251 protein-coding genes and 22 pseudogenes are annotated in these 343,186 nt (G+C 67.2%); 140 read left to right on the forward strand and 133 right to left on the reverse strand.

Features of this window, described 5'->3' with window-relative positions; translation table 11 throughout:
- A pseudogene (locus B9N97_RS07220) lies at positions 1–244 on the forward strand (S-methyl-5'-thioadenosine phosphorylase); the annotation flags it as partial.
- A 269-nt stretch (positions 245–513) separates the two neighbouring features.
- Positions 514–1,719 carry an RNA-guided endonuclease InsQ/TnpB family protein gene (locus B9N97_RS07225; RefSeq protein WP_085084878.1) on the forward strand — a complete coding sequence of 402 codons (1,206 nt, stop codon included), beginning with the start codon at positions 514–516 and terminating at the stop codon, positions 1,717–1,719.
- 44 nt (positions 1,720–1,763) lie between these two features.
- On the opposite strand, the gene cysN is transcribed toward B9N97_RS07225, so the two are convergent.
- The 3 genes from cysN to B9N97_RS07240 all read right to left on the reverse strand — a co-directional run bounded on the left by cysN (position 1,764) and on the right by B9N97_RS07240 (position 5,756).
- Positions 1,764–3,695, reverse strand: coding sequence for a sulfate adenylyltransferase subunit CysN (gene cysN, locus B9N97_RS07230; protein ID WP_085084880.1), 1,932 nt, complete (start codon positions 3,693–3,695; stop codon positions 1,764–1,766).
- Positions 3,695–4,588: a sulfate adenylyltransferase subunit CysD gene (gene cysD, locus B9N97_RS07235; protein ID WP_244560619.1), complete on the reverse strand. Its 894-nt coding sequence runs from the start codon at positions 4,586–4,588 to the stop codon at positions 3,695–3,697. Before cysD ends, cysN begins: the two co-directional genes overlap by 1 nt.
- Positions 4,589–4,685: 97 nt before the next feature.
- A complete protein-coding gene (locus B9N97_RS07240; RefSeq protein WP_244560595.1) occupies positions 4,686–5,756 on the reverse strand; it encodes a sulfotransferase in 1,071 nt (356 codons plus the stop codon).
- 651 nt (positions 5,757–6,407) lie between these two features.
- Between B9N97_RS07240 and B9N97_RS07245 the strand changes: the two genes are divergently transcribed.
- From B9N97_RS07245 to B9N97_RS36675, 10 genes are all read left to right on the forward strand, one after another.
- A complete protein-coding gene (locus B9N97_RS07245) occupies positions 6,408–7,238 on the forward strand; it encodes an ABC transporter permease (RefSeq protein ID WP_085084882.1) in 831 nt (276 codons plus the stop codon).
- Positions 7,228–8,649, forward strand: a complete 1,422-nt coding sequence (locus B9N97_RS07250; protein ID WP_085084884.1) for an ABC transporter ATP-binding protein — start codon at positions 7,228–7,230, stop codon at positions 8,647–8,649. Before B9N97_RS07245 ends, B9N97_RS07250 begins: the two co-directional genes overlap by 11 nt.
- A gap of 214 nt (positions 8,650–8,863) precedes the next feature.
- The gene (locus B9N97_RS07255; RefSeq protein WP_244560596.1) at positions 8,864–12,235 is read left to right on the forward strand and encodes a glycosyltransferase; all 3,372 of its coding nucleotides are present in this window, start codon (positions 8,864–8,866) and stop codon (positions 12,233–12,235) included.
- Between the two features lie 3 nt (positions 12,236–12,238).
- Positions 12,239–12,790 carry a dTDP-4-dehydrorhamnose 3,5-epimerase gene (gene rfbC, locus B9N97_RS07260; RefSeq protein ID WP_085084886.1) on the forward strand — a complete coding sequence of 184 codons (552 nt, stop codon included), beginning with the start codon at positions 12,239–12,241 and terminating at the stop codon, positions 12,788–12,790.
- 73 nt (positions 12,791–12,863) lie between these two features.
- Positions 12,864–13,931 carry a dTDP-glucose 4,6-dehydratase gene (gene rfbB, locus B9N97_RS07265; protein ID WP_085084888.1) on the forward strand — a complete coding sequence of 356 codons (1,068 nt, stop codon included), beginning with the start codon at positions 12,864–12,866 and terminating at the stop codon, positions 13,929–13,931.
- A gap of 8 nt (positions 13,932–13,939) precedes the next feature.
- On the forward strand, positions 13,940–14,845 hold the full coding sequence (gene rfbD / locus B9N97_RS07270; RefSeq protein ID WP_085084890.1) for a dTDP-4-dehydrorhamnose reductase: 906 nt from the start codon (positions 13,940–13,942) through the stop codon (positions 14,843–14,845).
- A gap of 11 nt (positions 14,846–14,856) precedes the next feature.
- Positions 14,857–15,720: a glucose-1-phosphate thymidylyltransferase RfbA gene (gene rfbA, locus B9N97_RS07275; protein WP_085084892.1), complete on the forward strand. Its 864-nt coding sequence runs from the start codon at positions 14,857–14,859 to the stop codon at positions 15,718–15,720.
- A 107-nt stretch (positions 15,721–15,827) separates the two neighbouring features.
- Positions 15,828–16,784: a UDP-glucuronic acid decarboxylase family protein gene (locus B9N97_RS07280; RefSeq protein ID WP_085085307.1), complete on the forward strand. Its 957-nt coding sequence runs from the start codon at positions 15,828–15,830 to the stop codon at positions 16,782–16,784.
- 158 nt (positions 16,785–16,942) lie between these two features.
- Positions 16,943–18,172: an acyltransferase gene (locus B9N97_RS07285; RefSeq protein ID WP_143266484.1), complete on the forward strand. Its 1,230-nt coding sequence runs from the start codon at positions 16,943–16,945 to the stop codon at positions 18,170–18,172.
- Positions 18,173–18,306: 134 nt separating this feature from the next.
- Positions 18,307–19,872, forward strand: coding sequence for a calcium-binding protein (locus tag B9N97_RS36675; protein WP_085084897.1), 1,566 nt, complete (start codon positions 18,307–18,309; stop codon positions 19,870–19,872).
- A 47-nt stretch (positions 19,873–19,919) separates the two neighbouring features.
- On the opposite strand, the gene galE is transcribed toward B9N97_RS36675, so the two are convergent.
- The 7 genes from galE to B9N97_RS07325 form a co-directional block, all read right to left on the reverse strand.
- Positions 19,920–20,921 (reverse strand): UDP-glucose 4-epimerase GalE, encoded by a 1,002-nt coding sequence (gene galE, locus B9N97_RS07295; protein ID WP_085085309.1) that lies wholly within the window; start codon positions 20,919–20,921, stop codon positions 19,920–19,922.
- A 202-nt stretch (positions 20,922–21,123) separates the two neighbouring features.
- Positions 21,124–23,427 (reverse strand): DUF7657 domain-containing protein, encoded by a 2,304-nt coding sequence (locus B9N97_RS07300; RefSeq protein WP_085084899.1) that lies wholly within the window; start codon positions 23,425–23,427, stop codon positions 21,124–21,126.
- Positions 23,428–23,514: 87 nt separating this feature from the next.
- Positions 23,515–25,464 (reverse strand): hypothetical protein, encoded by a 1,950-nt coding sequence (locus B9N97_RS07305; RefSeq protein ID WP_143266486.1) that lies wholly within the window; start codon positions 25,462–25,464, stop codon positions 23,515–23,517.
- Positions 25,465–25,673: 209 nt separating this feature from the next.
- Positions 25,674–27,179 (reverse strand): HlyD family type I secretion periplasmic adaptor subunit, encoded by a 1,506-nt coding sequence (locus tag B9N97_RS07310; protein ID WP_085084903.1) that lies wholly within the window; start codon positions 27,177–27,179, stop codon positions 25,674–25,676.
- Positions 27,180–27,182: 3 nt separating this feature from the next.
- Positions 27,183–29,405: a peptidase domain-containing ABC transporter gene (locus B9N97_RS07315; RefSeq protein ID WP_208621173.1), complete on the reverse strand. Its 2,223-nt coding sequence runs from the start codon at positions 29,403–29,405 to the stop codon at positions 27,183–27,185.
- A gap of 3 nt (positions 29,406–29,408) precedes the next feature.
- The gene (locus tag B9N97_RS07320) at positions 29,409–29,819 is read right to left on the reverse strand and encodes a hypothetical protein (RefSeq protein ID WP_085084905.1); all 411 of its coding nucleotides are present in this window, start codon (positions 29,817–29,819) and stop codon (positions 29,409–29,411) included.
- Positions 29,820–30,069: 250 nt separating this feature from the next.
- Positions 30,070–31,539 carry a mannose-1-phosphate guanylyltransferase/mannose-6-phosphate isomerase gene (locus B9N97_RS07325; RefSeq protein WP_085084907.1) on the reverse strand — a complete coding sequence of 490 codons (1,470 nt, stop codon included), beginning with the start codon at positions 31,537–31,539 and terminating at the stop codon, positions 30,070–30,072.
- Between the two features lie 738 nt (positions 31,540–32,277).
- Between B9N97_RS07325 and B9N97_RS07330 the strand changes: the two genes are divergently transcribed.
- A complete protein-coding gene (locus tag B9N97_RS07330; RefSeq protein ID WP_012978551.1) occupies positions 32,278–33,222 on the forward strand; it encodes a replication protein RepA in 945 nt (314 codons plus the stop codon).
- A gap of 175 nt (positions 33,223–33,397) precedes the next feature.
- Here the strand turns inward: B9N97_RS07330 and B9N97_RS07335 are convergent, their stop codons facing one another.
- Positions 33,398–33,925, reverse strand: coding sequence for a hypothetical protein (locus B9N97_RS07335; protein ID WP_244560597.1), 528 nt, complete (start codon positions 33,923–33,925; stop codon positions 33,398–33,400).
- Entirely contained in the window at positions 33,922–35,778 is a 1,857-nt protein-coding gene (locus tag B9N97_RS07340; protein WP_085084909.1) for an ABC transporter ATP-binding protein, read from the reverse strand. The genes B9N97_RS07335 and B9N97_RS07340 overlap by 4 nt, the downstream gene beginning before the upstream one ends.
- Positions 35,779–35,993: 215 nt before the next feature.
- On the opposite strand from B9N97_RS07340, the gene B9N97_RS07345 reads away from it, so the two are divergent.
- The 4 genes from B9N97_RS07345 (at position 35,994) to B9N97_RS07360 (ending at position 41,464) form a co-directional block, all read left to right on the forward strand.
- Positions 35,994–37,286, forward strand: a complete 1,293-nt coding sequence (locus B9N97_RS07345) for a glycosyltransferase family 4 protein (protein WP_085084911.1) — start codon at positions 35,994–35,996, stop codon at positions 37,284–37,286.
- A 185-nt stretch (positions 37,287–37,471) separates the two neighbouring features.
- Positions 37,472–38,464, forward strand: coding sequence for a UDP-N-acetylglucosamine 4,6-dehydratase (inverting) (gene pseB, locus B9N97_RS07350; RefSeq protein ID WP_244560598.1), 993 nt, complete (start codon positions 37,472–37,474; stop codon positions 38,462–38,464).
- Positions 38,464–39,711: a UDP-4-amino-4,6-dideoxy-N-acetyl-beta-L-altrosamine transaminase gene (gene pseC, locus B9N97_RS07355; protein WP_085084913.1), complete on the forward strand. Its 1,248-nt coding sequence runs from the start codon at positions 38,464–38,466 to the stop codon at positions 39,709–39,711. The genes pseB and pseC overlap by 1 nt, the downstream gene beginning before the upstream one ends.
- A gap of 184 nt (positions 39,712–39,895) precedes the next feature.
- Complete coding sequence (locus B9N97_RS07360) at positions 39,896–41,464, forward strand: flippase (protein ID WP_143266487.1); 1,569 nt, start codon at positions 39,896–39,898, stop codon at positions 41,462–41,464.
- Between the two features lie 30 nt (positions 41,465–41,494).
- Here the strand turns inward: B9N97_RS07360 and B9N97_RS07365 are convergent, their stop codons facing one another.
- The gene (locus B9N97_RS07365; protein WP_085084915.1) at positions 41,495–42,943 is read right to left on the reverse strand and encodes an RNA-guided endonuclease InsQ/TnpB family protein; all 1,449 of its coding nucleotides are present in this window, start codon (positions 42,941–42,943) and stop codon (positions 41,495–41,497) included.
- A 301-nt stretch (positions 42,944–43,244) separates the two neighbouring features.
- Between B9N97_RS07365 and B9N97_RS07370 the strand changes: the two genes are divergently transcribed.
- Both B9N97_RS07370 and B9N97_RS07375 read left to right on the forward strand, forming a co-directional pair.
- Positions 43,245–43,541, forward strand: coding sequence for a hypothetical protein (locus B9N97_RS07370; RefSeq protein ID WP_044553747.1), 297 nt, complete (start codon positions 43,245–43,247; stop codon positions 43,539–43,541).
- Between the two features lie 96 nt (positions 43,542–43,637).
- Positions 43,638–46,040 (forward strand): calcium-binding protein, encoded by a 2,403-nt coding sequence (locus B9N97_RS07375; protein WP_085084917.1) that lies wholly within the window; start codon positions 43,638–43,640, stop codon positions 46,038–46,040.
- A gap of 16 nt (positions 46,041–46,056) precedes the next feature.
- On the opposite strand, the gene B9N97_RS07380 is transcribed toward B9N97_RS07375, so the two are convergent.
- Entirely contained in the window at positions 46,057–47,292 is a 1,236-nt protein-coding gene (locus B9N97_RS07380; RefSeq protein ID WP_085084919.1) for an RNA-guided endonuclease InsQ/TnpB family protein, read from the reverse strand.
- A 22-nt stretch (positions 47,293–47,314) separates the two neighbouring features.
- Here B9N97_RS07380 and tnpA (B9N97_RS07385) point away from each other — a divergent pair, with 22 nt between their 5' ends.
- From tnpA (B9N97_RS07385) to B9N97_RS36125, 4 genes are all read left to right on the forward strand, one after another.
- Positions 47,315–47,731 carry an IS200/IS605 family transposase gene (gene tnpA / locus B9N97_RS07385; RefSeq protein WP_085084921.1) on the forward strand — a complete coding sequence of 139 codons (417 nt, stop codon included), beginning with the start codon at positions 47,315–47,317 and terminating at the stop codon, positions 47,729–47,731.
- A gap of 27 nt (positions 47,732–47,758) precedes the next feature.
- Positions 47,759–48,349 carry an IMPACT family protein gene (locus B9N97_RS07390; protein WP_085084923.1) on the forward strand — a complete coding sequence of 197 codons (591 nt, stop codon included), beginning with the start codon at positions 47,759–47,761 and terminating at the stop codon, positions 48,347–48,349.
- A 141-nt stretch (positions 48,350–48,490) separates the two neighbouring features.
- Positions 48,491–49,822, forward strand: a complete 1,332-nt coding sequence (locus B9N97_RS07395) for an ISNCY family transposase (RefSeq protein WP_085084925.1) — start codon at positions 48,491–48,493, stop codon at positions 49,820–49,822.
- 619 nt (positions 49,823–50,441) lie between these two features.
- Entirely contained in the window at positions 50,442–53,213 is a 2,772-nt protein-coding gene (locus tag B9N97_RS36125; protein WP_244560599.1) for a DUF4347 domain-containing protein, read from the forward strand.
- 122 nt (positions 53,214–53,335) lie between these two features.
- Here the strand turns inward: B9N97_RS36125 and B9N97_RS07405 are convergent, their stop codons facing one another.
- From B9N97_RS07405 to B9N97_RS07415, 3 genes are all read right to left on the reverse strand, one after another.
- Positions 53,336–54,574: a glycosyltransferase gene (locus B9N97_RS07405; RefSeq protein WP_085084927.1), complete on the reverse strand. Its 1,239-nt coding sequence runs from the start codon at positions 54,572–54,574 to the stop codon at positions 53,336–53,338.
- 187 nt (positions 54,575–54,761) lie between these two features.
- Positions 54,762–55,970, reverse strand: a complete 1,209-nt coding sequence (locus B9N97_RS07410) for an MFS transporter (RefSeq protein WP_085084929.1) — start codon at positions 55,968–55,970, stop codon at positions 54,762–54,764.
- 220 nt (positions 55,971–56,190) lie between these two features.
- Positions 56,191–57,114 (reverse strand): hypothetical protein, encoded by a 924-nt coding sequence (locus B9N97_RS07415; RefSeq protein ID WP_085084931.1) that lies wholly within the window; start codon positions 57,112–57,114, stop codon positions 56,191–56,193.
- A 263-nt stretch (positions 57,115–57,377) separates the two neighbouring features.
- On the opposite strand from B9N97_RS07415, the gene B9N97_RS07420 reads away from it, so the two are divergent.
- Together B9N97_RS07420 and B9N97_RS07425 are read left to right on the forward strand one after the other, a co-directional pair.
- Positions 57,378–59,672: a type I secretion system permease/ATPase gene (locus tag B9N97_RS07420; protein ID WP_244560600.1), complete on the forward strand. Its 2,295-nt coding sequence runs from the start codon at positions 57,378–57,380 to the stop codon at positions 59,670–59,672.
- Between the two features lie 15 nt (positions 59,673–59,687).
- The gene (locus B9N97_RS07425) at positions 59,688–61,202 is read left to right on the forward strand and encodes an HlyD family type I secretion periplasmic adaptor subunit (RefSeq protein ID WP_085085319.1); all 1,515 of its coding nucleotides are present in this window, start codon (positions 59,688–59,690) and stop codon (positions 61,200–61,202) included.
- A gap of 69 nt (positions 61,203–61,271) precedes the next feature.
- Here B9N97_RS07425 and B9N97_RS36885 read toward each other — a convergent pair whose 3' ends face one another.
- The 3 genes from B9N97_RS36885 to B9N97_RS07440 form a co-directional block, all read right to left on the reverse strand.
- Complete coding sequence (locus B9N97_RS36885; protein WP_348520078.1) at positions 61,272–62,708, reverse strand: carbohydrate-binding domain-containing protein; 1,437 nt, start codon at positions 62,706–62,708, stop codon at positions 61,272–61,274.
- A gap of 148 nt (positions 62,709–62,856) precedes the next feature.
- On the reverse strand, positions 62,857–63,156 hold the full coding sequence (locus B9N97_RS07435) for a helix-turn-helix domain-containing protein (protein WP_085084933.1): 300 nt from the start codon (positions 63,154–63,156) through the stop codon (positions 62,857–62,859).
- A gap of 71 nt (positions 63,157–63,227) precedes the next feature.
- Positions 63,228–63,806 (reverse strand): recombinase family protein, encoded by a 579-nt coding sequence (locus tag B9N97_RS07440; RefSeq protein WP_085084935.1) that lies wholly within the window; start codon positions 63,804–63,806, stop codon positions 63,228–63,230.
- 139 nt (positions 63,807–63,945) lie between these two features.
- Here B9N97_RS07440 and B9N97_RS07445 point away from each other — a divergent pair, with 139 nt between their 5' ends.
- Positions 63,946–66,903, forward strand: a complete 2,958-nt coding sequence (locus tag B9N97_RS07445) for a Tn3 family transposase (RefSeq protein WP_085084937.1) — start codon at positions 63,946–63,948, stop codon at positions 66,901–66,903.
- A gap of 360 nt (positions 66,904–67,263) precedes the next feature.
- Here B9N97_RS07445 and tnpA (B9N97_RS07450) read toward each other — a convergent pair whose 3' ends face one another.
- Positions 67,264–67,677, reverse strand: a complete 414-nt coding sequence (gene tnpA, locus B9N97_RS07450; protein WP_085084939.1) for an IS200/IS605 family transposase — start codon at positions 67,675–67,677, stop codon at positions 67,264–67,266.
- 49 nt (positions 67,678–67,726) lie between these two features.
- Here tnpA (B9N97_RS07450) and B9N97_RS07455 point away from each other — a divergent pair, with 49 nt between their 5' ends.
- The 6 genes from B9N97_RS07455 to B9N97_RS07480 all read left to right on the forward strand — a co-directional run bounded on the left by B9N97_RS07455 (position 67,727) and on the right by B9N97_RS07480 (position 77,202).
- Positions 67,727–68,944 (forward strand): RNA-guided endonuclease InsQ/TnpB family protein, encoded by a 1,218-nt coding sequence (locus B9N97_RS07455; RefSeq protein ID WP_167393229.1) that lies wholly within the window; start codon positions 67,727–67,729, stop codon positions 68,942–68,944.
- Between the two features lie 97 nt (positions 68,945–69,041).
- Positions 69,042–70,121: a M23 family metallopeptidase gene (locus B9N97_RS07460; protein ID WP_085084943.1), complete on the forward strand. Its 1,080-nt coding sequence runs from the start codon at positions 69,042–69,044 to the stop codon at positions 70,119–70,121.
- 188 nt (positions 70,122–70,309) lie between these two features.
- Positions 70,310–73,048 carry a right-handed parallel beta-helix repeat-containing protein gene (locus tag B9N97_RS07465; protein WP_085084945.1) on the forward strand — a complete coding sequence of 913 codons (2,739 nt, stop codon included), beginning with the start codon at positions 70,310–70,312 and terminating at the stop codon, positions 73,046–73,048.
- Between the two features lie 150 nt (positions 73,049–73,198).
- Positions 73,199–74,416: an RNA-guided endonuclease InsQ/TnpB family protein gene (locus B9N97_RS07470; protein ID WP_085084947.1), complete on the forward strand. Its 1,218-nt coding sequence runs from the start codon at positions 73,199–73,201 to the stop codon at positions 74,414–74,416.
- Positions 74,417–74,479: 63 nt separating this feature from the next.
- Complete coding sequence (locus B9N97_RS07475; protein WP_244560601.1) at positions 74,480–75,664, forward strand: lysylphosphatidylglycerol synthase transmembrane domain-containing protein; 1,185 nt, start codon at positions 74,480–74,482, stop codon at positions 75,662–75,664.
- 38 nt (positions 75,665–75,702) lie between these two features.
- On the forward strand, positions 75,703–77,202 hold the full coding sequence (locus B9N97_RS07480; protein WP_085084949.1) for a bifunctional class I SAM-dependent methyltransferase/glycosyltransferase family 2 protein: 1,500 nt from the start codon (positions 75,703–75,705) through the stop codon (positions 77,200–77,202).
- Positions 77,203–77,206: 4 nt separating this feature from the next.
- Here B9N97_RS07480 and B9N97_RS07485 read toward each other — a convergent pair whose 3' ends face one another.
- The 7 genes from B9N97_RS07485 to B9N97_RS07515 all read right to left on the reverse strand — a co-directional run bounded on the left by B9N97_RS07485 (position 77,207) and on the right by B9N97_RS07515 (position 81,630).
- Positions 77,207–77,416 carry a hypothetical protein gene (locus B9N97_RS07485; RefSeq protein WP_085084951.1) on the reverse strand — a complete coding sequence of 70 codons (210 nt, stop codon included), beginning with the start codon at positions 77,414–77,416 and terminating at the stop codon, positions 77,207–77,209.
- Positions 77,417–77,486: 70 nt separating this feature from the next.
- Positions 77,487–77,708: a hypothetical protein gene (locus B9N97_RS07490; protein ID WP_085084953.1), complete on the reverse strand. Its 222-nt coding sequence runs from the start codon at positions 77,706–77,708 to the stop codon at positions 77,487–77,489.
- A 267-nt stretch (positions 77,709–77,975) separates the two neighbouring features.
- Positions 77,976–79,904 (reverse strand): PhoX family protein, encoded by a 1,929-nt coding sequence (locus B9N97_RS07495; protein ID WP_143266489.1) that lies wholly within the window; start codon positions 79,902–79,904, stop codon positions 77,976–77,978.
- Positions 79,905–80,077: 173 nt separating this feature from the next.
- Positions 80,078–80,356, reverse strand: coding sequence for a hypothetical protein (locus tag B9N97_RS07500; RefSeq protein WP_085084957.1), 279 nt, complete (start codon positions 80,354–80,356; stop codon positions 80,078–80,080).
- Between the two features lie 11 nt (positions 80,357–80,367).
- On the reverse strand, positions 80,368–80,976 hold the full coding sequence (locus B9N97_RS07505) for an NUDIX hydrolase (protein WP_085084959.1): 609 nt from the start codon (positions 80,974–80,976) through the stop codon (positions 80,368–80,370).
- A gap of 28 nt (positions 80,977–81,004) precedes the next feature.
- Positions 81,005–81,388: a type II toxin-antitoxin system VapC family toxin gene (locus B9N97_RS07510; RefSeq protein WP_085084961.1), complete on the reverse strand. Its 384-nt coding sequence runs from the start codon at positions 81,386–81,388 to the stop codon at positions 81,005–81,007.
- The gene (locus tag B9N97_RS07515) at positions 81,385–81,630 is read right to left on the reverse strand and encodes a type II toxin-antitoxin system Phd/YefM family antitoxin (protein WP_085084963.1); all 246 of its coding nucleotides are present in this window, start codon (positions 81,628–81,630) and stop codon (positions 81,385–81,387) included. The genes B9N97_RS07510 and B9N97_RS07515 overlap by 4 nt, the downstream gene beginning before the upstream one ends.
- A 287-nt stretch (positions 81,631–81,917) precedes the next feature.
- On the opposite strand from B9N97_RS07515, the gene B9N97_RS35535 reads away from it, so the two are divergent.
- Positions 81,918–85,487 (forward strand): glycosyltransferase, encoded by a 3,570-nt coding sequence (locus B9N97_RS35535; RefSeq protein ID WP_167393230.1) that lies wholly within the window; start codon positions 81,918–81,920, stop codon positions 85,485–85,487.
- A gap of 39 nt (positions 85,488–85,526) precedes the next feature.
- Positions 85,527–86,474, forward strand: a complete 948-nt coding sequence (locus B9N97_RS07530) for a glycosyltransferase family A protein (RefSeq protein ID WP_085084965.1) — start codon at positions 85,527–85,529, stop codon at positions 86,472–86,474.
- Positions 86,475–86,504: 30 nt separating this feature from the next.
- Here the strand turns inward: B9N97_RS07530 and B9N97_RS07535 are convergent, their stop codons facing one another.
- Complete coding sequence (locus tag B9N97_RS07535) at positions 86,505–86,951, reverse strand: phytanoyl-CoA dioxygenase family protein (protein WP_244560602.1); 447 nt, start codon at positions 86,949–86,951, stop codon at positions 86,505–86,507.
- A 141-nt stretch (positions 86,952–87,092) separates the two neighbouring features.
- The gene (locus B9N97_RS07540; RefSeq protein WP_085084967.1) at positions 87,093–88,295 is read right to left on the reverse strand and encodes an RNA-guided endonuclease InsQ/TnpB family protein; all 1,203 of its coding nucleotides are present in this window, start codon (positions 88,293–88,295) and stop codon (positions 87,093–87,095) included.
- A 104-nt stretch (positions 88,296–88,399) separates the two neighbouring features.
- Between B9N97_RS07540 and B9N97_RS07545 the strand changes: the two genes are divergently transcribed.
- From B9N97_RS07545 to B9N97_RS07555, 3 genes are all read left to right on the forward strand, one after another.
- On the forward strand, positions 88,400–88,540 hold the full coding sequence (locus B9N97_RS07545; protein ID WP_280174748.1) for a type II toxin-antitoxin system PemK/MazF family toxin: 141 nt from the start codon (positions 88,400–88,402) through the stop codon (positions 88,538–88,540).
- A 57-nt stretch (positions 88,541–88,597) separates the two neighbouring features.
- Entirely contained in the window at positions 88,598–89,746 is a 1,149-nt protein-coding gene (locus tag B9N97_RS07550; RefSeq protein WP_085084969.1) for a sialidase family protein, read from the forward strand.
- 69 nt (positions 89,747–89,815) lie between these two features.
- Positions 89,816–90,949: an aromatic ring-hydroxylating oxygenase subunit alpha gene (locus B9N97_RS07555; RefSeq protein ID WP_085084970.1), complete on the forward strand. Its 1,134-nt coding sequence runs from the start codon at positions 89,816–89,818 to the stop codon at positions 90,947–90,949.
- Between the two features lie 120 nt (positions 90,950–91,069).
- On the opposite strand, the gene B9N97_RS34795 is transcribed toward B9N97_RS07555, so the two are convergent.
- Positions 91,070–93,076, reverse strand: coding sequence for a methyl-accepting chemotaxis protein (locus B9N97_RS34795; protein WP_244560603.1), 2,007 nt, complete (start codon positions 93,074–93,076; stop codon positions 91,070–91,072).
- A 512-nt stretch (positions 93,077–93,588) separates the two neighbouring features.
- Between B9N97_RS34795 and B9N97_RS35540 the strand changes: the two genes are divergently transcribed.
- Positions 93,589–93,750: a hypothetical protein gene (locus B9N97_RS35540; RefSeq protein WP_167393231.1), complete on the forward strand. Its 162-nt coding sequence runs from the start codon at positions 93,589–93,591 to the stop codon at positions 93,748–93,750.
- 22 nt (positions 93,751–93,772) lie between these two features.
- Here B9N97_RS35540 and B9N97_RS07565 read toward each other — a convergent pair whose 3' ends face one another.
- Both B9N97_RS07565 and B9N97_RS07570 read right to left on the reverse strand, forming a co-directional pair.
- A complete protein-coding gene (locus B9N97_RS07565) occupies positions 93,773–94,336 on the reverse strand; it encodes a GNAT family N-acetyltransferase (protein WP_085084972.1) in 564 nt (187 codons plus the stop codon).
- Between the two features lie 59 nt (positions 94,337–94,395).
- Positions 94,396–95,172 carry an SDR family NAD(P)-dependent oxidoreductase gene (locus tag B9N97_RS07570; RefSeq protein ID WP_085084974.1) on the reverse strand — a complete coding sequence of 259 codons (777 nt, stop codon included), beginning with the start codon at positions 95,170–95,172 and terminating at the stop codon, positions 94,396–94,398.
- Between the two features lie 241 nt (positions 95,173–95,413).
- On the opposite strand from B9N97_RS07570, the gene B9N97_RS07575 reads away from it, so the two are divergent.
- The 4 genes from B9N97_RS07575 (at position 95,414) to B9N97_RS07590 (ending at position 99,942) form a co-directional block, all read left to right on the forward strand.
- Complete coding sequence (locus B9N97_RS07575) at positions 95,414–96,784, forward strand: type II toxin-antitoxin system HipA family toxin (RefSeq protein ID WP_085084976.1); 1,371 nt, start codon at positions 95,414–95,416, stop codon at positions 96,782–96,784.
- Complete coding sequence (locus B9N97_RS07580; RefSeq protein ID WP_085084978.1) at positions 96,771–97,082, forward strand: helix-turn-helix transcriptional regulator; 312 nt, start codon at positions 96,771–96,773, stop codon at positions 97,080–97,082. Before B9N97_RS07575 ends, B9N97_RS07580 begins: the two co-directional genes overlap by 14 nt.
- 139 nt (positions 97,083–97,221) lie before the next feature.
- Complete coding sequence (locus B9N97_RS07585) at positions 97,222–98,319, forward strand: 3-oxoacyl-ACP synthase III family protein (RefSeq protein ID WP_085084980.1); 1,098 nt, start codon at positions 97,222–97,224, stop codon at positions 98,317–98,319.
- A 24-nt stretch (positions 98,320–98,343) separates the two neighbouring features.
- The gene (locus B9N97_RS07590; RefSeq protein WP_085084982.1) at positions 98,344–99,942 is read left to right on the forward strand and encodes a glycosyltransferase family A protein; all 1,599 of its coding nucleotides are present in this window, start codon (positions 98,344–98,346) and stop codon (positions 99,940–99,942) included.
- Positions 99,943–99,966: 24 nt separating this feature from the next.
- Here the strand turns inward: B9N97_RS07590 and B9N97_RS07595 are convergent, their stop codons facing one another.
- The 5 genes from B9N97_RS07595 to B9N97_RS07615 all read right to left on the reverse strand — a co-directional run bounded on the left by B9N97_RS07595 (position 99,967) and on the right by B9N97_RS07615 (position 106,078).
- A complete protein-coding gene (locus B9N97_RS07595) occupies positions 99,967–102,036 on the reverse strand; it encodes a glycosyltransferase family protein (RefSeq protein WP_085084984.1) in 2,070 nt (689 codons plus the stop codon).
- 8 nt (positions 102,037–102,044) lie between these two features.
- Complete coding sequence (locus B9N97_RS07600) at positions 102,045–103,244, reverse strand: glycosyltransferase (protein ID WP_167393232.1); 1,200 nt, start codon at positions 103,242–103,244, stop codon at positions 102,045–102,047.
- 2 nt (positions 103,245–103,246) lie between these two features.
- Positions 103,247–104,224 (reverse strand): NAD-dependent epimerase/dehydratase family protein, encoded by a 978-nt coding sequence (locus B9N97_RS07605; protein WP_085084988.1) that lies wholly within the window; start codon positions 104,222–104,224, stop codon positions 103,247–103,249.
- An 11-nt stretch (positions 104,225–104,235) separates the two neighbouring features.
- The gene (locus B9N97_RS07610) at positions 104,236–105,021 is read right to left on the reverse strand and encodes a class I SAM-dependent methyltransferase (RefSeq protein ID WP_208621175.1); all 786 of its coding nucleotides are present in this window, start codon (positions 105,019–105,021) and stop codon (positions 104,236–104,238) included.
- Between the two features lie 112 nt (positions 105,022–105,133).
- Entirely contained in the window at positions 105,134–106,078 is a 945-nt protein-coding gene (locus B9N97_RS07615; protein ID WP_085084990.1) for a glycosyltransferase family protein, read from the reverse strand.
- Positions 106,079–106,157: 79 nt separating this feature from the next.
- Between B9N97_RS07615 and asnB (B9N97_RS07620) the strand changes: the two genes are divergently transcribed.
- The 5 genes from asnB (B9N97_RS07620) to B9N97_RS07640 all read left to right on the forward strand — a co-directional run bounded on the left by asnB (B9N97_RS07620) (position 106,158) and on the right by B9N97_RS07640 (position 111,493).
- Positions 106,158–107,867 (forward strand): asparagine synthase (glutamine-hydrolyzing), encoded by a 1,710-nt coding sequence (asnB, locus tag B9N97_RS07620; protein ID WP_085084992.1) that lies wholly within the window; start codon positions 106,158–106,160, stop codon positions 107,865–107,867.
- Between the two features lie 13 nt (positions 107,868–107,880).
- Positions 107,881–108,957, forward strand: coding sequence for a glycosyltransferase family protein (locus tag B9N97_RS07625; protein ID WP_085084994.1), 1,077 nt, complete (start codon positions 107,881–107,883; stop codon positions 108,955–108,957).
- Positions 108,954–109,655 (forward strand): acyltransferase, encoded by a 702-nt coding sequence (locus B9N97_RS07630; protein ID WP_085084996.1) that lies wholly within the window; start codon positions 108,954–108,956, stop codon positions 109,653–109,655. Before B9N97_RS07625 ends, B9N97_RS07630 begins: the two co-directional genes overlap by 4 nt.
- 226 nt (positions 109,656–109,881) lie before the next feature.
- Positions 109,882–110,799, forward strand: coding sequence for a phytanoyl-CoA dioxygenase family protein (locus tag B9N97_RS07635; protein ID WP_085084998.1), 918 nt, complete (start codon positions 109,882–109,884; stop codon positions 110,797–110,799).
- 13 nt (positions 110,800–110,812) lie between these two features.
- On the forward strand, positions 110,813–111,493 hold the full coding sequence (locus B9N97_RS07640) for a class I SAM-dependent methyltransferase (RefSeq protein WP_085085000.1): 681 nt from the start codon (positions 110,813–110,815) through the stop codon (positions 111,491–111,493).
- Positions 111,494–111,661: 168 nt separating this feature from the next.
- Here the strand turns inward: B9N97_RS07640 and B9N97_RS07645 are convergent, their stop codons facing one another.
- Together B9N97_RS07645 and B9N97_RS07650 are read right to left on the reverse strand one after the other, a co-directional pair.
- Positions 111,662–112,564: a methyltransferase domain-containing protein gene (locus B9N97_RS07645; protein ID WP_143266496.1), complete on the reverse strand. Its 903-nt coding sequence runs from the start codon at positions 112,562–112,564 to the stop codon at positions 111,662–111,664.
- 14 nt (positions 112,565–112,578) lie between these two features.
- Positions 112,579–113,592: a class I SAM-dependent methyltransferase gene (locus B9N97_RS07650; protein ID WP_167393234.1), complete on the reverse strand. Its 1,014-nt coding sequence runs from the start codon at positions 113,590–113,592 to the stop codon at positions 112,579–112,581.
- Between the two features lie 156 nt (positions 113,593–113,748).
- Between B9N97_RS07650 and B9N97_RS07655 the strand changes: the two genes are divergently transcribed.
- Positions 113,749–114,444, forward strand: a complete 696-nt coding sequence (locus tag B9N97_RS07655) for an FkbM family methyltransferase (protein WP_085085006.1) — start codon at positions 113,749–113,751, stop codon at positions 114,442–114,444.
- Positions 114,445–114,452: 8 nt separating this feature from the next.
- Here B9N97_RS07655 and B9N97_RS07660 read toward each other — a convergent pair whose 3' ends face one another.
- Together B9N97_RS07660 and B9N97_RS07665 are read right to left on the reverse strand one after the other, a co-directional pair.
- Complete coding sequence (locus B9N97_RS07660; RefSeq protein ID WP_085085008.1) at positions 114,453–115,598, reverse strand: tetratricopeptide repeat protein; 1,146 nt, start codon at positions 115,596–115,598, stop codon at positions 114,453–114,455.
- A 209-nt stretch (positions 115,599–115,807) separates the two neighbouring features.
- Entirely contained in the window at positions 115,808–116,299 is a 492-nt protein-coding gene (locus B9N97_RS07665; RefSeq protein WP_085085010.1) for an RT0821/Lpp0805 family surface protein, read from the reverse strand.
- Between the two features lie 161 nt (positions 116,300–116,460).
- Here B9N97_RS07665 and B9N97_RS07670 point away from each other — a divergent pair, with 161 nt between their 5' ends.
- Positions 116,461–117,186 carry a hypothetical protein gene (locus B9N97_RS07670; protein ID WP_085085012.1) on the forward strand — a complete coding sequence of 242 codons (726 nt, stop codon included), beginning with the start codon at positions 116,461–116,463 and terminating at the stop codon, positions 117,184–117,186.
- 16 nt (positions 117,187–117,202) lie between these two features.
- On the opposite strand, the gene B9N97_RS07675 is transcribed toward B9N97_RS07670, so the two are convergent.
- Complete coding sequence (locus B9N97_RS07675) at positions 117,203–117,862, reverse strand: SGNH/GDSL hydrolase family protein (RefSeq protein WP_085085014.1); 660 nt, start codon at positions 117,860–117,862, stop codon at positions 117,203–117,205.
- 246 nt (positions 117,863–118,108) lie between these two features.
- On the opposite strand from B9N97_RS07675, the gene B9N97_RS07680 reads away from it, so the two are divergent.
- On the forward strand, positions 118,109–118,699 hold the full coding sequence (locus B9N97_RS07680; RefSeq protein WP_085085016.1) for a GNAT family N-acetyltransferase: 591 nt from the start codon (positions 118,109–118,111) through the stop codon (positions 118,697–118,699).
- A 90-nt stretch (positions 118,700–118,789) separates the two neighbouring features.
- Here the strand turns inward: B9N97_RS07680 and B9N97_RS07685 are convergent, their stop codons facing one another.
- The 3 genes from B9N97_RS07685 to B9N97_RS07695 all read right to left on the reverse strand — a co-directional run bounded on the left by B9N97_RS07685 (position 118,790) and on the right by B9N97_RS07695 (position 121,069).
- Positions 118,790–119,110 (reverse strand): DUF6916 family protein, encoded by a 321-nt coding sequence (locus B9N97_RS07685; protein ID WP_085085018.1) that lies wholly within the window; start codon positions 119,108–119,110, stop codon positions 118,790–118,792.
- 96 nt (positions 119,111–119,206) lie between these two features.
- Complete coding sequence (locus tag B9N97_RS07690) at positions 119,207–119,875, reverse strand: phage tail protein (RefSeq protein WP_085085020.1); 669 nt, start codon at positions 119,873–119,875, stop codon at positions 119,207–119,209.
- Between the two features lie 525 nt (positions 119,876–120,400).
- Positions 120,401–121,069 (reverse strand): phage tail protein, encoded by a 669-nt coding sequence (locus B9N97_RS07695; RefSeq protein ID WP_085085022.1) that lies wholly within the window; start codon positions 121,067–121,069, stop codon positions 120,401–120,403.
- A gap of 584 nt (positions 121,070–121,653) precedes the next feature.
- Between B9N97_RS07695 and B9N97_RS36680 the strand changes: the two are divergent.
- The 6 genes and pseudogenes from B9N97_RS36680 to B9N97_RS07720 all read left to right on the forward strand — a co-directional run.
- Positions 121,654–122,346 (forward strand): annotated as a pseudogene (locus B9N97_RS36680) (DUF4347 domain-containing protein); the annotation flags it as partial.
- A 630-nt stretch (positions 122,347–122,976) separates the two neighbouring features.
- Positions 122,977–134,322, forward strand: coding sequence for an autotransporter-associated beta strand repeat-containing protein (locus B9N97_RS07700; protein WP_280174749.1), 11,346 nt, complete (start codon positions 122,977–122,979; stop codon positions 134,320–134,322).
- 83 nt (positions 134,323–134,405) lie between these two features.
- Positions 134,406–136,565, forward strand: coding sequence for a TolC family protein (locus tag B9N97_RS07705; RefSeq protein WP_244560604.1), 2,160 nt, complete (start codon positions 134,406–134,408; stop codon positions 136,563–136,565).
- Complete coding sequence (locus B9N97_RS07710; RefSeq protein ID WP_244560605.1) at positions 136,562–137,401, forward strand: efflux RND transporter periplasmic adaptor subunit; 840 nt, start codon at positions 136,562–136,564, stop codon at positions 137,399–137,401. The genes B9N97_RS07705 and B9N97_RS07710 overlap by 4 nt, the downstream gene beginning before the upstream one ends.
- Before the next feature lie 62 nt (positions 137,402–137,463).
- Complete coding sequence (locus B9N97_RS07715; RefSeq protein ID WP_244560606.1) at positions 137,464–138,861, forward strand: efflux RND transporter periplasmic adaptor subunit; 1,398 nt, start codon at positions 137,464–137,466, stop codon at positions 138,859–138,861.
- Positions 138,862–138,913: 52 nt separating this feature from the next.
- Positions 138,914–141,157, forward strand: coding sequence for a peptidase (locus B9N97_RS07720; protein WP_085085031.1), 2,244 nt, complete (start codon positions 138,914–138,916; stop codon positions 141,155–141,157).
- Positions 141,158–141,252: 95 nt separating this feature from the next.
- Here B9N97_RS07720 and B9N97_RS07725 read toward each other — a convergent pair whose 3' ends face one another.
- Positions 141,253–141,906 (reverse strand): class I SAM-dependent methyltransferase, encoded by a 654-nt coding sequence (locus B9N97_RS07725; RefSeq protein WP_167393235.1) that lies wholly within the window; start codon positions 141,904–141,906, stop codon positions 141,253–141,255.
- A 307-nt stretch (positions 141,907–142,213) separates the two neighbouring features.
- On the opposite strand from B9N97_RS07725, the gene B9N97_RS07730 reads away from it, so the two are divergent.
- On the forward strand, positions 142,214–143,077 hold the full coding sequence (locus B9N97_RS07730; RefSeq protein ID WP_085085035.1) for an FkbM family methyltransferase: 864 nt from the start codon (positions 142,214–142,216) through the stop codon (positions 143,075–143,077).
- 12 nt (positions 143,078–143,089) lie between these two features.
- On the opposite strand, the gene B9N97_RS07735 is transcribed toward B9N97_RS07730, so the two are convergent.
- From B9N97_RS07735 to B9N97_RS07755, 5 genes are all read right to left on the reverse strand, one after another.
- Positions 143,090–143,281, reverse strand: a complete 192-nt coding sequence (locus tag B9N97_RS07735; RefSeq protein WP_085085037.1) for a hypothetical protein — start codon at positions 143,279–143,281, stop codon at positions 143,090–143,092.
- Positions 143,282–143,446: 165 nt separating this feature from the next.
- Positions 143,447–144,178 carry an IS21-like element helper ATPase IstB gene (istB, locus tag B9N97_RS07740; RefSeq protein WP_085082852.1) on the reverse strand — a complete coding sequence of 244 codons (732 nt, stop codon included), beginning with the start codon at positions 144,176–144,178 and terminating at the stop codon, positions 143,447–143,449.
- Entirely contained in the window at positions 144,165–145,685 is a 1,521-nt protein-coding gene (gene istA / locus B9N97_RS07745) for an IS21 family transposase (protein ID WP_085082850.1), read from the reverse strand. Before istA ends, istB begins: the two co-directional genes overlap by 14 nt.
- Before the next feature lie 62 nt (positions 145,686–145,747).
- Positions 145,748–145,999, reverse strand: coding sequence for a hypothetical protein (locus tag B9N97_RS07750; RefSeq protein ID WP_085085039.1), 252 nt, complete (start codon positions 145,997–145,999; stop codon positions 145,748–145,750).
- Between the two features lie 206 nt (positions 146,000–146,205).
- Positions 146,206–146,943: a hypothetical protein gene (locus tag B9N97_RS07755; protein ID WP_143266497.1), complete on the reverse strand. Its 738-nt coding sequence runs from the start codon at positions 146,941–146,943 to the stop codon at positions 146,206–146,208.
- Positions 146,944–147,070: 127 nt separating this feature from the next.
- Between B9N97_RS07755 and B9N97_RS07760 the strand changes: the two are divergent.
- Positions 147,071–147,403: pseudogene (locus tag B9N97_RS07760) on the forward strand (transposase); the annotation flags it as partial.
- Positions 147,404–147,567: 164 nt separating this feature from the next.
- Here the strand turns inward: B9N97_RS07760 and B9N97_RS07765 are convergent.
- Positions 147,568–148,515 (reverse strand): IS110 family RNA-guided transposase, encoded by a 948-nt coding sequence (locus B9N97_RS07765; RefSeq protein ID WP_085084737.1) that lies wholly within the window; start codon positions 148,513–148,515, stop codon positions 147,568–147,570.
- 183 nt (positions 148,516–148,698) lie between these two features.
- On the opposite strand from B9N97_RS07765, the pseudogene B9N97_RS07770 reads away from it, so the two are divergent.
- Positions 148,699–149,172: pseudogene (locus tag B9N97_RS07770) on the forward strand (IS5 family transposase); the annotation flags it as partial.
- Positions 149,173–149,447: 275 nt separating this feature from the next.
- Positions 149,448–150,437, forward strand: a complete 990-nt coding sequence (locus B9N97_RS34800; protein WP_167393236.1) for a glycosyltransferase family 2 protein — start codon at positions 149,448–149,450, stop codon at positions 150,435–150,437.
- Positions 150,438–150,956: 519 nt separating this feature from the next.
- Here B9N97_RS34800 and B9N97_RS07775 read toward each other — a convergent pair.
- The 4 genes from B9N97_RS07775 to B9N97_RS07790 all read right to left on the reverse strand — a co-directional run bounded on the left by B9N97_RS07775 (position 150,957) and on the right by B9N97_RS07790 (position 157,647).
- Positions 150,957–154,037 carry a glycosyltransferase family protein gene (locus tag B9N97_RS07775; RefSeq protein WP_085085043.1) on the reverse strand — a complete coding sequence of 1,027 codons (3,081 nt, stop codon included), beginning with the start codon at positions 154,035–154,037 and terminating at the stop codon, positions 150,957–150,959.
- 65 nt (positions 154,038–154,102) lie between these two features.
- Positions 154,103–155,341, reverse strand: coding sequence for a tetratricopeptide repeat protein (locus B9N97_RS07780; RefSeq protein WP_085085045.1), 1,239 nt, complete (start codon positions 155,339–155,341; stop codon positions 154,103–154,105).
- 114 nt (positions 155,342–155,455) lie between these two features.
- Positions 155,456–157,057 (reverse strand): tetratricopeptide repeat protein, encoded by a 1,602-nt coding sequence (locus B9N97_RS07785; protein WP_085085047.1) that lies wholly within the window; start codon positions 157,055–157,057, stop codon positions 155,456–155,458.
- Positions 157,058–157,104: 47 nt separating this feature from the next.
- Entirely contained in the window at positions 157,105–157,647 is a 543-nt protein-coding gene (locus tag B9N97_RS07790) for a hypothetical protein (protein ID WP_244560607.1), read from the reverse strand.
- 215 nt (positions 157,648–157,862) lie between these two features.
- Between B9N97_RS07790 and B9N97_RS07795 the strand changes: the two genes are divergently transcribed.
- Positions 157,863–158,447, forward strand: a complete 585-nt coding sequence (locus tag B9N97_RS07795; RefSeq protein ID WP_085085049.1) for a D-sedoheptulose-7-phosphate isomerase — start codon at positions 157,863–157,865, stop codon at positions 158,445–158,447.
- A 33-nt stretch (positions 158,448–158,480) separates the two neighbouring features.
- Positions 158,481–160,190, forward strand: a complete 1,710-nt coding sequence (locus tag B9N97_RS07800) for an O-linked N-acetylglucosamine transferase, SPINDLY family protein (protein WP_085085051.1) — start codon at positions 158,481–158,483, stop codon at positions 160,188–160,190.
- Here the strand turns inward: B9N97_RS07800 and B9N97_RS07805 are convergent.
- From B9N97_RS07805 to B9N97_RS07815, 3 genes are all read right to left on the reverse strand, one after another.
- Entirely contained in the window at positions 160,169–160,585 is a 417-nt protein-coding gene (locus B9N97_RS07805; protein ID WP_085085333.1) for a type II toxin-antitoxin system RelE/ParE family toxin, read from the reverse strand. The two genes, B9N97_RS07800 and B9N97_RS07805, sit on opposite strands and share 22 nt — an antisense overlap.
- Before the next feature lie 4 nt (positions 160,586–160,589).
- Positions 160,590–160,841 carry a type II toxin-antitoxin system ParD family antitoxin gene (locus B9N97_RS07810; protein WP_085085053.1) on the reverse strand — a complete coding sequence of 84 codons (252 nt, stop codon included), beginning with the start codon at positions 160,839–160,841 and terminating at the stop codon, positions 160,590–160,592.
- Positions 160,842–160,933: 92 nt separating this feature from the next.
- Entirely contained in the window at positions 160,934–161,758 is an 825-nt protein-coding gene (locus B9N97_RS07815) for a hypothetical protein (protein WP_085085055.1), read from the reverse strand.
- 181 nt (positions 161,759–161,939) lie between these two features.
- Here B9N97_RS07815 and B9N97_RS07820 point away from each other — a divergent pair, with 181 nt between their 5' ends.
- The gene (locus B9N97_RS07820) at positions 161,940–162,764 is read left to right on the forward strand and encodes a class I SAM-dependent methyltransferase (protein WP_085085057.1); all 825 of its coding nucleotides are present in this window, start codon (positions 161,940–161,942) and stop codon (positions 162,762–162,764) included.
- A gap of 86 nt (positions 162,765–162,850) precedes the next feature.
- Here the strand turns inward: B9N97_RS07820 and B9N97_RS07825 are convergent, their stop codons facing one another.
- The 3 genes from B9N97_RS07825 to B9N97_RS07835 all read right to left on the reverse strand — a co-directional run bounded on the left by B9N97_RS07825 (position 162,851) and on the right by B9N97_RS07835 (position 165,434).
- A complete protein-coding gene (locus B9N97_RS07825; protein ID WP_143266499.1) occupies positions 162,851–163,507 on the reverse strand; it encodes a hypothetical protein in 657 nt (218 codons plus the stop codon).
- 149 nt (positions 163,508–163,656) lie between these two features.
- A complete protein-coding gene (locus B9N97_RS07830; protein ID WP_085085061.1) occupies positions 163,657–164,694 on the reverse strand; it encodes a ParB/RepB/Spo0J family partition protein in 1,038 nt (345 codons plus the stop codon).
- Positions 164,691–165,434, reverse strand: coding sequence for a ParA family protein (locus B9N97_RS07835; protein ID WP_085085063.1), 744 nt, complete (start codon positions 165,432–165,434; stop codon positions 164,691–164,693). Before B9N97_RS07835 ends, B9N97_RS07830 begins: the two co-directional genes overlap by 4 nt.
- Positions 165,435–165,862: 428 nt before the next feature.
- On the opposite strand from B9N97_RS07835, the gene B9N97_RS07840 reads away from it, so the two are divergent.
- The 13 genes from B9N97_RS07840 to B9N97_RS07900 all read left to right on the forward strand — a co-directional run bounded on the left by B9N97_RS07840 (position 165,863) and on the right by B9N97_RS07900 (position 178,556).
- Positions 165,863–166,309, forward strand: coding sequence for a hypothetical protein (locus tag B9N97_RS07840; protein WP_143266501.1), 447 nt, complete (start codon positions 165,863–165,865; stop codon positions 166,307–166,309).
- Between the two features lie 36 nt (positions 166,310–166,345).
- Positions 166,346–167,008 carry a lytic transglycosylase domain-containing protein gene (locus B9N97_RS07845; protein WP_085085067.1) on the forward strand — a complete coding sequence of 221 codons (663 nt, stop codon included), beginning with the start codon at positions 166,346–166,348 and terminating at the stop codon, positions 167,006–167,008.
- 61 nt (positions 167,009–167,069) lie between these two features.
- Positions 167,070–167,450, forward strand: a complete 381-nt coding sequence (locus B9N97_RS07850) for a TrbC/VirB2 family protein (protein WP_085085069.1) — start codon at positions 167,070–167,072, stop codon at positions 167,448–167,450.
- Position 167,451: 1 nt separating this feature from the next.
- The gene (locus tag B9N97_RS07855) at positions 167,452–167,790 is read left to right on the forward strand and encodes a VirB3 family type IV secretion system protein (RefSeq protein WP_085085071.1); all 339 of its coding nucleotides are present in this window, start codon (positions 167,452–167,454) and stop codon (positions 167,788–167,790) included.
- Positions 167,783–170,170: a VirB4 family type IV secretion/conjugal transfer ATPase gene (locus tag B9N97_RS07860; protein WP_085085073.1), complete on the forward strand. Its 2,388-nt coding sequence runs from the start codon at positions 167,783–167,785 to the stop codon at positions 170,168–170,170. Before B9N97_RS07855 ends, B9N97_RS07860 begins: the two co-directional genes overlap by 8 nt.
- Positions 170,171–170,201: 31 nt before the next feature.
- Positions 170,202–170,930, forward strand: a complete 729-nt coding sequence (locus B9N97_RS07865) for a type IV secretion system protein (RefSeq protein WP_167393237.1) — start codon at positions 170,202–170,204, stop codon at positions 170,928–170,930.
- Between the two features lie 3 nt (positions 170,931–170,933).
- Positions 170,934–171,344 carry an EexN family lipoprotein gene (locus B9N97_RS07870; protein ID WP_085085078.1) on the forward strand — a complete coding sequence of 137 codons (411 nt, stop codon included), beginning with the start codon at positions 170,934–170,936 and terminating at the stop codon, positions 171,342–171,344.
- A gap of 6 nt (positions 171,345–171,350) precedes the next feature.
- Positions 171,351–172,412 (forward strand): TrbL/VirB6 family protein, encoded by a 1,062-nt coding sequence (locus B9N97_RS07875; protein WP_085085080.1) that lies wholly within the window; start codon positions 171,351–171,353, stop codon positions 172,410–172,412.
- Between the two features lie 231 nt (positions 172,413–172,643).
- Positions 172,644–173,363 carry a VirB8 family type IV secretion system protein gene (locus tag B9N97_RS07880; protein ID WP_085085082.1) on the forward strand — a complete coding sequence of 240 codons (720 nt, stop codon included), beginning with the start codon at positions 172,644–172,646 and terminating at the stop codon, positions 173,361–173,363.
- Complete coding sequence (locus B9N97_RS07885; RefSeq protein ID WP_085085084.1) at positions 173,360–174,220, forward strand: TrbG/VirB9 family P-type conjugative transfer protein; 861 nt, start codon at positions 173,360–173,362, stop codon at positions 174,218–174,220. Before B9N97_RS07880 ends, B9N97_RS07885 begins: the two co-directional genes overlap by 4 nt.
- Positions 174,217–175,332 carry a type IV secretion system protein VirB10 gene (gene virB10, locus B9N97_RS07890; protein ID WP_085085086.1) on the forward strand — a complete coding sequence of 372 codons (1,116 nt, stop codon included), beginning with the start codon at positions 174,217–174,219 and terminating at the stop codon, positions 175,330–175,332. The genes B9N97_RS07885 and virB10 overlap by 4 nt, the downstream gene beginning before the upstream one ends.
- Complete coding sequence (gene virB11, locus B9N97_RS07895) at positions 175,329–176,402, forward strand: P-type DNA transfer ATPase VirB11 (protein WP_085085088.1); 1,074 nt, start codon at positions 175,329–175,331, stop codon at positions 176,400–176,402. Before virB10 ends, virB11 begins: the two co-directional genes overlap by 4 nt.
- 18 nt (positions 176,403–176,420) lie before the next feature.
- Entirely contained in the window at positions 176,421–178,556 is a 2,136-nt protein-coding gene (locus B9N97_RS07900) for a type IV secretory system conjugative DNA transfer family protein (RefSeq protein WP_085085090.1), read from the forward strand.
- 607 nt (positions 178,557–179,163) lie between these two features.
- Here B9N97_RS07900 and B9N97_RS07905 read toward each other — a convergent pair.
- From B9N97_RS07905 to B9N97_RS07920, 4 genes are all read right to left on the reverse strand, one after another.
- Positions 179,164–179,619, reverse strand: coding sequence for a response regulator transcription factor (locus B9N97_RS07905; protein ID WP_244560608.1), 456 nt, complete (start codon positions 179,617–179,619; stop codon positions 179,164–179,166).
- A 140-nt stretch (positions 179,620–179,759) separates the two neighbouring features.
- Positions 179,760–180,395, reverse strand: coding sequence for a LuxR C-terminal-related transcriptional regulator (locus B9N97_RS36685; RefSeq protein WP_085085094.1), 636 nt, complete (start codon positions 180,393–180,395; stop codon positions 179,760–179,762).
- Positions 180,396–180,493: 98 nt separating this feature from the next.
- On the reverse strand, positions 180,494–180,922 hold the full coding sequence (locus tag B9N97_RS07915) for a hypothetical protein (RefSeq protein WP_244560609.1): 429 nt from the start codon (positions 180,920–180,922) through the stop codon (positions 180,494–180,496).
- Between the two features lie 10 nt (positions 180,923–180,932).
- Positions 180,933–181,994 (reverse strand): helix-turn-helix transcriptional regulator, encoded by a 1,062-nt coding sequence (locus B9N97_RS07920; protein ID WP_085085338.1) that lies wholly within the window; start codon positions 181,992–181,994, stop codon positions 180,933–180,935.
- Between the two features lie 460 nt (positions 181,995–182,454).
- On the opposite strand from B9N97_RS07920, the gene B9N97_RS07925 reads away from it, so the two are divergent.
- Complete coding sequence (locus B9N97_RS07925; RefSeq protein WP_085085096.1) at positions 182,455–183,351, forward strand: DMT family transporter; 897 nt, start codon at positions 182,455–182,457, stop codon at positions 183,349–183,351.
- 54 nt (positions 183,352–183,405) lie between these two features.
- Here the strand turns inward: B9N97_RS07925 and B9N97_RS36975 are convergent.
- From B9N97_RS36975 to B9N97_RS07955, 6 genes and pseudogenes are all read right to left on the reverse strand, one after another.
- Positions 183,406–183,534: pseudogene (locus B9N97_RS36975) on the reverse strand (ribbon-helix-helix domain-containing protein); the annotation flags it as partial.
- A gap of 239 nt (positions 183,535–183,773) precedes the next feature.
- Entirely contained in the window at positions 183,774–183,935 is a 162-nt protein-coding gene (locus B9N97_RS35545; protein WP_167393238.1) for a hypothetical protein, read from the reverse strand.
- A gap of 204 nt (positions 183,936–184,139) precedes the next feature.
- A complete protein-coding gene (locus tag B9N97_RS07940) occupies positions 184,140–185,246 on the reverse strand; it encodes a DUF2493 domain-containing protein (protein WP_085085102.1) in 1,107 nt (368 codons plus the stop codon).
- A gap of 513 nt (positions 185,247–185,759) precedes the next feature.
- Positions 185,760–186,605: a DUF932 domain-containing protein gene (locus B9N97_RS07945; RefSeq protein ID WP_085085104.1), complete on the reverse strand. Its 846-nt coding sequence runs from the start codon at positions 186,603–186,605 to the stop codon at positions 185,760–185,762.
- 99 nt (positions 186,606–186,704) lie between these two features.
- Positions 186,705–188,630: a ParB/RepB/Spo0J family partition protein gene (locus B9N97_RS07950; protein WP_085085106.1), complete on the reverse strand. Its 1,926-nt coding sequence runs from the start codon at positions 188,628–188,630 to the stop codon at positions 186,705–186,707.
- Positions 188,631–188,937: 307 nt separating this feature from the next.
- Positions 188,938–189,297 carry a hypothetical protein gene (locus B9N97_RS07955; protein ID WP_085085108.1) on the reverse strand — a complete coding sequence of 120 codons (360 nt, stop codon included), beginning with the start codon at positions 189,295–189,297 and terminating at the stop codon, positions 188,938–188,940.
- 487 nt (positions 189,298–189,784) lie between these two features.
- Here B9N97_RS07955 and B9N97_RS07960 point away from each other — a divergent pair, with 487 nt between their 5' ends.
- The 4 genes from B9N97_RS07960 to B9N97_RS07970 all read left to right on the forward strand — a co-directional run bounded on the left by B9N97_RS07960 (position 189,785) and on the right by B9N97_RS07970 (position 194,566).
- The gene (locus B9N97_RS07960) at positions 189,785–190,681 is read left to right on the forward strand and encodes a relaxase/mobilization nuclease domain-containing protein (RefSeq protein WP_085085110.1); all 897 of its coding nucleotides are present in this window, start codon (positions 189,785–189,787) and stop codon (positions 190,679–190,681) included.
- A 74-nt stretch (positions 190,682–190,755) separates the two neighbouring features.
- Positions 190,756–190,893 carry a hypothetical protein gene (locus B9N97_RS35550; RefSeq protein WP_167393239.1) on the forward strand — a complete coding sequence of 46 codons (138 nt, stop codon included), beginning with the start codon at positions 190,756–190,758 and terminating at the stop codon, positions 190,891–190,893.
- A gap of 128 nt (positions 190,894–191,021) precedes the next feature.
- Complete coding sequence (locus B9N97_RS07965; RefSeq protein WP_085085112.1) at positions 191,022–192,581, forward strand: tetratricopeptide repeat protein; 1,560 nt, start codon at positions 191,022–191,024, stop codon at positions 192,579–192,581.
- On the forward strand, positions 192,578–194,566 hold the full coding sequence (locus B9N97_RS07970; RefSeq protein ID WP_085085114.1) for an O-linked N-acetylglucosamine transferase, SPINDLY family protein: 1,989 nt from the start codon (positions 192,578–192,580) through the stop codon (positions 194,564–194,566). Before B9N97_RS07965 ends, B9N97_RS07970 begins: the two co-directional genes overlap by 4 nt.
- Before the next feature lie 276 nt (positions 194,567–194,842).
- Here B9N97_RS07970 and B9N97_RS36150 read toward each other — a convergent pair.
- Together B9N97_RS36150 and B9N97_RS34810 are read right to left on the reverse strand one after the other, a co-directional pair.
- A pseudogene (locus tag B9N97_RS36150) lies at positions 194,843–195,091 on the reverse strand (transposase); the annotation flags it as partial.
- Between the two features lie 161 nt (positions 195,092–195,252).
- Positions 195,253–195,996, reverse strand: coding sequence for a DUF6492 family protein (locus tag B9N97_RS34810; protein ID WP_143266503.1), 744 nt, complete (start codon positions 195,994–195,996; stop codon positions 195,253–195,255).
- A gap of 278 nt (positions 195,997–196,274) precedes the next feature.
- Between B9N97_RS34810 and B9N97_RS36980 the strand changes: the two are divergent.
- The 3 genes and pseudogenes from B9N97_RS36980 to B9N97_RS36160 form a co-directional block, all read left to right on the forward strand.
- Positions 196,275–196,668: pseudogene (locus B9N97_RS36980) on the forward strand (IS5 family transposase); the annotation flags it as partial.
- Between the two features lie 74 nt (positions 196,669–196,742).
- Positions 196,743–196,910 (forward strand): annotated as a pseudogene (locus B9N97_RS36985) (transposase domain-containing protein); the annotation flags it as partial.
- Positions 196,911–196,963: 53 nt separating this feature from the next.
- The gene (locus B9N97_RS36160) at positions 196,964–197,173 is read left to right on the forward strand and encodes a transposase domain-containing protein (protein WP_085085120.1); all 210 of its coding nucleotides are present in this window, start codon (positions 196,964–196,966) and stop codon (positions 197,171–197,173) included.
- Between the two features lie 201 nt (positions 197,174–197,374).
- Here B9N97_RS36160 and B9N97_RS07995 read toward each other — a convergent pair.
- From B9N97_RS07995 to B9N97_RS36165, 4 genes and pseudogenes are all read right to left on the reverse strand, one after another.
- A pseudogene (locus B9N97_RS07995) lies at positions 197,375–197,655 on the reverse strand (ISL3-like element ISAzs13 family transposase); the annotation flags it as partial.
- A 69-nt stretch (positions 197,656–197,724) separates the two neighbouring features.
- A pseudogene (locus B9N97_RS08000) lies at positions 197,725–198,789 on the reverse strand (ISL3 family transposase); the annotation flags it as partial.
- Between the two features lie 8 nt (positions 198,790–198,797).
- Positions 198,798–199,586, reverse strand: a complete 789-nt coding sequence (locus B9N97_RS08005; protein ID WP_085085125.1) for a sulfotransferase domain-containing protein — start codon at positions 199,584–199,586, stop codon at positions 198,798–198,800.
- Between the two features lie 243 nt (positions 199,587–199,829).
- Positions 199,830–200,063: pseudogene (locus B9N97_RS36165) on the reverse strand (transposase); the annotation flags it as partial.
- Positions 200,064–200,175: 112 nt separating this feature from the next.
- Here B9N97_RS36165 and B9N97_RS08015 point away from each other — a divergent pair.
- The 3 genes and pseudogenes from B9N97_RS08015 to B9N97_RS34820 form a co-directional block, all read left to right on the forward strand.
- A pseudogene (locus tag B9N97_RS08015) lies at positions 200,176–200,811 on the forward strand (ISL3 family transposase); the annotation flags it as partial.
- Positions 200,812–200,887: 76 nt separating this feature from the next.
- Positions 200,888–201,974 (forward strand): annotated as a pseudogene (locus B9N97_RS08020) (IS5 family transposase).
- Between the two features lie 397 nt (positions 201,975–202,371).
- Complete coding sequence (locus B9N97_RS34820; RefSeq protein WP_143266509.1) at positions 202,372–203,457, forward strand: hypothetical protein; 1,086 nt, start codon at positions 202,372–202,374, stop codon at positions 203,455–203,457.
- A 127-nt stretch (positions 203,458–203,584) separates the two neighbouring features.
- Here the strand turns inward: B9N97_RS34820 and B9N97_RS36990 are convergent, their stop codons facing one another.
- The gene (locus B9N97_RS36990; RefSeq protein WP_085085129.1) at positions 203,585–203,794 is read right to left on the reverse strand and encodes a transposase; all 210 of its coding nucleotides are present in this window, start codon (positions 203,792–203,794) and stop codon (positions 203,585–203,587) included.
- A 74-nt stretch (positions 203,795–203,868) separates the two neighbouring features.
- A pseudogene (locus tag B9N97_RS36995) lies at positions 203,869–204,099 on the reverse strand (hypothetical protein); the annotation flags it as partial.
- On the opposite strand from B9N97_RS36995, the pseudogene B9N97_RS08035 reads away from it, so the two are divergent.
- The 3 pseudogenes from B9N97_RS08035 to B9N97_RS08045 all read left to right on the forward strand — a co-directional run.
- Positions 204,098–205,184: pseudogene (locus tag B9N97_RS08035) on the forward strand (IS5 family transposase). The pseudogenes B9N97_RS36995 and B9N97_RS08035 sit on opposite strands and share 2 nt — an antisense overlap.
- A gap of 132 nt (positions 205,185–205,316) precedes the next feature.
- Positions 205,317–205,627 (forward strand): annotated as a pseudogene (locus tag B9N97_RS34830) (ISL3-like element ISAzs13 family transposase); the annotation flags it as partial.
- Positions 205,628–205,698: 71 nt separating this feature from the next.
- A pseudogene (locus B9N97_RS08045) lies at positions 205,699–206,055 on the forward strand (transposase); the annotation flags it as partial.
- Between the two features lie 72 nt (positions 206,056–206,127).
- Here the strand turns inward: B9N97_RS08045 and B9N97_RS34835 are convergent.
- Together B9N97_RS34835 and gmd (B9N97_RS08050) are read right to left on the reverse strand one after the other, a co-directional pair.
- Positions 206,128–208,338: a tetratricopeptide repeat protein gene (locus tag B9N97_RS34835; protein WP_143266511.1), complete on the reverse strand. Its 2,211-nt coding sequence runs from the start codon at positions 208,336–208,338 to the stop codon at positions 206,128–206,130.
- A gap of 190 nt (positions 208,339–208,528) precedes the next feature.
- Positions 208,529–209,575, reverse strand: coding sequence for a GDP-mannose 4,6-dehydratase (gene gmd, locus B9N97_RS08050; protein ID WP_085085135.1), 1,047 nt, complete (start codon positions 209,573–209,575; stop codon positions 208,529–208,531).
- A 188-nt stretch (positions 209,576–209,763) separates the two neighbouring features.
- On the opposite strand from gmd (B9N97_RS08050), the pseudogene B9N97_RS08055 reads away from it, so the two are divergent.
- Positions 209,764–209,922 (forward strand): annotated as a pseudogene (locus tag B9N97_RS08055) (transposase); the annotation flags it as partial.
- Between the two features lie 151 nt (positions 209,923–210,073).
- On the opposite strand, the pseudogene B9N97_RS08060 reads toward B9N97_RS08055, so the two are convergent.
- A pseudogene (locus B9N97_RS08060) lies at positions 210,074–211,187 on the reverse strand (IS5 family transposase).
- 84 nt (positions 211,188–211,271) lie between these two features.
- On the opposite strand from B9N97_RS08060, the pseudogene B9N97_RS08065 reads away from it, so the two are divergent.
- Positions 211,272–211,634 (forward strand): annotated as a pseudogene (locus tag B9N97_RS08065) (transposase); the annotation flags it as partial.
- Between the two features lie 247 nt (positions 211,635–211,881).
- Here B9N97_RS08065 and B9N97_RS08070 read toward each other — a convergent pair.
- The 4 genes from B9N97_RS08070 to B9N97_RS08085 all read right to left on the reverse strand — a co-directional run bounded on the left by B9N97_RS08070 (position 211,882) and on the right by B9N97_RS08085 (position 217,598).
- Complete coding sequence (locus tag B9N97_RS08070) at positions 211,882–212,550, reverse strand: FkbM family methyltransferase (RefSeq protein ID WP_085085137.1); 669 nt, start codon at positions 212,548–212,550, stop codon at positions 211,882–211,884.
- A 118-nt stretch (positions 212,551–212,668) separates the two neighbouring features.
- A complete protein-coding gene (locus tag B9N97_RS36690; protein ID WP_085085139.1) occupies positions 212,669–214,009 on the reverse strand; it encodes an SEL1-like repeat protein in 1,341 nt (446 codons plus the stop codon).
- A 2-nt stretch (positions 214,010–214,011) separates the two neighbouring features.
- The gene (locus B9N97_RS08080) at positions 214,012–215,430 is read right to left on the reverse strand and encodes an HlyD family type I secretion periplasmic adaptor subunit (protein WP_085085141.1); all 1,419 of its coding nucleotides are present in this window, start codon (positions 215,428–215,430) and stop codon (positions 214,012–214,014) included.
- 11 nt (positions 215,431–215,441) lie between these two features.
- Complete coding sequence (locus B9N97_RS08085) at positions 215,442–217,598, reverse strand: peptidase domain-containing ABC transporter (RefSeq protein ID WP_085085342.1); 2,157 nt, start codon at positions 217,596–217,598, stop codon at positions 215,442–215,444.
- Between the two features lie 375 nt (positions 217,599–217,973).
- On the opposite strand from B9N97_RS08085, the gene B9N97_RS08090 reads away from it, so the two are divergent.
- From B9N97_RS08090 to B9N97_RS08105, 4 genes are read left to right on the forward strand one after another with little or no spacing between them, the layout of a single operon-like run.
- Positions 217,974–219,932 carry an O-linked N-acetylglucosamine transferase, SPINDLY family protein gene (locus B9N97_RS08090; protein WP_085085143.1) on the forward strand — a complete coding sequence of 653 codons (1,959 nt, stop codon included), beginning with the start codon at positions 217,974–217,976 and terminating at the stop codon, positions 219,930–219,932.
- A 14-nt stretch (positions 219,933–219,946) separates the two neighbouring features.
- Positions 219,947–220,942, forward strand: a complete 996-nt coding sequence (locus B9N97_RS08095) for a phosphotransferase family protein (RefSeq protein ID WP_085085145.1) — start codon at positions 219,947–219,949, stop codon at positions 220,940–220,942.
- The gene (locus tag B9N97_RS08100; RefSeq protein WP_085085147.1) at positions 220,939–222,003 is read left to right on the forward strand and encodes an NTP transferase domain-containing protein; all 1,065 of its coding nucleotides are present in this window, start codon (positions 220,939–220,941) and stop codon (positions 222,001–222,003) included. Before B9N97_RS08095 ends, B9N97_RS08100 begins: the two co-directional genes overlap by 4 nt.
- A 21-nt stretch (positions 222,004–222,024) precedes the next feature.
- On the forward strand, positions 222,025–223,140 hold the full coding sequence (locus tag B9N97_RS08105; protein ID WP_085085149.1) for a hypothetical protein: 1,116 nt from the start codon (positions 222,025–222,027) through the stop codon (positions 223,138–223,140).
- A gap of 188 nt (positions 223,141–223,328) precedes the next feature.
- On the opposite strand, the gene fcl is transcribed toward B9N97_RS08105, so the two are convergent.
- Positions 223,329–224,297 carry a GDP-L-fucose synthase gene (gene fcl / locus B9N97_RS08110; protein WP_280174746.1) on the reverse strand — a complete coding sequence of 323 codons (969 nt, stop codon included), beginning with the start codon at positions 224,295–224,297 and terminating at the stop codon, positions 223,329–223,331.
- Between the two features lie 173 nt (positions 224,298–224,470).
- Here fcl and B9N97_RS08115 point away from each other — a divergent pair, with 173 nt between their 5' ends.
- On the forward strand, positions 224,471–225,652 hold the full coding sequence (locus B9N97_RS08115; protein ID WP_085085153.1) for a glycosyltransferase family 4 protein: 1,182 nt from the start codon (positions 224,471–224,473) through the stop codon (positions 225,650–225,652).
- Positions 225,653–225,680: 28 nt separating this feature from the next.
- Positions 225,681–226,352 carry a formyltransferase family protein gene (locus B9N97_RS08120; RefSeq protein ID WP_085085155.1) on the forward strand — a complete coding sequence of 224 codons (672 nt, stop codon included), beginning with the start codon at positions 225,681–225,683 and terminating at the stop codon, positions 226,350–226,352.
- Here the strand turns inward: B9N97_RS08120 and B9N97_RS08125 are convergent.
- A complete protein-coding gene (locus B9N97_RS08125) occupies positions 226,349–228,181 on the reverse strand; it encodes a tetratricopeptide repeat protein (protein WP_085085157.1) in 1,833 nt (610 codons plus the stop codon). The two genes, B9N97_RS08120 and B9N97_RS08125, sit on opposite strands and share 4 nt — an antisense overlap.
- Before the next feature lie 158 nt (positions 228,182–228,339).
- Positions 228,340–229,671: a glycosyltransferase family 10 domain-containing protein gene (locus tag B9N97_RS08130; RefSeq protein ID WP_085085159.1), complete on the reverse strand. Its 1,332-nt coding sequence runs from the start codon at positions 229,669–229,671 to the stop codon at positions 228,340–228,342.
- A 270-nt stretch (positions 229,672–229,941) separates the two neighbouring features.
- On the opposite strand from B9N97_RS08130, the gene B9N97_RS08135 reads away from it, so the two are divergent.
- Positions 229,942–231,075, forward strand: a complete 1,134-nt coding sequence (locus B9N97_RS08135) for a glycosyltransferase family 4 protein (RefSeq protein ID WP_167393244.1) — start codon at positions 229,942–229,944, stop codon at positions 231,073–231,075.
- Between the two features lie 39 nt (positions 231,076–231,114).
- On the opposite strand, the gene B9N97_RS36695 is transcribed toward B9N97_RS08135, so the two are convergent.
- The 4 genes from B9N97_RS36695 to B9N97_RS08155 all read right to left on the reverse strand — a co-directional run bounded on the left by B9N97_RS36695 (position 231,115) and on the right by B9N97_RS08155 (position 235,483).
- Positions 231,115–231,732 carry a CatB-related O-acetyltransferase gene (locus B9N97_RS36695; protein WP_085085164.1) on the reverse strand — a complete coding sequence of 206 codons (618 nt, stop codon included), beginning with the start codon at positions 231,730–231,732 and terminating at the stop codon, positions 231,115–231,117.
- 104 nt (positions 231,733–231,836) lie between these two features.
- Positions 231,837–232,757 (reverse strand): class I SAM-dependent methyltransferase, encoded by a 921-nt coding sequence (locus B9N97_RS08145; RefSeq protein WP_085085166.1) that lies wholly within the window; start codon positions 232,755–232,757, stop codon positions 231,837–231,839.
- Positions 232,750–233,508: a class I SAM-dependent methyltransferase gene (locus B9N97_RS08150; protein ID WP_085085168.1), complete on the reverse strand. Its 759-nt coding sequence runs from the start codon at positions 233,506–233,508 to the stop codon at positions 232,750–232,752. Before B9N97_RS08150 ends, B9N97_RS08145 begins: the two co-directional genes overlap by 8 nt.
- Positions 233,509–233,563: 55 nt before the next feature.
- Complete coding sequence (locus B9N97_RS08155) at positions 233,564–235,483, reverse strand: tetratricopeptide repeat protein (RefSeq protein WP_085085170.1); 1,920 nt, start codon at positions 235,481–235,483, stop codon at positions 233,564–233,566.
- Positions 235,484–235,773: 290 nt separating this feature from the next.
- Here B9N97_RS08155 and gmd (B9N97_RS08160) point away from each other — a divergent pair, with 290 nt between their 5' ends.
- From gmd (B9N97_RS08160) to B9N97_RS08175, 4 genes are all read left to right on the forward strand, one after another.
- Complete coding sequence (gene gmd, locus B9N97_RS08160; RefSeq protein ID WP_085085172.1) at positions 235,774–236,829, forward strand: GDP-mannose 4,6-dehydratase; 1,056 nt, start codon at positions 235,774–235,776, stop codon at positions 236,827–236,829.
- A 46-nt stretch (positions 236,830–236,875) separates the two neighbouring features.
- Positions 236,876–238,537 (forward strand): hypothetical protein, encoded by a 1,662-nt coding sequence (locus tag B9N97_RS08165; RefSeq protein WP_208621177.1) that lies wholly within the window; start codon positions 236,876–236,878, stop codon positions 238,535–238,537.
- A gap of 26 nt (positions 238,538–238,563) precedes the next feature.
- Positions 238,564–239,544 (forward strand): GDP-mannose 4,6-dehydratase, encoded by a 981-nt coding sequence (locus B9N97_RS08170; RefSeq protein ID WP_143266519.1) that lies wholly within the window; start codon positions 238,564–238,566, stop codon positions 239,542–239,544.
- A gap of 67 nt (positions 239,545–239,611) precedes the next feature.
- A complete protein-coding gene (locus tag B9N97_RS08175; protein ID WP_085085179.1) occupies positions 239,612–240,043 on the forward strand; it encodes a hypothetical protein in 432 nt (143 codons plus the stop codon).
- Positions 240,044–240,084: 41 nt separating this feature from the next.
- Here the strand turns inward: B9N97_RS08175 and B9N97_RS08180 are convergent, their stop codons facing one another.
- Positions 240,085–241,956: an O-linked N-acetylglucosamine transferase, SPINDLY family protein gene (locus tag B9N97_RS08180; RefSeq protein ID WP_085085181.1), complete on the reverse strand. Its 1,872-nt coding sequence runs from the start codon at positions 241,954–241,956 to the stop codon at positions 240,085–240,087.
- A 173-nt stretch (positions 241,957–242,129) separates the two neighbouring features.
- Positions 242,130–249,119, reverse strand: coding sequence for a calcium-binding protein (locus B9N97_RS08185; RefSeq protein WP_085085183.1), 6,990 nt, complete (start codon positions 249,117–249,119; stop codon positions 242,130–242,132).
- Positions 249,120–249,866: 747 nt separating this feature from the next.
- On the opposite strand from B9N97_RS08185, the gene B9N97_RS08190 reads away from it, so the two are divergent.
- From B9N97_RS08190 to B9N97_RS08210, 5 genes are all read left to right on the forward strand, one after another.
- The gene (locus B9N97_RS08190; protein WP_244560611.1) at positions 249,867–252,053 is read left to right on the forward strand and encodes a tetratricopeptide repeat protein; all 2,187 of its coding nucleotides are present in this window, start codon (positions 249,867–249,869) and stop codon (positions 252,051–252,053) included.
- 43 nt (positions 252,054–252,096) lie between these two features.
- Positions 252,097–255,123, forward strand: coding sequence for a class I SAM-dependent methyltransferase (locus B9N97_RS08195; RefSeq protein WP_085085185.1), 3,027 nt, complete (start codon positions 252,097–252,099; stop codon positions 255,121–255,123).
- 191 nt (positions 255,124–255,314) lie between these two features.
- The gene (locus tag B9N97_RS08200; protein ID WP_143266521.1) at positions 255,315–256,160 is read left to right on the forward strand and encodes an exostosin family protein; all 846 of its coding nucleotides are present in this window, start codon (positions 255,315–255,317) and stop codon (positions 256,158–256,160) included.
- A 263-nt stretch (positions 256,161–256,423) separates the two neighbouring features.
- The gene (locus tag B9N97_RS08205) at positions 256,424–257,257 is read left to right on the forward strand and encodes a glycosyltransferase (protein WP_143266523.1); all 834 of its coding nucleotides are present in this window, start codon (positions 256,424–256,426) and stop codon (positions 257,255–257,257) included.
- Positions 257,258–257,268: 11 nt separating this feature from the next.
- On the forward strand, positions 257,269–259,245 hold the full coding sequence (locus B9N97_RS08210; RefSeq protein ID WP_167393245.1) for a glycosyltransferase: 1,977 nt from the start codon (positions 257,269–257,271) through the stop codon (positions 259,243–259,245).
- A gap of 6 nt (positions 259,246–259,251) precedes the next feature.
- Here B9N97_RS08210 and B9N97_RS08215 read toward each other — a convergent pair whose 3' ends face one another.
- Complete coding sequence (locus B9N97_RS08215) at positions 259,252–260,061, reverse strand: FkbM family methyltransferase (protein ID WP_167393246.1); 810 nt, start codon at positions 260,059–260,061, stop codon at positions 259,252–259,254.
- Positions 260,062–260,276: 215 nt separating this feature from the next.
- Between B9N97_RS08215 and asnB (B9N97_RS08220) the strand changes: the two genes are divergently transcribed.
- Together asnB (B9N97_RS08220) and B9N97_RS08225 are read left to right on the forward strand one after the other, a co-directional pair.
- Positions 260,277–262,202 carry an asparagine synthase (glutamine-hydrolyzing) gene (gene asnB, locus B9N97_RS08220; protein ID WP_085085195.1) on the forward strand — a complete coding sequence of 642 codons (1,926 nt, stop codon included), beginning with the start codon at positions 260,277–260,279 and terminating at the stop codon, positions 262,200–262,202.
- 50 nt (positions 262,203–262,252) lie between these two features.
- Positions 262,253–264,148, forward strand: coding sequence for a hypothetical protein (locus tag B9N97_RS08225; protein WP_244560612.1), 1,896 nt, complete (start codon positions 262,253–262,255; stop codon positions 264,146–264,148).
- 68 nt (positions 264,149–264,216) lie between these two features.
- On the opposite strand, the gene B9N97_RS08230 is transcribed toward B9N97_RS08225, so the two are convergent.
- Complete coding sequence (locus tag B9N97_RS08230; protein ID WP_244560613.1) at positions 264,217–265,239, reverse strand: glycosyltransferase family 2 protein; 1,023 nt, start codon at positions 265,237–265,239, stop codon at positions 264,217–264,219.
- 302 nt (positions 265,240–265,541) lie between these two features.
- Here B9N97_RS08230 and B9N97_RS08235 point away from each other — a divergent pair, with 302 nt between their 5' ends.
- Positions 265,542–266,318 (forward strand): glycosyltransferase family 2 protein, encoded by a 777-nt coding sequence (locus B9N97_RS08235; RefSeq protein ID WP_167393247.1) that lies wholly within the window; start codon positions 265,542–265,544, stop codon positions 266,316–266,318.
- 38 nt (positions 266,319–266,356) lie between these two features.
- On the opposite strand, the gene B9N97_RS08240 is transcribed toward B9N97_RS08235, so the two are convergent.
- The 5 genes from B9N97_RS08240 to B9N97_RS08260 all read right to left on the reverse strand — a co-directional run bounded on the left by B9N97_RS08240 (position 266,357) and on the right by B9N97_RS08260 (position 271,516).
- Positions 266,357–267,220, reverse strand: a complete 864-nt coding sequence (locus B9N97_RS08240) for a hypothetical protein (protein WP_085085203.1) — start codon at positions 267,218–267,220, stop codon at positions 266,357–266,359.
- Between the two features lie 104 nt (positions 267,221–267,324).
- The gene (locus B9N97_RS08245) at positions 267,325–268,326 is read right to left on the reverse strand and encodes a lysylphosphatidylglycerol synthase transmembrane domain-containing protein (protein ID WP_085085205.1); all 1,002 of its coding nucleotides are present in this window, start codon (positions 268,324–268,326) and stop codon (positions 267,325–267,327) included.
- A 76-nt stretch (positions 268,327–268,402) separates the two neighbouring features.
- Positions 268,403–269,176, reverse strand: coding sequence for a class I SAM-dependent methyltransferase (locus tag B9N97_RS08250; protein WP_085085206.1), 774 nt, complete (start codon positions 269,174–269,176; stop codon positions 268,403–268,405).
- On the reverse strand, positions 269,173–270,036 hold the full coding sequence (locus B9N97_RS08255; protein ID WP_432264186.1) for a class I SAM-dependent methyltransferase: 864 nt from the start codon (positions 270,034–270,036) through the stop codon (positions 269,173–269,175). The genes B9N97_RS08250 and B9N97_RS08255 overlap by 4 nt, the downstream gene beginning before the upstream one ends.
- A 295-nt stretch (positions 270,037–270,331) precedes the next feature.
- The gene (locus tag B9N97_RS08260; protein ID WP_085085346.1) at positions 270,332–271,516 is read right to left on the reverse strand and encodes a glycosyltransferase family 4 protein; all 1,185 of its coding nucleotides are present in this window, start codon (positions 271,514–271,516) and stop codon (positions 270,332–270,334) included.
- 230 nt (positions 271,517–271,746) lie between these two features.
- On the opposite strand from B9N97_RS08260, the gene B9N97_RS08265 reads away from it, so the two are divergent.
- The gene (locus B9N97_RS08265) at positions 271,747–273,306 is read left to right on the forward strand and encodes a tetratricopeptide repeat protein (RefSeq protein ID WP_085085348.1); all 1,560 of its coding nucleotides are present in this window, start codon (positions 271,747–271,749) and stop codon (positions 273,304–273,306) included.
- Positions 273,307–273,309: 3 nt separating this feature from the next.
- On the opposite strand, the gene B9N97_RS08270 is transcribed toward B9N97_RS08265, so the two are convergent.
- Positions 273,310–274,116 (reverse strand): FkbM family methyltransferase, encoded by an 807-nt coding sequence (locus B9N97_RS08270; protein ID WP_085085210.1) that lies wholly within the window; start codon positions 274,114–274,116, stop codon positions 273,310–273,312.
- Positions 274,117–274,485: 369 nt separating this feature from the next.
- Between B9N97_RS08270 and B9N97_RS08275 the strand changes: the two genes are divergently transcribed.
- Positions 274,486–275,883 (forward strand): hypothetical protein, encoded by a 1,398-nt coding sequence (locus tag B9N97_RS08275; protein ID WP_085085212.1) that lies wholly within the window; start codon positions 274,486–274,488, stop codon positions 275,881–275,883.
- 12 nt (positions 275,884–275,895) lie between these two features.
- On the opposite strand, the gene B9N97_RS08280 is transcribed toward B9N97_RS08275, so the two are convergent.
- Positions 275,896–277,818 (reverse strand): glycosyltransferase family 17 protein, encoded by a 1,923-nt coding sequence (locus B9N97_RS08280; RefSeq protein WP_085085214.1) that lies wholly within the window; start codon positions 277,816–277,818, stop codon positions 275,896–275,898.
- Positions 277,819–278,150: 332 nt separating this feature from the next.
- On the opposite strand from B9N97_RS08280, the gene B9N97_RS08290 reads away from it, so the two are divergent.
- From B9N97_RS08290 to B9N97_RS08305, 4 genes are all read left to right on the forward strand, one after another.
- Entirely contained in the window at positions 278,151–278,828 is a 678-nt protein-coding gene (locus B9N97_RS08290; RefSeq protein WP_085085218.1) for a ParA family protein, read from the forward strand.
- A 452-nt stretch (positions 278,829–279,280) separates the two neighbouring features.
- Positions 279,281–280,033, forward strand: a complete 753-nt coding sequence (locus B9N97_RS08295; RefSeq protein WP_085085220.1) for an FkbM family methyltransferase — start codon at positions 279,281–279,283, stop codon at positions 280,031–280,033.
- Between the two features lie 820 nt (positions 280,034–280,853).
- Entirely contained in the window at positions 280,854–281,264 is a 411-nt protein-coding gene (locus B9N97_RS08300; RefSeq protein ID WP_085085222.1) for a hypothetical protein, read from the forward strand.
- A 127-nt stretch (positions 281,265–281,391) separates the two neighbouring features.
- Positions 281,392–282,843, forward strand: a complete 1,452-nt coding sequence (locus B9N97_RS08305) for a CDC27 family protein (protein ID WP_085085224.1) — start codon at positions 281,392–281,394, stop codon at positions 282,841–282,843.
- 18 nt (positions 282,844–282,861) lie between these two features.
- Here B9N97_RS08305 and B9N97_RS08310 read toward each other — a convergent pair whose 3' ends face one another.
- A complete protein-coding gene (locus B9N97_RS08310) occupies positions 282,862–284,571 on the reverse strand; it encodes a tetratricopeptide repeat protein (RefSeq protein ID WP_085085226.1) in 1,710 nt (569 codons plus the stop codon).
- A 185-nt stretch (positions 284,572–284,756) separates the two neighbouring features.
- Positions 284,757–285,251 carry a hypothetical protein gene (locus tag B9N97_RS08315; protein WP_085085228.1) on the reverse strand — a complete coding sequence of 165 codons (495 nt, stop codon included), beginning with the start codon at positions 285,249–285,251 and terminating at the stop codon, positions 284,757–284,759.
- Between the two features lie 111 nt (positions 285,252–285,362).
- Between B9N97_RS08315 and B9N97_RS34845 the strand changes: the two genes are divergently transcribed.
- Positions 285,363–285,926 carry a hypothetical protein gene (locus tag B9N97_RS34845; RefSeq protein WP_143266529.1) on the forward strand — a complete coding sequence of 188 codons (564 nt, stop codon included), beginning with the start codon at positions 285,363–285,365 and terminating at the stop codon, positions 285,924–285,926.
- A gap of 3 nt (positions 285,927–285,929) precedes the next feature.
- Here the strand turns inward: B9N97_RS34845 and B9N97_RS08320 are convergent, their stop codons facing one another.
- Positions 285,930–286,835 (reverse strand): LysR family transcriptional regulator, encoded by a 906-nt coding sequence (locus tag B9N97_RS08320; protein ID WP_085085230.1) that lies wholly within the window; start codon positions 286,833–286,835, stop codon positions 285,930–285,932.
- Between the two features lie 132 nt (positions 286,836–286,967).
- Between B9N97_RS08320 and B9N97_RS08325 the strand changes: the two genes are divergently transcribed.
- From B9N97_RS08325 to B9N97_RS08335, 3 genes are all read left to right on the forward strand, one after another.
- Positions 286,968–288,308, forward strand: a complete 1,341-nt coding sequence (locus B9N97_RS08325) for an amidohydrolase family protein (RefSeq protein ID WP_085085232.1) — start codon at positions 286,968–286,970, stop codon at positions 288,306–288,308.
- Between the two features lie 71 nt (positions 288,309–288,379).
- The gene (locus tag B9N97_RS08330) at positions 288,380–289,579 is read left to right on the forward strand and encodes an arabinose transporter (RefSeq protein ID WP_085085234.1); all 1,200 of its coding nucleotides are present in this window, start codon (positions 288,380–288,382) and stop codon (positions 289,577–289,579) included.
- A gap of 28 nt (positions 289,580–289,607) precedes the next feature.
- Entirely contained in the window at positions 289,608–290,378 is a 771-nt protein-coding gene (locus tag B9N97_RS08335; RefSeq protein WP_085085236.1) for an SDR family NAD(P)-dependent oxidoreductase, read from the forward strand.
- A 180-nt stretch (positions 290,379–290,558) separates the two neighbouring features.
- Here B9N97_RS08335 and B9N97_RS37000 read toward each other — a convergent pair whose 3' ends face one another.
- On the reverse strand, positions 290,559–290,831 hold the full coding sequence (locus tag B9N97_RS37000) for an SMC-Scp complex subunit ScpB (RefSeq protein WP_432264187.1): 273 nt from the start codon (positions 290,829–290,831) through the stop codon (positions 290,559–290,561).
- Between B9N97_RS37000 and B9N97_RS36190 the strand changes: the two genes are divergently transcribed.
- Positions 290,737–291,006 carry a hypothetical protein gene (locus B9N97_RS36190; RefSeq protein WP_244560614.1) on the forward strand — a complete coding sequence of 90 codons (270 nt, stop codon included), beginning with the start codon at positions 290,737–290,739 and terminating at the stop codon, positions 291,004–291,006. The two genes, B9N97_RS37000 and B9N97_RS36190, sit on opposite strands and share 95 nt — an antisense overlap.
- Positions 291,007–291,183: 177 nt before the next feature.
- On the opposite strand, the gene B9N97_RS08345 is transcribed toward B9N97_RS36190, so the two are convergent.
- Positions 291,184–292,416 (reverse strand): hypothetical protein, encoded by a 1,233-nt coding sequence (locus B9N97_RS08345; RefSeq protein WP_085085238.1) that lies wholly within the window; start codon positions 292,414–292,416, stop codon positions 291,184–291,186.
- A 583-nt stretch (positions 292,417–292,999) separates the two neighbouring features.
- Between B9N97_RS08345 and B9N97_RS08350 the strand changes: the two genes are divergently transcribed.
- The 3 genes from B9N97_RS08350 to aqpZ all read left to right on the forward strand — a co-directional run bounded on the left by B9N97_RS08350 (position 293,000) and on the right by aqpZ (position 296,897).
- The gene (locus B9N97_RS08350; protein ID WP_143266530.1) at positions 293,000–293,983 is read left to right on the forward strand and encodes a recombinase family protein; all 984 of its coding nucleotides are present in this window, start codon (positions 293,000–293,002) and stop codon (positions 293,981–293,983) included.
- Positions 293,984–294,205: 222 nt separating this feature from the next.
- Entirely contained in the window at positions 294,206–295,981 is a 1,776-nt protein-coding gene (locus tag B9N97_RS08355) for a chloride channel protein (RefSeq protein ID WP_167393248.1), read from the forward strand.
- Between the two features lie 172 nt (positions 295,982–296,153).
- Positions 296,154–296,897 (forward strand): aquaporin Z, encoded by a 744-nt coding sequence (aqpZ, locus tag B9N97_RS08360; protein ID WP_085085242.1) that lies wholly within the window; start codon positions 296,154–296,156, stop codon positions 296,895–296,897.
- Between the two features lie 191 nt (positions 296,898–297,088).
- Here aqpZ and tnpA (B9N97_RS08365) read toward each other — a convergent pair whose 3' ends face one another.
- Positions 297,089–297,502: an IS200/IS605 family transposase gene (tnpA, locus tag B9N97_RS08365; RefSeq protein ID WP_085085244.1), complete on the reverse strand. Its 414-nt coding sequence runs from the start codon at positions 297,500–297,502 to the stop codon at positions 297,089–297,091.
- 49 nt (positions 297,503–297,551) lie between these two features.
- Between tnpA (B9N97_RS08365) and B9N97_RS08370 the strand changes: the two genes are divergently transcribed.
- Positions 297,552–298,769: an RNA-guided endonuclease InsQ/TnpB family protein gene (locus B9N97_RS08370; protein WP_167393249.1), complete on the forward strand. Its 1,218-nt coding sequence runs from the start codon at positions 297,552–297,554 to the stop codon at positions 298,767–298,769.
- A gap of 217 nt (positions 298,770–298,986) precedes the next feature.
- Here B9N97_RS08370 and B9N97_RS08375 read toward each other — a convergent pair whose 3' ends face one another.
- Positions 298,987–300,189, reverse strand: coding sequence for a helix-turn-helix transcriptional regulator (locus tag B9N97_RS08375; protein WP_085085249.1), 1,203 nt, complete (start codon positions 300,187–300,189; stop codon positions 298,987–298,989).
- Between the two features lie 190 nt (positions 300,190–300,379).
- Between B9N97_RS08375 and B9N97_RS08380 the strand changes: the two genes are divergently transcribed.
- From B9N97_RS08380 to B9N97_RS08395, 4 genes are all read left to right on the forward strand, one after another.
- Positions 300,380–300,868 (forward strand): response regulator, encoded by a 489-nt coding sequence (locus B9N97_RS08380; RefSeq protein WP_085085251.1) that lies wholly within the window; start codon positions 300,380–300,382, stop codon positions 300,866–300,868.
- A gap of 74 nt (positions 300,869–300,942) precedes the next feature.
- Positions 300,943–301,440, forward strand: coding sequence for a Mut7-C RNAse domain-containing protein (locus B9N97_RS08385; protein WP_085085253.1), 498 nt, complete (start codon positions 300,943–300,945; stop codon positions 301,438–301,440).
- A 92-nt stretch (positions 301,441–301,532) separates the two neighbouring features.
- The gene (locus B9N97_RS08390) at positions 301,533–302,150 is read left to right on the forward strand and encodes a D-glycero-alpha-D-manno-heptose-1,7-bisphosphate 7-phosphatase (protein WP_244560615.1); all 618 of its coding nucleotides are present in this window, start codon (positions 301,533–301,535) and stop codon (positions 302,148–302,150) included.
- A gap of 536 nt (positions 302,151–302,686) precedes the next feature.
- On the forward strand, positions 302,687–303,883 hold the full coding sequence (locus tag B9N97_RS08395) for an IS256 family transposase (protein ID WP_085085255.1): 1,197 nt from the start codon (positions 302,687–302,689) through the stop codon (positions 303,881–303,883).
- A 178-nt stretch (positions 303,884–304,061) separates the two neighbouring features.
- Here B9N97_RS08395 and B9N97_RS08400 read toward each other — a convergent pair whose 3' ends face one another.
- The 9 genes and pseudogenes from B9N97_RS08400 to B9N97_RS37005 all read right to left on the reverse strand — a co-directional run bounded on the left by B9N97_RS08400 (position 304,062) and on the right by B9N97_RS37005 (position 315,020).
- Positions 304,062–304,991, reverse strand: coding sequence for a glycoside hydrolase family 16 protein (locus tag B9N97_RS08400; RefSeq protein ID WP_085085257.1), 930 nt, complete (start codon positions 304,989–304,991; stop codon positions 304,062–304,064).
- A gap of 3 nt (positions 304,992–304,994) precedes the next feature.
- The gene (locus B9N97_RS08405) at positions 304,995–305,828 is read right to left on the reverse strand and encodes a glycosyltransferase family 2 protein (protein WP_208621179.1); all 834 of its coding nucleotides are present in this window, start codon (positions 305,826–305,828) and stop codon (positions 304,995–304,997) included.
- An 8-nt stretch (positions 305,829–305,836) separates the two neighbouring features.
- Positions 305,837–307,207 (reverse strand): O-antigen ligase family protein, encoded by a 1,371-nt coding sequence (locus tag B9N97_RS08410; protein ID WP_085085261.1) that lies wholly within the window; start codon positions 307,205–307,207, stop codon positions 305,837–305,839.
- 7 nt (positions 307,208–307,214) lie between these two features.
- Positions 307,215–309,449, reverse strand: coding sequence for a GumC family protein (locus tag B9N97_RS08415; RefSeq protein WP_085085263.1), 2,235 nt, complete (start codon positions 309,447–309,449; stop codon positions 307,215–307,217).
- A 4-nt stretch (positions 309,450–309,453) separates the two neighbouring features.
- A complete protein-coding gene (locus B9N97_RS08420; protein WP_143266532.1) occupies positions 309,454–310,386 on the reverse strand; it encodes a hypothetical protein in 933 nt (310 codons plus the stop codon).
- A 350-nt stretch (positions 310,387–310,736) separates the two neighbouring features.
- Complete coding sequence (locus B9N97_RS08425) at positions 310,737–311,954, reverse strand: glycosyltransferase (protein ID WP_085085267.1); 1,218 nt, start codon at positions 311,952–311,954, stop codon at positions 310,737–310,739.
- A 586-nt stretch (positions 311,955–312,540) separates the two neighbouring features.
- A pseudogene (locus B9N97_RS34855) lies at positions 312,541–312,711 on the reverse strand (ISL3-like element ISMdi2 family transposase); the annotation flags it as partial.
- Between the two features lie 69 nt (positions 312,712–312,780).
- On the reverse strand, positions 312,781–313,977 hold the full coding sequence (locus B9N97_RS08430) for an IS256 family transposase (RefSeq protein ID WP_085085269.1): 1,197 nt from the start codon (positions 313,975–313,977) through the stop codon (positions 312,781–312,783).
- A 638-nt stretch (positions 313,978–314,615) separates the two neighbouring features.
- The gene (locus tag B9N97_RS37005) at positions 314,616–315,020 is read right to left on the reverse strand and encodes a transposase (protein ID WP_143266537.1); all 405 of its coding nucleotides are present in this window, start codon (positions 315,018–315,020) and stop codon (positions 314,616–314,618) included.
- Between the two features lie 1,324 nt (positions 315,021–316,344).
- On the opposite strand from B9N97_RS37005, the gene B9N97_RS08440 reads away from it, so the two are divergent.
- On the forward strand, positions 316,345–317,532 hold the full coding sequence (locus tag B9N97_RS08440) for an acyltransferase family protein (RefSeq protein WP_085085273.1): 1,188 nt from the start codon (positions 316,345–316,347) through the stop codon (positions 317,530–317,532).
- Positions 317,533–317,571: 39 nt separating this feature from the next.
- On the opposite strand, the gene B9N97_RS08445 is transcribed toward B9N97_RS08440, so the two are convergent.
- Both B9N97_RS08445 and B9N97_RS08450 read right to left on the reverse strand, forming a co-directional pair.
- Positions 317,572–318,063, reverse strand: coding sequence for a DUF411 domain-containing protein (locus B9N97_RS08445; RefSeq protein ID WP_085085275.1), 492 nt, complete (start codon positions 318,061–318,063; stop codon positions 317,572–317,574).
- A gap of 40 nt (positions 318,064–318,103) precedes the next feature.
- Positions 318,104–320,323, reverse strand: coding sequence for a heavy metal translocating P-type ATPase (locus tag B9N97_RS08450; RefSeq protein WP_085085277.1), 2,220 nt, complete (start codon positions 320,321–320,323; stop codon positions 318,104–318,106).
- 92 nt (positions 320,324–320,415) lie between these two features.
- On the opposite strand from B9N97_RS08450, the gene B9N97_RS08455 reads away from it, so the two are divergent.
- Complete coding sequence (locus tag B9N97_RS08455) at positions 320,416–320,838, forward strand: MerR family transcriptional regulator (protein ID WP_085085352.1); 423 nt, start codon at positions 320,416–320,418, stop codon at positions 320,836–320,838.
- 249 nt (positions 320,839–321,087) lie between these two features.
- Entirely contained in the window at positions 321,088–323,352 is a 2,265-nt protein-coding gene (locus B9N97_RS08460) for a hybrid sensor histidine kinase/response regulator (RefSeq protein WP_085085279.1), read from the forward strand.
- A gap of 13 nt (positions 323,353–323,365) precedes the next feature.
- Here the strand turns inward: B9N97_RS08460 and B9N97_RS08465 are convergent, their stop codons facing one another.
- The 5 genes from B9N97_RS08465 to B9N97_RS08485 all read right to left on the reverse strand — a co-directional run bounded on the left by B9N97_RS08465 (position 323,366) and on the right by B9N97_RS08485 (position 329,027).
- Positions 323,366–324,586: a D-alanyl-D-alanine carboxypeptidase family protein gene (locus B9N97_RS08465; RefSeq protein ID WP_085085280.1), complete on the reverse strand. Its 1,221-nt coding sequence runs from the start codon at positions 324,584–324,586 to the stop codon at positions 323,366–323,368.
- 109 nt (positions 324,587–324,695) lie between these two features.
- Positions 324,696–326,327, reverse strand: coding sequence for a PAS domain-containing sensor histidine kinase (locus B9N97_RS08470; protein ID WP_085085282.1), 1,632 nt, complete (start codon positions 326,325–326,327; stop codon positions 324,696–324,698).
- A 124-nt stretch (positions 326,328–326,451) separates the two neighbouring features.
- Positions 326,452–328,005 (reverse strand): zinc ribbon domain-containing protein, encoded by a 1,554-nt coding sequence (locus tag B9N97_RS08475; RefSeq protein ID WP_085085284.1) that lies wholly within the window; start codon positions 328,003–328,005, stop codon positions 326,452–326,454.
- Between the two features lie 220 nt (positions 328,006–328,225).
- On the reverse strand, positions 328,226–328,759 hold the full coding sequence (infC, locus tag B9N97_RS08480; RefSeq protein ID WP_085085354.1) for a translation initiation factor IF-3: 534 nt from the start codon (positions 328,757–328,759) through the stop codon (positions 328,226–328,228).
- 55 nt (positions 328,760–328,814) lie between these two features.
- On the reverse strand, positions 328,815–329,027 hold the full coding sequence (locus tag B9N97_RS08485; RefSeq protein ID WP_085085286.1) for a hypothetical protein: 213 nt from the start codon (positions 329,025–329,027) through the stop codon (positions 328,815–328,817).
- Between the two features lie 395 nt (positions 329,028–329,422).
- Here B9N97_RS08485 and ypfJ point away from each other — a divergent pair, with 395 nt between their 5' ends.
- A complete protein-coding gene (gene ypfJ / locus B9N97_RS08490; RefSeq protein ID WP_085085288.1) occupies positions 329,423–330,346 on the forward strand; it encodes a KPN_02809 family neutral zinc metallopeptidase in 924 nt (307 codons plus the stop codon).
- A 229-nt stretch (positions 330,347–330,575) separates the two neighbouring features.
- A complete protein-coding gene (locus B9N97_RS08495; RefSeq protein ID WP_085085290.1) occupies positions 330,576–330,863 on the forward strand; it encodes a HigA family addiction module antitoxin in 288 nt (95 codons plus the stop codon).
- 10 nt (positions 330,864–330,873) lie between these two features.
- On the opposite strand, the gene B9N97_RS08500 is transcribed toward B9N97_RS08495, so the two are convergent.
- Positions 330,874–331,740, reverse strand: coding sequence for a hypothetical protein (locus B9N97_RS08500; protein WP_085085292.1), 867 nt, complete (start codon positions 331,738–331,740; stop codon positions 330,874–330,876).
- A gap of 190 nt (positions 331,741–331,930) precedes the next feature.
- On the opposite strand from B9N97_RS08500, the gene B9N97_RS08505 reads away from it, so the two are divergent.
- Positions 331,931–333,298, forward strand: coding sequence for a nucleotide sugar dehydrogenase (locus B9N97_RS08505; RefSeq protein ID WP_280174747.1), 1,368 nt, complete (start codon positions 331,931–331,933; stop codon positions 333,296–333,298).
- A 289-nt stretch (positions 333,299–333,587) separates the two neighbouring features.
- On the opposite strand, the gene B9N97_RS08510 is transcribed toward B9N97_RS08505, so the two are convergent.
- Together B9N97_RS08510 and B9N97_RS08515 are read right to left on the reverse strand one after the other, a co-directional pair.
- Positions 333,588–334,262: a DUF2076 domain-containing protein gene (locus B9N97_RS08510; RefSeq protein ID WP_244560617.1), complete on the reverse strand. Its 675-nt coding sequence runs from the start codon at positions 334,260–334,262 to the stop codon at positions 333,588–333,590.
- Between the two features lie 106 nt (positions 334,263–334,368).
- The gene (locus B9N97_RS08515; protein WP_208621181.1) at positions 334,369–335,988 is read right to left on the reverse strand and encodes a hypothetical protein; all 1,620 of its coding nucleotides are present in this window, start codon (positions 335,986–335,988) and stop codon (positions 334,369–334,371) included.
- A gap of 312 nt (positions 335,989–336,300) precedes the next feature.
- On the opposite strand from B9N97_RS08515, the gene B9N97_RS08520 reads away from it, so the two are divergent.
- The 3 genes from B9N97_RS08520 (at position 336,301) to B9N97_RS08530 (ending at position 341,088) form a co-directional block, all read left to right on the forward strand.
- Positions 336,301–338,283: a tetratricopeptide repeat protein gene (locus B9N97_RS08520; RefSeq protein ID WP_085085294.1), complete on the forward strand. Its 1,983-nt coding sequence runs from the start codon at positions 336,301–336,303 to the stop codon at positions 338,281–338,283.
- 103 nt (positions 338,284–338,386) lie between these two features.
- Positions 338,387–339,598, forward strand: coding sequence for a putative DNA modification/repair radical SAM protein (locus tag B9N97_RS08525; RefSeq protein ID WP_085085296.1), 1,212 nt, complete (start codon positions 338,387–338,389; stop codon positions 339,596–339,598).
- 2 nt (positions 339,599–339,600) lie between these two features.
- The gene (locus B9N97_RS08530) at positions 339,601–341,088 is read left to right on the forward strand and encodes a UdgX family uracil-DNA binding protein (RefSeq protein WP_244560618.1); all 1,488 of its coding nucleotides are present in this window, start codon (positions 339,601–339,603) and stop codon (positions 341,086–341,088) included.
- Between the two features lie 139 nt (positions 341,089–341,227).
- On the opposite strand, the pseudogene mtnA reads toward B9N97_RS08530, so the two are convergent.
- A pseudogene (gene mtnA / locus B9N97_RS08535) lies at positions 341,228–342,364 on the reverse strand (S-methyl-5-thioribose-1-phosphate isomerase).
- 175 nt (positions 342,365–342,539) lie between these two features.
- Between mtnA and B9N97_RS08540 the strand changes: the two are divergent.
- Positions 342,540–343,186 (forward strand): phosphorylase family protein (locus B9N97_RS08540; protein ID WP_085085298.1); only part of this gene is annotated, 647 nt, incomplete at its 3' end.

The following is a 343,186-nucleotide window of genomic DNA, read 5'->3' on the forward strand; positions in this document are numbered from 1 at the left end:
CGACTGCTGGCACGAGGAGCACGACCATGTGTCGGTCGATGCGGTGATCCGGGTGGTGGTCGCCAATGCCGGCAGGGCGCGCGCGCTGGTCTCGGCCCTGGCGCCGAAGGTGGCGGGGCGCGAGGGCGCGTGCGCCCAGGGCTGCCACACCGCTCTCGACAACGCCATCATGACCGCCCCCTCCCACCGCGACCCGGCGATGCTGGAAAAGCTGTCGCTGATCGTGAAGCGCACGCTGGGGTGATACGGCGCGGGAGAGGGGGCAGCCTCAGACTTCGGATGGATAACCCGCTGGTGACGTCTGGTGCGCGATCACAAAGCGCGAATCGACGTCTCCGGCGGCATAATACGGTTCGCTATGGCAAGCTTGCTACTCTAACGAGTATGTTATTGAAACACATGCCAAACGGACACTTAACCTGCTTTTCCCTCAGTTATAAAGCATAGAGCATCTAAATGGCTTATACCAATGTTCCTGATGCGTTCCAATCATTATGCCTTTAAACTGTCTACATGCTCCTTTTACGCGGCTACAAATTCCGGCTTTATGCTGATGCTGCTCAGCAGGCGCAGCTCGCCTGCTTTGCCGGCGTTTGCCGCTTCGTGTATAATCTCGCCTTGGAGCAGCGGCGCGACTGGTGGCGGCAATTCAAGGCAACCACTGGTCGGCAGATCTCCTATGCATCGCAAAATCGCGACCTGACCCTCTTGCGGGCTGAGGTTGATTGGATCGCCGCCGCACCGGTCGATTGCCTGCAGTATGCCCTGCGCGATGTGGAGCGCGCCTTCTCGAACTTCTTCGCCGGCCGTGCCGGGTATCCCCAGACCCGCAAACGCACAGAGCAGGATGCCATCCGGTTTCCCTTCGCCCGCTCCCGCTGGACAAAGCTCAACGCCAAATGGGCGGTCGTGCTGATCCCGAAGGTCGGAGAGGTCAAGTTCCGGCTGACGCGTGATATACCGGGCACTGTCAAGGTGGTGACGGTGACACGCGATGCCCTTGGCTGGCATGTCGTCTTCACCACCGAAATCGAGCAGCCCATCCGACCGTCTGACAAGCCCGCCATCGGCATCGACCGTGGCGTGACGCGCACGCTGGCACTGTCGGACGGGACCTTCCGTGATCTGCCCAAGGAGCGTCTGAACGTCCTGGAGCGCCGGGCCAGAAAGCAGGCCAGGGCACTATCCCACAAACAGAAAGGCTCCAATCGCTGGGCTGCCGCCAAGCGGCTTCTGGCCCGGACAAAGGCCAGGATCGCCCGAAGCCGCTGGCATTGGAACCATGAGCGGTCGCGTGAGATCGCGACCAGATTTGGCTTTGTCGCGATGGAGGCCCTCAACACCAAAGCCATGACCGCCAGTGCCAAATGCACGGTCGAGCGCCCTGGCCGCAACGTCCGGGCCAAGGCTGGCCTCAATCGCGCGATCCTGGCCGCCGGTTGGCAGCAGTTCGAGACCTTCCTCGGCTACAAGCTGGCCGCTGAAGGCGGAGTTCTGGTCACGGTCGATCCCTGCCGAACCTCACAGACCTGCTCGTGTTGTGGAGCAATCGACAAGGAAAGCCGCGAGAGCCAAGCGGTTTTCCGATGTGTCCGCTGTGGTCACGCGATGAACGCCGATCACAACGCGGCCGTCAACATCCTGAGGGCTGGAAAACAGCCTGCGTCGAGGTCCGCCGTCGGGCGGCCGTTGAAGCGCGAACCGAAGAGGGCGGCTTAACGCCGCCCTCGGACATCTCCATAGCGGTAGCCGTGGAGAGGATTTTAAATCACCCCGCGCCGCCGCAATTCCTCGATCATCTGGACGACCATCTCGTCGGCGGTCCGTTCACCACCCTTCAGGGTGATCTCCGGGGCCTCCGGCGGCTCGTAGGCGCTGTCGATGCCGGTGAAGTGGGGGAGCTGGCCGGCACGCGCCTTCTTATAGAGCCCCTTGGGGTCGCGGGCCTCGCAGACCTCCAGCGGCGTGTCCATGAAGATCTCCAGGAACTCGCCGTCCTCCACCAGGGTGCGCGCCATCCGGCGCTCCTCGCGGAAGGGGGAGATGAAGCTGACCAGCACGATCAGCCCGGCTTCCACCATCAGCTTCGACACCTCGGCGACGCGGCGGATGTTCTCCACCCGGTCCTCGTCGGTGAAGCCCAGATCCCGGTTCAGGCCGTGGCGGACATTGTCGCCGTCCAGGATCATGGTGCGGCGGCCGAGACGGTGCAGCTCCTGCTCCAGACGGTCGGCGACGCTGGACTTGCCGGAGCCGGACAGGCCGGTGAACCACAGCACGCAGGGCTTCTGCAGCCCGCCCGCCCGCGCCGCCTTGTCCACCTTCGAGGCGTGGCGGTGGATGTTCGACGCCCGGCGCAGGGGGAAGCGGATCATGCCGCAGCCGGCGGTGGCGTTGGTCAGCCGGTCGATCAGGATGAAGCTGCCGGTCTCGCGGCTGTCGGCATAGGCGTCGAACGGGATCGGCCGGTCGAGCGCCAGATTGCAGAAGCCGACGTCGTTGAGATCCAGATGCTTGGCGGCGGCATGCTCCTGGGTGTTGACGTTGATGCTGTGCTTCAGCTCCGTCACCTGGGCGCCGACCGTCGCCGTGCCGGCCCTGAGCAGATAGGAGCGGCCGGGCAGCAGCGGCTGCTCGTCCATCCACACCACATGGGCGGCGAACTGGTCGGCCACCTCCGGCCGGCCGGCGGCGGCGACGATCATGTCGCCGCGGCTGGCGTCGACCTCGTCGGCCAGCACCAGGGTGATCGCCTGTCCGGGCTCCGCCGTCTCCAGGTCGCCGTCCATGGTGACGAGGCGGGCCACCCGGCTGGTCCGGCCGCCGGGCAGGATGGCGACGTCGTCGCCGACGCGCACCGCGCCGCCGACCACCGTGCCGCTGAAGCCGCGGAAGTCCTGGTTCGGCCGGTTCACCCACTGCACCGCCATGCGGAAGGAGCCGAGCTTCTGCTCGGCGCGGGCGTCGACGCTCTCCAGATGGCCGAGCAGGGTGGGGCCGCCGTACCAGGCCATGGCGTCCGACGGCTTGGTGACGTTGTCGCCGGTCAGCGCCGAGACCGGGATGCAGGTGACGTCGGTGATGCCGATGCGCGCCGCGAAGACGCGGTAGTCGGCGGCGATCCGCTCGAAGGTCTCGCGGTCCCAGCCGACGGCGTCCATCTTGTTGATCGCCAGCACGACATGGCGCACGCCCAGGAGCGAGACGATGGTGCTGTGGCGCCGGGTCTGGGTCAGCACGCCCTTGCGCGCGTCGACCAGCAGCACCGCGGCGTCGGCGGTGGACGCGCCGGTGACCATGTTGCGGGTGTACTGCTCGTGGCCCGGCGTGTCGGCGACGATGAACTTGCGGCGCTCGGTGGTGAAGAAGCGGTAGGCGACGTCGATGGTGATGCCCTGCTCGCGCTCCGCCGCCAGCCCGTCGACCAGCAGCGCGAGGTCGAGCTGGCCGGCGCCGGTGGTGCCGAAGCGGCCGGAGTCCGTCTCCAGGCTGGCCAGCTGGTCCTCGAACAGGCATTTGCAGTCGTAGAGCAGCCGGCCGATCAGCGTCGACTTGCCGTCGTCCACCGACCCGCAGGTGATGAAGCGCAGCAGATCCTTGCTGTTCTGGCGGGCCAGATACTCCTGCACCTCATTGGCGGCATCGGCGGGAGTGATGTCGGCGGGAACAGTGACGGGATCGAGTTCCTTCAGCATCAGAAGTAGCCTTCCTGCTTCTTCGCTTCCATGGAAGCGGCGGCGTCCTGGTCGATCACGCGGCCCTGCCGTTCCGAACTGGTGGACAGCAGCATCTCGCGGATGATCTCGGGCAGGGTGGCGGCGGTGCTGCGCACGGCCCCGGTCAGCGGATAGCAGCCGAGCGTGCGGAAGCGCACCCAGGCCATCTCCGGCGTCTCGCCGGGCTTCAGCGGCATGCGGTCGTCATCGACCATGATCAGCGTGCCGTCGCGCTCCACCACCGGACGCGGCTTGGCGAAATAGAGGGGGACGACCGGGATGCTCTCCTGGTGGATGTACTGCCAGATGTCCAGCTCGGTCCAGTTCGACAGCGGGAAGACGCGGATGCTCTCGCCCTTGTTGATCCGGCCGTTGTAGAGGCTCCACAGCTCCGGCCGCTGGTTCTTCGGCTCCCAGCGGTGGGAGGATGTCCGGAAGGAGAAGATGCGCTCCTTGGCGCGGCTCTTCTCCTCGTCGCGGCGCGCCCCGCCGAAGGCGGCGTCGAAGCCGTGGGCGTTGAGCGCCTGCTTCAGCGACTGGGTCTTCATCACGTCGGTGTGGACGGCCGAACCGTGGGTGAAGGGGCCGATGCCCTGGCGCACGCCCTCCTGGTTGATGTGGACCATCAGGTCGATGCCCAACTCCTGCGCCGTGCGGTCGCGGAATTCGATCATCTCCCGGAACTTCCAGGTCGTGTCGACATGCAGCAGCGGGAAGGGCGGCTTCGACGGATAGAAGGCCTTCATCGCCAGATGCAGCAGCACCGAGCTGTCCTTGCCCACCGAATAGAGCATGACCGGCTTGTGGAACTGGGCCGCCACCTCGCGCATGATGTGGATGCTTTCCGCCTCCAGCCGCTGAAGGTGGGTCAGGCGGGCCGGCGTGGTCAGGATGGCGGGCAAGCTGTCCTCAAAACCGGGGGCAGCTTCGGGACGATCCTTGGCCGCGGGGCGGGGGTCGAGCAATGGATCAAGCAGCATAGCCGGCCTTCTTCTGCATGTCTCCGGCCACCGCGTCGAACACGGTCCGACGCTTGGGCGACCAGTCGATCTGGCGCTTCGACGGGTCGAAGCCTTCGGGTTTCTTGACGGGGGTCCAGCTGACCTCGCCATCGCGGCGCGAGACGCGGGACGATCCCAGGATGGGCAGGTCGCCGATCCGCTCGAACGGATAGCGCTCCTCGTTCAGATCCAGGAAGCGCAGCAGGTCGCGGGCGGTGCCGTCGGGGGAGGCCACCGCATCCTCGAAGCGGATCAGACGGCAGGCGTCGGCGCTCATCCGGCTCTGCGCCTCCAGCGCCGCCTCGGTGCCGAAGCTCCATTCGCGGCAGACGTCGGCGAAGGTGCGGCCGAGGAAGCGCAGCGGCCAGGTGTCGATGGTCGACTGCACCGCGCGTTTGCCGTCGCGCAGCACGATCAGGCAGCGCTCCGTCGGGAACAGGTAGGGGAAATAGCGCATCATCCGGGTGTGGGGCGACTTGATCACCACCGTCTTGTCCGCCGGGAATTCGGCTTCGATGCGACGGAGGAAGCCACTGACCATATAGCAGAAGGTTTCCAGGTCGCTGAACGATTCCCGGTTGCGTTGATAGAGGCGCAGGAAGCGCCCCTCATAGATGCGCGCGTCCTCCACCGTGTTCAGGAAGGGAAGCTCGCGGACGCCGTAGGGGTTGACCACCACGTCGGGATGCAGTTCCAGCAGGCTCTGGAGATAGTTGGTGCCGCTGCGCGGCATCACCCCGTGCAGGAAGACGATGCGGGGGGTGGCGCGGGGAGCGGACCGGAGAGCGGTGCCGGCCGTATTGGCGGCATCCGGCGCGATCCCGCGGACCGACTGGGCGACCGACCGCAGGTGACGGGCGTTCTCCTCCGTGAACCAGGGATCGAAGAAGCTCGATCTTTCCGTACTGGGAAGTCTAAGAAGCCGCTTCCCAACAAAACCGATCTCTTTCTGAAGACGATAAACCGCACCGTCACCGAAGTGATTTCTCAGCGATGCGGCATAGTGATCGGCTGTCAGGGTCTTTGCATTCCAAAACACAACGGCCTCCTTTTGCGTCACCGCTCCGCCGGGCACTCCGGTTTTTCCCGGACTTCGGCAATCGGTGCGTCTTTCCTGCAAATCGGGCAATCGCCGCTTCTCAGGGCTAGTTATGGCCCTATCGGATGGGCTTTTTTAGCTCTAATCCGGATCTAACCCCTTGGGCTTATAAAATTACCGATGCGACCCTCAATGGTGGATCGCGCATCGGATAGCAACCTCATGACAAGTCATGTCCCTATCCTGCGTCTAGGAAAGTCACGTTAGATTTCGACTTTGAGTTTACTGATACGCATAGGACACGACACTCCGTCGCTTCCTGTCGCATTAGCCCGGATAGTGTGAATTCCTCGAATGTTTATTCATTGATTTTCTTTCGTGATAACGGAAATCCCCGGGCAGAGACACCACCTCTCCGATCTTTCGGGTAAACGGGTGAAACCGAAGGTCCGTTCCCCCTCCTGTTCTTTTTCAGGAGAGTCCACCCGCCCGGCCATGCCCGCCGCCGCCCCTCCGGTGCCGCCCCCCGGCGCCCCCCCCCCGGCACAAAGGATGCTTTCGCTTGAACGCCGCCGGGGCGGGGGTTATGGTCGGCCGGCCGCAGACGGGGAATACTTTAAATTGTTTAGCTCTCAGTCGGGAAACCCCAAGGTGGCGGGTTTCGGCGCCGGTCCCTTTGCCCTTTTCCAGACCGCCTGGCACCACAGGTCGCTGATCCTGCGGCTGGCCCGGCGCGAGATCGACGCCCGATACCGCGGCTCCGTGCTGGGCATCGTCTGGGCGGTGCTGAATCCGATCCTGATGCTGGCGGTCTACACCTTCGTCTTCTCGGTGGTGTTCCGCGCGCGCTGGGGCACGCCCAGCGGAGCGGCGGGGGAGAGCAACACCGAATTCGCCCTGCTGCTGTTCTCCGGCCTGATCCTGTTCAACGTGCTGGGCGAATGCCTGAACCGGGCCCCGGGGCTGCTGCTGGAGAACATCAGCTACATCAAGAAGGTGGTCTTCCCGCTGGAGATCCTGCCGCTGGTGTCGCTGGCGGTCGCGCTGTTCAACGCCGGCATCGGCTTCGTCATCCTGGTCGTCTTCCACCTCGCCGTGGCGGGGCTGCCGCCGCCGACGGCGCTGCTGCTGCCGCTGGTGCTGGCGCCGCTCTGCCTGACCACGCTGGGGCTGAGCTGGTTCTTCGCCGCCGCCGGCGTGTTCCTGCGCGACCTGCGGCAGGTGGTGGGGGTGGGCGTCACCGTGCTGATGTTCCTCAGCCCGATCTTCTACCCGATGACCGCGATCCCCGAGCGCTTCCGCGCCATCCTGCACCTGAACCCGATGACCGCGATCCTGGAGCAGTCGAAGGACCTGCTGTTCTGGGGCCGCGTCCCGTCGCCGGTGGAATGGGGCCTGGCGACGCTGGGCGCCTGGGTGGTGGCCTGGCTCGGCTATCTGTGGTTCATGAAGACCCGCCGGGGGTTCGCCGATGTCGTCTGAGACTCCCGCCGCCGATACCCCCCCGGCCGATACCCCTGTCGTCATCCGGGCGGAAGGGCTGGGCAAGGCCTACGCCATCTTCAAGCGTCCGCAGGACCGGCTGAAGCAGATGCTGGTGCGCGGCCGGCGCAAATATTACGACGAGTACTGGGCGCTGCGCGGCGTCGACCTGGAGGTCCGCCGCGGCGAGACGGTCGGGCTGATCGGCCGCAACGGCTCGGGCAAATCGACCTTCCTGCAGCTGCTCTGCGGCACGCTGACGCCGACCTCCGGCCGCATCGTGGTCGATGGCCGCATCGCCGCGCTGCTGGAGCTGGGCGCCGGCTTCAACCCGGAATTCACCGGGCGCGAGAACGTCTATCTCGCCGCCTCGGTGCTGGGATTGTCGAACGAGCAGATCGCCCAGCGCTATGACTCCATCGCCGAGTTCGCGGGCATCGGCGACTTCATCGAACAGCCGGTGAAGCTCTATTCCAGCGGCATGTACGCCCGCCTCGCCTTCGCGGTGGCGGCGCATGTCGACGCCGACATCATGATCGTCGACGAGATCCTGGCGGTCGGCGACGCCTCCTTCACCCAGAAATGCATGCGCTTCATCCACCGCTTCAAGGAGCGCGGCACCCTGTTCTTCGTGTCGCACGACACCGGGCAGGTGGTGAATTTGTGCGACCGGGTGGTGTGGCTGGACAACGGGTCGGTGCGGGCGATCGGCCCGGCGCGGGAGGTCTGCCACGACTATCTGGCGGCGCTCTACAGCGACCAGGACACCTCGCGCGGCTTCCGCATCGGCGGGGCGCGGCAGGCGCTGCCCCAGGCCAAGCGCGAGGAGCCGGTGGAGGACGCCCGCGCCGAGCTGCTGAAGGCCTCCCGGCACCGCAACGCCATCGAGCTGTTCGACTTCAACGACAGCGGTCCCTGGTTCGGCAACCGCGGCGCCACCATCACCAACGTCTCGATCCTCGATGCCGAGGAAAATCCGCTCAGCGTGCTGGAGGGCGGCGAGGTCATCGTGCTGAAGGTGGATTGCCGGGCCGACCAGCAGGTGCACCGTCCCATCGTCGGCTTCTACGTCAAGGACAAGCTGGGCCAGAACCTGTTCGGCGACAACACCTTCCTCAGCTACCAGCTCGATCCCGTGACGATCCCGGCCGGGCAGGACTTCGCCGCCCGCTTCCGTTTCCAGATGCCCTATCTGCCCAGCGGCGACTTCTCCATCACCGTGGCGCTCGCCGAGGGCACGCAGGAGGACCACGTCCAGCATCATTGGGTCGAGGACGCGCTGTTCTTCAAGGTCCACGCCAGCCATGTCGTGCGCGGGCTGGTCGGCATGCCGATGCTGGCGATCACGCTGGAGGCGGAGGGGGCATCCGCACCCCAGGGAACACCCCAGCCTGTCCCCGCGACAAAATAAGGTCACGCCGCGAACAACCCCGGAGTGAGGCAGGAAAACCGCAGTTCCGGGCATTGTTGGGCACCGCAAAGCGGGTTCCGGACAGCGGCTTGCATTCCGGCGGGGTGTCGGCGTATGTGTGTCGGCGGCTGTGACGGGGCCGTCCGACGGGCCTGAAAAATGGTGCCCGACGGGTCGCACCCCGCCGCGAAGCCAGGCAGAAGAAGAGGCGCAGGTGGATTCGTTTTTGAAGGACCAGGGATCGGACGCTCTCCGTCGTATCTGCCGACCGATCACGCTCCTGACCCCGGATCTCGTCACGGCGCCGGCATCCTGGCTCGGCCATGTGCCCTTCGCCTTCTGGATCGTCGAGGCGCTGCGGCCGGACAGCCTCGTCGAACTGGGGACGCACACCGGCAACTCCTATGCCGCCTTCTGCCAGGCGGTCCGCCATGTCGGGCTGCCGACCTCCTGCTATGCCGTCGACACCTGGGCCGGCGACCCGCAGGCGGGCTTCTACGGCGACGACATCTACAACAAACTCGCCGCCTACCATGACCCGCGCTATGCCGGCTTCTCGCGCCTGCTGCGGATGACCTTCGACGAGGCGCTGGTCCATTTCGCCGACGGCAGCGTCGATCTGCTGCACATCGACGGGCTGCACACCTACGAGGCGGTGCGCCACGATTTCGAGACCTGGCTGCCGAAGATGAGCCGCCGCGGCGTGGTGCTGTTCCACGACATCAACGTGCGCAAGGGCGATTTCGGCGTCTGGCGCCTGTGGGACGAGATCACCCGCGACTATCCGTCCTTCAGCTTCCTGCATTCCAACGGGCTGGGCGTGCTGGGCATCGGCGATGACCTGCCCGACGCGCTGCGCGAGCTGTTCGCCGTGCAGAAGGCCGGCGGCGAGGGCTTGCAGGCCGTCCGCAGCTGGTTCGACCGGCTGGGCGACGCCGCCATCGAGGCCGAGACCATCCAGCGCCTGGAAGAGCAGGAAAAGCACCTGCGCACCGAGGTGGCGATGGTCCGCAAGGTGCTGGACGACCAGATCGCCCACACCGAGGAACTGAAGGAGATGATCGCGACGCGCGACCGCGACATCGCGCTGATCCAGGGCTGGCTCACCGACCATCAGGCCGAGATCCGCCGCCAGGGCGAGGAGCTGGACGACCGCGAGCGCGATCTCGCCGCGCGCGAGCAGGCCATCGCCGAGCTGCACGGGGTGGTGGCCAGCCGCGACCAGCACATCCACAGCCTGGTCAACTCCACCTCCTGGAAGCTGTCGGCGCCGGTGCGCAAGCTGGGCCGCCTGACCCAGAAGGCCGGCCGCTTCTACCGCCGCCGCCTGCACGCCATCACGCTGGAGCCGCTGCACGACGTGAAGCCCAGCCCGCAGGGCGGCTACGAGGCGACCGGCAGCGACCCCGCCTTCCTGCTGCGCTCCGACCGCGGGCGGCTGCCCGGCCACTGGTGCGTGATCTCCTACCGGGTGGTGCGCGCCTCGGCCCCGCTGGTGCCGGTGATCTATGTCGATGCCGGCAACGGCTTCGACGAGCGGACGATGATCCGCCTGCCGGTCGACACGGTCGGCGAGTTCCGCCAACTGGTCCTGCTGCCGCAGACGGTCAAGGCGCTGCGCTTCGATCCCGCCACCCGGCCGGTGTCCTTCGAGATCGCCGACTTCACCATCCGCGAGATCGGCAAGACCAACATCCTGCTCGACTATGTCCGGCAGAACCAGCCGGCGCGCGTGCTGGACTATCTGCGCCGCCACGGCTGGCAGGCGACCAAGCAGCGCGTCCTGCAGGAGCTGCAGCCGAACCGCTGGTCGGCCGACTACAAGTCGTGGGTGCGGATGTACGACAGCCTGACGCCGGAGGACGGGGCGGCGATCAAGGCCGACATCGCCCGGCTGCCGGCGCGCCCGCGCTTCTCCGTCGTCATGCCGGTCTACAACACGCATGAGTCCTACCTGCGCGAGGCGCTGGATTCGGTGCTGGCCCAGTTCTATCCGGACTGGGAGCTGTGCATCGCCGACGACGCCTCCACCGCGCCGCACGTGACGACGGTGCTGGCGGAGTACAAGGCGCGCGACAACCGCATCAAGGTCGTCCGGCGCGAGACGAACGGCCACATCTCCGCCGCCAGCAACAGCGCGCTGGATCTGGCGACCGGCGATTTCGTCGCCCTGATGGACCATGACGACCGGCTGCCGCCGCACGCGCTCTACATGGTCGCGGCCGAGCTGGCCCAGCATCCCGACACCGACATCCTCTATTCCGACGAGGACAAGATCGATGCCGACGGCGAGCGCTACGACCCGCATTTCAAGTCGGACTTCAATCTGGACCTGCTGCACGGCCAGAACATGGTCAACCACCTGGGCGTCTTCCGCCGCTCGCTGATCGAGCAGGCCGGACGCTTCCGCCTGGGCTTCGAGGGCAGCCAGGACTACGACCTGACCCTGCGCGCGGTCGAGGCGACGACTCCTGAGCGCATCCGCCACATCCCGGCGATCCTCTATCACTGGCGCGTCTTCCCCGAATCCGCGGCCTTCTCCACCGTCGATCTGCCGCGCGCCACCGCCGCCGCCCACAAGGCGCTGAGCGAGCATTTCCAGCGCCGCGGCGTCGAGGCCACGGTGGAGACCTCGCCGGCGACCGCGCGCTTCACCCGCATCCGCTACGCCCTGCCGGCGAAGCTGCCGCGGGTGTCGCTGATCGTGCCGACGCGCGACAAGGTCGATCTGCTGAAGGGCTGCGTCGACGGGCTCCTGCACCGCACCGACTATCCGGATCTGGAGATCCTGATCGTCGACAACAACAGCGAGGAAGCGGCGACCTTCGCCTACTTCGACACGCTGAAGGACGAGCCGCGGGTGCGGGTGCTGACCTACAAGGCGCCCTTCAACTACTCCTCGATCAACAATTTCGCCGCCGCCGAGGCGACCGGCGAGGTTCTGGGCCTGATCAACAACGACATCGAGGTGATGGAGCCGGGCTGGCTGGCCGAGATGGTCTCCCACGCCCTGCGGCCGGAGGTCGGGGCGGTCGGCGCCAAGCTCTATTACGCCGACGGCACCATCCAGCATGCCGGCGTCGTCACCGGCATCTGCGGCGTGGCCGGCCACGTCCACAAGGGCCTGACCCGCGACGCCTACGGCTATTTCAGCCGGGCCCAGCTGACCCAGGACCTGTCCTGCGTCACCGCCGCCTGCCTGATCCTGCGCAAGGAGATCTTCGACGAGGTCGGCGGGCTGGATTCCGAGCATCTGGCCGTCGCCTTCAACGACGTCGATTTCTGCCTGCGCATCCGCGAGAAGGGCCATCTGGTCGTCTGGACGCCGTTCGCCGAGCTGTACCATCTGGAATCGGCCTCGCGCGGGCCGGACACCGCCCCCGACAAGGTCAAGCGCTTCATGGGCGAGGTGGCCTACATGCAGGAGCGCTGGGGCGACAGCCTGCTGGCCGACCCCTACTACAACCCGAACCTGACGCTGGACGCCGAGAATTTCGGGCTGGCCTTCCCGCCGCGCACGGTCAAGCCGTGGCTGCGCAAGGCCTGCCCCGAGCTGCGCAAAGAGCGCCTGAAGGAAAGCATCTGAGCCATGGACGTCGTCTCCCTCGACATTCCCGACGTTAAGATCATCCGCCCGAAGAAGTTCGGCGACAACCGCGGCTTCTTCTCGGAGACCTACACCAAGAAGACGTTCGAGGCGGCCGGGCTGCATTACGATTTCGTCCAGGACAACCAGTCGCTGTCGGCCGAGGTCGGCACGGTGCGCGGCCTGCATTTCCAGCTGCCGCCCTTCGCCCAGGACAAGCTGGTGCGGGTGGTGCGCGGCGCCATCCTGGACGTGGCGGTCGACATCCGCAAAGGCTCCCCCACCTTCGGCCGGCATGTCAGCGCGGTGATCAGCGCGGCGGAGTGGAACCAGATCCTGGTGCCGATCGGCTTCGCCCACGGCTTCTGCACGCTGGAGCCCGACACCGAGGTCATCTACAAGGTGACCAACTATTATTCGCCCGAGCATGACCGCGGCCTGCTGTGGAACGATCCGGAACTGGGCATCGACTGGCCGGTGTCGGCGGACAAGGCGCATCTGTCGGCCAAGGATCACAAGCATCCGACCTTCGCCCAGCTTGGCGACTGGTTCTGACGGCGCTATTGGATTTCGGCTCTTTTGTGCCCGGTGGGGCTTTGGGCTCCGTTTTTGGCGGTAAGGTGGTTTGATGACGCGCATTCTCGTCACCGGCGGCGCCGGTTTCATCGGCTCGGCGGTGGTCCGCCAGCTTCTCGCCGAAACCGACGCCTTCGTCGTCAATGTCGACAAGCTGACCTACGCGGCCAACCTGTCCTCCCTGCCGGGCGCCGAGGGCAATCCCCGCTACGCCTTCGAGAAGGTCGACATCTGCGACGCCGCCGAGCTGAGGCGGGTGTTCGACACCCACCAGCCCGACGCGGTGATGCATCTGGCCGCCGAATCCCATGTCGACCGTTCCATCGACGGGCCGGGCGAGTTCATCCAGACCAACGTGGTCGGCACCTTCCGCCTCTTGGAAGCGGCGCGCGGCTACTGGTCGGCCCTGCCGGCGGAGCGCAAGGAGGCCTTCCGCTTCCACCACATCTCCACCGACGAGGTGTTCGGCACGCTGGGCGAGGACGGCTTCTTCACCGAGACGACGGCCTACAGCCCCAACTCGCCCTATTCGGCCAGCAAGGCGTCGAGCGACCATCTGGTCCGCGCCTGGCACGAGACCTACGGGCTGCCGGTGGTGCTGACCAACTGCTCCAACAATTACGGCCCCTACCATTTCCCGGAGAAGCTGATCCCGCTGATGATCCTCAAGGGTCTGGCGGGCGAGAAGCTGCCGGTCTACGGCAAGGGCGACAACATCCGCGACTGGCTCTATGTCGAGGACCATGCCCGCGCGCTGCGGCTGGTGCTGGAGAAGGGCCGGGTCGGCGAGAGCTACAACATCGGCGGCCACAACGAGCGCACCAACCTGGAGGTCGTCCGCGCCATCTGCGCGCATCTGGACGAGATGGACCCGGCCGGCGCCCCGCACGACCGCCTGATCAGCTTCGTCACCGACCGCCCCGGCCACGACAAGCGCTATGCCATCGACGCCGGCAAGATCGAGCGCGAGCTGGGCTGGACCCCGCAGGAGACCTTCGAGAGCGGCCTGCGCAAGACGGTCGCCTGGTATCTGGAGAACCGCGACTGGTGGCAGGCCATCCTGAACGGCTCCTACCGCGGCGAGCGGCTCGGGCTTAAGGAAGAAGGAGCCGCGTCGTGAAGGTTCCCATGAAAGTCCTGGTTCTCGGCAGCAACGGCCAGCTCGGCTTCGAGCTGATGCGGGCCGACTGGGCGCCGGGCACCGATGTGGTGGGCCTGCCCTATCCCGAGTTCGACGTGACCCGGCCGGGCGACGTGGAGAAAGCGGTCGCCACCCACGCGCCCGACCTGCTGGTCAACGCCACAGCCCACACCGCCGTCGACAAGGCCGAGAGCGAGGTCGACCTGTCCTTCGCCATCAACCGCGACGGGCCGGGCGCCATGGCGGCGGCCTGTGCGGCACGCGGCATCCCCTTCATCCATGTGTCGACCGACTATGTGTTCGACGGGACGAAGGACGGCATCTATACCGAGGATGACCCGATCAACCCGCTGGGCGTCTATGGTGCCAGCAAGGCGGCGGGCGAGGAGGCGGTGCGCGCGGCGACGCCGAACCACGTCATCCTGCGCACCTCCTGGGTCTACAGCGCCTACGGCAACAACTTCGTCAAGACGATGCTGCGCTTCGGCAAGGAGCGCGAGGAGATGCGGGTGGTCGCCGACCAGCACGGCTCCCCCACCGCTGCCGCCGACCTCGCCGCCGCCATCGTGCAGATCGCCGGGACCCTTGAGAAAATCAATGGTGAGAAGACCGGCAGCGCCGCCTGGGGCACCTACCACCTGACCGGCGGCGGCTACACCACCTGGCATGATTTCGCCGAGCATATCTTCCGGCGGCTGGAAGAGCGCACCGGCAAGCGGCCGCGCCTGACCGCCATCGGCACGGCCGACTACCCGACCCCGGCGCGCCGCCCGGCCAACTCGCGGCTGGACTGCTCCCGTGCCAAGGAGCGGCTCGGCGTGTCCTGCCCGCCGTGGCAGGAGAGCGTCGACCGCGTGATCGACGAGCTGTTCACCAACCCGCCGCAGGCGTGAGGACGAGGACCATGAAGGGCATCATCCTGGCCGGCGGGTCCGGCACCCGGCTCTACCCGGTGACGCGGGCGATCAGCAAGCAGCTGCTGCCGATCTACGACAAGCCGATGATCTATTTCCCGCTCAGCACCCTGATGCTGGCGGGCATCCGCGACATCCTGGTCATCACCACCCCGCACGACCAGCCGCTGTTCCAGACGGTGCTGGGCGACGGGTCGCAGTGGGGCCTGAACCTGACCTACGCCATCCAGCCCTCGCCCGACGGGCTGGCCCAGGCCTTCATCATCGGCCGCGAGTTCGTCGGCAACGACAGTTGCGCGCTGGTTCTCGGCGACAACATCTTCTACGGCCACGGCCTGACCAACATCCTGCGCGCCGCCGGCGAGAAGACCGAGGGCGCCAGCGTCTTCGCCTATGCCGTGCGCGACCCCGAGCGCTACGGCGTGGTGGAGTTCGACGGCGAGGGCCGGGCGCTGAGCATCGAGGAGAAGCCGGTCGCGCCGCGCTCCAAATGGGCGGTGACCGGCCTCTATTTCTACGACAACGACGTGCTGGACATCGCCGCCGCGGTGAAGCCGTCGGCGCGCGGCGAGCTGGAGATCACGTCCGTCAACGCCGCCTATCTCGACCTGGGCAAGCTGTCGGTCGAGCAGATGGGCCGCGGTTACGGCTGGTTCGACACCGGCACCCACGACAGCCTGCTGGAGGCGGCGGAGTTCGTCCGCACCATCCAGCATCGCCAGGGCCTGCAGATCGCCTGCCCGGAGGAGATCGCCTACACCTCCGGCTGGATCGACGCCGAACAGGTGCGCCGCCTGGCCGAGCCGCTGAAGAAGAACGATTACGGACGCTACCTGCTCGGTCTGCTAAGCTGAAGGATCAACCGGCGCCTCTGCCGTGTTGTCTCTTGGCGGCGCTCTCCGACCCCCTGACGGGCCGCGGACAAGCCACCAACACCAACAACCAAGACAGGAAGGCAGCCTTGCCGGCTCTCACCAACCGAAAGCGTGTCCTCGTCACCGGCGGCGCCGGCTTCCTGGGATCCCACCTGTGCGACCGGCTGCTGGCGGCCGGGAACGACGTGCTGTGCGTCGACAACTTCTTCACCGGCAGCCGCGACAACGTCCTGCACCTGCTGGACAACCCGCATTTCGAGCTGATGCGCCACGACGTGACGTTTCCGCTCTATGTCGAGGTGGACGAGATCTACAACCTCGCCTGCCCGGCCTCGCCGATCCATTACCAGCACGATCCGGTGCAGACGACCAAGACCAGCGTGCACGGCGCCATCAACATGCTGGGGCTGGCCAAGCGGGTGCGCGCACGGATCATGCAGGCCTCGACCTCGGAGGTCTACGGCGACCCGGCGGTGCATCCGCAGCCCGAGGAATATTGGGGCAACGTGAACACCATCGGCCCGCGCGCCTGCTACGACGAGGGCAAGCGCTGCGCCGAGACGCTGTTCTTCGACTATCACCGCCAGCACAGGCTGGACATCAAGGTGATCCGCATCTTCAACACTTACGGCCCGCGCATGCACCCCAGCGACGGGCGCGTGGTGTCGAACTTCATCATCCAGGCGCTGAAGGGCGAGCCGATCACCATCTACGGCGACGGCCAGCAGACGCGGTCCTTCTGCTATGTCGACGACCTGATCGAAGGCTTCCTGCGCTTCATGGACACGCCGGCCGGCGTCACCGGCCCGATCAACCTGGGCAACCCCGGCGAGTTCACCATGCTGGAACTGGCGGAGAAGGTCGTCCGCCTGACCGGCTCGGACTCAAAGATCGTGCACAAGCCGCTGCCGCAGGACGATCCCAAGCAGCGCCGCCCCGACATCACCAAGGCCCGCGCCCTGATGGAGTGGGAACCGGCGGTGCCGCTGGACGAGGGGCTGGCCCGCACCATCGCCTATTTCCGCGGGCGGTTCTTCGCCTGAGAGGGCGCCTGAAAGGTTTCTGCGGCCCTTATCCTCTGCCCTCCATCCTACCGCCAATGAGCGCCTAGCTCGCGCCGCCGCGCCTGACGCATTGTCCGGCTCCACGTCGCGGATGCCGGGCCGCCGATCCAGCCCGCACCTCCGCATGATGGATACGTGTGGCCGGCCCGCTCTCCTGCGCCGGCCATCTCGTCGTTCGGAAGGTGCCGCATGGCGCCGATCAGGCCCAGCGGCTGCCGCAACGGCTGCCCCAATGGCTACAGGGTGTGAGGATGGGCGTTCTGCCGATGCCGGCTGGCCTGCAGGAAAGACAGTCGGCGGAAGCGGCCGTATCGGACGCCGCACCGGAGCGGAACCATCAGGGTTCCTATTGGCCGGGCGGCGACTCCATCAAGGTGGCGGCGATGCTGATGGTGGTCGGCATCCACGTCATCAGCCCGCATTTCTTCGGCCAGATCCCGGCCACGCCGCCGGACCAGCCCTTCCGCTTCGACATCCACTGGTGGGTCGCCACGGCGATCGACAGCCTGTGCCGAAGCAGCGTGCCGCTGTTCTTCATGGCCAGCGGCGCCCTGCTGCTGCCGCGCGCCGAGCCGATCGGCGCCTTCCTGCGCAAGCGCTTCGTCGCCGTGGTGGTACCGATGGCGGCCTGGAGCGGCTTCTATCTGGTCTGGGGACACCAGATCATCCATTTCGCCGGAACACCGCCGCTGAGCGCGCTGCCGCGCCAGCCGGCCTTCTTCCATCTGTGGTTCCTCTACCCGCTGCTGCTTTCCTATCTGGCGATGCCGCTGATGCGGGCGGTCTTCGCCCAGGGCGGCCGTCTGGTCGGCTATGCGCTCGTCCTGTGGGGGTTGGCGGCGGCCTGGATGTTCGCGGGCAATCTCGCGACCGGCAACGCCGAGCCTGGCGTTCTGTGGCCGGACTATCCCTACTATCTCGGCTATGTGCTGCTGGGCGGCGCGCTTGCGCGCTTGCGCGGCAGCATTCCGCTTTGGGCCGCCGGCGGGCTGTTCGGGCTGTCGGCGGCGGTGACGCTGCTGCTGACCTATGTCTGGTCGGCGCGGCTCGGCACCGCCAGCGAACAGTTCATGGGATATTTCGCTCCCAACGTGGCGGCCGGGGCGATGGCGGCCTTCCTGGCCCTGGACGGGCTGTCCCGCCGTCTGGGCCGGGCGGCGCAGGCGCTCATCCGTTTCCTGGGCAGCCTGTCCTTCGGCGTCTATGCCGTTCATCCCGTCGTCATCCTGTACCTCATCGGCGACACGCGGAACTGGTTCGCCAACCCCAGCCTCATCGCGCTCGCCGGGATCGCCACGGTGGTGCTGGGGTCCGGCGCCATCGCCTTCGTGCTGTCGCGGATCCCGCTGCTGCGCCGGCTGGTGTGAGGGGGCTGGTGTGAGGGGGGCTGGCGTCAGAACTGCCATGCACGTCGGGATAGCGGCTATGACCATCAGCACCATTCCAAATCGTTGAATCTGCTCCTATCCTCCGCTCGCGGAACGCAATCTGGGGGTGAGGGATGCCGGTCTGGCGCTTCTGGAACACCATCACGGGGTCGCATTTCTATACGGGGAGCGAGGTCGAGCGGGACGCCGTCGCAACCAACCTGTCCTCGATGAATTACGAGGGGGTCGCCTTCACCAACCCCACGGCGACCGACACCACCGTCTGGCGGTTCCGCCGGGCGGACACCGGCACCTTCTTCTACACCGCCAGCACCGCCGAACGGGACGCGGTGCGCAGCACAATGCCGAACTACGCCTACGAAGGGGCGGCCTACAGCGCCAGCACGGTGCAGACGGCGGCCGCGTCGCAGGCGGTCTACCGGTTCTGGAACTCCGACAACGGCGCGCATTTCTACACCGGCTCGGCGGAGGAGCGGGACGCGGTGGTCGCCACCCTGCCCAACATGCGCTACGAGGGCATCGCCTACTACATGGCGCCGGCGCCGCAGACCGACCGCAGCGGGGCGCTCGACACGGCCTGGTACCTGTCGGCCTATCCCGACGTCGCCGAGGCGGCGGCGGCCGGCATCACCTCCGCGGCACAGCATTGGCAGGAGTTCGGCCTGCGCGAGGGGCGGCTGCCGCGCGATCTGGCCGCCTTGAGCGGCAACGACAGCATCACCAGCATCTACAGCACCACCGGCCATGGCGACCACATGAACGGCGGGTCGGGCAACGACACGCTGCAGGGCGGACTGGGCAGCGACACCATCTTCGGCGAGACCGGCAACGACGTCCTCTACGGCTACCAGAGCGATTATCTGAACGGCGGCTCCGGCGACGACACCTATTACGTCTACACCAACAGCGTCACGGTCCAGGAAGGGGCCAACGGCGGCACCGACACGATGTGGCTGGGCGACAGGATCACCAGCTACACCATCCCGTCCAACGTCGAGGTGACCAACCTCTCCTACTATCTCACCAACGGGGACTATCCCAACTCGACCGTCCTTCTGACCGGCAGCAGCGGGGACGACACCATCCTGATGCCGGAGAGCGTCTACCTGCCCTATGGCGGCTATTACTCCAAGGAGGTGACGATCAACGCCGGTGCCGGCAACGACTTCATCCGGATGACGGGGACCATCAACGGCGGCGACGGCAACGACACCATCATGTCGTCCTTCTGGCGCAGCAAATACATCGAGCCGACCTACTATACGTCCTACAACGACCTCATCGACGGCGGGAACGGCAACGACACGATCTATCTGTCGTCGGGCACCGACACGCTGGCCGGCGGAGCCGGTGCGGATACATTCGTCGTCGCGCGGCCGACGACCGGGCCGGGGCCGGGCTTCAACATCTATGCCGGGCCGTCCGGGGTGACGACGATCACCGACTTCCAGCCCGGCGCCGACACGCTGCGCTTCGAGCAGACCACCCTGTCCGCGCAGCAGATCGCCGACCGCTTCAGCATGGCGTCCTTCCTGTCGTCCGACGGGACCCCGATGCTGGTCGGCCGCTTCACCGACGCCGATTTCAGCAGCGTTTACACCAGCAACTCCACGCTGGAAATCCGGCTGGCCGGCCTCACCCCCGGCCAGCTGACGGCGGGGATGATCGCGGCGAGTTGATGGGGCGGGCTGACGGGGCCGGCGAGGAGGGCGCTCCGGGATCTCTCTCAGACGCCCTTCACCAGCCGCTCCTCCCAGGCGAGCGCCGAGGCGACGATGGTCTCCAGGTCGGCGTGGCGCGGGGTCCAGTCGAGCGTCCGGCCGATGCGCTCCACCCCCGCCACCAGGGCCGGGGGATCGCCGGCGCGGCGCGGGCCGATGCGCATGGGCAGCGGCTTGCCGGTCACCCGCTCCACCATCGACAGCACCTCGCGCACCGAATAGCCGCGGCCGTAGCCGCAGTTCAGCACCTCCGACGCGCCGCCCGCCTCCAGATGGCGGAGCGCCGCGACATGGGCGTCGGCGAGGTCGCTGACATGGATGTAGTCGCGCACGCAGGTGCCGTCCGCCGTGTCGTAGTCGTCGCCGAAGATCTGCAACTCCGCCCGCTGGCCGGTGACGGTCTGGGCGGCGATCTTGATCAGGTGGGTGGCGACCTTCGACACCTGTCCGGAGCGGCCCTGCGGGTCGGCGCCGGCGACGTTGAAATAGCGCAGCGCCACATAACGCAGGTCGTGCGCCGCCGCACCGTCGCGCAGCATCCACTCCGTCATCAGCTTGGAGGAGCCGTAGGGGTTGATCGGGCTGGTCGGCGTCTGCTCGTCGATCGGCAGGCGGTCGGGCATGCCGTAGACGGCGGCGGTGGAGGAGAAGATGAAGCGGCCGATCCCGGCCTCCACGCAGGCCTCGATCAGGGCATGGCTCTTCACCGTGTTGTTGCGGTAGTAGGCGAGCGGCCGCTCCACCGATTCCGGCACGACGATGCTGCCGGCGAAATGCATCACGGTGCCGATGCCGTGGCGGGCGAAGGTCCGGGCCAGCAGCGCCTTGTCGCCGACATCGCCCTCGACCAGGGCCGTGCCGTCGGGGATCGCCTGGCGCCGGCCGGTGGACAGATCGTCCAGCACCACGACGGCGCGTCCCTGGTCGCGCAGCGCCAGCACCACATGGGAGCCGATATAGCCGGCGCCGCCGGTCACCAGCACGGTCGCGTTGTCGCTCCTGGTCATGGTCCGCTCTTCGTCGTTGGGCGTCATCCGCCTGAAAGTAGCGCGTCCACGGCCTCCGGCATGGGTTTTTCCGGCTTAAGGCAAGGGCTTCCGGGGAGGGAGGGGGAGGCGCGCGTTACCCCGTTGTGAGCGATGCGGGGTCACCACAACCATCTGTCCCTGGCCATCTCCCTTGGCCATCCGCCGCATCACCGCGCCAGCATCACTTCGCCAGCCCCAGCCGGCGGCAGCCCGGCTCCTCTCCGTCATTCGCCGGACGGGGGGTGGCCAGGGCGATGGTGCCGGCATCGGTGTCGCGGGCCAGCACGCACAGCACCGGCGGCCGGTCCGATGCCGCCGGCCGCAGCAGGATGGTGAAGCCGGCCTGTCCGCGGTCGGCGGCGGGGAAGGCGGCCTGCAGGTCGGGCCGGCGCTCCACCCCGTGGGACACCACGGTCAGGGGCACGTCGCTCACCACCGTGACGCCCTGCGTGGCACGGACGCCGGTCCAGGGCGCCCAGCCGCGCAGGCGCAGCATCCCGTTCTCCAGCCGGACCTCGTCCAGGCTGCCGCCGGTCGGGAACGGCCCGCCGGCCGGGGCCCCATCGGCCGGAAGGACGCTCGCCTCCCGCGCTGGAGTGCCGGAATTCGCGGCCCTGGGATCCAGGGCCGACCAGGGCACCCGGACCTGATCGGGATAGGGGGAGACCGGCTCCGTCACCGTGTCCGGGATGATGTGGGCATAGCGGTTGAAGACCTGGGTGAAGCGGTCCTCCGCCATGTCGAGGAAGAGCGGGCGGAAGAAGTCCACATGCGGGGCGATCAGCGTGTGGGCGATGGAGTTGTAGCCCCAGCCGGCCAGCACCGCCCCGGTGAAGATCGGCAGCGTCTCCACCAGCCAGCCCTTGGGGTGCGCCGCCTGCTGGGCCGACAGCCGGGCGGTCAGGGCGGTCTGCGGCCGGTCGAAGATCGGCTTGGCCGACTGGATCGGGTTGAACTGCCCGAAGGTCAGCAGGTTGGCCGCCACCGCCACCCCTGCCACCAGCGTGCCCGTTTGGGGCGCCGGCAGTTTCAGAAGCGGCAGGAGGTAGCGCAGCGCCAGCCCGCCGGCCAGCACCAGCAGGATCGTCCCGTCGAACAGGCTGGACCAGGGCGCCACGCCGCCGGCGCGCTTGGACAGCACCCAGGCCGCCAGAACGGCGGCGGTGAACAGCGCGACGCGCAGGGGCGTGATCCGCCAGCGGACCGAACCGGCCAGCAGCGCGGTGGCGACCAGCGCCAGCAGGCCGACCGCCACGATCATGCGCGGCGGGAAGACGCGGTCCCACAGCAGGATTTTCCCCACCGCCGCCGGGATGGGCAGCAGCATCCAGGCCGACACCAGCGCCAGCCCGCCGCCCAGCACCGCCAGGGCCGTCAGCAGCCGGCCGCGATCGACGGCTCCGCCGGTCAGCCCCTGCCGCCAGTCGGCGAAGACCAGGAGCAGCAGCGGCCAATAGCTGCCGATCGCCCCGGTCTCCACGATGTTGTGGACGATCAGGCTGTCGAAGCCGCGGGTGGTGATGAAGGGCAGGACCGTCGACAGCCAGATGCGCCAGTCGCCGCTGCCGCCGTCGCTGTGCCGCTGGCCGGGATAGACGGTCGCGGTCATCGCCTGCAGCGGTTCGGCCAGATAGGCGTAGACGGTGCCGGCGGCCAGGGCGGCGGCCAGCCCCGCCGTCGCCAGCAGCGGCCACCGCAGCAGGTCGCGGCGCAGCGCCAGCACCAGCACGGCGCCGACGAAGCCCAGCGACAGGATCACCGGCGGGTAGAAGTGCGACAGCAGCCAGACCGCCGACAGCCAGTAGAGCAGCACCCCCTTCACCGGCAGCCGCAACGGCGCCGCCAGCGTCACCAGCAGCCAGGGAAACAGGGCGAGCAGCGGCCCGGTGGTGGTCCAGGCATATTGGGTGTAGCCGGCGAAGAAGGCGAGCAGCGAGAAGCAGACCGAGATGCCCGGCGCCATCCCCAGCATCCGCCCCATCCGCTGATAGCCGATCAGGAACAGGGCGATGAAGGCGGCATGGTAGACGGCGAAGGCATGGGCCGGATCGACCAGGAAGAAGGCCCAGTATTGCGGCTTGAAGGGCAGCGCCCAGTCCCGCAGGGGCAGGGCGTTGAAGTTGCGCAGATCCTCGTGATAGGGCGAATGGGCGTTGTGGCGGGCGAAATCATTGTCGACCGCGATCTGGAGATAGGGCGTCCACACCGCCCATTCGTCGCTGCGGATGTCGCGCGGCTTGCCCAGCACGAGGCCGCTGTCCTCCGTCACCCCCATCTGGCGCAGCGCCACCCCGTAGGAGGAGGGCGTCCAGGCCATCGCCGCGTAGAGCACCGACAGGGCCAGCACGACGGCGGCGAACAGCCCCCCGGCGGAAACGGACAGGCCCCGCAGGGACAGCCGGCCGGCGGACGGCACGGCCGGGGCGTAGCGGGACGGCGACGGGGTTGAGGTCTGGACGGAGATGGAGGACCGGATGGGGGTCATGGCGATCGGGGCCCCTTCTTGAGAAGCCCCAAACTTTCCCGAACCCCGGAGAAAAAGAACGCGCCCGGACGTACAGCCTCTTAAGGGCTATGGCCTGCCGGCCCCAACCGCTTCGGCGGGCGCCTCTGCGGGCGCATCCGCGGAGGCGGCCGGAGCGTCCTCCTGCACCAGCTCGCCGATCGGCGGCCGGGCCGCCGGCAGAATGGGGGACGGAATGGGGGTGGAGACCGGGCGGCGGACCAGCATCCTCAGGGCGCCCAGCACGGCCGTCGCACCGAACAGGAGCAGCATCGGATAGGCCGGCGACAGGTAGAGCGAGTTCATGCTGGGGATCGCCGTGGCCTCCAGAACGGCCAGCAGCCCCACCCGCGACAGCACCAGCAGGGCGGCGACGCCGCCGGCCAGCAACAGCGGGTCGATGCGGCGGCGGCGGACGGCGGCGACCAGGGCCGCCGCGTAGCCGATCAGGCCGGCCACCAGCAGGACGGGCAGGGCAGCGCGATAGGCCGCGGCGACGCCATCCAGCAGCTTCGCGACCATGGCGGCACGGCGCTGGAAGGGCAGGGTTCCGCCGTCCTGGCTGCGGCGCTGGAAATCGGTGGAGGCAAGCAGCCAGGGCGCATGGGTGAACAGGGGCGAACGGACCATGTCCAGGAAGACCGCGCGGCCGGGGCTCTGCCCGCAATCGTCAACAGTGCAGGACATGGCCGGGCGTGGCACGCCGGAGCTTTCCATCGTCGCCAGAAAGCCGACCATCCGCGCCGCCGCGCTCAGGGTCGGCCACACGTAATCGGTCCGGAAGGGCGGGACCATGGTCGCCCGCGGCGGCAGGCAGTCCAGCCGGCCGTCGTCGCAGGCGGCGCCGATCTCCCCGGCCATGCGCCGATAGAAGTCCTTCGCCCCGGTGGCGGTGCGGTAATGGCCGGCCTGCGCGGTGGCGTCGCGCAGCGCCCACATGAACCAGCCGGCGCGGATCTCGCCGTCGCAAGGCGTGACGCCGTAGGTGGCGCAGCCGACCTGCTCCAGCCCGTCCGGCGCGGTGCCGTCGAAATAGGGACGCAGCTCCGCCGCGGCCGGGCTGACGGGATAGACGCGCTCCAGCACCTCGCGCGGGATCACGACATAGGGGACCCAGGGCGTGCGGTGCCGCACCCGCGACAGCGATCCGTAGGCGGCCATGAACTCCTGCTGCTTGAACTCCACGACGTCGGAGACGCCGTAATGGCGCTGGTTCATCCAGCCGAAGCCGCCGATCACCAGCAGGGCGGCGCCGGCCGCCAGACCGGCCAGACCGGTTTCCGCCACCAGGGCGCCGGCCGTCCGGGCCATTCCTTTTCCAGCCCCCCGTCCGGCAAGGCGCAGGCGCCCGTCCGGCCCCTCCGCCAGCAGGCGCGTCAGCAGCAGGAGCCCGAAGCCGGCGGCGAAGGCCGGCAGCACCCACAGCCCCTCCTCGCGCGTGCACCAGAACAGGCCGAGCACCCCGCCCATCCCGCCGGCCAGCAGGGCGCGACGCGCCAGCCCGCGGTCCCGCCAGCGGAACCACCAGACACCGAGCCCGAACAGCAGAATGGTCAGCGGGACATAAATCCCCTCGCGCATCACCCGCATCTGGCCGACGCCGTAGGTCATCGGGTTGAACAGCAGCAGCAGGAACAGGCCGAAGGCCACTGCTTCGCCCCTCCGCCCCGCCGGCAGCCAGCCCCGCAAACCGCGGACCAGCACCAGACAGGCCAGGGCGTAGGCCAGCCCCTGAGACACCAGGATCGGCAGGCCGGCCAGCCAGCCGAAGGCGATCCACACCGGGTAGAAGGGCCCCTTCGCCAGGGTGAGGTTGTCGTAGGCGCCGAGCCAGCGTCCGGCCAGCAGGTTCACCGCCTGCCGGACGAACAGGGCGTCGTCATAGGCCGCCTCCGGGATCGCCACCAGCGGCAGGTTGGCCATCAGCCAGGTGAAGAGCAGGATGGCCAGGCCATAGGCGAACATCCAGGTTCGGCCCAGGCGGAGCCGTGGGACGCTGTGGTCGGGCACGAAAGGCATGGCGGAAATCACGGGGCGGTATTCACGGGGGAGGCTGTGGACGGGCCGCAAGGCACACCGCAACCGGAAAGACGAACCGTCTCCCGACGCACAGCCCTGCGGATCGGCTATCCAAACGGACAGGTGCCTACATACCACTATGGGCTATGTCGTTCCACCGGAATGGCCCTGCCCGGTGAAGGGCTTCGGCAACGGAACCTTGCGGCTCCTCACGGCTCGCGGATGCTCTCGTCCAGCGCGCGGATGACGGGGTAGAGGAAGTAGGACAGCACCGAGCGGGTGCCGACGCGGATCTCGGCCGAGGCGACCATGCCGGGGCTGAGCCTCGTGCCGTCGGGCACCGCCTCCAGCTGGGTGTCGGTCAGGCGGATGCGGGTGCGGAAGACGGCGCCGCCGGCGGCCGGGCGGGGGGCGTCGGCGTTGATGGAGCTGGCCCCGCTTCCCTGGGCGGGGTCGTGGGTGAAGGCGTCGGCGCTGATGGTGCGGATCTCGCCGGACAGGGTGCCGTGGCGCTGGAAGGGGAAGGCGTCCAGCTTCACCCGCACGAAATCGCCGACCCGGACCAGACCGATGTCGCGCGACGGGATGTCGGCCTCCACCTCCAGCGGCACGTCGGCGGGGACCAGGGTGACCAGCGGCTCGGCCTCGCGGATGACGGAGCCGACGGAGCGCTTGGCCACCTCCAGCACCACCGCGTCGACCGGGGCGGTCAGGGTGACCAGCGAACGGCGGCGCTCGGCCTTGGCGATCTGCTCGACCAGGGTGGCCCGCTGGCGGGTCTGCTCCACCAGTTCCTCCGCCGTCTTGCGGCGCCATTCGTCGATGAAGGCGGCGCGGTCGGCCTGGACGCCGCGCAGCTCATGTTCGCTCTCCCGCTCGCGGTCCTGCAGGGCGGTCAGGTCGTCGCGCATGCGCAGCCGCTCGATCCGCGCCTCCAGGTAGGTCAGGCGCGAGCCGGTCTGGCGTTCCTGAAGCTGGCGGCGGATGTCCTCCACCTCGCCGACCACGGCGAGCCGCTCGGCAAGGCCGGCCTGGGCGCGGCGGCTGGCGGCGATGGCGCTGTCCAACTGCCCGGCCTTCTCGTCCAGCGAGGCGAGGCGGGCGCGGTATTCGGCGCGGCGGCGCTCCAGGATGGCGGCCTGGACCGCCAAGTCTGGGGTATTGGCGGGGTTTCCGGCGGCGGGGGTGAAGTCGCTGCCGTCCAGTTCTGCGCGCAGCCGGCCGATCTGGGCCTCGACGCCGGCGAGCTTGCCGGTCAGGTCGGCCAGATCCGCCGCGGCGAAGGTGGGGTCGAGCGTCGCCAGACGGTCGCCGGCCCGGACAAAGTCGCCGACCTGCACGTCGACGCCGCGCACCACCGCGGTCTCCAGCGGCTGGGCCACCACCAGCGGCGCCGTGGTCACCAGCCGGCCGCCGGCGGTGACGATGCGGTCGACCTGGGCGAAGCCGGCCCACAGGACCAGCGCCGCCAAGAGCCCGGCCAGCACATAGAGGGTGGAGCGCGCCACCCAGGGCAGCGGCGCATGTTCGATGGCCGCGCCGTCCGGCAGGTAATCCAGCGCGAAGCCCGGCGGCGGCGCCGAGGGGGCGGGCAGGGCAGGGCGGCGGCGAGCGGGAGGCGCAGGGGGAGAGGGCTTGGCCGGGACGACCTCGCGGCCGGTTTCGGCCTGCGTGGCGTCCTCGCTGTCCATCTCGGGCATCTGTGTATCGGGCATGGCTCAGCGCCCCCGGTTCTGCTGCTGCCACAGATGCCGGTATTCGGCGCAGCGGTCGAGCAGGATGGGATGGGGGGCGAGGTCGAGCAGGCGGCCCTGCTCCAGCACGGCGATGGTGTCGCAGCCGGTCAGGGTGGAGAGCCGGTGGGTGACGATCAGCACGGTGCGGCCGCGGGCGATGCGCCGCAGGTTGGCCATGACGATGGCCTCGCTGTCGGGGTCGAGCGCGCTGGTCGCCTCGTCCAGGATCAGCAGGCGCGGCTGGGGCAGCAGGGCGCGGGCGATGGCGATGCGCTGCTTCTGGCCGCCGGACAGGTTGCTCGCCCCCTCCTCCACCAGCGTGTCGTAGCCGTCGGGCAGGCGGTGGATGAACTCGTCGGCGCCGGCCAGCCGGGCGGCCTCGACGATCTCCTCGCGGCTGGCCTCGGGCATGGTCATGGCGATGTTGTCGCGGATGGTGCCGCGGAACAGGAAATTCTCCTGCAGCACCACGCCGATGGAGCGGCGCAGATGGCCCAGATCCAGCTCGCGGATGTCCAGCCCGTCATAGCGGATGGTGCCCTCCTGCAGCGGGTAGAAACCCTGGAGGAGGCGCATCAGCGTGCTCTTGCCCGAGCCGCTGCGCCCGACCAGCCCGACGACGGACCCCGCCGGCACGGTCAGGGTGACGCCATCGAGCGCCGCCGGCCGGTTGCGGTCGTAGCGGAAGCCGAGCCCCTCGATCTCGATGCGGCCGATCAGGGCGGGGCAGGCGCCGCTGCCTTCGCGCCTGGGCTCGGCCGGGTGGTTCATCACCTCGCCCAGCATGCGGACGGAGAGCGCGGTCTCCTGATACTGGTGGATCAGCGAGACGATCTGGACCAGCGGCGTCACCACCCGGCCCGACAGCATCTGGAAGGCGATCAGGGCGCCGACCGACAGCTGGCGGTCGAAGACGTCGAAGGCGCCGACGGCGACCACCGCCACCATCATCGCCTTCTCCAGGAACTCGGTCACCGTGCGGGCGGCGATGGAGATGCGGCCGACCCGGTAATGGCTGGTCACCGCACGCGCCGCCTTGCGGTCCCAGCCGCGGCGCTGCAGCGGTTCGAGCGCCGAGGACTTGACGGTGCGCATGCCGTGGATGGTCTCCACCAGCATGGCCTGCCGCTCGGCATCGGCGTTGTAGAGATCGCTCAGGCGGCTGCGGTAGACCGGCACCAGGGCGACCACCACCCCGGCGATCAGGGCCGCGAACAGCAGCGCCACCAGGGTCAGCTTGACCGAATAGAAGAACAGCACCGGCAGGAAGACCAGCAGCACCAGGCTGTCGAGCACGGTGGACAGCAGGTTGCCGGTCAGGAATTCGCGGATGCGCTCCACCTGCTGCATGTGGCGCACGGTGACGCCGGCCGAATGCCCGTCGAAGAAGGTGATCGGCAGATCCAGCAGATGGCCGAAGGTGCGGTTCAGCAGGCGGATGTCGATGCGGTTGGCGGCGGACAGCAGGATGAACTGGCGCAGGAAGCGGAAGGCCGCCTCGAACAGCAGGGCGGCCAGCACGCCGATGGTCAGCACCTGCAAGGTGGCGACGGTCTCGTTCACCAGCACCTTGTCGATCACGATCTGGAAATAGACCGGGACGGCAAGGGCGAGCGCGTGCAGAACCAGCGCCGCCACCACCACGTCGCGGAAGGCCGATTTCTGGCGCAGGATCTCCGGCACGAACCAGCGCAGGCCGAAGGGCTGGCGCGGGTCGGCAAGGCCGTGGCGCGGCTTGAGGAAGACCAGCTCGCCGTCCCAACGTTCCAGGAAGCGGTCGCGCGGCACGTCGATCACGTCCAGCCGGTCGGCCAGCGGATCGACGACGCCGACCATCGGCTCCTCGGTGGGGTCCGCCAGGCGCGACAGCCCGACCAGGATGACGGTGTTGCCGTTGGACAGCCGCGCCAGCAGCGGGAAGACGGGGGGCAGGGCCTGCAGGGCCTTCCAGTCCAGCCGGCGGGCGGTCGCCTTGAAGCCGGTGGCGGCGGCGATGCGCAGCAGGTCGGCGGTCGAGGGCTCACCCCTGCCTGGGGCGACGCGGGCGCGCAGGGCGGACGGCGAGGCCGACAGGCCGTGGTGGCGCGCCACCAGCGTCAGGCAGCGCAGCGCGGTGCTTTCGTCGCGATCATGGGTGGCGCGGTCGGGGGCGGCGTCCGGACCCGGCGGCGGGGGCGGCGCGACGGTCGTGCTGGCGTCCGGCATCGGTCAGCCGAAGTTCGGCGAGCGGGGCCGGCCGGCCGGGGGGGCCGCCGTCGCGGGGGAGGGGGACGGACCTGTGGGGGAGGCCGGTTGGATCGGGGCCTGCACCGGGCTCTGGAAGGCCGGGGAAGGAGCAGGCGCGGGGGCCGGCACGGTGCCGGAATTGGACGGCAGCACGCCGGCGGCCTCGAGCCGCTGGCGCATCCCTTCCAGGGCGGACAGGCTGGCGAGGAAGCCGGGCAGGCTCATCACCACCCGCTGGCGGATGGCGGGCAGCGGCTGGCCGTTGTCGTCCTTGCGCAGCGCCGACAGGCTGAACAGGTCGATCCGGACCATGCCGTTGCCGAAGCCGATGTCGAAGACCCCGTCGGCATAGAGTTCGGGGATGCGGTCGTCGGGCGGCGGCTCGATGGTCATGATGGTTCCGGCAGCAGAAGGCGGGGCGCCGCTGTGGCACCCTCGCATCCTCTTTCTACCGGAAGGTGGCGATCCGGACCAAGCCGCCAATGCCGACGCCCGCAAAGAGACACAAGCGGCGCCTCCGCTTGCGCGGAGGCGCTCGTCGTTGGCCTCAGGCGCCGGCGAGGCCGTCCGGCCTCTTGGCTATCGCGGGCACGTGCCCGCGGGGCCGCAGTCGCGGCCCTTCGGCGGCAACAGCCGTTGCCGCTCAGTTGCGGCCGTAGACGTCCTCCAGCCGGACGATGTCGTCCTCGCCCAGATAGGAGCCGGACTGCACCTCGATGATGGTCAGCGGCACCTTGCCGGGGTTCTCCAGCCGGTGGACCGTGCCGATCGGGATGTAGATCGACTGGTTCTCGTAGACCATCACCTGCTCCTCGCCGCGGGTGACCAGCGCGGTGCCGTTGACCACCACCCAGTGCTCGGCGCGGTGATGGTGCTTCTGCAGGGACAGGCGCGAGCCGGGGGCGATGGTCAGGCTCTTCACCTGGAAGCGGTCGCCGGTGTGCAGCGACTGGTAGGAGCCCCAGGGGCGGTGGACCCGGCGGTGGCTGACGGACTCGCTGCGCCCCTCCGCCTTCAGCCGGTCGACGATGCGCTTGACGTCCTGCGCCTGGGAGCGGTCGGCGACCAGAACGGCGTCGTCCACCACCACCACCACGGCGTTCTCCACCCCGACCACGGCGGTCAGGTGGTTGTCGCTGCGGACGTAGCAGTCGCGGGCGCCCTCCAGCAGCACGTCGCCGACGACGACGTTGCCCTCGCCGTCCTTGTTGCCGACGTCCCACAGCGCCGACCAGGCGCCGACGTCGGTCCAGCCGATCTCGCAGGGGACGACGGCGGCGCGGTCGGTGCGCTCCATCACCGCATAGTCGATGGAGATGCTGGGCGCCTTGGCGAAGGCGGCGGCGTCCAGGCGGAAGAAGTCGAGGTCCTTCGATCCCTGGTCCAGCGCCTCACGGCAGGCGGCCAGCACCGCCGGGGCGTGGCGCTCCAGCTCGGCCAGCAGGCGGGCGGCCGGGAACAGGAACATGCCGCTGTTCCAGGCATAGGTGCCCTCGGCGAGATAGCGCTCGGCCACCTCCAGCGACGGCTTCTCGACGAAGGCGGCGACGTTGTAGGCGCCGTCGGCCTCGTCCATCGAATGGCCGCGGCGGATATAGCCGTAGCCGGTCTCCGGACGGGTCGGGGTGATGCCGAAGGTGACCAACCGGCCGGCCTGGGCGGCGCGGGCGGCGATGGCGACGGCACGGCGGAAGGCCTCGGCGTCGCGGATCTCGTGGTCGGCCGGCAGGATCAGCAGCAGCGCGTCCGGGTCGTCGGCGGTCACTGCGAGGGCGGCGAGCGCGCAGGCGGCGGCGGTGTTGCGGCCGGCCGGCTCCAGGATGATGCCGCGCGGCGTGCAGCGCGACTGGCGCAGCTGCTCGGCGGCGAGGAAGCGATGTTCCTGGTTGCAGATCACCAGGGGGGCCGAGAAGACGGTCTCCGCAGTGCCGCCGGCGGGCGTGGAACCGGATTGGCTGCTGACCCGCAGGGCGGTGTCCTGGAGCATCGTCCGGTCGGAGCAGAGCGGCAGGAACTGCTTGGGATACAGCTCGCGCGACAAGGGCCACAAACGGGACCCCGTACCGCCGGACAGCAGCACCGGGACGATCTTCTGCGCGGAATTGCCGTTCATCCTGCCGCCATTCATTGTGTTGAGCATGTGGCCGGGCGCCGGAAAACCAAAGGCAGGACCAATGGCCGGCGCCACGGCGGTTCGTTATAGACCGCGCTTTCCATGCTCCACAAGCACCCCTCCGAGACCCACCCGACCGGGGCGCCTCTTCCGGGATAGGGGCGGGATGGGGCGAGACAAGACTCCAAACATCCACCCTGGCGGACCCCTGGCGGCGGCCACAAGGCCAGGGTCGAGGTTGGAGTCTTGTCGCGCCCCCTGCCGGCCGATCCCCAAATCCATCCCCGGATCCGGGGCCGGCGCCGCCGGCAGGGACGACTGGGGACGGCGATGCGGCAAAGGCTGGACGGATGGGGGCGCGACAGAACTCCAAACCCCGGGTGCGGATCGGATCGGCGCGGGGCATGAATCATGGGCGAGTCACGGTCGATTCGGCTCCGCGACTCGGAAATAAGCGAATCGGAAGCGATTCGGGGCCGAATCGAAATGTCCCGCCTGGAGTCTTGTCGCGTCCGGCGAAAAATCCACAGGCAATCGGGACTATCCGCTGGAGTCTTGTCGCGGGAGTTCTGGAGTTTTGTCGCGCGACTCGCGATTCTCTACTGGAGTCTTGTCGCGCAAACTATTAACTGAATCAAATAACCGTACAAATAGTTTGAGCGACAAGACTCCAAATTGCTGGCACTAACCGGCCGTGATATAGGGTTCCTCGCAAAGTCGTGCCAAGGTCAGCTCGCTATGGGACAGATACACACCCTGATCACCCAGCTAGGACGTGACCAGGCGAAGGCGCTCCAGACCGATCCGGATCAGCGTTCGCTAGTCGATGTCGCCGCTGCCGTCCTCGAAGAGGAGCGGCAGGAGCTTGGCATCACCTATTCGGGTTTTGCGCTGACGGCTCTTCCGCATCGTCGTCTTCCCGATGACCAGCCGTGGGAGCGTCGCGGACATAAGATCCGCTTGCTGATCGAGCCGGGACGACTGCCGATCCGCAACGGTGGCTTTAAGCTTTACGGCGTTCCGTACGGCAGCCGCGCGCGGATGATCCTGCTGTATCTGCAGACCCGGGCGATCCAGACCGACAGCCGCGAGGTCGAGCTGGGCCGCAGCATGCACGAATGGCTGGACCGCATGGGCCTGTCGGTCGGCGGCCAGACCTACCGCGACATCCGCGAGCAGGCCTCGCGCATCGCCGCCTGCAACCTGACCTTCGCCTGGGAGGACGCCCACAGCATCGGCTTCGAAAAGGGGTCGATCGTCAAGGGCGGCATCCATTTCTCGGCCAATGCCGGGGCGGAGCCGGGCCAGGGATCGCTGTGGGAGGACCGCGTCCTGCTGTCCGAGGCCTTCTTCCGCGAGCTGAAGGCCCACCCGGTGCCGATCTGGGAGCCGGCGCTGCGCCACATCCAGAACAACAGCACCAGCATCGACATCTATATCTGGCTGGCCTACCGGCTGCACAGCCTGAACCGCTCCACCCCGATCACCTGGCCGGCGGTGTTCGAGCAGTTCGGCGCCGGATACAGCCGCCTGCGCGATTTCAGGAAGCGGTTCATCGAGGCTCTGCAGCTTGCGCTTGCGGTCTATCCCGATGCGCGGGTCGATGTGGAGGAACAGGGGCTGATGCTGCACCCCTCGCCGCCGCCGATCCCGGAGCGCAAGTTCGCGCAGCTTTGCCGGTAGGGGCTGGAAAGTTTCAGCCCCCTCCCTAACCCTCCCCCACTAAGGCGGGAGAGGGGACTGCCGCCGCTTCGCATAAGGCACCCTCTCCCTCGAAGAGGGGGAGGGTCGGGGAGGGGGCAAGAGCACCTTACCGATCCTTCCTCCCCCCTGCGACAAGACTCCAAACTCCGCCCCCTCATGGGTTGGCGCGCAACGCTCCGGCCAGCGGGGTCAGCAGGTAGCGGAGCGCCTGCTCCAAAAGACTTTCGTCCAGCGTGCCGGACAGCGCCAGGGCCTGGGGCGGCATCATGAAAAAGGGCGCGCCGCCGACGGAGCCGCTGCGCTGGAGGGTCGCGGCGACCGACAAAAGCCGCTTTCCGTCACCCTGCCCGTCGTCCGGCCGCAGCGTGGCGTGGACCAGCAGCAGCAGAGTGCCGGGATCGGCGATGCGGGCGTCGTTGGGGGCAAGCGCCGTGACCGCCGGGCCGGAGGCCAGCAGCCCCGACAGCACCGCCGCGGCGCGACCACACAGCGCGTCATCGCCGATATCGGCGGCCGGCCCGCCCTCGGCGTCCACCGCGCAGAGCAGGCCGACGCGCTCGACCTGCTGGAAGAAAGGCAGTGGCGACATGGCGGCGGCCTCCGGGATGTGAAGCAACAGGCTGGCGGCGAGCAGCAGGGCCGGGCAGATCCCCAGCATCCCCAAGCGGATTTGCCGTCTCATCGCACCTCCTCCAGGCTTGCGGAGCCGGCATCGTCCGGCAGGAAGCCGCCGACCTGCCGGCGCCACAGCCGGGCATAGGGTCCGTCGCGGCGCAGCAGGGTGGCATGGTCGCCGTCCTCCAGGATCCGGCCGGCTTCCATATAGAGGATGCGGTCCATGCCGGTGACGGTCGACAGCCGGTGGGCGATGGCGATCACCGTGCGGCCCTCGAACAGGCCGAGCAGGGCGTCCTGGATCAGATGCTCCGTCTCGGAGTCGAGCGAGGAGGTCGCCTCGTCCAGCACCAGGATCGGCGCGTCCTTCAGGAAGGCGCGGGCGATGGCCACCCGCTGGCGCTCGCCGCCCGACAGCTGGATGCCGCGCTCCCCCACCACGGTGTCGTAGCCGCCGGCGCGCCCCTCGATGAAGCGGTCGCAATGGGCGCGGACGGAGGCCGCGCGGATGGCCTCGTCGCTGGCCCCCTCGCTGCCATAGGCGATGTTGTCGCGGATGGAGCGGTGGAACAGGCTGGGCAGCTGCGGCACCTCGGCCACCGCGCGGTTGAGCGAGGCGAGGCTGACCGCGGCGATGTCCTGGCCGTCGATCAGGATGCGGCCGCCCTGCACGGGGAACTGCCGGCGCAGCAGCCGGACCAGCGTGCTTTTGCCCGCCCCCGACGGGCCGACCAGCGCCACCCGTTCCCCCGGCCGGATGGTCAGCGACAGGCCGTCGAAGACGGCGCCGCCGCCGGGATGGGCGAAGCGGACATCCTCGAAGCGGATGGCGCCTGCGGTGACGGCCAGTTCGGGGCGGCCGGGCGGATCCGGGATCTCGTGCGGGCGGACGATCAGCTCCAGGGCGCCGGACAGGATGCCCAGCTGTTCGAAGAAGCCCAGCATGCGCGTCGACAGGCCCCAGACATTGGCGCCGACGATGCTGGCCAGCGAGAAGACCATGGCAAAGTCGCCGACGCTCATGCGGCCGGCCGTCGCCTCCGACACGGCGATGCCGATCAGGGTGATCTGGAAGACCAGCAGGGCGTTGAACAGCCAGAACCACATCTTGGTCAGGAACCAGCGCAGCTCCTTGGAGCGGTCGATCTCGCCGGTCAGCGCGTCGGACAGGCCGGCCAGCTCCTGGCGGCGGCGGGCAAAGGCGCGCACCAGCTCGGCATTGGCGATGACGTCGACCATGCGGCCGGTGGTCGAGGACACCTCTTCGGAGAAGGCGTGCGACAGCCGCAGGCAGCGCCGGGCCAGCAGGGCCGACAGGGTCAGGTGCGCGGCGGTCCAGCCGACCAGCAGCCCGGCGAACAGGGTCTGGGCCGAGGCCAGCAGGGTCAGGCCGATGGCGAGGATGACGACGATGCGGATGATGTCGTTGGTCAGGATTTCCAGGATCTGGATGGCGCTCTGCCCGGCCTGCTTGACCTTCTGGCCCAGGTTGCCGGCGAAATTGTCCTGGAAGTAGCGCGGCGAATGGTCGATCAGGTGGTCGAACAGCCGGACCTGGATGGCATGGCGCAGCGCCGGGGAGGTGTGGAGGTCCACCAGCTCGCGCAGGCGGTTGAACAGGGCGGACGCGATCCACAGCCCGCCCAGCAGCAGGAACCAGCGCATCACCTCCGCCGTCCAGGCGGGAGAGCCGCTAGGCGGGCTCCCCGATATCCCGCCCCCCGATATCCCGGCGAGCGCGTCGACCAGCCCGCGCATCGCCACCGGCTCCATCCCCATCAGCCCGATCCCGCCGGCGGCGGCGAGGTTCAGCAGGATGGCGCGGCCGAGGAAACGCTCGCGCACGAACATCCACAGGAAGCGCCAGGGGGAGGAGGGCAGGGAGGACGGGATGGTGGTGGACGGGGATGGGCTGGACAAGGAGAGTCGGCGCTCCGTCGCGCGATGGGCCGGGCATCGCCGGCGGGCACAAGAGCTTATAGGCGCAAGGCGGCAGGGGCGGAACGGATCCTTATAGGACTTGGGAAAGCCGCGCTCCGGCTCCCGGGGCCGGACATGGTCTTATGCATCGACAGCGCCGCCGGATGGTTGCAGGCTGTCGCCCCGTTTCTCCGTCGTCCGGACATTGCTTTTCCATGCGGATCCTGTTCGTCCACCAGAACACCCCTGGCCAGTACAAGCATCTCGTCCGCCATTTCGCGGCCGACCCGGCCCATCAGGTCGCCTTCATCGGCAAGGTCCGGCGCGAGCTGCCGAAGGGCGTGCAGATGGCGCTCTACCGGCCGACGCGCGAGCCGGGGGAGGGCACCCACCCCTATATCCGCATGTTCGAGGGGCAGGTCCTGCACGGGCAGGGCGCGGTGCGGGCCGGGCTGGCCCTGCAGAAGGCGGGCTTCACCCCCGACGTGATCTGCGCCCATCCCGGCTGGGGCGAGGCACTGTTCCTGAAGGACCTGTTCCCGGACGCCCGCCTGCTGCTCTATTGCGAGTTCTTCTATCGGGCCGACGGGTCGGACGTCGGCTTCGACCCGGAGCGGCCGGTGACGCTGGAGACGCGCTGCCGCATCCGCACCAAGAACGCCTCGCTGCTGGCCGGGCTGGAGGCGATGGACTGGGGCGTCAGCCCGACGGAGTGGCAGCGGCGCCAGCATCCCGACGTGTTCCGCCCGCGCATCTCGGTGATCCATGACGGGGTCGACACCGCGGTCTGCCGACCGGATCCGGCCGCCACCGTCACTCTGCCCGACGGCCGGACCCTGTCGCGCGAGGACGAGGTGGTGACCTATGTCGCCCGCAACCTGGAGCCCTACCGCGGCTTTCCCACCTTCATGCGGGCGGCGGCGGAGCTTCTGCGGCGCCGGCCGAAGCTGCAGATCCTGGTGGTGGGCGGCGACGAGGTCAGCTATGGCGCGCCGCCGGAAGGCGGCGGCAGCTGGCGCGAGACGATGTGGCGGGAGACGATGCTGGACGCCGCCGGCAACCCACGGCATGAGGCGTCGCGGCTGCATGTGCTGGGCAAGCTGCCCTATGAGGACTACCTGTCGGTCCTGCGCGTCTCGCGCGCCCACATCTACCTGACCTTCCCCTTCGTCCTGTCCTGGTCGATGCTGGAGGCGATGGCCTGCGGCGCCGTCATCGTCGGGTCCGACACGCCGCCGGTCGCCGAGGTGATCGAGGACGGGGTGAACGGGCTGCTGACGGACTTCTTCGATCCGCTGGCGCTCGCCGACCGGGTGGAGACGGCGCTGGACGACCCGGATCTGCGCGCCGCCCTGTCGGCCGCAGCCCGGCGGACGGCGGTGGAGCGCTTCGACCTCGCCACCGTCTGCCTGCCGGCGCAGATCCGCCTGCTGGAGGACGTGCAGGCGGGGAGGCTGCCGCCCACCCCATCCGCCGGGGGCCTTGCGCCGGGGGACGGAGTGAATTAACCCGATCGTCAGAAAGCACCGGTTACGGTCGGGGTTCATTTCGATCCCGACCGTAGCCGGCGGTTTCGAGCGATGCGGACCTTCAACGGATGGAACCGGCGGTGACCACACATTCCAGCAGGGCCAGCGGACCCGAGGCATGGACCCCGGACGGGGCGGACGGAGGTCTGGAGGCGGGGTTGCGCATGCTGGACGGCCGCTCGGTCCTGGTGACGGGGGGGACCGGATCCTTCGGCCGCCGCTTCGTCGAGACGGTGATGCGGCACGCCAGACCGCGCCGGGTCATCATCTTCTCCCGCGACGAATTCAAGCAGTACGAGATGCAGCAGCACATGCCGGCGGACTGGGCGCCGACGCTGCGCTATTTCATCGGCGACGTGCGCGATTGCGAACGGCTGAAGCTGGCGATGCGCGGGGTCGATTTCTGCGTCCATGCCGCGGCGCTGAAGCATGTGCCGGCCGCCGAATACAACCCGATGGAGTGCATCAACACCAACGTCTACGGGGCGGAGAATGTGGTGCGGGCGGCGCTGTCGGCGGGGGTGCGGCGTGTCGTCGCGCTGTCGACCGACAAGGCGGCCAACCCGATCAACCTCTACGGCGCCAGCAAGCTGGCATCGGACAAGATCTTCATCGCCGCCAACAACCTGTCGGGCACGCTCGACACCCGCTTCGCGGTGGTGCGCTACGGCAATGTGGTGGGGTCGCGCGGCAGCGTCGTGCCGCTGTTCCGCAAGATGATCGCCGAGGGGGCCGACCATCTGCCGCTCACCGACGAACGGATGACCCGCTTCTGGATCACCCTGCAGCATGGCGTCGATTTCGTGCTGTCCTGCTTCGCCATGATGCAGGGCGGCGAGATCTTCGTGCCGAAGATCCCCAGCATGCGCATCGCCGACCTCGCCCGCGCCATGGCGCCGGACCTGCCGCAGAAGATCGTCGGCATCCGGCCGGGCGAGAAGCTGCATGAGGTGATGATCACCGAGGACGATTCCCGCCAGACCTACGAGCTGGCCGACCGCTACGTCATCGAGCCGGCCTTCACCTTCTGGCAGCATGCGCCGTACGAGCGGCTGAACGCCCGCCCGGTGGCCGACGGCTTCCGCTATGCCAGCGACGGCAACGACGACTGGCTGGACGGCGAGCGGCTGCGCCGCCTGCTGACGGAAGCGCCCTGATGGCGGATCCCCTGCCGGTGGATCTGGCCTTCCTCCCCTATGGCCGCCAGTCGGTGGAGGAGGACGACATCGCCGCGGTGGCGGCGGTGCTGCGCGGCGACTGGCTGACCCAGGGGCCGGCGGTTGCCGGCTTCGAGCGGGCGTTGGCCGCGCGGGTCGGGGCGGCCGAGGCGGTCGCCTGCGCCAACGGCACCGCGGCGCTGCGGCTGGCCTATGCCGCGCTCGGCATCGGGCCGGGCGACGCGGTGGTGGTGCCGTCCAACACCTTCCTCGCCACCGCATCGGCCGCCCGCCATGCCGGGGCCGAGGTCGCCTTCGCCGACGTCGATCCCGACAGCGGCCTGATGGGCGTCGCCGAGGCCGAGGCCGCCATCGCCCGCGCGGCCAAGGCCGGCTGGCGCGTCCGCGCGCTCGCCCCCGTCCATTACGCCGGGCAGACGGCCCCGATGGACGGACTGGCCGGGCTCGCGCAGGCCGAGGGGCTGGCGCTGGTCGAGGACGCCTGCCACGCCGTCGGCACGGTGGATGTGTCGGGAGGCGGCGAGACACCGGTCGGCGCCGGCCGTCCGGAGGTGGAGGCGGGGTCGCTGACCGTCTTCTCCTTCCACCCGGTCAAGACCATCGCGGCGGGGGAGGGCGGGGCGGTCACCGGCAGCGACCCGTCGCTGATGGCGCGGGTGCGGCGCCTGTGCAACCACGGCATGATGCGCGAGCCGCAGGAGGGCGAGGGCTTCGCCGATCCCGAGGCCGCGCTGGATGCGGAGGGGAAGGCCAACCCCTGGTACTATGAGATGGCGGAGCCCGGCTTCAACCATCGCCTGTCCGACATCCACGCGGCGCTGGTGCTGAGCCAGCTCGGCCGGCTCGACCGCTTCGTCGACCGGCGGGCGCGGCTGATGGCGCTCTATGCGGAGCGGCTGGCGCCGCTGGCCCCGCTGGTGCGGCCGCCGGCCCTGGTTCCCTGGTGCCGGCCGGCCTGGCACCTGTGCGCCGCCCGCATCGATTTCGATGCCGCGGGGCGGAGCCGGTCTGCCGTGATGGCGGCCCTGCGCGCCCTGGGCGTCGGCACCCAGGTGCACTATATCCCGGTCCATCGCCAACCCTACTGGCGCCGCCGCTATGGCGACCTCGCCCTGCCCGGCGCCATGGCCCATTATGCCCACACGCTGTCGCTGCCGCTGTTCCCGGCCATGGCCGACGGCGATGTCGACCGGGTCGCCGCGGCGCTGGAGCGGGCTCTGTCCTGACGGAAGATTAGGGTCCAGACCGTTTCGCCCAAGCGATTCCGTTAGCGTTTTGGACAGGATGGACGGATAACAATGGCGTCGTCAGGACGGCATAGGCCTAGGTCCAACGGCTGAAGAGCCGCATGGCCGGGGTCGGGTCATCCCGAACGCCGCTCCACAGTGTTTCGCGTACGGACCTTCGATTTTGCTTCGCAACACGCTCTGGAATCTGCTTGGCGAGGGGCTGCCCATGGCGGCGGCCCTGCTGTCGATTCCGTGGCTCATCTCCGCCGTCGGGATGGAGCGCTTCGGCGCGCTGACCCTGATCTGGGCGCTGCTCGGCTATCTGGGCGTGCTGGACCTCGGGCTGGGACGGTCGCTGGTCCAGGTCGTCGCCGACCGGATCGGGCATGGGGCGGAGCATGCCAGCGGCTCCGCCGACAGCTCTGCGAACAGCTCTGCGAACACGGCGGGCATCGCCGGGCCGGCCATCGCGCTGATGGGGGCCATCGGCCTGCTGACCGGCGGGGTGGTGGCGCTGGGCGCCGGGCTGCTGGCCGACCGTTTCCAGCTGGAGACCGGCACCTCGCCGGAGGAGATCCGCAACAGCCTGCTGGTGGCCGCGGCCATCGTGCCGATCGCGCTGGTCTCCGCCGGGCTGCGCGGCGTGCTGGAGGCGCACCAGCGTTTCCGCCCGATCAGCCTGGTGCGGATGACGGTGGGGGTGCTGAATTACCTGAGCCCGCTCTGCGTGCTGCCCTTCAGCCAGAGCCTGGTGCCGGTGATCGCCGCCATCGCGGTGGGGCGCTTCATCGGGCTGGTCGGCTACGGCATCCTGGCGGTGCGGCAGCTGCCGGACCTGCTGCGGCCCGGCCGCTGGGGCCGGCCATCCTTGCGCGGGCTGTTCACCATGAGCGCCTGGATGATGCTGAACAATCTGGTCGGCCCGGCGATGCTCTATGCCGACCGCTTCATCCTGCTCAGCCTTGTACCGGCGGCGATGGTCGCCTTCTACACGACGCCGTTCGAGCTCTTGTCGCGGCTGATGGTGATCCCCGGCGCGCTGTCGCTGGCGCTGTTCCCGCTGGCCTCCAGCCTGTTCCGGCGCGATCCGCCGGCGCTGGGCCGCATCCTGGACGCCGGCGGCCACCTGACGCTGGCGGTGTTCCTGGTCATGCAGGCCGCCACCATCGTCGGCGGCGAGACGGCGCTGGAGCTGTGGCTGGGGCCGGCCTTCGCCGCCAACAGCGCATCGGTGCTGTCGATCCTGATGCTGGGCGTCTTCTTCAACGCCACCGCCTATGTGCCCAACACCCTGATCCAGAGCGTCGGCCGCGTCGACGTGACCGCAAGGCTGCAGATGGCCGAGCTGCCGGTCTATCTGGGCGTGCTGTGGCTGCTGGCCGAGCGCTATGGCGCGGTCGGCGCCGCCGTGGCCTGGAGCCTGCGCACCGCGGTCGATTGCGGGCTTCTGCTGGTGCTGCTGCCGCGGCTGGCGCCGGGGACCGGAGCGGTGGCGCTGACCATCGGCCTGCGCGCGCTGCTGGCCGGGGCGGCCGGTCTGGCCGGCCTGCTGGTCGGCGGGCCGGTGGGGGCGGCGATCAGCCTGACCGGTCTGCTGGCGGTCGGGCTGGGGGTGGCCGGCCGGCTGCTGCGCACCCGGTCGTGGGAGAAGCTGGCCGCCCCGCTGCGCAAGACGCGGCCGGCCGCCGCCCTGCCGGCGCCTATGATCGACGGGCGGGCCATCGACGGAGCGGCGACGGACCGTCCGTGACTTCTCCCCTCCTGAAAGGAGGGGCTTCTCTCAGCCAGCCTTACGGCTGACGGAGACGTCGCGGTTCTTCGCCTGGCCCACGCCTCGGGCTCCCCGCGCTGCCACCGGACGTCCTCCGGCAGGATCTTGATCTCGCGTCCGAGAGGCGTCAGGCGAAGCCTTCGGCTTCGCTGAGAGCCCGGACAGTGTCTTCTTTCGCTTCGCCGGCGCCGGCTTGGCCGCGGACTCTCCGCTATCCACTCGGCGTATGAACTCCCGCGTCGCCAGCCGCTCGATATTACGCGCCGCGTTCACATCGGCATGACACGCAAAGCCACACAGCGGGCAGGCAAACTCGGCCTGGTTGATCCGGCCATGCGACAAATGCGCCGTCTCCGGGCTGTCCTTCGGGTGCCGATGGCATTCCGAGCAGGTCTGGCTCGTCCGAGCCGGGTTGATCGCCACCACCGCCGCTCCGTACCAGCCGGCCTTGTAGGTCAGCATGCGCCGGAATTTGCCGAAGGCGTTGCCGAGAAGGCCACGGTTTAGCCCGGCCTTCTGGGCAACCTTGCGGCCCGGTGCTTCGGCCGAGCCGCGGGCACTGGCCGTCATGGTCGCGATGCGCAAGTCCTCGATGCCGATCAGGCCGTGGTTCTGGGCCAGGTCGCTCGTGATCTTGTGCAACGCGTCGTCCCGTCGGCGTCGGACCCGCTGGTCCAGCGCCCGCAAGGACTCTCGCAGTTTCATTTCCCGCCGCGACCGGTTGATCCGACCGTACGCCTTGCGGGCTTCGACTGCCCGCGCGATACGCCGTTCCAGGCGCAAGCGCCGCTTGGCTTCGCCATCCGTCTCACCGGGCACGGCGTAGACATGCCCGTCGGCGCGCGTGTAGGCGTTGGCCACGCCGAAGTCGACGCCGGTGAAGCCCTTGAGCAGCGTGTCGTGGCCGAGTGGTCGCGGCGTGGTGACCTCAATCTCGCAGCACACCGACACCCACCAGGTAAGCCCCTGGCGCTGCAGGGTGATGTGCTTGGGCGTACCCTCCAGCGGCCGGTGGAAGCAAACCGGGATGAAGCCGAGGCCGCCGGGAAAGTGGATGCCGTCGCGCGTCAGCGCGACCATGTCCACGACTTCGCCGGTCTTGGCGTCGGTGCGGGTCATCTGCGGGAAGCGCAGGCTGTCATCCTCGAACTTCTTCCAGGGCCGGGGGTAGCCGCCTTGGCCCGTGAAGAAGCACTGGAAGGCGTGGTCGAGGTCTTTGAGGGCCTGCTGGAGGCACTGGCTGAAGCATTCGGCGAGCCAGGGGAACTCGGCCTTGAGCGTCGGCAGGTCAGCGGTCTGCTTGGTGTAGCCGAAGGAACGGCCCTTGCGGGAGAACATGCGGTGCTGATCGAGGCCGAGGTTGTGGACCACGCGGGCGCAGCCGAACCAACGCGCCAGCATGGCCTGAGCGGCCGGGCTGGGATAGGCGCGGTAGCGGAAGCCCTTGTGGATCAGCACGATGTCGGCACGCCTGGGTTATTTCAGCCGTCTGGCATGCTGCCATGCCAATTCAGAACATATAAAGAACATAATGCATTCGGGCATCAGAAGTACTGGCGCTTCTGGTGCCCGAATAGCGCCTTATATCGCCACCTTGAAGAACGGGGCCTTCCGGCGCCTTCGCTAACATCGTCTTACGGGCGTAGCCGGCGGGGGCCGGCCGCGCTCGACCGCTGCGGCGCGCAGGTGGTTCCTTTGCCGCCGGAAATGCGCTATGTGAGCGGAAACTCTGTGCAACGCTGGTTGGAGTTCGAAGGCCATGGCCGAGGGTACTGTGGACTATTACGCGATGGTCGAAGAGGCTTGGCAGCTCAGCGACACCGCGCGCGACTATGTGAAGAACGCCGGCCGCGAGGTGGACAACACCGAGCTGTGGGAGAAGGTGTTCGCCTCCTCGCCGCTGATCGACCTGGAGCGCACCCGCGCCGAAGGCGGCCAGCCGCTGCAGAAGATCTTCTTCAAGAACCCCTACGGCCTGCAGTACCGCGCCGACCACAAGGACTGGATCCCGTTCCGCCACGGCGCGCTCGACCCGGCCTATCTCCAGGTCATCTGACCGGGTCATCTGACCGGTTGATCCGATCAGCCTGGACCCCGCCCGGATCCGGCGGGCGGGGCCTTGCGAGCGGTTAGGGACTGTTGGGGGGCGTGCATGGCGCGGCTGGTGGCGGGGCAGGGCTTCGCCCTCGATATGGACGAGTCCCGGCTGGCGAACGGGTTCGTCGCCGACGCCTTCACCACCCTGCCGGACGCCGCCTCCATCGCCGCCGGGACCGGCAGCCAGACCGTCACCCGCACCGTCGCCGGCCGGGCGCATGCCGCCACGCTCGACTATGCCGCCGCCGGCAGCGGGGCGGCGGCGAGCGTCCGCTTCACCGGCCTGACCGACCGCGACCCGGCCGGCACCCTGCGCTACCGGATCGAGGGGCTGAACGTTCCGCTGACCGGCGGGACGCTCGACCGGCTCGGCGCCCGCGCCTTCCAGCAGATCGACGGTTTCGTCGGGGCTGACGGCAACGACAGCGTCTATCTGGGCGTCCCCGGCGGGCGCAGCTTCGACGGCGGCGCCGGCACCGACCGCGCCATCTACACCGCGGATCCGCGCCGCTATGCCCTGCAGGGCGGCAGCTATCGGGCGGAGACGCCGGTGGTGGTGGCGCTCGACGGCAGCGGCCGGCGCTATGCCGTGGTGTCGAGCCGCAGCGTCGATATGCTGACCGACGTCGAGCTGCTGACCATCGACGGCCGCACCGCCGCGCCCTCGGCCTTCGCCTTCGACGCGCGCAGCTATCTCGCGGCCAACCGCGACCTTGCCGTCGCCTTCGGCGACAACACCATCGCTGCGGCGGCCCATTACGCCTGGAACGGCCGGAACGAGGGACGCAGCCTCGGCGGCTTCGACGGGCTGGGCTATCTGGCCGTCAACCCGGACGTGCTGGCGGCGGTCGGCGTCGATGCCGAGGCCGCCCGGCAGCATTATCTGGTCTATGGCGCCCGCGAAGGGCGGACGACCGGCTTCGACGCGCTGGGCTATCTCGCCTCCTACCCTGACCTGATCGCCGCCTTTGGCACCGACAGTCGGGCCGCGACCCTCCATTACCTGAGCTTCGGGCGGAGCGAGGGGCGCGGCGTCACCTTCGACGCGGCGGCCTATCTGGCGGCCAACGCCGATGTGGCGGCGGCGACCGGCGGCGACGCCGCCGCGGCCAAGCTCCATTACCTCGTCTTCGGGCGGAACGAGGGCCGGCCGCTGCGGTCGCCGCCCCTGCAGGCTGCGGCTCCCGCCTGGGCGGCGGATGCGCTGTCCAGGCAGGGTGCGCCATTGGGAGCACCGGTGGGGGCACCGGTGGTGGTGACCGGCACGACCGGCAACGACACGCTGAGCGGCAGCGCCGCCTTCGATGCATTGGGCAACCCGATCACCGACGCGGTGGACGGGCTGGGCGGCATCGATACCTTCGTGTTGACCGGGGCGCTCGCCTCCTATTCGCTGTCCATCGATGCCAACGGCAACCTGCTGGTCAGCGGGCCCGACGGCACCGACACGCTGAGCGGGATCGAGATGCTGCAGGCCACCGACGGGGTCTATCCGGTGGGGTCGCTGCTCAGCTTCTCCCAGCCCTCGCTGACCGGGCTGACCGTCTCGTCCTCGGCCTCCACCGGCAACGACTATCTGGTCGGCGGGATCATGGGCGACGCCATCGGCGGCGGCGGCGGCAACGACACCATCGCCGGGCTGACCGGCAACGACACGCTGTTCGGCAATGCCGGCAACGACGTCCTGCTGGGCGGCGACGGCGCCGACCAGCTGGAGGGCGGGGCGGGCAACGACCTGATGTTCGGCGGGGTGGGCAACGACCTGATGCGCGGCGACGTCATCGACGTCGTTGGCAACGACACCCTGCTGGGCGAGGACGGCAACGACTGGCTCGACGCCGGGGCCGGCAACGACTGGCTGGACGGCGGCGGCGACAACGACACGCTCTATGGCGGGCTGGGCAGCGACATGCTGCGCGGCGGCAACGGCGACGACGTGATGTTCGGCGACGTCTATTCCGACCGCAGCCACGAGATCTCCGTCAACGCCAGCGACACGACGACGACCTACGAGGACGTGCTGCTGGGCGGCAACGGCAGCGACACGCTGATCGGCGGCTATGGCGCCGACCTGATGGACGGCGGCGCCGGAGCGGACGTCTTCTCCATCCGCAACCTGACCGAATCCACCCTGGCCGCCCCCGACGTCATCCTCACCTTCAACGGCGCCGTCGTGGCGGCGGAGGCGCTGCAGGGGCTGGCCAGCTATGCCACCGTCGGCGCCGAAGGCGACCGCATCGACGTGTCGGAGATCGACGCCATCGCCGGCACCACCGACAACGACGCCTTCACCTTCATCGGCACCGCCGGCTTCAGCGCGGCCGGCCAGCTGCGCTATCAGGCCTCCGGCGCCGTGACGCTGATCGAGGGCGACGTGAACGGCGACGGGGCGGCCGATTTCCGCGTCCAGGTCAACATCGCCAACTACAGCTTCTCCGCCTTCGACTTCGTGCTATGAACGCCCCCAGCCAAGCCTAAGCAGCCGTGGTTGGAGTTTCGGACCTCACGGCCCAGGTCGGTTCCCGACCAAGCTGCTTCAATCCGACACGCAGCATCACCAAAGCCGCTGCTTCGTCGCGCCCGATCACCCGGCCATCAGCCAAGGTGTGCGTGCGTTGCGACAGTGGCTTCTTCAAGACGTCTCCGCTAAACGGATCGGTCTGACTTGGCCTGCACTTTTGCGTGTTGAGCATGATCAACTCGCACCCAGCTTCTTCCGCTTTGTATGCGAGCATCGCAATGAACGAACCCGGGGCCGTGTCGAGAATGGCTCGGTTCAGACCGGCCTTCTGCTTCACATGTTTGCCGGGCGCTTCTTCCGTGCCCCTGGCCGTTGCCGCCATGGTCTTGACAGTCAACGCCTCGGTCACGATGGTCTTGTGGTCGCGCACCAGACGGGCCGTGGTCTGGTGCAGGAAATTCTTGCGCCGGTTGGCAACCTTGCGGTGCCGCTTCGCTATAAGGCAGCGGGCTCTGGCCGCGCGCTTCGACCGCTTGCCCCGCAACGCCTTGGATAGGTCGCGTTGCCGTTCCTTGATGGCGTCCGCTTCGGCGTTCAGATGGCGATCGTTCGGGATCGCGGCGAACGCGTCTGGCCCATAGGCCAGCGTGGCGAAGGTCTCAACGCCCCAATCCAGCCCGCAGTCCCGATCCGCTGACCGCTCCCGGTGCGGCTCGCACTCCACAACCAGGGACAGGAACCAGCCGTCGGCCTTGCGCTGCACGTCGGCGCAGACGATCCGGCCGGGCGTACGCGCTTCCCCGCGCGCCTCCATCGTGCCAATGCCGGATAGGCGCAAGCGGCCATGACGCCAATTGTCACCCGGCTTGAAGCTGAAGCCGTCGCCGTGCGTCTTGAAGCCGAAGCCGGGGAAGCGGTCTTCGCCCTTGAAGCGCGGGAAGCCGGGCGTCTGCCCCGCCCGCACGCGCCGGAAGAACGCCGCAAACGCCTTGTCCAGCCGCTTGAGCGTGACCTGCGCTGACTGTGCGTTCAGCGCGAGATACTCAGGGCACTCACGCCGGACCACGGTCAGACTTTTGCACTGGTCCGCGAAGCGGATCGACAACCCAGCCTTGCGGTGCGCCTCGATCCGCTCCTCCAGCGCCGCGTTGTACAGCGCGCGGTGAAGGTCGCAGACACGCTCCAGTGCGACCGCCTGCCGAACGGATGGATAAAGCTTGTATGTGACACGGCGATTGACGGGTGGCATGGAACCACCATAACTTGGTTACATGAGTGAGAATAACAAATTTTCCAAACTGAATCATTGCGTTTATGCTCTTCTGTATCACTTGGTTCTTGTTACCAACGATCGGCGGCGTTGCCTCTCCGCGCCCATGCTCGACCGGGTACGCGAGATTGCCGCTGCCCGGTGCGACGGGTGGGGTGGGACGCTGTTAGAGATGATTGGCGAACCCGATTATGTTCACTTTCTGATCGCTCTCCCACCAAACCTCGAGTTGTCGAACTTCGTCAACAACCTGAAGACCACCACCTCCAGACTGGTGCGCAAGGAGTTCGCCGACCATCTGGCGAGCGTCTATCGTGAGCCTGTCTTGTGGTCGCGGTCCTACTGCATCGTTTCGGGTGGTGGCGCTCCACTGTCGATCATCACGCAGTATCTCGAACAGCAAGAGCGGCCGGAATGAAGGCCGCAGCGCATGGGTAGGCGGCCGATGTTCACCCTCGTCAGGACCGAACGGTTCGAGCAGGAGATCAAGAAGAGCCGCTTCCTGGCCCAGGCCGCCCCGGCCGGCAGCGAGGAGGAGGCGCGCCGCTTCATCGCCGGGCACAGCATGCCCGACGCCGGCCACAATTGCTGGGCCTTGCGGGTCGGCGACGTCTATCGCTTCAGCGACGACGGCGAGCCGGGCGGGACGGCCGGGCGGCCGATCCTGCAGGCCATCGAGGGGCAGGAGCTGGACCGTGTGGCGGTGGTGGTCAGCCGCTGGTTCGGCGGCATCCTGCTGGGGGCGGGCGGGCTGGTGCGCGCCTATGGCGGCACGGCGGCCAGCTGCCTGAAGGCGGCGGCGCGCGAGCCCATCGTCGACTACGCCACCCTGGCGGTCGCCTGCGCCTTCGCCGACGAGGCGCGCATCCGCTCCAGCCTCGGCGGCTTTCCCGGCACGCAGGTGGAGACGACGGGCTTCACCCCCGACGGGGTCCGGCTTCACGTCACGCTTCCCCGCGACCGGGCCGACGCGTTCATCCGGCTGGTCGCCGACATCTCCCGCGGGCAGGCGGTGGTGAACCCCGCCGGGGAATGAGCGGCCGGAGCGGGCGCGCGGCTGTTTTCCATAAGCGCGCTTATGTGTCGTTTTTATGTAGGCGCAAAGCTAGAATGTCAGTCCAGCGCAACATAGAAGTGTCAGTCTTCCATCCGGTTTTCGACGGCTGGGAGGCTGGCGATGGGCTGGATCACGATGAGCGAACGGGACTTGCAACGGGTCGAGGTTCTCGGCGAGGTGCTGAGCGGTCGCCGTGGGATCGGATCGGCGGCGTCGGTTCTGGCTTTGAGCGAGCGTCAGGTGTGGCGGCTTCTGGCGCGCTACAAGGCCGGTGGCGGCGGTGCTTTGGTTCACCGGGGGCGCGGCCGTCCATCGAACCGGCGGCTTGGCGATGATGTGCGGGAGCGGGCGCTGGAGTTGGTTCGCAGCCGGTATGGCGATTTCGGCCCGACCCTGGCGGCGGAACTGCTGCGGGACAAGCATGGGCTGACGGTCTCGCGCGAGACGTTGCGCCAGTGGATGACGGACGCTGGTCTGTGGTTGTCGCGTCGGCAGCGCCGGCAGTTCCACCCTCCCCGGCTGCGCCGCGAGCGGTTCGGCGAGTTGATCCAGATCGACGGCAGCGAGCACCGCTGGTTCGAGGATCGCGCCGATCCCTGCACGCTTCTGGTGTTCATCGACGATGCGACAGGCCAGTTGATGCAGCTTCGCTTCGCTCAATCGGAGAGCGCCTTTTCCTACTTCGAGGCGCTGGAGGGCTATCTGAACGCCCATGGCCGGCCGTTGGCCTTCTACTCGGACAAAGCCACGGTGTTCCGGGTTCCACAGCGCGAGGCGAAGGGTGGCCAGGGCATGACGCAGTTCGGCCGGGCCTTGGCGGAATTGAACATCGAGATCCTGTGTGCCAACTCCAGCCAAGCCAAAGGGCGGGTCGAGCGGGTGAACCGGACGCTGCAGGACCGGCTGGTGAAGGAGTTGCGGCTGGCCGGCATCACCGGCATCGAGGCGGGCAACGCCTTCCTGCCCGGCTTCGTCGAGCGCTTCAACGCCCGCTTTGCCCTGCCCCCTTCCCGGCCGGACGATCTGCACCGGCCGTTGAACATCGCGCCGGATCGGCTGCGCCAGGTGCTGTGCTGGCGCGAACAGCGCCATGTCGGGCAGCAGCTGACGCTGTCCTACGAGCGCAAGCTGATCATGCTGGAGGAGACGGAGCTGACGCGGGGGCTGGTTGGCCAGTATGTCGACACCTACGCCTTCGCCGATGGCCGTCTGGAGGTGCGATGGAAGGGGGTGGCCTTGTCTTATCGGGCCTTCGACAAGGACCAGCGGGTCACCCAGGCCGACGTTGTGGAGAACAAGCGGCTGAGTGCGGTGCTGGCCCAGGTGAAGGAGATGCAGGAGAGCCGACCTCCACCTCGGGTGAAGACCAACAGCGAGAAGAACGGCTACCGCAAGACAGGCCGGCGCAAGCGGCAGGGCGGACCACCCGACAGTGCCTGCGCGGCCGACTGACCGCAGGTGTTTGCCCCCGACTTGAAGACCCGATGCGGCCGGCATTTCTGGCAGCAGGATGATGGCTCGGCGATCGTCGCCGCCGTCAAGCCCTGCGCCTGCGGCGCACCGCAAAGCGGCGATGGGGCTTGACCGCGCCGCCGAGCCGATCCCAAACGCATCCATGCCAGATATGCCGAAAAAGGCCGGCCCCCCCCCGACACACCGTCAAGCCTAAGCCTGACCTACTGGCAGTCCTACTTTGCGCAAACCACTGACATTTCTATCCGGTTGCAACGTTTTATGCCATGAAATCATGATCTGAAATACTGGTTTGCTGGCCTGGACTCTTGCCGCAGCCCGGTTTTCCGCTACCGCTTTTTCGTGTGAGCAAAATGGCAGTCTCCCGCAAAGCGGCAATTTCGGTCAAATACGGCGGAGCGCAAAGATCCGCTGAAGTCACCGTCTGAAATCGCACTCCCCTTCTTGCGATTTCCTGCAGGTGGTCACCCGTTCTTGCCGGATATACCCCGACTTATCGAATTGTTGATGTGCGTTCATTCCTCACATTCGGGGGGAGAGGCCGTTCGGTCTGGGAAATATTGCCGCTGCCGCCGGCGGCCATGATGGAGGATCATCCTTGCGCGACGTACTGATTGCGGACGACAGCCTCGACGATCTCGACCTGCTGCTCGACCGTTGCCGGTCCGACGTCCGGATCATCCGGGTGATGGCAGACGAGGATGGCGGGGAGGCCCTGGCCAACGCACTGAGCAACGCCCTTTCCGACCGGCCGGCCGCCATCCATCTGCTGGCCCATGGCGAACCGGGCGCGGTCCGGCTGGGTGCCGGCCGGCTGGACGTCGCGGCGCTGTCCGGCCGCAAGGCAGAGGGGCGCGATTGGCCGCAGGCGCCGGGGACCGAGATCCTGATCCATGCCTGCGACGTCGGCGCCGACGGCGGCCGCTTCGCCGCGGCGCTCGCCCAGGCGACCGGCGCCCGTGTCGCCGCCGCCAGCCATCCGGTCGGCCATCCGTCGCTGGGCGCCTCCTGGGACCTCGACGTGACCACCGGGCCGGTCGCCGCGTCCCTGCCCGTCTCCGACACCGGCGCCTGGGTCCACCGTCTGGCCTACAGCGGCACGGCCACCGACGGCGACGACACGCTGATCGGCGACAATGGCGGCAACACCATCAACGGCGGGGACGGCAACGACAGCATCGTCGGCGGCACCGGCAACGACAGCCTGCGCGGCGGGACGGGCGACGACACGCTGGTCGGCGGCGGCAACAGCGGCCAGTCGGCCGGCGACACGCTGAACGGCGGGCTGGGCGGCGACCATTATGTCGGCGGCAACGGCTTCACCATCGTCACCTACGAGAATGCCACCACCGGCATCACGCTGGACCTGACCAACGGCGCCAACAACACCGGCGAGGCGGCCGGCGACACCTTCGTCGACATCCAGCGCTGGGTCGGGTCGGAGCATGACGACAGCCTGACCGCCGGCGACAGCGCGGTGTGGTTCTGGGGCCATGGCGGCAACGACGTCGAATATGGCGGGGCCGGCAACGACACGCTGGAGGCCGGCGACGGCAACGACACCATCTTCGGCGGCGGCGGCACCGACCTGATGTATGGCCGCGCCGACAATGACGAGCTTCATGGCGGCATCGGCAACGACACGGTGGCCGGCGGCGGCGGCGCCGACCTGCTCTATGGCGATGCCGGCAACGACCTGATGAAGGGCGACTGGGAACGCGACACCATCCATGGCGGCGACGGCGACGACACCATCCTGGCCGGCATCGTCAGCTCGGGCAGCTATGCCCAGACCCAGGCCGACACCCTCTATGGCGAGGGCGGCAACGACCGCTACATCGTGGTCAGCCAGTATGATGCCGGCACCGTCAGCTTCGATGGCGGCGAGGGCACCGACACGCTGGAGCTGCGGTCGGACAACCTGACCAGCTACAACGGCTACGACCTGGAATATTACACCGACGTCGCCTCGCCGAAGATCGACATCAGCGGCATGACGCTGACCAGCGTCGAGACGCTGGCCCTGACCGGCAGCCAGCATCACACCGTGACGATGACGGCGGCCCAGGCCAACGGCTTTTCCAACATCACCGGTGCCGTGGTCGGCGACCGTCTGCTGATCAAGGACGTTGACCTTTCCGCCATGCAGGTCGAGACGGCCGCCGGCTCCACCACCCTGCGGGTCGGCAGCAATCTGGCGGTGACCCTGGACGGCAGCTTCGAGGCCAGCCAGTTCCAGGTCGGCAGCGACGGTGGCGTCACCATCGTTCAGGCCGCCATTTCGCCTCCCCCTCCCCCTCCTCCTCCGCCCGTCACGCAGCCGGATCCCACTCCGGACCCGACGCCGGTCCCCACACCGGATCCCGTCCCCGATCCGACGCCGGTCCCCACTCCGGATCCGACTCCCGTTCCGCCCGCAGATCCCGCCTCGACCCCGGCCGGCGGCGGGCAGTCGGGCGGATTCAACGCGCTCGCCTACATCGCCTCCTACCCGGACCTGATCGCCGCCTTCGGCACCAACACCGAAGCTGCGACCCAGCATTACCAGCAATATGGACAGGCGGAGGGGCGGACGGTCACCTTCGACCCGCTGGCCTACACCGCCTCCTACCCCGACCTGATCGCCGCCTTCGGCACCGACACCGACGCCGCGGCCCGGCATTACATCGAGTTCGGCTACAGCGAGGGGCGGCACCCCAACTTCGACGGGCTGGACTACATCGCCTCCTATCCGGACCTGATCGCCGCCTTCGGCACCGACGCCAACGCCGGCACCCGCCACTTCATCGAGCATGGCTCGGCCGAGGGACGCAGCGTCACCTTCGATGGCTACAACTATCTGGCGGCCAACCGGGACGTCGCCCTCGCCTATGGCCTCAGCTCCGACGCCGCGGCCACCCATTACATCCAATTTGGCCTGTCGGAAGGCCGGCCGGCCCAGGGCTTCGACGCGCTGCGCTACATCGCCAGCAACCCGGACCTGATCCAGGCCTTCGGTCCCGACGTCCAGGCGGCGGAAATCCACTATGTCCAGTTCGGCTACAGCGAGGGCCGGTCGCTGACCTCCTTCGACCCGGCGGCCTATCTGGCGAGCCATCCGGAGATCGCCACGGAATTCGGCACCAGCGACGCCGCGGTCGAGCTGGCCTACATCAAGCGCAGCACCTCCACCGAAACGGCGGCGATGCCCGCCTTCGCCGCCATGACGCCCATCGCCGTCACCATGCTGGCGGCGGAGATGACCGGGTCGGAGACGCTGGGGATCGACGGCGGCTTCCACGACGCCTCGTCCTCCGGCACGGCGTCGGGCCTGCTGGCGGCGGGCGACGGCGGGCTGTCCACCCGGCAGTGGACGGAGCTTCCCGCGTAGAACTAAAACTCCTCCCCCTAAAATCCCTCCCACCTGCCCGCCGGCAGCCTATGGCAGCCGCCGTCCCAGTCGCTTGGCTCGCGCGAACGCCTCATGCCCCGCAGGCGGACGGCCGGCTCAAATCAGCCCCGGCCGTCCGCCAGCTCATCGATCCAGGCGAACTGTCGCGGCAGGCAGACGGTGCGCAGATCGTGGTTGGCCCGGATAAAGGCGCGGGCCTCGGCGCCCAGCCGGTCGCGTGCCGTCCGGTCCGCCAGCAGATCGGCCACGCTGTCGGCCAATCCGCGATGGTCGAAGACATCCGTCAGCCGCCCCGTCCTGTCATGCTCGATGACCTCGCGAACCGGAGCGGTATTGCCGGCGACCACGGCGGCACCCGCGCTCATCGCCTCCATCACGCTCCAACTCAGCACGAAGGGGTAGGACAGGTAGACGTGGACGGAGGAAAGCTGGAGCAGCGAAACGAAATGTTCGTAGGGAATGTTGCCCAGGAAGAACACCCGTGACCAGTCGGCGTCCGGAATGGAGCCGCGGACCTCCTCGATGAAGATGTCCCGCCAGGTTCCCGATGGCGGCGGGGCCCCATAGGCGGCGCCGGCCCCGCCGACGATCAGCACATGGGCGCGGGGGCGCCGGGCCAGCAGGCGCGGCAGGGCGCGCATGAAGCTGTGATACCCCCGATAGGGCTCCAGGGTCCGGTTGACGAAGGTTACCACCTCGTCCGTTCGCGTCAGCTGGAGGGTGCCGTTCAGGATGGCCTTGGCGTCGGGGTTCGGGGCCACCGCCTCGGTGTCGATGCCGTCATGCACCACGGTGATGCGGTCGCGGAAGAGACGGGGAAAACCATCGGCCTGCCAGCGGGTGGGAGACAGTCCGGCGTCGGCGGTCTCGAACTGCAGCAGGTTTGCGGCATTCTTCAGGCGCAGGCGGCACGAATCGCCGGCATCGGGCGCCGGGAATTCGGGATCGAAGCCGACATCCGCGCCCTCCGTCCGGTAATAGTATTCGCAATAGATGCCCAGCCGGGCTTGCGGCCAGACCTCCTTCACGAACAGGCTGTCGCCCCAGCCGGGATGAGCGACGATCACGTCGGGGGCATAGCCCTCCGCCTTCATCGTCAGCGCCCGTTGGAACAGCGCCTCGCCATGGATCGCGTTGGTTTCGAATTCCGCGGCCCAGGGATGGACGCCAAAGGTCGGCGTCCGTGACGGCGCGTAGGGGATGACGGTGATCCCACTCCAGCCGGACGGCACCTCCATCGTCCGACTCAGGGCATGGACCGTGTGCCCGCGCCGTACCAGGCTGGGCGCCAGAGCCTTGAACTGGCCGGGAAAGGCGGGATGGATGAACAGGATCTTCATGGAGGGCGTCACGGTACGGCGGAAGCGGCTGCGGAGGGGGCGATCATGCCACGGCGCCACGGAAAAGCGCCTTTGGAATTTCCCGTTATCGGTGTGAACTGCGCGAAGAAGCGACCTCTTGCGCTTGAAATATGGCCAGGTTTCGCACTTTCCGATCCGGCTTCCGAAAGCCGCCTTGCGATCATCGTCAAGCCGGCGGAGTGTTGGCGGCGACCGGCGCCCGGCGCATATGGAGCGCGGTCAGGAAGCCGGCTGCCGCCGCGGTTCCGCCCAGCAGGAAGACGCTGCCGTAGCCGGCCCGGTCGGCGAGCAGCCCGGCCACCGGGCCGGTCAGGCCATAGGCCAGATCCTGGAAGGCCGCGAAGGCGCCGAGCGCCGTCGCCCGCAGATGCGGCTCCACCAGATGCACCACCTCCCGGCCCATGGCGGGAAAGACCAGGGAGCAGCCGAGCCCGGTCAGGAAGGCGCCGGCCAGGGCCAGGGCGGGATCGCCGGCGCTCCAGACCAGCAGCTGGCCGACCGCCTCGACCGCCAGCGACCCCATCGCCACCGGCAGGCCGCCGATGCGGTCGGGAAGATGGCCGAAGGCGAAGCGCACCAGGACGAAGCCGACCCCGAAGGCGGTCAGGCCGAGCCCGGCGAAGGGCCAGGATTCATGGACGAAGTGCAGCGAGAAGAAGGCGCCGATGGCGGCGAAGCCGATGCCCTGCAGGCTGACGACGGCGCCGTGCAGCCAAATCCGGCCGAGCACGGCACGGAAGGGCGGGCGCTTCGCACCCGGATGCGCCGCGACCCCCGCCATCGGCCGGATCGCCAGCAGCCCGAGCGCCGGCAGCAGGGCGCCGACCGCCATGGTGCCGGCAAAGCCGATGGCGTCGAGCAGCAGAAGACCCAGCGGACCGCCCGCCGCGAAGGCGCCGTAGAGCGCCGCGCCGACCAGGGCCAGCACCTTGCCCGACCGCTGCGGGCCGACGATGCCGATCCCCCAGGCGATCACGCCGACCCCGACGAGGCTCTCGCCCAGCCCGATCAGCAGGCGCCCCAGCACAAGGATGCAGAAGGCCGTCCAGGGCAGCTGCGTCAGCAGCCCGGCGGCAAGCGAGACCAGCCCGCCGGCGATGTAGAGCGCCAGTCCGCGCGCCACCGCCGGCTTGGCTCCGCCGCCGTCCACGAAATTGCCGGCGAAGCTGCGGGTGAGGATGGTGGCGAGAAAGGCGCTGCCGACGCCCAGCCCCGCCCAGACATTGCCCAACCCCAGGGTCCCGGTCACGAACAGCGGCGTGACGGGAAGGGAAATGGCGACGCAGAGGTAGGAGACGAAAAGGATGGCGGCCAGGATGAACAGGCGGCCCTGCGCTGGATCGCGTGCCGGGGCGCGTGTCGGCTGGGGACTCATGGGTGTGCTCCACACTGGTCCGCGGTCGACAGGCATTCGAACATCCGAACGCACTCCGACCGCGAGGATCGTTGAGTGCGTTGATTGACGTTGAACGCTTACGGCCAGTGCGACTGACAACGCTCAGACAGCTAACCGATCCGGGGACCTGAGACAACCACGAAGACAGTCGGGGAAATCGCTGCCGCTTCCATGGGGGGTGGCCGTCGGCGGCCTTGCCTCAGCGGCCCTTGCGCTCGGCCTTCGCCATGGAGGGCAGCGCCACGTCGATCAGCAGCCGGTGGCCGCGGTCCTTGTCCGGGGCCAGGGTGGAAACGGCGAGCAGCCGGACGGCATCCCCCTTGGCGTCGCCCTCCTCGTCGCTGAACAGCAGGCGGGTGCCGGTGCCGCTCCGCTCCGCCCGGTAGGCGAGCGTCGTCGCCGGAAGACGGCCGGACGGGGCGGCCTGCCACAGCGTGCCGGGAAGCATCACCTCCAGCCGGCCGTCGGGGCGGCGCACCGGCGTTTCGAAGCGCGGGTCCTGGTCGAGGTCGAGCACGACGCGCAGCCCGTCGCCGCCGTTGGCGGTGCGGATGCGCTCCACATGGCGGGGCGCCGCGGAGGCCGCCACGGTCTGGACAGCGGGCGGGCGGGCGGGCGCGTCGGGGGCCGGCTTGACGCCGGGACGCAGGATTTCCACCGCCGGCTCCGTCCGCAGGGCGGGGGCGCCGTCCTGCGGCTCGGGCTTTGCCGCCGGAATTGGGGGAGCCGGGATGGGGGCTGCGGCCGGCTGTGCCGACGGCTGTGCGGGGGCGGGCTGTGTGGGGGCGGCTTGCGCGGACGCCGGCTTGGCCGTTTCCCCGACCTGTTCCGCAAAACCGCCGCGGCGGCCCTCTGCGCGGCCCTGCCGGACATAATGGGCATAGCCGCTGGAGAGCTGCCCGTTGCGGACGGCGGCGGCGACGTCGGGGTTGGCGGCCAGATAGGCCCGTTCCCGCCAGCCCTTCGGCGGCGCCAGGGTGGTGTCGACTTCCGCGGAACGGCGCCAGTTGGACAGCAGCGACGGCATCGATCCCTGCAGCCCCAGCCCCTCCACCGCCAGCGACAGCCACAGGGGCGTCAGCAGCAGGAGCAGAAGGCGCAGGAGCTGGGGGATCGGCGACAAGGCGGGTCGTGTCCGGCGAAGGGGGAAACGGCACCGGTCCCGGCGGTCCGGCTGTGCTGCATGCCTACTCCCAAGCGCCGCACCGGGTCCAGGAAAAGCGGTCGGAGAGAAAGCGCGCCAAGCCGTCCGGCCAACCCCGTTTGAACACCAACGATGCGGGGTACCCCATCGTTCGGGTGGCCGCGGGATGGCGCGATGCTCACCTTCGGTTGGCCGCAGCCGTTCGGCGCCACCCCTTAGAGTTTCGGAACCGGGAAGCCTTCATGGAACAGATGCGAGACGGATCGCCGGCCGATCCGGCGCGGGACCCCTCCTCCCCTCCCCCTGGCCCTCCTCCCCCTGGCGCCCAAACCGGCCCCAACCCCGGCTCCAATCCCGGCTCCAATCCAGGAGGCCCCCGTCTCGATCCCGGCATCGCCGGGCTGGTGTCGGCGCTGCGCATGCTGGGCATCCCGGCCGATTACGACGGCGTGCGCCATGCCTGCGGCGGCGAATCCCCCGACCTGACCGGGCTGGTCCGCCAGGCCCACCGGCTGGGCGCCAAGGCCCGCGTGGTGAAGACCAAATGGGAGCGGCTGGAACGCACGCCGCTGCCGGCGCTGGTCCCCGGCCCCGACGGCGGCTTCCTGGTGCTGGCCAAGGCCGGCAACGACCGCGTGCTGGTGCATGACGCCGCGACCAACCAGACCCGCATCCTCGACCGCGAGGGCTTCGAGCCCCTGTGGAGCGGCCGGCTGCTCTGCCTGGGCCGCAAGGGCGCGATGGGCATGGGCCAGCCGCGCTTCGACGCCCGCTGGTTCGGCGCGGTCGCCTGGAAATACCGCGGCATCCTGGGCGAGGTGCTGCTGGCCTCCTTCTTCATCCAGCTGTTCGCGCTGGTGACGCCGCTGTTCTTCCAGGTGGTGGTCGACAAGGTGGTGGTGCACCGCAGCCTGGGCACGCTGGACGTGCTGATGGCCGGCATGCTGGCGGTCATCCTGTTCGAGGCGGTGCTGGGCGGCCTGCGCACCTACACCTTCGCCCACACCGCCAACCGGCTGGACGTGGAGTTGGGGGCCAAGCTGTACCAGCGGCTGCTGTCGCTCCCCATGGGCTATTTCGCGGCGCGCCGGGTCGGCGACAGCGTCGCCCGCGTGCGCGAGCTGGAGACGATCCGCAACTTCATGACCAGCTCCACCATCACGCTGGTGCTGGATCTGCTGTTCACCGTGGTCTTCCTGGGCGTGATGCTGCTGTACAGCCCGATGCTGACGGCGATCGTCGCGGCCTCCTTCCCCGTCTATATCGTCATCAGCCTGGTGGCGACGCCGATCCTGCGCCGCCGGCTGGACGAGAAGTTCGCCCGCGGCGCCGAGAACCACAGCTTCCTGGTCGAGACGGTGTCGAGCATCGAGACGGTCAAGGCCATGGCGGTCGAGCCGCGCATGCAGCGCCGCTGGGAGGACCAGCTGTCCGGCTATGTCCGCGCCGGCTTCCGCGCCGGCAACCTGAACAACGTCGCCAGCCAGTCGGTGCAGTTCGTCTCCAAGATCTCGACCATGCTGGTTCTGTGGCTGGGGGCGAAGCTGGTGATCGAGGGCAGCCTGACGGTGGGCGAGCTGGTGGCCTTCAACATGTTCGCCGGCCGCGTCGTCCAGCCGGTGCTGCGCATCGCCCAGCTGTGGCAGGATTTCCAGCAGGTGCGGCTGTCGATGCACCGCATCGGCGACATCCTGAACACCGCGCCCGAGCCGCTGCAGAGCCCCGGCCGCGCCGCCATGCCGGCGATCAAGGGCGACCTGACCTTCGACCACGTCACCTTCCGCTACCGCCATGACGGGCCGGAGACGCTGAGCGACGTGTCGCTGCACGTCCCGGCGGGGCAGGTGGTCGGCATCGTCGGCACGTCGGGCTCGGGCAAGAGCACGCTGGCCAAGCTGCTGCAGCGCTTCCATGTGCCGGAGCGCGGGCGGGTGATGGTCGACGGCACCGACCTCTCCACCGCCGACGCGGTGTGGCTGCGCCGGCAGATCGGCGTCGTGCTGCAGGACAACGTCCTGTTCTCAGGATCCATCCGCGAGAACATCGCGCTGACCGATCCGACCATGGAGATGGGCCGCGTCGTCGCCGCGGCGAAGCTGGCCGGCGCCCACGACTTCATCGTCGAGCTGCCCGACGGCTACGACACCGTGGTGGGGGAGCGCGGCGCCAGCCTGTCGGGCGGGCAGCGGCAGCGCATCGCCATCGCCCGCGCGCTGGTCACCAACCCGCGCATCCTGATCTTCGACGAGGCGACCTCGGCGCTCGACCATGAGTCCGAGCGGATCATCCAGGCCAACATGCGCCGCATCTGCGCCGGCCGCACCGTGCTGATCATCGCCCACCGCCTGTCCACCGTCGCCATCGCCGACCGCATCGTCACGGTGGAGCGCGGGCGCATCGTCGAGGACGGCGCGCCGGACGAGCTTCTGCGCCGCGGCGGCCGTTACGCCACGCTGTTCCGCGGCCAGATGGGGCAGCTGCCGGGCGGGAACCCGCCGCCGACGGACGGGCTGATCGAACAGCGGGCCGCGGGCTAAAGAGGGATGAACGCCATGAGCAAGACGACCGCCGCGGTGAAGACCACTCCCTCCGCGCCCACCCCTCCCGCTTCCACGCCGGGCGTCAAGCCGCCGGCCAACGCGCCCGGCACTCCCGGCGGCCCGCGTCGGCCCACCAAACTCCAGGGCCGTCCGCAGAAGCGCCGCCGCGACGAGATGGATTTCCTGCCCGACGCGCTGGAGATCCTGGAACGGCCGCCCTCCCCCACCGCGCGCATCTTCACCGGGGTCATCATGCTGGCCTTCACCGCCGCCTGTGCCTGGGCGTGGTTCGGCCATGTCGACGTGGTGGCGGTGGCGCAGGGCCGCGTGGTGCCGAGCGGCCGGACCAAGACCATCCAGCCGATGCAGACCGGCGTCGTCCGCGCCATCGACGTGGAGGACGGCCAGCTGGTCAAGGCCGGCCAGACCCTGATCGAGCTGGACCCGACCGAGGCCGCCGCCGACCGCGACCGCATCCGCTCCGACCTGTCGGCTGCGCAGGCCGAGGCGGCGCGGCTGCGCGCGGCGCTGGAGGTGGTGAACGGCAAGCCCGACGCCGTCTTCGCCGCCCCGGCCGGCCTGTCGCCCGAACTGGCGCGGATGCAGAGCCAGCTCCTCGCCAGCCAGATCGCCGAGCAGCGCGCCAAGCTGGCCGCACTCGACCGCGAGCAGGCCCGGCGCGAGGCCGACCGCGCCACCGTGGCGCAGACCATCGCCAAGCTGAACGCCACCCTGCCGCTGATCCGCGAGCGGGCCGAGGCGCTGTACGACCTGTCGAAGCGCGGCACCTCGTCCCGCTTCCAGTATCTGCAGCTCCAGCAGGATCTGGTCGGGCAGGAACAGGAGCTTCTGGTCCAGAAGATCAAGCTGACGGAGGCCGACGCCTCCATCGCCGCCACCGCCGAGCAGCGCCGCCAGACCGAGGCCGAGTTCCGCCGCCAGCTCTACACCAACCTCGCCGAGGCCGAGCGCAAGGCCGCCTCGCTGGGGCAGGAGCTGGCCAAGGCGGAGCAGCAGGTCGATCTGTTGCGGCTGACCGCGCCGGTGGACGGCTATGTCCAGCAGCTGGCCGTGCACACGGTGGGCGGCGTGGTGACCACCGCCCAGCCGCTGATGGTCATCGTGCCGGAGGACAGCCGGCTGGAGGTCGAGGCCTTCATCCCCAACAAGGACATCGGCTTCGTCCAGACCGGTCAGGTGGCGGAGGTGAAGGTTGAGGCCTTCTCCTTCACCAAATACGGCCTGATCCCCGGCCGCGTTGCCTCGCTGTCTGGCGACGCCGTGCAACAGCAGCAGCAGGCCGACAAGGGGACGGACAAGAATGGCGCCAAGGCGCCGGAGGCGGGATCGGTCTATGCCGCCCGCATCGCGCTGGACCGCGACACGCTGGAGGTCGACGGGAAGGAGACACGGCTGCAGCCGGGCATGACGGTCAGCGCCGAGATCAAGACCGGCCGCCGCCGCATCGCCGACTATCTGCTCTCGCCGCTGTCGCGCAGCGCCCAGGAAGCGATGCACGAGCGGTGAGATGTGCCCTCTCCCGGGGCCCCTCTCTCCCCGGGGGGGAGAGGGGATATTCTCCGGCTTCGGGCCTCGTTACGCCGCCATCCCATGCGCCATGTCATGCGCGTCGTACCAGGCGTGCAGGCCGTGGGCGGCGTCCTCGAAGGTCGGCAGGGTTTCCGGCATCCAGGGTGTCGTGACCTCGACCGTCCCGTGCGCCGCCGCGTTGGCCGACACGGTATGGCCCAGCAGGTCACTCGCCTGAAGCTCGGCCACCTGCGCCTGAGAAGTGAACAGGCTCTTGTCGGCGGCGACCACCAGCGTGCCGTTCCACCACATGCCGCTCTGGCCCTTGACCACGTCGCGCCCGTCGAGCGCGCCCTTGTCGTAGGTCACCGCGGCATCGGTGGCGGCATAGCGGTGGCCGTTGACGCTGACGCTGTCGACCAACAGGTTGCGGTCCTGGCCGCCGGCGAAGCCGTCATTGTCGTACTGGACCTGCACCTTGTGGGCGCTGCCGGCCGACACGGTGGCGGTGAAGGCGTAGCTCTTGGCCGCGGTGCCCACCGTGGCGCCGCCGACCGCATGGCCGTCGACCAGCAGGGTGAAATGGGCGTTCACCCCGGCCGCCGCCGTGCCCTTGGCGTTGACCAGGATGGCGGCGCTGGTGGTGGCGGGGGCGCCGGTTCCGGGCACCGTCGGCGTCGTCGTCGTGCCGTAGAGCTGGCCGATCTTCGTCAGCAGCGCCTGGGTGTTGAGGTCGGTGTAGCCGGTGCCGGCGATCGGCGTCCCGGTCTGGTGGGCCAGCGACAGGAACTCGTCCTGGGTCAGGGCGCTGCCGCGCAGCGCGATCGCCTCCTGCTGGGCGAGCGCCACCGCGGCGGTCACCGCCGGCGCGGCGAAGGACGAGCCGTTGCCCATCAGCGTCCGCCCGGCCAGATCGGTCAGCCGGATGTCGGTGCCGTCGGCGCAGAGGTCGGTGATCCCCGGATTGCGCTGGGCCCAGCCCGGCATGGTGCCGTCGCCGCCCGACGCGCTGACGCAGATCGTGTTGTGGTCGGCGGCGAAATAGGAGACGTCGGTCGCCGTCCCGTTCTGCCCGGCATTGCCGGCGGCGGCCGACACCAGCACCCGCTTGGCGGCGAGGCCGGCCAGCTCGTCCGACAGGATGGTGGTGATCTCCGACGTGGCGGAACCGCCGGCCAGCGACAGGTTGACGCCGACGATGTTGTAGTCCGACGCATGGGCCACGACCCATTGCAGCGCCTGCTCGATCGCCGACCCCGACGCGGTGGTGGAGGCGTCCGGCATCACCTTCAGCGCGATGATGCCGAGGTCCGGCGCCTGCGACAGGATGCTGGAGGTCACCAGGGCGCCGTGGGTGTCGGCGTTGGGGTTGCGCGCGTCGGCGTCGTTGTCGGCGTAGTCGTGCTGATAGACCACGTGCGAGGCGGTCTCCCAGGTCGGCGACCAGCCGCTGTCGATGACGACGACCGTCTCGCCCCTGCCGGTATAGGTGCTGTTCGCCATGCTGTCGGTCCCCGTCCTGCTGCCGTCGATAAGATGCGGGGCGGAGTATGAGGGCTGGCGGTGTGGCCTTCGGATGATAAGGACGGGGCGGATTGTGGGCGCGCCACCCCTTATGCGCCGTCGCATAAGGGGGCGCGCATGAGGGGGGTCAGGTGAGGTCGTCCAGATCCATGCGCAGGGCCTCTGCGATGCGCTTCAGGGCATCCACCGAGCCGTTCCGCGCTCCGGCCTCGATCTGCGAGACGTAGGACTGCTTGAGGCCGGCTGCCTCGGCAAGCTGGGTCTGTGTCAGGCCGCGGTGGTCGCGGAACACCTTGACCGGATGCTCCCCCTCCAGCAGCCGCGCCGCGACCTTGTCGGGGAAGGTTTCGGGGGAGGCATCCCGATAGGCGTCGTATGCCTGGATCGCCGCGGCTTCGTCGTCGGCCTCCAGAGGGCATCGCGACATTTGTTCGGCAGACAACGCTAAGGTCGAACGCACCGGGAACAGCGATGGATGATTGCCCAGCCTGATGCTGGTCAGGAGGTGTATGGCGGCCTCTGGAGGCCCGCCAAGCTCATCTCCCGGTAAACGGTGGATCTCCCCAACCCCAGTTGCCTGGCGGCTTCGGTCGGCGACAGGCCAGCTTCCACCAGTTTCAGTGCCGCTTTGATCTTGTCCATGTCCACCGGCTCGCGACCTGGGCGTTTGCCGCGGGCCCGGGCGGCCGCGATGCCGTCCTTCGTGCGCTCGGCGATCAGCCGCCGTTCGAAATGCGCAATCGCGCCGAAGACGTGGAACACCAGTTCGCCGGCCGCCGAAGTGGTGTCGATCCTCTCCTCCAGGCTGAGCAGGCCGATCCCGCGCTCCTTCAGCATGGCCACCGTCGCCAGCAACTCAGCGAGCGATCGGCCGAGCCGGTCGAGGCGGACAATGGCCAGCGTGTCGCCACGGCGCGCATAGGCGAGCAACGCCTCCAACCCTGGCCGGTCCTTCGCCTTGCCCGAGCACACGTCGGTGAAGACCTTCAAGGCGCCGGCCTGCTCCAGCCGCAACCGTTGACCGGCGACATCCTGGTCGCCGGTCGAGACCCGTGCGTAGCCCAGCATGTCGCCCATGCCCGTCCCCCAACCGGCCGTTCTGTGGACGGTCGCGCCGAATCCGACCGGACTGCCACGCCGCCGTCCACAAAATACGTCCCGTTAATCCCTGCTGTCCACAGTCCCCGCCGACGTTTTCTGGACAGGGGAAGACCACGTGGCACGACGCCAATTGCTGACGGAGGAGGAGCGCCGGCTGTTGTTCGGCCTGCCCACGGATCGGGACGCCTTGGCCCGCCATTACACCTTCACCCGGACGGATTTGGATCTCATCGCCATCCGGCGCGGTGACGCCAACCGCTTGGGCTTTGCCGTGCAACTGGCGCTCCTGCGCCATCCCGGATTGCCTCTGGCCCACATCGTCGAGCCGATCGACGCCGTCGTTGGCTGGGTGGCCGAACACCTCGAATTGCCGGCGATCATGTTCGCCGAGTACGCGCACCGGCCTCGGACGATGACCGGTCATGCTCGCGATGCCGCCGTCGCGCTCGGGCTGCGGTTTCCACGCGAGGCCGACCTGCCCGACCTGATCGAGGCCGCGGCGCAGGCGGCCTGGATTTCCGACGAGGGATTGCCGATCGTGACCGGGACCATCGCCGCGCTCCGGTCCGCGAAGATCGTCCTGCCGGCCCCGGCGGTGATCGAGCGCGCCGCCCTGGCGGGCCGTGCCCGCGCCAGAAAGCGGGCGGCGGATGCCCTGGTGGCCGATCTCACGGACGAGCAGCGGGACAAGCTCGACAAACTGCTGGCCGTTGATCCAGCAACCGGGATCACGTCGCTTGCCTGGCTGAAAACCATTCCCACGGCGCCGAAAGCGGATCACGTCCGCAACGTGATCGACAAACTCCACGTCGTTCGCGGCATCGGAATCGGTGCCGAGGCGCAGGCGCGTGTCCATGAAACCCGCTTCCGCCAGTTTGCCCGCGAGGGCATGGCCTCGCCCACCTACCTGATCGAGCGCTGCGCGCCGAACCGGCAGCGCGCGACGCTGGTGGCGCTGCTGATCGACCTGGAGAACCGGCTCACCGACGCCGCGCTCGATATGGCCGACAAGCTGATCGGCGGTGCGTTCACGCGTGCAAAGAACAGCAAGGAGAAGACCTGCGTCGCGAAGACGAAGGATGTCGGCCGATTGATGCGCCTGTTCCACCGCACCATCGAGGCGCTCAGCCTGGCCCAGGAAAGCGACGGGGACGCCCTCGCCCTCGTCAACGAGGCGGTGGGCTGGCCGCAGTTGCTGCGCGTGCGCGGCGAGGTGGCCAGCCTCGCCGAGCTCGCGGAAGAGGACCCGCTGGTCCGCGCCGCCGACCGGTACGTCACCATCCGGAAGTTCGCCCCGGTGCTCCTCGAAGCGCTCACGTTCAAGGCCGCCCGGTGCAAGGATCCGATCCTGGCGGCGGTCGAGTTGCTCAAGGAGCTCAACCGATCCGGCAAGCGCGACATCCCGGCGGACGCGCCGATGCCGTTTCGCAAGGAGTGGCGGCGGCTCGTCGCCAAGGACGGCAAGCCCAACCGGCGGCTCTACGAGACAGCGGTGCTCGCCACCCTGCGCAACAAACTGCGTTCGGGCGACGTGTGGGTGGAGCGGTCGTCCAACTACCGCCGCTTCGACAGCTATCTGCTGCCCGCGGCGGCGGCGGCCCCGATCGCGGCGGAGCTGAAACTTCCTGCGACGGCCGATGAGTGGCTGGCAGCACGGGGGCGCAACCTCGACGAGCGGCTGAAGCGCTTTGCCCAGCGCCTGCGCGACGGCCAACTCGAAGGCGTCGAATTGCGCGACGAGCGGCTGCACATCGCGGCGCTGAAGGCAATCGCGCCGCCGGAAGCGGACGTCCTCGCCGACCGGCTCGACGCCCTTCTGCCGCGCGTGCGCATCACCGAATTGCTGCATGAGGTCAACCAGGCGACCGGCTTCGCGGCGGCGTTCACGAACCTGCGGACCGGCGAGCCCTGCGACAACGAGAACGCGCTGCTCGCTGCCATCCTGGCCGACGGCACCAACCTGGGCCTGACGCGCATGGCCGAGGCCAGTCAGGGCGTGACCCGCGACCAGCTGATCTGGACCGCCGACGCCTACATCCGTCCGGAAACCTACCAGGCGGCCCTGGCCCGGATCATCGACGCTCACCATCGGCTGCCCATGGCCGCCGTCTGGGGTGGCGGCACGACGTCCTCGTCGGACGGCCAGTTCTTCCGCTCCGGCAAGCGCGGCAACGTCGCCGGCGAGGTGAACGCCCGCTACGGCGGCAGCCCCGGCTTCAGCTTCTACACCCACGTCTCGGATCAGCACGGTCCGTTCCATGTCCGGGTCATTTCGGCGGCGACGCACGAGGCACCCTTCGTTCTGGATGGTCTGCTCCACCACGGCACCGGCCTTTCCATCGACACCCACTACGTGGACACGGGCGGCGCCTCGGATCACATGTTCAGTGTGGCGGCCATGCTCGGCTTCCGCTTCTGTCCCCGCCTGCGCGACTTTCCCGAACGCCGCTTGGCCAGCATCGAGCCGCCAAGCTGCTATCCGGACCTGCAGCCGCTGCTGGGCCGGCGGATCAAGGTGGACATCATCCGCGACCATTGGACCGACGTGGTGCGTCTGGTCGCGTCGCTGAAGGCCGGCACCGTGGCGCCCTCGACCATGTTGAAGAAGCTGGCCGCCTACGAGCGGCAGAACCAACTCGATCTGGCGCTCCAGGAACTGGGCCGCATCGAGCGCACACTCTTCATGATCGATTGGTTGGAAACGCCCGAACTCAGGAGGAGCTGTCACATCGGACTGAACAAAGGGGAGCAGCGTCACGCCCTGGCCCAGGCGATCTGCACCTTCAAGCAGGGCCGGATCGCCGACCGCGGGTCCGAGGCCCAGCAGTACCGCGCCTCGGGACTGAACCTGCTCATCGCTGCGATCGTCCACTGGAACTCGACCTACATGGCTGACGCGGTGGCTCACCTGCGCATGATCGGCGAGACCGTGCCCGACGACCTGCTCGTCCACACCTCGCCGGTCGGCTGGGAGCACATCAGCCTGTCCGGTGATTTCCTGTGGGACCGGGCGGCAGCCATACCGATGGGAAGGCGGCCGCTCAACCTGGGACGTCGCCGCCATGCCGCCTGAGATCTGTGTTCTTGCTCTGTTCGAGCTTGGCGTTGTTTACCGAACAAATGTCGCGATGTCCTCCTCCAGCAGGCGCTCATACTCGGCAATGGGCAGCACGGCGAAGGCGGCCTTGCCGTTGCCGTCGCGGATGATCTGTGCCGGGCTGATCATGGATATTCCTCAACGCAGGCGGTTCCCGTGGCGTAGCGGCAGTATCGCTTTTCGCACTGCCTCTTCCAACGACGCTGAGAAGACTTGCGGCTATGAGGGAGCATAAGTCTGGCCCTCACCACCTGCCGCTCCACCATTTGGTGCATGGGGCTTTATTCAATCCTCTGGATTGGCTGGAGGGAAAATGCGCCGCGCTGCCCGGTACGTTCACGCACCGGCGCCGGCTTGGCCCTTGATGTAGCGCTTCAGCGCCTCAAACGGCGTGCCGACAACGGACATCACGCAGTACGAGCGCGACCAGAGTGCGGGCTTGCTGTCCCAGCGCTTCACCTCGTCCGGGAACTCCGCCCGTAAGCGGCGGCTCGTCCCAGTCTTCAGCGCGTTCACGAACTCAGACAAAGCGGTGGTCGGCGGCAGCGTGACGAGCAGGGGCACATGGTCCAGTTCGTCATTGCACTCCAGCATCCGCCCGCCCCAGGCGTTGCACCGCTCCCCGGCGGGCTCGCCAAAGGGTGTCAGCATGTCCACCGTCAGCACACGGCGACGGTATTTCGTCACCAGAACGAGATGGTCGTTCAGGCTGTAGACGCTGTGGTGCGCGTCTTTGACTAGAACAACCAAAACTTGCCATTTCCGCGGAACTAATTATAATATCAGAATGAAAATGCCAGTGCGCAAGGTCACTTACCGCCTCTATCCGTCGCGGACTCAATCTGTGGCCTTGAGCGCTGCCTTACGTCTGCACCAACAGCTGTACAACGCTGCCCTGGAGCAGCGGATCGACGCCTACCGTCGCCGTGGCGTGTCGCTGACCTATGCCGACCAGTGCCACGACCTGACCGCCCTGCGTCAGGAGTGTCCGGAGTTCGCGACGCTTAACTGCTCCTCGCAACAGGTCACGCTGCGCCGGCTCGACAAGGCCTTCAAGGCGTTCTTCGAGCGCGTGAAAACCAAGGGTGCGGCGGCGGGCTTTCCGCGTTTCAAGAGTTTGGCCCGCTTCCCCGGCTTTGGCTTTAAGTCGCACGGCGACGGCTGGCGCTTTACGCCCGGCGTGGAGTGGCGCCATGGCAAGCTGCGCCTCCAGGGCATCGGCACGATCAAGGCGCGCGGACAGGCCCGCCAGGGCGGCATCATCAAGGCGAGCGAACTGCTGCACCGTGACGGCGCCTGGCATCTGTCGCTGACCCTGGAGTGCCCCGACATCATCCGCGCGTCCGGGACTGAGGCGGTCGCCTTCGACTGGGGCACGGAGACCTTTGCCACGCTGGCCATCGGCGAAGCGGACGCGCCCATGATGGAGACGGTCGAGAACCCGCGATGGTACCGCCACGAGCAGCAGCGCATCACCGACCTTCAGCAGGCGGTCAGTCGCAAGCGCCAGGGTTCGAACCGGCGCCGCAAGGCCGCACGCCGACTGGCGAAGGCGCGCGCCCGCACCGCACGGCGCCGTCTTGACTGGCAGCACAAGCTGTCGTCCGACCTTGTCAAGCGGTTCGCCCTGATCGCGACGGAACAGCTGTCGGTCGCCGCCATGACCCGATCCGCCGCCGGAAGCGTGGACGCCCCCGGCAAGCGGGTTGCTCAGAAAGCGGGGCTGAACCGGGAGATCCTCGACACGGCTCCCTCTCAATTCTTGTCGCTGATGCGGTACAAAGTGCAGGAAACTGGCACCGCACGCCTGATCGAAGCGCCGACACGCCGGCTGAAGCCGTCACAGACCTGTCCATGCTGCGGCACGGTCCGAAAGAAGGCTCTCAGCGAGCGTGTGCACAGGTGCGACGTGTGCGGGACGACCTTGCCCCGTGACTTCGCGTCGGCATGGGTTGTCTTGAGGTACGCTCATGGCGGTCTCAAGGCGAAGGGGTCGGAACGGCCCGATGCGGAGTAATGCCCGCGAAGCCACCTCCATTCGCGGAATGGGGGCGGTAGTTCATCTGTAGAGGGACGGTCAGGCAAGACGGAGCAGTGCTGTGCGAGGGGTGTGGATGAGGGTGCCGGTCGATTATCGCTGGGGGTTCGCCGCCCTGGTGTTCCTGCCGTCCGCCGGAGCCGCCCAATCTCCCGCTGCCCCTCCCCCCGCCCTTTTCCCCGGGGCGCCGGTGCTGGAGTTGCCGGTGCGCTGCCGGATCGGGGCGGAGTGCTTCGTCCAGAACTATGTCGATGCCGATCCGGGACCGGGGATGCAGGACTTCGCCTGCGGGCGGCTGACCTATGACGGGCACAAGGGGACCGATTTCCGGCTGCCCGATCTGGAGGCGATGCGGCGCGGGGTGGCGGTGGTGGCCGCGGCACCCGGCACGGTCACCCGCGTGCGCGACGGCATGGAGGATGTCAGCATCCGGCAGAGCGGCGGCGCGCCGGCCGGGCGCGAGGCCGGCAACGCGGTGGTGGTCGATCACGGCAACGGCTGGGAGACCCAGTACAGCCACCTGAAGCGCGGCAGCATCGAGGTCAGGCCGGGAGACCGGGTGGAGGCCGGCACGCCGCTGGCCGAGGTCGGGCTGTCCGGCAACACCGAATTCCCCCATGTTGATTTCGGCATCCGCCACGACGGCCATACCCTCGACCCCTATACCGGCAAGGAGGCGGGAACCGGAGAGGCGCCGGCCTGCGCCGTTGACCAGGGTGCCGCCGATCAGGACACGGCTGCGATGCCGGCGGGCACGCTGTGGAGCGACGCGGCGCGCCGGAAACTCGCCTACCGGCCGAGCGCCCTGCTCGGTGCCGGGCTGGCGCCCGAGGCGCCGAAGGCGGAGGTGGCGCGGGACGGCGGCTATGGCGGCAAGCCCCTGCCCGCCGACGCGCCGACGCTGGGGGTGTGGGCGGAGCTGATGGGCGGGCGGAAGGGCGACCGGGTGACGTTGGAGGTGACCGGCCCCGACGGCCGCCGCCTGTCCCGCAACGAGGGCGCGGTGCCGCGTCCGCTGGCCGTGCTGTTCTTCGGCACCGAGGTGAAGAAGCCCGTTCCCGGCTCCTGGCCGTCCGGCCCCTACCGGGTGACGGTGACGCTGCGCCATGGCGACGAGACGGTGTTCCGGGAGGAGCGGCGGGTCGAGCTGCGCTGACCGGGTTGAACGGCAGGCGTTCAAAACAACGCGGAGGACTGGGCAAGTGACAATTGCCATGCCTTGAGCATTTGTCACGAAATGAACACGGAACACATCACGAAAGTGTACATCCGAAAGGATGAGCCTGCCTCTTTATTAAGTACTTCTGCCGTGTGATTGCCCGGTATCGGCAAGGCAATCCGGCAATGACAGACACTCAGCAGGCTTTCTACGTCGCGACCAACGGCAACGATTCCTGGTCGGGGCGTTTGGCGGCACCCAATGCCGACGGCACCGACGGTCCTTTCGCCACGCTGGAACGCGCGCAAAGCGCGATGCGGGCGACCGGCATCCGCGACACCTATGTGCGCGGCGGCACCTATGCCATGGCGCGCACGGTCACGCTGACCGGGGCCGACAATGGCGTGCGCATCATGGCCTATCCGGGCGAGACGCCGGTCTTCAGCGGCGGCGAGCGGGTCGGCGGCTTCACCGCCATCGGCGGCGGGCTCTATGCCGCGCCGACCTCTGCCACCGGTCTCGACCTCTTCATCGGCGGGGTGCGGCAGAAGGTGGCGCAGACCGGCGACTGGAACGCCGGCGACGCCAAGTCCGGCTGGTCGGTGCTGGAGGCGGCGGCCGGCGGCGCCAGCAAGACCAGCCTGCGCATCGGGGCCGGCGACGGGGCGATGGCGGCGGTGCTGGCCGCCGGCGTCCAGCCCGGCATGATGGTCCAGACCTTCGACACCGAGCGGCTGTCCGACAACATCGTCGGCGTCGCCTCCGCCGATGCCGGCAGCCGGACCGTCAACTTCACGCAAGGGGTGAAATACGCCCTGCGCAGCGGCGGCACCTACCGCCTGCTGAACGACGACGCCTTCCTCCGCGACGCCGGCGAGTTCGCCTGGCAGGCCGAGACCGGTCGGCTGGTGGTGAAGCCGCAGGACCCCGGCACCCTGCTGAGCCAGGGTGCGGTGGTGGCGCGGCTGGGCACGCTCTTGTCGCTGAACGGGGCGAGCGGCGTCACCCTGCAGGGGCTGACCTTCGCCGACACCACATGGGACGGCTCGGCCCTGACGCTGACCAACGCATCGGGCAACAGCATCGCCGGCAACCGCTTCGTCGATGCCGGCACGGCGATGACGCTGACCGGATCGTCCGGCAACGTGATCGAGGCCAACCGGCTGGAGCATCTGGGGGCGAGCGGCATCAAGGTCGGCTACGGCAGCAACGGCAACCGCATCAGCGCCAACAGCATCAATGGCATCGGCGAGGTGCTGAAGGACGTCGCCGGCATCCAGCTCTACGGCACCAGCGGCACGCTGATCTCCGGCAACGACATCCGCAACAGCCCGCGCTACGGCATCTCGATCAAGAACTGGGACGGCGCCACCGTCAACACCGACACGGTGGTGGAATACAACCGCATCTACGACACGATGACCGAGACCGCCGACGGCGGCGCCATCGAGATGCTGGGCCGTTCCAACGTCGACACCCGCACGACCATCCGCGGCAACGACATCCGCAACGTCGGCGGGCTGGCGACCGACGGGTCGGGCTGGCTCGACCGCCACAAGAGCTTCGGCATCTATCTGGACGACATGGCCAACGGCGTCGCCGTCCGGGACAACTTCATCCAGAACACCGGCTGGGCCAGCGTCTTCATCCATGGCGGCGATTCCAACAGCGTCACCAACAACTTCGCCACCCTGTCCAACCCGCGCGAACGCTTCATCCGGCTGGAATGGGTGCCGAGCGCCGGCAACATCGGGCTGCTCGCCAACAACAGCGTCACCGGCAACGTCATCTCCTCCTCGACGGGCGTTGATTACTGGGAGTTTTGGACCCCCGGTTCCTACACCGTCACCAACAACCTGCTGCAGGGCGTGCGTGGGCTGACCGGCGGCGACACGGTGTCGTCGGGGCTGTTCACCAACCCGGCGGCCGGCGATTTCCGGCTCGGCAGCGGGGCCGGTGCGGGAATGGGAATCCATGACCTGGACTGGGCGCGGATGGGGTCGGCGCCGCTGACGGTGCCGGGGATCCCCAGCCCCGGCGCAGGCGGCGGCGGTGGAGGCGGTTCGGGAAGCGGGACCAGCGGGACCAGCCCGGCGACCGGCACCTCCGCCACCTCGTCCGGGCAGGCCTTTTCGCCGCTGGCCTACATCGCCTCCTACGCCGACCTGTCGGCGGCCTTCGGCACCGATGCCGCCGCCGGTGCGGCGCATTACGCCGCCATGGGCCGGGCGGAGGGGCGGACGGTGACCTTCGATCCGCTGGCCTACATCGCCTCCTACGGCGATCTCGCCAACGCCTTCGGCACCAACGGCGATGCCGGTGCGGCGCATTACATCACCATGGGCCGGGCGGAGGGCCGGACGGTGAGCTTCGACCCGCTGGCCTATGCCGCCTCCTACGGCGACCTCGCCGCCGCCTTCGGCACCGACCGGACGAGCGCCGAGATCCACTACATCACCATGGGCCGGGCGGAAGGGCGGACGGTGAGCTTCGACCCGCTGGCCTATCTCGCCTCCTACGGCGATCTCGCCGCCGCCTTTGGCACCGACCGGACGAGTGCCGAGATCCACTACATCACCATGGGCCGGGCGGAGGGCCGGACGGTCACCTTCGATCCCACGGCCTATCTGGCCGCCAACAGCGACCTTGCCGCCGCCTTCGGCACCGACACCACCCGGGCCGAGCTGCATTACCTGACCAACGGCCGGACCGAAGGACGGACGACCGGCTTCAACGCGTCGGCCTATCTGGCGGCGAATGCCGACGTGGCGGCGGCGACCGGCGGCGACCTGACGGCGGCGATGCGGCACTACATCGTCTTCGGCAGGCTGGAAGGCCGGGCGCTGAGCCCCGCCGGCTCCGCACCCCGCGCGGCGGCGATGGTTCCCGACAGTGGCATGCTGGCCGCCGCCGGGATGGGGTGAGCACGGTATTTAGCGTCGCAAGCTCCGGCGTTCAGGCTGAAGATAAGCGCGAAGGCGATACTTGGTCACGAAGACCAAGTTGACGTGCATCGCAAAAACACAGGTGGCGCTCACGTCGGAAGTCGCTTCCATCGGTCATAGGCCACTGTCATGATGCTGCTCATGATCGAACGGAAAGCCGTCCTGTTCCGCCTCTATCCGACGTCCGAGCAAGCCGCTCAGATGGCGCAGATCGCAGGGGCGTGCCGGTTCGTCTACAACCTCGCCTTGGAGCAGCGTCGGGACTGGTACCGTCCCGGCCGAAGGTTCAATTTTGCCAGCCAATGCCGTGAGGTCACGCTGTTGCGGGCCGAGGTGGCGTGGCTGAAGGCGGTGCCGGTCCACACCTTGCAACAGGCGTTGCGCGATCTCGACCGGGCTTATCAGAACTGGTGGGCCGGCCGGGCCAAGGCACCGACCCCGCGCCGGAAGGGGCTGAACGACAGCTTCCGCTTCCCCGACCCCATCTCGCTGGTGGTCGAGCGCACGGGCGTCTCATCCGGGCGAATGAAATTGCCTAAGCTGGGTTGGGTTCGCCTGCGCGGCTGGACGGCGCTGCCGGGTGCCATTTGCACCATCACGGTGTCCCGCCGGGCCGGGCACTGGTTCGCCGCCGTCCAGTGCGAGCGCGAGGTGGTCGAGCCAGCCCCGTCCATCCTGCCGCCGGTTGGGATCGACCTCGGCGTGGCGGTGTTCGCCGCGCTCAGCGATGGCACCAGCATCGCCCCAGCCAACCACGGCAAGACGGCGCTGAAGGCCCTGCGTAAGGCCCAACGCGCTCTGGCGCGTAAGACGCGGGGGTCGGCCAACCGGCGCAAGGCGGTGCGGCGGGTTGCCAAACTTCAAAAGCGGGTGGCCGACGCTCGCAAGGACTTTCTCCACAAGCACAGCACGATCATCGCCAAGAACCACGGCCTGGTCGTTGTGGAGGCGTTGCCGGTGCGGAGCATGTCCGCATCGGCGAAGGGCACGGCTGCGGAGCCGGGCTGCCGGGTTCGGCAGAAAGCCGGACTGAACCGGGCCATCCTCGATCAGGGATGGGGTCTGTTCCGCACCATGCTGGCCTACAAGCTGGCGGATCGTGGCGGAAAGCTGGTGGAGGTGCCCGCCGCCTACACCAGCCAGACTTGCGCCTGTTGTGGCCATGTCGATGCGGCCAACCGGCCGAGCCAACCGGTCTTCGTGTGCGGGCGCTGCGGTCACAGGGCCAATGCCGACACCAACGCGGCGATCAATATCCTACGGCGCGCGGACAGCGCGTTGACGCCTGTGGAGGGGCACCGCGCCAAGCGGCCCGATGAAGCAGGAACCAGCCGGAGGGCCGCATGATGTGCCTCTCCGGAGCCTCCGCCCGTCAGAGCGGAGAGGACGTCAGCGGGTGACAAGCCGGGCGTGAGCCGTTACAACGGCCCGTTCGGCGCCGCTGTCCCGCGGCACCCGGATTTCCATGCGGGGATGATGGCCCAGGCTCTTCTCGACACCCCCTTCGTCCAATCGGCGAAGCCCGGCTCCGACTCCGGCTCCGACTCCGGCCCCGGCCCCGGTCCGGACAAGGCCGGTCCGGGGAAGCCGTCCGGACGGCGGTGGCCGCTGCTGGTCAAGCTGGCGGTGACGGTCGTGGTGCTGGGCGCGCTCGCCGCCGGGGCCGACTGGGCCGGCATCGCCGCGCGCCTGTCGGCCGCCGATCCGTGGCTGTTCGCCGCCGGCTTCGCCGTGAAGGCGCTGACCCTGCCCTTCGCCTCGCAACGGTGGCGGGCGGTCGGCCGCGCCGCCGGCTTCTCCCTGACCCGCTGGACCGCCTTCCGCCTGCAGATGGCCAGCGGTTTCGTCGGCCAGATCCTGCCGGGATCGGTCGGCGCCGACCTGCTGCGCGGCTGGTTCACCTGGCGGCTCGGCCACCCGGCCGGGCCGGTGATGCTGGCCCTGCTGGTCGACCGGCTGATGGCGCTCTTGGGGGTGGTGCTGATCGGGCTGGTCGGGCTGCCGCATCTGGCCGCGGTGGCGCCGCCCGCCGTCGCCGGCACCGTGCTGGCCGGGGCGCTGGTCCTGGCCGTCGCCATGGGGCTGCTGCTGCTCGCCGGGCGCATCCCGCGCGACCGGCTGCCGATCCCGAAGCGGCTGCGCGACGGGGCGCTGGGGCGGACCCTGTGGGGGGCGGTGGCGCAGCTGCGCGCCATGGCCGGCAACCCGGCCGCCTGGGCGGCGTTGGGCCACAGCATCGGCGTCCATCTCGCCACCATCACCGCCACCATCCTGTTCGCCCGCTCGGTCGGCCTGCCGCTCGGCTGGCTGGACGGGCTGGCCATCGTGCCGGCCGCCATCGTCGCCGCCGCCTTGCCCGTCTCGCTCGGCGGCTGGGGCGTGCGCGAGGGGGCGATGGTCGCCGGTTTCGCGCTGCTCGGCTTCGATGCCGACGCGGCCCTTCTGGTCTCGCTGCTGATCGGACTGTCGATCGCCGTCCTGTCGTTGCCCGGCGGCCTGTTCTGGCTGCTGCTGCGCAGCGAGACCGCCGCCCGGACGGCTGTCACGACGTCTGATGACGGACCCGACGCCTTTCCCACGGATTTCTCCCGATGACCGATCAGCCGACTTCGACGCTTTCCCGGAGCGCTTCCATGGATGCCGCCACGCCGGACACCGCCGCCGCGACCACCGCAGCCGTCGAGACGCGCGGCCTCTCCCCGCGCCAGCAGCGCATCCGGTCGCTGTTCGACGCCATGGCCCCCCTGCGCGACCGCTGGGCCGAGCGCAACCGCGCCTTCCATGACGCCGACCGCGCCTATCTGCGCTTCCTGATTCCGGAAGGGGCGACGGTGCTGGAGATCGGCTGCGGCGTCGGCGACACGCTGGCGGCCTTGAAGCCGGCGCGCGGCGTCGGCATCGACCTCAGCCCGGCGACCATCGCCGTGGCGAAGGCCCGCCATCCGCAGCTGGAGCTGATCGCCGCCGACGCCGAGGATCCGGCGACCATCGACGCCGTGGAGGGGCCGTTCAGCCACATCCTGCTGTCGGGCACCATCGGCTTCCTCGACGACATCGAGGAGACGCTGCGCCTGCTGCGCCGGGTCGCTACGCCGAAGACCCGCATCATCGTCAGCTATCACTCCCGCGTCTGGGAGCCGATCCTGTGGGCGGCGGAGAAGCTGGGGATGCGCATGCCGCAGGGCCAGCAGAACTGGCTGTCGACCAGCGACATCGTCAACCTGCTGGATTTGGCCGGCTGGGAGCCGGTGCGCCGCGAATGGCGCCAGCTGATCCCGAAGCGGCTGTTCGGGCTGGGCACGCTGGTCAACCGCTACGTCGCTCCGCTGCCCGGCATCCGCCGGCTGTGCGTGCGCAACTATGTCGTCGCCCGGCCGCAGCCCACCGTGGATGAGGTGACGGTCGACGGCAAGCCGGCCTCGGTCACCATCCTGATCCCCTGCCGCAACGAGCGCGGCAACATCGAGAACGCCATCCGCCGCCTGCCCCGCTTCGCCCCCGACATCGAGGTGATCTATGTCGAGGGCAACAGCCAGGACAACACCTACGAGGAGTGCCTGCGCGTCCGCGACGCCTATCCCGACTGGGACATCAAGGTGATGAAGCAGCCCGGCAAGGGCAAGGGCGACGCGGTGCGCGCCGGATTCGCGGTGGCGCGCGGCGACATCCTGATCATCCTCGACGCCGACCTGACGGTGCCGCCGGAGACGATGGGGAAATTCTATCAGGCGATGGTGTCGGGGCGCGGCGAGTTCGTGAACGGCACCCGGCTGGTCTATCCGATGGCGCCGGAGGCGATGCGCTTCCTGAACTTCCTGGCCAACCGGGCCTTCGCGCGCATCTTCTCCTTCCTGCTGAACCAGCGCTTCACCGACACGCTGTGCGGCACCAAGGTTCTGTGGCGCCAGGATTACGAGACCATCGTCGCCAACCGCCATTACTTCGGCGATTTCGACCCCTTCGGCGATTTCGACCTGATCTTCGGCGCCGCCAAGCAGAACCTGAAGATCGTCGAGGTGCCGGTGCGCTACGCCGACCGCAGCTATGGTGAGACCCAGATCTCCCGTTTCACCCACGGCTGGCTCTTGGCCCGCATGGTGGTGTTCGCCTGGAAGAAGCTGAAGGCGTTTTAAGACCTCACACCGGTTCCGCGGCGGCGAGCGGCAGGAAGGCCTGATAGCCGTCGCGCTGTTCGGTCAGGCTCAGCAGCAGGTCGTTCAGGCTGTCGCGGGCGAAGGTGTCGGTGGTCGAGGCCATCCGGCGGCGGACGACGGCGATGAACTCCTCCAGCACTTCCAGATGCAGGGTGGCGGAGGCGAGGACGTCCTGGGCGATGGGGGCGGTCATGATGGCGGTCTTTCGCGGAAGAGGGGCGGCGATGGGGGCGGAGCTGCCGGCGCGGACTGGAGCGGTCGGGTCAGGCGGCGAGCGCGTTGGCGGTCGGGGCGGCGGCGAGCACGGCGCGGTAGGTCTCGCGCTGCTCGGTCAGACCGGCCAGCAGGTCGGTCAGGCTGTCGCGGGTGAAATCGCTGGTGGCACCGTCCAGCTTCGACTGGGCGATCGCGATGAATTCGTCGACCACATCCAGGTGCAGGGAAGCAGAGGAGAAGACGTTGATGGCGCAATCGGTCTTGGACATGGTGGCGATCCCTGTATTCGTGGTGGAGGCTTCTGCCCGTTCTGATGAGCTTATTGAGCCATCCGGCCAGTTAACGAGGTGTTAAGATCACCGATTGGTTCTAGGTCGATTGATGATTACCACTTCCAAGAAAACATCATTCGGGTAGTTTTGCGTCGGTATTACTTCTTTCGATAAGGCATGAAAAAAGCGCGGCCGGGTCACCGGCCGCGCTTCTTGTCGTTTCAACTCAGGTCCGGCCAGACCGGCCCTATCAGACCGCCCCCATCAAACGGCCTGGGGCAGCCCGTGGATGTAGCCGACGCCGCCGCTGCGGCGGTTGCGGTAGGCGTCGTCGATCAGGGCGGCGAGGCTGTCCTTCACCTTGTCGTGCAGGCCCTTCTCCCAGTCGCCGGGGTGCTGGAAGTTGCTCATGACGTAGGAGAAGCCGTTGACGTCGTCGACCGCCTGCAGGCCGGTCGATTCCGCACCCGCCGGGCAGGACAGGATGCGGGCCAGTTTCTTGCTGTCGACGTTGTAGGCCCACAGGAAGTTGTTGACGTGGTTGCCGCTGTCCTCGCCGATGAACAGCGTGCGCAGCTTCTCGGAGAACTTCAGGTTGTCCGGGTTGGCGATCAGGTCGGCGTCGGCGGTGTTGCCGAGCGCGTCCGGCGTGGCGAGGTCGCGGCCGACCAGGGCGGGGACCGGGCTGAAATGCACCGGCACCCACTCGCTGTCGATGGCGGCGCCGGCGAGGTCGGTCTGGCTCGCCTTCATCGGCAGCTGATAGACGGCGCCGGCGTTGATCGCCTTCACCTTGATGCCGCTCTTGCCGTCGCTCATCGACTTGTAGATGTAGGACACCGCCATGTAGGCGGTCTTGTCCTTGGCGTTGACGGTGACGCCTTCCAGCTTCGACAGGGCCAGCGTGGCACCGACGGTCGGGGCGTAGCGGTGGGTTTCCAGGAAGGCGGCGGCCTTTTCCATGCCCGGCTTGAACTTGACCCACTGGGTCTTGCCGTTGAAGCCGATGGCGGTGAAGGACGGGTCCTTCGGATCCTCCTTCTTCACCTCGACGATGTCGGCGGCCTTCAGGCTGTCGGCCAGCGTCTCGATCTCGGCGCTGGTGGCGTGGCCCAGCTTGACCCACGTCAGGGCGAAGGCGCCGCCCTTGTCGATGTCCTTGCCCTCTTCCTGCTCCATCTTGGCGGCATAGAGGGTGCCGGCGGACAGGTCCTTGGCCTGATCGGCGATGAACATGAACAGGCCGCCGTTGGTGGTGTCGTCACCCATCAGCACGGTGCGCTCGTCCGGCATCACCTGCACCAGCTCGTGCGAGATGCGGCCCAGGCAATAGTGCTTCCTGATGGTGCCGGTGCCGTCGGGGTGGACCGTCACTTCCGGCAGGTGGCCGTAGTGATAGGGGTTGGCCTTGGTCTCGTCGCCGAACAGGTTCTTGCTGTAGGCGCGGAACTGGTCGTCGAGCGCCGCCGCGTCCGGCTCGTACTCCTCGCTCGACAGGTGGGTGTTCCAGGGCGACAGGCTGGCGCCGCAGGTGATCCACAGGCCGTGCGCCGGGCTGGTGTCGACATTGTGGTACTGCACCAGCTTCAGCGCGCCGGATTCCTTGTTCTGGTCCAGCGTCAGGACGGCGATCGGCGACGGCAGCTTGCCGTACATCGAGGCGTCCTTGGAATCGCGGGAGGCGTATTCGAACTGGACGACGGCGAACAGGGTGTTGCCGGTCACGCCCGCCACCTTGGCGCCGGGGATCGGGGCCAGCAGGTTGCAGCCGTCCGGGCAGTCGGAGAAGAACGGCGCCGGAGTCGCCATCGAGGTATCGAGGATCGGCTTGCCGTTGATGTCGGTATAGCCGCCGGCCAGGATGGTGCCGCCCTTGCCGTCCGGCACTTGATCGCCGGTGATGAACAGCGGCTGGTAGCCGAGCGCGAAGCTCTGCTTGGAGCCGTCGGCCCAGGTCACGACCATGCTGGATTCGACCGTGGTCTTCGCCTGCGCGGCGGCGGTGGTCGGAGCGGCCATGCCGACGAACTCGACGGCGACCGGCGTGCCCTTGGCGGCGGCTGCTTCGGCGCCCGAGGCGAACAGCAGCTCCCCGGCGCCGATGCCGGCGACCGGCAGCAGCGGCAGGCCGGCAAGGGCGCGGAGCACCGAACGGCGCGACGTTTCAGGCAATTGGACGGACAAATCGGTCATGACTGGTGTCTCCCGAACCCTCATCAGGGCAAGCGGCTGGCATGAGCGGAACCGCCGGGCTATTGGAGCCCGTTCGGTGCCGGCTTGATCTTGGCGAGCGTCGGGAAGCTACCGCGGGGATGTTACAGTTTGACGGTCGGTTCCCCGTTCGATGGCGGGGGAACCGCCGCCGGTCAGCGCGCGCTGAGCATGCAGGTGCGGTCGGACGGCATGGGCAGGACCACCGGCTTGCCGTCGGCCCCGGTGCCGCGCACCTCGCGTCCGCCGGCTTTCCCGCTGGATGCCGGCAGATCGACGATCTCCGGGTCGGTCACTTGGCCCGCGACGCTCCATTGCCGGGTCTGCGGGTCCTGGCAGCGCAGTTCGTACCGGCCCTTCATCGGCTCGGCGGCGGCCGGGAGGGCGGCCAGTGTCAGGAAGGCCATCAGGGCCATTGGGGCGAAGCGGGTCATCGGGCTTTTCCTCAACCGGCTGTGTCTGGGGTATGGGGGCGGGACAGCACCCGTGCGATGTCGGCCTGCCAGACCATGCTGACCAGCGCGATCTGGGTCAGCAGATGCATCTCGCCGCGGCCGATGGCCTCCAGCAGCTCCGCCCTTGTCAGGAACAGGATCTCGGTGTCTTCCAGGTCGTCGGCGATCGGGTCGGCGACCCGGCGGCAGCCGGTGGCGTGGAACATGTGCGACCAGGCCCCGCCCTGGTTGGCGTTGACGATGTAGGCGCCGAGGTCGGTCCAGCTCTCCGCCGCCATCCCGGTCTCCTCCATCAGCTCGCGCCTGGCCGCGGCCAGCGGCTCCTCGCCAGGCGACAGGTGGCCGCCGGGGAAGACCAGCCCGACCTTGCGTGGGCCGTGGCGGTACTGGCGGTAGGTGACGATCCGCCCGTCCGCCGTCTCGGCGAAGATGCAGGCGAAGGAGGGCTGGTCGAACTGGTAGTAATCGTCGATCCGCCGTCCGTCCGGCAGCTCCACCGTCTCCACCCGCACCTTCAGGAAGGGATCGGCGTCGAGCAGCTCGCGGCTGCCCAGCACGGTCCAGGGGCGATGCAGGCGGTAGGGGCGGTGTCCGGGCATGGAATGGCCTGTTCTGGGACGGGGGCGATCACCACAGCCGCGTGACGATGCCGTCGAAGACCGCGTCGGCGGAGACCAGCGGCAGCTTGTAATGCATCGACGTGGCCGCCAACAGACGGTCAAAAGGATCACGGTGGGTCCAGTCCATCATGCCGGCGATCAGGCAGACCGCGGGATCGAAGCCGGCCACCAGCCCGCCCTGTTCGGTCAGCAGGGCATCCAGCCGTTCCACGAAGGGTGCCATCTCCGGCCATTTGCCGAGCCGGACCTTCTGGGCGATCTCAAAGAAGGTGATCGGGCTGACGAGCACCATGTCGGCGGCGGCGATGGCGGCAACGGCCGGTTTCGACAGGCGGGCATCGCCGGACAGGCTCCAGGCCCAGGCATGGGTGTCGAGGAGGACCGCCGTCATGGAACCCTGACGCCCTCCCCTTCCCAGGCGTCGAGATCGGCCTCGTCCATCGGTTCGAAGAAGTCCGGCCCGGTGCCGAGCCTGTCCTTCAGCAGGCCGATGGTGAAGGACCCGCGGGAAACCGGGACCAGCCGCACGACCGGCTTGCTTCCCTTGGCGATGACCACCTCCTCGCCGCGCAGAGCCGCCTCGATCAGCTTGGACAGGTTGGTCTTGGCCGCATGAATGGTGAACTGCCGCATCCGGCCCCTCCATCTTTCTCAAGGATCATAGGCGTCGCCCCCATATTGGTCAACTTGACTAACCTCATGGCGTGACGGAGAACTTCCGGGGTGCGGTTGATAATCTTCAGTTGCAGGGCGACGTCCGGGCAAGCGAGAGAAGATTTTGCAGAAAAACATGGAAACTATTCTCTAATAGCGTGTGTCGAATGAATCAAAGTGTGACAGATTTTTCCCAAGCACCCATTTCTATTGAGCAGGCTCGGCAATAGTGCTTATCGGTCCATGCACAATTGCGGTCAAAGTCCATGCGCACCGACTCCTGCTCCCCGATCCCGCGCCTGATCCACCAGACCTGGAAGACACGCGACCTTCCGCCGGAATTCCAGGCGCTGCAGCGCAGCTGGATCGAGCGCAATCCCGGATTCGAATACCGGTTCTGGACCGACGGGGACATCGGGCGCTTCATCGCCGAGGAGCATTCGGCGCTGCTGCCGGTCTTCCACGGCTATGCCGATCCCATCGCGCGGATCGATCTGGCGCGCTACCTGATCCTGCGCCGCTTCGGCGGGGTCTATGCCGACCTCGATTTCGAATGCCTGCGTCCGATCGACGGGCTGCTGGAGGGGCGGAGCTTCGTCGTCGGGCTGGAACCGGAGGAGCATGGCGGGCTGGCGAAGGCGGTGGAGCGCGGGCTGCCCCGCATCCTGTGCCCGTCCTTCCTGGCGTCGGTGCCCGGCCATCCCTTCTGGGACCATCTGCTGGACCGGCTGGTCGAGGCGCGGTCCTGCGCCGACGTGCTGGACGCCACCGGCCCCTTCCTGCTGACCCGCGCCCATGCTTCCTATGAAGGGGCCCGGCACGAGGATGGCGCCGCCGCGGTGACGGTGCTGCCGCCGGAGCTGCTCTATCCCGTGACCAAGGAGGACTGCTGGAGCGGCCGCCTGTTCGATCCCGTCTTCTGGGAACAGGCGACCCGCCGGGCCTATGCCGTCCATTATTGGGAGGGCACCTGGTTCCGCGACACCGCCGGGCTCGGTGCCGGATTGGGTGCCGCATTGCCGCGGCAGGTCGCGGCGGTGGTGACCGACGGCCGGCCGGAGGGCGCCCGCTCGCCCATGAAGGCGGAGGGGGCGAAGGCGGAAGGGTTGCCGCTCATCTCCTGCCTGATGGTCACCAGAGGGCGGAGGGCGCTGCTGGAGTTCGCCATCGACGGCTTCGCGCGCCAGACCTATCCCAACCGGGAGCTGGTCATCGTCTGCGACAGCCCGGCCTTGCCGCAGGACGACCCGCTGGAGCGCGCCATCCGCGCCGCCGGGTGCCCGAACATCCGTCTGATCCGGGTGAATGCGGCCGGGCGGGAGGGAGGCGCGACGCTGGGCGAGCTGCGCAACATCGCCGTCGACCATGCGGCCGGCCGTTATGTCTGCCAATGGGACGACGACGACCTCTACGACCCCTGCCGGCTGCAGATGCAGCAGCGGGTTCTGGCCGCCGCCGGTGCCCAGGCCTGCCTGCTCGGCCGCTGGATGATCTGGTGGCCGGCCGAGGACCGGCTGGCGGTGTCCTGCGAACGCGACTGGGAAGGCTCGCTTCTGTGCGAGAAGGCGGTGATGCCCCGCTATCCGGCCCTTCGCCGCGGCGAGGACACGCCGGTGGTCGAGCAGCTGCGCCGCAGCGCCCGCGTCGTGCGGATGGACCTGCCGCGGCTCTACACCTACGTCGTCCATGGCGCAAACACCTTCGGCGCTCCTCATTTCGAAGTCCATTGGCAGATCGCCACCGCCCGCTTCGGCGGCGACCGTTGCCGGGCCGTGCTGGAGGAGATGGGCAAGCGCCTGCCGGTGGAGGCTTACCGCAGGACGGCGCTGCGCAATGCAGGGGACATGGGGGCCGGTCCGGCCGGAGCGGGCATCGAGGTCGAAGTCGCCGGGCATCTGGGGGCCGCGACCGGGTTGGGGAGTGCCGTGCGTGGGACGGTGGCCGCGCTGCGGGCGTCGGGGCTGCCGGTGACGGTGATCGACATGCCGCTCGACGAGACCCACCCTGTTGCGATGCCCGCCGCCCCGTCGGCGGGATCGAAGAGTGCCGCCGGCGCCTTCGCGGTGACGCTGATCCACACCAATCCGGACGCCCTGCGCCAGTCGCTGAACGCCTCCCGGCCGGATCCCCGCCTTGATCGCGGGCGGCTGTCCGGCCGCTTCACCATCGGCTATTGGGCCTGGGAGGCGTCGTCGGGGCTCCCCGACCCCTGGCGGGATTGCCTGCCGCTGGTCGACGAGATCTGGGTGCCCAGCAGCTTCACCGCCGCTACGGTGGCTCCTCATGTCCCGGTGCCGGTGATCGCCATGCCCCATGCCGTGGCGGCCCCGCAGGCCCCGCCCGCGTTCGACCGGCGGGCGTTCGGAATTCCCGACGGCACGGTCTGCTTCCTGACCCTGTTCGACGCGACCAGCAACGTCACGCGCAAGAACCCGGCCGGCCTGATCCGCGCCTATTGCACCGCCTTTCCCGACGCCACATCCGACACCCTGCTGATCGTCAAGGCGAAGAAGCTGACGGACGGCGAATGCCGCACGCTGGAGGCGTTGGCCGGCGGCCGGCCGGACATCCGCATCGTCAACGAACCCTGGACGGCGGAGCGGACCGCCGCCCTGATGGCGGCCTGCGACGCCTATGTCTCCCTGCACCGGGCGGAAGGCTTCGGGTTGGCCGTTGCCGAGGCGATGGCCTGCGGCAAGCCCGTCATCGCCACCGCCTATTCCGGCACCATGGACATCACCACCCCGGACACGGCCTATCTGGTGCCCTGCCACACCGTCATGCTGGAGGCGGACGACGGCTATTACCGGCGCGGCACCGTCTGGGCCGAGCCCGATCTGGAGGCGGCGGCCCGGCTGATGCGCCGGGTGGTGTCCCATCCCGACGAGGCCCGTGCGGTGGGCGCGCGCGCCGCCGACCGGATGCGGACCCGGTTCAGCCCGCAGGCGGTCGGTGGCCGGATGCGCGACCGCCTGTCGGTCCTGATGGCGTCGCGCCTGTGCCCGCCGGTCCGGCCTCCGCTTCCTCCCGCGGTCCCAACCCAGGAGGCCGGGCGCGGGGGAGGTGGCTCGGGATGGGGGACGGAGCGCGTGCTGGTTCTGACCCCGGTGAAGGACGCCGTCGCCCATCTGCCGCGCTACCTGGACCTGCTCGGCCGGCTCGACCATGACCCGTCCCGCCTGTCGCTGGGCTTCCTGGAGGGGGACAGCCGCGACGGCACGCATGACTGGCTGGCGGCAAGGCTGCCGGAACTGCGGCAACGCTACCGCCGGGTGACGCTGCTGCGCCACGATTGCGGATTCCGGCCCGGGGGGCCGCGCTGGGCGCCGGACATCCAGCGGCGGCGGCGGGAGCTGCTGGCGCGCTCGCGCAACCGGCTGCTGTCCGGTGCGCTGGGGGATGAGGAGTGGGTTTTGTGGCTCGACGTCGATTTGGTCGACTATCCGCCGGCCCTGCCGGCCCGGCTGCTCGCCGCCGGGCGCGATATCGTCGTTCCCCACTGCGTCCTGCCCGACGGGCGGACCTTCGACCTCAACAGCTTCCGGCTGACGGGAGAGGAAGACCCGCGCCATCTGGCCGACGGCGTCTTCCAGCCGCCGTGCGGTGTCGGCCGGCTCTATCTGGATGCCTTCGCCGGCGAGGGCATCGTGCCGCTCGACGGGGTGGGCGGCACGGCGCTGCTGGTGCGGGCGGACCTTCACCGCGAGGGGCTGTGTTTCCCTCCCTACAGCCATCGCGGCTACATCGAGACCGAAGGGCTGGCGATGATGGCCAAGGATATGGGCGTGACCGCTTGGGGCCTGCCGGACCTGCGCATCGTCCACGCCGATCACTGACAGCGACCAATGACAGCGACCACTGACGGGCGAAGCACCATGCCGACCACCGGAACCCCCAACACCGACAGCCCGGAAATTGCCGCCAGCATCGTCATCTGCACCCATCGGCGCCCCGAACTGCTCGGCGCCTGCCTGGACAGCCTGATCGGGCAGCGGGTGGGCGGCTCTCCGGGTGCTGCGCATGAAATCCTCGTGATCGACAATTCCCCGCTGGCGGAGGGGCGTCCGGTCGTCGAGCGCCGGCAGGCCGCCTTCGCCCTGCGGGGCGTTCCGCTGCGCCATATCGTGGAGGAGCGTCCGGGCGTCGGCTTCGCCCGCAACCGCGGCGTGGCCGAGGCGGCGGCAGCCCTGATCGCCTTCATCGACGACGACGAGCGGGCCTGCGACGGCTGGTTGGAGCGCTTGCTGGAGCCCTTCGACCGGCTGGGCGACGCCGTCGACATCGTCGCGGGCGAGGTCGAACCGGATTTCGGCGCGCTGTCCAGGCCCGACTGGCTGGCCGACGACATGCTGCATTTCTTCTCGTGCCGCTGGGGCTGGGACAGCGAACCCCGCTTCCTGCGCGAGAAGGAATGGTTCGGTGAAGGGAACTGCGCCTTCCGCAAGCGGCTGATGGCGGGCCGTGCCTTCCCGACCGACCTCGGCCGCAAGGGGGACGGGCTGCTGACGAACGAAGGCATCATCTTCATGGAGATGCGCAGCGCCGGAGCCGCCACCTACTATGTGCCGGACGCCACGGTGTCCCACTTCATCCATCCCGACCGGCTGAACCGCCGCTGGCTGATGCGGCGGATGTTCTATCAGGGGGTTTCCAACCGCCTGACGCAACGGCGATACGAGCTGGAGGAACAGCGTTGGGACTTCAACGTCAATCTGGCCAAGCTGGCCTCCCTCGATATTGAAAGCCTGGACGGAGAAAGCCTGCGGGCGATGATCCGGCTCTATTACCAGCTCGGCTACGCCTCGGCTCACGCCATGAACTGAAGCCGCCGGACGGCCGGAGCCATTCCTCCGTTACGGCGCCAGGTCGATCTGGTTCACGAAGGGGTCCAGCCCGTCCGGCACCTCGGCGCAGCGGCGGTCGAGCGGCGGGACGGTGGGGCCGTGGGGGCTGCGGTTGACGTTGTACTGGGCCGTCAGCAGCAGGCGCCGGCCGTGCCGCGGCAGGGCCCCCTTGTGGACGCCGTAGGTGTCGCCCAGGAAGCGGCTGCCGGCCGCGCCGGTCATCGTCACCGTGCTGGCGGTGCCGAAGGCGGCCTCCACCTGCGCGTCGGTCAGGGCGCGGCCGGTGGAGAGCAGGCGGCTGCGGTGGCTGCCCTTGACGAAGATGTGCGGACCGCCGTCCTCGTCCACGTCGGTCAGGTAGAAGAAGAGCTTGAAGCCGCCCAGACTGTCGAGGTCGCGGTGGTGGCGTTGGGTCCCCTTGGCCGCCTCCCCCCGCCGAAGCTTTCGCCGCCCCAAGACCACCAGCAGCCGATGTTGTCGAGGATCGGCTTGCAGCCGAGATACAGCTCCGCCGTCTGCAGCACCTGTGGGTCGTTGAAGAGAGCCAGCACTTAACATCTTCCCCACGGCTGAAGCCGGAGGATTTCCAAGAGTAACCTAAGCCACTCTTTTCAGTTTGCGCTTCACCGGACGCCCAACGGCACTCCTCGGCGCGGGCTGTGTTCCAACCCTTAGGATGTTGCGGGCGGCGTTTGTGTCGGCGTTCGCCGTGTGCCCACACTGTCCACAATGAAACGTCGCTTGGCTCTCGCGACTGGACTTGTCGATGGTTCCGCAGACTGAACAGGCCTGCGATGTGTAAGCCGGGTTGACCTTGTGCAACGCGCCACCGCGCTCCGCGAGCTTGTAGGACAGAAAGCACTCGAACTGATACCAACCGTTGTTCAGGATCGCCCGGTTCAGACCGGCCTTCTGCCGGACCTTCCGGCCCGGCTCGGCCGTGGTGCCTTTGGCCGATGCCGTCATGGTCCCGATCTTCAGGTCTTCCAGCACGACCATGCCGAAGCGGTCGGCGATCTCGCGCGAGCGTTCGTGGTTCCAGTGCAAGCGCAAGCGCGCGGCCTTCGCCTTCGTGCGGGCAAGCGCCCTGTGGGCGGCGTTGCGGCGGTTCGAGCCGCGTGTCTTCTTCGCCAGAGCGCGGGCCTGTTTCCGGGCGCGCTGGTCCAGCACGTTCAACCGCTCCTTTGGAAGGTCCCGGAACGTCCCGTCCGACAGGGCCAGCGTGTGGACCACGCCACGGTCGATGCCAACCGCGGGGTCGAAGGTGGCCGGCGTGTCGTGCTCAACCTCGACGCTGAACACTACATGCCAGCCCAGCGCATCTCGCGTCACCGTCACGTTTTTGACCGTGCCGGGAATGTCGCGCGTCAGACGGACCTTCACCTCGCCGATCTTCGGCAGCGTTACCGCCGCCCACTTCGCGTTCAGCTTGCGCCAGGGACAGTCGCGTCCGTTGAAGCGGAAGGCGTCGTTCAGTGCGCGCTTGCGCGGGGTCGGATGGTTGGCGCGACCGGCGAAGAAGTTGGCGAATGCTTTGTCCAGATCGCGGAGTGCCTGTTGTTGGCAGATGATCGAGACAGCGGCGATCCAGTCGAACTCCGCGCGCAACAGCGTCAGCTCCCGGCACTGCGAGGCATAGGAGATGTTGTAGCCGGTGTTCGCCTTGACCTGCCGCCACCAGTCGCGGCGCTGCTCCAGGGCGAGATTGTAAACGAGGCGGCACACCCCAGCGTACTGGCCGAACAGACTTTCCTGTTCGTCCGTCGCGTACAGCCGGAATTTGTAGCCTCGGTTCAGCACGTCCTAAGCCTTCGTCTGGTTCTCGATGTACTGCTTGATGACGGCCAGAGGAGCGCTGCCGACCGTGCAGACGAAATAGGGCCGACCCGACGCCGGGCAACGGCCTGCGGAAACGCTCGCAGGTGATGGTCGACAAGGTCCAGACGATCGCCCGCGCCAAGATCGGCGAGGCGTTCGGACGGTTGGAGGATGAAAGCATGCTCACGGTCAACCGGGCGTTCCTCCTCTGGATCGGGCTGGCCTGAGCAGACTCGTCGTTTGCAGACTCGTTGCTATTTTTCAAAGAGGGAGAAGGAAATCCGATGGCGATGACCGGTGCCGAACATCGCGTGCTGTACCGCGACCCGCGGTTCTATGCGTCCTTCCCGTCGCTGACCCCGGTGGGAGATGGGTCGGTGCTGCTGGCTTTCCGGCGCGCGCGCGACCATCGCTGGCTGCGCGGAGCGGAATACCGGACGGCGGAGGCCGGGTTCAACCATGTCGACCATCTCGATTCCCGCTCGCAGACCGTGCTGCTGCGGCTCGGCCCCGATGCGGAGCCGCTGGGCGAGGAGATGTCCCTGCCGCCCGACCCGCAGGCGGCCGACCAGGACGCCAGCCTGCTCACCCTGCGGGACGGCCGCATCCTGCTGACCGGCTTCCGCTGGTATCCGGTGCCGTCGTCGCAAGGGGAGGCGCTGCGCGCGCTGGGAATCGGGCTGACCGGCAATCCGCAGAAGACCGGCGACCTCTACATCTTCTGGGGCGGCTACAGCCGGCACAGCGACGGCGGCGGGCGCAGCTGGACCCCCCATCGCGACCTGCCCCCCCTGCCCGGCCATCCCGACATCGTGCCGGGCCAGCGGCCCTTTTACGGCGGCGCGGTGCGCGGCCGGGCGGTGGAGGCGCCGGACGGCACCATCCTGCAGACCGGCTACACCCACCATCCCTCCACCGGCACCTATGCCAGCCATCTCTTCGCCTCCACCGACCGGGGGGAGAGCTGGGAGCACCGGGCGATCATCGCCATCGATCCCGAGGCCAAGGCCGGATTCTGCGAGACGGCGCTGCATCTGGACGCCGACGGCGTGCTGCATGCCTTCCACCGCACCACCGGGCTGGACGACCATCTGGCGACCTCGCGCTCCACCGATCTCGGCCACAGCTGGGAGCCGTGGCGGCGCCAGGCGGTGGTCGGCCATCCCTATGACGCCTGCCCGCTGCCGGACGGCCGGATTCTGCTGGTCGGCGGCTACCGCCATGCGCCCTACGGCGTGCGCGCCCGCCTCTACGACCCGCGCCGCCAGCAGCCCGGTGAGGTGCCGGAGCTGGTGCTGCGCGACGACGGGCCGGCGCCGGATCTCGGCTATCCCTGGGCGGCGGTGCTGCCGGACGGCCGCGCCATGGTCGCCTATTACATCTGCGACGCCACCGGCTCTCGCGGCATCGAGGCGACGCTGTTCCGGCCGTGACGGGAGGAAGCGCCTGCGACCTGCTGTGCCCTGGACCGGGCTGCGGGGCGCGGGCTACCCTTCCTCCCCATGGAACGCCCCCTCCCCTTCATCGCCGCCAAGGCCGTCCCCGGCATCGCCCCTGCCGCCTACCACGACCCGGAGATCTTCCGGGCGGAGGAGGAGCGGGTCTTCCGCCAATCCTGGGTCTTCGCCGGCTTCACCGACGAGCTTGCCCGGCCCAACGACTATCTGACCCGCCGGATCGGCGGGCTGGACGTGCTGGTGCAGAATTTCGACGGGGAACTGCGGGGATTCCGCAACGTCTGCACCCACCGCTTCGCCATGATCCACCGGGCGCCGCGCGGCAACGGCATGCTGCGCTGCGGCTATCACGGCTGGACCTTCGACCGCGACGGCGTGCCCTACGGCATTCCCGGCAACGAGGCGAATTTCGGTCTCGACCGCGAGGGCCGCTGCGGCCGTGCCCTGATGCCGGTGGCGGTCGGGGTGTGCGGGCGCTTCGTCTTCCTGCGGGTGGCGGCGGAGGGATTGGACCTCGGCGAGTGGCTCGGCGTCTATGCCGACGTGCTGCGCCATGCCTCGGAAATCTTCGTCCGTTCCTTCGACGAGCGGTCGATGGAGTGGGCGGCCAACTGGAAGATGGGGGTGGAGAGCGTGCTGGAGGTCTACCACGCCGACCTCACCCACCCGACGACCTTCCGTAAGCTGGTGAAGGGCGACTGGCGCTGCGACTATGACGGCGCCCATTCCCGCGGCGTGACCGGCGTGTCGGACAAGAGTGCCCGCTGGTGGGACGGCGTGTCGGAGCGGCTGGGCTTTCGCCCCAGTCCGCTTCTGCGCGAGTACGACCACCTGCACATCTTCCCCAACCTGGAGATCGGCTTCACCCGCGGCGCAGTGATGAGCGTCCAGACCTATGATCCGCTCGGTCCCGACCGCTGCGCGCTGAATCTCCGCCTGTTCCTGGCCGACCCGGACGGCGCCCCTGGGGGAGATGCTGGAAAGGGCGGCCCCGCCGCCCGCCGCCTGATCGAGGAGGGGGCGCGCGACCTCAACGTCGCCCTGCTGCGCGAGGACCAGGAGGCGTCGGAGCTGGCCTTCCGCGGCTGCAGGCAGACGGAGCGCCCCGCCCTGCTCGGCCTGAACGAGGAGCGCATCCAGCAGTTCCACGCGGTGTGGCGGGGGATGGTGGGGGGCTGAGGCCTGCTCTTGCGGTGACGATCTTCTCCAGGAAGCCATCTTCAGGAAGCCACCGGCCAAGTCGCGTGCGGCCTGGCCGATGATCCGCGTGCGTTCACATGATCGCCTCTGGTATCAGGATCATGCCGCACGGATGGCGGTCAGGAACTGTTCCACCTCTCCGCGCAACCGGTCAGCCTCATGCGACAGTTGGCCGGCCGCATCGAGCACGTCGCCGGCGGCGGAACCGGTCTCGGTGGCGGCGTGGCTGACGTCGGCAATGTTCTTCGTCACCGCTTGGGTGCCGACCGCCGCCTGCTGGACATTCCGGGAGATCTCGCTGGTCGCGGCACCCTGCTCCTCGATGGCGGCGGCAATGGTGGTGGCGATTTCACTCATCGTCGCGATGGTCTGCCCGATGCCAGTGATCGATGCCGCGGCGTTGCTGGTTGCCGTCTGCATCGAAGCGATCTGAGCGGCGATCTCCTCCGTCGCCTTGGCGGTCTGGGTGGCGAGGTTCTTCACCTCGCTTGCCACCACGGCAAAGCCCTTGCCCATTTCGCCGGCTCTCGCTGCCTCGATCGTGGCGTTCAGCGCCAGCAGGTTGGTCTGGGTGGCAATGCCGTTGATCATCTGAACGATCTCGCCGATGCGGTGCGCCTGTTCGACCAAACCGTTGACATGCTCGGTCGTCTGTTGCGCCTCTGCGACCGCCTGATCGGCGATGGCGGTGGAGCGCGACACCTGTCCGCTGATTTCGGCAATCGAGGCGGTCAGTTCCTCCGTTGCGGTGGCGACGGTCTGCACGTTGCTGGACGCTTGTTCGGCCGCGGCTGCGGTTGCGGCAGCCTGCCGGTTGGTGTAGGTCGCGGTGTTCGTCATGGCCTGGGCCGTGGACTCCAGCGCCCCGGCGGAGGTCGATACGGTGTGCAGAATGCCGGACACTGTCCTGTCGAAGCTGTGCACGAGTGTCTCCACCATTCCAGCCCGACGCTCCTTGGCCCGACGCTCATCGGCCTGCGCGGTTTCCAGACGATCGCGCTCCTGGGCATGCTCCTTGAAGACGAGGAGCGCGCCGGCAAGCCTGCCGATCTCATCGCCACGGCCGCGATACGGAACTTCGCCGGAGAGGTCACCATCGGCGACCTGCAGCATTGCCTTGGAAATCTCATGAATGGGGACGGCAACCCGGCGGCGGACAATGAGTGTACCGGCGATACCGAGCGCCAGGGCCAGCACCAGCAACGTCCCATTGATCGCCAGTGCCGTGATCTCCTCGCTCTGATGCTGCGCCGCGCGAATGGCGATGGCATCGAGTGTGGCGTTGGCCACGGCATCGAGACCGCTCATCGAACGGTCGGCCAGCTCGTTCACATCCTCCAGGCGCATCGGCGGCTCCTGGCCGGCGGTAGCCGCGGCCAGGACCGTCTCCCGGACTTTCAGATAATCGGATACGTAGCTGCGCTCGGCCGCGGCAATCGCCGCCTTGACGGCGTCAGGAGTCGTGGGGCGCTGAGCCGCCTCGCGCACCACGCGCCACGCCGCATCGAACTGGCCACGGACAAGAGCCATCCGGGAGCCGTCCTCCGCGGAGACTTTCTTCTGGAGCATCGCGCCGTCGAACAGCACACGCAGCGGTGTTGCCGCTTCACGGGCCGCCACGGCCGCGTCCTTCACGCCGATCAGTTCGGAGAACAGGGGGTCGAGCGCGCGCATCGGTTCCAAGAGGGTCGTCGACGATTGGGCGAGCAGGTCAATGGCTTCCGTCGAACCGCCCATCCACTCGTCGACCAAATCCTTGCGGCGTTGGGCGACGGCGAGCTTCAATGCCGCGTCCACCTCGTTGCGCAACGAATCGAGCCGGGCAATAGCGTTGCGCACTTCGGTCGTGCCCAGGCCGGAGGCGCACTCCACCGCACCACAGACGGTGGCGACGGCCTCGGCGGCGACGGTCGAGGACTGCCGCAGGCCCGCCAGTTTCGCCACCATCAGCGGTTCTGACCCCGGTGGCTGCAACAGCAAGCGCCGCACTCCACCACGCTCGGAACGGATCGCCTGCATCGCCGAGAAGATGGTCCGCGACGCCTCGGCCACGGTTTGAACGCTTCGGCTGCTCGACAGCGTGCGCAACGATGACACGGTATCCATGCTAACAACCAGCACTGGAAATGCGACGCCGCCGCCAAATAGCATCAACAACGTCGCAGTTATGCTTAGACTATGTAGACGCTTCATTGTAGGATCCCCATGTCTTCGCAGGAGTGAATATCCTTTCATTTCTTTGTGACATAAACGGAAATCACTGTCCAACATATCCATGTATTCTATACATTCTCTTAATTATTCTGCCAGCAACTTTTATGCACGCTAAGCAATAAACAAAAGCCCTTCTGGCACACTTGTTTCACGAACACAGCAGACTGGCGCTGCTCGGTGCAGCCCAATCTGACGCCATCGACGTCGATGGAACCGCGGCGGACGGACATTCCTCGGGATTTCATCGCAGGCTCTGTCCAGAAGCTTTGCCGAACGGCAGCTCTCTGGAATGAAGCAGTCATTCACCGAGTGATCCGAGCGCTGGCGAAGGGGGGCCACGGCACCGTCGGTCCCGGGCTTGGAGCCAGTCCAAGCCGACCAGCGTGCGCTCGAGGTGGTCGACTATGATGCGCAAGCACGGCCGCACAGGTCTCGGCTCGGCAAAAGATCAGGCCGGCCACTCAACGCTTCTGGCCGACCAATGCCGCGAGACCGTCGCCATGCTGACATTGAACGCCGTCGGCCACCGAGCGTTCCCGGCTTCGTCGCTTGGCGTGCGGCTTTGAACAGAGTCTGTGATGAGGCTCCTCACCGCCACTCCCGCCCGTCCATGTCCTGGTAGATGCGGAAGCGCTCGCGCACCGTCAGCCAGTCCTCGGCCAGCATCTCGAAGATGTGCAGGTCGATCTCCTGCCCGTCCTTCACCACCTGGCGCCTCAGCACGCCGACCGGGCGGTAGCCGATCATCGGCTGGCCCTTCAGCAGGCGGGGGCTGTTGGTGCCCAGGATGTGGTTCACCACCTTGCGCAGCCCCATGGCGAAGAAGACGTGGTTCAGCATATAGGCGAAGTTCAGCGGGGCCGCCCCCATCCGCCCCGCCCGCTCGCCCATCAGCACGCCGAAGGTGGCGATCCGCCACTCCGGCTCGGTCACGGTGATGGAGACATGGCCGGCCGGCACGCCGTCGACGCAGAGGATGCGGTGGACATAGTCGTCGCGCTCTTTGCTGCGCCGCAGCCACGCCTTCTGCCGCTCCACGTCGTAGGGCACGCGGCTCAGCATCTGGCCGGCGATGTCGGGGCGGGTGCGCCAGTCGAGTAGCAGCTGGGCGTGCTCCTCCGTCGGCTCGATGAAGGTCAGGGAGCCGCTCATGCCAGGGCTCCCGATCCCGTCCGATTGGCCCGTCCGATTGGGATGGCGCATGGCGGACCTCAGGCGGTGCGGCCGCCGTCCACCGTGACGATGGACCCGGTCATCCAGCGGCTGGTGTCGGCGAGCAGATAGGCGATCATGTGGGCGATGTCGTCGGGATGGCCGAAGCCCAGCGGCTGCAGCGTGCGCAGATGCTCGTACTGTTCGGCGGTCAGCTTCTGCTTGCCGCGCTCGATCAGCTCGGTCTCGACGATGGAGGGAACCACGCAGTTGACGCGGATGCCGTCGCTCAGCAGCTCCACCGCCAGCCCCTTGGTGGCGGCGATGATGCCGCCCTTGCTGGCGGCATAGACGACGTTGCCCGGCGAGGCCGCCGTCGCCGCGGTGGAGGAGATCAGCGCCATCGCCGCCCGGTCGGCATGGCAGCCCTTCTGCCGCAGCCCACGGGCGAGCGCGAGCGCGCTGCCCAGGTTGGCCCGCATCACCTCGTCGAAGAAGGCGGCGGAGAAGATGCGGATCGGCCGCAGGGTCTGGATGCCGGCGCAGTGCGCGATGCCGTCGAAGGGCGAATCGTCGGCGCACAGCCCCTTCATCCAGCCCGGCACGGCCTCGAGATCCGACAGGTCGAAGGGGGCGATGGCGTGGTCTTCCCCCTCGAGTTTATCGGCGGTTTGGGCCAGCCGTTCCTCGTCGCGGCCGTTCAGCACCAGCCTTGCGCCGAGCTTCGCCAGCACCACCGCCGTCGCCCGGCCGATCCCGGCCGACGCCCCGGTCACCAGGATGCGGCGGCCGGTCAGGTCCATGGGGTTGTAGGCGGCCGGGGTGCAGGCGGTCATGGCAGGGAAATCCAGGTTGGTGGCGTATCGGGACGCGGACCATAGCACGACGGCCGGCCGACATCAGCGCGTCCGGGACTGCGGCCTTTTGGTGCGGGGCGCCACGCCCGTTTCCCAATTGGCAGCAACGGCGTCGCCGCTGTCAGCACATTGGGAAACACCCCATTGCAATGGTATCTTATTGTAGCCGGCTCGCATATATGCTCCATAGAAATGGAATGTTTCTGTGAAGCAAGCGGCCATGGGCGACAGTGCAAGCCTGATCGTTCAGCTCCATCATCACGGTGTCTGGCACGATGCCGCCGACTTGGCGGTCAGTGATGTCCAGGCTGGCATCCGCTCGCCCACCCGGCTTGAATACGACCCTTTCTATTTCATCGCCTTCGGCAATGCGGAGTTTGCCGAAGGCCGGCCGGTGGCTGACTGGCGGGCGGTGTCGGTGCGCGACCGCGTCGATATGGCGGCGCATCGCCGGGACCATTGGCCGCCCTTCCTGCTCGACCTGCTGCCCCAGGGCCATGCCCGCCGCCGTCTGGCGGCCGAGATGGGGTTCGGTCCCGATGACGAAGGCTTCGCCTTTCCGCTCCTGCTGCGCGGGGCGGGAAGCCCCATCGGCAATGTCCGCGTCAAGCAGGCTTTTGAGGCCGAGCGGGAGCGTCTGGGCGGTGAAACGGTGGCTGGCGTGACGCTGGACGAGGTCTTCGACCGCTCCCCCGCTTTCCAGGACATGGCTGGCCGCTTCGCCCTGATCGCTTCGGGGTCGAGCGGCGTCCAGGGCGAATGGCCGAAGCTGCTGCTGACGCGCAAGGACGACGGGCTGTGGTATCCCGACTCCGTGGTCGGGGATGACGAGGCCCGCGACCACATCATCGTCAAAATGTCGCGGGCGAAGGGACCGGAGGACCGCCTGATTCTCGCCTGCGAGGCGCCCTATCTGGAGATCGCCCGCGGCTTCGGCCTGCGGGTCGGCCGGCCGTTGATCCACCGCGGCGATACGTTGGCGATCCCCCGCTTCGACCGCGCCGTGTCGGCGGAGGGCGTGACGCGGTTGGGCCAGGAAAGCTTGGTGTCCGCGGCCGGGGTCGCCGCCTTCGGCCACCAGGCAACGCATGAGGCCTATATCGCCGTGCTCCACGCCGTCTGCACCGAGCCGGCCGGGGAGATCGTCGAGTATGTGCTGCGCGACCTGCTGAACCGAGCCATGGGCGACACCGACAATCATGGCCGCAACACCGCCCTGCAGAAGCGTCCTGACGGCTGGATCGGCCTGACCCCGCGCTTCGACTTCGCGCCGATGGTGCTGGACCCGGGGGTCATCGCGCCGTCGACCCGCTGGGAGTGCCTGCGCGGTGGCGGCTTCCCCATCCGGTTCGAGCGGATTTGCGAGGCCGTCACCGCCGTCACCGGGGACGACGGGTTGGGCCGGCGGCTGGCCGGGGCGCTGTCGGCGAAGGCCGATGCGGTCGCCGCCCTGCCGGAGACGGCGCGCGCCCATGGAGTGCCGGAACCGGTGATCGCCCGCGCCTTCGCCGCCTGCGGCGAGCTTGCCGCCGCACTCGCGGCCCTGCCGGCAAGCGGTTTTGGAAAAGGCCGGGCCGATGCCGCGCCGTAGGCCGTCCAGCCGCGAGGCGCTGCTGGAGGCGCGCCATGCCCTGCTGCGGGCGGCGGAGGGAGGCGAACTGGCATGGGCCGAGGGGGTGCGGGCCATGCGCCGCTGCTTCGGCATGACCCAGGCGGAGTTCGGGCGGAGCTTCGGCCTCACCACCCGGCAGGTCTCGCAGCTGGAGACCGGGGCCGCCAACCCGACGGTGGCGACGCTGGAACGGCTGTCCCGGCCCTTCGGGCTGACCGTCGGCCTGATCCCGGAGCCTGCCATCCCGGAGCCTCCCGCGAAGGATCCGGAGCGGTGACCATAGGACCGTGTGCCGCAATCAATCTTCCGGAAACCAATCCGGCGTCACTGTGCGCTATGGTGCGGGCCATGGTGCCGGACACCAACCCAGACAAGCGCCCCCGCCGGGCCCTTGAACACGCGAAGGACAGGACAGAATGAAAGCCATCATCGACGGCATCCGGATCGCCGGCCTGCGCGCGGTGGTGCCGCCCCAGCGCCATTCCTTCGTCGAGGATCCCGGCATGTTCACGGTGGAGGAGGCGAAGAAGCTGGCCGCCACCATCGGCGTCCAGGAACGCCGCGTGCTGCCGCCACCCTATTGCGCGTCGGACCTCTGTATCGCCGCGGCGGAAGGGCTGATGCAGCAGCTGGACTGGGACCCGGCGACGGTGGAGGTGCTGGTCTTCGTCTCCCAGGACGCCGACTATGTGCTGCCGGCGACCGCCTGCATCATGCAGCACCGGCTCGGGCTGCCGACCAGTGCCGCGGCCTTCGACGTGCCGCTGGGCTGCTCGGGCTATGTCTACGGCCTGTGGATCGCGGCGAAGCTGCTGGGCGGATCCTCGGCCAAACGGGCGCTGGTGCTGTGCGGCGACAACCCGACCCGCCACCTGCACCCCGAAGACCGCGCCACCCTGCCCTTGTTCGGCGATGCCGGATCGGCGACGGCGCTGGAGGTCGACGCCGCGGCCCCGCCGATTCCGGTGGTGATCGGCACCGACGGCGCCGGCGCGCCGCACATCTTCGTCAAGGCCGGCGGCAAGCGCCACAGCCTGATCCCGCCGGTCGGCACCGCCGGCCGGATCGCCGGCGAGGAAGCCGCCGCCCAGCTGGAGCGCGACTCCCGCCTGACCCTGAACGGGGCGGAGGTGTTCTCCTTCACCCTGCGTGCCGTGCCGCCGCTCTTGCGCGAGGCGATGGAGCATGCCGGCACCGACGTCGAGGGCATCGACCGCTTCGTCCTGCACCAGGCCAACGCCTTCATGCTGGAGCATCTGCGCAAGCGCATCAAGGCGCCGGCCGACAGGTTCGTCATCGACATGCAGGGCTTCGGCAACACCAGCTCCGCCTCCATCCCGCTGGCGATCTGCCACAGCATGGGGACACAGCTGGCGGCCGGGCCGGTGAAGACGCTGATGGCCGGCTTCGGCGTGGGCTGGTCCTGGGGGGCGATGGTGGCGGAGCTGGGGCCGATGCCGGAGCCGCGGGTGGTCGATCTGCCGGAAGGCTATCCGGTGCTGGCGGTGGGATAGGTCCAGCCCGACCTGGTTGATTCCATGATGCGTCTCGCGCTTCTCGACCCTCAAGGCTCCAGTCGGGATCTGGCCCGGACCCTGGCCCGTGCCCTCGCCGCGGCCGGAGGCGAGGTCGTCCTTTGCCGGACGACGGACGAGGTCTGTGCGGCCGATCCCGATCTCGCGATCGCCGCGTCCCCCTGTCCCGGCAAGCTGACCCAACATCCGACAATCGCCTTTCTGGAAACGGAACCGGCCGGGCTGCGGCAGGATTGGAGCCTCCTCAAGAAGGTCCTGTCCTGCGACGGCTGGCTGGTCGCCCGGCCGGAAACCGGGATCTTCCTGTCCGATCTGCTTTCTCCGACCGACAAGACTGCGGCTGTTGCGGTGGCGCCGTCCGATGATGGGGCGGCGATCCTCCAGGGACTGGCGGAGTTGGCCGGGAGGATCGTCCCGGCAGGCGGCATGCCGGAGAACGAACGCGTCGACTACATCATGCGGATCGGCGGACGGCGGGCCGCTTTCGTCAGGCGAGCCCTGGAGTCCCTGGCCGCCCAGTCCGCCGGCCGGATCGGCGTGATCCTCGTCAGGCACGGGCCAGTTGCCGGTCTCGACGGCGTCCTGCAGGATCTGCGTCCATCGCTGGCACGGCTGGACATCATCGACACCGCCCCGGGAGCCCTGCGCAGCACCTGCCTGTGGGCCGGGCTGGAGAACGTCCAGGCTCCCGTCTTCGGCATCCTGGACGACGACGACCGGCTGCACCCCGACCATGTGGCCAGCCTGCTTCCCCTGCTGAGGAGAGGGCGCGAAGCCCTTGCCTATTCGGGTGCGATCCGGGTCCTGGAAGCCTCCCCGGAGGAGCCGGATGACGGGGCGGAAACCGGCCTGGAACGGCGCAGCCTGTATTACCTGGACCCGCCGCAGATGGACCGCCTCTATACCGGACGCTGGCTGCTGGCATCGAACAGCTTTCTTGCCCGCAGCGAATTGCGGGCGGAGGCCGGTCCCGACCCCCTGCTGGCGATCAGCGAAGACGCCTATCTGCTGCGGCGGTTCGGACGGGTCACGGACTTCCGTCCGTCCTGGCGGCCGACCGCGGAGTTCTATTGGCGCGCGGACCGCACCGACAACACCGCCTTCGATCAGCGGCATCGCGACGTATCCCTGCAACGTCTGGCGGACCGGGAGCGGCTGGACCCGCGGGTCCGCCGCCGCCAGTCCCATGCGGCGGCGGACCATGACGAGGATGTCCCGGTCTGGGGAGAGCTCGGCAAGACACGGCTGCCGAAACTGGCGGCGGCGGCCGACTTCGCCGCCCTGCCGTCCCACCGTCCCCTGTTCGTGTATGGCGCCGGCCGGGGTGGACAGCTGGTGGTTCGGGAACTGGAAAAATTCCCCCACCTGCGCATCGCCGCTGTTCTCGACAGCGTCCGATCCGGGGACTTCCTCGGCCATCCGTTACTGCGGCCGGCGGACGTTCCGGCGGAGCATCGGGCGCAATCCGTTCTGGTGATCGCAAGCCAGCATGTGAGCGAGATCGACGCGGTCGCCGAAGGCTACGGCTTCCGTGACCGGCGCGATGCTTTCCCCTACATCCGAACCTATATCGACTTGCAGGTCTGGCCCAAGGAGCCGTAGCGGCGCCTGCGGCATCCGGCCGGTTCAATGCGACGCGATGTAGGGATAGGCGTTGCGTATGTCGAGATCGGGGATGCCGCTCAGCGACCGCAGGATTTCCGAGACGAACTGGCTGGCGATCAGGACCACCGCATGCCGCAGGAGAGCCGGTTCCAGATCCTGCGGACGGTGGAGCGGCAGGCCCCATGCCTCGCCGCTGCGGTTGCTGTCCAGGAACCCCCGCAGCGTCAACTCCTCCCACTTCAGCAGTTCCAGGTGAACCAGCCGGCCGCCACGTGACGCCCCGTAGATGTAAATGGGCTTGTCCTGCGGCAGCTTGCGGAAATCGGCCGGCGTTTCCAGCCGGGGCAGCCGTTCGGCCATCGCCGGGTTCAGGTCGGAAAGGCCGGTGGCGGGCAGAAGCCTTTCCGGCATGCCTTCCGTCTCCGGCGGGGCAAGGCGGGTCAGACGGCCGAGCCGCTCCCATTCCTCGGTTTCCGGCTTGGGAGGAAGGCACGCCGTCACCTGGAAGGACGGCGCGATCCTCGCCCTTCGGCACAGCCGCTTTGCCACAAACTCCGCGGCGAGCAGGGTCAGCCCCGGGTCCCGAAGATCCTCCTCCTGCAGAAGGCCGCGGTGGGCCAGCAGCGCGCCGGGGGCGGCTTCCTCTTCGGCGCTCCGCTTCCATCGGACGGCCGGAGCGAGGCAGCGCAGGAGGCGCATTTCCCCCTGGCTCAACCCTGCCGCTTCCGGCTCCGGTGTCCGGCGCCCGGCCAGAGCGCCGGCCAGGATGAGAGAGGCGCCGCTGCGGCGGGCGGTCGCCAGGAGCGTCGAGAGGTGCCGGCGATCCCACAGGCATCCGGGCTCCGGCATGGCGAACCAGTCTTCCGACAAGCCTGCCAGGGCCTCGGCCAGGGCCGCTCCGTCCGGCTCCCCCGGCAGGCGGCGGATGCGGCGGAAACGGGTGGCGTCGATCCGCGCCGGCGCCGCCGGCCCCAGGATGGTCAGCGACAGCGCCCCGTGCGTTTGGGCGGATATGCCGGCAAGCGTCCTGGCCACCGCCTCTTCCCGGCCGGAGGGGGCGGACAGGATGACCTCAACTCCCTCGGCCACTCCCGCGGCATCAGCGTCGAGGTGCCTGCCGCCGGACGGGGGGTGTGTTTCGGCCGGCGTTCCAGCGGCCGTCTCAAGCGCCGAAAGGATCGCGGGAATGCCGTCCAGCAGCACATCCAGGCTGAAGCGCGTCCGGAAAATCTCCTGCGCCGCCGCCGCCATCTCGCGGCCCCGGGCGGGGTTGCCGCGGGCGAAGGCGACCGCCTCCGCGATCCGGTCGGCGAGTTCCTCCTCCCCGTTCCCCGTATCCACGTAGAGAAGGGTGTCGCCGAACGCCTCCGCCAGGAACGGGTGGCGGTCGGCGACGGCCAGGCAGCCGGCCGCCGCCAGTTCGAACACCCGCATGTTCGGCACCGCCCAGGCGCAATGTCCCGGCATGTGAAGGCAGAGGCCGAGCCCTTCGGCCGCCGCGGCATCGATGACAGAGCGGCCGTTGAAGGGCAGCGCCCCGGCATAGGCCGCACCCAGATGGTCCCAGCGCTCCGCCGGGCCATGCACCGCGATCAGACCCTTGGCGGCAAGCGCCCCGAAGGTGCCGCGGTAGCGGGCGCGGTCCCAGTTGGAGCCGACATAGAACAGCCGGCTGCCGGAATGGAGCGCCGGCGGATGAAGCCGTGCGCCGGAACTGCTGCAATGGAACGGCGCAACGGGCGGCATGCGCGGCGTTTCGAAGAAGATGTCGCGCAGATAGCGCTCCAGCCTGGGGCCGGAGACCAGAAAGCCGTCATGGCTCATCTCGTGCCGTTCTGACGCGGGATGTCCTTCGTAGAAGGAGACCGGGTTCCAGAAGCAGGCCAGCCAGGGATGCAGGGTCAGCTTCGGCCTTTGTTGGGGATGAAGGTTGAGGACCACGTCGGGAGCGGCCTCCTCCACCTCCCCGGACGTATGCACGGCGATGGCGGACCACCCCCGCGCCGCGGCGGCCAGGCGGATCCGCTCGGTGATCTCCTTCTCCGCGGTGGGCGATTGGGAACCGAACGGATTGTAGATCGCGATGCGCATGTCGGCCCTCAAGCGACGGTGGCAGGCGAAGCGGCATCCTGCATGAAGTCCAGGAAGGCGCGTGCCGCCGCCCGGCGGAGAGCCTCATAGGCGCCGGATGCCGCCTGTACGGCGTGCCGGTCCGGATGGTCGGGCAGGGTCGGCAGGACCGCCGCCAGCACGGCGGCCAGATCGGCCGGATCTCCGGTGCGGAAAAGGGGGCTGGCCGAAGGCAGCTGTTCCCGGTGGACCGCCAGGTCGGAGGCGACGATCGGGCATCCCAGCGCCAGGGCATCCTCCACGACGGTGCTCCAGCCTTCGAAGCGGGACGGCTGGACGATGCAGGTCGCCATCTGCGTCAGCGCCATGACCTCCTCGTGCGGAACCACGCCCAGATGGCGGATGCGGTCGCCGATCCCCAGGCTTCCGGCTTCCGCGAACAGGCGGTCGTAATATCCCGACGCCCGGTGGTCCTTGGCGTTGCCGGTGCAGACGAGGTCGATGTCCATTCCCCGCGCCCGCAGAAGGGCCAGGGCGCGGAAGGCCGTGCCATGGTCCTTGTGTGTCCAGAACTGGTTGGGGATGAACAGGAAGCGGGACGGCAGCGCATGACGGGCACGGACCTCGGCCAGCAAGCCTTCGGACTGCGGCCGCACCAGGCTGCGGAAGGGCCAGACCCGGGGCTGCGCGGCATGGTCAGGATAGAAGCGCAGGAAATCGTCCAGGGCTGCGCGGCTGCTCAGCATCAGCGGCCCGCGCCGCGCCGCGGCTTCGGCGAAGCCGCGGTCCCGGCTCGCCACCTCTTCCGGGGTGAAGAACTCGGGCAGGTGCTTGTGCTGGAAATCGGGCAGCCAGAGCCAGTGCTTTTCGGTGAGGGTATAACCGCTGCCGATCATCATCGGATAGATGGCATCCGCCCGCTGCGCCAGCGTCCGGCGCCGCTGTTCGGGTGGGATCGCGCTCAGGGCGGCGGCGGTCGCCGCGTCCCGGCTGTGGACGATGACGCCGCCGGGACCGATGGCCGCCGCCACGCCGGCCCGTTCCCACTGCGCCATCACCTCCCGCGGCCAGTCTCCGCCCAGGTCGTCGAACACCACCAGTTCGGGCCGCTCGTCCTCCGGCAGGTCCGACAGCAGAGCGATGACGGCCCGGACATAGTTGAGGCCGCCGAGCCAATAGCTGAACCCGGCATAGAAGGGAATGACCAGCATCGGTCGTGACTGCGGCATGTTCAGCCTCCCACTTGCAGGCATGCGGCCGGGGATGGGCCTGCAGCCAGGCCTTTCAGCCAAGTCGCGTAGGCCGTCAGCCCCCGGTCCAGGGTTGTGGAGGGCATCCAGTCCAGGACCGGCAGGGCGGCGCATTGATGGCGGGGATCATGGCTTCTGACCTCGCCCGTGAAGACGACCGGAACCTCCGTTCCCAGCGCGGCCTGCAGAGTGGCGATGGCCGTGGCGATGGATGTCGGGGTTCCGCTTCCGCCATTGACGATGCTCAAGCCCGCGCATTGCCGGTCATGCAGGGCAAGGATCAGGGCGACCGCATCGGACACCGACAGGAAATCCCGCGTCTCGTCGCCCGTTCCCGCCAGTTCGAGCCTTGTGGCGCCTTGCAGAAGGCGGTTGCCCAATTCCCAGAACAGCTGCTTGCGCAGTCCGGCGCCGTAGAGCGAGAAGAAGCGGATCACGCTGAAGCGGATGCCGTACCGCTCCGCCCCCTGGCGGCAGACCGTCTCGGCCAGAAGCTTGTGCCAGCCATATTGGCTGACCGGGGCGGGCGGCGTGTCGGTGGGGATCGGCCCGGCCGGCTGTCGGCCGTAAAGTGCGGCGCTGGAAGGATAGACAACGTGAGTGTCGCTCAGCCCCGCACGGCCGAGCGCATGCACGAGTTCGCCGGTGGTCTGGACCGTGCGCCTGAAGTCCAGCTCCGGCTCCTGTTCGGCGCGCCCGACATGGCTTCCGCCGGCGGCATGGACCACCAGGGCCGGGCGGCCATGGCGGCGGACCGCATCGATCACGACGCCCTCCGTGATGTCCCCCGCCACGGCATCGGCCAGGCAGCCGGTTCCCGTCGTGAGCCCGGCCAGGGAGGGCGATGCCGCCCGATGCCCGAACGCGACCACCCGCCACCCCCGGGAAACCAGCGCCTCGGCGACGGCGGTGCCGAGAAAGCCCCCGACCCCCGTGACCCATGCGATACCGGACTGCATGGTCCGGGGCCTCAGAAGCGGCGCAGGGCGAAACTGACGCCGTAACCGAGGCCGCGGAAGCTCCAGCTCGAGAAACAGGGGTTGTCGGCCACCGTCCGGTTCCAGACATCCAGAAGCTCGGGGTGGGTCGGATGGTCGATGTCGTCGAATACGACGGCGCCGCCGACGGCCAGATAAGGCAGCACATCCAGCAAATCCTGCCGGGCTCCCTCGGCGCTGTGGTCGCCGTCCACGGTGATCAGGTCGAAACGCTGTTCCGGATTCCTGGCGAAGAATTCCGGCAGGGTCTTGTGCGAGTCACCGTTCACGAAGGTCAGCGGTCCCTGGTGACCGACGCGCTCCAGCTCGCCGCGGACGAAGTCCGGTCCCGGATTCTCGATGCCGGCATAGCCGGCCTGCCACATGTCGAAGCCGAACAGATGGCAGGAGGGCGCGCGCGAGGCGACGGCGCACAGGCTGCGCCCCCTGCGCACGCCGATCTCCAGGTAGGAGCGCGGCTTCAGGACATCGGACAGCCCCAGAAGCACCGTGATGATGTCCGCATAGCGCCAGCCGGGGCCGAAGCGGCGGGCTCCCTCGCGCATGAAGGCGGATACATAGTCCGTGTAGGGGTCGGGCGTGATCCGCTCCATCAGGGCGAGCGCCTCGTCCCGCAACGCCGGCTCCAGGAAACGCGCCCCCAGGTCATCGGCCGAGATCAGCAGGGGCGGGTACCAGGACGGCCCGCCGGCGCCATCCCCGGCTCCGGTGCCCGGGAACGCCGTGCTCGGGTTGGCCTTCGCTGCGTCGCTCTGCAATTGGATGTCCTCGTCGTCCTGAATTCGGGAGCGCGCCTACCCCCATGGCGCCATTCTACCAACAACGCCCGGCGAAGCCACCCAATAGAACGGGCGCCCCTCCCGCGCCCGTTCATAGACGCCGCAGGAGTCCGTCCAGCGCCGCCGCCCGCGCGCCCGGCGAAAGCCGCCGGACCAGGGCCTTTCGCCCGGCCTCCGCGATGGCCCTCCGCCCTTCCTCGTCCGCCAGATGGCGGTAGACTGCGTCGATCAGTCCTTGCGCGCCGAAATAGGTCGCCACCTCGGTTCCGGGCTCCAGCACGCCCCGCAGCCAATCCCCCTGGTCGATCAGAAGCATGGCGCCGGCCGCAAGGGCGGCCAGCATGTCCCGCGTCGGGCCGGCGGGGTCGGAATCCTCCCGGCAATGGATGGCGATGCGGCTGCGCGCCAGCAGATCCATCGGGTCGGCATCCTCCAGGTGCATGGCGATGCCGGCGGCGAGATCGGGCGGCGGCGGGGCGGTCAGCGCATAGCCGATGGTGAACTCCCCGCGCAGGCCGAGAGGCGCCTTGGCGAGTTCGACGAGCCTCTTGCTGCGGACCGCCGTTCCCTTGCCGATCCGCCCGGCGAAGACGACGTCCAGCGCCGGCGCGGCCGGTCGGGCGGGCGTATAGGGGGCGGCGCCCGGGAACCAGGCCTCCGCCCTGCCCGCCCCGGCGGCTGTCGCCGCGGCACGGACGGCGGGGTCGGGAGACAGGATCAGGTCGAAACCGCCGAGCAGGGTCACGTCGTCCGGCAGATGCTCGGCATAGCCGGCCAGCAGGCGCGCCCCGCGGCGATCGGCCGGGAGGACGTCCAGCCTCGCCGCATCCTCCACGAACAGCAGGTCGCAGGCGGAATCCCGGTCTTCGGCGATTTCATCCCTCCGGACGCCATGCCCCAGTTCCCGCAAGGCGGCCAGGGTGGCGGCCAGCGGAGGGAGCCATCCGGACGCTCGGTCATTCCGTTCTGCTGGCAAAGCCGGGTATGATAGGTTACCGCTTTCGGCTGCGGGGGCCTGGAACACCTTGATTTTCATCGGCGCGGTCCTGTCGGAGTAGGAATGAAGAGCGATCGGAAGATGTTCAGGCGTTCTCCGCGGCGGCGGGGCTGACGGAATGTGCGGAATCGTCGGGATCGTTTCGCCGGTCGATCCAATCGATCCGGTTGAGTTCGACCGCTTTACGGATGCCCTCGCCCACCGTGGCCCCGATGGCCGGGGAACGTTTATCTCCTCCTCTGTCGGTCTCGGGCATCGCCGGCTGTCCATTCTCGATCTGAGTGCCGATGGCACCAACCCGCTGCCGTTCGGCGGTGCCGACGGGCGCCGGTACTGGATCACGTATAACGGTGAAGTTTTCAACTTCATTGAACTGCGGGCGGAACTGGAGGCGTTCGGCTGGACCTTCCGGACCGAGACCGACACCGAGGTGGTCGGCGCCGCCTATGCCCAGTGGGGCGAGGACGCCCTGCTGCGCTTCAACGGCATGTGGGCCTTGGCCATCTGGGATACGGTGGAGCGGCGGCTGTTCCTGGCCCGCGACCGGTTCGGCATCAAGCCGCTCTATTACGCCGTGCTGCCCGGCCGCGTGGCCTTCGCCTCCGAACTGAAGGCGTTCCTGGCCCTGGCGGGAATGGAGCGCCGCTTCGACCGGGACATGGCGGGGCTGACGCTCGAAAACCCTTATGCCTTCGAAGGCTCGAGCGACAGGACGCTGATGGCGGGGGTGCGCAAGCTGCAGGGCGGCTGCCGGCTGGTGGTGACGGCGGACGGACGGCTCGACCTGTCCCGCTGGTGGGAAACCCGCGACCATCTTCCCCAGGTGCCGGATCGCTACGAGGAGCAGGTCGAGGCATTCCGCTCCCTGTTCCTGGACGCTGTGCGGCTGCGGCTGCGCAGCGACGTGCCGGTCGGCCTCAGCCTGAGCGGGGGCATGGATTCAAGCGCCATCGCCGGCACCATGGCGTGGCATCGCCGTCACGAGGCCGCGGTGGAGCGTGAGGCCGGAACCCCGCCCAGGGCCTTCATCGCTTCCTTCCCCAATGCGGTGAACGACGAGACGCCCCATGCCGATACGGTCGTCCGGCATGCCGGCTTCCAGGCGCATCACTGGAATTTCGACCCCGCGGCCGCACTCGACCATGTGCTGGACAGCGTCTGGGCGGTCGATGAGGTCTATGGTGGCCTGAATGTGCCGATCTGGGCGAATTACCAAGCCATGCGGCGGTTCGGCGTGACCGTTTCCGTGGACGGGCACGGCGGCGACGAGGTGCTGTGCGGCTATCCCTGGTACTTCGACCAGCCTCTGTGTGGGCTCAACGACAAGCTCTATGACGACGTTCACCATACCCTTCTGCCGTCGATCCTGCGCAATTACGACCGTTGTTCCATGGCCCACGGGGTGGAGGTGCGGATGCCCTTCATGGACTGGCGCCTGATCACTTTCACCATGGCGTTGCCGCCGCAGGCTAAGCTGGGCAAGGGGTACACCAAGCGCATTCTGCGGGACGCCATGGCCGGGTTCATGCCGGACACAATCCGGCTGCGGCGCCAGAAGATCGGGTTCAACAGCCCGCTGGCCGAATGGCTGAATTCGGGTCTGGGGGAGCTGTACCGGCAGGTGATGGCACATCCCTTGTGGATGGAGGCTCCCTGGTGGGACGGACCGGCGGAGCGAGATCGCATCATGGCAAAGTGCAGTGCTCGAAATTGGAGCATGAGCGATTGGAAGGATGCGCTGGAAAGCTGGACCCGGATCAATCTCGTTCTCTGGTATATGCTGTTCATCGAGGGACGCCCGGTGACGGCCCCGTTCTGCGCGTCCTGAACTGGTTCCTTCCATGCGCATCCTGCAAATCGCGACCTACTACGAAACCTATCTGCGCGAGTTCCACCGCGTCCGCCCCCACCTGCAGGAGCGCTCCTATGCGGAGCAGCTGGGCTGCCTGCTCGACGATTCCTTCGGGGCCGGCCATCTGATCGCGCCGCATCTGGCGGCGCGCGGGCACGAGGCCGAGTTGATCGTCGCCAACTGGGTCAGCGGCCAGGCTCGATGGGCGCGGGAGAACGGGCTTTTCCCTCCCTCCGGCGCAGCGGAGGCGATCGCCCTGTGCGTCGAGCAGGTGAACCGCTTCGATCCGGACGTCCTTTACCTGCTGGACCCCATTACGCTGGACGCCGGTTTCGTCGCGGCGCTGAAGCGGCGCCCCCGCCTCGTTCTCGGCTGGCGGCAGGCGAACATTCCCGATGGCACGGACTGGACCGGGTTCGACCTGATGCTGTCCGCCGACCCGGTCTGCCGGAAGCGGGCTTGCGAACTGGGAGCCAGGTCCACTGCACTGTATCGCCCCGGCTTCCCGGACTGGATCCTTCCCCGCCTGTCGCCCCGCAATCCGGAGGTCGACGTCGTGTTCGTCGGGAACGTCACGCCGGAGCACTCGGCGCGCCTTGCGCTGCTGGAAGCCGTAGCGCGCGGGGCGGAGCAGGGCCGCTACACGGCGGCCTTCCATCTGGGAAACCACAGCGGATCGGACCTGCCGCCGGCGATCGCCCGGATCAGCCGTCCGCCGGCCTGGGGAACGGCTCTCTACCAGGCGACCCGAAGCGGGCGCATCGGGCTGAACATCCATATCGACATCACCGGGGCCGCCATGAACATGCGCATCCTGGAGACCGCCGGATGCGGAACGCTGCTGCTGACCGAAGCGGACCCGGAACTGGCGTCCTTGCTGGCGCCCGGTCTGGAGGTGGCCGCCTACGACAGGGGCGAGGATTTGCCGGAGCGGATCGAAGCCCTGCTGGCCGACCGGGTCGGGCTGGAGGCGATGGCGTCCCGGGGGCAGGCACGGGTTCTTAAGGACCACTCCATGGCCGCGCGGGCGGAATGGTTCGAGCGTATTGTCCTGGAGCATTCATGACTGCGGACCGGAAGCCCCAAGGGCTGGAAAGCGACGACATCCTGGCCGGCCGTTATCCGGAGGTGACCTTCGGCATCAACGTACAGCTGATCGGGATGGACAGCATGCGGATCGGCGCCGGCAGCCTTGTCGGCGACGATTGCTGGCTGAATGTCTGCGTGCGGGACGGCCAGCCGCGCCTCGTGATCGGAGAGAAGGTCTGTGTCGGCCGCCATTCCGTCCTGTCGACGGCGGAGCGGCTCGAGATCGGAAGCTTCTGCCTGTTCGCTCCGCGCGTCTATCTGGCGGATGTCGACCATGCCTATGAGCGGCTCGACCTGCCGGTGGTGGAGCAGGGACTGCTGAGCCACGGCAAGCTGACGGTCGAGGAGAATTGCTGGATGGGGATCAATGCCACCGTCATCGGCGGCATCACGGTCGGGCGCGGCAGCGTGGTGGCTGCCAACAGCGTCGTGCTGGACACGGTTCCACCCTTCAGCGTCGTCGCCGGATCGCCGGCCAGGATCGTGCGGATGTACGACCCCCTGCTGAAGCAATGGCGCAAGATCGCAGGAAGCGAGGATTTGCGGGCCATGGAGACGATCCGCCGGGATCACCCGCTGCCCGACCGGGAGAGCTATCTGAAGACGCTGCGCTCGAACAGCCGGATCACCGAGATCATTCCAGCCGCTGCGGGGAGAGGCATGCATATGCCGTGACCGCCTCCCGCGGGTCACCGCATCACGGGATGTATGGCGCAAAGGCGTCGGCATGAACAGGCCGCCGGTTTCCCAAGAAAACGCTTCCGACATGAACGCGGAGTTTCTTATTAAATTCTTAATTCAGGCTCCTGTCCTTATAAAACATGAGGCATTTTGTCATTAATCGGCTTCGCTGAAGTATGTTACGTTCGTCCGTCATCGCCACTGCCTGATTGGTCATCAAATGTTTTCAACGCAATTCAAAAATACCACCGCGGAAGAAATCGCGGCGGCCATTGAAACCGATGGCTATTTCTCATGCGAAGGAGCGTTGACGCCGGAGGCGATCGACAGGATTTTCGACGAGATCGGGCCGCTCGAACTGCAGATAAACAGCAACAGGCTGACGCCCGTCGTGAATGGCCTTCAGACCTACTTCAACCAGTATCTTGCCGCTTCCCGCACGGCATTCGATCTGGTGACCGATGAGCGGAATATTGCTCTTTGCGACATGCTTCTGGGCGACGGCCATCGCATCGGTTCCAAGCGCATCTATACGACGCGGGCCGGCCACCGGATGCAATGGCACACCGACAACAAGAACTTGAAGTCCACCAAGCAGGACATGGCCGGCCTGATCTTCATCTACTACCTGACGGAGCCGAATGGCGGCGAGTTCCAGTTCATCCGGGGTTCCCATCGCTGGAGCATGGACATCGCGTCTTCCGACCTGACGGACGAGTATGTCGAGAAGAACCACGCCAAGGACATCGTCAGCTTCGCCGTTCCGCGTGGCAGCGTCATCATCTACAACACCTACGGCGTCCATCGCGCCCGTCCGATCACGGCGCGGGGGATGTCCCGCACCTCCCTGTTCTTCCAGGTGAACAAGAACCCGGAAGATGCCGAGCGCATGTATCTGGACGCGTCCATGCTCGGCGGGATCGACGAGCGCACGGCCTGGTTTCTTGGGATCGGACAGCCTGCGACCTTCGAGTCCTGGCCCTTCACCTCGCCGCAGACGCTGACCATCCGCGAGCACGCCATGCTGCACAACCTGATGCAGGACATCATGGCGAAGATCGGCCAGCGGGCGGATGCGGAGGAGCGGATGGCCATGCTCGAAGACCTCGCCGCACAGTTCCGCGAAAAGTCCCGGTAAAGGAAACGGAAGAATGCCCAGTCTGGAATGGATGAGACAGGAATTCGACTACGGCTACAGCAGCGGAAACGTGCTGGCCGACCCTCCGGATCCTCACAGGCTGAAAGAAGAGGCGATGATCGGCGGTTCGTACCGCCGCGTCTTTCTCGACATCGTGGCGCCGCTGTTGCGTCCCGACATGACCGTCCTCGAACTGGGGCCGGGCGGGGGATCCTGGACCCGCGCCCTGCTGGAGCATCTGCCGGAGGGACGGCTGCACACCGTCGATTTCCAGGACATCGGCCGCTGGATCGACATCCCGTCCTATAATGGCCGGCTGATCCACCATCAGGTGCAGGACAATGAATTCACCAGCGTGTCCGACGGCAGTTTCGATTTCTTCTTCACCTGGGGCGTAATCTGCCATTGGGCGCAGGGGGACATCGAGCACATCCTGCGCCGTGTGAACCCCAAGATGAAGCCGGGTGCGCAGGCCGTGCTGAATTACGCGGCTTGGGAGAAGCTGGACCGCTATGGCTGGGAGCGCGGAGGCGTTCCGGTCTCCTTCCAATCCCTGCCCGACGAAGAGATGTGGTGGCCGCGCAACAGCGTCGCCGAGATGTCGGACCTGTGCCGGCGCGCGGGCTGGACGGTTCTTGCCGCCGACCTGAATGCGGTGGAGCGCGACGGGGTTGTCCATCTAAGGGCCGATTGACTCATCTCGCAATAAACAACAATCTTCGGCATGTCCAGACACGTCTCACCATCGACTTGAGGGGCAGCGCTCCCTACCGTCTGAGCTCGATCATCGTCGAGGCCTGGAAGCGGTGGGAGCGCATGATGGCCTTGGCTTAACCGCCGATGTCGCGAGCCTGATGAACGCTCAGATGGACCGGCGCCGGAACACCAGGACTTGGGGACGCAGGTAAGGAGACCATTTGGTCGGCTTTCCGCGGGATCCTTGTGCGGACCAGAACCGGTCGACTGTCTCCTGGGGACAGCTCCCCAGGAGGGCGTCGAACGCCTGTGTGCGGGCAGATGTCTCGGCATCGGGTGGGGCTTCGGCGTAGCTGCACAGACAATCGCCGTCGTAGCCCGCCGGCACGACGGCCAGCAGTTCAAAACCCGCGATCTCGATCGCTTCGACATAGTGACGGGCCGGAAAGGGCCACTCGTATAAGCCGAAGCGTTGAGACAGCGGATGGGTCTTCAGCTGTTGGTAAAGCTCCTGGCTCGTATCGGCATACCACTCCCGAACGGCGAACCAGATGGCTCCGTCGATCAGCTTCTGGCGCAATGTCGCCGCGACGAACGAGATGTTCGGGAAGTGATGGATGCAGTTCCGGGTGACCAGCAGACCATAGCGGGCCACGTCCGCGTGCCAAGCGGACAGATCGTTCCAGAGCGTCAGGGTGTCGGGGCAATGCGCCCGCAGATGGCCCGTCCCTGTCACCATCTCGCCATTCGGTTCCAGCAGGGCAACATTGAGACCCCCGTCTTTCGCCAGGGCTTCGGCGAGAAAGCCCGGCCCCCCGCCGACCTCCACCACGCCCATCGTCAGGTCGACGTTGAGAATGGACATCAGACGCCGGATCGCTGTCATCTCGCGGCTTTTGCGGAAGCGGGCGAAGGCGCCGGCGCGGTCCGCCTCCAGATAGCAGCTTTCCAGAATGAAGCGGGCTGCTGAATCCTGTGCGGCGTCTTCCTGCAACTGGAGAATTGCTTGCTCGTAGGTGGCTGGGTCCTCTCGCAGACGGAGAAGGTCGAGCTGGTCGGCTTGATCCACGCGCATGCTCCTGGTCAAGAGGCGGTGTTGGGGGTCGGCTGGTAAAGCGCCCAGAATTCCTCGCCCTCGGTCGCATGGTCGATGCGCTGCAATCCGTGGCGCACCATCAGCCGGTCCAGGGAAAGGAGCGTCAGCACTTGGCAATGATGCGGGACGATGTAAGCCCACCAGTCCGTCCCATCGCGCTTTGCCGAAGGGTGGTCGCCATCTGGAGTGGCAACCATCAAGTACCCGTCGGGCCGCAGATGGGCCAGCAGAGCCTCGACAAAGCCATCCAAATCCCAGATGTGCTCGATGACATGGCTGACGTAAAGAACGTCGAACGGCTCCAGCTTGGCCCTATTCGTTAAGGGTTCGTCCACCCAGATGAGGTGCGGGTATCGGGTTTGTCCCTCAACCAGGAAGGCCGGATTGGTTTCGCAGGCATGAACAACCGTATGAGGACGCTGTGCAGCCAGCAATGCGGCAAAAGTTCCTACATTGGCGCCGACGTCCATAAATCGGCTCTCTTGCTTCAGCAAGGGAGTGACACGGTTTAAGTGCTGCCGATATCTCGCTTCGACTGGCGACAGTGTTTCGTTCACAGCAATGCGACGGCACACGTCTTCCGTTACCAAAAAGTGAGATTGGTCGAACCAATGGCGAATGGTTTCCGATCGGTAGATCGGGTGAGATTCAACATAACTGACAAGATCTTTATAGGTTTCCTTCACGAAAAATGCTCTGCACTCTCTGCAAGAAACGACATCAAACACCGCACCTTGATGCTCCTTTTTTACAATCCTGCGGTAATTTTCTTCTGATGTTCCCCATTTAAATTTATGGACTTTGAAGTATGGCAAAGAAAAAGAATATGATATTTGCAGAGACTTACAGCATGGGCAAGAATTATGGTCAGTCCGGCTCATGTCCTTCGGTTCCTGATGAACACTCATATCCCTTAGTAATTGATTATACAATCCCCTCTCGGCCTGGAATATTTCTGAATATACGAATATCTTTTCCTCAATGCTGTCTTTGGCACGCATCGTGGATCTCATGTATTCTTCTATCATAGGGCGACCCCTTCTATTCACTTGATTCGCTCTTTCGGGGAGTATATACCTATGAAGATGTGAATTCCACGGCAACAGACCCGTGCTTGTTCGCAAGCCTTAGGGTCAGCAAAGGGTTGAGACACTTCCATGCCTCTCGACTACTCAAAGCTTAGCGGTCAGCAGCTTATCTCAATACTCACCAGCCCATTCGCAGAGGTTTGCTATAGCTTTGAGGGAGAGGATCGTCTTCTTCTTAGGATCTTCCAGGATCAGGAGACTGGATTTTATATCGATGTAGGGGCACATCATCCTTTTTTTGGCTCGAACACTTGTATCTTCCATTTCCGGGGCTGGCGCGGGATCAACATCGATGCCACCCCCGGGAGCATGGAGCCCTTCCGTCGTCATCGGCCGCAGGACGTCAATCTGGAATGCCTGGTCGGCACAGGCACGGAACCGGTCCCCTTCGTCATGTTCAACGAACCAGCCTTGAACAGTGCGAAACCCGGCCGTTCGGCGGAGTTGCCTGCCCATTACAGCGTTGCCGAAACCCTGACGCTGACACCCCGGCGCTTGGACGACATCCTGGATGCCCATCTGCCCGCGGGGACGGCGGTCGACATCCTGTCCGTCGATGCCGAAGGCTGCGACCTGGATGTGCTGCAGTCGAATGACTTCCATCGCTACCGGCCCCGCTGCATCGTCGTGGAGGATCTGGGGTTCCGCCTGGATGCCCCGGCCAAAAGCCCGGTTTTCCGGTTCCTGCAGGAGCAGGGCTATCGACTGCACAGCAAGTTGGATGTGTCCCAGATCTGGTGCGACATGCACAACGGACCGCGCTAACCCTCGCATCAGGGCGAGATCTTCATGAAGGCCAGAAGGTGGCTCGGAACCGGGTGGCCGATCGCTTCCAGCAGGCGGGCCAGGGCCGGAGCCGCCCAGGGCCGCCAGATCAGGCTCTTCGGCAGGATCGCCGCGTAAGGCGCGACCAGTCGCCCAATGGCGTTCAGCGCGGTGGAGTGCTGGCCGGCCGCTTCATAGACAATGGCCTCGTCGACGGTCAGCCAGAAATCGTTTGGCCGCTCGCGCAGAGCGCGATTGAGGATCGCGAGGGCGGCGTCTGCTTGTCCGCGCGAAGCCTCAACCAGAGCAAAGCGTGGAACGATGTCGAAATGGCCGGGCGCCACGGCCAACGCCTGGTTCAGGCTGTCCGTAGCCTTGTCCACAGCCCCCTGACCCAGCTGAACCAAGGCAAGCTGTTGATAGAAATAGGCATTCTTCGGAGCGCACCGCACCGTTTCGCGGGCAGCGGCCTCGGCCGCAGCCCAATGTCCGCGCGCCAGTTCCGCGGAACTCAGCATGTACCATGATGCATGCAGATCCGGAACGAGCCGCACGGCGGCGTTCAGGGGAGCCAGAGCGCGCTCCAGGTCCGTGTTTCCGAACAGAAGGCTGCCGGTCCGGCTTTGCCGCTCGCCCACGGTCTCCGGTTGCCGCACCTGCTGGAGGTCGGCCTGCGCATAGAGCCGCCGGGCCTCCTCGTCGCGTCCGATGTCCAGAAGGGCTGCCGCCTTCCACAGATCGAGGTCGACGCTGCCGGCGAAGCGCAGTACGGCCTCCTCGATCCGGGCGATTTCCTGTTCGGGCGTGGGATCGGAGAGGGAGGACACCCAATGGATGGCCTGATGCTCACGATAGGCGGGGTCGATGCGCACCCCTTCCTTGTCCAGAGCATCGGCATCGTCCGGGCGCCCCTGCCCGCGCAGCAGGTCCGACAGTTCGATGCGGGCGGCATGATCCTCGGGATAGCAGTCCACCGCCCGCGCCAGGGCGGCGGCGGCCTCCGGCAGCGCGTTCTGGCGCCGCAAGGCCCGTCCCATCTCCAGATGGTAGAGCGAGAAGGTGCTGGCCTTGATGTTCCTGCGCCAAGTCTCTATGGCCTCGGCGGACAAGGCCGGCTGTTTCACTTCCTTGCGCTCTTGCGGGCTGCCTTGCATATTCCGACCTTGAACAGAGAATCTTGCGACGCAGCGACCGTACAGAACCGGAGACTGCCTGGGTACTGCCCGGCAAAACAATGCATAAGCAAAGTTAAGCAGGCGAAAATCTGACGGCCGCTACATTGCAGCAGGCTACCGCAAGATACACTGCCGGCACGGGCCTTTCCAGCCGCCCGGGAATGGCGTGTTCGAAGCGGAGGCTCCCCTCACCCCACGATCTTCCACGACCCGTCGGGCTGGCGGCAGGCGGTACCGAAGGCCTGTTCGGTGCGGCCGCCGACGACGATGGTCTGCTGGAACTCGCGGCAATAGGCGCCGGAGCCGTCATAGCCGTCCTTGACCGGCACGATGACGCCCTGGTTGCCGGACTGCGGGTTGTTCCAGGTGATCCGCTGGCCGATGGGGGCGCTGTAGGCCTGGGCCGCGGCACGGTCGGCATAGGCCTGGTCGGCACGGTCGAGCGAGGCACCGAGTTCGCGCCCGGCGAAGGCGCCCAGGAGCGTGCCGATGCCGACCGCCACCAGCTTGCCCGAGCCGCCGCCGAAGCGCGAGCCGATCAGGCCGCCGGCGACGGCGCCGCCGACGGTGCCGAACCCCTCCTTGGTGCCCATCGAACCGGTCTGGCAGCCGGCCAGCGTGGTCGACAGCGCAAGCACGGCGACGGCAGCGATACGGGAAAAACGGGTGTGGGCACGCATCAGAGGACTCTCTTCATTCCGAGGGTTGTCGTCCTCTGGTTATAGCGCAGGCTTCGCCGTTTGTGCAGCCGCCCTCTCCGGCGACCGAACGCCCTTCCCTTACGCGTGTGTTTATGACCTATTTTACACGTATATTGAACGGACCCGTATCGGGAGGGTGCATGACCGCCGACGCATCGTATGCTTTGAACCGATTGTCCGACGCAGCGATCAATACCGATCCTTTCCCCCATCTGCTCGTATCGGATTTCCTGCCCGCCGATCTCTACGCCCGCGCCTGCGCCCAATGGCCGGACCCCGCAGCCTTCGGTGTCTTTCAGACCGACGAGCTGCCGTCGCGTCATCAGGTCCAGTTGACCGACCGTTGGCTGGCCCAATGCGGCGGTGAGCGGGCGCTGACATGGCGTGCAGTGCGCGACTGCCTGTTCAACCCCGATGTCGTCGCGCTGATGGCCGAGCGCTTTCCGCAGGTTCGCGACAAGCTGGCCTGGGTCGATGCACCGCCGGTGCTGAACGTCCGCATCATCGAGGACCACACCAGCCACGCCATGTTGCCGCACACGGACATCGAGGCGACACTGTTCTCGATGCTGCTCTACATGCCGGCGGACGGCGCCTTGTCAAATCCGCAAGCACCGCAATTGGGCACGGCGCTGTACCGTCCTCGCGATCCTGATTTTCGCGGACGGGGAATGGACCGATACCCGCGCGCCGATTTCGACTTGGTGGCCCAGGCTCCTTACCGGCCCAACCATCTGCTGGCCTATGCGCCGTCCGACCGCTCGTTCCATGGAGTGGAACCGGTTGCCGCCCCCTGCGAGCGGCGGCTGCTGATTGCCTTCGCGGTGATGGAAACCCGGCATCCGTCACAACGCGGCGCGCGATGAGGAGCATCCGTCCGGGTCAAATCTCCAGCTTGTCGATCGCCTCGGCCCAGGCATGGGCGCCTTGGATCGGATGCAGGTGGTGGTCGCCGGGGGTGGGGCTGCGGTAGGCGTCGGCGATCACGCCTGTTCCAACGTCCAGGACACGCGCCAGAATGTCGGTATAGAGGAGGTTCCGCCGGGCCGCTTCCGCCGCAAGCAGCTGGTTGTAGCGTATCGTCAGGTCGGTGCGTTCGCGCAGGCTTGCGGTCACCGCGTGACGGGCACGCGCCACCGCCCCATGGCGATGGCCATCCGGGATGGTGGGAGGAACGGCTCCGGTCACCACGATCCGGCTGTAGCCGGCGTCGATCAGCGTATCGAGGAAATTTGCATAAGCGGCTATGGAGGCCGCCAATTGCGCCTCCACCGGCTCGCCAAGGGTCTGGGCCCGCCACCAGATGACGAATCCGCAATCGACCTCGCCAAGCTGGATGACCGGAACGACGCCCGGCAGAACAGGCAGCAATGCCTTTTGGAAATGGACGATGGCCTGGGTCTGGCTTTCCGGATTGCGCAGGCCGACAGCGGTAGCGCCGGGGACGATCAGGAACCGGGACCGGCGGCGGAACAGACCGAAGGTGGCCGCGATCTCGAAGGACTGGACATGGCTGTCGCCGACGAAATACCAACTGTGCATCGCCTGTCCCTGTCCGTCTCGCAGATCAACATACCAGTGTTCGGGGGCATCGCAACGGTTGAGCCCGTCACGGCCGGAGCTGCGGCATGCCCATGCCGCATCCCCCTGAATGGCCGTCCTGGAAACCTTTGGGTAAGAAAACGCTTCCGCTCCGCCGGTCGGTGGCCAGAAGCGAGATCCTTGCTTTACCGATGCATCCCAGGCTATTCATTTCCGATACTTGCGCTACCGGAAAGGTCGTGGCCGATGGCCGGATTTGAAGGATCTCTGCCGCTGCTCGGTGGGCTGTCGATGCGCCCTCCCCGGCCGTCGGACGATGATTTCCTGCTGGGCCTGTTCATGGACGCCCGTCCCTGGCTCGCCCAGGCCCACCACGACCGCGATTTCATCCGCACCCTTTACGAGCAGCAGTACAGCGCCATGCGGATCGGGCAGGAAACCCGCTACCCGCAGCATCTGGATTTCGTGGTGGAGAAGACCGGTCAGGCGGTGGGCCGGATCGTCATGGATCTGGGACGCTGGGATTGGCGCGTGGCCGAGGTGGAGATCCACAAGCTGGCCCGCGGCAAGGGCATCGGCACCAACCTGCTGCGCAGCCTGCAAGGCTCGGCGATGCAGCTTCGCCTGCCCATGACCCTGTCGGTGAGCGAGACCGACACACGGGTCCACTGGTTCTATCACCGGCTGGGATTCGACATGCTGGTGCAGGCCCCGCCGATGCTGGAACTGATCTGGTTGCCGCCCGGCCATCCGGGCATCCAGCATCTGCCGCCGCAGATCCTTCCGCCCCAGATGCGGCAGGGCGTGCCGGCCACTGCGCAGAAGGTCGGCCTCTGAGCCGGCCCCTGAAATGGGAACCGCCGCTTCCGCAGGACGGGAACGGCGGTCCGCAAAGGCTGATCGCGGTGACCGATCGCGGCGCGGCGGTCAGTTCAGGACGAGTTCGAAGCAGGCGCGCGCCGGGTCGCGCGGAATCGACCGGACGACGAAGAACGGCCCCATCGCCCCCTCGGTCGGGTGATCGATCAGGAAATTGCCGTTCCCCACCCCGCTCTCTCCCGGCGTTTCGAACGTCAAGGCGAAGGATGTCCGCTTCGCCCAGCGGGGGGTGAACTCCGGCCGTTCGAGGACCAGGGTCAGTTCGACCTCGGCGATCGGGGACCGGTCCTCCGGCGCCAGGAATCGGAAGGCCTGGCCGACATGGGGGGTGAAGCGTTCGGCGGACAGCGTGCTGTAATCGGCGGTCATGGCGGGCGTTCCGGGGACAGGGTGGCGTTCCGCGGCTCTTGCGGATCGGAAAACGCCCCGGCCCGCGGAACGCGGAACCGGGGCGCCAGCCTATCGTCAGTCGCGGGTCGGGAAAAGACCCATGGTGACGATGTACATGGTGACGGCCAGATAGGGCTGCAGGTTCGTGAACGCAGCCGGCGCCGCCTGACCGCCGCCCGGCGACACGTTGACCGTGCCGCCGGCGCCGGTGACGGTGACGGTGCCGGTGGCGGTGCCGGTCAGGTTCGCACCGCTGCCGGGGGTGGTGGTGTAGGGGCCTTCGGTCTGCCAATCGGTGAAGTTGGCGGCGTCGCTGACCTTGACGCCGCCGAGATAGTTGGTGCCGGCTGCCGGCGTCGGCAGATTGGCCTGCGCCGTTGAAATCGGGATCGACACGGTGGCGTTGATGGTGGAGGTGGAGGAGCCGCCGCCCGGCGTGAAGGTGGCGTTGTGCGTGTGCAGCGGCAGGTTGGCCAAGCTGAGCGTGCTGGCCGCCGCACCGCCGCTGGAAGCGACGGCCACGTTCACGTTGCCCAGATAGGGGCTGAGGCCGGATCCCATGAGGACGCGACCGCGCAGGTCCGGCATCTTGAAGTTCGGGCTGGTGCCGCCGTACATGGTGCCGATGATCGCGAACAGCGCCTGATTCTGCCCCTGGGGCAGGTCCTGGCCCCAACACTGGACGGTGCCCTGCGGTGCGAAGGCGCCGGCGAACGGGAAGATCAGGCCGAGATAAGCTTCCATGACGAAACCTCCGATGTGATTATGGCTGATTGAAGCGGACAATGACGCGCCGCCGTGAAACGGGACGCGGGCCGAAGGCTGAACGCTGTGGAAAATATATGCAGATATTCTCCTAAAGAGATATAAGACCAAAAATATTCAGATTAAATTTATAGGTTGACTTTTTTTATCCCTTTTTGCGTGCGCGCGTTGCGCTGCCAAGAGAATGACGGAGACGTCTCCGGCCCGGCTGGCCGCCACCTCTCTCACCATCACCTCCACGAAGGCTGGGACCCGGAAAGCTCCGCAGATCGGTAATTGAGCGGGCTGGATCCGGCCTCTTGCGCCGGCAAAGCCGGCACTGACGGCATCACGCGGATCGAAGATCCGTTGAAGGCCTTCGCGGATGAAGGGTGGGAAAGGCGGCAGCGGGGTAGACCCTGGCAGGATGGGCAAGGAACCGGACGGCCAAGTCAGCGCCCACGGCTGTCCGCGGGAATGCTGATGGGCACGTTGCCATTACAGCCAACCGTCAGTCGCGGGCCGTCAGTCGCGGGTCGGATAATAGCCAAGGGTGACGATGTACATGGTGAGCGCCAGATAGGGCTGCACGTTGGTGAAGGGCATCGGCACCGCCTGACCGCCGCCCGGCGACACGGTGACCGTGCCGCCGGCGCCGGACACCGTGACGGTGCCGGTGGCGGTGCCGGTCAGGTTCGCACCGCTGCCGGGGGTGGTGGTGTAGGGGCCTTCGGTCTGCCAATCGGTGAAGTTGGCGGCGTCGCTGACCTTGACGCCGCCGAGATAGTTGGTGCCGGCCGCCGGCGTCGGCAGATTGGCCTGCGCCGTTGAAATCGGGATCGACACGGTGGCGTTGATGGTGGAGGTGGAGGAGCCGCCGCCCGGCGTGAAGGTGGCGTTGTGCGTGTGCAGTGGCAGGTTGGCCAGGTTGAGCGTGCTGGTCGCCGCACCACCGGAACTGCCGGGATTGAGGGTCGTGTTCAAAAACGGGCTGGCACCGGCGCCGACGAGGATGCGGCCGCGCAGGTCCGGCAGATTGAAAGTGGTTCGGGCATCACCGCCATACATGTTGTAGACGATCGAAAACAACGCCTGGTTCTGCTGTATGGCCATTTGCTGACCCTGGCATTGCGCGGTTCCCTGCGGTGCGAAGGCGCCGGCAAATGGGAAGATCAGGCCGATATAGGCGTCCATGGGGAAATCTCCGAACCGATTGATGCCAATTGAAGCGAGCGGCGACGAGCACCCACCGGTTGGAACGGAGGCTCCCGCGCTGGAACGGTAGAGAAAATAAAGGAATATACCCTAATCGCGATAGTTCATCCGTAATTTCTGAATAAAAAGTTACTTTTCTATCTATGCAAACCAAGAGGCGGCATGTTTATGCAGGGGCGCCATACCACAGTATGCAGTCTCGGCTGTCTGCTTCATGACTTAAGCTGGTTGTCATGACAAAGCTGAAACTTTTGAAACAATAATCAGCGAAGTACTGCAAAATGAAGCGCGCATCTTGTCATGCAGGGATGCGAATCGGGCAAAAATGAGTCAAGGATTCTGCAACCGTGAGGTTTCCGATCGTTGTACGGAGACGTGACGAAGTGGTATCGTCCCTGCAATCTCATACTTATGGATAACCGCTTCCGGTGTAGCGGGGAATGTCGGGGAGAAGGGCTATGGCGCGCAAGTACGGTGCGAAGGGCGTTGGCGGAAACGGCGGCGCCGGCAAGACGCGCAAACCGTCCTCCTCCATGTTCGCAATGGCGCTGGAACCGCGCTTCATGTTCGACGCCGCCGGCGTGGCGACGGCAGCCGATCCCACGGCCACGGTTCAACCGGACATCCACACCGACACGGCGGCGACCGACCACGATGCAACGAAGACGGCCATCGCGGATGTGGTGGCACTCGCCGTCTCCGCTCCAGTGGCCGATGCGGTGCCGTCTCCGCAGATCTTTCGTGACGCCGAACCGTTGGCGAACGGTGGGCGCAAGGAAGCGGTGTTCATCGACCGGAACGTTGCCGGCTGGCAATCCCTGGCGGAAGGGGCGAAGGCCGGGGTCGAGGTCGTGCTGCTCGACACCTCCCAGGACGGCTTGTCGCAGATGGCACGATGGGCGGAGACGCATCATGGATACGACGCCATCCACATCGTGAGTCACGGCAACGAAGGCTATGTGAATCTCGGAACGCTGACGCTGGACAGCCAGTCGGTGCAGCAGAGGGGAGCCGATTTGGCGGCAGTGGGAGCGGCGCTCACCTCGGACGGGGATCTCCTTCTTTACGGATGCCAAGTCGCGGGCGGCAGGGGGGACGCCTTTCTCTCCGCCATGGCGGACGCGACACATGCGGATGTCGCGGCCTCGACCAACAGCACAGGTCCAATACAGCAGGGCGGCGACTGGGCGCTGGAAAAGGCAAGCGGCAGCATCGAAGCTTCGAATCCGTTCACCAGTGATGCAACGGCATCCTTTTCCACATTGCTGACGGCGCCATTAAAAGGTACCGTCATGGAGTTTGGATCATCTAATTTTACTGTAGCTAGTCCAGCGAATAATGTTAGCGCAATTGATATTTCTGCCGACGGAGGCGCTGGCGCTACTAAGAGCGGACTCAACCTGTCCGTCGTCAGCAGTGGAACTAATGCAATTACTTATACTATCAACAATTCTACTCAAACCGGCATGAGCGGAACCGGAGATGCATCTCTTTATATTGGAGGCGGAACTGGACTTATAAGCAGTTTGACTTTTACAAGCAACGATGGAAGTGCATTCGGGCTTTCCTCTTTTGATTTTGCTTTTGATCTTCCATCAACCACTTCCCAAGTAATTACTGTCACTTTTACAGCCACAAAATCCGGCGGCGGGACTGCCACATTTTCCGGAAGCTACGCGGAGCAATTGAAGCAATCTACAGACTTCACATCCCTAGCAGAGTTCAAAGACATTACAAGCTTTACTATTTCTTATGACTCAAGCATTGTGAAAATGGAGCTTGATAAGCTACTTCTTGCTACGGTCGCTACAGGACCAACCAACACCGCTCCCGTCCTTGATGCCAGCAAGACTCCCGTCCTAAGCGGCGAGAACCAGTCTGCTGCGGTGAACACGCCTAGCGGGGCCGTCGGCACGCTGGTGTCGTCGCTGATCGACAGCGGCGGTGCATTGAGCAACGTAACCGATGCCGACAGCAGCGCCTCCACCGGCATCGCCCTGACCGCCGTCGATGCGTCCAACGGCAGCTGGTACTACACCACCGACGGCGGCAGCAACTGGAGTTCGGTCGGCGCCGTCACGAACACCAGCGCCCTGCTTTTGAAGGCAGACGCCAATACCCGCCTGTTCTTCAAGGCCAACAGCGGCTATGCCGGCACGGTCGGCAACGCCGTCACCTTCCGCGCCTGGGACCAGACCAGCGGCACCGCCGGCAGCACGGCCGACACCAGCACCAACGGCGGCGCCACCGCTTTTTCCACCGACACCGACACCGCGAACATCACCGTTACCGACGATGTCACGCCGACGGTCACCAGCGTCACGTCCAGCACCGCAGACGGCACCTATGGCGTCGGCAGCACCGTGTCGGTCCAGGTGACCTTCTCCGAAAACGTGACGGTCACCGGCACGCCGCGGCTGACGCTGGAAACCGGCACCACCGACCGGACGATCGATTACGTCAGCGGGACGGGCACCAACACGCTGACCTTCACCTATACGGTGCAGGCCGGCGACACGTCGTCCGACCTGGATTACCAGTCCACCTCCGCCCTGGTGCTGAACGGCGGGACGATCAAGGACGCGGCCGGCAACGACGCGACGCTGACCCTGCCGGCGACCGGCAGCGGATCGTCGCTGGGCGGTTCCAAGGCCATCGTCATCGACACCGCTCCCTCCATCACCTCCGCCACCTACAACGCCGGCACCAACACGCTGGTGGTGACCGGCACCAACATCGGCAACGGCGACAGCATCGACGTCACCAAGCTCACCCTGACCGGCGAGGGCGGCAACACCTACACGCTGACCAGCGATTCCTCGGTCACCTCCACTCCCAGCTCCAACAGCTTCACCATCACGCTGGGGTCGACCGACCAGGCCTATGTGGAAGGGCTGCTGAACAAGGACGGCGGCAGTTCGCAGGGGACGACCACCTATAATCTGGCGGCGGCGACGGGCTGGGACAGCACGCTGTCGGCGGCGGCGGACAGCGCCGGCAACGGCATCACCGTGTCCAACACGCAGAAGCCGGCGATCACCTCCGTCACCTACAACGCGACGACCGGCGTGCTGACGGTGACCGGCACCAATCTGGTCCACCAGCCGGGGGCGACGAACGACATCGACCTGTCGAAGCTGACCATCACCGGCCAGGGCGGGGCGGGCAGCGCCGTCGCCCTGAGCGGCGCGGTGGAGATCACCAGCGCCACCGGATTCTCCGTCACGCTGAGCGGGGGGACCAAGACCAGCATCGATGGTCTGCTGAACAAGGACGGCACCAGCGCCACCGACGCCACCAGCTACAAGATCGCCTCGGCCGACGACTGGAACGGCACGATCTATGGCGACATCTCCGATTCCACCGGCGTCGGGATCACCGTGTCGGGCCACAACGCCAACCCGGTGATCGGCAGCCTGACCGGGGACAGCGTCGCCTGGGCCGGCGAAGGCAACACGGTGCTGCTGGATTCCGGCACCGACGCCACCGTTTCGGATGCGGAGAACGGCGCGGCCAGCTGGAGCGGCAGCGTGCTGACCGTCCAGCGTTCCGTTTCCGGCACCGCGGTGCCGCTGTCGTCGGACGTTTTCTCGTTCAACAGCAACGCCACCTTCTCCGAAAGCGGCGGCAACCTGCTGGATACCGGCAATGCCAACGCCGTCTTCGGCACCGTCAGCAACACCGGCGGCACCCTGACCGTCACCTTCAACGGCAGCGCCACCGCGACGCTGATCCAGACGGTGATGCGGAACATCCTGTACCGGAACGACACGCCGACCGGCGACACCGTCATCCGCTACAGCATGACCGACGGGCACGACGGCAGCACCACCGCCGACGTGACGGTGACCAGCGACACCATCTATGTCACCAACACCGCCGACGCCGCCGGCACCGGCGTGGCGGACGGCATCGCTCTGCGCGAGGCCGTGGCCATCGCCCTGGCCGACACCACCGGCACCCAGACGATCAAGTTCGCCTCCTCGCTGGCCAGCGGCAGCATCACGCTGGGCTCCGACCTGGCGGTGACGGAGAACCTGACCTTCGACGCCGATGCGGCCAGCGGCCTGACCATAACCGGCAGCACCATCACCGTGTCGTCGGGCGTCACGCTGACGCTGACCAACGGCACCGGCGACACGCTGGCCGTCGCCAGCAAGATCACCGGCGCCGGCGCCATCGCCAAGACCGGTACCGGCACCGCGACGCTGACCGGCGGCAACGACTATAGCGGCGCCACCACCATCAGCGCCGGCACGCTGACGGTCGCCGACGGCATCGGCGACGGCAGCGCCGTGACGGTGTCGGCGGGCGCCACGCTGAACCTGTCGGGGGCGGAGACCATCGGGTCGCTGGCAGGATCCGGCAGCGTCACGCTGGGCGGCAACACGCTGAGCGTCGGCGGCGCCAACACCAGCACGAGCTTCGACGGCATCATCAGCGGCACCGGCGGCGTCACCAAGACCGGCGCCGGCACCCTGACCCTGACCGGCACCAACAGCTACGCCGGCGCCACCACCGTCAGCGCCGGCACCCTGGCACTGAACAGCAGCGCCGGTACCGCGCTCGCCGACAGCAGCGCGGTTTCGGTGGCGTCGGGCGCCACGCTGAGCCTCACTTCGGCGACCGAGACCATCGGCAACCTGTCGGGCAGCGGCACCCTGGCGCTGGGCGCCAACGCGCTGACCCTCAGCCTGACGAGCAACCAGACCTTCAGCGGTGCCATCACCGGCACCTCGGCGTCCAGCCTGACGCTGAGCGCCAATAGCGGCGCCACGACTCTGACTCTGTCCGGCACCTCCAACAGCAGCGGCTTCGCCGGCGGTATCACCCTCACCTCCGGCACGTTGCTGGTTTCCAGCGACAGCAACCTGGGCACCGGCACCCTGACGCTGGACGGCGGCACGCTGCGGCTGAGCGGCGCCGTCGGCACCATCGACAATGCCATCTCCATCGGCAGCAACACCGGCACGATCAGCGTCGCCCCCAGCGGCAGCGCCACCATCTCCGGCCTCATCAGCGGGTCGGGCACCCTGACCAAGGCCGCCGGCGGCGACCTGGCCCTGTCCGGCAACAACAGCGGCTTCAGCGGCGCCTTCACCATCAACGCCGGTACGGTGACGATCAACCACGCCAACGCGCTGGGCAGCACCACCGGCGGCACCACGGTGGCGGACGGCGCCGCACTGGCCCTGTCGGGCAACATCACCGTCGCCGAGAACCTGACCCTGTCGGGCAGCGGCGTTTCGTCGGGCGGCGCGCTGATCAGCGCCAGCGGCACCAACACGGTCAGCGGCACCGTCACGCTGAACGCCGACGCCACCGTCACCACCACCAGCGCCCTGACCATCAGCGGCGTGGTCAGCGGCGCCAACGCCCTGACCAAAGCGGGCAGCGGCAGCCTGACCCTGTCGGGCAACAACAGCTACACCGGCGCCACCACCATCAGCGCCGGCACGCTGGTCGCCGGCCACGCCAACGCGCTGGGCACCACCGCCGGCAGCACCACGGTGGACAGCGGCGCCACCCTGGCGGTCGCCAGCGGCGTCACGCTGGCGGAGAACCTCACCGTCTCCGGCACCGGCGTGTCGTCGGCCGGCGCCCTGCAGGTGACCAGCGGCAGCGCCACCGTCAGCGGCACCGTCGCCATGGGTGCCGACAGCACCATCGGCGTGTCGGGCACCGGCCTGACCCTGTCGGGCGTGGTCAGCGGTTCCTATGCCCTGACCAAGGCCGGCAGCGGAATGCTGACCCTGTCGGGCGACAACAGCTATACCGAGGCCACCACCGTCGGCGCCGGCGTCCTGTACATCACCCACGCCAACGCGCTGGGCAGCACCGCCGCCGGCACCACCGTCGCCAGCGGCGCCACCCTGCGCATCGGCACCGGCCTGACCATCGCCGAGAACCTGACGATCAGCGGCATCGGCGTGTCGTCCGGGATCGGCGCGGTGAAGGTCAACGGCGGAACGGCCACCATCACCGGCACCGTCACCTTGGGGGCGAACGCCGACATCGGCTCCTACAACAGCGGCGATACGCTGACGATCAGCGGCACCGTGTCCGGCGCCTACAACCTGACCAAGGTCGGCGCCGGCACGGTGGTGCTGAGCGGAACCAACGGCTACACCGGCACCACCACCGTCAGCGCCGGCACCCTGTCGATCACCGGTTCCGGCAACATCGGCAGCGCCGGCATCACGCTGAACGGCGGCACGCTGGACGTGACCGGCAGCGCCGTCACGCTGGCCAACGCCATCGCGCTGGGGAGCGGCCACGGCACCGTCAGCGTCGGCTCCGGCAACGCGCTCACCCTGTCGGGCGCCATCAGCGGATCCTACAACCTGACCAAGTCGGGCGCCGGCACGCTGACCCTGTCCGGCACCGGCACCGGCACCTACACCGGCACCACCACGGTCGGCGCCGGCACGATGGTCGTCACCGGCACCCTGAACGGCGCTTCGGCCGGAGCGGTCACGGTGGGCAACGGCGGCACGCTGGCAGGCACGGGCACCGTCAACGGTGGTCTGACCGTGCAGTCCGGCGGCACGCTGTCGCCGGGCATCGCCGGCACCAACAACGGCGTCGGCACCCTGACCGTCAACGGCGGCCTGACCATCCAGTCGGGCGGCACGCTGGCGGTCGATCTGGCCAGCACCAGCAACTACGACCAGGTGGCGGTCACCGGGGCGGTCGACGTCGGCAGCGCCACCCTGACCACTGGCGGCGCCTATGTCCCGGCCAAGACGGCGAACGGCGACAGCTTCGTCATCATCGCCAACGACGGCAGCGATGCCGTCACCGGCACCTTCACCGGGCTGGCGTCGGGCGCCACGCTGAGCCTCAACAGCGGGTCGATCACCGTCAGCTATGCCGCCGGCAGCAACAGCAACGACGTCGTGCTGACCGGGCCGGTCAACCAGGCCCCGACACTGGCCGGCACCTTCACCACCGCCGGCACCGTCGACGACAACGCCACCACCACGCCCTTCGGCAGCGTAACGGTGGGCGACACCGACGACAGCACCGGCAGCTTCACCGTCACCATCGCCTACACCGCGGCCAACGGCACGCTGTCCAGCGCCGGCGGCGGGCTGACCGGCACGGCCGGCAACTACACACTGACCGCCACCACGCCGGGCGACCTGCAGACCCTGCTGCAGGCGCTGGTCTTCACCCCCACCAACAACCAGGTGGCGCCCGGCAGCACGGTGCAGACCACCTTCACCCTGACCGCCAGCGACGGCACGAGCAGCAGCAGCGCCAACAGCAGCACGGTGGTCACCGCCAGTTCGATCAACGACGCGCCGACCGACATCGCCCTGTCGAACAGCTCCGTCACCATCTTCGACGGCACCAACGCGGTGGTCGGCACCCTGTCCGCCACCGATGCCGACACCGGCCAGACCCTGACCTACACGCTGGTCAGCGGCACGGGCGACACCGACAACGCGCTGTTCACCATATCCGGCACCGCGCTGCTCGCGAACAACGCCGCCACCCTGACCGGCGGGCAGAGCTATTCCGTCCGCGTGCAGGTCGGCGACGGCACCGCCACCTCTGAGAAGACGTTCAGCATCAGCGTGACGAACGATCTGGTGGTCGACGTCACCGCCATCGACAGCAGCGCGCCGGCCGGCACCTACACCGCCGACAAGGCCGATGGCGGCGGCCTGGACCTGCGGGAGGCGATCACCCTCGCCAACGCCGTCTCGGGCAACGTCACCATCCGCTTCGCCGGGACGTTGGCCGGCACCATCACGCTGCCCAGCACCCTGACAGTGCGGAGCGGCGTGACGCTGGAGATGGACAGCGACACCGACAGCCGGGGGATCACCATCACTGGCAACGGCTTCACGCTGGGCAACAGCTTCGGCGTCAGCGTCAGTGAGGGCGACACGCTGACCATCAACTCGACCCTGGCCGACAACGGCACCAGCGATGCGGCGGCCTTGACCAAGAGCGGCAGCGGCACGCTGGTGCTGGGCGGCACCAACAACACCGCCAGCGGCGACACCGGCATCAACAGCATCACCGTCAACGCCGGCATGCTGCAGGTGGCGGGCGACGCCAATCTCGGCACCGGTACGCTGACAATGAGCGGCGGCAGCCTGACCGTCACCGGCGCCACCACCATCGACAACGCCATCACCCTGTCGTCCGACGCCTCCGTCACCAACGCCAACGCCGTCACCCTGTCCGGCGCCATCACCGGCAGCGGCGGCCTGACCAAGCTCGACTCCGGTAAGCTGACGCTGAGCAGTGCCGGCAACAGCTACTCCGGCGGCACCACGCTGCGCGGCGAGGTGGAACTGGGTACGACCGGCACCATCGGCAGCGGCACCATCACGCTGAACAGCGGCACGCTGACCACCACAGCGACCAGCCAGACCCTGACCAACGCCATCGTCATGACCGGCAGCGGCACGGTGAAGACCACCAACGCCCTAACCCTCTCCGGCACCCTCAGCGGCACCGGCGCCCTGACCAAGGCCGGCACCGGCACGCTGACCCTGTCGGGCAGCAACAGCCACAGCGGGTCGATCACCAGCAGCGCCGGCACCCTGACGGCGGCGGGCGGCAGCGCCATCGGCGACGGCAGCGCCGTAACGGTGAACTCCGGCGCCATCCTGACCCTCGCGGCGGCCGAGACCATTGGATCGCTCACCGGCTCCGGCACGGTGACGCTCGGCAGCCACACGCTGACTGTCGGCCTGTCCAGCGGCACCGCCACCTTCTCCGGTGCCATCACCGGCACCGGCGGCCTGACCAAGATCGGGGCCGGCACGCTGACCCTGTCGGGCAACAGCAGCTACTCCGGTGCGACCACCCTGTCGGGCGGCGGATTGACGGTGTCGGGCGGTTCGGCGATCGGCGACGACAGCGCGGTGACGGTCGGCGCCGGCACCACCTTGACCTTGTCGAGCGACGAGACCATCGGCTCGCTCGCCGGTGCCGGTTCGGTGGCGCTGGGCGCCAACACGCTGACCACCGGGATCAACAACAACTCCACCACCTTCTCCGGCACCATCAGCGGCAGCGGCACGCTGTCCCTCGACGGCACCGGCACCCTGACGCTGTCGGGAAGCAACAGCAGCGGCTTCACCGGCACCACGACGGTGCGGGGCAGCGGCACGCTGAGCGTGGCCGGCGATGCCAACCTGGGCAGCGGCACCGTGACGCTGAACGGCGGCACGCTGACGGTGACCGGGGCGGGCACCATCGACAACGCTTTCGACACCGGGGTCAACGGCGCCACCATCAACACCGCCGGCGCCGTCACCCTGTCGGGCGCCATCGGCGGCAACGACGGCCTGACCAAGACCGGAACCGGCACGCTGACCCTGTCGGGCACCAGCAGCTACAGCGGCCCCACCACCGTGTCGGCGGGCACGCTGCTGGTGACGGGGGCGCTCGACGGCACCATGGGCGTGACGGTGGCCTCCGGCGCCACGCTGGGCGGCACCGGCAGCCTCTTCACCAGCGGTTCGTCCAACACGCTGACGGTGGCCTCCGGCGCCACGCTGGCGCCCGGCGTCGCCGGCACCAACAGCGGCATCGGCGCGCTGACCGTCAACGGCAATTTGGCGATGAGCGGCACCCTGGCGGTGGAGATCGCCGGCACCGGCTCGCCCGGCACCACCTACGACCAGGTGATCGTCAGCGGCGGCGTCACGCTGGCCAGCGGATCCAGCGCCCTCACCGTAGCGCGCGTCAACGGCTTCAATGCCGTCAACGCCGCCACCTACACGATCATCAACCAAACCGGCGCCGGGGCGGTCTCCAACACGCTGTCCGGGCTGGCGCAGGGCGCCACGCTGACCAGCAACGGCGACCTCTACACGGTCGACTATGTCGGCGGCACCGGCAACGACTTGGTGCTGAACGCCATCGTCAACCCGACCGTCTCGTCGGTCACCTCCACCACCGCCGACGGCACCTACAAGGCCGGCAGCACCGTCACCATCACCGTCACCTTCAGCCGAGCGGTGACGGTCACCGGCACGCCGCTGCTGGCGCTGGGCCTGACCGGCCGCAGCGCCACCTACAGCGGCGGGTCGGGGACGACGACGCTGACCTTCACCTACACGGTGCAGGACGGCGACAGCTCGACCGACCTCGACTATGCCTCGACAAGCGCCCTGACGCTGAACGGCGGCAGCATCGCCGACAGCTCCACCAGCCTGGACGCGATCCTGACCCTGGCCACGCCGGGGGCGGCCAATTCGCTGGGGGCCAACAAGGCGATCGTCATCGACACCGCGGCGCCGACCATCAGCTCCGTCTCGGCGGTGAACGGCACCTACCGGGCCGGCGAGACCATCGACGTCACCGTCACCTTCAACGAGGCGGTGACCGTCACCGGCACGCCGACCTTCGGGATCACGCTCGACAACGGCACGGTGGTGCAGGCGACCTACCTGTCGGGGTCGGGCGGCACCGCGCTGATCTTCCGCTACACCGTCGGCAGCAATCTGATCGACGCCGACGGCATCGGCATCGGCGGCTCGATCAGCGGCGGCAGCATCGCCGATCTGGTCGGCAACAGCGCCGTCCGCACGCTGAACGGCATCGCCAGCATGACCGGCGTGCGCATCGACAGCGTCCATCCCACCGTCACCACCGTCACCGCCAGCACCGAGAACGGCACCTACACCACCGGCGATACCATCTCGATCCAGGTGACCTTCAGCGAGGCGGTGACCGTTAACGGCACGCCGACGCTGGCGCTGAACACCGGCCGCACCGCCAGCTACAGCAGCGGGGCCGGCACCAGCACGCTGACCTTCACCTACACGGTGCAGGCCGGCGACACCGTGGCCGACCTGGACGCCAGCGGCACGTCGGCGCTGACGGGATCGATCACCGACATCGCCGGCAACGCCGGCATCCTGACCCTGGCGACGCCGGGCGACCTGCGGTCGCTGGGGCTGAACAAGGACATCGCCATCGACACCACGGCGCCGTCGATCCGCAGCGTCATCGTCCCCACCGACGGCACCTACGGCGTCGGCAAGACGATGAGCTTCTACATCCAGGCAAGCGAGGTGCTGATCGTCAACGGCTCCCCGACGATCACGCTGGACATCGGCGGCCAGACCCGCCAGGCGGCCTACAACCCGGCAGCCAGCAGCGGGTCGATCCTGCGCTTCGACTATGTGGTGCAGGCGGGCGACAGCGACGCCGACGGCATCGCCGTCACCGGCCTGAACCTGAACGGAGGCAGCATCACCGACAAGGCCCGCATCCCGCTGCCCTCGACGCTGACCGGCGTGCCGGGCCTGCAGAACGTCCTGGTCGACACCGTTGCGCCGGACACTCCCTCGGTCCCGGTGCTGGCGCCCGGACAGGACACCGGCGTCTCCGCCACCGACGGGGTGACCAACCTCAGCCGCCCGACGCTGGGCGGCACGGCGGAAGCTGGGGCCACCGTCACCATCCTGGTCGACGGCGTGGCGGTCGGCACCACCATCGCCGGGTCCGACGGCAGCTGGAGCTTCACGCCCACCACCCCGCTGGCCGACGGCACCCATGCCATCACCAGCCGGGCGACCGACAGGGCCGGCAACAGCAGCGGCACCTCGGCGGCGCTGACCCTGACCATCGACGCCACGGCGCCGGTGCTGTCGATCCCGACGGTTGCCGGCGGCATCGACAACACGGCCAACGTCACCTCCGCCACCCGCCCGACCCTGACCGGCACCGCCGATCCGAACAGCACGGTCGCCGTCATCGTCGACGGTGTGGCCGTCGGCACGGCCACGGCCGGCAGCGACGGGCGCTGGAGCTTCGCCGTCACCACCCCGCTGGCCGACGGCACCCACAGCGTCGTCACCACCGCCACCGACAACGCCGGCAACATCGGCCGGTCGGGCACGCTGAGCCTGACGGTCGACACCCGGGCCCCGACGGTGTCGACCGGCGGGACCGGTCCGACGCTGAGCGCCGGCGGGACGGCGACGCTGGGATCCGCGGTTTCGCTGTCGGACGCCAGCTCGCTGAACCGGGTGACGGTTACCCTGACCGACGCCCGCAACGGCGACGAGCTGGTGATCGGCACCCTGCCGGCCGGCATCACCGCGACCCGCGACGGCACCAGCATCGTGCTGACCGGCACGGCATCGGCGGCCGACTATCAGGCGGCGGTGCGGGCGATCGGGCTGAGGTCGAGCGCCGGCGATCCGAGCTTTGCCGGTGCCGCGACCAGCCGGTCGATCAGCATCCAGGCCCGCGATCTTGCCGGCAACAGCTCGGCCGCGACGACGGTGACGGTCGCGGTGGCCCGCGCCACGACCACGACCATCCCGGCAACCACCACGCCCATCACCACCAGCGGCAACGGTCCGTCGCAGTCCAGCAGCGCAGGAACCGGCTCTTCGTCGAACGGCCCGTCCTCCAACGGCGCGTCGGGCGGCCCCGGCACCAACGGGTCCGGACCGACCCTGCCAGGCAGCAGCGGCGCCAACAACGGCGGCGGCCCCCCCGGCAGTGCGTCCAGCACGGATGCCGGCCGTTCGGTGACGCTGAACAACATCGGCGGCAGCTCGTCCAGCACGGATGCCGGCCGCTCGGTGACGCTGAACAGCATCGGCGGCAGCTCGTCCAGCACCGACGCCGGCCGCTCGGTGACGCTGAACAGCATCGGCGGCGGTTCGTCCAACGCCGGCAGCGGATTGGGCGGTGGCCTGGGCGGCAGCGGTCTGGGTGGCACCGGCCTGGGCGGCAATGGTTTGGGCGGAAACGGTTTGGGGAGCGGCCTCGGCACCGGCGGCACGGGTGGCGCGACGCGCAACACCACCGGCAGCCAGACCGGCCAGGGCACTCCCGGCCAGACCGGCATCCAGGGCAACGGCCTGAACAACGGTCAGGGTCAGGGGCAAGGGCAGGGCCTTGGTCAGGATCGGGGCAACGGTCTCGGCACCGGACAGGGCCGTGGTCCGGCGACCGGACAGCCGGGGACCCAGGGCTCGCGGGGCCAGCAAGGACAGGGACAGGGCGAGCAGCAGGGCCAGCCCCAGCAGGACCAGGGCGCTCCCCAGGATGGCGGCGGCGCCCCGGCGGACGGTGCCGGCCGGACGGCGGACCGCGGGGCGGACAACCGCGCCGAGATCATGCCGGCCTCTCCCGGCTTCGCCCGTCAGGTCGCCCGCGCCCATGGCGGCCCGGCCGGTGCCGCAGACCTGCTGGCGGCGCTCGCCAGCCACATCCTGCCCGACAGCTGGGCCGCCTGACGGCGGCCCTTTCCCACCGCCCTTCTTCCTCCAGCGTCGCTTTCCTCTCCCAATTTTTTCCGCCGAACGGAATTGCTCCCACCATGAAGACTTCGACCGCTCACCTCCGCCGCCGCCTGCTTTCTTCGGTGGTTCCCGTCGCCGTCCTGACGGCATCCCTGCTGGCCGCGGGCTGCGCGGTCAAACCCGAGCCGCTGACGGCCGAGGAAAATCTGGCGCGCGTGCGTAAGGATCTGAGCGTCGTCCTGGCTCCGCAGGAACCGCTGACCAAGGCGGTCTCGATGGACGAGGCGATGGCCCGCGCCATCAAGTACAACCTCGACGAACGCGTGAAGCTGATGGAGGTGGCGGTCGCCACCGATCAGCTGGATCTGTCGCGCTATGACATGCTGCCGCGCGTGGTGGCCGCCGCCGGCTATGTCGGGCGCAACAACGACGCCGGGTCGGAGAGCCTGAACCTCGCCACCGGCCGGCGGACGGGCGAAAGCACCACCGCCACCGACAAGCACCGCCGCACCGCCGACCTCGCCTTCACCTGGAACGTGCTGGATTTCGGCGTCAGCTATCTGCGGGCGCGGCAGAACGCCAATCTGGTGCTGATCGCCGACGAACGCCGCCGCCGCGTCGTCCAGGGCATCATGCAGGACGTGCGCACCGCCTATTGGCGCGCCGTGGCCGCCGAACGGCTGCTGAAGCGGCTGGAGCCGCTGGAAAAGCGGGTGGAGGGGGCGCGGCGCGATGCCCGCAAGCTGGAGGCGATGCGCATCCAGGCCCCGCTGCAGGCGTTGAACTACACCCGCAGCCTGGTCGAGACCCTGCGCCAGCTGCAGTCGCTGCGCCGCGAGCTGGTGGCGGCGAAGTCGCAGCTGGGTGCGCTGATGGGCCTGCCGCCAGGCGAGCCGTTCGAGATCGAGATGCCGGCGGCCAGCGTCATGCAGGCGCCGCCCAAGCTGGACATCGGCACCGGGGCGCTGGAGACCTACGCCCTGCTGAACCGGCCGGAGCTGCTGGAGGAAAGCTACAACCAGCGCATTTCCGCCGACGAGACCTGGCGGTCGCTGCTGAAGCTGCTGCCGGGCATCGACGTCAACGCCGCCCTGCGCTACGACAGCAACAGCTTCCTGCTGAACCAGCGCTGGGCCGATTACGGCGCGCGGATCAGCTGGAACCTGATCAACCTTGTTTCCGCCCCCGCCACCAAGTCCTACGCCGAGGCGCAGGAGGAGCTGGTCGCCTTCCGCCGCCAGGCGCTGAGCATGGCGGTGCTGAGCCAGGTGCATGTGGCGGTGCTGCAGTTCCGCGAACTGAAGCAGGAATTCGCCCTGACCGCCGAGCAGGCCGACCTCGACACCCGGATCCGCGCCCAGTACGCCAACAGCGGCGAGGCCGGACAGGTGGGCGAGCTGGGCGTGATCCAGTCGGAGGTGACGGCGCTGCTGTCCGACCTGCGCCGCGATCTGGTGCTGGCCGACCTGCACAACGCCTATGCCCGGGTCATGGTGTCGGCCGGCGTCGATCCGCTGCCCGAGACGATGGCCGCCAACGATCTGCCGACCCTGACCCAGGCGGTGGGCAAGGGCCTGTCCTCCTGGCAGGAGCGCGCCAACAATGTCCTGCGCGTGAAGGATCTGATGGCCGAGCCCAAGGCCGCCGCCAAGGACAGCAAGACCCAAGCGGCCACGCCGGAGCCCGTGAGGCCGGACGCTCCCAAACAGGAACCGGCCCTGCAGGCGGTTCCGGTCGCGGCCGCTCCGGTGCCCGAGCCCACTCCGGCGGCCCCCGCCCCGGCCGATCCGGCTCCGGCCGCCACGCCGTTCGTGCTGGCCTCCGCGGCTCCGACGCCCGTTCCCGCTCCGGTTCCTATGGCCGCTCCGGCACCCGCGCCGGCGGAGAATCCGGCTCCAATCGCCGCTCCGGTTGCGACGGCATCCTTCTCTCCCGTCATCCAGGCCGATCTCGGGGCTTACGCAAGCCACAGGCTTGCCGCGCGCGAATGGGGTATGATCACCGGACGCCTAGGAACGGAGGGCAACGGGGTCGGCGCCCTGTATGCCACCACCCGGCGCAGTCAGGACGGCAAGATCATCGTCCAGCTGCGCGCAGGCGGCTTCGCCGACCGCGCCGCGGCCGAGCGGTTCTGCCATCGTGTGAAGGATAGTCAGCGGGAATGCACCGTTCGCACCCTTTCGGCCCAAGAGCAGCAGTCCGACAGCCAGCCGGTCGACCGGCTGGCGTCGCTGTGATCCGTCCCGGTGCCGCGGCCAAGGCCACCGCCCAGGCCGCCGCGCTGTTGGGGGTGCTGCTGGGTGGGGGCCTCGCCTCCACCCCGGCGGCGGCCCAGGACGTCTCGCAGGGGCAGGTCCGCGCCCTGATCGAGGCCAAACGGCACGCCGTCCTCTCCTCCGAGATCCCGGGCCGCATCGCGCGGATGAGCGTCGATGCCGGCCAGGGCTTCAAGGCCGGCGATCTGCTGGTCGCCTTCGACTGCGCCAGCTATCAGGCGGAGCTTGACGGCGCCCGCGCCCAACTGAACGCGGCGGAGGTGACGGCGCGGGTCAACCGGCGCCTGAACAGCCTGCGCTCCATCGGCGAGGCGGAGGTGCAACTGGCCGAGGCCAAGGCCCAGGTCGCCCGCGCCGAGGCCCGCAAGGCGGAGGTGCAGACCCGGCGCTGCGACATCAAAGCGCCCTTCGACGGCCGGGTGGTCGAACGCCGCATCCAGGAGCATGAGTCGGTTGCCGCCGGCGCGCCGCTGCTGGAGATCCTGTCCGACCGCGACCTGAAGGTGGAGCTGATCGTCCCATCCTCGTGGCTGGTGTGGCTGAAGCCTGGGCAGCGTTTCGACCTGCGCGTCGACGAAACCGGAGCCACCTTGCCCGGCGAGGTGGTGCTGCCCGGTGCCAAGGTCGATTCGACCAGCCAGTCGGTGGTGGTGACCGCCAAGCTGACCGGCGAGATCGCCCATGCCGGCCTGATCGCCGGCATGAGCGGCACCGCCATCTTCCCCGAACCGGCGCTGTCGTCGCTGCCGGCCGGGAGCCAGGGGGGCAGTTCCAGGCCTGGAGCCGCAAAGCCATGAGTGCTGCCATGGGCCAACCCCCGCCCCAGCAGACGGCTCCGCCACAAGGGAGCGCGCAAGGGGTGTCGCAGGGGGCAGCCCAGCCTGTCAACGGCCTGCTGATGCTGCTGGAGCTGCAGCGGCAGGCCTGGCGGCAGGCGACGGCGCCGGAGCTGCGCTATCACATCGTCAACCAGACCCGTCGGCTGATCGCCTATCGGCAGGCGGCCGTCCTGACGGTGGGGGAGCGGGGACGGGCATCGCTGGAGGCGGTGTCGAACATCGCGGTGCTGGAGCCGAACGCCCCCTTCGCCCAATGGCTGGAGGAGGCGGTGCACGCCGTCGCCACGGGCGAACACGCCAACGGCGTCCATGTCGTCGATCCCGCCACCCTGCCCGCCTCCGTGCGCAACGCCTGGGGCGAATGGGGGCCGGCGCAGGTGCTGTGGTGTCCGCTGCGCAAGCCGGAAACCCCGCGGGAGTCCATGCCGGGCGCCCAGGCGGATGTCCAGGCGAAGGGCAAGGCCGTTCCGCCGCCGGCCGGCCTGTGGCTTGGCCGTGACGAGCCCTGGACCGATGGCGAAATCCTGCTGCTGAGCCATCTGACCGAAGGCTACGGCCATGCCTGGTGGGCCCTGTCGGGCAGGCGGGCGAAGGGCCGAGGGCTGCGGCGCGCCCTGCTGCCACTGCTGGTCCTGCTGATGATCGCCGGCGCGCTCGCCATCCCGGTGCCGATGTCGACGCTGGCCCCGGCTGAAATCCAGACCAGCAACCCGGTGATCGTCGCCGCCCCGCTGGACGGCGTGATCGAGCGCTTCCATGTGCAGCCGAACCAGACGGTGGCGGCCGGCCAGCCCTTGTTCAGCTTCGAGTCCACCGTCCTGCGCAGCCGTTTCGAGGTGGCACGCAAAGGCCTGACCCAGGCCGAGGCGGAGCTGCTGACCGCCTCGCAGGCCGCCTTCACCGATCCGCAGACCAAGGCCCGCGTCGCCCAGCTCCGCGCCCAGGTGGAACTGCGCCGCGCCGAGATGGCGCTTGCCCGCGACCTGCTGGACCGGGTGACGGTGAAGGCCGACCGCGCCGGCATCGCCGTCTTCACCGACGTCAATGACTGGCTGGGCAAGCCGGTGTCGGTGGGCGAGCGCGTGCTGACCTTGGCCGACCCGCAGGCACCGGAGATCGACATCATGGTGCCGGTCGGCGACGCCCTGGTTCTGGAGCCGGGCTCCCCGGTGGAGCTGTTCCTGAACGTCGACCCGCTGCATCCCCTGCAGGCGCGGCTGACCCATGCCAGCTACGAAGCCGGCCTGTCGGCCGCCGGCGTGCTGTCCTACCGCGTCAAGGCGGCCCTGGATGCAGGGGAACCTCCGCCGCGCATCGGCCTGCGCGGCACCGCCAAGATCCTGGGCGACCGCGTACCGCTGGCGCTCTACCTGTTCCGCCGCCCGCTGGCCCTGCTGCGCCAGTCATTGGGGATTTGAGACGCAATCCAAGCCGGTCCCGCCACCTCCCCAAGGCAATCGAGGACGCCCCTTGTCCATCGCCCTCACCCCCTCCGCCGGTCCCTCCGCCAGCCTCCGCGCCGTCGGCACCGCCCCCGCCGATCCGCTGGCCTCCCTGCGGCTGCCGGGGTTGCGCGACGATCTGGCCCTGCTGCCGGCGCCGGCGGGACAGGACGGGGCGCCGGGCTGGACCATCCACGATCCGGTGCGCAACCGCTATTTCCGCATCGGGCCGGAGGCCTTCGCGCTGATCGCCCACTGGCACCACGCCAACCCGCGCGCCATCGCCGCGGCGGTGGCGGAGGAGAGCCTGTTCGAGCCGGCGGTCGAGGACGTCATGGGCTTCTACCAGTTCCTGGCCGGGAACAACCTGACCGTCACCGCCGACACCGCCTTTCTGGCGCGCCAGGCGGCGGCGCGGAAGACCGGCTGGTTCTGGTGGCTGGTCCACAACTACCTGTTCTTCCGCATCCCGCTGGTGCGGCCAGACCGCTTCCTGTCGGCGACGCTCGGGCTGGTGGCGCCGCTCTACAGCCGGGCCTGGATGGTCCTGGTGCTGCTGACCGCCGTCCTGGCCGGGCTCTTGGTGGCGCGGCAATGGGACACGTTCCTGCACACCTTCCAGCATTTCTTTTCGCCCGAAGGGCTGGCGCTCTACGGCGTCACACTGCTGGGCACCAAGATCTGCCACGAGCTGGGCCATGCCTACACCGCCAAGCGCTTCGGCTGCCGGGTGCCGACCATGGGGGTGGCCTTCCTGGTGATGTGGCCGGTGCTCTACACCGACACCACCGACGCCTGGCGGCTGGTGTCCCGCCGGCAGCGTCTGGCGGTGGGAGCGGCCGGCATGGTGACCGAACTGACGATCGCCGTCTTCGCCACACTGGCCTGGAGCTTCCTGCCCGACGGGCCGCTGCGCAGCGCCGCCTATTTCCTGGCGACGGTCAGCTGGGTCACTACCCTGGCGATCAACCTCAGCCCCTTCATGCGCTTCGACGGCTATTACCTGCTGTCCGACGCGCTGGACGTGCCGAACCTGCAGGAGCGCGCCTTCGCCATGGCGCGCTGGCAGCTGCGGGAGTGGCTGTTCGGCCTGGGCATGGACCCGCCGGAGGAGATGCCGGCGGGGCGCCGCCGCATCCTGCTGGTCTATTCCTATGTCACCTGGGTCTACCGGCTGATGCTGTTCCTCGGCATCGCGCTGTTGGTCTATCACGTCGCCATCAAGGTTTTGGGCATCCTGTTGTTCGCCATCGAGATCGGCTGGTTCGTCGCCCGTCCCTTCGTGGCCGAGGCCAAGGCCTGGTGGGGCTTGCGCGACCGCTTCCGCGTGAACCTGCGCACCGGGCTGACGCTGGCCGGGCTGTCGGCGGCGGTCGGGCTGACCCTGCTGCCGGTGACCAGCACCGTGTCGGTGCCGGTGGTCTGGCGGGCGTCGGGTTTTGCCACCGTCTACGCCCCCTTTCCCGCCCGGCTGGAGGAGGCGCTGGTCGTCCGCGGCCAGAGCGTGATGGAGGGGGAGCCGCTGTTCCGCCTGATGGCCCCCGACCTGGAGGGCAAGCTGCGCCAGACCGAACTGCGCATCGACTGGATGCAGGAGCAGATCGCTCGCCAGACCGCCAGCCGCGAACAGCTCGACCGCGTGCGGGCGATGGAGGAGGATCTGGCCGCCGCCCTGGCCGAGCGGCAGGGACTGCTCGACAGCCGCGAGCGGCTGGTGGTGCGGGCCCCCCTGTCGGGCACCGTGCGCGACATGGAGGACGCCCTGACGCCCGGGCGCTGGATCGGGCCGAAGCTGCCGCTGGCGATCGTGGTGGCGCCGGGCAGCGGCGAACTGGTCGGCTATGTCGGCGAGGGCGATTTCGATCGGCTGAGCCCAGGGGCGGGGGCCGAGTTCCATCCCGACGACCCGCTGGCCCCCCGGCGCGCGGCGACGGTGCGCGCGGTCGATCCGGTCGCCGTCTCGGTGCTGGACGTGCCGGCGCTGGCCTCGGTCAATGGCGGCCCGGTGGCGGTGGAGGGGCAGGCGGGGGGCCAACCCGGCCAGTCTCATGGCGGCACCGGCCGCAGCGCGCTCGCCCCGGTGGAGGCGGTCTATCGCATCACCCTGGACGTCGAGCCGGCGGCCATGGGTCCAGGCGCCTCCGGCAATGCGCAGGACGGGCCGGAGCGCGTCACCCGCGGCATCGTCCGCGTGGCGGGCGAAGCCCGCAGCTTCGCCGAACGCTTCTGGCGCATCGCCGCGTCGGTGCTGATCCGCGAGACGGGGTTCTAACCGTTCAAAGGCTCAGGTCCGTAACCACAGTGAAGATGGCGGACCTGAGTTTCTCATGAACGATTCAAATCGAGGCGTTCAACCATACAAAGGCATCAGGGCTTTACCATCAGCCACTTCCTGTGATGGATCACAGGGTTCCGATCGATCAGCTCACCAAACTCGGTCACGGCCCGGATCACGCCCGGTGCGTCTTCGTGGTAATCGTCGCCAATCATGACGCCGCCAACCCGAAGCAGCGGCCAATATGCTTCGATATCCGCCTTAGCCTCTTGGTAGCTGTGGCCGCCGTCGATGTAGATGACGTCAGCCTTGATCCCAAGCGCCTTGAGGAAAACGGCCGCCCCGCTGGAACTGATGGGAAACGGGGTGATGATGTCGCTCACGCCCTTCAGAACGACGTTGGCCAAGAACTGATAATAGATGGTGGGGTATCCATTTTTGAGGCCCAGCGAGTGGAAGCCCCAATATCCATTCGGCGTTTTATCGGCCCACATCTCACTTGAACCCAACCAAGTGTCGACACAGACGATTTCAGCGTTGTCGACGCCGTATTCCTTGCAAAGACCTGCCATATGAACAGCACTTGCACCCTTCCAGGTGCCGACCTCAATGAGGAGACTGGGCTTTATCTGTGAAATGACATGCCTAAAGATCGGGTGGCTTTCGGTGCGATCGCTAAAGGTATAGGCGTTTACGTCAAATCCCTCATATGGGGACTGTTCGAAAATCCTGTTCCTGATCTGCATGAATGCCCCCAGCTGATTTTTTTTGACCATATACTCCAATGACTTGGATGGCAATCTGCCGTCCGCGCAAACATCCGGGCCCGAGACCACACGCCAAGGTATAACCAGCCAGAAATTCTATGGTGACGCCGCTTGGCTCTCGTCGCGTCGATGCCGATTTTAAAGATGGGGTTTTCGAAAATTCCCCTGCCTCAAATCTTTTAGCCCTAGGCCTCTGGCTCTAGAATCTCCCGATAGCTGAAGCGTTGATCTATCAATTCCATGCCCATAGAGTGCTCCTGGTTTTCAGTGGTGGATCAGGAAGAACATGGCTCTTCAGAAATTCGATATCGTTTCTGCAAATGGAATGAAGTTCTTTTTGCAGCTGGACCCGCAGGATATGGCGCAGCGTGACGTCATCGCCCATTTCCTCAGCGGCCAGATGTACGAGCACGAAACGTCTCTGCTGTTCCTGAAAGCTTTGCGTTCTGGCGATACCGCCGTCAATGTTGGTGGCAACGCCGGTTATTTCACCATGCTTGCTGCAACCTTGGTCGGTACCCAGGGGTGCGTGGTCACCGCCGAAGCCAACCCCACCCTTGCGGCACTGATCCGCAACAGCGCCGCGCTGAACGACATCTCGCATCTTTCCATCGAAACCGTGGCGATCAGCGATCGCAATGGAGAGATCGTTTTCGGATCGAACGGGTCCAATGACAGCAACGGCGGCGTCGTGCCCGAGAAGGCGCCGGGAGAGGCGCTGGAAAGCAACGAGTCCATCACGCAGTTCGTCGCCCGCGCCGAGACGCTCGACAGTCTGGCGGGCCGGCACGGCCTTGAGCGCATCCGCCTGCTGAAGATCGACACCGAGGGACATGAACTGAATGTCCTGAAGGGTGCCGAAGGGCTTCTCCGCGAAAAGAGGATCGACTTCATCGCCGCCGAGTTGAACCTCCCCGGCTTGACACGGAACCGCACGACCCAGCATGAGTTGAGGGCGTTCATGGTGGGGCATGGCTATCACATGTTCCTGCTCGACCATAACGGAGCCCTGCCCCGCCTCGTGCCCCCCGGAACCGAGGTCAGGCAGACCTACACCTGCAACGTCCTGTTCTCCCGCATCGAGACGATCGCCGGGGTTTGGGACAGCGTGGCAAACGAACCCGCCGCCGTCCACATCGCCCAACGCTGAACCCGGCCCTCCTTACCCGATCCTGACCACCAGCAGCCCGTCATTCGCCACAGCGAGCCCGGCCGATTGCGAGCAGACATAGCCGATCGGGTTGGGACGGGACACGTTGCGGCCATAGGTGGTGAAATGGATCAGCGCCTGCTGCTGGTCGGTGCCGAAACTTGCGGCCAGATTGTCAACCGGCTTCCAATTTCCAGCCGGCATCGGCTTGCAATTTCCAGCCACGCTTGCGGTTGCAGAACCTGTTGTCCAGGGAGTCCACGGGAGGGTCCCGCGCGCGCCGCGGAGTGCCCTCATGGCTGACGCAGCGGCGCGTGTGGGAGGGGCCTGTGGGCCCCCCTGGGCAACGGACGGGGGGAGGGCTTTGGATCAGGAGCGGTTCTTGAACCGCCAGCTCTCGTTGCCGGTTTCCAGGATGTCGCAGTGATGCGTCAGCCGGTCGAGCAAAGCGGTGGTCATCTTGGCGTCGCCAGCGAACACCGTTGGCCATTCAGCGAAGCTCAAGTTGGTGGTGATCAACACCGAGGTCCGCGAGTACAACTGGCTGAGCGCGTGGAACAGCAGTTGGCCGCCACTCTGTGAGAACGGCAGGTAGCCGAGTTCGTCCAGCACCACGAGATCAACGCGGGTCAACTGGTCAGCGAGCTTGCCCGCCTGCCCGATCCGGGCTTCGGCCTCCAGCCGGTTCACCAGGTCGATGACGTTGAAGAACCGGGCACGGGCGCCGCGGCGCACGCAGTTGGCCGTAATGGCGATGCACATGTGCGTCTTGCCGGTCCCGGTTCCCCCGATGAACACGGCGTTGCGCTGGGTTTCCAGAAAGCCGCCATCGTGCAGGTCGCGCACCAGCCCCTCGTTGAGGGGACTGGCGGTGAAGTCGAACTCGGCCAGCGTCTTGGCCAGGGGCAGCTTGGCGGCGCCGAGCTGGTAACGGATCGAGCGCGCCTGCTTCTCCGCCCGCTCCGCCGCCAGCAGATCGCCCAGGATCTGCTGGACGGTGCGCTGCCGCTTCAGCCCGTCGCTCATCACCTCGTCGTAGGCGGCACGCATGCCGGCCAAGCTGAGCTCGGCCATCAGCGCCATCAGCTCATGCCGTTCCATGGCAGCCCTCCCGCACCGCGCGCAGGCGGTCGTAGCGCCCGCAGTCGGCGGCCGGCTCGATGGACAGCGTCAACGCCGTCGGCACCGCCATGGCCGGTGCCGGTGTGACGTCGTGGCGCCGGGCGAGGATGTTCAGGATCACGTCCCGGCTGTGCGTACCGCTCGCCAGTGCCTCGCGGCAGGCGACCTCCACCGCCTCCAGGCCATCGGTGAGGATGGCGGCGAGCACGCCAACGAACTGCCGGTCAGCGTCGTCGCCGCGGCCCAGGCGGGTCCGCACCGTCGCCAGGGCTGGCGGCAAATCCCAGTCCCGGAACGGCGCCCCGTTGCGCAGCGCCCCCGGCTTGCGGACGAGAACCGGCAGGTAGTGCAGCGGATTGTACCGCGTGTGGCCGTGCCCGAAAGCTCGTGGGTGCTCGGCGACGATCGCGCCGTTGAACCACACCACGATCCGTGTCGCGTAGGCGCGGACCTGCACCGGCTTGCCGGCGGCGATCGCGGCCACGCTGTAGCGGTTGCGGTCAAAGTGGATCAGGCAGGTTTTCGAGACGCTGAGCGTGGCCTCGTGGAAGCCGTCGAAAGGATCGCTCACGGTGATCAACGCCGGCCGCTCCGCCTGGAACACCTCCCACACCGTCCGGCTCCTATCCTCTGGATGCGGCGTCTGTTGGGCCCAGACGATCACCTCGTCGTGCAGGCGGTCGTTCACCTCTTCCAGCGTCTTGGCGCGCAGGCGCGGCGTGAACAGCCGCTGGCGCAAGGTGCCGACCTGGTTCTCGACCTGGCCCTTTTCCCAGCCCGAAGCCGGGGTGCAGGCCACCGGCTCGACCAGGTAATGCGAGCACATCTGGGCGAAGCGGCGGTTGAAGCGGCGCTCTTTGCCGACAAATACGGCGTCCACCGCCGTCTTCATGTTGTCGTAGATGCCGCGCTCGCACAGGCCGCCGTAGAAGGCCGCGGCACGGGCGTGGGCGTCGAACACCATCTCCTGGGTCTGGCGCGGGTAGACCGCCACGAACGGCATGCGGCTGTGGCACAGGCGGGCATGGGCCACCTGCACCTTGGTCGTCACGCCGTCCAGGATGATCCACTCTTCCGCCCAGTCGAACTGGTACGCCTCGGCCGGGGCAAAGGTGAGCGGAACGTAGGCGTTCACCGGCCCACTCGGCGGCTGGCGCTGCTTGAAGCGCTTGATGTAGCGCCGCACCGTGTCGTAGCCGCCCTGGAACCCGGCATCCTTCAGCCGTCCGAAGAGCCCCAGATAATCGAGCCGGTCACGCACCGGCCGCCGCTCGTTCTCCGTGATCAGCCGTTCCAGCTCCTCCTGGAACCCGGCCAACTTCGGAAGCGGCTGGTGCTGGCGTTCGTAGCGCGGCGCCGTCTCGCCCGAGCGCAGGTATTTCGTCACCGTCTCCCGCGACACCTTCAGCGACCGGGCAATGGCCCGGATGCTTTTCCCCTTCGCGTGCTCGCGTCGTATCCGTGCGATCGTCTCCACCGTCAACATCCCTGTCCGCCACCCTGTCGTCCAAACCCAGGGTGGTAGTCTGCCAGATCAGGGGTGGCTGGTTATTGGACGCCGATCACCCCTGAAACTGGCCCAGTGTTGCAGGCCGATGCACAGCCAGATCGGGTGGTGGCCAGATAGCCCAGGCTGTCGAAGGTGATGCTGCGCCCTTCCCGTCGGCCCTTGGTCAGGTAGTGGCGGGCCGCCGCCGCCGGGTCCAGACCGAAGGCGTCGAAGCGGGTGGACCGCCCCCGCGGCCTGAGCGTCAGGTGAGGGCGGGTGGCGGCGACGGTGTCGGTGCCGAAGGCGGTCACCAGATCCGGGCTGGCTGCCAGACCAGGAGAGCGGATCGAAGGCTGCGACTGCCGCCCCCCGCCCGGCCGAAGCACAGGGAATACGCGCAGGCAGCCGTGCGCGTCTTTCATTTCCCAATCGAAAGGGAAGGAAAACCCGAACTTTTCTCAACGCCGGGATTCTGGGCAGCTTGGCCAGTCGGTCCCGGCCGATCATTCCCAGCCCGTTATCCCTTCATCTTGAGATTGATTTTGGAGACCGGGAAATGCCGCCTGTGGACATAGATGGCCTGATCGGGCCTCAGGATGCCTCTCCACTCGCCATAGACATAGATGTCTTCGGTTTCGATGCCGTAGCGGCTGACCAAGACGGAATAGATGCTCTGGTCGTGTCGATGGTGCTTGTGGTCACCGAAAACGGCGCTCTTGATGCAGGCGTAGAGGAACCCCTCGTCCACATAACGCTGGAAACGTCCGTTGGCTTTGTAGCCTTGGATCCCTGCCCATATCTGATTTGCGTTTCTTTCCTTTTCGGACGCCCCCATGATTCTGAAACAGAGATCGTGCGTCCAATCCTTGTTCTTGTGGAAATCGCTGACGATGAAGATGTGGTTCCGTTTGATCTTCTCGTAAATGTCCTTGATGCACCTGACCAGCATCGCTCCGGAGTCCAAATACAAGACGTTGTCTCCGTACGACGCCGCATCCTTGATGACGAAGGACTTCCAAGCGAACTGCTTGGGCGTCAAGAATTCGGGGTAAATGTCGAAGACCCAAGCCGGGAATTCGACAACTTGGACCTTGTGGCACCTGTTCAGAAAATCCACCTGTTCGCCCGAAAGACCAAGATTGTAGACGAGGATCCTGTCGATGATGGAATCGCTCGTCCCATGGGCAGTGCTGATCAGAAGGAGACAGGATTCGTAATAGGCGGAGTTGCAGCACGTAACGAGGACATTCGACATCTTCACCACTGCCAAAATTCAAGAATTCTGTCTGTAGAAATTTAGTCGACACTATCAGAATCCTTTCGGGATCAGCAACCCCGCTAAGAGCGCATAACAAAACGGGATTTGGGCTGTTGGGAGGGGCATGGCTGGACCTCTCGTCTCCGACGCCCTGTGGGCGCTGATTGAACCGCTGCTCCCTCCGGAGCCGCCCAAGCCGAAGGGCGGGCGACCCCGGCTGGACAACCGCGCGGCGCTGACCGGCATCCTGTTTGTACTGCGCTCCGGCATTCCCTGGGAATTGCTGCCGGTGGAGATGGGCTGCGGCTCAGGCATGACATGCTGGCGCCGGCTGCACGAATGGCACCAAGCCGGTGTCTGGGAACGCCTGCACCGTGTCCTCTTGGATCGGCTGGGCTATGCCAACGCCATCAACTGGGAGCGAGCCGCCGTGGACAGCGCCGCGGTCCCGGCAAAAAGCAACCGTGTCGCCAAATGGCGGGACATGAACCGGCCGTGCTCCGGGTCAAGGCTCACGCTGGCGCGTGCCCGCCCTTCGGGCGGCGGTGGCCTTGACCCGTCCGCGCGTCCGGTTCCTTTGGCTTGGCATACGGTCGGCGCCGGGCGCCGACCATCGGCAGCTTAGGTGGGCGCCTCCTTCCAGGGCTGATTGTGGGCGAGCATGGCATTGAGGCGAACGATCAGCTTGCGCATACAGGCCGTCAGAGCAACTTTAGGCGGCTTTCCCCTGGCAACCATCTGCGAATAGAAGCGGGCCAGAACGCCCTTTGACCGACCTGTGGTCGCTTGCAAAGCGGCCATGTATAGGACCCGGCGCACGTCCGACCGACCGCCGGCAATCCGGCGTTTCCCGTGCCGCTGACCGCTATCATCAGGATAAGGAGCGACGCCGAGCAGGGCGGCAGCTTGACGGCCCGAGATCCGCCCCAACTCGGGCAGCAGCGTGGCAACGGCGACAGCGGTGATGGGACCGACACCAGGAGCGGACGCCAACACCTGTACACTCTGTGCCAGACCGCTATGCGCCTGGACGCGTTGCGCAATCTGGGCGTCAAGATCGGCAATGGCCACCCGCAAGGCCTCCACGGCCGGATAGACAAGTGCTCTGGCCTCGTCTGGAAGCCGAACCAAAGCTTTTTCGATATCGGCCCGCTTATCGACAAGAAGGCGCCGCGTCCGGACCAGATCGGCTACAGCTTCGCGTTCCGGTTCAACTGGTTGAGGCGGAAGGCTATGCAGCTGAGCTGTGAATTCTGCGATCATCGCGGCATCGATAGCATCGGTCTTTGCCCGCTGTCCGACTGCCTTGGCAAAATGGCGGACCCGCGCTGGATCGAGCACATGAACGCTTGCTCCGGCCGCTCTGAGCTCATTGCGGAGCGGTCGTTCATACCCACCAGTGGCTTCAAGCCCGACGATCCTCACATCGTGCGCCCCAAACCACGCGATCAACTCCTGCCGCCCCTCCGGATGGTTTCCTCCGTGCCATCGGGCTCCACCAGGAAACACGGCAGCATCAAGACAGGCTTTGCCCACATCGACACCGCCAAAGGCGTGGATCTGTGTCATCCTTGTCTTCCTTCCTTGTGGTACGGGCTGACGAGCCCATGCAACCGTTCGGACTTCAAGGAAGGCTGGTCGCCCACATGCTTTTTGCCGGCCTTTTCGCCTGGGGGGCATCGGGGTCGACCAACCCGGACGGCCGTAGCCAGCGTGCCGTCCGGGTTCCATTCTAACGGCTTCACAAGACACAAGGGGGGCGAAGCGACCGGGCCGAACCCGACGGACCGTAGCAAGCCGGGTTCCAAGCGCCACATCCTCGTTGATGCCAACGGCATCCCGCTGGCCGTGAGGATTTCTCCAGCCAACCGGCATGACAGCAAGTTGTTGGAGGAAGTCGTCGATGCCGTGCCGGCGATCCGGCAATGCGCGGGTCGCCCACGACGACGCCCAACCAAGTTGCACGCCGACAAGGGCTATGATTTCGCCTTCTGCCGGTGGGCGTTGCGACGGCGGGCCATCATTCCGCGCATCGCCCGCCGCGGCATCGAGAACAGCGAGCGCCTGGGCCGACACCGTTGGGTCGTCGAGCGTACCTTGGCCTGGTTTGCCCGCTTCCGCCGCCTCGCCGTTCGATACGAGCGGCGCGCCGACATCTTCACCGCCTTCCACCAAATCGCCGCCAGCCTCATCTGCTGGCGCTTCGTCCAGAGATGGTTCTGTTAGGCGCTCTAAGCTGCTGGCGGTGGCATAATCACGCCCGAAGTCCGCCTCAACGGCGGCTCCGAGCATCTCGGAGCGCGAAAAAGCGCTCCATTCTGACAAAAACGGGCGTCGGAAACGCCATTTCCAAGCCTCAGCAGAGGCAAAAAGCCGGAATATGTTCGTTTTTCCGCGACCTGCTAAAAACGTTCTTGCAGGGTACAAAATTCGAAGTAGCATTGGCTGTCCCGTACTACGCTTTGTGGTTCCGGTTCTTGCCTTCAGCCCTGAGAGTTCCGATGTCCTTGCTAGATAGAGCTTCAAAATTTATGCAAGATTACGAGTGCGGCGCTTATTTTAAAAGGCTCACAAACAATCCAGAGCCTCACAGCTTCAGGAAACCGCCTGTAATTTATTATCATAAAATTTTCAGCAGCAGCTCTCCGGTTGTTACAATTGTAACACCCGCATTTGAGCAGGAGGATAATATATGTAAAAATATTTCTGCAATCATAAAAAATTGCACCATGCCTTTTGATTGGATATTTATAGACGATGGGTCAACCGATGAAACGTTAAAGGTGGTAAGCTGCCTATTGAGAGAATGCAGATCACCTCATTTGTGCGAGGCGGTTGTACTTTCAAATTCAACACCAATATTTGAAACCGCCTGCGACAATATGGGATTCTACATTTCTCGCACTGAAATAATTATTGAGGTGCAGGCGGACATATTCATAGAAGAGCCAATGTTTGCCGAGATGGCAATATCCGTATCTCTAAGCCATCTTCGACCTTCAGCAATTTCCGGGCGTTGCGGACACATCCTTGGATGGGTCGCCCCCTCTCTGCAACTGCCTGATAAATACAGAAATATGGTGCAAGGGGTCGGTTTGATTGGAGAAAAGATTGAAGACTTACAGCTAGTTTCTGCCATCAAAGGGAAAATTTTCCGCTGTGAAACGGTAAACAGAGGCCCCTGGATTCTGCGGCGGTCGGATCTCGAGTCCGTTGGTTTTCTTGATGAGAGAAATTACTTCCTCGGCAATGACGACCACGATTTTCATGTCCGCCTCTACAAGAAGACAGGAAGACTTCCTGTTTATTTACCAATGACGATCAATTCTCCTATATCTATAGGATCAACGCGCAAGAAAAAAGAGGGAATCAATTTAGAGATTTTTAGCCTTCTTAAAAATACGAGAAAAATAAGCGGTGAGCTCATCAGTTTTATGCAGAACTATGAGCCATTTCAGTTCCCTGAAGCCATTTCTGTTTCCATCTCATAGAGCCGGTTTTATGATCGTTTCAATGGCAGGCTCGTCGAAATAGCAGGCTTGCCATGACGCGCTGTGTCATGCCGCCGGAGACGGCGATCCGGGTTTCATAGCCTTGAACCAAACGTCTCCAGCGGGTTCAGCCATCCGAAGGTCTGCTCAATAGCCTAATCGCAAATGACAAGTTTTGCCTGACGCGCACGGAACAGCTTCAGCTGAACTGACCGCGTGCATGGGGTAGGCTGCGGGAGGCTTGTGAACAAGCATGCGTGAGAGTGAACAGTGAGTTGATGGCGATACGGTTCGAACCGAGGATCAGAAAAACCCAGGCGATTCAATGCGTTTCGAACAAAAACCTTTGATTGCGACCTGATTCGCGGATCTCGTCATGGGCTGCAGTCAATAGTGCCGCACTTCTATAGTGCTAGACATATGCCCGCACCCAACCACTCTGCTATTGTTCATTTTTCTTCTTGCCCAGAGGCAGTCGTCCACGCATGAATCACATCACGCTTTCAACGCCAACACTTTTCAGATGGCCTCTTTCCCCTTCCGCGCGTCCAACTCCTCAAACACCGCCTCGATGCGGTCAACGGAGCGGGCGACGGTGAAGTCGCGGGCCCGGTCGCGGCCGGACAGCGCCATGCGTGACCAAGCGGCGCGGTCCTTGACCAGACGGCGCAGGCAGCCGGCGAGCGCCTGATGGTCCTCCGCCGGGAACAGCAGCCCGTCGACGCCGTCGCGCAGCACCTCGCCGCTACCGCCGGTGCCGCTGCCGACCACGGTCAGGCCGGCGGCCATCGCCTCCACCTGCGAGATGCCGAAGGGTTCCTGGAAGACGCTGGGGAAGACCAGCACGTTGCAGCGGGCGAACAGCTCGGACAGGCCTCGGCGGTCGAGGAAGCCGGTGAAGCGCACCTTGCCGGCCATGCCGTTGCGCTCCACGAAGTCGCGGCAGCGGGCCATCAGATCGGCGTCCGGCGCCTCCCCGGCGAAGGTACAGTCGAAGTCGACGCCCTCGCGGTGCAGGAGCCCCAGCGCGTTGACCAGCGTCTGCGGTCCCTTGTAGGTGACGAACAGGCTGGCGAAGGCGATGCGCAGCCGGTCGGTCGAGGGCATCACCGCGCGGTGGAAGTGATCGACGCGGGCGCCGGGATAGATCACCGTGGCGGGCAGGCCGTAGCCGCCGGCGGCCAGCCGCTCCGCCACCCAGCCGCTGGCCGGCCCGGCACGGTAGAGCGGCGAGCGGGGGGCCGCTTCCAGCGCGTAGCCGGGATGCTGGTTGCCCAGGCAATGCAGCACCGGCACGCCCATCTGCCGGGTCAGCGGATCGAGGAACCCGGTCCCCAGCAGGTCGAGGTTGCCAACCAGACAGGCGTCGGCACGGAAGTCGCGGGCGGTCTCCAGCACGCGGCGGATGTTGGCGCGGATCAGCGCGGCGCAGTGGGCCGGGTCGTCGTGGACGGCGGCGCGCCCGTCCTTCCAGGTGCCGTAGAGGGTGAGCCGGCGGTCGACATGCGCCTCGATGTCCTCGGTCCCGGCCATGCCCGGCCGGGCGAGGTCGGGCACGTCGGCGGTCAGCACCTTCACCGTATGGCCGCGGCGGATCAACTCGGCCGAGAACTCCCACAGCTTGCGGCCGTAGCCGCCGAACTCCTGCGGCGGGAACAGGTTGGTAACCACCAGGATGCGCCGCGGCAGCCCGGTCGAGGGAGCCGTCGCCTGCCGGAACAGGCTGCGGTAGCGCTCCAGCCCCGGATGGCCGCCGGTTGCGGCGGCGAGCGCGGCGGCGTCCAAGTCCGGAGCGGGATCCGCCGTTCCGGCAAGCCGGGCGGCGCGCCGGGCCTCGCCGAGATAGATGGATGCCTCCAGCGGGCGTCCGCCCACCGCATACAGGCGGGCCAGCCCGGCGAGTGCATCCGGCTGCTGGCGGTCCAACCCGACGGCGCCGAGCAGGAAGCGCTCCGCCAGGGCATTCTCGCGGAGGCGGGCGGTCAGCCGGGCGACGGCGACCATCTGCTCGGCGGTCCGCAGCATCGGCTCCAGCGCCGCGAGGCGGGCATGCCGCAGTTCCGGCGCCAGCCCCGCCGCCAGCTCCGGATCGGACAGCGAGCGCACGGCACAGCGCAGGGCGTCGGCACACTGGAACAGGATGCCGCCGGGTTCGGTCGGCACGAACCCCCAGCCAGCCAGATGGGCGGCTGCCGCGGCCTGATCGCGCGCCGATAGGGTGGGGCAGAGGACGAAGGCGCCGGGCAGCCGGGCCATCCGGCGGTCGGTCTCGGCCTTATCAGGCCAGGGCAGCAGCGTCACCGCATCATCCCGTACCCGGTCGGGGGATGGCGGCAGCGGCAGGGGAACCGGCCTGGCGGCATCGAGGTCGGCGGCATCGTCCGGCGCGGCGCCTGGGGCAGAGAAGGCCACCCGCGGCAGGTCGCGGGCCATGAGGCGCAGGTCGGCGGCGAAGCCGTCATCCTTCCCATCCTGCCCGGCCGCATGGACGGTCAGCCGTGAGGAGGTCAGCTGCAACCGCTGCAGCGCCTCGTAGGCGGCGAGGCGGCGGCGGAAGGCCGTCCCCTGGGGCGGCAGGGCCCCCAGCCCGCGCCGCTCCCCGCGCACCTCCAGCGCCGGGTCGACACGGTCGTCGAACACCGCGGCGAGGAACTGGGCGCGCTTGACCTGTGGGCTGTGGAATTCCAGCAGATGCGCTTGGCCTGCCCGGCGGATCGCCATCGCCTGATCCGGGTGGTCGAGGTAATGGCGCGCCAGCTCCACCAGCTCGCCCGGCGAGCGGTAGGTCGCAAGGTGGCGGCCAGGGGTGAAGCAGCGCTCCAGTCCGGCCTCTTCCGACAGCGCGTCGGTCAGCAGGAAACCACCGGCGCCCAGTGCTTCGAAGACCCGCAAATTGAGGTCGCCGTTCAGCGAGACGTTCAGCGTGACCTGCGAAGCGGCGTAGATGTCGGCCGCCGTTTCCGGTGCCGCCCGCATCGCCGTCAGCGGCAGCCCGGCCGCCACCAGCCGGTCCATCATATGGCGCCGCCAGGGGTGGAAGGCGCCGATCTGACCGACAAAGGTGAGCGGACGCTCGGAAGCCGTGGGAATGTCGCGCCGGCGCAGCGCGTAGTCCACCGCCGGGATCCAGTAGACACGGTCGAACCCCGCCTCGAGGAAGGCATGGGCATGCTGGCGGGTGTGGTCGAGCACCACCGCGTCGAAGCTCTCCACCGCGCCATAGGTCAGCAGCGTGCGCAGGGGGCTGGCGAAATGATGGGTGTCGCCGACCAGCAGCACCTTGGTGCCCGGCAGGCGGTCCAGCCCGCGGGGAAGGTTGCGCCGGGTGGCGTCGGCCTTGACGACGATCAGATCCGGACGCTGGTGCGCCGGCAGGCGAGCGACGACAGACGGCAGATCGAACTCGCCGGCCGGGGTGTTCAGCGAGGTGAAGCCGTCGCCGGTCTCCACCGTCGGACAGTCGGGTCCGCAGAACACCTCCCGCTGCGAGAACAACGGACGGCGGTAATGGTCGGGCGTGGCCAGGCAGCAGAACAGCGTCCGGGGGGTGTCGGCTGCCGGCTGCGTGGGGACGGACGGGGCTTGTGGATGCGGCGGCATGCGGGAGGCTCAAGCACGAATTGGGGCGCGGCGGGCGCGATGCCCCGCCGCGCCATGGACCGGGATCAGGACGTCGGCGTCCCCACCCAACCAGGAACGGCGCTCGCGCTGACCAGCGGACGGCGGAAGCTGCCGGCAGCGATCTCCGCACGGATCTGGTCGGGGGTCATCGACACGACCCGTTCGTATTCGGCGGTGTTGTGGGCGTACCAGGGGTTCTCCGTGACCGAATTGGTCGACCGCGCATGGCTGAGATGGAGGAGCGGCCCCAGCGTGCGCTCCACCCGCTCGCCCAGCAGTTCGAGACGCCGGTAAAGCTCGAAATCCTCCCAGCCCCAGGACACGAATTTCTCGTTGAAACCGCCGAGCCGGTCGAACACCCAACGGCCGAAGAAGACCGAGCCGCTGTAGGAGTTCTTGTAGAGCATCTCGTTGCGCGGATCGAACAGGTCGATCTGGTTCACCGACAACGTCCGCTCCACACCGGGGACGAAGTCGGGGCCGACATCGAAGAACAGGCCGTTGAACGGACACGCAAGCGCCACGCCGTCATGCACGGCCCGCTGGGCCAGCACATACTGGGTCGGCTCCACCAGCACGTCGGTGTCCTGCCCGACGACGATCGGCGTGGTCGCGGCGGCCGCCATGATGTTCAGCTGCTTGCCCCGGTGGGTGTAGGGGCTGTCGTTGCTGGTCAGGTGGATATAGCCGTAGTCGGCGGAGGACAGCCCCAGCTCGGCCATGATGCCGGGCACATCCTGGCGCTCCGGATTGTCCTCGCAGATCAGGATGTTGGTGTCGAGATGGCGTCGCAGATAGGTGACGAGGATACGCAGATTGCGCCTGCGGTCCGGGGATTCGATCCGGCAGGGCACCATAAAGGTGACATCGCGCAAGTCCAGCCTTTCGCCGCGGCGCAGCGGCTGGCGCAGGGACTGATGGTGGGCGGCGAGCAACACCGCGTGGTCGAGCTGTGCCGCCAGCCCTTCGTCCTTCGGCGCCAGCGATACCGCGGCTTCGTAATAATCGACCGCAGCGCCCCAGCGGCCGGTCCACTGCATCAGTTCGCCCAGCCGGGCATGGGGCTGCGGACGGTCGGGCCATTTGGCCAGCACCTTGCGGTATGTGGCCGCCGCCGCCGCCAGCTTGCCCTGCATCTGCTGGGCGTAGCCGAGGTTGGACATCGCCTCCGGCTGATCAGGCACCGCCGCCAGAATGCTCTCGTAGACGGCCTCGGCCTCGGCCAGGCGCCCAGCGTGATGGTGGTCGATGGCAATACGGAAGGCTTCTTCAAGGGTCGGCATGAAAGCTCCGTTGGGGCAAGCCGTCTGGGCGCAGAGAGGACGGCCGCTTACTTACCGCACCCGCAATCATGATGCACGGCCGAAGACACAGGCGCTGGAGATCGAATCAGCCGATCATAGGGCGTCCAGATCGCGCAGCAACCCGATCAGACGGCGGGCGGCGCAATGCCAGCCGAAATTCTCCAGCAGATGCGCGCGGGCCGAGCGTCGGGTACCGTCGGGATCGTCGATGACCGCGCGCAGCAGCCGGGCGGCCTCCTCCTCGTCGGGGGTCCACCACTCCCGGCCGCGATAGTCGTCCAGGGCGGGGGTGACGCGGCTGGGGATCATATGGGCGATCCGGCCGTCCAGATAGGCGCGGTAGGCGCTGTGGTCGGGAGCCAGCAAGGTCAGCCCCATGGCGCCGGCCTGCGCCATCGGCAGGTCCCAGCCCTCGCCGTGCGACATGCTCCAGTAATGGGTGGCGGCGGCGTGGAGCGATGTTATGACGGTGTCCGGCAGCTTGCCCTCGATCAGGAAGAGGGGGGCCGCCTGGGCCGGCGTCCGGCCGGTCTCCGCCGCCAGCCGGGCCAGCAGGTCGCGGAGGCCGCCGGACGCCCCGTCGCCCTTGCCCGGCTTCAGCAGCAGGGCGGCGTCCTCCTCCGCCCGCGTCGTGCGCAGCCACACCCGCAGCAGCCCTTCCAGGTTCTTGCGGCTGTTGAGGTCGGAGATGTTGAGGATGCGGACCCGGTAATCGGCCAGCCGGCGCCCCGTTGAATCGAAAATGCCGATGGGCGCCGCCTGGCCGGGCTCCAGCGGCTCCACCCCCTCCGGGCAGATGTGGATGCGGTCGGCGGGATGGCCGGCAGCGAGCCATGCCTGGCGCGAGGAGTCGGTGGCGACGATCACATGGTCGTGGCGCCGGCTGTGCGCCGCCCACAGGGGCGGGATGTCGAGAGCCTCGAACACCGTGTAGTTGATCGTCTTCAGGTTTGGCACCGCCTCGACCAACACCGGCGTGGTGAAGCTCAGCACCGCCTTGGCCCGCACCGGCCGGTCGAGCGTGTGCAGGAGCGGGTCGATCTGGTCGTCGGGCAGGTTGTCGACGTCGTCATGGTTCAGGTCGACCAGCCGGACGCGCACCCCGGCATCGACCAGATGGCGGACGAACTGGCGGACCTTGTGGGCATAGCCGCTGTTGTCGCGGAAGGCGCCGCGGACGACCAGCCCCGGCGGCAGCGACGGGTCGGCGGCGTCCCGGGCGATTTCGCGGGCGGTGGCGATGCGCTCCAGCGACCGGCGCAGGCGGGACGCGAACGCGCCGCCGGCCTCCAGGGTGGCAGCGCGGCGCAGGAGCCGCTCCGCCTCGTCCAGCCGGCCGCGGGCGAGCGCCTCGCGCCCCAGGCGGATCAGCGTCACGCCGCAGTCGGGGTCCAGTTCCAGCTTGCGGCGGAAATGCGCGGCCGCCTCGTCCAGCCGTCCCAAATCCTGCAAGGCGCTCCCCTGGTTGGAGAGGGCGGGCGCCAGCATGGGCGCCAGCAGGAGCGAGCGCGCCATCAGCGCCACCCCCTCCGCCTCACGCCCGGCACGGCGCATCTGCAGCCCCAGCAGATGCAGGGAATGCGGCTCGGCCGGCTCCACCGCCAGGATGACGCGGTAGAGCGCCGCCGCGCGCTCCGGCCGGCCGCCGTTGTGAAGGGCGACGGCCTTGGTCAGGATGTCGTGGATCGAGGGCATGGTCTGACTGGAAAAGCCGGCAAAGGAACGGGGTGTCGTTGCAGGCGTCAATCGAGGGGAACCTCCGGCGTCTTGCCGGGATCGCGCACCGGGTTGCGCATTGGGTTCTTGGGATCGAACAGGCCAAGGCGCTGCAGCGTCTGGGCGAAGCCTTCGGTCAGCATGGTGATGCGGTCGCTGATCTCGGCGATCTCACGGGCGGAAATGACGGGAGCGTCGGCCGAGATGCGGCCGTGGGCGCGGTAGTTCAGGCGGATGGCGACATCGTCGGTCTCGCCCTGGATCCAGGATCCGTGCAGGATCTTGTTGCGCTCCCGCCCCAGCTCCAGGGCCTCGTCGCAGCGGGTGACCAGGGCCTTGGCCTCCTCAGGCGGAAGCCGCAGGCCGGCGATGGCCTTCAGCGCGTCGAAGCGCGCCTTGACCTGCATGTTGGAGGCGATGGGCAGGAAGTCGGTATGATCGGTGCCGAGAAGGCGCGAGATGCACAGCGAAACCATGTCTTCCAATTGCGCCCAGGACACGGCGATCATGCCGATCGCGCAGTACATCTTCACGCTAAGGGGGCCCAGCCGGACCGTCCGCGTCGTCATAGGCCACCCTTGCATTCCAGTCCCCGCCGTCCGGGGATCGACCGAAAATAAGCGTTCCACCCGGTGCGGGAAAGCGGTCATTGCGTGGCCCGCAGTTGACAGAGCCGGGTGTTCCGTAGGATGCACTTTGCGCCGTCCGGTGGGAGCCGCCCACCGGCACCCTCCCCTCCTCCCGTCCGTCCCCTCTCCGCCACACGCACCAAGGTGTCACGCCCATGGACTCCCAGGCCTCCGCCCCGTCGCTGCACGGCTGCCTCGCCTCCGCCATCGATGTGCTGCGGCGCACCATGGACAGCCTGGATCCGGCGCGGGTCGAGGCGGCGGTGGATGCCGTCGCCACGGCACTCGGCGCCAACAGGGCGCTGCTGGTCTGCGGCAACGGCGGTTCGGCGTCCGACGCCATGCATATCACCGGCGAGCTGGTCGGCCGCTTCCTGAAGGAGCGGCGCGGGCTGAAGGCGATCTGCCTCAGCTCCAACCCGGCGGTGCTGACCGCCTGGAGCAACGATTATTCCTACGACACCGTCTTCTCGCGCCAGACCGAGGCCTACGGCGAACCGGGCGGCGTCATCCTCGGCATCTCCACCAGCGGCAATTCGCGCAACGTGATCGCCGCCTTCGAGGTCGCCAAGCAGATGGGCATGACCACCATCGCCATGACCGGCGAGGGCGGCGGCAAGATGGCGGAGTTGAGCGACATCCTGCTGGACGTGCCGTCGCGCTCCACCCCGCTGATCCAGCAGGTCCACATCTGCCTCTACCATTACCTGTGCGAACAGGTCGAAGCCCGTCTCGCCTGAACGCATCCCCCAAACGCATCCCCTGACGTCTCCATGGCCCCGCCCATCCCCGTTCCCGTTCCGGAAGCGCTGAAGCGCCAAGCCCTGGAGGCTCTCGGCGCCGGGCGCCTGGATGAGGCGGAGGCGCTCTATCGCCGGATGCTGGCGCAGGACGGCACGGCTGCCGACCTGTGGAACAATTTCGGTGTCGTCCTGGCCGACCTGCGGCGGCCGGAGGACTCGGCGGCGGCCCTGAGGATCGCCCTGGCCCTGCGCCCGAACTACGACAGGCCGTGGATCGGGCGGGGCAGCGCCGCCTATGGCGCCAACCGGCTGGACGAGGCCGTCCGGTCCTGGAGCCGGGCCATCACCCTCAATCCGCGGCAGGATGCCGGCATCTGGTTCAATCTGGGCGTCGCCCACCAGATTCGCGGCGAGGCCGAGGCCGCCGCCCCCTGCTTCGAGCAGGCCGAGCGGCTGGCGCCCGCCGATCCGCTGATCGCCAGCCAGCGGCTGCTGTGCCTGAACTACCTGGATCTGTCCGGCGAGCGCCTGCTGGACGAACACCGGCGCTTCGACGAGCGGTTCGGCCGGCAGGACGGCAGGCACTTGCCGGCGGCTCCGCACGCCAACCGTCCCGATCCGGAGAGGCGGCTGCGCATCGGCTACCTGTCGGTGGAGTTCCGCGAGCATCTCGGCGCCTATTTCCTGACGCCCCTGTTCGAGCGGGCCGACCGCGACCGCTTCGAGATCGTCTGCTATTCGATCCTGCCGGACACGCATGCCGATGCCTACACCGCCCGGTTCAAGGCGCAGGCCGACGGCTGGCGCACCGTGGGCCATCTGGACGACGAGGCGTTGGCGGCGCAGATCCGCGCCGACGGCATCGACATCCTGGTCGACCTCGCCGGCCATTCCGGGCTGAACCGGCTGCCGATGCTGGCGCGGCGCCCGGCGCCGGTGCAGGTGACGTGGCTGGGCTATCCCAACGGCACCGGCATGGCCTCGGTCGATTACCGCATCGTCGATCCGGTCAGCGACCCGATCGGCCCCACCGACGGCCATGCGGTGGAAACGCTGGTCCGGCTGCCCGCCCCCTTCCTGTGCTTCCGCCCCCCGGCCGCCGCCCCGCCGGTGGTGCCGCTGCCGGCCGGCGCGACCGGGGCCGTCACCTTCGGGTCCTTCAACAAGCTATCGAAGATCACCGACGGCACCGTGGCGCTGTGGGCCGAGGTTCTGCGGCGGGTGCCGGACTCCCGCCTGCTGCTGAAGGACCGGCCACTGTCCGATGCCGGCACCGCCGCCGGGCTGCGGGCGCGCTTCGCCGCCGCCGGCATCGACCCGGCCCGGCTCGACCTCGTCGGCTTCATCAAGGACGCCGCCGGGCATCTGGCCGCCTACAACCGCATCGACATCGCGCTGGACCCGCATCCCTACAACGGCACCATCACCACCTGCGACACGCTGTGGATGGGGGCGCCGCTGGTGACGCTGGCGGGCGGGCGCCACGCCGCCCGCGTCGGCGCCAGCCTGATGACCGCCATCGGCCTGCCCGAGCTGGTCGCCGCCACCCCCGACCGCTACGCGGCCATCGCCGCGGAACTGGCCGGCGACCTCACCCGCCTGATGCGGCTGCGCATGGGCATGCGCGAGCGGGTACGGGCATCGGCGCTGTGCGACGAGCCGCGCTTCATGCGCAACCTGGAAACCGCCTACCGGCTGATGTGGCGGCGCTGGTGCGATCAGCGGCGGTCGGAGGGCTGAACGGAAAGCGGCTGATCCGCCTCTGCGGCGAAACCTGCGGCGGGATCAGGGGGGTCGGCCAAATGGCGGGCCGGCTCCATGCTTTCATGCAGCAACCGCAGGATGACGACCCTGGTCGATCCATCCGATGGACGTTCGACGGCATAATACAGGAAATGGGAGGCGGCACCCCGCCGGCCCGCTGCCGTTTCGAGATGGAAGGCCCGAAGCCCCGGAACGACGGCCCCCCGGTCCCGGGAGCCACCACGGCCAGGATCCTCAGCGACCATTGTCACCGCCTTCGCGATCAGGCGCTTGTAGGCTTCGCGCTGGTGCGTTCCGAACCGCTCCAGTGTTTCCCTCAACACCGTCCTGAAATCCTGCTTTGCCGCGTCGGTGACACGATAAGCCGGCATCACCTCACCCGTCTATCCGGTCGAGGATGTCGTCTATGGGCCGGTCGTCCAGGCGGCCCTCCCTCCAGTCGTCGAAACCGACCATGACCGCCCGCCGAAGCATCTCCAGCTTTTCCTGCTCTGCAGCCTTTTCCCGATGCAGCAAGCGCAGCGCATCCCGGACGACCTCGCTTTGCGATGCATATTCTCCGCTGGCAACCTGACGCTCGACAAAACTGGCAAGGGTTTCGGGGAGGCTGACGTTCATGGTGGGCATGGACATTCTCCAGCGTGTCACCGATACGTTGGAAAGGTTGGCAATTTTTGTCAACACAACGTGTTTTTCTGCCAAAGCCCGCCTCCGCCCTTTCAACCTTCGTCGGCAGCCATCCCCGCAATCGGCCAGGCGAAGTCGCCCATCCGCTCCTTCGCCGGCCCCTGGAAATGCAGGAAGGTGAAGGGGACCGGCGGGCCGCCGTCGGTGCGGGCGCAGACCGGAATGCCGTCGGCGCCGAAACAGATGTCCTTCAACCCGTCGCGCATCGCGAAGCGGCCGTTGGCGTCCCGAATGTTGTGGTCGAAGCCCTGGTCGATCAGGCTTCCCTGCTCCAGGAAGCGGTCGTCACCAACGGCGATCTCCATCAGCAGATGCATGTCGCTGACATGCGGTCGGCCGCCGATGCGGAAACGGTCGGCCAGGGCATGCAGCCGCGGCTTGTCGGCGAAGATCCCGACGAAGCGGTCGCAGAGGAATCCCAGCGCCTCCGGCCCCTCGAAGCAGTTGGCCCAACTCCAATTCCCGGCGATGCGGCCGGCGAAGGGAGCGGCGAAATGTTCCGCCGGGCGGTAGAGCATGATGTCGCTGTCGAAGACGCAGAAGCGGCCGAGCCCGTGGCGGACGGCGAACTCATGCGCGAAGAACCAGCGGCCGTAGCACATCGCCTCGTATCCCTCGCCATTGACCGAGAGATGCTCGTACACCGCCCTGAAGCGGGGGTATGAGCTGGTGTGGAGGCGGATGTCGGTCTGATGGACCGGAAAGGGCAGGTCGCGGATCTCGTCGGTCAGCAGGATCACCGGACTGTCCGGCGCAGCCAGCACCGCCTGCCTCAGAGCGATGTCCAGCACGTCCTTGTGGCCGATATGGACGAACAGGATGGGAATGCCGGGCTTGTCGGGCAGCGTATCGGGCATGGGAGGAGAGGGCCGCTTCGTCTCGCGATAAGGGGATGCATGGTAGCCGCCCGCGGCGGCGGGCGGAACCGGCCTGTCCTGCGTCCGGCGCACCTTCCGTCCTTGCCCCTTGCTTGACAAGCCCGCCCTCCGGCTTCTACCGATAGCGCCGTCTTCCCCGCCACCACACCGGACCGCCGCGATGAGCGAAGCGCCGCCCTCTTCCCCCGCCCCCGACGCCGCCTCCGCGGTGCACAGCGGGTCGGCCGACCGCTTCGGCTACGAGTGGGGCCGCTATGCCGAGCTGAAGGACATCTACGAGGAGCAGTTCCGCCGCTGGACGCCCTTCATGAAGCCGGAAGACTGGCGCGGCCTGACCTTCGTCGACGTCGGCTGCGGCATGGGGCGCAACAGCCATTGGCCGATGAGCTATGGTGCGACCGGCGGGCTGGCCATCGACATCGACGAGCGCAGCCTCGCCTCCGCCCGCACCACGCTGGCGCCGCATCCGGCGATGGAGGTTCGCCGCCAGAGCGCCTATGAGCTGAACGAGGTGGAGCGCTTCGACCTCGCCTTCTCCATCGGCGTCATCCACCATCTGGCCCATCCGGAGACGGCGCTCGCCAACATGGTGCGCGCGGTGAAGCCGGGCGGGCGGGTGATGATCTGGGTCTATGGCCGCGAGAACAACGGCTGGATCGTCCGCTTCGCCGACCCGCTGCGCAAGGCGCTGTTCAGCCGCCTGCCGATCGGGCTGGTGCATGCGCTGTCGCTGCCGCCGACCGCGATCCTGTGGCTGGCCCTGCGGCTGGGGCTGGACCGGCTGGAATATTTTCGCCTGATCCGCCGCTTCGATTTCGCCCATCTGCGCTCCATCGTCTTCGACCAGATGCTGCCGAAGATCGCCAACTACTGGCGCCGCGACGAGGTGGAGGCGCTGATGACGGGTGCCGGTCTGGAAGACGTGCGGCTTGCCTGGGTCAACGAGATCTCCTGGGCGGCGATCGGAACGAAGACCCACGACTGATCGCTTCGATCGGGTTTCCATCCAACTGGCACCGCTTCAATTTGCGTCCCCCCCGCGCGTCACGCCGCCCCCCTTGCCCGCCCGTATCATCCGTTCTCATGGGCGCGCGCGGCCAGCCGCCGCGGCCGATTCTTCCGACGCTTTTCGGCCACGCGGATCGCGGCTGCGGCACGCTCGGCCGCCCCTGGCGCCGCATCTGGGCGCTCGGCGTCCGGCAGACCCCAATAGTCGAAGTTGCCGGTCATCACCGCAACGACACGGCGCATCTCGGTTCGGACCAGATCGCCGGCCTCGCGCGCGGCCTCGCGGTGCTCTGGCGCACACAGGCCGGCGTCGACGGCCCGGGTCAGCGCGCGGGTGCTGCGGTCGAGGCTGGTTGCGATGGCCCGCAGCTCACGGAACACCGCGCGCAGCGCCTCCACCTCCGCCGGGTTCCACTGCGGCCGGCCCATCAGGTGCACCAGGGCCAGCGAGCGCAGCCAGCTCGCCGGGCTGGTGCCGTGCGCCCGGGCTGCCTCGGCCAAGGCCGCGCGCTCGGCGTCCTTGAAGCGGACACCGACCTGCCGGCCGGCTCCGCCCCCCTTAGGCGCGGCCGGCGTCTGACCGTCCATCGCCTGGAGGATGAGTCGCCGCAGCGCGGCAGAGGCCCCCCCATCGGTCCGCCGCGCCCAAGCCTGGAACCGCTCGGCCAGAGCGGCGTCGACATAGCCTCCGACCATCTTCTGTCCGGGCTTTGGCGGCATCACGCCAGCCCCGTTTCAAACCTGCTCCCACCAAACATATCCTGCCCTCCTTCCCCTTCCTCCATGGTCCCGATGCCCCCCCCCAAGACCCGCTTGCGTTTGCACCGTGCAAAGCCTCCCCTGACACACTTGGATTCGGCATTGGCCGGTCACTCGACGCGGACGATGCGCAGGTCGGCGGCGTTCACCTCGGCAATGCCGCTGGCGTAGGCCACCAGCACCAGTCCGGCCCCGCCCGCCCGCCGGTCGACGATCAGGCGGCCCTCCGCCCCGTCTCTCGCCGTCACATGGAACACCGGCGGCTGCACCGGCTCGGTCGCCGCTGGGCCTGGGGCTGCCATCGGCTGCGGTTTGCCCTCGCCCTGCCCGGCCCCCTCCTGGATGTCGGGTTTTGCACGGTGCAAACCCCCGCCATCCGCACGAAGCTCGACCGAATCGGTCGTCGGTGCGGTTGCAGGGTCATGGACCGGGGCCGCGGGTGCTGGCACCGGCCGATCCAGAACGAGGCTGCCGGTCGGCCGGCCGGTGATGCCGCCGACGATCCGGCGGGCCTCGGTGACGGTGAGGACCACGTCCGCCTCCGGCAGAGCCGCCAGCACCGCGTCGGGGGTCTTGCGCCATTGCCGGTAGAGGTCGTAGAGCGCCCGCATGTCGGCCTGGTCGATGCGCGCCCGCAGTTCGGGCGGGAAATTGCCGGCCTGCCGGAACGCCGACACCTCATAGGCTTTGAGCGCGCAGATCGTGGCGATCTCTTTGCCGGTGTGCCCGTCCGCCGCCAAGCGCGCAATGGCGGCGACGAGATCGCTGTTGGACAGGGACGCGCGGTGCTGGTTCTCGATCACCTGCGCTGCGAAGTCACCGTCCCTCTCCCGCCGGATCACCGCCGGTACCTCCGCCAGCCCGGCCAGCCGGGCGGCGCGCAGTCGCCGCGCCCCGAAGGCCAGCCGGTGGCGCCCGTCCACCGCCGGCCGCACCACCACCGGCTGCACCAGCCCGTGCGCCCGGATGGACGCGGCCAACAGCGCCAGCCCCTCCTCCTCGAAAAGGGTGCGCGGCTGGCCGGGGTCCTCGTCGATGTCGGCGAGCGGCAGGTGCAGCACCTCGCCCTGCCCGTCTCCTGCCGCCGCCCGCAAGGCGGCGAAGCTGGCCGCGGCGAAGGCGGCGCGCGGGTTGGCCGGCGCGCTCATGGCCGGAGCTCCATCCGCTCGGCCACGGTGGCGAGCACACCGCGAATCTCCGAGGCCGCCTCGCGCGCCGCACTGCCCGGCATCGCCCACACCGGGGCGCGGTCGCTGGCGGCGCGGGCATAGGCGTCGCGCTTGGCCAGCAGGCCCGGAAACAGCAGCTGACCCAGTTCGGCGGCCAAGCTCTCGAACAGCACGCGCTCGCGCCGGCTCTTGCGGTCGAAGATCGAGGGCAGCAGCCCGAGGAACAGGGGCTCGGGCCGACCATAATGCCGCGCCACGCCCTTGATCGCGCGCAACAGCTCGGCCACCCCCTGGATCGAATAGTCGTTGATGCCGACCGGCGCCAGCACCGCGTCGGCCGCCAGGAGCGCGCCGAAGGTGCGGTTGGTCAGCGCCGGCGGGGTGTCGATCACGCACACGTCGTAATCGGCCGCCATCGCGGCAAGGCTGTCGCGGAAGGTGGCGATGCAGGCGCGCTCCCCCCCTTCCACCCCCAGCAGGTCGCGGGTCGAGCGGGTGACGGTCAGGCGGCCGGCCTCCGGCACCCGGGTCGGGCGGACGAACAGCTCGACGCTGTCGACCCGCCCGAGATGCGCGCCCAGCGTGGCGGTCAGGTTGGCCTGCTGGTCGAGGTCGATCACCAGCGTGCGGAAGCGCTCGGCCAGGTACCAGCCGGCGTGGGCGGTGAGGCTGGTCTTGCCGACCCCGCCCTTCTCGTTCATCACGGCCAATGTTTTCATCGGACCTCCTCGAAGGGGTTCGCCCTGCCGCACCGCCCCGCTGCCGGGAGCGCGCGGATGGGTTTTTGCAAAATCGCTTTCATCGTCGGCGAACTGTCGCCTCCCCTGGACCGACTACAAAGGCGACAGCCATTCGCGCCACCTTTGCGCGAAAGAGCCACGGATTGGCGGCCGGCGCCCGCTTTTTGTCCCAACTTCTCGTTTGTTAACCCAGCAATCATTTTCCCGTGAAGGGTGCATCTCTCACAGATCATCCTCGAAGGTGTTTTTATAAAATCACTACGATCTATTCAGCGCAGCCGCTCGCCCGGCCTGCCAAGGGAGGCCCACGGAATGACGAGGTGCCTATCCGCAATGCCCACTCGCTCCCGCTCCGCTTGCGCTGGTAAGACAACAGCGGCAGGCGGGACAGGCCCCGGCGCCGGCCGGTGGCAGCCGGCCGATCGGGCCGCACCGCCCTGCCGGCGGGCAATCGGGCGGAACGGCGGGGGCGGGGCTTGGCAAGCGGGCTGCAGGAAGGGGAGATCAGGCAGGCCCTGCAGGAGGGCGGCCACATCCGCAATGTTCTCATCGTCTCCAAATGCATCGGCGGCGTGGTCGAGCATCTGGCTTATCTGCGGGCGAGCTGGCGGCGCGATTTCCTGCCCTTGCGCACCTGGAACGACCGCGGCGACCGCACCTACCGCGACCTCGACCGGTTGCTCACCCTCATCCGCGCCGACTTCGGCTTTTGCGGCTGCATTCCGGTCTACATCGCCGGCGACCCCGAACTCGCCCGCTACAAGGCGCTCGCCCAGGAACTGCCGGTCGCCGGGCCGCTGCCGCCCCACTGCGACATCGATCTCCAGCGGCCCGAAGCGGCACCGCCGGGCTAGCGCTCTTTTCGCCCCTGCGGGCCGGGGAGGACGGCGATGACCCTCTCCCTGGCGCTCTTCGCCCAGCTGGCCGCCGCTTGCGGCCCTTGGGTGCATGTCGACACGCTGGCCGCCGTCGCCCAGGCCGAAAGCGGCCTCGATCCGCTGGCGATCGGCGACGCCACCGCCGGCCGCGCATACAGCCCCCACAGCCCCGCCGCTGCGGTGGCCGAGGCAAACGCGCTATTGCGCCGCGGCCATTCCCTCGACCTGGGCCTGATGCAGCTGAACAGCGCCACTCTGGCCCGGCTCGGCCTCGGCGTGGCCGACGCTTTCGATCCCTGCCGCAACATCGCCGCCGGCGCGCGGGTGCTGGCCGGCGGGTTCGCTCCCCGGGGCGGCGAGGATGGCCAGCAGGCGCTGGTGCGGGCGCTGTCGCGCTACAACACCGGCTCACCCGAACGCGGCGTCGCCAACGGCTACGTCGCCCGCGTCCAGGCCGCGGCGGCCACCGTGGTGCCGGCGATCCGGCTGGAGGGGACGGCGCGTCCCGATTCCGACCGGACACCACCCCCGCCTCCCGCGGCCGCCGCCCTGCCGGAGCCGCCGGCCTGGGACGTCTATGCGCGGGCCCGCCGCGACCGCGCGCTCAGACCACCGCCGCCGCCGCTGTCGGCCGCACCCCCTCCGCACCCGCCGGCCCCGGAGGCCCGCCCCTGACGCCAGCCGGACCCGGCGTTCCGACAAGCCCCGATTCCCCGTTTCGAGGAGGCGTTCGTCCATGGTCAACTCCCGCTCTCTGCCCGTCCGGCACCCGGCCTCTGACGGTGCCGCCGTGCCCGCTCCCCTCCGCGTCCGCGCCGGCCGCACCATATGCCCCCGCCTGACGGCGCTCGGCGTCGGCGTGCTGGTCTTGCTGGCCGCGGCCCCCGCCTTTGCCCAGGCGGCCGGTGGCGGCGGCGACCTCACCACCTTCCTACAGAACGTCGTCAACATCCTCACCGGCACCGCCGGCCGCCTGATCGCGGTGATCGCCATCTGCATCGTCGGCATCGGTGCCTTGATGGGAGCGCTCAGCCTGCGCACCGCCGGCGGCGTGCTCTTGGGCGTCATGCTGATCTTCTCCTCCGCCTGGATCGTCACCCAGATTGTCGGGGCCTGACATGGACGCCCAAGATCTCGCCGAGGACCCGCTGTTCCTCGCCTGCACCCGGCCGGCGATGTGGCGCGGCGTGCCCTTGGAGGCGGTGGCGGTCAACGCCATGGCCACCGGCATCGTCTTCGTGCTGGCCGGCAACCCGGCCTACCTGCTGATCGGCGTCGTCCTCCACCATGCCCTGCGCGCCCTGGTGGCCCGCGACGCCCATCTGTTCGGCACGCTGCGGCTGTGGGCCGACACCAAGGCGCGCGCCCGCAACACCAGGCTTTGGGGCGGCTCCTCGGTCAGCCCGCTGCCGCTCGGTCCCGCCCGCAGCGCCCGGGAGGTCCGCATCCATGCCTGACACCGCGCTGTGGGCGCGCGAGCGCGAACCCGACACCTATGTGCCCTATCTCGGCCACGCCGCCCCCGGCACGCTGCTGCTCGACGACGGCGCGCTGCTCGCCATGATCGAGCTCGGCGGCGCCGGCTTCGAGACGGCGGCGGCCGACGAGGTCAACGCCCGCCACAGCCGGCGCAACCTGCTGCTGCGCAACATCGCGTCAGACCGCCTGGTGCTGGCCACCCACACCGTCCGCACGCTGGACGACGGCGCCGGCTATCCCACAGCCCCGTGCGCGACCGTCTTCGCCCGCGACCTCGACGCCGCCTACCGGGCACGCCTGCTGGTGGGCCGGCTGTTCTGCAACCGGCTGTTCCTCTCGGTGCTGCTGCGCCCGCCCGGGGCCGGCGAGCGCCGCCGGTTGGCCGGCCTGTTCGCCCGGCGCCGGCGCGGCGACCTCGCCCGCCCGGCCGCTCCGACGGCTCTGGAGGCGCTCGACGCCGCCGTCGCCACCCTCCTCGCCGAGCTCGACGACCATGCCCCGCGGCGTCTGGGCTTGCGCGAGCAAAACGGCGTGCTGTTCTCCGAGCCGGCCGAGGCCTTGCGCCTGATCCTGACCGGTCAGACGTTCCCGGTGCCGCTGGTCGACGGCCATCTCGGCGGGGCGATCTACACCGACCGCGTCATCGTCGGTCGCGAGGCGATCGAAATCCGCGGCCCCGGCGGCTCCAGCTATGCCGCCGCCTTCGGCCTGCGCGAATATCCCGCCACCAGCTGGCCCGGCATGTTCGATGCAGTGTTGGCCGCCCCCTACCGCTGCGTGCTGACCCAGAGCTTCGGCTTTCTGCCCAAGCAGGCGGCCCAGGCCGTGCTGACCCGCAAGCAGAACCAGATGGTGACGGCGCAAGACAAGGCGGCCAGCCAAACGGCGGCGCTCAGCGAAGCGGCCGATCTCCTGGCCTCCAACGCCTTCGTCATGGGCGACCACCATTTGAGCCTGGTCACCTTCGCCGGCAGCCTGGAAGGCCTGCGCGCGGTCGCCGCCCGTGCCCGGCGCGACCTAGCCGAGAGCGGGGCGGTGGTGGCGCGCGAGGATCTGGCGCTGGAGGCGGCCTACTGGGCCCAGCTGCCGGGAAACTTGCGGCTGCGCACCCGCCCGGGGGCAGTCAGCTCGCGCAACTTCGCCGCCATGGCCAGCCTGCACAATTACCCGGCCGGGGCGGCGCAGGGCCATTGGGGCGAGCCGCTGACCCTGCTGCGCACCACCGGCGGCACCGCCTACCGCTTCCACCTGCACGCCCCCACCGGGACGGTGAGCGACCTCGGCAACGTCTTCATCGCCGGGCCGGCCGGCTCGGGAAAGACGACGCTGATGCTGTTCCTGGCGGCACTCGCCGGGCGCCAGGGGGCGCAGGTGGTGTTCGTCGACAAGGACCGTGGCGGCGAGATCCTGGCCCGCGCGGTCGGCGGCACCTACCTTGTCCTGCCGGCCGGCGCCCCCTCGGGTCTGGCGCCGCTGAAGGCGCTGTCGAACCGCCCGGCCGATCTGGCCTTTTTGAAGCGCCTGATCACCGGGCTGGTCACCGACCCGGGCGGCAGCCTGGCGCCGGAGGACGAACGGCGGCTCGAGCTGGGGCTCGGCTGCTTGATGGCACTGCCGCCGGACGCCCGCTCGCTGGGCGAGCTGCGCGCCTTTCTCGGCCAGGCCGACCCTATGGGCCCCGGTGCCCGGCTGGAGCGCTGGTGCCGCGGCGGCGCGCTCGGCTGGGTGCTCGACAACGAGGCCGACGCCCTGGCGCTTGATGTCCCCTTCCTGGGGGTTGACGTCACCGCGCTGCTCGACGACCCGCTCGCCCGCGGCCCGGTGCTGGCCTGCCTGTTCCACCGCATCGAAGGGCTGCTCGACGGCCGGCGGCTGGTGCTGGTGATCGACGAGTTCTGGAAGGCGCTGCTCGACCCCGGCTTCCGCGAACTGGTGAACGACAAGCTGAAGACCATCCGCAAGCTGAACGGGCTGGTGGTGCTCGGCACCCAGTCGCCGGCCGATGCGCTGAAAAGCCCGATTGCGCATTCGATCATCGAGCAGTGCCCGACGCAGATCCTGATGCCGAACCCGCGCGCCGACGCCGCCGACTACCGCGACGGGCTGAAGCTGACCGAGCCGGAGTTCCGCGCGGTGCGCGAGGACCTCACCGTCGGCGGCCGGCGCTTCCTGCTGAAGCAGGGCACGGCGTCGGTCGCTTGCGCGCTCGATCTCGGCGGGCTCGACGATCTGGTGGCGGTGCTGTCGGCGCGTGCCGGCACGGTGCGGCTGATGGAGCGGCTGATCGCCGAGCATGGCGCGGCCCCCGACGCCTGGCTGCCGCAGTTCCGCCGGCAGTGGCGCAGCGCCCTCACATGACACCGCCCTCACCAAGGATGGAGATCCGGTGATGACCAGACGCCTTGCGCTCCCGACCGTGGCACTCGCCGCAGCGCTGATCCCGCTGGCCCCTGCCCCGCCCGCCCGTGCTCAGCTGGCGGTGATCGATCCGGCCAACCTCGCCCAGGCGGTCCAGCAGGTGCAGCAGATGGCCCAGCAGCTGCAGATGATGCAGCAGCAGTACCAGCAGCTCCAGCAGACCTACCAGGCGGTCGCCCATGCGCCGTCCGACGCGCTGACCGACCTCGGCCGCCAGCTCAACGTCGAGGCGTTGCGCAACGCCCTGCCGGCGCAAAGCGGCGAGCTGGGCGCGGTGATGACCGGCACCTCGCTCGGGCCGGGCGGCTTCGGCAGTGCCGCCCAAGGCCATCTGGAGCGCAACCGCGTCTATGCCCCATCCGGCAGCGACTTCCAGGCCGGGGAGATGGAGCGCAACGCCACCAGCATCGCCGGCGCGCAGGCGATGGCGAGCGGGCTCTATCAGTCGGCGGCCAGCCGGATCGCCGCCTTGCAGGCGATCGAGGGCCAGCTCGCCAGCGCCGGCGATGCCAAGGCGGTGGCCGACCTCGCCGCCCGCATCAACGCCGAGCAGGCCTACATCCAGGCCCAGCAGGTGCAGGCGGAATCGCTGGTGCTGTGGCAGCAGGCGCAGATGCGCAACCAGGACCAGCGCGAACAGGAACGGCGCCGGCAGTCGATCGACGCGCTGATCGACCAGGCCAAGGCGCGGGGAGGCTGAGTGATGACCAGGACACCATCCCTCCGGTGGACCCTGTCCGCCCTTCTCGCCCTGGCGCTCGCTGCCGGGCCGGCGGCGGCGCAAGGTTCCCCGGCCGCAGGGCCGCGCACCGTGAGCTGGTACGCCGACCACCCGCAGGCCCGCGCGCAAGTCCAGCTCGCCTGCTTCGACGATCCCGGCCGGCTGGGGCGCGACCCCGACTGCGTCAACGCCCAGCAGGCCAGCGTCGAGGTGGCGCTGCGCGAGGCGCGGTCGCGCACCGGAACCATGGATCCCAACGATCCGGCCTTCTGGTCCAGTGACCCAGAAAATAGGCTGAGCCAACTTATGATGTGCCGCCGGAACCCGAACCTTGACCATTGTGATGCCGCCAAACGCTCGCTGCTGATCGAAGCTGGCAAGATTCAGAGGTGATCTTCAATGGGCGACATCCAATGGCAGATTTTTGCCTACATCGTCTCCCAAGTGGAGACCCCGCTCATAAGCACCGTTGCCGAGGTGCTCAACGCTTTCCTCAGCTTCGTGGCAATGCCGTTGCGGGTGGCATTGGTGCTGTACATCGCTCTCACCGGCCTGCTCGTCTTGCGCGGCGAGATGACTGAAGCCGGCGCCGCCCTGTTCGGCCGCATTCTCAAGATGATTCTGGTCGTCTGGGTCATCACAGGAGCCGGGGTCTATCAGCAGTACGTCTATGATTTCTTCTTTACTATGCTACCGAAAGCGCTTGCGGATGCGATGACATCGTCAGGCGCCGTCAACGTCGTGAAAGCCGATACCTTCGATCAGGTCTGGCTGCGGGCTTGGCGGGCCGGTCTTGAGGTGTGGCGCACGCTGGGCTGGAGCGACATCGCCGAGAAGGCCGTCGTGGTGCTGTTCTGGGCTGCCGCCATCCTGTCCACCGGCTTCTGCTTCGCCATCTGGCTGATCTCACGGGTGATCCTGGCGCTCTACGTCGCGCTGGGGCCGCTGCTCGTCCCGCTGGTGCTGTTCGCCGCCACCCGCGCCATCTTCGAGCGCTGGATCGGCTCGCTGATCTCCTGCGTCATCCTGCAGGTCACCACCATCGTGCTGCTCTTCATTGTGCTCGCAGTCGAGCAAAGGGTTGTGGGCACCATCGCGGTTATGGGTTCTGTCGACCCGATGGTGATGCTGCAGGTGCTGCTCGCCGGGATGATCTTCTTCGCCGTCGCCGCCTATGTCGCCTTCCAGCTGCCGGCCTTCGCCGCCTCGCTGTCCGGCGGCTTGGCCTTCCACACCGGCGCCCTCGCCCGCGCCGCCCAGGGGGCGGTCGGCACCACCGGCCACAGCCGGGTCGACGCCCAGGGCGACAGCCACCGGGTCGGCCGCTCCGGGGCGCTCGGCGCGCTGCACCTCGCCGGCTCGGCCGGCTGGAGGGCCGCCGCGGGCGCCGGCCGGCCGGCCCACGCTCCGCTCCGCCCGCCGGCCGGCGGGTCCCTCTCCGACCGCGCCACGCCGCTCTGAGCCCCCCTTGTCCGCACCCGCACGCCCAAGCCACCGGCGCCGTGCCCAAGCCTTGAGGAGCCGCCGCATCATGATGAAGCGCCTCGCCTGCGCCCTCCTTCTCGCTCTTAGCGCCTGTGCCGGCCAGCCGGGAGCCCCCGAGCCCTCAGGCCCCTACCGCGCGCTCAACCCTGGTCGCTGGACGCCCGCTGCCGGCGACCTGCAGCCCGCCCTGCCGGGGGAGGCTGCCCGATGACCGCCCCACCTCCCGCCGACGCCTTCCTCGCCCGCCCGGTCGCCGCCGATCCGGCGCTGCTCGACGCCTATTTCGCCCGGGTCGCCAGCTACGAGGCCGACCGCCTGCGCAGCCACCGGCGCACCGCCCGCATGGGCATCGCGGTCGGCGCCGCCGGCGCTCTGGTCGGGCTGGCCGGGGCGCTCGCCGTCGCCGCGCTGACCCCGCTGAAAAGCGTGGTGCCGCTGGTCTTCCGCGTCGACAACACCACCGGGGCGGTGGAGCGCGTCTACGACCTGCAGGGCGGCCCGCTGCAGGCCACCGAGGCCGAGCAGCGCTATTTCCTCTGGCAGTATGTCCGCCTGCGCCAGGGCTACAGCGCCGCCGAGGCGCCCGCCAACTTCGAGGCGGTGGCCCTCTTGTCGGCGCCGCCGGTCCAGGCCGAGTATGCCGCCGAGTTCCGCGGCTCCAACCCGGCGAGCCCGCAGGTGCTGCTGGGGCGCGACGGCACGGCGACGCTGCGCTGGGTTTCCACCAGCTTTCTCGGCCCCCATCTGGCCCAGCTCCGCTTCGTCCAGCACGAGCGCAAGGGCGATGTCGCGCTGCCGGTCAAGCGCATGGTCGCCACCATCGGCTTCGACATCGTGCCGGGTCCGGTCAGCGCCTCGGCCATCAACGTCAATCCGCTCGGCTTCGTCGTCACCAGTTACCGCGCCGACATGGAGGCCACGCCATGATCCCGCTCCGCCCCACCACCGCGGCCGCCGGCCTGTTGCTCGGCGCGCTCCTCGCCGCCGGCGCCGCCCGCGCCGAACAGGCGCCCAAGCCCGGCGGCTTCGACCCGCGGGTCCAGTTCGTCGCCTACAACCCGCTCAACGTCGTGCGCATCGTCGGCTCCCCCACCAACTCCACGCAGATCACCTTCGGGCCGGCTGAGGAGATCACCCAGGTCGCCATCGGCGACGCCGAGGCCTGGCTGGCCCAGCCGGCCGCCAACATGCTGTTCCTCAAGCCCACCGAGCGGCGCGCCGCCACCAACGCCCAGGTCGTCACCCGGCGCCCCGACGGCAGCTTGCGCTCCTACCAGCTGCGCCTCGTCGCCGAGCAGGGCGGGGAGGGCACCGATAGCACCATGTACGCCGTCCATTTCCGCTACCCGCAGGACGAGCGCGCCGAGCGGGCCGCCCGCCGGGCCCAGGCGGCGGAGCGGGCGCGGGAGCGGGACGCGCAGGTTCGGCTCGCCGCCGCCTGGGCCGAGGGCCCGCGCAACTGGCGCTACGTCGCCCAGGGCTCGGCAACCCTGGAGCCGGCCGAGGTCAGCGACAACGGCCGCCAGACCGCGTTTCGCTTTCCCGGCAGCCGGCGCGTCCCGGTGATCTACGCGGTGGCCCCGGACGGCGCCGAGGCGATCGTCCCCGCCACCATGGCCGGTGACACCGCCGTCGTCCAGACCACCGCCCGGGCCTTCCTGCTGCGCGACGGGCGGGAGGTCCTGCGCATCGTCAACCGCGGCTTCGACCCGGCCGGCCGCGATCCCGGCACCGGCACCGGCATGCCCGGCCTCACCCGCAGCGTCAGGAGCGCCGGGCCATGACCGACGATCCCACCTCCCCGCCGCCCGGCGGCGCGCTTGCCGGCGAGCGCCACGTCTCCGAAGTTGCCGGCCGCGCCCCCGCCGTTGGCCGCAAGGCCGGCATCGGCGCGCTCCTCGCCGGCACGGTGCTGGCCTGCGGCGCCATCCTGCTGACCGCGGAGAAGCCCAACCTGAAACCGCAGGACGGCCCGCCGCAGGTGGCACGCCCGGCCATCCGCTACGAACCTCCGCCGCCATTGCCTGTGCAGCCGGCGGCGCTGGCGGTTCCGCCGCTGCCGCCACCGCCGCTGCCCCCAACGCTGCCCGAACCGCCACCGGCGCTCGCCCCGGCCCGGACGGCGCCGCAGCACCCGCCGCGCCTGCTCGTCTACACAGCCAGCGGAACCGGGGCCGGCCCCGCCACTCCGGGAGGCCCAAACGGCACCGTGCCGCTGGCCGGTGTTTCCGGCCCGCCCGGCAGCGGGCAACCGGCCGCGGGCGCGTTGGCCACGCGCCTGCAGCCGACCCGGCTGAGCGGCGTCGCGGCTGGCGTGCTGAGGAACCAACCTTATCTGCTCACCACCGGCACCGTCATCCCCTGCATCCTGCAGACCGCCATGGACTCCACCCTGCCCGGCTTCGTCACCTGCGTCGTGCCGCAGGACGTGCTCGGCAAGACCGGGCTGACCCTGCTCGACCGCGGCACCAGGGTGGTCGGCGAGTTCCGCGGCGGCGTCCGCCAGGGGGTGGAGCGGATGTTCGTCGTCTGGACGCGCGCCGAGACGCCGCAGGGCGTGGTGATCGCGCTCGACAGCCCGGCCACCGACCCGCTCGGGCGCTCGGGCCTCGACGGCGAGGTCGACCGCCATTTCTGGCAGCGCTTCGGCGGGGCGCTGCTGCTGTCCTTCGTCGACGGCGCCATCCAGGCCGGCGTGGCCGCGGCGTCGAAGGAGGGCACCACCACCATCAACACCGGCCGGACCCAGTCGGTGATCGCCGAGAGCCTGCGCGGCAGCATCGACCTGCCGCCCACCCTGATCAAGAACCCGGGCGAGCTGGTCAGCGTCTTCGTCGCCCGCGACCTCGACTTCTCCAGCGTCTACCGCCTCCAGCCGGCCGGAGGCCCGCCATGACGCGCCCTGCCATACGCCTTGGCACGCGCCCCGGCGAGACCACCTTGCGCCTGCTGCTGGAGCCGCTCACCGCCCTGCTCGCCGACAAGGAGGTCACCGAGCTGGTGGTCAACCGGCCGGGCGAGGCCGGGGTGGAGCGGGCGGGCGTCTGGTCCTGGCACGCGCTGCCGGATCTCGGCTTCGAGCGGCTCGACGCCATCGCCACGCTGTGCGCCGCCCTGTCGCAGCAGGATGTCGGGCCGCAGCAGCCGCTGTGCGCCTCGGTGCTGCCGGACGGCGAGCGGGTGCAGATCGCCCGCCCGCCGGCGGTCGCCGCCGGCACGCTCAGCCTGACCATCCGCCGGCCGTCCCGCAGCACGCCCACCGTCGCCGCGCTGGCCGCCGGCGGCCTCTTCGCCCGCACCCGGCCCTCCTCCCGCCAGCCCTCCCCCGCCGACGCCCGGCTGAGGGCGCTGCACCGGGCGCAGGACTGGCAGCGCTTTTTCCCGCTGGCGGTCCAAACGAAGAAGACGGTGGTGGTCACCGGCGACACCGGCTCGGGCAAGACCACCGTCGCCAAGGCGCTGATCGGCGCCATTCCGCCCGACGAGCGGCTCATCACCATCGAGGACACCGCCGAATTCATCGGCCTGCCCCAGCGCAACCGCGTGGCGCTCTTCTACAGCAAGGGCGGCCAGGGCGTGGCGCCGGTCGGGCCGGAGGCGCTGATCGAGGCGGCCTTGCGCATGCGCCCCGACCGCATCCTGATGCAGGAGCTGCGCGACGGCGCCGCCTTCACCTTCCTGCGGGCACTGGCCGCCGGCCATCCCGGCGGCATCACCACCTGCCATGCCGGCAGCGCCGCCGGGGCGTTTGACGCGCTGCGGCTGATGGTCAAGCAGAACGAGGCCGGCCGCCACATCGCCGACGCCGACCTGCACGCGCTGTTGCGCCGGCACATCGACGTCATCGCCCAATGCCGGCGCGACGCCGACGGCTTCGCCATCGAGGAGGTCTTCTTCGACCCCGCGGCCGGCGCCCCTCCCGGGGATGCCCCCGCGGACGCCGTGTCCATACGCGCCGCCGGCTGAGGAGGGCCTTTGCGAAGGATGGACGGCTTCACCGACTGGCCGGCCGCCGCCAAGGCGCTGGCCGCCCTGGTGGCGGTGCTGGCGCTGGCGCTGCTGTGGTCGGCCGTCGCCTCGCTGGTTTTCCTCGCCGGCACCGGCCTGCTCACCGCCGACACGCTGCCCCTGGCGCAGTTCTGGCTCTATCTCCAGCATTACGGCCTGCACCACCCGGTGGCCGGTCCCTGGCTGCGGCTGGCGGCGGCGGTGGCCACCGCGGTGCCGGTGCTGCTCCTGCTCGGCCGGCTGGCGCGCGGCGGCTGGCCGCGCCGCAGCCGGCCGCTGCACGGCGAGACGCGCTGGGCCGGGCGGCGGGCGCTGGTGCGGGCCGGCTTTTACGCACGCGGCGGCGGGCTGTTCGTCGGGCGCGACCGCCAGGGCCGGGCCTTGCGTTTCGGCGGACCCGAGCATGTCGTCTGCTATGCGCCGACGCGCTCGGGAAAAGGGGTGGGGCTGGTGATCCCCAACGCCCTGCTCTACGAGGCCTCCCTGGTCTGCCTCGACGTGAAGAAGGAGACCTGGGCGGCAACCGCCGGCATCCGGGCTGCGGCCGGGCAGCGGGTGGTGCTGTTCGATCCGCTCGCCCCGGACGGGCGCACCGCGCGCTACAACCCCTTCAGCTATGTGCGCCGCGCCAGCATCGACGCGTTCGAGGACATCCAGCGCATCGCCCAGATGGTCTTCCCCCATGCCGGCGGCGACCAGCAGTTCTGGACCGACGCCGCGCGCTCGGCCTTCACCGGGGCGGCCGGCTTCCTGGCGGAAACGCCGGAGCTGCCCTTGACCTTCGGCGAGGTGCTGCGGCTCCTGTCCAGCGTCGACGGCGCGCGCTCGATGATCGAGCGCATCGAGTCCCGGCGCCGGCGGGGCCGGCCCTACACCGAAGCGACGGTGAAGGCGCTGGAGGATTACCTGAAGGGCTCGCCCGACCTGGTGAACTCGATCCGCAAGACGATCACCGCCCGGCTGTCCTTGTGGTTCAACCCGCGCATCGACGCCGCCACCGCCGAGAGCGACTTCGACCTGCGGGCGCTGCGCTCCTCGCTGCACGCCGTCTACATCGGCGTCACGCCCGACAACATCGCCCGGCTGCGCCCCTTGCTGGCGCTGTTCTTCCAGCAGCTGATCGACCTCACCGTGCGCACGCTGCCCCAGCACGAGCCGGCGGCGCGCCACCAGGTGCTGCTGCTCCTGGACGAGTTCCCGCTGCTGGGGCCGATGCCGATGCTGGCCGACGCCTTCGCCTATGTCGCCGGCTACAACATGCGCCTCATGCTGATCCTGCAGAGCAAGGCGCAGCTGCGCGACCGCGACCTCTACGGCCCCGACAAGGCGGCGGCCATCCTCGACAATTGCGGGCTGGAGGTGGTGTTCGGCACCAAGGATCTGAAACTCTGCGAGGAGCTGAGCGCCCGGCTCGGCTACGACACGGTGGAGGGCAGCTCGAAGAGCGGCCCGCGCTACTGGCGGCTGTTCCGCCGCGACCGGCTGACCCGGACGGAGACGGACCAGCGCCGGGCGCTGCTGCTGCCGCAGGAGATCGCCCGGCTGAAACCGCGCGACGCCATCCTGCTGCGCCCCGGGATGGAGCCGATCCGGGCGCGGCGCATCCGCCACTTCGAGGACCCCACCTTCACCCGTCTGCTCCGCCCGGCCCCGGGGGTGCCGGCGATCGACGTTCCGGTGCGCCTCGACCAGGGCAAGGGCTTCGAGCCCATCGCCGCCGAGGCCGAAGCCGAAACCGCCCCCCCGCCGCCGGCGCGGCCGGTCCGGCGGCGGGCGGCGCGGCCGAAGGGGAAGCCTCGGACGACGAAGGCCGCCGACCAGGCCGGCGGCGACGACACCGCGGCGTCCGGCACGGACGGCCGTCCCCCGCCCCCGGCCGGCCGGGCCGCGTCACGGCCCCCCTATGAGCCGGAGCTGCGGCCGCACCAGGCGGACGGGCTGATCGCGGCCATCCTCGGCACCGAGGTCGACCTCGGTGCCTACGGGGTGGAGGACGCCAAGGCGGTGGTGGCGGCCATTATCGACGCCGTGCCGACCGTCGAAAGCCGCGGCCGCGGCGCTGCCGGCGGACCGCCGGATGCCGCCGGCACGTCTCCACCACAAAAGAGGTGAGCCGTGACAACTCCGCCCGCTGAAGCAGGCGGCTTCTGAGGCAAGCTACGCCGCAACCGGCACGCTTAGCGCCCCAAGGCCGTCTCCCGGCCCCAGTTGTGAGACTGCCCTCTGCAGGATGACCTTTGCCGCCGGAAAGCCCTATTGACCCCGTCCTCTAGCCCGGAGCGTCACCCGCAGGGCCGAGACAGGACCGGGCTTGGTGCCGGCGGACGGCAGCGGCGCCGTTGCCCCGGTGCTGGCTCGGGGAGGAGGCGCGGCAGCGGCGACGAGTAGCACCGGAGAACGGTAGCGAGCCGCCTGACGCTTTCCAAGCTCCGGGATCCTACGGTCTCCGATACATCACCGGGAGGAAAATCCCTCGTCGCCTGCCATGCCCCCCGCAAGGTGCGGTGCCTCCCGCGGCAGCATTGGTGCCTCGCTGCCGGGATCCAAGCCCTGCCCGTCGCCTGCACCGCCGACGCCTTGACGAGACTCGGCGTCATTGCCGCCCTGTGGGGGCAGGACAGCATGATCCGCGAGCCTGGAGCGCCCCGGCATTCCAGCCGACGTCGAGGCGCTGCCGGCGGGTGGTGTTGGAGGGGGAATGCGGGTCATGGCTGGCTGGTCAGACCATCATCTGCCCGGCAGGCGAAGCAGGGAGTCCGGCATCACCGGCGGAAAGCGCGGCTTCCCAGATGCGGCCAAGCTCAAAGAGACTGTCGCATTGAAGTTTTTTCATGATTCGCGATCGATGGATTTCAACCGTCTTTGGGCTGATGTTCATATCGAAAGCGATGGTCTTGTTATTTTTCCCATCGGCGAGACCGCCCAGGACGTCAGCTTCTCGGGGCGTCAGTCGAGCCAGCCGCTTGACTGCATCCCGCCGTCTGTTCTCAACACCAATACCGCACGTTTGCAGCAGCAGTGCGACAGGGGAGGATGGTGTGCCTGCCTTGGCCGCCAAGGTGTCGAACCGCTTCGAAACGTAGGCGTCCATCGCATCCAGAGCATGCGCCAGCGCAGGCGATATGTCCTCGGATAACGGAGGGTCTGACATCGATATGGACTTACGATGAGGCATGATACGGGACTTTCCACGGTCGATTTTTACGGGCTTTTCCAGCCTCTGTTGGGGGCGCAGACGCTGATTTCGAGAACGGAAGGCGCTCGGATATCCGCAACAGCCAGGCATTGTTCAGTCTGCTGTTCGGAGACCAGACGCTATCGCGTCACCATCGTCTCTTGGCTGCTCCACACAGCGGCTTCCCACGCGCGCCCGAGCGCGAAGAGGCCGGAGCATCCCAGCTTCTCCATGATGCGGGCCCGGTGACACTCCACCGTCTTGGCGCTGATGCCGAGATCAGCTGCGATGGCCCTGGAGCTTTTGCCGGCGACCAGACGCACCAGCACGTCGACCTCGCGCGCCGTCAGCTGGGCGAGGCGCGCCACCATGTCCCGCCCGCGGAACTGAGAGGCTTTGCCGTTGGCCGTCAGCGCCGCGGCGAAGCCGGGCGGCGGGCGGTCAGGCTGATCGCCGACCACGCGCCTGCGCGCCGCCTGCACCAACGGGGTGAGGGCGGTTCCGATCGTCAGCTCGCCCAAGCCAGCGGTGATGCTGCCGCCGCACCGCTGCTCGAGCATCGTCGCCCGCGATTCGCAGCGCTCGGCGTCCTCCAACAGCATGGAGACGGTCGCGGCCGAGGCGCGATTGACCATCGCCAGCGCGTCGGCGCGATCATCGGCTGCCCGCTGGCGAAGCTGGTCGACGGACAAATGATCGATATACGGCAATTGGGCGTCGGGCATGCTCTTGCCCTTGCACCCGCCGACTACAGCGGTATGCTCATGGTTGATCATCGTTGCTTCCTACGGCTACGGGTGATCGTCCGGGTTGGGTAACCGACTTGGGGCAGGGCGTCCGCTTGTGTCACCAAGTGGACGCCCATCAGCCGCGATCAGGCGGCCTGGATTTCGGCAATCAGCGTCGGCATCACGAGGCAATTCGCAGCCGAGCGGAAGCCGCCACGATCCGAACGGTAGTCGGCTGGCAGATCGACGCCTTGCTTCGCAAAGGCAGCGCGCGTGTTCTCCCAGGTCGCGTCGAACTCTGGGGTGCCGTAGGCGCGCGGATCGTGGGCCAGAACCCGACCGGCCCCGAGGATTGCAGCGCTGATCCGCAGCAGACCGGTGGTATCGCTCACCAATTCGTGCAGTGCCTTATCCGCACCTTCAGTCATCGCATGAGCACGGCCAGTATCTTCGGTGGCGTGCAGCAGCACCAGCAGGTCAGACCAACTGGCTTCAACCTCAGCCTGGGAGATGCCCTTGTCGATCATTGCTTGCTTATACGAGGAAAAATCAGTGTTAGCGACACGGATACCCATGAAATTCTCCTCAGAGCTTACGCCCACCTTGGGCGCGGGTGACTGCGGCGATGCCGGTAACTAGGCTAGCGATACCCGGCAAATCGACCACAGAAGAGTGTTTCTCAACGAGCCTCTTCTTGGCTCGGTCGATGTATCGGTATGCAGAATGCATTGATAGTTGTCGGCTTCCGGCATATTCAGCCAGCGTTTGGCCGGACCCCACTCCGGCCATGACTTCCGATTCGGCCGCCGACAAGCCAAAGGCTTCACGCAAGGCTGTGCACACCTCCCCCATGTCCTCACCGAACCGTGCGGCGGCTAAAATCGCAGTGCCCGGCGTAGTGCCTGCGCTGACCGCCAGTACGAGCGGATCGCCGGAGCGGCGCCGGATCGGGGCGTAGGCGCGCGGCACCAAACCGTCGGCAACATGACCAAGGGCTTGGTGCAAAACCATGTTGTCGAGTTGATCGGTTGCAGAAAGAAGAGTTCCGGTTAGATTGACCAACCCATCCTGTGCATCGAGTACATCGTGAAAGCTAACGTTGGCGTGCAGCAGCGCGCCGTTGCGATCGACTAGAGCAACGGCTAACCCCAAACTGTCGAGAACCCCTTCAAGTGCTCGAATTTCCCGACGCAGGCGGATGGCTCGCGTAACTCCCAGATTGGCTTCTGGTCCTTGGAAATAATGCTCGAGTCCTGCAGATGTCATGTTTAGACGGGCCTGTATTGAGGTTCCGTCTTCGCATCGGTAATGCGATACCAGCATTTTTCCCCATGGATAGCTGTTGACGAAATCCATGTTTGCAGAATTTTGGCGTGCACCTATAGCACGCCGAAGCCAGAGCTCTGGGTCTTTCTTCGCAACTGAATTTCCATTCATTCCTTTTTCCAGAAGCGACCAAAAAAGAGAAGAGTAGGTATCTGATCGCTTATACTCGCAGCAAGGCATAATTTTCCGCTGCTCAATATTGACGAAAATCACATGATCATCTTTGTTAAAGACAATCACAGACCCACCTGCATCATCGGCAGCGCGAGCCACTTCGGATATCGGCGCGGGCAGATCATGCAAACTGGCAAGTTCGGACATAGCGGGCTCACAATCTTCGAACTGGGGTAGAGTAACATAGCGCTCACAGATAAAGTGCAAAATTTTGCACAACTGCATACATAGGAAAAGCATACAAGGCACATACTCCGTTATTCATCAAATTTTTATTTTAGTATTTTCCTGGATCATCAACAATAAATCATGGAATTTTTTAAATATACCTTCCTATCCCTGAAAACTCCTTACATCTTCTGAGATAACACTCTCACCGTCAGGCCATTTACAGAAAAATGTTATTCGCTGATCCTTCATTCTTTCGACCTCTGGCCGGACGTGGTCTTTCCTAACGAAAGTATTCGAACGCAACTTCTAACGCGAATTCTGTAATATTTCACACTTGAAACGGGTGCTAAAATGCGTGACAACAATCTCGATTGCTGGCCAGAGGCAGCACTGATAGGGGTTGAACATCTCTCACACCCTGCCGACTCGGAGCGAAATGCTTCCCTCCCCCGTCCAAGCCGCCCTGTGGGCGCTCGCTTCCGCCATCACCTTCTCCGCCAGTTCCGCGGCGGCAAAACTCCTCGGCACCAAGCTGCCAACTGCCGAGCTGGCGTTCTTCCGGGCCGCCACCGGCGCCGTGGTGTTGGTCGTGGTCTGGCGGCTCGTTGCCGATCTCGGCAAGGCGAAGGATCCAGTCGGCTATGGGCTCCGGTGCGGCCTGGGGGTGCTGGCCCTCTACGCCTTCATGTACGCCCTCGGTGCGGCACCGCTGGCCCTGGTGTTCCTGATCTTCTTCAGCCGCGCGCTGATGCTGCCGGTCGCCGCCCGGCTGATGCTGGGCGAGCGGTCCAGACCGATCGTGTGGGTCGCTGTGGTGGTTGGGTTCGCCGGCGCGGCCTTGCCGCTGGTACCGGCCCTTCAGGAGCCTCAGCAGGCGTTGGGCGTGCTGGCGGCCCTGGTGGCGGCAGTCGCCACCGCGGGCTCCCAGACAGCCGTCCGCCGGCTGACGGAGGCCGGGAACGCCCCCAGCATGGTCGTGCTGATCTACTCGGCCGCGTCGGTGCTGGGCACCCTGCCGGCCGCTCTGCCGAGTTGGGTGACGCCACCGACGGCGGACTGGCCGGTGCTGGCGGCCCTCGGTCTGTTCGGCGTCGCGGCGCAATACACCGCGGCGAAGGCGTTCAGCCGGGCCACCGTCGGCTTCCTGGCACCGCTGGACTTCCTGGCGGTCCCGGCCGCTGCCGGCCTAGGCTGGCTGCTGTTCGGCGAGGTGCCGAGCCTGCTGACCGGGATTGGCGCAGTGATCGTCCTGGGTGCCGCCGCTGTCGTGGTGATGGGATCGGCACAAACCCGCCAGTTCCGCCGGCCGGTTGAGCAACTCGCGAAAGTGTGACACGGCGGTTATCCGCAGGACCCTGGTGAGCGGCGCCTCGCCGCGCCCCTCGTCGATCTGGGACACCAGATCGGCCATGGTGAGCCTGCGGTACTGAGCCACATCCTCCAGGGCTACCCAGAAGCCCCGTTCCATCCGCAGGCTGGTGCGTCTGCCATTGATGATCATGACTCGGCGTATCATCGGATTTCCCCTCAAAGTCGATACATGCGTTGGTAGTCACTCCTTATAGATGCATCTATGAAATAATTCACTCGCATCGATGGTGTTGAGGCGGCCGTGCGCCGCGTACGCCGTAATTTCCGGGCGGCTATGATGCAGGGCGCTGTTCCATCAAGCGCTTCCGGCAATACCAGCCGGTGGTCACGCCGACACGGACCTTCGCACCGGGTGAGGCCTACCAGCCAGCTCGAGCTCACCGTTCAGCGGATCAGGCGCACGCGCGGCTGATCATAGGAGGAGCTTGCCTCCCGGACGGGGCTGGACCGCTCCTGCGCCAGCGGCATCGTGCGCGACCGGACCATCACCATCCTGAAGGAACTGGCCGACGCACCCGCGGTGCCGCCGGAAGCGCTGTTGGACACGGACGCTCCGCTGCCCGGCAGGCAATGGACCGATCCCGCTTCCGACGATGCCGAAACTCTTCTGAGAGGAGATGGCCGCGGACTGCGGCTGCCCGGCGGCGCCCCGCGCCGCCGGGAAATTTTTTCAGGCTTTCTGCGGGTCTGACGCGCTTGCCATGCCGGTGGCGAGCCCCTCCGGATGGGGCGGGGGCTCGCCGGTGCACATCACTGCTGGGTGGGGGCCGGCCGATAGGCGACGTCGTCGGGCTCCAGCAGCCGATGCTCGGCAAGGCACCAGACGCGCAGTCCCTGGCGCAGGCCGGCGGCGGCGAGGTGGCGTGACCCGGCGTCCTCGCGGTCGGCGACCAGCACCATCCGCCCCTCGCCGGTCAGGGCGGCGCGAACCATGGCGTCGTTGCGCTCGAAGCCGGCCGCCTTGCCGCCCGCCTGCCAGCGCGGGGCATGGACGACGCAGGGCACGCCGTGCTCCAGCGCCCACTGTGCCGCCAGCGTCTGCACCCCGCGGCGGTTGCCGGTGCGCAGCACCAGCGTGTCGGGGTGCTGCGCCAGCGCGCGGTCGAGCGCGGCGGTCAGGGCCGCCTCGTCGGTGGTCTCGCCGCCCATGACCAGCAGCTGGTAGCCCCCGGCCACCCGGCGCTCGTCGGCCGCGCGGCGGGCGGCGCGGGCCTCCTGCCAGTCGCAGGCGACGACGCGGGCGGCGGTGACCTGCGGCACCGCCTGGTTGAAGGAGGAGCGGTGGGCATAGACGTCGCCGGTGACGCGGGCATAGGCGGTGGCGGCGCCGATGGCGGCGGCGCGGGCGAGGTCGCGCATCGCCTCGGCCTGGGCCAGCTGATGCTGCAGGCGCTCCAGGCGCAGGCTGCCGATCTCGGAGGCGGGCTGCAGCCCCTCCTCGTCGAGCTGCTGGCGCAAGGACAGGGCGAGGCGGTCGATGCGCTGGTCGGCCAACTCCAACTGCCGGTAGAGGGCATGGCAGAGCGCGCCGAGGATGCCGGAAGCCGGCAGCAGGGCGCGGTCGGGGTCGAGCTGGCCGTCGAGGTCCTGGCCGAACACGGCACCATGGTCGAGGAAGGGCTGGGCGATGGCCTGCACGGCCTCCTCGGCCTGAAGGCGGACATCGTCTTCGCTCCAGTCCGCGTCGGAGGCGGGCAGAACCGGACGCATGGCCTGGGCGATGGTGGGAAGGCGGGCGCGCTCCTCCTCCTCGCGCGCCCGGGCGCGGGCGGCGCGGTAGGCCTGCACCGGGTCGGGGCTGACGGGGGCGGTGTGCGGATGCGCCATGGTCGGACGGGTGGCGTCGGTGCTATGCATAGATGTCGTCCCTTGTTGGCTTCAACGGTTGGAAGGGATGGCCGGGCGCGGGGAGGTACGAACTCCCTGCGCCCATCTTTTTGTGGAGACGGAGAAGACTTTGAAATGCTGGTCTCTCCGCCGCCCTCACAAGACCTATTATGCCAGACGCGCCAAACAAAACAATGGCGCAGAGGATCTATTGATCTATCTCTATTTGTGGTTTCCAATTACTTACAATAACCAATCAATGAAGCGCGCGAATTTTCAAGAAATGATTCGGTGAGAAATCAGTTCATCTCCCCCTTTTCTTTACCTGATATCCCTTTGTTCGACTGGAAAGGACCATCCCTCCGTTCCGACCTGGGTCCCGCAGGGCGGCGCGCGCAAGGGGCGGTCAAGGAGGCCCGACGGGCACCGCGGAAGCGGCGCGCGCCAGCGCGTCCTTGACGGCCCAGAGCACGGCGCCAGACTGGTCCCCACGGGCGGAGGATGACAGGCGGGGGCTGCCGCAGGCCGGCGGCGTGGCGCCTCTCAGGCGGCCCTGCCCTCCAGCTCCGCCCACGGCTTGCTGTCGATCAGCCGCGCCACCCGCTCCTGGCGGGCGTGCACCGTCGCCATGCGGTTGCCGCCGCGGGTGGCGTCGTGGGTCGCCCAATGGGTGAGCGTGTTGAACAGCGCCCACAGCGTGTCGTCCTCGCGGCCGCCGACCCAGGCGGTGGTCAGCTGGCCGACCAGGGCGTCGCTGGCTCCGGGCAGGGCGCGCAGCACCCGCACCGCCCGGTCGGTGTCCACCCGCACCGCCGCCCAGCGGATCCAGCGCGCCGTTTCGGCGACATAGAGCGCGCAGGCTGCCACCATGCCGCGGGCGAGCGCCTCCATGTCGAGCCCGGCGGAATGGCGGGCCTTGGCGGCGGCGACGTCGCGGCCGATCACCGTGGTGTTGGCGCAGACGAAGCGGTAGCCGCCGCCGCGCCAGGACACCGCCAGGCTGCCGTCGTAGCTGTTGAAGCCGACGATGCGCAACGCGGTGACGTCGCCCGGCCGGACCTCGACGCTGTGGGCGGGCAACACATATTGGCGGAACAGCCGGCGGCCGTCGTGGGTGAGGTCGGTCGCCACCAGCATGCCGGTGGTGTCGAGCCCGCCAGCGCGCAGGGCGGTGTCGAAGGCAGCGGTGGCGGCCTCGTGCGGCACCAGCTTGTAGCCGTCCTGCCAGCAATGCAGCACCGCTCCGGTATCGGGGCGCACCAGGGCGCGCCAGCCCTCGATCGTCCGTCCGGCGGCACTCATCGGCACCAGCGCGACCGGGAAGAAGGCCGGGGCGGTGTGGTTGGCGGGAACGAAGCCGTAGCGCTCCATCTGCTCGCAAGTGCCCATGGCGAAAGCCTCCTGTGGGAAGTGGGGTGAGGGACGGGGTGCCCGGACGCTCCAGGCACCCCCGCGTCTCGTCGCGTCCTGACTGGCTGACCGGCTTTGTCACTCCGCGGCGATGGCAAGCGGCACCGTGCCGGGGTCCTCACCGGCGGCATCGGCGGGAAGGGCGGTGCCGGGCGGCAGCCAGGACGCCGCCGCCGCGCGCCCTGCTTCCAGGGTGCCGCGGGAGGCCGACACCGCGCCACCCGTGAGGTCGGACCAGTCGGCGGAATCGCCGCCGGCATGCTCCAGACAGCGTCCGACCCGCTCGGCCATCTCTGCCTTGCGCAGCCGGCAGATGGCCTGGGCGAAGCCCGGTGCGATGGCCTGGGCGGCCTCCTCGATCAGCGCCTTGGGCAGGCGCTCCAGGACGGCCGGACCGGGACGCCAGTCGGCCGCCACCGAGGCGCCGAGTTCGCGCGCCACCTCCAGGCCGATGCCGGCCTCGCCGTGGCCGAGATGGCAGCGCCGCGCCACCAGGACGGCGAACAGGCCGGACAGGTCGACCGCCGGATCGCCGAGGGCCGCCCACAACGCCGGCGGATCGGCGGCGTAGTCACCCGCCTCCAACCCGAGCCGGCCGGCCCAGTCCGTCCACGCCTCCTCCACCCGCCGCCAGGCCTGGCTGGCGTGGTGCTCGCGCGCCCCAGTGGGAAAGTGGTGTGCTGCCCCGAACAGGCCGCAGGGTCCGGCCCCAGGGGCCAGCAGGGCGAAGCAGGCCAGCCGCAGCGCCATGGCGGGGACCTCCAGAACGGCCGCCTGCAGGCTCGCCGTGCGCACCGCGCCCAGCTCCTCGCGTACCGCCGCCGACAGCTTCGGCTCCTCTGGCGTCTCCGCCGCCGCGCCGCCGGCCGGCGGGTCCTCCCAGGGCGGCACCTTCCAGGGCGGCAGGTCGTCCTCATCCGCCGGGGACGGTTCGGGCTCGCGGCGGCACAACCCCTCCACCCACTGCACCGCTCCGTCCGGCGCCAGCACCGCCACCACACCGCAGGCGCTGCGGTCATACTCCGGCTCGATGGCATCCAGCCGCTCCTCCAAGAGGGCGCGCTCCGCCGCGGTGAGGTCCGGGCGCTCCAGCTCCCTCTTAAGGCGGGTGAGGAGCGCCTGCTGCTCCGGCGTCAGGCTCGGCACCGCATGGCTGAAGGCGCCGCGCCAGCTCCAGGCCTGGGGACCGTCCTGCACCTCGACGAAGGCCCAGCCGTCCCGCCGCCGCTCGGCCTCGTCCTCGAGCGCCGCCCGCTGGCAGGCGAGGAACAGCGCCGGGTCGTCGACCAGGCCGCCGTCGGCGCCGTCGAACAGGTCGCGGGTCAGCGTGCCGCCGGCCGCGGCGTAGGCGTCCAGCACGCCCGGCAGCGCATGGCCGGCCGGCAGCCGCGCCCGGCGCAGCGCCTCGCGCACATAGCGGGCGGCGTCCACCGGCGGGCACTCGAGCACGCGCGCCAGCAGCTCCTCCTGGCGGGCGTGCGAGGCCGACAGGGTCAGCGCCTCGGCGACGGCCAGCGCCACGCGGCCCTCGCGTAAGCCCTCCAGCACGGCGGGACTGAGGGCGGCCAGCGCCAGCCGCTGGCGGACGTAGCGCACCGGCCGGCCGAAGCGCGCGGCCAGCGCCGCCGGGTCGGCGCCGTCCCCGACCAGCCGGGCGAAGGCCAGCGCCTCGTCGGCGGCGCAAGGGGCGACGCGCTGCAGGTTCTCCGCCAGGCTGAGTTCGCGCGCCTCGGCCTCGCCGGCGCGGCGGCGCACCGCGGCGAGCCGGGTGGTGTCGGGCCATTTGCCCTCGGCGACCAGCGCGCGGGCGGCCAGGGTGCGCCGGGCGCCGGCGACGACCGCAAAGCCGTCGCCGTCGGGTGCTCGGGTGACGACGATCGGCTGCAACTGGCCATGCACCAGGAGCGAGGCCTTCAGCTCCTCCAGGCCGGCGCTGCGGTGGGAGGTGCGCATGTTGGTCTCGGCCAGCCGCAGCCGGCCAAGCGGAATGGCGATGGTTTTCATCGGATCGAATCCTCGGATGTGGGCACGCGGCAGGACGACCCCGCCGGCGCGCCGGGGATGGGGAAAGGCTCAAGGCGCGCAAGGCGGCCTATGCGGCGGCCGGCGATGTGTCAGACGGCCGTTCGGTGATCGGGGGGATGTGCATGGTCGGGATCCTCCGGTTCGCCTGCGTCCGTGCAGGCCGTCCCAATCCCTCTGGTGTCCTGACTGGCGTCTTCTCCCCTGGCGGGATCGTGCGAGCGGATGCCAAAGCCGGCTGGACCGCCGTGCAGGCAGCCGCAAGCCGATGGCTGCACCGTCCCGGCCATCATCGCTGGCCGGTGAGGCGCCGGGCGTCGTCAAGGGCGCCCCAGACGAGGCGGTGAACGATGCCGGCTCCCGGTTCGGGCGGGTGGAACAGGCTGGCGTCGGTGTGATCGAGGGCGGACCACAGCACATGCAGCCGCACCAGCAGCCCCGCGACACTGTGCGCGGGCTGACCGGCAACGCACTCCTCCAGGTCGGTCAAGGCTTCGGTGAGGCGGTCCAGCGGTTCGTCCGCGATGGGCTGGGTGCGGCACAGCACCCGGTAGGTGTCGAGCAGGACGCGGTGCTCCGCGCCCAGGTGGCGCAGCATGCGATCGTCGTCGATGTCCGGAATGGGCGGGTTCGGGGCGGTGTCGGGCATGGCCGGGGCTCCTCCGGGGGGATGGACGGTTAAGGATCCGGCCTCTGCCGGTCCGGATGCCCGCTTGGCCCATGCGTCCTGACTGCCGGACCTGTCGCATGCCATCGGTCTCGCGGTCCGAAAGTCCCAGCTCGGAGGGGATGGCCACGCACTCTGGATGCCGACGCGCTCCGGATACGGCCGACCGATGACGACCTCACGGCACAGGCACGGGGAACGACACGCTCTTCGGAAGCCGGACGGTCTGGCTGCGATTGGACTGCACCAAGGTCGTGCGGACCGTCATGGATCATCTTCTGCGCATATCCCGCCATACGGGGGGGCATCAATGACCGGAACCCCAGCTCCAAAGCCGAGGACGCCCGCACGCGGCGCATTCGGAGAGGAACCGGGGTCATTGGATGGTGGGGTTGGACAAGGCTCCGGCGGAAGGCTAGGTGATGCACCCGGCAGCATCGGCCAGGGCCACTCTTCGCGGGCACAGACCATGAGCGACGACGATGTCTGGCGGCTTCCGCCAACCCAGCACGGCCGCGACATCCGGCTCGGGCGGGATCGCGCCCCGCCGTCCCTGCCTTCCGGCGCCAAGGCCCGGCCTGGAGGGGGCGCGACCAAAACGCCGGAAGCGGTGGTTAAGCTGACCGGCCGCGCCCGCGGCGTTGCCGGCCATCTGCTCGCCCAGTTCGACTACATCACCCGCAACGGCACCCTCCCCGCCGAAACCCATGACGGCGAGCGCATCACCGAACGCGCACGGCTGCTCGCCCTCCACGACGACTGGCTGCTGGCCAACGCCGTGGACGGCCGGGGCCGGGATGCGGCGAACGCCGCTCAGAGCGTCGCCCTGACGCTGTCGATGCCGCCCGGCACCCCGCCCGACCGGGTCGAGGCCGCGGCCCGCCGGTGGGCGCACGACACCTTCGCCGGCACCCATGACTGGGTCATGGTCCGCCACGACGACACAGAGCACCCGCACGTCCACATCGCGGTCCGCGCGGTCGGTGCAGACGGCCGGCGGCTGGCGCCCGGTCCCGCCGACCTCCAGCGCTGGCGCGAGCGGTTCGCGCGTGAACTGCGGCGCCTCGGCGTGGAAGCCGAGGCCACACCCCGCGTCGCCCGCGGCCGGCTGCGCCACGCCAATCCCCCGACCGCCCATGAGGCGCGTCAGCACGATGCAGAACCACACGCAGCCGATACCGGCGCCAACGCACCGCTGGCCGAGGAGAGCCGTGATCGTGGAGGGCAGCGGGGGCTCGCCACCGTCCCGCGAAACACGCAAGACGGTGAGCGTGGATCTGTGCCCCGCTTTCCCACCCCGTCTGGTGACACGCACAGGCTGGGTGGCCCCGAGCCCACCCGGTCCCGTCCACGGGGCCGGGGTTGACCCTGGGGTTGGCGCCGCAAGCCTGATCCGCCGTTTCGACGTCACCCACCTGCGGCTCCACCGTCTTCGACCAGATGTTGGCGAAGATCGCCAACCACTGGCGCCGCGACGAGGGGGAGGCGCTGATGACGGGCGCCGGGCTGGAAGACGTGCGGCTCGCCTGGGTCGACGAGATCTCCTGGGCGGCGATCGGCCGGAGGCCGCGGGGATAAGGTCCCGGAAGCCGCGGGGGCTAGATCAAAGACGTGAGAGAGGCAGCCCTTTATTGCTGACGGCCGGGGTCTTGGGTTAAGAAGCCGCGGTTCCGTGCGACAATCGATCCGCGCCGCCGGTCATTTGCATGGCCGGCGTTTGGGGCCAAGCGTTGGGGGTTGCCATTTCCGAGTTCTCGCCGGCCTTCGTCCAGGCCTACAACACCGGTGCGGCGCTGTTCCAGGCCGGCCGCTTCGACGAGGCGGCCACCATCTACCGCCGCCTGATCGACGAAAGCCCGGACATCGCGGCGGCGCATGCCGCCAACCTCCATGGCGCCCTGGGCCTGTGCCTGCGCGCCGCCGGCCGGCCGGACGAGGCGATGGAGCCGCTGCGCCAAGCGCTGCGGCTGAAGCCCGATTATCCGGACGTGCTGAACGCGCTGGGCGGCATCCTGCTCGACCGCCGCCACATCGAGCATGCGCTGATCGCCTTCCGCGAACTGGTGAAGCTGAGGCCCGACTATCCGGGCGCGCTGCTGACGCTGGGCAACCTGTTCATGTTCACCAGCGACGGGGAGAGGGCGCGCGCCGTCTACCGGCTGGCGCTGGTCGTCGAACCGGACGCGGCCGTCAACTACAACAATTTGGGTGCGGTCAGCCTCAGCCTCGGCCATCTGGCGGAGGCGGCGCTGAACTACCGCCGCGCGCTCGCCATCGATGTCGGCAAGCCGGAATACCGCAAGAATCTCGGCACCTGCCTGCTGATGGCCGGCGACTACGCCAACGGCACCGTCGCCTATGAGGGCCGGCTGGAGCAGGGGGTCTGGCGCAAGCGCAACATGCCGGGCGTCCTGTGGCAGGGCCAGCCGCTGGCGGGCAAGACCCTGCTGGTGCATTTCGAGCAGGGGCTGGGCGATTCCTTCCAGTACATCCGCTATGCCGGCGTGCTGAAGCGCATGGGCGCGCGGGTGCTCTACGAATGCCAGCCGGCGCTGAAGCGCGTGCTGTCGACCGCCCCCGACCTGGACGGGCTGTTCGCCTTCGGCGAGCCGCTGCCGCCCTACGACTATCAAATCTCGCTGATGAGCCTGATGCACCGGCTGGGCACCACGCCGGACAACGTTCCCGGCGGCGTGCCCTATATCCGGGCCGAATCGCAGTTGGAGGCCGGCTGGGCGGAGCGGCTGGACCGGCTGGAGGGCGGCAGCCGCCCGGCCTTGCGCATCGGCATCAACTGGCACGGCAACGAGACCGGCAAGTCGATCCCGCTGGAGTGTTTCGAGGCGATGGGCCGGTTGCCCGGCATCCGGCTCTACAGCCTGCAGAAGGTGTCGGGCCTCGACCATCTGGAGCGGCTGCGCGACCGGGTGGCGGTGACGGAGCTGGGGGCCGATTTCGACGCCGGGCCGGACGCCTTCCTCGACACCGCGGCGGTGATGGCCAACCTGGACCTGATCGTCACCTGCGACACCTCGGTCTGCCATCTGGCCGGCGCCATGGGGCGGCCGACCTGGGTGGTGCTGAAATGGTTCGCCGACTGGCGCTGGATGCGCGACCGGCTCGACAGCCCCTGGTACCCGACCATGCGCCTGTTCCGCCAGGCCAGCCCCAACGACTGGGCCGAGGTGATGGCCAGGGTAACGGCCGAAGTGGCGGCCCGGATAACGCCCCAGATGGCGGTCAAGACCGGGGAGGCACGGCGATGACGCTGAACGAAGCGCTGCGGCTGGCGCTGGACCATTTCCGGGCCGGCCGCGCGGCCGAGGCGGAGCAGCTGTGCCGGGCGATCTTGAACGCCGTTCCCGGCCAGGGCGAGGTGACCCAGCTGCTGGGCACGGTGGTGATGATGCAGAACCGCCCGCAGGAGGCGGAGACCATCCTGCGCCAGTCGATCGCCGCCCGGCCCGACCTGCCCGACAGCCACGGCAATCTCGGCACCGTGCTGCAGTCGCTGGGCCGCATGGGCGAGGCATTGGCCGCGCACGACCGCTGCGTCCAGCTGACGCCCGCCACGCCGGAAGGCTACGTCAACCGCGGTTCGACCCGATTGGCGCTCGGCGACCGCAACGGTGCGGCGACCGACTTCGCCCGCGCGCTGCGGCTGCGGCCGATCGACACGCTCGCCGCCACCAATCTCGGCGTGGCGCTGCGCGAGGGGCAGCGGATGGCCGAGGCGCTCCGCGCCCTGACCCGGGCGCTGGTCGTCGAGCCCGGCAACGGCGAAGCGATGCTCGGCTACGCCCACGCCCTGCGCGAGCTGGGCCGCCTGGGCGAGGCCGAGACCGCCTATGCCCGGGCGGTGATGCTGACGCCGGCCAAGACCGAAGCGCTGTGCTACCACCTCTACCTCAAGCAGACGCTGTGCGCCTGGGACGAGTACGACGGCTTGTGCGCGCGGGTGACGGAGACCATCGACCGCGACGCCGGCGTCGTCATCCCGCTGGCCACCCTGTCGATCGACACCACGCCGGCCCAGCAGGACCGCTCCGCCCGCCTCTTTTACGACCGGCTGGTCAAGCGCGCCTCCTCCCCGCCGATGCCGGCGCGGCCCGAAGGCCGACCCGGCGGGCGCTTGCGCATCGCCTATGTCTCGGCAGATTTCCACGAGCACGCCACCGCCTATCTGGCGGCCGAGCTGTTCGAGCTGCACGACCGCGACCGCTTCGAGGTGCTGGCCTATTCCTACGGCCCCGACGACGGCAGCGCGATGCGCCAGCGGCTGGTGAAGGCTTTCGACCGCTTCCGCGACATCCGCAGCGTGCCGCTGGATGCCGTCGCCCGCTGCATGGCCGACGACGGCGTCGATATCATGATCGACCTGAAGGGCTATACCAAGCAGACCAGGCTCGACCTGCTGTCGCGCCGGCTGGCGCCGGTCGAGGTCAGTTACCTGGGCTATCCCGGCACCATCGGCTGTCCGCACATGGACTATGTGATCGGCGACCGCTTCGTCACCCCGCCGGAGCACCAGCCCTTCTATGCCGAGCGGCTGGCGATCCTGCCCGACGCCTACCAGATCAACGACCGCCGCCGCCCGCTTCCCGACAAGGTGCCGTCGCGCGGCGACTGCGGCCTGCCGGAGGACGGCGTCGTCTTTGCCGCCTTCAACACCGCCTACAAGATCAGCCCGGCCATGTTCGCCCTGTGGATGCGCATCCTGAAGCGCGTGCCGGGATCGGTGCTGTGGCTGTTCGAGGCCAACCCGCTGGCGGCCGGCAACCTGAAGGCCGCGGCATCGGCCCAGGGCGTCGACCCGGCCCGGCTGGTCTTCGCCCCGCCCCGCCCGCTGTCCGACCACATCGCCCGCTACCGCGTCGCCGACCTGGCGCTCGACACCCTGCCCTACACCGGCCACACCACCACCAGCGACGCGCTGTGGGCCGGCTGTCCGGTGGTGACCTGCCTGGGCGGAACCTTCGCGTCCAGGGTGGCGGCGAGCCTGCTGAGTGCGGCCGGCCTGCCCGACACCATCACCCGCTCGCTGGCCGAGTATGAGGATCTGGCGGTGGCGCTCGCCGGCGATCCGGAGCGGCGCGCGGGCTTGCGCAAGCGGCTGGAGGAGGGGCGGATGACGGCGCCGCTGTTCGACAGCCACCGCTTCACCCGCAACCTGGAACGCGCCTATCGGGTCATGTGGTCGCTGCACAAGGCCGGCAAGCCGCCGCAGGGATTCATCCTGCCGGCAAGCTAAGAGGCGATTTCCAGAACCCTCATCCGATGATCACCCGTCCAGAAACCCGCTGATCTTCTGTCGGTTTCCTGTGCCTTTGGCACAGAGAGGCGGGCATGGGACCGACTGTTGCGGACTTGGTGGCGGGGATCATCGACCAGATTGAGGATCGGCCTGTCGGCGTTGGTCGTCCACCGCTTCCCACCACAGAGGTCGTTGCAACACTTCACTTCTTCCTGCGTGAAGGCGTCCAATGGCGCGAACTCCGATGCGCTCCAGCATTCTCTCTCAGGAGGCCCATACGTGCAGATAACCATGCACTGTGCTGCGCGGTGGCAGGTCCTTGGGTAGGTGACGCCATTGGCAGCCCGTCTCCAGAATACAGCACGTCGTTCAGCATCGCCCGAAGATCGACGCTGCGGTGCCGGCTACCGCGCCGAGCCGGGGGGATCAGCGGCTCGATGATCCGCCACTCCCATCGCTCAGGTCACTCGGGTAGCGCAGCCCGCTGAGATCATGACGCTCGCGTTTCTCCAGCGTCCACATCCTTGCCTCCGTCCGAGCCTTTGAATCACAACCGATTCATTCGATGCAACTTTTTCTCAGACGGGCTCTGATCACCAGACACCTCCAATGTCCAGATTGCCCGGGTATATCAGGCGTTCAGCCAACCCAGCGAGTAATTGCAAAATATCCGCCAATTTATTCTATGCCGTCAAAATTCTTTCTATTTCATCACGATCAGAAGCGCTAATAGTTCTGTCATCTCGCGATGAAACCAAGCAGTATTGTTTAACAATAACTTCTGGGACACCGTTGATTGTAACATCGGAAAAGGAATGGTATTTACTATCTGAATAGAAACTAAATGCTCCCATTAGATTAAATTCAGAGAAATAATCTCCCCATATATGTTTCCATACCTCATTAATTTCATAATTATGAAAATTATGAAAGTGATCTCTGAGGTCAATATACATTTGCCTTGGATATGTAAGAGGGAATCTTCTCATAAACTCGTAGTCAACTTGCCGACCAACAAACTTAGAGGTTATGGTCTGCCAGGGAACGTTATGCCTAGCTCCGTAAAAGTAATTATACGGCGCCATTAGCATTAATGGCCTTCCTTCTAAGAAAAGATCTGACGGATTTGTTTCTCTTACAAAGATACAGTCGCTATCAATGTGGCAAATATAATCATATTTGCAATATTTATCAGCATTAAGTTTTGTAATTTGCTGCCCTATAAAGTCATTGCTCAGATGATTGCACAAAATCGGACTATCAAATCCTGTGGATTTTGTGACAGCGGAAACGAGATCGATAGAATTTTCAGGGCAAGCAACCGTTACACCTGAAAATCCTGAGCAAAATTTCCTAATAGATCTCAGAGTAAACTCCAAACGCTCACAATCCTTATAATATGTTCTGATGAATATTCCGCAATCCATGATTTATCCTTTGATTTTTCACATCCCAGGATTCGAGCAATTGACGAATCCTTTCGATGCCCTTAGCTTGTTTAGCACACCTCCATTCACTATAGCACGTTCAACTAGCGTCCAGGAATACATAAAAAGTGATTTTTGTATTCAAGCTATTTTACTAAATCGCTTTCCCGCAGCAATCTTGATCTAGGCCTGTTGGCAAAGGGGTAGCGGGTTGAGAGAGTGTTCCTCATTTGTGCCGGATGGGACGTTACGATCTGACTAATGCACAATAGGAGCAGCTGGAGCCGCACCTTCCTCCCGAAAAACCTCGTACTGGACGGCCGAACCACTCTCACCGGCGGATGATCAACGGCACGCTGTGGATCGCCCGCAGCGGAGCGCCATTGCGGAATTTATCAGAGCGTTACGGGACGTTCGGCACGGTGTCGAGCCGGTTCTACCGCTGGCGCCGCGCCGGCATCTGGCAGCGCATCCTGGAAGCCTTGCAGGCCCGTGCCGACCACCAGGGCCGGGTGGGCTCGAGCCTGCACTTCGTGAACAGCACCGTGGTCCGCACTCATCAGCGCGCGGCTGGCGCCCAGAAGGCCAGCGGCGAAAAGGGGGATCGACAACGAGGTGCTGGGCCGCTCGCGCGGCGGCTTCTCGACCAAGATCCACATCCGCGCTGAGGGCCTCCCGACGACGTGGCGACGCTTCAAGCGCTCGTGGCTGGGCTGTCGGCGCAGCTGGCCGAGCGCGAGCAGGCGGTGACGGCGCGTGACCGCATCATCGAGACGCTGAAGGGCCAGTTGGCGGCGCTGCGCCGACGCACCTTCGGCCAGAGTTCGGAGAAGCTGGGCCGGGCCGCCGATCAGCTCGAACTGCAGATCGAGGATCTGGAACAGCATCAGGCGGAGCGGGCCGCTGCGGCCGCCCCCTCGGCGCCGGCGGCTCAGCCCGCCGAGCGGGTTCACCCGATCCGCAAGCCGTGGCCCTGGGGCGGAAGAACTGGCTGTTCGCCGGTTCGGGCGGCGGGGGCGAGGCCGCGGCCGTGTTCTACACGCTCATCGAAACTGCCAAGGGCAACGGCCACAACCCCCGCCTCTGGCTGACCCGCGTCCTGGAGGCCATCGGGCGCGACCGCGACCTCACCGACTTCGATGCGCTCCTGCCCTGGGCTTATGGTGCCGGAGCCTGAAGGGCTTTCCGCGGCCGCTTACCGACAGCAAGGCGTTCGCCACGCTGATGGGGACTGGCTGGATCAGGCAGCTGGGCCGCGGGCGACCGCGCCTCAAGCCCGACCGGCTGGCCGCCTACAAGGCCTACAGCAGTGTCAGTGCCGGCTGGATACTGGCCCATCCGCATTCCCGGTGCAGGGTAGCAACCTGAGCGTGGGCATTCAGGCAGCCTCAATTATGCGATGACGCAGCAGATCGAAGCCGCCTTCATCATGCGCTTGATCGTCTTCAGCCTGCTGATCTGCCCCTCCACCGGCCCGGTGCTCCACGGCAGAGACAGAGCCGCCCGTACCGCAGCGAGATCGCGCTGCAAACCATTGGCAAAGTCCGCCAAGGGGGTGCCGTCCGCCGTCAACAGCCAGTTGTCCAGCTCTCTGGTTCGTTGCCCCCGGACCATTGCTCGAAAGGCGCGGGCCACCGTGATCGCTTGCGCCAGTTCCGGCTGTAAAGGCCGAACGAAGTTTGGCCCATCCGCGTTCTCGGTGCAGGGTAGCAGCCTATGCGTGGGCATTCAGGCACCCTCAAGCACGCGATGACGCAGCAGATCGAAGCCGCCGCGACCGTTCATCATGCGCTTGATCGTCTTCAGCCTGCTGATCTGCCCCTCCACCGGCCCAGTGCTCCACGGCAGAGACAGAGCCGCCCGAACCGCAGCAAGATCGCGCTTCAAGCCATTGGCAAAGCCCGCCAAGGGAGTGCTCTCCGCCTTCAACAGCCAGTTGTCCAACTCTCCGGCTCGTTGTCCTCGGACCATCGCCCGAAAGGCACGGGCCACGGTGATGGTTCGTCCCAGTTCTGGTGATCGGGCAATCAGGGCCGAGACGAAGGCCTGTTCGGTTGGGTCAATCTCTTGGGCGTCGGCAATCACCAACCATGCCGCCCGCCGGCGCGACGGTGTCGGCCATGATGCCGATGCCATGGACGCTGCGCTTCGTACAGACTGTCGCAGAGGCCGTGCCCAATCCCGAACCAGTGTCCGCTGACCGGTGAAGCCGCGGGATTTGATCTCCCGCCAGAGTTGAGCGGCGTTGTGGCAGCCGTCATCCCAGCATTGCCGCAGGTGATCAAGGAACGGATCAAGCCGGCTCCCCTTGGTCGGTTGACGCCATGCCGGCGACCGCCCGGACCGCAGCCACAGCCGTACTGTCTTGCGGTCGAGGAGGAGCGTTTCAGCGATGCGCGTTTGCGACCACCCGCGGGCTTTCAGCCCGACGACTTCTTCGAAGCGGGCATGACGGGCGGCATGATGGGCAGCGCTCCGCTCCTCTCGCCGGGTTGGTGGACTGGAAACCTCATCCGACTGCGTCAGGTGTAGTTGCTGCTCAGTTTCTTCCGCCGGAGCGACAGCCAGCTTGGCGGCGGCCCGAAGGTCGCGATGATGACCGGTGAGGGCCTCCCGCAGGGCATCGGTCACATTCTGTAGGAGGTGCCAGCGATCCGCGACCTGGATGGCGGTGGGCGCGCCTTGGCGGACGCCATCGGCGTAGGCGCCGGCACGGTCACGGGCGACGATCTCGACGCCAGGATGGGCTTTCAGCCATGCGGCAACGGTGTCGGCCTGACGGTCGGGCAGGATGCTGGACCTTACCGCCAGTGCGAGGTGATTCGCGATGGGGGACTACTTAGAGGTCGCTCCTCCCCAAAGGCGGTTTCAGTTAGGGCGAAATCATTGACGTAGCCGAGCTTTTGCATCCAGCCGCCATGTCGGTTCCAAAGGGCATGCAAATCCTCTGCTGTCCATTCAGCCAGATTGGCTTGATCCGAGGCGCTACGGAAAAAAGTCGGCAATAATTCGTGTTGACTCTCGAATGGGTTGTGCCATGCGGCAACAGCCGGCTTTCCCAAGAAGTCCGACATCAACGAGATGACATGTTCCGGTTTATTTAAAATCTCTTCATAACGCAGAAACAGCGTATGCGGTCTGTCAAGCGGATTCCATGCATCTAGGTTTCTGCTCCAGCTCCCTCCAAAGGACATGCCGTCGATCAGCTGCTGCATATTAAAATCGGCAGGGGTAAGGGGATGTGATTTAAAATAGTGAAATTGCGAAATTATTGCGGACCTCGGATCCCGAACAACATAAATAGCAGGGCTATCATCTTGCGGAGGACCATGAGTCTTGACTATATTCATTGCTGTTTCCTCGTAAGCACGAGAATAGAAATCATACCAAGAATCTTCATACCCCTTGTGGCCCACGCTTAAGCTTACATCCTTTCTAACCCCTAAATCATACTTATCATTATATTCTGAATAAGTCTCTATCATAAAAACTTTATTCAGAATAGTTCTGGTCAATGTATTTCCAGATCTTGGGTATGAAGAAAGCCAAACTATCATAAACCCTCCAGTTAATCTAGAATTACTAAACATCCACGTTCTGTATTCCACTTTCCAATGTCCGATATTAAAATCGAACACTGAAGTTGCTTTGCATCCCGATCCAGAACAAATCAGTCACTCGACTGACTGCAGATATGGCATCTGATTTTATCACTATTGAAGATGCCTGACGATGCACTGTTACACTGAGGCATCGATCTAAGCCAGAACTTCCAATCGAAGCGGTGCAGAACTCGGCGTGCTAACGCCAGGCCGTGTTGGCAAAGTTCAGAGCTATAGAAGGAGCGCCGCGATGGTGATTATGGCAAGATAGTTGGCGGCTCGCTTCTCATACCGGGTGGCGATCCGTTGGAACTGTCTCAACCGATTGATCAGACGCTCGACGCGATTGCGTTCCCGATAGGCGTCGCGGTCGAAAGCCGGGTCGGGCCGTTCATTGCTCTTGGTCGGGATCACCGGCGTGATGCTCCGCCGTCGCAGGGCGAAGCGGATGACGCCGCTGCTGTGTAAAGGCCGAATGAAGTTTGGCCCATCCGCATTCCCGGTGCATCCCCGATGCAGATCGACGCGAGGGTGAGTACATAAGGGCAACGTTTTTCCCTCCAGAGCACCGGTTTCCTTGTCCAAATCACTGCTTTCGTTGCTCCCAGCCGGCCTTGTCGTCGACCGGGTTTCCGCTGACGCTGATCGGGTGGCCATCGTGGCCCACATGCGGGCCACAAGGGCGACCTGTCCGCTGTGCCGTCGCCCCTCCGCACGCGTCCACAGTCGGTACTCCCGACATCTGGGCGACCTGCCGTGGCAGGGCCGGATTGGCGAACTCCATCTGCAGGTTCGCCGCTTCCGGTGTGCAGCGGCGGACTGTCCCCGCCGCATCTTCGCCGAGCCGCTGCCCACGGTGGCGGCCCCTCGGGTCCGGCGTACCCGGCGGCTTGCCGAAGCGCATCGCGCCATTGCGCTGAGTGCCGGCGGAAATCCCGGCGCCCGGCTGTCCCCCCGGCTCGCCATGCCGGTCAGTGGCGACACACTGCTGCGCCTGATCCGCGCGGTGCCCGTGGTGCCGGTCTCGACACCTCGGATCATCGGGATCGATGACTGGGCCTGGCGCCGGGGCAAGCGTTACGGCACCATCGTTGTCGATCTCGAGCGCAACCGCCCCATCGACCTTCTGCCCGACCGTCAGGCCGACACCGTTGCCGCATGGCTGAAAGCCCATCCTGGCGTCGAGATCGTCGCCCGTGACCGTGCCGGCGCCACAACTGGACACCTTGAAAAACTGTAGCGTGTTCGGCGTTCTGGTGATTCCCTTGTTTTGAAGGCGGGGGGGAAGCATGGCTGGTCAAGCTGGGCTGTTCGATCTTCAGGATCACAATGCGGAGTTGAGCAAGAGCGGCGATCCGCTGGAGCGTCTGTTGTCGGTTGTGGACTTCGAAGTGTTCCGCCCGACGCTTGACGCGGCCTTGGGGCGCAAGGATCGTTCCCGGGGCGGTCGGCCGCCGCTGGACGCGGTGATGATGTTCAAGATCCTGGTACTCCAGGCGCTGTACGGTCTGTCGGACGAGCAGGCGGAGTATCAGGTGCGCGACCGGCTGTCGTTCATGCGGTTCCTCGGTCTGGGGCTGGGCGACCGGGTTCCGAACCGCACGACGATCTGGCTGTTCCGCGAGGCGTTGGTGACGGCTGGGGCGATGGAGGGGCTGTTCGCCCGCTTCGACGCGGACCTGAAGGAGCGCGGCTACTTCGCGCTGGGCGGCCAGATCGTCGACGCCTCCATCGTGGAAGCGCCCAGGCAGCGGCTGACCCGGAAGGAGAAGCGACAAATCCGTGACGGGGAAGACCTGCCCTGGCCACCGGCCAAGGCGCGACAGAAGGACACGCAAGCGCGCTGGACGGTGAAGCGGGGACGGGTCAAGGTGAAGCCGGGACCGACGCTCGACGGTTCCGAGGCGCGCATGGTGGAAGGGCTGCTGATCCCGGCGTTCGGCTACAAGTCGCACATCAACATCGACCGCCGGTTCCGCTTGATCCGGCGCTTCCTCGTCACCGACGCAGCACGGCATGACGGCGCGCAGTTGCCGGGCCTGCTCAATCCGGACGCCTTCGACAGCCGGGTGTGGGCGGACAGCGCCTACCGCTCGAAGGCCAACGAAGCGGCCATCGCGGCGGCGGGCCCGCAGCATGGTGCATTTCCGCAAGCCCAAGGGGCGGCCGATGCCGGAGCCGCACCAACGCGCCAACCGCGCCCGCTCGGCGGTGCGATCCGCCGTAGAGCATGTCTTCGCCGACCAGAAGCAGCGCATGGCGCTGTTCATCCGCACCATCGGCCTTGGGCGCGCCACGGTGAAGATCGGCATCGCCAACCTCGCCTACAATTTCCGACGCCTGATCTGGCTCGAGGGTCGAACTGTGCCCGTATAGCGCCAAAACCCCTGCATATTTCCACATTTCCAGCCAAAATCAGGACATCACCCCCCGAAAAGCCCTGGTTTCCTACCGGCGTGACCCTCGCGGAAGCCTCAACAGGCCCTCAAAGCCGGTTTATCAAGGTGGTCCTTTGGCAACTCGGCCGTTGGCACCAGGAGCAGTGGGAGTGCCGGCGACGGCGAGGTAGCTGTGCCTACTTCGAGGACTGCTCCTACGGCCGTTTTGCTTACAACGCACGGATCATAATGATAATGCTCGAGAACCCAGGCCAACCACGCAACCGGAACTTACTGTTGCTAGATAACAGGGTTTTGAGGAATAATCAGGGCAATCACAGCATTGGAATAGCATACTAAAAAACTTGGTTCTGCACAATCGAAGGAGAAGAGTCATGAAATTTGTTGTGTCAGTATGGAATGAATTTGGTGATGAGAACGACTTTGAAAGAGCGGTTCCGCTCAAATTCAATGGGAAAAGAAAATTAAATATTGGAATCAACAATGAGATACACTTAGTTTTTATGAGCGGATTTGATAAGCTTTCAGATGATTATGTATATAGCCTTAGAGAGCTTGGCTATATTATATACAATGTTCAAAATATATCAGAATTGTATCTAAATCATTTTAAGAATTTGTCTCGTGCTTATAAGGATTGGGGCGGGATAAAATTCTTTGGATGCATGAGATTTTTGGTAATTGAAGATTTATTTAAAGGAGAAGACTTAATTCTATTTGATGCAGACATGGTACTGAACACCACTTTAGATGAGATTTCTGAAATATACTCTGGGAAACAAAGCTTCCTGGGAACATCTTCATGCTTTGGCTCTATACCGTCCAAAAGTAAATTTTTCGATATCTTTAGAGAACATATTCTGCTCCTAGAGAAGGATCCAGAAGACTATGTAAGGAATGTCATAGGAATGGAAAGCGCTAGTAGTTATTTAGATCCCCACAAATCAGGAGGAACAGATCAAGCTTTTATAAAGCACTTAATTGAAAAAGGTCTTATTGATCAGGTAAATGTTGAAGAAACTCTAAAAAATCTTGGTTATATTGGATTTCCTAACTGGTTATTACTTAATAATGATGATGGAAATCAATGGGAGTACAAAAGATGTGATGGAGTTGATTATCTAAGTGAGAAAAAAGTATTGATATCACACATGAGCCACGATACTTGCCAAGTGGCTGGTCAGTACATACTTCTGAAAGAAGGATTTGGAGTAAATAATTTTGAAAAAATGGGTGGAATACCTCTTCCATATGGACACTATTTTGAAAACGAGGACAGGGAAAGAAATTACAATTTTTTGGCAATAATAAGAGAGTTTTGTAGAATTAACAAAGATTGCTTTGATATTGACCGCTATCCATTTTCTAGAGGAAATATAGTTCAGTATTTTTACAGTAAAAATGATTTTACTGGTCTTTTTAACGATAAATCTTGGCATAAAAAAGGAGTGTTTTTATAATCCGGAGCGATTATCTAGTGATTGCTCACGGGCTGGCTGAGCCCCCCCACGCGCATTGGGGGTGGCTGGCGATCGTGTTGTTGCGCGGTGACTCGGGATATTAGAGCGCCTTGCTCTGTCGAAAGCCTCATGCGGAAATACCAAGCAGAACAAGGCGGTTGACGTTGTAGGCGACATCTCTGAGCAATGCTTGAGACCGTTGCGTGAGGTCGGTGCGGGCGGATAGGGCCTCGCCCCACCTCCGCTTTGCAACCGACATGACGGTTTCGACTTTCCAGCGCTGCCGGTAAGCACGCTTGCTGGCAGCATCCCCTGGGTCATTGAGTAGGCGGTGCATCTCCTGTCGGTATGGGGTGGTTGCGATGACCTGATCGAGCGCCGCTTCTTCGCCGGGATGAGGGAGTGGACACCCAACGTCTCGCGGCAGAAGCGATGATTGGCCTCGCTGTCGTACCCAGCGTCCGCGATCACCTCGTCGAAGGCCATCACGGCAGAGGCGTCAGTCGTCAGCGGGACCAGATCGGGCAAATCGCCCGCTGGCCCGGGACGGACACGTTGCGCCAAGAGCATTTGGACACCTTGAAAAACTGTAGCGTGTTCGGCGTTCTGGTGATTCCCTTGTTTTGAAGGCGGGGGGAGCATGGCTGGTCAATCTGGGCTGTTCGATCTTCAGGATCACAATGCGGGGTTGAGCAAGAGCGGCGATCCGCTGGAGCGTCTGTTGTCGGTTGTAGACTTCGAAGTGTTCCGCCCGACGCTTGACGCGGCCTTGGGGCGCAAGGATCGTTCCCGGGGCGGTCGGCCGCCGCTGGACGCGGTGATGATGTTCAAGATCCTGGTACTCCAGGCGCTGTACGGTCTGTCGGACGAGCAGGCGGAGTATCAGGTGCGCGACCGGCTGTCGTTCATGCGGTTCCTCGGTCTGGGGCTGGGCGACCGGGTTCCGAACCGCACGACGATCTGGCTGTTCCGCGAGGCGTTGGTGACGGCTGGGGCGATGGAGGGGCTGTTCGCCCGCTTCGACGCGGACCTGAAGGAGCGCGGCTACTTCGCGCTGGGCGGCCAGATCGTCGACGCCTCCATCGTGGAAGCGCCCAGGCAGCGGCTGACCCGGAAGGAGAAGCGACAAATCCGTGACGGGGAAGACCTGCCCTGGCCACCGGCCAAGGCGCGACAGAAGGACACGCAAGCGCGCTGGACGGTGAAGCGGGGACGGGTCAAGGTGAAGCCGGGACCGACGCTCGACGGTTCCGAGGCGCGCATGGTGGAAGGGCTGCTGATCCCGGCGTTCGGCTACAAGTCGCACATCAACATCGACCGCCGGTTCCGCTTGATCCGGCGCTTCCTCGTCACCGACGCAGCACGGCATGACGGCGCGCAGTTGCCGGGCCTGCTCAATCCGGACGCCTTCGACAGCCGGGTGTGGGCGGACAGCGCCTACCGCTCGAAGGCCAACGAAGCGGCCATCGCGGCGGCGGGCCCGCAGCATGGTGCATTTCCGCAAGCCCAAGGGGCGGCCGATGCCGGAGCCGCACCAACGCGCCAACCGCGCCCGCTCGGCGGTGCGATCCGCCGTAGAGCATGTCTTCGCCGACCAGAAGCAGCGCATGGCGCTGTTCATCCGCACCATCGGCCTTGGGCGCGCCACGGTGAAGATCGGCATCGCCAACCTCGCCTACAATTTCCGACGCCTGATCTGGCTCGAGGGTCGAACTGTGCCCGTATAGCGCCAAAACCCCTGCATATTTCCACATTTCCAGCCAAAATCAGGACATCACCCCCCGAAAAGCCCTGGTTTCCTACCGGCGTGACCCTCGCGGAAGCCTCAACAGGCCCTCAAAGCCGGTTTATCAAGGTGGTCCTTTGTCTCGGCCCTGATCGCCCGTTCGCCGGACTTGGCGCAAGCGATCACGGTGGCCCGCGCCTTTCGAGCAATGGTCCGGGGGCAACGAACCAGAGAGCTGGGCAACTGACTGTTGACGGCGGACGGCACCCCCTTGGCGGACTTTGCCAATGGTTTGCAGCGCGATCTCGCTGCGGTACGGGCGGCTCTGTCTCTGCCGTGGAGCACCGGGCCGGTGGAGGGGCAGATCAGCAGGCTGAAGACGATCAAGCGCATGATGAAGGCGGCTTCGATCTGCTGCGTCATCGCATAATTGAGGCTGCCTGAATGCCCACGCTCAGGTTGCTACCCTGCACCGGGAATGCGGATGGGCCAGTATCCAGCCGGCACTGACAGTCGCGCCCTATGTGCTCGATGGGGCGGTCAACGGCGTCATCTTCCGCGCCTATATCGAGCAGGTCCTGGCGCCAACACTGAAGGCCGGCGATATCCTGCTCCTCGACAATCTGCCCAGCCACAAGGTCTCTGGGGTGCGCGAAGCAATCGAGGCGCAGGGCGCGGAGATCCTTTACCTGCCGCCCTACAGCCCCGACCTCAATCCCATCGAGCAGGCTTTCGCCAAGCTCAAGACACTCCTGCGAAAAGCTGCCGAGCGCTCCCGCGACGGTCTCTGGACCGCCATCGGACGTATCATCGACCTGTACAAGCCTGAAGAGTGCAAAAACCTCTTCAAAAATGCCGGATATGCAACCTGATCGGAAATCGCTCTAATCACAATGCACGCAGGGAATAGGCAAAAAACCAATCTTGGCTATCCACGCGAGCAATTATAACATAAGAGTTTTCATCGGATCTGGCCAACTAGAAAATCCATTCTCAGAAATTTTATATTCAAATGTTTCTTGATTGCGGACCGCATGACCATCTCGGCATTTCTCTAAGAACGCTAGAGTTAGCATATTACAGGCAGCCAGCAAGTTATCTTCATTATTGCTATCTTTTCTCTTTTCATGTATAGTGAGTATTATTTTGCAAAAATACTCCACATAAACCTTGTTAAATTTTCCTTCTTTTGACAAGAATTTCTTGGCCTTTCTTGAAACAAGGTCAATGAAATGCCATCCGAAATATCTATATAAATCGGGAGACCAATTTAGCATATGGCTTTTGTGAGACGCAAAATTTGTGTCAATAACACTCATTTTTTTTCCTGAGAGCAGGAGAGATATTGGAACCCAGTAGTCCCACCAAGGCGCACCAATGAGAAACTCTGTTTCCATTATATCCTCAATGCACTCCCTATTTATAAAAAAAACATCGAATCCTTGTTCAAATTTTGTTTTTAAACCCATATCTTCATTTATTTCCAATCTTCTGACGCTGATAAAATTATTCTCATCTACTGTTCCAATTTTCGTCAACTCATTATTTTCTGAGTTAGACAAAATTATATCGGAATTAATTAATCCAACAACAGGTCCTCCAAAATCTTTGGCATTTCGAAGAACAGAGTCCAACTTAATTAGATCTTTCTTATAGATTTTGGGTTCGTTTGTATGAATAAAGCGAACATTTGGAAATGCCGATACCCAATCGCCAAGCTCTGATTTGTGATTAACAGAAAATATATTGAATCCAGAATATTCCCAGGATTTTACAGACTCAACTTGTCTTTTGATGTTTCCATTATAAATAGATGTGAATATAGAAATTTTACTATCTCTTTCGCTATTGTGGTTTTCATTTGCTCCAAAATGAGAATTATTTGTTGAAATTCCTTTTACATTTTTCAAGGAAGAAGAAAAATCATCCTTAGCGTAGTTAATATAAGCCAACATATAGCTAATTCTATTAATAGATGGCTTTTCCAAAAAATTTGCGGCAACATCAATATTTCCCGCTTTTACTGCAGAGAGTACGCGATCATAATCAGAAATACTATCATCTCCAGACAATATTTCTGCACATTTAAATTCAAAATCTCCTTCTATAAATTTTCCATAATACGACAATATTCTTCCTTTAAGTAAATACGCTTCAGCATATTCTTTAGTGATCGATGTCGTACGATCACAGCTTATTACGGCATTGAATACATCATTCTGCGCATGCTGAATTTTTGCTCGAAGCATGTAATATTCCGACCTGCTAGGATCAATAGATATGGCGCAATTTACCCACTTTAATGCCGCCCTAAATTCACAATTCATGAAAAACGTCAATGAATTCCTGTAGTAATATTCAGATGAAGATCTGTATCGGTATTGTATTCTTGAGAATAACATTTTAGTGTATTCGTACATTCCCTCCATAACCATCTTGTCGTGAAGATCGTAAATATCTTTAGATTCTGAAAATATTTCAACATATATATCGATTATTAGCTTTACGCCTCGGAAATCGCCCATTTTGTTAACTTCAGACAAAGCTTCAAAAAACACACTTCTATTTCCTTTGCTAAGCACATATGATCTATAAATAAAATTCCCAGCCTCTTCATAAGAAAACATTTTAATAGAGGAAAGAAAAGCGATATAATAAGCTTTATACGAGTGCGTATCTATTGAGGCACAAACCTGCGCAAATTTTTTAGAAGAATAGAAATCTTTTAAAGCATAGCTATTGCAACTAGCTGCCATAAAAATACTATAGTCAGAATGATTAAAAGCCATTGACCTTTTTAAGAAAATCCTTGATTTATTGTGCTCTTCTCTTTGGGAAAGAGAAGATACAAGTTGAGCTATTACACCAAGGTTTCCCGGTTCCAGGGCAATAGCTTTCTCTATCATACGAAGAGACTTATCGCATTCTCCATTTTTAAGAAGAATGTTGCTTAGCAGTGTGAATGCTTTCCAATCATACAAATTTTTAGACAAAATTTCGGTTAGGTAAGAGATTCCGTATTTATCACCAAAGTTACTAATTATTACTAGAGCATTCCTAAAGCTATCGTCGTTGGTAACATGATTTAATTTCATACTTTGTTCTATGTCTCTTTTGCTGATTTTTTCTTTAATATCGTAATAAGAATTGCTCATTTTCTTCCTCTACTTAGTAACTAAAGTGGTTTCTGTATTCTATTGAGGACGCTAAAGAATTTTCTCTATCCCTGCGTTCTGATTGGAAAACTCATGGTGTTGATTTCACTTTTATGTCTTGAGGGGACGAAGGTATGTATTGTTTCAGAATTATAGTAAATAAATGGTTTTCCTCTTCTAAAACAGAGTTCTAATAGATACTTGAAAATGAGAGCATGTCGGACTCGACCATCTCGCGGACCAGATCGCGGAAGGCGGTGGTGTGGGTCCAGCCCAGCTTCTCGCGCGCCTTGCTGGGATCGCCCAGCAGCAGGTCGACCTCGGTCGGGCGGAAATAGCGCGGGTCGATGCGCACCACCACCTTGCCGGTCTTCTGGCACAGGCCTTCCTCGTCGACGCCTTCGCCGCGCCACTCGATGCCGCGGCCGACATGACCGAAGGCGAGCTCGACGAACTCGCGCACGCTGTGGGTCTCGCCGGTGGCCAGCACGTAATCGTCGGCCTCGTCCTGCTGCAGGATGCGCCACATGCCCTCGACATAGTCGCGCGCATGGCCCCAGTCGCGCTTGGCGTCCAGGTTGCCCAGATACAGGCAGTCCTGGCGGCCCTGTTCGATGCTGGCCACTGCCCGGGTGATCTTGCGGGTGACGAAGGTCTCGCCGCGGGTCGGGCCTTCATGGTTGAACAGGATGCCGTTGCTGGCATGCATGCCGTAGGCCTCGCGGTAGTTCACCGTGATCCAATAGGCGTACAGCTTGGCGGCGGCATAGGGGCTGCGCGGGTAGAACGGCGTGGTCTCGCGCTGGGGCGTCTCCTGCACCTTGCCGTACAGCTCCGAGGTGGAGGCCTGATAGAAGCGCGCGGTCTTCTCCAGCCCCAGGATGCGGATCGCCTCCAACAGGCGCAGCGTGCCGATACCGTCGGCGTTGGCGGTGTATTCCGGCGTCTCGAAGCTCACATGCACGTGGCTCTGGGCCGCCAGATTGTAGATCTCGGTCGGCTGGATCTGTTGGACCAGCCGGATCAGGTTGGTGCTGTCGGTCAGATCGCCGTAATGCATGAAGAAGCGCACGTCCTCCTCATGCGGGTCGCGGTAGAGATGCTCCACGCGCCCCGTGTTGAAGGAGGACGACCGGCGCTTGACGCCGTGGACGATATAGCCCTTCCCCAGCAGAAGCTCGGCAAGATACGCGCCATCCTGGCCGGTGGCGCCGGTGATGAGGGCAACTTTGCGCAAAGGACCACCTAATTCTAGGAAATCAAAAAACCTATTGGGTGAGGTTTTCCCCCATTAGATTCGATAATCAGAGGGAGATTATAAACGGGATATTCGTATTTTCACTAATTTTATAATTTCTTTTTTGTAACATTCAATATTTGCCTATGTTGCATTGTTGCGACATTATATAGTTCGTCGCATAAACGCTGCGCAAGGGCAGCTACTTCCCCGGCTTCCTGGAGCCGCGCCGCATGGCCGAGAAGGCGCTGACCGCCGTGATCCAGGAAGCCTACATCCACGGCATTTCGACGCGCTCGGTGGATGATCTGGTGAAGGCGCTCGGCATGAGCGGCATCTCCAAGAGCTAGCAGGTCGCGGAAAAACGAACATATTCCGGCTTTTTGCCTCTGCTGAGGCTTGGAAATGGCGTTTCTGGCGCCCGTTTTTGTCAGAATGGAGCGCTTTTTCGCGCTCCGAGACGCCCGGAGCCGCCGTTGAGGCGGACTTCGGGCGTGATTATGCCACCGCCAGCAGCTTAGGCAGCCGGATCAGGTTGTAGGCGGTAGCGGTCAGGGTGAACATCCAACCGACGCGGGCCGTGCCGCGATGACGCGTTTTGCGCAAACCAGCTCCCTTGATCCAGCCGAACAGCTCCTCAATCCGTTTGCGGATGCGCAAGGACACGGCATAGCCAGGGTGGCGGGTGGTCCGGCCGTCGATCGCCGAGCGGCGATTGCTCGTGTTCTGCGCGACGTGCGCAGCGGCGCCCAACTCGCGCATGTTCGCCACGAAATCCTTGGTGTCGTAAGCCTTGTCGGCGCCCACCGTAATGCGGTGACGGCCGGGGATCGCCTCGACCATGGAAACCGCCGCCTCGCGTTCGGCCAAGCCGGTGGCTGCCGTCAGCCGGACATCCACCACCAGGGCGTTCCGGTTCTCCATCAGGGCGTGGCCCATGAAGGCCAGCTTCGCCGGCTGCCCGTTGCCCTTGCGGTACAGCCGCGCCTCGGGATCGCTGGTCGAGGCATGGGTTTCGTTGGACCGCTTCTCACCGTGGAAGTCGCGGTCGCCGTTGCGTCCCGGCCCCGGCGGCTCACCGCTGCCGTCCTTGGGCCGGAAGCTCTTCACCGACGCCCCGTTCGCCATCGGGCTTGAACCGGTGGCGCCTCGATGGCTCACCGATCAGCGTCCCATCCACCGAGAAGTGCTCGTCCGACAGCAGCGCCTTGACCCGGGGTTGACCCAGCACGGTGGCCAGGAACTTGGCCGCCACATCGCCGGCCAGCAGGCGCTCACGGTTCTTGGTGAACACGGTAACGTCCCACACCGGGGTGTCCATCGACAAGCCGACGAACCAGCGAAACAGCAGGTTGTAGTCGAGCTGTTCCATCAGTTGGCGTTCCGAGCGCACCGAGTAGAAGGCCTGGAGCAGAAGCGTCCGCAGCAGCTTCTCCGGCGGGATCGACGGTCGACCGATCTTCGAGTACAGCCCCTCGAACGCCGGCGACATCACCTCCAGCGCTTCATCAACGATGGCCCGGATCGGTCGTAGAGGATGGCTCGCCGGAACACGGGCCTCTCAGCTCACATAGCTGAACAGACCCTCGCTGTGTTCGTCCGATCCCCGCATCGTCCCCTCTCCGGCCGCAGTCTCTTCAACCGGAGAGAATCACGACCGGTAGGCCGGGCATAGCCTTTTTCCGCACCCTGCTAGGTCAGCCGGCTGTGCGAGGAGATCGACGAGCGGGTGAAGACCTTCCTGGAGCGTCCCATCGACGGCGATTGGCCGTACCTGTGGATCGACGCCACCTACGTGAAGGTTCGCCAGAACGGGCGCATCGTCTCGGTCGTCGTGACCATCGCGGTGGCCGTGAACACCGACGGTCGGCGCGAGGTGCTGGGCATGGACATCGGCGCCTCGGAAGCCGAGACCTTCTGGATCGAGTTCCTGCGCAAGCTCAAGCGCCGCGGCTTGGCCGGGGTGAAGCTGGTGATCTCCGACGCCCATGAAGGCATCAAGGCCGCCGTGTCCAAGGTGTTCCGCGCCACGTGGCAGCGCTGTCGGGTGAAATCCTCGATAAACTCAGCCGTTTGCCTGCACCTTCTGAATGGGTCAGTGCACTAGCATTTCTTCATTAGCGTCTCAGCATATTGCTGTGCTCTAAATGAGCGTCTGAAAGCAAGGCCGAGGTAATCAATCCAGCCTATCAATCTCCCGGTCCCTGCTCTCTGACCAAAATCGAAATCGCGTCACCACTGAAGCCTTTCAGCAAGGAGGTGCCGCGATTTGACGTACTCTCCAAAAAGAAAAATTTTCCGATTACTCATTTTGGAGTAGCAAGCACATCGAACTGAGGGCTACAGACAACGTCTGTATCTTCATGTATAGGACACCATTTATATCCGAATTTATCCAACCAATCAAAAATTATTTCTGGAGAACATTCAAACCTTGACAAGTGCCCTCTATTTATTTCTATAACAATCTTCGGCTTACACCTTGATATGGTCCTACTAGCCCCAGACAAAACTTTTAACTCCGCTCCCTCAACGTCAATTTTAATAAGATCAACTTTATCGATTTCTAGGTCGTCTATTGGAAAACCACTTATGCCGCCAGATCCCTCTACAATAAAACTAGCGCCCCTATTATCAAGAAGATTAATTGACACTTCTTTTCTTTGATCCAGAGCTGCAGCGCAAAAAAATGTCGGGCGATCACCACAATTCCTTATAAGGCATTCATAAGCTTCTGGTTGAGGCTCAAATGCGTAGACTGTTCCTTCGTCTCCAACAGCTTCTAAGTAAGCAATTGTATGGTCTCCAATATTGGCCCCAACATCAATTACAACATCCCCTGTTTTGATAAGAGAAATAATATGAGGAAGCAGATAACCGTCAGAATCTATACGCCCACGCTCCTCTGCCCATTTTGATATATGTGTATCCCCCTCTATAACCCAACCACCAAAGCTTGTCTGCTTAATTGCCATTTCTATGCTCCAAGATTAGTTTCACTTAATTTTTCCAAAAATGATAATGGATTGCAAATCCTTTTGAGCGTTGATGCCAAAATTGTGGAAAACCTCAATCTACTCGATTGCAATCCCCTCAACGAACCTGAGTTCTCTTCCAGTCCTCCATGATGAGTTGGGCCTTGTGGCGGTCCTCACTGGTCAGCTGGCCGCCCAGACCATGGGCCTTGGCTTCCAGCCCGTCGCGCTCGGGTCCGGGCTGGGTCCCGGCGGCGGCCATGATGGTCCAGACATAGGCCTGGATCGGATTGTAGGCCTTGCTGGCCTGGTCGGCATAGAGCGCGCCGAGGTTGCTCATGGCACCGGTGTGACCCTGTGCCGCGGCCTTGCGCAGCCAGTCCACCCCTTCCACCAGTTCGGGCCGTCCGCCCCAGCCATGGATCAGCATCAGGCCCAGATTGACCTGGGCGCCGACATTGCCCTGCATCGCCGCCTTGCGGTACCAGACCGCCGCCTCGGCATAGTCGGGGGCGCCGGCCAGCCCGTTGGAATGGATCAGGCCAAGGTTGAACTGGGCGTTGACGTTGCCCCTCTCGGCCGACAGGCGGCACCATTTCAGGGTTTCGCTGTAATCCTTCGGCACGCCATGGCCTCGGGCATAGAGCAGGCCCAGATTGACCTGCGCCACCGGATGACCCTGCTCCGCCGCCTGACGATAGAACTCCGCCGCGCGGACCGGGTCGGCCTCCACCCCGGTGCCGTGCTCGTAAATGACGGCGAGCGCCAGCTGGGAGTTGGCAAAGCCCTGTTCGGCGGCACGGCCGTACCAGGAGACCGCCTGGGCGATGTCGCGCTCCACCCCCTGACCGTTGGCGTAGAAGGAGGCGAGTGCATGCTGGGCCATCGCATAGCCGTTCTCGGCCGAACGCCGATACCAGTCGGCGGCGGCGGCATGGTCCTGCGGCACCCCCTGCCCGAAGGCATGGAGCAGGCCCATGTGGTGCTGCGCCTCGGCATGGCCGGCTTCGGCAGCCAGCCGGTACCAGTGCAGGGCCTGGGCGATGTCCGGCGCGATCCCCAGCCCGTTGGGATAGAGCAGGGTCAGGTTCGCCTCGGCCGTCGGCGGGCTGGCCTTGGACACGGTCTTGTACCAGCGCACCGGCAGGGCGCTGTCCTGCGCCGCGCCTTCGCCGTTGGCGTAGCACAGGGCGAGCGAGAACTGCGCCTCGGTGTGGCCCTGCTCGGCCGCCTTGCGGAACCAATGGGCGGCGTCGCCGAAATCGCGGATCACCCCCTGGCCGCGGGCATAGAGCTGGCCCATGCGGTACTGCGCCTCGGCATGACCGCGTTCGGCCAGCGGCATCCAGTTGGCGACGGCGCCGGCATAATCCTCCGCCTCGAAGGCGGCCACGCCGTTCTGGAAATCCGGCTTGCGGGTCCCGGCGGTTTTGTTTCGCTTCAGCAGTTTGCCGAACACAATCAGGGCTCCCGCAGGCTTTCGTCGACCCCGCGCAGAATGGGGCGCAGGAAATAGGTGATGATCCGGCGTTCGCCGACCTTGATGTCGGCCGTCAGCGGCATGCCGGGGATCAGGCGGAAGTTGGACGGCACATTGTCCAGCGTGGTGGTCAAGAGCTTGATCCGCGCCCGGTAGAAGAGGACGCCGTTCGCGTTGTCCTTGCTGGAGAAGGAATCCTCGCTGATCGTCGACACCTCGCCGTCAAGCGAGCCGTGCTGCATGTAGGGATAGGCGTCGAGCTTCACCCGCACCTTGTCGCCGACCTGGACGAAGGCGAGGTCGCGGGCGTCGATGTTGGCCTCGACCTCCAGGGGCGCGCCGACCGGCACCAGGGTGAAGAGCGGTTCGGCCTCCTTGGCGATGGAGCCGGGGGCGGCCTTGGGCGAGACCTCCAGCACGATGGCGTCGGTGGGCGCGTCGAGCTGGACCAGCGACTGGCGCTTGCGCGCCTTGGTCAGCTGCTCGCGCAGGGCCTCGCGCTCGTTGCGCTGGGTGGTCAGCTCCTCGATGATCTTGCCGTTCCATTGCTGGACGAAGACATCGCGCTCGGCCAAGAGCGCCTGGAGATCGTGGCGGTTGCCCTGCAGCTCGTTCTGGTTCAAGACCAGGTTGCGCTCGATGTCGATGCGGTCGCTGGTGGCCTGCAGCAGGTTCAGCTTGCTGCCGACCTGGGTCGCCAGCAGCGAGGAGCGCATGTTCTCGATCTCGCGCACCACCTTCAGCCGCTCGTTCAGATGGACGCGGTCCATCTCGTACTTGGTGACGTTGGACTGCAGCCGCGCCAGCTTCTCCTCGTAATTCAGCATCTGCGACTGATACTGCGCCTGCCGCTCGCGCCACAGCGACTGCTGCAGCGTGCCGTAGCCGTACCGGTCGCTGCCGCCCACGAAGAGTTTGCCGTCATGCTCGGCTTCCAGCCGGGCGATCATGGCGTCGGCGTTGGCGAGACGGGATTCCAGCTGCAGGACGTCGGCCTGAGTGAAGGTCGGGTCCAGCGTCGCCAGCGCCTGCCCCTTGTGCACGACATCGCCCTCATGGACGAGGACCTGCTTGATCGCCGCCATTTCCAGCGGCTGGACCATCACGTTGGCCTCGGTCGAGACGATCTTGCCTTGGGAGGCGACGATCTTGTCGAGAAAGGACAAGGACGCCCAGGTGATCAGACCGATGACGAACAGCCCCAGCAGATGCAGCGTGACGCGGGCCAGGAAGGGATCGGGGGCGTTCTGGATCGCCTCCGTATCCTTCTGGAAGGCGCCGATCGCCGCTTTCCCCCGTGCCTTGGCGCGCTTGTCGAGCGGGGAGTCCGGTGTCCGAGGAGCGGCATCGTTGGCAGGGACGCGCGTCGTCTCAATTTTCGCAAGCTTCTGTGCGGTCACGGGACGCGCTCCTAGATGTGCCGGTTCTGCTGGTGCCAGAGATGCTGGTAGATGTCGCAGCGCTCCAGCAGTTCGTCATGGCGGCCGCTGTCCACCACCTTGCCGCGGTCCATCACCAGGATGGTGTCGGACGGCACCAGCGACGACAGGCGGTGCGAGATGATGATCATGGTCCGGCCGCGGGCGATGTTCATCAGGTTGGCCTGGACGATCGCCTCGCTCTCGGCGTCGAGCGCCGAAGTCGCCTCGTCCATGATCAGGATCTTCGGATTGGTCAGGAGCGCGCGCGCAATGGCCAGACGCTGGCGCTGACCGCCGGACAGGTTGGACGAGCCTTCCTCCAGCATCGTGTCCAGGCCCTTGGGCAGCCGTTCCACGAATTCGTCGGCACCGGCCAGATGGATGACCTTCAGGATCTCCTCGGTCGTCGCCCCCGGCTTGGCTGCCGAGACGTTCTCGCGGATGGTGCCGGTGAACAGGAAATTGTCCTGCAGCACGACGCCGATCGAGGCGCGCAGATGGTCGAGATCGTATTCGCGCAAGTCACGGCCGTCGATGCGGATCAGGCCTTCCTGCGCCCGGTGCAGCCCCTGCAACAGCCTGGTCACCGTGGTCTTGCCCGAGCCGGAGCGGCCCATGACGCCGAGGATGGTGCCTTCGGACGCGGTGAAGGACACCCCGTCGAGCGCCGGCGGCGACGAGGGGCTGTAGCGGAAGCGGACCTCCTGGAACTCCACCGTGCCGCGCAAGGGCGTGCGCAGGCCGCGGCCGGTGCGGCCCTCTTCCGGCGCGTGGTTCATGATCGTGCCCAGCATCTGGACCGAGATCGACACCTCCTGGAACTGCTGCACCAGCTGGGCCATCTGCAGCAGCGGCTGGGTGACGCGGCCGGCCAGGATATAAAAGGCGATGAGCGCGCCCATCATCATGTCGCCGTTCAGCGCCAGATAGGTGCCCAGCCCGAGCAGGCAGGCCATCATCAGCTGGTTGAGCGGCTGGGCGATGGTCTGGCCGATGATCATGATGCGGCCGACGTCGAAACGCTGTTCGGCGGCGCGGGCGACGCGGTGGTCCCATTCCAGCTTCTGGCGGCCATCGAGCGCCAGCGACTTCACCGTGCGCATGCCATGGATGTTCTCGATCAGGAAGGACTGCTGGCGCACCTCGGCCTGATAGAGATCCTTCAGCCGGCCTTTGATCAGCGGGATCATGATGCCGATGTTGATCGCCATCAACACCGAGAAGGCCAGCACCAGGACGGTCAGCGGCACGCTGTACATGAACATGATCGGCAGGAAGATGACCAGCGACACCGTGTCCAGCAGCGTCATGAAGAGCTGACCGGTGAGGAAGTTGCGGATGCGCTCCGCCTGCTGGGCGTTCTTGACGATCTCGCCCGACGACACCCGCTCGAAATAATGCATCGGCAGGCCGACGAGCTTGTTGAAGACCTGGACGTTCATCTTCGCGTCGATCTTCTTCGTCGCGTAGAGCATCAGGTACTGGCGCAGATAGGAGAAGGCTGCTTCGAACAGGATGACGCCGACCATGCCGACCATCAGCACGCCCAGAGTGCCCAGGCTGCGGTGGACCAGCACGCGGTCGACCACCAGCTGGAAGAAGATCGGCACGGCGAGCGCGAACAGGCTCATCAGGATCGCCGCGATGCCGATGTCGCGGAAGATGCGCTTGTGGCGCAGGATCTCCACCAGGAACCACTTCAGGCCGAAAGGCTGCTCGGCGTCGGTCAGGCCGTAGTCGCGCTTGAGCAGAACGATCTCGCCGGCCCAGGCCTGGTTCAGGCGGATGCGGTCGACCGGCAGGATCAGCTCCTGGCCGGCAAGCGGGTCCTGCAGGATGGCGACGTCGGTGTCGCCCTGCTTGCCGAAGCCGACCACCACCATCGAATTGCCGTTGCGCAGGCGCAGGATGGCGGGAAAAGCGTCCTGGAGCTTGCCCAGATCGTCCCAGTCCAGCGTCGTCGCCTCGGCCTTCAGGCCGATCGACTTGGCGACGCGCAGCAGGCGCGCGGTGTCCAGCTCCTCGTTCCCGATGACGTTGCTGTGCTGAAGCCGCTCGGCCGAGACGTCAAGTCCACGCTGACGCGCGACGACGGCCAGGGAATGCAGCCCGGTGTGGGCGCAGGGGACTTCCGCAGCAAGGGTCATGGGAACCGCCGTGAAAAATGTGAAATGCGTCGCGAAAGCAAGGTCTTCATACCGTTCGGTCACCCGGTCTCGATCGACCATGCGCTCCTTGGAATCCGGGGGCGCGACGAAACGCGCTGAGTCCGCCACTTGCGGACGATGAATACCCACGCGCTTCCGTTGAGATAGCAGAAGAGGCACAACAGCAGCAAGCCATCTGTCCCACTGCCCATCCCCCGTCCATCATATGTCCCCAGCCCATGTGTCTGTTTCGGCACATCCGGGCGCGGGCCCGGCGACGGACGAGAAGCCGCTTGCGAACACTGTACGGTCATTGCTATCGACCGGCAGGACGGTTCTTTGCCGACAGAGACTTAACACCAGGCGGTCAGCCCGATGAAAAAGCCTTTACGCAAGCAGGCCAAGGCCAGGCGCCCGGCCTCTCCGGCCCTCTCCCCGCGCGGCACGGTGCCGGCGGCGGCGGCAGAGGCGGCGGACGCCGGCTTCGCCCGCGCGCTGACCCTGCACCGGGAGGGCCGGACGGCGGAGGCCGAGGCCGGCTACCGCGCCGTGCTGGCCGCCGATCCGGGCCACCCGAACGCCAACAACAACCTCGCCATCATCCTGCGCGCCCGCGGCGACTGGGAGGAGGCGCTCAGCTGCTATCGCCGGGCGCTTGCCCGCAACGCCACCGACCCCTTCGTCCACAGCAACCACGGCTGCCTGCTGCTGGACCTGGGCCGGGCGGCGGAGGCGGAGGAGGCGCTGCGCACCGCCGTCCGGCTGAAGCCGGACTATGCCGAGGCCCATTTCAACCTCGCCAACATCCTGCGCAATCGCGGCGACCGCGAGGGCGCACGCGCCGCCTACGGCGAGGCACTGCGCCTGAAGCCCGACATGGCGTCCGCGCTGTGCAACCTGGGCGACCTGCACAAGGGGGCGGTGGAACTCAGCAAGGCGGTGGACTGTTTCGTCGCCGCGCTGAAGGCGGACCCGAAATCGGCCGAGGCCTGGAACAATCTGGGCGAGACGCTGAAGGAGATGGGCCGCATCGATGAGGCGATCACCGTCTTCCAGAAGGGGCTGGAGGCGCATCCCGCCCACGCCCTGATGCACTCCAACCTGCTTCTGGCCCTGCACTACACCCCCGCCGTCCCGCCCGAGACCATCTTCAAGGCCCATGCGGTGTGGGCGCAGCGCCATGCCGACCCGCTGCTGCCGGCCGGCAAGCGCCACGCCAACCCGCGTGATCCCGCACGCCGCCTGCGCGTCGGCTATGTCTCGCCGGATTTCTGCGCCCATTCGGTGGCCTTCTTCGCCGAGCCGCTGATCCGCGAGCATGACCGCAAGCGGTTCGAGGTGGTCTGCTACCACGCGGCCGCACGCTCCGACATGGTCACCGAACGGCTGAAGGGGCTGGCCGACGGCTGGCGCTCGCTGGTCGGGGTGGACGATGCCCGCGCCGCCGCCCTGATCGAGCAGGACGGCATCGACATCCTGGTCGATCTGACCGGCCACACCGCCAACAACCGCCTGACCCTGTTCGCCCGCAAGCCCGCCCCGGTGCAGGCGACGTGGCTGGGCTATCCCGACACCACCGGCATGCGCGCCATCGATTGGCGCTTCAGCGACGCCGTCGCCGAACCGCCGGGCGAGGCCGACCGGCTGAGCGCCGAGCGCATCGTCCGGCTGCCGCACGGCTTCCACAGCTACCGCCCGCCGGTGGACGTCGCCCCGCCGGCCGAACCGCCTCTGCTCGCCAACGGCCATGTCACCTTCGGGTCCTTCAACAACACCTCCAAGGTGACGGGGGAGGTGGTGCGCGTCTGGTCGGAGATCCTGAAGCGGGTGCCGAACTCGCGCCTGATCGTCAAGAGCGCCCAGATGGGCGACGAGGAGACCCGTCGGCGCTATCTGAACACCTTCGTCCAGTTCGGCGTCGATGCCGGCCGCATCGAGCTGCTGGCCCGCATCGACGCCGCCGACGGGCATCTGCGTGCCTACGACCGCATCGACATCGGGCTCGACCCCTTCCCCTACAACGGCACCACCACCACCTGCGAGGCGCTGTGGATGGGCGTGCCGGTGGTGACGGTGACAGGCGTCAACCATGTCGCCCGCGTCGGCGCCAGCCTGCTGACCCATTGCGGGCTGAGCGAGCTGGTGGCCTCCGACGAGGCGGGCTACATCGCCACCGCGGTCGCGCTTGCCGGCGATCTCGAGCGGCTCGCCGGGTTGCGCCGGACCATGCGCGACCGGCTGAACGCCGCCCCGCTGACCGACTACAAGGGCTTCGCCCGTGGGGTCGAGGCGGCCTACCGCGCCATGTGGCAGGACTGGGTGGCCAAAGGGTGAGGAGCGGGACGGCAGTGAACCGAAAGGCTGGGGAGGGGCCAGGGGCAGTCGATGCCGATACCGCCGCCGCCGGTCTGGCACTGCCGGATGACGACGGCCGGCTGATCCTGGTGAAGGAGTTGCACGGGCATTCCGGCTGCCATCTGCTGCTGCTGCGCGAGCGCGATTGTGATGCCTACCGCGTGCGCAAGATCTCCGGCTCCGCCGGCTACGACGCCCGGCTGCGCGACCAGCGGCACAAGCAGGGCGAGATGGCGGTCTTGGGCCTGCCCTGCCCGGCGGTGCTGAAGGACGGGCTGCTGGAGGGCGGCGACTTGGCCGGGCGCTATTGCTTCGATATGGAGTATGTGCGAGGGCAGAACCTGGGGGAGGTGCTGGAGCATGGCGACAGCGCCCTGTTCGACACGGTTGCCCGCTCGCTTGCCGCCACGTTGCGCGGGCTGGCGGCGACCGCGTCCGGCTGCCTGCCGGCCAGCCTGTTCCTGGACAAGATCGCCGCCGTCGCCGCCGCCGTCCCGCCCTGCCTGGAGGGCGGGAACGACCCGGACGGGATGCTGGAGGCGATCGGCGGGACCGCCGCTCGCCTCGCCGCCCATGACTGGAGCGGCATCCCTGCCTCCCAGGGGCACGGCGACATGACGGTGGAAAACGTGCTGCGGCGTCCGGACGGCGGGCTCTGCTTTATCGACTTCCTCGACGGGCCGCTGAACTCCTGCTGGCTCGATGTCGCCAAGCTGCACCAGGACCTGCGCGGCCACTGGTTCCTACGCAACCTGCCGGACGAACAGTGGTCCGGCCCGCGCGGCCGTGGCCTCCGCATCGCCGCCGCCAAGTTGGCAGCACTGCTGCACGGCCACACCCACCCCCTCTGGCCCGATTTGCGCGAACGGCTGCCGGTGCTGACCCAGTTCCAGCTTTTCCGTATTGTGCCCTACTGCCGGTCGGACGAAGTCCTCGCCTTCGTTCTCCGGCGCATCCGAGACATCGACAAGGACGCGACCTTCCCATGAGCGGATACACCATCCTTCTCCCGGCCGCCGGACGGTCGAGCCGTTATCCCAACATGCGACCGAAATGGATGCTGTCGACGCCCGACGGCACGCTGATGCTGCGCCGGGCGCTGGACTCGCTGGAAGGCGTCGTCCGCAGCCGGGTGGTCGTCGGTATCCTGCGCGAGCATGAGGAGCGCTATGCCGCCACCGCCGGGATCCGCCGGGCGCTGGGCGAGGAGGTCGAGATCGTCGTCTTCGACGAGGTGACGCGCGGTCCGGCCGAAACCGCTTACGAGATGATCCGGCGCGCCAAGGTCGAGGGACCGGTCATCATCAAGGATTCCGACAGCTGGTTCTCGCTGCCGGCCGCGCCGGAAGGCAGCAACTTCGTCTGCATCGCCGATCTTCGGCGCAACCCCGGCGTCACCAACGTCGCCGGCAAAAGCTTCGTCTCACTGAACGAACAGGGCATCGTCGTCAACATTTGGGAGAAGTCGGTCGAGTCCAACTTCATCAGCGTCGGCGGTTATGTCTGGAACTCGGCCAGGCAATATTGCGACATCTTCGATGCGCTGATGCGCAACGACCGCAACAGCGAGATTTTCATCTCGCACTTGATCTCCCAGGCGGTTTTGGACGGTTCGGTGTTCCTGGGAGTGGAGGTGGAAGGGCTGGTTGATGCCGGCACCCTGCGGGAATGGACTGACCTGCAACGGCGCATGCGCACCTTCTTCCTCGACTTTGACGGGGTGGTGGTCAGGAACAAGGGGCAGTATTTCCCACCCTACTGGACCGATCCCGACGAGCCGATCGCCGAAAACGTGGAATCCCTGCGCCGCCTCCAGGCCGGAGGGGCTCAGTTCGTCTTCGTCACCGCCCGCCCGGAAGAGCTGCGCGCCAAGGTCGAGGCGGTGCTGCGCGACGCCGGGCTGGCTTGGCACGCGCTGGTGATGGGATGCCATCACGGCCCACGGGTGCTGGTCAACGACTTCGCCCCGTCCAACCCCTACCCGTCCGCCGAGGCGGTGAACATCCCCCGCAATGTCGGGCGCCTGTCCGATTTCATCGCCGGAGCCTGACGCCCGGACCGGAGGAGCAGGATGAGCGCACTTCACATCGCCTTCTGCGGACAAATCCGCACGCCGCAGCTGTTCGAGCTGTCGCTGCGCCAAGTCGTCGGCCTGATCGAGCGCGGTCAGGCCGCAGGCGCGACGATCGCCACCTGGCACAGTGAGGTCGAGGCCCACGCATCGCTGCTCGAGCGGTTCCGCCATCCGGGCATTCAGGTGGTCGGGCTGAACCCGCCGTCCGGCGTGACGGTGCCGCACAGCTATTTCCACCAGATGACGCTGCTGTACGGCGCCCTGCGTGTCCTGCCCGCCAACGCGCTGGTTCTGAAGACCCGGCCGGACATCCTGTTCGATCTGGACGCCCTGCCGGCTCTCGCCCAACGCCTGATGGATGCGCCGCCGCCGTCGCGCGATCCCTTCGTCTTCGAACGCCGGGTCTGGGTGCCGCAGTTCGAAGCGACCTCCCCCTTCTACGTGAACGACCTGCTGTTCCTGGCGACCCGCCACGACGCCATGCAGCTGTGCAACTTCGACATGTCGTTCGAACTGAACAACTTCTTCCTGGACCGGCCGGACCAGCGCCTGCCCGGCATCCCATCCTCCGCTGAAATCCGGCGCTATTGTTACCCGTTTTCCCGCCATTTCCCCCTGCTGGAGGAATATGGCGACGTCCTGCACATGACCTATGGCGGACAGCCCAACCGCGTCGGCGTGATCCGCTACAATATATCCAGTCCCTTATACTGGCAGTATGTGGCACTCTACCTCTGGATTCTGCAAAATTATTTCCTGATTGGGCGTCCATATTACAGCGGCAGGGTCACGCTGGTCCGTGAAGAGAGCCTGTCCGGCCAAAATTTTTCTATTTCCGGGGTCGATCACTATATCGACATGGTCGACCCTACGGTCTTCCTCGACAATTACAGGCGCCGATGCGACGGGTTCGGACTGCTCTACTGCGGCAGCCAGGAGTGGATCGACGCCATCTTCTCCGGGGCGATGGCTGATCCGTCGGCTCGTACCCTGATCCTGGATAAGGTCGAGGCGGCGCGGGCGTTCAGCCCCTCTCCGCAACGGCGGGAGCTGTTCCGCAGCTACCGCGCCGGCCTGATCGCCGTAACCGGGTTGGAGGCGGCGCTGGGCTGATGGAAGGGCTCGGTTATGCCACCTGCCTGCTGAACCATGCCGGGTCGCTGCCCAAGCCGATCCAGGCCGGGACGCAATCCACGCCGGCCACGTCCCCAACCTGCCGTTCAGCACGCCGGACGCCGTCGCCGCTGGCTGGCCGAAGGAGCAGGTGTAAATTCTGATGCCCTGAGCGAAGGCCTTGGCGGTTAGAGCCCCCGCAGGGCGCCGCGGTCGACGTTTTCCAGGAACCAGCGGTAGGTGGTGGCGAAGCCGTCGCGCAAGGCGGTGGGGGCGGTCCAGCCCATCTCCGTCATCCGGCTGACGTCCATCAGCTTGCGCGGGCTGCCGTCCGGCTTGGAGGTGTCGTAGCGGAATTCGCCGTCATAGCCGACGACGTCGCGGATCAACTCGGCCAGTTCGCGGATCGACACCTCGATGCCGGTGCCGACATTGACGTGCGGCTCGTCCGAATACTGCCGGGCCAGGAAGACCAGACCGTCGGCCAGATCGTCGGCGAACAGGAATTCGCGCTTGGGTGCGCCCGTCCCCCACAGCTCGACGACGGGCTGGCCTTCGACCTTGGCGCGGTGGATCTTGGCCAGCAGCGCCGCGGCGACATGGCCCCCCTGCAGGTCGAAATTGTCGTTCAGGCCGTAGAGGTTGGTCGGCATCGCCGAGATGAAGTCGCAGCCATACTGGCGCCGGTAGGCCTGGCACATCTTGATGCCGGCGATCTTGGCGATGGCGTACCACTCGTTGGTCGGCTCCAGCGGGCCGGTCAGCAGGGAATCCTCGCGCATCGGCTGCTCGGCCAGCCGGGGATAGATGCAGGACGATCCTAAGAAGACCAGCTTCTTCGCGCCGGTCCGGTAGGCGCCGTGGATGATGTTGGTCTCGATCGCCAGATTGTCGTAGAGGAACTCGGCCGGCCGGGTGGAATTGGCGAGGATGCCGCCGACGGTGGCGGCGGCGACGAAGACCAGATCCGGCTTGGCCTCGGCCATCCAGTCCTCGACCTCCGCCTGGCGGCGCAAATCGACGCGGTCGCGGCCGACGGTGATCAGGTCGCACGGTTCACGCTCCAGCCGGCGGACGATGGCCGCCCCCGCCATGCCGCGATGCCCGGCCACCCAGACCCGTTTGCCCTCCAGGGAGAAAAGCGATTCCGTCCGCACCCTTGCGCCCCATGCCGCTATGAAAAGCCGTGTGGTGTCGTAGCATCGGGCGGACAGGGAATCCAGTCCGCTCCGCCCGACTTGACAAGCGCCGGCCCGGCGCGGGATCGTCCGCCCGCTTGGGCGGCCGGACCTGCACCCGGAAACTTGCGCCCGGAACTGGGGTTTCCATCATGATTCCGAACTTGGCTTTCACCTGGCAGCTCACGGAGGTCCACGGCTGGGGGCTGGTGGGTGTCCACACCGCCCTCTACCTCGCCGACCAGGGCCGGCCGCCGCTGCTGCTCGAAAAGCCGCTGATGGGCACCCTGCGCCCGGAGAACCGCGCCAAGCTGCAGTCGCTGGAGGCCCCTTATCAGCAGGTCACCGCCATGGCCGACAACGCCAAAGGGCACATGCTGCTGGTGAAGGAGTTCGACGTCCTGCACGCGCTGGGCAACGGCTTCACCGCCGGCGCCCCGTCGGGGCGCTTCCGCGGCCGGCGCAACATCGGCGTCATCGCCTATGAGGACACCCGCTTCACGCCCGAGGTGATGGCCCGCGCCCGCCAGTACGACCGCATCGTCGTGCATTCGACCTACAACAAGCAGCTTCTGGAGATCTGGGGCTTCGACAATGTCGGCCTCGCCTTCCAGGGCATCGATCCGACCGAGATGGTGGAGGCCGCCCCGAGCGGCCAATTCGGCGACCGCTTCGTCATCTTCTCCGGCGGCAAGCTGGAATTCCGCAAGGGGCAGGACATCGTGCTGGCCGCCTTCCGGTACTTCCGTCAGCGCCACCCGGACGCCCTGCTGGTCACCGCCTGGCAGAATGCCTGGCCGGAGGTCGGCATGACCATGGCGGAATCGCCGCTGGCGGCGAAGCCGCCGCGGGTCCTGCCCAACAACATGATCGACGTGAAGAGCTGGGCGATGGAGAACGGCGCCGACGAGGAGGGCTTCGTCGACCTGGGATTCCTTGGCCGCCACCAGATCGCCAGCGTGCTGGCCGACTGCCATGCCGCCGTCTTCCCCAACCGCTGCGAGGGGGCGACCAACCTCGTCGCCATGGAGGCGATGGCCTGCGGCGTTCCGGTGGTGCTGTCCAACAACACCGGCCACCGCGACCTGCTGAAGAGCCCGATCCAGGGCGGCGACCTGTGCCTGACGCTGGACCGGCAGGTTCCGGTCGCCGACCGCGACGGCAGCCGCTTCGGCTGGGGCGAATCCTCGGTCGACGAGCTGGTCGAGGCGCTGGAGCGGCTCTACGCCGACCGTGCCGCCGCCAAGGCCCGCGCGGCCCGCGCCAAGGCCTTCATCCGCAGCGAACGCACCTGGCGCGCCTTCGCCGAGGCGTTCGTCGACGCCACGCAGTGAGGCCGGGGGAGACGGAGGAAGTCCGGGCATGCCCGCCACCCTGATCCTGCTGTGCCAGCCGGAGGATGCGCGCCATCTCGCCGCCATCCTCGCCGGCGCCAACCGCGACCTGACCGTCGTCACGGCGGCCGACCGTCCCCAGCTGGAAGCCGCAATGGCGGGCTGCGGGCGGGTCGACCGCCTCGTCGCCTTCCGCACCAACTGCGTGGTGCCGGCGGAGCTGCTGCGGCGGGTGTCCGGCCCCTCCTACAACTTCCATCCCGCTCCGCCCGCCTATCCCGGCCGCCACCCCTTCGCCTTCGCGCTCTATGACGGGGCGACGCGGTACGGGGTCACCGCCCACGAGATGGTCGAGCGGGTGGATGCCGGCCCGATCGTCGGTGCGTTCGGCTTCGCTTTGCCCGCCGATCCCGACCCGGTCTGGCTGATCGACCAGACCCATACGGCGCTGGTCCAGCTGTTCGTGATGCTGGCGCCGCAGCTGGCGGCGACCGACCGGCCGCTGCCCCGCGCGGAGCTTGCCTGGGACCAGAGCCGCCGCTGCACGGCCAAGGCGCTGGACGCGCTGCGCACCCTGCCGCCGGACATCGGCGCGGAAGAGCTGGACCGCCGCATCCGGGCATTGCGCAGCGTCAGGCACGAAGGCATCCGCCCCTGCCTGACCCTGCACGGTCGCCGTTTCGTTCTGGACGAGGATTAGCCCCCCACCCCATCCAGCGCGTCGAGCAGGCGGCCCGCGGCGGCATCCCAGGTGAAGCTGTCCATCAGGTGGCGGGCGGCGTCGCGGCGCTCGCCCTCGGGATCGCGGATGACGCGGGAGAGGATGTCGGCTGCGGCGTCCTCGTCCGGGTGCCACCAGTCCAGCCCGTGGAAGGGCGGATAATAGTCGCTGCTGTAGGGCATCAGCGCCGGGCCGGTGGCGCAGGGAATCAGATGGGCGATACGGTCGTCCAGATAGGCGGTATAGGCGCTGTGCCGGGGGGCGATCAGGCCGGCGCCGAGGCAGCCCGCCCGGGTGATCGGCAGATCCCAGCCCTCGCCATGCGACAGGCTGAGATAGTGGGTCGCCACGGCATAGAGGCCGGCGATCCCCGCCTCGTCATAGCGCTCGGTCAGCAGGACGATGGGCGCCGCCTCCTCCAGCTGCCGGCCGACGGCGCGCATCCCCTGCTCGACCAGCCGGCGCATTTCGCCGGCCAGCGACGCCCCGCCCTTCCCCACCTTCAAGATCAGGACCGCGTCATCGTCGGCGCGGGTGGCGCGCAGCCAGACCCGCAGCAGTCCGCCCAGGTTCTTGCGCGCGACGAAGTCGGAGATGTTGAGAACCCGTACCCGGTAGTCCATCACTTCCCGCCCGCGGGGACCGATGATGGGCAGCGGCTGTGCCGCCGCATCGGCGGGATTGGGGGCGATGCCGGGCGGACAGACGCGGATGCGGTCTTCCGGATGGCCGGCGGCGATCCAGGCCAGCCGCGAGGAGTCGGTCGGCACGACGACCAGATCGTGACCGCGGCTGCAGGCGGCCCAGGAGGGGGGGATGCGCGGCCCCTCGAACATGGTGTAGTTGACCGTCGGCAAACCGGGAACCGGTTCGACCAGCGGCGGGGTCAGCACGGTGAGCGCCAGCCGCGCCCGCACCGGGGTACCGAGCCGCCGGGCCGCCGCCTGCAGGATCGGATCGGCAAAGGCAGGGCGCCAGCTTTCCTCGCCCTTCAGCCCGGCCAGCCGCAGCGTCGTTCCCCGTTCCATCAGGCTGCGCACGAAATGCTGGGCGAAGTCGCCGTAGCCCGACAGCACGGAGAAGGGCGCCCGCACCAGAAGCCCTTCGGGGGCATGCGGCCGGCGGGCCTCCTCGGCAAGCCGCCGGTAGAGCCGGGCACGGGCCAGCGTGGCGGCGGCCTCCCCCTCGGCCATGGTTCCCCCGGCCGTGGTTTCGCCATTCGCCGACAGGACCTCTTCCGCCAGCTCCGGCCGGCCGAGAGACAGCCAGGCGGAGGCCAGATGGTTGCGGGCATCGCCATGGTCGGGCTGCTGCGCCAGGGCTTCGGTCAGCACCTCGACCGCATCGGCGTGGGCGCCGCTCGACAGAAGCGCCACCGCCAGCAAAACCTTCTGGTCGGGGTTCCCGGGAAGAAGCCGGGTGGCGATGCGCAGGTGGCGCACGGCCCCGTCATAGTCGCCAAGGCTGTGCAGCAGACCGCCCAACCGGTTCTGCACCTCCGCGTCGTCGGGCGTCAGCATGCAGAGGGCGCGGAACTGGGCGGCGGCCTCCCGCCGGGCACCGCGTTCCTGCATCACCACGGCCAGATTGATGCGGGCCTGCGCGAACAGCGGGTCATGCGCCAGCAGTTGCCTCAGCCGCTGCTCCGCCTCCTCCAGCCGGCCGGCCTGGAACAGGATGACGCCTGCCAGGTTCAGGGCGTTGCAATCGGCGGGATCGGTGCGCAGCGCCTGCTCCGCCAGGGTCAGCGCCTCCCCGCCATGTCCGGCCTTGTACAGTTCGATGGCACGGGCGGTGTCTTGTTCCATGGCGTGGCCTTGACCGGAAATGGTGGGGAGAGGCGCTGGGACAAAGGAAATGGGGCAAAGAAAACGGCGCCTTGCCGGTCCTTCGGCGGTTTCGGCGGGATAGCACAGGCAGATTTGGCCGGTCAATCGGCCCCGGGGCCGGCGTTGGGGCCGGCCCCTCAGCGGCCTTTCTGGAAGGAGATTTCCGGATGCAGGGTCACCTGCCGCCAGCCGTCGCCCGCGGCATCGGCACAGATTTCGGCCAGACGGTTGAACATGTTGTGGCCGTTCAGGACGGCGGCGCGCTGCCGTGCCAGCAGGGCCGAGACGTCGGTGTCCCTGTGCATTTCCATGAAATCCATGATGCGCCGGTATGACGCTTCCGGATCACGGATGTCGATCCCGCAGAAGGTCGATGGGTCGAACGCTTCTCTGATCTTCGTGCATCCATGATAGATGGGAATGGACCAGCCGAGATAAGCATCGGAAAGCTTTTCCGTCCAGTAATGGTCGCTTTGATAATTCTCTATGCACAGATGGAATTTGTACGGAGCGATGGCGGACCATTTGTTGGCGACCTCGCAGTAGCCCCGTCCGTACAGATGCAGCGTGTCCCCCATCAGGGCCTTCAACCGCCGCAGGAAGTCCGCGCGGGCGAGATGCCCCTGGGTGAGCGCCTTGTCGGACACGATGGCGGAAACGGCGAAGGCCTTGTCCATCCCCGTCACACCGGACAGCAGATCGTAATCGATGGGTCCCGATCCCGGCCAGGCCTCCGGGCCGAACAGCCCGATGTGCCAGGGCAGCGGAACCTGGGACAGCAGGACGCGGGGATGGACCAGATCCTCGTGCGCGGTGACGACCAGATCGAACTGGTCGAGATAGCCACGGCTGTAGCGGGACAGGGACGGCGGCTCTCCGGTCGCCAGGACGAGCTTTCCCGGCCGGCAGGTCACCGTCCTGGGACGATCCAGATCCTCGTAGACCACCACCCAGTCCGACTGCCCGCCCTCCCGGTTGGCGACGAACTGGTGGTTCCCCCAGCGTCCGGTGCCGCCGGGGGTCTGCCGCAGCCAGGGCTGGTCCCACCACTTGTACAGCAGATTGACGGTGATCGGTTCGGACGGCGCCCTCTTCGGCTCCGCCCGGACGCGCAGGGGCGCGTTCAGGATGCGCTGCCGGCTCTCGATCTCGGCCAGTTCGACCCGTGCCTCCTCGTCGCCGGGCAGAAGACGGGCAATCTCGCCGTAGCAGCCCTTCGCCTCGTCCAGCCGGTTGAGGCGTTTCGACAGCGCCGCGACGAAACGCAGCAGCACCGGCTGGCCGGGAAGCAGGACCATCGCCCGGCGCGCAAGGCGAAGCGCCTGCCCGTCCCGCCGGGCGCCTTCCAGCCCCTGGGCCAGGATGAACCACTGGTTGGCATCCGCCGGATCGACGGACAGGCGGTGGACGCACTGTCTCAGCAGGGTCTCGAACTGGCCGGGGGCGGTGAACTGAAGGCGCTGACGCATCGATCGGCCTGACTTTCGGGAGGTCGTCGCCTCCGCCTGTCGCGGCGGAGGGGAAGGGTCCGGGGAAGAGGGGCCAATCTCGGACAGTCCGCCAGCCTTTTCAACATGAAGCACCGCCCTGTCCGCTCCTTATGCCCGCCTCTTCCACCGCCCCTCCGCCCCTCGGATGGAGAGGCTATGAAACCGGCGGGCAGGCGGCCTATAACTCGCGAACCGCGCCCGGGGGTGCCGTCCGCCACCCGTTGTCCTTCCGAAGAGGCCTTTCGACCCATGAAGCTCCTCATCATCGACTCCCGTGTCTCGAAGGCGAGCGACGCCTACAGCGAAACGGAAGGAATGGGTGGGATCGCCTCGTCGCTGATCTACCTGTCCGACTGCCTCGCGGCCGAGGGGCATGAGGTCCTGCTCGCCATCGCCGGCGAACCGGGCAGGCGGCGAAGCGGGGTCAGGGTCGCCGACTGCACCAAGGTCACCGCCGCGGAACTGGACGGGATCGAGGCGGTCATCGTCAGCAACAACGCCGACAACGCGACCGCGGTGAAGCGGTTCCTCCCCTCCGTGCCCGTCTTCCTGTGGGTCCACATCCAGCACGACGTGTGGTTCCACGACCTGAAATGCCTGGCCCATTATCTGGACACCGACCACGCGCGCTCCGCCGACGGCATCGTGTTCGTCAGCGAATGGCAGAAGCGGGTCTTCCTGGAGAAGTTCAAGGGCACCATCCCGGCCGAGCGGTGCCATGTGATCCGCAACGCCTGCAACCCCTTCGTCCTGCGGCCGCGCGACGACGAGGCGGCGCTGTTCGAGGCCAAACGGGCGGCGCTGGAGGTGGCCTATGTCTCGGCGCCGACACGCGGGCTGGAAACGCTGCTGAAACTGTGGCCGGCGGTGCGGGCCGAATGCCCGGCCGCGACGCTGGCCGTCTATTCCGGGCAGTCGATCTACGGCGTCGCGCCGGCGGACGACCCCATCCACCGCCTGCTCAGCGGCATAACCATGGAGGGCGTCGATTATCGCGGTCCACTGTCCCATGCCCGGCTGACCGAGCGGCTGCTGGACACCGCCGTCGTCGCCTACCCCACCGCGTTCGAGGAGACCTCCGGCATCGCTCCCATCGAGGCGCTCGCCGCCGGCTGCAGCCTGGTGTGCACGGACCGCGGTGCGTTGCCGGAAAGCACGGCCGGCTTCGCCACCATGGTTCCCTACGGCGAGGAAGGCGGCGTCTTCGAGCGGGCCTTCACCGACGCCCTGACCGCCAAGATCAGGCAGTGGCGCGACGGCGACGGCACGGATCTCCGCGCCTCGCTCCGGCACCAGCGGCAGGCGATCACCGCCAACTACCGCTGGGAGAACCGTGCTCTGGAATGGAAGTCGCTGATCGCCCTTTACCGGACGGGGCGCTGACCGGGCCGCGTTCCGGCGGCCGGAACGCGGGGGCCCTGGTCAGTCCCGCAGGGCATCGGGGTCGCTGCTTACGGCAAGGCGGAACGCCTCCACATCGCCGCCGAATATAAGGCGGGCGAACCTGCGGATTTTGTCGTTGGGCCAGGACCACCAGCGTATCGACAGAAGAAAGTCGGCATCGGCGTCCGGCACCCGTTTACGGACGACCCTTGCCGGGTTGCCGACCGCCACGCCGTAGGGCGGGACGTTCCGGGACACGACGGCGCGCGCACCGATGATGGCTCCATCGCCCACCGTGACGCCGGAGAGTATGGATGCCCCTTCTCCGATCCATACGTCATTGCCGATGACGACGGGACCTTTGCTGGACGTGCTGTTCGGTCCGGCAAGTTCAGGCATCCACTCCGCCAGCATTTCTGCCGGGTAGGTCGAGACACCATCCATGGCATGCATGCCGCCAAAATAAATACGCACCCCATCTGCGATCGAGCAGAATTTCCCGATCTCGATCTTTCCCGGCTCTCCATAGGTAACGAGTTCAAGAGGATCGGAAAAATACGTGAACGATCCGATGGAAACCACGCAAGGGCTTTCATTCACGTTGAAGCTGTAGCGGCTATCCTGATCTGTACATTTGTGATTGAACTTGATGTACATGAGATGAATACCCGGCCATTGCAGAAGACGTGAAGCTTTTCGGATCGGCCATAAGCCAAACGGCATCATGGCCGGATGCCTGTGTGGTTCTGCCTGTGTGGCTCTCAGCGCTTCCGCGCCGCGAAGATGATCGGCGTTTCCCAGTGCAGGCGGCGCGCCAGCCAGATCGCCGGCTCCAGCAGGCCGGAGCGGTGGACGAAGGTGACGATGCGCTTGGCGACCGACAGCGCCGCCCAGTCGCCGAAGCCCAGCGTGCGCAGCCGCTGTTCGAAGACACCCCAGCCCCAGTCCAGCACCTCCAGCCGGCCGGGATGGCGGCGGAGCCAGCGGTCGAACCAGGGGCGGTCGATCAGGTTGAGGGTGTCCACATAGGACGGGTCGCGGCCGAACAGCCGGACATAGAGCTTCGCCAGCCCGGCCGGCATCCGCGGCAGCCACAGGATGCCGTAATGCCCCTCCCACCAGGAGCCGTAGTTCGGCACGACGACCAGCAGCAGCCCGCCCGGCTTCAGCACGCGCAGCGCCTCGTCCAGCACCGCCGCCGGGTCGCCGACATGCTCCAGCACATTGGAGGAATAGACGATGTCGAAGCTGGCATCCGCGAAGGGAATCGCCTCGCCGGTGGCGTCCTGCACCGCGTCGGCCGGCAGGCCGTAATGGTCGATCAGCCGGCGGCAGACGTCGAGCGTGGAGCTGTATTCGCCCATGCTGGGCTCGATGCCGTGGATGTCGAGCCCATGGGCGGTGCGCCCGCGCACCACGGTCATGCCGCAGCCGGAGCCCACCTCCAGGATGCGGGCCTTGTCCGCATCGACGCCGGCGGCCGCGGCGGTTCGCCGCAGCTCCGCCACCTGCTCGTCGGCGCGCGCCTCCGACAGCATGTCGCGCACGACGTCGGCAACCGGGACGCGGGTGACGCCGCCGATGAAGCCGCTGTCGATGTAGCCGTGGGACAGCAGCCGGCCCAGCTCCTCCCAGTCGGGAGGAAGCGTCCGATCCTCCTGCCCCGCCGCCGCCTCAGGCATTCTTCGTCGCCCGGATCACGAAGATCGTGGCGCTCTTCATCCGGCCCAGGCGGTCCTGGATGCACTCCGCCTTGAAGCCGTTGCGCTCGAACAGCGCGACGATCTCCTCGATCGAATAGAAGGTCTTGTAGGGCGGATAGTACCAGTCCTCGACCTGGGCCTGGATCGACACGTTGTCGGCGCGGCGGTTGATCTCCTGCCCCTTGAGGGCGCAGGCGACCTTGGTCAGTCCGGTGAAGAAGCCGCCGACCAGCTTGCGTCGGGCCGGCGTGTCCATGTAGGCGCGGCAGAAATGGCGCACGCCCTCATGCACCGGCGACAGCCAGGTCTTCAGGTAAAGGCCGAGATAGACGGTGCCGCCCGGCTTGGTGACGGCCATCAGGTTGCGCATCACCTTCATCGGATCGGGTGCCATCATCGCCACGCCCCAGCACCAGACCAGATCGAACGGCCCGAGGTTCGTGTCCAGTTCCTGCAGATCCTGGTGGTGGAACGCGATGTTGTCGCGGCCGAAGCGCTGGGCCTGCTGGCGCGCGGTGGCGAGGCTGTCCGACGACACGTCGACCGACACCACCTGCTCGGCCATCTCCGACAGGATGACCGAGCAGATGCCGTGGCCGCAGCCGGCATCCAGCGCCCGGCCGAGCTGCCGCTCGGTCAGCGTCTCCAGCATGTACTTCTTGGTCTCGTCGTAGATCGGCACGAAACGGGGCCAGAAGTCGTCGTAGAATTCCTTGGTCGCGAGATCCATGGGGCTGCCCTCCCGCCCTTTCGAGGGCGTCCTTCGGTCGTGATGGTGGTGGTCTTTAAGGGGTGCCGGACGGCGCCGTCCAGGGGGAATAGGGCCTGATCCGCCGCGCCGCCGCATCGGGCTCGACGAACAGGCGGGCGTTGCGGTTCAAAAGCGCCGCCAGCTGGCTGTAGCCGCTCTGGGCGCTGACGCCCAGAACGTCGGCGTTCATCAGCACATGGAAGTCCTGCAGGAACTCCAGCCCGGTCCAGGGCTGCGCCACGTCGGTCAGCGAGACCGGCGCGAACGCCGCGAAGTCGGCGATGGTCGCCGGATCGTCGGTGGCGATGTAGAGCACCGGCCGGTCCAGCGTCGGCCACAGTGCCTTCAGCCAGTCGACGTACCAGGCGGTTTCGGTGATGGTGTAGCGGAACCAGACGAAGTCGCCGCGACGGATGTGCAGCGCCACCACCGTGTTGCCGCGCGCTTTCAGCGCCTGCATCACCGGATCGACATGGGGCAGCCACTCGGGCCGCGGCCGCAGCCAGGACTGCACCCGCTCGCGCCATTCCTCACGGTGATCGAACAGGAACAGGGGCGAGAGGATGTCGACGTCCGGACGCGGGTCGTCGCGCCGCCCGGTCACCAGATCGTTCAGGATGCGCCGGGCGAAATGCATCGGCTTCAGCCCGCCCGAGGGCCGGGGATCGTCGAGGTCGAAGTAATAGCCGCCGACCCAGTCCGGCGTCTCCAGCCGGTAGCCGAATTTCTCGGCGTAGAGCCGCAGCAGCACATATTCCAGCACATTGTGGGCGAAGCGCCCATGGGTGGCCAGCGTGGAGGAGCAGATGCGCGGGGCGGCGGGGTCGGGGTTGGCCGGCCGCTCCAGCCGCCTGCCCTGCCGGGCCAGGACCTGTTGCAGTCCGGCGATCGACTTCACGGTGAAGAAGCGGCTGCCATGGCCATGGATGCCGGCCAGAACCTCCACCGCGCGGTCGACCTCGCCGGCCGCCAGCCAGCTTTCGGCGACGGCGGTCAGGCACTCGATGCGGAAGGTGTTGGGGTCGGCGGCATGCGGATAGCGGTAGTCGGCGAAGAAGCGCCGGGCCTCATCAAACCGCCCCTGGCGCACCAGCAGGGCCGACAGCATGTCGATGGCGCCGGGCACGTCGCTGCCCGGCCTGGTCAGCGCCAGCCGCAGCACCTGCTCCGCCTCGGCCTCGCGGCCAAGATCGGTCAGCACGTCGGCCAGCCGGGTCAGCGCCAGGGCGACGCCGGCGCGCGCGGCACCGGCATAGCTGTCGACCGCCGCATCGGCCAGCCCCGCGGCATGCTGGGCATTGCCCTGGTTGTAAAGCGTGTTGCCCTGCCCCGGCCGGATCAGGAGTCCGCGGCGGAAGCAGGTCAAGGCATCGGACGGATCGCCCAGCTCGAGCCGGATGTTCCCGAGATTCGCCTGGGCGTCGGCAAAGTCCGGCTGCAGGATGAGCGCGTTGCGCTGGCTTGCCTGCGCCGCCTCCACAGCCCCATTCTGGCGCAGCGCGATTCCGAGGTCGTGATAGGCATCGGCACGGCCGGGGGTCAGCCGCAGCACGCGGCGAAAAGCCACGGCGGCGGTCTCCCAGTCGCGCGGACCGCCGCGCCCGCCCAGCAGGAAGGCAAGCGCCGAATACGCGCCCTCCAGCCCCGGATCGATCAGGATCGCCCGGCGGTGGGCGGCGGCGGCGGCATCGACCTGCCCCAGCTCGGACAGGGTGCTGCCGAGATTGCAGGAGGCGTCCGCCATATCCGGCGCGATGCCGAGAGCGGCGCGGATCAGCTCGAGCGCCTTCTCCCGGCGTCCCTGGCGCCGCTCGATCAGTCCCAGCAGATGCAGGGCGTGGGCATTGCGCGGGTCGACCTCCAGAATGCGCAGATAGACCCCGCGCGCCTCGTCCAGGCGGCCGGCGCGCTGAAATCCAACGGCGATCTGCAATGCTTCGGCAACGGTAGCCATGACGATCCGTGCTGTGCGCGGCCCCCGGCCCCGGCCCCGCAGTCGCACCCGACCGAGGGCCGCCGGGGATGGCCGGCCCGTTCGGCGCGCACCCTATCGTTCCGCGATAGCCGCTTCAACTCCGTTCGTGCCGCGCCGGGGCTTCTCCACCCCCCCGAGAATGCGTCCTGCCGGAGGCTTCACTGCCCCCGTGCCTTCTCTGGGACCAGGACGCAACGCCCCTTGCCTTGCCCGGATCCTTTGAGGATAGTGCCCGATCATCAACGCTGTACAGATCAAGGGTCGGTCCTTTGCGCAAAGTTGCCCTCATCACCGGCGCCACCGGCCAGGATGGCGCGTATCTTGCCGAGCTTCTGCTGGGGAAGGGCTATATCGTCCATGGCGTCAAGCGCCGGTCCTCGTCCTTCAACACAGGGCGCGTGGAGCATCTCTACCGCGACCCACATGAGGAGGACGTGCGCTTCTTCATGCATTACGGCGACCTGACCGACAGCACCAACCTGATCCGGCTGGTCCAGCAGATCCAGCCGACCGAGATCTACAATCTGGCGGCCCAGAGCCACGTGCATGTGAGCTTCGAGACGCCGGAATACACCGCCAACGCCGACGGCATCGGCACGCTGCGCCTCTTGGAGGCGATCCGTATCCTGGGCCTGGAGAAGACCGCGCGCTTCTATCAGGCCTCCACCTCGGAGCTGTACGGCAAGGTGCAGGAGACGCCGCAGCGCGAGACCACGCCGTTCTACCCACGCAGCCCCTATGCCGCGGCCAAGCTGTACGCCTACTGGATCACGGTGAACTACCGCGAGGCCTACGGCATGCACGCCAGCAACGGCATCCTGTTCAACCATGAAGGCCCGACCCGCGGCGAGACCTTCGTCACCCGCAAGATCACCCGGGCGGTGGCCAGCATCGAACAGGGCCGCCAGGACTGCCTGTATCTGGGCAACCTGGACGCCAAGCGCGACTGGGGCCATGCGCGGGACTATGTCGAGGGGATGTGGCGCATCCTGCAGCAGGACGAGGCCGACGATTACGTGCTGGCCACCGGCGAGACCCACAGCGTGCGCGAGTTCGTCGAGCTGGCCTTCGGCCATGTCGGCCGCGGCATCGAGTGGCGCGGCGAGGGCGTCGACGAGGAAGGCGTCTGCCAGAAGACCGGCAAGGTGGTGGTGCGCATCGACCCGCGCTATTTCCGCCCGACCGAGGTCGACCTGCTGCTGGGCGATCCCAGCAAGGCGCGCGAGAAGCTGGGCTGGACCCACACCACCGCCTTCCGCGATCTGGTCCGCGAGATGGTCGAGTCCGACATGCGTCTGCTGGCCGACGGCGACGATCATCGCTGACACAAGCCATCCGATCTCTCAAGAGACCTTATCAAGGCGCCGTCCCATGACCGAGAACGCAACCTTGGCGGCGTGCAAGCCCCTGGTTTCAGCCATGGGGACGGCGCCGCCTTCGACGAAGGCGAAATGTGTTCACCAATCGTTCCAGGCAGAGTACGCTGCCCTCATGCGCGCCGCCACCCCCTCTTTCATCGCCGAGTTCCCGCTGCGCACCAGCGCAGCCGACGAACGCGTGCTGGAGGTGCGTTTGGAAGCGGCACGACACATCTACAACGCCTGCCTGGATGAGACGCTGAAGCGCCTTGCCCTGATGCGCCAGTCCAAAGACTGGCAGGCCGCCTGTCGCCTGGCCAGGAGCAAGGAACGCACCGCGCTGTTCAAGGCAGTGATGCTGCGCTTCTGCTTCTCGTCGGCGTCTGTCCAGAAACACGCCGAGGCGTGCCGGAACGCTTGCTGGATCGGCCAGCACCTCGGCAGCCACGACACGCAGACCACCTCCTTGCGCGCCTTCAAGGCGGTGCAGATGCACGCCTTCGGCAAGCGGGGGCGCCCCCGCTTCAAGGGCAAGAACCGGCTTTCCTCGGTCGAGGGCAAGGGCGACGCGGTGATCCGCCTGCGTTGGCAGGATGAAAAAGCCGTCGTGCTGTGGAACGGCCTCGTCCTGCCGCTCCTGCGCGATCCGCACGACCGCGACGGTTGGCAAAAGCAGGCGTTGGCGTGCCGGACCAAGTACGTCCGCGTCCTGCGCCGCAGCGTGCGCGGCAAGACGCGCTGGTATGCCCAATTGGTTCAGGAAGGGCTGGCACCACGCAAGGAGCGGCTGCCGGTCGGTGCTGGCATCGTCGGCCTGGACCTCGGGCCAAGCACCATCGCCGCCGTGTCGGACACGGATGCCACGCTGGAGCCGTTCTGCCCAGGCGTGGCCGACAGGGACCGGGCGATCCGCCGTCTCCAGCGCGCCATGGACCGGTCCCGCCGCGCCACCAACCCCGACGCCTTCAATGCGGATGGCACGTACCGCCGGGGTGCGCGCATCACAGTGCGCTCGCGCCGCTACCGCGTCCTGGCGGCCAAGAAGGCCGAGGTGGAACGGTGTCTGGCGGCCGAGCGCAAGCGAGCGCAGGGCGAACTCGTCAATCGTGTGCTGGCCCACGGCAACCTCATCAAGATGGAGAAGGTGAGTTACCGGAGTTTCCAGAGGAATTTCGGCCGGAGCGTAAAGCGTCGCGCGCCGTCCCTGTTCGTCTCGACGCTGAAGCGCAAGGCTGCGAGTGCCGGTGCTTCGGTGGTGGAGTTCGCAACGCGGACGACGCGGCTGTCGCAGGTCAGCCACGATACGGGTGAATACATGAAGAAGCCGCTGTCCCAGCGGTGGCACGTGTTCGCCGATGGCAGCCGGGTGCAGCGTGATCTGTACTCGGCGTGGCTCGCGCGCTTTGTCGAACAGGACAGGCTCGACGCATCCCAGTGCGCGTTGCATTGGGCGGCTGCGGAACCGCTGCTGAAACGGGCGGCGTCGGGCTTCACCCAATCTGCGAGCGGGGCGGGCTTTGCCGGTCCCCACGTCCGCCCTGGCAACAGGGGTGGCGTCGGAGCGGATCGTCCGTTGCAGGAGGATGGCCGCCGGACCGAGGCTGCGGATGCTGTAGCGCAAGCGAGAGCCGCAGAGAGGTCCGGCGCAGGCACCTCCAGAACCGCTTGGCTGTAGCCATGGGGAGGTTCAGCATTGGAGGAATGACCCGAAGCGAACCGAAGACCGCGCTGATCTTCGGCGTTTCGGGCCAGGACGGCGCCTATCTCTCGCAACTCCTGCTGGGCAAGGGCTATACGGTCCACGGCACCTCGCGCGACCGGGAGATGTCGAGCTTCGCCAACCTGCGGCGGCTCGGCATCTTCGGCCGGGTGGTCCTGCATTCGGCCGTGCTGACCGACTTCCGCAGCGTGGTCGAGGTGATCGCCCGCGTCCGCCCGGCCGAGATCTACAACCTCGCCAGCCAGGCCTCGGTCGGCCTGTCCTTCGACCAGCCGGTCGAGACGCTGAACAGCACCATCTCCAGCACCATCAACATCCTGGAGGCGATCCGCTTCCTGGGCTTGGACACCCGCTTCTACAGCGCCTGCTCCAGCGAATGCTTCGGCAACACCCAGGCGCCGGCGGACGAGACCACCCCCTTCCACCCCCGCAGCCCCTACGGCGTCGGCAAGGCCGCCGCCTTCTGGGCGGTCGCCAACTACCGCGAGGCCTACGGCCTGTTCGCCTGCTCCGGCATCCTGTTCAACCATGAATCGCCGCTGCGCCCGACCCGCTACGTCACGCAGAAGATCATCCGCGGCGCCGCCGACATCGCCGAGGGCAAGGCCGAGGTGCTGGAACTGGGGACGCTGTCGATCGCCCGCGACTGGGGCTGGGCTCCGGAATATGTCGACGCCATGGCCCGCATGCTGACCCTGGACGAGCCGCAGGATTTCGTGATCGCCACCGGCGAGGCGAGCCGGCTGGAGGATTTCGTCGCCCAGGCCTTCTCCTGTTTCGGGCTGGACTGGCGCCGCCATGTCGTCAGCAATCCGGACCTGCTGCGCCCGTCGGACATCGCGTTCAGCGTCGGCAACTCCGCCAAGGCGGAACGGCTGCTGGGATGGCGCGCCGAGCGGCGGATGGCCGACGTGGTCAGCGGACTGGCCGACGCCGAAATGGCGCGCCGGTCCGCCGATTGAGCGTGCGGAAAGCCCGGCCACCGGCCTCCCCCCCTGCGGAACAGCCTTTTCGGAGAGAACCCGTCCCATGTCGGCCAGGAGCAAGCTCGTCATCAACATCGAGGTGGACGACCGCACCGTCCTGTTTCCGGACGGCAAGTTCCTGTCCCACATCGCCCTGCATGAAGGCGAAACCTCGGAGGGTGACGGCGCGGTGCGGCTGGAAGGCGTCTTCCTGTTCAACGAAAGCCGGCTGGGGCCGGAGATCGCCTGCCTGGCAGTGGAGGACGCCCGCGAGTTCGCCCGGTCGATCCTGGACGCCGTGTTCCAGGGCCGCACCCAGCATGTCCTGTCGGAAGCCGCCAAGGTCGCGGTGGTCTTCAACCCGAACGGCTTCGTCCTGCGCTTCGGCGAAGGGGCGGTCCTGCGCGAGCTGTTCATCGGCTCTCCCGCCATCGTCCGGCTGGCCCAGGGTGTCCTGCGGATGGCCGACCGCCTGTCGGCGCTGCCCGCGCACTGACCCTCATCCCCAGCCGGCCGAACGGCTTGGCCGCGTTGCGGTCAGGCCGTCTCCTGGAAGAAGCGCTCGATCGCCCGGATCGACGTGTCGTCGTCGAACAGGACGCCGCATCGTTCGAGGATGCGCTGCCGGACCTGGGCGCGCAGCAGCGGATCGGTGCCGAGCCGGACTGCCCGGTCGACATAATCGGCCGGATCGCTCGCCACGCAGTCGTCGAGCCCCATCAGCTTGTAGAAGCCCAAGGTGTGGCGCCCGCGCATGAAGGCGCCGGGCCAGGTCACCACCGGCGTGCCAAAGGCCAGGGCCTCCAGGCTTGTCTTACCGCCGCTGTAATGGAACGGGTCGAGCATGACATCGGCATCGGCGGTCAAGGCGATGAAATCCGCCGCCGCCAGCCCCGGCAGCAGGCGGATGCGGCCGGCCACATCGGGCCCCTTGGCGGCCAGCCGCCGCACCAACGCGGCGCCTTGGCCGCGCGGATCGACGAAGACGAGGATGCCGTCACGGTCCCGCCGCAAGATGGCGATCAGCGCCTCGTCATAGTCGGGGTGAATCTTGAACAGGCTCTGCGGACAGAGATAGAGCCGGCTCGCGGCAGGCAAGCCGAAATCGATGCGGGTCTTGCGCGGCTCGTCCAGATGCGGGCGCCGGTAGCGGACGGTCGGGCCGGGCAGACGGATCAGGCGTTCGCTGTAATGGGCCTCGCCATCCTCCGGCTCCATCGCGTCGCAGCTCAAAAAGCAGTCCAAGGTGGGAATGCCCGTGGTGTCCGGGTGCCCCCAGGTCAGGCATTGCAGCGGCGCCAGCCGGGAAAAGGCAAGGAAGTAGGTGAAGGGCGACATGCCGATGTCGGTGTAGTAGAGGACATCCAGCCGCGTCTCGGCGATGATCCGCCTTGCGGCATCGAGATCGCCCGGAATGTCGACGGCCCGGTCGGCCACCATACGCAGATGGCGTCGCAGGTTGTCGTCCGGCCCCGGCGTGAGGAACAGCACCACCTCGAAGCGCTCGCGCGACAGCCGCTCGATCAGCCCTTCGTTCAGCATGCCGATGGTGTGATTGTGGAAATAATCGGAGATGAAGCCGACGCGCAGCCGCCGTCCGGCCCTGTCCTCCGCCCTGGCGGGCTCCCAGCAATGTGCGGCGGTGTAGAGCAAGGAGGGGCAAGCCTCCCGGTACAAGGCGGCCAGTTCACTGTTCAAGGCGCGATCATCGAGCCCATGATAGGACAGGAAAAAAGAGGTGACGCCGATCTCGCGCATCGGGTCGGCGATGCGCAGCCCGTGCTCGCGCGCCTGCCGCAGCACCTCGGCGCAGTGGGAGCGGCTTTCCTCGATTTCGGCCACTGAGCGGGGAATGACCGGCAAGCTCAGCGCTTCGCGCACCAACAGCCCGTCCCCTCCGCCCAGCCGCCAAGCCCGGCGGTAGGCCCGCCGCGCCTCGTCCAGCCGGCCGTCGCGCTGGGCCACGATGGCAAGCTTGCGGTAGGCCTCCGCCATTCCGGGTTCCAGTGCCAGCCGGTGCTTGAAGGGAACGAGCGCTTGTTGGTTTCGGCCAAGGTCGCCCAGGCAGCTTCCCAGCCCGTCGAGCAACCGGGAATTAGCCGGCCGCAGTTGCAAGGCGCGATGGAATGCCGCCGCCGCATCGCCTCTGCGGCCAAGGGACAGGAGCAGGATGGCCCGGTTCACCGCATAGACCGGCTGGCTTGGGTCGAGAAGCATGGCCGCGCCGATGTGGCCCAGCCCCTCCTCGCCTTGGCCGGACGCGCACAAGGCGGTGCCGAGGATGTGCCGGGCAACGGCATGATCGGGCGCCAACCGCAGCACTGCCCGCGCGTGCACCGCCGCCTCGACGAAGTGCCCGGCGGCATGAAGCTGCTGGGCCTGGGTGAAAGCATTCTGGATCGAGGTCATCGGGAGCCGGAGCAGAGTGGAGGCGAAACCGGGTCGCCGTCACCTGTGCGGCCCCATGGCCGACCTTAGAGCCTGTCGGATGCTTATTGAAGCATCCGTCGCACAAAGAGAAAGGGGCGCCCTTGCGGGCGCCCCTCCCTTTACCGTGGTACTTGGGCTCACACCCCCAGCCATCAACCGAGGTTGATGTCCGTGAGCGAGAGCGTCCCAGTGCCGTTGTACACGCCGAGCAGGCGAACCTCGGTGGTGGCCACCTGGCCGTCGCCGTTGGTATCGACCACCTGGTACAGGCCGCTGCTGGTGCCGTTGTTGGCCAGAACCAGCGTGCTCGCACCGGCCGACGAGTTCGTCAGCGTACCCAGAGCCGTGCGGAAGTTGGCGAGGCCAGCATCCGTCAGGCTGCCGCTGACGACCGACGTCAGGCTGACCAGTTCATTGGTCATGCTCACGCCGTTGGTCGCAGCAGACGCCGTCGACAGCGAGGCATCGCCGTTCTTGTCCGCCGTGGTCCGGGCCGTACCGGTCAGCTCCACCTTGTCGGTGCCCGACTGGAAGTTCGAGACCGAGACGAAGCCGGTGTTCGCACCCAGCGACGCGATGTCGCTGAAGGACGAGTACACCACCGTATCGGTGCCGCTGCCGGAGAGGGTCAGGCTGTCGCCCGTACCACCCAGGAAGCGGATCGAACCGCTGCTCACCGTGATCGAGTCGGTGCCGGCACCGCCGATCAGCGTCTCGATGCCCGAAACCACCGTCATCGTCACACCGGTGTCACCCAGGGTGATGACGTCGCTGCCGGTACCGCCGGTCAGCGTCTCGATGCCACGCAGCAGAACGGTGTTGCCGCCATCGCCGAGGGTGACGCTATCAGTGCCGGCGCCGCCGACCATGATCTCGATCCCGCTCTCGGCCCGCATGGTGACGCCGGTGTCGCCCAGGATCACCAGGTCGCTGCCCGCACCACCGATCATGGTGTCGATGCCGCGGGTGATGACGGTGTTGCCCGCCGAACCCAGCGTCACGACATCCGAACCGGTGCCGCCGACCAGGAACTCGACGCCCGAAGCCGTCATCGTCACGCCGGCCGAACCGGTGAAGACGATGTCGGTGTTCGCACCGCCGGTCAGGGTGTCGATGCCCGTCACGGTGATGGTGTTCGCCGTGTCGCCCAGAGTGATGACGTCGGTGCTGACGCCGCCAATCAGGGTTTCGACGCCACGGGTCAGCAGGGTCGTGCCCGAGGTGCCGATGGTCACCACGTCGGTGGCAGCGCCGCCAACGAGGATCTCGATCCCCGAACCCAGCGTCATCGTCACGCCGGTGTCGCCCAGGAACACCAGATCGCTGCCCGCGCCGCCCGACAAGGTGTCGATGCCGCGGGTGATGATGGTGTTGCCCGAGGAGCCCAGGGTCACGACATCCGAACCGGTGCCGCCGACCAGGAACTCGACGCCCGAAGCCGTCATCGTCACACCGGCCGTGCTGGTGAAGACGATGTCGGTGTTCGCACCGCCGGTCAGGGTCTCGATGCCCGTCACGGTGATGGTGTTCACCGTGTCACCCAGAGTGATGACGTCGGTGCCGACGCCGCCGATCAGGGTCTCGATGCCGCGGGTCAGCAGGGTCGTGCCCGAGGTGCCGATGGTCACCACGTCGGTGGCAGCGCCGCCAACGAGGATCTCCAGGTTCGCACCCAGGGTCAGCGTGTTGCCGGTGTCACCCAGGATCACCAGGTCGGAACCCGCACCGCCGATCAGCGTCTCGATGCCGCGGATGGTGGTGGTGTTGCCGGCCGTGCCCAGGGTCAGGACGTCGGTGCCGGCAGAGCCGATCACGTAGTCCGCACCCGAGACCATGAGGGTCGAACCAGCCGTGCTGGTGAAGATCACCTCCAGGCCCGTGCCGCCGATCAGCGTCTCGATGTTGGTCGCCACCAGCGTGCCGCCGGCCGTGCCGATGGTCACCACGTCGGTGCCCACGCCACCGGTCAGCGTCTCGATGCCGCTCACCAGCAGGGTGTTGCCCGCCGTGCCCAGCGTGACGATGTCGGAGGCCAAACCGCCGACCAGCGTCTCGATCCCGCCGACGAGCAGCGAGTTGGCCGTGTCGCCCAGCGTGATGACGTCGGTGCCAGCAGAGCCCGTCAGCGTCTCGATGCCGCGCAGCAGCACCGTGTTGCCGGCCGTGCCCAGCGTGACGACATCCACACCCGTGCCGCCGACCAGGATTTCGAGAGCCGACGCCAGCAGCGTCGAACCGCCCGAACCCAGGAACACGAGGTCGGAACCCGTGCCGCCCGTGATGGTCTCCAGCGCGTTGGCAACCAGGGTGTTGCCCACGGTGCCCAGCGTGACGACGTCGGTGCCCACGCCACCGGTCAGGGTCTCCAGACCCGAAACCAGCAGGGTGCTGCCCGCCGTGCCCAGCGAGATCAGGTCGAGGCCTGCGCCGCCGGCCAGAGTCTCGATGCCCGAAGCCAGCATGGTGGTGCCGGTGTCGCCAATGGTGACGACGTCGGTGCCGACGGAGCCGGTCAGGGTCTCCAGGCCACGCAGGATCAGGGTGTTGCCGGCGGTGCCCAGCGTGACGACGTCCGAAGCCGTGCCGCCGACCAGGATCTCGATGCCCGAGGCCAGGACGGTGCTGCCGGCCGAACCCAGGAAGATCACGTCGGTGCCCGAACCGCCGGTGACCGTCTCCAGCAGGTTGGCGAGCAGCGTGCTGCCGGCCGTGCCGATGGTGATCAGGTCGGTGCCCACGCCACCGGTCAGGGTCTCCAGACCCGAAACCAGCAGGGTGTTGCCGCCCGTGCCCAGCGTGACGACGTCGTTGCCCGTGCCGCCATTCAGCGTCTCGATCAGCGTCACCGCGAGGGTGCTGCCGGCCGAGCCCAGCGTGACGACATCGGAGAGCGTGCTACCGGTCAGGGTCTCCAGACCCGAAACCAGCAGGGTGCCGCCCGTCGTGCCGATGGTGATGGCATCGGTGGCAGCGCCGCCGATGATCGTCTCGAACAGCGAGACCGTCGCGGTGTTGGCCGTGTCGCCCAGCGTCAGGACGTCGGTGCCGACGTTACCGGTCAGCGACTCGATGCCACGCAGCAGCACCGTGTTGCCGGCCGTGCCCAGCGTGACGACGTCGGTGCCCACGCCACCGATCAGGATGTCGATGCCCGACACCAGGACCGTCGAGCCGCCCGAACCCAGGTAGACCAGCTCCGAACCCGTGCCGCCGGTGATCGTCTCCAGCAGGTTGGCAAGCAGCGTGCCGCCAGCCGAACCGATGGTGACGACGTCGGTGCCCACGCCACCGGTCAGGGTCTCCAGACCCGAAACCAGCAGGGTGTTGCCCGCCGTGCCCAGCGTGATGGCGTCGGTCGCAGCGCCGCCAGCCAGCGTCTCGATGCCCGAAACCACCATGGTGGTGCCGGTATCGCCGATGGTGATGACGTCGGTGCCAGCCGCACCCGTCAGGCTCTCCAGGCCACGGACGATGACCGTGTTGCCCGCAGTGCCCAGCGTGACCGTATCGCTGCCCGCACCGCCGATCAGGAACTCCAGACCGGAAGCCAGGACCGTGTTGCCGGCCGAGCCGAGGAAGACGAGGTCGGTGCCGGCGGCACCCGTGATCGTCTCGATGCCCGAGGCCAGCAGGGTGCCGCCCACGGTGCTGAGCGTGACGACGTCGGTGCCCACGCCACCGGTCAGGGTCTCCAGCAGCGACACCAGGACGGTGTTGCCGGCGGTGCCCAGACGGACGACATCGTTGCCGACCTGACCGGTCAGCGTCTCGATACCGGACACCAGGATGGTGTTGCCGAGGACCGAGCCGATGGTGATGACGTCGGTGCCGGCGCCACCGGTCAGCGTCTCGACGGCCGAGACGAACAGGGTGTTGCCGCCGGTGCCGATGGTGATGGCATCGGTGGCAGCGCCGCCGATGATCGTCTCGAACAGCGAAACCGTCGCGGTGTTGCCGGTGTCGCCCAGCGTCAGGACGTCGGTGCCGACGTTACCGGTCAGATCCTCGATGCCGCGCAGCAGCACCGTGTTGCCGGCCGTGCCCAGCGTGACGACGTCGGTGCCCACGCCACCGATCAGGATGTCGATGCCCGACACCAGGACCGTCGAACCGGACGTACCGAGGTAGACCAGCTCCGAACCCGTGCCGCCGGTGATCGTCTCCAGCAGGTTGGCAAGCAGCGTGCCGCCAGCCGAACCGATGGTGACGACGTCGGTGCCCACGCCACCGGTCAGGGTCTCCAGACCCGAAACCAGCAGGGTGTTGCCCGCCGTGCCCAGCGTGATGGCGTCGGTCGCAGCGCCGCCAGCCAGCGTCTCGATGCCCGAAACCACCATGGTGGTGCCGGTATCGCCGATGGTGATGACGTCGGTGCCAGCCGCACCCGTCAGGCTCTCCAGGCCACGGACGATGACCGTGTTGCCCGCAGTGCCCAGCGTGACCGTATCGCTGCCCGCACCGCCGATCAGGAACTCCAGACCGGAAGCCAGGACCGTGTTGCCGGCCGAGCCGAGGAAGACGAGGTCGGTGCCGGCGGCACCCGTGATCGTCTCGATGCCCGAGGCCAGCAGGGTGCCGCCCACGGTGCTGAGCGTGACGACGTCGGTGCCGACGTTACCGGTCAGGGTCTCCAGACCCGAAACCAGCAGGGTGCTGCCCGCCGTGCCCAGCGTGACGGCGTCGGTCGCCGCGCCGCCGGTGATCGTCTCCAGCAGGCTGGCGAGGACGGTGTTGCCGGCCGAACCCAGGGTGATGACGTCGGTGCCCACGCCACCGGTCAGGGTCTCCAGACCCGAAACCAGCAGGGTGCTGCCCGCGGTGCCCAGCGTGACGACGTCGGAAGCCGTACCGCCCGTGAGGGTCTCGAGGCCGCTGACGGTCAGCGTGTTGGCGGTGTCGCCCAGCGTGACGACGTCGGTACCGACGCCACCGGTCAGAACCTCGATGCCGCGCAGCAGCACCGTGTTGCCGGCCGTGCCCAGCGTGACAACGTCGGTGCCGACACCGCCGACCAGGATCTCAAGGCCGGAAGCCAGGACCGTGTTGCCCGCGGTGCCGAGGTAGACGAGGTCGGAACCGGTACCGCCGGTGATCGTCTCCAGCAGGCTGGCGAGGACGGTGTTGCCGGCCGAACCCAGGGTGACGAGGTCGGTGCCGACACCGCCGGTCAGGGTCTCGACCAGGGTGACGCGCAGGGTGTTGCCCGCGGTGCCCAGCGTGACGACGTCGGTCGACGCACCACCCGTCAGGGTCTCGATGCCGCCGACGGTCAGCGTGTTGGCGGTGTCGCCCAGCGTGACGACGTCGGTGCCGACGCCACCGGTCAGGCTCTCCAGACCACGGACGATCAGCGTGTTGCCGGCCGTGCCCAGGGTGACGATGTCGGAAGCCGTATCACCGACCAGGATCTCGACGCCCGAAACCAGGACCGTGTTGCCCGTGGTGCCGAGGTAGACGAGGTCGGAACCGCTGCCGCCGGTGATCGTCTCCAGCAGGTTGGTGAGGACGGTGTTGCCGGCCGAACCCAGGGTGACGAGGTCGGTGCCGACACCGCCGGTCAGGGTCTCGACCAGGGTGACCAGCAGGGTGTTGCCCGCGGTGCCCAGCGTGACGACGTCGGTGGCCGTACCGCCCGTGAGGGTCTCGATGCCGCCGACGGTCAGCGTGTTGACGGTGTTGCCCAGCGTGACGACGTCGGTGCCGACGCCACCGGTCAGGAACTCCAGACCACGGACGGTCAGCGTGTTGCCGGCCGTGCCCAGCGTGACCACGTCGGTGGCGGTGCCGCCAACCAGGATCTCAAGGTTGGAAGCCAGGACCGTGTTGCCGGCCGAGCCCAGCGTGACGACATCGGTGCCAGCGCCGCCGGTCAGGGTCTCGAGCGCGCCGGCGAGGATCGTGTTGCCGGTCGTGCCCAGCGTCACGACGTCGGAGGTCGTGCTGCCGGTGATCGTGTCGATGGCGTTGATCAGCAGGGTGCTGCCGGTCGTGCCCAGCGTGACCACGTCGAGGGCGGTCGTGCCGGTCAGGGTCTCGATCGCGCCGACCGTGACGGTGTTGCCGCCGGTGCCCAGCGTGACGACGTCGGTGCCGACACCGCCGGTGATCGTGTCGATGGCGTTGATCAGCAGGGTGCTGCCGGTCGTGCCCAGCGTGACCACGTCGAGGGCGGTTGTGCCGGTCAGGGTCTCGATCGCACCGACCGTGATGGTGCTGCCGCCGGAGGTCAGGATGATCGCATCGGTGCCGATACCGCCCGTCAGGGCCTCGATACCGCCGATCAGCAGGGTGTTGCCCACGCTGTCGAGCGTGATGACGTCGGTGCCAACACCGCCCGTCAGGGTTTCCAGAGCCGAAACCAGCAGGGTGTTGCCGGCCGTGCCCAGGGTGACGATGTCGGTGCCACCCTGACCGAACAGCGTCTCAAGGCCGCTGGCCAGAATGGTGTTGCCGGACGTGCCCAGCGCAACGGCGTCGGTGGCCGTGCTGCCAATGATCGTGTCGATCGCGTTGATCAGCAAGGTGCTGCCGGTCGTGCCCAGCGTGACCACGTCGAGGGCGGTCGTGCCGGTCAGGGTCTCGATCGCGCCGACCGTGATGGTGCTGCCGCCGGTGGCCAGGGTGATGACGTCGGTGCCCACGCCGCCGGTGACGGCTTCGATGCCGCTGATCAGCAGGGTGTTGCCGGCCGTGCCCAGGGTGACGACATCGGTGCCGACGCCGCCGGTGATCGTCTCGATCGACGAAACCAGCAGGCTATTGCCCGCGGTGCCCAGGATGACGACGTCGGTGCCCACGCCGCCGGTGATCGTCTCAAGCAGGTTCACCAGCATGGTGGCACTGGACGAGCCGACCGTGATCACGTCGGTGCCCACGCCGCCGGTGATCGTCTCAAGCAGGTTCACCAGCATGGTGGCACCGGACGTGCCGACCGTGATCACGTCGGTGCCCACGCCGCCGGTGATCGTCTCAAGCAGGTTCACCAGCATGGTGGCACCGGACGTGCCGATCGACACCACGTCGGTGGTGTTGCTGCCCACCAGGGTTTCCAGCAGCGAAACCTGGAGGGTAGAACCGGCAGTCAAGGTGATGAAATCGGTGCCGGTGCTGCCGATCAGGGTCTCAAGCGTCGAGATAGACACCGTGTTACCGGCAGTCCCGAGCGTGATGACATCGGTACCAACGTTACCGATAATTGTATCGAACTGCCCCAATGTTAGGGTTGAACCCGTAGTTACGCCTACGGTGTAGGGTCCAGCCATTAGTAATCCCCTTCAGGTTTGGTTCGCCGGCGGATGAACCATTCTAAGGTGTGCGTCACACTGCCTGCAGGCAGACAGACTCAGTCCTAGCGCGGACTAACACACCATGCCCTTGTTATCCGAAGGAATGCGCCTATGGCAATCCGTTTCTACCGAAGTGGGTAGGCCGTAGTGGCCGATGCCGCGCGCACCTCTGGAAGGGGTGGCCAAACGGTGAGGCCACCTTTCTCCAAGCCTTTGCAATGCCTTGGAAAATGAGCAGTATGGCGAAATCGCCACAGGCTGCGCGAAGTTGGTGGCACCCACTATTCAGTTGGTGTTCAGGCTGGAGCTTGGCCGCAGGAAGGAGGCAGCACCCTCGAATCGAGTGAAAGACCACGAAGACTTGTGCGACTTGCACAACTTCGTCACCGATGACCGGCCAAGCCCTGGCTTCGATGCCGACCGCCCCGTTGTTACAAGTTGATAACACAACCTGTATTTCGTTTGTCGCCGCAGCGAGGATGCGCGTGCGCGGCGAGGATGCGCTTGGAGAATTCGGGAACAGCCGCTATTCCCTTGCGGCGACAGGCGCCGCCGGACAGCCACCACACATGACATCCAAGGGCCAGGGACGACCGATCGAGCATGGCGACCATTCAGGATGCGCTCGCCGCAGCGGTGCGGCATCATCAGAGCGGCCAGCTGGCCGCGGCAGCGCGGATCTACCGCCGTATTCTGGAGATCGCGCCCGACCAGCCCGACGCCCTGCATCTGCTGGGACTGGTCGCCCGGCGCGCCGGCCAGTGGGCGGCAGCGCTCCGCCTGATCGCCCGCGCCCTGCGGATCGATCCGGCCATGGCGGAAACGCGGCTGAACCTGGGCAACCTGCTGCGCGACCGGGGGCATGCGGCCGGGGCGGTGGCGACCTATGCCCGCGCCATCGCCCTGCGCCCGGACTTCACCGCCGCCTATGAGAATCTGGGTGGGTTGCAGCGCGGGCTGGCCCGTCTGGCCGATGCCGAACACGCTTGCCGCCGGGCGGTCAAGCTCGCCCCCGCCGGGGTGGAGGGCCATGCCGGGCTGGCCAACGTCCTGCAGGAACGCGACGCCCTGCCGGATGCCGTTGCCGCCTATGCCCGCGCCCTCGCCCTCGACCCCGCCCACATGGCGGTCTGCAACAACCTGGGCATCGCGTTGCGCGGGCTGGACAAGGCGGGATCCGGAGCGGAAGCGGCCGCGGCGTGGCACCGCCGCGCCGTGGCGCTCGACCCGTATTTCGCCGCCGGCTACAGCAGCCTGGGCCTGGCCCTGCAGGAACAGGGACGGCTGGAGGAGGCGGCGGGCGCCCATGCCCGCGCCGTCGCCGTCGATCCGGGCTTCGCCGGCGCCTACGCCAACCATGGCAACGCCCGGCTGAACCAGAACCGGCCGGATGAGGCCATTGCCGGTTTCCGCCGCGCCGTCGCCATCGACCCGGCCAGCCCGGATGCGCGCCGCAACCTCGGCATGACCCTGCTGGTCGCCGGCCGGTTCGAGGAGGGGTGGCAGGAATATGAGTGGCGACTGCGCTGCAAGGATGCCCCCACCCACGCCGTCATGCCCAAACCGCGCTGGGCGGGCGAGCCGCTGGACGGCCGCCGCATCCTGCTGCACGGCGAACAGGGGCTGGGCGACGCCCTGCAGTTCTGCCGCTACGTCCCCCTGGTGGCGGCCCGCGGCGGCCGGGTGATCCTGGGCCTGCCGGCAGCGCTGGAGCGGGTGATGGCCGGCCTGCCGGGCGTGGAGCGCTTCGTCAGCGGCCAGCTTCCCACCGACGCCTTCGACCTGCATCTGCCGATGCTGAGCCTGGGCGAGGTGTTCGGCACCCAGATGGACACCATCCCGCACCGCGTCCCCTACCTGACGGCGGAGCCCGATCTGGCGGCGCGCTGGAGCGAGCGGCTGAAGGGGTTGGACGGCCTGAAGGTCGGCATCGTCTGGGCCGGATCGCCGACCCACGGCAACGACAAGAACCGCTCCATTGGCCTCGCCCCCTTCGCGCGGCTGGCCTCAATTCCCGGCGTCAGCCTCGTCTCCATCCAGAAGGGGCCGACCGAGGGGCAGGCCGCCGACCCGCCCGGCGGCTTCCCCCTGCTGAACCTGTCGCCCGACATCAAGGACTTCGCCGACACCGCCGCCATCATCGCCGGGCTCGATCTGGTGGTCTGCGTCGACACCTCCGTCGCCCATCTCGCCGGCGCGCTCGGCGTCCCGGTCTGGGTGATGGTCCCCTTCGCCCCCGACTGGCGCTGGATGCTCGACCGCGACGACAGCCCCTGGTATCCGACCATGCGCCTGTTCCGGCAGGACCGGCCCGGCTCCTGGGACGACGCCTTGCACCGGCTGGAGCAGGCCCTGCGCAGCCATGCCGCTCATTCCACCCACACCCGGACAGGACCTTCCGACATGCCGATCCTGGCGCCCGTCTCCTGGGGCGAACTGCTGGACAAGATCACCATCCTCGACATCAAGGCGGAGCGCATCGCCGACGCCGACAAGCTGGCCAATGTCCGGCGCGAGCGCGAGGCGCTGGTCGCCGTGGCGGCGCAGGCCGACACCGCGCGGCCGGAGGTGGCGACGCTGATCGACGACCTGCGCGCGGTCAACACCACCCTGTGGGAGGTCGAGGACGAGATCCGCGACTGCGAGCGCGCGAAGGATTTCGGCCCGCGCTTCGTCGAGCTGGCCCGGCAGGTCTACCACACCAACGACCGCCGCGCAGCGCTGAAGCGCGATCTGAACCAGCTGCTCGGTTCCGAGCTGGTCGAGGAAAAATCCTACCAGGCCTATTGAGACTCGACAGCCCTCCTCCCCTCCAACCGAAGGGTCCTGTTCCATGACCGCCGCCGAAACCGCCACCGGGACCGTCAGCCTTCCGACCGAGCAGAGCGCCCCGGATCGTCTCGCCGTGGAACAGCGCCTGTCGCAGGTTCTGGAGCTGTGCCGGACCGGCCGGCCGGAGGAGGCGGAGGGGCCCTATCGCACACTGTGCGGCAACCCGCCGCGCGATGCCGCCGGGCTGCTGTCGATGGCCGAAGCCGCCCGCATCCTGGCCCGGCCGGCCGACGCCGTGGCCTGGGCCGAGGCGGCGGTGCGGGCGCAAGCCGACAGGGCAGACGGCTGGAGCGTGCTTGCCCTGGCATTCATCGCCGCCGGCCGTGCCGACGACGGCTATGCCGCGGCGGCCGAGGCTCTGCGGCGGACGGGGACTTGGAAGCCGGGGAGCGGGGAGCCGGGGGCCGGAACGGCGGCCATCCAGGCCCACCGCGCCCAGGCGCTCGCCCGGCTGCGCCGCGGCCAGCTGGCCGAAGCGGCGGCGGCCTGCGACACGGCGCTGCGCCTTGCCGACGCGGTCGCGCAAGCCCCCCAGGCCGTGCGTCAGGCGCGGGCCGAGACGCTGGGCACCCTGGCGCTGGTCCGCATGCTGGAAGGCCGGGCGGAGGAGGCCGAGGCGCTGTTCCGCCGGGCGCTCTCCCACCGGCCGGTCCTGCCGGAGATCCTGGGCAACCACGCCTCGCTGCTGGCGCGGCTGGGCCGCGACGGAGAAGCGCTGGAACAGGCCGAGCAGGCGATGGCGCTGCGCCCGCGGCTGACGGGAACCCTTCACCTGATCGGTACCCTGCACCACCGCGCCGGCCAACTGGAAGCGGCCATCGCCGCCTTTCACCGGGTGCTGGCGGTCGATCCCGGCCACCTCGATGCCCGGCTGCGGCTGGCCGACAGCCTGCGCGTCGCCGGCCATTGGCAGGAGGCGGCCACCGTCTGCCGCGACGGGCTGGCCCGCATCGCCAACCCGGACGATCCCAACCGCACGCCGCTGCTGGCCAATCTGGGCGCCGCCCTGCAGACCGGCGGCGATGCCGCGGGCGCGCTGGAGGCTTACCGCGAGGCGCTGCGCCTCTCTCCCGACCTGCCGGAGGTCCATAACAACCTCGCCCGCCTGCATCAGGAGACCGGCAACCCCGATGCCGCCATCGAAGAGCTGCGCCGCGCCACCGCCGGCCGTCCGGCCAGCCAGCCGCTGCCCCTGGCGCTGCGCCACGCCCTGTTGTCGCTGCTGATCGCCGCCGGCCGCACCGCAGAGGCGGAGGCCGAGGCCTTCGGCATCGCCCGCACGGCACCGGAGGACGCGGAGCTGTGCTTCGGCATCGCAGCCCTGTTCCTGCAGGGTGGATGGCGCGACCAGGCCCTGCCCTATGTCCGCAAGGCGATCCGTCTCGCCCCCGACATGCCGCGCAACTGGATCGCCTTTGTCGAGGCGCTGCGCGACGCCACGCCGCCGCAGCCCGACACGGGGCTGGACGAAGGATTGCGCGCCGACCTGCTGGCCGCGCTCGGCCGGCCGGAAGTGGAGAGCGCCGGGCTGACGCGCGCCATCGCCGGCGTGCTGCTGGCCTCGCCCGTCATCAGGACCCTGGCCGCCCTGCCGGAGGATGCCGGCCCCGCGCTGGACGATGCCAGCCGGACCCTGCTGGCCGACGGGTCGCTCGCCGGGCTGGCGGAGGATGTGCTGCTGCTGGCCCATCTGCGCGCCGCACCGGTCTGCGATCCCACCCTGGAACGGGCGCTGACCCGGCTGCGCCGGGTGCTGCTGCTGGCGCTGACCGGCCCCGGCCTGCCCGACCGGCCGTCCTGGCGCGCCCTATGCGCCGCCATCGCCGAACAGGGATTCCTCAACGAATACGTCTTCGCCGAGACCGACGGCGAGTTCCAGGTCCTGGCGGTGCTGCTCCGCGCGGCGGAAGCGGCACTGGCGAGCGGCGAACAGCCGCCGGCGGTGCTGGTCGCCCTGCTCGGCGCCTACCGGCCGCTCTACCGCTGGGAACGGGCGGAAGCCTTGCAGGCCCTGTCCTGGCCGGAGGAGATCGCCCGGCTGCTGGAGCGGCAGGTCGCCGAGCCGCTGGCCGAGGCGGCGATCCAGGCGGAGCTGCCGGCGCTGACGCCGATCAGCCACCCGGTGTCGGTCGGCGTGCGCGCCCAATATGAGGAGAACCCCTATCCCCGCTGGATGACCACCGGCCTGCTGCCGGAACCGGTGCCGCTGCCCCGTTTCCTGCACGCGCTTTTCCCGCATGCCGCCCTGCCCGCCTCCCCCGCCTGGCCCTCCGCTTGGGAAGCGCCGGGCTGGGAGGCGCCGGAGGTGCTGGTCGCCGGCTGCGGCACCGGGCGCGAGGCGGTGTGGGCCGCCTCCACCTTGAAGAACGCAAAGGTGCTGGCGGTCGACCTCAGCCGCCGCAGCCTCGCCTACGCCACGCGGCAGAGCCGGCGGCTGGGGCTGAAATCCATCGAGTTCGCCCAGGCCGACCTGCTGGAGCTGGGGACGCTGGACCGCCGCTTCGACGTGATCCACAGCGTCGGCGTGCTGCACCACATGGAAGACCCGATGGCGGGGTTGCGGGTGCTGCGCGGGCTGCTGCGCCCGCATGGCGTGATGGAGGTGGGCTTTTACAGTGCCGCTGCCCGCCGGCCGGTTCTGGCCGCCCGCCAGTTCATCGCGGAGCGCGGCCACCCGCCGACCCTGGACGGCATCCGCCACGTCCGCCGCGACATCCAGGATCTGCCGGACGGCCATCCGGCGCGCGCCGTCGTCCATTCCCCGGACTTCTACGGCACCAGCGCCTGCCGCGACCTGCTGATGCATGTCCATGAGCTGCACGTCACCCTGCCCTGGCTGGCCGGTGCGCTCGAAGCGTTGGGCCTGGAGTTCCTGGGCTTCCGCCTGGCCGATCCGGCGGTGGCCGCACTCTACCGCAAGCGCTTCCCCGAAGACCCGGCGATGACCTCGCTCGGGCGCTGGGACCGGCTGGAGGCGGAGCATCCGATGATCTTCGGCGGGCTGTACCAGGCCTGGGTGCGCGGATAAGCACGCGTCCGGCTTTGAATTCCACCGCCGTGAGACCGATCGCTTCCAGAGTCCGACCTGTCTCATATCGTTTTTTACAGCGTCGTGCGTTTAATATGAAGCGCACGACGCTGTAGCTTTATGTTTGTCGATCAGATTCACGCTCCAAATCGATTCCGATTTTACGCGATCCGATCTAAAAGAGGTGCGGCATGGATGAAGAGATCGGTCTTCTCCGGTACAATTCGATCCCTCTCCTGTGCGATCATATCCTGGATTGCACAAAGGAATATTATGAGCAGTTTGGAGTCCTGCCCCTCCACTCGAACCCGCCTTTCCGTCCTCACGAAGTGAAGGCGGGGGATACCGTCTTCGTGAAGACGGATCTTCTGCCGTTCTTCGAGAGCAACGTCCTGCGCCTGATCGACAATCCCTTCGTTCTGGTCACCGGCGTGAGCGACATCACGCCAGACGCCCACCGCCATCTGCTCGACGACCCCAGGATACGGGAATGGTGGGGCTGCAATCTGCCGAAATGGTCATCGTCCGTTCATCAGCTTCCGATCGGATTCACCGAGAAGCAGCGGCCCTATGGCCGGCAATCCCTGATCCTCGACCATGCGGGCGGATTGCCCTGGAATGATCGCCCCATCGAGATCCTATGCACCTTCCTGTCCAAGACATCGGTGGACAGAAGCGAACTCCCCAGCGATGGCGTGTTCATCTGCGAGAACCGGATGGATTATCGTTACTATCTGGCTCTCATGGGAATGTCCAAGTTCGTTCTCTGTCCCCAGGGCAACGGGGTGGACACGATCCGTGTGTGGGAGAGTCTGGCAACGGGCGCCATTCCGATCGTCACCTCGGGCATCCTGGATCCGCTCTACCAGGATTGCGGATGCGCCGTGATTCCCGACTGGTCCCGGATACGGACCGCCACGGAAATCCGCGGTGGAGAGGACAGGCGCCAGAGAACGATGGAAGGATTCGCCAAGCGCGATGGCATCCTGTTCCTGGCCCATTGGCGCGACAGGATGAAACGTCTCAAGACGCTCTGATCCCGATCCGCCTCCGAACAAAATACGATAAGTATTGCACACCCATGGAGATGTTGATGCTTCACTTTTTCTGGTCACCATACATCTTCAGGGAAGACTCTTATAGCAAGTACGAAGCGAACAATGCCGAAATCTGCAAGTATGCGCGCAAGGTTCTTGGGAAACACACCGACGTCCATCTGGACAGCTTCACCGCTTCCAGGGTGACCCGCAATCCGTCCGATATACTTCTTGGGCACACCACCTTCGATCCGGTCGGGGGGTTGAGCGACGATTGGGTCCGTGACAACGCCCTAGCGCCCGGCGAACCCTGCCACCCCAACACCTACCTCATGGTGCCGATCCTGCCCGTGCAGATCGCCGAGCACAAGAAATGGTCCCCTTTCGTCGACAGCCAGTTCGACGCCGCCCGGCTGATCTTCGGCATCTGCGGCGATTACTGGTACGAGCAGATCCAGGCGCTGCCGACCGATACGCCGATCGGCCGGATCAAGCACAAGCTGGTCCGCATCGACATGGGGTGCGAAGCCCGCCTGTTCGGAGCGCCGCGCCGCTACAGCCCGGAAAGCATGAACGGCCTGCTGCATCTGAGCGACCTCCAGCCGCACAAGGGGTTCGACATGCTGCTGGACAGCATCGACCCGGCCCTGATGCGGCTGCATCTGGGCAGCGGCAGCCTGCGCAACCACGCCAACCAGCGGGTCCGCATCCGCGACAAGGAGGTCATCTCGCTGGGCTGGATGGACAACAGCAATCCGCAGGTGGACCGCTTCGTCAAGGAGCAATGCGCCTTCTACATCCACACCAGTTCCCTGGACGCACAGGCCACCGCGATCCTGGAGAATTGCGCGCGCGGACTGGTGCCCATCGTCACTCCGGAAAGCGGCTTCCGCTCCCCCCATGCGATCTATCTCACCCAGGATCCCGCCAGAAACCGTGAGATCATCCTTGCGGCGATGGCGATGAGCCCGGCGGAATACGAGGCACGCAGCACCGGCGTGGTCGAACAGATCCTGACGAATCACGCTTGGGAAACCGTCTTCGGCACGGTATGGGAAACCATCCAGGCCGACATACGGCACCGGCATACGGCGTGAGCAGTCCCACGATGACCACAGTCCCCACCAGTGCCTGCCGGCTGTGCGGCGGCAGCGCGATCCGTGTCTTCGAGACGGTGCTTCTCGGCCGGCATCAGGTCGGCTATTGGGAATGCACCCAATGCGGTTCCCTGCAGACCGATCCTCCCCATTGGCTGGACGACGCCTATACGCCGGACTGCATGATGCAGGACGTCGGCATCGTGCAGCGCAGCATCCTGCTGTCGCTCACGGTCCCGCCCCTGCTGGAGCAACTCGGCGTCGGGGCGGGAACCCCGTGCCTGGATTGGGGCGGAGGCAACGGCCTGTTCACCCGCATGATGCGGGATCGGGGCTTCGCCTTCTTCCTGCACGACAAATACGTCGACAATCATTATGCGCTGGGGTTTGCGCGCAAGGACACGGAAACCTCGGTGTTTCCGGTCACCACGGCGTTCGAGGTGCTGGAACATCTGCCGAATCCGGCCGAGGACCTCGACGGCATTTTCGCCGCGGACTCCGACATCATCATCACCACGACCCAGCTTTACCGCGGGGAGGGGCCGGACTGGTTCTACCTGTCCCCCGACAACGGCCAGCACGTCTTCTTCTATTCGCTGCGTGCCCTCGACATGGTGGCGCAACGCCATGGCATGCGGCTGCACAGCAACGGCCAGACCCATGTCTTCTACCGGGAGCAGCCCAGGCATCTGCGCTATTCGCCGGACCGGATCCATGCGATGGGCAAGGCGCTCTCCGATCCGGCGGGATTGCTGGACAGCGGCCTTCGCGGATTGCAGAGCCATGTCCGGCAGGCCCCCTATCAGCATGTCGCCACCGACGCGCAGGCCGTGCTGGAGCGTTTGCGCTCCACCCGTCCCGCAGCCGCGCCGGCCCGGGATCGCCTGCGCTTCCAAATCCGCCGCTCCCCGGCCAAGCCGCGGGTGATGATCGACTCCGTCTTCTTCCAGCTTCAGCGCACCGGCATCGCCCGCGTCTGGCACAGCCTGCTGAAGGAGTGGAGCGGCACCGACTTCGCCGAGCGGCTTCTGGTCCTGGACCGCAACGGCTGGGCACCGCGGGTGCCGGGCATCGCCTACCGGATGATCGAGCCGCACGACTATGCCGATCCGCAGCGCCAGCGGCGGCTGATCGAGCAGTGCGGCCTGGAGGAGAAGGCCGGGGTCTTCATCTCGACCTACTACACCGCGCCGCTCACCATCCCGTCGGTGATGATGGTGTACGACATGATCCCGGAGATGCTGAACATGAACCTGGCACAGCCGATGTGGGCCGAAAAGCGGGCCGCCATCGCCTATGCCCGACGCTATATCTGCATTTCCGAAAGCACCCGCAGCGATCTGGAGCGCCTGCACACGGAAGCGGCGGGGCGGACCAGCCTTGCCTATCCGGGCGTCGATTCCTCCTTCCGCGTCCTGCCGGACACCGACCGGCAGGCCTTGCGGGCCGAGGTGCGCTGTCCCAACGGCTTCTTCCTGCTGGTGGGCGGCCTGCACGAGCACAAGAACGGCGTGGCCCTGGTGCATGCCTTGGCACGGATGCCGCCGGAAGAACGCCTGCCCGTCCTGTGCTCCAGCCGCCACGCGTCGCCGGATCAGCTGAACGGCCTGCCGGAGGGAGTCGAGGTCCGGCTGGTGCGGGCGGAGGACGATGCGCTGGTCCGCCTGTACAATGCGGCGACCGCCCTGGTGTTCCCGTCCTTCTACGAAGGCTTCGGGCTGCCGCTGATCGAAGCGATGGCCTGCGGGTGCCCGGTCGTCGCCTCCGACCTGCCGGTGCTGCGCGAGGTGGGCGCCGAGGCGGCGCTCTACATCGACCCGCGGTCCCCGGACAGCATCGTCCCCGCCCTGCGCGCCGTCCGCCAGCCCGCGACACGAAACGCCCTGATCCAGGCCGGCTTCGACCGGAGCAGGCGCTTCACCTGGCAGGGGATGGCCGCCGCGGTTCGCGAGGTTCTGGAACAGGAGGCGGACCGGGCGGAGGCCTGAACCGCCTCACTGCCACCAGGCGTGATCGTCGGTGATCTCGGGCTCGGGGATGTGGATGTCGCTGCCCGGCGGCAGGGCGATGAGGTTGACGGCGCCGACCCCGCCGAACAGGTCGGTGGGGTTGCCGGCGAAGTTGCCGGGATGGAACAGGCGGGCGGTGTGCCACCAGACCCGGTAGCCCATCGACCGGATCAGCCCGATCAGGGCGGGCGAGCGGTCGCGCCGGTCGTTCTCCACATACAGCACCGGCCGGTGGCGCGCGATCAGTTTGGAGGCCCCGCGCAGCACCGCCTCCTCCATGCCCTCCACGTCGGCCTTCAGCAGGCGGCAGGACGGCAGGTCCAGGCTGTCCAGCGTCACCAGCGGAACCAGTTCGCCATAGTCCCAGCCGCCGAGACCGAGGGCGCCGAAATTGTTGGAACGGCTCGGGTCGAGCGTCGGCACCCGGATGGCGCCGGCCTCGCCACCCACCACCATGCGCCGCGCCCGCACATTGGTAACGCCGTTCAGGGCCAGATTGGCGCAGAGAAGGTTGAACAGCATCTCCTGCGGTTCGAAGGCGATGACGGAGCCGGACGACCCGACCATGCGGGCCAGCGGCAGGGTCTGGGCGCCGATGTTGGCCCCGACCTCGACCACGACGTCACCCGGACGCACGACCGAGCGGAACAGGGCCACCTCATGCTCGGCATATTCGCCGTAGAGATCGAGGGAGCGGCCGACATAGCGGTCGTTGCGGTTGTAGACCATCAAGCCGTGACGGCACGGCCGCATGCGGTTGAAGCCGCCTTCCAGATCCACTGGCCCACCGATCATCCGCCTGCTCCCATCCGGCCCGACCGGAACGGCCGCACCCCACGGCCTCTGCTGTAACCAAAGCAGGAATTGGAAGCCACGACTTTCCGCCCGCGCACCCTGTCGCCGCTCTCCGGCAGTCCGGGTTCGGCATTTCGCCATGGCACCCGGCCGGGGGAGGCGCTACACCTAGCCCCCGTCGCCACCTTCGGCAGTCCCCTCGGGAGAGCAGCCCCATGTGCGGTTTCGCCGGCTTCGCCGGACCCGGCGGCGAGCGCGACCTCGCCGTCATGACCAGCATCATCCGCCACCGCGGCCCCGACGACGACGGCGTCTATGCCGATCATGGCAGTGCCGATCACAGCGGCGCCTTGCCGGTCCATCTGGGCTTCCGCCGCCTCGCCATCATCGACATCGAGGGCGGCCACCAGCCGATGGCGACGGCGGAGGGCGATCTGGTCATCGTCTACAACGGCGAGATCTACAACGCGCCTGAGCTGCGCCGCGCGCTGGAGCAGGCCGGCCACCGCTTCCGAACCGACCATTCCGACACCGAGGTGCTGCTGCACGGCTACCGGGAATGGGGCCTGGACATGCTGGAGCGGCTGAACGGCATGTTCGCCTTCTGCCTCTACGACCGCCGCCAGGGCCGGCTGGTGTTCGGCCGCGACCGCTTCGGCAAGAAGCCGCTGTTCTATGCCGAGACGCCGGACGGGCTGGTTTTCGCGTCGGAGGCCACCGCCGTCCTGTCGCACCCGTCGGTGCCGGACGGGCTGGACCGCACCGCGCTGGTCAAGTATTTCGCCTACGGCTTCATCCCGGCGCCGCTGACCGCCCATGCCGCGGTGCGCAAGCTGCCGGGCGGTTGCAGCATGGTCTACGACCTGACCAGCCGCCGGCTGTCGGTCAGCCGCTACTGGGAATACCGCATGGTGGTGGACGACCAGCCGCCGGGCGGCCCCGATGAGTGGGCGGAGGAGCTGCGCGAGCTGCTGGACCGCGCGGTGGAGCGCCGGATGCTGAGCGACGTGCCGGTCGGCTTCTTCCTGTCCGGCGGCATCGACAGCGCCGCCATCGTGGCGCTCGCGGCCCGCCACCGCGACCCGGCGTCGATGAAGACCTTCACCATCGGCTTCGACGAGCCGAGCTTCGACGAGAGCGGCTATGCCGCCGACGCGGCGCGCCATTACGGCACCGACCATGCCTGCCGCACGCTGAACCTCGACACCGCGGCGGGGATGCTGCCGGAACTGCTGGGCCGGCTGGACGACCCGATCGCCGATCCGTCGATCCTGCCGACGCACCTGCTGTCGCGCTTCGCCCGCGAACGGGTGACGGTGGCGCTGACCGGCGACGGCGGCGACGAGCTGTTCGCCGGCTACGACACCTTCGACGCGCTCAAGCCCGCGCGGCTCTACCACCATGCCGTCCCCCGCCCGCTGCACCGGCTGGCGGAAGCGGTGGCCCACCGGCTGCCGCGCTCGGACCGCAACATGAGCTTCGACTTCAAGCTGCGCCGGGCGCTGCGCGGGCTGGGGCACCGGCCGGCGCACTGGATGCCGGCCTGGCTGGGACCGGCCTCTGTGGAGGAGGTGTCGCGGCTGTTCGGCACCGACCTCTCCGCCGACGATCTCTATGACGAGGCCGACGCCCTGTGGCGGTCGGGCGCCAGCCGGAACGACGTCGACCGCTCCATCGAGTTCTACGGCCGCTTCTATCTGGGCGAGAATTTGCTGATCAAGGCCGACCGCGCCAGCATGTTCTGTTCGCTGGAGACGCGCTCGCCCTTCCTCGACCGCGACCTCGTCGCCTTCGTCAGCCGGCTGCCGGCCGGCGTGAAGCTGCAGCCGAACGGCATCCGGGGCGGGACGCGGAAATGGATCCTGAAGAAGGCGATGGCGCCGCTGCTGCCGCCGGCGATCCTGTCGCGGCCCAAGAAGGGCTTCGGCATCCCCTTGAGCCGCTGGCTGCGCCACCTGCCCCAGCCGCCGCTGGAGACCGCGGCGCGCATCGGGGTGGACGGCGCCTGGCTGGCGGCGCGCTGGGACGAGCACCGCAGCGGGCAGGCCGACCACCGCGGCCTGCTGTGGGCCTGGACCGCACTCGCCACCGCGCTGGACCGCCCGGCCCAGACCCCGGCACCGATGGAAAACGCAGCATGAGTTTAGACAGTCTGGATCGTCCGCTTCCTCAGACGCATGGGGGAGCGGACATGCATGCCGCTGCCCGCGCCGGTTCCCGCGCCTCGTCGTTCGCCCGCATCCTGGTCCGGCTTCTGCTGGGGCTGGGGACGCTGATCGTCGTCTATCAGTTCGGCCGGAACATGCAGGCGAGCAGCGGCCTGCCCTATTGGGACGACTGGGGCTATTTCTTCGGCACCGCCCAGGGCGTGCAGCAGCCGCTGACCTTCCATTCGATCTTCGCCAAGGACAGCGACCATGTCGCGCCCTTCTTCAAGCTGCTGACCCACGGGCTGTGGCATGCCATCGGCGTCGATTTCATCGCCTTCCGGCTGGTCGGCTGGCTGGCCTTCGCCGCGATGCTGGCCACTTACGCGCTGGTCCTGCTGCGGGACTGCATGCGGTCGGCCTCAGATGCGGTGCCGGTGGTGGCGGCCGGACTGTTCCTGACCGGCACGCTGAACAACGAGTATTTCTATTACCAGCACATGGGGCTGGCCCAGCCGATCTTCTTCACCTGCCTGTTCCTGTTCCTCCACACGCTGGCCCGCGGGCGGCTGGTGCTTGCCACGCTGTTCCTGCTGGCCTTCGGCTCCACCGGAGTGTTCGGCGCCAGCTATGCGCTGGGAGCGGCGGGGGTCGGGGCGGTGCTGGCCCTGCGCCGAAAGGCAGGCTGGCGGGAAAGGCTGACGGAGGGCCGCACGCTGCTGGCGGTCGGCGGCGGGCTGCTGCTGACGGTGGCGATGCTATGGATGACCTTCCACGGCTCCTACGCCAACCACACCGGCCAGCCGCTGGTGCTGCCCTGGCATCGGGAGTTCTGGGCCTTCCTGTTCGGCGCCTTCGCCACCGCCGCCGGCCTGCCGGTGGAGACAGTGGGAGCGCCGCCGTCCCTGGCGGTGGGGGCCGTGGCGTTCGCGCTCTGCCTGATCCCGGCGGTGCTGCTGCCCTTCGGCCGGGCGGGCGTCGAGCGGCGGCACGCCGTCTTCTGCATCGCCTCGCTGATTGCAGGGGCGGTGATCGTCACCATGACCACCGCCCTGGGCCGGGCCGGGCTGTGCGGCGACGGCATCGCCGCCGCGATGCGTTGCGGCACCATCCCGCGCTATGCCTATCCGGTCCTGCTGGCCTTCCCGGCGGCGGTCGCCGGCTGGACGGTGCTGATGGCCGGCCGGGCAGGGGTCGGGAGAATGAACCGGGGAACCGCCGCCGGGCTGCTTCTGGCCGCCCTGCTCGTCCTCGGCCACAGCGTCGGCGGCTCCCTGCTGCGGCATTGGAAAGTCGCTGATCTCAACCGCATGGTGGCGGAACGCGACAGCGAGGCGCAACGCTGCATCGCCAGCCACCTGCAGGCCATCAGGACAGCGGACGGGCTGGACTGGCAGCAGCCGCTGGTCTGCCCGTCCAGCTCGCCGCGCAACATCGCCCCCTTCCTGCACGCGGCCTACGACCTGAAGGCCGACTTCCTGGCCCCGACCCTGAACGATGCGGCCAACCGGCCGGAGCGCCCGATCCTGCAGACCCTTCTGCGCAACGGGACGCTCGATGACGGGACCGGTGTCCTGCGGCTGAGCATGGCGGTGCGGACGGCCGAGACGGGGGACGGGGTGAACGGCTCCCTCGACCGGATCGAGCGGATTCCCAACGGTCCGCTCGCCCTGGCGGGATGGGCCGCCGACATGACCGTGCCGGCGCCGGCGGCTTTCGTCCTGGCGGCGGTCGGCGACCGCATCGTCGCCACCGGCTCCACCGGCAGTGCGCGGTCCGACGTCGTCAACGCCTTCCACGAGGAGCGGCTCCTCAACAGCGGCTTCATCCTGCCGCTGCCGGCCGAGGTCGCCGGCCAGCGGGTCCGGCTGTTCGTCATGGCCCATTCCGGCGCCTTGAAGGAACTGACGCCCCCCGGCGGTGTGGTGGCGGCGCCCTGACGCGAGACGGCGACGCGAAAAGGCCCCGCACCGGGAAGGGTGCGGGGCCTTTTTTCTGATCGGGACCGTCAGTCGCGGATGCTGCGGTCCACGGGCGGCGGTTCGTCGAAATTCAGCATGGTCTTGATCGAATAGTGGCTCTTGCCCTGGCTCTCGAAATAGATGCGGACCAGCAGCTCGGCCAGCAGCCCCATCAGGATGCACATCACCCCGGTGACCAGCCCCATCGTCACCAGAAGCGGCAGCGGCGTCAGGATGAAGGAGATGCCGTCGACCAGCTTCAGATAGATCGCATAGATGCCGGCCAGCACCGACAGCCCCATGAACATCAGGCCGGCGAAGCCGAAGATGTAGATCGGCTTGGTCTCGTACTGGGTCAGGAACTTCACGACGACGAGGTCGAGGACGACCTTCAGCACCCGCTCCAGCCCGTATTTCGACTGGCCGTGGCGGCGCGGGTGGTGGCGCACCGGCATCTCGGTCAGCCTGGCGCCCTGCCAGCGGGCGTAGATCGGCACGAAGCGGTGCATCTCGCCATAGAGCCGGTAGCCCTGCAGCATCTGCCGCCGGTAGGCCTTCAGCGTGCAGCCATAGTCGTTCAGCTTCACGCCGGAGATGGTGGAGATCAGCTTGTTGGCCATCTTGCTCGGCAGCGTGCGCAGCAGGAAGCCGTCCTGCCGGTCGGCGCGCCAGCCCGACACCACGTCATACCCCTCGTCCAGCTTGGCGAGCAGGCCTGCGATGTCCTGCGGGTCGTTCTGCAGGTCGCCGTCCATCGGCACGATGACGTCGCCGCGGGCATGATCGATGCCGGCCATCATCGCCGCGGTCTGGCCGACGTTGCGGCGGAAGTTGATGACGCGGATGCGGCTGTCCGACGCCACGCGCTGCAATTCCGCCTCCGTCCCGTCGGTGGAGCCGTCATTGACGAAGATGACCTCGAAGCTCCGCCCCAGCCCGTCGAGCGCCGGGATCAGCCGGCCGCACAGGGGGGCGATGTTGTCCTCCTCGTTGTAGACCGGGATCAGGACCGAGACGGAAACCGTGCCGGTGTCCATGGCGGCGGATCCGGGGGTGAGCAGGAGGGTCATCGAACGGGTCCGGAGGCTGCGGGTCATCTATCGTGGGCGATGCCGGGCCATGGTATGGCCGCTGGGTCCAGCAAGCGCAACGGATAATTGGATCACGGGCCAGGGACGGGCGCTCGATCGACGGCCATGACATCGGCGATGCCGTTGTCCCTGCTGTGTCTTGCCAAGGCCCATGCCACTGTGGGATGACGTGCGGACAAACGGCGGGGCATGCGGGAAGCCGGGCGGATGCCCGTCGGCGGCCGCCTGCCGGCAGGCCGTTCAGCCCGACATGCTCCCCGACCGGAACCGGCCCACCCCCGATGAAACTCTCCCTCGTCATCCCTTGCACCCATCGGGACGTCGTCCTGGTTCCGGATCTGCTGGAAGCCTATGCGAGCGGCACCGAACTGCCGGATCAGGTCATCGTATCGATCAGCAACGCGCACATGGCGGACGAGGCGGTCCTGGCGCGGGTCGCCGCCATCGGCGTCACCCGCTTCCCCGAGATCCTCATCCTCAAGCACCACCGGCGCATGTTCCACGGGCCGAACCGCCAAGCCGCCTCGGAACGGGCGATCCATGAGCTGATCTGCTATCAGGACGCCGACGACACCCCGCATCCGCAGCGCATCCAGATCGTCAAGCGCCTGTTCCAGCAGTACGACATCATGCACCTGAACCACACCTGCTGCTTTGCAGGGGGGGAGTTTTATCAGGTCCATGGCGCTCTCCAGTTCATGATCTGGCACCAGAGCGCCATCGCCGAAGGCTGCTTCCCGCAGGGCCGGCTGCGTGACTGCGTCCAGGTGCAGCAGTCCTACGGCGCCTTCACCGAACGCCCCGTCCATGCCGGGCAGCCGGTGATCCGGAGAGAGGTGCTGAAGCAGGTGCGCTGGAAGGATTGGGGGGAGCTGGCCTTCGGCATCTCCGAGGATTACGAGTTCAGCATGGAGTGCGTCTATGTCTGGCGCAAATCGATGATCGTCGACATCCCGCTGATCCGCTACACCCCCTTCGCAGGCCGCGAGACGGTGGAGGAGATGCTGGGGCTCGTCCCGGACGGCGCGTCCTCCACGGCCCCATCCTCCCAGCCCTGACCGGGGCGGACGGCTTCAGCCGGAGCGGCAGTTCCTGTTCAAAGGGAACTGCCGATCCTCAGCAACTCGTCATTGTCCCACGGGGCATAGGCCGTCATGTAGGCCAAAGAGGGATCGTTGATCAGTTCCTCGGGAAGGCCAAGGGCTTCGACAAGATCCGATCTGACGCAGATCGCGTTGCCGGTGTGGCAAACCACCGTATACCCTTTTTCCTTCGCAAGATCGGCAACGGCCATGAAGCTTGAGCCGGATGCTTCTCCGCCATGGACATATCGTTCCGGGGGCGGCAGGTAGCTGTTCACCTCGATGATGACGATTTTCGGCGAGTATTCCTTGATGGATGCCCAAACCTGATAATCGCTGCTGTCGATGTCGATGCTCAGGATATCGAAGTCCTTCGGCATGGAGGTCGCGCCGAGGATGTCGTCGACCCGCTTTCCCGGAACATCCGGAGAGACGAAAGCGAGAACAGGCAGAACCTTTTGGTCGGGCAGCTTCGAACAGGTGGTGACGAGATCCTTGTATTTCTCGGCATCCCCCTCGATATAGACGCCGCTCCAGCCGGCCTCCGCCAGAGAGTATGTGTTGCTGAGATGAATGCCATCCCAGGCGCCGAACTCGCAGAAACTGCCTGAGGATATCCGCAGCCTCAGAAGAATTTCGGCGATGATACCGTCCTCTCCATTCTGGCTGTATTTATTTCTTGCATAGGAATTGAGTGGAGATTTTGCTTTACGCAAAGCCTGCTTATCATTGGCGATATTGAGTATTCTTTTCGCCTCATCATACCACGGATACGCGTATATGATATTTTCGCACATCTCCGCAGCAATGTCATACCGCCCGACAGCGATGGCGCCATTGGCGATCTTCACCGCATCGTCCACTGTGATCTGGCCCATTCTTCCTGATCCTCTCCATGATCACGACCCACGACATCCCGTGTCCGGTGTAGCGGGAAAGGATCGTGATCGCATCCCTCCTGAACGCCCCCCAGAACGGCCGATCAATCCGGCGAGCGACCGGCAGCCTCGTCCACACAGGCCCGCCGCTCCCGCAGGACCGTCAGGTCGATGACCGCGCCCAGCAGGGCCACCATCACCTGGAAGGCGAGGATGCCGAAGCCCAGCGCCAGCGACTGGGCATGCGGCACGCCGACCAGATCGAGCAGGCCGACCAGCGACGCCTCGCGCAGGCCGATGCCGGCGACGGTGACCGGCATCAGCACGATCACCGACATCAGCCCGATCACCGCGCTCCACACCGAAAAGGGCTGGTCGATGCCGACCGCCAGCCCCAGCGCCTGGCTGCCGGTGACCGCCGCCACCTGCACCGCGATCCCGCCGGCGACCGACAGCAAGGCCCGCCCCGGCCGGCGCGTCTGGTCGCGCCAGGCCTCCAGGAAGCGGCGCAGCGGACCGAGCAGCAGGGCCTCACGCTTCGGTCCGGCACGCCAGCCGAGCAGGGCCAGCAGCAGGGCGCGGGCCGGCGCCCAGGCCAGCAGAACGGTCGCCGCGACCAGACCGGCCAGCACCAGCCCCACCCCGACCAGCAGCCCGTCGCCGAAGCGCGCCGATTGCATCGACAGCCCGCCGCCGGTCAGCAGCAGCAGCCCGGCGATCCCCGTCACCTTGTCGAAGGCCACGGCCGAGACGATGCGGCCGCCGCCGATTTCTCCCTGGCCCTGCCCGTGCCCCTGCCCCCGCCCTTCGTCGCGGCTGAGCCGGTAGGCCTTCACCGCCTCCCCCGCCAGCTGGCCCGGCAGCACCAGCGCATAGAGCTGCGCCACCAGCGTGTAGGCGAGCAGCCGCCCCGCCCGCAGCTCCGGCAGCAGCACCCGCAGCTTCAGCGCGTTCAGCACATGCATCAGGAAGAACAGCAGGCCGGCGAGCGCCATCAGCCCCGGCGACGCCACCGCCAGCACCCGCCCGACCTCCGCCACATCGACCCGCCACAGCAGCAGGGCGACCAGCAGCGCGCTGACCAGGGCTTTCAGGCCGGGACGCATTTAAAGACGCCTTTTCATGAAGTCATGAAGTGATGTGGTGTTTCCCCCTCTTCCAGAAGAGGGAGAGGGAGGCTTTTCACGACCCCGGCCGGCGGGCCAGCACGTAGATGTAGTCGCCGTGCGACCAGGAATTCAGGCGGAAGATGTGGTACAGCGCCTCGGCAAGGAAGCGCCGGCCGGGGCCGTAGTCACCCTCGGTGCCCTGGCCGCTGGCGGCGCCCAGCACGTTGCGGTAGAGCGGCGAGAAGAAGGGGAAGCCCCACTCCACCACCCGCTCGATCTCCAGCCCGACCGACTGGATCTTGGCCTGCAACTCGCCGCGGGCATAGTTGCGGTGGTGGCCGACCGTGCGCTCGAAATCGCGCATCCGGCCCTGCAGGGTGGAGACCAGCAGGTAGCGGCCGGTCATGGCGGCGAGGTTGCGCAGCGCCGCGACGTCATCCTCGATATGCTCGACGACATCGGTGCAGACCACCAGGTCGAAGCGGCGGTCGAGATGGCCGGCGGCGACGTCGAGCAGGCCGAACTCGGCGTTCGGCGCGCGGCGGCGGGCGACGTCGATCGCCTTGGCGGCGAAATCAAGACCGGTGTAGCTGGCCTGCGGCTTCAGCGGCATCAGCGTGGCGAGCAGCGAACCCTGGCCGCAGCCGACGTCAGCCAAGCTGTCGTAGTTCAGCGGGCGCACCATCTCGGTGACGATGCGGCGCAGATGCCGGCCGGTCGGGCCGTATTTGCGCATGTCGTTCCAGCGCCGCTCCCAGCTGTCGTCGTAATCGACGCCGCCGGGATGGTCTGCCGCCGCCGCGGGAAGGGGGGTGTGGGTGGCGGACTTGAATGCGTCGTCGCTCATGCGGGCCTCCGGCGCAGGATGAATTCGTTGCAGCCCGTCGGCACGCGCGGCGGACGGACCTCCAGCATGTCGAAGCCGAGCGCGTCCATCCGCGCCCGCACCTCGTCGGCACTGGCATATTCGTAGGGGTAGCCGCCGAGCCAGTCGGTCACGTCCACCCAGAACTCCATGCCGCGCTCCTTGCGCAGCGGGTTGGAGCCGGTGATCGCCCAGGTCGCCAGGAACATCAGCGAGCCCAGCGTCCAGTCCCAGAATTTCCGAAGGAAGCCCGGCGACAGATTGTAGACGATCTTGATCAGGGTCCAGATCGGCGAGGTCCAGTGGCGGTTGTAGAGCGCCAGCACGAAGGTGCCACCCGGTGCCACCAGCGGGGCCACCGTCTCAATCGCCGGCCACATCGATCCGGTGTGATGCAGCGAGCCCCAGGCATAGACCACGTCGAAGCGGCCGAGCGAGCCGACGAAGCCGCTGTCCAGTGCCGAGCCGCGGCGGAACTCGATGCGCTCGGCCAGTTCGGGCGCGAAGCGGCCCAGGTTGCGGCGGGCGACCTCGACCCCGGTGGGGTTGACGTCGAAGCCCAGCGCGCGGGCGACGCCCAGCTTGCCGGCGGCGATGGTGAACAGGCCGGAGCCGGAGCCGACGTCGCAGAAGCTGGCGCCCTTCAGCCGGTCGGTCCCGACCAGCCCCTTCAGGCTGTCGATGGCCGCCACCAGCCGCGGCTCGTCCAGCACGGTGCGCGAGTAATGGTCCCAGTTCTCGCCGAAATTGAAGGCCAGGGCGGGTGTCCCGGCCGGGGTTCCGCCCCCGCCTTCCGCCGTCTTCACCGGTTCCGCCACGCTGTCCGATCCCTTGCTGTCCAAGCCCACTCTGCCGCGCCGCCATACGCTCCCGAAAGCCGCCGGATGTCAACAGGACGTCAAGCGGGAGGCGTGGCGGCATGTATCCTTGGACGGGCGGAGAGCGGTGGGCAAGATGAACACGGATGTCACGGATTTAGACACGGATGTCACGGATATGGCGTTGCGAGGCGGCGTCTTCATGAAGGAGCGGGGGCGCCGCCAAGATCAAAAAAAATCCGTGAAATCCGTGTGTTCATCCGTGACATCCGTGGAGATCTTGTCAGACACCCCTGAACGTCGCAGGAATCCAAACGCCTCACTCCGCCTGCGCCGACCGGACCCGTCCCGCCGCGGTGCGACCGGCGAGCGCCAGATCGCGGTAGGCGGTGGCGACGGCGCGCCAGGAGAAATGATCGACCACCCGTTGCCGGCCGCCCTCGCCCAGGCGGCGGCGCAGGGCCGGATCTTCGGCCAGACGGGCGATGGCGGCGGCAAGCGCCGGCGTGTCGTCGGCGTCAAGCATCAGGCCGGTCTCCTCCTCCACCACCAGATCGCGGTTGCCGGCGATGCGGGTCGCCACCACGGGCAGGCCGGCGGCCATCGCCTCCAGAACCACGTTGGGCATGCCCTCGTCGCGCGACGGGAAGACGAAGGCGTCGGCGGCGCGGTAGGCGGCCGGCAGCTCGTCACGCCCCAGCCAGCCGCAAAACGCGATGCGCTCCGACAGCCCGAGCCGGGCGGCCTGCGCCTCCAGCTCCGGCCGGGCAGGGCCATCGCCGACGATGGTGAGGCCGATGCGCTCGCGCAGAGCCGGCGACAGGCTGGCGAGCGCCTCGAACAGCACGTCCAACCCCTTCTGCCGCACCACCCGGCCGACGAACAGCAAGGACAGGCGGTCGCCGTCACCCGCCGCATCGGCGGGCGAGAAACGGGCGGCATCGACGCCGTTGGGGATGATGGCGATGGGCTGGTCGGGAGCGAAGCGGCGGGCGAGGTCGGCCAGCCCCTTGCTGTTGGCGACGACGGCGGAGGAGCGGCGCCACAGCCAGCCGATCACCGGGCCGGCCAGCCGGTGATAGAGCGAGATGCCGTCATACTGGAAGCCCGGCACGTCGCCGCCGCGCAGGCTGACGACATAGGGCACGCCGGACAGCGCCTTCACCATCCAGGCCGCCGGGCCGCAGGGCAGGCCGAAATAGGCGATGGTGGCGTCCGGGCGCCAGCGGGCGGCGATCCAGGGCGCCATCACCAGCGAACTGGCGAGGAAGGCCAGCATCTCCACCACCGAACTGCGGTCGCGGCGGCGGCGCAGGGTGGGGATGCGGCGGATCTCCACCCCGTCGGCCCGCCGTTCCATCCGCGACAGATCGCCGAAGGCGGAGGTCAGCACCAGCACCTGTTCGCCCAAGGCGGCCAGCTCGCGCGCGGTGTTGTCGGTGGCGTTGGCCGCCCCGCCGCCCAGCGGCGGAAATTCGTAATTGATCAGCAGAAGCCGTGCCATGCCGCGCGCCATATTCCCCGTTCGACGAGCGCCATTGATGGGCGGTGAGCGGCGGCGATGCAAGCGGTCAGCCAACTCCACTTGCCGGCCCCACCTGTCATCACGCTGGCCGCCCCACCTCCATCCGGCCGGTGCCGGTCCTTTGCAGCATCGGCCATCTCTGCTACTGATCGCGCCGGTTTCCGATGCTGTCCGAAACCAGTTCCTCAACCGGGGCGATGCGGTCCTTCATGAACATCCAGCAAGCCTTCGCCACGGCTCTCGGGTTCCAGCAGAGCGGCCAGGCCGGGGAGGCCGACCGGCTGTATGGCGAGATCGTCGCCGCCGATCCGCAGTTCGCCCCCGCCGTCAACAATCTGGGGCTGCTGCGTGCGGATGCCGGCCGCGATTGGGAAGCGGTGGCGCTGTTCCGCCGCGCCCTGAGCCTGACGCCGCACTCGCTGAACGGCTGGATCAACCTGGGGGCGCTGCTGGTCCGTCTCGGCCGGCCGGAGGAGGGGGTCAGGGCCTACCGCGCCGCGATCCGGCTGAAATCCGATCAGCCGGCCCTGCTCAACGAGCTGGGCGTCCAGTTGGAACGGCTGAAGCGGCCGGAGGAAGCCTGCGACGCCTTCGGCCGCGCCGTCGTCCTGGCGCCCGACGATGCGGAGATCGCCAACAACCACGGCGCCATGCTGCGCATGGACCACCGGGTGGACGAGGCGGCGGCACGCTTCCGCCGCGCCATCGTGCTGGATCCTCGCTATGCCGGGGCCTACAGCAACCTGGGCTCCGCGGTAAAGGACAAGGGCATCTTCTGGGAGGCGCTGCTGGCTTTCCGGCGGGCGACCCGGCTGGACCCGGATTTCGCCGGCGCCCATTGGAACGAATCCCTGGTCCGGCTGCTGCTGGGCGACTTCGTCAAGGGCTGGCGGGGCTATGAATGGCGCTGGAAGCATGGCCGGCTGCCCTCGCCGCAGCGCAGCTTCGAGAGGCCGCGCTGGGACGGCTCGCCGCTGAAGGGCCGGCGGCTGCTGGTCTATTGGGAGCAGGGCTTCGGCGACGTGCTGCAGTTCGTGCGCTACCTGCCGCTGCTGGCTCAAGCGGCCGGCGGGCAGCCGGTCTATCTGGAATGTCAGCGGGCATTGCTGCCGGTGCTGCGCAGCCTGCCCGGCACCATCGCGGTGGAGACCGGCGGGCCGCTGCCCGACTTCGACGTCCAGATCCCGGTGCTGAGCCTGCCGGCGCTGTTCGGCACCCGACTGGAAACCGTGCCGTCCCGCGTTCCTTACCTGTCGGCGGAGCCCGATCTGGCGGCGCGCTGGGGCGAGCGGCTGGCAGGCTTGAGCGGTCTGAAGGTCGGCATCGTCTGGGCCGGATCGCCGACCCACGGCAACGACCGCAACCGCTCCATTGGCCTCGCCCCCTTCGCGCGGCTGGCCTCAATTCCCGGCGTCAGCCTCGTCTCCATCCAGAAGGGGCCGACCGAGGGGCAGGCCGCCGACCCGCCCGGCGGCTTCCCCCTGCTGAACCTGTCGCCCGACATCAAGGACTTCGCCGACACCGCCGCCATCATCGCCGGCCTCGACCTCGTCGTCTGCGTCGACACCTCCGTCGCCCATCTCGCCGGCGCCCTCGGCGTCCCGGTCTGGGTGATGGTCCCCTTCGCCCCCGACTGGCGCTGGATGCTCGACCGCGACGACAGCCCCTGGTATCCGACCATGCGCCTGTTCCGGCAGGACCGGCCCGGCTCCTGGGACGACGCCATGGACCGCCTGGAGCGCGCCTTGCGTGAGCGCGCTGCCGGATAAGGATCAGAGCGCGGCGTAGGGGCCGTCGCGGTGGACCAACACCAGATCGACCTGCCACATCCGCTCGTCACCGGGGCGATAGAGGGGATCGACGATGTCCCAGACCTGGAAACCGTAGGGCGCCATGGCGTCGATGATGCGGGCCAGCCGCGCGTCCTCGCCGGCCAACGTCGCCTCGATCACGAAGACGCTGGCCGGCTCCATCAGGGTGGCGGCGCCGGCCAGCACCTCCAGCTCCAGCCCGTCGACATCGATCTTGACCAGCAGGGGGTGGGCATAGCCACGCTCGGCGCACAGCCCGTCCAGCGAGACGGCCAGCACCTCGCGCAGGCTGCGCAACGCATGGTCCGGCTCCACCCGATGGTCCGCCGCGACGACGGAGGAATAGAGCCGGTCGTCGGACACCGCCAGCCGGCTGGTGCCGCCCTGCCGCGCAACGGCGGCGATGCGGTATTCGGCGCTGCGCAGCTCCGCGCACAGCCGTTGCAGCGCCGGTTCGTTCTCCACCACCGGCTCGATCAGCACATGGTGGGCGTCGGGGAAGACCTCGTAGAGCGGCGGCGTGCCGGTCTGGGCCCCGACATCGATCACCGTGGCGGGTCGGAAGCCCCGGCCGCGCAGCAGGGCCAGCGTCTTGTGCTTGCTTTGGCGGACCATCGTCCGCTGGGACCGGATCAGCCCCAGCAGCGTCGCCGCCATCGGGTGGCCCGGGCTGACGCGCAGGATGGCTTGGTAGAACTCCTCCGCCCGCTCCAGATCGCCGGACAGATGGACGTCGAAGGCGATCTTAAGGCCGTCGGCGATGCTCACGGCTCACACTCCGGTCACGGTCCCACCGTCGCTTCGGCGGTGCGAATATAAAAGTGCCACGCCGGAGCGACCGGCGTGGCACAGTTTCGGCTGGAACCCTTTCCCGGGTCCATACAGACATTTGATGATATTCAGCGAGCTGTTCAAGCGCGTTCTCCTCGAACGGCCATGTTTTGGCTTGGCATCGCCTTAATATTTTCGCAGGACGGTTGCGGACCCGTATTCAGAGCATCGGCCATCCTCCCGGGATGGCGCATTCGGGCTCCGCAGACCGCGACTCGGGGAGGAGACGGCAGGGATGCGCCGGCAGCTTGTCAGGGACGGGGCGTCATGGGATGAAACCCGCCCCAGCCTGCGAGGCCGATCCCGATGCCCCCTGTCCCTCCCTCCACCGCATTCGCCGACCTGCAGGCGGCCCGCGACGCCGAACGGGCGGGCGAGCGCGAGACCGCCATGGCGCTCTACCGCCGGGTTCTGGAGCTTGGTGGCGAGGCCGAAGCGGCGGCGGCGCATGACGCGCTCGCCAGGATTCTGGTGGGGCAGGACATGGCGGAGGCGGCCGGCCATGCGCTCGCCTCCTGGCGGCTGGCGCCGGCCGATCCGACCCGACGCTCCAACCTGTGGCAACTGCTGACCCATCTGGGCGATGCCGGCGACGTCGCCCGCTTCCAGGGCCGCGAGGATTGCGTCGGGCTGGTGGCGCTGGGCAACGCGCTGCGCCGCGACGGCCAGGGGCTGCGCGCCGAACGCGCCTACCGCCGGGCGCTGGATCTCTATCCGGAGGTCTCCTTCACGCTGAGCCGGCTGGCCTGCCTGTGCGCCGAACAGCATCGGCTGGAGGAGGCCGACGCCCTGTTCCTCCAGGCGGCGGAACGCCATGGCGGACGCGATGCCGTCACCCGCACCGCTCCCGCCTTTCTTGCCTGCCTGCGCGAGGGACCACCGGCCGCCGGCATCCGCGCCACGCTCGCCGAAGGAAAGGCAAGCGCCGACCGGCCGCTGGTGGTCTACGCATCCTGCGACGCGGTCTATGCCCGCAAGTTCCTGCCGACCATGGTGCGGTCGATCGTCGAGGACAGCGGCCTGGACTGCGCCATCGCCCTGCACCTGATCAACCCGGACGCGGAGGCCGAGGCGACGGTGGCGTCCCTGGCCGCCGCCCACGGCGCCGGGCGCTTCATCGTCCTGCGCGAGACCATCGACCTGACGCCACTGGACGACAACGCCAAGACCTATTACGCCTGCAGCCGTTTCCTGGTGCTGCCCGACCTGCTGGCCCGCTGGAAGCGGCCGATCTTGATGCTGGACGTCGATCTGCTGGCGGTCCGCGACCTGAACCCGCTGCTGGCGACCTCCGCCCAGTCGGATTTGGGCATGATGAGCCATGCGCTGAAGCGGCTGGACATCTGGAGCCTGCTCTACGCCGACGTGTTGCACATCCGGCCGACCACGGGGGCTTGGCGCTTCCTCGACCTCGCCCGGCGCTACATCCGCCATTTCCTCGACCGCGGCATGCCGGTCTGGTTCCTCGACCAGGCCGCACTCGCCGCCGTGCATCTGGCCGGCTTCACGACGGAGGCGGCGCCGCGCCTGACCGTCTATCCGGCCGACATCCACAGCAGCACGGTGATGGTCGATGGCGAGGGCCGCTACTGGACCGACGACAGCGCCTATTTCTATTCGGTCCGCGCCACCGGCGGCGGCCAGCATGCGGTGGACCGGCTGAAGCGCCGGGCCGGCACCACCGCCGACCTGAAGCAGGGGTGATTTCGGCCGGCCTTACCGGATCCAGCCCATCGTCCGGAAGCGGTCGAGATTGTCGCGCACCAGCCGGGGATGGCGGTCGACCGGCACGACCTCATACTCCTCGCGGGCGCCGGGCGCGCCTTCGGGAATGGCGCTGCCGCCGTCGAGGAAGCTGGCGACGCCGGCCATGTTGCCTTCACCGAAGGACTGGGCGTGCTCCTGGTGAGCGTAGGCGTTCAGCTTGGCGGCGAAACGCTTCAGATCGCCCATCCAGCTGAAATGCCAGCCGGCGTCGCGGATGAGGTGGCCGATGTCCTGCTTGGCGAGGTAGCGCACGGCATTGGGGCCGGTCTGCCGGATGAAGCGGAACGGAGCGGCCCCGGCGGCACGCCAGTTGCGGGCGAAGCGGTAATTCAGCCGGTAGAAGAACAGGTCGAGTTCGGCGGTGAAGACGGTGTCGAAGGCCGGTCCGCCGCCGCGCAGGCGTTCCACCACCTCGCGCCGCAGGATCTCGTCGACGTCGGAGACGATGACCATGTCTTCGTCGCGGCAGCCATCCAGCCCGCGCAGGATGGCGTCGCGCTGGTAGGCCTCCCGCTGCCAGGAGAAGGTGCCGACGAGTTCGTCCACCACCACGTAGCGGACCTTGTCCATATAGGGCCGGAACCGCTCATGATGGTCGCCGAAGGTCAGCGCCTTGGGTTCGCCGGAATGGGTATGGGTCGCTTCCACCACGACGAAGCGCTCGACCACGTCGTAGAGTTCGGCCATCCGGATTTCCAGGATCTCGGCCTCGTTGAAGAAGGTGCAGCAGTCGAAGATTCGCCGGGATGCCGGTTCCGCCGGAACTGCCGGTGCCGCTTCGGCGAAGGGGTTGCCGCCGGACGGCGGATGAACGGGGTTGCGGCCGAGCGCCGTCGCATAGCCGACGAGGGCGCGCAGGCCGAGCAGGGTGGTCCAGCGCTGCGTGCGGGTCCAGTTGTCGATGCCGGGGGCCTCCAGCAGGCGCTCCATCGTCGCGGACAGGCTGTCGAAGGAGGCCCGCGCGGCGCCCTGCGCCGCCATGTCGTAGACGTAGGCATAGGCGAAGCCCTTCAGGCTTTCCAGCAACGCCTCGATGACGAGATACTGCTGCGCCTGCGCCCTGCGCTCCAGCCCGGCCGGGCTGTTCCACAGATCGAAGGCCTGGCTGTGGGCCTCCAGTGCCTCGCGGTAGCACTGCCGTTCCTGGCGCAGCGCTCCCAGCCAGTGCAAGGTGGCGGAGGCCGCCTGACGCAGAACCTCCGCCCTGCCGGCCTCCCGCCAGTTCATCGCTTGAAGCGCCGTCGCCCGGCAACGGGCAAGGGCCGCCGTCTGGCCGGGTGGGCACAACCGGTCCAGCAGGCCGAGCAGAGGGCCGGTCGGACGATCGCGCACCAGCAGGTCCGCAAGAGCGCGGATGCCCTCCTGCAGGGCGGTGTCGCGCAGGCGGTCGGCCTGTTCCGTCGCAGGGGCGAGCAGCAGTCCCCGGGCGATCGCCATGGCCGCGGCCGCTCCGTTGCCATCGGTGCCGCGTTCGAGCTGTCCGGCGACCAGAAGCGCCTCGGGGTTCGCCGGATCGAGGGCCAGCACCTGACGGCAGGCGCGCCGGGCATCGCCGTTGCGTCCGGCATTCGCATCCTCCGCAGCCCGCCGAAGCATCATGGCGACCAGGGCGTCGCGGTTGGCGCGAAGGGGATCGCGCGGCGCTCCATGGTCCGCGAGAAGAGTGAAGCACCAGGCCGCGAGCCCCAACTGGCCCTTTGCGTAGGCCTCGTTCCCCTTCGTGAAGACAGCGGTCAGCACCGCCTTCGACAGGGCGACAGCATCGGCGTTCGCCGGGTCGCGCCCCAGGATGCGACGCAGCCCTTCGATTGCGTGCCATGCGCGCCCCGCTTCGGCATCGGCACGGGCCTGGTGAAGGCTGGGGGCTGTCATGGGACTGGTCCTGGCGATGGGGTGGATGGAGGGATCGGAAACGGCGGCGCGGCTTCGCCTGCCGCTCCCGCCGGTGATGTCCGCAGCGCCGGACCGGGCCGCCGGATGGGGTGCGTATGCCATGACGGAGCCGGGGCTGACAAGCGTGGGGCGGACGGGCCGCCACCGTTCCGGCTGCTCCCATCACCACATCCTATGTTTTATTATCATGATTTCATGCTTCTTCTTCATGACGTGAAACCACTTCCCTCTTTCCTGATCTTGCGTGTAAATCCGCGAAGCTCCCGCTCGGGTCAGCCCGCTTTCCATCCTCTGCTACCGGGAACCACCGCATGGCTCGGATCATCAGTTTCGCCTCCACCAAGGGCGGCGTCGGCAAGACCAGTCTGGTCATGGCGCTCACCTCCGAACTGCGCCGGCGCGAGGCGAGCGTGCTTCTGCTCGACTGCGACCCCAACCGGCATCTGGCCGAATGGGCGCGGCGGCGCAACGATGCCGGCGTGCGGGTGCTGGACGAGATCACGGAATCGAACGTCCGCCAGACGGTGCAGGAGAATGCGCCGAGCTTCGACTACACGCTGATCGACCTTGCCGGCTTCGGCAACCTGACCATGCTCTACGCCTTCTCGGTCAGCGACGGGGTGCTGATCCCGACCCAGCAATCCTTCATGGACGTGAAGGAGACGGTGCGCACCTTCAAGGTGGTGGCGGACTCCGTCGGCGTGCTGAAGCACACGCCGGCCTCCAGCGTGGTGATCGTCCGCACCCAGGCGGCCATCGAATCCCGCGTCGACCGCCATGCCCGCGGCCTGCTGGACGAGCATGGCGTCCCGGCCTTCCGCACCGAACTGATCGAGCGCTCGCTCCTGAAGGAGATGACCTACACCGGCCACGGACCGGGCGAGGTCAATCCCGACAGCAACGCCGACCTGAACGTCCGCGCCCTAACCGACGAGTTCGTCGCCTTCCTGGAAGCCTCCCCGGCCAACCCGCTGATCCCGCGGGGGTGAGGGGACGGGATTGGTATTCAAGCATGTCAGGGAAGCCGGCCCAGCGAGCGGAGATTGAAAATATGCCATGAACCGTTATCATGATTTTATGAAATCATTTAATCCTCATGCGGCCAGCGGCCCGTGGTTGTCCAGCGGGTTGATCCCCGTTCGAGAAAGGGTTGGAACCGCAGCTGGGTTATAAAGCGGCATGGGGCCGAAGCGACGTATGGCCGGATAGCCAAGCGCCGTCTTCGGGCACATGATACAGACCGCAATGGCGAGCCCGCCGCTCCGACGGGTCTGGCACTGAAGCGATTGTCAAAGAGATCCTGACTGCAACGGCCTGTTACAAGATTTCTCCTATGACATTATGGAATTGCACCCTCTACCATCCATCGATCCAATATGATATTTTTCTCAACCATTGCTCAAGCTTCAACGCTCATCCTGAGGAAAGGCCATCCTTCTAAATGTCGAAGAACACTGGTTTCTACGAAGCCTTAAATAGCGTCGGCATTCTCAATTCGGGAAGCATGGAGCAGACTGGCGAAAAATACTTCCTGGAACGTTATTTGCCGATCCGGCAAAATCCCGTTGTTTTCGATGTGGGAGCATGCGACGGCGGCTATTCATCCGCCGTGCACAGCATTAGCCCTTCCGCCCGCCTGTTTGCCTTCGAGCCGCATCCGAGTTCTTTCGAACGTCTGAAGTCCATTCTGGCTGGAACCGGCGCCACTCTGATTCCGAGCGCGCTAGGCGACGAAAACGGAACGACACGCTTCTACGATTACGCTGATCAGGATGGCACTTCGCACGCAACCCTATACAAAGACATCATCCACCAGATCCACAAGGGCACATCAAAGGCGATTGATGTTTCAATCCGTAGGCTTGACGATCTGCTGCCCCAGTTAGGAGTGGAGCATATCGATTTCTTGAAGATCGATACCGAAGGGCACGAACTGTCCGTACTTCGTGGTGCGACCAAGGCCATTGCCGACGGCCGAATCGATGCCATTCAATTCGAATTCAATGAAACCCACGTCATCTCGCGGACTTTCTTCAAAGATTTTTGGGACTTTCTTCCCGACTATCTATTCATGCGCCTGCTCCCCAACGGCGTGATCAAAATCACGGATTACAATCCGAATTTCTGCGAAATCTTTGCATTCCAGAATATCGTTTGCGTCCGCAAGGAGGTTTACGCCAGATACTTCCGCTAAGGACGGCGGCAGGCGGAGCAGGAGCATAAAGCACAGCTGCTCTTCAAATCTGTGCGCGCGCCGTCATCCAACGGCGCCGCCACTGGTGCTCGGTACAAAGACAGTTTTGTTGTCCGGCCGACGTCAATCACCTGCCCTGCCGCAGGTGGATCGGTCAGTCACAGCGCAAGAGCGCCGCATGGCGTTTTGCGGATCGAACAGCCCAATCGGCTTTGATGAGGTCGAACTTTCCCGGGTAAAAGGCGGTCGTGCCCCAAGCGGGTGCCACTCACGACAAAACACCAAAAGCATCTCAAGCAATTGCTCTTCAGTTCCGCCGTCCACGAGCCGGCTGCGGAACTCGCTCAATCCGAGGCACCAAAGCCGGGACGACACAATCCTGGTCATAATGACAACACATTTTAATGATTTATGTTCATTATTTACATTCATGATTAAAATCGTGCACTTGCCTCTTGTCACGGTCCCGTGGAGGCCATGCCAGCCTTCAGGTCATGCCTGAGTTCGGGCATCAGCAATGCGTCCCTTTGACCGAGGCAGGCAAGGTCAGTTCCTTGCCAAAGGTACAGTTGGCGGCATGCCTCATCCCCATGAGCGATCACGCACGCTACCATTTTTCATGATTTTATTTCATGTCTCTATACGCTGCCATAACTTCTTTCTCCGCCCCCCCCTGTGTTTCCCGCGCCACGCCGGCCGGCTTTCCGTCATGGCACGCATCGCACCCGCCACATGTCGCAAAGACAGGACAGCAAGTCATGATATTGCTTCATGGCTTATCCAGCCGGCCCATGCCGGTGCCGCCCTGACCGGAGTGCCCATGTCGACCGAAAGCCCCGCCAAGCCCCCCCTGAAGCCTGCGGCCAAGCCGGCCCGTCCTCCGCTGGGCGGGATCGGGATCGGCGGGCTGGGGGCGGGCGACGTCGACCCGATCCGCCAATACGGGTTGAGCAAGGGTTTCCTGCCGACCGAGACGGAGCCGTCCGCAGCATTCGCCCCTTCTCATCCGCAGGCCCCCACTCCGCAGCCCCAGCCGGCGCCGGCCCCCACCATCGTCCGTCCGGCGCCGACCCGGCCGTGGCAGGCGATGCTGCCGGACTATCTGGTGGAGGAGCTGCGGCAGGCCGCCGCACGCGAAGGCACCGCCCAGAAGGTGATCGTGCTGAAGGCCCTGCGGCAGGCCGGCTTCCGGATCGACGACATCGACCTGCAGGACCTGCGGCGGCGCTGAGCCCGCCCCAAGAAGCGCACAAGCGCGGCCGAAGGCACGGTTTGACTCTCCTTGAGGAGCCGTCTATGCCCTAACCGCGCTCTGCCCCTGCTCCAAACCGACTGCAGACCACCAGCGACGACGAGAGATGAAGGCAAACATCACCCAGGCGGCCCCGGCGCCATCCTCCCCGGCAGCCTTGCCCCTTCAGGCCTCGCCCCGTCCGGTGTCTGCCGTCCCGACCCCCGCCCCGACCCCGACCCCGGCCCCGGCCCCGCCTCCCGCCCAGCCCCAGGGTTCCCACGGCCTCAGCATCGACATGCTGGAACGGATGCTGGAACAGCAGCCCAACGACCCCAACGTGTGGAGCGCGCTGGGCGCCCTGCTGCGGCAGGCCGGCAAGCCGGAGGCGGCGATCGCCTGCCAGCGGCGCGCGCTGGAGATCGACCAGCGCCATGTCGGCGCCTGGACCAATCTGGGCAACGTGCTGGGCGATGTGGAGCGTTATGACGAGGCCATCGCCGCGCAGGAGCATGCGGTGGTGCTGTCGGGCGGCAACGCCAATTTGCTGTCCAATCTGGTGGTGGCGCTGCGCCACGGCTGCCGGTTCGGCCGCGCGCTGGAAATCCTGGACGTCGCCCTGCGCGCCCGGCCCAACGACCCGCAGCTGCTGTGGGACCGCGCCCTGACGCTGCTGCAGGTCGGCCGCTATGCCGAGGGTTTCCGCGACTACGACTCCCGCCTGTCGCTGCCCGTCTATCAGAACCGCATCGCCGAAGGGCCGATGTGGGACGGCGGGCCGCTCGACGGCAAGACCATCCTGCTGACCACCGAACAGGGCTTCGGCGACGTGCTGCTGACCGCGCGTTATGTGCCGATGGTCAAGGCGCGCGGCGGCCGGGTCCTGCTGGAATGCCATCCGGAACTGCAGCGCCTGCTGTCCGGGCTGGAGGGTATCGACGGCTTCGTGCGCGCCGGCACCGCCTACCCGGCCTACGACGTCCATTGCCCGCTGATGAGCCTGCCGCACCGGCTGGGCACGACCATCGAGACGGTGCCGCCGCCCACCCGCCTGACCGTCCCGGCCGAAGCGCGCGAGAAGGCCGCCCGGCTGGTGCCCGGCAATGACGGCACGATCAAGGTCGGCATCATCTGGTCCGGCCGCGTCACCTTCAAGGACAACGCGCGCCGCGCCACCACGCTGAACCGCTTCCTGCGCTTCCTCGACGTGCCGAAGGTGCGGCTCTACAGCATCCAGAAGGGACCGCCGGAGGCGGAGCTGGAAACGCTCGGCACCTCGACCCTCATCACGCCGCTGGGGCCGCATTTCAACGACTTCGCCGACACCGCGGCGGTGCTGGAACGGCTCGATCTGGTGATCATGACCGACAGCTCGGTCGCGCATCTGGCCGGCTCTCTCGGCCGCCCGGTGTGGAACCTGCTGCAGTTCATGCCCTACTGGGTCTATGGCGATAAGGGAGAGACCACCCCCTGGTACCCGTCGATGCGCCTGTTCCGCCAGACCACGCCCGGCGACTGGGACAGCGTCTTCGCCGCCGCCGAGCAGGCCCTGCGTCAGGTGGTGGCGCTCAGGAGCTGAAGACGGACGCCCGTCAGGTCACAAGGCTCGTCCCGTGCGCTCACCGGTCATGGGGGAGGCCATCCCGATGGACCGCAACGCCTTGGCCACCTCGACCAGCACGCCGATCCAATCTCCGGGAATGGCTTGGCGGAACAGCCGTAAATTTGGGTACCAGGGGGTTGAGGGTCCGGTTACCCCCCAGAACCATGCCGGCACGAACGGCAGCAGCACCCAAGCCGGAACCCCCAGCCCGCCGGCGATGTGCGCCGTGGTGTTGTCGATGGTGATGACCAGATCCATGGCGGCCACCAGAGCCGCGAAGCCGTCGATGTCGCTGGAGGGGTCGATGCTCGTCTCATGGAAAAGGCCGGCAAAGCGCCGCTCCTGATCGTTGATGCCGTATTGCAGGCTGATGAGGCGTCCTCCGGCCGCCGCCAACCCCGGAGCGAGAGCCGTTGCGAGTTGCTCCAGCGCAAGCGAACGGCTTTCACTGGCAACCGAGCGCCAGGAAAGACCAACGCACAGCCGCGCATCGCCGTGGCGGGCGCGCAAGGCGGCAACCCTGTGCGGATCTGCGGCCAGATAAGGCCGCTGTCGGACGAAATCCTCCGGCCTGCGCCGCAGATGGCGCGGCAAGTCACTGACCGGGACTTGCGCCACGCTGTCCGCCACCAGCGCAGGCGCCGCCATGGCAGACGGGCTATCCGCTCTCGCCACCACCTCCGTCCCAGGCAAAGAGCGCCGCAACAAGGGGACGAGACGGGGGTCGCATGCAAGACGGCAGGCGATGCCGGCCTCGGTCAGGTCCGGAATCAGGCTGGCGAACAGGATTTCATCTCCCACCCCCGGTTGCCCCACCACCAACAGCCGGCCGGCCGGTATGGCCGCCCCCGACCAGTGCGGCAGGCTACCCCCCACTTCCGGCGGCGCACCGGTCTGCCAGCGGGTTGCCAGATCGTCCCATCCGCCGGTCATGTCTCCCAGCAAAAGCCGGGCGACTCCCCGGTTCACCCGCAGCCCGGAATTGTCCGGCTCGATTTGCAGAGCCCGGTCGTACAGGGCGATCCCCCCCTGCGGCCTGCCCTGATGCACCCGCGCATTGGCGACAAGCGCATAGCCCTGGACCGAGTTGGGCGCCAGAACGATCACCCCGCCGCCATGCCGCTCCACATCGGACAGCCGCCCCTGCGCCATCGCCACCAGTGCGCTGTCGAGCACGGCTTCCATCGCATCGGGGGCCAGGCGGCGCCCGCGCGCCAAAGACAACTCGGCAACCTCGTGACACCCCTGGGCGTGCAGGACGGCGCCGCGATTGATGTACGCCATCGCCAATTCCGGCACGAGCAAGGCAACCATCCGGAATGCCGCCTCGGCTTGCGTCAAGGCGCCTTTCCGGTACAAGAGCATCCCGCGCCGGAAAGCGACGTGCGCCATCAGCGGATCACAGCGCAACGCCATCCCATAGGCCGCGACCGCGCCGGCCTCATCGCCCTGGTCTGCCAGCAGGGCCGCACACTCGGCAAAGGCGGAGGCATCGGCAGGGCATAAGGCGATGAGGCGTCTCAGGCAAGCCAGCCCGGCCTTACGATCACCGGCCGCTGTCACGGCCTTGCCCAGCAAGCGCCACCCATCGGTGTTCACAGGGTCGGCACGCAGGACGAGGCGATACAGCGCCATCGCCTCGTTCAGACGCCCGGCGGTATGATGGTCCGCCGCCAGACGCAGAACGTCACCGGTCGTCGCCATAAATCTGCTGTTCCAATGCCGTTGTGCAGCCCGATGCGCATCCATAATGCGGCACGGAGAGGCTGACCAGGGCAATTCACCATTTGGACAGCCGCACCACGTGAGCATCGGTCCATGCGGTCGAGCAGGGCACGGGACGACTGATGATCTGGCGACCAGGGCCGGCGATCATGCCCCCCGGTCCATCACCTACCGTTTTCCCCAGCCCGGCCATAGCGGGCCAGCAGCGGGTCCTGCCGTTTCAGGATGCGCTCCAGGTTGGCGAGCGCATCGTCCACCCCCTCGGCCGGCTCCACCCAGCGGTCGGGCTCCGGCGACATCGGGGGCGCTTCCTTTGGCGATGCCGCCGGACGGGGCAGGGAAGCGGCACGCGGCGCCACCTCCCCCAGCATCGGTGCCAGATCCTCCGCCACAAAGGTGCGGTGGCTGCGCCGCCGGGTGATCTCCACCGCGATCTCCAGGCGCGGCAACTCCTCCAGCAGGTCGGTGGCCGCACTGGTGGCACAGCGCAGCCGCGCTGCCAGACGGGCCGGGCCGATCACCTCTTCGGCCGCCACCGCGTCGACAGCGCGGCGGATGCGGGCGTCGCTGCGCCGGTCGCCCACACGCCGGCGCCAGCTGCGCCAGCAGTGGAGCAGGGCGATGAGCCGGTCATCCCCCTCCTCCGCCTGCCGAGCCATGCCGTCGAGAAAGGCAAGTAGCCAACCCCCCTGGGGCTCTGCGCGGCGAATTGCTCCCACCCCATTCAAGCAGGGTAGCGGCAGCGGCGTCATTCCCTGAGCGGCGAGGAAGTGGGAAACCGCAAGGCAAGCGCCGCTGCGGTCGCCGCCAGCTTCCAGGTGGGCAAAGAAGCCAATGCCGCAAGCGATCAGCGCTGCCGAGCCTACTGCGGCGTGGGCCTCGTCCATCTGCGCATGCGCGTCATCTGTGCCGGTCGGGGCGAGAGCGGCTGTCGCTTTCTCCTGAAAATTTTCTCTTGGTTTGACGTGCATCATCTAGACGAATCAACGGCTTGGGCGAAATTCTTGCGGCTCAGAAATTTCTTGCAGCCGAACGCTTTCATGGCCCAGCAGTCAACACTCGGCAAACCCAGCTCTAGCCCGTTTGACGGTCGGAACGGTCGAGATTTCCCTGAGCGGTTCCGGAACCTGCCCGCCGCTGGTCGAATCGCCCAAGGATATGCTGCCGCTTCCGGAGCCGGTGTCACTGCGTCATCCGCACAGACCGCAGCTTTCGCCCCGCGCTCGTGTCTTCATCAAATGTCTTCATCAAATGTCTTCATCAACGGGATGACCAGCCGGTTCGCCGCTCGGGATCGCGCCGCTCGTGGAAGCGGCGAGCCGGAATTCCGATGAATTCTAGAGGCTTCGAACGATCCCGTCGCAATAGTCGATGAATGCCCGGACCTTGGCCGGCGGATGCTGGCGCGAGGGATGGTAAACGAAAAGCGGGAAGCGCTCGCCGTGCCAATCGGGGAACAGATCGATCAGCGCGCCCGACGTCAGCCGCGCACCGACACCCCATCCGATCACCTGCGCGATGCCGGTGCCTGCCAGACACTCCTCCAACAGCGATTTGGGATCGGTGAAGGTCAGCGGTCCTGTCGTCGGCACCTCGATCGCTTCGGTGCCGCGGATGAACTCCCAACCGAAGGGGCGTCCCGAGGAAGGGTCGATGAACTGCAGGCAGCGATGCCCGGTGAGGTCCGATGGATGCGCGGGCTTGCCGTACCGGCCGAGATAGGCGGGTGACGCCACGGTGAGGATCGGCGCCTCGACCAGCAGGCGCGAAATCAAGCTTGCCCCGCGCGGCTGACCGAACCGGATGGCGAGATCGATGCCGTCCGCCACCAGATCGCCGAAATGGTCGCGCGTCACAAACTCGACGCTCAGCTCAGGGTGGCGCTCGCAGAACGGGCCGAGCCGTCCGGCAAGCACCAGCGGCAGGAAGAAGGGGTCGATATCGACCCGCAGACGCCCCCGCACCGCCGAAGCGGCGCCGGAGGCCGATGCCGCGGCGTCCTCGATGGCATCGAGATGAGGTTTCGCCTCCTCATAGAAGCGCCGGCCTTCGTCGGTCAGCGTGACTGACCGCGTCGTGCGATCGAGCAGGCGAACGCCCAGCCGTGCTTCAAGCCGGCTGATCGACCGGCTGACCCCGGAATCGGTGAGCCCGATCAGTTCAGCGGCTTTGACGAAGCTGCCCGCTTCGACCACAGCTGTCAGCACGCTGACCCCGGACAGGATCCGTCCATCAAAGGGCATGCGACGCCTCTTCTTATCCTTATCTGATTTTCTGTCAGGAATGATCTGACACAATCTCACTTAATTCAAGAGTGGTTCCGGGCGATATCGCTTGCGAGGCATCAAGGCCCCAAGCCACGAAAGGACCGGATCATGACGCAGAGCAATTCCCGCACGCTTTTCAAAGGCGGCACGATCATCACCATGGACAGGGCGACGGCCGCGCCGCCGGTGGGCGACGTGCTGGTCGAGGGAGACCGGATCGCCGCCATCGGGGCGAACCTGTCCGCCGCGGACGCCCAGGTCATCGACGCCGCCGGCAGCATCGTCATGCCCGGCCTGATCGACGCCCACCACCACATGTGGCTCGGCGTGATGCGGCGGATGATGCCGGATGTCGATGATCTCTTCGCCTATATCGACGTCGTCGCCGAGACGCTGGGGGCTCATTACCGACCGCTGGACATGTATCTGAGCACCAAGCTGACGGCACTCGCCTGCCTCGATGCCGGCATCACCACGGTCATCGATGCCTGTCACAGTTCGCGCAGCCCGGAACATACCGACGCGGCGCTGGACGCACTCGACGACAGCGGTATCCGCGCCCTCCACATGGTCGGGGCCGCGATGGACAAGGGGGCAACGGGCGCGCATATCCCCGCCGATCTGAAGCGTCTGGCCGACAATTGGAACCAGGGCGACGGGCTGGTGCGGGTGGGGCTGTTCGGCCAGTTCAACATCGACTGGTGGCGGGCTGCCCGCGCGCTCGACATGCGCATCCTCACCGAATTCATCGGCGATCTGGCGACGCTGGGACCGGCGTTCGACGAACCCGGCCTGCTGGGCAGCCACAATATCTTCAATCACTGCACGCGTCTGCCGGAGGAAACCTGGAAGCGCCTTGCCGCCGCCGGCGTCAACGTGACGGTCAATCCGCGGTCCGACGCTCTCTTCGGCTTCGACGACGAGGGCTTCGCCTGGCAGCAGGCGGTCGACCACGGACTGGCGCCCGCGCTCGGCATCGATCTCGACACCGCCTTCGGCAGCGACCTGTTCGGCGAGATGCATGCGCTGTTCGGCCAGCAGCGCTCGGCCATGCGCTATCGCCGGTTCCGTGGCGAGGAGACCGCGCCCGCACCGATCTCCGTCGAGGCCGTGCTCCAGTCCGCCACTGTCAACGGCGCGCGTGCTGCCGGCCTTGAGGATCGGATCGGCAGGTTGGCGGTCGGCTGTCAGGCCGACATCGTCATGGTGCGCACCGACGACGTCGCCGTCTTCCCCGTCACCGACGCGGTCGGGACCATCGTCCAGGCGGTCGAACGCTCCAACGTCGACACGGTCATGGTGGCGGGCGGCATCCGCAAGCGCGGCGGCACGCTCGTCGGCGTCGATCTGCCGAAGCTGCAGGCGGAAGTGAACGGCTCGCTCGGCCACCTGCTCCAGGCCAGCGGCTATCGGCCGGGGCGCTCCGGCACGGGCACAAAGGCAGCCTGATCGAGCGGGGACGCCGCCTCCCTTGTGGGCGGCATCTCCTTCCACATCTGCGAACCCTCACGGAGGATGGCATGTCGGCAACTGCCGTCAAGGATGCGGGCCGGCCCGATGCCGTACCGCAATTCCTTTCCCGCCCTGCGCCGGGCATCATCGCAGCACTGTTCTGCGGCTATCTCGCCGTCGGGCTGCCGCTGCCGGTGCTCCCGCTCTTCATCCACGACAAGCTGGGCTTCAGCACCTTGATCGTCGGGCTGGCGATCGGCATCCAGTTCCTGGCGACCGTGCTGACGCGCGGCTATGCCGGCCGTGTCACCGACCAGCATGGCGGCAAGCGCTCGGCGTTGCAGGGTGCCGCGATCAGCGCATTCGCCGGCCTGCTCTATCTCGTCGCGTTGCTGCCGGGGCTTTCACCCGGGCTAAGCCTGGCGCTCCTGGTGGGGGGCCGACTGGCGGCCGGTCTTGGCGAAAGCCAGTTCGTCACCGGCTGCGTCTCCTGGTCGATCGCCTCGGTCGGACCGCAGCGGGCCGGCATGTCGATGTCCTGGACCGGCATCGCCATGTTCGCCGCGCTCGCCATCGGTGCACCGGTCGGCATGCTGCTTTACCAGGGCTATGGTCTCGAGGTGGCGATGGTCGCCTGCATCGTCGCGCCGCTCACCGCCGTCGCCATAGCAATGCGCGAGACCTCCTATGCCACGCCCGCCGGTCCCCGGCTGCCCTTCCACAAGGTGGTCGGCCAGATCTGGCGCGAGGGAGTCGGCCTGATGCTGCAGGGGGTCGGCCTGTCGGGACTGACGGCCTTCGCCTCGCTCTATTTCGCGGCACGTCACTGGAACAGCGCCGGTCTGGTCATGACCGCCTTCGGCGTCGGTTTCATCGCGGTGCGCGTCGTTTTCGGCAGCCTGCCCGACAAGATGGGCGGCTATCGCGTCGCGCTGTGGTCGCTCGTGATCGAGGCCGTCGGACAGGCGATAATCTGGTCGGCGCCGACCGATGTCATGGCGCTCGCCGGTGCCCTGGTGACGGGTCTCGGCTGCGCCCTGGTCTTTCCGGCGCTCGGCGTGGAAGCCTTGAAGCGGGTGCCGCCCGCCAATCGCGGCAGCGCCATGGGCGCCTTCGTCGCATTCCTCGACATCGCCTATGGCATTTCGGGGCCGGCGGCGGGCGTGATCGCCGGGCAGTTCGGCTATGCCGCCGTGTATCTGTTCGGCGCGGCCTGCGCATTGGCCGGCGCGGCCCTGACCATCACCGCGCATGGCCCACAATCCTGAACATTCCCCATCGGAAGGAGAAAACTCCATGTCCCGCATCTTTATTTCCGGCTCATCGACCGGGCTCGGCCTCATGGCAGCCGGGTTGCTCACCGGAAAGGGCCATCAGGTCGTCCTGCATGCCCGCAACGCCGACCGGGCCGAGGATGCCCGCAAAGCCTTGCCACGGGCCGAGGCGGTCGTGGTCGGCGACGTTTCGACCATCGCCGGCACCAAGGAGGTCGCCGCCCAGGTCAATGCGCTCGGCAGGTTCGATGCCGTCATCCACAATGCCGCCGTCGGCTATCGCGAGGCGCATCAATCGACGGCCGACGGTCTGCCGCACGTCTTCGCGATCAACACGCTGTCGGCCTACATCCTGACGGCGCTGATCGACCGTCCGAAGCGGCTCGTCTATCTGTCGTCGGGCATGCACCATCGTGTCGACGCCAATCTCGACGACATCCTGTGGAAGAAGCGCCGCTGGAACGGCTCGGAAGCTTACGCCGAGAGCAAGCTGCACGACGCGATGCTGGCCTTCGCCATCGCCCGCCGCTGGCCGGAGGTTTTCAGCAATTCCCTGGAGCCAGGGTGGGTACCGACCAGGATGGGCGGCCCCGGCGCGCCCGACGACATGGATCAGGCGCATCTGACCCAAGCATGGCTTGCCGCAGGTGACGATCCCAGGGCGGATGTCACGGGAGACTATTTCTATCACATGAAACGCATGCCCCCCAACCCGCAGGCGCTGGATCCCGATCTTCAGGATCGGCTGACCGCCCTCTGCGCCGAAACCTCCGGCGTCACGTTGCCGTCCTAGCACGACGGCCGGGCAGACAGCCGCTACTCCGCTCTGGTAGTGGCCATTCCGTAGCCCACTCCAATGGCGACCAGCCTACATCACTGAGGTGTATCGGAACCTGGAGCCGCACCGTCACCCGGGCCGACGTGACGGCCACCGTGGCGAGAGCCCGGTGAGGTCGATAGCTGGCAGGCTGGGTTAGGAGTGTCGGTGGGCCAGAGGGAGCGACGCTCGCCCCGCAGGCTCTGATAGGTCCGGCGCCCCGGCAGGGGTGTCGTCGAGCACACCGGTATCGGCCAGCCCCATCGCCTGCAGGTCGTCCAGATCGGGTAGGTCGGCCAAGCTCTCCAAACCGAACTGGTCGAGGAAGGCGTCGGTGGTCACGAAGGTCAGCGGGGCGCCCGGACGCGGACTCCGCGGCCCCGGCCCCACCAGCCCCCGCCGCGCGCAGGCGGCCGACGGCGTCGGCATCGACGGTGCGGCCGAGCAGGCGATCAAGGCCGCGCCGGCTCACCGGCTGGTGATAGGCGATGTTGGCGAGCAGCAGTTGTTCGTCGACGCCATCCTCACCGTTCTGGTGGTAGAGGCCGCGTTGGAAGATCAGCTCCACACTTTTCTGCGGGCGTTCCGACAGGCGGTCCACTAACGGTATCTTCTAGGGGAAGCCCAAGCCTTGAATGCTGGGGTCTCGCCGAGCCGGGTCGTCCTGCTTGGCGGCGTCATGGAGAGGCGCCTTACCGGTTTGCCTGCGATTTCCTCAGGACGCCGCGTCACGGTCCGCCGGTTCGCAGGCGCCACGGCCTGCTGGATGAGGCCTTGCCGCTCAGCGGCCGGGTGGCAGAAAGCTGAGGTCGCAGGCCCAGAGCCGCTCGCCGCCGCGGTCGGCGATGTCGCGCACCACGCCGGCCTTGGCGAGCTGCTCCACCAGCAGATGCACCCCGCGCAGCGACAGGCCGCACCGCCCCTTCAGTTCGCCCGCCACCCGGCTGATGGTGAAGGCCGGGCGGTCATGCAGCCAGTCCAGCACATCGGGCAGCCGCGAGCTGCTGCGCCGCGGCGTGGCGGCCAGCCGTGCCTCCCAGTGCTCCTGGACCAGATCGAGATGGCGCAAGCGCTCCAGCTCATGCGCCACCAGCTCGGGAATGCTGTCGAGGACCCAGCGCGTCCAGGCGCCTTCCGTCCCGGCCAGGGCGAGCCGGTAGCCGGTGACGTCGCGGGCGAGCGCCGCCGTCAGCGGTGGTCCGGCATGATGCAACCGGCAGGCCCCGCGGACCAGGTCGGGGGCGGCAAGCCACACCACCACACTCCACCACGAGGTCGGCGGCCGTTCCGCCGCAACCGCGGCCCGCAAGGCAGCGCTCTCGGCATCATCGTCCGGACCGCGGCGCTGCGGCGCTCCCGGGTCGGGCCGCAGCGCCAGGGCGCGGATCGCCGCGGCAGCCCCGAGCAGGCCGGGCGCGGCCGCCAGGGCCTCCGCCACCGCCTCCAGCGCCGGACCGGCATCGGCGGCGCGGGCCGCGCCGAGGCCGACCGGACGGCCGCCCTGGGCAACACTCCAGCGCCGGTGCAACTCGTCCAGCCAGGGGTGGGTCCAGGGCGTCAGCGGCGGCGGGGTAGTACCGGCCGCATCGCCTTCCACGTCGTCCAGTTCTTCGCCGCCCCCGAGGTCGACCGCTTCCAGGGCGGCAATCGAGGCGCGCACCGCGGCCACGACGTCCCCCGACTCCTCCTCCCTGTCCGGGGTCGCCGCGGACCGGACGGTCGCGCATTCCGGCGGCAGGGCGGCAGTCAGACCGGCCGGCAGCTGGGCGAACAGCGGCACCAGCAGGGCGGCGCGGGCGGCCTCGCCCCGGGCATGCTCCGGGGCGGCGAGGGCGCGTTGGAAGTCGTGGGCGTCGAGGCGGTGGCCGTCGAGGCGGATCACCGCAGCGGCCGCACGGCGGGCGGCATCGGCGGCGAGGCGCCGGCGCCGCGCCGGATCGGCGAGCGCCTGGTCGAGGCGGCCGAGCGCACGTTCGGCGGCGAGCAGGGCGGGAAGAAGGGAGAGGAGGATCATCGCGGCTCCGGAAAAGCCGCGCCAGGATAGCCGGTTGCAGCGATCATTGCTAACTGCACCGACATCGCACATCCAGAATACCGGGTATCGATAACGTCCTGATAATGACAGTTATCAGGGCGTTATCGTTGCGATAGACCCCGGCACTTGTCAGTTTTCCGGGATCGGTGGACACGTTCCGTCCCTCAGACCCTCCCGGCACCCCCTTCAGGACCGCATTTCCGCCCCGGCTGAATGAGATGCCCGCAATTTGTGCGAAAAGTCCGCCCTGCGTGCTTCCGCGGCTGCTTCATCCCATCAAAAACAAGCGAACAATCCTGAGCGGTGCGGTCACTGTCCCAGTGCGACCTGCTCCCATGACAGCCTTGATCACAGGGCACAAGGCGAGGGAGCGGTTTGGCGTCTTGTCGCGTGGCATCGGCCGGCTGCGGATGTAAGCGGCAGGAGCAATGCACCCCAGCCCGACCGGTCCCACTCCGGCGAGCACCTGTAAAGGAAATGGACTGCTCTGAAACGGTCGTTTACTCATATGCCCTGAAACTTTACAAAGGCGTTTCCGTCCCCGTCCTGCCTGGACTCCGCCATGGCGCTCATCGGCTACGCCCGCGTCTCGACCGACGATCAGACCACCGCCGCCCAGATCGATGCGCTGCGCGCCGCCGGCTGCGCCACGATCTTCGAGGAGAAGGCCTCCGGCGCCTCGCGCGCCCGGCCCGAGCTGGCACGCACCCTGGCCGGCCTGACCAGGGGCGACACGCTGGTGATCTGGAAGCTCGACCGGCTCGGCCGCTCGCTGGCCCACCTGCTGGAGGTGATCGAGGATCTGCGCGGCCGCGGCTGCCATTTCCGCTGCCTCACCAGCCCGATCGACACCGCAAGCCCGCACGGCACGCTGGTGCTGCAGATGCTGGGCGCGGTGGCCGAGTACGAACGCTCGCTGATCCGCGAGCGGACGAAGGCCGGGCTGAAGGCGGCCAAGGCGCGGGGCCGGGTCGGCGGCAATCCCAAGCTGAAGCAGGGCGACACGGCGATGGCGCGGCGTCTGGCCGAACGGCAGCGCCAGCTCTACCTGCTGGAATTGACCCGCACGGCGGAGGAATGGCTGCCCACCGTGCGGCGGCTCCGGCTGGCCCACTCCCCGGCCCGCTCCTGGGCGGCGGTGACGCGGGCGGTGAACGCCAGGCTGCCGCCGGGCCGGCATTGGACCGCCGAGCGGCTGCGCCGCGCCGTCCGCGCCTTCGTCGAGGAAGGGCTGGCGGAAAGGGCACTGCTCGACAAGGCGCCTGCGGTGCGCGGGGACGACCGGCTGATGGTGCTGGTCGCCGGCATCGCCCGGGCGAACCCGACGCTGTCGCTGCGGGCCATCGGCGCCCAGCTGGAGGCGATGCGGGAGACCACGCCGCGCGGCGGGCACAGTTGGGCGGCGGCCTCGGTCAAGAACCTGCTGGACCGTGCCCGCGCCCAGGGGCTGCTTCCCGCCGGCCCGGCAAGCCCCGCCGCTCCGGCCGACGCCTCAAGCGCCGGCCTCCCGGAAACAGTCCGGCCGCCGCGGCGAACCAGGGGATAAACCACGGGTGGGGCCGGAGGCCGGGAGTTTGTCGTTGCGTCCGGCACCGGCGCCGCTTAGATGCCGGGAATGTCCGCCCGTCCCGGGAGGCCCCAACAGCCGCGCTCCGCCATGTCCCTGCCCCCCATTCCCCTCCTTCCCAGACGGAAGGACACGGACGACCGGCAGTCCGAACATCCCGGGTCCGCGCATCCCGCTCCGGAGGGCCGTCACGGCGGCTGGTTGCGCAGCCGCCTGTTCCTGCTCCGCGCCCTGGCCAGCCGGAATGTCCGCGACAATGATTTCGCCATCGTCGCCCTCGGGGTGCTTGCCGCGGCGCTGATCGCCGGCGGGGTCGCCTTGCTCCAGAAAGCCGTCGGGCTGCTGCATTCGGTGCTCTTCGATCTTCCGCGCGGCGCCCATCTGAGCGCGGGGGTGGCCATCGGCCCCTGGCAGCCGCTGGTCATCCCGATGGTCGGCGGGCTGGCGCTGGGCATTTTCGGCAGCTTCGCCCGGCGCCTGCGGGCGAAGGACATCGTCGACCCCATCGAGGCGAATGCGCTCTACGGCGGCACGATGTCCCTGCTCGACAGCCTTCGGCTGGCCGCCTCCACGCTGATGTCCAACGCCTTCGGCGCCTCGGTCGGCATGGAGGCGGCCTACACCCAGGTCGGAGCGGGCGTCACCTCCACGGCCGGGCAGGCCTTCAAGCTTCGCCGCGCCGACCTGCGGATCCTGGTCGGCTGCGGCGCCGCCGCCGCCATCGCCGCCGCGTTCAACGCCCCGCTCGCCGGGGCCTTCTATGCCTTCGAACTGGTGATCGGCAGCTATACGCTCGCCGCCCTGGCGCCGGTCAGCCTGTCCGCCATCACCGCCGGCATCATCATCCGCTGGACCAGCGGCCACGACACCATCTTCGCCGTCTACGACCCCGTCAGCGTGGGGCCGAGCGACTATCCCTTCTTCGTCCTGGTCGGCATCGGCGCCGCCATCCTCGGCATCGCCACGATGAAGGCGGTGACGCTGGCGGAGCGCCTGTTCCGGGCGGCGCATGTCCCCGGCTGGCTCAGGCCGGCCGTCGGGGGGCTGCTGGTCGGGGCCATCGCCATGCTCTACCCGCAGGTGCTGGGCAGCGGCCACGGCGCGATCCAGCACAACATCGTCCTCGGCTATGACGGGATCGTCCTGGCGGGCCTGCTGGTCGCCAAGGTCGTCGCCTCGTCCATCTCCCTCGGCGCGGGCTTCCGCGGCGGGCTGTTCAGCTCCTCGCTGTTCCTGGGCAGCCTGTACGGCAGCCTCTTCGTGAAGATCGCCGGCTGGCTGCTGCCCGACGTCGGCATCCACTATACCGCCTTCATCCTGGTCGGGATGGGGTCGGTCGCCGCCGCCATCGTCGGCGCCCCGCTCACCATGGTCATGCTGGTCCAGGAGGCCACCGCCGACTTTCCCGTCACCCTCGGCGTGCTCACCAGCGTGGCCGTCGCGACGATGATCGTGCGCCGGATGTTCGGCCACTCCTTCGCCACCTGGCGTTTCCACCTGCGCGGCCTGCCCATCCACGGCGCGCACGACATCGGCTGGATCGAAAACCTGACGGTGGGACGGATGATGCGCCGCGACGCCAAGAGCGTTCCCGCCTCCATGAAACTGGCCGACCTGCGCCGCATGTTTCCGCTGGGCAGCGCCAAGCAGGTGTTCGTGCTCGACGAACGCGGCGCCTATGCCGGCATCGTCATGCTTTCCACCGTGCATGATCCGACCCTGCAGGAGGACATGGAGCAGCGCACCGCCGGTGATCTCGCCCGCTCGGCGGATGCCGTCCTTCTGCCGGGACAGAATGTGCGCAGCGCTCTCAAGCTCTTCACCGACACGGAGGAGGAGAGCCTTCCGGTCGTGGAGAGCGCGACGACGAAGCGGCTGGTCGGCTATCTGACGGAAGCCTACGCGCTGCGCCGCTACAACCAGGAACTGGAACGCAAGCGCGCCGAGGAGCTGGGAGAACGGCACCTCTTCGGCTGATCGGTGGGCCGACCGGCCGGCTGATCTGTGGGCATCCTCCGTCCCCCCTGTTCTTCTGCCACGTCCCCCTCTCCGAACGCGCGAAGCCGTGCCTGCCGGCGGCGGATTTATGCTCGTGTCCATACCGGCGTCCACCGGCCTTCGGCAACCTTGGCAGCAGTGGGAGGTTGGCATGAGTATGATAAGGCGCAGCTCCGCCGAGTTTCTCGGGACATTCTGGCTGGTCTTCGGTGGCTGCGGCAGTGCCGTGCTCGCCGCCGCCTTTCCGCAGGTCGGGATCGGGCTGCTCGGCGTCTCCCTCGCCTTCGGCCTCACCGTCCTGACCATGGCCTATTCCATCGGCCACATCTCCGGCTGCCACCTGAACCCGGCGGTGACCGTCGGGCTGTGGGCGGGCGGACGGTTCCCGGCCAAGGACATCCTGCCCTACGTGCTGGCCCAGCTGGTCGGCGCCTTCGCGGCCGCCCTGGTCCTGTATGTCATCGCCACCGGCAAGGCCGACTACAGCCTGGCCGTCAACGGCCTCGCCGCCAACGGGTACGAGGCGCATTCGCCCGGCCAGTACGGCATCACCTCGGCCCTGGTGATCGAGCTGGTGCTGACCTTCTTCTTCGTGCTGGTGATCCTGGGCTCCACCGACCGCCGGGCGCCGGCCGGCTTCGCGCCGCTGGCCATCGGCATGGCGCTCGTCCTCATCCACCTGATCAGCATCCCGGTGACCAACACGTCGGTGAACCCGGCGCGCAGCACCGGTCCGGCGCTGGTGGTCGGCGGATGGGCGCTGCAGCAGCTCTGGCTGTTCTGGATCGCCCCGCTGGCCGGCGGACTGGCGGGCGGACTGGCCTACCGCGCGCTTGCCGAGGAGGCACCGGCGAAGCCCGCCATCACCGGGCAGGCGGAAAGCTCCTCCACCTGATCCTGACGCGATCGAGGGACCGGTTCGCAGGGACCGGTTCGCAGGGACCGGTCCCGGATGGCACGCCCCGGCCCCCTTATGGCTCCGCAGATGTCGCAACGCCCCGCCGCCGTCCACCATTTGGCGCATGGGGGCTCCCTTCAATCCTCTGGATTGGCTGGAGGGGAAATGCGCCGCGCTACCCGGTACGTTCACGCACCGGCGCCGGCTTGGCCCTTGATGTAGCACTTCAGCGCCTCAAACGGCGTGCCGACAACGGACATCACGCAGTACGAGCGCGACCAGAACGCGAGCTTGCTGTCCCAGCGGTTCACCTCGTCCGGGAACTCCGCCCGTAAGCGGCGGCTCGTCCCAGTCTTCAGCGCGTTCACGAACTCAGACAAAGCGGTGGTCGGCGGCAGCGTGACGAGCAGGGGCACATGGTCCAGTTCGTCATTGCACTCCAGCATCCGCCCGCCCCAGGCGTTGCACCGCTCCCCGGCGGGCTCGCCAAAGGGTGTCAGCATGTCCACCGTCAGCACACGGCGACGGTATTTCGTCACCAGAACAAGATGGTCGTTCAGGCTGTAGATGCGGTAGTTCTCGTCTTTGACTAAAACAACCAAAACTTGCTATTTCCGCGGAACTACTTATAATATCGGCATGAAAATGCCAGTGCGCAAGGTCACTTACCGCCTCTATCCGTCGCGGACTCAATCCGTGGCCTTGAGCGCTGCCTTGCGTCTGCACCAACAGCTGTACAACGCTGCCCTGGAGCAGCGGATCGACGCCTACCGTCGCCGTGGCGTGTCGCTGACCTATGCCGACCAGTGCCACGACCTGACCGCCCTGCGTCAGGAGTGTCCGGAGTTCGCGACGCTTAACTGCTCCTCGCAACAGGTCACGCTGCGCCGGCTCGACAAGGCCTTCAAGGCGTTCTTCGAGCGCGTGAAAACCAAGGGTGCGGCGGCGGGCTTTCCGCGTTTCAAGAGTTTGGCCCGCTTCCCCGGCTTTGGCTTTAAGTCGCACGGCGACGGCTGGCGCTTTACGCCCGGCGTGGAGTGGCGCCATGGCAAGCTGCGCCTCCAGGGCGTCGGCACGATCAAGGCGCGCGGACAGGCCCGCCAGGGTGGCCTCATCAAGGCGAGCGAACTGCTGCACCGTGACGGCGCCTGGCATCTGTCGCTGACCCTGGAGTGCCCCGACATCACCCGCTCGTCCGGGACTGAGGCGGTCGCCTTCGACTGGGGTACGGAGACCTTCGCCACGCTGGCCGTCGGCGAAGAGGACGCACCCACGATGGAGACAGTCGAGAACCCGCGATGGTACCGTCATGAGCAGCAGCGCATCACCGACCTTCAGCAGGCGGTCAGTCGCAAGCGCCAGGGTTCGAACCGGCGCCGCAAGGCCGCACGCCGACTGGCGAAGGCGCGCGCCCGCACCGCACGTCGCCGTCTCGACTGGCAGCACAAGCTGTCGTCCGACCTCGTCAAGCGATTCGCCCTGATCGCGATGGAACAGCTGTCGGTCGCCGCCATGACCCGATCCGCCGCTGGAACCGTGGACGCACCCGGCAAGCGGGTTGCTCAGAAAGCGGGGCTGAACCGGGAGATCCTCGACACGGCTCCCTCTCAGTTCTTGTCGCTGGTGCGGTACAAAGTGCAGGAAACTGGCACCGCACGCCTGATCGAAGCGCCGACACGCCGGCTGAAGCCATCACAGACCTGTCCATGCTGCGGCACGGTCCGAAAGAAGGCCCTCAGCGAGCGTGTGCACAGATGTGACGTGTGCGGGACGACCTTGCCCCGTGACTTCGCGTCGGCATGGGTTGTCTTGAGGTACGCTCATGGCGTTCTCAAGGCGAACGGGTCGGAACGGCCCGATGCGGAGTAATGCCCGCGAAACCACCTCCATTCGCGGAATGGGGGCGGTAGTTCATTGTTATTCAGGCAGGACAGACGGCGCAGAAGGCGTATCCATGCGGCAGTTCGACCCCGATTCCAACCCGATGACCGAGGCCGATTACGGCATCGTGCTGGGCCTGTTCATCGGCATCTATCTCGGCCTCCTGGTGGTGTCGGCGCTTCCCTGAGCCTCATTGCCCTAACCATTACGACCCCTCCGGCAGCATCAGACAGCGGTTGACCAGGTTCATCAGCTCGCTCTGGCGGGTGGTTCCGGTCTTGGCGAAGATGCTGCGCAACTGGCTGCGCACGGTGCTGATCGCCACGCCGCGGCGGTCGCCGATCTCGGCCGGGGTCAGGTCGGCCAGCAGGTCGATGACCAGGGCGGCCTCCACCGGCGTCAGGCCGAACAGGCCGCCCAGCCGCACCCCCAGCCCCGGCGCCACGGCGGCCGGATCGACGATGTAGACCACCGCCCGGATGCGGGCGCCGTCTCCTCCCCCGCCGCCGGCATCGCCGAACGGCCCCGCCGCCTCGGGCGACAGCGGCAGAACGGTCAGCAGATAGGGCGCCCGGCCGGACGGGCGCGACACCCGGAGGTCGGCCGCCTCGCCCCGGCGCGCTGCGGCGGTCCTGGCGCCGGCCGACACCGCCGCCTCCAGCGCATGGGCAAGCCGACGCGCCTCGGACGCCTGTTCGGCCTGCAGGCGCCCCTGCTGAAGCCGCAGCCCGTCCCGCGCGTCGGCCATCGCCTGTCCGGCCCGGTTCAGGCAGAGGATCCGTCCGGCGGCGTCGAGCAGCGCGACCCCCATCGGCAGGCGGTCGATCATCCGGCCGCTCCACAGGACCTCCTCCTCCCGGCCGTCCTGGCGTGACAGCAGCCTGACGCGCAGCCGGATCGCCCGCTGAAGATGCGGAGCGCAGCCCTGCAGGAGCCGCACCGTCTCGTCGGGGAAGGGAGAAGTGTCGGCCGGGCGGAACAGGCTCAGCACCGGCTGCATCGGCGTCAACTCGCCGCCGTCGGACAGGGAAACGGAACACAACCGCCCCATTCCCTGCTCCTCCAACATCTCGTTGAAGATCATCGAACGGCGCAGTTCCGCCTCCGGCACCAGTTCCTCTCCACGGCGAACCACGCAGCGGCTCAGCAGGCCGCGCGCCGCCGCCGCATTGGCCCAAAGGTCGCGATGGCGGAAATGGGTCATGTAATCGCCAAGCAATGCGTCTGAGATGTTGTGGCGGGCCCACAGCGCCGCAGTCCGGCTGTCGTGATGGGGGGCGGTGGTGAACAGGAAGCCGTGCGTCGCATCGGTCAAGCCGCAGAGCCGTTCCAGGATGGCGGCCCAGCGCTCCGGAAAGGTCACCGCGTCGTAGATGTCCTCGATCAGCGAGTCCGCAGCTTGCGCCATGGGGGAAATCCTCCGCTCGACAACAATTCCCCGTAGGCAATCGCCCACGCTCAAGACCAACTGGTTGCGTATGACCATCGGCCGAGTGTTTCGTCCGTCATGTGAAGGATGCGGTCGCTGGGATTTTCCTCAAAAGTTGTTGGATCACCCCTGCCGGAAACAGGAGCCATCGAAGCGGAGCAAGGCCCCCATGACGGACGACTGCGGAATGGACGACGCCATCCTGCCGGCGGTCTGCCGGCCGGTCCTGTGCAGGATCGGGGACCGGGTGCGCTGGGCACTGGTCGCCGACCGCAATCCGCTGCTGCGCGAAGGGCTGCGGCTTTATCTGGAAACGCTGGGGTGGCGGGTCGTGGCGGGCGGCACGATGGACGAAGGGCTGGCGCTGCTGGCGCGGGGTCCCCTGGTTCCCGACCTGATCGTGGTGGGGGAGACGGGTCCGGAGCGCCGGGGAGCTTGCGGGCCGTGGCCCTCGGCCTTCGACCGGCTGGCGGCGATGCGCGGTGCCGTGCGCCCCGTCCTGCTGTCGATTGCCGCGGCGAATCACGACTTGACGGTCCGGGCCCGCGACCGCGGCTTGGAGGCCATCCACATCGACATGCCGCCGCTGAACCTGGAGGAACTGCTGCTGAGCTGCGTCCGCCGGATCGAACGGGGCGAGGGTGCGGGGGTGAGATGACGGCGTGGGATGAAGATATATTTTCATGAAACCATATCATCTTATCGATGCGTGATCTGCTTTGTTGACGGGGCATGAATTGGTTCTGTGACGAGATGCTGGGCCGGCTCGCCCGCCTGCTGCGGGCTGCCGGCCACGACACCGCCCTGGCACCGGCCGGCACAGCCGACCGTGCGCTGCTCGACCGGGCGCGGGCGGAAGGGCGCATCCTGCTGACCCGCGACCGCCGGCTGGCAGAGACCGCCGGCCGACACGGATGCCTGCTGCGCGGCCAGTCGGTGGAGGAGCAGGCCCGCTCGCTGACCGCCGCCTACCCGGTCGATTGGCTGCAGGCCCCCTTCACCCGCTGCCTGATCGACAACTGCCTGCTGCGCCCGGCGCCGCCGGACAGGCTGGCGGAGGTTCCGCCGGGCGCCTGCGGCCTGACCGCTCCGTTCGGCAGTGCCTCCAACGGAAGTACTTTGACGAGTTGCCCCTGCTGCGGCCGGCTCTATTGGCCGGGCAGCCATGTCCGCCGCCTGACCGGCACCCTCCGGCGGCTGGCGCAGGCTGAAAGGCCGCATCCGGGTTGAGCATCCGGGTTGACAACGGCGGCTCCTGGGCGGCTTTTCAACCGGACCGAACCGCAAGTTTGCCACCGCGAGAAAGACGGTCCGTCTCCATCATGCCCGCCTCCATCATGCCCGCCTCCATCATGTCCGACGAGTCACACCCGGCCCCAAACGCCGATCGCCGCAGAGCCGCCTTCTTCGACCGCGACGGCGTGCTGAACGAGGACATCGGCTTCGCCCACCGCCCCGACCAGATCACCTGGATGCCGGGGGCGAGGGAGGCGGTGAAGCGGCTGAACGACGCCGGCTTCCTGGTCTTCGTCGTCACCAACCAGGCCGGCGTCGCCCGCGGCCTCTACGGCGAGGAGCATGTGCGGACCCTGCATCGCTGGATGCAGCAGGAACTGCAGGCCGTCGGCGCCCATGTCGACGCCTTCTACCATTGCCCACACCATCCCGAGCATGGCGAGCCGCCCTATCGGACCGACTGTGCCTGCCGCAAGCCGGAGCCCGGAATGCTGCTGCAGGCGATGGCCGAGTGGCCGGTGGAACCGAAGGGCAGCTTCCTGATCGGCGACCGCGACACCGACCTGCAGGCGGCGCAGCGGGCGGGCATCGAAGGCACGCTCTACCGCGGCGGCGACCTCGACGCCGTCGTCGCCGGGATCCTGACGCGCTCCACGGAGGACGTGACGGAACGTGTCAATGCGAATGAGACAGCTGGGATTTGAGTTCAAGCTCGGGATCGGGACCCACCCCAAGGGGTGGGACGGAAGGGCCTTGTGCGACCTGAGCTCGCCGGCATCCTGAAAGCGGACGGACGCGGCGACCAGCTTGCTGGCGCCTCCGATCACGCAAGTGTCCCGAGCTTGAACTGAAATCCCGTCTGTTTCATTCGCGTTGACACGTACCGTCATGTGCTTCTGGGGATGATGACCTTGGCATTTCTCCAACACCTTCGGCTCGCTGCAGCACCGGAGCGGGGGAAAAAGGCGCAGCAACGGACCGCCACCGCAACCGGCGCTGCCCGCCGTATGCCGAGCCATTCTCGCGCATATTCATCAGACCGCGCCGATCCGATGTCCCTGTTGTCGGTGCTGGCTCGGGCTGCGTCCCGCGAGGTGGTGTACGAGCTGTGGGTAAGCGGCCCGCCGAAGCGCCCCCAAAAGCTGGCGTAGGCGGGCCGCTTATCCACAGCGGGGCGGTCATCGAAGATCTCCGGTAGGTTCGGGTTGCAACACCTTGAACGCTGCTGGAGAGAACCTCGATGACCATGGACAGAATGGCGCTTCACGAGCTTCTGGAGAAGGGCTCGGATACGGATCTTCTGCGCGAAATGATCGGCTACGTCGCGCAGAGCTTGATGAACCTGGAGGTGGACAGCCTGTGCGGCGCCGAGCATGGCGAACGCACAGCCGAGCGCGTCAACCAGCGCAACGGCTACCGGGAGCGGGCCTGGGATACCCGGGCCGGAACCATCCCCTTGCAGATCCCCAAGCTGCGCAAGGGCTCCTATTTCCCTGGCTTTCTCGAGCCGCGCCGGACAGCGGAGAAGGCGCTCACGGCGGTCATTCAGGAAGCCTACATCCAGGGCGTCTCGACGCGCAGTGTCGATGAGCTGGTCAAGGCCATGGGGATGACCGGCATCTCCAAGAGCCAGGTCAGCCGCTTGTGCGCTGACATCGACGAGCGGGTGCAGTCCTTCCTGAACCGACCACTGGAGGGTGACTGGCCCTACCTGTGGATCGACGCCACCTACGTGAAGGTGCGCGAAGCCGGGCGCATCGTCTCGGTGGCGGTGATAATCGCGGTGGCCGTGAACACCGATGGGCGGCGCGAGGTGCTGGGCATGGACATCGGGCCTTCCGAGGCTGAGGTGTTCTGGACCAAGTTCCTGCGCGCGCTGATGCGGCGCGGCCTGCGCGGCGTGAAGCTGGTCATCTCGGACGCGCATGAGGGCCTCAAGGCGGCCGCCGCGAAGGTGTTCGGGGCGGCGTGGCAGAGGTGCCGGATCCATTTTTATCGCAATGCGATGGCACACGTGGCTGCACCGCAACGCACGATGGTGGCAGCGGCGATCCGCACGGCTTTCGCCCAGGAGACCGCCAAGGCCGCCCACCGGCAATGGCGCCAAGTCGCCGATAGCCTGCGCGAGCGCTTCCCCAAGCTTGCCACGCTGATGGACGAGGCCGAACACGACGTCCTCGCCTACATGGACTTCCATCCCGACCATTGGACCAAGATCAGCTCGACCAATCCCCTCGAGCGCGTCAACGGCGAGGTCAAGCGGCGCACCGACGTCGTCGTCATATTCCCCAATGAAGCGGCGATCTTCCGACTGGGAGGGGCCATCCTGCTGGAGCAAAATGATGAGTGGGCGGCCAGCCGCCGCTACATGAGCTTGGAGACCATGACGCCGTTGGGGCATACTGACGTCTCCAGGTTGTCCGCTGTGGCAACCTGATCCGGCCCAACCTGCCGGAGAGCGATGACAAACCACTTCGCTCGTACACCACGTGCCGGGGCACGATCCTGGCTCGTCCCGCACAGGCGTCAATAGAACTGCCAAAGCAGTGCTAGCTTGGCGTTATTTGGCGAACACTGATCATGCTGCCCTCAAGATCCACCAAGACGGAGTAAGATTACCTGCTTCCAGCTCCCCATACGCGTACGAAGTCCACTTCCATAGAAAGGTGGTCGGGGGTTGATGCGCTTGAGCGCCGCCACGGTGGGAACATGTCACCGTCCATTGCGTAGTTCAGCCTAATTCCCATAGGCACGTTGAACCACGCGGCGTCTTCACCTTCAATTGAGCCCGCCGGCTGCCCGTCCAACAGTAGAGTGATGCGACATGGACTCCAGTCAATGCTGTAGCTCCGCCACTCTTCTGGGTCAAGAGTCGAGGAGAGGAGGCGGATCTCCCGGCCGTTTCCTAGATAATCGCGAAGATGTAAAGTCGCCTCCCATGGGCGGCCGTCGGCATGCCCGGAGACCTCAAAGAGGTCGATTTCGGCACCGCTTTTCTCTGCCCGTCTGCGTCCGTCGGCAACGTAAAGCCAAATCGCCGGGAACATGCCGCGACCGGTACCGACAAGCCTCGCTCGCACCTCAACGCGACCGTAGAGGAACGAAAAGCGGTCCTTGTCCGTGATCAGGATTCCACCGCTCCATTTGGGGGATGGCACGATGCCGCGCGACGCAAGGTCGCGGGCCAGGTCTGCCGGCGTGCGAAATGCCGATATCTTTAGTACGCCATTCGCGACCTCGAATGGACTGTAGGACGGGTGTTCATTTGGGTTGACGTTCCAAGATGAACCGCCAAAATCAACATACCCGGTGAGAGGGTCCTGCCAAAAATCGTTGGCTCGCCACTTGCCTGCCTGTCTCTGAGTAGTAAAATCAAGCGGCGTATCGAACTCCTCGGCAAAGAGAAGGGGACCTAGCCTAGGAGACGGCCCTGGGCACACTCCGCCAGTTGCCGGGTGAAGTGGTAGGAGAATAAAAATTGCCAAAGCTGCGAATGCTCTGGCGAGAAATGCGGTGAATTCGGCGTGGCCGTGTTGGCGTCCCATCGTTCAGGTGCGCTCCACGGCTATGCGCCGCGATTTCATCCCTTCGACCAAAGATGTCGGCACAAGCAGGCGGACGGTGCTTCGAACTATCCCTGCCCAGGCTTGCCAGCGCCACGCCCGCTCCGGAAAGTAGCGGAGTTGGACACGCAGCCGCGCCCGCCTCTGAGCGTTGATTCCGGCCCGCGAGAGTCCCGTACGGCACAGGCGGAAATCGACCAGGATCTCGGGAAGATTGGCTAAGTCGAAACGGGCAGCCAAGCGACAGAAGAGATCGTAGTCCTCCGCCGTGCGGAGCCGTTCATCCCATAAGCCGACCTCGCGCAGAGCGTCGACACGGAACATTACGCTTGAGTTCACGATCGGGCTGTCGAAGCAGAGATCTCGGCGGACCGTCTCTGGGTCGGAGGAAGGATAAAGCACACGCCGCACGACGGCTAGAGTGTGCTCGTCAACCGCGTTTGCCCAGGATCCGACTGCGGCAACACACGAGTGAGTATTCAGATATGCGGCCTGCTTTTCGAAACGTTCCGGGTGCGCGATATCATCAGCATCAAGGACCGCGGCGTAGCGGTAGCCTTCCGCGAGAATATGTCGGAGCGCGCGGTTACGGGTAGCGGAGACACCCAGGTTGCAGTGGTTGCGGATCACCTCCACCCAATCTGGCACGCACCCAAATGCGTTGCGCAGCACCATCTCTGCCGGGGTTCCGCTGGCATCGTCAACTACAAAAAGATGCACGGGAACTGTGCTCGCGAGAACGCTTGCTACGGCGTCTGGCAGGGTGCCGTCGGCGTTATAAGCGGCCATGATTACCGCTATGTCGGGAGTCTTAACCATGTTCCGTCTCACAGATTCGTGGGGCATTTAGCGTCGTTCGGGTGAGCGACGGCGGTAGCCAGACGGGCAGTCCGCGCTGCGGCTGGTCCTAGAACGCGACCGGAATGCTCTGCGGTCGACCGGAGCTGAGTCGGCAGGCCGGACCGGCCGGGAAAGTGCACGCCGAGCGTAAGAACGGCGACGACCATCAGCGCCCAGAGCGCGCCGGTTCCTTGCAGGAGAGAGGATTCTAAAGCGTTATGGCCGATGCCAAAGGCGAGTAGTGCCATCGCAAGCAGGACCACATCTTGAGACTCGGACGTCAATGCGCCTGGACGGTAGCTCCAAATGCCAATGAAGGGGCGGAAGAGCGCCGCAACGCTCAGAGCAAGCCCCACTGTGCCCACGGAAACCATCACATCAAGGAAGCCGTTGTGCGCCTCGGTGTAGCGCGCGACTTGTTCGGAGGCTTCCCTCAAAGCCGGTGCCTTGTCCCCGACCGCCCAGAACGATCCATATCCGAACCCGGTTAACGGTGCTTCCATCGTCTTGCGCCAGACAAAGCTCCAGATCTCTGTCCGCCCGGTGAAGGTCACATCTCCAAAGGTTCCGCTCAGGACCACTGTCGCCGCATACACCGCTGGCGCCATCCCAACCGCTACGGCCACCAGCACCAATGCAAAGAGCCCTCGGTCAAAACCACGGCGCAATCCGGCGAGAAACACGGGGATCAGAGCCGCGGCCGCGGCAAACATGCCGAGACTGGTCCGCGATCCTGTCAGCACCAGAGCGGCGCCCCAAGCAAGACCACCGGCTACCAGCCAGCTGTTTCGCCGGGAAAGCCCGACAGACAGCCAAATCAGGGACGACACAGCGCAGGCGTACCCAGCGACATTCTTCTGTGGGTGCAATCCTTCGAGATGGCCTTCGTGGTCGAACGCCAAACCCGGCACGAAAAGTGCTCCCAGCAGGTTGGCTGCCATCACCCCGCCGGTGACCCCTAACAGTACACCCACCAAGCTGCGCGGCGACAGCGAAGCGCATAATAAGGCAAGTGCCCCGACTAGGCCGCCCGCGAGCACCCGGCGCGCTGCCAGATCAGGGACCGGCGACCACAGCACGCTGACAGCACACCACATTGCAAGAATAACAAGAAAAGGGTTCGAAGAAAGGATTGGCCCAAGCCGGCGTGCGCGGACGAGCAGGAGAGGGACGGCTAGAGCGAAGAGGCCGCTTATTAGCACTTGGCGCAGACCGTCGACCGCTCCAGACTTGTCGATCGACTCCGTGGACTCGGCTCCGAACGGTGTGCTTCCTACCATAAGGACGGCAAGAAAAGCGAAGCACACCACAGTCGCGAAGGGATCGCGCCGAGGTGACTGCAAGGCATCGTTCTGCATGGTGCGCTCACACCTTGTAATACCGTTTTAGCGCACGGTGGTAAGCCGCAGCGTCACCGCGTTCATAGTGGGGGAGATCGCGCACGTTGGCGCGCGTGACCACAACTCCAGAGACCCGACCGCCGAAGTCTTGAACACGGTCAATGCTGCTACGCACCAACTCGCGATCCGTTCGATTCCAGCGCACTAGGAAGACGGTCTCGTCGGCAAGGCGCAGCACGTTCAGAGTCTCGGACGCTGCGGCGACGGGTGCCGTGTCGACGATCACCAAGTCATAGCAACGACGAAGTGCAGTGTAGACATCAGCGAGCCGCTCGGAGGACGCGACCAGCACGCCCGCCGCTTCAGATGTCATAGATCCAGAGAGTAGGACATCAATTCCGCACGAAGCGGTCACCACCGCATCCACCGGATCTATCCCCCTGCACAAGCACTCCGAGAGCCCGGAATGCGAGTTAGCAAGACGGACGATTCTGTGCAGGTCGGGCTTACGCAGGTCAGCGTCCACAACAACAGCGCGCCGTCCAAGCGCGGCCATGATGATGGCGAGGTCCACCGCTGTTGAAGTCTTAGCTTCGCCAGAAAGCGAGGATGCCACGGCAACGACGCGGCCGGACACAGGGCCGTCTACGCGCAGCATCAGCGTGAGCGCAAGCCGGCGCAGTCCTTCGGCATAGACTGGATCCCGCTCGATGACATCGGTACCGGCCCGCCGGGCGCGCCCAGAGATAGCTGGCATAATAGCCATCGGAGTCACAGTTGCCACCTCTGCAACATCAGAGGCGCTACGGATCGAGGTACAGGTGCGGTCGCGCAGAAAGGCCACCATGAAGGCCAGTGCGGCTCCAAGTGCGCCCCCCCCGGCTGTCAATAGCCTGGTGCGTGGAAAGGACGGCACGCTTGGGGGCTCAGCCGTCGAAATGACGCGAGCGGGCAACTGTCCGAGGCTCATCCCGGCCACCACCTCCTTGGAGCGCGTCAGGAAATTCTCATAAAGCGTCCGCATGGCGCTAGTGCGCCGCTCCAAAGCGTTGATTTCAACAGCAGCCTGAGGATCGTATGCGATCTCCTGCGCGGCACGTAGCGCTTCTTCGGCTTGAACCCGCCAACGTGAGGCGCTTGCTGCCGCCAAGCGGGCTGAGGCGGCAATCCGCGTTATCTCGGCTGCTTGAGATGCCCGATTGGCTTCGAGCTGACGCAGGATACCCTGGCGGTCCGGATGGCGCTCGCCCAGGCGAGTAGCCATGTCCGCCGCTTGTCTCTTGAGTGATTGTTCCTGATCGCGTAGGCGGGCCATCGCCTCCGATGCGACTACACTCGGGTGTTCGGCCGCGCCACTAGGTGTAGCTGCCAAATTCTCGAGCTGGGTGGCTTGGTCCAGAGCCATTGCCTCGCGAGCTTGTGCCTGAACAAGCTGACGAACGAGAGCATCAATGCGCCGTGCCGCCGTGTCGTCGCCGAGCGTCCGGACTAGGCCAGCACGCGCACGGTAAGTTTGGAGTTCACGATCGGCTGTAGCGACCTGCTCTTGGAGTTCATTGACCTGCTTGGACAGCCAACGTGCAGCGTTTTCTGAAGCTTTGCGTTTTGCGGCGACCTCGGCTTCAGCGTAGAGCGCAACGAGGCGGTTAGCAATCCGCGCAGCCTTGTCTGGATCGTGTGAAGATACAGAAACCCGAACCACTTTGGAACGCCCCACCGGCTCGACCGCGATGCGCTGAGCAAGAGTCGTATGAACACTTTGCGAGGGAGAGGACAGCCCTTGGACGGGTCCAGCGCCAATGAGTTCGCGCAGCGCGCTGGAAACGGCCCATGCAGCCTGCGTCAAAGAAGCTGGCTCCCGAAGTAGCGAGTTGAACTCTGGGTCACGCTCAAGCGTCAGGTCGGCAGCGAGCGTCGCCAGCAGATCTCGGGAATGGAGCACGGCAACCTTCGAAGCGAAGGCCTCCGGGTCTATTTCCGCTTCATCCGGAACCCCAGGAAGGACACGAACGGCCGTTTCGGGTTCTAAGACAATTTCAGTTGAAGCCGTGTAAAGGGGCTGCACCGCCCCTGCCCACAAGCCAGCCAGCAAGGCCCCGACGACAGCGGAAACCGCGATCATAACCCGAGCGCGCCACGCCAATCTCCAGAGGCGCCGCACGTGCCAAAATAGATCTTCGCCGCCGTCGGGAGAGCCGCGCCCAGTCCCTTGGACGCACGCTTGTAGGATTGGCCCCCGTGTGCCGAATGCGTCGGTCATGGTCTCAATCTCCTTGCGCTGCGTCGAGTTGGTCTGCTTGCAGGCATTCCGTTGCAGGCAGCGTGCGCAGTCGCAACCACCCGGAAATAGTAAAAGCCAGCGCCGCGGCGGCCCCTGCACCGGCAATTCCAGCAACGGGCACGAGAATTGTGAGGAATGTTGCTGACATCACTGCGGTCGCTAGGTTGCACATGGCCATTGCTGCATCGAGTCCTGCGGTGTATTGCGCCATTGCCCCGAAGTCAGACAGGGTCCGTACAACCGTGCCGGCCATGACTGCCCAGAAGATGGTGGAGATGTTGGTATTGACGGGAAGCACACCGGCGAGTGGCGCTCCCACCTGGAATGCAAGGCCGATTGCCGTGGAGATCGCCACAGCCGCCACAGCCGTACGGTTGGCAAACGATCTAGCCAACCTTCGGTGCGAAGCTGCGCCGCCGATCCGCCACGCGCGGATAAGCCTCGGACGCTGGATCTGCATCACACCCATAGTGACCAGGGTGTTAGCTGCGTTTGCCACGGACCAGAACAAGAAATACGTGCCCGCGGCCTCAATCCCAAGGAATAGCGAAACAAGGTAGCGGTCCAGGTAAAGCCCAGACACTGCCGCCAGGTCAGCAGCATAGAGAAGCCGAGCGCGCCACAGGGCGTCCGTGATTGTGGAACGCCGCAGCGCAGTCCTGGCGGCCGAACGCCAGAGCCAACGCCTTGTCACTGCAGCGAAGATCGCAACGCCGGCGAACCCGCCACAAGCCCATAAAACGAGCACCCATTCCAAAGAGCGAAACTGGGGAAAAGCGACCGCAACCGCTAAGTAGATGATCACCCAAGCCGCCGAGCGCACGAACATCGCAACGTTGGCGAGGAGGGGGCGCGAACGGTTGCTGAGGACATGGAAGATATCATTGTTGATGTGCTCTAAGAAGGTGACAGCCACCGCCAAACACAACCAGTCCGGCGCCGCTCCAGCCGCACAGAACCCTATGCCAACGACCAGAATTGCGGTGTAGCCGATCCCAGCGATTCCCCAAGCCCGGCACATGGCGCCAGCCACCGTTCCGCCGTCTTGCGCTTCTGCGTCGCGGGCGATTAGGTGTGTCAATCCTAGCCCTAAGAGCACAGGCCCGACAGCGGCCCCCCCCGCAACTAGGCCGTATGCTCCTAAGGCCTCTAGGTCGAGATAGCGCGCGAGGAACATGACAAGCAGCAGCCGGCACCCCATTGCTGCGCCTCGTGTCACCGCTATGAAACTTGCGGCGGCGGATGATCGATGGTCCCAGGAGGCGGTCACTGGACCTCCTCCGCTGCAGCCCCACCGACGGTACGAACACGCACCATACGCGGGGCTGCAAGAAGGCGCGTGTAGAGGTCGTTAGTTGCGGCTATGCAGGCGTCAGCCGAGTAATTCGCTGCCACATGCGCCTTGGCGTGTGCGCCGAGCTCAAGCCAACGTTTGCGGGGCGTCCTCGCAAGCAGATCGGCCAGAACATTTGGGTCGTCGGCTTCGAACAAAAGGCCCGTTTTACCGTCGATAACAAGTTCAGGGAGACCTCCCACCGCACGAGCAAGCACCGGGCATCCGTACGACATGGCCTCGGCGGCGGACAGCCCAAAAGCTTCCCAACGCGATGGAACGACCACCACGTCGGCGTTGGCTAGGTAAGAACGGATTTGCTCGGCGTTGAGCCAGCCTGTCAAAGTGACATTCGGCAGTGTCGGCGGAGTCCACCGCGGATCATCCGCGGCCCCGATCGCGATTAGGCGGACGGGGGCATGCTCTAGCCGCTCCATCGCCGAAAATAGCAAATCTGTGCCTTTAGCGTTGTCGAATCGACCTACATAGAGGACATCAACCCAATCTGGACCCGAACGATCAAACGGCAACCATGGTGCCGTATCCGCAGGGATCGGCACACCGTTGGGAATAACGGCTAGTTTTCCGGCTGAAAGCCCAGCGCGGAGGCCGACTGCTTGTTCATTGCGGCTAACACAAATAATTGCGTCGCATAAGGATTCAAGAACCCGCTCTGCAGCCTCGTAGGCGATTTGACGCACGCGATCAACCTTCATAATGAACGGCCAACCGTGGGGACAGTAGACCACCTTAGGGTGCCGGATTGGCCGCATGCACGCGAGAACCACCCGTCCCACAGCGCCAGCGAATGTGCTGTGCAGGTGGACCACGTCAGGGTCTTCTCTCCACACCGTCACGGCAAGCCGCACGGCAAAGCGGAATAGAGAGGAGGGGTTTCGCCCCGATCGTCGGAAGGTCTCGACCCGCACACTGAGCCCCCGCATCTCATCAATCTGCTCCTCAGGGACAAGGAGGACGGCGTTGTTTTCGCAGTATATCTTTAACTGTGATGTAAGGAGGCGGAGTACTGTTGCCACCCCCCCTTTTACTGTTTCTGCCGCATGTAGGACTTTCACAGCAGGTGTGTCTGGGGAAGGAGGGTTGGGGAGAACCGATCTTGGCAGGCTCCCCGGAGCTTTAGTGCCCGGCATTTGATCGCAAAGAAGGGGAACTTGCACAGCCGCCACCTGTTGTTGTTAGGGACTGCTCTCAGGCGTGCTAATAAAGTTACTTAGGCAATCCTCTGCCTCCAAACAGCAAGATGGCGGGCTGACCTAAAAACCTGAGGTTTCCTCGGTTTAAGTAAGCTGTTTCATTGAATCGGTATCAATGGCGGTGAAGAAGCCCAATGAATTTTTCTCAGTCCACCCTTCCGGTTCAAACTAGATATCGATCGGAGGCAGGTGGGTTACGGTCGAGTAGAAGTCACTACACGAAAGTAATCTTCAACTTTTATGGACTATGTCATGACGACATTCCTTGGCGTAAGGACAATTTTCTGGCCTTGCGCCGGTGCTTACGTGCTTGGCATGGATACAGCTTCGGATACGAGCACCGCTGCGAAGCGACGTTTTGAAGAGTACGTGTGTGCCCTAGGGGCGGTGGTCGGTAACGATGCACGCTGCCGTGGCCTGACGTATGGCCCGATAATCACGGTAAGAATGGCGACAATCAGGGGCTCTTCCGCACGCCCAATGATATAAAATCTAAGATTGATTTTATTTACGGGCAGCGCTGTTACACAGCGGCCAGAACCCGGCTTCGCAACAGGTCGTGCTTTGCTCGACCGCAAATTTGCCACTTCAGCTCTTTCAGCCGGTTGATCTGCCCTTCAACCGGGCTGGTGCTCCATGGTTCGGTGATGGCGGCGCGCACCGCCGCCTCGTCCCGCATCAAGCCGTCCGCAAAGGATCGTGCCCCGGCACGTGGTGTACGAGCGAAGTGGTTTGTCATCGCTCTCCGGCAGGTTGGGCCGGATCAGGTTGCCACAGCGGACAACCTGGAGACGTCAGTATGCCCCAACGGCGTCATGGTCTCCAAGCTCATGTAGCGGCGGCTGGCCGCCCACTCATCATTTTGCTCCAGCAGGATGGCCCCTCCCAGTCGGAAGATCGCCGCTTCATTGGGGAATATGACGACGACGTCGGTGCGCCGCTTGACCTCGCCGTTGACGCGCTCGAGGGGATTGGTCGAGCTGATCTTGGTCCAATGGTCGGGATGGAAGTCCATGTAGGCGAGGACGTCGTGTTCGGCCTCGTCCATCAGCGTGGCAAGCTTGGGGAAGCGCTCGCGCAGGCTATCGGCGACTTGGCGCCATTGCCGGTGGGCGGCCTTGGCGGTCTCCTGGGCGAAAGCCGTGCGGATCGCCGCTGCCACCATCGCGCGTTGCGGTGCAGCCACGTGTGCCATCGCATTGCGATAAAAATGGATCCGGCACCTCTGCCACGCCGCCCCGAACACCTTCGCGGCGGCCGCCTTGAGGCCCTCATGCGCGTCCGAGATGACCAGCTTCACGCCGCGCAGGCCGCGCCGCATCAGCGCGCGCAGGAACTTGGTCCAGAACACCTCAGCCTCGGAAGGCCCGATGTCCATGCCCAGCACCTCGCGCCGCCCATCGGTGTTCACGGCCACCGCGATTATCACCGCCACCGAGACGATGCGCCCGGCTTCGCGCACCTTCACGTAGGTGGCGTCGATCCACAGGTAGGGCCAGTCACCCTCCAGTGGTCGGTTCAGGAAGGACTGCACCCGCTCGTCGATGTCAGCGCACAAGCGGCTGACCTGGCTCTTGGAGATGCCGGTCATCCCCATGGCCTTGACCAGCTCATCGACACTGCGCGTCGAGACGCCCTGGATGTAGGCTTCCTGAATGACCGCCGTGAGCGCCTTCTCCGCTGTCCGGCGCGGCTCGAGAAAGCCAGGGAAATAGGAGCCCTTGCGCAGCTTGGGGATCTGCAAGGGGATGGTTCCGGCCCGGGTATCCCAGGCCCGCTCCCGGTAGCCGTTGCGCTGGTTGACGCGCTCGGCTGTGCGTTCGCCATGCTCGGCGCCGCACAGGCTGTCCACCTCCAGGTTCATCAAGCTCTGCGCGACGTAGCCGATCATTTCGCGCAGAAGATCCGTATCCGAGCCCTTCTCCAGAAGCTCGTGAAGCGCCATTCTGTCCATGGTCATCGAGGTTCTCTCCAGCAGCGTTCAAGGTGTTGCAACCCGAACCTACCGGAGATCTTCGATGACCGCCCCGCTGTGGATAAGCGGCCCGCCTACGCCAGCTTTTGGGGGCGCTTCGGCGGGCCGCTTACCCACAGCTCGTACACCACCTCGCGGGACGCAGCCCCGCAAAGGCGCGCAGGGCACTGTCGCGTGCGGTCGTGATCCAGACATTGAACCCATCGGCGCGGTGCTCCGAGAGCAAGGCCGTGAAGGCCTTGGTCAAGTCCGCCGCCCGAATGAGGTCCGGAGCGGCGGTGGCGAGACCGGCCACGAAAGTCGTTTCCTCCGGCTTGAGTTGCTCGGCCGACTGGGTCAGCAGCTATGCGCAGCGCCGGCCCGACGGCAGCTTCCAAGCGGCGGTGATCGTCGCCTCCGTAACGGTCGTAGTGACGGGCTCACGGGCCGGGTTGCGGGTGTGCTGTCTGCACGCCCAGCGGAAGAGGGTCTGAACGCTGGCGGTGCAGCCTTGCTCCTTCAGTTCCTGATGAAGTTGAGCGGCGCTGTGACATCCCTCCCGCCAACGACGTTCCAAGTATGCCTGAAACTGTCGAGAACCGTTCGCCCATGGGGACGCACATGGTCCGGTGCGCCATCGGCGGCTAGCCAGAGCGTTCGACGGAGCGGCGGCTCATCCCCAACACCGGGGCAATCAGCTTGGGCGGCACCCCTTGATCGCGCAGACGCCGGATTTCCGCAATGCGCTCCTCGCGGTGGTGCCGGTTGGCCTGCCGGGTCCGCTCCAGCTTTGTCCCGGAAACCGCCGGCTCGTCTGGTGGTGCGGCCCTTTCGGCCGTCCCAGCGACCCTGCGGGCCGCGTGCCGGATCGCGCGGCGATGCCGATTGGCCACCGAGCGCAGAGCGTCGCCAAGGTTGCACCACAGATGCCACCGGTCACAGACCTGCCGCGCCTGTGGAGCGCCCCGCCGGATGCCGTCGGCGAAGACGCCGGCCCGATCGCCGGCGACCACCTCAACGGCGGGATGGTGGCGTAGCCGCGCGGCCACACTGTCCGCCTAGCGGTCCGGGGAGCAGATCCAGCACCCGGTTGCGTTCCAAATCGACGAGGATGGTGCCGCAACGCAGGCCGCGTCGCCACGCCCATTCGTTCACGCCAACCACGCGAGGCGGCGGATACGCTGCGGTCGGAGTGGCCCGGATCAGGCGCAGCAGCGTGTCGCCGCTAACCGGCATGCCGAGACGGCGTGCCAGGTGCGATCCGGGCTCGCCTCTAGCAGCTAGGCCGATGTCCCGTTGCGCCCGGACCAGACGGGGCGTGCGTCGGGCCTTGGGCAGGGCAACATCCGGCAGGCGTTCGGTGAAGATACGGTGCCGGCACGTGATGACCGGACAGCGGAACCGACGTGTAGTTTGCCCTGCCAGGGCAGATCAGCGAGACGGCGCAAGTAGGTGCTGTGAACACGAGCGGACATGTGGCCGCACAACGGGCAAACGGACTTGCTTGCCGTTGGCTTGCCGACGAGAACAATGCGATCCACCGTTGGAAGAAACTGAAAAATGGTGAGACCGGCCGGAAGAACAGCGTGGGGATCGATGAGCAACGGCTACTCGGAAGCTGGAGAGTGCGACATCCGTCTATATGAGCATGCTGTGATGAGATAGCATCTCTATCCGCAGCACGGGAAGTGAACTTAGCCGCGGCATGATGGTGTTGTCCGCAACCCTATCAGCCATTAGATGTTTTGCACCAAAAGTGCGGAAGAGCCCCTGATTGTCACGCTTTCCATTCTGATTGTCGCGCCATAGGCGGGCACAGGGAATGGGGCCGGGAGACGGCCTTCGGTCACCAAGCCAGTGGACTGCCGCGTGGCTCGACCGAGAAGCCGTCGCCTTTGGGTGATGGAGTTCTCATGTCTTCGCAGATGCTATCGCCGTCGGAAGCATCTTCCGGCCCCGCCGGGTCACCCGAGCCGCTGGATGGCGACAGGGAACCTGACCACCAGGAGCAGGGCACCCCAGCTTCGTCCGGTCTCGATCACGTCGCCGCCTCCACGGGCCCCCCACGCGGATGATCGTCGGCTCGCTCCAGGGGCTTGGCGATGTTGGAAGGGGAATGGTGCGTGCTCATGCCGCCGATCCTATCCCTCGGAGCGGATATTTCAACGCACAGGCCCGGGATGTCCGGGATCACCCGAACGGGAGGGGCCCAGTGCCGGTGGTCGCGGGGCAGGGCCGCCATGGGTAGGATCGGCGATCCTTCGGAATAAACCTCCCGCGTCCTTTTTTTACCCCCACAATCAGTCGTAGGTTTTGTTGCTCTTTCAAACAGCTTTTCCAAGAAACGCCTTTGAACATCACCCGGAGGTTCCCATGCGGTTCCCGGTGCTCGACGGCTGGCGTGGCCTGTGCGCGTTATGCGTGGCCCTGTACCATTTGCACAGCATCGATCATTTCCACAGGCTCGACTTCGTGCGCGGCAGCTATCTTTTTGTCGATTTCTTCTTTGTTTTGAGCGGCTTCGTCATCGTCCACGCCTATTCCGGCCGCATCGGCGGCGGGCAGGAGGCCGGGACCTTCCTGGTCCGGCGGTTCGGCCGGGTCTGGCCGCTGCATGCGGCGGTGCTGCTGGCCTTCGTGGCGCTGGAATGCGTGAAGGCGGTCTCCGGACCGGCCGGCGGCCATGCCGGAACCGCCGCCTTCACCGGGACCTATGCGCCCTCGGCCCTGGTCAGCAACCTCGCCCTGGTCCATGCGCTGGGGGTGGAGGATCAATGGACCTGGAACATCCCGAGCTGGTCGATCAGCGCGGAGTTCTTCGTCTACATCACCTTCGCCATCCTCTGCCTGACGGTGCGCCGGCCCGGCGTGCTGGCCGTGGCGATGGGCATGCTCGCCGTCGCCGGCGCCCTGGTGGTGATGCGCTTTTCCGCCAACCACATCGACACCAGCATCGACTACGGCTATTTCCGCTGCCTCTACGGCTTCTTCACCGGCTGCCTCGTCTACCGGCTGTATCGGGCGGCGGCCGGCTGGCAACCGCCCCGCCTTGCCGGCGGGCTGGCCGAGGCGGGGGCGCTGCTGGCGGTGGTGGCCTTCGTCTCGGCCGCGGGGGGCAACGCCCTGTCGCTGGCGGCGCCGCTGCTGTTCGGGCTGGTGGTGTGGGTGTTCGCCTTCGAAGCCGGGCCGGTCTCCCGCCTGCTGGCGACCTCGCCCTTCCAACGGCTGGGCGCCTGGTCCTACTCGATCTACATGGCGCATGCCCTGATGATCGCCGTGCTGCAGAAAGGTGCGACGGTGATGCAGGGGGTCCTCGGCCGGCCGCTGGTTGTCGAGCGCAAGGTGGAGGGCGCCAGCGACCGGCTGCTCTCCTTCGGCGACGCCTGGGTGATGGATCTGGTGAGCGGCGGCTACCTGCTGGCGGTGGTCGCCCTGTCGGCCCTGACCTACCGCTTCATCGAGCTGCCTGGGCAGGCGATGGTCAACGGCATGCTGGTCCGGTCGCGCAAAGCCGCGCCGGCCAACCCGCCGGCCAACCCACCGATGGTCGAGGCGGCCTGAACGCCGCCCCCGGCCATCGGCACCGGCGCATCGGGCCCGTCAATGCCGGGCGAAAACCTGCGGTCCGCCGGCGCCGCCGAACAGCATGACCTGATAGGGCTGGCCGACGCCCATGTCCATGCCGGGGGCATCCTGCGGCATGCCGGGGACCGCCAGCCCGCGGGCCTGCGGCCGTTCGGCCAGCAGCAGCCGCACGTCGTCGGCCGGCACATGGCCCTCCAGCACATAGCCGCCGACCCGCGCCGTGTGGCAGGAGGCGAGGTCGTCCGGCACGCCGGCGATGCGCTTCATCGGCGTCACGTCGTCGACGGTGTGGACGGTGACCTCGAAACCGGCGGCGCGCATATGCCGCACCCAGCCTTCGCAGCATTCGCAGCTCGCGGCCTTCCAGACCTCCACCGCGGCCCCTCCGGCGGGAACGGCGGCGCGGACCAGGCCCGGCAGCCCCATCGACCCGAGGCCGAGCGCCAGAACGGCCGCCAAGGCTCCTTGCGCCGCCCCCCGCATCATCGTCCGCCGCGTCATGCTCATGGAGTTTCTCCTAACGAAGTCAGTTCTCCGGTCCGAACACTCAAGCACGGACGGACAGAAGGCGCAGGGCGTTGGCGGTGACCAGCACGGTGGCGCCGGTGTCCGCCAGGATCGCGGGCCACAGCCCGGTGACGCCCAACACGGTGGTGAGCAGGAAGACAGCCTTCAAGCCCAAAGCCAATGCGATGTTTTGCCGTATGTTGGCCATGGTGCGGCGTGACAACGCCACCATCGCCGCCACGTCGCCGACCCGGCCGTGCAGGATGGCGGCGTCGGCCGTCTCCAGCGCCACGTCGGTGCCGCCGCCCATCGCGATGCCGACATCGGCGGCGGCGAGCGCCGGGGCGTCGTTGATGCCGTCGCCGACCTTCGCCACCCGCTGCCCGCCGGCCTGGAGGCCGCGGACGATGCGCAGCTTGTCGTCCGGCAGCAGTTCGGCATGCGCCGTCATGCCCAGCATCCCGGCGACCGCCCCGGCGGTCCGGGCATTGTCGCCGGTCACCATCAGCGAGCGGATGCCGGCACGGTCCAGCGCCGCGATCCCGCTGCGGGCGTCGGGGCGCGGCTCGTCGCGCATGGCGATCAGACCGGCGGCGATGCCGTCCACCAGCAGGACGGAGACCGTCTTGCCGGCCTCGGCGAAGGCGGTTGCCTGCTCCGCCTGCGCGGCGTCCAGGGCGGCGGCCTGGGGCGACAGCAGCGCCACCTCGCGGCCATCCACCCGGCCGGTCAGGCCGGCGCCGGGCAGGGCGGTGACCCCGTCGGCAGCCGGCGGGGCGATGCCGCGTTCGGCCGCCGCTGCCAGGATGGCGCGGGCCAGCGGGTGGCTCGACCCGGCTTCCAGCGCCGCGGCGTCTGCCAGCAGTTCCGCCTCGCTTCCCCGCAAGGAAACCAGATCGGTGACGCGGGGCCTGCCCTCCGTCAGGGTGCCGGTCTTGTCGAAGGCGACGGTGGTGATGCGGCCCAACGCCTCCAGCACTGCGCCGCCCTTCAGCAGCAGCCCGCGCCGGGCGCCGTTCGACAGGCCGGCGGCGATGGCCGCCGGGGTGGAGATCACCAGCGCGCAGGGGCAGCCGATCAGCAGGACCGCCAGGGCACGGTAGATCCAGTCCGTCCAGACGCCGCCGAAGGCCAGCGGCGGCACCAGGGCGACCAGGGCCGCCACCCCGACGATGCCCGGCGTGTAGAAGCGGGCGAAGCGGTCGATCAGCCGTTCGGTCGGGGCCTTGCCCGCCTGTGCCTCCTCCACCAGCCGGACGATGCGGGCGACGGTGTTGTCGCGCGCCGCGGCGGTGACGCGGACGCGCAGCGCGCCGTCGGCGTTGATGGTGCCGGCGAAGACCGCATCGCCCTCGCGTTTAAGCTTCGGCACGCTTTCGCCGGTGACGGGGGATTCGTCGACGGCGCTGCGGCCGGACAGCACGATGCCGTCGGCCGCCACCCGGTCTCCCGGCCGCACCAGGATGACGGAGCCGACGGCCAGCCCGGCGGCGGGAACGGCCTGCGGAGCGCCGCCGTCGCGTTCCAGCAGCGCGGTGTCGGGGACCAGCGCGGTCAGGCCGCGGATGCCGGCCCGCGCCCGGCCGGCGGCCACCCCCTCCAGCAACTCGCCGATCAGGAAGAGGACCAGGACGGTCGCCGCCTCCTCCACCGCGCCGATCAGCAGCGCGCCGATGGCGGCGACCGTCATCAGCATCTCGATGGAGAAGGGGGTTCCGGCCCGTGCCGCCGCCAGGGCGCGGCGCGCCACCGGAACCAGCCCGACCAGCAACGCCAGCGGGAAGGCCCAGGGCTCCGCCGCCGGCACCAGCAGGCCGAGGACCGTCGCGGCGGCCAGAGCCGCACCGGCCGCCATGGTCAGCCGGGCCTTGCCCCCGCGCCACCAGGGCGCCTCATCCGCATCGCCGTGGGAGTGAGAATGGGAATGGGAGTGCGAGTGGGCGGCGTCGGACCCGCAGCAGCCCCCGCCGCAAGCCGCAGCCGGGCCGTCCGCGACCGGATCGGCGGGGATGGCGCCATAGCCGAGCGCGGCCAGCGGACGGACCACCGCGTCGGCGTCGAGCATGTCCTCATGGGAGACGGCCACCGTGCCGGCGGGCACCGACACCCGCACCTCGCGGACCCCCGGCACCCGGCGCAGCGCCGTCTCGATCTTGGCGGCGCAGGATCCACAATCCATGCCGGAAACCCGGTAGCGGCTGGTGCGCAGGGCGTCGCCGGTCTGCGTCCCGGACTGGGAATCGGAAAGGGATCCGTGCATGGGAAAGGCTCCTCGATCATGGCCGGTTGCCGGCAGCTCCCGCAAAGCCTAGATCCTCCAGCGACTGGAGGATCAAGAGGGAAATGCCGACCATGTCCAGCCTGACCATCGGCGCGCTCGCCAAGCGGACCGGCGTGAAGATCCCGACCATCCGCTATTACGAGAGCATCGGCCTGCTGCCGGAGGCGCCGCGCACCGGCAGCAACCGGCGCAGCTACGACGACGGGGCGGTCAACCGCCTGCGCTTCATCCGCCATGCCCGCGAGCTGGGCTTCGAGGTGGAGGCGATCCGCCAGCTGCTGACCATGGCCGACGATCCGGGCCGGCCCTGCCGCGAGGCCGACCGGCTGGCCCGCACCCATCTGGCCGAGATCGAATCCCGGATCGCCCGGCTGGAGGCCCTGCGCGACGAGGTGCGACGGATGGTCGAGGGCTGCGCCCAGGACCAGGTGCGCAGCTGCCATGTGATCGAGGTTCTGGCCGACCACGCCCACTGCCTGCACGACCGGCATTGACGGAACAGCCCCCTCCGGGACGAAGCGCCGCAGCGGACAAGCGGGCCCTATGACCTGCAGCCGGTTGCCCGGGGGGCGGCGGCGTCTATAGTCACGCCTATGTAGTGTCGAAACCTTCCGTGCTTCTGGACGGCGAACGCCACTTGGCCCGTTGCGCTTGGGCCGTCACGGGAGGAAGCGGATCGTCATGGCGACAGGATCGGGGATGGATGCGGGCGCGGCGGTGAGGACGGAACGGGTACGGACTTCATGCTGCGGCTTCTGAGAACCAGCCGTCCGCTCCAGCGCATCGGGGCGCTCGGCGTGGCCGTGCTGGCGGTGCTGTGCGGCGGCACCGCGATCGTCCTGAACCGGCTGCATGACGAAACGCTGGCCGAGGCCACGCTGGGCCTGCGCACGCTCAACGCCTCGCTGGCCGAGCAGACGGCCCGCACCATCGAAGGGATCGACCTGACCGTCGGCGGGGTCGCCGAGCAGATCCCGCTTGAGAACCGGCGCAGCCTCGAGGCCTTCAAGCGGCTTCGCTTCGAGCGGCAGGTTCATGAAATCCTGAAGGCCAAGGCGTCCAGCCTGCCGCAGTTGGAGGCGCTGAGCCTGGTCGCCGCCGACGGCAGTCTGGTCAATTTCACCCGCCAGTTCCCGGCGCCGACGCTCGACCTGTCCCGGCGCGACTATGTCCTGGCGTTCAAGGACGGCGATCCCCGACAGGCCTATCTCAGCCGGCCGACGAAGAGCATGGTCACCGGGGAATGGACGCTCTACATCGCGCGGCGCGTGAACGATGCGAATGGCGGGATGGTCGGGGTGGTCGTCGGGGCCATCCGCCTGTCCTATTTCGAAGAGTTCTACCGCAGCCTCCACGTGGTTCCGGGCAGCGGCTTCAGCCTGTGGTGGCGCGACGGCATGCTGCTGGCACGCTTCCCGCCGGTGCCGGACAAGATCGGAACCCTCGCCGCCGACTCCGCCATCGACAGCCAGATCGCCCTGTCCGGCACCGCCAACGCCACCCTGCAGCGCTCGATCGACGGCAAGGACCGCATCCTGTCCATCCAGCTCCTGCGCAACTACCCCTTGGTTGTCAGGGTCAGCCGGACGCGGGAAGAGGTCCTGGCCCGCTGGCGGAGCCAGGCCGTCTTCATCGCCGGTGCCGGGTTGGTCAGCATGGTGGCGCTCGCCCTGATGCTGTGGGCGATGGCGCGCCAGTTCCTGGCCTACGAGACCGCCAACCGCGCGCTCGGCGAGCGCCGGCAGGCGGTCAAGGCCCGCGACGAGGCGGAGGAGCATGTCCGCCAGTTGCAGAAGATGGAGGCGCTGGGCCAGCTGACCGGCGGGGTGGCCCACGACTTCAACAACCTGCTGCAGGCGGTGCGCTCCAGCCTGCACATGCTGGAGGCCGGCGGCGAACTCCGCGGGAAGGAAAGCCGCCGGGCGCTGGAGGTGGCAAGCCAGGCGGTCGACCGCGGCGCCACCCTGACCCAGCACCTGCTGGCCTTCGCCCGCCGCCAGCGGCTGGCCCCGGCGCCGGTCGACCTCGGCGCCCAGGTGGCGGGGATGGCGACGCTGCTGGAACGCACGCTGGGTGACGCCATCCGCATCCGCATCGACCGCGACGACGCCGTGCCGCCGGCCCTGGTCGATCCCCACCAGTTCGACATCGCCCTGCTGAACCTCGCCATCAACGCCCGCGACGCCATGCCGGACGGCGGCAGCCTGACCATCGCCGTCACCAGCCTGTCGGTGGGAGCGGGAAAGGACAGGGGCACGGGGACGGGCGACGGGATCTCTCCGGCCCTGGCCCCCTCTCTGGCACCGGGCGGCTATGTCGCCGTGACCGTGCGCGACAGCGGCACCGGGATGCCGCCGGAGGTGCTGGCGCGGGCCTGCGACCCCTTCTTCACCACCAAGCCGGTCGGCCAGGGCAGCGGGCTGGGGCTGAGCATGGTGCATGGCCTGACGGCGCAGTCCGGCGGCGGCATGCGCCTGGAAAGCCATCCCGGTCTCGGCACCGCGGTGACGCTGTACCTGCCCCACGCCCCGGTTCCGGTGGACGGCGGGTCCGACGCACCCGCCGGGACCGCCGCCGGAAACCAGCCGCTGTCCGTGCCAGCCGCCGCCCCGTCCCCCGCCCCAGCCCCGTCGGCCCCCGCCCCGTCGGCCAATGTGCGCGTGCTGCTGGTCGAGGACGACGCCCTGGTCCGCATGGCGAACGCCGCGGTGCTGGACGAGGCCGGCATCCTGGTGTCGGAGGCTTCCAGCGGCGAGGAGGCCCTGGCTCTGCTGGAGGCGGACGAGGGGATCGGCGTCCTGGTCACCGACTTCGCCATGCCCGGCATGACCGGCGCCGACCTGACCCGCCTCGTCCGCCGTCACCGCCCCGGCCTGCCGGTCCTGATCGTCACCGGCTATGCCGAGAAGGCGGTGCTGCAGGATCTGGGGCGCGAGCCCGGCATCCGCATCCTGTCCAAGCCGATCCCGCCGGCGGCGCTGATCGGGCACATCATGGCGGCGCTTTAGAAAGCACCGTGCGTCAGCCGCCCCGCACCGGGAAGCAGCCACGTCCGGCCGTCTTCAGGGCGCTGCAGGCCGCGTCGGCGGTCGCGGCGGGAAATCCGGTCAGGCGGGCCTTGTAGAGACCGCCGGAACGGATCACCGCGGGACTGGCGCCGGCGGCGAGGCTTCCCAGACGCTTGGCCGTGTCGCGGGCGCTGCGCACCGCGGCGGCATGGCTGGCGAAGGCGCCGACCTGGATGGACCAGGAGCCGCCGGCCGATTTTCTGGCAGCGGCTTCCGTGGCGGCCGGCTTCACCGAAGGAACGGCGACGCTCACCGCCGTGCTGCGTTCGGCGGTCGAGGCGCTGTTCTTGGTGATCACCAGATCCGGCTGCACCGGCGCCGGCCGGGACGGGCTGGTCCGGCGCTTGAAGCCGGCATCCAGCAGGTCGGCGACGCGGTCGTCGCGGGCGGCGGCGCTGTGCCCGCCCAGCACCACCGCGATCAGGCGGCGGCCGTCCCGCACCGCCGAGGCGGCAAGATTGAAGCCGGACGCGGCGATGTAGCCGGTCTTGATGCCGTCCATGCCGGGATAGCGCGCCATCAGACGGTTGTGGCCATAGACCGTATCGCCCTGCCAGTCGAAGCTGCGGCGCTTGAAATAGGCGTAATATTTGGCATGGCTGCGGATCAGCGCCCGGGACAGGATCGCCATGTCGCGCGCCGTCGTCCGCTGCAGCCGGTCGGGGAGGCCCGAGGCGTTGCGGAACACCGTGTGGCGCATGCCGAGCCGGCGGGCGCGCGCCGTCATCTTTTTGGCGAAGGCCGGCTCATTGCCGCCCAGCGCCTCGCCCAGCACCACCGCAACGTCGTTGGCCGAGCGGGTGACCAGCGCCAGGATCGCCTGCTCCACCGTGATGGTGCTGCCGGGCGCCAGCCACAGCCGCGACGGCGGCATCGAGGCGGCATGCCGCGACACCACGAGCCTCTGGTTCAGCCGCAGCGCGCCGCGGTCCAGCGCCTCGAAGGTCAGCATCAGCGTCATCATCTTGGTCAGCGAGGCCGGGTAGGTCAGCCGGTCGGCATTGTGCGCCCGCAGGACCTTGCCGCTGTGCGCGTCCATCAGGATCTCCGCGGCGACCGGCGTCCAGGCCTTCTTGGCCGACCTCCTGGCCGAGGCCGGCAGGGGCGCCAGCAGGACCGCGACAATGGTCAGGGAGAGCAGCAGCAGCGTCGAAACGCGGGCGAGCAGGGGCATCGTCTCTGGTCCGGCGGTTGGTGCAGCCCCGCTGCGGCGCGGGCGCTGTCGGCGTTGCGGGTTCCCCCTTATTCAAGACGGGAGAGGGCGGGGCGGCTGCCGGGCGGCGTCATCCGTCGGACAGGATCGAACGGACCATGGCGCGGAAGGCATCGACCGCCACCGGCTTGGCCAGCATGCGCATGTTGCGGCCAAGCCCATCCTCGCCATCGCCGGCCCTGTCGTCCAGGGCCTGGAAGGCATAACCGGTCAGGAACAGCACTTTCAGATCGGGATAATGCGCCTGCGCCGCCTCCGCCAGCTGGCGGCCGTTGAGGCCGGGCAGCCCGACGTCGGTCACCAGCAGGTCGACCGGCGGCTTCGCTTCCGGCCCTGCCGCGGCCTCGCTCAGACGGGCGAGCGCCGCGGGGCCGTCGGCGGCCTCCTGCACGGTGTAGCCGTCGCCCTCCAGCACCTCCACCAGCAGCATGCGGACCAGTTCCTCGTCCTCCACCACCAGCACCGTGCCCCGCCCGGCCCGGCCGGTGGGCGGGGCGGGGACGGCGGTGGGGGCAGGGGCGGGCTCTGACTGCGCGGCGGCGTCCTGGTCGCGCGGCAGGTGGAGATGCACCGCGGTGCCGCGGCCGACCGCGCTGTCGATGCGGACGAAGCCGCCGGACTGGCGGGCGAAGCCGTAGAGCTGGCTCAGCCCCAGCCCGGTGCCCTGGCCGATCGGCTTGGTGGTGAAGAAGGGTTCGAAGACGCGGGCGAGCACGTCGGGCGGCATGCCGGTGCCGCTGTCGCGCACGGTCAGCACGGCATAGTCGCCGGGCTCCAGCCCCGGTTCGTTGGCGAGATCGGCCGGCCGCAGGCTGGCATTGGCGGTCTCCACCGTCACCGATCCGCCGGCCGGCATGGCGTCGCGGGCGTTGATGACCAGGTTGAGCAGGGCGCTTTCGATCTGGTTCACATCGGCATGGACGGGCCACAGCGGCTCCGCCAGCCGGCGCTCCAGCCGGATCTCCTCGCCCACCGAGCGGCCCAGCAGGTCCCACAGCCCGATCACCAGCAGGTTGAGGTCGGTGCGCTCCGGCTTCAGCGGCTGGCGCCGGGCGAAGGCCAGCAGGCGCCGGGTCAGGCCGGCAGCCCGGTCCACGGCGGCGCGGGCGGTTGCCGAGAAGGGGGCGATGTCGGTGCGGCCGGCCGAGAGGCGCTGCTCGATCAGTTCCAGGCTGCTGCTGATGGCCTGCAGCAGATTGTTGAAGTCGTGGGCCACCCCGCCGGTCAGCTGGCCGACCGCCTCCATCTTCTGCGCCTGGGCCAGGGCCTCGCGCGCCTCGTCCAGCGCTTCCTGGGCCTTGCGGCGTTCGGTGATGTCGCGGGTGATCTTGGCGAAGCCGCGCAAAGTCCCGGTCTCGTCGCGGATGGGATCGATGACGACGCTGGCCCAGAAGCGGGTGCCGTCCTTGCGCAGGCGCCAGCCCTCCGCCTCGAACTTGCCCTCCGACAGGGCGGTGGCGAGCGCGCGCTGCGGCACGCCGGCGGCGCGGTCCTCCGGCGTGTAGAAGCTGGAGAAGTGGCGGCCGATGATCTCGTCGGCGGCATAACCCTTCATCCGGGCCGCCCCCGGATTCCAGCTGCGGATGACGCCGGTGGGGTCGAGCATGAAGATGGCGTAGTCGACCACGCTCTGGACCAGCAGGCGGAACTGCCGTTCGCCGGAGATGGGCTCCCAGGCGGGCGCGACACGTTCGTCCTTCATAACAACGACTTTCCGGAACAAAGGAGGAAGCAAACTTCCCAATGATCCGCGCTCGATGCCGACAGGGTCAATAACCCAATACGAATATCCAGGTATAGGTGCTATCGCCTTGACGCAAATTACTCTAGAAGGTTTGTGTCTCTGGCGATTTCATGGACGCCTCATGGCGTTCGGCTGACCTCACCACGGCCGACGGCTTGCCCCCGAAATAGGGGTTGGTCAGACGCGGGTCGGCGGGGGCACCCCGGCTCCCGGTTCTGCCCGAGCGGAATGCTCGGACACGTCGCTCCCCGAACCCGCGCACGAGTTCGGCAAGGACCGCCGCCTTCCCCTGGAACAGCCAACCGTTGGGGCGCGCACGGCGCGCTTCGATGTTGGCCGCCGCATTGAGGTCGGCGTGCAACTCATGGCCACACCAGAGACACACGAAGGTCTTCTGGTCGCGGCGGTTCCGTTTGTCCACGTAGCCGCAACACGAGCAAGTCTGCGACGTGTACGCGGCGTTCACCTCGGAGGATGTGATTCCAAACCGTTCCTCCAGATCGCGGAGTTTGTCCTGGATGACCTTGCGCCCGCAGTTGCGCAGGATCGCGTTCAGACGCCGCGACAGGTCGGAGTGGCGGAAGTCCAGCCGCTCCAGCACCAGCTCCGCGGGCTTGTCCTGCTCAACGAGCCGGTTCAGCACACGGCCGACTTCGGTGCGCAGGAAGCCGCGTACGTCTTCCACCAGCGCCTGATAGCGACGGCTGTCGCGCGGCTTGCGTCCGGCACGCTGCTGGCTGGCCGCGATCATCGAGAGCAGCGCGTCGTAGCGCTTGAGACGATTCAGCCATCCTTGGCCGAGCAACTGGCCCTCACTGGTCGCGAACAGCGTGGACAACCCGAAGTCCAAGGCGAGGACGCCGCTGCCCCGGTAGTCGGCCCGGCTTCTGGCGCAGGCCTCTCCCATGTCAGTGATGACGCCGAAGGTCAGGTGGCCGTCACGCTCGTTGATCTGGATGCCATTGGTGATCCTGCCAGGGCGCTCAGCATGGTAGGTGTAGGTGAGCAGCGGGACGGCGATCTTCCGGCCCTTTGCCAGCGTGGAGAGGGTCACCCACCAACCGACCGCGCCGCTCTGCGTCGCCGTCACAGGCCGGGCGATGCTGCCCGCGCGGTGGTCGAGGCGCATGGAGAGGCGTGACAGGTCGGGCTTGCGGTGCGGCGCCATGCAGTGGCGCATGATGGTGCGCGCCAGCCGCCGGACGGCGTCTGGGATGGCCTCGCCGGTGTCCTTCATCACCACGGCGCCGCACCGGAACCACGCGCCCAGGACGTTGATGGTGTGCAGCATGTGCTTGGTGGCGGGCGGCAGCGTGCTGCGGTTCACCGTGTCACGGAACTCGTTGGCGCGGTTGCTGATCCAGCCCTGCAGTTGTCCGACGACCTGCCAGCGGGCCATCTGGACGCGGTTGGCCGCGCCGATGACGGCGGCGAAGGTGACCTTGTCCTCATCAAAGTTCTTGTCGAAGCGGCCTGTCTCGAAGAACAGCCGCCACTGCTCCCGGCCCAGCAGGACCGCGCCCCGGCGGTAGGCCCGCAGCAGCGCCAACACTGCCGTCTCTTTGGCTGCCGTCAGGTTCGATGGCAGCAGGTCGGTGCGATGAACGGGCGGATGATCGTACTTCCTTCGGGGCATCGTAGAACTCCCGTCAGGACGCTATAAAGCAGCGTTGGTTTCAGATCGAGCCATCCATTACGGATTGGTGTCGGCCTTATCCAAACAGAGGGCAGCTTTCCTCGGACTTAATTGATCTTCGGCCCGAGACACTGGCGTAGGATTTTCCATCATCCAAAGAACGTCATAGCAGAAGGTGCGGGGCGGCGGACCGCCCCGCAGGTTCCCTTTTGGCCAGGGCTCAGCGCGGAGCCAGCACCATGACCATCATACGACCTTCGACCCGGGGCATCTGCTCGACCTTGGCGATGTCCTGGAGCTGGTCGCGCACGCGGACGAGCACGTTCAGACCGAGATCCTGGTGCGCCATCTCGCGACCGCGGAAGCGCATGGTCATCTTGACCTTGTCGCCTTCCTCGATGAAGCGGACGGCGGAGCGCATCTTCACGTCATAGTCGTGATCGTCGATGTTCGGCCGAAGCTTGATTTCCTTCAGCTCGATGATCTTCTGCTTCTTCCGCGCCTCGTTGGCCTTCTTCTGCTCCTCGAAACGGAACTTGCCGTAATCGAGGATCTTGCAGACGGGCGGATCCGCCTGGGGCGCCACTTCGACGAGGTCGAGGTCGGCATCCGCGGCGGCTTCCAGCGCTTGGCGGAGCGGCACCACGCCGACCATCTCGCCGTCGGCGCCGACGAGGCGGACCATACGGGCGGTGATTTCACGGTTGAGGCGCGGGCCTTCGCGGACGGGGTCCGCGTCGTAGAGCTTGGCTATGGTGATCTCCTGTGGTCGTGGATGGGTAGAAAGGGACGAGCCCGGGCCGAGAGACTCAGCCCAGGATGTCGAGCACAATCTGCCGCACTTCGCTCCGGGTCAAGCCGGACGGCTCCGGATTGGAGCGGAAATCGGCCTTTTTGCCCTCGACTGCGGCGAATTGGCCTGCCGAAAGGCGGGTGGCGGCCAGCTGGGCCGGCGCAAGCGCGGGCTGGGCGGCGAAATGGCCGGCGGTCTGCGAAAGGGCGGAAACGATCTGGGTCGTCATGAAAATCCTCCAGGCCGGATGGGCAGACCGATGGATTCGGTGCCGGCCGGCTCTTCGTTGTGCGTGTCATCGTGAAACGGGAACCAAAGCCGCGCACTGCGCCGCAAGAGGCTCCGATAAAGCGGAACAGCCCCGGTACGGGCATGTTCCAAAAGGCCGGCGTCCCCGGAAAAGGCTCCCTCCCGCCGGGACGGGAAAGGTGGGGAACGCACCGCGCGGGCGGTTTCACCCAGACGGTTTTCGGCCTTTTCCGAGATGGGGAGCCGGCCAGGATTTTCAAGCCGTTCCACACCGGTTCTCCGCCTTGCCGCGGGCTCCGCAGGGAACGTGGGAAGCCCCTGATGGTTTCGTCTCCACCGGCCCGTCGGGCCGGCCAGTGACGATGGAGGGTGGCGATGCGGTGGCAGGGCGGACGGGAAAGCGAGAATGTCGAGGACCGCCGCGGGCAAGGCGGCTTCAGTGGGGGCGGCCTTGGTGGCGGCTTCGGCGGCAGGGGCGGCGGCATCCGCATCGGCAAGGGCGGGCTGGGCATCGGCGGGGTCGTCGTGGTGCTGCTGGTGTCGATGGTGCTGGGGGTCGACCCGTCGGTGCTGCTGGGCGGCGGCGAGCAGGCGGACCGGGGCACGGCCGGGCGGACGCAGATCGGCGAGGCCGCCCCACGCAGCCAGGCCGACGACGAGCTGAAGCGCTTCGTCTCCGTCGTGCTGGCCGACACCGAGGACACTTGGCAGGGCCTGTTCCAGCAGATGGGGCGCCAGTACCAGGACCCGACGCTGGTGCTGTTCACCGGCACGGTGGCGTCGGGCTGCGGCCGGGCGCAGGCGGCGATGGGGCCCTTCTACTGCCCGATGGACCGGAAGCTCTACATCGACCTCGGCTTCTACCGCGAGCTGCGCGACCGCTTCCAGGCGCCCGGCGACTTCGCCCAGGCCTATGTCATCGCCCATGAGGTCGGCCACCATGTGCAGAACCTGCTGGGCATCTCCGACAAGGTGCAGGCGGCCCAGCAGCGGGCGGGTGGGCAGGCCGAGGCCAACGCCCTGTCGGTGCGGCTGGAGCTGCAGGCCGACTGCTTCGCCGGCATCTGGGGCAACCACGCCAACCGCGACCGCCGGATGCTGGAACCCGGCGACGTCGAGGAGGCGCTGACCGCCGCCAGTGCCATCGGCGACGACCGCCTGCAGCGTCAGGCGCGCGGCACCGTCAGCCCCGACAGCTTCACCCACGGCAGCTCCGCCCAGCGCGTCCGCTGGTTCCGCACCGGCCTGGAAAGCGGCCGGCTGGAGGCCTGCGACACCTTCGGGACGGACCGGCTGTGAGGGAGAACCGCAGGCCGGCGGGGAGTTGAGGCGACGGGCAAGATCAAAACGGATTGCACGGATGTCCGGACCGGCACCGTGCCGGCTGTCCGGGAGCAGCACCGAAGCGGAGAAGCATTCGTGAAATCCGTGGCTAAATCCCGTGTCGATCTTGTCCTCCGTTGCGCGGTCGATCGGGGCTATGATCCACGCACCCCACGGTTCTATCGCAGTCACCGACAGGTGCATCATGAGCCATCCCGCCACCGACACTCTGCCGCCCATCCATCCCGGCGAGTTCCTGCACGACGAGTTGGAGGCGCTGGGCCTGAGCGCCCGGCGCTTTGCCGAGCATATTGGCGTGCCGCCCAACGCGGTGACCGAGATCATGAATGGCGAGCGCCGGATCACCGCTCCGATGGCGTTGAGGCTGGGCAAGGCCTTCGGAACCGACGCCCGCTATTGGACCAACCTGCAAAGCATCTTCGAAACCAAGGTCGCGCGGGCGGAGATCGGCGATGCACTCGACCCGATCTGAGCGAGGCTGCTTAGCCCCCAACCACCCCACGCATGAGCCGCAGATAGTCGAGCACGCGGGCGGTGCGCCAGTCGGGATCGGCCCAGCAGCCGGCCTCCCGCGCGCGGCGGCAGGCGGCGACCGCTTCCAGCCGGGGCTGGTCGGTCAGCGGGCGCAGGTCGGCGGGAATGGCGGCCAGACAGGCGGCGAGATCCGCGGGCGGAGCGGGGCCGGTCTCCAGCCAGCGTTCGGCATCCCGGAAGCGGTCACGGCACATCAGCGCGATCATGTAGTCGCAGGCCGATTGCAGGCCGGGCGCCAGCCGGCCGGGGCTGACCGACAGGACCGGCAGCAGGGGCGCCAGCGTCGGCGCTAGATGGTTGGCGTAGAGCGTCGCCCCCCAATAGCGCTCCGCCGTCTGCCGGAAATGGTCGAGATCGCGCACCGGCACCAGGCCGGAGGCCTCGATGGGCAGGATCTCCACCTTCGGCTTGGTGACCACCACCGTGTCGTTCGAGACGTCGACATAGAGCGCGCCGACCTGCAGCGCGTTCTGGAAATACTGGTCGCGCAGGACGCCCCAGACGCTTTGCAGCACGCCGCCCTCTTCGACGAAGGCGCGCAGCGCGCGCTCCACCGGGCCGGCCGGCTGGGCCAGACGCTGGAAGAGGCGGGCGAAGAGGTCGCGGGTGATCTCCTCGCAGCGGCCATAGGGATAGGGCTTGCCGCCGGCCGGCGGCAGGCCGGCGAGCGCCCGGTCGCTCTCCTCGCGTAGCGCCATGAAATAGCCGTGGAGCGCACCCCCGTCGCCACCCAGGTGGCGGGCGGTCAGCGCCGACTGGCGGTCGTCCACCGGGGCGGTCTGCTGGGGCAGGAGGGGCGGGGAGGGCGGCGTCATGGCGGGCGGGGTCCGTCGTTTTCAGGGAAGTTGGCACCCTTCGCCGTCCCGGCGCCAGAGTTTCCGATCTCCGGCACCCACGCGGGACCCGGGGGTTGCGCAAAGCCGCGCCGGCCGTCACACATTGGCTGCCGCAGGCGGAACAGCCGTCCGAGCGGCCCAGTCCTTCAGAGCATCGATACGGAACGGCATGATGAGCACAGCGGACACCGCACCCGGTATCCAGACCCTCGACCTCGGGTCTCTGGAAAGCGCCTATCGCGGCCGCAGCGCGCGGGTGGCGGTGGTCGGGCTCGGCTATGTCGGGCTGCCGCTGGCCCTGGCGCTGACCGGAGCCGGCTTCGCGGTCACCGGCTTCGACATCGACCCGGCCAAGGCGGCGGCGCTGAACGGCGGGCGCTCCTACATCCGGCAGATCGCCGACGGGCGCGTCGCCGAGGCGGTGGCGACCGGGCGGTTCCGGGCGACGACCGATGCCGGCGAGTTCGCCGCCTGCGACGCCGTGATCGTCTGCGTGCCCACCCCGCTGTCGCCGCAGCGCGAGCCGGATCTGAGCTTCGTCGAGGCCTCCACCCGGCTGATCCGCGACCGGCTGCGGCCGGGGCAGCTGGTGGTTCTGGAATCGACGACCTGGCCCGGCACCACCGACGAGGTGATGCGGCCGATCCTGGAGGAGACCGGGCTGCTCAGCGGGCGCGACTTCTTCCTGGCCTATTCGCCCGAGCGCGAGGATCCCGGCAACATCAGCTTCACCACCAGCACCATCCCCAAGGTGGTGGGCGGCGACGACGAGGGCGCGCGGCGGCTGGCGGTGGCGCTCTACGAGCAGGTGGTGCCGCAGGTGGTGCCGGTGTCGGGCACGCGGGCGGCGGAGGCGACCAAGCTGACCGAGAACATCTTCCGCTCCGTCAACATCGCCCTGGTGAACGAGCTGAAGATCGTCTTCGAGCCGATGGGCATCGACATCTGGGAGGTGATCGAGGCGGCGAAGACCAAGCCCTTCGGCTTCATGCCCTTCTATCCCGGCCCCGGGCTGGGCGGCCACTGCATCCCGATCGACCCCTTCTATCTGACCTGGAAGGCGCGCGAGTACCAGATCTCCACCCGCTTCATCGAGCTGGCGGGCGAGGTCAACACGATGATGCCGCGCCATGTGGTCGACCGGCTGGCCCTGGCGCTCGACCGCCGCGCCGGCATCGGGCTGAGCCGGGCGCGCATCCTGCTGGTCGGCATGGCCTACAAGAAGAACGTCGACGACAGCCGGGAATCGCCGGGGCTGCGGCTGATGGAGATGCTGCTGGAGCGCGGGGCGGCGGTCGAGTACCACGACCCCTTCATCCCCGTTCTGCCGGTCACCCGCGAGCATGCGGCGCTTGCCGGCCGGACCTCCATCGACTGGACGGCGGAGACGCTGGCGGGCTTCGACGCGGCGGTGATCGTCACCGACCATGACGGCATCGACTATCACAGCCTCGCCGCCCATTGCCCGCTGGTGGTCGACACCCGCAACGCCATGCGCGCCGTGGAGGGCTTCGCCGACCGCGTCGTGAAAGCCTGACGACGGGGCTGGGTGGCCGGCGTTTGGAACAGCGTGGAACAGGTTGGGCGCCGCTGTTCCAAACCCCGGGCTGACGCCGGTGGGTGGAACAGTGTGGAACACACCGCGTGGTGCTGTTCCATCCGCCGGCCATGCTGCCTGATGCACGACCTCCTGGCGTCGGGGAGCGGGGGGCTGGGGGGCGGGCATGGCGTCGGCTCCGCAAGAGTGAAACCGACGCCATTTTATAGGAATTAAGTCCCGGGCGGTGGCGTTAAGTTCAACGCCATGCCACCCGGCACCGCCGGGATCACAGCTCCTCTTCGCCGCCGAAATCGCCCCAGCCGCTGTCCTCGACCGCCTGTTCGGCATGGTCGGTGGCGGCGGTCGCCGCGTCGGTGGCCGCACCGGCCGCCTCGGCAGCCACGGCTTCACCGCCGGAGAGCATGCTGGAGAGCGCGCTGCCGATCAGCATGCCGCCGGCCACGCCGGCCGCCGTCTGCATGGCGCCGGCCATGAAGCCGCCGCCGGCCCGCGGCTGCTGGGCATAGCCGGCGACGCGGGGATCGCCATAGGCGGGAGCGCCGGGGGCGGCGGCCGGACGGCCCCAGGGCGACCCCGGCGGCATGGCCGCCTGGGCGGCGGCGGGATGCTGGTACTGCGGCTGGGGAGCCGGCCTACCACCGCCGAACAGGCTGCCGAACAGGCCGCCACCGCCGGACTGGGCCGGAGCGGCGGGGCGCTCGCGCAGCTGGCGCTCCAGCTCCTCGTTGCGGCCCTGGGAGGCGGCGAGCGCCTGCTCCATCATCACGATGGCCTGGGCCATCAGATAGGGGGCGGCCGGCTGGCGGGCGATGCGCTCGCGGATCAGCGCCTCGGCCTCGGGATCGCGCGGGCCGGATTGCGCCTCGGCCTGATGCAGCTTGGCGAACAGGTCGTCGATGATCTGGCGTTCGGTCTGGTCCATGGCGATGCTCGTCTTCATCAAAAGGTTGGGAAGGAATCGGAGGAAGAAGTCCCGGCACCGACGCCCCGCGGGGGCGCAAGAAGGCTGGCGCCGGCCTGCATCCGCAAGATGGGTCAAGATGGGATTAGATCTGGGTAAGGGGGGGACATGCCTCGTTCCGGTGCGGAGCTGTCGGTGTTTTATGGTCCCTCCAAGTGCGCTGAACCTCCCCATGGCTGACGCCGGGGGTTCTGGGGGTGTCTGAGCTGGACCTCTCCGCGGCTCTCGCTTGCGCTACAGCATCCGCGGCCTCGGTCCAGCGACCCTCCCCCTGCAACGGACGATCCGCTCCGACGCCCTTGCGGACGGTGGGAAGGGCAAAGCCCACCCCGATCGCAGATTGGTTGAAGCCCAACGCCGCCCGTCTCAGCAGCGGTTCCGCAGCCACCCAATGCAATGCGCATTGGGATGCGTCGAGCCTGTCCTGTTCGACGAAGCGCGCCAACCACGCCGAGTACAAATCGCGCTGCACCCGGCTGCCATCGGCGAACACATGCCACCGCTGGGACAGCGGCTTTTTCACGTACTCGCCCGTGTCGTGGCTGACCTGCGACAGCCGCGTCGTCCGCGTTGCAAACTCGACCACTGAAGCACCGGCACTCGCAGCCTTGCGCTTCAGCGTCGAGACGAACAGGGACGGCGCGCGACGCTTCACGCTCCGGCCGAAATTCCTCTGGAAACTCCGGTAACTCACTTTCTCCATCTTGATGGTGTCGCCCTGCGCCAGCACACGATTGGCGAGTTCGCCCTGCGCGCGCTTGCGCTCGGCCGCCAGACACCGTTCCACCTCGGCCTTCTTGGCCGCCAGGACGCGGTAGCGGCGCGAACGCACTGTGATGCGCGCACCCCGGCGGTACGTGCCATCCGCATTGAAGGCGTCGGGGTTGGTGGCGCGGCGGGACCGGTCCATGGCGCGCTGGAGACGGCGGATCGCCCGATCCATGTCGGCCACGCCTGGGCAGAACGGCTCCAGCGTGGCATCCGTGTCCGACACGGCGGCGATGGTGCTTGGCCCGAGATCCAGGCCGACGATGCCCGCGCCAACCGGCAGGCGGTCCTTGCGCGGCACCAACCCCTCCTGCACCAGTTGGGCGTACCAGCGCGTCTTGCCACGCACGTTACGGCGCAGGACACGGACGTACTTGGTCCGGCACGACAACGCCTGCTCCTGCCAACCATCGCGGTCGCGCGGATCGCGCAGGAGCGGCAGGACGAGGCCGTCCCACAGCACGACAGGCTTTTCGTCCTGCCAACGCAGGCGAATCACCGCGTCACCTTTACCCTCGACCGAGTGCAGGCGGGTCTTGCCCTTGAAGCGGGGGCGCCCCCGCTTGCCGAAAGCGTGCATCTGCACCGCTTTGAAGGCGCGCAAGGACGTGGTCTGCGTGTCGTGGCTGCCAAGGTGCAGGCCAATCCAGCAGGCATCCCGGCACAGCTCGGCGTGTTTCTGGACAGACGCCGACGAGAACCCGAAGCGCAACATCACCGCCTTGAACAACGCGGTGCGCTCCTTGCTCTTGGGCCGGCTACAGGCGGCCTGCCAGTCCTTGGACTGGCGCATCAGGGCAAGGCGCTTCAGCGCCTCATCCAGGCAGGCGTTGTAGATATGCCGCGCCGCCTCAAGACGCACCGCCAGTACACGCTCGTCCGCCGCGTTGGTGCGCAGCGGGAACTCGGCGATGAAGGACGGGGTGGCGGCGCACATGGGTGGGACGCTCCTCTGGTTGTCAATGACCTGCGTAATGACGACAAGCGGCGCGACTTCCATAGTCAAAGCCATGGACTTGCGTGCTGCCAAGGTCGTGCTCTTGGTCACGCCCGTCGGCGCAAAAGCAGGTGAAGAGATCCGACATCGCGACCACGTCTAAGTCGCCAGAGGGGCCCGGATCCAGGTGATGAGCACGTGGCCCCGTCCCGCTTTCCTGTCAAGACGGCACCCCCAACAATTTGCGACGCGATGAGGAGCGGAACCGGAGCGGGACTTGTACCGGCAATTCCCCCCACCCTATAAAGGGCGATGGCAACGGTGCAGGAAGCCCTGGTCGCGGCGCTGGATCATCAGGAGGCCGGGCGCTTCGCCAAGGCCGACCTGCTGTATCGCCGCATCCTCGCGGCGTCCCCCGGCCATCCCCATGCGCTTCACCTCTGGGGCATCCTGGCGGCGCTGACCGGACGGCCGGAGGAGGCGATGGACCGGATCCGCCGCGCCATCGCCGCCGCTCCCGACATCGCCGATTTCCACGTCAACCTGGCGCGGGTCGAGGCCGCGCTGAACCGGCCGGACCACGCCGCCCGTCTCTACGCCACCGCCGTCGTCCTGCAGCCGGAGGCGGTGGAGACGCGCTTCCAGCTGGCCGGGCTGCTGCAGGATCTGGGGCGGCCGGACGAGGCGGAGGAGCAGTATGACGCCCTGCTGACGGTGGCGCCGCTCCACGCCAGCATCCACCTGAACCGCGCGCTGCTGCGCGAGGCGCAGGGGCGGTTCGCCGGGGCGCGGGACGGCTTCCGCGCGGCGCTGGTGCTGGAGCCGGCGCATGCCAAGGCGCTGCTGCGGCTCGCCGCGACGGAGCGGGAGCTGGGGCGGGGCGGGGCCGCCCTGGCCACCCAGCGCCGGGCGATGACCATCCTGGACGATCCGGCGAAGGCCGGGCTGTTCCCGCCCCTCGCCACCCTGTTGGCGGATGAGGGGCTGCCCGAGCGGGCCGTGCAGGCCATGCGCATCGCCGTGGCGCTCACCCCCGGCGATCCGGCCTTGTGGAACGAGCTTGCCAACCGGCTGAAGGGGCTGGGACGGCTTGCGGAGTCGGTGGCCGCCTATGGCCGCGGGCTGGGCCTGCTGCCGGGGAACCCGGTGCTGCTGAACAACCGCGCCGACGGCTGGCTGAAGCTGGGCCGGCTGGAGCCGGCGGAAGCGGACGCGCGGGCCGCCGTCGCCGCGAACCCCGGCTTCGCCGGCGGCTGGAACACGCTGGGCTCCGTCCTGATGGCGCGGGGCAGGGCCGGCGAGGCGCTGGGCGCCTTCGAACAGGCGGTCAACGCCGATGGCGACGCCCCCCAGGCGCGTTTCAACCGCTCCATCGCCCTGCTGACGCTCGGCCGGCTGGCGGAGGGGTGGGACGACTATGAGCTGGGCTGGGCCGTGCCGTCCGGCCGCTTTCCGCGGGCGGAGTTCCCCCAGCCGCTCTGGGACGGCAGGCCGCTGGGCGACGGCAGACTGCTGGTGTGGGGCGAGCAGGGGCTGGGCGACGAGGTGATGTTCGCCAGCCTGATCCCGCAGCTGGCCGGGGAGGGGGTGCGGGTGGTGCTGGACTGCGACGCGCGGCTGGCCCCGCTGCTGTCCCGTGGCCTGCCGGGCGTCACCGTGGTGGCCCGCCGCGAACCGCCGGACGAACGGCTGACCGCGCCGGATGTCGTGGCGCAGATCCCGGCCGGCAGCCTGCCGCGCCTGATGCGCCGCCGGATCGAGGACTTCGCCGGCCGCCAGCCCGCCTTCCTGAAGGCCGATCCCGGCCGGGTGGCGGAGCTGCGGCGGCGTCTTGAGGATGGCCGGGGAGACGGGCGCCGGCTGATCGGGGTGTCCTGGAGCAGCAAGAATGCCGCCGTCGGGCATCTGCGCTCCATCCCGCTCGCCCGGCTGGCGAAAGCGCTGGAGCGGCCCGACGTGGGGCTGGTCAGCCTGCAATATGGCGACGTCGCCGCGGAGGCCGCCGCCGCCGGCGTCACCGATCCGGGGCTGGATGCCTGGGGCGACATCGACGGGCTGGCGGCGCTGATCGCCGCCATGGATCTGGTGGTGTCGGTCGACAATTCGACCGTCCATCTCGCCGGCGGGCTCGGGCGCCCGGCCTGGGCGCTGCTTCCCCACAGCGCCGAATGGCGCTGGATGCAGGGGCGCCACGACACGGTCTGGTATCCGTCGGTCCGGCTGTTCCGGCAGACCGCGCCGGGCGACTGGGACGGCGTGCTGCGGGAACTGGGCGAGGCGATGCGGGAGGGCTGAAGGGGTGGGCCGAAGGCACGATTTTGCCCCCGCCATTCGGCTTGCCTTTTGCTTTCAAAAGAACATATTGCGAACATCTTCAAGGGAGAGGGAAGCCTCCACGGTGGATGACGCGCTGCTCGACAAGCTCGAAATTCTCGCCGACGCGGCGAAGTACGACGCCTCCTGCGCGTCGTCGGGGGCGAAGCGGCGGACGGGCGGGCCGGACGGCATCGGCTCGACCACCGGGGCGGGCATCTGCCATGCCTATACGCCGGACGGGCGCTGCGTCTCGCTGCTCAAGATCCTGCTGACCAACTACTGCCTGTTCGACTGCGCCTACTGCATCAACCGCCGGTCCTCCAACGTGCGCCGCGCGCGGTTCAGCGTCGACGAGGTGGTGCGGCTGACGCTGGGCTTCTACAAGCGCAACTGCATCGAGGGGCTGTTCCTGTCCTCCGGCATCATCCGCTCGCCCGACCACACGATGGAGCAGCTGATGCTGGTGGCGCGCACGCTGCGGCGCGACCATGGCTTCGCCGGCTACATCCACCTGAAGACGATCCCGGAGGCCAGCCCCTGGCTGATCGAGCAGGCCGGGCTGTGGGCCGACCGGCTGTCGATCAACCTGGAACTGGCGTCCGACCGCAGTTTGAAGGAGTTCGCGCCGGAGAAGGACGGCACCGCGATCAAGGCGGTGATGGGGCAGGTCGGCGAACGCATCACGGAGGCCAAGGAGGAAAAACGCCGCTTCTCCCCCGCCGGGCAGAGCACCCAGATGATCGTCGGCGCCGACGCCTCCACCGACCTGTCGGTGCTGGAGACCAGCGACACGCTCTATCGCCGCTATGGGCTGCGCCGGGTCTATTATTCGGCCTTCAGCCCGATCCCGGAGGCCAGCTCCGCCCTGCCGGCCAAGCCGCCGCCGCTGCAGCGCGAGAACCGGCTGTACCAGGCCGACTGGCTGCTGCGCTATTACGGCTTCACGGTGGAGGAGATCGCCGCCGGGGGCGAGGGCGGGATGCTGGATCTGGGCATCGACCCCAAGCTGGCCTGGGCGCTGAAGAACCGCGAGCGCTTCCCGGTCGACGTCAACAGCGCCGACCGCGAGATGCTGCTGCGCGTGCCGGGGCTGGGGGCGCGGGCGGTGGACAAGATCGTCGAGGCGCGGCGCCACACCACCTTGCGGCTGGAGGATGTGGCGCGGCTGTCGTCGGGGCTGAAGCGGGCGCGCGCCTTCCTGATCGCCGCCGACCACCATCCGGGCGGGCTGACCGACCGCGCTGACCTGCGGCAGCGGCTGGTGGCGCCGCCCAAGCAGCTCAGCCTGTTCTGAACATGCATCGTGTGGACCTGAAGGACGGCGCCGACCTCGACGGCTTCCGCCGCGCGCTGCGCGGGCTGGTCGCGCTCGGCGTCGAACCGGGCGAGGTGGTGTGGAGCGTCGGGGCGACGCCGTCGCTGTTCGGGGATGACGCAACTCTGCCGGCGGATGCGCCGCCGGTGTCGCTGCCGCGGCCGGTGGGGGCGCTGATCGAGAACGTGGTCTGCCACCGCGATCCGGAACGCTACGCCCTGCTGCACCGGCTGGTGTGGCGGGTGCTGCGGGGGGAGCGCGACATGCTCGACCACCATGCCGACCCGCTGGTCCACCGGCTGGCGCTGCTCGACAAGGCGGTGCGGCGCGACCTGCACAAGATGCACGCCTTCCTGCGCTTCCATGAGGTGCGCGACCCCGATGGAACGGAACGCTACGTCGCGTGGTTCGAGCCGGACCATTTCATCGTCGAGGCCACCGCCCCCTTCTTCGTCGAGCGCTTCGAGAGTCTGGTCTGGACCATCCTGACGCCGGTGGGCTCGCTGCACTGGGACCGGCGCTCGCTGACCGTCGGGCCGGCGGCTTTGAGGCCGGAAGGGCTCGACCGCGACGACCGCTTCGCCGAGGGCTGGCAGCGCTATTACGAGAGCACCTTCAACCCGGCGCGGGTGAACCCCACGGCGATGCGGGCGGAGATGCCGCGGAAATACTGGGCCAACCTGCCGGAAGCCGCCGCCATCCCGGCCATGATCCGCTCCGCGCCCGCGCGGGTGCAGGCGATGATCGAGGCGGAGGCCGCCGCCCCCCGCCGCCGCAACCCGGACAAGGCCGTCGCCGCCATGGCCCGGCAGGAGCCGGTGACGCTGGCCGAGCTGAACCGCATCATCCTGGCGGCGGATCCCCTGGTGCCGGGGGCGACCCAGGCGGTGCCGGGCGAGGGGCCGGAGGGGGCCGCCATCGCCATCGTCGGCGAACAGCCGGGCGACCAGGAGGACCTGGAGGGCCGCCCCTTCGTCGGCCCGGCCGGCCAGTTGCTGACCCGCGCGCTGGAGGAGGCCGGGATCGAGCGCAGCGCCGCCTACCTGACCAACGCGGTGAAGCATTTCAAGTTCGTCGCCCGCGGCAAGCGCCGCCTGCACCAGTCGCCGACCGCCGGCGAGGTGAAGCATTACCGCTGGTGGCTGATGAAGGAGCTGTCCTTCGTCCGCCCGCGCCTGGTGGTGACGCTGGGCGCCACGGCGGCGCTCGCGCTGACCGGGCGCAGCGTGGTCGGTCCTGCGGGAACGCGGGCCGATGGGGTTCGGCGACTGGGGAAGGCTTCGTCACCGTCCACCCGTCCTACCTGCTGCGCCTGCCGGCCGGCAAGGGGGCGGAAGCAGGCCTATCGCGACTTCGTCGCCGACCTGCGGCGGGCGCGGGAGGGTGGTGGAAGGGGCGGGTTGACGGCCTCAACGGGTATGATCGAGTATTCCATGAGGAGCAGTCATGACCGAGATCGAACGTCCTGACCATCACCTTGGCGGACTGCCCTGCCGCGCCAGGAATTCGCGTCGCTGAAGGCGGATATTAACCGAGGCATGACCGATCTGGCCGAGAGACGCCTGACGGACTTCGATGCCGAACGGATCGCCGAACGGGGGGAAAGCATTATCCGCCCGCTCCCGCTCCACCCTGACCGAGGCGACCGTCAGTGAACGGCACCCCCCTCACCCCGCTCCGGGAACGCCCGAGCAGTCCGTCGCGCGTGGCGGGGCAGACGCCCGCGTTCGGTGATCAGGCCGGTCACCAGCCGGGCCGGGGTGACGTCGAAGGCGTAATTGGCGACCGGGCTGCCCGGGGGTGACGCGCACCGTCTCGATCCGGCCGTCGGCGGTGCGGCCGGTCAGCTCACTCACCTCGCGGCCGTCGCGCTCCTCGATGGGGATCTCCCGCACGCCGTCGCCGATGGTCCAGTCGATGGTCGGCGACGGCAGCCCGACATAGAAGGGCACGCCGTTGTCGTGTGCGGCCAACGCCTTCAGATAGGTGCCGATCTTGTTGCAGACGTCGCCGGTCGCGGTGGTGCGGTCGGTGCCGACGATGCACAGATCGACCTTGCCATGCTGCATCAGGTGGCCGCCGACATTGTCGGCGATGACGGTGTGGGGACGCCGTGATGCTTCAGCTCCCAGGCGGTTAGGCTGGCGCCCTGGTTGCGCGGCCGCGTCTCGTCCACCCAGACATGCAGCGGGATGCCCTGCTCGAAGGCGGCATAGACGGGGGCGAGCGCCGTGCCCCAATCGACGGTGGCGAGCCAGCCGGCGTTGCAGTGGGTCAGCACGTTGACCGGCTCGCCCGCCCCCTTGCGCGCGGCCGCGGCGCGGATCAGGGCGGCGCCGTGCAGGCCGATGGAGCGGTTGATCCCGACATCCTCGTCGGCGATGGCCGCGGCCTCCGCCTCGGCGGCCCCGACGCGCCGGGCCTCCGGCAGCGGGCCAGCAGGGCGCGCATGCGTTCCAGCGCCCAGCGCAGGTTGACGGCGGTCGGACGGGTCGCCAGCAGGGTGGCGCAGGCATGCTCCAGCCCGCGGTCGGGGCGTCGGCGCGCAGGGACGCCATAGGCCGCCGCCGCACCGATCAGCGGCGCGCCGCGCACCAGCATGGCGCGGATGGCGTGGGCGGCCTCCTCCAGGCTGGTCAGGCGGACGACGGCGAAGTCGTGCGGAAGCCGGGTCTGGTCGATGATGGCGACGGCCCCCTCGCCGTCCGGCCAGATGGTGCGATAGGCCGTCCCGTCGATCCGCATGACATGACACTCCATTTGAAGCCGGCCCAAAACCGGCCTGGATCCACAACAGGATGGGCGAGGGTAGGGGTGAATGGACCCGCATCAATCTGCTTGTGGCCGCTTGTGGAGGAAGTCCGCTGTTCTCCCGGTCTGCCCGGAATAGTCGCACCGGCTTCAGCGGGGAGAGCAGGGCATGAGCGGTGATGCGGTTGGCGAAACGGTTGGCAGTGCGGTTCTGGGCGTGATCGGCGGCAGCGGCCTGTACGACATCGACGGGCTGGAGAACACCCGCTGGGTCAAGGTGACCACGCCCTTCGGCGACCCGTCCGACGAGCTGCTGACCGGCGAGCTGGCGGAGCAGAAGCTGGTCTTCCTGCCGCGCCACGGCCGCGGCCACCGCATCCCGCCGGAGCTGAATTTCCGCGCCAACATCCACGCGCTGAAACAGCTGGGCGTGACCGAGATCCTGTCGGTGTCGGCGGTCGGCTCGCTGAAGGAGCATCTGCCGCCGGGCACCTTCGTGGTCATCGACCAGTTCATCGACCGTACCTTCGCCCGCGACAAGACCTTCTTCGGCAGCGGGCTGGTCGCCCATGTGGCGCTGGGCCATCCGGTCTGCGGCCGGCTGGGCGACCTGATCGAACAGGCGCTGGTCGAGCTGGACATCCCGCACCAGCGGCGCGGCACCTACATGGTGATGGAGGGGCCGCAATTCTCCACCGTCGCCGAATCCAACCTCTACCGCAGCTGGGGCTGCGATCGGCATGACAACATGCCGGAGGCCAAGCTCGCCCGCGAGGCGGAGATGTGCTACGCGACCGTCGCCATGGTCACCGATTA

The organism is Azospirillum oryzae (assembly GCF_900177515.1).
GTDB classification, from domain to species: Bacteria; Pseudomonadota; Alphaproteobacteria; order Azospirillales; family Azospirillaceae; genus Azospirillum; species Azospirillum oryzae_A.

What these genes read in the sequence shown, in the direction of transcription:
- B9N97_RS07225 (WP_085084878.1), top strand. Translation starts at nt 514, where the DNA reads ATGCTCCTTTTACGCGGCTACAAATTCCGGCTTTATGCTGATGCTGCT.
- cysN (WP_085084880.1), bottom strand. Translation starts at nt 3,695, where the DNA reads ATGCTGAAGGAACTCGATCCCGTCACTGTTCCCGCCGACATCACTCCC.
- B9N97_RS07250 (WP_085084884.1), top strand. Translation starts at nt 7,228, where the DNA reads ATGTCGTCTGAGACTCCCGCCGCCGATACCCCCCCGGCCGATACCCCT.
- rfbC (WP_085084886.1), top strand. Translation starts at nt 12,239, where the DNA reads ATGGACGTCGTCTCCCTCGACATTCCCGACGTTAAGATCATCCGCCCG.
- rfbB (WP_085084888.1), top strand. Translation starts at nt 12,864, where the DNA reads ATGACGCGCATTCTCGTCACCGGCGGCGCCGGTTTCATCGGCTCGGCG.
- rfbD (WP_085084890.1), top strand. Translation starts at nt 13,940, where the DNA reads ATGAAAGTCCTGGTTCTCGGCAGCAACGGCCAGCTCGGCTTCGAGCTG.
- rfbA (WP_085084892.1), top strand. Translation starts at nt 14,857, where the DNA reads ATGAAGGGCATCATCCTGGCCGGCGGGTCCGGCACCCGGCTCTACCCG.
- B9N97_RS36675 (WP_085084897.1), top strand. Translation starts at nt 18,307, where the DNA reads ATGCCGGTCTGGCGCTTCTGGAACACCATCACGGGGTCGCATTTCTAT.
- galE (WP_085085309.1), bottom strand. Translation starts at nt 20,921, where the DNA reads ATGACCAGGAGCGACAACGCGACCGTGCTGGTGACCGGCGGCGCCGGC.
- B9N97_RS07300 (WP_085084899.1), bottom strand. Translation starts at nt 23,427, where the DNA reads ATGACCCCCATCCGGTCCTCCATCTCCGTCCAGACCTCAACCCCGTCG.
- B9N97_RS07305 (WP_143266486.1), bottom strand. Translation starts at nt 25,464, where the DNA reads ATGCCTTTCGTGCCCGACCACAGCGTCCCACGGCTCCGCCTGGGCCGA.
- B9N97_RS07310 (WP_085084903.1), bottom strand. Translation starts at nt 27,179, where the DNA reads ATGCCCGATACACAGATGCCCGAGATGGACAGCGAGGACGCCACGCAG.
- B9N97_RS07315 (WP_208621173.1), bottom strand. Translation starts at nt 29,405, where the DNA reads ATGCCGGACGCCAGCACGACCGTCGCGCCGCCCCCGCCGCCGGGTCCG.
- B9N97_RS07320 (WP_085084905.1), bottom strand. Translation starts at nt 29,819, where the DNA reads ATGACCATCGAGCCGCCGCCCGACGACCGCATCCCCGAACTCTATGCC.
- B9N97_RS07325 (WP_085084907.1), bottom strand. Translation starts at nt 31,539, where the DNA reads ATGAACGGCAATTCCGCGCAGAAGATCGTCCCGGTGCTGCTGTCCGGC.
- B9N97_RS07330 (WP_012978551.1), top strand. Translation starts at nt 32,278, where the DNA reads ATGGGACAGATACACACCCTGATCACCCAGCTAGGACGTGACCAGGCG.
- B9N97_RS07335 (WP_244560597.1), bottom strand. Translation starts at nt 33,925, where the DNA reads ATGAGACGGCAAATCCGCTTGGGGATGCTGGGGATCTGCCCGGCCCTG.
- B9N97_RS07345 (WP_085084911.1), top strand. Translation starts at nt 35,994, where the DNA reads ATGCGGATCCTGTTCGTCCACCAGAACACCCCTGGCCAGTACAAGCAT.
- pseB (WP_244560598.1), top strand. Translation starts at nt 37,472, where the DNA reads ATGCTGGACGGCCGCTCGGTCCTGGTGACGGGGGGGACCGGATCCTTC.
- pseC (WP_085084913.1), top strand. Translation starts at nt 38,464, where the DNA reads ATGGCGGATCCCCTGCCGGTGGATCTGGCCTTCCTCCCCTATGGCCGC.
- B9N97_RS07370 (WP_044553747.1), top strand. Translation starts at nt 43,245, where the DNA reads ATGGCCGAGGGTACTGTGGACTATTACGCGATGGTCGAAGAGGCTTGG.
- B9N97_RS07375 (WP_085084917.1), top strand. Translation starts at nt 43,638, where the DNA reads ATGGCGCGGCTGGTGGCGGGGCAGGGCTTCGCCCTCGATATGGACGAG.
- B9N97_RS07380 (WP_085084919.1), bottom strand. Translation starts at nt 47,292, where the DNA reads ATGCCACCCGTCAATCGCCGTGTCACATACAAGCTTTATCCATCCGTT.
- tnpA (WP_085084921.1), top strand. Translation starts at nt 47,315, where the DNA reads ATGAGTGAGAATAACAAATTTTCCAAACTGAATCATTGCGTTTATGCT.
- B9N97_RS07390 (WP_085084923.1), top strand. Translation starts at nt 47,759, where the DNA reads ATGTTCACCCTCGTCAGGACCGAACGGTTCGAGCAGGAGATCAAGAAG.
- B9N97_RS07395 (WP_085084925.1), top strand. Translation starts at nt 48,491, where the DNA reads ATGGGCTGGATCACGATGAGCGAACGGGACTTGCAACGGGTCGAGGTT.
- B9N97_RS07405 (WP_085084927.1), bottom strand. Translation starts at nt 54,574, where the DNA reads ATGAAGATCCTGTTCATCCATCCCGCCTTTCCCGGCCAGTTCAAGGCT.
- B9N97_RS07410 (WP_085084929.1), bottom strand. Translation starts at nt 55,970, where the DNA reads ATGAGTCCCCAGCCGACACGCGCCCCGGCACGCGATCCAGCGCAGGGC.
- B9N97_RS07420 (WP_244560600.1), top strand. Translation starts at nt 57,378, where the DNA reads ATGGAACAGATGCGAGACGGATCGCCGGCCGATCCGGCGCGGGACCCC.
- B9N97_RS07425 (WP_085085319.1), top strand. Translation starts at nt 59,688, where the DNA reads ATGAGCAAGACGACCGCCGCGGTGAAGACCACTCCCTCCGCGCCCACC.
- B9N97_RS36885 (WP_348520078.1), bottom strand. Translation starts at nt 62,708, where the DNA reads ATGGCGAACAGCACCTATACCGGCAGGGGCGAGACGGTCGTCGTCATC.
- B9N97_RS07435 (WP_085084933.1), bottom strand. Translation starts at nt 63,156, where the DNA reads ATGTCGCGATGCCCTCTGGAGGCCGACGACGAAGCCGCGGCGATCCAG.
- B9N97_RS07440 (WP_085084935.1), bottom strand. Translation starts at nt 63,806, where the DNA reads ATGGGCGACATGCTGGGCTACGCACGGGTCTCGACCGGCGACCAGGAT.
- B9N97_RS07460 (WP_085084943.1), top strand. Translation starts at nt 69,042, where the DNA reads ATGAGGGTGCCGGTCGATTATCGCTGGGGGTTCGCCGCCCTGGTGTTC.
- B9N97_RS07465 (WP_085084945.1), top strand. Translation starts at nt 70,310, where the DNA reads ATGACAGACACTCAGCAGGCTTTCTACGTCGCGACCAACGGCAACGAT.
- B9N97_RS07470 (WP_085084947.1), top strand. Translation starts at nt 73,199, where the DNA reads ATGATGCTGCTCATGATCGAACGGAAAGCCGTCCTGTTCCGCCTCTAT.
- B9N97_RS07480 (WP_085084949.1), top strand. Translation starts at nt 75,703, where the DNA reads ATGGATGCCGCCACGCCGGACACCGCCGCCGCGACCACCGCAGCCGTC.
- B9N97_RS07485 (WP_085084951.1), bottom strand. Translation starts at nt 77,416, where the DNA reads ATGACCGCCCCCATCGCCCAGGACGTCCTCGCCTCCGCCACCCTGCAT.
- B9N97_RS07490 (WP_085084953.1), bottom strand. Translation starts at nt 77,708, where the DNA reads ATGTCCAAGACCGATTGCGCCATCAACGTCTTCTCCTCTGCTTCCCTG.
- B9N97_RS07495 (WP_143266489.1), bottom strand. Translation starts at nt 79,904, where the DNA reads ATGACCGATTTGTCCGTCCAATTGCCTGAAACGTCGCGCCGTTCGGTG.
- B9N97_RS07500 (WP_085084957.1), bottom strand. Translation starts at nt 80,356, where the DNA reads ATGACCCGCTTCGCCCCAATGGCCCTGATGGCCTTCCTGACACTGGCC.
- B9N97_RS07505 (WP_085084959.1), bottom strand. Translation starts at nt 80,976, where the DNA reads ATGCCCGGACACCGCCCCTACCGCCTGCATCGCCCCTGGACCGTGCTG.
- B9N97_RS07510 (WP_085084961.1), bottom strand. Translation starts at nt 81,388, where the DNA reads ATGACGGCGGTCCTCCTCGACACCCATGCCTGGGCCTGGAGCCTGTCC.
- B9N97_RS07515 (WP_085084963.1), bottom strand. Translation starts at nt 81,630, where the DNA reads ATGCGGCAGTTCACCATTCATGCGGCCAAGACCAACCTGTCCAAGCTG.
- B9N97_RS35535 (WP_167393230.1), top strand. Translation starts at nt 81,918, where the DNA reads ATGCGCACCGACTCCTGCTCCCCGATCCCGCGCCTGATCCACCAGACC.
- B9N97_RS07530 (WP_085084965.1), top strand. Translation starts at nt 85,527, where the DNA reads ATGCCGACCACCGGAACCCCCAACACCGACAGCCCGGAAATTGCCGCC.
- B9N97_RS07550 (WP_085084969.1), top strand. Translation starts at nt 88,598, where the DNA reads ATGGCGATGACCGGTGCCGAACATCGCGTGCTGTACCGCGACCCGCGG.
- B9N97_RS07555 (WP_085084970.1), top strand. Translation starts at nt 89,816, where the DNA reads ATGGAACGCCCCCTCCCCTTCATCGCCGCCAAGGCCGTCCCCGGCATC.
- B9N97_RS34795 (WP_244560603.1), bottom strand. Translation starts at nt 93,076, where the DNA reads ATGGATACCGTGTCATCGTTGCGCACGCTGTCGAGCAGCCGAAGCGTT.
- B9N97_RS35540 (WP_167393231.1), top strand. Translation starts at nt 93,589, where the DNA reads ATGATGCGCAAGCACGGCCGCACAGGTCTCGGCTCGGCAAAAGATCAG.
- B9N97_RS07565 (WP_085084972.1), bottom strand. Translation starts at nt 94,336, where the DNA reads ATGAGCGGCTCCCTGACCTTCATCGAGCCGACGGAGGAGCACGCCCAG.
- B9N97_RS07570 (WP_085084974.1), bottom strand. Translation starts at nt 95,172, where the DNA reads ATGACCGCCTGCACCCCGGCCGCCTACAACCCCATGGACCTGACCGGC.
- B9N97_RS07575 (WP_085084976.1), top strand. Translation starts at nt 95,414, where the DNA reads ATGGGCGACAGTGCAAGCCTGATCGTTCAGCTCCATCATCACGGTGTC.
- B9N97_RS07580 (WP_085084978.1), top strand. Translation starts at nt 96,771, where the DNA reads ATGCCGCGCCGTAGGCCGTCCAGCCGCGAGGCGCTGCTGGAGGCGCGC.
- B9N97_RS07585 (WP_085084980.1), top strand. Translation starts at nt 97,222, where the DNA reads ATGAAAGCCATCATCGACGGCATCCGGATCGCCGGCCTGCGCGCGGTG.
- B9N97_RS07590 (WP_085084982.1), top strand. Translation starts at nt 98,344, where the DNA reads ATGATGCGTCTCGCGCTTCTCGACCCTCAAGGCTCCAGTCGGGATCTG.
- B9N97_RS07595 (WP_085084984.1), bottom strand. Translation starts at nt 102,036, where the DNA reads ATGCGCATCGCGATCTACAATCCGTTCGGTTCCCAATCGCCCACCGCG.
- B9N97_RS07600 (WP_167393232.1), bottom strand. Translation starts at nt 103,244, where the DNA reads ATGCCGCAGTCACGACCGATGCTGGTCATTCCCTTCTATGCCGGGTTC.
- B9N97_RS07605 (WP_085084988.1), bottom strand. Translation starts at nt 104,224, where the DNA reads ATGCAGTCCGGTATCGCATGGGTCACGGGGGTCGGGGGCTTTCTCGGC.
- B9N97_RS07615 (WP_085084990.1), bottom strand. Translation starts at nt 106,078, where the DNA reads ATGAAAATCAAGGTGTTCCAGGCCCCCGCAGCCGAAAGCGGTAACCTA.
- asnB (WP_085084992.1), top strand. Translation starts at nt 106,158, where the DNA reads ATGTGCGGAATCGTCGGGATCGTTTCGCCGGTCGATCCAATCGATCCG.
- B9N97_RS07625 (WP_085084994.1), top strand. Translation starts at nt 107,881, where the DNA reads ATGCGCATCCTGCAAATCGCGACCTACTACGAAACCTATCTGCGCGAG.
- B9N97_RS07630 (WP_085084996.1), top strand. Translation starts at nt 108,954, where the DNA reads ATGACTGCGGACCGGAAGCCCCAAGGGCTGGAAAGCGACGACATCCTG.
- B9N97_RS07635 (WP_085084998.1), top strand. Translation starts at nt 109,882, where the DNA reads ATGTTTTCAACGCAATTCAAAAATACCACCGCGGAAGAAATCGCGGCG.
- B9N97_RS07640 (WP_085085000.1), top strand. Translation starts at nt 110,813, where the DNA reads ATGCCCAGTCTGGAATGGATGAGACAGGAATTCGACTACGGCTACAGC.
- B9N97_RS07650 (WP_167393234.1), bottom strand. Translation starts at nt 113,592, where the DNA reads ATGCGTGCCAAAGACAGCATTGAGGAAAAGATATTCGTATATTCAGAA.
- B9N97_RS07655 (WP_085085006.1), top strand. Translation starts at nt 113,749, where the DNA reads ATGCCTCTCGACTACTCAAAGCTTAGCGGTCAGCAGCTTATCTCAATA.
- B9N97_RS07660 (WP_085085008.1), bottom strand. Translation starts at nt 115,598, where the DNA reads ATGCAAGGCAGCCCGCAAGAGCGCAAGGAAGTGAAACAGCCGGCCTTG.
- B9N97_RS07665 (WP_085085010.1), bottom strand. Translation starts at nt 116,299, where the DNA reads ATGCGTGCCCACACCCGTTTTTCCCGTATCGCTGCCGTCGCCGTGCTT.
- B9N97_RS07670 (WP_085085012.1), top strand. Translation starts at nt 116,461, where the DNA reads ATGACCGCCGACGCATCGTATGCTTTGAACCGATTGTCCGACGCAGCG.
- B9N97_RS07675 (WP_085085014.1), bottom strand. Translation starts at nt 117,862, where the DNA reads ATGCACAGTTGGTATTTCGTCGGCGACAGCCATGTCCAGTCCTTCGAG.
- B9N97_RS07680 (WP_085085016.1), top strand. Translation starts at nt 118,109, where the DNA reads ATGGCCGGATTTGAAGGATCTCTGCCGCTGCTCGGTGGGCTGTCGATG.
- B9N97_RS07685 (WP_085085018.1), bottom strand. Translation starts at nt 119,110, where the DNA reads ATGACCGCCGATTACAGCACGCTGTCCGCCGAACGCTTCACCCCCCAT.
- B9N97_RS07690 (WP_085085020.1), bottom strand. Translation starts at nt 119,875, where the DNA reads ATGGAAGCTTATCTCGGCCTGATCTTCCCGTTCGCCGGCGCCTTCGCA.
- B9N97_RS07695 (WP_085085022.1), bottom strand. Translation starts at nt 121,069, where the DNA reads ATGGACGCCTATATCGGCCTGATCTTCCCATTTGCCGGCGCCTTCGCA.
- B9N97_RS07705 (WP_244560604.1), top strand. Translation starts at nt 134,406, where the DNA reads ATGAAGACTTCGACCGCTCACCTCCGCCGCCGCCTGCTTTCTTCGGTG.
- B9N97_RS07725 (WP_167393235.1), bottom strand. Translation starts at nt 141,906, where the DNA reads ATGCAGATCAGGAACAGGATTTTCGAACAGTCCCCATATGAGGGATTT.
- B9N97_RS07730 (WP_085085035.1), top strand. Translation starts at nt 142,214, where the DNA reads ATGGCTCTTCAGAAATTCGATATCGTTTCTGCAAATGGAATGAAGTTC.
- B9N97_RS07735 (WP_085085037.1), bottom strand. Translation starts at nt 143,281, where the DNA reads ATGCCGGCTGGAAATTGGAAGCCGGTTGACAATCTGGCCGCAAGTTTC.
- istB (WP_085082852.1), bottom strand. Translation starts at nt 144,178, where the DNA reads ATGGAACGGCATGAGCTGATGGCGCTGATGGCCGAGCTCAGCTTGGCC.
- istA (WP_085082850.1), bottom strand. Translation starts at nt 145,685, where the DNA reads ATGTTGACGGTGGAGACGATCGCACGGATACGACGCGAGCACGCGAAG.
- B9N97_RS07755 (WP_143266497.1), bottom strand. Translation starts at nt 146,943, where the DNA reads ATGTCGAATGTCCTCGTTACGTGCTGCAACTCCGCCTATTACGAATCC.
- B9N97_RS07765 (WP_085084737.1), bottom strand. Translation starts at nt 148,515, where the DNA reads ATGACACAGATCCACGCCTTTGGCGGTGTCGATGTGGGCAAAGCCTGT.
- B9N97_RS34800 (WP_167393236.1), top strand. Translation starts at nt 149,448, where the DNA reads ATGTCCTTGCTAGATAGAGCTTCAAAATTTATGCAAGATTACGAGTGC.
- B9N97_RS07775 (WP_085085043.1), bottom strand. Translation starts at nt 154,037, where the DNA reads ATGCCGCCGCATCCACAAGCCCCGTCCGTCCCCACGCAGCCGGCAGCC.
- B9N97_RS07780 (WP_085085045.1), bottom strand. Translation starts at nt 155,341, where the DNA reads ATGCCGACCCTTGAAGAAGCCTTCCGTATTGCCATCGACCACCATCAC.
- B9N97_RS07785 (WP_085085047.1), bottom strand. Translation starts at nt 157,057, where the DNA reads ATGCCCTCGATCCACGACATCCTGACCAAGGCCGTCGCCCTTCACAAC.
- B9N97_RS07790 (WP_244560607.1), bottom strand. Translation starts at nt 157,647, where the DNA reads ATGACGACGCGGACGGTCCGGCTGGGCCCCCTTAGCGTGAAGATGTAC.
- B9N97_RS07795 (WP_085085049.1), top strand. Translation starts at nt 157,863, where the DNA reads ATGGACTCCCAGGCCTCCGCCCCGTCGCTGCACGGCTGCCTCGCCTCC.
- B9N97_RS07800 (WP_085085051.1), top strand. Translation starts at nt 158,481, where the DNA reads ATGGCCCCGCCCATCCCCGTTCCCGTTCCGGAAGCGCTGAAGCGCCAA.
- B9N97_RS07805 (WP_085085333.1), bottom strand. Translation starts at nt 160,585, where the DNA reads ATGCCGGCTTATCGTGTCACCGACGCGGCAAAGCAGGATTTCAGGACG.
- B9N97_RS07810 (WP_085085053.1), bottom strand. Translation starts at nt 160,841, where the DNA reads ATGCCCACCATGAACGTCAGCCTCCCCGAAACCCTTGCCAGTTTTGTC.
- B9N97_RS07815 (WP_085085055.1), bottom strand. Translation starts at nt 161,758, where the DNA reads ATGCCCGATACGCTGCCCGACAAGCCCGGCATTCCCATCCTGTTCGTC.
- B9N97_RS07820 (WP_085085057.1), top strand. Translation starts at nt 161,940, where the DNA reads ATGAGCGAAGCGCCGCCCTCTTCCCCCGCCCCCGACGCCGCCTCCGCG.
- B9N97_RS07825 (WP_143266499.1), bottom strand. Translation starts at nt 163,507, where the DNA reads ATGCCGCCAAAGCCCGGACAGAAGATGGTCGGAGGCTATGTCGACGCC.
- B9N97_RS07830 (WP_085085061.1), bottom strand. Translation starts at nt 164,694, where the DNA reads ATGAGCGCGCCGGCCAACCCGCGCGCCGCCTTCGCCGCGGCCAGCTTC.
- B9N97_RS07835 (WP_085085063.1), bottom strand. Translation starts at nt 165,434, where the DNA reads ATGAAAACATTGGCCGTGATGAACGAGAAGGGCGGGGTCGGCAAGACC.
- B9N97_RS07845 (WP_085085067.1), top strand. Translation starts at nt 166,346, where the DNA reads ATGACCCTCTCCCTGGCGCTCTTCGCCCAGCTGGCCGCCGCTTGCGGC.
- B9N97_RS07850 (WP_085085069.1), top strand. Translation starts at nt 167,070, where the DNA reads ATGGTCAACTCCCGCTCTCTGCCCGTCCGGCACCCGGCCTCTGACGGT.
- B9N97_RS07855 (WP_085085071.1), top strand. Translation starts at nt 167,452, where the DNA reads ATGGACGCCCAAGATCTCGCCGAGGACCCGCTGTTCCTCGCCTGCACC.
- B9N97_RS07860 (WP_085085073.1), top strand. Translation starts at nt 167,783, where the DNA reads ATGCCTGACACCGCGCTGTGGGCGCGCGAGCGCGAACCCGACACCTAT.
- B9N97_RS07865 (WP_167393237.1), top strand. Translation starts at nt 170,202, where the DNA reads ATGACCAGACGCCTTGCGCTCCCGACCGTGGCACTCGCCGCAGCGCTG.
- B9N97_RS07870 (WP_085085078.1), top strand. Translation starts at nt 170,934, where the DNA reads ATGACCAGGACACCATCCCTCCGGTGGACCCTGTCCGCCCTTCTCGCC.
- B9N97_RS07875 (WP_085085080.1), top strand. Translation starts at nt 171,351, where the DNA reads ATGGGCGACATCCAATGGCAGATTTTTGCCTACATCGTCTCCCAAGTG.
- B9N97_RS07880 (WP_085085082.1), top strand. Translation starts at nt 172,644, where the DNA reads ATGACCGCCCCACCTCCCGCCGACGCCTTCCTCGCCCGCCCGGTCGCC.
- B9N97_RS07885 (WP_085085084.1), top strand. Translation starts at nt 173,360, where the DNA reads ATGATCCCGCTCCGCCCCACCACCGCGGCCGCCGGCCTGTTGCTCGGC.
- virB10 (WP_085085086.1), top strand. Translation starts at nt 174,217, where the DNA reads ATGACCGACGATCCCACCTCCCCGCCGCCCGGCGGCGCGCTTGCCGGC.
- virB11 (WP_085085088.1), top strand. Translation starts at nt 175,329, where the DNA reads ATGACGCGCCCTGCCATACGCCTTGGCACGCGCCCCGGCGAGACCACC.
- B9N97_RS07900 (WP_085085090.1), top strand. Translation starts at nt 176,421, where the DNA reads ATGGACGGCTTCACCGACTGGCCGGCCGCCGCCAAGGCGCTGGCCGCC.
- B9N97_RS07905 (WP_244560608.1), bottom strand. Translation starts at nt 179,619, where the DNA reads ATGCCTCATCGTAAGTCCATATCGATGTCAGACCCTCCGTTATCCGAG.
- B9N97_RS36685 (WP_085085094.1), bottom strand. Translation starts at nt 180,395, where the DNA reads ATGATCAACCATGAGCATACCGCTGTAGTCGGCGGGTGCAAGGGCAAG.
- B9N97_RS07915 (WP_244560609.1), bottom strand. Translation starts at nt 180,922, where the DNA reads ATGGGTATCCGTGTCGCTAACACTGATTTTTCCTCGTATAAGCAAGCA.
- B9N97_RS07920 (WP_085085338.1), bottom strand. Translation starts at nt 181,994, where the DNA reads ATGTCCGAACTTGCCAGTTTGCATGATCTGCCCGCGCCGATATCCGAA.
- B9N97_RS07925 (WP_085085096.1), top strand. Translation starts at nt 182,455, where the DNA reads ATGCTTCCCTCCCCCGTCCAAGCCGCCCTGTGGGCGCTCGCTTCCGCC.
- B9N97_RS07940 (WP_085085102.1), bottom strand. Translation starts at nt 185,246, where the DNA reads ATGCATAGCACCGACGCCACCCGTCCGACCATGGCGCATCCGCACACC.
- B9N97_RS07945 (WP_085085104.1), bottom strand. Translation starts at nt 186,605, where the DNA reads ATGGGCACTTGCGAGCAGATGGAGCGCTACGGCTTCGTTCCCGCCAAC.
- B9N97_RS07950 (WP_085085106.1), bottom strand. Translation starts at nt 188,630, where the DNA reads ATGAAAACCATCGCCATTCCGCTTGGCCGGCTGCGGCTGGCCGAGACC.
- B9N97_RS07955 (WP_085085108.1), bottom strand. Translation starts at nt 189,297, where the DNA reads ATGCCCGACACCGCCCCGAACCCGCCCATTCCGGACATCGACGACGAT.
- B9N97_RS07960 (WP_085085110.1), top strand. Translation starts at nt 189,785, where the DNA reads ATGAGCGACGACGATGTCTGGCGGCTTCCGCCAACCCAGCACGGCCGC.
- B9N97_RS35550 (WP_167393239.1), top strand. Translation starts at nt 190,756, where the DNA reads ATGTTGGCGAAGATCGCCAACCACTGGCGCCGCGACGAGGGGGAGGCG.
- B9N97_RS07965 (WP_085085112.1), top strand. Translation starts at nt 191,022, where the DNA reads ATGGCCGGCGTTTGGGGCCAAGCGTTGGGGGTTGCCATTTCCGAGTTC.
- B9N97_RS07970 (WP_085085114.1), top strand. Translation starts at nt 192,578, where the DNA reads ATGACGCTGAACGAAGCGCTGCGGCTGGCGCTGGACCATTTCCGGGCC.
- B9N97_RS34810 (WP_143266503.1), bottom strand. Translation starts at nt 195,996, where the DNA reads ATGGATTGCGGAATATTCATCAGAACATATTATAAGGATTGTGAGCGT.
- B9N97_RS08005 (WP_085085125.1), bottom strand. Translation starts at nt 199,586, where the DNA reads ATGTTTAGTAATTCTAGATTAACTGGAGGGTTTATGATAGTTTGGCTT.
- B9N97_RS34820 (WP_143266509.1), top strand. Translation starts at nt 202,372, where the DNA reads ATGAAATTTGTTGTGTCAGTATGGAATGAATTTGGTGATGAGAACGAC.
- B9N97_RS36990 (WP_085085129.1), bottom strand. Translation starts at nt 203,794, where the DNA reads ATGCACCGCCTACTCAATGACCCAGGGGATGCTGCCAGCAAGCGTGCT.
- B9N97_RS34835 (WP_143266511.1), bottom strand. Translation starts at nt 208,338, where the DNA reads ATGAGCAATTCTTATTACGATATTAAAGAAAAAATCAGCAAAAGAGAC.
- B9N97_RS08070 (WP_085085137.1), bottom strand. Translation starts at nt 212,550, where the DNA reads ATGGCAATTAAGCAGACAAGCTTTGGTGGTTGGGTTATAGAGGGGGAT.
- B9N97_RS08085 (WP_085085342.1), bottom strand. Translation starts at nt 217,598, where the DNA reads ATGACCCTTGCTGCGGAAGTCCCCTGCGCCCACACCGGGCTGCATTCC.
- B9N97_RS08090 (WP_085085143.1), top strand. Translation starts at nt 217,974, where the DNA reads ATGAAAAAGCCTTTACGCAAGCAGGCCAAGGCCAGGCGCCCGGCCTCT.
- B9N97_RS08100 (WP_085085147.1), top strand. Translation starts at nt 220,939, where the DNA reads ATGAGCGGATACACCATCCTTCTCCCGGCCGCCGGACGGTCGAGCCGT.
- B9N97_RS08105 (WP_085085149.1), top strand. Translation starts at nt 222,025, where the DNA reads ATGAGCGCACTTCACATCGCCTTCTGCGGACAAATCCGCACGCCGCAG.
- B9N97_RS08115 (WP_085085153.1), top strand. Translation starts at nt 224,471, where the DNA reads ATGATTCCGAACTTGGCTTTCACCTGGCAGCTCACGGAGGTCCACGGC.
- B9N97_RS08120 (WP_085085155.1), top strand. Translation starts at nt 225,681, where the DNA reads ATGCCCGCCACCCTGATCCTGCTGTGCCAGCCGGAGGATGCGCGCCAT.
- B9N97_RS08125 (WP_085085157.1), bottom strand. Translation starts at nt 228,181, where the DNA reads ATGGAACAAGACACCGCCCGTGCCATCGAACTGTACAAGGCCGGACAT.
- B9N97_RS08130 (WP_085085159.1), bottom strand. Translation starts at nt 229,671, where the DNA reads ATGCGTCAGCGCCTTCAGTTCACCGCCCCCGGCCAGTTCGAGACCCTG.
- B9N97_RS08135 (WP_167393244.1), top strand. Translation starts at nt 229,942, where the DNA reads ATGAAGCTCCTCATCATCGACTCCCGTGTCTCGAAGGCGAGCGACGCC.
- B9N97_RS36695 (WP_085085164.1), bottom strand. Translation starts at nt 231,732, where the DNA reads ATGTACATCAAGTTCAATCACAAATGTACAGATCAGGATAGCCGCTAC.
- B9N97_RS08145 (WP_085085166.1), bottom strand. Translation starts at nt 232,757, where the DNA reads ATGCCTGAGGCGGCGGCGGGGCAGGAGGATCGGACGCTTCCTCCCGAC.
- B9N97_RS08150 (WP_085085168.1), bottom strand. Translation starts at nt 233,508, where the DNA reads ATGGATCTCGCGACCAAGGAATTCTACGACGACTTCTGGCCCCGTTTC.
- B9N97_RS08155 (WP_085085170.1), bottom strand. Translation starts at nt 235,483, where the DNA reads ATGGCTACCGTTGCCGAAGCATTGCAGATCGCCGTTGGATTTCAGCGC.
- B9N97_RS08165 (WP_208621177.1), top strand. Translation starts at nt 236,876, where the DNA reads ATGACCGAGAACGCAACCTTGGCGGCGTGCAAGCCCCTGGTTTCAGCC.
- B9N97_RS08170 (WP_143266519.1), top strand. Translation starts at nt 238,564, where the DNA reads ATGACCCGAAGCGAACCGAAGACCGCGCTGATCTTCGGCGTTTCGGGC.
- B9N97_RS08175 (WP_085085179.1), top strand. Translation starts at nt 239,612, where the DNA reads ATGTCGGCCAGGAGCAAGCTCGTCATCAACATCGAGGTGGACGACCGC.
- B9N97_RS08180 (WP_085085181.1), bottom strand. Translation starts at nt 241,956, where the DNA reads ATGACCTCGATCCAGAATGCTTTCACCCAGGCCCAGCAGCTTCATGCC.
- B9N97_RS08190 (WP_244560611.1), top strand. Translation starts at nt 249,867, where the DNA reads ATGGCGACCATTCAGGATGCGCTCGCCGCAGCGGTGCGGCATCATCAG.
- B9N97_RS08195 (WP_085085185.1), top strand. Translation starts at nt 252,097, where the DNA reads ATGACCGCCGCCGAAACCGCCACCGGGACCGTCAGCCTTCCGACCGAG.
- B9N97_RS08200 (WP_143266521.1), top strand. Translation starts at nt 255,315, where the DNA reads ATGGATGAAGAGATCGGTCTTCTCCGGTACAATTCGATCCCTCTCCTG.
- B9N97_RS08210 (WP_167393245.1), top strand. Translation starts at nt 257,269, where the DNA reads ATGACCACAGTCCCCACCAGTGCCTGCCGGCTGTGCGGCGGCAGCGCG.
- B9N97_RS08215 (WP_167393246.1), bottom strand. Translation starts at nt 260,061, where the DNA reads ATGATCGGTGGGCCAGTGGATCTGGAAGGCGGCTTCAACCGCATGCGG.
- asnB (WP_085085195.1), top strand. Translation starts at nt 260,277, where the DNA reads ATGTGCGGTTTCGCCGGCTTCGCCGGACCCGGCGGCGAGCGCGACCTC.
- B9N97_RS08225 (WP_244560612.1), top strand. Translation starts at nt 262,253, where the DNA reads ATGCATGCCGCTGCCCGCGCCGGTTCCCGCGCCTCGTCGTTCGCCCGC.
- B9N97_RS08230 (WP_244560613.1), bottom strand. Translation starts at nt 265,239, where the DNA reads ATGACCCTCCTGCTCACCCCCGGATCCGCCGCCATGGACACCGGCACG.
- B9N97_RS08235 (WP_167393247.1), top strand. Translation starts at nt 265,542, where the DNA reads ATGAAACTCTCCCTCGTCATCCCTTGCACCCATCGGGACGTCGTCCTG.
- B9N97_RS08240 (WP_085085203.1), bottom strand. Translation starts at nt 267,220, where the DNA reads ATGGGCCAGATCACAGTGGACGATGCGGTGAAGATCGCCAATGGCGCC.
- B9N97_RS08245 (WP_085085205.1), bottom strand. Translation starts at nt 268,326, where the DNA reads ATGCGTCCCGGCCTGAAAGCCCTGGTCAGCGCGCTGCTGGTCGCCCTG.
- B9N97_RS08250 (WP_085085206.1), bottom strand. Translation starts at nt 269,176, where the DNA reads ATGAGCGACGACGCATTCAAGTCCGCCACCCACACCCCCCTTCCCGCG.
- B9N97_RS08260 (WP_085085346.1), bottom strand. Translation starts at nt 271,516, where the DNA reads ATGGCACGGCTTCTGCTGATCAATTACGAATTTCCGCCGCTGGGCGGC.
- B9N97_RS08265 (WP_085085348.1), top strand. Translation starts at nt 271,747, where the DNA reads ATGAACATCCAGCAAGCCTTCGCCACGGCTCTCGGGTTCCAGCAGAGC.
- B9N97_RS08275 (WP_085085212.1), top strand. Translation starts at nt 274,486, where the DNA reads ATGCCCCCTGTCCCTCCCTCCACCGCATTCGCCGACCTGCAGGCGGCC.
- B9N97_RS08280 (WP_085085214.1), bottom strand. Translation starts at nt 277,818, where the DNA reads ATGACAGCCCCCAGCCTTCACCAGGCCCGTGCCGATGCCGAAGCGGGG.
- B9N97_RS08290 (WP_085085218.1), top strand. Translation starts at nt 278,151, where the DNA reads ATGGCTCGGATCATCAGTTTCGCCTCCACCAAGGGCGGCGTCGGCAAG.
- B9N97_RS08295 (WP_085085220.1), top strand. Translation starts at nt 279,281, where the DNA reads ATGTCGAAGAACACTGGTTTCTACGAAGCCTTAAATAGCGTCGGCATT.
- B9N97_RS08300 (WP_085085222.1), top strand. Translation starts at nt 280,854, where the DNA reads ATGTCGACCGAAAGCCCCGCCAAGCCCCCCCTGAAGCCTGCGGCCAAG.
- B9N97_RS08305 (WP_085085224.1), top strand. Translation starts at nt 281,392, where the DNA reads ATGAAGGCAAACATCACCCAGGCGGCCCCGGCGCCATCCTCCCCGGCA.
- B9N97_RS08310 (WP_085085226.1), bottom strand. Translation starts at nt 284,571, where the DNA reads ATGGCGACGACCGGTGACGTTCTGCGTCTGGCGGCGGACCATCATACC.
- B9N97_RS08315 (WP_085085228.1), bottom strand. Translation starts at nt 285,251, where the DNA reads ATGGCTCGGCAGGCGGAGGAGGGGGATGACCGGCTCATCGCCCTGCTC.
- B9N97_RS08320 (WP_085085230.1), bottom strand. Translation starts at nt 286,835, where the DNA reads ATGCCCTTTGATGGACGGATCCTGTCCGGGGTCAGCGTGCTGACAGCT.
- B9N97_RS08325 (WP_085085232.1), top strand. Translation starts at nt 286,968, where the DNA reads ATGACGCAGAGCAATTCCCGCACGCTTTTCAAAGGCGGCACGATCATC.
- B9N97_RS08330 (WP_085085234.1), top strand. Translation starts at nt 288,380, where the DNA reads ATGTCGGCAACTGCCGTCAAGGATGCGGGCCGGCCCGATGCCGTACCG.
- B9N97_RS08335 (WP_085085236.1), top strand. Translation starts at nt 289,608, where the DNA reads ATGTCCCGCATCTTTATTTCCGGCTCATCGACCGGGCTCGGCCTCATG.
- B9N97_RS37000 (WP_432264187.1), bottom strand. Translation starts at nt 290,831, where the DNA reads ATGCCGACGCCGTCGGCCGCCTGCGCGCGGCGGGGGCTGGTGGGGCCG.
- B9N97_RS08345 (WP_085085238.1), bottom strand. Translation starts at nt 292,416, where the DNA reads ATGATCCTCCTCTCCCTTCTTCCCGCCCTGCTCGCCGCCGAACGTGCG.
- B9N97_RS08350 (WP_143266530.1), top strand. Translation starts at nt 293,000, where the DNA reads ATGGCGCTCATCGGCTACGCCCGCGTCTCGACCGACGATCAGACCACC.
- aqpZ (WP_085085242.1), top strand. Translation starts at nt 296,154, where the DNA reads ATGAGTATGATAAGGCGCAGCTCCGCCGAGTTTCTCGGGACATTCTGG.
- B9N97_RS08375 (WP_085085249.1), bottom strand. Translation starts at nt 300,189, where the DNA reads ATGGCGCAAGCTGCGGACTCGCTGATCGAGGACATCTACGACGCGGTG.
- B9N97_RS08380 (WP_085085251.1), top strand. Translation starts at nt 300,380, where the DNA reads ATGACGGACGACTGCGGAATGGACGACGCCATCCTGCCGGCGGTCTGC.
- B9N97_RS08385 (WP_085085253.1), top strand. Translation starts at nt 300,943, where the DNA reads ATGAATTGGTTCTGTGACGAGATGCTGGGCCGGCTCGCCCGCCTGCTG.
- B9N97_RS08390 (WP_244560615.1), top strand. Translation starts at nt 301,533, where the DNA reads ATGCCCGCCTCCATCATGCCCGCCTCCATCATGTCCGACGAGTCACAC.
- B9N97_RS08395 (WP_085085255.1), top strand. Translation starts at nt 302,687, where the DNA reads ATGACCATGGACAGAATGGCGCTTCACGAGCTTCTGGAGAAGGGCTCG.
- B9N97_RS08400 (WP_085085257.1), bottom strand. Translation starts at nt 304,991, where the DNA reads ATGGGACGCCAACACGGCCACGCCGAATTCACCGCATTTCTCGCCAGA.
- B9N97_RS08405 (WP_208621179.1), bottom strand. Translation starts at nt 305,828, where the DNA reads ATGGTTAAGACTCCCGACATAGCGGTAATCATGGCCGCTTATAACGCC.
- B9N97_RS08410 (WP_085085261.1), bottom strand. Translation starts at nt 307,207, where the DNA reads ATGCAGAACGATGCCTTGCAGTCACCTCGGCGCGATCCCTTCGCGACT.
- B9N97_RS08415 (WP_085085263.1), bottom strand. Translation starts at nt 309,449, where the DNA reads ATGACCGACGCATTCGGCACACGGGGGCCAATCCTACAAGCGTGCGTC.
- B9N97_RS08425 (WP_085085267.1), bottom strand. Translation starts at nt 311,954, where the DNA reads ATGCCGGGCACTAAAGCTCCGGGGAGCCTGCCAAGATCGGTTCTCCCC.
- B9N97_RS08430 (WP_085085269.1), bottom strand. Translation starts at nt 313,977, where the DNA reads ATGACCATGGACAGAATGGCGCTTCACGAGCTTCTGGAGAAGGGCTCG.
- B9N97_RS08440 (WP_085085273.1), top strand. Translation starts at nt 316,345, where the DNA reads ATGCGGTTCCCGGTGCTCGACGGCTGGCGTGGCCTGTGCGCGTTATGC.
- B9N97_RS08445 (WP_085085275.1), bottom strand. Translation starts at nt 318,063, where the DNA reads ATGAGCATGACGCGGCGGACGATGATGCGGGGGGCGGCGCAAGGAGCC.
- B9N97_RS08450 (WP_085085277.1), bottom strand. Translation starts at nt 320,323, where the DNA reads ATGCACGGATCCCTTTCCGATTCCCAGTCCGGGACGCAGACCGGCGAC.
- B9N97_RS08455 (WP_085085352.1), top strand. Translation starts at nt 320,416, where the DNA reads ATGTCCAGCCTGACCATCGGCGCGCTCGCCAAGCGGACCGGCGTGAAG.
- B9N97_RS08460 (WP_085085279.1), top strand. Translation starts at nt 321,088, where the DNA reads ATGCTGCGGCTTCTGAGAACCAGCCGTCCGCTCCAGCGCATCGGGGCG.
- B9N97_RS08465 (WP_085085280.1), bottom strand. Translation starts at nt 324,586, where the DNA reads ATGCCCCTGCTCGCCCGCGTTTCGACGCTGCTGCTGCTCTCCCTGACC.
- B9N97_RS08470 (WP_085085282.1), bottom strand. Translation starts at nt 326,327, where the DNA reads ATGAAGGACGAACGTGTCGCGCCCGCCTGGGAGCCCATCTCCGGCGAA.
- B9N97_RS08475 (WP_085085284.1), bottom strand. Translation starts at nt 328,005, where the DNA reads ATGCCCCGAAGGAAGTACGATCATCCGCCCGTTCATCGCACCGACCTG.
- B9N97_RS08485 (WP_085085286.1), bottom strand. Translation starts at nt 329,027, where the DNA reads ATGACGACCCAGATCGTTTCCGCCCTTTCGCAGACCGCCGGCCATTTC.
- ypfJ (WP_085085288.1), top strand. Translation starts at nt 329,423, where the DNA reads ATGCGGTGGCAGGGCGGACGGGAAAGCGAGAATGTCGAGGACCGCCGC.
- B9N97_RS08495 (WP_085085290.1), top strand. Translation starts at nt 330,576, where the DNA reads ATGAGCCATCCCGCCACCGACACTCTGCCGCCCATCCATCCCGGCGAG.
- B9N97_RS08500 (WP_085085292.1), bottom strand. Translation starts at nt 331,740, where the DNA reads ATGACGCCGCCCTCCCCGCCCCTCCTGCCCCAGCAGACCGCCCCGGTG.
- B9N97_RS08505 (WP_280174747.1), top strand. Translation starts at nt 331,931, where the DNA reads ATGATGAGCACAGCGGACACCGCACCCGGTATCCAGACCCTCGACCTC.
- B9N97_RS08510 (WP_244560617.1), bottom strand. Translation starts at nt 334,262, where the DNA reads ATGAAGACGAGCATCGCCATGGACCAGACCGAACGCCAGATCATCGAC.
- B9N97_RS08515 (WP_208621181.1), bottom strand. Translation starts at nt 335,988, where the DNA reads ATGTGCGCCGCCACCCCGTCCTTCATCGCCGAGTTCCCGCTGCGCACC.
- B9N97_RS08520 (WP_085085294.1), top strand. Translation starts at nt 336,301, where the DNA reads ATGGCAACGGTGCAGGAAGCCCTGGTCGCGGCGCTGGATCATCAGGAG.
- B9N97_RS08530 (WP_244560618.1), top strand. Translation starts at nt 339,601, where the DNA reads ATGCATCGTGTGGACCTGAAGGACGGCGCCGACCTCGACGGCTTCCGC.